Consider the following 461,373-nt stretch of genomic DNA (forward strand, 5'->3'; position numbering starts at 1 on the left):
TCTGGCACGATCGCCACGGCCTCATGGGTTGCGTCATCGACGATCGTCAGGCTTTTGATGCTGCGCCCCTCGGCCGTGCGGTCAAACACGAAGTCCATGGACCACACCTGGTTGGCTCCAGCGGGCGGCTTTGCCAGGCTGTGACTTCGCCCATGACTTCGTCAGTGACGCGGCTGATGAGGTCCGGCGATACGTCCACTGAGTAGCTGTCATGGGGCCGGTCACTAGTTGGTCCAGCAACTCGGCTGGAATCTTTGGTTGATCTACTTTGTCCGCCGCAGCGGCGCTCTTTGTCTTGCTTGGCATTCATGCTCCTTGTTGACATGTTATGCCTTACACACAAAGTTTCTGACAGGCTCCTTATTGGCTACTCCTTGACCCGGCCACAAACAACTTCTACAAGGCATGGCGTGGCGTTGAGGCGGGCGAAAAGATGTACCTACTCGGCTATCACTCAGATGACGCTCTAACGGAGTGGCGCGGCTGATGTCTTTAACATTTCGCTCGGCGCTGACACACAGCATCAGGTTGCCGCTTCGCGGCGCTTGCTGTGCGCCTGGCACCTTTGGCGTCAGAGGTCAGAGATGAGCCTTCGCTCGCCGCTTCTGCGCTTGCTCCGCGTCCTCTGTGCTTTCTTGGCCCTTGCATTCGGTTTGCTGGCATTTGCTTCAGGCGTGCTCGGTCCAGAACCCATCAAGATTGGGGGTTCGGGAGAAAGCTACTATCAGATTGTCTTGTCACCGTCCCCATACTGGGCATTAATTGCAGTCGCTAGCATTTCGCTGGCGCTGGTGCTCTTCGGGCTACCGTCCCTTCTCAGGGGAGGAAAGCGTTGAATTCGAAGAATCGGAGCACCGAGATAGTTGCCGACGGGGGCACGAGCCAAATGTAAAAATGGCCGCCAGCCCACGTGGAATAAGGCTATGTCACTCTACTTCTGATAGCAATCAGGCCGTCACTTCCCCAGACTGGCCAATGTGCGGTTGCTCATCCGTGACGGCCGCCTTGGCCATCAGGAACAGCTGGGTCAGCTTGCTTTCCTTCACGTCCCAGTAGTGGCCGTGCACCACCGTTACCTCTACCAATGCCAGGTCAGGGTCGTCAGGGCCGCCCTTGAACCACGCGTCATCCATCTTGGTCCACAGTTCGCGTGCCTTGGCGCGGTCATCCACCACGCGGGCCAGTGCGGACAACGAGATGTAGGTGTCATCACTGGGGTCCACAAAGGCCACGCCGATATTGGGGGCCGCCTGCAGTTCACGCACGGTGTCACCCGTGCGCGACATGAAAAACCACAGCTTGCCCTCATCAAAGTTCTTGTTTTGCATGGTCATGGGCCGCGCGTGCAGATGGTCGGACTTGGCGTGGGTGGTGACCATCGCATAGCGCATGTCTTCAATGAGGCTCCACAGATGCCGGGCGCTGCCTGCTTGGTGCTGGTTTTCCATAGCGTTCTCCTGGTAAATCAAAACTCCAGAGGGTACGGATGAGCCGCGCGGCGGTCTGTGGGACACAACACGTAGCGGGTGCCTAACTCTGCAGCTTGGTCCGCAGTTCCGTCTTGCGCTCAATGATCCGCGACACCAGCCCGTACTCCACCGCCTCCTCGGCCGACAGCCACCGGTCCCGCTCGATATCGACCAATACTTGTTCCAGCGACTTGCCAGTCTCGCGCGCGATGGTGCGGGCAATGCGTTCGCGGGCCTTGACGATTTCGCGGGCATGGATGGCGATGTCGCTGGCGGGGCCGCCTGCGCCGCCGCTGGGCTGGTGGATCAGGAAGCGTGTGTTGGGCGTGCAGTAGCGCCGCTCGCGCGGCACGGACAGATACAAATGCGTGGCCGCGCTGCCCACCCAGCCGGTGCCGACCATGTTCACCGGCGCAGCGATGAAGCGCACGATGTCGTGAATGGCGTCGCCAGACTCGAGGTGGCCGCCCGGCGAGCTGACCAGCATGTCGATAGGCTCGGCGCTGTCGGCGTCCAGCGCGATCAGGCGGCGCGTGATGTCGGCCGCCATCACGTCGGTGACGGTGCCAAAGACCAACAGCGTGCGCGATTTGAAAGCCTTCTCTTCCAGGTAGGAGGTGTGTGGCTCGGTGGCGGTGGATGCGGGTGGGGTGGGGTCAGAGGTTTGCATGTTCAAGTCCTGGTTGTGGGTGTTGAACTGCCATGACGAACGGCACGCCACTTTCGTGACACCCGGCAGCCATAAAGCTTTGTGGCATGCTGCGCGGATGTACGACGAACGCACCCTGAACCTGCTCGACTCTGACCGCCGCCAACTGGTGCGCGCGGCCTCCCGCCTGCTGGGCGCTACCGACGCGGAGGATGCTGTGCAAGACGCCTACGTCCGCGCGCTGGAGATGGACGATGCCCCCGCGTTCAACGCCGCGCAGGCCTGGCTGCTGACGGTGGTGCGCAACCTGGCCATCGACCGTCTGCGCCGGCGCCAGTGGATGCAGCAGTGGCTGGCAGAGACGAACAACGACACCGCTGACACTGAGCAGGAATCGCCCTCTGCAGAGATGGAGGCCGCACTGGCGCAGGAAGCCGCCCGCGCACTGCATCTGCTCGCAGCCCGCCTCACACCCGCCGACGGTGCGGCCGTGCTGTTGTACGAAGTGTTTGAAGCAAGCCATGCCGAGATCGCACAGGCCAGTGGCAGGACGGAAGCTGGCAGCCGACAACAGTTGCGCCGCGCGCTGTTGCGGCTACGGCAGGCGCGTGGCACGCCCGTGCACGCCCTGCAGACTGACCTGGAGCCGCCCGAGGAGGCAGTCTTTCGCCTGTACCTGCAGTCGCTGCAACTGCGCGACCCGCAAACGCTGTGGGCCATGCTGCGCCACCCACCGATCACTGCCGTAAGCGCGTGTGTGGATGCGTCCGCCACTGCCGCCGAAGCCGCGCCAGCGCCGCAGGGCGTAACCTGTGGCGTGGTGCAAGTAGGCGGTCAGTTGGGCTTGGTGCTGACGCTGGACGGCGTCAGGCTGTGCGTGGTGCCGCTGGGCGCACGGTTTGAACGCACGCTGGAAGCCGCTATCAATTAAGGAGCGCCTCACGCGCGCTGCACGGGGGCTAGCGGCCTATTTGACCACTAGCGTTTGCTCACCAGGTAGACCCCGGGCAGGATCAGCGCGGCACCGGCCAGATGGTGCCAGCCCAGCGGCTCGCCCAGCACACCCCAAGCGGCAACGGCGGCGTACAGCGGGCCCAAGTACAGGGTGACTGCCACGCGGCTGGCGCCCAGGATCTTCTGCGCCCAGCCGTAGATCCAGTACGCTGCCAAGCCTGGGGCCAGCGCCGCCGTTACCACCAAGCCGGTCGCCGTCCACGTCCACGGCGGGCTGCCGGGTTGCAGCCATTCCCACACCGCGCAGGGCAACAGCACAGCCACGCCGCCCGCACAAATGGCCGCCAGCCTTGCGGTAGCGCCCAGCGGGCTGGGCCACAGCTTTTGCAGCAGCGCGTACGCCGCCCAGGAGATCATGGCCGCCAAGATCCACGCGTCGCCAGCCACCCACTGCACACTACCCAGCGCCGTCCACTGCCCTTTGACGACGACGTGCACCACGCCGGTCAGCGCCACCGCGACGCCCAGCACCTGCAACCAGCGAAACCGCTCGCCCAGAAAGAGCACAGCACCCAGCGCGATCAGCACGGGACTGGCTGAGTAGATCAGCGCAATATTCATCGCCGCCGTGGTTTTGGCGCCTATGTAGACCCAGGCCCCGCAAACCAGCATGCCGCAAAAGCCCAGCACCACATACTGGTACCAGACGGCGGCAATGGCGAGACGTTGCGTCCACACCTCCTGGCGCGAGACGAAGGCCAGCAGCAAGCCCGCCATGGCCCAACGCCCAAGGGCCAGCGCATAGGGTTCGATGACGCCGGACGCGCGCCGGGCCACGATGTAGTTCACGGCCCATAGCGCCGGCACCAGCCACAGCGCCAGGCGCGCCAGGCGCTCCAGCCGTGCGAGCCGCGCCAGTTCCACCACCGCGGCGGCGTCAGGCGTCTGCAGTTGCGGCTGCAAAGGCGTTTCCGTGGGCCAGGGCCATCACCTCATGCGGCGGCGTGGTCTTCAGATGGTGGTCACTCCACACCTGGCGCCAATGCCGCGAGCCCGGCATACCATGGCGCAGGCCCAGCATGTGGCGGGCGATGTGGCTCCACGGTGTGCCGTGTGCGGCCGCCTCGCGGGCCATGTAGTCCACCATGCGCTGCTCCACCGATTCACGGGTGATATCGATTGGTGCTTCGCCATAAAACGTGGCGTCCCACTCGCTCAGAATCCAGGGGTTGTGGTAGGCCTCGCGGCCGATCATGACGCCATCCACCTGCTGCAATTGCTCGGCCGCCAACGCGTTGGTGTTGATGCCGCCGTTGATGGCGATGGTCAGGTGCGGGAACTCACGTTTGAGCTGATGCACCAACGCATACCGCAGCGGCGGCACCTCCCGATTGGCCTTGGGGCTCAAGCCCTTGAGCCAGGCATTGCGCGCGTGCACGATGAAGACCTTGCAACCCGCCTCGCTGACGGTGCCGACGAAATCGCGGACAAATTCATAACTCTCGGTCTTGTCGATGCCGATGCGGTGCTTGACCGTGACCGGCACATCCACCACATCGACCATGGCCTTCACACAGTCTGCCACCAGTTGCGGCTCGGCCATCAGGCAAGCGCCGAACGCGCCGCGCTGCACGCGTTCGCTGGGGCAGCCGCAGTTCAGGTTGATCTCGTCATAGCCCCACTCCTCGCCCAGCTTGGCGCAGCGCGCCAGGTCGGCCGGCTCACTGCCACCCAGTTGCAGGGCGACGGGGTTTTCTTCCGCGTTGAAGCGCAGATGCCGCGCAACATCGCCGTGGATCAGCGCGCAGGTGGTCACCATCTCGGTGTACAGCAGGGCATTCTTGCTCAGCAGGCGGTGAAAGTAGCGGCAATGGCGGTCAGTCCAGTCGAGCATGGGGGCGACGGACATGCGCCACGGGTTGGGTTCGGACATTTTTCTGCGGAATCGGGGAGATACGGTGATTTTCGCAGATTGAGTGCAATGCTGAGGTCGATGGGATGACCGCAGTGCCGAGTTCAATCCGTGCTTGCCTGCATTTGAAACGCGTCCAGTCGTTGACTTAGTGTTAAGAGCACACATATACTTAGCGTGTGATATACACATACCAATACGCCAGAGCGGCACTTACGGTCGACTGCGTCATCTTCGGTTTTGACGGCGAACGCCTCCAGCTGCTGTTCATCAAGCGCGCACTACCCCCTTTTCTCGGCGCCTGGGCCTTGCCCGGCGGTTTTGTTCATGTGGACGAGTCCGTGGAGGACGCGGCTCAGCGGGAACTGAAGGAAGAGACCGGGCTTAGCGACGTCTTTCTGGAGCAGCTCTACACCTTCGGGCAACTGGGCAGGGATCCACGCGAGCGGGTGGTAAGCGTGGCCTACTTTGCACTGGTCAACCGCTTTGCGCACACCCCACAGGCAGCAACAGACGCCGCAGATGCCCGGTGGTTTGCCATGCCGGATTTGCCCGCTCTGGCGTTTGACCATGCGCAAATCGTGGATGTGGCTTTAGACCGCCTGCGCGGCAAGCTGCGTTATGAGCCCATCGGGTTTGAGTTGCTACCCAGGAAATTCCGCCTATCACAGCTTCAGTCGTTATACGAAGCTGTGCTGGGGAAGACGTTGGATAAGCGGAATTTTCGCAAGAAGGTCTTGAGCCAAGACTTGCTGATACCACTAGAGGAAACGCAGCGTGACGGCGCCCACAGGCCAGCGCAACTTTTCCGCTTCGACACTAAACGCTACCAACAATTTAAAAAGAAAGGCTTTAGCTTCGAACTATGAACACACCAATTCACCACTGCGTCCGCACTTCTTAGGGCGAATTACCGATGAAAGCTATTCTTCAAAGCGCCTACGGCGAGCCAGCTACAGTCTTGTCACTCGGTGAGATTGCGAAGCCCATACCAAAAAAAGGCGAGGTTCTGGTGCGGGTGCGTGCAGCGTCGGTGCATGCCGATGTGTGGCATGTAGTCAGGGGATGGCCCTATCTGCTTCGCATCATGGGGAACGGCTTCGCCAGACCCTCGAACCCTGTGCCCGGAACCGACACGGCAGGAGTTGTTGAATCGGTTGGGGACGGTGTAACGCGTTTCAAGGTTGGTGACCCGGTGTTTGGCGAGTGCGTCAAAGGGTTTCAATGGGCCAACGGGGGCGCCTTTGCAGAGTATGTCGCCGCTCCTGAGGACGCTTTGGCCCTTAAACCCGATAACGTCACGTTCGAACAGGCAGCCAGTGTGGCTACTCCAGGTCTGATTGCATGGCACAACCTGATGGGACACCGACTCTGGCGCACCGGTCAGCATGTACTCATCAACGGCGCGGGGGGTGGGGTGGGATCCATTGCGCTGCAATTGGCCAAAGCCCATGGCGCCACGGTAACTGCCGTAGAGCACACCAGCAAACTGGCCATGGTCCGTGCGCTCGGTGCCGACCATGTGCTGGACTACACACGAGACGACCCCACGCAGGGTGGCGCCCGTTACGATTTCATTCTGGACGTGGCGTCCACCTTAAAGGTCAATGACTGCGCCCGTGTTTTCAACCCCGGCGGGATCTACATTTTGATAGGCCATGACCATTACGGTGCACATGGTTCCAAAATCTTGGGCCGCGGTGTCAAGGCCATGTTGAACCTGGCTCTGCGCACCCCATTCAATCCGCACCTGGTCAAGCTCAACATGACGGCGCCAGACAAGCACATCGGCATGGCGCTTTTGGCCGATCTCATGGCCAACGGCCAACTCACGCCGTTGGTCGATCGAGTTTTTTCGCTGGCCCAAGCGCCAGAGGCCATGGCATATCTCCAGTCGGGTCGGGCCCTGGGGCGTATCGTTTTGGTCCCATGACTGGCCCAATTAAATGCAATGTTTGACGGCACCAACGGTGCATCCGACAAATGTTCTGGAAAGACGATGCAGTTAGTGCACTGATGTCTTGCAGCTTTGTCCTTGCCTGCTACACGCGCCCGGGGCAAGCGCTTCCTCGATTCAGAGCGTTTGTCTGATCTAGATCAATACACGCTCAAGTAGGTCTAACTACTATAGATTCATAAGAAATGAATCTTTAATAGTTTAGTAACCGCTACTGGAGCAAACATGACAAACACCGTTCCCAGCGCTACGCTGGATCTTCGCGGCATTTCACTGAGCAGTCGTTACGGCGAAACGCGCCGCGCTTTGAAACACTTGCCGGATGGTGGCGCGCTGGAGCTGGTTTCGGACCGGGACCCACACCCTATTCAGTCAAGTTACCAACTTGAATTTCCGAATCGCCCCCCATGGGTATACCTAGACTCAGGACCGTCTCTATGGCGCGCGACGCTCAGCAAGCCAGTGCCGTATGGGCTGGACAAGGGTTCAACCTGCTGCGGTTCCTGCAGCTGCGATTAGCCGAGCGTTTACTTCACCATTTTTTCAGGAGTTCACATGAAATCGAACAACAGGCTCTGGCGATGGCTGGGGCTTATCTTTGTACTTTCGTTTGGTGCGTTAGGGTTCTTGGGCTACCAGATTTATTTGACTGCGCCTCCTATCCCCAAGGCAGTTGTCACCACAGGTGGTGAGGTCCTCTTCACTGGTGAGCAGATCCAGGCGGGGCAACAGGCCTGGTTGAGTGCGGGTGGACAGCAATTGGGCACAGTCTGGGGCCATGGCGCCTATGTCGCTCCGGACTGGTCGGCGGACTGGCTGCATCGCGAGGCAACATTGCTGCAAACACTGCGGACCGAACAGTACTTTCCCGATCCTTCCAAGCTTTCGGTGACAGACAAGGCCGCCGTACAGGCCGGCCTGCAAGAGGAAATGCGGCACAACGGCTACGACGAGGCCACCCAGGTGCTCACGGTGTCCAAGCTGCGTGCGACCGCCATCCGGGAAACCGCCGACCACTACGACGCCCTGTTTGGAAGTGATCCAAAGCTGGCGAGTCTGCGCGAGCAATATGCCATGAGCGACGGCGTGCTGCCGGTCAAGGCAGACCGCCAGGCGCTCACGGCCTTCTTTTTCTGGACGTCATGGGCGGCCACTACCGACCGCCCCGGCGAAACCGGCCTGTCCTACACCAGCAACTGGCCGCACGAGCCACTGGTGGGCAACACCATGAGCACGTCAGCCGCCATGTGGTCCATGGTGAGCATCGTGTTGCTGATCGCCGGTATCGGTGCGATCGTCTGGTTCCACGGTGCCCAGTCGCATGAGGGCGAACTCACACCGCCCAAGGTGGACCCCTTCATTGCCGTCACGGCGACTCCTTCGATGAAGGCAACACGCAAATACTTCTTTGCCGTGATCGGGTTGATGCTTTTGCAAATCGGTATGGGCGCCATCACGGCGCACTATGCGGTGGAGGGCCAGTCCTTCTTTGGCATCCCGCTGGGCCAGGTTTTGCCGTATGTGGTCAGCCGCACCGTGCATACCCAGGTTGGCATTTTCTGGATTGCCACCGCATGGCTGGCTACTGGACTCTATATCGCACCGCTGCTGTCGGGGCACGAGCCCAAGCTTCAGAAGCTCGGCGTCGATGTTCTGTTCTGGGCGCTGATAGCCATCGTTGTCGGCTCCACGGTGACAGGCTGGGTTGGAGGCCTGCAGCATGCGGGCGTGGACTTCAGCTTCTGGATCGGCAACCAGGGCCTTGAATACACGAGCATGGGTCGGGTGTGGCAGATCTTGCTATTTGTGGGGCTGCTGTTCTGGTTGTTGTTGCTCGGCCGGGCCTTATGGCCAGCATTGAAAAAACCATCGGAGAGCCGCGGCCTGATTGCCATGGTGTTCCTGTCGGCAAGCTGTATCGGTGGCTTCTACGCCAGCTCTTTGATGTGGGGTCAACACACCCACTATTCCATGGTCGAATACTGGCGCTGGTGGCTGGTGCACCTGTGGGTGGAGGGCTTCTTTGAAGTATTTGCCACCGCAGTCGTCGCGCTCATCTTCACCCGGCTGGGCCTGGTACGCACCAGCAGTGCCAACCGTGCCATCGTCGCGGAGACTATCGTCTTCCTGTTCGGCGGCATCCTTGGCACCCTGCACCATCTGTACTTCACGGGCACACCGACATCGGTGATCGCCGTGGGCTCCGTGTTCTCCGCGCTGGAGGTAGTGCCCTTGGCCATGATTGGACTGGAGGCCTTGCAAACCTGGCGCCGTGCGCAAGGCGCGCCGTGGATGCAGGCTTACAAATGGGTCATCATGTGCTTTGTATCTGTGGGCTTTTGGAACACGGTGGGCGCCGGTGTATTGGGCTTCGCCATCAATCCTCCCGCATCGCTGTATTACGTGCAGGGTCTGAACATGACGGCGGCACACGGGCATGCGGCGCTGTTTGGTGTCTACGGTATGTTGGGCATCGGGCTCATGCTGTTCTGCTTGCGCGGTCTGTATGCCCGGCATTTGCATGTAGACCGATTCCTGAAGCCCGCATTCTGGTGCTTGAATCTCGGCCTTGGCATGATGGTGTTCATGTCCTTGTTGCCCGCAGGTATCTACCAGGCGTGGGCCAGCATGGACAAGGGCATGTGGTATGCGAGATCACCCGAAATCATTCACTCCAAGGTCATGGAGACTTTGGTATGGCTGAGGGTGCCGGGCGATGTGGTGTTCGCAATAGGCGGCTTGCTGCTGGCCTGCTATGCCGTCCAGCTGCTGCGTACACCCAAGCCACAATACGAAGCAGGCAGAAATCAAACTGCTGCAGTACGTAACTGAACCTATGCCGCTTGCCAGAGTTTGCCGATGAAATTGACCAACTTTACCGACTACAGCCTGCGCGTTCTCATCTTTTTGGCGACAGTCCCCGACAGGCGCGCCACCATCGCGGAGATCGCACAGTCTTTTGGAATTTCGGAAAGCCACCTCATGAAAGTCGTGCACTTCCTAGGCCAGCACGGCTGGTTAGCCAATGTCCGTGGCAAGGGGGGTGGCCTGCAGTTGGGCCTACCCAAAGAGCAAATTGTGATCGGAACCGTGGTTCGCGCGACTGAAGGGACTGACCTTCCGGCCGAATGCTTTGGGTCGGAGCCCGACAGCTGCGTAATCGCCAAGATTTGCCGCCTGCGCGGCGTGCTGCGCGATGCCGTGGCTGCTTTTTACGAAGTATTGGACGCATATACCCTGGCGGACTTGGTGCAAGACCGCACCGCACTGACAAAGATGTTGCGCATCCAGCTTGTTGTATGAGTACGGTGCTACGACAGGGCCCCGCTACTCTACCTGACTGATTGCTTGATTGATACCCACATAGGGACTACTCCACCCTCAAATCCATACACGTTGTGACTTCTAGTTGATCTGGATCAAGGTGCTACAGAGTGACCCTCTTTACTATAAAGATTCATTAAGAATATTTTTTTAGCTGCGCCAATCTGTGGCGCAAACCAAGGAGTAAAGCGTGAGCCAGTCCATGAAAAACATGCTTGCCAGCGCGCTCATTGCGCTAGGCTTTACCGGTGCCCTACTGGCATCCGCCGTGCAAGCAGCTGAAAAGCCTGTTGCGACCAGATCCCCTGGCGACTTTGGTCCACCACAAGGTGCACCCATACACGCGGTGCTGACCAGCCCGCCCCATGTGCCACCACCCACCAACCGCAAATACCCGGCCAAAGTGATTGTGGAGCTGGAAGTGGTCGAGAAAGAAATGCCGATTTCTGAGGGCGTGTCGTACACCTTCTGGACATTTGGCGGCACCGTGCCCGGTAGCTTCATCCGCGTGCGCCAAGGCGATACCGTGGAATTCCATTTGAAGAATCACCCCGACAGCAAGATGCCCCACAACATCGACCTGCACGGCGTCACCGGCCCCGGTGGCGGTGCGGCGTCCAGCTTCACGGCGCCTGGCCACGAATCGCAGTTCACTTTCAAGGCCTTGAATGAAGGCATTTACGTGTACCACTGCGCCACCGCACCGGTGGGCATGCACGTGGCCAACGGCATGTATGGACTGATCCTTGTAGAACCACCACAAGGCCTGCCCAAGGTGGACCACGAGTATTACGTGATGCAGGGTGACTTCTACACCACCGGTAAGTACCGCGAGAAAGGCAAACAGCCCTTCGACATGGAAAAGGCCATCGACGAAAGGCCCACCTATGTGTTGTTCAACGGTTCCGAAGGTGCGCTCACCGGCGACAAGGCCATCACGGCTAAGACGGGCGAGACCGTGCGTCTGTTCGTAGGCAATGGCGGACCTAACCTGGTGTCGAGCTTCCACGTGATTGGTGCGATCTTTGACGAAGTGCGCTACGAAGGCGGCAGCAATGTGCAGAAGAACGTGCAGACCACCTTGATCCCGGCCGGAGGTGCGGCCGTCGTCAAGTTCAAGACCGTGGTGCCTGGCAGCTATGTGTTGGTCGACCATTCGATCTTCCGTGCGTTCAACAAGGGGGCGCTGGCAATCCTGAAGGTCAACGGACCCGAGAACAAGGCCATCTACTCCGGTAAGGAGCTGGACTCGGTCTATCTGGGTGGCCGCTCGCAGGCCAATATGACAGCCGTGACCACCGCAACCGCCAACGCCGCCAGCGGCAAGCTGACCGTGCAAGACCAGGCACAGGCCGGCAAGGCGCTGTTTTCTGGCACCTGCTCGGTGTGTCACCAGGCCAATGGCGCGGGCTTACCGGGCGTTTTCCCACCACTGGCCAAATCTGACTTTCTGGCGGATATAGGACGCGCCATCAAAGTGGTGCTGCATGGCCTAAGCGGCAAGGTCACTGTAAATGGCGCTCCCTACGAATCGGTGATGCCGCCCATGAATCAGCTCAATGATGACGAGGTGGCCAACATCCTGACCTATGTACTCAACGAATGGGGTAACCCCGGCGGCCACGTGTCGGCCGATGATGTGAAAAAGGTGCGTGCTGCCAAACCCGGTGTGGCAACCCAGGCCGAGCATTGATCCGCCGAGCCGCCCACCAGGAACGCAGCGATGGCGCACCATCACAGCCGCAGTGACCGTTACCCCCGCGGGTGGCGCCACTTGCTGCTTGCGGTGGCACTGGGCTCGAGTCTTGCGGCGCAGGCCGCGGGCTACGCAACCCTGCCCAGTGGCACGCTCACCAGCGTTCTGGCCAACGATGCGGACAAAGAGCCTTCGCCGGTCGCATCGTTTTCCATGCGCACAACACCCGTTACGCAGGCAGAGTTTCTGAAGTTTGTACAAACCCGTCCAGAGTGGCAGCGTGGTACCGTCGCACGCACCTTTGCCGACACCGGTTATCTGAAAGACTGGTCTGCGCCGCAGGGTTTGGGCAGTCAGGCCACAGGCCTGCAACCGGTGGTCAATGTCAGCTGGTTTGCCGCCCAGGCGTTTTGCGAAGCCGAGGGCTACCGCCTACCCACGTGGCAAGAGTGGGAATATGCCGCGGCGGCCGACGCCACGCGCCGCGATGCCCGCGCAGACCCGGCCTGGCGGGCTCGTATCCTCAACTGGTATGCCAAGGCCGCCACCCAAGCCCTGCCGGACGTGGGCACGCAAGCCAATGTTTTTGGCGTGCGTGATCTGCATGGTTTGATCTGGGAATGGGTGGACGACTTCAATGCGCTGCTGGTCAGCCCCGACAGCCGGTCGCAAGACGACCCCGACAAATTGAAGTTTTGCGGCGCAGGCGCCATCAGTCTGCAGGACCGCGAAAACTACGCCGTGCTGATGCGCATTGCACTGCTGTCTTCGCTCAACGCATCCGACAGCACCAGCAGCCTGGGCTTCCGCTGTGCGCGCCCTCTACCTCAGGACTCACCATGAACATTCTTTCCATATCAACGGTGCGCCATCTGCGGGCCTGTCTCTTCGTCGCGTTGGCATTGGGCATAAGCCCGTTGGCGGGAGCCACCGATGCCCCAACAAGCTTGCCCACCGATTCCATTTACCAGTTGAAAGCGCAAATGACGGACCAGGCGGGCAAGTCCTTCACCACTGCGGAGCGCCGTGGCCACCCCGTGCTGGTGGGTATGTTCTACACCTCTTGCAAATTCGTCTGCCCGATGCTTGTGGATGCCTTGCGCGAAACCGAGGCTAAGCTGACACCGCAAGAGCGTGCCAAGATGGGGGTCTTGTTGGTCACCATTGATCCGGCACGCGACACCGTGGCCGTGCTCCAACGCACGGCCACGGAGCGTGGTCTGGACCCGGCACACTGGACCGTGGCCCGCACCGATGCCAAGACCACGCGCAAGCTGGCGGCCGTGCTGGGCGTGCAATACCGGGCGCTGCCCAATGGTGACTTCAACCACAGCACGGATCTCATCCTGCTCGACAGCGAGGGTCGCATCGCCGGGCGCACTGCACAACTGAGCGGCGCCGACCCCGCGTTTGTGAAGCTGGTGAAGACTGCGGTCCAATAGGCAGCAGGCAGCAACGCCCAACATACTAGCCATGGCGCACATTCCGCTCATACAAATCAACGCGCCCAAGTCCTTGAAACCTGTGACTGTGCACACCTGCTGGAGCTGGCGCAACTTGGTGCTCGCGCCGCACCGCCTTGGTTTCTTTCTAGGGTTGTTGGTGCTCGTCTGCGCAAGCGGCTGGTGGACACTGGTGCAGTGGGCCCGATGGATGCCCGCCATTGACCTCAGTTACGCCGTCTCACCCACTCTGGTGCATGCAAGCGTGATGGTGTTCGGCTTTTTACCACTTTTTTTCAGTGGCTTTCTGTTCACTGCCGGTCCCAAATGGCTCAATGTGGATCCACCTCCGATCCTGCATTTGTTAACCCCATTGTTTTTACAGGTGGCTGGCTGGCTCTGGTGGTTGGTGGGTGCCCATGTGCATGCGCGTCTGGCAGAAAGTGGCCTTATCCTGGCGGCACTGGGTTTTTGCTGGATGGCGGCCATGTTCGGGCGTCTGGTGGTCCGTAGCCAGGTACCCGACCGCATCCATGCGGGTTTGATCGCACTGGCATGCGCCGTAGGTTGTGTGAGCCTGATCGGTTTATGGGTCAGTCTGATGCTTGGCGCGCAAGATGCTGCGCGTGCCTGGGTGTACACCGCTTTGTGGGGTTTCGTGGTGTTGGTTTTTGTCACTGTAGCGCACCGCATGATCCCGTTCTTCACCTCCAGTGCCATGCCCATGGTTGCGCTGTGGCGGCCATTCTGGCTGTTATGGCTCATGGTCGGCATGGTGAGCGTAGAGGCGTCTTCTGCCTGGTTTGAATTGGCGTGGTCCAACAGTAGCTTGGGCGCTGTCTGGTTGACGCTGCTGGGGGGCCTTGAGCTGCTGGTGGGTGGGCTGTTGGTCTGGCTGGCGGGTGTGTGGGGCTTGGTACAAAGCCTCAAGAATCGTTTGCTGGCCATGCTGCACGTGGGCTTTGTCTGGCTCGGGCTGTCCTTGGTTTTGTCTGGCGCCACGCGCTTGTTGGCGCAGTTCCAGCATACACCTGTATTGCCGCTGGGTGCCTTGCACGCGACCACCATGGGCTGTCTGGCCTCGCTCACGCTGGCGATGGTGACACGCGTTTCCTGCGGTCACAGTGGTCGCGCGCTTGTGGCCGATGGTTGGGTATGGTCGCTGTTTTGGGCGCTGCAATTGGCCACACTCATGCGCATTGCCGCGAGCGTTCAATCACCAATGGCCCTATGGCTATTGCCTGCCTCCGCTCTGCTTTGGCTGGTGGTGGTTACTCTGTGGGGTTCGCGTCTGGGTTCGTGGTTCGGGCGTGCCCGTGCCGATGGAAAACCGGGGTGACATGGTGTTGCCTGGTTTTCACTCACCCGCAGCCGGCTTTGAGCAGCCGTTTGAATTGCTCAGCGCCTGCCATGAACGTGTACACCGCACGCTGGCACTGTTAGAGCGTTTGCAGAAGCACCTTCTACAGCATGGCTGCGATGAACAGGCCCGCCAAGCAGCATTGGATGTCTTGCGCTACTTTGATGTCGCCGCACCACTCCACCATGAGGACGAGGAGTTGCACGTATTCCCGCCGCTTTTGAGGTCTGCAACGCCCGAGATCAAACAGCTCGTGCGGAAGCTGCAGCAGGATCATCAGCTGATGCAATTGCTATGGGCGCCTGCCCGCTCCGTGCTGCGTCAAGTGGCTGAGTGCGAAACCAGTAGTTGGTATGCTTTTACTCCCATACAAACGGTCGCACTGCAACAGTTTTCTGGTCTGTACGCCCACCATATCGAAGCCGAAGAGCAGCTTGTTTACCCCTGTGCAAAAGATCACCTGACATCTGAGGAGATACAAGCCATGCAGACCGACATGATGCAGCGCCGTGGTGTGGATACAAAAGGCCACAACAACACCCAACGACGCTGACGTAGATCAATCGCCGCCCGGCATTTCTCCGTCAATATGCATTGGCTATAGAGCCATTCACCCGTTCAATTTTTTTGGAGATCCATTTCTATGTCAAATCGCCGCAATTTCTTCATGCAAATCAGCGCCATCGGCATCGCGCTTGGCTCAGCACACGTGTCGGCACAGGGGGCCATGGTTTCAGAGACAGATGCACAGGCTGCCGCACTGGGATACAAAGCGGACGCGAGCAGAGTCGACAAAGTCAAATTCCCCAAATACGCAGCAGATCAGTATTGTGGCAATTGCGCCTTGTACCAAGGCATACCCGTTGACGCCTCAGCGGGTTGTCCACTATTTCCGGGCAAGCAGGTTGCGGGCAAGGGCTGGTGTAGCGCTTGGGCCAAGAAAGCGTGAGTGGAGGTTCTGCGTAAACCAGGAGATCGGGACTCCTCACTAATATTGTTCTGCGAAATTGACCGAACCCGGCGCATCGCCTACAGTGCGCACAGGCATCCGGGACTAGACCGGTCCTTGCCTGATAAATCAGCACTTCGGCCCTAGCAAAGAACATAAAACATGAGCAAACTGTCCCTACTCGATCTTGGTTTCTTCATCGCAGAGACCGAGGCCAGCCCCAAACATGTAGCCGGTTTGCTGATCTTCAAAAGGCCGCCCAAGTCCACCCCTGCGTTTGCGAAAAATCTGTTCAAGGAATATCTGGCCGCCAACGACGTCAAGCCGCCATTCAACCGGGTCATCCAGTTCACGATGGGTTCATGGCCCTATTGGCAGCCGGTAGAGAAGCTGGACATGTCGCAACACGTGTTCTTCCACACCATGCCCAAGGGCGGCAATGACCGGGCGGCGCTGTACGCCTTCGTGTCCCGGTTGCACACCCCCATGCTGGACCGCAGCCGCCCGCTGTGGGAGGTGCATGTGATCGACGGCCTGCCCGACGGCAAGTTTGCGCTGTACCAGAAGATGCACCACGCCTATGCCGATGGGGTGACCATGGCGCGCTGGACGGCTGAGTGCTACTCCACCTCACCGACCGACATGGACCAGACGCCGGTATGGACTCAAAAGCATGGCGGCCATGGCGGCAGCCGGGGTGCCCGGGCCAAACAGGAACTGCTGCAGGTGACCTGGAAAGAGGTCACCGGCAACACCCGGCGCTTCCTGGGCATTGGCCGCCTGGCGGCCATGTTGCTGCTGGAAAGCGTCAAGCTGACCAAGAATGCCATCGCCCTGCCCTTTGTCTCCAGCGCAAAGACGCCGCTGACCGGCCAGGTCACATCGGGCCGCCAATTTGCGACGGCCGGCGTGTCCATGGAGCGCGTCAATGCCATCCGCACACGCACCCGCTCCACGCTGAACCACATCGCGCTGACCTGCCTGGACGGCGCACTGCGCCGCTACCTGCAAGACCAGGGCGTGGAGTTGCGCCGCCCCATCACCATCCAGATGCCGGTGAACCTGCGCAAAGAGGGCGAGAAGACCGCGGGTAACAAGATCGGCATCATCCAGGTGGAGCTGTCCCCCCCCACGGACGACCCCTATGTGCGCCTGCGCAACATCGGCTACAGCCTGCGCAATGTGCGCACCATGGTCGACAGCGTGGCGCCCGAGGCGATCGAGTCCTACACCATCATCACCGGCCTCGTTGCTCAGATTGCCGAGACGCTCAAGCTCAGCAACAAGATGCCCCCCATGGGCAACACGCTGGTATCCAACGTGCCAGGCCCCAAGGAGCACCTGTACATCAAGGGTGCGCGTATGGAAGAGATGCACCCCATCAGCACGCTGCCGCCCAGCAATTTGCTCAACATCACACTATTCAGCTACGCGGGTGACTTGTTCTTTGGGTTGATTGCGACGGACGAGCTGCCCAATCTGGAACGTCTGGGGGTGTATGTGGAAGAAGCATTCGCAGAGTTGGAAGCCTCAGTGCGCGACGCGCACATTTAGAAAAATTAGGTAACACACCACGGCGCCGTGTTGTGTGCCAAGGCCATCCACAAAGCCCAGCCCGAACTCGCGGCTAGCGCAGCGCCCGCCAGGCGTACTCCCCATTGACTGCTGCCTGGGGTAGCGCGCGAACCGCGCAGGCGCAGCCATAGCAGTGGCCCCAAAAACATCGTGACGCTGGTACCCAGTGCAAACAGCGCCATTACCAGTGCGCCGCCACCCACACTGCCGGCCAGAGCGGCTACCATCAGCGCCGAATACAACAGGCCACAGGGCAGCAGTGCCCACAGGCTGCCAAGCAATAAAGGGGCACCTGCTCCCCCAGCACCTGCGAAAGATCGGGCGCGAGCCCACACTTTGCGGGCACCACGCTCCAGCCACACCGGTTGGCGGGCCTGCACCAGTAGCACCATCCCCAGCACGAAGTCAGCCACATGGAACATGGACCACACGGGCCGCAGCGCAGCCGACTGCACGGTCAACCAGCCCAAACCCTGCAATGAGGCAGCCGCCAAGCCACCCAGCACGGAATAACCCAGCACCCGGCCCAGCTGGAACAGCAGCAGCGCTGACTGTTTGCGCGGGCCTGCGGCCTGGCCTATACCGGCACAAACCGCGCCGCACATGGCCACGCAGTGCGGCCCACCCACCAAGCCCATCAACATTGCGGTGACCACCAGAGAACTCTGCATGCAGCGATGGTCTTCCTAGATGATCTTGGAGAAGCGGGCCCGCGTGCGGTCCAACTGAAGGTAGCGGTCGAACACCATGGCAATAGCACGCACAAAAAACCAGCCTTGCGGCGTGACCTCGATCCCTGCCGTATCCACACGCACCAAACCTTGATCCGCCAGCGGTTGTAGCGATTCGAGCTCCTTGGCAAAGTAGCTGCGAAATTCCAGCAGATGCGCCGCTTCGACGGCTTCAAACTCTAGCTGCCCCTGGCACATCAGCGCCATGATGACGGCGCGGCGCACCAGGTCATCACGGGTCAGCGCCAGGCCGCGCACCACCGGGAAGCGCCCCTGGTCCAGGTAATCGCAATACTCTTCCATGGACTTGGCGTTCTGGCTGTATGTCGCGCCAATGTGGCCAATGGCCGACACGCCCAGACCAATCAGGTCGCAATCGGGCTGCGTGCTGTAACCCTGGAAGTTGCGGTGCAGCCGCCCTTGTCGCTTGGCAATGGCCAATGCGTCCTCTGGCAGCGCAAAGTGGTCCATGCCAACATACACATACCCGGCTTTGCGAAAGGCCTCCAGCGAGCGCGACAACATGGACAGTTTGGCACCGCCACTGGGCAACTCCACGATCGCAATGCGCCGCTGCGGCTTGAAGCGTTCGGGCAAATGGGCATAGGCATACAGCGCAATACGGTCCGGGCGCAGGTCATTGATTTGGGCCAGGGTGCGGTCAAAGGATTCAGGGCTTTGGCGCGGCAAGCCATAGATCAGGTCCACATTGATGGACTCAAATCCCCGCGCACGAGCCGCCGCTACGAGGGCAAATACCTGTTCAGCCGGTTGCACCCGGTGTACGGCTTGTTGCACGGCGGGGTCAAAGTCCTGCACGCCAAAGCTCAGGCGGTTAAAGCCCAGCTCGGCCAGAGTGTCCAGCCGCGCCGCATCGACGGTGCGGGGGTCAACCTCCACGGAATACTCGCCACCGGGCGCCAGGGCGAAACTGCGCCGCAGCATGGCCATCAGTTCGCCCAGCTCGGCATCGGTCAAAAATGTGGGGCTGCCCCCGCCCAGGTGCAACTGGCTGATGGTCTGGCCCAGACCCAGGCGCTGGGTGTGCAGATCCACCTCGCGGCTTAAGTAGCGCAGGTACGGTGCGGCGCGGTCATGGTGTTTGGTGATGATCTTGTTGCAAGCGCAGTAGTAGCACAGCGATTCGCAAAACGGAATGTGCACATAGACCGACAGCGGCAAGGGCCGCGCAGCAATACCGTCGCGCCGGTGGTCCAGGGCGCGGGCGTAGTCAGCGGACGTGAATGCCTCCACAAAGCGGTCTGCGGTCGGAAACGAGGTGTAACGCGGGCCGGGCACGTCAAACTTCTTCAACAGCGCATCGGACACGGTTTCAGCGGCAAAGGTCATAAAAGCTCCCAACATGGGAGTGAACTGTGGCCCACATCCGCGCATCACATCTTGATATGCATCAAAGCCTGTTCAATGCCTATCAAAGGCTATACAGCCGAGGAGTAAACTGCAACGCACCCCCCCGCAAAAACACCCCATGCTTGACCACCCCTTTAGTCCATCGGCACCCAGCCACCCTGAACACCAGGGACTGAAGCCGGTCGGCATTGACGGTCACGTTATCAAAATTGCGTGCTCCAACTGCAACCTGCGCGAACTGTGCATGCCCCTGGGGCTGAGCCCCACCGAACTGGACCGTATCGATGAGGTGGTGGCCAGCCGGCGCAAGGTCAAACGCGGCGACACGCTGTTTCGCAACGGCGAAAAATTCACCAGCCTGTTTGCCATCCGCACTGGTTTTTTCAAAACCTGCACCACCACCGAAGACGGTAGGGACCAGGTCACCGGCTTCCAGATGGCGGGCGAAGTGATTGGCTTGGACGGCATCGTCAACGACGTCCACACCTGCAACGCCATTGCCCTGGAAGACTCCGAGGTCTGCGTCATGCCCTTTGACCGCATTGAAGAACTCTCGCGCGAGGTGAACGCCCTGCAACACCATGTGCACAAGATCATGAGCCGCGAAATCGTGCGTGAGAACGGCGTCATGCTGCTGCTGGGCAGCATGCGGGCCGAGGAGCGTTTGGCGGCATTCCTGCTGAACCTGATGCAGCGCCTGCATGCCCGGGGCTTCTCGCAGACTGAGCTGGTGCTGCGCATGACGCGTGAAGAAATCGGCAGCTATATGGGGCTGAAGCTGGAGACCGTCAGCCGCACCTTCTCCAAGTTTGTCGAAGACGGAATCATCGAAGTCAAGCAACGCCACATCCGCGTGCTCAACGGCGACGCACTGCGCAACATCGTCAGTACCAAGGCAGATTGCTAACAAGCATCCCTCAACGCTAGTCGTTCACTTCAACCCGTGGCATGGCCAGCAAGATGGTCAACCCGCCTGATACTGCGCTCACTGCCCAGAATATAAAAAATGCGGCCGAGTAAATAGCTTGGCGCGACCACTCGATCGACGTTCCAAACCAGTGCAAATCCTGCGGGTCCACCATCGCAAACACCAGCATCTGCAGCACACCCGCCATCAAAAAGGCGGGCCACATAATCCACATCAGGCGGTGGCGTAGCATGACGGCTACCTTGGCGCTTTCACGCCTGTAGCGGCATGGTTACGCGCTTGGGTGGCGGGCGCCAGGCTGGCCGGGTCGTCGCGCAGGGTCTTGTTGATCTCGATGCCCTTGCGGTAGTAGTCTTCCTCGATAACCGGATCCTGACCCACGGCGGCCAAATAGAAGGTGATGAAAGAAGCCACGACGACCACGGCCGGGCCTGAAATGACCAGCCATACGTGGCCGTACTGCCACCAGGGGGGTGGCAAAGGGGTGGCTGGCGTCTGGTTGGGGTGTTGCATAGAGCCTCCTGAATATGGAATCATTGGCGGGGAACAATAAACACAGACTTCTCAGCCACCCGCCCCACGGCGCTTTGGCCAGTAACCACAAAGTGGATGGTGTGTGAACCGGGTGTAGCCGCATCGGGCGGCGCCTGCACCCGCACGGCCACCCAGCGGGACTGCGTGGATGCGATGCTGACATCGGTGTCTGATACCACCGCCAAGCCCGGCAAACCTTCAACCGCAATGCCGAAGTTTTGTGTGGCCTCGGTCGCATTCATGATTTGCAGGCGGTAGACGTTTTCAATGCGTCCTGCTTCCACCATGCGCGCCAGCATGCCCCGGTCGCGCACCACGTCGACCTTGAACGGTGTGCGAAGCGCAAGGCTCACCACCATGGCCACTACTACTGCAGTCAGAATAGCCGAATAAATCAGCACCCGGGGGCGCAACACGTGGCGCAAGGTTTGGTTCTTGGTCCAGTGGTGCTTGATAGCGTTTTGTGTGGAATATTTGATCAAGCCCCTCGCATAGCCCATCTTGTCCATCACACCGTCACACACATCGGCGCAGGCCCCACACCCAATGCACTCGTATTGCAGGCCATCGCGGATATCGATGCCGGTAGGGCAAACCTGCACACACAGGCTGCAGTTCACGCAGGCGCCCAGATCTAGCGTCAGCAGGTCCGCCTTATGCGAGCGCCCGCCGCGCGGCTCTCCACGTTCTTCGTCATAGGTAACGGTCAGCGTGTCCGCGTCATACATGGCGCTCTGGAAGCGCGCGTACGGGCACATGTGCAGGCAAACCTGCTCGCGCATAAAGCCGGCATTGCCGTAGGTGGCCAGGCCGTAGAACACAGACCAGAAGACTTCCCACGAGCCCATCTGCAATTGCACAAACTCAGTTGCCAATTCATGGATGGGTGTGAAGTAGCCTACAAAAGTAAAGCCGGTCCACCCAGCCAACGCCAGCCACAGAAAGTGCTTGGCCAATTTGCGCAAGAACCGGTCAGCGTTCCACGGGCCTCCATCGCGCCGCATGCGCGCCGAACGGTCACCTTCGGTCTTCTTCTCCAGCCACAGGAAGATTTCGGTATACACGGTTTGCGGGCAGGCATAGCCACACCACAATCGCCCTGCCACCGCAGTAAACAGAAATAGCGACAGCGCGGAAATGACCAAAATACCCGTCAGGTAGATAAAGTCCTGCGGGTACAGCACCAGGCCAAAGATATAAAAACGCCGCGCGCCCAAGTCAAACAGCACGGCCTGGCGCTGGCCCCACTCCAGCCATGGCAAACCGTAAAACACCAACTGTGTCAGAAGCACCATGACCCAGCGCCAGTTGGTAAACAAGCCCGATACGCTACGCGGGTAAATCTTCTTGTGCGCTTCGTACAGCCACACCGTCTCCGCATCGGCATCCGCGGGCGGAGCTATCGGGCTCTTGTCCGGTGAGGCCGCAATCGGTATGAACCGGTGCTGCGGTGGTGAGGCGGTATCATCCAAAGGTGTGTCTTTCCGTGCCTGCGCCTACAGCGGCTTGGCGGCGGCTGTTTCGGTGTTGTTGTTGGACAAGCTCCATACATAGGACGCCAGCACCCGTATCTGGTCTGCTGTCAGCCGGTCCGCCTGGGCGGGCATCTGGTTGACCTTGCCGCCATTGACCATGGCTACTATCGCGTTTTCGCCAAACCCATGGAGCCAGATGGCATCGGTCAGGTTGGGCGAACCCAGCGCCTGGTTGCCCTTGCCATCCACGCCGTGGCAGGCTGCGCACACGCCGAACTTCTCTTTGCCCAACGCAGCGCGTACCGAGTCATGCGGACTCTTGGACAGGCTCAACACATAGTTGGCCAGGTTCTTCACATCGTCAGCACTGCCCACTGCAGCGCCCAGCGGCGGCATATTGCCGGTGCGACCCAATGTGATGGTCTCCTCGATCTTGTCAGGCGTGCCGCCGTGCAGCCAGTCGGCATCGGTCAGATTGGGGATGCCTTTGGCGCCCCGCGCATCAGAGCCGTGGCACTGCGAGCAGTTGTTCATGAACAGGCGCTCACCTATGGCATGGGCCTGGGGGTCGCGTGCGATGTCTTCTGGCTTCATGGTCGCAAACCGGGCGTACAGGGGCGCCACCTCCAGCTCGCCCGCAGCCACCTCTGCCTTGAACTCACCGATCTGCGTCCAACCCAGTGTGCCGGCGTAGCTTCCCAAACCGGGGTACAAAACCAAATAGCCCAGCGAAAACACAATCGTGATCACAAACAGCCAAGCCCACCAGCGTGGCAAAGGGTTGTTCATCTCGCGCAGGTCGCCATCCCACACGTGGCCAGTGGTGTTGTCGTCAGCCGTCATGGCACGGGCCTTGCCGCTGAACCACAGCAGCAGCAAGCAGGCCAGTATGCTGACCACGGTGACACCGGCTATGTAGATCGACCAGAAGTCGCTTGTAAAGTCGCTCATTTTTTCATTCCTTCGGGCTGCGCTCAGTCCTGCTCAAACGGCAGATTGGCGGCTTCTGAAAAATCGTCAGCACGGCGCTTGGACCAGGCCCACCACACGATGCCAATAAAGGTCACAAAACTGACCACGGTGGCGGCTGAGCGCAGGGTGTTGACGTCCAGGATGTCCATATGCATGTCGTCGCGTGCTATTTGAGGGCCAGACCCAGCACCTGCAGGTAGGCGATGGTGGCGTCCAGCTCGGTCTTGCCCTTGACGTCTTGCGTTGCCGTTGCGATTTGCGCGTCGGTGTAGGGCACGCCTACCCGGCGCAAGGCTGTCATGTGGGCAGACATCACGTCAGCATCCACCGGCGTCTTTTCCAGCCAGGGATAGGCCGGCATATTCGATTCGGGCACCAAGTCACGCGGGTCGGTCAAATGGGTGCGGTGCCAGTCGTCGCTGTACTTGCCACCCACCCGCGCCAGATCAGGCCCGGTGCGCTTGCTACCCCACTGGAAGGGGTGGTCATACACCGACTCACCGGCAACCGAGTAGTGGCCATAGCGCATGGTCTCGGCCCTGAAGGGACGGATCATTTGCGAATGGCAGTTGTAGCAGCCCTCGCGCACATAAATGTCGCGCCCCGCCAGTTGCAGCGCCGTGTAAGGCAATATGCCCCTGATGGGCTCGGTGGTGGACTTTTGGAAGAACAGCGGAACAATCTCCACCATGCCACCGACCAGCAGCACCAACAGAATCAGCACGATCATCAGAAAGTTATTGGTTTCGATTTTCTCGTGCGAGAAGCGTGAGTTTTCGTTGTTGTTGGCCATAGTGTCTTTCTCAGGCGTAAGCCAGGCCGGTGGGAACCTTGACGTCGACCGCACTCCCGGCGGTGGCCGTCTTCAGCGTGTTCCACAACATGATCACCATGCCCGACAGGTACAGCAGTCCGCCCAACAGACGCAGTGCGTAGAAGGGATAGGTGGCCTTGACCGATTCAACAAAGGTGTAGGTCAGCGTGCCGTCTGCATTGATGGCGCGCCACATCAGGCCCTGCATCACACCGGCAATCCACATGGCAGCGATATAGATCACGATGCCCACCGTGGCTGTCCAGAAATGCACCTCGATTGCCTTGACGCTGTACATCTGCTTTTGCCCAAACAGGCGCGGGATCAGGTAGTACATGGAGCCCATGGTCACCAAGCCCACCCAACCTAAAGCACCGGAATGCACGTGGCCCACGGTCCAATCGGTGTAGTGGCTTAGGGCGTTGACCGTCTTGATGGACATCATCGGCCCCTCGAACGTGCTCATGCCGTAAAAGGACAGTGACACGATCAGGAAGCGCAGGATGGGGTCGTCGCGCAGCTTGTGCCAGGCACCGCTGAGCGTCATGATGCCGTTGATCATGCCGCCCCAACTGGGCGCCAACAGGATCAGCGAGAACACCATGCCCACCGACTGCGTCCACTCCGGCAGCGCCGTGTAGTGCAGGTGGTGGGGACCGGCCCACATATAGGTGAAGATCAGCGCCCAGAAGTGGACGATGGACAAACGGTAGCTGTAGACAGGCCGCTCGGCCTGCTTGGGGATGAAGTAGTACATCATGCCCAGGAAGCCTGCGGTCAGGAAGAAGCCAACGGCATTGTGGCCGTACCACCACTGCACCATGGCGTCTTGCACACCGGCATAGGCGGAGTAAGACTTCATCCAGCCCGCGGGGATGGCCGCACTGTTGACCAGATGCAAAATCGCGACCGCCAGAAAAAAGGCGCCGAAGAACCAATTGGCCACATAAATGTGCTTGACCTTGCGAGTGCCTATGGTGCCAAAGAAGACAATACACATCGACACCCAGACGACGGCAATCAATATGTCAATGGGCCACTCCAGCTCGGCGTATTCCTTGCCTTGGGTGTAACCCATCGGCAACGAAATGGCGGCCGCCACGATGACCAGTTGCCAGCCCCAGAAGGTAAACGCTGCGAGTTTGTCGGAGAACAGGCGCACCTGGCAGGTGCGCTGCGCCACGTAATAGGCGGATGCAAACAAACCGCATCCGCCAAACGCAAAGATCACTGCATTGGTGTGCAACGGCCGCAACCTGCCGTAGCTGAACCAGGGTATGCCGAAGTTGAGCTCGGGCCAGGTCAGCTGCGCGGCGATGATGACCCCGACCAGCATGCCCACCACGCCCCAGACCACGGTCATGATGGCGAACTGCCGCACAACGGTGTCGTTGTAAACCGTCGCCTGTTGATTTGCAAAAGCCATTTGTGTTCTTCTCTAAATTGTTGAAGCTTGGTCAGGATTCTTGTTGGTCAGCGGCTTTTGCACCTTGACCCATGTCAAGGTCTGGTCAATGCACTGGCCATTCGTCAAGAATCTTTGAGGATGCGCTCGCCTTCGGCCTCGATGTCTTCAAACTGGCCGCGGTGGATGGCCCACCACAGCCCACCCAGGATGAAGAACACCAGCGCCACTGACAGAGGGATCAACAAGTACAGGACGTCCATCAGGTGGATTTCTCAGTAGGAGAAGGTAGTGATCGTGCCAGGCGCAAGGCGTTGAGGACTACCAAGAGCGAGCTGGCGGCCATGCCCAGCCCGGCCAACCACGCGGGCAGCAGCCCCATGACTGCGAGCGGCACACACGCTGCGTTGTAGAGCAGCGCCCACCACAGGTTTTGCCGCACAACTGCCATGGTGCTGCGTGCCATCCGCAGCGTGTGCACCACGGCCATTAATTGATCACCCAAGATCATAAAGTCAGCCTGGGCCTGTGCCAGCGGCGCGGCCTGGCCGAATGCGAACGAGGCATTGGCACCTGCCAGCACTGGCCCGTCGTTGAGGCCATCGCCCACCATCGCTACGGTGTGCCCATCTGCTTGCAGTTGACGTAAAAAGCTTAGCTTGTCATGCGGTGTAAAGGCGCCGTGTGCTTGGTCGATGCCGGCCTGTGCGGCCACGCGCCCGACCGATGCAACGCTGTCACCGGACAGCATATGGACGGACAGCCCCAAATCTGAGAGCACACGCACCACCTCCGCAGCCTGCGGGCGCAAGTCCTCTTGCAGGATGAAGCTCGCCAGCCAGCCTTGGTCATCTGACATGTGGACTTGCAAACCCGATACGCAGCGCGCGGGCACTGAACAGAAGCTGGCAGAGCCCAAGCGCAGGGCGACTTTGTGTGCATAGTCGCTGCCCGGACCTGTCGGTTGGGCCAGGCCGGCAACGCCCTCCCCTGCGCTCTCGGTCACGGCGTCGCAGGTCCATGGCGGTTGTAGTGTGGATGCGGTTTGCGAAGCCACCAACGCACGCGACACGGGGTGCAGCGAATGCCGCGCAAGGGCAACCGCCATGGCCATAGCCCGGTCCGCCGACACACCGGCGCGCGTCTCCACCGCAGCCAGCACCATGGCGTCGCGGGTCAAGGTGCCGGTCTTGTCAAACACTACGGTGTCCACCTGGGCCAATGCTTCCAGCCCCTGCAAGCGTCGCACCAGCACTCCGCCGCGTGCCAGGTTTCCCGCAGCGGCCAGCATCGCCGCGGGTGTCGCCAATGACAAGGCACAGGGGCAGGTCACCACCAGCACCGCTACCGCCACCATCAGCGCATGGCCGGGGTCACGCCCCCACCACCAGGCACAAGCACCCGCGGCAGCCACCAGCACGGCAATCAGAAACGGCTTGGCAAGCCGGTCCGCCAGCACCGCGCCCTGAGGTTTGGTGGCCGATGCGCTTTCCATCAGCGCCACGATCTGCGCAAAGCGGGTCGAAGCGCCCACGCGCTCTACCCGCAACTGCACCGTGCCGGTCACGTTGTGGCTGCCGGACCAGACCGCATCGCCCACGCGGCGTGCCAGTGGCCGGGATTCTCCGGTCAGCAGGGCTTCGTCGACCCGGGTTGCACCCAGAGTCAACACGCCATCGACGGTAAAGGTTTCGCCGGGGTGCACACGCAGTACATCACCCACCTCCGCGCGACGGGCCGCCACGCGCGCAAACTGGCCGTCGGCCTGCAGGCGCTCCACGCTGTCGGGCAAGCGGTTCATCAGCGCTTCCAGCGCACCGGCCGTGCGGTCGCGCAGGCGCAGCTCCAGCCAGCGCCCGGTCAGCAGGAAAAACACAAACATGGTCAGCGAGTCGAAATACACCTCACGACCAAAAACACCTTGTGGTTCAAAGGTGCCTGCTGTGCTGACGGCAAAGGTAATCGCAATGCCCAGTGCAATGGGCAGATCCATGCCGATGCGGGCGTGGGCCAGATCGCGCAGCGCGTTGCGAAAGAACGGACCGCAAGAGAACAACATCACCGGCAGCGCCAACACCCACGATGCCCAACGCAGCAGTTGCTCCATCTCACCGCTCAGGTCACCGGGCAGCGCAATGTAGGCCGGATATGCGTACATCATGACCTGCATCATGCACAGCCCTGCCACCAGCCAGCGCCACAGAGCCTGGCGCGTCTCCAGCTTGCGGCGCTCGCTGGCGAACGCGTCGTTCGCGGGCACCACAAGGTAGCCACCACGCTGCGCCGCCTGCATCCATACCGATGGCAGCACCGCATTGGCATACCAGACGACGGTGGCCCGGTGGCTGGCTGCGCCCACCTGCGCGCTGATGACACCGGGCACCTGACTCAGCGCGTCTTCAACCTTCAGCGAACAGGCCGCGCAGTGCATACCTTCAACGACAACGCTGGATTCCCAAAATCCCTCCCCCAACGCAGATGGGCGGCTGAACGCGCTCCACTCCTGCGGATCGTTCAGCAAGGCCAGTGCGTCCGCTGCGTAAGCAGGCGCAACCGCCTGTAGACAGGTGGGCGCCTTATCTGGCGGGCAATGTACTGGCGAGGCTGTAGACAGCGTGGCGATAGGACGCATGGAGCAAGTGTCGGGTTCTGGATCAAAGCAGCACTTGACCTAGATCAAACATCTGGTGATGTACGCCGCTCGCTCGGCAAAGCTTGGTCTGGATACGACGTTGCAGCGGCACAAGACGCTCAAGTAATAGGTATTCACATGGGTCACTTGTGCTTCAACTTTGTTGGCCAAAAACACAATACCGCTTCCCTACTTAACCAACAGGCTAGCACCCATGAAACCGTTACAGTTTGTATCACTTTTTTCCACATCATTTCTTACCGCAACCCTGGTGGCATGTGGCGGCGGCAGTGGCGCTGAAGGCGCTGTGGATACCGCCGGCCAATCCATGGTCAAACCAGAGGGCACTTTGTCCGCAAGCATGCAAACTGAAGGGATGGTTACGCCGCGCGCCGGCATCGGCATAACCGGCCTGAGCTACTACGACCGCAGCTTCGCCATGGCCGATCTTGGCTTGCAATCCGAGTTGCGCGGCATGGACTGGTCGTACAACGTGGCTGCTGATAGCAACGGAAATCCTGGCCGGGATTTTCAGCTCATCTACTCGGCAACCAACATTGCTGCAGGCACCTACAAGCTTGCGTTCAATGGCCGCGCCACTGTGAAGTCAGGTGGAGCCGGCACAGTGCAAAACGCACTGTACGATGCCAAAACCAACCTGACCACAGCCGACGTGGTGCTGCCCAGCAACGCCAGCGGAAATGTGTGGCTGGTGTTCAAAAATACCTTTAGAACCAGTAGCGCGATCGTCAGCGATGGCGTCACCGGCATCCACTTGATGCGGCCCGGCTATACCCTCGGTGACACCGCCGCTTTTACCAGGGAATTCATCGCCGCCATGCAAGGCTTCAAAACCATTCGCGGCATGGACTTCACCAGCACCAATACCAACGCGCAGCAACGTTGGGACGAACGCACCAAACCCAACCGCTTTGGCTTCACCGACACCAATGGCCAAAGTTGGGAACTGCTGATCGCCCTGGCCAACGCCACGGGACGCGACATCTGGCTGAACGTGCCAGCGCGCGCCAACGATGATTACATCCGCAAGTTGGCGCAACTGGTTAAGTTCGGCAGCGATGGGGCTCTCCCCTACACCAGCGTGCAAGCCAACCCCGCCTATGCACCGTTGAAAAGTGGAATCAAGGTGTACGTGGAATACGGCAACGAGATATGGAACTCGGGCCCCGGATTCAAGGGCTTTGGATGGGCCATGCAATTGGCCAAACAGTACATGGGCGACGTCACCCACCCTATTGCCTTTGACGGAGCCCAAACAGACGCCTACAACGCGCTGCGACGCTGGGTTGCCTACCGTTCGTCTTTCATCAGCCTGGCCTTCAGAGACGTGTTTGGAGACGGCGCGATGATGACAACGGTACGGCCCATTCTGGCAAGCCAGTCGGGCAACGGCAACGGCTACCTCTCAACCGGCCTGACGTGGGCGCAGGCTTTCTATGGCCAGGTGCGCTCCACTGCGCCACAGAACGCCACAGCGCGCATCCCCAGCGATATCTGGTACGGGGGTGGCGGGGCAGCCTACTACGACTCCGGCATCAACCCTACGGACGCCTCGGCCGCCAGTTTGAACAGCTACTTTGCAAGTCTGCCGTCACCAACGTTCACCGCCAGTTCTGTGACCGACTCCATGTGGACGCATGCCTATGGCCTGAAATACGTCGCCTATGAAGGTGGGCCTGGCCCTGGCGGAAGCGCAACGGGGTCGGCAGCCGGGTCTGTCATTTCCGCCATTTACAACAACGATCCCCGCATGAAAAACAGCATGCTGCTGGCGCAGGACATGTGGGATCAGGCCGGTGGTGACGAACTGGTGTACTACCTCTACAGTGGCCCCGCACCCTGGAGCTTTAGCAATGATCTGGTGCCGCGCGTGGTGGCAGACACCACCTCCATCAAGATGCAGGCCATAGCTGCTATCAACGCCAAACCTAGGCCAGCCGCGACCCTGGGCAATGCCGTTCCTGGAACTGTGCACCTGAAAGACCCAAGCTCCAAGACCATAGGCGCAGACGGGGCTGCCTGGGCGCTGAACAACACGACCTACTTGTTGCGGCCCACAGCGGCTACTGCCTTTGTCCTGGTACCGGTTCGCACGGCTGCTGCAGGCACGTACCAGATTTCACTGCGCTTGGGTAACAAGGTCAGCGGCGGGACCGTGACCCTGCATGCCAACGGCTCCAAAGTGGGTGACATCGCGCTGTTCCAGGACCCGGCTAACCCAAGCGCCTCGGGCTCGAAACTGCCCGTTGCCTTGCCCGCGGGTTTATCAGTGCTGCGACTGGACCTGCCAAAAGGCAGCCAGGATATTTTTGTGGAGGACGTCGTTGTGCAGTAATTGCTGGTGCGCCAACCCAGCAGCGCATGGTGCGCGTTGGGCCCGTGGGTAATAGACAGTTTGCGCAGCACTTGACCTGGATCAAACTGTGGTTAAGCAGTGAAGCGTAACCTGCGTCGACAGACCCCAAGCAAGGAGCAACAACCATGTACCACCGCATTCTGGTCGCCACCGACGGCTCGGACCTGTCCCAAAAAGCCGTCACCAGCGCCATCGAACTTGCAGCCCTGTGCAAGGCCGAGCTCGTGGCCATCTCGGTTGTACCGCGCTATGCGCAAAGCTATTTTGAGGGTGGTATGTCGCTGCAGCCTGAAGAGGTGCAGCGCATCGAAAAGCAATGGGCGGACAAGGGCCACGCAGTCGTCGACGCGGTGAGACAAGCCGCGGCAGACAAAGGCGTGCCCGCCCGAGGCATTACGCTGGTCTCGGACGTGGTGTCCGACGCGCTGCTCAGCGCCGCCACCAAACACCAGTGCGACCTGATTGTCATGGCCTCCCACGGCCGCCGCGGCATCCAGCGCCTGCTACTGGGCAGCGAGACCCAGCATGTGCTGACCCATGGCAGCATTCCGGTGCTGGTTTTGAAGTGAAACCGGGCTGCAGGCCTCGTGTGGAGAGCGTAAGCAGCTACCAAATTAGTAGCGCTTCGAATCAAACCTGGTACTGCGCCCGCAACACATTCTTCTGCACCTTCCCCATCGCATTGCGCGGCAGCTCAGCCACCACGTAACAACGCTTGGGGATCTTGAAGTTGGCCAGTTGGCTCTTGAGCGTGGCCAGTATCTGGGCCGGGTCCAGCTTGGCACCCGGCTTGGCAATGACGAGCGCCACGCCCACCTCGCCGAAGTCTGCATCGGGCACACCCACCACCGCGGTCTCGGCCACGCCGTCCAGGCTGTTGATAGTCCCCTCAATCTCGGCCGGGTAGACGTTGTAACCGCCGCTGATGATCAGGTCCTTGCTGCGGCCGACGATGGTTACATAGCCATCGGTACCGACCTTGCCGACATCCCCGGTCTTGAAGAAGCCATCTGCGGTGAACTCTTCCTTGGTCTTTTCAGGCATCTGCCAGTAGCCGGCAAACACGTTGGGGCCCTTGACCTGGATGCCGCCGATCTCGCCAGTGGGCACCCCATTGCCCGCGTCGTCTTGCACCCGCAGTTGCACACCTGGCAGCGGGAAGCCCACCGTGCCACCGCGGCGCTGGTCTTGGCCGCCGTAGCGCGCATCGGGGGCGTAGGGGTTGGACGTCAGCATCGCTGTCTCGCTCATGCCGTAGCGCTCCAGAATGGTGTGGCCGGTGCGGGCCTGCCACTCAGTGAAAGTTTCGATCAACAGCGGGGCCGATCCTGCGACAAACAGGCGCATGTTGCGCACCACCTGTTTGTCCAGCCCCGGTTCGGCCAGCAGGCGCACATACAGCGTGGGCACACCCATAAAGACCGTTGCCTCGGGCAGCTTTTGCAGCACGCGCTTAGGGTCGAACTTGGCCATCCAAATCAATTTGCTGCCATTAAGCAGCGCGCCATGCACGGCGACGAACAGGCCATGCACGTGGAAGATAGGCAGTACGTGCATCAGCACATCGCCCGCCTTCCAGCCCCAGTAGTCCTTCAGCACCTGGGCATTGGAGAGCAGGTTGCCGTGGGTCAGCATCGCGCCCTTGCTGCGGCCGGTGGTCCCGCTGGTGTACAGGATGGCCGCCAGGTCGTCAGCGTCGCGCTGCACCACGGTGTGCTGGTCACTGCAGTGTGCGGCACGCTCCAGCAACGAACCCGTGCGGTCATCGCCCAGCGTGAACACGCTGTGTGTCCCGGCCTTGAAGGCGATCTTGCTGACCCAGCCGAAGTTCTTAGGCGCGCAGACCACTACCGCTGGCGCGGCATTGCCAATGAAATATTCGATTTCGCCGCTCTGGTAGGCGGTGTTCAGCGGCAGGAATACATAGCCCGCCCGCAGCGTCGCAAGGTACAGCGCCAGGGCCTCCACCGATTTCTCCACCTGCACGGCGATGCGCGAACCGGCCGGCAGCTTCAGCGATTGCAGCAGGTTGGCCAGCATCGCGGTGCTGCGGTCTAGGTCGCGCCAGGAGTAGTGCAGGCCGTTGTCGGTCTCTACCGCAACGGTGTCAAGGTCCGTGGGGAATGCCGCGCGCAAGGCGGCGAAGAGGTTGTGGTTCTTCATGGTGTAAAGATTCAGTGATCAGGGAGTAAACAGCGGCGAGCGCTTCTCGGTGAAGGCCATTACCCCCTCTCGGTGTTCGGCGGAATGGGCGTAGCAGTAGGCAGACGCTATTAAATCAGGAGCTGCTTGCGCACAACTGGCGAGGGCTAGAGCCCTGAATGTCTGCTTGTTCAGGCGCCCAGCCTGTGGTGCCAGGCCCCGCATGCGCTGCACGGTGGCGTCCACGGCTGCGTCCAACGCATCGGTGGCCACTACCTGGTTCAAGAAGCCGCGTTGCTGCATTTGGGCGGCATCCAGCACGGCTGCAGACAGCAGCAGCTCGCGTGCAGTCAGCTCGCCCACCGCGCGCACCACCAACGCGGCCTCGCGCGGCGCCATGGGAAAACCCAGCTTGGCGATCGGCGCGCCAAAGCGGGCTTTGTCGCTGGCAATACGGATATCACAGCAACTGGCAATCTCAACACCGGCACCCATGCAGTTGCCGTCTATCTGGGCAACGATGGGCACATCGCAGTCCAGCACCGCTTGCAAGCCGCCCCAGACGTCGTTTTCGTGGAAATCGCGCAGGCTGGCCTCCTCAAAGCGGAAGCTGGCGTATTCCGAAATATCGCCACCCGCACAGAAGTGCTCTGGCCCGTAGACAACCACAGCGCGCAAACTGGTGTCCTGCTGGATCCGCTCAAACACCACCCGCAGTTCACGCCACATCGCACGCGACATGGCATTGAGCTTGCCCGGGTGGAGGATGGCCACGCGGGCAACACCGTCCGCCCAGTCCAGGCTGATGGCTCCGCTCATGGTTTGACAGCCGCAACACCCATTACTGCATCGGGCAATCCGGTTGCGATCCCAGGGAACACGCAGATCAGTACCACAGCCAGCAACATCAAAATTACAAAGGGCAGCACACCCCAGATGATGTCTTTGAGCGCAATATCGGGCGCGATGTTTTTGATGACGAAGATGTTGAGCCCCACCGGCGGGTGGATCAGCCCGGTCTCCATGACGATGGTCATCAGCACGCCAAACCAGATCAAATCAAACCCTGCAACCTTGAGCGGCGGAAGGATGATGGGCGCTGTCATCAAAATGATGCTGACCGGTGGCAAGAAGAAGCCCAGCAAAATCACCATGACCAGAATGGCCGCCAGCAACACCCACTTGGACAGCTGCATGGCCACGATCCACTCGGCGGTGGACTGGCTGATGTGCAAAAAGCTCATCACATAGGAGAACAGCAACGACATGCCGATGATCATCATCAGCATCGTCGATTCCTTCAACGTGGCCGTGAGTATGGGCGCCACATCGCGCGGCCGCCACACGCCGTAGATGACGGCGATCAAGGCCAGCGCCAGCAGCGCACCCAAGCCCGCCGTCTCGCTGGGTGTGGCAAAGCCGCCATACAGCGCGACCATGACGCCAATCAGCAACAGCACGAAGGGCACAACACGGGGCAGCATCTCGAACTTTTGCCGCGTAGTGAAGGTCTCACGCTCCAGCAGTGCTGACGCGGCGCCTGTGCGTTTGAACTCTGCCTCGGCCAGCGCATATTCCTTGCGGTAGCGCAACACGGCGTAGACCGAGAAAAGCGCAACCAGTAGCACCCCAGGGAAGATGCCAGCCAAGAACAGCCGCCCCAGCGACTGCTCCGCCGCTACTGCATACAAAATCATCGTGACAGACGGCGGCAGCAAGATGCCCAGCGTGCCACCGGCGGCGATGATGCCGGCCGCAAAGCCCGGTGAGTAGCCGCGCTTGCGCATCTCGGGTATGCCTGCGCTGCCAATGGCCGAGCAGGTGGCTGGGCTGGAGCCCGCCATCGCCGCGAACAGCGCGCAAGCAAACACATTGGCAATGCCCAGGCCACCGGGTATGCGGCCCATCCACACGTGCATGGCGGCGTACAGGTCCTGTCCCGCTCGGGATCGCCCAATCGCCGCCCCTTTCAGAATGAACAGCGGTATCGACAGCAGCGTGATGCTGGCCATCTCTTCGTACACATTTTGCGTCACCGTGTTGAGCGCTGAGGCCGGCATGAACAAATACATGAACAGCACCGCCACGCTGCCCAGCGCGAACGATATCGGCGCGCCGGAGAACATGAACAGCAGCGTGACCGCGCCGAACAACAAACCCATCGTAAGCATGCTCATTGGGAAACTCCCGCTGTGTGTTTGCTCAGGCCATTGACCCGGGCACCAAATTGCACCAGCAGTTGCAAGCTGAGCAGGCTCATGCCCAATGCCATCAGGCCATAGGGAATGGACAGCGGCGGCGCCCAGGATGACGATGTGGTTTGCTGCTCGACCCAGGCCTCATGGAACAGCGTCCACGATTTCCATGAAAAGAATGTACAGAACGCCAGGCACAACAGATCGACTGCCACCAGGCGCCATCGGTTCACCGCTTCCGGCAGCAGCGTGGCCACCGCCTCTATGCCTACATGCCCGCGCAGACCCTGCACAAAGGCCGCGCACAAAAAGGTAGCGCCTACCAGGCAGAACACTGCGGCTTCGTCCTGCCAGTCGGTGGATGCCTGCATCACATAGCGCGACACCACGCTGTAGGTCAGCACCAGGGACGCGACCAACAGGGCAAGCATGCCCAGGATGACCATGGCCTTGTTGATCCACAGCAGCAGTTGTGCCAAAGGCCGCAGGAAGCCAGGCGTATCTGGGTCTATGCGGATAGTGACGGGCCCCGTATTCAGGGCAGCGTCGGTCATTTGAAAACCTCCGTGCGGCGCACTGCGGTGCGAGCACCTTGGGGCGGCCCGGCGGTGCTCACAGCAATTTCTGCGCGGCCTTGAGCAGCGCAGCGCAGGATTCGTTCTTGTCGTTGAAGTCTTTCCACGCGGTTTCGCGGGCAATGACCTGCCATTTTTTCAACGTGGCCTCGTCCATGTCGTAGACCTTGGCACCGGCTTTGGCGTAGATGTCGGCGGCGGCCTTGTCGTCCGCCTTGGCAGCGTCGCGGGCGAACACTTCGAGCTCGCCACCCACCGCCATCACCACGTCCTGCTGGGCCTTGGGCAGCTTGGCAAAGACTTCCTTGGAGATCATCAGCGGCTCGAACATAAACCAATAGGTCTTGTCACGCCCGGAGGTCAAGTGTTTGGCGATTTCTTCCAGCTTGAACGAGATGAAGCTGGTGCTGGACGTCATGGCCGCATCCATGGCGCCGGTCTGCATGGCAGCATAGATTTCGTTGGACGGCAGCGTGATGACGGATGCGCCGGCTTGCTTCAGCATCATGTCCATCTCGCGGCTGCCACCGCGCACCTTCAACCCCTTGGCGTCGTCCGGTGTCAGCAGTGGGCGGGTGCGGCTGGCCACGCCACCGGCCTGCCATATCCAGCTGACGATGAGAATGCCCTTGTCGTCCAGCACCTTGGACAACAGTTTGCCGATTTCGGCATTTTTCCAGGCGGCGCCCTGCTCATAGCTGGGCACCAAGGCCGGCATCAAACCGATATTGGTTTCGGCCACCTCACCCCCGGCGTAGGACAGCGGCACCAGGCTCATGTCCAGCGCGCCCTTGCGCATAGACGAGAACTGGGCGTTGGTCTTCATCAAGGATGAGCCGGGGTAGACCGAGGCCTTCAGCGCGCCGGCCGTGCGCTTCTCGACCTCTACCGCAAACTTGCGGCACAGCCGGTCACGGAAATCACCTTCGGTCAGCGTGCCGCCGGGGAACTGGTGGGAGATTTTTAGCCCCCCGCCCGCCTGCGCCCACACCCCATTGGCCATGCTGGCCAAAGCGCCCGCACCCATCGCTTGCGTAAAACTGCGTCGTGTCAAAGTCATGTTTGTCTCCTCGTATTTATACAAATTCATCTGCCCAAACTCTCGCGACCCAAACGCTCTGTCCGTTGCTAACCACCTAAAAATAGCTGTTGCACCGAGTTAGAAACTGGCGTCTTGCCCTGCGCCAATTGCGCCCGGTGCTTGTCCAATCGTTTTAAGTCATACAGGTAATTCACCATCAGACCGTAAGACTGCTTAATACCCTTGCTTGAAGGGTCTCCTGCCCAGTTAAGCCGCTCCACGCGCGCGCCGTTACCCAAGTGGAAGCGGGCTACTGGATCGATCGGTTTACCGTCCACCATGGTTTGGCCCAGGTAATGCGCGGCGCAACGCATCAGCATCTGGCGCACAGGCGACTTGTCGGTCAACTGGATACTGGCGTCCGCAGCCGTCAAAAAATGCGAAGCGCCGGGTGGCTCAAAGCCCACGGCACGGCCCAGCGCGCTGCGCTCCTTGTCGTCCAGCGCCGCCAGCATCGCTGTGGCATTCTTGCCGAGCCACGATCTAAAGCCGGGAATAGGCGATAGCGTCGCAAATATCTTGAGCTTGGGAAATTCGGCATTCAGGGATTCGACGACCCGTTTAATCAGCGAATCACCAAAACTCACGCCTCGCAAGCCGGTCTGCGTGTTACTGATGGAATAAAAAATGGCAGTCGTTGCTTTGGCCAGATCCGCATCGGCAGCCAATTCGTCCAACAGCGGCGCGATGTTGCTGGCGATGCCATCCACCAGCGCCACCTCGACAAAGATTAGCGGCACGTCTGGCAAGCGCGGGTGGAAAAAGCCGTAGCAGCGGCGGTCGCTGTCCAGGCGGTTTTTGACATCGGCCCAACTCTTGATATCGTGCACCGCCTCGTACTTGATCAGCTTTTCGATCAGTGATGCCGGGGAATCCCAGCTGATGCGGCGCAGGTCCAGAAAACCCACATCAAACCACGTGGAAAACATGTATTCCATTTCCACGTCCAGCGCCATCAGGCGCTTGTCCTGCTTCAGCGCGGACTGCATCTCGGCCCGCATATCCACCAGGAACTGGATGCCGCCGGGGTAGACGCTGAAGCGCTGCAGCAGGCGCCTGCGGGGCGACACGGTGGCGCGGCGGTAGTTGACCTCGGCCACGGCTTCATCGGGTGTGCCCACGGCAGCGGCAAACTGCACTTGCGCCGCTTTGACCTTGACCGGGTCGGCAACGAACTGCTCGCTCATCAGCAGCCACAGGTCACGCCGCCGTGCTGGGGAGGCACCTGCATACCAGGCCGCGATGGCGCTGGCGCGGCGGCCGCCTTCGACCTCGCTGACGCGCGGGTCAATCATGGCCTGCAGCTCTTGCAGGCTGCGGCGCAGCATGCGGGGAGACAAGGCTTCGTCTTTCTGGGGCAGCGTGGCCTTCAGGCGCTCATGGGTGGAACGTGACCGCACACCGGTATCGGCCACGGGCTTGTCCAGAACTGCTATTGATTTCGTAGCTGCTTGCGCACGCTGCACGGGGGCTATGGGCTGATTGGCATCAGAGCCCGCCGCGGGACGCAACCGTGAAACGCTACGGCTCAGCCAGTCGGGTGTATTCATGCGAGCAACCTGCTTTTCTGTTCACGCGCCAGTATCCGCAGCGCCTCGCGTTGGCGCGTCAGGTGGGTGCGCATCGCGGCGTCCGCACCGTCGCTGTCGCGCGAGCGCAAAGCGGCATATATCGCAAGATGCTCGCTCAGGCTTTGCTCCAGGCGGCCCGGTGCATGCAACTGCTGGAGGCGGGCCAGTTTCAAAATTTTGCGCAGGTCGGCAATGGCCTGCGCTAGCCAACGGTTGTTGGCCAGCGTGATGATGGCCTCGTGGATCGTAAAGTTGGTGGCGTAGTAGTCGTTAATGCGCTTGGCCTGGGCGTGCTCGACCAAGCGCGCGTGCAAGACATCCAGCGCGGCGATATCGGCATCGCTTGCATTGCGCGCGGCTTCAAATGCACAACGCCCTTCCAGCAAGGCAATCACCGGAAAGATGTCGTCCAGGTCCTGTTCGGTGACCTGGTTGACGAAGCTGCCGCGGCGTGGCTCGTGGCGCACAAGGCCCTCGGCGGCCAGCACCTTCAGAGCCTCGCGCAGCGGCGTGCGCGAGATTTTCAGGCTCTCGCACAGCACACCCTCGTCGATAAAGCTGCCCTGTGGCAGCGTGCCGGCAAATATCTGGTCCCGCAGCATGACGGCTACTTCTTGGTGCAGGGAGTTGTGGACCAGGCGCATGGTGTTGCTATCTCAGTTCAATGGTAGTTTTCGGTGATTTTCCATAATTATGGGTAATTATTAAACTAACCCAAGCCACTGGCAAGGCCTTAGGCATCCGGATTAACCCGTATGCCCTATGTGTTTAACGAGAGGGTTGGTTGCGCCCGCGCGCCCAAAACCACAGGCCGATACCGCCCACAATCATGGGTACGCACAACCACTGGCCCATACTCATGCCAGTCTGCTGCTGCAGCCACAGCAAGTGGGCGTCGGGTTCACGGAAAAACTCAGCAATGAACCGAAATACGCCATAGCCGAACAGGAAGGCCGCGGCCACCTGCCCCTGCTTGCGCTCCTTGCGCGCATACAGCCACAGCAACACAAACAGCAGCAGGCCCTCCATCAGGAACTGGTAAACCTGCGAAGGATGGCGTGGCGCATCTCCCGCGCCGCGGAACACCATGCCCCAAGGCAGCGACGGGTCGGCCAGGCGGCCCCACAGTTCGCCATTGATGAAGTTGCCGACCCGCCCGGCCGCCAGACCCGTGGGCACACAGGGAGCCACAAAGTCGGCAACCTGCCAGAACGGCTTGTTGCGCGACCGGGCAAACCACACCATCGCAGCGATTACGCCCAACATGCCACCGTGAAAGCTCATGCCACCCTGCCAGACGTACAAGACTTCGAGCGGGTGGGCCAGGTAGTAGGCCGGCTTGTAGAACAGGCAGTAGCCCAGGCGTCCGCCCAGTACCACGCCCATGACGCCCATGAACAAAATATCTTCCACGTCGCGGTAGGTCCAGGCACCCGCACCCTGTATTGACGCGAAGGGTTGGTGGCGCAAGCGAAGCCGCCCCAGGAACATGAACAGGACGAAGGCCGCCAGATAGGTCAGACCGTACCAATGGACGGCAACGGGGCCAAGTTGCAGCGCAACGGGGTCGATTTGGGGATGGATGAGCATGCCCGTATTTTGCACGCTAGCCCGGGCATGCCGCTATCCAAACAGACAAAAAAGGCGCTTGGCAGTTGCCAAGTGCACAACCTAGATCACAGGCGGCGCAAACGCCAGAAAACGCTCCAGCACCGGATTGGAACGCGCCCACACCAGACTGGTTTCGCACTGCGGTGCCTGCCCCTGCACGTGGCGGTAGACCACGCCGGGCCGCTGGAATTGCTGCACGCTGGCCGGCACCCACGCCAGGCCCAGGCCAGCCGACACCAAGTTGACGATGGTCTGCATCTGAATGGCCTCTTGCGCCACCTGAGGCAAGCGCCCTGCCCCGTGGTAGAGCGCAAACACGGCATCGTAGAGTGATGGTGCAATATGGCGTGGGAAAATCACCAAAGGCTCGGCCAGTACGGCATCCAGTGCCAACGGTGATGGGCTGGCCAACACATGCTGCTGTGGCAATGCCACAACCAGCGGCTCGCGCGTGACCAGTCGGCATTGCAGTGCGGCCGGCGCAAAACCCGGCGCGTGCAGCATGAAGCCTGCATCCATGGCACCGCGCTCCAGCGCCTGCAGCTGAACATCGCCCGTGGCCTCTACCAACTCCAGTTGGACACCGGGGTGGCGTTCGCGTAGCGCCCGCACCCACTCGGGCAGCAGTGCAAATCCAACCGTGGACACAAAACCCAGACGCAACCGCCCCAGTTCGCCCGTTGCAGCTGCGCGGGCATGCGCCGGCAGCGCCTGGGCACGCTGCAGCAGCTCGCGCACCTCGGGCATCAGCGCGGCGCCTGCGGGCGTAAGCGCAACATAACGCTTGGTGCGCTCGAACAGCCGCACCTGCAGGCGATCCTCCAAGAGCGCAATGGCCTGCGTCAGCGGCGGTTGAGACATATGCAGCCGCACAGCTGCGCGGCCAAAGTGCAGCTCCTCGGCCACAGCAATGAATTGGCGCCAGACCCTCAGCTCGATCAAATGTTCGTTCATACGTAGAGCATATTAATACACGCTATTAAATATATTTGATCAAGTTTTTGCCGCGATGCATACTTCGCGACTGTCCCGACCCACCTCCAACATTAGACGAGCCCTCGCATGACCACCAAACCCATCGTCCTGAATCCCCGTAGCAAAAACATTACCGAAGGCAAGAGCCGCGCACCGAACCGATCCATGTACTACGGCATGGGTTACGAAGAAGGCGATTTCAAAAAGCCGATGGTCGGCGTGGCCAACGGGCACAGCACCATCACCCCCTGCAACAGCGGCCTGCAAAAGCTGGCCGACGCGGCAATTGCCGGCATTGAAGAAGCCGGTGGCAACGCGCAAGTGTTTGGCACGCCCACCATCTCGGACGGTATGGCGATGGGCACCGAGGGCATGAAGTACTCGCTGGTGTCACGTGAAGTGATTTCTGACTGCATCGAGACCTGCGTGCAGGGCCAGTGGATGGACGGCGTTGTCGTGGTCGGCGGCTGCGACAAAAACATGCCCGGTGGTCTGATGGGCATGCTGCGCGCCAATGTGCCGGCCATCTATGTGTACGGCGGCACCATCCTGCCTGGCCGCTACAAGGGCCAGGACCTGAACATCGTCAGCGTGTTCGAAGCGGTGGGCCAGAATGCTGCCGGCAATATGAGCGACGAAGACCTGTTGGAAATCGAAAAACGCGCCATCCCCGGCACCGGCTCCTGCGGGGGCATGTACACGGCCAATACGATGTCGTCGGCCTTTGAAGCGTTAGGTATCTCCCTGCCCTTCTCGTCCACGATGGCCAACCCGCACGACGAGAAAATGAACTCGGCGAAGGAGTCGGCCAAGGTGCTGATCGAGGCAATCAAGAAGGATTTGAAGCCGCGCGACATCGTCACCAAGAAGTCCATCGAGAACGCCGTGGCCGTCATCATGGCAACCGGGGGCTCCACAAACGCTGTACTGCACTTTTTGGCCATTGCCCACGCGGCTGATGTCGACTGGTCCATCGACGATTTCGAACGCGTGCGTGTCAAGACACCCGTGCTGTGCGACTTAAAGCCTTCGGGCAAATACCTGGCCGTGGACCTGCACCGCGCGGGCGGCATACCCCAGGTCATGAAGACGCTGCTGGCCGCCGGCCTGCTGCATGGCGATTGCATCACCATCAGTGGTCAAACAGTTGCCGAAGTGCTGAAAGACATTCCCCACGTGCCGCGTGCGGACCAGGACGTGATCCGCCCTATCGACAAACCCATGTACGCCCAAGGCCACCTGGCCATCTTGAAGGGCAACCTGAGCCCAGAGGGTGCGGTCGCCAAGATCACGGGTCTCAAAAATCCCGTGATGACTGGGCCGGCCCGCTGCTTTGACGACGAGCAATCCGCGCTGACCGCCATTCTGGCCGGCAAGATCAAGGCCGGCGATGTGATGGTGCTGCGCTATCTGGGCCCCAAGGGCGGCCCTGGCATGCCAGAAATGCTGGCCCCTACCGGCGCGTTGATTGGTGCGGGTCTGGGCGAAAGCGTAGGCCTGATCACCGATGGCCGCTTCTCCGGCGGAACCTGGGGGATGGTGGTAGGCCACGTGGCGCCCGAGGCGGCAGCTGGCGGCGTCATCGCGCTGGTGCAGGAAGGTGACTCCATCACCATCGATTCACGCCAATTGATTCTGGAGCTGAATGTGCCCGAAGCCGAGCTCGCCAAGCGCCGCGCTGCGTGGACGGCACCTGCACCACGCTACACGCGCGGCGTGCAAGCCAAGTTTGCGTTCAACGCGTCGAGTGCCAGCAAGGGTGCGGTGCTGGATAACTACTGAAACCCATTGCACGCAGAGCAGGATGGCACACAGAGCTAGAGAGCGCTCTCGGCCATCCTGTTTTGCAGGGCCTGCAGGCGATCCACCTCCGCAGGTCGGCCCCCATCTCTTTTGCCCAGCGTGACATAGAACTCACAACCCCGGGTATCGAACTCGGACCGGACCTCCAGATTGACCAAGCCCAGAGTGGCCAAATCGCAGACGAGTATCCGTAACGACGCCGGCGTGAAACGCCAAACATGGACGTCAACGTATTCGGAATGGTGCTCCAACGCGTGTGCCCAATGGTCCCGCGCCTCGTCCACGGTGTGTGCCAGCCCGTCTGCCCCACCCGCATCGCCAACAGCCCACGCGATTTCGCCGTTGCGTTTAGCAGCATTGGCGATATGGTCGAAGATTTGGCCCGGGCTCGGTCGTGACCGCCTTTGTGCGTGGGCATCCAATACCTGGCCCGTGGAACTGACCGGTGAAAAGAAATCAAAACAATAACGCTTGTCTGGTACCACCAGTGACAGCAGCCCATCAGGTTTCAACAACTCTTCGCACTGCTGCAAGTACGAGACGAAATCCGGTGCGTGCTCGATAACGTGGCTGGCAATGATCCAGTCATAACATTGCGTCTGCCCAATCAAATCTGGCAGGCGCTCACCACTCCAGACAAAGTCCACTTCCTCGATGTTGTCCAGATTGACACCGTGCGCTGCGTACTTCTTCCGCAAATCACTTGCGCTAACGTGGTCGAGGACGTGAACGTTGAACCCTTTTTTCTTGGGTGCAATGGGATTGTGGCTAGGACCGATTTCCAGGCCCAGACCGGGCTTGTTCAGCAGGTGGAAGATCTTTTCTTCCCGCGTCAGTTCGGCAGCTAGCGCAGTCGGCTTACGCCCTTCTGCGCGGCCAAACTTTTCATAGTGCTCAAGCCCGCTTTGAAACACCGCGTCGCGCACAGCAGCGGCTACGTCTGGGTAAGCACTCAGGTACTGTGCTTCATCAAAAACCGAAACATTCATAGAAAAAAATCGAAGTGGTCGCCAACCGGCGCCCGTGCTCAGCGCTTGTTGCGTTTTTTGGCGCTGAGAAAGCCCATGGCTTCGCGGTTGCGCTCGATGCGCTCTTTCTTTTTGGCGTCTTCCGCCTCCATGGCCTTGCGCTTGGTGTAGCCGGTGGAATCAGCCCACGCCCACCAGGCCACCGCCAGGCCGAACGGCGACAGAACGATCCACCAGTCCCACACCGCGACGGGACCCATTTCCAGCCATTTCATCACCAAAAAAATGGCTCCCAACCCGACTAAATACATAGCAGACTCCTGTTCGTTCCCGTGCTTTCTACTGTAACCCAAGCCCGTTCGCCTATCTCCTCTCCATTAGACGCCACCCACAAAAAAGCCCGCAATTGCGGGCTTTCGCATGGCCGGGTTAGCCTTCGCTTCAATACGCTTGGCCCAACTGGTCCAGGATGGCTGGATTTTCCAGCGTAGAGGTGTCCTGCGTGATGGACTCGCCCTTGGCCAGCGAGCGCAGCAGGCGGCGCATGATCTTGCCGGAGCGGGTCTTGGGCAGGTTTTCGCCAAAGCGGATGTCCTTGGGCTTGGCAATGGGGCCGATCTCCTTGGCCACCCAGTCGCGCAGTTCCTTGGCAATGGCCTTGGCCTCGTCGCCTGTTGGCATGGGGCGCTTGAGCACGACAAAAGCGCAAATCGCCTCGCCGGTCAAGTCGTCAGGACGCCCGACAACAGCCGCTTCCGCAACCAGGTCTGACTTGGCGACCAATGCCGATTCAATCTCCATCGTTCCCATGCGGTGGCCCGACACGTTCAACACGTCATCGATACGCCCGGTGATTCGGAAGTAGCCCCGGTCCGCACTGCGCACTGCGCCATCGCCAGCCAGATACATTTTGCCGCCCATCTCTTCCGGGAAATAGGCCTTCTTGAAACGGTCCGGGTCATTCCAGATGGTGCGGATCATCGAGGGCCAGGGACGCTTGACGACCAGTATGCCACCCGTGCCGTTGGGAATGTCTTTACCCACCTCATCCACAATCGCGGCCATGATGCCGGGCAAAGGGAGCGTGCAGCTACCGGGCACCAGTGGCGTGGCGCCGGGCAGCGGGGTCATCATGTGGCCGCCGGTTTCGGTCTGCCAGAAAGTGTCCACAATGGGGCATTTCTCATGGCCCACGTTCTTGTAGTACCACATCCAGGCTTCGGGGTTGATGGGCTCACCCACCGACCCCAGGATGCGCAGGCTGGACAGGTCCGAGCGATCCGGGTGCACGGCGGCATCGCTTTCCGCTGCCTTGATCAGTGAGCGGATGGCGGTCGGCGCCGTGTAGAAAATCGAGCACTTGTGGCGCTCGATCATCTGCCAGAAGCGGCCTGCATTGGGGAAGGTGGGGATGCCTTCAAAGATGATCTGCGTCGCACCGGCAGCCAGGGGGCCGTAGGCCACATAGGTGTGCCCAGTGATCCAGCCAATGTCGGCCGTGCACCAGAAAACATCTTCAGGCTTCAAATCGAACGTCCAGTCCATCGTCAGCTTGGCCCACAGCAGGTAGCCGCCGGTGGAGTGCTGCACACCCTTGGGCTTGCCAGTCGAGCCGGAGGTGTAGAGGATGAACAGCGGGTGCTCGGCACCCACGGGCACCGGAGCACATTCGGTGCTTTTGCCGGCCAGGGCCTCGGTGAATGTCTTGTCGCGGCCAGCCACCATGTTGCAGGCGGTTTGCGTGCGCTGGTACACGTACACCGACTTGATCGTGTCGCAGCCACCCATCGCAAGTCCTTCGTCGACGATGGCCTTGAGTGGCAGCTCCTTGCCACCGCGCATCTGGTAGTTGCTGGTTATTACCGCCACGGCGCCAGCATCAATGATGCGCTCTTGCAAAGCCTTGGCCGAGAAGCCGCCAAACACCACACTGTGCGTGGCGCCTATGCGGGCGCAGGCCTGCATCGCAATCACGCCCTCCAGCGTCATCGGCATGTAGACCAGCACGCGGTCACCCTTCTGGATGCCATCGGCCTTCAGTGCATTGGCAAACTGGCTGACGCGGGCCAGCAGCTCTTTGTAGGTGGTCTTGGTGACCGTGCCGTCATCGGCTTCGAAGATGACAGCCGTCTTGTTTTCAGTGGGGGTGCCGATGTGCTTGTCCAGGCAGTTGGCGCTGGCATTGAGTTCACCATCATCAAACCATTTGTAAAACGGCGCGTCGGACTCGTCCAGCGTGCGCGTAAAAGGCTTATTCCACACCACGTTCTCGCGGGCCAACTTGGCCCAGAAGCCCTCAAAGTCGCTCTCGGCCTGCGCGCACAATGCGTTGTAGCCATCCATACCCGAGATACGGGCGTTCTGGACCATGCTGTCACTGGGCATGAACACCCGGTTTTCTATCAACATGGATTCGATGGCGGACGATGGCGTGCTCATGGAGGTCTCCTCAGTTTTTATACGTGTGCAATACGAACTGGCGCGTATGGTTATGGATTGCACTTACAAGTCACTGACTTTACACAACAACGCCTTGGGTTGCAGCGTCGGATATGGCGGGTATCCAGGGCGGCGCAGGCGGGCTTTTACAATGGTGCCTCCAACACCCACAACCCAACCCGACACACCGCACGCATGCGCAACACTCCGCCACCATCCGAATCTGCTCCCAAAAACATGAGCTTGCTGTCCAGAGCCATTTTCTCCAGCCGCTGGCTGCAGCTGCCGCTGTACCTGGGCCTGATTGCGGCGCAGATGGTGTATGTCTTCCACTTCTGGGTGGAGTTGGTCCATCTGATGGAAGCGGCCTTTGGCAACCAAGACGCGCTGGCGCAGCTGATCAAAAGCATAGGTTACAAGGACGCCGTGGATGTGACGGCCCGGGTGACTGCGCTCAACGAAACCATCATCATGCTGGTAGTACTGGCACTGATCGACGTGGTGATGATTTCAAATCTGCTGATCATGGTCATCGTTGGCGGCTATGAGACCTTTGTGTCGCGCATGAACCTGGATGACCACCCCGACCAGCCTGAATGGCTGAGCCATGTGAACGCCTCGGTGCTCAAGGTCAAGCTGGCCACGGCCATCATCGGCATCAGCTCCATCCACCTGCTCAAGACCTTCATCAACGCCGACAACTACAACGAAAAAGTGCTGATTGCGCAAACTGCGATCCACATCACCTTCCTCCTGTCCGCCATGGCCATTGCCTACACGGACAAGCTGATGGCCCATTCGCAAAGCGGCCAGCACTAGCCTCCTCCCCTCTTCCATCCCCACCGCAGAGAACCCCATGAGCACAACCTCCACCGTCATCCGCCAAGCCGACCTGATCGAGTCCGTTGCCGCTGCGCTGCAGTTCATCAGCTACTACCATCCGACCGACTACATCGCCCACTTGGCCCGTGCGTATGAGCGCGAACAAAGCCCGGCGGCCAAGGATGCAATTGCGCAGATCCTGACCAACAGCAAGATGAGCGCCACCGGCCACCGCCCGATCTGCCAGGACACCGGCATCGTCAACGTGTTCCTGAAGGTGGGCATGGACGTGCGCTGGGAAGGCTTCACTGGCAGCCTGGACGACGCCATCAACGAAGGCGTGCGCCAGGGCTACAACCACCCCGACAACACGCTGCGTGCCAGCGTGGTTGCCGACCCCGAATTCCTGCGCAAGAACACCAAGGACAACACGCCCGCCGTCATCTTCACCGAGATCGTGCCTGGCAACACCATCGACGTGACCGTCGCAGCCAAGGGCGGCGGTAGCGAGAACAAGAGCAAGATGTACATGCTGAACCCCGGTGACAGCGTGGTGGACTGGGTGCTGAGAACCGTGCCCACGATGGGTGCCGGATGGTGCCCGCCCGGCATGCTGGGCATAGGCATTGGCGGTACGGCCGAAAAAGCCGTGCTGATGGCCAAGGAAAGCCTGATGGACGACCTGGACATGTACGAACTGCAGGCCAAGGCCGCCAGTGGCGCCGAACTCTCCAACGTCGAGAAACTGCGCCTGGAGCTGTTTGACAAAGTCAATGCACTCGGCATAGGCGCGCAAGGCCTGGGCGGCCTGACCACGGTGCTGGACGTCAAGATCAAGATGTACCCCACGCATGCCGCCAGCAAACCCATTGCCATGATCCCCAATTGCGCCGCCACCCGCCACGCGCACTTTGTGCTGGATGGCAGCGGCCCCGTCTACCTGGACCCGCCATCGCTGGACCTGTGGCCCAACGTGAACTGGACCCCCGACTACGTAAAGAGCAAGAAGGTCGACCTGAACACATTGACACCCGCCGAAGTGGCGAGCTGGACTCCCGGCCAGACACTGCTGCTGAACGGCAAGATGCTGACCGGCCGCGACGCCGCGCACAAGCGCATCAAGGACATGCTGGCCAAGGGCGAAAAACTGCCGGTGGACTTCACAAACCGCGTCATCTACTACGTGGGCCCGGTCGATCCGGTCCAGGGCGAGGCCGTTGGCCCCGCGGGCCCCACCACTGCAACCCGCATGGACGGTTTCACCGAGATGATGCTGGCGCAGACCGGCTTGATCAGCATGGTCGGCAAGGCCGAGCGTGGCCCGGTCGCGATTGATGCGATCAAGAAGCACAAGAGCGCCTACCTGATGGCCGTGGGCGGAGCCGCCTACCTGGTATCCAAGGCCATCAAGGCGGCCAAGGTCGTTGGCTTTGCCGACCTAGGCATGGAGGCCATCTACGAATTTGACGTGGTTGACATGCCGGTCACCGTGGCGGTGGATGCTGGCGGCACCAGCGCCCACATCACCGGCCCTGCCGAATGGCAAAAAAGAATAGCCACCGGCGAGTTCAAGACCATTCCAGTGACATCGGCTTGAGCCAGCGTTGACAGCACCAGCCACGGAAGATGCGCCGCAGCTTGGCGACGTGCCTGCGGACCGGCGCGGCGATGCCATTGGCGTGTTCGACAGCGGCGTCGGGGGCCTAAGCGTCTTGCGCGCGCTGCGCGCTGAGTTGCCGCTGGAGCGTTTCGTCTATGTGGCCGACAGCGCCCACGCACCCTACGGCGAGCGGGATGGCGCCCACATTGCCGCCCGAGCCCAAGCCATCAGCCACTATCTGGTTGCACAGCACCGCATCAAAGCGCTGGTGGTGGCTTGCAACACCGCCACGGCGGCAGCGATCCGGCAGTTGCGCCAGGACTTTGGTGACAGGCTGCCCATCGTCGGCATAGAGCCGGCCCTGAAACCGGCCGCAAAGCTGAGCCAGACTAAGCGCATCGGCGTGCTGGCCACCCGCGGCACGCTGAACAGTGAGAAATTTCGGGCGCTACTGCAATCACTCGAAGGCCAGGCCGACTTTGTGCTGCAGCCCTGCGATGGGCTGGCCGATGCGATCGAACGCGATGACGCTATCAAAATAGGAGCTGTCTGCGCTCTCTACACGGGGGCTCTGGGCCGATTTGGCATAAACACCGGAGACATCGATACGCTGGTGCTGGGCTGCACCCACTACCCCTTCGCCGGCGATACGCTTAAGGCGATGGTGGGGGACCACGTGGTGTTGCTGGAGGGCGGCGTACCGGTTGCACGGCAAACGCACAAGCTGTTGTCGGAGCACGGCTGGCTGGCTACCGAGGGCACGCTTTCGGCTGGGCCGCATTCCAAGCAGTTTCAGTGTGTGGCTACTGGAGACGTAGTTGCCTTGCAGTCTGCATTGCAGCGCTGGTTGCAGTGGCAAGCGCCGGTAGGATTTGCGCCGATCGGCTGATGGGGTGGCGTGCCCGGAGGGGATCGAACCCCCGACCCTCAGCTTAGAAGGCTGATGCTCTATCCGACTGAGCTACGGGCACAAAGAACAAAGGCCCCGAAGTCTCGACACTCTGGGGCCTTTGTATTGGAATGGTGGTCGGCGTACAAGGATTCGAACCTTGGACCCCCTGCTCCCAAAGCAGGTGCGCTACCAGGCTGCGCTACACGCCGACAGCTAGTATTCTAACCGCATCAGAGGCGCGTCTTTTCGGCTCCGTAATATTTTTCCTGGTGCTTTCAATATCTACAACATTCTGCATGCCTCAGTCATCTCCAATTTTGCCCTGGCTCGAGCCCGGCGACCCGTTTTCGCCGGTGGAGTCCGCATGGGGCACAGTATCCGACGCCCCGGGTCTGCTGGCCGCCGGCGGCGACCTGTCGGTCGCCACGCTGGAAAAAGCCTATGCCCACGGGATCTTCCCGTGGTACAGCGAGGGGCAGCCCCCACTGTGGTGGAGCCCCGACCCGCGCATGGTCTTGCAGGTGGCGAATTTCCGGCTGCACCGCTCGCTGCGCAAAACACTGACTCGGTTCACACGCACAGCGCAAGACGAAGTCCGGTTCAACACCGCGTTCGCAGATGTCATAGCCAACTGCGCCGAAATCTCACGCCGTGGCCAGCCCGGAACCTGGATATTGCCGCCCATGGTCGAGGCCTACACGCGCCTGCATGCTGCTGGGCATGCGCACAGCGTGGAGACCTGGGTGGACGGGCAATTGGTGGGTGGCCTGTACTGTGTGGCGCTGGGCAAGGCGGTTTTTGGCGAGTCCATGTTTGCCAAGGCGCCGGACGCATCCAAGATCGCACTGGCAGCGCTGGTGGGGTTTTGCCGCGCCAACGGAGTTGCGCTCATTGATTGCCAACAAAACACGGCGCACCTGGCATCGCTGGGTGCCGCCGAGGTGCCGCGGAGTGTCTTTTTGGCGCACATCCGCCAGGTGCAGTTCGCACCGGCCATGGATTGGCGCTTCACCCCCCTATACTGGAATCACATTTTGTCTGCCTGATGCACCCACCACTGTGACAGACCTCAGAGACTTCCCGCTCCAAACCCTGCAGTTCTATGCGACTGCGCCGTACGAGTGCAGCTACCTGCCGGACCGCCAGGCCCGCTCGCAGGTCGCCACACCCAGCCACCTGATCAATAACTCCACCTATTCTGAGCTGGTCAGCAAGGGGTTTCGCCGCAGCGGCATGTTCACCTACCGGCCGTATTGCGATGGTTGCCAGGCCTGCACACCGCTGCGCGTCATGGCAGATCGCTTCAAACCCAACCGCAGCCAGCGCCGCGCCTGGAACCGGCACCACGGCCTGAACGTGCGGGTGCTCAAGCTGGGCTTTGTCGCCGAGCACTATGCGCTGTACCTGCGATACCAGAACACCCGGCACGCCGGTGGGGGCATGGACGAAGACAGCGTCGACCAGTACACGCAATTTCTGCTGCAAAGCCGCGTCAACTCACGGCTGGTGGAGTTCCGCGAAACCCGGCCAGATGGCACGCCCGGCGCACTGAAGATGGTATCCATTCTGGACGTACTGGACGACGGCGTGTCAGCCGTCTACACCTTTTTTGAGCCGGAAGAACCTGCCAGCTTTGGCACCTTCAATGTGCTGTGGCAGATTCAACAGGCCCGCAAGTTAGGCTTGGCCTTCGTATACCTGGGCTACTGGATACAGGACAGCCCCAAAATGAGCTACAAGGCGCATTTTGCGCCGATGCAGATCTTGCGTGACAGCGAGTGGTGCGAGTTCGAAGCGATGCCCCGCGATAAGATAGAAGACTAGATACGCACCATGACAAAACCCATATCCGAAATCCCCAGCAAGCCCACGGTTCAGGTTATTGAACGCATGTTCACGCTGATCGACGTCTTGGCCTCCCGCGAAGACTCCATGAGTCTCAAAGACATCAGCGAAAAGGCGGGCTTGCACCCATCCACAGCACACCGTATCTTGAACGACTTGGCCACTGGCCGCTTCGTCGACCGCACACAACCGGGAAGCTACCGGCTGGGCATGCGCCTGCTGGAGTTGGGCAACCTCGTCAAAGGGCGCTTAAACGTGCGCGACGCGGCCGTGGTGCCCATGCGTGAACTGCACAAGCTGACGCAGCAGCCGGTCAACCTCAGTGTGCGCCAGGGAGACGAGATCGTCTATGTGGAGCGGGCCTTCAGCGAACGCTCCGGCATGCAGGTAGTCCGCGCCATCGGCGGGCGCGCCCCCCTGCACCTGACATCGGTAGGCAAACTATTCCTGGCAGCGGATGACCCCCAACGCATCCGAGCCTATGCAGCCCGCACGGGCTTGCAGGGCCACACCAAAAACAGCCTTACACAACTGGAGACGCTGGAGCGCGAATTGTCCAAGGTGCGCCAATACGGCCAAGCCAATGACAACGAAGAGCTGGAGTTGGGTGTGCGCTGCATGGCAGCAGGCATTTATGACGACCAGGACAGGCTGGTGGCCGGGTTGTCCATCTCGGCGCCGTCGGAGCGCATGGAAGACAACTGGCTACCGAAGCTGAAGGAAACCGCCCGGCAGATTTCGGAAACGCTGGGCCATAAATCGAGCCCGGCGTAAGGAAGGAGGTTTGCCTTAGTTAACGACGACCTTAGGTTCGGCCACCAGGCTGGCCACGGGTGTGGGCTTGACCGCTGGCACAGCTGGGATGGACTCCACCCAGCGCCTGACACGCTCGGCATCGCCAATACGGCTGAGTTTGCCTGCCGAATCCAGAAAGACCATGATGAGCTTGCGTCCGGCCACCTTGGCCTGCATCACCAGACACTGGCCGGCTTCACTGATGTAGCCGGTCTTCTGCAGGCCGATCTCCCAGGCGGGATTCTTGACCAGGCGGTTGGTGTTGTTGTATTGCAGTGTGCGGTGACCCACTGCAACCTGGTATCCGGTGGATGTAGACAGCTCGCGCAGCGTGGGATCACCATAGGCAAAGTTCACAAGCGTGGCCAGGTCGTGCGCACTGGACTGGTTTTTGCTGGACAGGCCGGTGGGCTCCACATATCGGGTGTCCATCATTCCCAGGGCTTTGGCACGTGCATTCATCTTGCCGACGAACACAGCCAGACCACCGGGGTAACTGCGCCCTAGGGCATTGGCAGCCCGGTTTTCGCTGGACATCAGTGCCAAGTGCAACAATTCACCACGGCTCAACTCGGTGCCTACGCGCAAGCGCGACGAACTGCCCTTTTCCATGTCCACGTCGTCTTGGGTGATGGTGATCATCTCGTCCATTGGCAGCTTGGCTTCGCTGATCAGCAGGCCCGTCATCAGCTTGGTGATCGAGGCAATGGGGAGTACGGCTTGGTCGTTTTTGCGGAAGAGCACTTCCTGCGTATCCTGGTCTACTACCAAGGCCACACTGGATTTCAAATCGAGGGCATCGTGCGCGCCGTGCAGGCCGGCGATCTGGCCAAACGACGGAACCTTGGGGACTACGGCCGCCACGCGCAAGGCCGCGTGCTTGCGCGCCGCCTTGGCCTTGACCACCACCTTTTTTCCTGCCTTGGCGGAAGGGTGCCTAACAATCTCCGCGTGGGCCGACACAACCACCAGTGAAGACAGTATGGCAAGTAAGCCACAGCGGAAAAATAGAGTATTCATGTTAGTCCCAACGGCAGTACTTGGTGAGCGAATAAATCAGTCAATACGATAGCCTGCCGTTAGAGTGTAAACAAAAAAGTCGCGCAAGATCAACTACTTGCGCGACAAACTTCAAGAAATACCTGGCTTATTCGGGCTTACCCTCGCATTAACCCTGTGCAGCGATGCTTTCAGACTTGCTGTGCAGCTTGTTCAACGCGCTCAAATAGGCCTTGGCCGAGGCGACGACGATATCCGGATCAGACCCGACGCCGTTGACAACGCGACCGCTGTTTTGCAGCCGGACGGTGACTTCGCCCTGGCTTTCGGTGGAGCCGCTGATGGCATTGACCGAATACAGCACCATCTCGGCACCGCTTTTGACATGTTGCTCAATGGCTTTCAGCGATGCGTCGACCGGGCCATTGCCATCCGACGCGCCGGACACCTCTACGCCGTCCACGGTAAACACGATGCTGGCCTGCGGGCGCTCGCCCGTCTCGCTGTGCTGCGACAGCGACACAAAGGCGTATTGCTCCTTTAATTGGCTGACGCTCTCATCGCTGACCAGGGCCAAGATGTCTTCGTCGAAAATTTCGCTCTTGCGGTCGGCCAACTCTTTGAAGCGGGCAAATGCAGCGTTGACCTCGCCTTCGCTCTCCAGTTGCACGCCGAGTTCTTGCAGGCGTTGCTTGAAGGCGTTGCGACCGCTGAGCTTGCCCAGAACGATTTTGTTGGCAGTCCAGCCCACGTCCTCTGCCCGCATGATTTCGTACGTGTCGCGCGCCTTTAACACGCCGTCCTGGTGGATGCCGGAGGCGTGGGCGAATGCGTTGGCGCCCACAACGGCCTTGTTCGGCTGAACGACAAATCCCGTGGTCTGGCTGACCATGCGGCTGGCGGCCAGGATGTGTTGGGTATCTATGCCCAAATCCAACGCAAAGTAATCCTTGCGCGTCTTCACCGCCATGACGATCTCTTCCAGACTGCAATTGCCTGCCCGCTCGCCCAAGCCATTGATCGTGCACTCCACCTGGCGAGCCCCACCGATTTTGACACCGGCCAGAGAGTTGGCGACGGCCATGCCCAAATCATTATGGCAGTGCACGGACCAGATGGCCTTGTCTGAATTAGGAATGCGCTCGCGCAGCGTCTTGATGAAGTTGCCGTACAGCTCCGGTATGGCATAACCCACAGTGTCGGGCACATTGATCGTGGTTGCGCCTTCGTTGATGACGGCTTCGATCACACGGCACAAAAAGTCCGGATCACTGCGGTACCCGTCCTCCGGGCTGAATTCGATGTCGTCCACCAAATTGCGGGCAAAGCGCACCGACTGCTTAGCCTGTTCGAACACCTGATCCGGCGTCATGCGCAGCTTCTTCTCCATGTGCAGCGCAGACGTGGCAATGAAGGTGTGGATACGGGCGCGGTTGGCACCCTTGAGCGCCTCGGCTGCGCGTGAAATGTCGCGGTCATTGGCGCGTGACAGCGAGCAGATTGTCGAATCCTTGATGCTGTTGGCAATCAGCTGCACCGCCTCAAAGTCACCATTGGAACTGGCTGCGAATCCAGCCTCGATCACGTCAACCTTCAGACGCTCCAACTGGCGGGCAATGCGCAGCTTTTCGTCACGGGTCATGGACGCACCGGGAGACTGCTCACCATCGCGCAAGGTGGTGTCGAAAATGATCAATTTGTCAGCCATGTCGTATCTCCTGTGTATCTCTTTGTCTGTGTCTTCAATAGCGCCAGCGATTGCTACTTGTGCAATCCGCGCTCGTCGGGCTCATCGGTGGATGTGCTGATCACGCTGGTCTGCTGGCCACGCGACTTGCGCCGGGCATAGACCACGTAACCGCTGATACCGTAGAGCACAAAAATACCAAACATCACCGTGGGTGGGTCGATAGTCACCACCGCAAAACCCAGCACGATCAGAATCGTCACCGCAAACGGGACGCTGCGCTTCATCTGGATGTCTTTGAAGCTGTAGAACGGAACATTGGTCACCATCGTGAGGCCGGCGTACAGCGCCAGCGCAAACATCATCCACGGCACCGGCACGACGATAGGACCCAACTCCAGCGCACTGGTTCCCTTCAGGCCATACTCGGTCAGCAACCAAATAAAGCCGGCAATCAATGCCGCAGCGGCAGGCGACGGCAGGCCCTGGAAGTAACGCTTGTCGACCACCGTCGTGTTGACGTTGAACCGTGCCAGCCGCAGCGCCGCGCAGGCACAGTAGACAAAAGAGGCAATCCAGCCCCAGCGGCCCAGGCTTTGCAATGCCCACACGTAGGAGATCAAGGCCGGTGCAGCGCCAAAGGACACCATGTCCGACAGCGAGTCCATCTGCTCACCAAAGGCGCTTTGCGTATTCGTCATGCGGGCCACACGGCCGTCCAGACTGTCCAACACCATGGCACAAAAAATACCGATTGCAGCCTGGTCGAAACGGCCGTTGATGGCCATGACAATCGCGTAAAAACCGCCAAACAGCGCGGCCAGTGTGAACAGGTTGGGCAAAATGTAAATGCCCTTGCGGCGCTTGCGCACCAAGACATTCACGTCATCCGCCGATGCGGAATCCGCGCCATCATGCATAAATTCTCCTAGCAAGACTCATGCTTACAAGTGTAAGCGAGCGCTCAAGCGTTTGGCCTTGCGCCGCTGCGGCCAAAAAATACAAAAAGGCCACCGAAGTGGCCTTTGCAGGCAAACCGCAAACGCATCAGTTGCGGGACTGGTCCACCAGCTTGTTTTTGGCGATCCAAGGCATCATCGCACGCAATTGGCTGCCGACCTTCTCGATGGAGTGGTCAGCGGTGTTGCGACGGCGCGCTGTCATGCTGGGGTAGTTCAAACGGCCTTCCTGGATGAACATCTTGGCGTATTCACCGTTCTGGATGCGCTTCAGGGCATTGCGCATGGCTGCACGGGATTGGTCGTTGATGACTTCGGGGCCAGTCACGTACTCGCCGTACTCCGCATTGTTGGAGATGGAGTAGTTCATGTTGGCGATGCCGCCTTCGTAGATCAGGTCAACGATGAGCTTGAGCTCGTGCAAGCATTCAAAGTAAGCCATTTCAGGCGCATAACCGGCTTCGGTCAGGGTCTCGTAACCCATCTTGATCAGCTCAACCGCACCACCGCACAGCACGGCCTGCTCACCGAACAAGTCGGTCTCGGTTTCTTCCTTGAAGTTGGTTTCGATGATGCCGGCCTTGCCACCGCCATTGGCCATGGCGTAGCTCAGGGCCAGATCACGGGCCTTGCCAGACTTGTCCTGGTGGATAGCGATCAGGTGGGGCACGCCGCCGCCCTGGGTGTAGGTGTTGCGCACGGTGTGGCCAGGGGCCTTGGGCGCAACCATCCACACGTCCAGATCGGCGCGGGGCACGACCTGGTTGTAGTGCACGTTGAAACCGTGGGCAAACACCAGCGAGGCGCCTTGCTTCAGGCTCGACTCGATCTCTTGGTATACGCCAGCGATGTTTTCGTCAGGCAACAAAATCATGACGACGTCGGCGGAGGCGACTGCCTCGTTGACTTCAGCGACCTTGAGGCCAGCTTTGGCGACCTTGTCCCACGATGCGCCGCCCTTGCGCAGACCGACGACGACCTTGACGCCGCTGTCGTTCAGGTTTTGCGCGTGTGCGTGGCCCTGGCTGCCGTAGCCAATGATGGCAACGGTCTTACCCTTGATCAAGCTCAGGTCGCAATCCTTGTCGTAAAAAACCTTCATTTTCAATCTCCTAAAAAGTGCTTTGGCGAAATGCCCATCGACAGGCTCAGGGCGAACGGTGACCGTTGATCGCCACTAGCCAAGGTCCGTTCGCGTTGAGCCTGTCGAAACGCGCGCTCGAACCTACGGAAAATCAGACTCGCAATATACGCTCACCGCGACCAATGCCGCTGGAGCCGGTTCGCACCGTTTCCAGAATGGCGGCGCGCTCCAGGGCTTCCAAAAAAGCGTCGTTCTTGGACTGGTCGCCAGTGAGCTCAATCGTGTAGCTCTTGTCGGTGACGTCGATGATGCGGCCGCGGAAGATGTCGGCCATGCGTTTCATCTCCTCTCGCTCCTTGCCGACGGCACGCACCTTGACCATCATCAGCTCGCGCTCGATGTAGGAGCCTTCGGTCAGGTCCACAACCTTGACGACCTCGATCAAACGGTTCAGGTGCTTGGTAATTTGTTCGATGACGTCGTCCGAGCCGGTGGTCTGGATCGTCATGCGGGACAGACTGGGATCCTCCGTGGGCGCAACGGTCAAGGACTCGATGTTGTAGCCACGAGCCGAAAACAGGCCGACGACCCGTGACAGGGCGCCCGGCTCGTTTTCCAAAAGAACTGCAATGATGTGTTTCATGAAATGGATTCCTCTTTTCGCCGCCCTCCCCCGCAACCGGTAAGTTGCGGGCTTGGCGGACAATAGATTCGTCTAAAAAATCGCTATCGTTTTGATAGCTGGTTACGCTCGCTGCGCGGGGGCTAGAGCCTTGTTTGGCTTAAAGGTCTTCGCTTCCCAGCAGCATTTCCGTGATGCCCTTGCCGGCCTGAACCATGGGGAACACGTTCTCGGTCGGGTCGGTACGGAAATCCATGAAAACCGTACGGTCCTTGAGCTTGCGGGCTTCGCGCAGCGCCGGCTCCACATCACCCGGTTTTTCGATCAGCATGCCGACGTGGCCATAGGCCTCGGCCAGCTTCACGAAGTTGGGCAGCGCATCCATATAGCTATGGCTATAGCGGCCTTCGTATTCGACCTCTTGCCACTGGCGCACCATGCCCAGGTAACGGTTGTTCAGCGACACGATCTTGATCGGCGTGTTGTACTGCAGGCAGGTCGACAGCTCCTGGATGCACATCTGCACCGACCCTTCGCCGGTGATACAGAACACTTCGCTGTCGGGCTTGGCGAGCTTGATGCCCATTGCGTAGGGAATGCCCACGCCCATGGTGCCCAGACCACCCGAATTGATCCAACGGCGTGGCTCGTTGAACTTGTAGTACTGAGCCGCCCACATCTGGTGCTGCCCCACGTCGGACGTGATGTAGGTATCAGCATCCTTGGTCATGTTCCACAGGGTTTCGACCACGTACTGCGGCTTGATGACGTCACCCTTGCCCATGCTGTACTTCATGCAGTCGCGCTTGCGCCATTCCTCAATGGTCTCCCACCAGGCGCCCAGGGCATTGGCGTCGGGCTTGACCGTTCCTTCTTTGATCATGGCGATCATTTCCTGCAGCACATCTTTGACATCACCGACGATAGGAATGTCAACCTTGACGCGTTTGGAAATGCTGGAAGGGTCAATATCGATGTGGATGATCTTGCGCTCGTTTTGCGCAAAGTGCTTGGGGTTACCAATCACGCGGTCATCAAAACGCGCGCCGACTGCCAGCAAAACATCGCAGTTTTGCATGGCGTTGTTGGCTTCCACCGTGCCGTGCATGCCCAGCATGCCCAGGAATTTTCGGTCAGTCGCCGGGTAAGCGCCCAAGCCCATCAAGGTATTAGTCACTGGGTAACCCAGCATATCCACCAAGGTGCGCAGTTCGTTGGACGCATTGCTCAGCAACACACCGCCGCCGGTGTAGATATAGGGGCGTTTGGCGGTCAATAGCAGCTGCAAGGCCTTGCGGATCTGCCCGCCGTGCCCTTTGCGAACCGGGTTGTACGAACGCATCTCCACCGATGTGGGGTAGCCGGTGTAAGGCACCTTCTTGAACGACACATCCTTGGGGATATCAACCACAACGGGGCCGGGACGGCCGCTACGCGCAATGTGAAAGGCTTTTTTTAGCGTTTCTGCCAGGTCACGGGCGTCCTTGACCAGAAAATTGTGTTTAACAATAGGCCGGGTGATACCCACCGTATCGCATTCCTGGAATGCATCTAAACCGATAGCATGCGTAGGTACCTGGCCGGTGATGATCACCATGGGGATGCTATCCATATAGGCGGTGGCGATACCGGTAACCGCATTGGTCACACCGGGGCCGGATGTCACCAGCGCCACGCCCACATTGCCGCTAGCACGGGCATAACCGTCGGCTGCGTGCACCGCACCTTGCTCGTGGCGCACCAAAACGTGCTGGATGGTGTCTTGTTTGTAGAACGCGTCGTAAATGTGCAGTACCGCACCACCGGGGTAACCCCAGATGTATTTGACGCCTTCGGCCTGCAGGGCTTTGACCAGAATTTCCGCGCCGCGGAGTTCGAGCGTGCCGGAGGATGTCCCGGGGGACTTGGCGGGGTGGGATGCAGCCGACGCCGAAGCGATTTCAGCTTTTGAAATTTCCATGATGAACCTTTGTGAATTTCTCTAACGAAAAACCTTGGGTGCCCCTTCGCAAAACTCTTGTGAAGTCGCGTCGGAACTTAAGATTTTGGCCATGGACGCATTGAATGCTGCGCCGAACCAAAACCCGTTTGCCTTTTGAATGCAAACCACATTATCGCACCGACTACGCACCCTTTGGTACCCGCCGCACAAATGTTGGGCATACAAATGCCATAATTCGTGCCTGTCTACCGCGAATGCAGCCGTTTTGGCCTTGCGGTGTTTGTTGATTCCACCTTCCTCGCCTCATTTCTCTTGGCCTCAGACCGCGAACTATCCGATTTTTTGAAAAGCGTGGAAAAACGCGCTTTCAAGCGGTCCGTTTACCACGTTCGCAATGACGAGTCGGCGCTGGACATCGTCCAGGACAGCATGATGAAGCTGGCTGAGCACTACGGTCACAAACCCGTGGAAGAGCTGCCGATGCTGTTCCAACGCATCCTGTCCAACTGCACGCTCGATTGGTTTCGGCGCCAGAAGACCCAGAAAGCGCTGTTTTCCACAATGAGCGACTTCGAATCGCCGGGTGATGACGAGGGGTTTGACCTGTTGGAAACCCTGCATGCAGCGCATAACGGGGAACAAAATGAGAGCGCCGAGACTCAGACCGAACGGGCACAAACATTGCGTGAGATAGAAATTGAGGTTCAGCAACTGCCTGCGCGTCAACGAGAGGCCTTTTTGATGCGTTACTGGGAGGAGATGGATGTTGCCGAGACCGCTGCGGCCATGGGTTGCTCGCAAGGCAGTGTCAAAACACATTGCTCGAGAGCCGTCCAGGCCTTGGGTAAAGCTTTGAGCGCCAAAGGAATACGAATATGAAAACAACACTAGATCCCCAGCTGTTCGAGAGCTACCAGGACCGCATGGGCCGCAATATTGCTGCGCGTTTGTCTGATACGACCCAAAGTATTCCCAATGATATTTCCGAGCGCTTGAAGGTTGCCCGCACGCAGGCCTTGGCTAAACGCAAAGTTGTCAAACTCCAGACCGCGACCAGCGTAAACGTTCAGGGTGGCGCTGCAACGCTGAATGCTGGTGATCTGGATGGCGGCCTTTGGAGTCGCTTGGGCGCCGTGATCCCATTGTTGGCCTTGGTTGCAGGTCTGTTGACCATTACCGTTGTGCAAGAGCAGCAACGTGCCAACGAAATTGCCGATGTGGATGTCGAGCTCCTTGCAGACGACCTGCCACCTGCCGCCTATACCGATCCCGGCTTCATGCACTTCCTGAGCATCAACCGCCGAGACTAGCGTTTTCTGACTTCCATGCCCGTTACTGATCTATTGGCCCATATTCGAGCACTATCCACATTTCGCCGGGTAGTTCTTGGGTGCGCGCTGATCGGGGCGGTCGGCATAGCGGTGGGGCAGGCTCTCGCCCCCAGCAGCTCCAAACCTTCGGCGCCAGTGGCTCCCCCCGTGCTGATTGCCCAGGCATCCGGGCCGCAATGGCTGGAATTGACTGCCACGCAACGCCAGGTTCTCAAGCCCCTGATGGGCACGTGGAACACGCTCACCAGCGCCCACAAGAATAAATGGATCGCCCTGTCCCAAAGCTATGCGGCCCGCTCCGCTGCTGAACAGGAAAAAATGCAAAGCCGCATGGCCGAGTGGGCCGCACTGACTCCCAACCAGCGCGAACGTGCCCGTCTCAACTTCGTTGATACCAAAAAGCTGCCCCCTTCGACGCGTACAGCCGAGTGGGAGGCCTACCAGAGCCTCAGCAGCGAAAAAAAGAACGACCTGGCAGCCAAAGGCAGACGTAAAGTGATCGGCGCCGCCGTCGCTGTGACGCCCGTGCCTCCCAGCAAGCTGACTGCCGTTCCGATTACCCGCCACACGCCACCCGATGACGCTGCGGCAGTGGCAGCCAAACCCCGAATCGACCCCAATACGCTGCTTCCGTTGCCACCACCTCCGGCGCTCGTCGTGGCACCCGCTGCCGCAACAGCCACCCCATCGGTTCCCGCGGTCAACGCAGATTCGATTTCCCCGAACTGATAGCCGGCCAGCCGAACCTACCCAGATCGGCGCCGTGTGCCGTCGTTAGCGCGTACCCGGCCTATACAATCGCGCCGATCCGTGACTCCTTCCTCCCCATGCAGACTATTGAAATGAACACCCCCGGCCTGTGGCGTCGCATGGCCTGCTGGCTATACGAAGGCATGCTGCTGTTTGGTGTCGTGTTTTTGGCCGGTTACCTGTTCAGCACGCTCAGCCAGACCCGCAATGCTATGGATAACCGGCACGCACTGCAGGCCTTCATCTTCATCATCTTTGGCATCTACTTCGTGTGGTTCTGGGCCAAGGGCCAGACCCTGGCCATGAAGACCTGGAACATTCGCATCGTTGGACTGGATGGCAAAGCTATTTCGCAACTACGGGCATTGGCACGCTACGCGCTGAGCTGGCTGTGGTTCCTGCCGCCACTGATCGCGCTGTGGTTTTTTCAGATCAGTGGGGGTGAAACGGCCGTCATCATCATCGGTTGGGTCATTGTCTGGGCCCTGCTCAGCCGCTTCCATCCTCAAGGGCAGTTCTGGCACGATGCGATAGCAGGCACCCGCCTGATCACCTCACTGCCCTTGAGCCGCTAAGGCCCGCTGACATGCCATCCAATACCAAGAGCGCTAAGAACGCCGCTTCTGCCGTGGTCAATCCCCAAAAGGAACGCAAGGGCCTGAACCGGGTCCTGCATGCCGCCGGCTATTCGCTGGCAGGCTTGCGTGCCGGCTGGGGTGAAACAGCTTTTAGACAGGAAGCGATCGCCTCGGTGGTGTTGTTGCCCGTCGCGTTCTGGCTGGGCAAGAACTGGGTGGAGATTGCTCTGTTGGCCGCCAGCGTGGTACTGGTCATGGTGGTGGAGTTACTCAACACGGCGGTCGAAACCGCCATCGATCGTATCGGTCCCGAGTGGCACGACCTGTCCAAGCGCGCGAAGGACATGGGCAGCGCCGCGGTCTTACTCAGCCTGCTGATTTGCGCGGGCATCTGGGCGGCAGCGCTGTACCACCGGCTCGCTTAGGAACGCCGCGAAGGGCTGCCCCGAGCAAGTTCAGCCCCCTCGGGGGGGGGCAGCGAAACACACGAAGTGGGAGCGTGGGGGCTCTGTTTAAACCGCTGATTCGTCCTGCTCACCGGTACGGATGCGAACGACGCGCTCCACGCTGGTAACAAAAATCTTGCCGTCTCCAATCTTGCCGGTGTGCGCGGCCTTGACGATGGCATCCACGCAGCGGTCCACATCTTCGGTCTTTACGACGACCTCGATTTTCACCTTGGGCAAGAAGTCGACAACGTATTCAGCGCCGCGGTAGAGCTCGGTATGACCCTTCTGGCGGCCGAAGCCCTTGACCTCGGTGACCGTCAGGCCGGTAACGCCGCAGTCGGCCAGCGCCTCACGCACCTCTTCCAGCTTGAACGGTTTGACGATGGCGGTGATTTGTTTCATACGAATCCTTTTTAATCAGTTGAGGACAGAGCTACGCTTCGCTGCGGTCTGTCCCGCAAAGTCTCACGCTCGAAATCGATTGGTTATAGGATACCGCCAATCCTTGCCAAAACTGCGATGGGTTACCCGAATCCCTACCGGTGACTGGCGGCGTTTGTATTCGTTGAGCTTGATCAGGCGCGTGACCTTTTCCACATCAGCCCGATCAAACCCGGCAGCGATGATGGCCTCAATGCTCTGGTCGTTCTCCATATAGCGGTCGACGATCGCGTCCAGCACCTCGTAGGGCGGCAAGCTGTCCTGGTCCTTCTGGTCGGGGCGCAGCTCGGCACTGGGCGGGCGGGTAATGATGCGCTCGGGTATCGGGCTCACTCCCGTACCATAGGGGTCGTTGGCATTGCGCCAGTGCGCCATCTTGAACACCAGCGTCTTGGCCAGGTCCTTGATGACCGCAAAACCGCCCGCCATGTCGCCGTACAGCGTGCAATAGCCGGTCGCCATTTCCGATTTGTTGCCGGTGGTCAGCACGATGCTGCCGAACTTGTTGCTGAGCGCCATCAGCAGTGTGCCGCGGATACGGGCCTGGATGTTTTCCTCGGTCGTGTCCTCGGCGCGCCCGGCAAACTCAGTCGCCAGCGAGGCCTTGAACGCCTCGAACTGCGGCACGATAGAAATCTCGTCGTAGCGCACACCCATGCGCTGGGCCATCTCACGGGCATCCAGCCAGCTGATGTCGGCCGTGTACGGCGACGGCATCATCACGGCACGCACCTTGTCAGCGCCCAGAGCGTCGACAGCAACAGCCAGCACCAGTGCTGAATCGATGCCACCCGACAGCCCCAGTAGCGCGCCGGGGAAGCCGTTCTTGCCCACGTAATCGCGCACGCCCAGCACCAACGCGTCCCACAGGTCCTGCTCGGGTGTGCGGATCGGCTCAACAATTGCTACGATATTGATAGCTGCTTGTGGCCGTTCCACGAGGGCTGCAAAGAGATTCTCCTTAAAGCTTGGGGCCCGACCGGCCAGGGAGCCGTCCGCGTTCAGCGCAAACGAGTGGCCCTCAAACACCACCTCATCCTGCCCGCCCACCAGGTGCGCATAGACCAGCGGCAGGCCTGTCTCTTGCACACGCTGGCGCATCGTGTCCTCGCGCTCGTAACCCTTGCCCACATGGAAGGGCGACGCGTTGATGACCGCCAGCAACTCAGCCCCCGCCTCCTTGGCCAGCCGTGCCGGCTGTGCGAACCAGGCGTCCTCGCAGATCAGCAGGCCCACACGGAGGCGGTGCCCCTCAACACCGGCATCGAACACGCAAACACCATCGCCCGGCGAGAAGTAGCGCCGCTCGTCAAACACCTGGTAATTGGGCAGCTCGCGCTTGGCGTAGGTGGCAACGACCTGCCCCTCGCGCAGCACACTGGCCGCATTGAAACGCTGCTGCACGGCAGTGGAGCGCGTGCGGCTGTCGCCACCGGTGGGGTGGCCCACGACGACCGCCATGTCTTTTAACCCGGCCAAAGCATCGGCCACCGTTTTCACGGCATCATCGCAAGCTTGGATAAACGCCGGGCGCAGATACAGATCTTCGGCGGCGTAACCGCAAATCGACAGTTCGGGGGTCAGCAGCAGGCGGGCGCCGTCCGCGTAGGCGCTCTGGGCCGCGGTGATGATCTTCTGGGCATTGCCCTGCAGATCACCCACGACGAAGTTGAGTTGCGCAACACACAGTTTGAGAGTCATGAAGCAGGAATATTTCGTTAGTAGCCGATCCACCGCAGCAGACCCAGCACACAAGGTGCACCTTGGCTGAGGATTATGTCATTCGGGTGCTGGCCTCGCCGCTGGACGTGGACGCCACGGCCTGGGACGCCCTGCTGCAAACCCAGCCCAACCCCAGCCCCTTCATGCGCCACGCCTACCTGGCAGCGTTGCACACCAGCGGCAGCGCAGTACCCAAGACGGGGTGGACGCCACACTTCATCACGCTGAGCTTGGATGGAGCGCTGGTTGCTGCCTGCGCGCTGTACGAGAAGATCCACTCGTACGGCGAATACGTGTTCGACTGGGCATGGGCCAACGCCTACGCCCAGCACGGGCTGCCCTACTACCCCAAAGCGACAGTAGCAGTGCCCTTTACCCCAGTGCCCGGTGCGCGGCTGATGGCGCGCGATGCGGCGGCACGTGTGGCGCTGGTGCAAGCGTTGGTTGCCTGGTGTGATCAAAACGGCATGTCGTCCCTGCACCTGCTGTTTGCCAATGACGACGACGCGGCAGCGTGCGAGACGGCCGGGCTGATGCTGCGCCATACGGTGCAGTTCCATTGGAAGAATACAGAAACGGGCTACTCGGACTTCGAAGCCTTTCTGGCATCCCTGTCGCAGGACAAACGCAAAAAGATTCGACAGGAGCGCCGCAAAGTCTACGATGCCGGTGTCAGTTTTCGGTGGTCACAGGGGGCCAACATCACGCCGGCCGAGTGGGACTTCTTCTACCGCTGCTACGAGCGCACCTACCTGGAACACGGCAACGCGCCCTACCTGAGCCGCAATTTCTTCGCCAGCATGGCCAGCACCATGCCCGAACACTGGTTGTTGTTCATCGCCGAGCGAGAGGGGAAACCGATTGCTAGCAGTTTGATAGCATTAGATGCTTATCCTACAAGGGCTAGCGATCCAAACGCCCCAGGAGGCTGGGTGGCGGCGGGTTTTGCGCAGGTAAAGGAGGAGCCCGCGCAGCGGGCGGGGGACACGGAGCAAAACCCGCTGCCATCCAGTCTCCGCCGCGAGAGCACAACAAAAGTAGCCTACGGCCGCTACTGGGGAGCACTGGAGCGCGTGGACTGCCTGCACTTTGAAGCCTGCTACTACCAGCCGCTGCAGTGGTGCATTGAACACGGATACCACCGCTTCGAAGGTGGCGCCCAAGGAGAGCACAAGATGGCACGCGCCCTGCTGCCGGTCAAGACCACCAGCGCCCACTGGCTCGCGCACCCCGCGTTTGCGGATGCGGTTGCCAGGTTTCTCGAACGCGAGGACGAAGGGATCAATAGCTACCTGCAAGACTTGAAACAGCGCAGTCCGTTCAAGCGCGAGCCTGCCGGCTAAGCATCGAATACACCTTCTATGCCTGGCGTCGGGTCCACGCTGGCTGCACCATACGCCCACGGCGCCAGGCCAGATAAACCATGGCGGCACTGGCCAGAACTACGAATGCCAGATTGACAGCCGAACCCTCTACGCCGTAAGCCCCGCCCGTCAGCCAGTCGGGACCACTGAGTTCAGTTACCAGCAGACCCGTCTTCACATCGTGGCCAGACACCGCCAGCGAGAAGATGCCATCTTGGAAAAAGTTCCAACCGGCGTGCAGCGCTGCACACAACCACAAGCGTCCCGTCAACAAAAAGGCCGCCGCAAAAAAGACGCCGGCCACCGCAGTGTCGGCAATGCCCAGCGCCGAGACATTGTCATTAGACAGATGCATGGCACCAAACAGCAGACCCGACGCCAGCAGCGCGAGCCAGCTGCCCACAAATTCCTGCACTACACGGAAGAAAATTCCGCGCACCAGCATTTCTTCGATCAGGCTGACAGTCAGGTGCACCAGCAGGGGTAGCAGGATGAGGTTGCTACTCGGTGCCAGCGTCAGTGTATGCACACCGCCCAAGGCGGCGATGCCAGCCACAGAGGCGCACACCATCAACCCACCCAGTACAAAGCCCGCGCTGTACTCGCGCAACGCGCCCGGCAAGGCCAATTCGGTTACGGCCCGCTTTTCTATCCGCGTGACATAAAACGCATAAGAAAGACAGCCCATGCAGGCTCCGAACAGTTGGCCCATGCGCAAGAACAGTTTCTCTTCAAAAAAATGGGAGGCACCGGCCTGCATCAGCAGAAACGGCACCATGAAGAACACCACGGCCAGCACGACGCGGGTCAGTGGGAAACGCAATATGCGCTGCCCCAGCGGCGCAGCAGCGCAAGGGTTGTCCAGGGAGAGTGAAGTGGTCATGGGTTCTTTCTGTGAAACGTGGTGGGGTACGGACCAATGGCCGTTGCGAATGGGCGCGACTTTAGTTGGCTCAATTGAACGGAACCACATCCATACGACAGGGTGCAGCAGCAGGGGTATGGATCGCAGTTAGGTTGGACTGGGGCTCAGCCCAAGCAGCTACGCCGGGCTATCGCGTTTGCAAGTCCCCACCCTGCACGGGCTGCGGCAGACGCGCTGCGATGTCGACACCCACTTTCTTCAACAGCGATGTGAAGCTAGGATGAAACACCGCCTCTTCCGATATGTAGTGGCCCTTGCCCACCAGCGCGACACTGTGGGCAACTCCACCAGACGCGTTGATCCCGTCGACAAAACTGCCAGTGCGCGGCCAAGGATCGAGTTCGCCCTGGATCGCAAGAAACTCCAATCCCGCTTGGGCCATGTCTACCCCGTGCGGCGCTTGCCCGGCGATGGCAACCGCAACATGCACCAACGGGCCAAGTCGCCCAACAAACTGGCAAACGCCAGAGCCCCCCAGGCTGTAGCCAACCAGCGCAAGACGTTGTGACGGCTTGCCGGTCGCCTTGATGAGCAATGCGAGCCGGTCCGCGTCCCACTCAGCCTCTGCTTCAAGCTGCGGACAAATCACCGGGCAATTGATGGACACTTGCGCGCCGGCCAAAAGCGCAGGCAGCCCGTACCGCTTGACCAAAGAGAGATCGGAACCCCGTTCGCCGCTGCCGTGTAAGTAGATCACGACCGCATCTGCTCCATAACCATGGTGCGGCAGAAACTCAAGAAAACGGAACCCCGATACGGGGTCCAGGCCATGGTGCTCAAGCATGTTGGCAAGCTTAGCCATTTTTTCCGATCGCCTGCTGGCAAAATCCAACCCATGCACGCCCCCCAGGACAGCCCAGCCCCCATCACCCACTACGAGAACTTTCCGGTCGCGTCCTTCCTGTGCCCCGCCCACCTGCGCGCCCCTATCGCCGCCATCTACCACTTCGCCCGCACTGCGGACGATATTGCCGACGAGGGCGACGCCACCGCGCAGCAAAGGCTCGACGAACTGCAGGCCTATCGCGCGGACCTGAACGCCACCTGCGCGGGAGCGGCAACCAGCGCACGCTGGCCCCAAGTGTTTGGTCCGTTGCAGGTTGCATTGCAAACCCACCACCTACCGCCCCAACTGCTGCACGACCTGCTCGATGCTTTTGTGCAGGACACCCGCAAGTCCGCCGCCGCCGAGGGCTACGCTACGCACGCGGAGCTGCTGGACTACTGCCGCCGCTCTGCCAACCCGGTGGGCCGTCTGCTGCTGCACCTGTATGGTGTGACGGGTACGCTGGCGCTACAACGCAGCGACGCCATTTGCAGCGCCCTGCAGCTGATCAACTTCTGGCAAGACCTGAGCGTGGACATTCCCCGTGGCCGCTACTACCTGCCAGCCGAGGATTGCGCGCGCTTTGGCGTGCCGCAGGCCGACATATTGGCGCAGCACCAGACGCCAGCCGCTACAGAATTGATAGCTTCTCACGCTCATCTGGCGAGGGCTAGCATGGAATTTGGCTCTGCACTGGTGCACCAGATACCGGGGCGCGCCGGCTGGGAACTGCGGCTGGTGGTGCAAGGTGGTCTGCGTATTCTGGACAAGATCGACGCCCTGCACTACTCCACGCTCACCCAGCGTCCCACGTTGCGCTGGTGGGATTTCCCGATCATGCTCTGGCGCGCCGTATGGATGTAATTTTGGAGGGGCAATAGCGGCCCGGTGTGTGCGCCACACTATACTTCTACGAACACTTTCACGCTGCTATTGCCACACCCCGCAAAGCGTGAACGGGCCAGGCCCACCGTGACCGTTTTTTAGATCCAGCCCACGCCCATGACCCCAGCGCAATACGTACAAGACAAGGCCGCCGCGTCCGGCAGCAGCTTCTACTACGCCTTCTTGTTTCTGCCGGCTCCCAAGCGTGCTGCCATCACCGCCTTCTACGCATTTTGCCGCGAGGTGGACGACGTCGTCGACGACATGGTGGACGCCAGCATCGCCCAGACCAAGCTGGCCTGGTGGCAGACCGAAGTGGCCAAGGCCTTTGCCGGCCAGCCAAGCCACCCGGTCACACAAGCCCTGATGCCCCTGGCTGCCGAATTCAAGATCGAGCAGCGCCACCTGCAAGCCGTCATCGAAGGTTGCCAGATGGACCTGACGCAGACCCGCTACCTGGACTACCCGGGCCTGCAGCGCTACTGCCATTTGGTGGCCGGTATCGTGGGCGAAGTGGCAGCCGGCATCTTCGGCCAGACCCAGCCCCAGACCACAGCCTACGCACACAAGCTGGGCCAGGCGCTGCAAATGACGAACATCATCCGCGACGTGGGCGAAGACGCCTTGCGGGGACGTATCTACTTGCCAGTCAATGAGCTGAAGCAGTTTGATGTAAAGGCGCACGAGATTCTGAAGCGTACGTATTCCGACAACTTCACGGCGCTGATGCGCTTCCAGGCCCAGCGTGCGCACGGCCTGTACGACGAGGCCTTGGCCCTGCTGCCTGCCGAAGACCTGCGCACACAGAAGCCCGGGCTGATGATGGCCAGCATTTACCGCGCGCTGTTGCGCGAAATCGAGGCCGACAATTTCCAGGTGCTGCACCAGCGCATACGCTTAACACCCTTGCGCAAGATGTGGCTGGCGTGGAAGGTGCAAGCCCTGGGCAGACTGTGACCACACCCTTGCGCGTTGGCATCGTCGGTGGTGGCTGGGCCGGCATGGCCGCAGCGGTTGCGGCTTGTGAGCAAGGCCACACCGTCACCGTATTCGAAGCCTCCCGCACCCTGGGCGGCAGGGCACGCGCTCTGCAAGGCATCCTGCCCGATGGCACCCCCGTCACGCTGGACAACGGCCAGCACATCCTGATCGGCGCCTATACCGAGACGTTGCGCCTGATGCGCCTGGTCGGCCTGGACCCAGACGCGCTGCTACTGCGCCAACCCCTCTCCCTGCCCTTCCCCGATGGCACAGGCCTGCAGACGCCGGCCTACGCCACGAACTGGCCTGCACCCTTCGACGCTATCGCAGCCATCGCCACCGCACGTGGCTGGACTTGGGGCGAACGCTGGTCGCTGGTCCGCGCGTCGCTAGGCTGGCAATTGAAGCGTTTTACCTGCGCACCCACGCTGTCAGTGGCGCAGCTGTGCAGCCGCATGGCGCCGCGCGTGCTGCACGAGTTGATCGAGCCACTGTGCGTGTCGGCGCTGAACACGCCTGCTGACCAGGCCAGTGCCCAGGTGTTTTTGCGCGTCATGCAGGATGCGCTGTTTGGCGTCCGCGGCGGCTCACACCTGTTGCTACCCCGCACGGATTTGGGCGCGCTGTTCCCTGTGGCCGCTTCAGAGTGGGTCAGGCGGCGCGGCGGCCAAGTGCATCTGGGCCAGCGCGCCGGCATGCTGCGGTGGCAGGCACCACACTGGCTGCTGGACGGGCAGGCGTTTGACCGCGTCATCTGGGCCACCTCTGCATCAAACGCGGCTGTAGCCCTCGCGGAATGTGCGCAAGCAGCTCCTGAATCAATAGCAGATTTATTGCACGCCTGGGCGGCTGATACCGTAGCGCTGCGCTTTGAAGCGATCGCTACGGTCTACGCCTGGGCGCCCAAGGCCCGCCTGCCCCACGCCATGCTGGCCCTGCGCAACACGCCGACAGCACCGGCGCAGTTTGTGTTCGACCGTGGCCAACTGGGGGGTCTGCACGGCCTGCTGGCTTTTGTCGTCAGCGCCAGCGACGGCAGCCGCGAAGAGCTGCAGGCCGCTGTGCTACAACAGGCCAAGGACCAGCTGTCCGCCATAGGCCTACCCGCATTGCAAGCCATTCAAACCGTCGTCGAGAAACACGCCACCTTTGCCTGTACACCCGGCCTCCAGCGACCGCCGCAGCAGATCGCACCCGGCCTAATAGCCGCCGGCGACTACGTGCAAGGCCCCTACCCCGCCACCCTTGAAGGGGCGGTGCGCAGCGGGTGGGCGGTGGGCGATTCGCGCTAGACGGTGGGCCGAAACGTGCAGATCAAGTACCGCCAAGCTCTTTCATGACAGGTATACGCAGCCTGCGGCACAGTTGTCCAAATGTGAGATTTCTTTCATGACCCGCAACAAACTGATTCTGCCCATGCTGGCTTGCCTGATCGCGCTGCCAGCGGGCGCGCAAGAGTCGAAGCCCAGTGCCTGTGGCAACGGCATTGCGATCCCGATGCGATTGGAGCGCACAGGCCACACGTCAGTACAAATCGCACTCAACGGGGTTCAAACACGCTTACTTGTTGATACGGGTGCCAACGTCAGCACGCTCGACCTCACCGAAGGTCAGCGTGTCAAGCCAAAGGTTGTCGCCACTCCCGAGGGACCACCAGGCTTTGGCCGCGCCCAGTTGGAAGTATCTGTCGGTTCCCATGCGCTTGGCCTGAAGCCATTCTCGGTAATGGACCTGCACTTCATCAACATTCCATCCAAGCGTTACGGCACCGAACCATTTGCTGGTCAACTTGGGGCGCAGTTTTTTATCGAGCACCAGGCGCGCATTGACTTCGCGAACATGGTGGTTTGTCTGATGCAGCCCAGCCCATGAACGGCTGCTATTAGCAAGGTGGGCGGGAAGGGTGCCGCTGAGATTACGCACACTGCGCCTGCCATCACCCCCGCCTTTCAAGGCGTTAAAGATACTTTTTGGCAAGGTGCATCTCCCATCCATTGCGTATGATCGACGATCCCTTGAAACTCGTAGTCCAATGCATATTGCAGTAAAAATCGTTGTAGCCACCATTACCGTTGCCGTCCTGGCCGCGGGCGGTGCGGCAGCATGGCATATCCGCACCAAACAACCCCAGCGCAGTGGCAATGTGGCTCTCAAACAATTGAAAGCCCCTGTCACCGTGTTGTACGACGAGCGTGGCGTGCCCCACATCCAGGCCGAAAGCGAGATGGACATGTACCGGGCCCTGGGCTACGTGCATGCGCAAGACCGGTTGTTTCAAATGGAAATGGTTCGCCGCCTGGCCCGTGGTGAACTGGCGGAAGTCCTGGGCCCCAAGCTGCTGGAGACCGACAAGCTGTTTCGCACACTGGGCATTCGCGCCCGCGCCGACGAAATGGCCGCCAAGGTCAACCCGATCAGACCCGCCGACATGGCGCTGATCTCGTACCTGGATGGCATCAACCAGTTCCAGAACACGCACCCCGTGCCGCTGGAATTCGACATCCTGAAGATCCCTAAGCGCCCGTTCACGCCGGCGGACACCTTTGCCGTGAGCGGCTACCTGGCCTACAGCTTTGCGCAGGCCTTCAAGGTGGAGCCCGCGCTGACCCACATCCGCGACAAGCTCAGCCCCGAGCACCTGAAGATTTTTGACCTGGACTGGCATGCCGAAGGCGTCATCAACAACAACCCGCGCAACCAGAGCGTAAAAGCCGCTTCCAGCACTGCAAGCCCCAGGCTGGCGCTAGACGCCAAAGATTGGGCTGGTCTGGGCCAGTTAGCCCAACTCAGCCAGGATGCATTGGACGCCGCCGGTGTGCCAGCGTTTGAGGGCAGCAATGCCTGGGCCGTGTCCGGCAAACGCACGGCCAGCGGCAAACCGCTGCTGGCGGGCGATCCGCACATTGCCTACTCGGCGCCGTCCGTCTGGTACGAGGCCCATATGAGCGCACCGGGCTTTGAGTTGTATGGCCACTACCAAGCGCTGAACCCCTTTGCCTTGCTGGGCCACAACGACAAGTTCGGCTGGAGCCTGACGATGTTCGAGAACGACGATGTGGACCTGATCGCGGAAAAGACCAACCCGTCCAACCCGAATCAGGTTTATGTCAAGGGCCAATGGGTGGATCTGCAAACCCGTACCGAGACTATCAAAGTCAAGGGACAGGACGATGTGCGCTTGAGCCTGCGCCGCTCGCCGCACGGCCCCATCATCAGTGACGCGTTCAAGGAAAGCTTTGGCAGCACCCCCATTGCGATGTGGTGGGCCTTCCTGGAGACCGAAAACCCGGTCATGGATGCCTTTTACGAGCTGAACCGTGCCAACACCCGCGAAAAAGCACGCAGTGCGGCCGAAAAGATCCACGCGCCCGGCCTGAACGTGGTCTGGGCCAACACAGCCGGTGATATCGGCTGGTGGGCTGCCGCAAAGCTGCCGATACGCCCCTCCGGCGTGAACCCTGCCTTCATACTGGACGGCAGCACCGACCAGGCGGACAAAACAGGCTTCTATAACTTCAGTTTCAACCCGCAGGAGGAAAACCCGGCGCGGGGCTACATCGTGTCGGCCAACCACCAGCCCAAGCCGGCCAGTGGCGTACCGGTGGCTGGCTACTACTGCCTGCCCGACCGCGCACAACGACTGGATGACGTGCTGCGTGACACCGAGAAGAAGTGGGATACGGCCGGCGCACAGGCACTGCAGCTGGACGGTACCAACGGCTACGGCCCGCGCGTGCTGAAAGACCTGCTGCCCATTTTGAAAAACGTCGTCACCGATCCGTATGAAAAGGCGTTTCTGGAGCCACTGCAGATATGGGACGGCGACTACAGCCGCGACAGCATGGCTGCGCTACTGTTCACGCAGCTGATGTATGAGTTGGCCCACGCCGCGATGGCCGATGAGATGGACGAGGTGCAGTTCAAAAACCTGCTGCGTACCTTCGCGCTGGACAGTGCCCTGCCCCGCCTTATCGCCGACGCCAACTCTCCCTGGTGGGACAACGTCAATACCAAGCAGGTCGAGAATCGGTTCGAAACCGTGCGCATAGCGTGGGTCAACACCATCAAACACCTGGAATCGGTCTATGGCAAGGACTTGCTGAAATGGAATTGGGGCAATGCCCACACGCTGACCCACGCGCACCCACTGGGCCAGCAGAAACCGCTAGACAGCATCTTCAACGTGGGCCCGTTCAAGGTGGCTGGCGGCCGCGAGGTGCCCAACAATATGAACTACCAGGTAGGCCCCGCCCCGTGGGCCGTGCGCTCGGGTCCGTCCACCCGCCGCGTTGTGGATTTTGCACACCCCGACAAAGCCATGGGCATTAACCCGGTGGGACAAAGCGGTGTGCTGTTTGACAAACACTATTCCGACCAGGCAGCCTTCTTCGCTGAGGGCATCTACCAGCCGCAGTATCTGAGTGCAGAGGACGTTAAAGCCCACCGCGTCAGCACCCTTGCGTTAACTCCTGCCCGTTGATCGCTTGCGTGCAGAGCAAGGTCCAGTGATAGCGGTTCAGGCGGAACTGGCCACGTACAACCCCAGGTTGGTTTGATTTGCGAGAATGGTGCATGCCCTTTTCTCCCGAACCTCCCTTCGCGCATGGCCAGCAACCCCGCACGGCCGTGCTGTACTGCAACCTCGGCACCCCGGACGAGCCCACAGCCCCGGCGGTGCGCCGTTACCTGCGCGAATTTCTTAGCGACCAACGAGTCGTCGAAATTCCGCGCCTGCTGTGGCTGCTGATACTGCACGGCATCATCTTGCGCTTTCGGCCGGCAAAGTCTGCCGCCAAATACGCCAGCATCTGGACGCCCGAGGGCTCGCCGCTGAAGTTGTGGACCGAAAAGCAATCCAAGCTGCTGCAAGGCTGGCTAGGCCAGCGCAACCACGCGGTCAAAGTGCGCTACGCGATGCGCTATGGCAGCACCTCTATCGCCTCGCAGCTAGACGCGCTGAAGGCTGAGGGAGCAACCCGCATCCTGGTTGTGCCCGCCTACCCACAGTACAGTGGTACGACCACGGCCAGCGTGTTCGATGCGGTGTACGCCTGGGCAGCGCGTACCCGCTCCCTTCCAGAGCTGCGTTTCGTCAACCACTACCACGACGATGCGGACTACATTGCCGCATTGGCTAACAGCGTGCAGCGGCACTGGAAACAACATGGCCGCCCCGACCAGTTGGTCATGAGTTTCCACGGCGTGCCCGCGCGAACGCTCACGCTGGGGGACCCGTACCACTGCGAATGCATGAAGACGGCGCGCCTGCTGGCCAACAAGCTGGGCCTCAACAAGGAACAGTACAAGGTCACGTTCCAATCCCGCCTGGGCCGCGCCAAGTGGCTGGAGCCGTACACCGAGCCCACGCTGATCGCCATGGGCCGCGCCGGCGTCAAGCGCGTGGACGTAATCTGCCCCGGCTTCACCAGCGACTGCCTGGAAACGCTGGAAGAAATTAGCATGGAAGCCCGCGCCGCCTTTTTGCTGGCCGGTGGCAAGACCTTCCACTACATCCCCTGCCTCAACGACGACCCGGAGTGGATTACCGCGCTGTGCAACCTCAGCGAACGCCACATGGGCGGCTGGGATACACAAGACGAGCCCGATGCCGCAGCGCTGGCCACCTCGCGCATTGCAGCACTGGCGATGGGGGCTAAGCAATAGAACTTGGCCTCGTATCGTTGCTATATTTTCAGTAGCGCCTTACGCTTGCTGGACGAGGGCTATCGGCCGATTTTATGAAATCGCTGACCTACGCAGAACGGTGCGATTGGCTCTCCAGCAGGTCCGCCTGAACACGTGCAAATACCTGCGCCCAATCGCCGTCTACGCGCTGCCGGTAGAGCTTGACCGGCGGGTACCAGGGACTGTCACTACGGTCTAGTAACCAGCGCCAGTCGGGCACCTGCGGCAACAGGATAGCGGTTGGGATGCCCAACGCGGCACTTAGATGGGCAATGCTGGTGTCCACGCTGATAACGCGGTCCAGCACGGAAACCAACCCAGCGGTGTCGCTGAAATCATGCAAAAGGTCGCCAAAGTGCCGAATCCTGGCGTGCGCCTGCAACGCGGACTGGTCCGCGTCTCGCACCTCCTTTTGCAGGCTCACATACTCGAATGTATCTGGCAGATAGGGCGCCAATGTGGACAAGGCGACGCTGCGACTGCTATCGTTCGCGTGCTCTGCACTGCCGCTCCACACAAGGCCCACCCGAGGCTTTTCCTTTGGGCCCAAGCGCTCCATCCACTGCTGCACTTTGTCTGCACCACTACGCAAATAGGCTTGTGCTGCGGGGATGTTGCGCAGGTCCGTCTTGCAGGCCAAGGGGAGCGATAGCAGCGGGCAGTGCACGTCAAACGGTGGCAGCCGCGTCCCGGTGGCGACCAGCGTGTCAACGCCGTCCAGCCCCTGAAGCAAGCCCATCAATTGGGCCGGAACCTCCAGAATGACCCGCGCACCCCGCGCGGCCAACAGTTTGGCGTAACGCACAAACTGGATCGTGTCGCCAAAACCCTGTTCGCTGTGCAAAACAATGGTTTTCCCATCCAGCGGCTCGGTCCCCAGCCACAGCGGTTGCGAGAAATTGCGCTTGCGCGGCTTGCTTTTTTCGGTCTCCCAGCGCCATTCGTACAGCGGCAAACCAGCTTCAAAGTCTCCGCACAGCAGCAAGGTCATGGACTTGTTGAACCGAGACTGGGCATCACTGGCGTCTAGGGCGATGGCAGCGTCAAAGCTGGCCAATGCTTCGTTCCATTGGCCAAGGGCATGCAGCGTCAGGCCCTTGCTGGCGTGGGCTTGCGCATAGTCTGGCTGGATGGCCAGCGCCCGGTTGTAACTGGCGATGGAGGCATCCCACTGCTTGAGCGCATGCAGGGCCACGCCGCGATTGGTGTGGACCCTGACATAGTCCGGTTTGATGGTCAGAGCTGCGTCATAGCTGGCGATGGCGGCCGCGAATTGTTTCAGGCCATACAGGGCCACACCGCGGTTGGCGTGGGCTTCGGCATAGTCGGGTTTGAGGAACAAGGCGTTGTCGCTGCTGGCTACCGCTTCTTCGAACCGCTGGAGTTCCTGCAGCACCGCGCCCCGGTTGCAATAGGCTTCGGCGTAGCCGGGGTGTGCCGCGATGGCCTGGTCGTAGCTGGCCAGCGCGGCATCCCACCGCCTGAGTTCCTGCAGCGCAAATGCCCGGTTGAAGCAGGCTTGGGCATGGTCGGGTTTGAGGGCAATGGCACGGTCGTAGCTGGTGATGGCGGCGTCGGTACGCCGCAAGGCCTGCAGCACATTGCCACGGAAAAAGTGAAATTCGGGGTAGGCCGGGCTGAGCGCGACGGCCTGGTCATAGCTGGCCAACGCAGCCTCCAGCTGGTTGAGCCGGTGCTGCGCCATCCCGCGGTTGGAGTAGGCCCCGGCATGCTTGGGGTTGATAGCGATGGCCTTGTTATAGCTTGCTACCGCCGCTTCCAGATGCAGAAGTTCCTGCAGGGCAGCACCTCGATTGGCGTAGGCATCGGCGTAGTCCGGCTTGAGCGCAATCGCGCGGTCATAGCTGCTGATGGCTGCGTCCAGCTGCCTCAGTGCCCTCAGCGCGTTACCCCGGTTGACGTGGAAGTCTGCGTTGTGCGGAAAGATGTCAATGGCCTTGCCAATCAGATCAACAGCCACCGCGTAGTTGCCGGTCTGCGCAGCAATAAGACCCAGCAGATGCAAGGCTTGGAAATGCTGGGGGTCAGTCGCGAGAATTGCTTCGTATCCGGCCTTGGCCTGTTGCAACTGCCCTTGCTGGTGCATTGCAATCGCTTTGGCCAGCCTAGCAGCGGCGGGCTGGAGGGTGCTGGCGAGTTTGACAGTGGGCTGCATGGTCGCGATTTTAGGTCTGCCCGCATCCGTAGAATGCGCTGGCCGGGCTATGTTCATCCGGTTTCACTCCAGCCACCGCCATGAGGAATACTCCTACCGCGTTAGCGGTCGCCATCGTTGTTAGCTTGTCGTCCCAAGCCCTTCATGCGCAACTCCCGATTTCGGTCGATAAAGCTATCGTCACTGTCGTCGGCGACGCGGAATTTTTCAACATAGGTCAGGATGGGTACTGCGGTCAGCGAACCACCATTGCTAGCCCCGGCAAAGCACCGTTTCTCGTTCCCGCCGGGCAGAAGACCTGGTTTTACCTGTCGTCAAAGTTTCACGACGCGGTCGCCACCCACACATGCTCGGGAGATTTCTCGTTCATGCCAGTTGCTGGCAGGCTGCACATTCTTCGGTACTCTTTCCTGGGGCAGACTTGTCTGCTGGAGCATTTCATGGGAGACCCCGGCAAGACCCCCGAGCCTGCTGCGGTTCAAGCCGAAAAAATCAGATCGTGTATGGCGCAGTAACGCCGATGACCACAGGTAAATCCCAGCCAACCTGCTGAAGTCTCGGATACCTCGGTTGCCGTCAGCCCACTACGCCATCAATAAACGCCGCCACGCAATCGAGCTGTGCCGGCACATTCAGCGCCGGTGCATGCCCGCAGTCTGGTACCTCCACTGTTTGCAGGCGTCCTGCCAGCCCGGGGCCACGGTGGCGCATGGCCTCGATAGTTTCCGCCAGCACCAGGTCCGAATCGGCCCCGCGCAGACTCAGTACAGGAATCTGCAACGCGTCGTAATGCTCCCAGATGGCGTAGTCGTCCGGGTGGCTGATGAACTGCTGCACCATGGCCGGGTCATAGTGCGGGGTCACACGGCCGTCGGGCAGGCGGCGGGTTGATGTTTCGGTCAAGCGTCGCCACTGTGCATCGCTGAGCCAACCGAAAGGCTGGTAGACCTGGCGGAAGAAAGCCTCCAGCTCCCGTACGCTGGCAAAAGCCGGCGGGTTGCCGGCGTAGGCGCGGATGCGGGCAATGGCCGGCGCAGCGAGCTCGGGGGCGTTGTCGTTCAGCGTCAGGCTCAGGATGCGCGATCGCATGGACGGCTCCAGCAACCCTGCAGCACAAACGGTACCGATGGCGCCCCCCATCGATGTGCCCACCCAATGCGCCTGCGCAATGCCCAACTGGTCAAACAGATCGGTGGCGATGCGCGCGTAGAACGCCAGGCAATACTCTTGCTCAGGCTGCGGGCTCCACTGGCTGAGGCCACGCCCTATCGTGTCCGGGCAAATCACGCGGTAGTGCGGACTGAGGTGGGCGGCCAGTTCGTCCATATCGCGACTCGTTCGCGCCAGGCCATGCCAGGCCACTACCACCGGGGCCTGCGCTGCCCCCCACTGTGTGTAGTGAATCTCCCGGCCAGCGCAGGTGATGAAGTGGGAACTGAAGCTCATGCGAGGAGGCCTTTCTGAACGCGGTCTGTGGCGTCTTGTTCATCGCAACAACTTGCCCGATGCACCGATTACGGTCACTTCCACGAAACGTGAGCCGATGCGGTTGGTTGCGGAATAGCCGACACGTGTGCCGCCCAGGTCTAGGTTGTCTATGCTCTCCAACGCCTTGACGAGCTTGGCCCGGGTAGGCGCGGGGCCTGCTCGGCGGAGCCCCTCGACCAGCACTTTGGCACCCAAGAATTCTTCAAAGCTGGTGTAGCTCACGGCCTGGCCGCCACCATACTTTTTCATCAGCGCCTGGTATTCGCGAACTGCGGGCTTGTTGGCACCAAAAGGAAACGGAACGACCTGTGAAATGCCAAGGCCGTGCACCGCCTTCGTGCCGGCCAGCCTGACCAGTTCGGCAGGGTCCACGACCGAGATGTTGTACAACTGCCCACCGCCGCCAATCGCCCGATAGTTCTTGGCGAACGCTGCCGTGGAACGGTTGACCGAGATCATGATCGTGGCCTGAGGTTCGGCGGCCTTGATCTTCTGCACCGCGTCCTGCACGTCGTCTGTATTGCGTTCGTAAGACGCAGCTACCAGCACCTTCATGTTGCGCTTGGCCAATGCAGCTTCCACGCCGGCCAGACCAGCTTTGCCAAAGGCGTCGTTCTGGTACATGACCGCGATGCGCGTCATGCCCAGTGTGGTGGCCTGGTGCACCATGTGCTCGGTCTCGTCCACGTAGCCAGCGCGCACGTGAAAGATGTAGGGGTTGAAGGGGCTGCGCAGGGCCTCGGCCCCAGTGTACGGGGCCACCAGCGGCGCCCCTCCGACATCCAGAATGCCATCTGACAGCAATTTCCCGACGTTGGCGGAGCCGGCAAAACCAAACAGTGCGATCACCTCGGGGTTTGTCAACGCCTCCTGCGTCAATCGCACTGTCTCGTCCACCTTGTAGCCATCGTCAACCACCGTATGCTTGATCTTGGCCCCATGCACACCGCCCTGTGCATTGACCCAATCAAAATAAATCTTTCCGCCCAATACCATCTGCTGGCCCGTGCTGGCGAGCACCCCGGTGAGGGGCGCGATTTGTACCACGGTGATGTCGGGAGCAGGCGTAGGGGCCGCACACGCCAGACTGCTGGCGCCAAGCGCCAGCACAGTCAGCGCGTGCCGCATCTGTCGGGAGAATGTGTTGAGGGTGCGCATGGGATGTCTTCTGCGACAGGCTTAGTTGGGCACGTTCAGAGATGTTCCGGAAAACACGATCTGGTCGGCCGCAACCGGGGCAGCGCTGATAGCGGGCAGGTTTGCGGCCGATATGGCCGGAGCAGCACCGGGTGTCCCTCCGCGCACGGTAGTGCGCACCACTTGGCTGGCAGGCAGCGCGGTACCGTTTTTCAGATGGGCATACATCGCATTCAAGGCCTGTACGAAGTAGGCATGCAAAGGCACGAAGCGGGTGTCAAAGCCCGAGAACGCATTGAAAGCGTCAAAGTGCTGTGCATTCGTCACCTCGATATAGCCCAGCTTGCTGCCCGCACCTTCTACCGAGCGGTTGTAGGCAGCGTATGCACGCGCGTTGTTGTTGACCGTCAGCAGTGCATCACTGCGACCGGCCACTACCAATGTGGGCTTGCTACGCAGATTGCCGTTGAGCAACACCTCGGCTACACCAGCACGCACGGCATCGCTCTGTGCTTTGGTCGGTGTTGAAGTGCTTGTCAACGCGGTGCCGGTCACGGGGTTGGAACCGGTAAACAGCGCGCGCTGGCACAGTGCAGCATCCAGTGAGAAGTCCATGACGCCGGTGGATGGAGAAATCCCCAGGTTCCAGGCCTTGGCACCACCGACCGAGTCGTTGTAGATCACCGTGGCGGGCGTGCCGTTGACGGTGCCATTGCCCGTGGCAAAGCTAGCCGCCTTGGCGTTGGCAGACATCGCAACCGGAACACCTGCTACAACTGCCGCTGCGCTCATGCCGCACAGGTTGTCAACGACCGAGATCCGTCCGTAGGCATTGGAGTACATCATGGAAATAATGACCGCATTGCCCAACGCGTAATGGGCGTTGTGCATGGTGTCGGTGTCGCTGGTCCAGCCAGCTGCGCGCAGCTTGGTCAAGGCATCAGCCGCCTGGTCGGCGGTGGTAGCGCCGGTGACCAGACCCTTTGCCGCCAACTGGGTGCAACGGTTGGTGGCTGTCGCGGTTTGGGCGGTCAGGCCAATGTAGTTGTAGACAGACACCTCGGTCAACGCGGCAGAAGTTGCCAGTGCGGCGCAGGGTTGGTAGAGGTTGGCGATCGTGAAATAGTCCATCAGCGATTTGCCATAGCCTGCAACAGGCACGCCGCCGACTTGCACCCCATAACCCGCGCTGGTGCTGGGCTGCGCGCTGGGTTCAGCCGCCACCACGCCATCGATGAGGCCCGTGGTGTCTTGCTCTGCCGCACGTAAAACGGCAGCACCACCGTTGGACACCGAGGCCGCAATAACGATGGTGTTCGCAGCCGTAAACCGCCGGGTCTTGGCGGTCCCGCCGGGTACCACTGGAGCGTATTGCTGGTTCAGCGCGTACAAGGCATAAGAGGCCGCGGCAAGGGTGTCATTGCCCCAGTCCTTCTCGGGATTCATCTGCGAATGGGCATGCTTGAGCGCTACGCGATTGGGGTTCAGCGCGTTGTAGGCCGTACGAACTGCGTCGGTGATGTTCGCGGCGAAATGGGACAGCGTGCCGGCAGCGGTGCGGGTCGCTCGTGTGCCGTCAATGCGGTTCACCGTGTCATCGCCCAGGTCATATAGACCCATGCCCTTGCCGGCATCGGTCAATGCCACGGCACAGCCGCGCTTGAGTCCCCAATCACCCGCGGTACCGATGGCGCCATATACACCACGCGAACCGCTTGAGGGGGCGACGATGATGCAAGGGGCGCTTGCATCAAAGCTGTCGGGGATTTGCACTGCCATGGTCACGCGCTTGTTTCCACTGCCATCGTCCAGCACGCCCACATACTCCAGGCCTGGCACCAGGCCTTCGCCCAGGGTGTTTTGGCCTGCCAGGTTGATGTTGGGGCCGTACAGCACGCCAAATCCACCGTTGGCGGTGCTGTCCACCAGCCCGCGGTAGTTGGACTGGATGGCATTGCGGCGCATTTCATCGGTTGTAGGATTGGCCGGGTCGGCAAATGCGGTCAGCGTGGCGGCCGCGGTGTTGATCAATCCACTCTTGCCCAGCCCGCCGGTCAACAAGTCCTGGCCTGCCGCTGTACTGGCTGCACCCGTCGCAGTTGCGCGGTAGGTCTTGAAGCCGAGATCGGTTACGCCACTGGGCAAGGTGTTGGTGTCCGGCTGGACAACGGACGAGCCACCGCAACCGGTGAGCAGTGTCGCGCTGGCCAGGGCAACCGCGGCAGCGGCTCGGGTCATGGTATGGGGATTTGAGTTGCGGTTCACGTTTTGTCTCCAGTTGGATGTGTTGTTTGCGAAGGGGTGGCGTGGTCAAAGTCGCGCGCTGCGGGTGCGCAATTTCCCAACCACGCCGGATGGGAAGTAATAAACGGAGAGGACAAATAGCATGCCCAGCCAAAGCAGCCAGCGGTCGGGGGACAGGAGTGCAGATAGCCATGGCAATGCGGCAGTGGCCTCATGCCCCAAGCGCAGCAGATCCTGCAAATAGCTTTGCGCCACCAGGAACAGCGCGGCACCAACGATGGCGCCATACATGGTGCCCATGCCGCCGATGACGACGATAAGCAACACGTCCATCATGATTTCGAAAGACAGCGAGGTATCGGGCCCGTTGTAACGCAGCCAGAGTGCCAACATGGCACCGGCCAAGCAGGCAAACAGCGCCGACAAAATGGCGGATGTGGTGCGGTACACCACCACGCGGTAGCCAATCGCCTCGGCGCGGAATTCGTTCTCACGTATGGCCTGCAACACGCGGCCAAAAGGTGAATTGACGATGCGCAGCAGGGCCAGAAACAGCACAACTGCTGTCACAAACAGCAGGTAGTAACACAGCAGGCGACCATCCAGGGACACACCCAGAAACGGCTGGTCACTGAATTCGTAGCTGGGTGACAGCACCTGCGGCACCTTGAACGACAGTCCGTCTTCACCGCCAGTGATTTCGTGCAGTTGCGAGGCCAGTGTCAAAAAGGCCGAGGCCACTGCCAGCGTGATCATCGCAAAGAAGATGGCGCGCACGCGCAGCGAGAACAGCCCCACCAACAGTGCCAGCACAAAGGACAGCAGCAAGCTGCCAGCCACACCCACAGCCAATGCCTCCCATGTTGGCCCCAGGCGCGTAGTGGCCACTGCAATGCCATAGGCGCCAATACCAAAGAACATGGTGTGGGCAAAGCTGACGATGCCGGTGTAGCCCAGCAGCAAGTCAAAGCTGGCCACCAGCACGATAAAGACCAGTACCTTGGCCGCTACATTGAGTGCCTTGACGCCGGGGAAGATAAAAGGCGTGAGCGCCAGTGCCAGTACCAGCAGGACCAGCAGGCCCGCCAGCCAGCGGCTGCGCGGCAAATCGTTGGAGAGAAGTCTATGCAACATAAAAATGGCCTCCTGCAGGGCCGCCCCAGGGGAGGCACGCCCCCTCGGGGGGCAGCGAATGCACGAAGTGATGAGCGTGGGGGTTCATATTTTTTAGCGGCTGGTGACCGGGTAGACACCCTGGGGGCGCCACAGCAAGATGGCGACCATCAGCGCGATGTTGGAAAACAGCGCCACCTTGGGTGCCAGGAAGCCGGTGTAGTTGGCCATCAGGCCCACTAGTAATGAACCGATTAAAGCGCCGCCGGTCGAGCCCAGGCCACCGATGATGATGACGATGAAGATCAGCACATTGACCTGTGCACCCATTTGCGGCGTCACGGTCTGCTGGTACAGGCCCCACATCACGCCGCCCAATCCGGCCAGGCCACTGCCCACAACAAACACGCCGATAAACAGGCGCTTGATGCGGTAGCCCAAAGACTCCACCATCTCGCGGTCTTGCACGCCGGCGCGTATCAGCAAACCTATTTTTGTACGGCCCAGCACCCAGGCCAGCGTGACAAACACGGCCAGCCCCACGACCACCGCCATCAACCGATATTTTTCAATGGCGGCATCGCCCAGGTAGAGTGAGCCACGCATGGCGTCTGGCAGCGGCAGCGCAATCTGCGCCGGGCCCCAGATGACCTTGATGAGTTCTTCACCAATGATCATGCCGCCCATGGTGATCAGGATCTGCTTCAGATGCTGGCCATAGACCGGCCGCACGATAAAACGCTCAAACGCCAAGCCCACGGTGCCCGCCACCGCCATGGCCACCAGCATGGCCGGGAACACCGCCACCAGGTTGCGCCACAGCTGGTCCGAGCCGGTCCAGTCGCCCATGGCGCCCATGACCGTAGTGGCCACAAAGGCACCGAGTGCGATAAAGACCCCGTGGCCAAAATTCAGCACGTCCATCAGGCCGAACACCAGCGTCAAGCCCGAGGCGATGATGAAGATGATCATGCCCATGGCCAGGCCCGCAACCGTTAGCGTGACCCAGGTTGAAGGCGAGCCGATAAAGGGCAATACCAGTAGTGCCAGCAGCGGCACCAGCGCCAGTGGCTTCCAGTCGAAATTCAACTTGTTCATATCGCTAGTCCCAGCAAAGCGTGTTGCAGGTCTTCGTTGTCGGCCAGCTCTTGCATGGAGCCCGCGTGCACAACCTTGCCGTTGTCCATCACCGCCACGTGGTCGCCCAGGCGTTTGGCGAAGCTGATGTTTTGTTCGACCAAGAGGATGGTGGTGCCGGTTTGTTTGAGCTGCGCGAACGCGTCGATCATGTTATTGATGATGGCGGGTGCCAGGCCTTTGCTGGGTTCGTCGACGATCAACAGTTTGCGCGGCTCCACGATGGCGCGGGCCACGGCCAGCATCTGCTTTTGGCCACCGGAGAGCTTGCCCGCCGGATGGTTCCAGAACTTCTCAACCGCAGGGAACAGCTTGAAGATCCACTCCAGGCGCTTGCTGTCCATTTGCTGCACGCGCTTGGCGCTGCGTGCAGCCAGCAGCATGTTTTCCTTAACAGTCAGGTCCGAAAAAATACCCATGTTTTCGGGCACGTAGGCAATGTCCAGCCCGGCAATGTGCGGTGTCTCGGCCGCGGTGATGTCTTGGCCATCGAACACGAGCTTGCCTTGCGACGCATGCCACAGGCCCATGATGGTGCGCAGCGTCGTGGTCTTGCCAGCGCCGTTGCGTCCCAGCAGCATGGTGAGCTGTCCGCGCGGCACGGCCAGGTCCACACCGTGCAGGATGTGGTACGCGCCGATGTGGGTGTGCACGGCGGTTAGTTCGAGAAGGTGTTGGCTCATGGTGCAGTCCTCCTTCCACCTTGAGGGGGAAGGCTGGGATGGGGGGGAGCGTCATCTTGCGCCGAAGCGTCCTTGGGGGCCACCCCGAGGTACGCTTCTTGAACCACGGGTGAGGCAATCACCTCGGCTGGGTCACCATCGGCGACCAGTGTGCCGTTGTGCAGCACGATGATGCGGTCGGCCAGTTCGCGCACCACGTCCATCTTGTGCTCCACCAGCAAAATGGTTTTACGTTTGTCGTCCTTGAGTTTGCGGATCAGGTCCAGGATGACCGGCGCCTCGTCAGCCGACATGCCCGCCGTGGGCTCGTCGAACATAAACACATCGGGCTCCAACGCCATCAACAACGCCACTTCCAGCTTGCGCTGGTCACCGTGCGGCAGGCTGGCCACGGGCGTGTTTTGCTTGTCGTTCATGGCCACCGCTGCCAGCACTTCTTCAGCCAGTTGTGTCAGCGCCTTGTGGTCACTCCACACGCTCCACAGATTCAGCCCGCGCAAATGGGCACCGGACCGTGCGGCCTGCACGGCCAGGCGCACGTTTTCCAGCACCGAGAGACTCGGAAATAAATTCGTCAGTTGAAAGGCCCGCCCCAGGCCCGCACGGGTGCGGGCCGAAGGGCTCATGTGGTCCAGGTTGTTGCCATTGAGCATGACCTGGCCACCCGCGGCCTTGATCTGGCCGGAGATGAGATTGAAGAACGTGGTCTTGCCGGCGCCGTTGGGGCCAACGATAGCCGTCAACGTGCCGGGTTTAAAGGTGCAACTTACGGCGTTGACCGCCACGTGCCCGCCAAATCGCACCGTCAAGTCTTTGGTAACTAACACTCTTTTTCTTCTCCGGTTCAGGTCAAAACCTCGGTATACGCAGGCTCAGGGGCAGCTGCCGATGACGTAGTAGTTTGACCCTGTCATCTTCAGGGTCGTGGTGGTATAGATGTTCCACAGTCCCATGTTCTGGTTGGAGCCATTCGCATACGTGTAGCCATACAGCGCATAGGCGCGCCCTGCCATCGTGTGGGTATAGTTCGATGCCGTGTAGCAAGTTGCAGCCGGTGGTGGCGTGCCCGTGGTGGTGCCGTTTGCCGCTGCGGATACTGTCCCTTCAGCACCATTGCTGTCGGCCGCTTTTACCGTCCAGCTATAAGTTGTTGCGGCGGCCAGGCCGGCGTCGGTAAAGCTCAAGGCCGTCACGGGCACTGCATTCGTCTTGTTGCCGTTGCGGTAGACGTTGTAGCTGGCTGCACCGGTAACGGCATTCCAGCTGATGGTCATCGCGCTGGCCGTGGCGTTCGAGGTTGCAACATTGGCTGGTGCTGGCAGTGCCGACGGAGGTGGCGTGGTGCCGCCAGCGGACACCTGGTCCACCATGGCCTTGATGGCTGCCATTTGCGGACCCGATTTCTTGGCGTAGTTGGCACTGTCATAACCCCACCAGTCCCAGCAGCTGTTGGTAGCGGCGGTGCTGGTCTGTGGGTACAGCATCACCATGTTGTTGGTGTCGGCCCAGCGGTTGTAGCCGGTGTTGCGCACGTACTGCTGCTGCACCAGGGTTACGTTTTGCTGGCAACCATGCAGCACCACGTGCAAACGGCACTGCGTGCCTGTAGTGCAAGCCTGCGGAATGTAAGCCCAGCCAGTGGGCGCCATGCCATGGTTGGTGATGAATTGGTTCTGGTTGAACTCGACAAAATTTCCGGCTGGCAGAGTGCCGTTGTTGCGCGCGTTCAGTGCGCCATAGATGTGCGAGAGGATCGCACCGGCCAGGTCAAAGTTGCAGTTGTTGATATAGGGTGAGCCTTTGGTGGAACAGGCGCTGCCGTAATCGTCGGTGATCATCGCGTGCTCAGCCGCGATGTCTTTCTTGTAGACCACGTTGGCAGCCGGTACAAAGCTGTTGTAGTAGGTCTTGAGCGCGTCCATGACGCCGGTCTTGACGGTGCTGTCTATGCTGCCCGAGAACAGATAAACCTTGGAATTTTGCAGATTCGCCACCGGGTCAATGCTGCCAGCGCTGGCCCAGCTATTGGTGGTGCTGACCAGGGTGCTGGTGGGAATGCCGGCCGGGCTGGCCATGCAGCGGCCTGTAGCGTTGGTGATGGAACCCTCGGCGCAGTAGAACGGTCCGCCAGCCACGATGCCCGCGCCCTTCGCAAACGTGGCCGAATGGCCCACGTGCAGTTGCACGGCCATGAAGCCGCCAGACGACAGCCCCGACACCGAGGTCTGGGTCTTGTCGATATTGAGTTGCGGCAGATTGACTGCAGCGATGGCTCCGGCGCTGGCCAGCGCTAGCGCGCAGGCCGCCACACGAACGGAAAAACGGTTCATTTGATTTGTCTCCTGGTTTTTTTGGGCGAAAGGAATCCCTGCCCCCCGTGTATCCGGGGGTTAAAACTAAACTCAGTGAGGCGCGGCCCTTGCCCCGCTAGAACCGCGTGCTGTGTCGCAAGACCATTGCTCGTCTTGCTGCGGCCCTATAGCGACTTAGCGCTTGTTCCGGATCGGGATGTTCATCTCTTCCGGTTTGATCTCGCGCACCAGCTCAGGCACACCCCAGGCAAACGCGGGGTCGGCCTTGATCTTGAAGTGGTACATGCTTTGCATGGCCTGGTGGTCTTCCTTGCGGAAGGTCATCTTGCCCTTGGGTGTGTCAAAACTCATGCCTTCCATGGTCTTGATCAGGGTGTTGGCCGATGTGTCGCCCTTGCTGGCGTTCAGCGCAGTGACGACGGCCATGGCTGCAGAAAAACCGCCGGCGGTAAAGAAGTCTGGCGGTGCCTTGAACTCCTTGTAATGGCGCGCGACCATGGCTTCGTTGACAGGGTTCTTCGGAATGCCAAAGTAGTAGTACAGCGCGCCTTCCATGCCGGGGAACTGTTTGTACGCCACCATGGCTGGCAAGATATTGCCGCCGGTAGCCAGTTCAATGCCGTAGCGTTTTTTCAGATCCAGATCGGCAATCTTGCTGAATGGTGCCGGTGCACCCGACCAGCCCACCGAGATGAATTTGTTGCCCGGCTGGTCCTTGAGCTTGTCCACAATGCGCTGCAGGCCGGCGGTGAAATCCGTCGTGCCGACGGGCAGGTATTCTTCGTGGACGATCTTGGCGTTTTTCAGCGCATCGCGGGTGGCTTTGACGCCATCACGGCCAAAGGCGTTGTCGTTGGCCAGCGTGGCAACCACGTTGCCCGGCTTGTCCAGCGCGACGGCATTGGCAGCGGCATCCTGGCTGGAATTGCGGCCAGTGCGGAAGATGTATTTGTTCCACTTGTCACCGGTGATGGAGTCGGCCACAGCGGGCTCAACCAAGAGGATCTTCTTGTATTCCTCAGCCACCGGCAACATGGCCAGCGCAACGGGGGATGCGGTAGGACCTACGGCCAGATCCACCTTGTCGTCACCGTAGGCGGCGGCCAGCAGGCTCTTGCCAATGTCGGGCTTGCCCTGGTCGTCTTTTTCAATGACGACGATTTTCTTGCCAGCCACCATCATCGTGCCGCCGGTAGCATAGTCCAGACCCATCATGAAACCAATGGCGGTCTGCTTGCCATAGGCTTCCAGCGCGCCGGTCTTGCTGTAAATGTGGGCAATCTTGATTTCTTTGGATTGCGCCATGGCGGTAGTGCACAGCATGGCAGCGGCGCACAGGCCGGTTGCAACGATTGTTGCCTTGAGAATCCAGCGACCTTGGTTCATCTGTCTTGTCTCCTGTTGTATTCGTTTAATCCAGATTGGTGCGCACAAAGCATGCCAACCGCTGTAGAGTCGATTTGATTAGGGTTTCTACGCACTAAATCGGGGAATTCACGTAAAATTGCCTAAATCCAATACAACCCCTGTGGCTAAGATTTGTACAACTGTATGAGTTTTAGTCATCTCCTAACCGAGCATACAGCGTGGCCCGGGCAACGCCAAGCATTTTTGCAGCCGCTACCTTGTTGCCCCGATTGGCTTGCATCGCCGCCCGGATCGCCCTTTGCTCCAACTCTGCTATCTGCACCGACAGGGGCCGCAACAACGCAGACGCCGTGTGCGCTTCCGTGTCTGTAGTCGGTGTCGTATCGGCAAGCAGACCCGATGGGGCGCGCACTGGCGTTACTTCCACCTGCTGCAGACCCGATTCGCGCAACACGGCCTCCAACTGCGGTACCTCGATACGCTGGGAGTCGCTGCGCATGGCCGCCTGCTCCAGCACATTGCGCAGTTCGCGGATATTGCCACGCCAAGGCTGGGCCTCCATCAGGGCCAGCGCTTGGGCCGACAGTTCTGGCGGAAGCATGCCACTGCGCAAGGCCACGTCCTCACCCAAGGCCTCCAACAACGCGGGGATATCCTCGCGGCGCTCGCGCAGGGGGGGTACGCGGATGGGCAGTACGTTGAGGCGGTAGAACAAGTCTTCGCGGAAGCCCCCTTCTCGCACCAGGCGCGACAAATCGCGCGACGTGGCCGCAATCACCCGCACATCAAACGGAATGAGCTTGTTGGAACCCAGCGGTTCGATCTCGCCCTCCTGCAAAGCGCGCAGCAGTTTGGATTGCAATGCCACCGGCATGTCGCCAATTTCATCCAGGAATAGCGTACCGCCGTGGGCCAGGCGGAACTTGCCGTCGCGCCCCTTGCGGTCGGCACCGGTAAAGGCGCCGGGGGCAAAGCCAAAGAACTCGGCTTCCAGCAAGGTATCGGGCACGGCCGCAATATTGACGCTGATAAATGGCCCGGCTGCTCGTGCCGATGCGGCGTGGATGGCATGGGCCAGCAGTTCCTTGCCAGTGCCTGTTTCACCCAGCAGAAGCACTGGGCTGGACGATTGCGCGGCCCGGCGCGCTTGGCGTTTGACCTCGACCGCAGCGGCACTGAGGCCTATGAAACTGGCGAAGGTGTATTTGGATTGGCGCTGCCCGGTTTGCCGCAGGCGCTGTGTCGCCAACTCGCGCCGGGCGTCGTCCAGGTCGCGCTGCAGCAGCGAGAACTTTTCGATCAGCGGTTGCAGTGTGGTCTCAGCATGGTCAAACAGCACAATGCCTAAAGCGCCGATCACGTTGCCCGCCGCATCGCGTAGCGGGATACGGCTGACGACAAAGGTGCCCGCCCGGTTGGACAGCAAGTCGATCAGAATGGGCTTGCCGGTCTCCAGCACCTGATGCATCTGCGTGTTGTGCACGACGGTGGAAACGGGGTGACCGACGAAATCTTCCTCGCGCTCGTAACCCAGAGCCGGCAGAAAGCGCTTGTACTGGTCGTTGATCCAGACCACGCGGGCCGAGCGGTCCACCAGCATCATGCCCTCGCTGGCGTTGGCGAACAGATCAAACATGGACCGCGCAGCCAACTCCAGAATGCTCTGGGCGTCGCGAGGCAGGGAGTCCAAATTTTCCATCAGCGCATATTACCCCTGGGATGTCCAAACCACGGCGGACAATTGCGCCCTGCCAGATTGCTATCAATTAAATAGCTGCTTACGCACGTCTGGCGAGGGCTAGAGGCTGACGAATACCTGAGAACTTCACCCAACAACGGTATCCGAACGTTTGGAGAACTGCTTCACCAAGCGAGGGACCAGCAGGACCAGCAGCACGATGACCAGCAGCGTCAGCGACATGGGCCGCTGCAAGAAAACCAGCGGGCTACCCTCTCCGATGGCAATAGCGTTGCGCAGCTGGGCCTCGGCCAACGGGCCCAAGATCATGCCGACGACAACGGGTGCCGTCGGGAAGCTGAAGCGCCGCATCACCAGCCCCAAGACTCCTACGCCGTACAGGAGGAACAGGTCGAAGGCACTTTGGCGCATACCGTAGGCACCCACCGTGGCAAAGATCAGGATGCCGGCATACAGCTGGGGCTTGGGGACCTTGAGCAGTTTGACCCAAAGGCCAACCAGCGGAAGGTTCAGCACCAGCAGCATTACATTGCCGATGTACAGCGATGCAATCAGAGCCCAAACAAGGGCAGACGAACTGCTGAACAACTGAGGGCCGGGCTGAATGCCATAGTTCTGAAAAGCTCCCAGCAAAACGGCCGTGGTGTTGGACACCGGAATGCCCAGCGTCAGCAGCGGAATCAGCGCGGCGGTTACCGTTGCGTTGTTGGCGGCTTCAGGGCCCGCCACGCCTTCGATCGCGCCCTTGCCACCAAATTCGGCCAGGTTCTCACCCTTGGCGAGCTTTTTCTCGGTGGCATAGCTCAGAAACGTCGGTATCTCCGTACCGCCGGCCGGTATACAGCCAAACGGCGTGCCAATGATCGTGCCACGTATCCAGGCTGGGATGGAACGCCGCCAATCCGAGCGCGTCATGCTGACGCGGCTCATCTTGTTTTCGGACTCCACGACCTTGCCCTCAAACAGCACGGCGTGCAGCGCTTCCGAGACCGCAAACAGGCCGACAGCCACCAGCACAATCTCCACGCCGTCGAGCAGCTCGGGCACATTGCCGGCATAGCGCGCCTGGCCAGTGATCTGGTCCATGCCTATCAAACCTGCGGCCAAGCCGATAAACAATGCCGTGAGACCGCGCAGCGTGCTTTGCCCGAGCACGGCACTGACGGTTGTAAAGGCCAGCAGCATCAGGCAAAAGTACTCGGGTGGCCCCAGCTTGACGGCAAACTCCGCTACGAGCGGCGCAAACAAGGTCACAACAATGGTGGCCACCGTGCCGGCGAAAAAGGATCCTATGGCCGCGGAGGCCAGCGCCGCGCCAGCCCGCCCGCTCTTGGCCATCTTGTTGCCTTCCATCGCGGTCACCATGCTGGCGGTTTCGCCGGGCGTGTTGAGCAGGATGGACGTGGTCGAGCCGCCGTACATGGCGCCGTAGTAAATGCCGGAAAAAAAGATCATCGACGCCGTGGCATCCACCTTGGCCGTAATCGGCAGCAGCATCGCAACGGCGGTGGCCGGGCCAATGCCCGGCAGCACACCGACCGCGGTGCCCAGCGCGCACCCGACGAAGGCCCACATCAGGTTGACCGGCGTTCCTGCTGTAGCAAAACCTTGTAGAAGTTGGTTCCAGATTTCCATCAGAGCCACCCGCTTTGTGTGAGGCCTGGCAGGCTGATGGCCAGGAATTTGGTGAACATCCAGTACACCGGCGCGGCAATCAGCAGGCCTACGACCGTGTCCGTGATCCAGGTTTGCACCACGTTGTCAGACGGGCCCTTGGCGTTGCGCAGCCCGCGTGACGCCAGCACAAAACACAGGGCGCAACTCAGGATAAAGCCCAACGTGGTGATCAGCGCCGCATTCAGAAGCAGGCCAGCGGACATCCATACAAAGCCAGGCCAATACGGTTTTTCACCACCGCCCTCTTCCATATCGCGAAAGCCTCCAGTGCGCGCTTCATAGACCAGGAAAGCACCGCACGCCATCAGCGCGGTAGCCACCAGCCACGGCAGGAAGTTGGGACCGACGCCGGAGTAGCCGGCGTCAGACGGGATATTCGTAGCCCCCACCGCCATTCCGATCCCCACGATACATACGCCACCGCCCACGATGGTTTGGTAACGCCGACTCAACGCTGCGCTGGTCATACCATACCCGCCAGATGCATGACGCCGCGCAAATTGGAAAACTCGGCATCGACAAAGTCGTCAAACGCTTTGCCCGTCAGCAGAGCCGGTGTCCACCCGTTTTTCTCCATAGACTCCGCCCAGGGTTTGGACTTGTAGGTCTTGACGACCATATCGGTCATGGCCGCACGCTGCTCGGGCGTCAGGCCGGGGCCTCCGTATAGACCGCGCCAGTTGCCCAACACCACGTCGTAGCCCATTTCTTTAAGCGTCGGTACGTTGATACCCGGCAAGCGCTTCTCTGACGTGACGCCAATGGGACGCATCTTGCCGGCGGTGATGTACTCGGCCATTTCGCTGTAGCCGCCGCCCCCAACCGTTACGTTGCCGCCCAAAATGGCGGCAGTGGCCTCACCGCCGCCGCGAAAGGCCACGTAGTTGACCTTCTTGGGGTCCACACCCACCTTGGTCGCCAGCATGGAAGCACAGATGTGCTCAGTGGTACCGCGTGAGCCACCGCCCCATTTCACGCTGCCAGGATCTTTCACCAACTGGTCCACCACTTCTTTCATTGTTTTGATCGGCGAATTGGCGGGTACGACGAATACGTTGTACTCACTGGTCAGACGTGCAATCGGCGTGGCCTTGTCCAGCGACACCTGGGGTTTGCCGGTGATGATGCCGCCCAGCATCACAGCGCCCATGACGATCAATGCGTTCGGATCGCCCTTGCTCGAGTTGACAAATTGGGCCAGACCGATGACACCGGCCGCACCGCCCTTGTTGTCGTACTGCACGGTGTCGGCCACCTTTGCATCGATCATGGCCTTGCCGAATGCCCTGCCGGTTCCGTCCCATCCGCCGCCGGGGTTGGCCGGGATCATCATCTTGATGCTGGCAGCGGCCTGCGCCGACAGCGGGAGGCCCGCAGACGCTGTCAGGGCAAGCAGTGATTTGAGGAAGGTATCGCGGCGCATGGGGATCTCCTTGTAGTGTTGAATTCCCCCCTATGATGCGCGGGCAGCCTGTCAAACCGCTGTCCAGAACCCCTAGGGGAAACCCCGATACCCGATGCCTTTTTCGCGCCATGCACCTGCTGTTGATTGAAGACGATGTGGCCCTGCGCACAGCGCTGCAGCGCAGCCTGGTCCGTGCGGCCATGCGGGTGGATGTGTGTGGCGACGGTAGGCTGGCGTTGGATGCCTGGACCACGCTGCAGCCCGACGTGGTGGTGCTAGACCTGAGCCTGCCCGGCAAAGATGGGCTGGACGTGTTGGAGCAGGCGCGCAAAGCCGGGCTGCACACGCCTGTGCTGATACTGACCGCGCGGGGCACCGTCGGTGATCGCATCCTGGGGCTCAATGCCGGTGCCGACGACTACCTGCCCAAACCCTTTGACCTGGACGAACTGGAAGCCCGCGTGCGCGCACTGCACCGGCGCCGGGTCAGGCCTGCAGCGCGCGACGAAGCCCCGGAACAAGGGGTGGTGGGAACCTTGCGTTTTGACCGGGACAGCGGCGCGGTTTACCACCAGCACCAGGTGCTGGACCTGACACCGCGTGAACTGGCGCTGATGGGCGCGTTGATGGCGCGCCCTGGCCATGCCGTGGCCAAGGAGCGTCTATTCGAAGTGGTGTTCCCGGGCGAGACGCAGGTTCAGTACGAAGCCATTGAAGTGGTCGTCTACCGGTTGCGCAAGAAGCTGGCAGGCACCGGTGTGACGCTGATGACGCTGCGGGGTCTGGGCTATCTGCTCAAGGCCAGTGCCTGAGATGAACCGCGTCCATGGCAACGCACGGCCGATGTCGCTGCGCCGCCACCTGCTGGCGGGCATCCTGCTGCCAATTGCGCTGTTTGTGGTGGTGGACACCTTCAGCCTCTACCGGCAGGCGCTGGGCGCCGTCAACATCGCTTACGACCGCACCCTGCTTGCGTCGGCCAAGGCCATTGGCGAGCTGCTAGAAGTGGACGGCGTGGGCGACCAGGCCACGATACGTGCCCAGATCCCATATTCAGCGCTGGAGGCTTTTGAGGCAGACAACCGCAGCCGCATGAACTACCGCGTGTCCGACGCCAAGGGGGAATGGATAGATGGCGCACGGGACCTGCCGCGGTGGACCGGCACGCTGCCCAGTCAGGGTCCGTATGCCGCATTGGTCGACTTCTACGACGACAGCTTCCGGGGCGATGCCGTGCGCGTGGCGGTATTGCTGCAGCCCGTGGCCAGCACCCGCGGCCAGGCGATGGCCACGGTGCAGGTTGCAGAAACACTGGAACTGCGGCATACGCTGGCCCGCAAGATTCTGCTGGACACACTGCTGCGCCAGTTGCTGCTGATCAGCGTCATCACCACCGTGGTACTGGTGGTGGTGCACAGGGTCACACGCCCCGTTCGCAGCCTCAGCGAAAACCTGCGCCAGAGGGCCGAGGACGACTTGACGCCCATAGAGGCATCCGACATCCCGCGCGAGATACAGCCCCTGACCGACGCCACCAACCAGGTGATGCAGCGACTGCAACATGTGCTGGACCACCAGAAGCGCTTTGTGCGTGACGCCGCTCACCAGTTGCGAACCCCCTTGGCCGTGCTCAAGGTGCAGGTCCAATCCGCGTTGCGCGGCGATATGACAGCCCCGCTGGCACTGCAGGAGATTCAAGTCACCGTAGATCGCGCCACTGCCTTGGCCAACCAGATGCTGTCGCTGGCCAAGGTCGAGCAAGTACGCCAGATGCAGGACTTTGCGCCCATCGACTGGGCAGAGGTCGTGCGTGCGGTAGCACTGGACGTGTCACCACTGATTGCCGAGAAAGATATCGACTTTGAACTGGTCACACAGCCCTGCCCCATCCACGCCCACGACTGGATGCTGCGCGAGCTGACCCGCAACCTGCTGCACAACGCCGTGCACCACACCCCTGCGGGCGGTCAATTGTCGGTGCGCATCCAGCCCGCAGGGGATAGCGCACAGCTGGTCGTGGCCGACACGGGCAGCGGCATCAGCGAGGACATGCGCCAACGCCTGTTCCAACCCTTCGCCACGGGCGATACAAAATCCGGCACCGGCCTGGGGTTAACCATTGCGCGCGAGATCGTGCAGGCGTTGGACGGTAGTATCCAGTTGAACAATCGCTTGCACGGCGGGGAGATTGTGGGCCTGGATGCCTGCATCACACTGCCGCTCAACAACAACCCGCATCAATAATCCATGGACAAAACCCGTATCGACAAATGGTTGTGGGCCGCGCGTTTTTACAAGACACGGTCCTTGGCAACCGAGGCCGTCAACCGCGGCCATGTGCAGATAGACAAGCAAGACATCAAGCCTGCGCGCGACGTGCGCGTGGGCGACGTGCTGACCATCTGGCAGGCCAAAGTACCGCGCACCGTGGTTGTTGTGGGTATCAGCGAGCAGCGCGGCTCGGCACCGGTGGCCCAGCTGCTGTATGCCGAGACACCCGATAGCGTGGAGCAAAGAGCGAAGGCTGCCGAGCAGCGGCGCCTGAGCCCGGAGCCAGCACTCGCCATGGTCCATGGTCGTCCGACCAAGCGTGATCGCAGAGATCTTGAAAAAACTTGGGGTGACCGCTGGAGCGCCTCGCTAGACCACTGAGAACGCCCGTGTATTGGCCGTCGCCCAGATACGGTCAGAAGAAAGATCCCGGTCTATGTATTGCCACGCACAGTAGGCGTGCGCCTGCTCGACTATCTTCGAAAGACCTCACTACCATTCTTTCAAAAGGGAACAACCATGCCAACACCAAGCCGTGCGCCCGCAGTAAAAAACAAAGCTTCCATCACGCGAAGCGCAAGCTCCCAATCAACGGCACCTGTCAAGGGTAAGGCGGCCGCCAAGAAAGCGCCGAAATTTAAAGATGCGATCGCTATCCTGCGCGCGGACCACGCTACCGTAAACGGCCTCTTCGCCGACTACGAAAAAACCCGCTCGGTGACCAAGAAAAAGACGCTGGTCACGCAAATCTGCAAAGAGCTGAGCGTGCACGCCCAGGTCGAAGAAGAGATCTTCTACCCCGCTTTAAAAGCTGCGCTGCGCGACAAGGAGCTGATACCCGAAGCGACCGTGGAGCATGCATCTATGAAAGACCTGATCGCACAAGTCGACGGCCAAGAACCCGATGGTGAAATGTTTGACGCCAAAATAAAAGTTCTGTCGGAATACGTAAAGCACCACGTCAAGGAAGAGCAGAACGAAATGTTCGTCAAGGCGCGCGGCACCAAGCTCGATCTGACAGAACTCGGCGCACAGATCCTCTCTCGCAAGGAAGAGCTGCAAATCCAGTTGGAAGGCGTAGCAAACGCCATCCCAGCCCCGATAAGCGGTAAAAAAGCGATAGGGATGCTTGAGCCGGCCCTCGCCTAAAAACTGTTCGCTTACCCGCGCTTGGCCACATGCTGGCCAGGCGCTTCCACCTTAACACCACTCAGCCACCACGGCTGCGGGCTCACTGCGCTCTCTTAAACGAAGGAGGCTGTGCCCAACCAATTTCGGAGCAGATATGAAGAAGACCGCATCATCAGCAAAAGGATCTTTCCCCGATCACAGTGCAGCTAATGCAGCAGCTCGCAACACAGACAGTGCCCCCGCCAAATTCGCCCAGGTGTCCGACGACGCTGCGTTGGTGAAGGCAGTACAAACTGGCGATTTGGTGGCAGCGATGCCATCCAATTCCATCAAATCGTCAGAATATGGAATGGAGGTGGGCATGCAGCCACCACAGGGCCCGTCGGTTAGTGCCAATTCACGACTCCCAGGCTCCAGTACGCTTACTGAAGACAGCGGTACGGAAAAAACCGGCAGTTTTGCAACCGAAGGACTCAATGCGACGATAGAGCCATTGGATCGGGTGCGCGTGGACTCGACGAACCGGCATCTCACCACCAACCAGGGCGTGGCGGTTGCGGACAACCAGAACTCATTGAAGGCCGGGGTGCGGGGCCCCGCACTGCTAGAGGACTTCATCCTCCGCGAAAAAATCACGCATTTCGACCATGAACGCATTCCCGAGCGTATCGTCCATGCCCGGGGCTCGGCAGCGCACGGATACTTCGAGTGTTATGAACCCCTGACTCAGTACACCAAAGCCGCCCCCTTCCAAGAGGCTGGCAAACGGACGCCTGTGTTTGTGCGATTTTCAACCGTGGCCGGCGAACGCGGCTCCAAAGATACGGCGCGTGATGTGCGTGGCTTCGCCGTGAAGTTCTATACAGACGCAGGCAATTGGGATCTGGTAGGCAATAACATGCCGGTGTTCTTTATCCAGGATGCGATGAAATTCCCGGACCTGGTACATGCTGTCAAACCTGAACCGCACCACGGCATGCCGCAGGCGGCAAGCGCCCACGATACTTTTTGGGATTTTGTGTCGTTGATGCCGGAGTCCACCCATATGTTGATGTGGCTGATGAGCGATCGCGCGATCCCCAGAAGCTACGCCACGATGGAAGGCTTTGGCGTGCATACCTTCAGGCTGGTTAACGCCGACAACGTATCGGTGTTCGTCAAGTTCCACTGGAAGCCCAAGTATGGAACCCATTCGCTGGTGTGGGATGAGGCTGTCAAGATTGCAGGCGCTGATCCAGATTTTCACCGGCGGGACCTGTGGGAGCGCATCGAATGCGGCGCCTACCCAGAATGGGAGCTGGGCATGCAGATATTTACCGAAGAGCAGGCCGAAGCATTCAGCTTCGACATATTGGACGCGACCAAGCTGGTGCCTGAGGAGTTGGTTCCAGTGCAGCGCGTCGGACGCATGGTGCTCAACCGCAACCCCGACAATTTTTTTGCAGAGACGGAGCAGGTTGCCTTTTGCGCGGCGCACGTCATTCCAGGCATCGATTTTTCCAATGACCCCCTGCTGGCCGGACGCATCCACTCTTACATCGATACGCAAATTACGCGCTTGGGCGGACCCAACTTCCACGAGATCCCTATCAATGCACCGATAGTGCAGGTTCACAACAACCAGCGCGACGGCATGCATCGGCAAGCCATCCATCGCGGCCGTGTGGCCTACGAGCCCAATTCGCTCGCCGGGGGCTGCCCTTTCCAGGCTGGCGCCGCCCAGGGCTTTGTGACCGTTCCTGAACGAATGGCTGCCCAGGAGGCACAGTCGAAGGTGCGTGCGAAACCTGAAAAATTTGCAGACCACTACACCCAAGCGAGGCTGTTCTTTGAGAGCCAAACCGCCCACGAGCAGGCCCACATCGCTGCGGCATTCCGGTTTGAACTCAGCAAGCTGACAGTGCCTGCCATCCGGCAGCGCATGGTCGCCTCCCTGCGGAACGCGTCCGAGAAACTGGCACAACAAGTCGCCGAGGGCCTCGGCATGAAAACCGCTCCAGATGCCATGCCCAAAGTCGTGCAAGATGTAGCGGAACCCGAGGTCAAAGTCTCGCCATCGTTGTCGTTGATGGGCCGCAGTCCCGACAGCGCCATCACAGCACGCAGAGTGGCAATTCTGGTAGCGAACGGCGTCGCGGGTAGTGAGGCCACTGCGGTGCACGCAGCGCTTTTCTCTGAAGGGGCTGTACCGCGCTTTGTAGCTCCCCGCATTGGCCCTGTGGTGACCACCGACGGTAGTGCGGTCGATGCCGATGCATCGCTGGAAAATGAACCGGGCGTGCTGTTTGATGCTTTGGTCCTACCCAGCGGGGTCGAGGCGACCGACGCACTGGCGAAAGATGCCCATACCTTTGAATTCATCAAAGATCAGTACAGGCACGGAAAAACCTTGCTGGTGTTAGGTGCGTCCCGTGCGCTTCTGAAGATGGCCACCATTGAGCCGCTACTGGCCGACGGTAGTGCCGACCCCGGCATCATCATCGCCGGGGAAGCAGGCGCCGATGTGGTCAACGCCTTCATCGCAGCAATCGCAAAACACCGCCATCCCGAGCGAGAGACCGACCCGCCCCGGGTCTAGATTGCAACCAGCCTCCGTCTAAAATCGAAAGAGATAACACCATGTCTACCCCTCAATCCAACGTTCGCCGCCCCCTAACGGAGCTCGCTTCCTCTTCGTTGAACACCCTTTCCGCCAAGAACCAAAGCTCTGCGACAAACCCGGAAGTGGCCATCAGCAGCATTTCCTCAGCACCTATTCTTGTCCATTGCCATCTGCGTTGGGACTTTGTGTGGCAACGCCCGCAACAAATTTTTTCGAGACTGGCACGCAACCACGCAGTGCTTTTTCTGGAAGATCCCATCGAAGGCGAGGGATTGCCCCGGTTGGACATCAGCTCGCCGCAGCCCAATATCGTTCGCGTAGTGCCCATCTTGCCCGGCTTTGCCGGCAACCTGTCTGTAGATGCCCAAAGCGATGCCACGCTGAAGGTGCTGTCAACCGCGCTGGCAGAACACCCTCTGCTGGCGGGAAAATTTTTGCGCCCCATACAGTGGTTCTACTCACCCATGTCCGCAAAGGTGTTCATGGACAAGTTCGACGCAGTCGCAGTCGTATATGACTGCATGGACGAACTGGCCAACTTCAAGTTTGCACCGCCCGACCTCGCTGAACGCGAGGAGGAATTGATGGCACGGGCCGACATCGTTTTCACTGGCGGGCACCAGTTGTTCAAGGCGAAGTCGCAAGGACATGGCAATACGCACTTCTTCGGCTGCGGCGTTGACGTTGCTCACTTTGGCAGAGCCCGTCTGGCTGCAACAGCCGTGCCGGATGACATCGCCGCACTTCCGGGCCCGGTCATCGGCTACTTCGGCGTAGTGGACGAACGTCTGGACTACGCTCTAATCCAAACCATAGCGGAAAAATTCCCCGCTGGTTCGATAGTGATGGTTGGTCCCTTGGCCAAGGTAAATCCTGACGACCTGCCGAGGCGGCCAAACATCCATTGGATGGGTCAGCGTGCATACACCGATTTGCCGAGCATCGTCAAAGGATTTGACGTATGCCTGATGCCGTTCGCGCTCAATGCAGCTACCCAGTACATCAACCCTACCAAGACTCTGGAATACATGGCGGCAGGGAAGCCCATCGTATCCACGGCGGTTCAGGATGTGGTGCGCAACTTCACCCCCATTGTCCAAGTTGCCTACACGCATGAAGCATTTGCCGAGGCAGTGCAGTTGGCTCTAACCGAGCCACAATTGGATTTACTGGCACAAGGCGTCCAGCGGGCCGCTGGAGCCACGTGGGATGTGACGGTGACCAACATGCGGTCCCTGATGGTGCGGGCTACAGAGCTCGTCTCCAAAGGCATCGCGTCCGAGCGGGTGACAGCGTCGGTCAAGGAGCTGCCGGTTCACGCCAAAAGGCTGCGGTCCACCACCGGTGCGGGCGAGCTGGAAACAGCCGGAGATCAGATGTGAGCACCACCCATGACATTTTGGTTGTTGGCGCTGGCTTTACCGGTGCGGTAGTCGCGGAGCGCCTGGCATCAAGCGGGCTGTCTGTTCTGGTGATCGACAAGCGGACGCACATAGCGGGTAACGCTTTCGACACCAAGGACTCCAACGGGGTGCTGATACACCCTTATGGTCCACACATTTTTCATACAAACAGCGTGGCAATTGTTGACTATCTCTCGGCATTCACTGGGTGGCGCCGGTATGAGCACCGTGTATTGGCCAAGGCTGGCAGCCTGCATGTGCCCATTCCCATCAACATAGACACGGTTAATGCTCTCTATGGACTGTCCCTAGACGAGTCGACAATTCAGGCCTACTTCGATAGCGTGCGTGAGCCTTGTGTTCATCCTCTGACCAGCGAAGACGTGGTGCTCAATGCAGTGGGTAGAGACTTGTATGAGAAGTTCTTTCGCGGCTACACACGCAAGCAATGGGGCCTGGACCCTTCGGAACTCGCGGCCTCGGTAGCAGCGCGCATTCCGACTCGCACCAACCACGACGATCGATATTTCACCGACACTTTCCAGTGCATGCCAAGCGAAGGCTACACCCGGATGTTTGAACGCATGCTGGACCATCCGCGCATTGATGTGCAGGTAGGGGTGGATTACTTTGCGTCAGACCATAAAGCTGGCGCGCGCCACACAGTTTTCACCGGCCCCATCGACGCTTACTTTGACCATTGTTACGGTGCCCTGCCCTATCGGTCCATACGCTTTGAGCACGAGCATCTGCCAAATACGGCAAACTTTCAGCCCGTAGGGACCATCAACTACCCCACTGACTACGAGTACACGCGAATCACAGAATTCAAGCATTTGACAGGGCAAGCCCACAGTGGGACGTCGATCGTACGAGAATATCCAACAGACAAGGGCGATCCGTACTACCCAGTTCCGCGGCCCGCCAACGAAGCGCTGTTCAAATGCTACGAAGCGTTGGCTGAGCGGGAGGCGAACGTCACTTTCGTGGGCCGCTTGGCACAGTACCGCTACTACAACATGGACCAGTGTGTTGGCGCGGCGCTGAAGTCAGCTTCCGACATTGCCAAAAAAATGGGCCTGCAAGGAGCAGCTGTGCAGCAGCAACCTCTGCAAGGCTCAAACATGAGGCGCCAGACATCGGAAGTCCAAGCGGTGACCACCGGTGCATGACACCGCGGATACATCCCCTTCCCCGGCACCAAAGCGCAGCATAGAACTGTGGGGTGGCATTGAAAGCACGGTCAACCGTGTAGGAGATAAGTACTTCACGCAGCTGGAGCGCAGCGGCCATGACACGCGGGAAGACGATTTGGAACGCTGCGCAGCGCTGGGTATTCGCACCATGCGCTACCCTGTGTTGTGGGAACGTGCGGCTCCCGACACTCCCGATGCGCTCAATTGGCAATGGACGGACGCGCGGCTGCAACGACTCAGGGATTTAAATATTGGTGTGATTGCAGGCCTGCTGCACCACGGCAGCGGTCCGCGTTACACAAGTTTGGTGGATCCGACCTTCGCCATGCAGTTCGCGCAGTATGCCGGGCGCGTAGCCGAGCGTTACCTATGGATAGCGAGTTATACCCCCGTCAACGAACCCTTGACCACAGCACGCTTCAGCTGTCTGTACGGCGTCTGGTACCCCCATGCGCGCAATGAGCAGTTGTTTAAGGATGCTTTGCTGAACCAGTGTAAAGCCATCGTGTTGGCAATGCGGGAAATTCGCCGCGTCAACCCTGACTCACGTCTGGTGCAGACAGAAGATTTGGGCAAGACCTATAGCACGCGTACCATGGCCTACCAGGCCGCGTTCAATAACGAACTACGCTGGTTGGCGTGGGATCTGCTCTCTGGCCGGGTTGACCGCATGCACAAGCTATGGGAGTGGCTGACCACCCGCTGCAAGGCTTCCGTTTCGGAATTGATGTGGTTTGCCGATAACCCGTGCCCCCCAGACATCATTGGCGTCAACCACTACATCACCAGTGAGCGCTTCCTTGACGAAAGGCTGCAGCGGTATCCGAACCGGTTCCATGGCGGTAACGGCCGGCATGCTTACGCAGATATCGAAGCGGCGCGGTGCCTCGCGGTGCCTGCCCCGGGCTTACCGAAACTGCTGGAAGAGGTCTGGTCCCGTTACAGTACACCGCTAGCAGTTACCGAAGTGCATATCGACGCATCCCGAGAGGACCATTTGCGATGGTTCCACGACATCTGGACGGCGTGTTCTGCGGCAAGAGGGAAAGGTATTGATGTTCGGGCCGTCACGGCCTGGGCGCTGTTCGGCTCGTTTGACTGGAACTGCCTGCTGTCCCAGGTAAACGGCTATTACGAACCTGGGCTGTTTGATATTCGGGCTCCCCGCCCTCGAGAGACGGCAGTTGCGCGACTGGCCACACAACTGGCTGCGGGGGATACGCCCAACCACCCAGTATTGAACCAGCCTGGTTGGTGGCAACGCGATGACCGTTTTTTCTGTGCTCCAGCTGAAGCCGTGCAACTTGCGGACACGGGGTTTCAGCCAAAACCGGTCCTCCCGGCAAGACCAGTACTCATATGCGGAGCGTCTGGCACGCTCGGTCGGGCGTTTGCTCGAATTTGCAAGCGCCGGGGCTTAAGCGCGGTCCTGTTGTCGCGCAAGGATATGGATATTGCGGAAAGCACCAGCGTGAGTGCCGCACTGGACCACTACCGGCCATGGGCCGTGGTCAACGCCGCGGGCTACGTTCGTGTCGATGATGCAGAGGCCGACGTTGATGGCTGCTTCAGGGAAAACACCTTGGGACCCGAGGTGCTGGCGGCGGCCTGCGCAGCACGCGACATTACACTTGCAACGTTTTCCAGCGATCTGGTGTTCGACGGGGCATCTTTGGAGCCCTATGTTGAGACCGATGCGCTGGCGCCACTGAACACCTATGGTCACAGCAAAGCCCAGGGCGAATCGAAGGTAATGGCAGCCCATGCGAGAGCGCTGATTGTGCGAACCAGCGCCTTTTTCGGCCCGTGGGACAGACACAACTTCGTTAGTACGACGTTGCAAGCGTTGGCCCGCGGTCAACCGCTGCGTGTGGCAAATGATCTAGTCATGACACCGACCTACGTGCCGGACCTGGTAACGGCAACGTTGGACCTGTTGATCGACCGTGCTACTGGAGTGTGGCACCTGACCAACGGTGGCGCCCTCAGTTGGGCAGAATTGGCGCAGAGAACTGCTGAAATGTCGCGCGGTGACGCATCGCTCATCGTGCAATGCGACAACGCCTCATTGCGGCTTGCAGCGGCGCGGCCCGCTTACAGCGCGCTTGCAAGTGGACGGGGCTCCATCATGCCCACACTGGACAGCGCCTTGGACAGATTTTTCGCGGAGAGAGAAGCAGCCTGACCCGAACGCCAGTGTGAGGTATCGCACGGATGTGCCTTCGATGTTTCTTTACCGTACGAACATGCTAAACGACACCTTTCCTCCAGCGGAGAATCCACTGGGATCCATGCCCGATACGAATACCGCTTCGTATGCTGGGCATTCTCAGTTGCTATCGGCATTTGATCATTTCGCATCCAGGGTGACGCGTTGGGCAGGCTCTCCATTGGGGTTCTGCCTCGCAGTGCTGACGGTCGCCGTCTGGGCACTTGTGGGTCCGCTATTCGGCTTCTCCGAAAGCTGGCAATTGGTCATCAACACGGGGACCACCATCGTCACATTTTTGATGGTCTTCCTCATTCAACAGAGTCAGAACAAGGACAGCGTGGCCATGCATCTGAAGCTGAACGAATTGCTGGCTTCCAGCCGCAATGCAAGCAACCGCATGATTGGGATCGAAGAGCTGGACGAACAGGATTTGAGAGAGGTGGCGCAGTTCTATGCTCGGCTGGCGGAACGCGCCAAATCGGCTGGCAAAATCAAAGAGACGCATTCAATTGACGAAGAAGGTATGCCCACAGTTGAGCATCGCGTCGACACTCCGAAATAATTCAACTGCCTTTCATCATTTTCATTGCCTTGGTTAGAGCTTTGGCCGAGCGTGCATAGTTCTTCCAAGGGGTATTCCCAACGTCCAGCCGGGTTTGGACGTTGCGAATGTTCCATTGATTCGCTCCCTGCAGTGTCATTAGTTCGCTCCACTCCACCGGTACTGAGATACCAACACCGGGCCTGGCGCGGGCAGACCATGCGGCTACTGTCGTAGCACCCACGCCATTGCGCAAGTAGTCTATGAATATGCGGCCAACGCGGTTCTTCGGGCCGCTCTTGGCAACGAAAAGGGTAGGCAGTGTGCGTGACAAATGTTGGACGATCGCCTGCGCGAAGTCCTTGGTTTCTACCCAACCATGGACGGGCTTGATGGGTACCACAACGTGAAGGCCCTTGCCCCCGCTGGTCTTGAGGAACGAGGTCAACCCCAGTTGCGTCAAGAAAATGTGAACCGCCTCCGTGCCGCGTTGGATGGTGGGCCAGTCAACGCCCTCTCCGGGGTCCAAATCAAAGATGATGCGGTTTGGGTGACCAAAGGATGCGCCGAAAGCATTCATGGAGTGAACCTCCACCATGTTCCACTGTGCGGCCGAGAGCAGCCCTTCCTCTCGCACGACCTGTAGCAGAGGTGGATGATCCATATAAATGGCTGGATCCATCTGTTCAATTCCAGGCAATTTTTCTGTTTCAGCATGCTTCTGAAAAAACAGCTGCCCCCCCACACCGCTCGGGGCCCGCACCAATGACACGGGGCGGTTTTCCAGATGCGGCATCATGAGCTTGCCCACTAAGGCGTAATACCGCACCAGATCAAGCTTTTGGACGCCTGTGCTGTCATCAATGACACGGTCAGGGTGCGTGATACGCAAGGTACTGACCAGGCTATCGGGCTGCGGCTTCGCTGATCTACCGGGCTTGGTGGCAAGCTTCGCCGATCGCGGCGCACTGGCTGCCTTCTCCCGGGTGATGGCGCTTGGCGGCTTGTCCGTGCGCAAACCATGGAAGGACGAATGGCGGATATGGTTAGCCCCGGTCCATTCTGCAAACGTTACTTCGGCCACCAACTCCGGGGTTACCCAGTGGGGCTTGCCCACTATGCCCTTACTGTCGTCGAACGGGTTGGTCGTGGTTGCCAGTGCGCCAAGCTTTTGCTGCAAATCCTTCAACACCCTGTCGCTAAAACCGGTGCCGACATTGCCTGCGTACACCAGCTTGCCAGCGTCGTCGTGCACACCCAACAGTAGCGAACCCAGCCGCTTGCGAGAACCTTTGGGATCGGTCCAGCCACCAATCACAAACTCCTGCCGCAAACTGCACTTGAGCTTGATCCAGTCCAGTGACCGCGCCGATTGGTAGACCGAGCCACGTCGTTTGCCGATCACCCCTTCCAACCCCATTTGGCAGGCGGAAGCAACGATACTGTGGGCCGAGGCATCAAAGGCCTCGCTGAAACGCACAGTACCGCGCGGATTTGCGTCCCCCAGCACGGTCCGCAGCTGATTGCGCCGGTCCTCAAGCGGCACATTGCGCAAGTCGTACCCGCCACAATACGGCAGGTCAAAGACAAAGAATTTGATGTCCTGGGTCTTTGCACTATCAAACGAGTTTTGCAATGCGCCAAAGTCCGGTACCGCCTGGTCATTGAAGACCACGATCTCACCGTCGTACCAACCATCTGGTAAACCCAAATCCGATAACGCGGTGTGCAGGGCGCCCAGTTTCGGCGTCCAGTCGTTGCCATTACGCGTGAACAGCTTGACGTCTTTACCGTGCACGCGCGCAAGCAGGCGGTAGCCGTCAAACTTGACCTCGTAGACCCAGGCGTTTTCATCGCTAGGGGGGCCACTAACCAGCGTCGCCAGTTGGGGCGCGAGCATCGCGGGCAGCGCAGCCTTGACGGCCCCTTCTAAGGCCGCGACGGAGCCCCCATCACCCCTTTGCGCAACGTTTTTCCTCTTGCGATTCGACGCCGTGCCCGGTTCTGCGGGTGCGACCACACGCCGATTCACCTTGGGTGGGGTCAAATCCTTGACGCTATCCGGCTGTTCATCCACAACGCTGAACTCGCTGGCGGGTTTGGCCCACTCATCCTTTTCCTTGATCAACAGCCAGACTTCCTTTTTCTCGCCGCTGCTTTTTATGCGAATCAATGCCCATTTACCCGACAGTTTGTGGCCGTGGAGCACAAATTTAAGGTTGCCGTCCCTTAAGCCCTGCTCGGGGTCCCCGATCGGCTCCCAGGTACCTTTGTCCCACACAATCACCTTGCCTGCACCGTATTGCTTGGGCGGGATGGTGCCCTCGAATGCGGAGTAAGAAATGGGGTGGTCTTCCACCTGCACGGCCATGCGTTTGTCGTGCGGATCGTAGCTTGGGCCTTTCGGAATGGCCCAGCTCTTCATGGTCCCGTCGAGTTCTAGCCTGAAGTCGTAGTGCAGACGGGTGGCCCAGTGCTTCTGCACCACAAAACTGAGGGCGTCCGTGCTCTCCTTGCCCCCCTCGGCAGGCTCGCTGGTGATGGAGAAGTTGCGTTTGGCTTTGTAAGCGCCGAGCTTGTCCGTAACGGCCATGGAACGCTGTGTTAGTGCAAGCCTGGCAACAACACAACCTTACGGCAATCCTGCTCTTTTTCGTCAAAAATCTTGTAGCCCTGTGCGGCCTCCTCCAAGGACATGCGGTGCGTGATCAGAATGTCTGGATTCAGTTCGCCAGCCATGATGTGCTCCAACAACTGGGGCATGTGGTGTTGAACATGCGTTTGTCCGCAACTGAAATTCAGGCCTTTGTCAAAGGCATCGCCGATCAGAAAGGCATGGATAAAGCCGGCATATAGACCTGGCAAGCTGACCGTGCCCCCGCGCCGGGTAGCAGCAATGGCTTGGCGAATCACCTCTCCGCTGCTGCCCTCCATCTTCACCATGGTCAGCGCAGTTTCCACGACACTGCCCTTGGCTTCGAAACCGACACAGTCAATGCTGCCGTCCACGCCGCGCCTGTCCGTGTGATCCACAATGTACTGGGCTGGATCGTCAATCTCATCAAAGTTGATGGGCTCCACACCATAGGCCTGAACCGCATGTTGTAGCCTGTAAGCATGATGGTCCACCATGAAGATCTTTTCTGCGCCGAGCAAGCGGGCACTGGCCGCCGCCATCTGACCGACCGGCCCCGCTCCAAATATCGCCACGGAGCTGCCGGGGCCGATGCCAGCATTCAGCACAGCTTGGTAGCCGGTGGGCAGAATGTCGGACAGAAACAATACCTTTTCATCTGCAATGCCAGGTGGTAGCAACAGCGGGCCGACGTTCGCTTTCGGAACGCGCACGAACTCGGCCTGGCCCCCTGCGTAGCCGCCGTAGAGGTGCGTGAAACCGAACAGGCCTGCGCCGTGGCGTATGCCCTTGCCATTCATCAGCGTGCCGGGATCGGGGTTAGTGGTCTCGCAGGCAGAAAAGAGCTTGCGTTTGCAGAAGTAACAATCGCCACAGGCAATCGTGAACGGGACAACGACCCGATCACCTCGCCTGAGATTCGTCACCGCTGAACCCGTCTCCTCGACGATGCCCATGAACTCATGGCCCATGATGTCTCCACTCTTCATGCCCGGCACCTTGCCACGGTACATGTGCAGGTCAGAACCACAAATCGCGGTGGCTGTCACCCGCAAGATAATGTCATCAGCTTGTTGCAGCACCGGATCCGGTACGGTATCAACCCTTACGTCTTTCGATCCATGGTAGGTCAATGCTTTCATTCTGCGGCTCCTCCTCAGGGTGAACAAGGATTGCCGAAAACGTATTCCGATGGCGGCAATAGTATGTAGTGCGCCCAGCGTACGGGCAAGCATTTGACCGATCTGTGCGATCCGTTACATTGCTCATAGCCGGGGGCCGCACAGGTTGCACCCAACAGCTTGGTCCGCGGAAAAACAAAAACCCTTGTAAATCGTGAGACTTACAAGGGTTTTATCTTGGCGGAAACGGAGGGATTCGAACCCTCGATGAGGCTCTACACCCCATACTCCCTTAGCAGGGGAGCACCTTCGGCCACTCGGTCACGTTTCCTGAACAGCGCGCATTATCTCACGACTTTGCGCAGTTTTTTAACTCGCGGGCTGGTCCAGATCAAAAGCTTTGTGCAAAGCGCGTACCGCCAGCTCCATGTACTTCTCGTCGATGACGACGGAAGTCTTGATTTCGGATGTGGAAATCATCTGGATGTTGATGCCCTCCTCGCTCAGCACGCGGAACATGCGGCTGGCCACACCCACGTGGCTGCGCATGCCGATGCCGACGATGGAGACCTTGCAGATCTTGGTGTCGCCGACCACTTCTTCCGCGCCCAGCGTGGGCAGCACCACATTGCGCAGCAGGTCCACGGCCTTGGCATATTCGCCACGGTTCACGGTGAAGCTGAAGTCAGTCTTGCCGTCTTTGCTTAGGTTCTGGATGATCACATCGACTTCGATGTTGGCATCAGCCACGGCACCCAGGATCTGGTAGGCGATACCGGGTTTGTCGGGCACGCCCAGCACGGAGATTTTGGCCTCATCGCGGTTGAACGCAATGCCCGAAACAATGGCTTGTTCCATTTTCTCGTCTTCCTCAAAAGTAATCAGGGTGCCGGACTTGGCTTCCTCGTTGATGTCGATGTCCCAGTCGGTGAAGCTGCTCAGTACGCGCAGCGGCACCTTATATTTGCCGGCAAATTCCACCGAACGGATCTGCAGCACCTTGGAGCCCATGGATGCCATCTCCAGCATCTCTTCAAAGCTGACGGTGTGCAGGCGACGCGCCTCGGGCACCACGCGGGGGTCAGTGGTGTAGACGCCATCGACATCGGTGTAGATCAGGCACTCAGCAGCCTTCATCGCCGCGGCCACTGCCACGGCCGAAGTATCGGAACCACCGCGTCCCAGCGTCGTGATGTGACCATGCTCGTCCATACCCTGAAAGCCGGTGACGATGACCACCTTGCCCTTGGCCAGATCGGCACGCACGCGGGCATCGTCGATCGATTCGATACGGGCTTTGGTGTAGGCGCTGTTGGTGCGGATCGGCACTTGCCAGCCGGCGTAACTGACTGATTCCATGCCTTCAGCTTGCAGCGCAATCGCCAGCAGCGCGCTGGAGGCCTGCTCGCCGGTAGCTGCCAACATGTCCAGCTCACGCCCGTACGAGTCGCCCTGCTTGGTGGGCGCCAACTCCTTGGCCAAGCCCAGCAAGCGATTGGTCTCGCCGCTCATGGCCGAGGGTACGACCACCATCTGATGACCCGCGCGCGCCCACTTGGCGACGCGTTTGGCGACATTGCGGATGCGTTCCGTTGAACCCATCGACGTGCCGCCGTATTTGTGAACAATCAGTGCCATGAAATGAGTAATTTTTGAAGCAAAACCTAGGGATTGTACCAAGTCAGAACATCGCTGCTGCGCTGCACAAAGCCACTGCCCACTTTGATGTGGATGCGATGACCGCGCGTTGTGCAATCAGCTACCTGGTCCAGCAATTCCGATAGCTGCGCGGCGCTGGGCACGCAATGGAAATTTTGCTTGAGCCAATAGCGCAATGCATTGGCCTGGCGCGGCCGGCTCAGGGCCTGCAGCGCCTTGATGCGCGGCAGCCCATCCGCACTGCGGGCCACCAACTCCAAGTCCTGTGCCGCCACCTCCTCCAGCAGTTGCTGCCCCTGGGCCGCATGGCTGGCGCTACGGGCAAAAGTGTCCAGGAACTGCGGAAAGGCGGTGCGCAGAGCTGGCATCAGCCGCGCGCGAATGCGGTTGCGGGTGAACTGCTCGTCCTGGTTGGTCGGGTCCTCGACAAAAGGCACGCCGCGCAGTGCCAGCCAGGCGCGGATATCGGCTCCTGCAACGCCCAGCAATGGCCGATAGTAGTCAATGCCGTCGCGCTGCCAGTGCGCGGGCATGGCGCTCAAACCAGCCAGCCCTGCGCCACGGCTCAGGGCCAGCAGCAAGGTCTCCACCTGGTCATCAGCATGTTGCGCGACCGCTATTGATTTGATAGCTGGTTGCGCACATCCCACGGGGGCTAGCGCCGCAAAAGCCATATAGCGTGCCTGACGGGCGGCATCTTCGGGACTTTGTCCTGCCTGCTTGCTGGCGTCCACCTTCTGGACTTGCAAGGGCACGTTCAGCCGCCGGCATAGCGCGCGGCAGTGGTCTTCGAACAGAACTGCCGCAGCCTGCAGGCCGTGGTTGATGTGGATGGCGCTGACCTGGCCCGGCCACTTCTCGGCACAGGCCACCAACAGCGCCACAGAGTCGGCACCACCACTGAGCGCAACGGCCAGCGGCAAGGTGGGGTTGAACCCCGCAATGGCTTGATCTACAGATTGGGTCACTGGAAACACTCACGCGCACAACGCGCGTACCGACGAGCCTGGGGGGCAGAGCGTTCTGCGCAGGTAAAGGAGGAGCCCGCACAGCGGGCGGAGGACACGGAGCAGAACGCTCTGCCGCCCAGGCTCCCACACGAGACCAGACGCGGGCCCAGGGACTCAGCGTCCAGCAGTCTTGGTATCGGTATAGCGCCCATAGCTTTGCAGGCGCTCGTAGCGGCGGTCCAGCAGCTCCTTGACCTTCAGGTCGCTGATCTGGCGGTAGGCATCGGCCAGCGCGCGCTTCAGGAACGCGGCTGCCTGTTTCATGTCGCGGTGTGCGCCGCCCACGGGTTCGTTGACGATCTTGTCGATGACGCCCAAAGCCTTCAGGCGGTGGGCTGTAATGCCCATGGCCTCCGCCGCATCAGACGCCTTATCAGACGTCTTCCACAGGATGGAGGCACAGCCTTCGGGGCTGATGACCGAGTAGATCGAGTACTGCAGCATGATGACCTGGTCGGCCACCGAAATCGCCAGTGCGCCACCGGAGCCGCCTTCACCAATGATGGTTGTGATGATGGGCACTTCGAGCTGGGCCATCTCAAAAATATTGCGGCCAATAGCCTCAGACTGGCCGCGCTCTTCGGCGTCAATGCCGGGGTAGGCGCCAGGGGTGTCGACAAAGGTGAATACCGGCAGCTTGAATTTCTCGGCCAGTTTCATCAAGCGCAGCGCCTTGCGGTAGCCCTCGGGCTTGCTCATGCCAAAGTTGCGCAGACCACGCTCCTTGGTGTCGCGGCCTTTTTGTTGGCCCAAGACCATGCAAGGCGTGCCATTGAAGCGGGCAAGGCCGCCCACGATGCTCAAGTCATCGGCAAAGTGGCGGTCGCCGTGCAGTTCGACAAAATGCGTGAATAACTCGTTGATGTAGTCCAGCGTGTAAGGGCGCTCAGCGTGGCGGGCAATCTTGGTGATTTGCCACGGCGTCAGATCGCTGTAGATGTCTTTGGTGAGCTGCTGGCTTTTCTTGCTGAGCTGCTCGATCTCGGCAGAGATATCAACTGCAGACTCGGTCTGCACGTAGCGCAACTCTTCGATCTTGGATTCAAGCTCGGAGATCGGTTGTTCGAAATCCAGAAATGTCTTTTTGGCCATGGTCACATCCTATTCTGTTGGGGACAGATGTGAAATCCATCCCGCTTATCAGTCGGGGACTAGGCCCGGGGCCTGTCCCAAAAAGTTTTAGTAGTCCACCTGTACCGGGTCCAACGAGCGCCAAATATACCAAGTTGCGACGGTGCAGTACGGCGCCCAAGCGGCGGCCACCTCGCGGGCATCGCTGCGGCTGACGGCATCGCCGGAGAAATAATTATGGCTGATCCCGGTGATCAGGCCCACATCGTCCAGAGGCAGCACATTCGGCCGCATCAGGTGGAAAATCAAGAACATTTCGGCCGTCCAACGGCCAATGCCCCGTATAGCAATCAGTTCGGCGACGATCTCATCATCGCTCATCGACTCCCAGGATTTGACGTGCAGTGCGCCATTGTCGAAGTGCAGCGCCAGGTCCACCAGGTATTCCACCTTTCGCGCACTGAGGCCTGCGGCACGCATATCGTCCACTTTCAGCTTCAGCACATTGGCTGGCGTCAGCTTGCGCGGCAACAGCTCAAAGCGTTCCCAAACGGTTTGCGCCGCCTTGACCGAGATTTGCTGGCCCACGATGCTGCGCGCCAGCGTCACAAAGGCATCGCCCCGGGTTTCCAGGCATACATCGCCAAACTTGGGGATCAGGCGCTTCATGACCCGGTCTTTCTTGACCAAGTGCTTGCAGGCTTCTTCCCAAAAATACGGCGTCTGTCGCTCCGCCAACGGCTTCTTCACAGTCGCCATCACTGCACCGCTTCCCAGCTCGTTCCGGTGGGGGAGTCCTTGAGCACAATGCCTTGCGCAAGCAGATCTTTGCGAATGCTGTCAGCCAGCGCGAAGTCTTTTGCTGCCTTGGCGGCCGCGCGTTCCTGAATTTTGGTCTGGATAGCCGCCTCATCCAGCCCGGCGCCGGCCTGCAAAAAGGCTTTGGGGCTATCTTGCAACAGGCCCAGAACGCCACCCAGCGCCCTCAACAGACCAGACAGTTCTGCAGACTGCGTGCGGTTGACTTCGCCCGCCAGGTCAAACAGCACAGCCACCGCCTCGGGCGTGCCAAAGTCTTCGTCCATGGCGGCCTTGAAGCGGGCGGCATGGTCCTGGGTCCAATCGATGCCCGCGGTCAACTCCGCCGGGGCCACCAGATCCAGGGCCGTGTACAGCCGCTTGAGCGCGTTGCGGGCGTCGTTCAGGTGGGCGTCGCTATAGCCCAGATCAGACCGGTAGTGGCCCCGCACCAGGAAGAAGCGTACGGTCTCTGCATCGTACTTCGTCAGCACATCGCGGATCGTGAAGAAGTTGCCCAGGCTCTTGGACATCTTCTCGTTGTCCAGCTGCACCATGCCGTTGTGCATCCAAATTTGGGCCATGGGTTTGCCGGTCACGCCTACTGTCTGTGCCAACTCGTTTTCATGGTGGGGGAATTGCAAATCCGCGCCACCACCATGGATGTCAAACGTCTCTCCCAACGTCTGGCAGCTCATGGCCGAGCATTCGATATGCCAGCCCGGTCGGCCCACGCCATAGGCATGGCCGCTGGCAGCGCTGTCCCACTTGGCGTCAGCAGGCTCTTCGGTTTTGGCGGCCTTCCACAGCACAAAATCAAGCGGGTCGTTCTTGCCATCATCGACTGCCACCCGCTCACCGGCACGCAGACTTTCCAGCGACTTGCCGGATAGCTTGCCGTAGCCATCAAACTTGCGCACCGCATAGTTCACATCGCCAGAACTGGCCTTGTAGGCCAGGCCCTTGCCCTCCAGCTGGCGGATCATGTCCAGCATCTGGGGCACGTATTCGGTGGCACGGGGTTCGATCGTCGGCGGCTCAATGCCCAGGCGGCCAATGTCTTCATGCATGACACCAATCATCTCGTCGGTCAGCGCACGAATGGGTATGTTGCGCTCCAGCGCGCGGCGGATGATCTTGTCGTCGATGTCGGTGATGTTGCGGACATAGGTGACGCGGTAGCCACTGCTTTTGAGCCAACGCTGCACCACGTCAAAGGCCATCGCCATGCGGGCATGGCCAATGTGGCACAAGTCGTAAATGGTCATGCCGCAAACGTACATGCGCACATGGCCGGCTTCAAGGGGGGTAAATGGCTCAAGCCCACGCGACAGCGTGTTGTAAATGCGCAAACTCATGGGTATTTCTATGCTGCCTCCCAGGGACAGTCGGCCTGGGCAACAGCTCTAACTCGTTCAGGTCTGGTAAGGGTAAATCTCGGTCTCTCGCCTGAGGGCGCGTCCAACCCCCTCAGCTACAATTCAACGCAGTATAAAGCCCCTTCGACGCCCGTTCTGCGAGGGCTCCTCCAACGTCTGAGAATCAGAAAGCCGTATGACGCACTCCCGTTTAACTGTACTTGGACCCCTGCGCCTGCTGACCCTTGCCGCAGCCCTGATGCTATCGACGGCCCATGCAGACGAATATGCGGACGTGGCCCAACTGGTGCGCGGTGGCAAGCTGCCCGAAGCGTTGATCAAGGCTGACCAGTACCTGGCCGCCAAGCCGCGCGACCCGCAAATGCGCTTCTTGAAGGGCGTTATCCAGCGCGATTCCGGCAAGACGACCGACGCGATCGCCACTTTTACCCGGCTGACCGAAGACTTCCCCGAACTGCCAGAACCCTACAACAATTTGGCCGTGCTGTATGCCGGCCAAAGTCAGTTTGACAAAGCCCGCACCGCTTTGGAAATGGCGATCCGCACCAATCCCAGCTATGCCACAGCGCATGAAAATCTGGGCGATGTATACGCCAAGCTGGCCAGCCAGGCCTACAACAAGGCCCTGCAACTGGACGGCACCAACGCAGGCGTGCCGCCCAAGCTGGCGCTGATCCGCGAATTATTCAGCCCCACTGGAGCCAAAAATCAGCGTCCGGTTGCTCCCGCTGCCGCTGCCCCGGCAATGCCAGCACCCGTTGCAGCCAAACCTGTGCCTACCCTGCCCGGCCCTGTGGCTGGCAAGCCGGCACCCGCCGCGACAACAGCGGTCGCCACAGCTGCGCCAACTCCAACACCCAGCCCTGCACCGGCTGGAGCACCCACAGCGCCATCCTCGGCGGTTGCCACACCAACACCCGCCGCAGCAGCAAGCCCTGCACCAGCACCAGTTCCGACGCCTGTGCCCGCCTCCACAAGTTCCGGCGCCGGCTCGCGTGACGCCGAGAACGCCGTCATAGCCTGGGCCAAGGCTTGGGCCGCGCGCGACGTCAAAGCGTATCTGGCTGCCTACGGCAAGGATTTCACGCCGCCCGGGTCCCTGAGCCGCAGCGCCTGGGAAGAAGAGCGCCGCCAGCGCATCAGCAGCAAATCCAAGATCACCGTGAAGCTGGAGAACCTGACCGTGTCGGCATCTTCGCCCAGCACCGCCGTGGCGAAATTCCGCCAGGACTACAAGGCCAATGGCTTGGCCGTGTCCAGCCGCAAAACACTGGACTTGGTCAAGAACGGCGACCGCTGGCAAATCGTCAAAGAATCCACTGGAACATGAAGCAAGGACGGTGGTGGGCCGCGGGCATGGATAGACCCATTCTCTGCACATCGCTGCTGGCCTTGTTGTTAGCCTACGGCTTCGCTGCGCAAGCAGCCAGCGCCAGGCCGAAGTCACTGCGCGCTGAGCATGCTGCGGTGAAATCCCAGGATGGGGTGGCTGAAGCCAAACTGATCGAGGTCTACAAATTGATAGGCCGCGCCCAGAACCGTGAAGCACTGGCCAAGGCGGACCGCCTGGTTGAGGAGTACCCGCACTTTCAACTGGCCCAACTGGTACATGGCGATCTGCTGGCCGCGCAGACGCGACCACTCAAGACCTTTGGAGACGTACCGGAGTCGCTGATCGCAAGCGCCAGGCCAACCCTGGCCGAGCTGCGCGAAGAATCCCAACGTCGTGTCCGGGCCTTGCGTGATCGCCCAGTGCCCGGCACCATCCCATCCCAATTTTTGGCGCTGTCGCAAAAGTCCAAGCACGCCATTGCCGTGGATGCATCGCGCTCGCGGCTCTACCTGTTCGAGAACAGTGCCAGCGGCCTCAATCTGGTCGCGGACTATTACATTTCGGTCGGCAAGGCAGGCACGGCCAAAACGGCGGAAGGTGACCAGCGCACACCGCTGGGCGTGTACTACATCACCAGCAACCTGGACCCCAAGTCGCTGAAGGACTTCTACGGGTCTGGCGCCTTGCCCATCAGCTACCCCAACATGCTGGACAGCAAGCGCGGCAAGACCGGTGGAGGCATCTGGCTGCACGGCACTCCGCCCAACCAATTCTCGCGTGCGCCCCAGGCCACCGACGGCTGCGTGGTACTGGCCAACCCTGACCTGCAGCACATCATCCGCACGGTGGAGGTGCGCACGACACCCGTCGTGATCGCGTCGCAACTGCAATGGGTGGCACCCCAGAGCGTGCGTGCAGACAGCAAGCCGTTTGAAGACGCGCTGCTGGGCTGGCGCAACGCCAAGACATCGGGCAACCTGCAGCAGGTGCTGACCTACTACACACCCGACTTCAACAGCAATGGCAAAACACTGAGCCAGTGGATGCCAATTCTGAAAACCGAAATCGACCAGACGCAAGGGCGTACCATCCAGCTCAAGGATGTGTCCTACCTGCGCTGGACCGATGCCGCCGACACCATGGTCGTCACCTTCGGCGAAGTGGCCGACGGTTCCCGCGTCGGCTGGACTAAACGGCAGTACTGGATTCGCCAGGAAAACCAATGGAAAATTTTTTTTGAGGGAGTAATTTGATATGGCTATGCAATGGAACACTTTGGGTCGCCGCGCTGCTCTGTCGGCACTGGCACTGGTTGCACTGGCTGGCCCCGCGCTGGCAAACGATGCAGCACCGCAGGTCAAGTTTGACACCACGCTGGGCAGCTTCGTCGTCGAGGTCTACCCTGACAAGGCGCCCAAGACAGTTGAGAACTTCTTGCTGTATGTCAAAAGCAAGCAATACGACGGCACGATCTTCCACCGCGTGATCCCCAACTTCATGGTGCAAGGTGGCGGCTACAACGCCAAGTTTGAGGAAAAGATCGCACGTCCGCCGATACCGCTGGAAGCGCAGAACGGCCTCAAGCACGAGACCGGCACCATCGCGATGGCGCGCACCAATGAGCCCAACTCGGCACGCGCCCAGTTCTTTGTCAACGTCAAGGACAACCCGTCGCTGAATGCCACGGGCCCCTCCAACGGCTATACCGTGTTTGGCAAAGTTGTGTCGGGCATGGACACCATCAACAAGATCCGTGACGTACCCACGGGCTCTGGCGGCCCCTTTGCCACCGACGCGCCCAAGACATCCGTCGTTATCAACTCTGCCACTTTGGTGAAATAAATCATGAGCAACCCAAAAGTCGAACTGCATGTCCTGGATTACGGCGTCATCACGCTGGAACTGGACCAGGACAAGGCCCCCAAGTCTGTCGAGAACTTCCTGGCCTATGTCAACAAGGGCCACTACAACGGCACCATCTTCCACCGCGTGATTCCGGGCTTCATGGTCCAGGGCGGCGGCATGGAACCCGGCATGACGCAAAAGCCTTGCGATGCGCCGATCCAGAACGAAGCCAACAACGGTCTGAAGAATGCGAACTACACGGTGGCCATGGCGCGCACCGGTGACCCGCACTCCGCCACCGCGCAATTCTTCATCAACGTCGCCGACAACGGCTTCCTGAACCACACCGCACCCAGCGCTCAAGGCTGGGGTTATGCCGTTTTTGGCAAGGTCGTGTCCGGCACTGACGTGGTCGACAAGATCAAGGCCGTCAAGACCGGTCGCAAGGGCTTCCATGACGACGTTCCGAAAGAAGATGTCGTCATCGAAAAAGCCGTCGCACTGTAAATCTGGCATCTTGCGGGATGGAACTCGTTGCGCCATCCCGCTGGGCCTGCGTTGATTTCATTTCGGACCTGCACCTGCAGGCCTCCGACGCGCTGACCTTTCAGGCGTGGCGCCATTACCTCCTCCATACCGCCGCCGACGCCGTCTTCATCCTGGGTGACCTGTTTGAAGTCTGGGTGGGCGACGATGTTCTGTTGTCGGCTGACGGTGGGTTCGAGCAGCAATGCGCCGATGTGCTGCGCAGCGCCGCGGCTACCCGAGACGTCTATGTCCTGCACGGCAACCGTGACTTCCTGATGGGCTCGGCGCTGATGTCCGCTTGCGGCTCCACGCTGCTGCAAGAGCCCACCATGCTCAGCTTCGCCGGCCAGCGCTGGTTGCTGGTCCATGGCGATGCCCAATGCCTGGACGATACCGACTACATGCAGTTCAGAGCCCAGGTGCGCAGCCCCGAATGGCAGCGCGACTTTCTGGCCAAACCGCTGACCGAGCGCATCGCGATTGCCCGCGGCATACGCAGCCAAAGCGAGGCCCGCAAGCGCAGCGACACCGTCTACGCGGATGTGGATTTTGGGGCTGCCAACGACCTGCTGGCCACCGCGCAAGCGCAGCATCTGGTGCACGGCCACACACACCGCCCGGCCAAACACGACCTGGGTGGTGGCCGCGAACGCCTGGTGCTCAGCGATTGGGATCTCAGCGACGAGCCGCCGCGGGCCGAGGTGTTGCGCTTGCGTAGAGCCGGTGCCCGAGGTTTTACCGTGGAACGCATACCGCCATCGATGGCGGTCGATAGAGACTAAGCTGGTTTCGCCGACGGGCGGCCCCAAGGTGGGGCTTTAGCTTGCCCAGGCCCTTGGGTCCACCGTATCAATCTGCCACGGGTCCAAAAACTGGTGGGCGTAACGCAAGTACACCCCTTCGTTAACAAAAATATCGAACAGGTCGGGATCAATATGCCCGCCCGTTTTGAACTTGTGCATGATGCCCATGGCCTGCGACAAGCGCATGCCCTGCTTGTAGGGCCTGTCTTTCGCGGTCAAGGCTTCAAAAATATCGGCAATGCCCATGATGCGGGCCTGCACGGACATCTGGTCGCGCGTCAGCCCCTTGGGGTAGCCCTTGCCGTCCATGCGTTCGTGGTGGCCGCCAGCGTATTCGGGCACGTTCTTCAAATGCTTGGGCCACGGCAGCTGCTCCAGCATTTTGACCGTGGCCACAATATGGTTGTTGATGGTGTTGCGCTCCCCCGCTGTCAGCGTGCCGCCGCGTATTGTCAGGTTCTCAATCTCGTCGGGCGTCAGCAACTCGGCCTCCAGCCCATTGACATCGCGCCAGGTGTGCCGGTGGCCAATGTCGCGCACGCGCTGCAGATCGGCGTCCTTCATGCCCTCGGCGCCCAGATTCACGACCCGCAGGAAGGCGCGGTCCGATTCCAGCGCAGTGATACTGTCGCGGCACTGCGTCCATAGCTGCGCCTCGGCGGCGGCATCGGATTGGGAACGTAGCTCCAATTGGGCACGCAGCGCGGCAATTTCCTGGTCGCGCTTCAGCACCTCAAAGCGCGTGTCCACGAGGTCAATGCGGTCAAACAGCGTCTGCAATTTGGTGGCCTTGTCTACCACATGCACTGGCGTCGTAACCTTGCCGCAGTCGTGCAGGAGTCCGGCGATCTTCAACTCATACCGGTCGCGGTCGTCCATCGTGAAGGCGGCCAAAGGTCCCTCATGATTGGCATTGACGGCCTCGGCCAGCATCATCGTCAATGCGGGGACGCGCTGGCAGTGGCCTCCGGTGTAGTGCGACTTTTCGTCAATGGCCAGATTGATCAGGCTGATAAACGATTCAAACAGCGCCTCCAGTTGCGACATCAAATTGCGGTTGGTGATGGCAATCGCAGCCTGCGAGGCCAGTGACTCTGCCAGGCTCTGGTCGGCGGTGGAAAACGACACCACCTCACCGGTGCGTTTGCGCTTGGCATTGATCAGTTGCAGGACGCCGATCACGTCGCCTTCGTGGTCCTTCATCGGCACGGCCAGGAAGGACTGCGAGCGGTAGCCGGTGCGCGCATCGAACTGCCGCGTGCCCGAAAAATCGAAGTTGGGCTCGGTATAGGCGTCCGAGATGTTGACGGTCTGCTTGTGGATGGCTGCGTAGGCCGCGACCAGTGAATCGTTGGGTTGGCCCTGGGCGTCCTGCAGCGGCAGATTGGGAAAGTCTATGGGCTTGCCTGACGTGCCGCCCATCGCAATCTTCAACGAATCGGTCTTGATGATTTCGAAGCGCAGAGCTTGGCCATCTTCCGTGACGCGGTATAGCGTGCCGCCATCCGCGTTGGTGATGGTCTTGGCCGCAACGAGGATACTCTCCAGCAAGCGGGTGATGTCGCGCTCCTTGGACAGCGCGGTACCGATGGCATTGAGCTGTTCCAGCCGCCGCAGCAGGTCTTCAATGGAGTCCACAGTTTCCCCTTGTACAAGAAGCTAGGCCCACCCCGCAGCGGACTTCCCATTCTTCCACAAACACCTGCCCGCGCACAGATTTAACCGCTCGGCTACCCCAAGGTGCGAACCTGGGGCTTTGCCAAACGCGGCACCCTACGCACGGAGAGCCACGCACAGTGGGCGACCCTGAGGGCCAGTATCTGGCTACTTCTTTAAAAGCACCTTGAGTACGTTTTGTACCCGGCGCGCCGCCTGCGGGTCGAACGGACCGGCGAATACGGCGGCAGTGTCCTGCCCCCAAGTTTGGGCGGGTGCAGGATCGTTGCGGCGGGTCAGCAGCTGCAACTGCAGGCTCCGGCGTGCGTCCAGGTCTTCGGCGGGCGTTGGAACTTCTGCTGCCATTTCTAGGCGAAGGAGCGCCACGTGCGGGTCCACGGCCTTGGCCGGGGCAGCGGAGGATGTGCCGCCCAGCGCCTGCAGCCATGCAGTACGGGTCGCGGGTGGGGCGCGGTTGCCCAGATCTTGGGCAGAGGGCACCAGGCTTGGGTCCCGCTTTTCCCAAGCGGTCAACAACTGGGTCAGTGCTTCCCCGTGGGCTTGCATCGCCAGCTTCTTCAGTGCGTGCTGGGCTTGCTCCAGCGCGTCGCGTTGGGCACGGAAAGCGGCGTCGCCCAGGCGCGGAGCCTCGGGACGGGCCTCGTAGCCGCCGCGGTTGTCTCGGCCACCGAAACGTCCATCACCACGGGGCGCTGCGCCACGGTCATCCGAACGGGGACCGGCTTTGGCATCGCGTGGACCGCGGCTGTTGCTGTCCTTGCGGTCACCGAACTTGCCGGCACCCCGTCCGCCCGCGGGGGCTGGCGCCTCTTTGCGCATGCCAGGTCGGTCATCGCCGCGCATCGCAATCACAGGCTTGGGCGCAGGCTTGGGTGCGACCATCGGTGCGACTTCCGCCGCAGATTCGTCCGCAGGCTTGTCCGTGGAGGTCTCGGAATCTGCTATGGTTTCAGGAGCTGCTTGTGCGCTCTGCTCGGGGGCTACAGCCTGATTGGCCTCAGAGTCGTTGCTCTGCACGGCTGCTTTGGCCTGGCTTTCTTGGGCACCGGCTGTGTTCACCTCGGCCTGTGCCTGGGCTTGGCCCTGCAGCGCAGCCTCCAGTGCGGCCATGGCCGTGCGGATGGCTTGCGCATCACCGCTGGCGTTGGCAGCGTCCAGCGCCTTGGCGGCTTGCAGCACCATCTTGTCGCGCGCACCCAAAGAAGCTTCGGCCTTTTCGCGGTCCGCCGTCTTGCGGTTGAAAGCGTCGTCGATCGGTTTGCGGAAGGCGTCCCACAGCTTCTGCTCTTGGCGGCGGTCCATGGGCACGCGGTGTGCCTGGGCTTGCCAGCGTTGCTGCAGGGCCTTGACGGCATCGATGCGCAGCTCAGGCGCAGCACCCAGAATCTTGGCTTCTTCAATCATGGCGTGGCGTAGGGCCAGGCTTTCGGCTTGCAGGGCTTCCAGTGGTGCGGCGGCGTTGGAAATGGCAGCCTTCCACAGCGGCTGCAGCTCGGCAAAAGCTTTTTCGCCCAAATGGCCGGCTTCGCGCCAGCGGTCGCCGAACTGGTGCAGGATACGGTTGAAGCCCTTCCAGTCGTCGTCCAGCGCGGTGCGGTTGGCCGCGGCCCAGGCATTCACTTCCTCGATCAGCGCCAGGCGCTGGGCCTTGTTCTCGGCGGATTCGGCTCGCACCTTGTCCAGCCAGGCTTCGACGACCTTGTGGGCCTCGTTGCAGGCTTCGTCAAAACGCTTCCACATCGCGTGGTTGGGAGCGCCGCCCTGGTCGGTCTGCTTCCACTGGTCACGCAGGGAGCGCAGCGTCTCTTGCATCTTGCGCCCACCAATGGCCTGGCCTTCGGGGCGCTTGAGCAAACCTTCTGCCTGGGCAACCAGCGCTTCGCGCAGTTGATCGGCACGCCAGCGCTGCCAGCCTTCCAGTTCACCGGCGGCGGCCAGTGCGGCATGGGCCTGGTTTTCCAGCTTGTCATCGATAAGGCGGCCAAATTCCTTGAGGGCGTGGCGCAGGGCATTGGCGGCACCGGCACTGGCCTTGCCATGGCCTTCGGCAATTTCTGATTCGAGTGTGGTCAGCACTTCGCGCACACTGGCTGTTGCCTTGGCGCGTATTTCCGGGTCGATCTTGGGTTTGGGCTGCTTGACCGGGGCCTCGATGGGCACGCCGCGTGCCGTGCGCAACTCGTTGGCCCACATGGGGACGGGTGGCAGGGGGGCCGCAGCATCCAGCGCGGCGGCCACGGCCAGGGCCAGGGCGCCCTGGAAGGCTTCCCACACCACCAGCAGTTGGCCGCGCGATGCGTCCAACAACGGCGGGAACTTGGCATCGACACTGGGCCAGCTGGCATCGGCAGCCAGTTGTGCGGCCTGGGTCTGCCACTGGTCTACGTCAACGCGCAGCGCGTCCAGGGCAGCCTGGGCGTCTTGCCAGGACTTGGTGGACAGCACCTCGATACGCTGGGCCAGCAACACAGCGGCTTCGCGCTGGACCTGGACGCGGCGTTGCAGGTCCTCGATGACACGCACGCGCTCGGCCAATTGGGTCTTGAGAGCGGCCAGTGGCTCGCGGCTCAGCGGCGCACCGGCCTTGGCGGCGTCGCGTTGCCAAGCTAAAGCATCGGCAATATTGAGTTTGACCATGCCCAACAGGGCCTCGGCCTTGCTGGCCCAGTCAGCGGCCAAGGATTCCTGGCCCTTCTGACGCTTGGCTTCGTCAATCTTTTCACGGACCAGCTTGGCAGCACCTTTGTCTTTGACGCTGAGTTCTTTGAAGACATCAGCGAGCTGCTCGGCGCTGGGCGTGGTTAGCAACCAGTCCCGAACGCGGGCAGACCGCTCGCCGGACGTAGGGGCTGTGAAAGCGCCACCGGTCAGACTGTCTAGATGGGCTATATCGTTGTTTTTGGCGGTAGAAGTCGACGTCACGGTAGGCTCAGGAAATAGGTTGAATAGAAATCTGCAACCCTGTATTTTCGCCGCGAAATGGATTGGGCCTTCTTGTTTTTGTCCAAGACTCTGCAAAGGCCATCGGCAAAGACTTTGGTCGACACATGTCTGAGAGGTCTATCGGCCCGGAGCCCTCGCAGGGACGGCGTAAGCAGCTATTAAAAAAGTAGCAACTCTAGACAAACCAGCGGTAAAACCGGACCACCAACAAAACCCTTCTTCTGGGCGTTCTGTGCGGCATCGCACATATATATAGTGTGTAGTGCTCCCTTCTGGGGAATGCGCCCTCCAAACAAGAAAGCCCGGCAGCCCAACCGTTTGGTTAGTCTGCCGGGCTCGACGGCTGACCAGAGGTCCATGCCGTCAGGGCTGGCACTGCAGGAGATCGAAGTCCCACGGTGCACTAGAAGCAATAGATTGCCTCCTTAACAGTTACCGGGGCCGCTTCATCACAATACCCTAGAGTACGGACTGGCTACTGCCGGAACATAACCTGAATCAACAGGCAACTGCAGTCTAGTAGGCGCCCGCAGCGTTTGCAAATCGCTTTTTCAATGGATTTTTGGACTGTGATTGCGAGATTTTTGCGTGGTCCAGTACCGGCCGATAGCCCGCACCAAATCTAGACATGGCACTACAAACGACAATATTTAGTATAACAAACCTATTTAATATTGTTGACTCGGTATATCCAACCCCCATAGAATCCGGCCCATTCCAGGTTTTCCTAGGGATAACCCGCAACCGCTGCCGAACCCGGCATATTCAAATCGCTGCACATGTCGAAACGACGCCGCAGGATATTGATAGCGTACCAACCCAAACGTGGTACCTCACACGTGCGCGCTGCACACAGCGCGACCGATGCGAGGCGCCCGCCTAAGAAGGAAGAGCTATGACAGCGACCGAAAAATTCACCAAGGGTGTGGCAACATTTGCCAGCGATATCGCCCAAGGTTTTTTTGAAATCACGCACAACGGATTTGCCCTCTTGGGTCTGGCCGTGATGTTTGCCGTGATCACCCTGACCGCAAGGCCAGAAATTCGCCAGGCAGGTGAAGTCCAGTTGATGAGCTGGCTGCAATCCCGCCAGGCCAGTGTCACCGGAGCTTCCGCTGACACGAAAACCGCTGAACGTGCAACCGTCATCAGTCCACTGAGCCTGCCCAAACAGCAAGCCGCGGTGGCCTTCTGGCTGAGTAAAAAATACAACGTGGCACCGGAGCCGCTGAGCGCTTTGGTTGCAGAAGCCTTTGAGGCCGGAACACGTGCCAAGATCGACCCCACGCTGATACTGGCCGTCATGGCCATCGAATCTGGTTTCAACCCTTTTGCCCATAGCTCTGCCGGTGCACAGGGCTTGATGCAGGTCATGACCAAGATTCACAGTGACAAGTACGTTGGCTTTGGCGGCAAGCTGGCCGCCTTTGACCCTGTGTCCAATCTGCGCGTAGGCGTCAAGGTGCTGCAGGATTGTGTGGCTCGGGCTGGCTCGGTTGAGGGAGGCCTCAAACTTTACGTCGGCGCGGGCAACCTCGAAGACGACGGTGGTTACGCAGCCAAAGTACTGGCCGAGCACAACCGCCTGCAACAGGTAGCCAACGGCCGTAATCTGCCCCCATCTGTGGCAGCGCCCCAGATGATCCCTGTGAAGCAACCGGCAGTACCTGCTCCAGTGGCAGCTCCAGAAGTGGTTGCCAGCTATTTCAATTCGTAAATTCGCGGCGGAGGCGGTCCGTAGGGGTTGGCTCAGGTAAACTCCATACCGTACGCGACTGGCGATAGGCGCTCAAACCCTGCGGTTTGGGGCGCTGACGTGGGATTACCATTGGGAAGCGTGCCGCTGCATCTGCACAGGTGCATGCGTTCAGCCGTTCGCCTGGGCAGCCCTTGTTTCATGTCGTTTTAACACGCGTTGACCCAAGGTTCATTGTCTTAAAGGACTGCCATGTACAACCGCAACATCCTCGTCGAACAAGCTGATCCCGAAATCTGGGCCGCCATCATGGCCGAGAACGCCCGCCAAGAACACCACATCGAGCTGATCGCCAGCGAAAACTATGCCTCGCCCGCCGTCATGGCCGCGCAAGGCAGCCAGATGACCAACAAGTACGCCGAAGGTTACCCCGGTAAGCGCTACTACGGTGGCTGTGAGCATGTGGACGTAGCCGAAACGCTGGCGCTGGACCGCATCAAGCGCATTTTTGGCGCCGAAGCCGCCAACGTGCAGCCCCATTGCGGCGCATCGGCTAATGAGGCCGTGTTCCTGGCCTTCTTGAAGCCTGGCGACACCATCATGGGCATGAGCCTGGCCGAAGGCGGCCACTTGACCCACGGCATGCCACTGAACATCAGTGGCAAATGGTTCAACGTGGTGTCCTACGGCCTGAATGCCGAGGAAGCCATCGACTACGAGGCCATGGAGCGCAAAGCCCATGAGACAAAACCCAAACTGATCATCGCCGGCGCCAGCGCCTATTCGTTGGCCATCGACTTCGAACGCTTCGCCAAGGTCGCCAAAGATGTAGGCGCGATTTTCATGGTCGACATGGCCCACTACGCCGGCCTCATCGCCGCCGGTCTCTACCCCAACCCCGTGCCCCACGCCGACGTGGTGACATCCACCACCCACAAGAGCCTGCGCGGCCCCCGCGGCGGCATCATCTTGATGAAGGCCCAACACGAGAAGGCCATCAACAGTGCCATCTTCCCTGGCCTGCAAGGCGGCCCACTGATGCACGTGATCGCCGCCAAAGCGGTCGCGTTCAAGGAAGCGTTGGAGCCTGGCTTCAAGGTCTACCAGCAACAGGTGTTGACCAATGCCCGCATCGTGGCTGAAACATTGACCGAGCGCGGCCTGCGCATCGTCAGCGGCCGCACCGAAAGCCATGTCATGCTGGTCGATCTGCGCGCCAAGGGAATCACCGGCAAGGAAGCCGAGGCCGTGCTAGGCGATGCCCACATGACCATCAACAAGAACGCCATCCCCAACGACCCCGAGAAGCCCATGGTCACCAGCGGCGTGCGCATCGGCACCCCCGCCATGACCACCCGCGGCTTCAAGGATGCAGAGGCCCGCGCCACCGCCCACTTGATCGCCGACGTGCTGGACAATCCGCGCGATGCGGCCAACATCGCAGCCGTGCGGGCCAAGGTGCATGCGCTGACGGCACGTTTCCCGGTTTACGGTTAAGGCCATTGGCTAAAACCATGGCAAGTGCAATCGCTACACTTTTCATAGCGGTATGCGCTTGTTCGACGAGGGCTAGCGGCCGATTTTCCTTAAAGACTTTGGTCCAAAGGACCCTACCATGAAGTGCCCGTTTTGCAGCCACTCAGAAACCCAGGTCGTGGAAACCCGGATTTCTGAGGATGGGGACTTCATACGCCGTAGGCGCCAGTGCGGGTCGTGCGAGAAGCGCTTCACCACCTATGAGCGCCCGGATGTCAATTACCCGTCCATCGTCAAAAAGGACGGTCGCCGCATCGAATACGAACGCGCCAAGCTGCTGGCATCCTTCAACCTGGCCTTGCGCAAGCGCCCAGTCAGCACGGAGCAGATCGATAGCGCCATTGAGCGGATTGAGGAAAAGTTGCTGAATCTAGGACTGCGCGAGGTCCAGTCTGGCCGCATTGGCGAGCTGGTCATGCGTGAGTTGAAGAAGCTGGACAAAGTCGCGTATGTGCGCTTTGCCAGTGTGTACCGTAGTTTTGAGGATATTGACGACTTCAAGACGCTGGTGGATGAGGTTAGACGCTAAAGCGATCCACCTTCCGACCAAACTGCCTACGGTTCAACGCCAGCATTCCGCTATGTCGGCCGCGGTGGGACTTGCGGGCACACTGACACCCTTTACGCCCGTATTGGTAAGTGTCAACCTGCCGCATTTGATAACAGCATTGATTGGTCTTGCAGTCAGTACAAAGCTGTTTGGAGTAGGGACGGGGGGTCCCGCCAAATCGATATTGTATTTCGGTGATTCAACAGGAACCGCAGCAAACCGTGCTGGCAAAGCGACTGGGACACCAGCCGGGTCTTGGTCGAAGCGATTGTTCGTCGCGTAATACCGTTCCATGAACTGTTGCGCCTCCAGCAGAGCAGCCCGCGCCGCAGCACGTTCCCCGCGCTGGATATAGCTTGTATAACTGGGCAATGCAATGGCCGCCAAGATACCGATGATGGCTATCACAACCATCAGCTCAATCAAGGTAAAGCCCGAAATAGCAATCCCCTTAGACCTACGTGCATTTGGATTGAAAAGCGTCGTCATGATCAATTTCTTTCAGCGAGCAGTTAACGAATCGGCGGGTTGATGATACGGCGCCAAACGCGTGTTCCACTCGAAGGTTTGTTCACGCATGACGGCGTACTCCCATTGGCAGTGATGATGACCACCAGACATTGATTACTGCTACACAAGGGGCTTTGCACGCATGTGCACTTTACACCGGTGCAATCACCCACTGGAGCACCACCACCAAGGTCACCATTATTCCCCGGGGCAGGGGGTCTCGCGATCACGTCCCCACCGTCCGCTTTTGTCGTGACGACGCTCGCACTTTGGTCGCTTGCGTTGATAGCGCCATCACCATTCGTGTCAAAAGTTCGACCGTTAGAGCTAGGGGCATCGGTACCGGTATCGATGGGTGACAATATGCCTAAGCCTGCCCCGGCGGCCGAAGCACAGGCTGCAGGGTTACCCTGCACCGGCGCTACCGCACTGAAATAGACCGTCTCAGGACCCGCCACTTGTGTCGGATAAACAACCCGACCCCCCGTGAGCGTAGCGTTCAAGTCTATATACCATCCCCGCTGCGCGGAGGCATAGTCCACCGCAGCGCCCGTTATTGAATAGAAAGTAAGGCCCGTAGAAGCGCCCGTACCAGCAAACGCGGTTAACGTCCGTGGAAGCAAGTTTGAGCGGTTCATGGGATGCGCCACGAGTTCTGTGCCTGGAGACGGACCAGCCGCCTTGTCCCACACGCTGTACACCGTCTGGATTGACGTATCAAATGCATCCGCCGTGCTAAACAATTTGCCAGTACCAAATGTCACAACATAACCAGCACCGCCCATACCACCCGCGGCTGTTGGCTTCCTGGTACCTCGAAATACTGCAGGGCTTGACGTAATAGGCTGCTGCGTGCCGCCTGCGTCTGTTGCTGTGAAGAACGGTGCGCCACCGTCTGGCGTAAATAGGGGAGCATTTGGCACTGGTACGCCACTCTGGGTGGCGTAATTGAGCTTCCATAGCTGGCCTTTCAGATCACCTGCATAAATGCTCTTGATCCGCTGGGTCGCGATGTCGGGTATCAAGGTCACTCCACCCAAGCCATTGCTACCCGTGGTGTCCAGCACTGTTTTATGGATGGCGCCCGCACGCACGGCCGCGCTGCTGCTGGCGGCATCTTCTAGATCCACCACAAACAGAACCGCCCTGCTGGCACCGAGGGTGCCACCTGTGCTGGCATAGCCGTTACCAAAGACAGCCACCCAGCGGTCATTGGGCAGCACCCCAATCCGCACGTTGGACAACCCATAGCCAATGTCAGGATCGTCTGCGCTGGAAAGCTCCCAACGCACCGAGCCAGCGTTCAAATTCGCGGTATCAGTGACATCGAGTGCAAAGACGGCACGGCCACCGGCCCCCAGAGTACCCATCAAATAGTTGCGCCAAGAAGGCGTGGTTGCACCAGGCGCTTTGACATACGCGTCTGCTTCAGCCAACGGCCCATCGACAAAATACTGGTGCGGCAGAGCACCAGTCGTACCGTAGTTCTTATCGGCAAGTTTGTCTAAATTGCTATACACAGCGCGAGGCACGTAGGCAAAAATCTCTTGCCCATCGGTTCCTGGCGTAGCACCCAAACTGTCTTTGAAGGCATGCAACATACCGTCGTTACTACCGGCAAACAGCACCGGCGTGCGAGCCGCCTTGATAGCCTTGAAGGCGGTGTAAGACGTGGGAGCGGCAGGGACACCACCAAACAGCGGGTCGACGTAGTTACCATCAAAATTGCTCTCAATCAACGCGGGGTTGGAGTTAATAAAGTCCCCCAAAATGAAGGGTTGCCCTGCGGGGTTCACACGCGCACGGTAAAGACCAAGGCCCGTTGTTCCTTCGTTGGAGTGATCCCCTTTGAGAAAATTGATGAACTCAGTGGGATGGGCCGCCGCTACTGGACCCAATGCGGCCTGACCACTGGCGGGAATGGACGCCCAAGCAAACACAGAACCAGCCCAAGTACCCGGCGAGTTATCAAACGTCACAATATTGCGAGAACCCCACGCTGGCATCTGGGCAGCGGCCGTCCACTTCGCGGGCAGAACGACCGCACCAAGCGAATCCAGTTGATAGGAGGTGATGTCACCATTCCAACTGCCCGGATCAAAATCCAATTTGTATTTTCGGTTATTACCCGTCAATGAGGTTGAGGCGGCGGCAACACCCGCCGTAGACCCGGTGCCACCCGTTGCACGGGCCAGAGCCGTACGAATGGCGGTTGCCAGCTCTTGTGGATCCTTCACGCTGAAGAATTGGCCGCGACTGTTGACGGCCGCATGCCACAAATCGTCCACGTTGGCAAACGTCCCCCCTGGAAATGCCTGGGGCCAGGTCTTGGTGCCAGCGGTTAGTGCTGGCAAGTCGGTATTGGGGTTCAGCGAACCTCGCACACCCAACCCGATGGTAAACGTCGTCATGTTCTGCCAGAACGAATTATTAGCCCCGACCGGGGGGACAGCATTTGCGGTGAGAGGCTGCAAATCAGTCTTCCAGTATTTCATGGCTGTATCAGCCAGAGTGTTGGACCAAGCATCTGAATAAGGAGCCACCGGTGTGTAGGTATATGCCGGATAAGTGGGGGGGGAGCCTGCGCTCGTTATTGTTGCTCCGGCCGTGTTGTCAGCATTGCCAGCCGTACCAGCGGTGGTCCAATAACCGTCCGTCGAAAGGAATGTGTAAGAGCGGCGGCATGTCTTGTTATTGGCCACCACATTGGTGTTGACAGCGGGGTTGTCTGTCCATGGTCCCTGGGTGTCCGTGCGTGAGTAGTAAGTCCCAACGGTCTCCAACGCCCCAACCAGAGGCGTGCCACCATTGGCTGGCAGGTCTTCCAGCCACTTAAACAGATTATCTTTACGCGCCCTGTTGAAGTCGCGCACGCCACCACCGCCGTAGGTGGCACTGCTCTCAACCACACCTGTAGTAAAGCCATCCACGCTTGCCGCGCTCTTGTTGATGCGCCCAAACCCCAAGCGCATAGCGATTGCACGCGCGGTACCCGTACCGGTGCCTACCCCGGTCGCCGTGAAAACGGTGTCTACAGTGTTGGCCGCAGCGCCGATGGCAGTGAAAGATGTGGTACCTACACTCGTAATAGCGTAACTTGAGCCGATGACAAAATTGCCAGCGTTGACTGGCGCTGCCTCAACGCCAAATGCTTCCATCAGGCCACCACGGGCCAGCAGATTGCGGTTGCGGTAGTACGAAAACCAGTTGGCGAAATTTCGGCGCTCTTCAGCCTGTGTGCAGGTTGCTCCGGCGCAATCGAGACGGTCTGGATATTTTGTGAAGGCGTTTTGACTGGCCACGCCTGTGCCCGAGCCGACCCCCGTGGCAGTGAAAACCGTGCCCACGGCATTGCTACCTGCACCGATACTGGTAAATGACGTAGTACCCGTTGAAGTGATCTTGTACTGGGCACCAATCACAAAGGATCCGGCCGGGACGCTATTGATGGAATAGCCCATGTAATTGCCTAGCGTAGTGATCGCCGCATAGCCATTGGCTATGCCGGTACCGGAACCCACGCCGGTAGCCGTGAATGTCAAACCTACCGTATTCGATGCGGCACCAACCGCCACGAAGTCAGTACTTCCGACGGACACAATCGTGTAGCTTTTGCCAATGACAAAGTTCCCCCCTGTCACGTTTTGTTTTTGCAGCCTAAAATAGGTGCCCGGGTCGTGCACAAATGCAGTCCCGGCGGTAGCGCACCCTGTATCGGCAGCATTGGCAAAACACCATCCGGCCAGCGAGCCCCCGGCAGTCCCAGAGCCCGATCCAGCACCTGTGGCAACAAATGTAGTACCCACGTTATTGTTGGGCGCCCCAATAAGTGTGAAGTTTGTAGTGCCCGAGGTCAGAATGGTGTAGGTGTAACCAACAATAAATGAGCCTGCCGCAACGGATCCCATTGGACTCACGGCCGTCAAATCTATAAAAGGATACGCTCCGGTACGTTGCAGCGGATCCTTATATGCCTTGGCTACTGGTGAATCGGGTAGCCGCGTCACACCATCTGACGTAAGCCATGGCTGGTACCGAATTTCAGGGTTATAGTAAATTGTGTTTGTGTCAGCCGAGCGCAGCGCCCGTAACCTGTAGTTGCCCGATGCAATGTCGCCAGGAACCGGGCCCATGGGGTTCACCGTGTTCATGTAATTGTCACTTTTATCCCAAACTACCCCCCGGCTACCCACCGGATTGGGAGTTGCAAACGTGCCACCTGCAAAAACATCCTCAGGCATATGCCGCCATGTCATGGAGCCAGAATCATCTAGAGTCAGCATCACATTGGGAGCCACGGCTGCGCCGGCTTTGGTCAGCAAGGGCAACTGGGCCGGCGTTTGTCCATGCACGATAGTGGTGCTGGCCATCAGCAAAGACAGTAAAACGCGGGCCAGAGTCTGGAACCGGATGGTGGGTTTGGTAGCTGTCATGGCAAAAGCTCCTGGTAGGTTCACAGTTTGTTTTTCTATCAATTGATGGCCGATTGCACCCACACCACAGCGCCGGTTTGGGTCACGCCGCTGCCATCGGCAGTGTAATCAGGGCTAAATCCGCGCGCAGTGACGGTCAAAACCCCCGAAATTCTTTCAGCAACGCACTGCGGCGGAAAGTTCGGCAAAACACTGTCAGATGCGTTGATTTGAAGCTTGCCTGGTGGAACTGTGGTTCGCGAGGTCGCCCCTGCGCCAGTCCAAGACGCTGGCTGTTCCCAAGTAGTGACCGTCGTGTTGTTTGGAATATTCACATCTTCCAAAGTGGGCGTCCGTGACCCGGGCGCCTTTACCAGCTCGCTCTCACAATACCGCAGCGCCGCCTCCGCATATTGCAGGGCGGCAGCCTCCACGCGCTGGTTGTTGGTGGCGCGCTGCTCTGAGGTGGCACTGCGCATAGCGGTGGCAGCAGTAATGCCAATGATGATCATCATGATCAAGACAATGATCAAAGAAACCCCTCGGTTGGAGCGGCGCTCAGGAGCTGAAACTTTACGGATCGTCATAAGGGTGTCGTCCATTATTGGTACAGCGCCATTTTGGCGCGTACCATGGCCGTGGTGAAATAAGCGCGGCGCAGAAAGTTGTCGGCAGAGGTTACTTGGACAGAATTACAGTCCAAATAGGTATGTGGGTCTTCCGCGGCAAGAACGGGTTCGGCGCTACGCATCAGCAGGCAAATGCGCACACTGTTCACATTGCCCCACTCCGCCGCACCCTGGGCGTTCACCGTATTGGGAGTGGATGCGTCTTTTCCGGCTTGTGCGTAACGGATTACCGTGTCGGGCGTGGCAGCTGCGGCAACGCCGTACCACAACTGCATGTCTTCCACGTTTTCTAGCAGGGGCTGTGTATTACCTGTCGCCGCCGGGCTGGAGCACTGCAACTCATTGCGCTGGCTAGTGGCGTTTTGCTTAATATGGTACCGGTTACGTGTGACGTAGAAATTTGGCAAAGTTGCAGTTATTCCATTACCCAGGCAATCGGACGGAACACTACCAGTGGCCGGCACCGTGGTCTTTAGATCTGCCTCGTATACCACCTCCAGCGCAGAAACCGAATCGGCCGTCCAAGGCATGCAAGTCATAGCACCGGCTGCCTCAGGATATGCAAACGGCGACACAGTACCACTCCTCGTGCTATCACAGCCAAATATCGCAGGCCCAGGCAAGGTCTGCCCCGGAGAAACATAGCCAGCCATTTGAACCTCGCGCGACAGCAGATTCAAGCCGACTTGTGCATCTTGGTTCATTTGGCTTAAAGCCGCCTGGAAACGCCCCGCCCGACCCGAACCCACAAAACTAATCATCACGGCCCCGACCACCACGAGGCCAATCGCCAGAGAGATCATGAGCTCAATCAGTGTCACGCCCCTTTGCTTGCCAGGAGAACGCATGGCTTTCATATATTGATCCTGAAATAGCTGCAACGTATGCTTTTGTCAGCACCTAGCGCCAAGCCGGGGGGACACTCTGTAGCTATATTGCGAGAATCCGTGTTGTTCTCCGCATCATTGGCCACAGCAGGATCACGCCAGGCTATCCAGACATCGGCACCACGCGGAACAACACCCGCAACGGTTGTAGTGATGAACACAGAGCCCTGGGGCAGTTGGTCTCTCACCACATGCCGCCAATTGGCAATATCGGCAACTGCAATAGAAGCACAGGTTAAGGCATAGCCTTCGCAACTGTGATCCAAGGCTGGTTGCGATGCCTGCGCCGCAAAATTAGATGCCACTGCATAGCTGACGATATTGGAGGAGTTTGCACGCATGCGCTCGGCCAAATCTGCTGCCAACATCGCAGCAGTGCCCCGATACTGCGACATCTTCGAGTACCGAATGGAAGCCACATTGGCTCCAGACAAGGCCAACAGACCTATTGCAGCCAGCAACACTGAAACCAGGACCTCAATAAGTGAAATCCCCCGCAGCCTCGATCTGGACCTTGATTTTCCAGAGCCCATGAAATTGCTTTTTAGCATGCTGTTGACCCCTCAACCCGGATAGCAGGCCTGCCGGTACTTGATATGCAGATCACGCGATTATTGGTGGCGGAGCCTGCAGTGATAGGCGTTACAACTAAGTTAGTTTGCGCGCCTTTTGCAATCCCATTGGCTTCAAAAGTAAAAACTCTCAGCGTATTTGCAGGAGTAGTGTTTACGATTGAAAGAATATTCGAAGGTGGTTGTTGCACGCGAACAATTTCCTCTGTAGCAGCCTGGTAGGTACCAACGTTGAGCGGACCCGGGTCAGTATCAGTAAAGACTATCCAGCCATTCACCCATTCACCGGGACCAGGGTTGACCGAACAGGTGTTCGTACTACCCGCAGCAAGACTGCAAATAGAAACCTTTACAGAGCGCCGCAAAGCCTCTGAGCGCGCGTAGCGAATGTCCGTAACCAGCGCATCCGCAGCGCCTTGCACCGAGCGCCGCATCAGCATGGTGTTGAAACTAGGTACAGCCATCGCAACCAAAATACCAATGATCGCCAATACGACGAGTATTTCGATGAGCGTAAAGCCTTCAGGGCGATTTTTCATGAGCCGAAGATAAACCAAAGCGTCAAGCGGCGGCAATCTCATAACGACGTCCGGTATCAATGCACCGCTAAACGGTAAACTCTAAGTAACCTAAGCGAAATTCATGTGCAACATTCCACCGTAGAACAGGCATTGCGGCTTGCCACGATTGCGAGAAACCTCTGCCCACCTAATCCGTCGGTAGGCTGCATAATCATTGGCGCCGATGGAGAGGAATCGGGAGTGGGCAACACCCAACCGGCGGGCGGCCCGCACGCCGAGGTCATGGCGTTGCGTGACGCTGAGGCGCGAGGGCGCCCGGTAAAGGGTGCGACGGCCTATGTGACTATGGAACCCTGCTCCCACCAAGGCCGGACAGGGCCGTGTTGCGACGCCTTAATATCGGCTGGTATCACAACGGTAGTTGCAGCTATTGCTGACCCCAACCCGCTGGTAGGCGGCCAAGGGTTTGCCCGGCTGCGTATGGCTGGCGTGGACGTTCAGATTCTGAACCCAGCGAGCTCTGTTGCCATAGAGTCCCGCGAACTCAATATCGGTTTTTTTAGCCGAATGGTCCGTAAAGTTCCATGGGTACGCTTGAAAATTGCTGCGTCACTGGACGGCAAAACGGCGCTGGACAACGGAACAAGCCAGTGGATCACGTCCCATCCAGCACGCTCAGACGGACATGCGTGGCGCGCCCGCGCTGGCGCCATCCTGACCGGCATAGGCACCATTGTCCAAGATAACCCCCGACTTGATGTACGCCTGGTCCCGACCAGTCGCCAGCCCCCCATCGTCATTGTGGACAGCGCGCTGCAGATCCCCGTGGATGCCGCCGTTTTTATAGAAGGTCGTCCAGTGCTCATCTACACGGCGACACAGAACGATGATGTCAAAAGACAAGCACTAGAGGCGCGGGGGGCCATTGTTGTTTACCTGCCTGGAACGCATTACGGTAGTACATCCTTCGGGAAAGTTGATCTAGCCGCTATGCTGCTGGACTTGGGCTGCCGGGAAATCAACGAATTGCATGTAGAGGCGGGGCGCCGACTGAACGGAGCATTAGTCCGCGAGGGCTTGGTAGACGAACTTCTGCTGTATTTGGCCCCCAAAGTTGTGGGCCAGGGTAGAGACATGGCTAGCTTTGGTCCATTGGACGACTTGGCGCAGGCGTTACAACTGGACTTTTTATCCAGCACACTGGTTGGGCCCGATCTGCGATTACTAGCCCGTGTTCGCGGTCGGGACGTTTTTTAGCCCCACTTATTTGACGCAGACCCAATCCCTGCGAAAATCTCCCCATGTTTACAGGAATCATTACCGGCGTCGGGAGCATCGTCGCCGTTACCGCTCTGGGCGACGCGCCCTCCCACGGCAAGCGCTTAACCATCGTCTGCCCCGCAAACTATCTGGATGACGTGGGACTGGGGGATAGCATCGCGATCAACGGGGCATGCATGACCGTCACCACGTGGGATGCCACTGCACAGCAATTCAGTATCGACATATCCGCTGAATCCCTGAGCAAGACCGCTGGTCTTGACGCTCTTGGCCCAGTTAATTTGGAAAAAGCCCTGCGCGCAAATGACCGCTTAGGTGGGCACCTGGTTTCCGGCCACGTGGATGGCGTGGGCACTATCACCTTGTTCACCCAGATCGGAGAGAGCTGGGAACTGCGCGTGCTGGCGCCCAAGGCGTTGGGGAAATATTTGGCGTACAAGGGCTCAATCACTATCAACGGTGTGAGCCTGACTGTCAACAAGATTGTTGACCTGACAGACGGATGCGAGGCCAGCATCAACCTGATACCGCATACCGTGGAAAATACGGCGTTGGGTAGTCTGCACACAGGCTCTCGGGTAAACCTGGAAATTGACCTGATCGCACGCTACGTGGAACGGATGCTGAGCAGCAGCCCCGGTACGTCAAGCTGACACACCGCTACGCTATACCGACATATAAAAGATTCCCAAGGAAGACAATGAAACGAGTAGATGATTTCCGCTTGAGGTTTGGCAAGAAGGAATATGTGCCGCTGATGATAGGGGGCATGGGCGTGGACATATCCACCGCGGAATTAGCGCTGGAAGCTGTACGTTTGGGCGGAATTGGTCACATTTCCGACGCAATGGTGCCTGATGTATCCGATCGACGCTTTGATACCGACTTCGTCAAAGAGAAGACCAAGTTTTATAAGTACAACATCGCGAACTCGGATAAAAGTGAAATCAAGTTTGATCTGGGTCGCTTGGCGGAGGCCACCAGACTTCACGTGGGGAGGACCATGGAAGCCAAGCGCGGTGAAGGCATGGTGTTCGTCAATTGCATGGAAAAGTTGACGATGAACGCCCCACGAGAGACCCTACAGGTCCGCCTGAATTCTGCGCTGGACGCCGGTGTTGACGGCATCACGCTGAGCGCCGGACTGCACTTGGGCTCTTTTGCACTGATGGCGGACCATCCCCGATTCAGGGATGCCAAGCTGGGCATTATCGTGTCGTCGGTTCGTGCCTTGCAGCTGTTCCTGCGTAAAACCTCGCGCCTGGGCAGGCTGCCGGACTTCATCATCATTGAAGGGCCTTTGGCCGGCGGTCACTTAGGCTTCGGCATGGACTGGGCCCAGTACGACCTGGCGACCATCGTGGCAGAGATCGCCCAGTTTATGAAGATCGAGCAATTGGATATCCCACTGATTGCTGCAGGTGGCATCTTTACCGGCAGCGATGCAGTGTCTTTCCTGGAAAACGGTGCTGCGGGTCTGCAGGTTGCCACGCGCTTCACTGTGTCCAATGAATGCGGCCTACCGGCCAAGATAAAACAAGAGTATTTCAGGGCCAGCGAAGAAGACATCATCGTCAACACCGTCTCCCCTACCGGCTACCCGATGCGCATGTTGCGCAGCACCCCCGCCATTGGTGCAGGCATACGTCCCAACTGTGAGGCCTATGGCTATCTGCTCGACGGCAACGGCAGTTGCGCCTACATCACGGCCTATAACGAGCAGATCGTGATCCACCCGGATGGCAAAAACATTTCGGTCATGGACAAGACCTGCCTGTGCACCCACATGCGCAATTTCAATTGCTGGACATGTGGCAGCACAACCTATCGCCTCAAAGACACCACACGCAAGCTGCCCGACGGGACGTACCAGACGCTCAGCGCCGAGCATATCTTCAAAGACTACCAGTTCAGCGTTGACAACCAGATTGCGCTGCCAGATTGATCGCCCTCGGGCTGCGCCATCGCAGCCCTGAACAGCTGAAAACCGTGGTTGCTGCGGACCCATCCCCCATCTGGGACAATACCGGGTATCCCCTGCCATACCATTGACACCATGACGCCCCAGAATCTTGTCCCCATTTCCCCTGTAGAAGACATCGTGGCCGACATGCGCGCTGGGCGCATGGTCATTTTGGTGGACGAGGAAGACCGTGAGAATGAAGGGGACCTGGTTCTCGCGGCGGACCATGTAACCGCTGACGCCATCAATTTCATGGCCCGCTTCGGCAGGGGCCTGATTTGCCTGACACTGTCCCGCGAGCGCTGCGAAGCGCTTCAACTTCCCCCCATGGCAGCACGCAACGGTGACAAAAAAGGCACGGCTTTTACCGTGTCCATCGAAGCTGCGGAGGGCGTGACCACCGGCATTTCAGCTGCAGACCGCGCACGCACTGTGCAGGCGGCCGTGGCCAAGAATGCCGTACCCGACGATCTGGTCCAGCCCGGCCACATTTTCCCGTTGCAGGCCGTGGACGGCGGCGTGCTGATGCGCGCAGGCCACACGGAAGCAGGCTGCGATCTGGCCGCCATGGCGGGCTGTTCGCCCGCCTCGGTCATTTGCGAAATCATGAAAGACGACGGCACGATGGCCCGCCTGCCCGACCTGCAGGTCTTTGCGGGCGAGCACGGCCTGAAGATTGGCACGATTGCTGATCTGATTGCTTACCGCAGCCGCGTGGAATCCCTGATCGAAAGCATGGGCAGCCACAGCATCAATACCGCGTTTGGGGAATTCACGGCACACGCCTTTCGCGACACCACGGGCAAGGGCGTGCACCTGGCTTTGGTTCGTGGTAAGTGGGATGCAACCGAGACCATTCCGGTGCGCGTGCATGAGCCTTTGTCGATTTTGGACGCCCTGCAAGTGGGACGCACCATGCACAGCTGGAGTCTGGATGCCACGCTGGCCCACATAGCCACAGAAGGCAAAGGCGTTGTGGTACTGCTCAACTGCGGAGAAAGTGGCGAGCAATTGCTGGCGCAGTTTGAAGGTACGGCGCGCCCAGCGCACGCTCCCGAACGCGGTCGCATGGATCTGCGCACTTACGGGATTGGCGCTCAGATATTGCGCCAATGCGGCGTGCACAAGATGAGCCTGATGGGTAGTCCCCGCCGCATGCCCAGCATGACGGGGTATGACCTCGAAATCACCGGCTACATCAACAACAAATAGAAAGAGGAAAACCATGTTTGGCGCAGACAAAGGCAGTTTTGCCTCCACCGATGAGCGTATGAACGGCAAGGGGCTCAAGGTGGGCATCGTGCAAGCCCGCTTCAATGCCGGCGTTACCGATACGCTGGCACAGGCGTGCAAAGCCGAACTGGTAGCGCTTGGCGTTGCCGACAAGGACATCGAGCACGTGACCGTGCCGGGAGCGCTGGAGGTTCCGGTCGCCCTGCAGGCCATGGCTGAGAAAGCCAGTTACGACGCACTGGTTGCGATCGGCTGCATCATCCGTGGCGAGACCTACCACTTCGAGCTGGTTGCCAACGAAGCGGGTGCCGGCGTCACCCGGATTTCGCTGGACTACCAGTTGCCGATTGCCAACGCCATCCTGACAACCGAAGATATGCCACAGGCCATTGCCCGCCAAGTTGAAAAGGGGCGTGATGCCGCCCGCGTCGCCGTGGAAATGGCTAACCTGTTGGAAGCACTGTGATGAGCGATATGAATACACCCGCCGCTGCCAAGCGCCCTCCCCGCCAGCCCCGCACTGGCCTGACCAGCACCGGTGCACGCAAGGCCGGCAGCAAGTCGGACCGAAGTCGTTCACGGGAGTTCGCGCTGCAAGGCCTGTACCAGCATCTGGTTGGCGGCAACGCGGTCGACGACATCGACACCTTCACCCGCGACCTGGCCGGCTTCAACAAGGCCGATGCAGTGCACTTCGATGCGCTCCTGCAGGGCTGCGTGGCCGAGGCTGCACAACTGGACGCCTTGATCGTGCACCTGCTGGACCGCCCAATGGCCGAAATCTCACCGATTGAACATGCCATCATGTGGATTGGTGTCTATGAACTGAGCCACTGCCTGGATGTGCCCTGGCGCGTCGTGCTGAATGAGTGCATCGAACTGGCCAAGGAATTTGGTGGCACCGATGGCCACAAATATGTCAACGCTGTTCTGAATGGCATTGCACCGACCCTGCGCGCCGCCGAAGTGGAGTCGGACCGCGGCCAGAGCAAAAAGCCCCGCGCCTGAGCGAGCCGTACCACCACCCATGCAAATCTCGTCCCGCGCGCAAAAAATAGAACCGTTTTATGTCATGGAGGTAGCCAAGGCCGCCGCCAGTCTGGGGCAAGAAGTAGCGCACACCGATGCGCCAATGATTTTTCTGAATATCGGCGAGCCCGACTTCACGGCCCCGCCCCTGGTGCAAAAAGCGGCTGAGCAAGCCATCCAACACGGGCGCACCCAATACACACCCGCTACCGGATTGCCACTGCTGCGCGAGCGCATCAGCCGTTGGTACAACCAACGCTTTGGCGTCAACGTGCCGGCCAGCCGTATTGTTGTGACCGCAGGTGCATCGGCTGCCTTGCATCTGGCATGCATGGCACTGATAGAGCCCGGTGATCAGATCCTGATGCCGGACCCGAGCTACCCCTGCAACCGGCACTTCGTCAGCGCAGCGGAAGGGTGTGCCGTGCTCGTGCCCACCACCGCAGAAGACCGATTCCAGCTGAGTGCCGATGCCGTGCGGTCCGAATGGGGCCCACGTACTCGGGGCGTGTTGCTTGCCTCGCCTTCCAACCCCACCGGCACATCCATTCACCCGGACGCTCTGCGCGACATCCACCGCGTGGTGCAGATGCACGGTGGCATTACGCTGGTTGATGAGATCTACCTTGGCCTGAGTTTCGAAACCCAGTACGGGCACACTGCGCTGGCGATCGACGAAGACATCATCAGCATCAACAGTTTCAGCAAATACTTCAACATGACGGGCTGGCGCCTGGGTTGGATGGTGGTGCCTGAGCAGTTGGTACCGGTGATCGAGCGTCTGGCGCAAAACCTGTTCATCTGCCCCAGCGCCATTGCACAGCATGCTGCGCTCGCCTGTTTTGAACCTGAAAGCCTTGCGCTGTACGAACAACGCCGCAGCGAGTTCAAAGCCAGGCGCGACTACTTCATTCCGCAGCTCAATGCCATGGGCCTCTCGGTACCGGTGATGCCCGACGGGGCTTTTTACGCATGGGCAGATTGCTCAAATGTGTGTGCCAGACTGGGCGTCAAGGACAGCTGGGAATTTGCGTTCGAGGTCATGAACAAAGCCCACGTCGCCATTACGCCAGGTCGCGATTTCGGATCGGCCCAGACGCACAATTTTGTGCGCTTCTCCACCGCCAGCTCCATGGAGCATTTGCAAGAGGCCGTGGCGCGTCTGCGTGCCCTGTTGCTGTAAAGCGCTCGGGTAGCAACAACCTTCACCCATACGACTCCAAGCAATGAACCAAGACTTATCCATACTCCATCTGGTCCTCAACGCCAGTATCGTCGTCCAGGGCGTGATGCTGCTGCTGATGGTGGTATCCGTCACCAGCTGGGCCGCCATCTTCCGCAAGTACTTCGCGCTGAACCGTGTGAAGGCGCTGAATGAAGCATTCGAGCGGGAATTCTGGTCCGGTGCCAGCCTGAACGACCTGTTTGCAGATGCTGCCAAGAGCGCTGGCAAGGGCGGCCCGATGGAGCGCATTTTTGCCAGCGGCATGCGCGAGTTTCAGAAACTGCGCGAGCGCCGCATCTCCGACGTAGGCACATTGATGGACGGCGCCCGACGCGCCATGCGTGCAAGTTTTCAGCGCGAGATGGATGTGATAGAAACCAATCTTTCGTTCCTGGCATCGGTCGGTTCTGTGTCGCCCTATGTTGGCTTGTTTGGCACCGTGTGGGGCATCATGCACGCCTTTGTGGGCCTGGCGGCGCTGACCCAGGTCACACTGGCCACGGTGGCACCAGGCATTGCCGAAGCCTTGGTTGCGACCGCCATCGGTCTGTTTGCTGCCATTCCGGCGGTTGTTGCGTATAACCGGTTCGCCCGCGACATCGACCGCATCGCTACGCACCAAGAAACATTTATAGAAGAGTTCTCCAACATCCTGCAACGCAACGTGGGTGCGCAGCCCGCTGCAGCCACGCGCTGATCATGCCAGGCGTCTCCCACCGCGGCCGGGGCCGCCGCACCATCAACGAGATCAACATGGTGCCCTTCATCGATGTGATGCTGGTGCTGCTGATCATCTTCATGGTAACGGCCCCTCTGATCACGCCCAGCATGATTGACCTGCCCAGCGTAGGCAAAGCATCGCGCCAGCCGGACCAGATCATCCAGATTGTGCTGGGCAAGAACGACGGCTTGGAAATGAGGGTCAAGGACAAGACAACGTCGCTGACGCTGAAAGAATTAGCCATTGCCGTGAAAGGGGCGCAGCTACCACGTGACAGCACCGCGGGCGCTAATTCTGCAGTTGTCATCAGCGCTGACAAGAATGTGAAGTACGAGAGCGTGGTAAAGGTCATGGATACTTTACAGCGCGCCGGCATCCAGCGGGTAGGCTTGTCAGTGCAACTGGCCAATTGAGGCGCCTGCCAACCACGTGCTAACACCGCCCAGCATGAATGCCAACTCAGCGCGCCTGGAATTCGCGCCGCCACCCACTCCGGGTTTGGTGCGCGCGCTGGCCTTGGCCGTCGTAGCGCATGCGTTGTTGCTGGCCGTGTTGACCCTTGGTGTGCAATGGAAGCGTGATCCAACACCGGTCACCGTGGAAGCCGAGCTATGGTCGGCTCTGCCCGTTCAAGCAGCACCCAAGCCTCCCGAGCCGGTGCGGCCACCGCCGCCAGAAGAGCCAGTGCAGCCGCCTCCGGCCAAGGAGGGCGTGACCCCGCCTAAGCCAACGCCCACTCTGCCAGATCCGAGCATTGCAATTGCAAAAGAAAAAGCCCGATTGCAAAAAGAGAAGCAACTGGAAGAGGCCCGATCAGAGCAGGACAAGCGCCAGAAAGAAGCGGCCAAGGCTAAAAAGCAGAAAGACGAGAAGGAGGCGCGCGAGGCTGAGCTACGCGAAAAACTGGCCCGCGAAAAGAAGCTGCAGCAAGACCAGCAAAAGACCCAGTCGGCGAAAACCGATGCGGATGCAAAAAAGATTGCGGAACTGCGCAAGCAACAGATTGAGCGCATGAACCGCATGGCAAACCAAGCAACAGGCTCGGGGGACGCCAATGCGACCGGTTCGGCCAAGCAATCATCTGGGCCGTCGGCTAGCTATGCCGGCCGGATTGTGGCACGCATCAAACCCAATATCACCTATACGGAATCCCTGAACGGCAACCCGATGGCTGATGTGGAAGTACGCACCTCTCCAGACGGTACCATCATCAGCCGCAGGCTCGTCAAATCCAGTGGCGTGAAATCTTGGGATGACGCGGTCATCAACGCAATCGACAAAACGGAAAAATTGCCGCCCGATGTGGATGGACGCGTAATCCCATCACTGACATTGGGTTTCCGCCCTAAGGACTAACTTTCCATCAGGCCTGTACCAGAGTCGTCACCCGCCTTCTGGAGCGCTCTCTCAAAGAGCATTCGCGCAGCGTGTCAGCCAGCGCCTCCAACTCGGGGACGCCAAAAATCACAACCGTTGAAAAGTTGGTGTCGCTGGAACGCAATTGCAGCAGGCAGTGGCCCACCAAGCGCATACCCAAGGGTTTGAGAACATCAAAGTGGTCAATACGGAATAGCTCCACGCTTTCCTTGGATTTGGACAGTAGGCCGCGCTCAACCCGAACCCGCTGGCTCGTGATTTCATAGCGGGTCGACAAACCCTGCACCCAATAGTAGATGTAGGCAAGCCCCAAGGTGCAAACAACCACCAGCCATTGCCACATCGAGAAGACAACCGCGGGGTGACCCTCAAACAACACCCGTTCAGCCTCCGCCTCTTTGGCTGCGGCAAAAACCAGCAGGTCGGTATTGCAAAACCGACACTTGATGGCGGCAGCCTTGATGGTTTCGGCACAAACCGGACAGGCTTTGGTGGCGTCATCGCTCATAGGTCTCTCCTTACGCGGACGTGGAAGCTGCACAAAGAAAAAAGCCTGCTATTGAATCAATAGCAGGCTTTTCTTGTATCACTTGGGGTGGCTGATGGGGCTCGAACCCACGACAACAGGAATCACAATCTCCGTATCAACGCCAGCAACCACGCGGGCTAGCAGGCCATTAACCGGAATAAGTTTGCAAAATAACCGGGGCTTTTTGCTCGCTTTCAAGACCATCGTTCCTGATTTTTCAGTCACTTTTTGGTGCCTTTTTTGCCCGTGGCCGGGTTCACATTTCCCTTGTGTGAATAATTGTCGGTCTTGGATTTGTTGGGATTGGTGGCCCGTGCGGGCTTCACGTAGGTGCCTTTTTTTGTGGTGTGGCCGCGCACCGAATGGCTGGATGCGGCGACGGCCGGCATCGCTGCAATACACAGCGCAGCAGCCACGATCAGAGCTTTGAACATCGTTATCTCCCGTTAATAGAGATTGATTTTGAATGCAAATTTCGCATCCACAATAACCTTAAACGGATATTTAATGATATTCTTCCACGAACGAGATCATTTATGATAAATTCAGAGCGTTGGGAAAATTCTCAACACGGGTTTGGAAGCCCGGAAACCTGGCGCAAATTGAAGCCGCGCCAACTTTGGAAGCGGCTTTTTTATTGCGTTACGCACAGCTAGTTACGGCGGGCTGTGCGGGGGCACCGAAAGGTGCGCCGGTCCCAGGTCCGGTCTTCCAACCCCGCACAGTCTGCCACCATCGTTTGGAAGCGGTGATGGCAGGTTTATCAAAAAACCTGGAGGCCATCATGGCTAGTATTCTTGCCCCCGTTTCTGCTAATCCTTACTTTCACAGCGGCCCTGTCTTGGTCTTTGAGGCCAACGATCAGGCCTTGATCGATAGCGGCCTGCTGCAAGCCAGCGAACTACCACAACAAAATACCGGCTGCAAGACAAGCACCAGTCGCTGCAATCCAGACTACAAACGCACCTACCGCATGGCCGATGGTCGTGTGCGCCTGACCATTGCTGCGAACTTGGTACGGCGGCAAGACGCAGGATTTTTCGACTTCCTGGCTCGCACTGTCGGCCAGGCGGTCGTGAGCATGGCTGCAGGCTCAAAAACCCTCACGGAGAATTAAAAATCATGGACCAGATTCGACTCAAGATCGTTGGCACATCACCGCTGATGATGCACAGCGATAAGTTAGCAAACCCTTTGGCACCTGAGACACGCGCGCACAAGGAATTGACCGGCAAGCGTAAAAAAACCGACGAGGATCACCTTGCGATTGCTCAATCAGAGTTCATCGCTGGATGCTACTGGTCTGCCGATGATGGGTTCTTCATACCAGGACAGAATTTCGATGCTACCTTTTGGGCTGGCGCCAAGCTCCAGAAGATGGGCGTGCACTGGAAGCGTGGAGCCCTAGTTTTGGAAAACCGGGTCAAGCTGCTGCAGGACGGACCAAGCACACCAGTTGCATTGTGGAGCAGCCCATCAAATGTAGATTGCCGTGGTGTCAAAGTTGGAACAGCCAAAATCATGCGCTACCGGCCCATATTCTTAAATTGGGCGGCAGAGTTGACCGTCCACATCAATACCGAGGTCATCAATCTCGAAGAGGCCAAAAAAGCAATTGATGATGCTGGGGCATTGATTGGCGTGTGCGAATACCGGCCCCGCTTCGGCCGTTTCGAGGTGTCATATGTCTGACCAACACATTGCGCTTTTCCCAGCCTGGCGTCAGGCAGTAAAGGACTTCCTTGCAGAGTTCAAATATGGTGATCTGGTACCGCACGACTGGCTTGAGTCACACTTCGGCATGTTGACCATTGAAGATGGTGAACGGTTGACCGCTTCTGCATTCCGGGCTCGCCAGTTCGCATGGCTGGCCAACATTGAGGCGTTCAAGACCGAGCTACTGACCCAGCACCAGGTGTGCCTTGAATCGGTGCGTGGAGAAGGGTTCCGATGGGTTTCACCATCTGAGCAGACCGCACACGCAACAAAGGAGTTTGAGCGCGATGCCAGAAAGACTTTCCGAACCGTTGGGCAACGCTTAAAGCACCTTCGCTCGGAGGAACTGACAGACGCGCAGCGGCTGGAGCACATTGACGCCATGACAAAAATATCAATGTTGAGGGGGATGACAAAAAAGGCACTCCGATAGCGCGGCTGCAAAGCAAGCGTTAGTAATGGTTTGTGAATTTGGGCTGGGGCTTGACTCGGTTAGCCGTGGTTTGGTCCGGCATGATCCGGTATGGGCTGTAAACAGCCTCAAGTGTCGCGTGCGGCCCTTGGGGATGCAGTAGCATCAAATGGAACTGTGGCGCGGCTATCTGAGGCTGGTTATGGCAGGGTGAGCTGCGGCGAGGTCCGGAAAGGCAGGGGCTGTAAACAGCGTTCAGCGTCTTCATTGAGGGCGCTGTTCGATGGGATCAGCAAAACCGCCAATAGAAAAGCCAACTTTCGTTGGCCTTTCTATTCCGGCTCGGGAGTGATTTAACATCGCGACATCCATTCTTAGGAATTGCTCGCCATGAACCTCACTACACTTGTGCTTGCCATCATCAGCATAACGATGGCAAACACAGTAAACGCACAAACCAAGAACACCAAGCAGCAGCCCGAGCCAGAATCTTCTATCTACATAAAATGTCCATCGCCAAATGAACCCGATGGGCTCACTGACATATATATAAATCCAAAAGAAAAGACGCTAACCGATTCATTTGGTACGGTAAAACCCTACCGAGAAGCCGGCCCGATGCTGATCGCAGATGGCTACGTTGATGCTGATGGGCAGAGAATCCTAGCCACAACGCTACGGGTCAACCGATACACCATGCAATTCACATGGATGTCGTACATACTAAAATTATCAAGGTCAGGCCAATGCACCAAAGTTGAAAAGTTATTCTGATGATGTATACGAAGCCACTACTGATATGAAGCGCATCCCCGCAGCGCTGGTGATTCTTCTTCTCACGGCATGCCAGCAGGAAAAGGCACCTCGAAAGACGCCGACGCCCCCGGAAACCCGACTACAGACAACATTGCAGCTCCCCAACGAGGATGGACGGGTGTACGTCATCGAATCACCAGCAGATGGCTATGGATTTGAAGTCAACACCTGTATGTTGCACGTCAAAGGAGCTACAAGCTCAATGGCCTGCACTCAACCTAAGATGAAAGTCATTGATACCGAGGCACGGTGATCAATTGAGTTTTTCTGCTAGCTCTTGCAGGACCCTGGCCTTCTTTTCCTGCTCGGTCCTGACCTTGGATTCAAACTCTTCCGCGCTGATCCCATTCACCTGACGCTGGCGCTTGAGCCCGCTAATGTTCTTGTCGATTTCCATCACCTTGGCCTTGGCCTGCCCATGCAGGTTTTTCGCCAGTACGTCGGCCGGATAGCTACCCAGCTTCACGCCAAAGGAGGAAGCTACAGCTTGTGCAACTGACTGCTCTCTTCCGAACCCATCTGTTTTCCCTTTGTGCGCATTCTCAACATTTGTCCACGCATAGGTGTTCGGCAGGCCCAGCACGTTGGGCATTGCGGCCTTGTACAGGTAGTCCAGCACCTTGGTGGTCTTCTGCAGCGGGGTGTCAGTTTCGAGCGTAATGGGCTTGCCGGTGAACTGCTGTTTGTTCAGCACCAGCTCACCAAAGATCGCCAGCGGTCCACCAGGCTGCAGGGCTGGCAACAGAGGGACGGCCGAGTGGCCCTGCCCCACATCGAATACGTCGCCAACCGGTATAAATCGCCGGATGTCCAGAAACACGGGCGAGCCGTTGGGGTCGTTCCAAGGCATGCGCAGCATCTTGGGCACCATGCCCCAGATCCGTCCGGCCTTTTCTTCGGGCAGCAGTTTGCGCTCCTTGTCGTCATCACCACCGCCTGCCATGAGTGCGCCGAAGGCATTCAGCGCGCCAGCAATGGCCATCAGTTTTAGCAACTTGTGGGGCTTCTTGGCGGCAGTTTCCAGCATCATGGGCACCGCGCGGTAGGTGTAGCTCACAAACGGCAGCACCGAGTTGCGCATGGCCTGCACCCACGGCGCGTTGATGTTGTAGTCCATGAATGCACGCCGGGCGATTTTGCCGGCCTCCATGTCGGTCTTTCCCTCTTCCTTGGCCTTGAGCCAAGCGGCCAGCCGGAACACCTCATCCTCGGACTGGTAGAGCTCCAGCACGGTGCTGGCCTCGGTGCCGATGACCTTACCAGGCTTGGATTGCTTCCACGCTTCCAGGGCGCTGGGGAAGCGCAGCATCAGCGCGTGCTGTAGCGCCTGATAGACACCGGCCTGGGCCTGGGTGGAGTGGCCCTTGGTCGCAGCCAACTCCTTTTCCATGGCCTCCAGCATGGGGTCGATCTGGCTTTTGGCAATCTCGTTAGTAGCCCACGAGCCGATGTCGCCGCCCGAGTCCTGGTAGCGGGTCACAATCTCGCGCGCCGCCTCCCGGTCTTCGGAGCCAATAGCACCGGCAATCTTGTTACCGATCTTGCCCAGCGCACCTTTGCCATCCATGCCGTGCGAACCCATCAGGATGCGCAGCGCCTTGGCGGTGTGGCCAGCGGTCACATCGTGCCAGTCGGCCATCACGAAATTGGACATGATGTTGTTGGTGTGGACCGCGGGCGAAAGCGCCGTTTTGGAAGTCTTCCACCAGCTCAGCAGCTTGGAGTAGGTGTCTCCGAATGGCTTGAACTGGCCGTTCACGGTCTGGCGTAGGTCGTTCCACACCGGCCCCGGCAGGTAACGTCCGGCCAGCGTGCCGTATTTCTGCACCGAGGTGCCGGGGATCTTAGTGTCTGGCACGCGCACCCAGGTGCCGGGCGCGAAAGTGTCTTTGTAGCGCTCCGACGCATCCACCACAGTGCCGGGTATGGTCTCGCCCTCTTTCTTGGCTTGGGTGTGGGCCAGCCACTCCAGGTAGCGGCCCACCTCCACGTCGTGGATCATGCCATGCAGGGTCTTGGCAATAGCAAACCGGGCCTCGTCAATTTCGCCCATTTTTTCGCGCTCGTCCTTGGTGAAGTCGCGCCACAGAATGGCCTTGTCGCCCTTCACGTCGCGCACCTCGAAGGTGGCGCCCTTGTCCCAATCGGCGTACTTTTCCGGCAGCTTTTCGTCGGCCGGGTAGTAGTTCACCTCGCGCAGCTTGCCGGGTTGCTGGCTTGGCTCCACACCAGGCAGAGTGCCCACGCGATCGCCTGCCGGCCCGCGGCGCTCCAGCCGCACCAGCTTTTGGCCTTTGAGCGCCGTGTCGGCCTTGCCCGCCACCGTCTTGCGCTCCCACCACTCTGGGGCACTGGACTGAATCTGCTGCATGGTGGCGGCTTCGGTCAGCCCCCGGCCCTTGTACTGCTCGCCCAGCAGGGAGATAGCCCGGCCGCGCGAGGCCTTTTCTGCTGGGGTTTGCGCAAGGGTGTATTTCTCGTATGACCGACGCAGATAGGCAAACTTGCTGCGCTCGTAGGCCTCGGGTGTCAGCTGCCCCATGCGCACCGCCTCGCGCGACAGCTTGTCGATCATGGTCTGTACTTCCATAAGCACCTTCACCGATTCCTCGGGCAGGTTCTGCATCATGGAGTAGATTTGCTTGGGGTCCGTCTCGTTCAGCCATTGATACGCAACGCGAGACTCTGCCCGCGTCAGCGTGGAGAGTTTTTCCACCAGGGCCCCGGCCTTGCGCAGTTGGACGCGCTGGCGCCCCTGCATCAGCGCACGCTGATCGATTACAGCCTCGGGCACTCCGTAGTCGGCCACCAAGCCAGCGCGAACCGTCTCACCAAAAGCTGAATTCCCTACTGCATCAATCTTTGGCATCAGTTTCAGCGGCGCGGGCAGCATGCTGTCCATCAGGCGAATCGCATCCCCGTTGTAAATCGAACTGGTCAGCTTCTCTAAGCCAGTTACCTTGGTCAGCGCATGGGCCACAATGTCCAGTGGCGTCGCTGTAGCAGCCTTCTTCTGGATGATTTTCTCCGCACGCTCAGCAGCGGATTCCTGCGGTGCGGCACGCGACAGCATCACACCGTTCACGGCTGGGTGCTTAGCGCGCCAGAGCGCAGCCAGTCTCTCAAACAGCGGGTAATCCTTTTCCGCAAGCTGGTCGATGTTCTTGTACCCCCTGGCCTTTGCCTCGGCAAGAAGCCACTTTTCCTGCTTGACAACATCTTCGGCCAGAGTGCCGGACAGCATGGTGCCTGTGGTCACATTAAACCGCCCCTCGCGCTTACCGGCAATGTAGTCTCGGGCCGACCGCACCAGGTCAGCCACGAACAGATCCGCACGCTGCTGGTCGTCCAGATTGCCGTTGAGCCAGTCGCCTAGCTTCGCGGCCATCTTTTCATGACCATGGCTGTCGAGCCAATCGCGCACTTTCACCACCAGCTTGCGCCAGCCCTGCAGCTTGACCAGGCGTGCCGAGGGAATATCAACAATAGCCTCTTCGGTAGCTTCGGCGTTGGACAACTTGCCGCGGCTTTGCAACTCGGTCGCCAACTGGCGAATATAGGTATTGTTGTTGTAGACCATCAACATGGTGGTCTTGAGCGAATCGCCAAGGATGGCGCGCAGGCCAAAGTGGGCGGCTTCATGCTCGGCCAGCACGTGCTCCGCGCGCAGGGCGTCCGACATCCCCGACGCGAACAGGTACAGCTCGCCCTTGTGCAGCGCGCCGTCAACGTCGTTTTCAGCTCCCTGCTTGTGGATGTAGTCGCGCAGGGCCTGGGGGGCTTCTTTGGGGGTCGCCAGCACGTGCACGGCTGGCATGTTTGGCATGTTGCGCTTGATCTTGTCGGCAACCGCCTGGAGCGCCTGCAATTCCATGCCGTTGCCGGTGCCGCGGCTCAGTCTTGAGCGCTCGTCTTCCGGGATGTTTTCGTTAGCGGCCTGTTCCGGTGTGCGTCGGACAGTCTCAGCGCTTGGAGCTACATGCTCAGGATTGCCCTTGTTTGCTGCTCTTTCAGAGCTTCCGCCTTCTTTTTCTTGAAGGCTGCCATTGCTGCGTCCATTCGGGCTTTGCCCCGGGCCACGCTTTGTTTCTCGTACTCGGTTTGCTCCGCCAGTACCGCCTTCCAGTCCGTGCTGGCTATCGCCTTCTGTACGGAATCCGTCCACTCTGACAGAGGGACTGGCTTGTGCAATTGTGTCGGCTTTGTCATTGATCGACCCTGCCCTTTCCTTAATGTCACTGTAACCTTTTTCGGATAAAATGTCAAGGCCACCGGATGTCTTCGATTGTGCAACAAGTACCGGAGACTCGCCACTGTTCTCATACAGCGACACGCGGTCAGCAATGCGCTGGTACTGGTCAAACCCGGCCATGAAACCCTTGTGTGCGGCAAGCAGGTCAGCCGTTGGCACGTAGCGGCCGCTGTGCCGAGCGCGTTTGTCCGCGCGCAGCACTGCCACCGGAGGGTCAATGGTGACTCCAATCAGTCGAACATCGTACCCTGCGTCTTTCAAACCCTGCAGCATTTTGACCCCCTTCTCAGGGTTGCCCAGCGTCACGTCATAAACGAGGTCGTATTTGCCATCGACCGCCCGCTTCAAAACCTGCTTTGCAATGGCGCTAGACTCCTCGTGGACCACGCTCGCAGCGCGCGAGTCGCCCGCATCGACAATAGCCCGATATTCGGGAATGCTGTTTTTGATTTCGTCCGGGTCCAGCGTGACAGCACCAACAGGGGCAATCTCCCCGCTATTGATCAAACCCTTTTTGACAAAACCCTTGCCCGATGCCCCACCACCGCCCATAACGTAGGCTATGGGTTTGCGCCCCTTTACCGGCACAGCGTTTTCGAAATACTGGTCCTCGATGGCTCGCGCCATATCAGCCCGGGGCATTTCCTCACCGTCAATAGTCACCGTATTCTTGGTGTTGGTATGTGTCATCAGCGGGTCGGAGGACCCCAGCTTTTTAGGCCATTGCTCCAGCCCAAACGATGGGGCGTCAATATCGATCTTCTGGCCGTCAATCGTTGCCATCCGCTTCGCTGTGGCCGCGGGATTGTCCGAAGTGGCGCCATCCGAAGACGTCACACTCGGGAACTCGGCTACCTCTGCCAACAGCTTGCGTATGGGGACATCAAAGCGTATGACCGTTACCTTTTCACCGTTGGCGAGCTTAGCCATCCACTGGTGGTGACCATCCAGCACATAGCCATCGCTGGACACCAGCACCGCCCTATTTCGCCCTTCCGCCCAATCAGCAAAGCGCTGCACCTTGGCGGGCGCATATTCCGCCTGGGTTGCCTTCAAGGAGTCGGCATCGACTTCATCGCGGGCGTTGGTGATGCCGCGGGCTTCCAGAAAGTTGACCAATGCACCACGGTGCGCCTGGCTGATTTGTGGCATCTGACTACGTGGGATACCCAGCGTGCCGGAATCCTTTGGGAATGCAGCCCAGCCACCGGGTGCCGCTACGGCGCGGCCGGGATTTTGTTCTGTGCGCTGTCCGGTACTGCTTTCTCCGGCAGGCCCATCGCTGCCAGGGCTGACTTGATCGCCTGACGCATCTGCTTGTTGCCCTTGAGCTTCAGCACCATGTTTCGGGTCTTCTGCAGCGACTGGCCGCTCGGGGTCTTCGGCAGTCGCGGCGAGTCCGTTACCTTGTCGATCACCATTTGGGGTGCTCCTTTCAGCAGCTTTGAGTAAATCCTGTTTGGCCGGGGCTTCGACCTCACCCAGCAGCGAGCCCTGGTTAGGGTCACCAGCAGCATCCAGGGCATCCATGTAGTTGGTGATGAACTCGGCAATCCGGCGCGGCCGGCGCAGGTTGTCGGCGAGGAACTTGAGCAGCACGCGAGCCTCGGCGGGCGTGTCGTCGCCGAACATGCCGGCCTGGGCCAGCGCGTCCTCGACCGACGTGCCGGATTCCTTGAGGCGCGACAGTTCCTCAACGGCGCTCATCAGGTCGGGCGTGATGTCGGCGTCAAACCGCGTGCCAGCGCCCACGGCCTCACGCATCTGGGCTACCTTGGGCGCGGCCAGCACCAGGGCCTTGCTGACGTTGCGCAGGTTGTCGTCCATGCTTTCCGTCATGCGGGCCAGCACGGGCGAGTCGCCGTAGGCCTTGGCCAGCACCGCATTGCGCACGCGCGCATAGCCAGCCGTGGACAGGTTGCCCGTGGCGTCGATCATGCCGGCCTGCTCGGTGGCCGGCAGGCGGGCCATGAAACGCCGCACGAAGGGCTTGGAGGCGACATTGGCAAAGTCGCCGTTATCGTCCGGCGTCAGGTCTTCCATGGACTCGATGCGGCTGGCGTCGGACTTGGCCTGCTCGCTGGGCGACATCTGGGCTACGGTTGAGGCATTGGCCTGGCGCGCAAACTCGGCGCGGTTTACTGGTGTCGTGCGGATGCGCACCAGCACCGGCTTTTGCATGTTGTCCACAGATTCGGGGGTGATGCCGAACTGGTCGGCGTTGTCCCGCAGAAACTGCTTGTAATCAACCGCGCGCTGGCCGTTGGCCTGGTACACACGCTTCAAGGCGATGGTACGGGCATTGCCCGACTCGACCAAGCCATCAGCGCCCACGATGGGGGCACCATTGGACGCGTCGGCCGACAGGCCCAGCCTGGCCGGGTCCATCTTCTGCACGATGCCCGATACCTGCATTTCGGATGCCGCACGGTCGCGGGCCCGTGGCTGCAGTTCGGGCGGATATGCCGGGTTCTTGCGCAGGCCTTCATCGTGGGATGTCACCAGGTCGGCGGCGTCCATCAGCGCATACTTAGCATCGACCCGGGCGCCCGCCTCGGTGGAGAAGCTGGATTCCTTGCCCTCGATGGCCTTGGGCCAGTCCTTGGTCAGCGCCTGCTTTTCCTGCTCCAGTTCAGCGCGTTGGGCGGCTACCTCTTGGCGCTCCTGGTCGAACATCGGGCCATAACCGTTTTTGTCGCTCAGCTCTGTTTCTCGGTCGCGCAACTCGGCAGTACGCTTGTCCAACGCATTTACGCGGTCCAAGGTGGTCAGCTCCACCTGGGTATGCAGGGCCTTTTCGGCGGCTGTAGTGTCTGTTGTTGCTACAGAATTTGTAGCTACTTGCGCGCTTTCCACGGGGGCTAGCGGTGCTTTTTGCGAACTTTCGGCGGGTACGATCGGACTTACTGGAGTCGGAGCAGCGGCACTCGGTTGTGCAGGTTGCTGGCCGTGTCGAGTCAGCGCAGCATGCCCACCACCCATGCCAGCACCGGTGACGGCCCCAGTAACGGCGGACTTTCCAAGGCCCTGGTCCCACGGCCGACCCATGGCCACGTTTTCAGCAGATGACTCCGCTATCGACTGCGGCAATTCCTCAAGGAGACCTTCCTTTGCACCTTCTTTCAGAATGCGCTCGGCCGCTCCACCGGCGCCGGACTTCGCCGCGGTTGACCCCGTGCCACGCAAGGCAATGTCTGTTTCAATATCTCCGATTCCGGCTTTGGCACCCACCTTGTTGGCGCCCATGCCGATGACCGCTGTACCCACCCCAGCAGCAAGCGCGGCAGGGCCGTATTGATCAATGGTGCGCCCAGCCTCTTGAGCTGTCCCGGCTACATCCAATCCAGACTGCACGCCCTCAGACACCGGAGCGGCGACCTGTGCAATCTTCGTAGCAGCAGCAATGATGTAGTCATCAGCGGCTTGTCCTACCAGCCCCGCGGCCTTGGCACGTGCCGCCAGCATGGGCATCGCCTGCTCTACGGCGGCGCCTGCAGTTTTTCCGATTACTCCGATGCCAACCAGTGACTCGGAAACCTTGTCCATGATCATGGTCGGGTTCGCGCCCATTTCCCCCAGCGTGTCGATAACGCCCTTGGTCGCGTCGAATTTCCGGTCGCGCGTCTGCCCTGAATCGCTCTTGAGGGAATCAAGCCACTTGCCAAACTGGTCAACCGCACCAAGTGCATCCTTGGATCGGTAGCCTAGCCCCTCCATAGTCTGGCGGGAACCCGTCAGGTCTTCAACCACCCCGCTCACAGCCAATGGCAGCTTGACGAAGGTATTGGCTCCACCCTTGACCACTCCTAGCCCCAGGTCACGAGACAGGTCCACACCGCCGCCAATGGCGTCAGCCACGCGACCACCAGCAGATGAACTGTACTTTTCCTGGGAGGCGGCTGCTGCGGCCTGCTGCGCGCGCTCGGCGTCGTTGAATCCGTGGGACTGGGAGGCTATCTGAGCAGCACCAAAGGCGTTAGCGCGGTCGTATTCTTCCTGGCGCTTGCGCTTGCCTCGCGCTTCAATGCCCGCAACTTCGTTATCAACGAATCGCGTACCGAATTCCTTGATGCGCTGAATGAACCCTACATCCTGCTTGGGTTGCTCATCGTCAAAAACAAGGTGCCCCCCCGTGGGACTGGAGTCGTCATCAAAGACCAATGGCATGGGAAACCCCGCAGAATTTAACTGCGAGCAGGTTGCCATGCTTGCCACGCATTACTTCCAGGTGGCGGGCTTTCCTCCGACGATGACGCGATCACCGGGTTTGATCTTCCCAGCCTTGGCAGCAGCTTCCACGTCAGCCGCAGATCCAAACTCGCCCACCGGCTTACTCGCTGCGGCACTCGAACTGGCGGACCAGCGGCCATTGGATTTTGTGTAGCCCATGGCCTTCATTGCCTCGTCAGCCTTTGCCACCGAGTCGGCAGCAGAACTCATGTTCTTAATGCCAGCGCTCACAAACCCGTTGTGAATCTCGTCACCAGACATGCCCTTTTTGGAGATTGCCATTTCCAAGCCGGTGCGCATGTCAGGCGCCATGCCGGCCTGCACCATGGCTTGAGCCAGCTTGACCTCGGCGGGCGCGTGCTGGTTGGCGGCACCAGGTGACGTGCCGCCGGCCTTGATCAGGGCCAGGGTCGCAGCCTTCATGCCTTCGTTGTCACCGCTCTGGCGGGCTTGCTCGTAGGCCACCCCAGCGTTGCGCAGCGCCTCGGTGTCCTTCTTGGCCGTGCTGGCAGCATCTGCCGCGATGCCCAGGCGCGCACCCTCGCGGCTGTCCTGCCGCAGCGCCAGATTGTTGCGAAACTCGTTCTGACTCCATTGGTACAGCGCCATGGGGTCTTTGAACGACGCCAGGGCAGCAACCATCTGACCGGTGTCCTTCAACACGGTGGGCGGCATCTTCTGACCGTCCAGGGTCTGGCGCTCTATGCTGATTTGCCCATTAGCCCCGCGCGTCACGTTGGTGACGTGTGCCCCGTCGGGAACATACTTGTTGTAGAAATCTTTGACCGCGCCCAAGTCTCCAGCATTGAGCGCCGCGGCAGTCTTGCCCAGATCCTGGTCGCGCTGGGCGCCCTCTAACTGAATCTTGATCATGGACTGGGAGTTGTGGTCCGCCATCACCTTGCCGGCCTCGGCGACTTTGCCAGCCTGGGTCAGCGCGCCAGCACGGAACTGACTTGCTGCCAAGTGGTCGTCAATGGTGGCAGCACGCTGGGTGCCGTCAGGGTTGGCCAGCTTGCTCTTGAACCAGTCGGCCGTCTGAGTGTCCACGTCCCGAATGGTCTGCTGGTCCTTCTCTGCTTGGTCGCCCTGTCGAATGTCGCGCTCGTTGCGCGACTTGTCCCAGGCAAACCGTTGATCGTTCTGGTTATCGGCCTTTTCGTCTTTCTGCAGGCGCAGGGCTGCGTCCCGGAATCGCATACCGCCCTCAATGTCGCCGTGCTTATCCATGATGCCAGCCATAGCCAACTGTTTGGCAGAACTGCGCTGCGTGTCCGTCAGGGGCTTGTCGTAGGTCTTGCCCAGGTAGGAGGTGCCACCGGCGGCGATCTTGGCGGGCGCAGCGGCGCCCCCGTCCGGGCCCGCAAAATTTGGGGTGACAGAGTAACTACCGTCCGGCGCGGCATCGACCTTGTAATAGGCATTGCCGTCCGCATCCTTCGCGTTGGCGATGGCTTCTAGCTCCTGCCCTTGGCCTTCGGTGTACGTCGGAGTTTCCGCTTCCTTGGCAAGGTCGGAAATCTCGCTCTTTTTTGTCGCATCGCGGTAGTCGTGCACCATCTGACGGCCGAGGCTGTAGCCCTGAACCAGTGAATCCCATTTACCCATTTCAGTCCCCTAGAATTTTGAACAATGGCGCGGTTTCCTGCGTCAGCTTGGAGGCCAGCGAGGACAGCACTGTCTCAATGACCGCATACTTTTCGGGCTGGTGCGCTTTGAGGTATCCGATGCGCGCGGCGTTATGGTCCAGGAATGCTGTGCAATTCCAGCAGTCGGCCGAACTCTCCGCACCCTGCTCGTAGAACGGTGGCAAACGCTCGCCCTGCGATTGGATGTAGTCCAGAACCTGGGTGGTCGACCAGTCGTTGATGGGCTGGTAGTACTGCACGCCTTCCACGGTCTGTAGTAGGTCGTCGCGCAGACGGTTGCGCAACTTCTCGTCGCGACGCTGGCCCATGATGACCAACGTAGACCCTTGGGCCCGCACGTGGTCAAACATCGGCCTATTCATGTTTGCCCAGCAGCAGTCGGTATACGACTGAAATTTAATGTCCGCTGGCCCTGCCCCCACTTGACCAGCAACCGAGGCCCGGATGGGCACCACATCAACCGGCCAGCCATGGGCTCGTACCCATGCCGGCTGGTTGCCATTGACTTCTACAAAGTTGGGCACCCAACCGGCGATGTATCGCATGTACTCCTGCGTTTCAAAGTGTGGCGCGCCAGGGTTTGCCCACACGACTTGTAGGCGGTGCCAATACGGTCGCAACAGCAGCAATGTCGCCAGCGAGTCTTTGCCCCCTGAAACAAACAGGATGGGATTCTTCGCTTGTTGGAGCAGCGATTCGATCATGGCTAGAACACCGTAAGCGCGGCGCCACCAATGGTGCCGATCATGCCCATCATTCCGTTGCTGGAGTTGTTCGCGTTTTGATTTGCGCTGTTGTGGACGTTGCCCATCTGGCCGTACATGCCGGCAGCATTGGTCCCCATCTGGCCAGCAATACCTGCCGCCGACATCGACCCCGAATTAAGGCCTGTCAGACCAGTGTTGGCAATCGTCAGGCCGTTGGCGCCAAAGCCCGCACCATTGCCGGTAGCCTGCATGCCCATGGCTGGATAACCGGCCAGCGCATTAGCCGCACGGTCGGTCATAGCCAAGCCTTCCGCTCTCCCCTGCGCCCGGGTCTTCATACGTGCGCCTACGCTCGCATCCGCTTTAGCAATATCAGTCTGATTGGCCATGGCCAGCGCACGGCCGCTGTCTGGTGACACTCCCATGCGGGCGAGATTGCGAGTCTGACCCGCCTGGGCGCCGTTGTATGCCTGCTCAACGTCGGCCCCGGCTTGGCCAGCAAGTTCGTTTTGGCGCTCTTCGGTGCTGAACGCCTTAGCATCCGCTACCTGCTTGTCCTGCATTTGGGTCAAGACACCTCGCCGTGCCAGCATCCAGCTTCGGTCTTCCTGCGATTGTTCGTAGGCTTTTTTTGAGCTATCCAGTCCGAACTGCATCGTCTCCTTTTGCAAGGGCGCCAGCAGGTCCGAGTTTTCCATGATTTTCCGGATTGACTCGTCCTGAATCCCCATGGACCTGATCTGTGCTTGGATCAGCGCTGGGTCCGGGGGTGGCGTGGCCGCACCGCCCCCGCCACCTTTGCCGCCCGGGTACAGGCGCTTTCCGCAGCGGTAGCCGCTGTGCTTACTGGGAATCAACATATTGGCAGTCCTTTCGCCACATCACATACAAAATCACGTCGCCACCGTCCGGGGCTGCGCCTTTCAGGCGCGTTTCTTCCTTAAAGCCGATGTGCTCATCAAAGCGGCGAGCCTCTAGGTTGCTGGCGTTCACATAGCCACTCAGTCGGGCGCACCCAAGTTGCACAAAAACGTAGGCGAAAGCCGCGTAGAGATACCGTCTATTCAGCCAGTTTCTGCCCGGTACCGCGGCAAGGTGCACCCAAATGTTGCGACCGTTGAATCCTTCGTAGACTGACCCGGCCACCAATTCGCCATCGCGACGCAGGCCAATAGCGGTCATATCAGCCGATTCGACAAACCCTGGGATGTGGGTGTGCATGAACGGCAACACCGCTTTCAGGTTGAATTCAAGGTCGTATCGCATGGCCTGGGCATGCTGCCATGCTTGCCACGGTTACTCACCGCCTGCGAAGTTGTTGCCGTTTGCGGTCGCATTGCGTTCTGCAATGGCCTTCATCAGATCGTCAACGCTCACTAGAACAAACTCGCCAGCCTTGGTCTGTGCGATGATCCCACGCAACTCATTTACCCGGCAATCGGCAGGTTTGGTGCGCGTGACACCAAGGTCGTCCAGGTCCCGATAGGTAGCCACCCGCTCGAACGGGTTGCCGCGACTGCCTTCCCGCACCTCGGCGCGCTCCTTGTGCGCCGCAAGCGCGTCGTTCAGCACCTTGTCCGTGCCGCGGTATACCGGTATCGCCGGCAACTTGGCAGGGGAAGTCGCCACAGCGCTCTGCAGCACCTGATTGACGTTTCGGGGGTTGCTCATACCTGCTGCAACTCCGATGTACTGCTGGCGATTGTCAATGCCGTCCAGCGCGCGGTGGACTCCACCTCAATCTCGTGTTCCAAATACTCACCGGGCGGCAGGCGCACCGGTCGGCGGCTGGTCACTGCGACCGTGTGGACCAGCGCGCCATCGCCATACCAGCGCACGGTGATGGGCGCCTCATAGTCGCTTTCGATAGCCAGCCATGCGAACGCGGTTTGCTTGGGCAGGACGGCAATCTTGCTGCGGTACGTCCCCAGCCGATGGGATGCGCCAGAAAACAGCGCCTGGATGGTGTTGCCCTGTACGGCGTAGAGTCGGTCGGTCTGGATGTCGGTGTACAGCGCAGAACAGGTTACATCGATCTTGACCAGCTTACCGCTATCGATGTGCAGCGCGTAGCACCCCGGCGTGCCGTTGTCGTAAGTGAAAAAGTAGGTTGCCTCATGGATGGCGCCCACGATGGAACTGGGATTCAGCTTCTGCCAGTCCTCGTGCACCCAATGGGCCTCGGTCAGGAGTTGCACGCCGCCACGTGTCGCAATGCAGATCCCATTGTTGGAGGCGTAGCACACACCTTCCTTCGAGTTGGCGATGGAGCGCCGCGAGGCGAGCGCAAAAAGGCTGACATCTTTGTCGTGCGCCATGCTGGCCGCATCGGTGCCGCCTATGTAATCCACGCCCCCCGTGTGAAACACGACCGCAGTCTGTCCAAAGGCGCCGAGCGCCAGAATGGGAAATGCCGTAGTGATCTGGTACTCAAATGGCCAGGCATAGGGGATGTAGCTTTCGCAGAAACACACCGTGTTATCGAAGAATCCGGCCATCACGCCGTTGGCCATGCCAACCAAGCCGCGCAGGTAAGGATTTGCGCCCTTGGGTGCCCGGTTGGCGTCCATACGATACGGTGGTGCAAGCCAGGTCAGCGTGGGGCAGACTTCGCCCAACTCCACCGATTTCTTGTCGTCCAGCACCGAAGTTTGACCGGTGCCGGCCAGACTCGCTGCTGAAAATGCGACCTCTCCAACAAATTGGAACGCAGCACCGGCATTGCCAGTATTGGTTCGGTAGTAGCGATATTTGTCGATACCGTAACCAGGGGGCGGATTTGGCGCGCTTCCTGTTACGGTGTCGTTCTGATCCAACTCAGCCATCTGGCTAACGGGGCTGGGCGCGCTCTCTTCACCCCATGTAGTTACGTACGTCACGACATAAAAACGATCTTCAACGATCCTGGGGACGCCGGGAGGCACGACGCCATCAATCCCATTTGTCAGGTAAAACTTGTCAAATCTATCGGGCAATTCTTTGTATATTTTTTCAAACTCGTTTCCTATTGCCTCGGAAAGCTCGCGCAATTCGGCCTGCTTGTCGACTACATAGTTGATGCTGGACAAACTGCCACTGTCTAGCGATGTATGAAACTGGTTGGCGCACCCGTCAAGCGCTGATCTGAGAGTCAGAATTCTCGGGCTGGTTGGACCGCACTCGGCTTTCAATGCCGTTAAAAATGCAATTGATTGCGCATCTGTAAACAACTGCCGCGTGCCGTTTGTCCCCGGCATTTTGATCGCTGCCAACGCATTCTTTACAACGGTAATGTCAAAGTCATAGGTTCGTCCGTACACGCAAAAGGGGACTGCAATAACGTACTGGTTTGGCGCTGCCCAAGGGGTGCTGCCATATGGGCCACTCATCTGCGCGTACACCGCGCCCAAGCGTGGATCAAAGACTCCAAGGTATGGGTCAATTCCTGCAACAACCGGCTGCGGATTCGCCTGTGCCGTCAAAACATTGGACGCATAGGAGTTTGTGACTGTTGTCGAATTTGGCCCAGAAACCGCAAACACGCGATAAACGTTGGCATGGTTAGGATTGGTCGGGTGGTCTGGATCGTATATATCCATGTATCCCGGTGTAGTGTTTCCCGGGTGATCAAGTGTTCCAAATTTAGCGCCCAGCCACGTGAGTGCTGAATTTGCGCGCACTATTTCAACAGCCTTTTCCAGTGCGGCTGCAAGCTCAGCGGCTCTAGCCTCCGGAGAGTAACTGTAGACAGCTTGAACCTGCCCCGTTGGGGCTGTGGTCGGGGCAGGAACCCCGAGGGGCTTATCTGCGCCTGTCGCGTCCATTACCCGCGGCGGTGCAGACCCGTCCGCAAAGGTGTAATAGGTTCGTTCTTTGGCGTCATCGTTGATCTGGCCCTTGACGTAGTTCACCTCCGCCAGGCTAGTCATCCAGTTGATGGTCATATCGCTGGTGAATGCGCCATTAGCATCCCGCGCTCTACGGTACAGTGTCTTCGGGTTGGTCACTGACGAGACAGCTACTGCCACATCGGTTTGCAACGGCCGAAACTCTGTGGTTCGTGCCAGAAGGTTGTTTGCCTTCTGAGCGGCGTTGTCGGGCAGCGCGCGCGCCGCGACCGAGGGAAACACCCCCCCCATACTTATCAACTTGATGACGGCCACGGTTTATCCCTTTGGTGGAACTGCCGCCGCAAGCAGAGCGTTTTTATTGGCGCTTCCAAACGTGGTGCCGGTGTAGAAAGCAACACAGCCTGCCCAAACGGCCGACAGCTGGCCGACCATCACCATGACAATCTCGTTGCCCTTCAGCTCAGGGTGGAAGAACAGCTGCGACAGAATGAAGAAAAACCCGATCGTGACCATGATGGTGAGCACCGCCGGCATCCGGCTCTGGGTGGCAATCTGCATCTGCCGGGCGCTGTCCTGGTTCTTGAACTCCAGCTCGGCGTAGCGGAAACCGCGCTCCTTCTCGTCGTTCTGGAACTGCAGCTCCAGTTTGCGGATTTCGGCCAGGTGCTCTTGCGTCAGCTGCCCGTCCTTGAACAGGTTGGCAATGCTCTCTCGCGTGGGCTCGGGTACGCCCAAGGCCGCGCCGATTGCAGATACCGCCGCGCCGGCCAGGGGGCCGCCCAATGCTGTGGCAACGGTGGGGGCAAGTGCCTTGAGGGTGTTCAGCCAGTCGTTCATGTATAGCTCCTTGTGCCGTGTGTGTCGATGACCAGCGCCTGGCGGCGGTTTTTGTCAGAAAAGCTGATGTGAACCCACTGCTCAAACTCCAGGATCAGCTGGTCGTAAGCGATGCCGCTGTTGAAGAGGGTTCGCATCACCCGCTCTGGCGGCCCAAATCCAGGTGACTTGATGTCAGCGGCTTGGCCCTTTGGGTGGTCCTTGGCGGCGAAATACAGTGCCCACGATTTGTCATCAGCGGGTAGCGCGCGATTGGCGCACCACGTTTTGAAGGCACCCGCGCAGATCACCCGCTCCAGTGCTTCGCTGCGGTAGCCGCTGGACACGACGATCGCGTTTGCGTTGAGCACCACACGGACCTGCTCCAAACCTGCAGCCAGTTGCTTGAGGTTGGCGACCACTTCAAGCGGCGGGTCGTTGCTGATTCCGTTGCGCGCAGCGGTCTGGCTGTCAGTCAACTCGGCCAGTGTGAAATGGGGTGACAGGTTCACTTTTTATCCTCCAAAATCATGACGCGGCCGTTCAGAGAGTCCAGCTTGCTTTCCACTTTGGTATTCACAAGCAGCTGCGCTCGCAGGTCGCTATGGATGTCACGCAGGTCATTGATCAAAAATGTGCCGCACGCGATCAGCACCACTTGTGCCACTCCTGATGCCCAGGCCACGACGCGCCAGGCACCGATACCCTTGTTGATCAGCGCCGCCTCTTCTATGGTGTGTTTTTCGTAGTGATTAAGGTGCTCGTCCAGTTTGTCGGCGGTCTCTGCCGTTACTGCGGTGTTGGCGATCAGGTTGTTGTTGATACTGTTGAGCACTATCAAAAACGCACGCTGGCGCGGATCGTTTTCTTCAGCGATCATGGTCTCGATGTTAAGAATTTTGTGGTCCGCGCTGCGACGGCTTTGCTGCGACATCATGGCTCTCCGTTTTTGATGGTCATCAGGGTGCTGCCCCAAGTGGCCAAGGCACCAGTGGCGCAGGCTCCGGGCGTTGCCTCATCTGTGGGAGCCATGCCATCCTGCATCCAAACTGCCAGTGCAAATTCGGCGCATTGGCCCTTGGCGTCGGCGCCGATGGTGAGGCGTTTCAGCTTGCCAAGAATGGCCTGCCAGCGGGAATAGACCCATTCACCAAAACATGCAAACGCGTAAGCAATTGCCTTGTCCGACAGAGGTTTAGGTGCAGGTGCCCAGTCAAAATCGCCACACTTGGACAGCAGCCGTGGCGCACACCCTTTGGTTGTGATGTCCATAACCCAGACGCGGCCAAACCAGGTCAAGGCCACGCCCACGTGGGTGTGGGGGTCGGCTGTGCTGTGTCGAACAACCCAGCGTTCAACAACGCCCCGCAGGGGACCGCCGGCATGGTCACGCCACAACAACATGTCGCCGGTTTTGATGCGGTCGCGGATGTGTGCGTAGTCCATCAAGAGATCCCCAGTTGACTGCGGATGTAGGTAGCAAAGCCCGCCCAAGCTGCCAGCGCTGCGGATAGCCCAGCTGCGTCTGTTGCCGCGCGCGCCTGCTCTTTGCGTGCCAGGCGGTTGGCGCGAATTGCGTCGCGTGCGCCTACCCACTGGGCAGTGGTTGCAAGAATGTCGTCAGCGGCTTGCGTTGGGGTCCAGTTTTTTGCGGTAGCCCAGCTCTGCACACTGGCTGGGACGGTGCCGCCGTAGCCTGCCGCCTTGAATGCCTTGGCATCGTCTGCCGCCAGGTTGTATTCGCTGGCGCGATTGCCCAGCACAGCACCGTAGATTGCGTCCACTTCGGCGTCCAGCCGTAGCAAGGCTTGGGCTTTGGCGGTAATGAGTTGCGCGGCCAGTTCAGGTGCCGTGGGCGCGGGAGGTGTGTAGCGAGACAGGCCGGGGATGTTGTCCTTATTCCAGCCGGGGTACGCCGTGCCGTTCGCTGCCGTGTAGGTTTCGTTCTCGCCGATGATGCGGCTTTGAGGGTCGATCCATTGCATGGTGCATCCTTATTGGTAAAGACCTGCGTTAAAGCCGGAAGGTACGGCGTAGGCAAAAGAACTCGCTCCAAAATTTGTAGTGGTTACGTCCGGGTTGATGTAGTCGCCTATGCCTGCATAAAACGTACCCGACAGGCCAGAAAAGGCAACCCCTTGACTAACTCCGTTCTTGTAAAAAGCCAACGTTCCTGTATCCAGATCCATTGCTACGCCGATAACGTCGCCGGTTGTAAAAGTGCCGCCATAGGCTGCTGACGACCCGCCCGTGTATTTCTGGCCGTTTGCCCCGTAGTAACCCAAGGAATTTATGTCGGAGCCGCAATAAATAGCGCTCGTCGGGTCCCACCCGCTATTGGCTATTCCGATAACTTGCGCAACCCCGCCGGCCGCGCCAATGGTCACTTCCCAAAACCACTTCCCAGAGGACTTTGAAATTGTCGAACGTGCGTTGTTAACCGACGAACCCGCATTCGACACAGTGAGGTTCCCATTGCTTAAAACGGTTGACGGTCCGACCGGTGACGATGCCCAAGTTGCGTACATCAAAGCAACACCGGCCTTCAAAAATGGAGTGACCCGACCAATTACGCTCATGGCGTGGCCTTACTCAGCGCCAAGGTGCCGCTGCCGCAAATGATGGTGTGCACGCCGCTCTGCGTGCCGCTGGTGGCGATGTACGTGCCTGCCGCCACATTGGCCAGGGTTGTGCAGAGGTTGAACGTGTTGGCGTCGACCACCCGCACAAAATACGTGGTCGCTGCAGCAAGCCCGGTGGGCAGTGCGCCGGTAGTGCTGAGCTGACACTTCTGGCCACTGATGTAGCCGTGTGCGTTCCTTGTAAACACCCCTGGTGTGGCGATGGTTACGGTGAACGTCCCGGTGTCGTAATAGTCCACGCTGTACGCCAGCATGTCCTTGGTGCCGCCGGCCGTGGACAACGTGCCCGCGGTACCGCCAGCCCAACCCCAAAACCAGCTATAGGCCAGGGTGCGGGTGCCGGTTACGTCTTGCCAGATATTGATCAGCCCCTGCTGCCCTGCAACTGCGTTGGTGGGAACACCGAGAGTGCGGTTGCCGCCCAGTACCAGATTGAACTGGTTGGACAGGCTCAGGTCGACGGCCACTGTCACGGCGTCTGTCAGCGTGGCAAATGCACCGCGCTGCGCCTTGGTGAATGTCTGGGCAGTGCCAAGTGCTGCCAGCGTATCTGTGCCATTCGGAAAGCTGTAGTTATAGGCCCCCGGCATCGTGAACGTGGTGGCAAACGCACCGCTGGTGGTCAAGTTGCCACCCAGGGTGATGGTCTTGCCAGTGTTGTTCACGCCCGTGCCGCCGTATTGACCGGCGACCACGGTCGCAGCCCAGGACCCGGCGGTCACGGTGCCCACGGTCACGATACTGGCGGAGCCGGCTATGGCGCCGTACAGCGTGTCAAAGTAGGTTTTCAGAAACGCTTTGAAGTTGGTCAGCGTGACTTTCTTGACAACCCAGCTCGCGGCACTGTCCATGATTCCCAGCTCATCGGCATCCACCGGGGTCTTGGCAGTTGCGTCGTGAACATCGCTAGTCATGGCGATCGTGCCGTCCTTGTCTGGCCAGGCCCAAGCGCGTGCTGCCGTGGTGGTGTTGCTCAGCAGGTTGGTAAAAGTGTTGGCTGCGTTTTTAAGCTGCAGGGCAAAGCCAGACAGACCCGCATAGCCGGCCGTTGCATTCTTGTTGGCCGATGCCTCTGCGCCCAGGTTGGTGCGGGCGGTGGCCACGTTGTTCAGCCCTGCCAGATTTCCGTCCTTGGTCAGGTTGTTGCCAAACAGGTACGCGGTAGCCCGCATTTCCACGTAGACCACGCCCGATGGATTAATACCAACTGCCGATGGGTAGGCCCATCCTCCCGAAGTGCCGCCTGCGGCTACCACCAAGCCCTCATAGTCGCGGCTGATCGTCAGCGAGTCCGCGGTGCGCGCGGTACAGGAGACAACCTCATAAGTAATTTCGGCGCCGCCGCTGTTTTTTTCGTAAAGGGTAAGTAGGAAGTAGTCGCCTCCCGAAGGGGACGGAAATCGACTGCCCTGTCCCGCGGCCAAATTGAGTGTGACGGCGCCGACGGAAATCGACCCGTTCAGCGTGCCGGTTGCATTGTTTTTGTAAAGTTGGATGCCCATGGTCTACGCCTCAGATGTCTTTGATGATCATTTGGAAATCGAACTCTTTGACGAGGCCGTCATGGGTTGTCATCGTGGTGGTGATCTTGTATTTGGAGCCATTGGTGCCGCCGGACAAAATCACCTTGACGCGCATGCCCGCCATGAACACTGTCGTGCTCACAATAGTCAACCCGGTGGGCGCGACAACACTGGTCGCAGCCGTGACGTAATCGCCCTCGGCAAGCCACTCATCACCCTTGATGTCGTAGTCCAGGGTTTCGGCAGATTGTTTGTATTTCTTGTCCATCAGCGCAGCACCATGGTTCGGTCTTCAAAGGGGATTGCCATCGTCCGGGAGTCGGGTGCCATAAACCCTGAAATCGTCAAGCCAATCGTTGACGTGGCCCTGCCGGTGGTGGCCAGTGTCAGTTTGCGCACACCGCCCAGCAAAAATGCAGTCGTGGCACGCCCCGTTGTGGCCATCTGCATAGGAGTCTTGGCGATCAGTGCAATCGAAGACGTGGCCCGTCCAGTGGTCCCGAATGCATTGAGGGCGTTGGGCGTCTGGGCCTGCAGCGATATGCTGGTGGTCGCCCGTGCGGTGGTTGTCAGGGTCAAGTAGACCTTGCCAGCCAATATCAAGGTGGTCGTAGCCCGGCCCGTCGTTGCCAGACCCAACGCGCGCACAGCCACCAACAGGAGGGACGAGATCGCCCGTACTGTGGTGGCCAGTGTCAGAAACGAGCGACTATCCGTCGACCCATTCCCGATGACCGCGCCGTTGATCTGGGACGTGTTCATCAGTCCACCGTGACGGTGTGGCCTGCTGCATTGACGGTCGGTACGTCGCCGACACCGAATGTCTTGGCAGTGCCAATCGAGTCGGAATAAATCAGATTGCCCGAGGTCAGTGCGTCGTAGATACCCCAGTGCGACACGGTCACGCTAGAGCCCGTGACCGCGTTGAAAACAATCTGATTGTTGTTGCTGCTGGAGTTGCCCGTGCCAGTTGGCACAGACCAGGTGCCCGTGGCCTTGCGGGCGTACCATGCGCCGGCAACTTCATTGGTCGTGATGTTGTTGTCAGTGGGGTCCGACGTGAACAGCGCCAGGTATGTGGCCCCCACCGAAAACGGCGTGTTGGCCAGTGTGGCGGCAAGGATTTTTTGGCTTAGGTAGGTGGAAAAACCAGACATTTAAGTCTCCTTCAAGATTTGGGGGAAACGGTTGTTGCAGCTTGTAGCTGCGTGCTGATGCCCGAAGCAAACGCCTGCATGTATGCGGTCGCAGCTTCTGCGTTGTTGCCATACTCGGCGTCTTTTGACTTGGCTTTTCCCAGCACAAAATTCAGCAGCGGGCTGAACCACTGGGCGTTAAGAGGAATGGTGTCGCTGGCAGCGGCTAAGTCAGCAGGGAAATAGCTGTAGAGAAGGTCAATTGACCCCTGCCCACTCCCTGGTGGGTAGACGTAAAAAACGAAAGGGTCGCGCTCGTCGTAGGTGAAGTGACGTACGACGGCGGACGATCTACCGCTTTGCCAGTCCCGGTTGACTGCAGACAGCAAAGCCATGTCAACCCTGGTTACAGCACGTTGGGAACCGCCGGTGTTACCGAGGATGTCGATCAACACCACGCATTCCGCCGGTAGCGCTTGGCGCGCACCAGCCACTGGAGTGAAGGCGGCTTTCTTGTTCAGGGCGTCCGGCCGGGCCACGATCAGCGCTCGCACGCCCTCGGTCAGGTAGCCCAATAACTCAGGAACAGTCCACCGCACATTGGTGGGGTCCTGCAGCGTGTTGACTGCCGATGAAATGATGTTCGAGGCGGCGATTGGCATTTTGATCGCCTAGCAGAGCCGCAAGCGGGCCCGCGGAGTCTTGCCGGTGCTGCCGCGCCATGCATCAACCGTCTTCACGTTCACGGCGTTCTCAAATTGGTCGCTCGCCAATGGCACCATGGTTGGCCGGTAAAACTCTGTTCCCTCGGTCGTCCACAGGCGAGTTTTGGCGCCATGCACGATGTCCTCCATGTACTGCTCAAACAGCGCATCAGGAATGCCTGCTGCAGCTATAGTGGGCATCAGCGACACCTGGATGCGAATGATCTGGCCTGTAGATCCGGGCTTCGTCAAACTAATGGCTTGGCGGTCTTCACTGGTCGCGCCGGCCTGCATCACAGAATCTACGGTGATGTCCTTGGGCAGGTCGCGCCAGGACAGGACCTCAAACTTGTTGCCGTCCAGCGTTGATTTCTCGATGCGCACCACCACTGAGTCCTGTGGCAGGTCCAGGTCGTACGTTAGCGTGCTGGTGGAAACGGTTATGGGGTCAAGCCACGTCACCCAGGCGCGCGTGCGCCGGAAGAACTCCCGGCTAGCGCGACACAACGCCTGGTCGGCCAGGATGTCCGGGCAACCGGGGACGTGCATCAGCAGATCCGGGTAGAAACTCGACCAGGGCTTCATGGCGCATCAGCCCCTACTTGCTACGGGGCGACTTTGCCGGAGGCTTGGTCTTGTTGACCTTGGGGATAGACGCAGGGGGTGTGTTTGCCTCGATAGGGAGCGCGCCCGGGTTCGACTGACCCTCGTCGCCATCGGCTTCGTCGTCTTCGTCGTCTTCGTCATCCTCGGAATCAGCGGAACCTTTTTTGCCAGTCTGCTCAATCAGCGCCGCGGCTTGGTCGTGATCGGCTTCGTCAGCTGGGTAGAACCCGTCCAATTTCAGCAAATGGGCTACTGTTTCTTTGTGGTCCACCTCGCAGCTGACCATACCGTCGGCGTCAGGCTTAAACACGTAGTCCTGATTATTCAAACCGGTGACGATGACCGTGTTGTCGAGACGTAGCTTGTGGGAAGTTTCAAGTTTCATGTTTCTCTCCAAAAAAACAGGGGAAGCGAAAGCCCCCCCTGAACTCTTCTGACCAAGGAAGGATTACGAAGTCCGATCAAGCCGCGCGGTAATACAGCGTCATGCTCAGGTCGCCAGCCACGGGCGTGAGTGCAGCACCGGTTACCAACAGACCAATTTGCCGATCGCCGGTTGCGCTTTGAACAACAGTTTTCATTGGACGGCTGGGAACGGGACCAGAGGCAGAGCCACCAGCGGTACGGCCGGTCGTCTGACCAGTCACCCAAGCCGCGCCACCGTCGGCAGCAAGGACCGACAGAGCGGTACCAGCTGCATTCAGGATGCCCACGGAGAAGGCCCACGTCGGGGCTCCGTTGGAATCCAGTTGCGAGGCATCAAATTCGACGGCCACTGGTACGTGACCGCCGGGCAAAATGCCAATCGCACCAATCACAGCAGCCGCCAAGTCGGCGACCGCCAGGTTGATGGTGAAGCGCTGGGCAATCAACTCGATGCCAGCGGCATTGGGGACACCCTTGCGGCCAGTCAGGAAGTCACTGGACGCCTGTGCAGATGCAGAAAAAGCCATGATTTACTCCTTTACGTCTGTGACGGGTTAGCGGCTGGCGGCAGCGGTGTCCAGCGAGAACACGCCGAAGTCGTTGGCGCCGGTTTCCGTGGTGAACGTGACTTTCTTCACCCCGAAGATCGAGGATGTGGAAATCACAACCTTGTCGCCGTTGTCGCGGGTTTCCTCGTTCCAGTCGAAACGCAGGTTGGTGCCGGGCGAACCGAACGCCATAACGGCGGCTTGCGAGCCCATGAACAGAGCACGAGCCGCCTCGATGTTGGCGCCACCACCCGCAGTGTTGAAGCGAACCACGTTACGGTGGCTGTGCAAGATGACGCCGCGGTACATGCCCAACGAGCCCTTGAACAGTGGATTGCTGCGGCCCTCGGCAGCAGATGCTGCTTTCTGAATGTCCAGCCACTGGCCGGTATTCGTGTTCGAGCGCAGGTCGTCTTCCTGGAACGTGTGCATCACACACACAAAGGTTTCCTGGCCGTCAATCTTGCAAGGCTGCAACACGGGGATGTTGGTAGCGCCACCGCCTTGTGCATCGGCCTTAGTCTTGGCACGATCAATCAAACGCAGGTCGAACTTGTCAGTAGCTGCCAAGTTGTTGAACGCGGTAGCGGCCAGGCCGTACATCGTGTGGTTGCTGTCAGGTGCGACCAACGCGTTGTTGGCGCGGCCGGTGTAACCCAGAGGCAGCAGGTAGTTGGCATTCACGCCGCGTGCGCCGGAGAGATAGATGAATATCAGTTCATCCTGCAGGCGAGCCCACCAGCTGGACTGTTGACGCTTGGCCTTCTCACGCAGGTCGTTCAACGTGCGCTTGCGGGTCATGCGGCCACCGGTGTTCACACCGCAGCGCGCTTGATCGATGTAGATGGAATCGGAGTAAAAGCGCTGGGCTTCTTCCTTGCCTTCCAGAATGTCCTCGCCCTCGACCGGCGCCATGCGCAGCTCGGCCAACAGGTCATAGGTGATCGCTTCGCCTGCATCCGACTCCAGGTCGGTCAGGATCTGAATTGGTACTTCGGCCTCGGCCCCGCGCGCCATGAAGCGCTGATTGAAATACGATTTTTGACTGGCGTCATATGCCAGCAAGCCAGCCCAGCGCTTTACGGCTTTCGCGTCATTTACGCCAATAATGGTCCGTGCCATGAATTACTCCTAAAAGTTGAATTACTTTTTGGAGCACTCCTGCGCACCATCACTGTGGCCTTTCAGCCAGGCTCTACTAAACCATGCTTGTCACGACTTTGCTGCGTATTTGCAGGAGCCTTTGACGCGACAACATCGAGCGCAGCCGTGATGCGCAATCGCACCAACTGGCCGCTCTTTTTGAACAGCTCAATCGTGGCCGGGCCAGAAACATTCAACTGTTCCCCGGCCCGCACATCAACAAAGAAGCTCGATGTCTGCACGATCACTGGCCCCGGGAAAATTTCTCGCGCTGAGCCGGCGACATCTTGGCGATAGCCGCTTCCAAATCGTTGCCATCGAGGGCATCCAAGTGGGCAAATTCACTGCCAATATCACCTGGTCCGTCGGCACCCGGCACAGTGGCAAGGTTCTTGGGTGGAGCTGGGGGCTTTCGGTTCTGCTCAGTTGGCTTTGCTGGTGCAACAGCAGCAGGCGCCGACTTTGCCGGCGCAACCGTGCCATGCAACGCATTCACACGCTTGTGCGCTTCCGTCAAGAACCAGTCCATTGCTTTGTCCTGGTTTTCTGGCTTGTTTGCCAGCGCCTTCACGAACGTATCGAGGTCGGCATTTCGCGCTTCGTCCTTGCGGTAGTCGACACCATCCTTGAGCGCAGAGTCATACAGCGTATCGATCGCGGTCTTCCAGGCATTGGCCGCGGTCTGTTGGGTCATTTCCTGCGACACCTCGGCCTTGGTCTTAGCGCGCATCAATTCCTCGCGCTTGCCGTCGAGCTCGGCCTTTTGGTCCTCGTAGGCTTCGAACTCGATTTCGCCTGCCTTGAACTTGGTGCGCAGCTCGGTCGCCTGAGTTTGAATGTCCTTGACCTGGGCGTCAAAGTCAGCAGGCATTTCCGCCTGGTAGGCGGTGGCGACGACCTTGGCCGCTGGTGTTTCGCTCTTGATGACAGCATCGGTCACGTCGGCGGCGGCGGAACCAGAGGCACCAGCATCCGCGGCGGAGGCCGAGTCATCGACTGGCTTCTCACCTTTTTCGGTTTCACGTGAAACCGTTACAGGTTTTCCGTCGGCATCCAAAACTTCATCGGGGTCGCCATCATCATCCCCGTCGTCGGCATCGGCGCCGCCGGCCAGGCGCTGCAACGCGGCTTTTTCCTGGTCGCTGTATTCGGTTTCGTTGAACGCTTCGCGCTCTTCTGGGGTCAGGTTGTCGAGTGCGGCTTGGTCGAGGCCGGCTGTAGCTGTAGAACTCATGCTCTGTCCTTGGGTTAGTTAAAAGTCAGTCGTTTTTGCTTTCGCTGGCGACAGCCGCCATGTCCAGCATCTTTTTCTTTGCGAGAGCCTGCGCGGCCTTGAGACGCTTCGGGTCGCTTTCAATGGCCTCGGCCTCAATCAACGTGCTCAGGTCGGATTCGACCCGCCAGTCGTCGGATGCTGCTGCCATGCCCATGCTGCCGCTGCGTTTCTTGCCCATGTCGTACTCCTTCAAAGTGGGGTGAATGTGGCATGCTTGCCACGGGTTAGGCCTTCTCGGCTGGCGCCTTGCGAGACTCTTCCTGTATCTGGGCTAACTGGTCCAGGCGCTCGATGATGGGCTGGAGTTTCTTGTCGCTGGCCGCGGCAATTTCCGCGACCTGGATTTTTGCGTCCCGGTCGATGTTTGCCAGCTCAATCTTCGTGTCGGCATCCTTGTTGATTTGAAAGGTGCGATTGATCAACTCGGACTGTGCATCGACCAACTGCTTGGATAAAATTTCGACCTGCTCGGCCGCTTGGCTCTGCGCCTGGTTAACCGCACCCTGCATGTCCTTTGACAAACCGCCCTGGCCAGCGGCTTGGGCTTCGGCCTCCAGCTTCGCAGCACGGGCGTTGATTTCTCGCACCTTTGAGCGGGCTTCCTCCAAGGCAGTCATCGCTACCTCGCGCTGCATCTGCAGGGCCTCGGCCTGCTGCTGCGCCTGCTGTTGGGCCTGTTGCTGCTCTTCCGGCGTCGGCTCCTTGTTGGGGTCGCGCTCGCCGGTCATCTTGCGCAACTGGTCGGCAATTTCGTCCTTGTTGGGCAGGTCCGAGAACTCCATGGCAATCGTCATGATGCGCAGCGACACCTCGGGCGGCAGGCGGGTCGCCATCTGGTTGAGGCTTTCAAACATGACTTGGCGCAGCGTTCCCGAATAGTCTTGCTCGGACACAGAGAAGTCGGCCATGCTGTTGGTAATGTCGTTTAGGTAGCGCGTGCTGCCGTCCGGCTGTACTTCTGGCTGATTGACACGCACCCATTCAATAGCGCCCTTGGCACCTGTCAGGCGTATCACCTTTTCTTCGGTGTAGAACTGCTCTGCCAAACTCAGGTTATTTTCACCCTGAATCTGAACGGCGAGGCGCAAGTTATCGAACGGCTCGGTGGTGACGACAGAGCCCTGCAACTGGCGCGCCTTGATTGCCTCGCCAGACACCGCATTGGTGGCGCGGCCCATGTTCTCCTGGGCCACGCCGGCAGACTTTTGGATCGCCTGGGCGTCCATTGTCATCATTTGAAGCTGTCCGGTCGCGGCGTCGGTGTCTCGCCGAATCACAAATTCTTTGCCAGGCTTCTTTATGACCACGCCGTCTGGGCGGTCCACCTCATCGCGCGCAACTTCCCAATCATCCACCGCGCCCTCGTCGGCAACGATCTGGTTGGTGTTCAACATGAACAACGCCTTGCTGGCACGCTTGTTCAAATCCTGCTGCACGTCCCGCACCCGACGAATGACGCCGTATGGCAAGCGGTCGCGGCTGCGACGGTAGCACCACAACGGTGTGAGGCTAAATCGGTTGTGACGGTAGACAGCAACGTCCTTAGCGATCAGGTCGCCCTCGGTCATGATGGCAACATGTACCCGCATGATCACCTTGTCGACTATGGATCCGCCAACCTGCTGCAGAGCGTTGTGCAGTGGCGTGTCGCCGTCGTGCACAACCGTGCCTTTGAGCGGGCCGCTTGTCACCACCTTGGAAACCGTCGGCATGCGGTACTGGGCTTCGATTAGCTTGACCTGGCGGCGCTTGGTGTTGATGGATACGCCGGTGCCAGATGCGTAAAGCTGCCCGGATTGACGCGACTGCAACGTATTTTGGTTCTGCCAATTTTCCTCTTCCCACGAAATATCACGGTTGTGGTTGGTCTTTTCGACGGCCATGCGTATCTGGTTGGCACGACCTGGATACATCGCAACCGCAATGTCCTCATCTACCCAGCGCCAACGGAACAGGAAGCGCGCATCTGAAAGGTCCATTTCATCCGCTGCGGAGTCATACAGCACCCGGCGCCAGTCCTCGTACTTATCGTAAAGCGCGTCCTTCGTTGGATCGTCACGGGCGCCGCTGTCGATCCAGCCTAGACCAGCCTTAACTGCATCGGAGAATGCCCGCGACCGGTTAAATGCGGAGCGGTTCACATCGGCCATGTACTTCAAGACTTTGGTCTTGATGTCGGCCGACTTCACATCGTCCTCAGTTCGGGGCAATACCTTCCAGTCCACACGTGCCCGCCGCTCAGTCCCAATGATCCAGTCGACCATGGGCGCAACCTCGTTGTACACAAGGGGCATCTGTCCACGGTCGCGCAGGTCTTGGGCGTCCTGCGGATCCCACTGCAGGTTGTCGTAGAAATCGGCGTCCATTGCCATTTCCATACGGTTCACGGATTGCTTCTCGCGCTCCATGAAGTACCAACTCAGCAGCTTTGTGTGAAGTTTGCGCGACTCTTCACCATCCAGGTCATCGGGGCCAGACTCGGCTTTATCCTGCCCCATTTGGGCGATGGTTTCCTCCTGTCGCCGGAAGTAGTCATCACCTGGCGCGCGACCACGCTGTGGCGTCACGTCATCAAACATATTCCTGGCCCTCGTCTTCTAGTCGGATGTTCTCCGATGCGAGCACCTTGCCAGCCTCTCGCATGGTCATCGTGCCAAAGTTCTGGTTCAAATATTTGGGGGGTGGGGATGCCGGCATGCGCACCAAGTCAGGGATGAAGTCGTTGACCAGAGCAATGATCTTGGTCTGGTTCATCGGTGAAGGCTCCAGGCCCAGCACCTCGCACGCCTTCTTGGATTTACTTGCGGCCTGCACGATGTTGGCTGGGTCATCGTCGCGCCAGAAGTGGGCCGCTGGCTCTTCGATCACGTACCAGGCCGCACCTTTGCGATACCGCGGAATTAGGAACAGGGCCCGCAGGTCGTTGATCCAGGACAGCACCACAGCTAGGTCGCCGCGGTAGTGGAAGGAATGCGCTTTGCGCAGGTCAAGTGAAACACCCATAGCCACCTCGAAAAGTTCGGGGCAACTTTCGCATGCTTGCCACGGGGGCGGATGGGTGGGGGATGGTGGCCGGTGCTGTCAACAATCCGGCATGGGTTGCCCCTGTACTATGCTAAGAGGAAGAACCGCGCATCAGCCTGCGCATTCACCATCACCCTCGTAAACTGTAGCACGCGGACGTAAAAAAGCCCGCGCAGGGCGGGCCCTCAGACCGGCGCGTCGGCTGCGGGCTGGTCCGCCTGAGTGAAGTCCACGTAATACGCCTCGCCTACTTTGAACGAGCCAATCAGCGCAGGGTTGGTGATCGTAATGTTGAAAGTGGCGCTGGGCGACCACTTGGCAAACGTGTTGTTTTCATCGCTGCCATCGGCAGGGTATTGGCTGGCGGCAACGGCAGAAAACGCGAGGTTTTCGCAGGTATCGCTATTGCGGACGATGGTTTGCAGTTTCAGTTTGGCGCGCATTTTTGGCATGGGGAACTCCGGTGCTTGAGGAAAGGAAGGCGCCCAGACTGCCATGCTTGTTACGGAATCCATGCTCCGGGCACGCCATAAATACTGTATATTTGCACAGTGAAATTCGACATGATGCGCGCCAGGATTGACGGTTGGGTGGTACCGAAGCACGGCACCGGCCTGCAGCGGGCCGTGCGCGGCCACATGATGCTCAAGGAGGAACGGGTTACAGATCTGAACCGGAATTGCCGGATTGCCGTGTTTGTGTGCGACGACGGCGAGCGCCTGCAACTGTTCGATGCCGTGTTGATGCACGCCAGCGCGGAGCGCCTGGTGCTGAGCGGCTTCGAGCGCAATGCCAAGGACATCAAGACCATTGACTATGCGCAAACCTGGGTGCTCAAGGAGTGTGAGCCCGAAGGGCCACGCGGGGACATGGGGCCGGCGTTCCCCATGTAGCGGTCACACCGCCATCGGCGATCCCCGACGCTTGAACCCCTTATCCCGGTTAAGGCCCGTGCCCGACCGCATATGGTCCTCGGCAACGACAGCCATCAGCCCGCCAGCATCGGCACCATGGCTGGCCCAGTCGTGCTCAGGGCCCAAGCCAATGTCACGCTCTTCGTCCCACTTCTCGTGATACCAGCCTAACGCCTCGACACCGGGCTCTGTCGGCGCTTCGTTGATCCACATCGAGGGGAAGATGCGCCGCAGCGCGTTGATGCGCGCCATTGCCGCGCCTTTGCCTTGGTTGGGCACTACCGTGACGGAATACCCCGCGGCCTCAAACGCCGACTGGTAACTGACGTTGTAAACCTTGTCATGCGTGGCCCCGTCATGCGGCAGGAAAATCTCGGTGTTGTGGGGCTCGTAGCCGTTCTCGCGCATCCAGGTGAGGTGATACCCCACTTCCTGGCCCACGGCCTCGTGATAGTTGAGCACGCGCACCTCGCGGCCAATGAACTGCGCTCCCCACATGGTGAAGGCGTCGGCATTCTGGCCGGTGCCGCCGATGTCGGCGAACAGCCGCAGCTTCATGTTCGGGTCGCGCGCCACGCGCCCAATGCGGCCCTCCTTCTTCGCCGCAGCCAGTTGCTTGGTGAAGTAGGCGCCCTTGACCGCAGTGGCATAGCCACCTTCCCACACGTGGTCGTAGCTGTCCGGGTCGTTTTCCAGCCACCGCACGCGCTGGCGCTCCAGGATGGCAGGAAACCACGGGTTGTCCCGCCAATTGCACTCAGTGACTTTGATGCGCGGGTCTTTGGTCTGGCGGAATCGCTTGTCCGTTGCGCTGCTCTTGCGCGCGGGGTTCCACGTCACCCACAACTCGCTGTCCTCCTGGCGCAGCGTGGGTATTACGATGTCCCAGGCTTTGTCAGTGATGGGCTCGGCCTCGTCAGCCCAGAGCAGCAGGATTTTGGCCTTAGACTTTATAGACTTGATCGTCTTCTTGTCCATGCCGCTGAACTTGTAGGCAATCCGCTTGCTCTTCGTGCGGATGTACTTCTCTCCAATCTCGAAGTGCGGCGCCAGCAGCTCCGGCTCGGACTCAATGGCCGCTTTAACCTCGGCCAGGCTGGAGTCGTCAATGGAGTTCAGGAACTCACGGCCGCAAACTATGACGCCCTCACGCCCGGCCTGGTCCCACATCAGGGCCCGAATCGCCGTCATCTTGGCGAAGGTCATCGTCTTGGCGGAGCCGCGACCACCCCATGCGCCGCGCACGTCGGCCTCGCCGGTGAATATGTCCACCAGCTTTTCGGGGATTCTGACTTGCGCTGTGGTCACTCTCTGGCCTTGGGCTTCACGCCAACCAGTTCAATCTTGGTGAAGACGGTAGGCACCTTCTGGCCGTTGTCCTTCTCGTACAGGCCCAGGTGCTTGAACAGCTTATCCATGGCCGCGTTCTTGTCCCAAAACTTGTACTCGATGCGCCCGTATTCATCAATCTTGAACGACGCAATGGAGCGGGCCGTGGCCTCGTCCAGCTCGTGGGGAAGCTTCACTCGGCCGTCCGCGTGAATGATGCCCCGGGGGTCCGAGAACGTGAGGCGCGCGGCCTCCTGGAGCAATGCGGCCTTGTCTATGACCAATGCCTTGACGACCAGCGCCCGCAATTCCGTGACCCTAGCCGCAATCTGGGCATTTCGCATCGCTGCGCTGGCCTTGTTGTGCACCGAGTCATCTTTCCACGCCTTCGCAGCCGGATAGGCTTGCCGGTAGGCGTCAGCTTGGCTCAGGCCAGACACGATGCCCTGTGCAAATTTCTCCTGCTGCGGGGTCAATTCTTTACCCAAAGCACGCCCCTTGCGCTATTGAATTTATAGCTACAGACGCTTTTTTGACGAGGGCTAGCACGGTCTATGCTCCAGCAAAGTCAAGGGATGGCTGGCGCAAGCGCTCCGCCTGCAGTGTCTTGTTGCGTACGTCGATGTCGATGCCGATCCACTGGCGGCCCAGCTGCTCGGCGACTTGCGCAGTCGTACCGCTGCCCATGAAGATGTCAAGTACTACGCCACCAGCCGGGGCGCCCGCCAGGATGCATGGCTCGATCAGAGCGCGCGGGAAGGTGGCGAAGTGGGCGCCCCTATAGCTTTCGGTGGGAATGGTCCAGACGCTGCGGCGATTGCGCTCTGTCGGCATGATGGCCATGGCCTCATCAAAGCTGGCGTTGTTCTTGACGCGGCCCCTGTTTCGTTGCTCAGCGTCGGTTCCATGGCCCCAGCCAACTCCGCGCAAACTTGGCCCAATCACTCCACTATCTGGTACGTTGCCCGGGTCCACTTGACGGCGGCCAACTGCTTTCATGTTCCCATTCGTCTTAGCTCCACCGTTGGCGCGCGAGCTACCGATTTGGTTTTGTACATCCTGCGCCAGTCGTGCATGGGTATTGGCGCTTACGGGCTCAAGGATTGCCCCCTGATCAAAGTAGTACTTTTCGGATCTCGAGAGCAGGAATATGTACTCATGCGCCTTAGTGCAGCGGTCGCGCACCGACTCGGGCATGGGGTTCGGCTTTTGCCAAACAATGTCCTGTCGCAGCCACCAGCCAGCGTCCTGCAGCGCGATCGCCAACCGCCAAGGCTGGCCAATAAGGTCTTTGTACTTGAACTCCGGGGTGTTGCCACCGGAGTAGCTGTCACCCATGTTGACCCACATGGTGCCGTCATCGGTCAGCACCTGCCGGCACAGGTCAAACACGCCGACCATGGTTTCCAGAAACTCGCGCAGAGTCGGCTCGCTGCCAATCTCGCAGGCCTTGTCCTGATGACCTGCCGGCAGGTAACTGCGCAGGCCCCAATACGGCGGGCTGGTTACGATCGTCTGCACCTTCACGCCATCGGCGATCATCTGGCGCAACACATCGCGCACGTCACCAAAGTGGCATTTGTTGACCCAGCTTTTCATGCCCGTATCTCCTTAATTTCAATGCCATGCACCGAGGCCATCAGGTGCCGCTTGATGCGGTACTCCGGGGTAACGGCGCCCTTCACGTCGGCCACCACCACGGGGCCGGTCTTGCTGCCCTCGTTCCATCGCATGTCCGCGACGTAGCGCAGGGGTGGCCGATTGCGGCCGGCGATCTTCACGGCTGGGGCCAGCACGTACACCACCTGGCGCTCCAGGTTGAAAATCTCCTTGGCCTTCACGCGGATCAACAGGTGGCACCAGAACCGGTGCTCTGCCTTGCTGTCGAACGTCTCGCCGTCGGCGCCCACAACCTTCTCATTGCGGTACTTCTGCGCCTTGCGTGCCTTGGGGTTGTTGCGGTAGTCCGCCAGCGACTGGGGTAAGCGGATGGGGATCATTCCTTCATCGCTTTCTCAATGACTGGCCCACCGGTGCCGTTGTCGAATTGCATGGCGACCAGTACCGCCTTGTGTGCTGATTCGCCCAGGTGCATCGCGGCCAGGGCGTAGTCACGGCCTGAACCCACCGCCCAAAACTTGTAGTAGGACCGCAGGAACGCACCGCCGGCATGGCGGTAGATGTCACCGGACTGGCGGTCCACCACCAAGAGGTGCGGGTCGTTGGTGTCCTTGACGAAGTTGACGTAGCCGCTGGAGATCAGGTCCTGGATGGTCGTTTCCTGCGTCAGCGTCATCAACCAGCGGGTGATCTGGCCGGACTCCCCTGCCCCGCCGATCATCAATTGCGGGTTGGTCCAAATCTTGTTGGGTGCGTATTCCTTGCAACCCCATGGGTCGGTGGCCAGCGTGTCCGCGACCATGGACTTGCCATCAAACGCAACTGTGGTCATGGCAACACCCCATTGCGCAGCCCATGCTCAATTTCAGACCAGCTCAGCGGCGTTTCGTCCCCGAACGGGGGCCGGACTCCGTATCGGATGCCGGTCCAAGTGGCAGGGGCCCTTTCGCTAGGTCGCGTAAGGCTGTCTCGCTGTGGCCCATCGCCACCCAGTCCGCCAGCACGGCGCGGCGCCTCTTCTGGCATTCCGACACCGCTATGGGCAGCGTGCCCAGGATCTTGATCAACCTCGCACCACAGTGCAGGCATGCCGGGTCGTACATCCGGTACCCGTTGAATTCCCTCGCTATGGCACAGCATGTGCAGCTCCTTTGTCGGCTAGTTTTGCCATCCACTTGTTGCGGTTGGGTGGTGTCGGGGTCGGCGCTGCGCGGACGCGCGCCTTGTACACGGCCCAGGTTTCGATCAGTTGATCCCATGGCGGTATGCCTTTGGTGGCGGCGAGCGCTTCGACGTTCGCCTTCGTGTCGGGGTCATTGGCCGGCGTCGGCGCAGGGCCGGCGTGCTCGGTTTCTACCCACTTCTTCCATCGGGCGAACGTGCGTTTTTCGGGCTTGGGCTTGAAGTGGCTCCAGAAGTTTTCCCAAACCGTTTCGGGGTCCAGGTCCGGGCGTGCATTCAGGACTTCCCTGAATTCATCTGAAATCGGGGGGGGTGGGTCTGAGTTATCCACAGCCTCGCCGGAGTCCGTGCCCTCCCCCCCTGGTTTATGGTTGATTGGTTGATTGGTTGATTGGTTAGTTGGAGCGCCGTGGTAGGCGCGTTGAACGGTCGTTTCAACGCTCGTTGAACGTCCGTTGATCGCATGTTGCTTTGCCGCTGCTCTTTTTGCTGCGGAGGCCTTCCCAGCCTGCGCTCTCTGCGAATTGTTGGCACGATATTTGTCTAGTTCCTCTTCGCAGCGCTCGTGCCACCAGCCCCCAGGCGTCTCGATGAAAAACTCGTTCAACGCTTGGTCAACGGCCGTTGCCTCGTCGTTGGAATGGGCGAGGACCTTGCGACGTATCCACGCTACGTCAAGCGGCAACGGCTTTTCAGTGTCGTAATACAGTTCGATCATGTCGCGGTACACGCTGCGCTCAATGCGCGTCAGGTGTCGCGTCGCACGGTCGAAGTCGCCGATGTGGTGTGGATAGTGCTTCACTGGAATAGTTCTTTCTGGCCCACTACAGGCACGCGCAGCAGCTTCGCCGTGCGCCCGCTGGCCGTCTTGCCACCGTCCAACTCTTCCAGCTGAGCCTTGGCGACCAATGAGTTGCAGCGGCCACACACGGCGCTTTCCTTCCAGCCTAGGCGCTGGGCTATCTGCTCGCGGGTTAGAGCACCTACGCCGGGCCTATGCATAAGCGCCATGACCTCCAATTCCTTTGGCTGCAGGTACTGACCGGGGCTGAAAGCGTGGAAGGTTTGCAGGGATGTATCGGCGACCTGTGTTTTCATGGCTTGGCCTTTTTGAATGCGTAGCGCAGGTACCGCGCGTTGCGGCCTTCGTCGCTGGAACAGTCGATAAGGCCTTGGGCCTTGAGGAAGCGCAGGCCCCAGTCCGCGGCGCGTTTGGTGCAGCCAATGCGCACCATGACCTCGCCAAAGGTGAAGTACCGGCCGGGGAAGGTCTGGAGCATCAAGTAGATGGCCTTTGCCGTGCCATCCTCACGCATGACGCCAGGCGGGCGGGGGTTGTAGCGGGGTATTTCGAGGTTGAGCCCTTGGGGCTTTGTGGCGAGCTGGTGGGCCATCCATGAAATGCTCATATCGTCCTCAGATCGTGCAGAAGTCATGGGCCTTGCGCTTTGCTTCCAAATACGATTGGTGCGCCTCCTCCGGGGTTTTAAAACCTCCTGTCCGCAGAATGCGACCATTGACCTTTACCTGTGACATGAAACGGCCGGTTGCTTTGACCTGGTAGACGCCCAGTAAACCCAATTTGTTGTTGCTCCTCGGAGCTCTGATGTTCTGGTTGTTTTGGCTCTTGTTGGCCAACCGCAAATTGCACAGCCGGTTGTCACTTCGGTTGCCGTTCACATGGTCCACTTCGCTCGCTGGCCATACTCCGCTTGCACAAAGCCAAGCCAGTCGATGAGCAAAATACTGTTTGCCATCAATGCTGATCTTCAAGTACCCATTTCCATTGGCGCTACCAGCGACGTGTCCGGTTTTCATCTTGCAGCGATTGACTCGCCAAGTGAACACGCCACACAGCGCGTCGTAATCCAACAGATCAATGACCCGTTCCCGCGATGGCTTTGTGTCATTCATTCCGACCTCCATCCGGTCGCATCGGATTGACGCCGGCCACGCGGCAAATGACACTTGCCTCATGCAATCGTCGCTTAGACCACTCAGAAAGAATTTCTCGTATGACTTCGGTACGTCCCCGCCCTGTAGCGGAGCAAACGCCATCCAGGACGGACACCTCGCTGGAAGGCACCTCTGCCCTCAGTTCGGTTAAGCCAGTCTTCCCGGATCGGCTTAACATCGTGCCGGTTTCGCCGTTGTTGTCGCTGTCACTCATAGGGGGTATTTCAGTGGTCGATTGGGCTTGGGGTCAATTCGCGCTGGTCGCCTGGGGCGCCGCGTGCTTGTTCTCTGCTGGTGCCCGTGCCAAGGCAATCCCCCTGAACGGTCGGACCGTTTGGGAAATCGCGCAGGCGGCGGTCATCGTTGTTTGCCTGTTTGGTCTACTTACCGAGTGCCGCGGTTGCAGCAACGGCACGACGACCGACGCGGCTTGCTTTGACGGGGGTGCGGGATGCTGACCCCTTGGCGCAGGCTCGGTCCTGCTTGTCAAACCACGCCAGGATGGGCTCGGCAATATCCAGCCGTGGCGACACCTTGCGCAGGTAGATCCGGGATATGGTGGCCTGCGCAACGCCGGTTTCCTTGGCAATGCGCGAGTGGGTACCAGCACTGGCATCCAGTCGGCGCAACAGGTATTGGGTGACAGTTTCTTTTTGCATAGCCGCAAGAATAACCGATTTCGGTTTGTTTAGAAAGCTATTTCGGTTTGTGTATCGTTCAACGGACTAAAAACCCGTATTCGGTTATTCAAATACCCGTGTTTTATTAACCGTTTATGGAATACTCAGCCGCCATGATGGAACTGAAAGACATACTCGCGATCAGGCTGCGCGCCCTCATGGACGCGCGCCCAGAGCTCGACACACAGACCAAGCTGCATAAGCGCACTGGCCTGTCTCAGTCCACCATTCAGCGCGTACTCACACGACAAGTGCACACCGGTCTGGATGTGCTGGAAGCGTTGGCCAAGGCCTTCAAGGTGGACCCGCTATCGCTGATTGCCCCCATCAAGGAAGGTGCCGATGCCGGCGCTGTGGCGCCCAGCACGGACGAAATGATTCTGTTGAAGGAATGGCGCAAGCTGACCGACGACGAGAAACATACCGTAGTTGGGTATATTGGTCTGGTGGTGGCACGCAAAGCCCCTACCCCCGCGGAAAATAATTCCCCAATTGGTCTGAATTCAGTTACAAATATTCCCGCCGCGATGGTCGCGGCAGTGCAGCGGGCGTCGTCACGCGCCCCAGCATCTGACCATGTGAAAACGCTAGGGAAGAAGAATGCAGAAAAGAAGGATCGGGGGACCGCCACTAGGGGCCGTAAGCAGTCTTAGTGTGGGCGTCGTTGGGCCAAATCCGCAACGTGTGGCTGCACTGAAACAGTGGCACATCGACCAGGCGATCAGCGAGGCAAAGCCTGTCGCCATCATCAATATCACGCTCACCGCGGACGGCGAGATATATAGCAAGGCCATCGGCCTTGAGCCAGAGCACGCAAAGGTGATGCTTCCTGCACTTGAGGAAGCCGCGCAGCAACTGCGCGAACAGGTGGGTGATCAAGAGCCCCAGGCATTCCCCCTTCGCAAACACACGCATGGCGGTCACGAACCTATGCGGCGTAAGCGTGAATTCATTCTCAAGCACGGCTGCGTTTGCCAAAATTGTGATGATCCTTTTGCGCCGGAGGAACTGTTCCTATTTGACTTCCGTTCCCCAGTGCCCGGAGCGCAGAAGCGCACTCTACTCTGTGGTCCTTGCCACCTGTCGGCGTCTGCCACACAGGCAATCATGCCCGCGGGCACAAGACTGCAACTCGTCTGACCTATCTGTGTCGTGGGTTGCTTTTTTGCGACCCTTAAAAAATTTCACACAAATATCCGTTTTCGGTTAATAATGAATCCATATTAGGAATTAACGAAAGGGGCTAGAGGATGGATGCTCAAATGTCAAACGAAGATGTAGCACGCTGGTTTCAAAGGGATGCGGAGTTCTGCTACTCCATGGTTAACAGGTACACACAAAACCGCGCCACAGAATTTATTGCAATAAGAACTCAGGAAGCTGCGGCTCGCAGTGCAGCGATGGCACGGCAAATTCAGGGCATCGAGGGGCTGGCATGCTGACCCCCCAATCCCTGCTGCCCATCCACCAAGAACTGGTCATCGACCTGTTTGCCGGCGGTGGTGGCGCCAGCACTGGCATCGAGCAGGCCATTGGTCGCTCGGTGGACATCGCCATAAAGGTAACACGGTGACGATCAAACACGTCGTTTCAGTGAGTGGTGGCAAGGACAGCCTTGCCACCCTGCTGATTGCCATCGCCCGTTTTGGCTTGGCCAACATCATCGCCATATTCTGTGACACCGGTAACGAGCACGAACTGACATACGAGTATCTGAGTTACTTGGAGCGGCGCCTGGGCCTAAGGATCGTCCGGTTAAAGGCTGACTTCACTGAACAGATCGCGCGTAAACGCGTGTTTGTGGCCTGCGACCAGCGCACTCGCCGTGAATATGAGACTGTTCCTGTGTTCGAGGCTGATGGAGTTACCCCGGTACCGAAGCGAGACGGCCGCGGCCAAATCGTGGTCAATAAAAAGGGCAAGCCCATACAGAAGACTGTCAAAGTTGGAGGTGGCCGCAAGGTTCGCTGGTCAAACAAGGCCAAGCGCCGCGCGCTATCGGTGCTGTACCCAAGCGGCAATATCTTTTTGGACCTTTGCTTGTGGAAGGGCAGATTCCCCAGCCGCAAGGCCCAGTTTTGTACCGAGGAACTGAAACGCAACATGGCCGTCGAGTTCCAAATGGAGCTGATGGACCAAGGCCATACCGTTGTGAGCTGGCAGGGTGTTCGCCGCGACGAGTCGCACAACCGGCGTGATGCTCTGAAATTCGAGCGAGTTGCGCCGAAGCTGTACATCTACCGGCCCATCGTTGAATGGACCGCCATGGAGGCGATTGCTTTTGCGACCCTGAACGAGATTCTTGCCAACCCGCTTTATTCCATGGGCATGGGCCGGGTTGGGTGTTTCCCCTGCATCAATGCCGGTAAAGACGAACTGCGCGAAATGGCAGCACGCTTCCCACCCCATATGCATCGCATCGGAGACTGGGAACTACTGGTGGGTATGGCTAGCAAGCGAGGGTTTAGCACCTTCTTTGCCGAAAGTAACAAAGCCAAGGACCGCCGAGAGATATTCGCCGAGCTGAACATCTGGAGCCGGATCGAATGGGCCAAAACCACTCGTGGCGGCAAGCAGTACAGCCTATTGAATGACTTGGAAGATGTTGATGCCTGCTCATCTTCATATGCCCTTTGTGAGTGAGAAATCAATGACATATCGATACAAAACCATCAAACTAAACGGCAAAACCAAGCTCCTGCATCGGCACATTGCTGAGCAAAAGCTTGGGCGCCCTCTCACTGCGAGTGAGCATGTCCACCACGATAATGAGCAGCGACTCGACAACCGGCCGGGCAACCTTGAAGTGCTGTCAGCAGATGCGCACCGTCAGCACCACGCAGACGAGCGCCTGGTCTACCCGCGCAGCAAGGAATGCGAGGTGTGCAAAACCACCTTCACGCCCCACGCAACCAAGCGCAAGCGGCAAAAGACTTGCTCAAAAGACTGTGCTGACAAGCTCCGCGGCATCACTGAGCAGGCCACGAAGTCGCAACGCCCACCCATGGCCCGCGCCTATGTCGCGGCCAATTACCACGAATCCCAACGCCAACAGGAAGCAGCATGACAAATCCCAACACCACCACCATGAACACCCGTGACCTGGAGCGCGCCGCCGTCGCCATGGTCCGCGGTGGCCACCAGTTCAAGGTTACCAACGGTATCGTGATCGCCGATGAACCGGTGACACCCGGCGATCAGAGCGCATTTCAACCCAAAGAACTGCGCACCCTGCACGCAGTCCGTCGGTATCTGGAGGTGCGGGCGTGACCTACCCAGTCGCCCATCTACCCGGGCCCTGGCTTCACATCGGCCAGGGTGACATCATCTGCGGCCAGGCGCCCGACACCCACGACGTGGCGACCGTGTACCTGCGCGAAGACGGGACCATGGAAGGGAACGCGGCGCTTATCACCGCAGCGCCCGACCTGCTGGAAGCTTTGAAGGACTTGCTGATGGACTACGGGTCGATCAGCCCTGACTTCAGATTGATGGACAAGGCCCGCGCCGCCATCACCAAAGCCACGACCATCAATAACCGTTAACGGATATTTAGGAGGATTTATGCCCAAAGACACAAGCCCGACCCAGCCCACGGCACCGGTCCAGGACTGGCAACTTCAAGAGGACCTGCGGCCATACGACTGGCAGGACAAGCTGGTAATCGGCGGCTGTTTGCTCAGTTGCGTGGTGTGCGCCTTCCTGCTGTGGTTGCCGGTATGAAAGCCGGTGAAGTCGAGCAGTGGCTGCGGACCGCGGCCGTGCGCGTGGTGCTGCTGGTAGTCGCTGCGTTCTGCCTGGGCTACCTGTCATGAGTTTGCGCGGCGCCTGGCTGGTTGTGGTCGCTGTGCTTCTGCTTTGGCCCTTCTGGGCCTGGTACGAACTGCGCAAAGCGCGCCGGGCGCTGCGTCGTCACTTCTGCAAGGTGGTGGTGTGGGCAAGGGCATGAAGCTGCGCGAAGTGCCGGTGGGCCAGCGCTTCATGCTGATGCGAACCAGACAGGTATTCGTGCGGGTTGAGGGCTACCACCAGCCGTGCCTAGCGACAAAGTATTTCGGCCACCCGCTGGTGATGCGGGAGTCGGACAACAAGTTAACGAGCCTTCACCACTCTTGTTTGGTGAAACCAATTTTTAGGTACAGGGAACCGACACCATGAGCGCAAATTCAGCTATCGAGTGGACCGACCACACATTTAACCCCTGGTGGGGATGCCAGAAGGTCGGCCCTGGCTGCGACCACTGCTATGCCGAAAACCTGGACAAGCGCACCGGTGGTCAGCACTGGGGGCCAGGCGCCGAGCGCCGCCGCACCAGCGTCAAAAACTGGGGCGACCCGGAGCGCTGGAACAAGCAGGAATTCTGGGTATGCGAAGAGTGTGGGCAGCGCGGAACCGACAAGGATCTGGCAAAAACCAAAGGCCAGCCCTGCCACCACGAAATGACGGCACCAGTCCGCCAGCGCGTGTTTTGCGCCAGCATGGCCGATGTGTTCGACAACGCGGTTGATCCGCAGTGGCGCATGGATCTTTTCAGTCTGATCGCGGAAACCCCAAACCTCGATTGGCTGATCCTGACCAAGCGCATTGGCAATGCCAAAGGAATGATCCAACAAGCCCTTGGCGACATTACGCGCATACCACTGCCGGTGAACCCCTGGCCATGGCCCAACGTGTGGATCGGGGCCACCATCGTCAACCAAGAGGAAGCCGACCGCGACATCCCTAAGCTGCTGGCCGTGCCTGCCGCCAAACGCTTCCTGAGCATGGAGCCGCTGCTGGGTCCGGTGGACCTGCGCTACATCGACATAAACGGCGACTGCGAGATATACCCCCTAAAGGGGACTACCGATTGTGTAGACGGCGATTTTGAACCCGCACCCGACCTCCCGGCACTCGACTGGGTGATTGCCGGCGGCGAGAGCGGCTCAGGCGCCCGGCCTATGAGCCCGCGATGGGCTAGAGACCTGCGCGACCAATGTCAGGATGCAGGAGTTCCCTTCCTGTTCAAACAGTGGGGTGACTGGATACCAATGCTCGGTCAAGTGGAGGGCGTCCCAGTACGAGAGAAAGTGACGACGCCAGACGGCTGGGTAATGGGTCACGCCGGCAAGAAAGCCGCCGGCCGCATGCTGGACGGCCGCACTTGGGACGGGTACCCATCATGAGCGACCGTTCAACCGCACCCGAGGTGCGCAATCCTGTCCTTGCGGTACCTGGCGCGGAAGCGCTGCGCAACCTGGCGCCGGAGTCCAAGGCCGCATTGCGCGCGGTGCTGCTGGGCATGCGTGCCGACGCCCAGGCCAAAGCAGAGAAGTGCTGGCGCACACACAAGGCGCCCATGGCCCTGTACTGGAAGGTGTTGGCCGTGTACACCGGCCACATTGCCCGCCTGTTGCGCCCGGAGGCATCATGAACTGCAATTGCATGACGAGGTGCCGCATGTCCCTGGTGGTCGAGATCGGCGGACGCGAGTACCCATCGGCTACCCACTTTCCAGACTGCAGCCTTTACAAGCCGGAGGAGTTCACCGTTCTTGAGCATGACGGTACGCGCTGCATCATGGAGCCGCACGAAGCCGCCGCAATCGTTGCCGAGTCACCGGGTGAATACACCATCAGCCCCGTGATGCTGACCCGCGACCAGTTCGACGCAATGCCAGAGTTTAAGGGGTTCTGATCATGAGCAACCCCTGCATCATTCTCGAAATCAGCGGCATCGACGGGTGGTCTGGCACCTTCCCGGGAGGCAAGCGCATACCGGAGGACAACCGGTCCACTACGGTGCAGCCCAGCCGAGAAATCGCGGAAGAAGAAGCCAAGCGTCTGGCGAGCCAGTGGCCTGGCAAGCACTTCGCCGTTTTTGAGGCGGCAGTGCTGGCCAAGTCAGTGGAGGTCCCGTCCCATGTAACGGTGTCCGGGAAGGTCTGGGCCACTCGCCGCCAGGCCGTGCTGATGGCTATTGACGACGACGAATGCCCATTTTGATCAACACAACACAGGAGTTCCAACCATGAAATACACCTACGCAATCCTCGCCGCCCTGGCGGTATTCATCGCCATAGCCTATTTCCGCAATCGGAAGGCCAAGGGCCACGACATCGAGGTGCCGCCGCCCCACGAACTGCGCAAGGACCTGCTGTATGGCTACTACGCCTGTGAGACAGGCCAGGTGGCCGAGGTTATCGGCCACACCAACCTGCATTGGGAGGCTCAGTTTCACGGTGTTGCTCAGGCGGCTGACGACATCCTGGCAATGGCCCGGCCCACGGTGCTGGACGTGATGCCGCAACTGTTCGAGAAGATCGCCGACCACGGGCGCAACTTTGCACTGAGGGGCGACCGTGAGGCCTTGCTGGTCAGCCTGTTTGACTACCTGCGGCTGCGGGGCGCCCTGCCCTTCGTGGAGGTGCTGGTGCCACTGGACGAACCCAACACCAATGCATTCTCCATCGAGCACCTGGACGAGGCTTGCAGGACGCTGCGCCAAGTGACAGCGCGTTACCAGGAAATTGCCGGCGTGAAACTGGGTTGCATCTACGCGGCCAAGCCGGAGCCCTTCATCTGCATTGGGCAATTCGACTGGGTGGGTGTCGATGACTACGACGTGAAGAGCAGCATCCTGCACGGGTCGTATCAGGCACTGCTGCACGCGAAGCGGCCGGATGCGCGGACCATCCTGCTGCCAGGTGGTGCGTTCGGGCAGGACCCCACTCCGTTCATGAACTTCGCCCACTCCAATCATGAGGTGGCCGCCGTGGTGCCGTTCTGCTGGTTCGGGCCACGGGAGCCCGCCGACAAGTGGGTGGGAATTGGCGCCGGGCCGCTGCGGGGTGCGTATGAAGCGGCCGGGCGTTCGGTGATTGGGGGTGCGTGATGTCACAGGAACTTAAACAGGCTTTGCAGGACAACACACTGACCACGGAACAGCGCGCCACCCTGTACACCATTGTGGAGGCCCACCAAAATCTGGAGACGGCCCCCAAGGGGGCGTGCGCCTGCCGCTTCGATGGGGATGTGAACACGGAGCAGTGCAAGCTGCACGGCGCGTGGGCCGATACGCTACACGAACAGGCTGAATACCGCCGCGAGCGCGATGCGGCGCAAACGCGTGTGGCTGAGTTGGAAAAACAGGCGATCTGCCCGGGTGTCATGCGCTGCGCCAAGTGTAAATTTCAGCTTATCCGTACAAACCTCTACGTTGCCTCCGGAACCGTGGGCGCGGGCAACAACGAGACAGAACCATGCCCCAATGGGTGCGGACCACTGTGGCCTGTCACTTGGAAGGAATACGGCGAGCAACACTGCGAGGCCGCGGAGCGCTTCTTTGATGAATTACAGGCGGCGAAGGCCGAGCGCGATGCCGCCTGGAAGCCGGGCCCCATGGAAGTGCAGCCTGTGTCTGAGGGCGTGATGTTTGCCCAGGCCATCCACTACCCCGAGTGCTGGGACACCGCGGCATACCCCACACTGGCATCGGCGCTCACCGAGGTCTATGCATGGGGCAATTGCAGCGTGCATGCTGAGCCATTCCAGAGCCGCGTTGCCCCCTGGATGCTTGAGTGTTTTGGCGAAATGATCGCAGGCAACAAGGAAGAACGGAATCACCGATTCCTTGAAGAAGCCTTGGAGCTGGTGCAGGCGTGCGGCTGCTCTCAAAGCGAGGCGCACCAACTGGTTGACTACGTGTTTGGCCGCCCTATTGGGGAGCCTTCGCAAGAGGTCGGCGGTGTGATGGTTACGTTGGCAGCACTGTGCCTTGCCAACGAGCTGAATATGCACACTGCGGCCGAAACCGAGCTGGCGCGCATCTGGACGAAAGTGGAGGCCATTCGTGCCAAACAGGCCGCGAAGCCCAAGCATTCACCACTACCGATGAAGCAGCCAAGCCAAGCGCTGGAGCTGAGCGAAGAACAGGCTCTAGCGGCTTTCCCGCACCTTTATTCGATGGCGTTCGGCATTCTTCCAGACTGGCAAAAACGGGATTTGCTTGACGGGATCAAGGCTGCATTTATCGCAGCCATCAATGCAAAGGTCGCCAAATGAGCCGCCGTTACGGACGCAACCAGCGCCGCAGGGCGCGCGAGGCACTGGAGGTAAGCACCACCCACAACGTGATGTTGCGAGAGGTGGTTAAGGGCCAGCAGGACACTTTGTCGTCGCAGCGCACTGAGATTGCGGAGCTGCGCGACGTGCTGACGCGAGCGAAGGAGCTGGCCGGCCATATGTCGATCCTGTTTCCAGCCACGGAAACCATAGAAATGCACTGTAAGAGCACCGACAACCAACCGGTGACGACCTGGGCGGATCCAAACCCAACGCCGTACATGGTCGTGTCGGCGCTTGATACCGCGCAGCCTCCGCGCCTCTACCTCGTGCAACTCGAAACCTTGATGACACGGATTGACCGCGACCCCTTTTCGCGTGCCATGCATGCCCATGTGAAATTCGCCGACGGTGTGTGGAAGTACGGCATCAGCAAAGACGGTTGGGACGTGATGAATCAGCGGCAGCGCGAGCTGTATTTGCGGCGAGAACTGCCCAAGCTATTCGTCCAGCACATCGCCCGGCACGACCTGGGCGGATCGCTTCGTTAATTTATTTGCGCACAACTACCCGAATACGGTTTACATGCTATCCGTTTTCGGGTATTCTTTGCACAGGTCAGAAATTAATTAGGAGGTCAGCGTGGCAAATCCAGTTATTCAAATCGAAGTGCGCAGCGTGTACGGCGTGATCCAGTCCTACCCCGCCAACGAACCAGCCCGTGTGCTGGCTCAGATCGCCGGCACCAAAACCCTCAAGCGTGAAACCCTCGACCTGGCAAAGCGCCTGGGTCTGACGGTTGAACAGTTGCCACAGGATGTGTTTTGCGCGGTGGCAGCATGATCGCCCGGCTGTCTGTGTTCGTCCCTTTGAAGTGCGGCGTCACCGCGATGCACACCTTCACAGTGGAGGCAAACCAGCCCCTGGAGTGGTTCAAGGCCAACGCTGACGAACTGGCCAGCAAGTGCGTGAAGGGTGCCCCGTACATCGCGCTGAACGTGGAGGCTGTATGAAGGTCTTCACCATCAACGGCCTGGCTATCCCGCAGATTCGCCGGGAAGCGTGCTACCGGCTGGTTCAGTTTGGCAAGGGCCAGCCCATCACTTGCCAGTGCAGCGCTTGCGCTGCGCGCAACCAAACCCCAGAGCAGGCCCAGCAGTCTGTCGCAATGGCAATAGACACCGCTATGCACCAGTGCAAGCGCGTTGATAGCTATCAAAAGCGTAGCGATGCGCGGGCCCTGCGCCTGCAAATTGAGGCCAACCCCCGGCAGGCTGGCTATTTCTAACATGAGCGCCCGCATCCAAATTGAAGGGCTTCGCTTTGGCAATCTGCTTGCCATTTCGAAGGCCGAAAGCAGAGGAAAAGCAACTGTCTATTCCTGCAAGTGTGATTGCGGGAACGCAGTCGATGTTCGATCTGTATCACTACGCAACGGAGATACGCAGTCTTGCGGTTGCAGGCGCCAAGAAAACATGCGCCAGGCCAAGACAACGCACGGCATGTATGGCTCTCCTACTTATCGCAGTTGGAGGGCAATGATTATTCGCTGCACAGACAGCGGTCACCGCCAGTTCAAGGACTACGGCGGTCGAGGAATAACGATTTGCCCACAGTGGATTGAATCGTTTGAAAGTTTCTTTTCCGACCTTGGCGCGCGGCCACCAGGCAAGACGCTGGACAGAAAAGAAACGAATGGCAACTACGAACCAGGCAACTGTAAGTGGTCAACCCCAACCGAGCAGAACGCCAACAAGCGCAAGAAATTACAACCAACTTGAAAGTTACCCATGACAGAACCAACCAACCAACATGCACTCTCCGCTCAGAGCGCAAATAACTCACCGGTAATTGCAGGCTTCTTTGACCTCGAAGGTTTCGAGCTACTGCAGCGCGTAGCCAAGGCGTTTGCCAGTAGCGAACTGGTGCCAAAGCAGTACCAAGGAAATCTTGCAAATTGCATGATCGCAATGGACATGGCGCAGCGCATGCGCGCAAACCCCCTGCTCGTAATGCAGAACCTCTACATGGTTCACGGACAGCCGGGCTGGTCTGCCAAGTTTCTGATTGCCACTATCAATTCATGCGGTCGGTTTTCGAGCCTGCGCTATGAGTGGACCGGAAAGCCTGGCGCAGACGACTACGGTTGCCGCGCATGGGCAATTGAGCGTGAAACCGGCCAGCGTCTTGATGGAATCTTTGTCACCTGGAAGATGGTTAAGGCGGAAGGCTGGAGCAGCAAAAACGGCAGCAAGTGGCTGACGATGGCTGACCAGATGTTTATCTACCGGTCAGCATCGTTCTGGCAGCGTGGCTATGCGCCTGAGCTTGGAATGGGCTTGCCAACGGCGGAAGAGTTGCACGACATCACCGACTTGGAAGCCCGACCAGATGGGGTCTATGCTGTTCCAGTTGCCACAGCAGCACCAGCTGCCCCCATGTCCAAGTCGGAAGCCAAGGCAGCGGCCGCAGCATCAACCACCGATGCGGGCGCGAATGTCGAGGACGCCGCAGTCAAGACAGAAACCGCCGCCACACCCGCGACAGACCCGGCGCCCAAGGCCACCGCCGCCAGCAAGGCCGACCCAGCGACCGGCGAGATTGCCAGCATCAGCCCCAACCAGGTGAAGTACCTGGAAACCAAGATCAAGGCAATCGAATTGCCCGAGGCAGCGGTTGAGTCGATGCTGATGCGTATTGGCGCGGCAGCGCTCAAAGACCTGACCGCCGAGCAGTTCGACACCATGAAGGCCGAGCTGTTGGCCGCGGGCGCCTAAGCATGAAGACCTGCAGCGTCCCTGATTGCGATAAGCCATCGAGTGGCCGGGGCATGTGCCAAATGCACTACCGCCGCGTGATGGTCCACGGAAGTCATGAAATCAACCTGAATGCACCGACCGACATAGCAATAAGGTTTTGGTCAAAAGTCAACAAGACCACTGGTTGTTGGCTGTGGTTCGGTGGTGCTGATGAGCACGGATATGGACGCATCGGCACAGGCTCAAAAACGGATAAATCAAGGAAAACCATTCTTGCCCACCGGTATTCGTGGGAATTGGCGAAGGGAGAAATACCGAATGGGCTATTTGTCTTGCACAAGTGCGATACCCCCGCTTGCGTCAACCCTGATCACTTGTTCCTTGGAACACAACGTGCCAACGTCGATGACATGGTGCAAAAGGATCGTCACCAGAAGGGCGAAACAAACGGTCGCGCCGTCTTGACCGAGGTGGAAGTGACGGCAATCAAGCGGGAAATATCCACTGGCGAAACCAAGCTGTCCATAGCTAGGCGCCACAACGTCTCTCGCTCATTGGTGTCCCTGATTTCTTCAGGAAAGAGGTGGTCGCATGTTGGACTTTGAGCCGATTTCACACACCTATCGACTGAATGGCATTGTCATTCCTTCGGTTACGACTGTCCTCAAGCAGCTGTATTCCTTCGAGGGGATACCTGTTGCGGTCTTGAATGCCAAGGCCGCACTGGGCACGGCGGTGCACCGGGCGTGCGAACTGCTGGACAACGACGACCTGGACGAGGAATCCGAAGCCGGCCGCGCGGGGCTTGTGCCTATCGCGGGTTACCTGGCCGGATACAAGCGCTTTAAGGCTGACAAGAAAGTCAAGATTCTTGCCAACGAGCAGCGCCTGTTCCACCCGGTCCACCGGTACGCCGGCACCATCGATCGCAGCTATGCCATCGCTGGCAATGTCTGGGACATCGACCTGAAAAGCACGGTGTCCATGAGCCCAATCGTGGGCCTGCAAACCGCTGCCTACACCGAAATGTTCCGCGCCAACGGGCGCACCCAGCCCGCACGCCGCGGGGCCCTGCAGCTCTTCCCGGACGGTGACTACAAGCTGCACGAGTTTTCCGACCCCGCCGATTTTTCCGTTTTTCTATCCCTGCTGACTGTTCAGCGTTTCAAGGAGCGTCATTCACTATGAACACCGATACCGCAACACCGGATGCACCCAGCGTGCTGACCGAAGTCAAGGCCCTGGCGCTGCCAGACATGGCCGTCACCGTGCGCACCGCCGACGCCTCGCTGCGCATGGCCAAGGCGTTTGTCATCACCAACGATGACGATTACAAACTGGCCGGCGAAGAGTTGGCGTCGGTTAAGGGCCGCATCAACCGGTTGGAAGCGCTGCGCACCAGCATTACCGGCCCCATGAACAAGGCCTTGAAGGCAGTCAATGCCATGTTTTCCGGCCCGATGACCGTGCTGGAGTCGGCCGAGGAAGTTATCAAGGGCTCGATGCTGACCTACTACCAGGAGCAGGAGCGCAAAGCCGCCGAAGCTCGCCGCGTGGCCGAGCAGGCAGCGGAAGCAGAGCGCCAGCGCCTGGCGGAGGAAGCCCGCAAGGTCGAGCAGGCCGCAGCCGCGGAGCGCAAGCGCATTGCCGACGCAGCCGCCGCACAGGCCGCAGCCGCCAAGGCCGAGCAGGACCGTCTTGCCCAGGAGGCTGCTGCTGCAGTCGCCGCCGGCAACCAGGCCGCGGCAGAGGAAGCCGAACGTGCCGCCGCTGCATCCCGCCTGCAGGCCGATCTGGACGCCCAGCAGGCCCAACAACGCGACCAGGAGGCCATGACACGGGCCAACGAGTCCGCCGCAGCCCTGCACACGCAATTGGCCGTCACCAGCGCACCAGTTGTCCACGTAGAAGCGCCCAAGGCCTCGGGCAATTCGGTGAAGGTCACGGTCGATTTTGAGGTGTCCAGCCTGTTGTCGCTGGTCCAGCACGTCGCCGCAAACCCCGCGCTGATCAACCTGCTGGGCGTCGATACCGTGAAGCTGCGCGCCTATGTGCGCGGCCTGGGCCTGAACACCAACCTGCCCGGCGTGCGCGTGTTCAACAAGCACGGCATGTCATCCAAAGCCGCGTAACCCGTTTCGGGGGAAAACCGATGCTGGGTTTGTGCAGGCGGTAAAGCCATTCAAGCCACCAGCTCAGCAAGTACCCCACCACTTCACCACCACCAACCAGGAGCACACCATGACCAAGACCTTTCCAGCCCCTCAAGCGCACTCGACCGAGAAGCGCCCCCACATCGCCCTGAACGACGTGAAGTCGTCGCAGGTCAAGAGCGTGGGCCACGACGCCGCTACCAACACCCTGGCCGTGCAGTTTGCGCGCGGCGCCGGTGCCGTTTACCACTATCCCAACGTGACGCAGAAGCAATACGAGGAATTCATTGGCGCCAAGTCCATCGGCACGCACTTCGGCAAGCACATCAAGCCCCTGGCTTTCACGAAGTACCCCGCTCCGGTCGCGCCCAAGGCGCCGACAGGCAAGGCCGCGTAAGAGATCACCACTCACCAAGGATTCGCATGTTCAAGAACGCTGCAATCTATCGCATCCTCTCCATGCCCCAAGACCTGGGTGCAGTGGAGCGCGCGCTGGAAGTCGCCCAGTTTGTGCCCTGCGGTGCAAGTCAGGAAAAGTCGGTGGGCTGGGTGCCGCTACGTGGGAACGAGCACGACGCGCTGGTGGAATCCGTCGCCGGCCAGTGGTTACTCAAACTCAAGGTTGAAACCAAGGCAGTGCCGCCTGATGTCGTCAAACGCAAGGTTGCCGAACAGGTCGAGCAGATGGAAGCCCAGACCGGTCGCAAGCCTGGCAAAAAGGAAATGCGCGAAATCACTCAAGACGCGCGCCTGGCCCTGCTGCCCATGGCCTTTACCAAGATCGCCACCACCCTGGTGTGGATCGACAAGAAGGCCCGCCTTCTGGTGATCGACAGCGGGAGCCAAAGCCGCATTGATGAAGTCGTCACTTGGCTGGTGAAGGCGCTGGAAGGGCTGAACTTGCAGTTGGTCCAAACAAATACCTCGCCAGCATCTGCGATGGCGGGCTGGTTAGCCACCAAGGACGCGCCTCCAGACTTCACGGTGGACCGCGAGTGTGAGCTGAAAGCCTCCGACGAATCCAAGGCGGTTGTGAAGTACGGCCGGCATGCCTTGGACATTGACGAGGTGGCCCAGCACATCGCCCAAGGCAAGATACCCACCAGGTTGGCCCTGACGTACAGCGACCGGGTGTCTTTCGTGCTGACCGACGGCGGCTTACTCAAGAAGATCGCATTTTTGGATGCGGTTGTCTCTGACCATGCCGAGGAAGAACACGCCGACAACTTCGACGGCGATGCGGCGATCACCACTGGAGAGCTAGGCAAGCTGTTCCCGGCCTTGTTCGCGGTCCTTGGTGGCGAAATGATTACCCAGCCACAGGCCGGCAGCGGTGATGCAGCATCATCCGGCGAAGCGCCAGACCCTATGTACGCTGATGCTGTGGCTATCGTCCGCACCCAGAAGAAGGCCAGCATTTCCTTGGTGCAGCGGTATTTGAAGATCGGCTACAACCGCGCGGCTCGGATGCTGGAAGCCATGGAAAAGTCGGGCGTTGTTTCCCCAATGGGAAGCGACGGACAGCGCAAAATCCTCGCGGAGGCTTGACCATGGCAAGCCTCACCACCATGGTCAAGCAGTTAAACGGCCTTGTCGGCACCAAGGACGTTACTGCTTGGGAAAACACCTTCCTGACCAGCATCATGCTGACCACCAAGGAAGGTGACAACACCACCGTCTTGACAGAAAAACAAATCGAAGTTGTCGAGCGTATCCACCAAAAACACTTTGCGAATTAGAACAATCATGGCAACTGCAATCCGACCCTACATCGTGACCGATACGGCCACGAAAACCCCGCGCCTGGTGCGCGCCACCAGCCAGGCCCAGGCCCGCAACTTTGTCGCGCACGACCGCTACACCGTCCAGGCAGCGAGCGCCAACGAAGTCATCAACATGATGGAGCTGGGCGTCAAAGCCGAGGACGCCACCGAAGACAAGGCGGTCTAACCATGATGGCTGAACTGTGCCGCATCGGGCGTGACGCTGAACTGCGATACGCTGGAAACGGCGAACCTGTTATCAATCTGAGCCTTGCCTACAACTACGGCCGCAAGGGTGGCCCAGACGAACGCCAACCCACCCAGTGGGTTGAGGCAGGTCTGTGGGGCAAGCGCGCCGAGGCCCTGGCCCAGTACCTCAAAAAGGGCAAGGAGGTGTTCGTCACCCTGGAGGATGTGCACATCGAGACCTTCAACAAGGGCGATGGGTCAGCGGGTCACAAGCTGACGGGGCGAATCCAGGACATCCGGTTTACCCACGGCGATGGCCAGCGTGACCAGCCCCAGCAGGCCGCGCCAGCATCGCGCGCAGCGTCAGCGGCACGCCAGCCGGTCGCGTCTAAGCCAGCTCCACCCCCGAGCAGTGGGTTTGATGATATGTCAGATGACATACCGTTCTAGATAATGACGCTATCAAATGTATAGCTGCCTACGCACATTCCACGAGGGCTAGCGCCCATTTTTAAGAAACCCACTTTTCAATATCTGATCACCATGGAAAATGACAATAAACAGGAATACACCGGCACGCCCGAGGAAGTCGGCGGGCAATTGCTGGCCGATGCGCTGGGCCCGACGATTCAGGCAATCGCAAACGGTGATGCCACGCAAGAGCAGCTGGCCAGGATGTTCTCCGGCATGGTTGCCGTCCTGGGCGGCATGATTGCTGAAAACTTCGGTGAAGACACCGCTATCGACATGCTGCGCGGAACGGCTGACAAGCTGTTTATGCCACCTCTCACACCCATCCAATGAGATATTGCCCACTCTGCAATTGCAAGCGCCCGACCGGGGCTGGTTGGTTCCTTCGCCGGGTGTTTGGGCTGCGCACGTGGGTTTGCCAGTTGCACAAGGAATAGACATGGCCGACCTGTCCGACGACAAAATAGACAACATCTGCGAGGGCCTGACCCAGAACGCGGCCAAGGTGCGGTTTCTGCGTCGTATGGGGCTGGAGGTCAGGCGCAAGCCCAACGGCAAGCCCCTTGTGAACAGCGCCCACTATGACGCTGTGACCAGCGCCCAAAAGGGCCAGATCACCGCTGGACCGGCTGCAAACTCCAGCATGGCCGGTCCACGGTGGAAAGTCGCCGCATGAGCCGGACACGTGACCGCCAGAGCAACATGGGCCTGTTGCCGCGCATGGAAGCCGTGGCGCGCAAGAACGGGTTCACATACCGCTACCACCCTGCCGGCGGCAAGCCCATCAACCTCGGGCGCGACAAGGATTTGGCCATCCGCGCCGTGCTGGACCTGAACGGCGACGGCAGCGACCGCGGCACCATTGATGAACTGTGGCGGTTGTACAGCGGCGAGCAGTCCCGGGCGTGGCAAGACCTGGCCCAGGCCTCTCGTGACGACTACACCCAGTCCAGCAAGCAGCTCCTGCCCATTTTCGGGAAGATGGCGCCCAGCCAGGTGAAGCCCACCCATATTGCCCGCTATTTGCGCGTGGAGCGCGCGACAGCCCCAGTGCGCGCCAACAGAGAATTTGCCCTGCTGTCCAACCTGATGAACCTCGCTTGCGAACGCGGCGAGCTCGACGCCAACCCCTGCAAGCAAGTACGCCGCAACAAGGAGCGGCCACGCAAGAATGCACCCGCTATCGAAACACTAGCAACATTTCTAGAATGGGCGTGGGCTAGCAAGGGGCAGGCCCCTATTCTGGCGGGCATGGCAGAGTTTGCCAGCATCGCTGGGAATCGGGGCGTTGAATTCCGTGAATTGACATGGCCCCAGGTCAGCGGCACTGAGCTGCGCCTGATGCGCGCCAAGCAGCGTGCCGGCAACGAGGTTATCGAGGTGATACCGATGTCTGCACCGCTAAAAGATTTGTTTCAGCGCATGCGAGCGTTGGCAAAAGACGACAGGCACGGGTGGGTTTTCCCAAATGCCGACGGCAATGCGTACACGGCGCAGGCCCACAAACTAGGTTGGGCCAGGCTCAAGACCAAGGCACGTGCAGCGGGGAAGCTGGCCGACAACTTTACTTTCCACGACCTGCGCAGCTATTACGTGACGCAGTACAAATCGAAGTTTGGGAATTTTCCGGAGATTCACGCAGACCCGGGGACCACGGCCCGGATCTACGACAGCTCGAAAGAGATAACCAGGAAGACCCTGTGAAGCGCGATTTGCCAAAACACCTCTACCTTGACAAGACCAGTTACAGGACCAAGCTGCCGGACGGTCGTAGGATCAATCTCGGCACCAACAGGGAAGAGGCAATTCGTAAGTTGTACACACTCATGAGCCATCCAACCACGGACTTTCAGGCATCTGAATCCGAGATACTGGAAATGTGGAAGCGGCACAAAAAAGGTGCGCGCCAGAGAGGGCTTGAATTTGCAATCGAGGTCGAAGAATTACGGTCGATCTTGTTGGATCAAAACCACGTCTGCGCCATCACTCAATTGCCGTTCCGATACGACAAACCCACCGGGCTTCGCATCAAACCATGGGCGCCCAGCATTGATCGAATTGTTGGGGCCAAAGGCTACGTGTCGGGCAACGTTCGCATAGTCTGCGCGTTCGTCAATGTTGCCATGAACGGGTTCGGGGAAGAGTTTTTTGGAAAGGTTCTTGAGCCGCTGATTGAGGCCAAAATCAAGGCCCGCATGTGGGCCGTTGGCGCGAATCATATTCCTTTAAAGGAATTTACGGCTATACAAAAACACAGTGCGCTATCAACTTTGTAGCTGATAGAGCACTGTTTATGCGGATATTTTGGGGTGGCTGATGGGGCTCGAACCCACGACAACAGGAATCACAATCCTGGACTCTACCAACTGAGCTACAGCCACCGCGAGCCTGAGATTATAGCCGCTATTTTGGCTTATTCTGCGCCCAGTGTTTGCGCCATACCAGTGGATGCTGGGCGCGGCGCCTTGATGGCCACCTTGAAACGCTGGCTTAGCATCTTGTAATAAGCCTTGTTCTCGGCACTGGCCAACCACTGCGCGTACTGTTTACGCTCCTGCTCGGCGGTTGTTGGTGCTGGGGTGTTGCGCGGCAACACCTTGTTCACCCGCGCGACCACGTAGCCTTGGGCACCCAGGTCAACGCCGACCCATGCGGGCAACTTGGCGGTGTCGGCCTGCAACACGGCGTCCAGCACAGGGCCTGGAACCACTTGCTTGCCGTCTCGGGAGATGGTGAGCGCCGCTGGCAAGCTGTCGGGTGCGGATGTCTTCCAGGCCGCAAGCTTCTCAATCCCGTCCTTGACCGCCAACTCAGCAGCCTGCTTGGCAACCAAGCGCTCCTTGACCAGGGCACGCACATCCGCCAAGGGCCGGGTGCTGGCTGCTGTGTACTGGGTGATGCGGGCGGCAGCCAACTGGTTGGGGCCGACTTCAACCGCTTCGGTATTGCGCTTCTTCTCCAACGAGTCGGCGCTGAAAACTGCCGCCAAAAACTTGGGGTTGGCCAGCACGCCCGCAACGCCCGGACCGGGCTTGCGCTGCAGGTTGCTGATGGTCTTCACTTCCAGCTTCAGACGCTCGGCAACACCCTTCAGGCTGTCCGACTCCTCATAGACACCGTTGGTGAACAACTCAGCAATTTCGGCGAATTTGCGCTGTGCCTGCTGCTGCTTGAGGTCAACCTCGATGACAGGGCGCAACTCTTCAAAACTACGCTGCTTGGGTGCTTTGATGTCGGTGACCTTGATGATGTGAAAGCCAAAGTCTGACTCCACCACATCGCTGATGTCGCCCTTTTGCATTGCAAAAGCTGCTTCTTCAAAGGGCTTGACCATAGCACCGCGAGCGAAGAAATCCAGATCTCCACCATTGGGCGCCGAGCCGGGATCCTGCGAATTCTTGCGCGCCACGTCGGCAAAAGTGTCGGGGGCCTTGCGCACCTGCGCCAACAGGGCTTCTGCGCGCTCACGCGCCTTCTTGCGCTCGTCGGCGGGCAGGTCCTTGGCGGCCGTGATCAAGATATGGCTGGCACGGCGTTCTTCCTTGCCGCTCAGGCGGGCCACGTTTTGCTCGTAGTAGGTCTTCACATCTGCTTCATTCAGCGCGATGGATTTGCGCACCGTATCCAGGTCCAGCACCACGTACTCAATGCTGGCGGTCTCAGGCGCCTGGAACAGGGCTTGGTTGGCTTGGTAGAAGGTTTCGATTTCTGCGTCAGTCGGGTTGACCTTGCTCGCATAGTCTGCGGGATTGAATCGCGCTACCTGTGCTTCACGCTGTTCGAAAAAAGCATTCAACGACACGTCGGACAGCACGGCCGGCGAAAACGCCGTAGCCACCAACCCGGCCTCCACTTGGCGCTCCGACAGTTGGCTGCGCACGCGCGCCTCAAAACCGTCTGTCGTCAAGCCCTGGGTAGCGGCCAGCTGGCGATAACGCTCGACATCCAGCGAACCGTCGGGCTTGCGCAAGGCAGCGATTGTCGGGCTCTGCTGCAGTTCACGCGCCAGGCGCGCATCAGTGGTACCCAATCCTGAATCCCGGACCGCCTCTGCCAGCACGCGCTCGCGTACCAGACGTTCAAGCGTGGCGTAGCGCGCCTCAGGAGAATCCAGCAACTTGGCATCCAGATTAGGCATCTGCGCGCGCAAACGATCGGCTTCAATCTTGTGCGCCGCGTCCCACTCGCCCTGTGTGATGCTATGGTTGCCAACGGTCGCAACAGAATCGCCTCCGGCCCTGATGCTCTTGAAGCCCTCAACACCCGTCACAACAAACGCGGGAATGATCAGCAAGAACATCAACGTCATCATGAGTTTCGTGTGCTTGCGAACAAATTCAAACATGCGCTATCTCTCCAACAAAAAAACAAAAAGGCGAACACGATGTTCGCCTTTGCTGTGGGGGTGGTGAGTGATGACGGGCTCGAACCGCCGACCTACGCCGTGTAAAGGCGCCGCTCTACCAACTGAGCTAATCACCCCACATAAACAACTACAAAATCAATTCAGGGCATCTTTCAATGCTTTGCCTGGACGGAACTTGGGAACCTTGGCAGCCTTGATTTTAATCGCATCGCCGGTGCGTGGATTACGACCGGTGCGCGCAGCACGCTTGCCAACTGCAAATGTACCAAAACCCACGAGAGACACCGAACCACCTTTTTTCAATGTGGTTTTGACCGCTCCAATAGTAGATTCCAGCGCGCGCGTCGCAGCGGCCTTGGAAATATCAGCATGCTTTGCAATATGCTCAATCAGTTCGGTTTTATTCACAAAGACCCCTTGTAGGAAGCAGAGTTAATCGAATTGTCTCTTCAAATATTGTTTTCACCGGACTCAGATCTTGGGTTCTCTGCACATTGCGCAAACAGGCCTAAAGCTGGTCGGGATCACGTCTGTAGCTCCCGCGGCTACTGCATCCCATTAAAGCCATGGGCCATTTCCATGTCAATACGCCATGCAGCTTTACAACGGTGCGGTGGCAGATTCTAGTCGCATTTGTTCCAAAAATTTGACCCGAAAATCAAGAATAAATGTGGTATCAAAAGACATAAAAAAGCCCGCAACTTTGGCAGCGCGGGCAAGAACAGTAACCCGATCTATTGCGCCCGCGCACGAATTTCGGGCAAAGCCTTTTGCAAGTAATAGACCATGGACCAGATGGTTAGAACCGCTGCTGCCCTGATCAGCCACACGCCCAATTGGTGGGTGTTGATCAGGCCAAACAGCATGCCATCAAAAAGTAGAAACGGAATTGCAACCATTTGTGCCACGGTCTTCAATTTTCCGATCATATGCACGGCCACGCTCTTGGATGCACCAATTTGTGCCATCCACTCGCGCAGCGCAGAGATCGCGATTTCGCGCCCGATGATGATCAGCGCCACAAAAACGTCAGCACGTTGCAGGTGCACCAACACCAGCACGCAGGCACACACCAGAAACTTGTCCGCCACCGGGTCCAGGAACGCACCAAAAGATGACGTCTGGTTCAGCTTGCGCGCCAGGTAACCATCGAGCCAATCAGTCGCTGCGAACACAACGAACATGATGGTAGCAATGAGATTTTTCTCGGCCAGAGTTCCCGTGGATTCCGGCAGATAGAAGACCCCCACAATCAGCGGAATCGCAAAGATGCGCGTCCACGTCATGATGGTCGGTATGGTCATAAACATGACAGGATTGTGGCACGGCTTGCGGGCCACCGGGCCAACCCAGCCCCAAAAGAGGGCAAGCCCGTCAGTGCAGCGCCCGGTAGATCTCTTCGGCCAGTTCCCGCGAGATACCGTCAACGGTCGCGATGTCGGCAGCACTGGCCAACGCGACACCGCGCACACCGCCAAAGCGCTGCAGCAGTCGGGCCCGGCGCTTGGGACCTACGCCTGGGATTTCTTCCAGCTTGCCCCCACCCACCCGCACCTTGGCACGCTGGGCGCGCATGCCGGTGATCGCGAAGCGGTGGGCCTCGTCGCGTATCTGCGCGACCAGCATCAGCGCCGCCGAATCGGAGCCCAGGTAGACCTTGTCTCGGCCATCGGCAAATACCAGCTCTTCCAGTCCCACCTTGCGGCCCTCCCCTTTTTCCACGCCAACGATCAGGGAGAGGTCCAGCCCCAATTGCTCAAACACCTCACGTGCCATCGACACCTGACCCTTGCCACCGTCCACCAGCACCAGGTCTGGCAAACGACCCGTCCCCGCCGGCACTTGTCCCGCATGCTTGGCTTCCTTCAGTGCCTCAGCCACCTTGCTGTACCGGCGGGTCAACACCTGGCGCATCGCGGCGTAATCGTCGCCCGGCGTGATGCCTTCGATATTGAAGCGGCGGTACTCGGCGTTCTGCATCTTGTGGTGGTGGAAGACCACGCACGAAGCCTGCGTGGCCTCACCGGCCGTGTGCGAGATATCGAAGCACTCCACACGCAACGTGTCCAGATTCTCCAGCGTCAAATCCAGCGCCTCGGCAAGCGCGCGGGTGCGTGCCTGTTGCGAACCTTCTTCGGCCAGCAAACGTGCCAGCTGCAAACCGGCGTTAGTTTGCGCCATGTCCAGCCAGGCGCGGCGCTGTTCCCGCGGCTGGTAGATGGCGCCGACCTTGAAGCCCACCTGTTCCGATAGCGCCCTGAGCAGACCTTTGCTGACAGGTTCACTGACAATCAGCGTCGGCGGCATCGGCACATCGATATAGTGCTGCGCCAGGAACGCTTCAAGAACCTGTACCTCAACCGAGTCCGCAGGTGCACGAATCCCAGCCGCTGCATCGGCACCGCCCTCTGTATCGGAGGTGGTCTCGGCTTCCAAAGGGGTCTCGTCCGACAAGCCCACCGCATCTTCCACATGCACCGGGAAATAAGGCCTGTCGCCCAAATGCCGGCCGCCCCGCACCATGGCCAGATTGACGCAAGCCTTGCCACCCTGAACTTTCACCGCCAGGATGTCTACATCGCGGTCTTCGACGTTGTCCATGGCCTGCTGGTGCAACACGTTGGACAGCGCAGCAACCTGGTTGCGCAACTCGGCGGCCTGTTCGAACTCCAGCTTGGCAGAGTGCTCCATCATCCGTAACTCCAGCTGGCGCAGCACCTCTTTGGCATCGCCCCGCAAGAATTTGTCGGCATTGGCAACGTCCTGCGCGTAATCGTGCGCCGAGATGTGGCCCACACAGGGCGCTGAACAGCGTTTGATCTGGTAGAGCAAACAGGGGCGGCTGCGGTTGCTGAACACCGGGTCTTCACAGGTGCGCAGCCGAAACACCTTCTGTATCAGCAAGATCGCCTCCTTCACCGCCCAGGCGCTGGGATAGGGGCCGAAGTAGCGGTGCTTTTTCTCGACCCCGCCGCGGTAGTAAGACATGCGGGCGAAGCTGGCCGGCAGTGGTGCCGAGGCCTTTTCCGTGGAGCCTGCTACCAGTGTGTCGGCCGCGGCGCTACGCTTGGGCGCTGCGGGCACGCCGGTCATCTTCAAATACGGGTAACTTTTGTCGTCCCTGAACAAAATGTTGTATTTGGGATTCTTGGTCTTGATGAGGTTGTTTTCCAGCAGCAGCGCCTCGGCCTCAGAGCGCACCACGGTCGTCTCCATGCGCACGATCTTGCTGACCATGTGGCCGGTGCGCGTGCCGCCGTGGTTCTTCTGGAAATAGCTGGACACCCGCTTCTTCAGGCTGATGGCCTTGCCCACGTAGAGCAACTGGTCCTGCGCGTCAAAGTAGCGGTACACGCCCGGCAAGGACGGCAGCGCGGCCACTTCGCGCAGCAGCTCTTCGGAGTGACCGGAGGGCGCGGGCGGAGCAGAGGCAGTGGGGGTATCGGCTGTCATGGGCCGCTATTGTCAATCTTTTCATGGCTGCCTTACCCGGCGTGGACAATCAGGGCATGCCTTCCCCAGCGAGCCTTCCGCAGACCCCGCACGCCACGACCCAACCCCTTTTGCTGTGGGACGTGTTCTGCCGCGTCATCGACAACTTTGGCGACCTGGGCGTGTGCTGGCGCTTAAGCGCCGACCTGGCAGCGCGCGGGCACCGCGTGCGCTTGTGGGTGGACGACGCTTCGGCGCTCTCGTGGATGGCGCCGGGTGCGCTGGCAGGAAACTGGCCTGGTGTGCAGGTGCTGGCCTGGGAACAGTCGCACGACATCACTTTCCTGTCCGCCCTGCGCCCGGCGGATGTCTGGGTGGAGGGATTCGGCTGCGAAATCGCTCCTGAATTCATAGCGGCTTACGCTTTCTGCACGAGGGCTACAGGCCAATTGGCCATAAATCCGCCGGTGTGGATCAATCTGGAGTACCTGTCGGCCGAACCGTTTGTGGAACGCTCCCACGGACTGCCCTCCCCTGTCATGAACGGCCCGGCCAAGGGCTGGACCAAGCATTTCTTCTACCCCGGCTTCACCAAACGCACGGGCGGGCTGTTGCGCGAACCCGAACTGTTGCAGCGCCAGCAAGCCTTTGCCGCCGAGCGCGCGGCCTGGCTGGCACAACAGGGCGTTGATGCGGCGGCGGATGAAACCCTGGTGTCCCTGTTCTGCTACGAGCCAACGGCGCTGCCAGCGCTGCTGGCCCAGCTCGACGCGCGTCCTACGCCCACCCGCCTGCTGGTCACAGCTGGGCGGGCCAGCGCGGCGGTGCGCAAAGCCACAGGCAACGGGGTGGCCCTGCAGCGCTTGCAGATCAGCTACCTGCCAACGCTTACGCAAACCGGTTTCGATGATCTGCTGTGGGCCTGCGACCTGAATTGCGTGCGCGGCGAGGACTCCGTAGTGCGCGCCATCTGGGCTGGCAAGCCGCTGGTTTGGCAGATCTATCCCCAGGAGGATGCCGCCCATGTGCCCAAGCTGGAAGCCTTTCTCGACATGCTGGGCGCCGATGACGGTCTGCGCGCTTTCCACCGAGGATGGAATGCCGGGCAAACGCCTGCAAACCGCGCGGCGCTCACCGCCATTGACCTTGGCGCGTGGTCGCAAACCGTGCAGGCCGCGCGCCAACGCCTGCTGCAAATGGACGATCTGGCCACCCAATTGCTCCATTTCACGCTGAAAAAACGGTAAAATTCGAGGCTTTGCTGGATTTGCCGCCGCCTTTGGCAGGCAAACCATGCTCCGCCGCCAGTTACTAGACGGCGTCTTCGCCGCCTTGTGCGGCATATCACGCTGACAGCACAGGCTGGCAGTGACAACCGCGTAAAGCATATGAAAATCGCACAAGAAATCCGCGCCGGCAACGTGATCATGCACGGCAAAGACCCCATGGTCGTTCTGAAGACCGAATACAGCCGCGGCGGCCGCAATTCCGCCACCGTGCGCATGAAGCTCAAGAGCCTGATCGCCAACTTCGGCACCGAAGTCGTGTTCAAGGCCGACGACAAGATGGACCAGGTCATCCTGGACAAGAAGGAATGCACCTACTCCTATTTCGCTGACCCGATGTATGTCTGCATGGACGAAGAGTTCAACCAGTACGAAGTCGAAGCCGAAAACATGGGCGACTCGCTGAACTACCTGGAAGACGGCATGACCGTTGAAGTGGTGTTCTATGACGGCAAGGCCATCTCCGTCGAACTGCCCACCAGCGTCGTGCGCGAAATCACCTGGACCGAACCTGCCGTCAAGGGCGACACATCGGGCAAGGTTCTGAAGCCTGCCAAGATCGCGACCGGTTTCGAAATCGGCGTGCCAATCTTCGTGGCCCAGGGCGACAAGGTTGAAATCGACACCCGTACCGGCGAGTACCGTAAACGCGTCTGACCAGTTGCGTTGCCGCAAGCGCGTCTCATTGCGCTGAGCGACTCACCCAAAAAAGGCTTCTTCGGAAGCCTTTTTTGTTTCACTGGGCAAGCCGGCGCTCCTGCACAATGCCCAAAAATAGAGGCATTCGGGTGTACCCTCGAGGCGTTTGACGTTGTACAAGAAAACTTAGGACACAGCCCCTTGGATACCCTGAAAGCCCCCGCACCCCGCACCCTGGCCGACGCCTGGAGCGACCTCAAAGCCCATGCCGATACCGGCACCCCGCTGGAAGCCGACGCCTACCGCCTGGCCTTCGCCGACCCCGAGTTTTTGCTGCGCCGCGAAACCCGCGGGATACGCATGCAACTGGAAATGTTGAAGCCCGACCTGGCACAACACGAGCAAGGAATCGAGAACACCGTCGTAGTTTTTGGCAGCGCGCGTTTTCCCTCCCTGGACGACGCCCAGCGTTTCATGGAACAGGCCCGCGCCCAGGGCGACGCAGCCGGCATCAGCCTGGCCCAGCGCCACCTGCGCAATGCGCACTACTACGAGCAGGCCCGCGCGTTTGGCCACATTGTGGCCACACATGGCGCCAACATACCGCCGCGCGAACGCCTCTACGTGTGCACCGGCGGCGGTCCCGGCATCATGGAAGCCGCCAACCGCGGTGCATCGGAAGCCGGTGCATCCACCGTGGGCCTGAACATCGCGCTGCCGCACGAGCAGTCCGGCAACCCGTATCTCACGCCGTCGCTGAGCTTCAAGTTCCACTACTTTGCGCTGCGCAAGATGCACTTCATGATGCGCGCCAAAGCCATGGTGGCCTTCCCCGGTGGCTTTGGCACGCTGGACGAATTGTTTGAAGTCATCACACTGGTGCAGACCCGCAAATCTCACCCGATCCCCATCATCTTGTTCGGCTCTGAATACTGGAAGCGGCTGTTGAATTTTGATGTGCTGGTGGAAGAAGGTGCGATCTCGCCCGAAGACCTAAACCTGTTCCAGTACTGCGACGACCCACAGCAGGCCTGGGATGTGATCCAGGCGTTTTACAACCGCTAGGGCCTCAAGCGCCAGGCCAGCGGCGCCCCGGCGCCGACCATGCAGCCAACGGTCCAGAAGACGACCGATATTCCTACGACCAGCCCGGCCGTTCCAAACAACATGGGCATCAGCACGCTGGACAGGTTCAGCGTCATCAGCCGCAGCCCGATGGCTTGACCATGCATTGCATGCGGCGTGATCTGGTGCAAGGTGCTCAAAATCATTGGCTGCACCGAACCCAGCGACAGCCCCAGCAGCACTGAGCACAGCCCCATGGTCCACGGCGAGACCATCAGCGGGTAAATCGCAAACAGCAGCGCCGTGGCCACCATGGCGCCGGTAACAACCACCCATTCGCGCAAGTGCGCTGCCACCATCGGCATCACGACCCGCACCACGGCACCCGACACGGCCATTGAGCCCAGGATCGTGCCGATAACCGATGCGCTAAATCCCCGTTCATGGCCCAGCATGGGCACAACAAAGGTGTGCACGTCCCAGCACGATGACAGCAGCCAATTGACCAGCAGCAGCCTGCGCATCTGCGGGTCGCGCAACAGGTGCCAGACCCGGGCCTGCGTAAAGCCTGCGGCATGCACCACCGGCGGCAATTCCTGCGTGCGGCGCACCCAAAACCAGGTCAGTAGCGGCATCAGCGCCAGCACCAGGAAGGCGGCCCGAAAACCATTGCTGTCGCCAACCGTGCCGCCCACCCACACACCGGCGTGGTCGATCAGCAAACCAGCGACGACCGGGCCTACAAAATTGGAGATGGCAGGGCCAATAGCCAGCCAGCTGAACACCTGCTTGAGCTCGGTCGTGTCCTGCGCGGCGCGCCCGACATGCCGCTGCAGCGCAACGATCGCTACGCCGGTGGCACCGCCCATCAGCAAGGCGCTGACACACAGCATCGGAAAGTGCGGCACGGCGGCCGCCAGCCCGGCACCGAGCATCGCGGCGGCCACGCCCAGTCCCATGGGCTTGAGCAAACCATGGCGGTCTGCGTACCGCCCTGCCGGTATCGCCAGGAACACCTGCATCAGCGAAAACAGGGCGAGCAATATGCCGACTGCCAGCGCGCTATAGCCCTCGCGCAGCGCCAACAGCGGCGCGGCCATGCGCATGCCGGCCATGGCGCCGTGCAGAAAGATTTGGCCGAGTACCAGCCGAGCCAGAGCCCACGCGCGGGAGGGTTCAACCGGGGTCGCAAGACTCATGCGCTGGTGTCGGTATCGGGCTCACCAGCGCTGCCGTCAAAGTCTTTGTCGAACGGGATCAGGGCTTGTGCCTGTGTATCTGGCAAGGCATCGACCTTTTTCAGCACGCGGCTCATGGCGCGGCTGCGGGTCTCGGCGTTGTCCAGCGTGTTGAGGACAGTCTGCGTTTGCAGCTTGACCTTGGCCAGCACGCCGCCGAACTTTTCGAACTCGGTCTTGACCGCGCCCAGCACCTGCCAGACCTCGCTGGATCGCTTCTCCAGCGCCAGCGTGCGAAAGCCCATCTGCAGCGAACTGAGCATGGCCAACAGCGTAGTGGGCCCGGCCAGCGTAACGCGGTGGTCACGCTGCAGGCTTTCCATCAGGCCCGGGCGGCGCAGCACCTCGGCATACAGGCCCTCAGTGGGGAGGAACAGAATCGCAAAGTCGGTGGTGTGCGGCGGTTCCACATACTTCTCGACCATGGATTTGGCCTCTAGCCGTATGCGCAACTCCAACGCCTTGGCCGCCGCCTCGGCACCCAGCACATCCGCCCGGCCCTGCGCATCCAGCAGACGTTCGTAATCTTCGTTGGGGAACTTGGCGTCAATGGGCAACCACAGTGGCGCGCCGGTGTCGGATTTGCCGGGCAGCTTGATCGCAAAGTCGACAACGTTTTTGCTGCCGGGCCGGGTGGCAATCTGCATCGCGTACTGGTCGGGCACAAAGACCTGCTCCAGCAGGCTTGCCAATTGGGCCTCGCCAAAGATGCCGCGGGTCTTGACGTTGGTCAGCAGGTGCTTGAGGTCGCCCACGCCCTGGGCCAGCGTCTGCATCTCGCCCAGGCCCTTGTGCACCTGCTCCAGCCGGTCAGCAACCTGCTTGAAGCTCTCGCCCAGGCGGGCCTGCAGCGTGGTCTGCAGTTTCTCGTCCACCGTGGCGCGCATTTCGTCCAGCTTGGCGGAGTTGGTGGTTTGCAGCTGGGCCAGTTGCTGGTTCAGCGCATCGCGCACCGCGGTCATGCTGCGGGTGTTGGTGTCGCTCATCTCCGCCAGCCGGCGGGCGGTGGATTCGCCGACGCTGGAGAGCTGGGTGTGCAAGGTGTCTGCCAGCGTTTTCTGCATCAGCGCCAGCTGTTGGCCAAAGGCGTCGATCTGCGTGTTCTGCGTGCGCGTGGCCTCGGCACCCTGCTGCGTCAGCGTCTGCTGGAAGGTGGCGAGGTTTTGCGTCAACTCGCGGCGCGCGCCTTGGGACGATTCCGCGATCTCGCGGCGCAGCTCGCGCTCCATGCGCTCGTTGCCGGTTTGCAGCAGACTGCGCAGGTCTTGCAGCTCCTTGCGCTGCAGCTGTGCGTCCAGCACCGCCTGGGTGTCGCCCGCACGCAGGCGGCTCAGCGCCAGCGCCGTCCAGCCGGCGACGACCAAGCTCACCAGCGTCAGCGCCAGCAGCGCCCAAACCAATCCATCATTCACCTTGCAACCACCTTTTCAACCCGCGTCATATGAGAAATGGGGCTGTAGCCCCCGTGCAATGTGCGTAAGCCGCTACCAAAACCATAGCATCTTTCAGAACTCACGCAGTGCCACGCACCGCAACCCGGTCGGCGTTCAACGGCGTGACCGCCTTGCCGTGCACCAGATAACCGATCAGATTGTCCACTGCCAGCATTGCCATCGCGCGGCGCGTGCCCATCGTGGCGCTGGCGATGTGGGGCGTCAACACCACGTTGGGTACGGTCAGCAGGTCAGGGTGGACTTTGGGCTCCCCCTCGTACACGTCCAGTCCCGCAGCGGCAATGCGCTTATCGCGCAGCGCGGCGGCTAGTGCGGCGTCGTCCACAATGCCGCCACGGGCAATGTTGGTAAGCGTGGCGGTCGGCTTCATCAGCGCCAGCTCGGCTGCGCCTATGGTGTGGTGCGACTCTGCCGAGTACGGCACGACCAGCACCACGTGGTCCGCCGTCTGCAGCAGCTCCTGCTTGCTGACGTAGCGGGCCTTGCATTCAGCTTCAAGCGCAGCGTCCAGGCGGCTGCGGTTGTGGTAAATCACCTGCATGCCAAAGCCCAGGGCGCCGCGGCGTGCAATGCCTTGGCCTATGCGGCCCATGCCGATGATGCCCAGCGTGGAGCCATGCACCTCGGCACCAGCAAACATGTCATAGCGCCAGTGCGTCCATTTGCCGGCCCGCAGAAAGTGTTCGCTCTCGGTCACGCGGCGGGCGGCGGCCATCATCAGCGCAAAACCGAAATCGGCCGTGGTCTCGGTCAGCACATCGGGCGCATTACTGGCCAGCACGCCGGCGGCGCTCATGGCATCGAGGTCAAAGTTGTTGTAACCCACGGCCATGTTGGCGCAGATTTTCAGACCAGGGCATTGGGCCAACAGCGCAGCATTGATGGCAACCGAGCCTGTCGTGAAGGCTCCGGTCTTGCCTTGCAAACGCTGCGCCAGTTCGGCGGGCGTCCAGGTAGCGTCAGCCTGATTGGATTCGACATCGAAGTGTTCGGATAGGCGTTCAATCACCTCGGGGAAGACCGCGCAGGTTACGAGTACGCGCAGGCGGGATGTGGGAGTTGTCATGGCGTTGCGTTCTATTCCAACCAGGTCGTGAAATCTTGCGCCGGCACGCGGGGGGTATGGAAGCCGTTGACGGGCGCAGATTCATCGGCATAGCCCATTGCCATGCCGCAGACCAGCATCTCATCCGGACCTGCACCAATGTGCGGCAGGATGATCTTCCCAAAGCCATTCCACGCCGCTTGCGGGCAGGTGTGCAAGCCTTGGCCGCGCGCCGCGACCATGATGTTTTGCAGGAAGGCGCCATAGTCCACCAACGAGCCGCGGCCCAATACACGGTCCACGGTGAACATCAGGCCCACCGGCGCATCAAAAAATTTGAAATTGCGCTGGTGCTGGGCGTGCATCTTGTCCTTGTCGGCCTTGCCAATGCCCAGCAAGCCATACAAGCCCCAGCCATTCTCGCGGCGGCGGTCGATGTAGGGGCTGACCCATTTCTGCGGGTAGTAGTCGTACTCCTCCACGTATTGCGCAGCCAGGGCCGGGTTGGCGCGTATCGCATCATGGGCCGCACACACTTGCTCGACGAGTTGGGCCTGCTTGGCGCCCTGCAGCACGTAGACGCGCCAGGGCTGGCAATTGGTGCCGGACGGTGCGCGGCTGGCTACTTGCAGGATGTGTTCTATCGTGGCCCGGTCTACCGGCTGGTCGGTGAAGGCCCGCACCGACATGCGCGACGTGATAGCCGCGTCTACAGCCGTGGATGATGATGTTGTCATTGCAAGGCCTCCAGAACTGTTTTGAGTTGGGCGGGAAGGGGCACCGGTCTGCGGGATTCTTTGTCGACATAGACGTGCACAAAATGCCCTTTGGCGGCGGTGGTTTCGGCATCGCCAAAGATGCCGACCTCGTAGCGCACACTGGACGTGCCCAGATGCGCCACCCGTATGCCCACCTGCACCGTCTGCGGAAACGCCAGTGACGCGAAGTAGTTGCAATGGGTTTCGATGACCAGCCCGATGGTCTCGCCCGCGTGAATGTCCAGGGCACCGTGTTCGATCAGGTAGGCGTTGACGGCGGTATCAAACCAGCTGTAGTAGACGACGTTGTTGACGTGGCCATAAGCGTCGTTGTCCATCCAGCGCGTGCTGATGGGCCGGAACGCCTTGTAGGCACTACGGGGTTCGGGGGTGGGTTTTACGGGGGCAGAGGGATTCGGCATCGTCTGATTTTGCCAGCCCCGCCGGGGCCGCTGCTGTCGGTACTGCGACAGCCCCAAAAACCCCTGCAAACACCGTTACGGGGCTATGACAAAGGCCGAAGTTTAGAAAATTCGTTCTAAATTGTTGCAACGCAGCAAAAAGGACTTGCATTGCAAGTCAGCGTCTCTATAATTCATGGCATGCTGCACTGCAACATAGACAAGCCATCAGGGCAGTTTCGGAGCAGATAATAATTTTTTACCTTACCTCTTGGAGATATTGACATGATGACTGTTGAACAACTGATGACTTCCCACAAAGCCAACATGGAAACCCTGTTTGGCCTGACCAGCAAGGCTTTTGAAGGCGTCGAGAAGATCGTCGAACTGAACCTGACTGCATCCAAGGCCGCCCTGGCCGAAGCCAACGACCACACCCAATCTCTGCTGAGCGTGAAAGACGCACAAGAACTGTTGGCTCTGCAATCCGGCCTGTTCCAGCCTTTGGCTGAAAAGACCGCTGCTTACAGCCGTCACCTGTACGACATCGCGACCAGCACCACGGCCGAATTCGGCAAGAACTTTGAAGGCCAAGCTGCTGATGCCCAGAAGAAATTCATGGGTCTGGTCGACAGCGCCGCCAAGAACGCACCTGCTGGTTCCGAATCCGCTGTGGCCATCATGAAGAGCTCGGTTTCTGCTGCCAACAACGCACTGGAATCCGTGCAAAAGGCTGTGAAGCAAGCCACTGAAATGGCCGAAGCCAACTTCAACGCCGTAGCCGCTACCGCGACCAGCGCTACAAAGCAAGCCACCGCCAAGAAGCGTTAATGGCCAGCGAAGGCGCCTACTGCTTGCATTGGAGCGCCTTCTCTAGCTGTCAAGGGAAAACCCTGACATAATCGATTTCACGGAAACACAAGTGTTTCCATCGGTTGTCTCCTCGGGTCCTTTCGAAACCTTCAGGTTCAGGGATCCCTTCAAGGCCTCGTTGCAAAACGGGGCCTTTTTTTTGGCGCTACGTTCTGCTTCTTTTAATGCGTCTTGGCGGTGATCGCGGCGCGCAGCTGGGGCAGCAACTGCAGCATGGCCTGGCGCCCGGCTTCTATGGATTTCTTGCGCGACGTGAAGTCGGAACTTGAAATGCCGGGCAAGGCAGGGCGGACCACTACATCGGCTTCCTTGAGCTCGAAGTAGTTGATGCTCTTGCTCATGATGGAAAAGGTCTGTAGCAAGATGTCCAGCGATCCTCCGGCGAGGTTGCCCTCCGGCGGGTTGGAGATATCCACCGCGATCACCAACTCCGCCCCCATTTGCCGTGCGGCCCGCACTGGGACCGGTGATACCAACCCGCCATCGACATATTCATGTCCGGAAATCCGCACGGGTTGGAAAACGGCCGGGACTGCGCTGGAAGCCCTTACCGCAGTGCCGGTATCCCCGCGCTGGAACAGCATGCTCTTGCCACTGTTCAGGTCGGTCGCAACAATACCCAGCGGCAAGGCCATGTCTTCTATCAGACGAGAACCGACTTGGCTGTTGACATAGCGCGCCAACGCATCACCGCGCAGCATGCCGCGGTTAAACAAAGGGAGCGTCCAGTCTGCAATGGTGGCCTCCTCCATGGTTTCGGCCACGCTCTGCAGTTGCTTACCGGTCTTTCCGCTGGCATAGAAGGCAGCGACCAGACTGCCCGCGGACGTACCAGCCACCATGGACGGTCGGATGCCCGCCTCTTCCAGCACTTGAATAACGCCTACATGCGCAAATCCGCGGGCGGCGCCACCGCCCAGCGCCAGGCCGATGCGCGGCGGTATCTTCGGTGCCGCCGCGACGGGCGGCGGCACGACCGGGATTTCTGGCGCCGGGGCGATCTCTTTGGGTGCCGACGCACAGCCCAGCAGCGCCACGACGGCAAATAGAGACAAGAAATTTTTCATGCAATTAAAGACCACAGAGCCCAGGTGTTTTTGCGAATGATTCGCGTTTGGAATATGATAGATTTTCTTATTTTTCTTTGGACGTCGTTCTTCACATGAAAATCCAAATCGCACTCGCCTGCCTGATCAGCATCGCCTCCACAACCGTTATGGCGCAGGAGCAGGTTCTGAACATCTATTCAGCACGCCACTACCCGACGGACGAAGCGCTGTACGCCAACTTTACCAAAGCTACCGGCATCAAACTCAACCGCGTGGATTCGGACGACGCCGGCATCCTGGCTCGCTTGAAGGCCGAAGGTGCCGCCTCACCTGCCGACATCATTTTGTTAGTGGATGCAAGCCGACTGTGGCGCGGCGAAACAGATGGTTTGTTCCAACCCATCAAATCCAAGGTGCTAGACGACGCTATCCCGGCGCAGTACCGCGCAAAAGCCAATGCCGACGGCGAGACACCATGGTTTGGATTTTCTACCCGCGCGCGCGTCATCGTTTACGACAAACTCAAGGTAAAGAAAGACGACGTGGATACCTACGAAGAATTGGGAGATCCTAAAAACGCAGGAAAGTTATGCATCCGCTCAGGTTCCCACCCCTACAACCTGTCGCTATTCGGATCAGTGACCGAACACCTGGGCGAAGCAGGTGCCGAACAATGGCTCAAGGGCGTGGTGGCCAACTTGGCGCGTCCCCCCAAGGGCGGCGACACAGACCAAATTAAGGCTGTGGCGTCCGGCGAATGTGCCATTGCCGTCAGCAATTCATACTATTTGGCACGCTTGATGCGCTCCACCAAGCCAGAGGATCAGGCAGTCATGGAACGTGTTGGGGTGGTATTCCCCAACCAGGCGTCTTGGGGAACGCATGTCAACATCGCAGGGGGGGCAGTGGCTAAAAACGCCAAGCACCCTGGCAATGCGGTCAAATTTTTGGAGTATTTAGCCAGTGAGTCGGCACAGGATCATTTTGCTAATGGCAACAACGAGTGGCCTGCGGCAAAAGGCGTGAAGATCAACAACCCCGCGCTGCAGGCTATGACAGGCGGGAGCTTTAAAAGCGAGACCATCCCCGTCAGCGTTGTGGGCATGAACCAAGTCAAGGTGCAGCAAATGCTGGACCGCGTCGGTTTCAAATAAGCATTCGATAACGCCAATCAGTAGCAGTCGCCCATAGTCAGGATCATAGGTTTTAACTAACCTTGCTCCTGCATATGAGATCTTTATCAACCCCATCCTCCCTGAAATGGCTTGTCAACCGGCGCACACGATTGGCCGGAGATGTCGAGAAATCTATTGAGGCTGAAGCAAAGCGGCTCAGTCAAGCTATGGTTGCGATCGACAAAGCGCATTTGACCTATCTAGCGTTGGTCCAAGAGAACGAAGCAGCAGTATTAGGCCATCAAAAGTACTTGGAGGTGATGTCACATGCTGTTAGCGCAACGGACCTCTTGCTACGTGAACACGAAGTCCCAATCGATCCGGAAGATCTGCCGGTCGTACGAGGGCATAGCACCCCTGCGATTGCCGACTACAGCAGTATTACCAAGTTAATTTTTGAGTGTCTAGGTCGGGAAAACAGACACCCGAAATCCACGACTGAGATTGCCATTTTTGTCGCAACAAAACTGCTGAAGTCGCACTTAGATCCAGACTTTCCTGACTTCAAGTATCGAATACGAAAACGCTTGGGACACTTAGTCTGGGAAGGACGACTGGAGAGGCTCCATCTACCCAGAACATCTGTTGAAGGTAGATGGAAGTTGCCAAGTTCGTGACCTTAAAACTTAGCCTTGCATGAGGCCATACTCACCTTCGCGATGATGCCCTTGCCAATACCCACGCCACCAAGTGGACTTGCCAACTTTGAATACCCGTGTAAGAAGATCCTGAATCTTTTCCAGCTCAGTATGTCGGCGCGTGTCCTCTCGCCAAGCAAACTCTTGAGCGTAATCCAGCAAGTACTTCGGTCGGAAGCCATGGAAGGTCCCGTACTCGGCTCGCCGCAAGCGCGAAAAAAAACATTCCGCTTGGTTTTCATTCACACCGTCCGGCGTGCTGAATTCAAACGCATGCTCTACGACTTGATGGTCGTAAAAAGCCGCAAGCGGAGTGTAGGCCGCATTTTCGTCAGTCATGATGATCGAGCCGGGCTGGACAAACAACTTCGTGAGTTCGCTGGCAACTTTTTGGCTTTCGGCCGTTGCCACTACAACCCGAGTACGCGCTGCTCCCATTCCCTTTTCCGCATGAATTTCTCTCACCACCATCACAATCCGGCGCAGTTCCCGCCGCCGAATCCAATTTCGCACTTCCGCTTTGCCACGCGGCTTGCGTTCCGGAGCCGGTTCACGCCGTAGCCTTGCCACGACGGCCGCCGCCACCTCTTCCGGTTTTGCCTTTGCCTTACGCCGACCTTTCCTCGGTTTGCCGCAAAAATGACCACCATCAATTTCTATCACGCCAGAAAGAACCTCGGTGTCGAGTTGGCGAAGGAGGCTTTCACGCAGTTTCCCAGTCAAGGCGGTGGCTGTCTTATCTTGCATGTCTAACAGTCGTGACAAGTGAAGTGCCGGTAACCCTTTGGGACTCGCAACGAACAGCGAAAATGACATCAGCAACTTCTTGAAATCCATTTTGCGATCTGCAAAAGGTGAGTTAACCAATGGAGAGAAGTGATGGTCACAGTCCCTGCATCGCAGTTGTTTTCTTTCAAGGCGTGCGAATGCACGCTGGACACATGCGCATGCAGGACAGATAACATCATCCCGACTTCCCCATCGTAACTCGACGATTTTCCAAAAACAATCTTCCTCGGATAGCGTCGATATATCCCATAATGTGAAATCACGAACTTTCGAGTGCTGTAAAAAGTGCTTCGTTTTGAAGCGGTCTGACATAGTGGACATAAGTTTCCCGGTTTCGATTGAAACTGCCACGCGTAGCGCGGCGACGAAGTAGCCCCTGTCGGGCGGTCGTGGGAAGGCAAAGCGAATCCAGCAACCCTGGAATGGGCAGTTGACAAACGGTTTGCGCGAGCAGGATAATGAAGACATCAAGTTAGCCGCAAAAGCTCTTGTGCACAAAATCCAAGCCCTTGACAGCTGTTGAAGCGGCTGTCTTGGGCTTTGTGCTTTCCCGCGGTGAAAATTTTTCTAGCTCATAGGTTCCTCTCTTGTGTTTAGAGCCGTTCTGGCCCAAGGGTGGTGGTTCAGATCAGTAAAGCGGCTTCGGTTCTGCCTTGCCGGGACGCGGATTAATTCCCGCCTGTACTAAAAGATTGGCGACATCTCTGGTGGGAACCACTTTTCTACTGCCAAGGCGAGTGATTTCCAGTTCAATTTGACCGGTGGCTATAGCGCGCTTCAAAGCCAAGCTGCTCTTGTACTTGAGCAATTGCACAAGTTCACCGAACTCAATCAGTTCGCCATACCTCTCGACTAGGCGTTGCTCCAACGTAAAACTGGAAGAATGATCATTTCCTGACATTTTTCGACTTTCATGAATTTGGTCGAATTTCTCAGAAATGCATTGCGACGAAAATGGTAATTTTTGGGATCAATAGTTACTTTGGCAAATCGTCGGACCTCAAGACTAGATAGGCTGAGAGCGATGACGTGGTCGCGCTCACTCGCCGTGAGAGTTGGCAAGCGAGATAGCAAGAGTTTTGAGTTGCATGTCGCCGAATTACTGGGTTCCCAAAAGTCAGAATCCAGCGGACTGTGGGCTGCCTATTTAAAGGGACGCCGGAAGTGCTTTGTGAGATGGGAGCCGCTTCCGCTTTCATTGTGGGCGATCACAACTGAAAAAATATGGCCAGGATCGAACACCTGGTTTTTGACACCGGTTTGGTATTTGATGGAAGATCAAGAGTACCTACCAAGTCAAATAATCAAATGTGCTGAATTGCTTTCGGCATCCTTTAGAGACGTGTTGATATCGCCGCAGTATGAAGGCTTGTCGAGTCCAATGCGCCTGAAAGAACTCTGGCCCGACCTCTTGTTTGAGCTAACTGACCCCGTTTCGCCGATGGCACTCGGTGCAATGGCATGCGCATACCGGCGGGCGGAACTCGCGGGACAGCCTTCTGTACATTTCCGAGCGGGACTGGGAATGCTTTGGCTATTGGATCAACTAATCGCCAGTGAAGATTCTTGGGTTGTTGAGCCACTAAGTGAACTGCGGGAAATCATTCTGAACCGGCTGAACTCAACTACCTACGATCTTGGCGGCATTGCATCTATGCAAATGTCGCAAGCTAGCTCAAATTTCTTTGCGGCTGAGCGCAAGAAATATTTAGCTGATCGTGATGCACCATTCGACTTTAATATGAGGAACGCGATGCATCCCTGATATGGGTAGCAGAATCACCCTCAAGCCCGAGGCCATGCGAGTTCCTTCGCTTTGACAAACCCGGCGCCCGAAAGCGACCCCACCGCGTTCGACGTGAGAAACAGACCCCAGGCTGGTCCGCGGACGACTGCTGGGTCGTGTAAGCTCCGCCAAATACTGATGCAGGGAGAGCCATAGATATGGCAAAGCAAGGTTCTGTAGGTCCCTCCAGGAGCGGTGACCAGTTCCACTATCAATGGGCCGCCCGGCAATGCCTCGGCCGGCTCACCGGACCTGTGAACGGCGGAGTAAAAGGGAGCCAGTTGGCGGCTTAATCGGGAGCCAGTCCCAGGCCTATCCTGTGGTCCTTGAAAGGATCCGGAGGGCCAGAGAGGATGTACACAGAAGTGGACCTATACGCCAAAGTCAGGCGCGCGGTCATGGTCGAAGCCAGGAGCGAGCGCGCCGCAGCCAAGAAGTTCGGCATCAGCCGCAAGACGGTATCCAAGATGGTCAATCACGCGGTGCCACCCGGCTACCAGCGTAAAGACCGCCCGGTAGCGCCCTAACTTGGTGCCTTCGTTGGCATCATTCATCAAATCCTGCAGGACGACCGGGACGTTCTGAAGAAGCAACGACACACAGCCCAACGTATTTTTGAGCGCCTGCGCGACGAACACCAGTACGCCGGCGGCTACACAGTTGTGCGGGAGTTCGTGGCCAAGGAGCGCCTGCGACAACAGGAAGTCTTCATCCCCTTAGCTCATCCGCCAGGACACGCCCAAGTGGATTTCGGTGAAGCCGATATCTACCTGGGTGGCGTCAAGACCCGGATCCACTACTTCTGCATGGACCTGCCGCAATCTGACACCATATTCGTCAAGGCGTATCCGGCGGAAACCACGGATGCCTTCCTGGATGGTCATATCGCCGCGTTTGCCTGGCTCGGTGGGGTACCCAAATCCATTCTGTATGACAACACCAAGATCGCGGTAGCCAAGATATTGGGTGACGGCAAACGCAAGCGCACCAAAGCGTTCAGTGAACTGCAAAGCCACTATCTCTTTGAAGACCGCTTTGGCCGACCGGCCAAGGGTAATGACAAAGGCAAGGTTGAAGGCCTGGTGGGCTATGCCCGGCGTAACTTCATGGTGCCGCTGCCAAGGGTGCACAGCATTGACGATTTCAACGTACAGTTGAGCGCGGCGTGCCAGAAGCGCAAGGTGGCGGTGTTGCGCGGTCACAAAGACAGCATAGGCGATCGCCTAAAGGCTGACCTGCGCGCGTTCATGGCGCTGCCCGACATTGCCTTTGACCCTTGTGAGAAGGTTTGCACTCGAGCAAATTCCCTGTCGTTGGTGCGCTACCGGTCAAATGACTACTCGGTGCCCACCTCCCATGGTCACCATGAAGTGCAGGTGCGGGGGTACTTCGATCGCGTGGTGATTGGTAGTGCTGGAGAAGTCATCGCCTGCCATGTGCGCAGCTATGCCAAGGAAGACTTCATCTACAACCCCTTGCACTACCTGGCACTGCTGGAGCGCAAGCCCCGCGCGCTGGACCAGGCGGCGCCGTTGTTGAACTGGGAGTTGCCAGGTGAGTTTGAGGAGTTACGCCGATTGCTGGAGGCGCGAATGGCCAAGCGCGGACGCAAGGAATACATCCAGGTGCTTCGCTTGCTGGAAACGTTTGAGCAGCAGGAGGTCACATTGGCCATCGAGGATGCTATGCGCCTGAATGCCATCAGCTACGACGCCGTCAAGCATCTGGTGCTGGCCAGGGTCGAACGCCGTGCGCCACGGCTCGATCTCTCGGCCTATCCGTATTTCCCGCAGCCCAATGTGGGAATGACCGATGCGCGCGACTACCTCAGCCTGTTGGCAGTCAACCAGCACTGCGGCATGGGGGTGTCGCAATGAGTACCGCCATCGACGACGTCACAGCACCGCCACAGGTTCTACTGGCACACTACCTCAAATCCCTTAAGCTGCCGACCTTCGCCCGAGAATACGAGAAGGTTGCCAGCGAATGCGCCCGAGACCAGGCGGACTACCCGCGCTATCTACTGCGCTTGTGCGAACTGGAGCGCATTGAGCGGGATCGCCGCAATATGGAGCGGCGTATCCGCGCGGCCAAGTTCCCTCAAACCAAGAGCCTGGACACCTTTGACTTCAAAGCCATCCCCGGCTTGAACAAGGCCTTGGTATTGGAATTGGCACGCTGTGAATGGATTGAGCGGCGGGAGAATTGCATCGCGCTTGGCCCTGCTGGCACCGGCAAGACCCACACGGCGTTGGCGTTGGGCCTGGCGGCATGTCAGAAGAATTACAGCGTGCTGTTTGTGACCGCAGCCGCTCTGGTCCACGAACTGATGGAGGCCCGTGATGAGCGACGCTTGCGCATGCTGCAAAGAAGCCTCGCCAAGGTTGATTTGCTTATTGTCGATGAGCTCGGGTATGTGCCTTTTACTGCGGTGGGTTCGGAATTGCTGTTTGAAATTCTGAGCAGGCGCTATGAACGTGGATCCACTATGCTGACCAGCAATCTGCCGTTTGACGAGTGGACCAGCGTCTTTGGATCGGAGCGCCTGACTGGGGCACTGCTTGATCGATTGACTCACCATGTCCACATTCTGGAGATGAATGGCGACAGCTACCGGCTGGCTACTTCGCAAAAGCGGGCCAAGAAACGCGCAACATTGGCACAGTCAGAACCTAATATCCACGGGGATAAAACACAAGAAGGAGGGGCCAACACCGAGGCATAAATGGCGGGTACTTGCCTGTGCCAGCGTGCTGCGCTACGCTACGCACGCTGGCACAGGCAAATGAAGTAAATGTAGCAAAGCAAGTCGGGCTCAAAAAGCCCTTTTTAAGCAACCGACTGGCGCCCTTTTACTCCGCCACACTGGTATCCAATTCGCCGCCATTCACATCTCAGTAGATCAAATTCCTTCCCAATTTGGGGAATTTTGTATCCGATATGGAAATTATCGAGTTGGGCGATTCTGTACCCTTCTAGTTCGCGCATTGCCGCCGCCAGAACTGACAGATCCACGAGTTCTGCATTCTTGATCCCGATACCATAGTGGCCAAGGAAGGCTTCGAAGGCCGGACCAGTCAAAGATGCGTTGGCCTGCAACAAGGATTGGATATTGATTCGCTTGGGCATTGGTTCATCTCATAAATTTGAATCAGCAATTTTCCGTTCTTGGGCCAATTCGTCCGGAGAAGCAAGAAATACTCTGACGAATCGACGTGATCCCGACATTTTTTCGGCCTTTGATTTGCATGTCGTACATCATTAAAACTCATCTCATGAGTAAGTCTCATCGCACCAGCCGGTGCGAATCCTAGAGGAACTCGCCAGCACCAGGGGCTTGCCTAAAGCGATCAGGACTGATAACGGCAAGGAATTCTGCAGTCGCGCGATGCTAACCTGGGTCCATTCCAGGGGCGTTCAGTTATTTCTGATCGAACCGGGCAAGCCAAACCAGAACGCCTATATCGAATCATTCAACGGACGTTTCCGCGACGAATGCCTGAATGAACATTGGTTCACCAGCTTGCAGCATGTCCGTGTTGTCGTGAAAGCCTGGCGCCGTGAATACAACGAGGAACGACCCCAAACGATCCCTTGGAGGACTGACCCCGACTGACTACGCCAAGACACGCATTCAAAAGCAGTTAAATTAACCCCCCGGACTCCAAAGCCTGATGCTGCTGAAAACGTGGGGACGTCGGGACTACCGTTAACCAAGTAGCAGCAACAGATACAGAAAACGAGCCCACCGCGGGGCTTGGACCTTTGAGATCTACGCATAGCCGAGATAGATTTTGTTTAGCGGTTGAACAAGTCGGAAACTGTCAATTGAGGGGGAACACCCTTAGCAGATCAAATTCTCAGGGCAACCTGAACATTGCCAGGAATCTCAAGTTGATCGCTTTGGGTATTTTGAATCAATCTGACAATTACAGCAGCAGACCATCGGCGATACACTGATCCGATAATGCTCACATTAGCCATACTCGTCAAATATCAATGGCCTCCAAACGACTTAAAATAGAAACCGCTGCTGACATCAGAGAGAGACGCCTAACATCGCGCCACACGCAGAAATTCTGATAGTCCAGCTTGATAAATATTGAGTTTCGCAAAGCAAATTGCCAACCCATTACATCTGAAGATTTCCATGTCAAAACTTACAATAGAAGCAGTAAAGTTCAATAGAGACTATCTTCAGCATCTGGTCACCTTCAACGCGGCCGCGATCACGGCGGTTGTAGCCCTTGCTGAGAGGATCGCGCCGCAACCAATGTATATCTTCGGCTACACGACAGTCAAAGCCTCCCTATTTGCTTTTCTTATGAGCTTCCTATCGGCTGCTATTGCGTACGCCGTGCTCACAGTCTTTGTAATATATGATCAGCGATCCCCAGCATTTACCACTCCTCCGACGTTGGATAGAGATGGGAAGCTGCCAATCGCAGAATACAAAAATACTCCGGATACTTGGTTCTTGGTAGTGCTCACGGTATTTGCAGCAATATCCTCTTTGTCCGGGGTCGGGTCTTTCGCATGGGGAGCAATCGTTGGACCTTTGTAGATGTGACAATTCATATCCCTGAAAGCATAACCCTTCGTTGTAGAACACATTGCTCTTTCGAGGGCGGAGGTAAGGCTCCTGAGTTCAAAACATCAAGATTGGTGGCCGTGTCACGGGCCAACTTTGTGGGCGTCAGATCTGAGTTCACGGCGCTCGCGCGCATACAACCGATTTATGCGGCGGTACTCTCTACGGATGCCATTAAACGCACCGATCAACGGTGCGAAATACATGCGAGCGCCATACCGCACGGCGAGGCAGATTTCATCCAAAAGATTCATTGGCAATTTCCTGTGCTTTCAGATGCGTGCAAATTCACGCGGCTGGGAAGTCAGCTCGTGCAATCTCTGAGACGTCACTTTGCTGCCCACTTCCTGAGCAGCCTGATTTTTAGCGCCTGCCGCTCAATGGTCGTCTGTCCCTTTCTGGTGAATCTGGTTGCAACCGCATCCTGCCGCTCCCAACCGAAGTAGTGTTTTCCATCCTTGGCCATCTCCCAAACGCTGCCAACTTCATTTTCAATAGGGGCTACATACCCATCCAACTGCGCTGGGGGTGTCGCCGTCAGGACCGTCCTCACCCGAGCACGCATGCGCGAGTGCCAAGCCTGCTTGTCCCTCTTTTCGGACTTCGCGCCTGTCATGCCATAGATTGGCGTTTTTCTTCTGCTTCGGCTCATGGCTTCATTTCCTCAACGGTCAGGGGGCGATCCGCCGTTGGATCTACCATGCAGCTGACCATAGGTAAGACCCGGTCTTGTTCCTTCTTGCATTTGCTCGCTTTTGTGTACGTATGCGCGCGCGTTGCACCACGGTGGAGAAGTAGCGGCCACGGAGCAGCGTTCCACGCGGGCTATCCGTAACAACAGCCGAACCTGGGTGGTTCGAATTGAATAGCCAGTAGACCCGTTGTCCGACCTTCCCTGACACAGCGGCAGGTGGCACTGCAACGCGCAAACGTCTATCAATGCTGGTAGGCCAACTCTGAGGTGACTTCCTACTAAGTGGTTTGAGTCTCATGATCGGCCTCTCTGCTCAATGAACCAGCTTGACGGGAGTCCTTGCGCTCTCGGGCGGCGAGGACGTCTCCGGGGCTTCTCGCGCCTGCGACTCTCGCTTGATGTCACATTCGATCTGCAGCTGTTCGATCCACTGATCAGGCGACAAGGTCCCGCCCAGCAAGATGCACTGCCCTTTGACCGTAGCAAAGTCCCCCGCGGCAAGCTGGTGCATTTGGTACAGATCCGCCTTCCAGCTGTCCTTCTGAGTTCTCGCTAACTCCGATAGGTTCTTCTTGATCCCAGCCTCGCTGATGAACATGCTCCAGCGTTGTTCAGGGCTCAAAGCCCTGAGTTCGAGTTTGAAGGTGAACCGGCGTAATGCGGCCGTGTCCAGCCCACGGAACAGATTGGTCGCAACGATGAACACGCCAGGGAAACGCTCCATGCCCTGCAGCAACTCGTTGACAGTGGTCACTTCCCACGAGTGGTGGGCCAGACTGCGGTCACGCAGAAAGCTGTCCCCCTCGTCCAGGAACAGGATGGCATCCTCCTCCTCGGCTTCCTGGAACATCGCAGCCAGGTTCCGTTCGTTGTCACCCAACCATTTGGACAGCAAATCTGAGGCTCGTTTGCTGATCAGGCGTTTGCCCATTTGCTGCGCCAGGTACTCCACAAACTGCGTCTTGCCCGTGCCGGGCGGGCCGTATAGGCACAGGGAGCCTTTGGGACGGAGCGTGAGTGCCTGCAGAATCTGGGCAGGTCCGAACCTGCCGGCGTGGTTGATGTATTCCAAGGAGTATTCGGTCACACATTCTTTGGACTTGGGCAGCGTGTCCCGTTGCATGGCTGCCAGGGAGCGTCGCACGGCCCGCACCATGGCGTTTTCTCGGTCACGCTTGCTGGTGGCGCCACTGAGTTTGGATGCTCGTACCGCAGCTTCTATTTGCCTGGCAGAGACGTCCTCAAGGGCGAGGATGTCTGCCTTGGTAGCTTTGTAGAGTTTGAGGCCGGTCACCAGGTTCTCCATCTGGGCGCGCCGCTCCTCACGGCCTGCCTTCATCAGCGCTGCATGGAAGACAAAGCGCGCCACGCATTCGTCCACCAGGCTGTCCGATCCGGGACCGGTCCATATGGTCGGGGCCGGGTTGGTATCCAGCAGGAGCTGATCCAACGGTTCAATATGACTGCTGTCGAGTTCGATGCCAAGGATGTTGCGCAGAAACTCGGACGGACGGCGTTGCAGAACGCTTGCGGGTTTCTCAATCACCAGGACGGCGGCGGGTCCAAAGCGGCCGTACAGGACGCGCTGTGCGACAAACGCTATGCAGGGCAACTCTCCATAGGGTTCGTCGAAGTCCTGAAACACGTAGCCGACCAGTAGGGCTTTGTCCAGTAGTTCACCTACGAGCGAGCGCTTCTCGATGGAATTGGCGCCGTACAGCAAGAGATTGACGCCGTAGGCGTCCTTCCCCGCAGCGTTGCGCAAGATGTCTACTGCCAGTTGGAAGTCTTCGGCGGCCATACGGGCCGGTATTCCGGCTCCAGGAGCGACAGCCATGGGTTTCAACAGGCTGTCGAAGACGCTTTCCAGGGGATCTGTCAGGAGGTCTACCCAGAAATCAGAGACCTTCGGGAGTTGGTTGTCTTTGCCCTGGCCCCGGAGAATTCGGCTGGTGCGCAGGATGCCGGCGTTCGAAAGTGCCTTGCGCAATTCTTCTTCGGAGCAGTCCAGCATGGCACACCAGGCATGAGCCAGGTTGGCGCGGCGCTCTTTCATCAAGCGGTTCAGGAAGTCACTGAACTCAGTGCAAATGGCGCAGGTGAAGGCCAGGAACAGCACCTTCTCTTCGACTGCAGAGAGGTTGAGAATCTTGCAGAGTTCGGTAACACGCAGGGTAGCGGGGTCCCGGACGTTCATCAGCATATTTTCGAAGGAAGCGTCGAGCTGGGCGGCACGCTGCTCTGTCAGATTCCTGAACTCTGCCCAGTTGGCTGTCACCCAGTCGTGCAAGGCATAGCCTTCCACCAGCAGTCTCACCTCCTTGAGACTTGCATCTGCGCCCAGGCTTCCCTGGCTCATCTGACCCAGTAGTCGAAGGGCGCGTTCCAAGGTGATTTTTCTGGCACGCTGGTCCAGCTGTATGGATCGGGCAGCATCCGGCCAGTCCAGCGACTCGCACCCCATGGCGTACCAGCTAGCGAAGAGCATGGGGTCATTCACCATGCGTCTTTGCACCTGGTCGCTTGCAATCAGGCGCACCAGCCAGACGGACAGCCTTGGGATTGAGACTTTGCGCTCATTCATGGGGTGGTACCAAGCAAGGTTGTTGGCGAAGTCTGTCGATTGGTGAAGTCGACAGCCACCACTGGCTGAACTCCCATAGGTTGGCGTGCTTTGACGAGACTGATTGCAAGGCTGCGCCGGTGTTTGGCGAGCCGTTGGGATTACGCGTGATCAACGCGCGATGGATGTCGGGGTTCACTCCCGCCATGTAGGGCAAGTAGTCATCCACGAAGGCCACAGGTCGCAGGAGGTCCAGCACAACGGCCTTCGGACTCTTGCCGAAAGCTTCATTGCCAGTCGCAAGAACCGTCTCGATCGGGAACCCCAGTCGTAGCAGGTTACGTTGTCGAGCTACGGTGAACTGCATGGGTAGCGCCGTCACGCAGACCAATGAATATCCTGCGGACTTTAAGTCTCTGCAAGCCTTTATAGCGCCAGGTAAGGCATACAGGGATTCCCAGAACCGTTCGTCAAAGCTGGCCCGGAAACGTTCAAGCCGGGCGCCGTCCAAATGTTCGACATCCCAGCGGTCCTGGGCCCAGTAGGCGTCCGGGTCTTTTTCTTTGGGATAGACCCCGAAGGCTTGCTTCCACGCTTGGGCATAGCCGAGGTTGTAGTCCAGCAGGACGCCATCAGCGTCCAGGGCGATCTTTTGTTGTTCCATGGGTGCTCCCCTGGTCGATGAGTAGATGTTTTCTTTTGACATTTCGTCGCTAGCGCGGTGGAGGCTGTCTGAACTCATGCGGCTGCTGCGGACTGAAAGCGGGCGCGGAGATGCTTCTCCATCCATTCCAGCTCGGTTTTACCCAGACCCCAACCTTGATGGGGCATCCGGCTGGCGACATTGTCCAAAATCGCGGCCCGCGTGAACTCGGGCTTCTCGGTAGTCTTTCTGTTCACGTAGGCAGTCAGCTGATCGACTAAATCAAGGCAACCGGCGTAGCGCTCTGCGCGTTCCTCTGGCGTGAGGCCGACGACGTATTTGCCGTCGATCAAGCGGGCCGAGAATTTAGGTTGGGTGCCGGACAGAGACGCAGGAAATGGATCGCGCGGGAAGTCGTCTGGAACACTTATCTCTGTAGCGGATGGGCCTTCCCCAACGCTGGTGGACTTGGATTGCTCGCTCATAGGTCTCTCCAAATGCGTGATGGTCAAATCCATCAATTCACAGCACGCAGGATTGCGTCTTGTGTGGAGCAATAGTCCCGCGAAAGTGGTGTTTCCCACAAATGGTCACCTGGAGAAACCGAGCTTGTAGGAGGGATACCATAAACGGTCACCTATTGCCTCGAAAGCTCAAGGCCGAGGGGCCATATGCCAAGCAGTGAATCGGCACATTGCTAAGGTAGTTTTGAGGTTGGTGTGGGTTGCGAATCAGGCATTCGCGCGCGTGCCAGACGTGTAACGATGCAGTCCTTGTCGATCGAAAGCAGAAGACGGGTTCTCTCGGCGAGGGACTACTCCAGCACCATCGTGCAGGCGAAAGATGGGCTTGCTCAGTTGACAAGGAAGGCATGGTCGCACCGGTTGCACAGGAAGGTGTTCTGCCAATTCTTCAACAGCACCGGCCAGGTCTTTGTGTTGAACTGGTAGGCGTCGGTAGACGTAAATGACGGAACCCACGACCCAGAACAGTTGTGCTAAGAAGCCCAAAGGCTGCCAGATGATGCCAGCTATCAGCACACCGACCAGAGCCATCACGAAGATGCCGACCAGTGGTTTGAGGTAGGTCATTTTGGCAGGCGGCGCGGCGCGCTGGGAAGCGACCGTCTGCGAGATGCCGGATGTCTTGGCGCTACCAACCCCGACGCCAAGGCCATCAGGCCCGATACCGACGCCGACGCCTTTGGATGTTGTGTTGATATGGGACAGGCCTCCTTCAAAGGCCTGGGATAAACGTTGCGTGTTGTCGCTCTTGCATTTAGGGCAGGTCAGGTCCATTGGGTCTCCAGTAGTGAAGTGTTCGCAACTCAATTGGGCGCATGGCTGGCAGTCCTAGGGAGTACTTCGGCGTCCCCAAGACGCCGGTCCAGCCCTTCAACGGGTCTCCATCCATCCCTGGTCGCCTTTGATCAAGGTCAGCTGCACGCTGGGTGATATCGACGGTTGATCGTTATAGACCTCTTTGCCGGCCACCTCGGTTTTGGAGAAGTTGAGATCCCGGGCGGAGTTTGTGAATGTGCACCGCCACTTTGGCCCGTCGTTGGCACAGTTCAGGTCGGAGACCTTCAAGTCCTGGGTCCGAATACCGAGCTTCTGGAAGCGCTTGGCGACCACCCCGGCGACGTCTTCTGGCGTTGGCTTGGATTGCAGGCTGCACGCTGAAACACACAGCGTCGCGGCGGCAACTGCCGTCAGCATCAATATCTTTTTCATACCGACCCTTCCAGTTCTGCTAAATATCTTCCAGCGGCGTTACGGTCACTCCATCGCGCTTGGCCCCAAGGAAAATCTCAAAAACAGCCATTTAGCTGTCTATAGACACGTGTCTGAAGTATACATAGCGTAAATAGTAGGGGCCAATGCGGCCCAGTAAGAATCAGCCTCTAATCAGCGCTTTAGCGACGGAGATCAAACTTCGGCGCCAGGAGTTGGGCTTTACGCAGGAAGATTTGGCAGGGGTCTGCCAGCTAGATCGCCCCTACATCTCTTTGATTGAGGTGGGCAGCAAACAGCCAACAATTAGCGTCTTGTTGCGTTTGGCCGAGGGGTTGCAATACCCGCTCGGCGACTTTATGGGGCGAGTTGAACAGCGGTATCTCTTGGAGCACGCGGTAGCGGAGGCAGTTGAAAAACCACTGCCGAGGCGACCGCGGAAGGGTTCCTGACGCATACTTTGGGCTTCTTTCTGTGTCGAGTTGGACGGCATGCGGGCAGCGCTCCTTCTTCTTACGCTGATTCATTAGTTGGACACCACATAAGAGAGCCGTTGAAATCCCCATGAGTTCGCTAATCACATCCCTCAAATCCGAAATCACGCGCGTTGCCCGCAAAGAGCTCAAGGGTGAACTGCAGTCACTGCGCAAAATCTCCACCGTACACCGGTCAGAGATTGCAGCCTTGAAGCGCCAATTGAAGGCCCTGGCATCGGAGCTCAAGTCCGTCAAACGTGCATCCGGCAAGGCTGCCAAGGCCCCGTCTGCAGCCGAGGATTCCACCACAACACCCAGCCGAATCCGATTCAGTGCCCAGCGCCTGGCCGCACACCGTGCCAAATTGGGGCTGACCCAAACAGAAATGGCCAAGCTGCTTGCTACGTCTTCGCTGTCTGTGCACAAATGGGAATCAGGCACCGTGCAGCCACGCGCAGCACAGCTGCAGAAGATCGCGGTCGCCATGAAGCTGGGCAAACGCGAAGCTGCCGCCCTGCTGCAGGCTTAATCGAACCCGTAGTCCATTTCCAGTGGCTGGTCAAAGCGCAGGGTTTGTCTTAGCCCCTGCGTGATGATGGCGTTCATGCCAACCTTACGGCTCCGTTCACCCGAGCATCCTGCCGGTAGGTGCTTGGGCAAATGGGGTCGGGCAGCCGATCACAACGGGTGACTCAAATTATCTGGAGGGGTGCAATAGCAGTCTTCCTCGAATCGACGGAGCTCGGCGAGTAATGACCGAATGCGAGGCAAGTTCCCGTTTAATGTGCGGGCGACTGGACCAGCGCCATAGGACTCACTCGGCTGCCAGAGCCAATCTAAAGTTTGCTAGCACTTGATTTCCCGATAACGCTTTCGCATGACGTAAAGCTGTTGCTGTACATCCACCTTCGCAGCTCCTTGCATACGTGGTTCCTGGCCTTCTAGGTTACTGATGCTAGCGTCGAGTCGAAGACATTCAGACTTTGTTTCTGGCGCTAGGTAAACACGTCTCTTCTCCACTTCGAAGCGTTCGGGGCTCATGCCAGTGATGGGGCGTATAGCCTGCGAAAATTGCTCCGATTGCGTTTCGCGCCTTACGTCCTTTCCAATAGCCTCTCGCCCAGTGAACTTGTTGAGGCCCTTAGTCGGCTCAACATCCACTCGCTTAGCGCCAACGCATGGGTCGTCTGAATACACAACCTTCCCTTGGAGCTCGCACTTGTAAACCGTACGCGACGGGCTTGGGAGCACTGCAAGTTGTGCCCGCGCAGCTAGACACAACATGACCGTGATAAGTCCACAAACCAGAACTATGCTGAATCGCATCTGATTGATCTTCCGAAGGAAAAGTCGAATGGATGACATCATGCTACCCCCTTCCAGGGAATCGGAACCGCTCGATCTTTCGGCAGCCTCCGGGGTATCCCATGTCTATGGGAGGTATCGATCAGGGAAGGATGCGGTCCTGATAGAACGCAGCCCGTAGGGCACAACTTACCGTCTGCTAAACCCAACAACCAATGTTCTAGAGTGCAACCCCAACGCAGGTTACTCAGATAAACCTACGACGCAACTTAGGCAGTGAGTGGATTGCGCAATCCCTTGTGGGCGCTCACGGAAACGATGAGTTAGACGAAATGAAACATTATTTCAACGAACTATAAGCCATGGAAACATAGCTGCTAATCCTGCATACCTTCATGTCTGGACTTGTAAGCCTATAGACAGCTTCTGTTACAAAAAAATACAATCGCAGGCTTCGCTGACTTTGGTTGGCACCAACACAAATAGTCAGGGAGTCCCTAGTGCGGAACACACGTTCAACCGTGGCGAGAGCGAACGCGCGCGCGCTTCTATCGGTGTGCATAGCAGCGGCATTTGCCTCCACAACCTACGCTCAGCAAGTCCTGGACCCCGCTGCAGAACTACGTCGTCAACAAGAGCGCAGCGAAGCCCAACAGAGGCAGCTTCAAGGCATACCCAGAGAGGTCAAGCCAGAAGCCGCACCAGTAACAGCGCCCAATCTCCGCCTGCCGTCGAATGAGTCCCCTTGCTTTGCCATCACCCACGTCGAGGTGCATGATGCATTCCCTGTAAGCACATCGAATGCATATGCGTGGATCGGCAATGCTATCGGTGGCCCGTCACATGACGACTCCCCCATAGGCAAGTGCTTGGGTGCACAAGGTATCGGTTTGGTTCTTAAACGTGCACAAGATGCCTTGGTAGCCAAAGGTTTGGTCACCAGTCGCGCCACGGCCCAGCCACAAGACCTGTCCAAAGGTCGCCTGACCATTGATATTGTGTCGGGGCGTGTAGGCGCCATCCGCTTTTCAGAAGGCTCTGAGCGCAGAGCTTGGTTGAACAATTCCCTTAACAGCGTCCCCATTAGCCCTGGCGACATCCTGAACCTACGGGACATCGAACAGACTTTAGAGAATTTCAAGCGCGTGCCCACCGTAGAGGCCGACATTAAGATTGCGCCGTCTGAAACAAATTCAGACCAAAGCGACCTGGTCATCCTGCACCAGCAAAGCACCCTCTACCGCTTCTCGGTGACGGCCGATGATGCAGGCAGCAAGGCAACAGGCAAGTATCAAGGTAGCGCCACGCTCTCGCTGGACAACCCCTTGGGCTTGAGCGATCTGTTCTACATCACGCTGAACCATGACTTGGCAGACAGTACTGCGCAGGGCTACGGCACCCGAGGCGGTGCATTGCACTATTCATTGCCATACGGTTACTGGACCCTGGCCGTCAATTCCGGCACTAGCCGGTACTTCCAGAACATCGCTGGCCTGACGCAGGCCTACACGTACAGCGGTACCAGCGAAAACAATGACGTAAAACTCTCGCGTCTGGTCTACCGTGACGCAGTACGTAAAACCACGCTCAGCCTCAAGGCCTGGCAGCGAAAGAGCAACAACTACATAGACGATACCGAAGTCGAGGTCCAGCGCCGCGTCATGGGCGGCTGGGAAGTCGGTGTAGGACACAAGGAATTCATCGGCCAGGCTACGTTTGAGGCCAACCTCAATTACAAAATTGGCACTTCGGACTTCGGAGCAATGCCTGCGCCTGAAGAAGCTTTTGGCGAAGGCACAGCCCAGTTCGGCATCGCTACGGTAGATGCCAATGTCGGTCTACCTTTCCACCTGATGGGGACGCAATTGCGTTATAGCGGTGCAGTGCGTGTGCAAGACAACCGCACACGACTACTGGCCCAAGACCGTTTCTCAATCGGTGGGCGCTACAGCGTGCGTGGGTTTGATGGTGAGTCCAGCCTGGCGGCCGAGCGCGGCTGGACCCTGCGTAACGACCTCAGCACTGGCATCGAACATGGTTGGGGAATTGGGGTCCAACAAATTTACCTGGGTGTGGACTGCGGCGAAGTCAGTGGCCGAGGTGCAGAAACCCTGCTGGGTAACACATTGTCTGGCGCCGTGGTGGGCTTGCGCGGTGCCATCAAGAAGCTGCAGTACGAGGTTTTCGTAGGCGGGCCGATCCGCAAGCCCGCAGGCTTCGCAACAGCCACCACCACAGCCGGCTTCAGCCTCAGCGCCAGTTTCTAAAAATTCCTCCCTTCCTTCCCTAACGTGCACCCGATGCACGGAGCGTCTCCATGAACAAGAATCTTCACCGCATCGTCTTCAACGCCCGCCGCGGCCAACGCATGGTCGTCGCTGAGACGGCTACCTCACAGGGTAAGAGCGCAAGCGGCGAGACTCGTTCCGCAGGCGCTGCGGGAGTAGGTGGCTTCGCGGCAGCTGCGGCGGTCAGCGCAGCCTTGCTTTTGACCGGCAACGTAGAGGCGCAAATCAAAGCTGACCCTCGGGCGCCCGGCACCCAACAGGCCACCGTGCTGACCACATCCAACGGCGTACCACAGGTCAACATCCAGACTCCCAGTGCCGCCGGGGTCAGCCGCAATGTCTACAGCCAGTTTGACGTTCAGAGCAACGGCGCCGTCCTCAACAACAGCCGTACGGGCACCGCTACTGCGGTCGGAGGTTACGTGCAGGCCAACCCCTGGATGGCGCAGGGAACGGCACGCATCATCCTGAACGAGGTCAATTCCACTTCAGCCAGCCAACTTCAGGGGCCGATTGAGGTTGCCGGACAACGGGCCGAAGTCGTGATCGCCAACCCCGCGGGCATCTCCGTCAACGGCGGCAGCTTCATCAATGCCAGCGTCGTGACGCTGTCCACCGGCACCGCCGTGGTCAACAGTGGCGCCTTAGATTCCTTCCGCGTACAGAGCGGTATGGTTACCGTTACCGGCAAAGGCCTGGATACCGGCGGCGCTGACTACACAAACATTCTGAGCCGCGCGGTACAGGTTAACGCCGGTATCTGGTCCAAAGAATTGCGGTTGGTGACGGGCAACAACGTGCTGTCGGCATCCAACCCCCAAAGCTCTGTCTCAAGCACCAGCGCGACTGCCGGCGACCAAAAGTCCTCAGCCCAAGCCGGAGGCGTCAGTGGCGCCCCCGCCTTTGCGTTGGACGTCTCGGCGCTTGGCGGCATGTATGCCGGCAAGATCTATTTGATCGGCACCGAAGCTGGCCTAGGCGTTCGCAACGGGGGCACGGTCGGCGCAACCGCCGGTGATGTGGTTTTGTCCAACAACGGCTGGCTTACCAACAGCGGCAGCTTCTACGCGTCTGGAAACACCCGGCTGAACACGCAAGGCAGCCAAACCCATAGCGGCACTGCTGCCGCACAGGGAGACCTAACCTTGACCGCGTCCGGACCTACCGGCAGCGTCACGAGCACCGACAAGTCGCTCATTGCCGGTGGTCTAAAGACCGACGGAACGTTAACCGGCACCGCTCAAACAACCGTGACCGGCTCGCAGGGCGTGACCATGGCGGGCAAACTGATCACGACCGGTGAACTCAAAGTGAACGGTCCAGCCGTCAACCTAACCGGCGCCCAGGTGCAAGCTGACAACGCCTCGATCGCCTCCGGCACGAACAGTGCAGACCTGCGCTTGAACAACAGCAAAATCTTTGTCACCCAGACGCTGAAGCTCTCCACTGGACAGGCCCTGCATGCTGAAGGTTCAACGATCGTTGCCAAGGCTGTGAAAATCAACGCTGTCGACCTTTTTAACGCGGGCGGCAACATCGGTCAAAGCGGAACCGACGATTTGCAGATCAACTTGGCTGGCAAGCTTGACAACGGCAATGGCCATATCGCCGGTGGCGGAAATGTGCAGCTCACGGTTGGGACGCTGAGCAATGCCAACAAGGGTAGTGTCTACGCAGCTGGCAAGCTGGGCATCAGCTCCGGGCAGCTCAGCAACAGTGGCAGCCTGTACGCAGGCGCAGAACTGAACCTCAAGGTCAACGGTGCCTTAGTCAATACTGGGATTGGTGGCCTTATCGCTTCCGGCGGCAGCACAACTATCACAGCGAACGGTCTAAGTAATGGACCTGGCGCCAGCATCATTGCTGGTATGCAAAGCGACGGCAAGCTGTTCTCAGGTCCCGCCGCGGGGGCACCGAGCTTGTCCATCACCAGCGCCACCGGACTAAGCAACCAAGGCAATCTGTCCGCGGCTGGCGGCATTACTCTCAACGGCAACGACCTCAGCTTAGGCGGCAACACGAACGCAGGTGGCAACATCGGACTGAAGGGCGACAGCATCGCGATCACTGGAACGCTGGTTACCGCAAAAGATCTGGAAGTGCAAGCCAAGTCAATATTGACGATAGCGGGTACGGGCCAAGTCGGCGGCAGCGCCAACGTCACGGGTGGCGCCTTCAATCTGGGCGGTCAGTTCACCGTCAACAAAGACCTGAACCTCACAGCGGGCGGTATCTCCTCCACCCCGAGCAGCTTCCTGATGGTGGGCCACAACGCCACCTTGAGTGGAGGATCCAGCATCAGCTTGGGTGGCGCCACCACGGTGGGCAACCGCTTGGCAATGACGGGAGGCGTTATTGACCTGATTGGACCGATCGACGCATCAGCTACAGCAGTAAGCGGCGGCTCCATCACGCTGGGCCAAGCGGGCGGGCTAAGCCAGTGGAGGGGTAGCCTGTCGTTGAGTATGAGCGGTGACGTCAACGCCCAAGGTGGCTTGAGCGTCGCCGATGGCGCTAGCATCACCAGCGGCGGCAAGGTTCATATCGGAGGAAATGCGCGTAGCGGCGGAAGCTTGAGCATCAGCGCCAGCGGCGACGTCCGGGTCGACGGCACAGTGACTGCCAACGGCGGCTCTTCGCTAGCGGCCGGCGGCGCGCTCGATACCGGTAGCGTGCAGGCCACCAGCGTATCGCTGGACGGGCAGCAGGTCAGGGTCAATGGCTCTGTCGTCGGCACGACGGGCGCCACGCACCTGCGCGGCACCAACGGCATTTCGGTAGCAGGCGATGTGACCAGTGGCGGGGGTGGCGGAGTAGTTGCCACGACCGGGGGAGCGTTGGACATTGGCGGCGTTGCCACTTCGGGTGCTGGCATGACCTTGAAGGCGGGTACTACGATTCACTTGGCCCAGCAGACGCAATCCACTGAATCCATGCACATTGAGGCCGGCGGCAACATCACGGCAGACAAGGGCCTTGCAGCCGGTGCCTTGGACATCAAGGGACACAACGTCTCCGTCGCGCAGAGTATTCAGTCGGGCGGCGTGCTGCAAGCCCAGACAAACGCCTTCAACGTCACCGGCAATGTGCTCAGCGGTGGTGACACTCTGATAGTGGCCGCGCCCCAGACGGGCGCAGCGGGCGCGTCGACCGTGCACATCGGCGGCGCACTGGCCACCACCGGCGCACTAAATGTGCAAAGCACCGGTACCCTGCAGGTCGCAAGCAGCACGCAAGCGAATGGCACCCTGCAACTCAAGGGCCAAGGCATCACGCTGGGCGGCAAAGCGACCAGCGGCGGCAACAGCAGCATTGACGCACAGGGAGCCGCCCTGACCGTGTCCGGTGTGGTCGGCAGCGGTGGCAACCAAAGCCTGGCCGGCAGCACGATTACAGTGCAGGGTGCCCAGGCCATGGGCAGCATGAGCCTGCAAGCCAGCGTCGGTCAAATCAATTCCAACAGCAGCTTGCTGGCCGTCAATGGCCTGATTGCGAATGCCGGCGGTGCGATTACCGTTCAGGGCCATATCGCCAGCGATGGCGCGACCACCCTCCAAAGCACCGGCCAGGTCAACGCCACAGGAACCATTGCCAGCGGCGCTGCGGGCCTGAAAGTGGATGCCGGCGGTGACATTGCCGCAGCTACTGTGCAAAGCCTGGGCGACTCCAGGCTCACCAGCACGGCCAATGTCACATTGGGCAATGCGCTGAACATCGGAAGCTATACCGTAATTGCTGGCGGCAACATCAGCCAAGCCCAAGTGCAGTCCGGCGCAGGCTTGAGCGAAAGCGCTGGCGGCGGCATTACACACAGCGGCACAACCCTGGTACAAGGCAATGCATCGCTCGTCAGTGGCGGCGGTCAAACCCTGGGCAGTACGCCCACTGGAGGCCTCACCGCCACGGGCAGCGTCACTGCCACGGCCGCTACCGGTGCCATCAGCGTCGGCTCCGACCTATTGGCCAACGGCAACATCAACACCACTGCGACGCAAGGGGCGATCTTGGTCGGCGGTAATGTATCAACCCAGGGCACGGTAGGAGCCACCGCGCGAAACGGCATTACCGTTGGAGGCGCCCTCACCGGACAATCCGCAACACTGGGCAGCTCAGCCGGCGGTGTGCAGATTGCCAGCAATGTGCAGGTCCAAACGGATTTGAATGTCACCGCCAAGACCAACGTGTTGGCTGGCGGCTCCACCGTCGCGGGCGGCACACTCAACGCCAGCAGCACGACTGGGAGCGTTGCCTTCGGTCAAGACCTGAGCGTCGGCACCACCACAAACATTGCAGCAGCTAATGGCATCACGTTGGGCGGCAATAGCAAGCTGGTAGGCGCGGCCCAATTGCAAAGCACGGCTGGCACCATCAGCAACAACGGAGTACTGGCCACAAACCAAACCCTGACCGTTGCTGGGAATGCTGATCTGGTCAACCACGGCAGCATGCAGTCTGTAGGCGATATGAGCTTGGGCGCCCACAACATCACCAGCAATGCAGGCGCTCCGAGCGCGATCACGACAGGTGGAGCACTGACTGCCAATGCCAGTGGCACCCTCAACCTTGACAGTACCGTCAACGTAACGGCCAAGACCACTATCACCATGGGCGTGGTAGCCGGCGGCACCAACGCCGGCAAAATTCAGGCCGGCAATGGTATCTCCCTGAGCGGCGGTAACTTGGCCAACAGCGGCCAGATCGCATCGCAAACCGTCAACAGCAGCGGCTCTATCAGCAACACGGGAACAGTCTTTGGCAGCACCAGCGTGGCTGTGTCCGGCTCTACCAGCAACACGGGGCAGATCGTCGGTACGAATAGCGTCAACCTGGGTACCACCAGCAACAGCGGCGTCATTCAGAGCCAAACTGTCAACCTGGGCGCAACCAGCAACGGCGGCTCCATTGCTGGTAGAAGTGTCACCGCCAGCAGCCTGACCAACCAAGGCTCGGTGGGTGCCACGAATGACATCACTGTCAGCGGCGATGTCAACAACAGCGCCGCCATTGCAGCCAGCAATATCAACTTCACCGGTGGAACCCTAGTCAACAGCGGCCAGGTCCATGCGAGTGGAAACATAAACATCACGGCCAGCTCGATCACCAATACGGCCGATGTCGTAGCCCCGATACCCGGTGTCCCGGAAAACACCAACATCCCCTACGCAAGCGCAGGCGCTATCAAGGCAGATGGCTCTCTGACCATTGCCGGTGGCAGCCTGAACAATACCGGCACGCTCAGCTCCAATGGCACCTTGAACATCGGCATGGGTGGCAGCGTTAGCAATAACAAACGGGGTTTTATCCTGGGCGGTTCTACCGTCACTGTGACTGCCGGTTCGGTCACTAACGACGGAATCGTCTACGGCATAAACAGCGCACCATCGACCATTACAGTGGCTTCCACCGGCGGCTTTGCCAATGGCAGCACGGGCGTAGTCATTGCCGGCAGCCAACTCAACATTAGTGCTTCCAGCTTCACTAATGCGGGTGACAACGTTACCTCGGGCGTCGGCAGCCTGGGCAACGCTAATCTGAGCACAACAGGCGTATGGGACGCAGGCTCCAGTGGGCTGCGGGCCAATGGCCTGCTGACCGCCAATACCAACAACATCACCGTCAATGTTGGCAAAACCTGGGAACAAGCCAACGTCAAGTGGGGCGGCACGCTGTTCAACTACGGCACCACGAATCTGGGCATTGGGCAGGGCGCCGTAGTAAACGAGTCTACCGGGGTCACTACATTCACAACTGCCCCCGATCCCATAGCTTTGGCAGGTAGTTATCAGTACACCGCCACCGCGCCCGCGGGATATACAGGGGCCACACTGGTTGGCTACACCGATGTCACCAACCGCGCAAAGTTCACGGCGGGCTCCTTTACTGGCAGTTTCGCCAATGTGGCCGGTGACATAAGCGGCAACATCAATGCCACGGGTGGCGGAGCCACCATCAGCCAAAACGTCATTTGGTCAGGTGTGCCAGTGGCTACCCCGGCGGCGCCCCCTCAAGAAGTCCAAGTCCAGTCGTTCAGCCTGCCGCGTGCATACCTTACCGCTAACAGTGTTATCAACCTGGTCGGTCCCAGCGCCGGCACCGTGGTTGGCGGCAACGTCACTATTAACGCCGGAGATCTGACAGTCGACAGGAGCAACACCGGCGCGGCACAGGGCGGCATCAGCTCTGCCCAAGGTATTACCGTGGGCGGCATCAACGCCAGCCCAGCGGTCCTGGCTTTGCTACAGAACCCTGCCCTGTTAAACGCTGCTGCCTTGCAGAACATTGCTCTGGTAGCGAGCCAACAAACCCCCACCATCCCCAGCAACACCGTCACCACTACGGTGGGAGCACCGTCAAACTTAGGGGTGGCCAGTAACTTCGCGCCCAACAGCAGCGCGAGCGGCGGCACCTCCTCTGGCGAAGGTGGTCCCACGCTGGACCTGCCGGCGCCGGACCTGCGCACGGTGCAGGGCGCATGGACAGCTCTGATGACCAATCAGGTCAGGCCCATCATCACTAATTGGCAAGCACTCAACGCACAGGCCAACGCCATTAATGTGACCAACCTGACCCTGAACCTGACTGGCACTCTGACCAATGCGGGCACTATCAATGCGACCAGTGGCCTGATGGTCACAGCTGCCGGCGGTATCGATAACAGCGGCGGCAAACTGGCCGCAGGCGAGTGGGTGCAGTTGGACTCCCAAGGGATAGGTCTGATCAACAATGGCGGCACCATTCGGTCCGGCGGCACCCTGGTAGCGGACATCAAGGGCGGAAATATCGTCAACAACCGCGGAACCATCGCCGCGGTGGATTCCGCACAGCTGACAACTGTCGGCAATATCAGCGCCATCGGGGGCAAATTCATCAGCGAGAACGGGAACTTTACGCTGGGCGCGGATGGCAACTTGACGATGACTAATAGCACGCTCAGCGCCGTCAACGGCCAAGCTGCGATCGTGGTCAAGGGTAATGCCAAATTCGACGCCGTGACCGAGGGCACCTCCTCCACAACCAGTCAGACCACCGGTGGCTACACCGGCCCTGTCCTGATGGGCTGGGATAGCGATACCAGCTCCGTCTTGGCCAGCATGCCTCCCACGACGACCACCACTACAAGCTCCAGCTCGACCGAAACCAAGGGCAGCACGGTAGAGGGCAGTTCCGTTTTCATCAAAGCGGATGGGAACATCGACGGAACCGCCGTCAAGATCACAGCCAAGGCATCGGATAAGGTCAAGAAGAACCCCAACGCCGCGCCGGACGCTCCCGATAATAATGGCTCGGTAGCCATCTATGCGGGCGGAAACGTGAGTCTGCGCAGCGCGATCGACACCCGCACGGCAAGTACTAGCGTAACCACCGGCGACATTAAGACGGGCAATAGCAATAGCAGCTCAACCCAGACGCTGGCGGCAGGCAGTGTCAGCGCTACCAAAATAGTCGATATACAGGCCGGTCAACACGTCAGCCTGGAAGGGGTGGCCGTGAGCGGCACCAAGGGTGTCTCGGTGAGCGGCAAAACTGGTGTTACACAAGGCGCCTTGGTTTTGAAGAGCCAAAGCAGCAGCACCTCGCTCAGCACGGAAATTAACTTCGCGAACCAGATAGATGGCGCGTCTGCGGATAGTGCAACGACCACCACATCCACCGCCAGCAACACCAAGAGCACCACCTATGTGGGCAGCACCATCAGCGCTACTGAAGGCGCAGTCAGTCTGCGCGGTGAAGGCGGTAAGCTGACCATAACCAGCAGCGATATTAGGGCCGCTGGCACCATCAACCTGCAGGGCCAGGATGTGACCGTCGTCGCCCTGCAAAACCAGACCCAGACGAACGGCAGCTCCACGGTAACGGGCGGCAAGTTCAACACCAACGGCGACCAGGATCAGAAGAGCGGTTCTTCCTCTACCCTGTCGACCGGTGCCAATATCCAAGGTGCCGGCGGTGTCAGCATTGTGGCCGCAACCGCCGCGCCTGCTCCCACCAAAAAGGAAGGCGACGAAGCTATAGGCAGCAATAGCTCTGCAACAACAGCAACTGCATCCACAGCCCCCATCGGCGGCACGCTGACCCTGCAAGGCGCCAATATCCAAAGCGGAGCTGGCATCACTCTGGCAGGCGCCAACGTCAACGTAGCCGCAAATGTGGATTCCGCCAGCAGCATGTCCTCCTTGGGCAGCACCGACTTCCGCAAGATTGAACGACAGGGAACGTCCGGCGGAACCCTGCAATCCGCAGGTAGCGTGAACGTCATTGCCACGGCCAACAAAAAAACCACCGTGATCAGCGCTGGCGACAGCAGCCAGCCCTTCAGCGTTGCCATATCGGCGACCGGCGACGTGGAAGGCCAAGGCAACATCAACTTCAAAGGCGCGACCATCAAGGCCGGCGTGACTACTTTGGATGTGAAGCCCCAAGACGTGGCTCTGGTAAAGGCCGCCAACGGTAAGGATACGCTTAAGAACGCCAGCGTGAACCTGATTGCGAGTGGCACGATTGATATCGGTGCGGCGCAGGTCAAGAACAGTAGCGACGTCGGGTCGACCAGCAGCAGCGGTGGACTCTTCTCCAGCAAGACCACGGTGGAACACCACACCAGCACGGATACGCTGCAGATCGGAAGCACCATCACCGGCAACAGCATCACCGCACAGGCCGGAGGCAACATCACCGGCACCGGGGCTCAACTTGGCACGATCGACAGCGGCGGGAACAAAGCAGGCGATGTGCTACTGCACTCCACCAATGGCAATGTAACCCTTAAGGCCGGCACTGACTTGCACACCACGACCGACTTCAAGCAAGAGACCCAAAGCGGCTTCTTCAGCACGGGTGGTGGCGGCTTCACGCTTGGCAGCCAGACCAAGACCGAAGAAGGTGCGACCAGGAGCAGCACGTCCACCGTATCGAGCTACGGCGGCAGCAACGTCACTATTGCCAGCGGCAAGAGTGTCACCATCACCGGCACCGAGGTGATCTCGGACAAAGGCACCCACATCGAGGCCAAAGAGAATGTGACGCTGGACGCGGCCTTCAACCAGAACACCACCAGTAACTCGACGACGACGACCTCCAGCGGTATCTTCTTTGACCGCATCGGCACCTCGATTGGCGACAAAAACCAATCCCAGAGCAGTACGACAACTACGGTGACCGCCGCCGGAACGGTGATCGGCGCGGTCAACGGCAACGTAACCATCAAGGCGGGAAACACCTTCACCCAGGTCGGCAGCAATCTCGCCGCCCCAGGGGGAGACGTGATCGTTGAAGCCAAAAAGATCGACGTTCAGACCGCACAGGAGCATTTCGACAACGTTACCCAGCAAAGCGCCAGCCAGAGCGGTATTACCGTTTCGATCAGCAACCCGGTTGTCAGTACCATTCAAAGTGCGCAGCAAACGGCCAGTATGGCGCAAGCTACCACCCAAGTGAATGGCGCCCGCATGAAGGCATTGGGCACTGCCACCACTGCGCTAAGCGCCTACAACACGGCCCAGCAGGTGGCAAGCCTGGTATCTGATCCCAGCTCCGCGGCGAGCGTCAGTATCGACGTCAGCCTGGGTAATAGCAAGTCCCAATCTGTGCAAACGAGCAGTGTGACCACCAACGCAGGCAGTTCGATTGTTGCGGGTGGTAATGTTTCTCTCACCGCCACAGGCGGCGGGACGGACAGCAACATCAACATCGTTGGCAGCAACATCAAGGCCGGGAACAACGTCAGACTGTCTGCGGACAACCAGGTCAACATCGTTGCTGCCACTAATACCGGCACTAACAGCTTCACGTCTAGTGGGTCAAGCGCCAGCATCGGCGTGGGCTTTAGCATGGGTTCTCGCAGCGGCTTTACGTTGAACGCCAGTGTCAGTCAAAGCCAGGGCAAAGGCGATGGCAAGGACATCAGCTTCAGCAACAGCACCATTACTGCCGGCAACAAGGCCATCGTCAAGAGCGGAGGTGATACAACACTGGTGGGTGGCACGATCAATGCGAAGACCGTCTCTACAGACATCGGTGGTGACCTGTTCATCGCCAGCCCGCAGGCCATTAGTACCTATACTGAAAACAGCAGTAGCAGCGGCTTCGGCATGAAGCTGTGCATACCCCCGTTCTGCGTGGGTGCCAGCAGCTTTAATGTGAGCATGGGTCAAAACAACGTCGATAGCACGTTCAAGAGCACGGGCGAAGCTTCAGGTATCCATGCGGGTGACGGTGGCTTCCAGGTCAACGTCGGTGGCAAGACCACACTGACAGGTGGTCAGATCACCAGTACGCAAACCGCGGTGGACAAGAATCTGAACACCTACTCTGCCGCCGGTGGCACGACAACTACCAACATAGCCAACACCGCAAACTATAGTGCCAGCGGCATCAACTTAACGGCCGGCATCAGCACCACTATTGGTGATCAGAGCAGCCCTGCTGCACAGCAAGCTATGAAGGCTAATGGCATCGACCAAGCGGCCATTAACAAGGCGGTGAATGACAACAAAGGCGGCAGCAAGATTACCGGTAGTACGGGCGTCGGCTCCGCCGGCGGTAGCTCAGCCAGCACGACGGTGGCGGGCATTACAGGTTTTGCGGGCAATACCGACGTGCGTACTGGAGACACCAGCACGGCATTGACGCCGATTTTTGACAAGGACAAAGTCAAGAATGACGTCAATGCTCAGGTTTCTTTGACCCAGACCTTTGGTCAGATGGCCCCCAAGGCGGTGGGTGACTACGCGGACAAGATGTACAAGGCGGCGACCACCGATGAAGAACGCGCGAAATGGGCTGAAGGTGGTCCTGCCCGCGTTGCCCTGCACACCATTGTGGGGGGCTTATCTGGTGGAACCCCAGGGGCGGTAGGGGCGGCAACCAGCCAGACCCTAGTGCCGCTGATTGCGGAGCAGATTAAGGCGACGGACCTACCCGAGCCGTTGAGGCAAACGCTGACTGCCATTGCGGGGACGGCAGTGGGTATAGCGGTGGCGGGGCCCGCCGGCGGCGCTACGGCAATGAATGCAACGGTAAATAATTTCTTGAAGCATGGCCAAGCAGAAGCAATGCAAAAGGAGTTCGACAAATGCAAATCAAAGCCGGGCGGGTGTTCTGACGACGCAGCGAAGGCTATTGTCGACAAATACCTGGCGCTTTCAAATGGCAACATACAAGAGGTTCAGAACTGCATCTTGCATGGCGATTCGCAATGTGTTGCTAATGCGACAAAAGACGCAGCTTCGATTGCTGAGGTATCAGTCCCTGGCGTCGGCGGAGCAGCACAGGAATTTGAAAATCGCGCCGTGCTAGCACGCAACGGTACAGTTGTTACAGGTGCAAACGCCGTATTCTCAGATATCAAGTTAGCCGAGAAGATGGCAGACGTTCGCACACGGGTTTGTGGCGGCATGAGTTATACCGCCTGTGATTCACATATCATTTCTCTTAAAGGCGAGGAGCAGAAAAAAGCACTGGTGCTTTTTGGCACAGCTTTGGTTGGAACGCCTCTGGTCAAAACTTTGATTGAGGCCGCTCCGGCCTTGGCGACCGCGGCCAAGCTAACGGCCGAGGCATGTGCTGCCAGCCCCATCTATTGCGCAAATCAAGCTGGTATTGCTATTGCCGACATACTTTCTGGCGATGCACTGGGCGGTGCGACACTAGCAGTCTTGGGTACGGCAAAAGTTATATCCAAGTTAGAGCAACGGATCACAGAAATCAAGAGTGTAGAGAAGAATCTGGCGAGCACAGCGATCAAGGCTGATGTAGCCGTCTGCTCGACAGGAACCGCATGTTTCGTAGCAGGGACGCTTGTACAAACCGCGAACGGTCCCAAAGCAATCGAGACTTTATGCGATGGCGATCTGATTCTTTCTCGTGATGAACATACCCAAGAAGTAGGGTGCCGCCCAGTTGTCGCCACCAAGGCAACGCAAGATCAAGCCATCTACGAAATATCAGTTAAAAATGGCAATGGCGATACAGACATTCTTCACACCACAAGCGAACACCCTTTCTGGGTAACGGACCATGGGTGGCGGAAGGCATCTTTGCTTGAAGCAGGGATGACATTGGTTGATCTCAATAACCACCCGATTGTTGTGCTATCGCAAGCAGCACTTGAGACAACTGCAACGGTGTACAACATCCAGGTTGAGGACCACCATACTTATCACGTTGGTTCTCTCGGTGTGTGGGTACACAATGCGAATTGCTGCGACTTTACAAGCGCTTATGGGCCATTGAGCTCGCAATGGTTCGGAGCGGATGGTAAAGCGGTCTGGATAAATCCGTTAACTGGGAAGTCCGAAGTAATCCCCGATGGCGTGAGGGTTTCTGTTGACCACGTACTGCCGAAGAAGTTCATGAATGACATGCCTGGATTTAATAAGCTCTCACCGGAGGTTCAGGAGTCGATAATGAATAACATGCTCAACTTGCAACCGATGATTTTTTCTGCAAACTGTTCCAAAGGTTGCAAGGTAGAGTGGGTAGGATCAGGATGGCAAACCTGGAATGGACAACCGATAGCGGCGGAATACAAAGCCTATCTTGCTTACCAGCAGACAGAGATCCAAAAAATGATTAATAGCGCAATCAACAAGGTAGTTGGAAAATGAGCTACCTTGCATTGAGTGACGGTTCGAATTGGCATGCGTCAGGCATTCAGCTGTCCGACATGAGCCGCTACTTTGATGAGATCGTTGAATCTGCTGAACTATTACCACAGAAGGCGGCCGACGTGATACTTGAGGATGGCAGTCGAGATTTGACACTCTTGACGGATGGCGGCCGCGACTTTTTGATAAGCCCACTTAGAAAACATCAGCCGAAAAGTTTTTCAGTTTTAGAAAGGTACTCGTCCGACTTGCGGGTTGGCCTCAAATGGTTCGCGGCGGTTCCAGTCCCCTGGGCTACAAAGGACAACTTGGACATTCGCGGATTTTTAACAGTAAATGGCAGATTGATATTTGTTAATCCGTTGCGAAGGCCTGTGGTCAACGCTGACTTTGATGATCGAGTTTCCAACTTTATGCCACACTCGATCGTTGACTCTTGGTTCAAAGCTTCAGGAGGTTGGGGAATTTACACGCTCCCCTGCCCGTGGTCAGCGAGTCGTCAACTGCTCTTACATCCGCATGCATTTTGGCCATCTATTGAGAATGTGCTCTTTAGTTTCGATCCTCACTGGGCCAAAAAAGAGGATATGAATTACATAATTAGTAAGGTACCGGGCGTTTACGTTACAAACCAAAATCCACACGACGGATCCTCTTATGAGTGGTGCAGCATGCGATGCTTTTTGGATACTCGCCCCTCCGGATTGGACGGGCGGTGTGGCGATCAGTTTTTTGTATTGGATTCGCGCACGGACAAAGTTGTCTATCACATCAAGGACGGAGATACTCGAAACATTCGTGTGCTAGAGGCCGATGGCGTCGGAGACGCTCTAGACGAGTATTGCGCCCATACCCTTATGCGCACCGAGGGGCGATTTGACTTTGCACCCTGGAGCCGGTTGATTGCCTAGCCTTCACAGCAGCGTTCCAGATCGCTCCTTGTTGAGCCCTAGGATCATGCGAGTTGCCACACAGCCCATCCATGCTAGGTTCGAGGTTATTGGAATCACAAAAGCGTTTTCAGTCATCGCTGCCGTACTGGCTCCCCAGATCAGAATGGACGAGAACACTTTGTGTAGGTTTTCCTCTCCAGACAGCCATCATTATGGCAACCAAGACGATTTCACGCGCAATAGTGGGCTTCATGGACCAGCCCACAATCTGTAAGCGGCTGGGCATCCCATCTTGAGTTGACTTATCGCTAACCAGATGATGTCCATTTACAAACTAAATGGATATTAGCATGGGTACCACAAAGGGTGGGGCGAGGCGTAAACACAGTGATGATTTCCAGGCAGAAGTGCTGGCGCAACGCCGTCAGTCTGGCAAGTCGATAGCAAGCGTGGCTTTGAAGCGTGGCTGTTGCCGCCGACCGAAAACTGACCACCGGGGGTGCGGCGTAAAACTTGGACTGGTTTATGCCGTAAATCCTAGGCTCGCCCGGTATTCGAGGGGACTGAGTGAGTCAAGGGATATCTTGATGCGCTTTTCGCTATACCAGCAGATGTAGGAGTCAACGATGTGGATGAATTCCTCAATAGTGACGTCCTGTCAGCTCAGAGGATAGAACAGTTCCGTTTTCAGACGTCCGAAGAAACCCTCACAGGCAGCGTTATCTGGTGAGCACCCTTTGCGCAACATCGATCGAATCATCTTTGCGTCGTCCATCCTTGAGAGCCATCCAGGCCAGCGATAGTGGGCGCCACGATCAGAGTGAATGACAGGTCGCTTTTCGCATTCAGCCACCACCTCAATAGCCGTATCCAACATCGTATTCACCAGCTCGGCATCTGGGCGTGTACCGATCGTCCAGCTGATCACCAATCCATCGAAGCAGTCGATCATGGGCGAGAGATATACCTTCCCAGCCGGGATGTGGAATTCTGTAATATCGGTCAGCCACTTCTCATTCGGGGTCTCAGCATGGAAGTCCCGATTGATAAGATTCTCCGGTGCGGGGCTGATTTCTCCGAGGTAGGACCCATACCGTCGCCTTCTATTAGCAGCCACAACCAAGCATTCCTGCTTCATCAAGCGTTGCACGACTTTTTCAGAGAAATGTAGATGGCGCAGACCAAGTGCTGCACGTATCCGCCTGTAACCGTAGCAACGATGATTGCTCTGGAAGACGTCGGTGATGGCAATACGAACGTCCGCGTATTTGTCAGCTCTTCTCAGCTGGGCGCAGTGATAGAAGTAGGAGCTACGGGCCAGGTCAAGTTCGGCAAAAAGCTCCGCAAGCGCATAGGTTTGCTTCAGGGCGTCAACCAACAGTGTCTTCTCCCGGTTGCTCAGGAGCTGCGGGGCGACGCCCAGTCCTTTTTTTAAGAGTTCATTGGCCTTTTTAAGTAGGTCATGTTCAAGCTGCAGGCGTCGGATGTTGCGTTGAAGTAAATCGACTTGCTGCTGCAGGTCGGTCAGCTGCGTCTTATCTGGAACTGAATCTGAGCCCTTCGGTGGTTTCATGGATGCGGGAGCCTCACGACCCAGTAGTTGATTCTTCCAGTTGTACAACGTCGGCCTACACACTGCCAACTTATCAGCAATTTCTTGTGCATTCGTTGTCCTGGTGCACAGTTCAATCACCGCCGCACTCTTGAGCTCCAGAGGGTGCGGGACGCTCGGCGCTCTGCCCACCATGCGTTGCCATACTTCAGGGTGCAGTTCATCAATCCAGACCGTGAGTGTTTCCCGGCAAGGGTATCCCAGTGCCGTCATGGTTGAAGCAATGCAGCGATCGTGGTCAAGGTAGTGCTGAACCGCAACCTGCCGCTGTTGGTCGGAGTATTTGGACATTGAGCGTGTGTAGCCTAATTGCAAGTCGCGGCCTTGCTCGTACTCCCGATGCCAGCTCTTGAGTGAATTCTTTGTTGGATAGCCCAACTGAAGAATGGTCGGGCCAGTGCGTTTGCCCAGCTTGATATAGAGCTTGACGGCTCGAATGCGAGCTTCGTATGAAAACATGAACTACCTCCAAGTAGTCCAAGTTATTGTCCGCACCCCCAGTGGGTAAGTTTTCGGTCGGCGGCAACAGCTGGCATTCGCAGGTCGTAATGCAGCCCGGAACGCGCAACTCTCAACAGCGCACATGCCCGCCGCTGGCTCAGTCCACGCTGTACAGCGTAGTGAACCTGCTTCAGCCGAGCCTGTGCGCTCACCATTTTTTTGCGTTGATTTCCTTCATGACATCGATTTCCAGGTCACGGTCAACCAGCATCTTCTTCAAGCGGGCGTTTTTCGCCTCCAGTACTTTGAGCCGCTTTACCTCATCGGTATCGAGCTGGCTGAACTTCTTGCGCCAGATGTATATCGTCGCCTCACTCACGCCATGGCGCTTGGCCACCACTGCAACACTGTCTTGGTCCGTTTCGCGCAGTACTCGAACAATCTGCTCGTTACTGAATCTTCCCTGCTTCATTCCCGCCTCTCCTCGCAGAAGAGACCATTTTCTCAAGCTTCAATTGGTCTGAAATTTCCCGGGTAGGTCAAAGGCTATCACGCCTTTGCTGGCTGCTGTCTCTCCAAGCTGTGAGACAAGTCATTGCATCCAAATTCCACAGAACGGAAAAGCCTGTCGAGCGCCGCCTCGTAACTCCAAACTAGCAGACTGGCAGCGCCTGCAATGGCGAGGAACACTAGTATCGTGCCTGCGTTAGCGACCATTTGCTCCTTCGTGCTTAGCGGCTGATCGAGGGTTTTCGAAAAGACATACCCTGCGCCACCCCACAGCAAACCGACGAGCCACTTGAAATTCGTAACTCTGGCGCGCACACGTTCTTCGAGAGGCTTGACCGACTTCTTAAGGAGTTCAAGTTCCTTTGTCGTCGCAAACCCTCGGCCTTTTAGGTGGTCCGCTACAAATTGAACCGTGGCCGGTGTTAGTCCGCCCGCGCCAAATTTGCTTGGAACCGCGAAAGCAGCCAAGAGCATGGGTATGAGTAGCGGTTGACGAAGCATTCGCAGTTGTTGGCGATGAGGTCGTACTTCACCTGACCTTGTTTGAGTTCAGCCAGAGCCCTCCTGGCCACCTCGACGTTGCTGTGGGGCCCGGCGGTGGGTTCCACACGGACGTCACCGTTCGCGGCGTACCTTCGCTGAAAATCTTCTAGCGTCGCTACCTGGTAGCCGTCGACCATCAACTCAGCAAGGTAGACCACGCCGTCGAACATTCCTCGCCCAAGTACCAACGCATGGTGCTTTGGTCCATCAAAACCAAATTCTTTGGTGATGGCGCCCACGAGACGCGCACCAGTGACGTCGATCTGCTGCAGCTGCATGCGGTCCCCGTTATCGAGCTTTTTCTCTGCTCAGAAAACGCGCGGTGCGGTCGTTCGGCTATCAGTAGTTTTCCGATGAATCACCTAGTGTGCTTGTCAGCGGCCAGAATGCCGGTCGGCGGTGTCCGGCTGGTCGCTGCCGCAACTTTCAACTCAGGAATCAGACACTATGAACGAAACAAACGCAGCTCCAACAGCAACCAAACCGACTGAGCCCCTGCCCGGTCAGCCTGCGCAGGAAACGCAATCCATTTCCTGGTCGGCGATGGCCAAGGCGGGTGCCGCCGCTCTGGGTGCAACGGCCACGGCTTTGAATTTTATTGGTCAAGAAGCCTATGCACGCTATCTTGGCCACTGGGGATTTGACGATGGCATGCTGCCGTTGGACACCAGCAACCGTGTTCATTATGGCTACATTGCCATCCTCGAAAGCATCCACACGTTGCTTACCGGGACGTTGGGAAAACTACTCCTGTTGGTCGTCTTCATCTTCGCTGGCATTCTGATTTGGACTAACTCATTCGCAAAGAAGAACCAACCTGGCGACACCAAGATCGGCAAATGGTTGAAATGCATTGCCGATCGCATGCCCCCATCGCTCAAGAGCTTTTTAGCGTCCTTCGGCATTTCAGGGCTGATTGTTGTCCTTATGTTCCAGGTGACCTTTGCCGCCTTCGTCGGGCTCGCCTTGGCTCCCATCATCGGCGAGCACGCTGCCGGCAAGTGGGCTAAGAATAAGGGAGACGATATCAAGAAGGGTTGCCAACGCAAGGACAAGCACAGCGTATGCGCGGAGCTCACGCGCGACGGAAAGGTGGTAGGGACCGGGCTAATCATCGCGAGCTCGACGGCGCGTATTGCCTACTTCGACATCACGGCAAAGCATGGCCGGCTTATCAAGTTCGAAGATGGAGAGCTGACCGGGTGGACTCCATGATGGTCGTGCACGCCCTGGAATCCGCACGAAGTTTGCGCAAGTCCTATTGCTGAAGGCGCGCGCGTGCATGGCGCGGAGGCTGTACGGTGCGGCTGCAAGACACACCTTTTGCCGAATTGATGCTGCAAGCGCTGTCCGGGCCGGGAGGGGCGTTGCCCCCTTCCCGCCCGACTTCCCCCGCCGCAGGCTCACAAAGCAGTCTCTGATGAACGGCCGCCGCTAGCCTGAAAGCGACGTCGCAGTAGCGAGCACCCCGCAGTGCAGCGATAGCGGTCATCGGAAGGAGCGATGCCTCCGTCCAATTACGCTTGGCCCGCCCTTCATAGGTGGCCAAACAGTATCAACTTCGAAACGCTCGCTGGAACTTCTTCCAACGCATGGGATGGTGACTTGTGTCAGATAATTGCTGCGCGCAGCAAGCCGGGGCGCTCACATTCAGCCAGGCGGCCGCCTAGTACACCGCGGCCCACGACGCCGGTTGGCGTAGCGCGAGGAGGGACCAACGAAGCTTCCTTCTGGGCGCTGGAAGGGGCTTCGCCGCAACCTTAAACGTGCCTTTTGACGGGCGGGCAGCAAGAGGTGTCTCTGTCGATCCTCCTCCCGTGTCGGTCGAGGATGCATCCGACTGTGCGCTTCGGGTATGAGATCCATATAAACTTGCGCGCGCGACGCGCGCGTGTTTAAACGACCACTGCGTCTGGTCGGGCAGGAGTTTTGTCGCTCGAACGAATCCTGCCTCCTTGTACAACCTTTACCAGACGAGCAACTGACCCGCGCATCCATGCACCACGAAGACGACAGCCCCGGCCATCACCTGCAACGATCAGACTTCATTCGACGGCTTGTTCAAGCACCACCACCATCAGTTGCCCCGGGCAATCAGGGACCATCTATTCCCCGGCGAATCGTGCAGTACTGGCATGACCTTCAGGCGCTGCCTGTTGACGTGCAGGAGTGCATGGACTCGTGGTCGAGGTGGGGATCAAGTGGATTCGAGTACCGTGTCTTCGACGCGCGCAGCGCAGCTCGCTTCATTGGACAATCGTTTGGAAAGGACCATCTGCGGGCGTTCATGCGCTGCTACCACCCCGCGATGCAGGCCGACTACTTCCGGCTGTGCTATCTCGTCATCAATGGCGGAATGTATGTCGATGCCGATGACGTGTGCATCGCCGAGGACATCACGGAGCTGTTCTTCGGGAATTTCGTTAAGGTTCAGCCGCTATGCTACGACATCGCTTCTGACTCGATGGTTCAGTGCGAAGTCTTCCTGCAAGCGGGAACCAACCGGGAAGGGTTGATTTTCTACGTCAACAACAACCCGTTGATCGCTTGCGAGGGAGACCCTATCGTTAGCCGAGCGCTTGAGCGTGCGACCCTGCGCTTAAACATCGCAGCGGAGGGTGAGCTGCCGGAGATTCAATCGACTACCGGCCCGGGCAACCTATCGCGCATCATCTTCGAGCTGGGCGCGCGATGCCCTGATGAGCACCGGGTGACCATACTTCGAACCTGGGACTCGATTGGCATTTCCAAGTGGCCGCTGGGCTATCGTGCCGACGGCAGAAACTGGCGAAAATCCAATGGAAAGCGCTTTGCCTTTGATGGGGAAGCAGCGCCATGAACTTGTTCGAGCCACTGGGGGGCATCCGCTACCTGTTGCACACCATGTTCTTGCGCTTGCGCGTGCTGCTGCCGAAACAGAAGGCCTGCGCATTCGGCCCCGTGGGCGCTGGCTACCCGGGCAGGATTAGCGACATCTATGTGATCAATCTTGACAGGCAGCCGCAGCGGTTGGTGGCTGTTGCCCGGGAGCTGGATCGCATCGTGGATTGCACGGGGCAACCACTGACAAAGCGACTCATCCGGCATGCAGCCTGCGACGCGCAGGCCCTCCCCGCTGCGACGCTTGCCGGTGTCGATGTCGAGCCCTACTACACGCTTGCAGATCAACTGTCCGTCGACCCATATCCGCAGGTGCTACCGGACACGTTCGATTTGACTCGCCCGATCCGAATGAGCAATGCAGAGATTGCGGTGGCTCAATCGCACATTGATATCTGGAAGAGGATTGGCAGTTCTAAGGCGCCTTACGCGCTGGTGCTAGAGGATGACGTTTGGTTCGAACAAGGCTTTAGCAGCCTTGTCGATACAGCGTGGGAGGAGATGCGAGATCGCGACGGGGCCGATCCTGACTTTGACGTGCTTTATCTGTCCTTCAAAGAGGTGAAGCATGGTGCTCCCAAGATTGCGCTCTCGCGCAGTGTCTTTCGACCGGAGCGCGGGCTTTGGTATCTCTCGGGGTATGTGCTGTCCAAACGTGGCGCCCAGCGGCTTCTTGCACGCTTGCCGTGCCGCGGGCCGGTTGACCTTTGGATCAATCAGCAGTTCCCAGTGATAGACGTGCGCGCGCTGCGCCGCTCCGTCATCCCTCAGCGCGTCGATCTGCTATCTACGAACTCCTACTCTATTCTTCCCGTCCTGAGTCAGATCGGGATTCTTTCCGATGCAACGCCCGGTACATTCCATCAGCGTCCCACGGAATCACCGGTGTTTGCCTTCGGCTCTCAGAACGCGGGCCTATCCTCCCTGGCCGCGGCCTTGTCGATGCTGGGCTATCGCTGCTGCAGCGACTTGAACGACCTCCCGCCTGTGGAGCGAGGCCGCTTGCTTCGAGGTCAGCGTGGACGCGTTTTTGATGCCTACGTCAATGTCGCCGCACTTGAGCCCCACATCGCGCAGCTCAAGGGGCGGTATCCTGGGGCGAAGTTCGTCATCGTCGGCGAAATCCCCGAGAACTTGCCCCTGCCCCCTGAGAGCATCTTGCACCTGCGTGCTGTTCCAGAGGGCTGGACGGAGCTATGTGAGTACCTGCGTATGCCGCCACCCAGCGCTAGCTATCCGTGCGCTGCGGAGCGAGGTGTTCGTCGTCTTCGCCCTCCTGCGGCAGCAAGTGAAGGACTGGCAAGAGGCAAGCGGCTGGAGCACGATGCTTCGCCGTGGGTTGTCCCGGCATCGCACCACTGGCACGGCATCGACGTTGAGCTACGCCAGCCGGGGCCGAGATCGGGGGCATCTCGAGCCCGGTTTGACGACCACTTGAGCGGACTCGACACGTCTCGTTGGCTGTCGCGCGACGATACGTTCCCCGGAAACCTCGCACTCTTCAGGCCTGGCAGCGTGAGAGTTCTGCCTTCTGGCGGTTTAGAGCTGGTGGTCGCAAGTGCGTCGCTTGGTGTCCGTGAACTGAGCGCGGGAGCTGTTTCCAGCCGGGGGCAGTTTCTGTACGGTCGCTTTGAGGCAAATCTGCGAGCGACCAACGTTCCTGGCTTGGTTTCGGGCTTCTTCCTCCACCGAGATCTTCCGCGCCAGGAGATCGATGTGGAGATCACAGGTAACCGTCCAGACCAGATGCTGGCTAATGTCTTCTTCAACCCCGGCTGCGACGGCGCGAAGTTTGACTACGGTTACCGGGGGACGCCGTTTGCCATCGAACTCGGGTTCGACGCCTCTGAAGAGTTCCACACCTACGCAATTGAGTGGTCGCCTGACGAGATCCGATGGCTCGTCGACGATCGCCTTGTGCATCGGAGAGTACTCTGGGACCCTACGCCGATTCCCAATCTGCCTATGACGCTGCATGTGAACACCTGGCCGACACGGTCGCATGAGCTTGCAGGAAGACTTGTGCGCGAGTCTTTGCCGGCTGTTGCTGCGGTTCGGCGCATCGCGGTGGATGCGAACAGCACCGATACGCAGGGCTATGACCGCCAGCGACACAACGCCCGCGGACCGACACAGACTCTGGTTTAGTGCGCCGTCTTTCGCGTCTGCTACTCTATAAACTTTGAGGCGTCGACGACAGGGAGGACAACGTGACCCTACTACAAGAAATTCAGAACGAATCCAACGGTGCGCTGTTTCGGCGTGCAGACCTGCACATTCACTCATTTGGCGAGGATGGCTCATACGACGTGACGGACGCGACGATGACGCCTGAGAGCATCGTCGATACGGCGATCACGGAGCGGCTCGACCTCATCGCGATCACCGATCACAACAACATCACGAACATCCGCCGAGCGCTGAAGTATGCGGACGGCAAAGGCCTGTTTGTTGTCCCCGGTGTGGAGCTTTCAACGCCGCAGGGGCATCTGCTGGTGTACTTCGAGACGGCTGAACAGCTGCAGCGCTTTTTCGGTAAGCTGACTATTTCGGACGACAGGAAGGCCTGCCACAACACCATCCCTCAGTGTCTCCGCTTCGCCGAAGAGTTCAACGGCTTCGGCATCTGCGCACATATCGAGCTGGACAGTGGCCTGGAGAAGGCGCACCCGAAATTTGACGCATTCAAACAGGAGGTCTTCAACTGCTCCAACCTGTTAGGCCTTGAGATCACCAATGCCGCGAATGGTGCTTGGTTTTCTCACGACGACACTGATGTCAATCGCCGCAACTGCGTTGTGGCCCGATGTGCGACGCTCGGTCTTGAAGCCGGCGTCGATCTTGCGAAGGTGATGTCCTCGGACGCGCACACCCTCAACGCCTTGGGCCGCAACGCCAGCGGCAACAGAAAGCTGACCCGACTCAAGATGGAGGCCCTGACTTTCGCGTCGTTGCGGATTGCACTGAAGGATGCCGCGGCGCGAGTGCGCCTTGAGGACCTTGTCCCAGCGTCGGTGCCGAGGTTCGTAGGGATCAAGCTGGAAGGCGGATTCCTCAAAAACCAAGTCGTCCACTTCAGTCCTAACCTGACCTGCATCATCGGCGGTCGCGGTGCCGGAAAGTCAACGCTGTTGGAGTCGCTTCGCGCGGCTTCGGGCAATGCCGCCGAAGGCGCGATCATCGACTCGGAGGTGTGGCCAGACGCCATTTCGCTCGTCTACGAAGACGAAGTGGGGGAGCGCCACACGCTGACTCGCAGCAAGCTCTGCGATGTGATGAACGCTGATCCGGAAGGGCCGACGGCTGTTGCAATCGAAAGCTATGGACAAGGCGAAACGGCTGACACGATCCAGCACTGCGACACCGACCCGTCGATCCTGCTGCGGTTCCTGGACGGTTTCATCGACTTTGGCGAACTGCGAAAGCAGGACGAGGCCTTACGCGATGAGATTCTCGCAAATCAGACAGCTATCGAAACGCTGCAACAGAGCATCAACCAGATCGGACCAACAGAGAAGGCCAAGGGAATCGCCGACACACAGGTCGCAGTACTGAAGAAGCAGAACGCAAGCCAGGTCGTCGAGCTGGAGGAAAAGCTGGCCAAGGAGCGGCGTTTCCGTGATGGTCTGAAGCGCAACCTTAGTGAGCTTCTCACGTCCATCACCAACAGCCTGACTGGGGACGAGCTGCGCAAGTTAACAGCCGACGTTGATGGCAACGGCCTTGCGGTCGGCAAGGCGGAGTTTGAGGTCGTCAAGGGGCTCGTAGATAGTCTTGCGACAGAGATCGAGACGCTATCCGGTCAGCTCAAACAGAAAGTCATCGCCGCGAACGACAAGATCGCGGCGCAGCTTCAGGTCTGGATCGCGCGCGAGAAGGAGACGCAGGACAAAATCGAGGAAATTCGGCGCGAACTAGACAGGCAGAACATCAAGCTCGACATGGCGTTTATCCGCAAGGTCACGAAGGATGCTGCCGATTTGCAGGCGCGGCTGACCGAGCTGAAGAAGAGCCTGCCAAAGCAGCAGGAGGCATTCAAGGAGCGCAAGCGTCTGATTCAGGAACGGACTGGCCTGCGCGTGAAGATTTTCAACGCCCGCCTCGCGTTTGCGACAACGATGAACGGCAATCTTGCCGCTGCCGTTGTGGACTATCGGGTCAAGTTTCAGTTTTACGAAGGATTGCTGGCACCCGAGATGGAAGAGCTAATTAAGAGCACTATGGGTTGGCGGACCTCTCAGGTTCCACGCGCGGCGCTCATTGCCGCCACACTTTCACCGGCTCAGCTCCTTGCTGCCGTCAATGCGAAAGATGCTTCGGCACTCGAACAGCTGAACGATTCCGATGGCAACCGTGTGTTCTCGAAGGGCGACGCCGCCGACATCATCACCAAGCTGTCGGAATGGCAGGCCAAGTGTGCGCTTGAGCGCGTCGCGTTCGAAGATAGGCCCGAGATCAAGGTGACGCAGGTTGTCGAGAATTCGGATGGCACCCAAGGCTATCGCGTCCGAGATTTCGCCAAACTCTCGCTCGGCCAACAGCAGGCCATCCTATTGACGGTGCTGCTGTTCTCTAAGAGCCGCGTGCCGCTAATCATCGATCAACCAGAAGACAATCTCGACGGTGAGTTCATCTACAAGACCGTTGTGCGTTCGCTGCGCAGCATCAAGGAGCACCGACAGGTCATCATCGTCACGCACAACCCCAACATCGCCGTTCTCGGAGACGCCGAGCTGATCATCCCGCTGCGTGGTGCCAGCGAAGTGTCCGTGATCAGGGACCGTGGGTCGATTGGAGTTGACCCCATTTCACGGACACCTTATTGTTCTAACAGAAGGAGTCCGAAGTGTCCAAACCGCACACACCAAAGCAGCCGTATCCGGCGCAGTTTCGCCAACAGATGATTGAACTGGTTCGCGCTGGGCGGAAGCCCGGTGAATTGGCCAAGGAGTTTGGTTGCCATGCCACCAGCATCACGAACTGGTTACGGCAAGCCGATGAGGCCAGCGGCATAGCACCAAGCCAGGCCGGCGCGCTTAGCGCTAGCGAACGCCAGGAGTTGATCGAGTTGCGTCGCAAGTTACGCCAGGTACAGATGGAGCGCGACATATTGGCAAAGGCTACGGCCTGGTTTGCCAACAACGGCGACAAGACGTCTACCCCGTCTACACGCTGATTGCGGCGAATCAGGCCGAACTACCGGTACGCACCATGTGCAAAACCCTCAAGGTCTCCGCCAGTGGCTTTTACGATTGGTGCCAGCGCCCGCTGAGCCAACGCCAACAGGCCAATGCCACTCTGACGACGCAAATCCGTGCAGCCTTTGTCGCCAGCGACGAAACCTACGGCATGCCACGCATCCGTGCTGAGTTGCAGGACGCAGGCATTGTTGCCAGTCGCAAACGCATTGCCCGCCTGATGCGCCTGGCGCAGATACGCGGGGTGAGCAGGCGGCGCAGCTTCTGCGTGACCACTGAACGTGATGTGCGCCATCGGCCGGCCCCCGACTTGGTAAACCGTGAGTTCGTAGCGACCGACATCAACCAGCTGTGGGTAGCCGACATGACCTACATACCGACGTGGGCGGGGTTCTTGTACTTGTCTGTGGTCATGGATGTGTACAGCCGCAAGGTCGTGGGCTGGGCCTTCGGGGAGCGCATGACCTCTGACCTGGTGATACAGGCGCTGAACATGGCCTTGATGACTCGAAAGCCAGATTCGGTGATTCATCATTCCGACCAGGGCAGCCAGTACACCAGCATTGCCTTTGGTAACCGATGCAAGGAAATGGGCGTACGCCCATCCATGGGAACCGTGGGCGACGCGTATGACAACGCCATGGCCGAGAGCTTCTTTGCCAGCTTGGAGTGCGAGCTGATCGCTCGGCGCAGCTGGAAGACCAAGACCGAAGCAAGGCTGGCAGTCTTTACATGGATAGAGAGTTGGTACAACCCGCGCAGGCGGCATTCAGGAGTGAATTACCAGTCGCCCAATACATTTGAGAGGAAGCAACAGGAAAAAACCATCAACACCGAAAACCAGATAATCCAAGAGCTTCAATGAAGAAGCTCAGACTGTCCGTGGAAACGGGTCAAGTCCAAGCCTCCATTAACAAGGCATTGACTTAGCTGGATCTGGGTGCTCCCCACCTACTGCGCGCAACATGTTCGCGCACTTGCCACGCGCCCGTCCGGCAGATTGCTTGAGTGCTGCAGACTGCCTTCGAGTGACGGCATACGGCCGAAGCAGTCGTTAAAAGACTTCGCCACTCACTTGTAGATGACGCTGCTTCAGTCACTTCGGAGTGCTCACTCAGGGTCGCTCCTGCCACTCCAACGAACCTGCTGGCAGCCCAAAGTCCCGTTCCATCCATTCAGTGAAGTAGCGCTTTGCGCGGGCCTCGTCCCTGTCACGGACGGTCGGGTAGTTGTAGTTGTAGCTCTGCTGTACTGCCTTGATGTTGATGAGGCCACCTGCGTTCTCGCGCCAAACTTTAGCGAAAGCCACGCCGGCATTCAGGCCTTCACCAATCCATTCGCTGTCAGCCGGCGCATTGGTGCTGTCTAATGAGCGGGTGGGAAGCCCGTTGTCCCGTTTGAAGTCGTTGGTAGATACCAAGTACATGAAATCCACGTCCATCGGCCTTGCATGGTCGGCAAAGTGAATCAAGTCTTGCGAGGTATGGCCTTCCGGATAAAGCAACTCAACGTACATACCATCACGCACGACAGCCTCCAAAAGCGGGGCGAAGTCTTGGTCACCGGACACAAAAGTCAGCCGGTGCATGTTTTTACGGTGGGTGTGGGTCAGCATGTCGACGGCAATAAGGATGTCGACTTCCTTTTGCTCCTGCCGAGATTTCTTGCGATGCCGTGCGATGCCCTCGCTGACATGCCACCCCGGCAGCGACCGCAGTTGATTGAAGAAGCTTAGCTTGGCGTTTACTTTGGCCGCGTGTTCTGCATCGTCCGCGCTAGATGCCTTAGCGGGAAGGCAGTCGTAATAGAACGCCTTCTGGCAGTGGCCCTGCAACGCCCGATAGTCAATTTTGATAGGCTTGCCAAACCATTCCATTCCCACCTGCTCGGCAGTACAGCGCAGTTGTTCACCATCGATGAATAAATAGTGCAATTCCTTGGGCCCGGTATACCCCCCTGCTGAGAACGCCATCTCTACTCCTTGACAAGGGGACCCGTACGGAAGTACTAGTTTGTCACCTCTTGCGGTCATCTTATCCCGACAGCTGCGTCCTTTTGAGGACACCAAAGGTGAAGCAGTGCGTACGGCCAGAGCTGAACTTTGCTCGCGCAACTCCGTATGTTTCTCAATTCGCCTTCAAAGGTGGACGTTTTTGGTATCCCTGCAAAAAGCTCGGTTTTCAAAGGTGGACGTTTGTGGGACGCCCCATTTGCAGGGGACTATTGCTGCCACACGAGGCGAATTTCATCGCCCTGTGAACCGATGGGTTTGACCATCACATCTCAGGAGCAAGCACATTAGCAACCAATCCGATTCCGCTGACGCCGGTAGTGATCTATCGACTGCGAACACAGTGGTCCCTGATGACTTCCCCCACGACCCGTTCCCTGCTGCGTTGTCTGGTGCCCAGCCCAAGGTCTCCGCACGTTTGATCGACGGCAGATACGTCGTTGGTTTGACGGCTGAAGAGCGGGCCGAGCGTTACATCGGATGTCTCGACCTTGTTGACCAATTGACTGCGTACGTAAAACGAAAGCTCGTCGAGAAGCCCGACCAGACCCAGGCCGCAATCCTCGACAGCTTGGCTGATCGCATGCCGCACCAAGGCTGGGATGTGGGAAGAACTGAACTGGAGTGGATGGAAAAGCACCTGCGAGCCCGCTTCGCAGAGCCAACTGCTGCATGACGGATGAGTGGAAGTCTCGACAAAGCCTGTATCCGAGATAGCGCTTTCAACCATTGACCTGGAAGTACTGCCATGCACAAGCCACGAATAGCCATAGACGCGGACGGTGTCTTGCTTGACTACAACCTTGCGTATGCCGATGCATGGAAACTTGCGTTCGGGGTCCATTCGCAAGAGAAGGAACCCACCGCGTACTGGCCGTGGGACCGCTGGGATGTCGAGTTTCTGGCAGGCGACAGTTTGAAGCACTTCCGCACGGTTTTTGACAAACAGTTCTGGGAGTCCCTGCCGGCTCTACCAGGTGCCGTGCAGGCTTGCGAGGATCTTTATGCCGCGGGTTATGAGCTGGTTTGTGTGACCGCGCTGGAGACCGAATTTTGTAGAGCGCGACAGGTCAATCTGCAGCAACTCGGATTCCCGATTGAAATGGTCCTCACGACCCCGAGCCATGATGCCGGCGAAAGCCCAAAGGCCCTTGTCCCGGAACTCCTGCGTCCCGTGGCCTTTGTCGATGACTACCTTCCCTATATGGATGGTGTGCATCCCTCGATTCACCAGGCTCTGATCACACGAAACCCTATTGGCTCCCCCAACACAGGGGAGGCCTTGTCCTCTGTCTCCTCCATACATGGAGACCTGCTGGAGTTCAGCCGATGGTGGCTCGCAAACCCGTCCCACAAACACGGTGGAGCCTCGGAAAAAACCGGTTCGACTGATGCCAAACGTCGTATCACTCGTCGTTGAGCGCAGGATTGAGGCCATGAGCCGCAGCAAACTCAAGACCCCCATCTTCGGCATGACCCACGCGAAGACCGAAAAACGGGACAAACAGGAGTGGCATCCCGTATGCGCGCCAAGGTACGGTCCGCCTTGGCCGTGGCTGCTCCGAAGCAGTTGGCCGGCTATATGGCACCAGAACGATGTTAGCAATACGTGGATCATGGCCAAGTCCCATTCAACCGTGCGATTTCTGACAGAAGGATGGCTCACTGCGCGACATCTACGTGCTCAACACCGCCTTAACCGACTGGGCGTTGTTGCTCTCTCTCGCAGAAAAGCATGGCCATCGGCATTCGTACGATGGTCAAGATCGCAAGTTACCCGGGATAGAAAAAATCTCCACCACTCGTGACGGAGACCATCTCTTGAGCGTTAAATTCGGAGGGGTCACAGCAAACTGTCATTTCTTCGTTCCAGACGAAATCGAACTCGATCTGCTGGAAATACAGAGCCGTGCCGACCACTGTGAAGTCCTTCAGTTTCTTGGAGCACTAGCAGGAGGTACGAACAAAAAGGTTTCAGTATCGGCCACCAAACGAATTCGAATCACAACTCGCTCAGCTGGCGGCTAAGTTCTGACAGTCCTGCTGGTCCAGACCGAGAGGTTCGCTCCATCATTCATGATAATAAACAATAGTTGAAATATGAGTTGACTGTGTTGCGTGAAGTGCGCGGTTTCTGACTTTAGGCGCTGCGCGTACAGCATCATTAGCAGTGCGGCCGGGGCATCGAGCTCGGCCTTTGACAGCAGTCCTAAGCGGTCTGGCGGAGCGGCTGCAAGACCATTAAAGCGGAGAACCAACGCAGGATTCATTCCGATGCCGCGACTTTGGGCGACTGCTACTGATTAGCGTTCGATAACAAAAAAGGCCCCTCACCGAGGGGCCTTTTTACTTGTAGGTCATCCCTAACGGTTTAACCCGCGGTGGCCTCTTCCGGCTTGGACTTGCCCCTTTTTTCTGGTTGAGGCTGAATATCAAGCAAAACCTCTGTTTTGCTTTCGTCGGTATCGTCCAGATCGACCGTCAGGCGGCCGCCCTCAGTCAGCCGGCCAAACAGTAACTCATCGGCCAGGGCCCGGCGAATGGTGTCTTGGATCAAACGCTGCATCGGACGCGCACCCATCAGAGGATCAAAGCCCTTCTTCGCCAAGTGCTTGCGCAGCTTGTCGGTAAAGGTGACGTCAACTTTTTTCTCAGCCAACTGGGTTTCCAATTGCAGTAGGAACTTGTCGACGACACGCAGGATGATGTTCTCGTCCAGTGCTTTAAAGCTGACGATGGCGTCCAGACGGTTGCGGAATTCGGGCGTGAACAGACGTTTGATATCCGCCGCTTCATCCCCTGCCTCACGCGGATTCGTGAACCCGATACTGGCCTTGTTCATCGTTTCGGCACCCGCATTGGTGGTCATCACAATGATCACGTTGCGGAAGTCAGCCTTGCGCCCGTTGTTATCGGTCAGCGTGCCGTGGTCCATAACCTGCAACAGCACATTGAAGATTGCTGGGTGCGCCTTTTCAATCTCATCGAGCAACAGAACGCAATGTGGTTTCTTGGTGATGGCCTCGGTCAACAAACCACCCTGGTCAAAACCCACATAGCCCGGCGGCGCACCGATCAAACGGCTCACCGCGTGCTGCTCCATGTATTCGCTCATGTCAAAGCGAATCAGGTCAATGCCCATAATGTAGGCCAACTGTTTGGCGGCTTCGGTTTTGCCAACACCGGTAGGGCCGCTGAACAAGAACGAACCAATCGGCTTGTCACCCTTGCCAATACCCGAGCGCGCCATCTTGACTGCAGACGCCAGCACGTCCAGCGCCTTGTCCTGGCCAAACACCACATTGCGCAAATCACGTTCGAGCGTCTTGAGCTTGCTGCGGTCATCGTTGGACACATTGGCGGCCGGAATACGCGCGATCTTGGCCACGATCTCCTCAACCTCGGTCTTGGTGATGGTCTTCTTACGCTTGCTCGCAGGCAAGATGCGCTGGGCTGCCCCCGCCTCATCAATGACGTCGATCGCCTTGTCAGGCAAGTGGCGGTCATTGATGTATTTGGCGCTCAGTTCTGCGGCTGCTTGCAAAGCCGCCACGGCGTACTTGACGTTATGGTGCTCTTCAAACCGGGATTTGAGGCCCTTGAGAATCTCGACCGTTTGCTCGACAGTTGGCTCTACGACATCCACCTTCTGGAAGCGGCGTGACAAGGCGGCATCTTTTTCAAAGATGCCGCGATACTCAGAGAACGTGGTAGCCCCAATGCACTTCAAAGCACCGGAACTCAAACCGGGTTTCAGCAGATTGGACGCATCAAGCGTCCCGCCCGAGGCAGCGCCCGCACCGATCAAAGTATGGATCTCATCAATGAAGAGCACGGCGCTTGGCTTGTCCTTCAGTGCCTTCAACACGCCCTTGAGGCGCTGCTCAAAATCTCCACGGTATTTTGTACCTGCCAGCAACGCACCCATGTCGAGCGAGTACACCGTGGCTTCCGCCAGGATTTCGGGCACATCGCCCTGCGTGATGCGCCAGGCCAAGCCTTCGGCAATGGCAGTCTTGCCCACACCAGCCTCCCCAACCAGCAGCGGGTTGTTCTTGCGACGCCGGCACAGGATCTGTATCACGCGCTCGACCTCATACTCGCGGCCAACCAGCGGATCAATCTTGCCGTCCTTGGCGAGCTGGTTAAGGTTCACGGTGAACTGCTCCAGCGGCGATGCCTTTTCGCTCTTTTCGCCAGATCCATCCTCGCTTTCAGCAGGGTTCTCGCTCGCCTTGGTAGGTGACTCAGGGGGATCGTTCTTCTTGATTCCGTGGGCGATGAAATTGACCACGTCCAACCGCGTCACACCCTGCTGGTGGAGGTAGTAGACGGCATGTGAATCCTTTTCACCAAAGATGGCGACCAGCACATTGGCACCGGTGACTTCTTTCTTGCCACTACCGGTAGACTGCACATGCATGATGGCGCGCTGGATGACGCGCTGAAAGCCCAGCGTGGGCTGGGTGTCCACGTCATCCGTGCCCGCGACCTGCGGCGTGTTGTCTTTGATGAAATTCGACAGCGACTTGCGCAAATCGTCGATATTGGCAGAGCAGGCGCGCAATACTTCTGCGGCACTGGGATTGTCCAGTAGCGCAAGCAACAGGTGCTCCACGGTAATGAACTCGTGGCGCTGCTGGCGTGCCTCAACAAACGCCATGTGCAGGCTGACTTCCAATTCTTGGGCAATCATGAGATTTCCTTTAGCCTTGCGTTGATGAATAACTGTAAACCGTTTCCCGGTTCGGCGTTCAGTAGTTTCGATTTCACACTACAAATCCACGGGTTCGCAGACACATTGCAACGGATGACCTGCCTTGTGCGCAGCGTCCAGCACCTGGTCCACCTTCGTCACCGCGACATCTTTGGAATACACCCCACACACTGCCCTACCATCGAGATGGATCTTCAGCATGATGCGGGTCGCAGACTCCAAATCCTTACCAAAAAACTCCTGTATCACGACCACTACGAACTCCATAGGCGTGTAGTCGTCGTTGAGCATGACCACTTGATACATCTGCGGCGGTTGAACGCGCTGGGTCCTTCGCTCCAGCACAACTGAGCCACCCTCGTCGGGGTTTGGCGGCTGAACGGGTGGTTCGGGTGGTTTGGACGGGATATTTGTTGCCATGAAATCGATTCTATCGGTCACCCCGGAGGATTGCACCGCTCAATTGAGTTGGAGCCTCCGTGGCCCAATTCAAGCCACCGGCATAAAAAAACCGCCTAGAGCCAACAGGCCCCGGCGGTTTGGTTTTGAAAGGCCCGGAGCCCGAAAGCCAACAGAACCCTGTTTACATATTGTCGATCATGACTTGACCGAAGCCGGAGCAGCTCACCTGCACCGCGCCGTCCATCAGGCGCGCAAAGTCGTACGTGACCTTCTTGCTTTTGATCGATTTTTCCATCGAGCTAATGATAAGGTCCGCCGCCTCGGTCCAGCCCATGTGGCGCAACATCATTTCGGCCGACAGAATTTCCGAGCCCGGATTCACGTAATCCTTGCCAGCATATTTCGGCGCCGTACCGTGGGTTGCCTCGAAACAAGCGACCGAATCTGACAAATTGGCGCCAGGTGCAATGCCGATACCACCCACCTGCGCGGCCAGTGCGTCAGACACATAGTCACCGTTGAGATTCAGCGTTGCAATCACACTGTATTCAGCGGGGCGCAACAAAATTTGTTGCAAGAAGGCATCAGCAATGCTGTCCTTGACGATGATTTCCTTGCCCGTCTTGGGATTCTTGAATTTGCACCATGGACCACCGTCGATCAACTGCGCACCGAATTCCTCTTGCGCCAAGTTGTAGGCCCAGTCACGGAATCCGCCCTCGGTGTACTTCATGATGTTGCCCTTGTGGACAATGGTCACGCTGGGCTTGTCATTGTCAATGGCGTACTGGATGGCCTTGCGCACCAGTCGTTCGGTGCCTTCGCGCGACACAGGCTTGATGCCGATTCCGGATGTATTGGGGAACCGAATCTTCTTGACGCCCATCTCGTCTTGCAGAAACTTGATGATCTTCTTGGCCTTGTCGCTCTCGGCTTCGAACTCGATACCGGCGTAAATGTCCTCCGAATTCTCGCGGAAGATGACCATATTGGTCTTGTGGGGTTCTTTGACGGGGCTGGGCACGCCATCAAAGTACTGAATGGGGCGCAGGCAAACGTACAGATCCAGTTCCTGGCGCAAAGCCACGTTCAGCGAGCGGATGCCACCGCCCACCGGCGTAGTCAACGGCCCCTTGATGGAAACCACATATTCGCGAAGCGCCTGCAGGGTTTCCTCTGGTAGCCACACATCAGGACCGTACACGTTGGTGGACTTTTCACCAGCATAGACTTCCATCCAATGGATCTTTTTGTTGCCGCCGTAAGCTTTTGCAACGGCTGCATCCACTACCTTCAGCATCACGGGCGTGATATCGACACCGGTGCCATCGCCCTCAATGAAGGGAATGATGGGCTGGTCGGGCACGTTCAGGGACATGTCCGCGTTAACCGTAATTTTTTTCCCGTCGGCGGGAATCTTAATGTGTTGGTACATGAAAAAAGGTCTCCGTTGAATATGGCCTGGTAATGCATTCGAGGTCGAACTGCACACAGTGCCTGCTATGCACAAATTCTATTCCCAATTATTTGCTGCTTCGTGCTTGAGACGCCTGGGGACAGTCCGGTAGTGATGTTGGACTTTGCAATGCGAGATAATGCGCACGGTTAAAACGTAACTTAGGGAAACTCAATGAACAAACTCCTCGCCACGCTGATTGCTGGCTTCATGTCCGTCGCAGCATTTGCGCAAGCCGCTGCACCAGCTGCGCCTATGGCTCCCGCTGTCCAGGCTTCACCTGGTGCGGCCCCAGAAGCCAAGGCAAAGAAGCACAAGGCATCCGCCCACAAGGCCAAAAAGACCACCCACAAGGCTAAAAAGAAGAGAGCCGCAAAGCTTTAATTCGCTGGGCTCGTCAGCCGTCCAATGCCCGCGCAAGCGGGCATTTTTCGTTGTTGGGCACAATAGCACCATGAAGATATTTTTTTCCACCCTGTTGGCAGGACTGCTGATCACCACGGCCACCGTTCGTGCAGAAGACCTGCCGCAAACCGAGTTGCCGCGCGAAAAGCTGTCGGTCGGTATCCACCAAGTCGACGCGCAATTGGCGGTGACACCCGAGCAGCGTGAGATTGGCCTGATGTTTCGCAAGGATATGCCAACGCACGAAGGCATGCTGTTCATTTTTGAGAAGCCCAGCCGCCTGTGTTTCTGGATGAAGAACACGCTGTTGCCATTGACAGCGGCGTTTGTTGCAGACGACGGCACCATCGTCAACCTAGAAGACATGAAGCCATTAACGACCGAGTCCCACTGCTCGACCAAGCCAGTGCGCTACGTGCTGGAGATGAACAAGGGATGGTTTGCCAAAAAGGGCATCAAGCCCGGCACCAAAATCGCAGGGCGTCCGTTCAGCCCATAAAAAAAGCCGACCCGAGGTCGGCTTTTCTTTTTTGTACCGGGCAATCAGGCGAAATTGGCTTCCGCAAAACCCCAGTTGACCAGCTTGTCCAGGAAGGTCTCGACAAACTTCGGGCGCATGTTGCGGTAGTCGATGTAATAGGCGTGTTCCCATACGTCAACGGTCAACAAGGCCTTGTCGGCGGTTGTCAAAGGCGTGCCGGCTGCGCCAGTGTTGACGATGTCTACCGAACCATCGGGCTTCTTGACCAGCCAGGTCCAGCCGGAACCGAAATTGCCGACTGCGGACTTGACGAATGCTTCCTTGAACGCGGCATAGCTGCCCCACTTGGCATGGATGGCCGTTGCCAGCGCTCCGGATGGCTCACCGCCGCCCGCTGGCTTCATGCAGCTCCAGAAGAATGTGTGGTTCCAGATCTGCGCAGAATTGTTGTAGATGCCACCGCTTGACTTCTTGATGATCTCTTCCAGAGTCATGCTTTCGAATTCGGTGCCCTTTTGCAGGTTGTTCAGGTTCACCACATAGGCGTTGTGGTGCTTGCCATGGTGAAACTCCAGCGTTTCTTTCGAATAGGCGGGTGCCAGGGCGTCGATCGCGTAAGGCAATGCGGGCAGGGTATGTTCCATGGAATCCTCTCTTGTGGTTGGCGAAAAGTCTGATTGTAGGAATTAATTTTGGCCCTGCTTGCCAACGGTCATGTCCACCACACCATCGGCCAGCGTCGCACGCACGCGCTGCCCCGGCACGGCTTGCGCCACATGGCCCAAGGTTTGGCCACTGTCCAGTGTCAGCCATGCGTAGCCGCGCTGCAGCACCAGCGACGGGTCCAACAGCCCCAGCCGCAATTCGGCATGCCGCGCACGATCCTGCATACCGCGCACCACCCGTTGCATGCGCGGCAGCCAGTCTTGCTGCCGACGCACCACGTCGGCCCCGCGAATCTGCAAGCCCATGCGCGCTGCATGCCGCATGCGCTGCTCCAGCCCGGACAGCACCAGCCGCTGGCGGTGCGCCAACGAAGAGGGTCGCCCCAGCCGCGATGCCGCCAGGTCTATGCGCTGGGCCTGCCGGTCCACAAAACGCCCAAGCGCATCGCCCATGCGCGACTCCAGATCGTCCACCAAGCCCAACCAGGCCGAGGTCGGCTCAGATACCAACTCCGCGGCCGCCGTCGGCGTGGGTGCTCGCACATCGGCGACAAAGTCGGCGATCGTGAAATCGGTCTCGTGGCCTACGCCGCACACTACCGGCACCGGGCTGCGCGCCAGTGTGCGGGCCAATTGCTCGTCGTTGAAGGCCCACAAGTCTTCCATGGCCCCGCCACCGCGCACCAGCACGATCACATCGATAGCCACGGCGCCGTCTCGCACAGGGGCTTCGGCCATGGCGTACAGCTGAGACAGCGCCTGCGCCAGCTCGCGCGGCGCACCTTCGCCCTGCACGGCAGCGGGTGCCAACGCCACCGGAATATGCGGCACGCGCCGTTGCAGGGCAGTCACCACATCATGCAGCGCTGCGGCGCCCAACGACGTCACTAGCCCTATGCCGCGTGGCATGGCGGGCAACGGGCGCTTGCGCGCGCTGTCGAACAGGCCCTCTTGCTCCAGCTTGGCCTTGAGTTTGAAAAACTGCTCGAACAACGTACCCTGCCCTGCGGGCCGCATGGCCTCCACGACCAATTGCAGCTCGCCGCGCGGCTCGTACACGCCCAGGCGACCGCGCACCTCGACCCTGTCGCCATCACGCGGGCTGAAGTTCAGCAAGCTGGCCGCGCGCCGGAACATGGCGCAGCGGATTTGCCCTGTCTCATCCTTCAACGAGAAATAGCAGTGCCCGCTGGCGGCACGCGTGAAGCTACTGATTTCGCCGCCCACGGCGACGGGGTTGAAACGCGCATCCATCGCGTCGGCAATGGCGCGGCACAGCGCGCCGACCTGCCAAACGCGGCCATTGGACGCAGCCGCAGCAGGGGGTTCAAACATGTGAGTACCTATCGGACACGACACGGTAGTGGCCGCTAACGCTCCACAGATGGGGGGTGAACCCATCCCATTGCGTACCACCCCATGCGATGCACGGCGTGGCGTAATAAGCTGTTGATTTCATTGGCTTTTTTATTGCTGAATTTGTCATCAATTTGTCAAAACCGAGCTTTGGTGCGGCTTTGCGCCGTGATGGGACAGAGTTTTGCACAAACTTATCCACATGTTCTGTGGGTCACTGGCGTGCGCCATAATCGCGGGGCATTGCATCTGTACGGAGTGACCATTTGTTTTCCATCATACAAGCCGCTGGCTGGCCAATCTGGCCCCTTATTGCCTGCTCCGTATTGGCCTTGGCCATCGTTATCGACCGCTTCATCAGCCTCAAAGGCAGCAAAGTCGCGCCTCCCCGTTTGCTGGACGAGGTGCTGAGCGTCACGCGCAACGCGATACCGACGCCCGACGTTGTGACCCAGTTGGAAAAGAACTCGGCACTGGGTGAGGTCTTGGCCAGCGGACTGCGGGCCATCAACGCCGACCCCCGCTGCACCGAAGACGACCTGCGCGCCACAATGGAAAGCACCGGCCGCATCGTCGCCCACCGCCTGGAACTGCGCCTGAGTGCGCTGGCCACCATCGCATCGGCCGCGCCACTGATGGGCCTGTTTGGCACCGTCGTTGGCATGATCGAGATCTTCGGCTCCCAGGCCCCGGGCGGCGCCACTGGCGGCAACCCCGCCCAGTTGGCCCACGGTATCTCGATTGCGCTGTACAACACCGCCTTCGGCCTGATTGTGGCCATTCCCTCACTGATCTTCTGGCGCTACTTCCGCGGCCGGGTGGACGCCTACCTGCTGACGCTGGAACTGGCGGCCGAACACCTGGCGCGCCATCTCAAGGTCTTTCGCAAGCCCTAAGCCCCCATGAACTTCCGTGCCCGAACCACCGAAGAGCCCGAGATCAACCTGATCCCGTTTATTGATGTGCTGCTGGTGGTCCTGATCTTTTTGATGCTGTCCACCACCTACAGCAAGTTCACCGAAATGCAGCTCAAGCTGCCGGTGGCCGACACCGATGCCCAGCGCGATTACGCCAAGGAACTGATCGTCGGCGTCAGCGCCGACGGCGCCTTCAGCGTGAACCGCGTGCCGGTTGTCGGGCGTGCACTCGAAAACGTCACGCTAGCCCTGACCGAGGGTGCCAAGGCCGGCAAGGACACCGTGGTCATCATCAGCGCCGACGCCAGCGCCAAACACCAGTCGGTGGTGACCGTGATGGAGGCCGCGCGCCGTGCGGGGCTGAACCAGATCACCTTTGCCACCCAGTCCTCAGCGCAGGCGGGTGGCCGCTAGCCCCATGGCGGGTACTTTGCGGCCTGCGCTGCAAAGGATTCTGCTGCGTGCCTGGACCCAACGGGGCTGGCTGGCCTGCCTGCTGTGGCCCGCATCCCTTGTATTTCAATGCCTGACGGCTGTGCGTCGCCAGCTCTACGCATGGGACGTTCTTAAGACTCGGCGCGTGGACGCCACCGTCATCGTTGTCGGCAATGTTGTGGCTGGGGGCGCCGGCAAGACGCCCACCGTGATGGCCCTGGTGCAGCACCTGCAGGCACAGGGGCGCAGTGTGGGTGTGGTCTCGCGCGGCTACGGGCGAGGCGACGGTACAGCCTGCACCGAGGTGCTGGACGATTCCACCCCAAGGGACGCGGGGGATGAACCCCTGCTGATACGGCGCAACTGTCGCGTGCCCGTGTTTGTAGGACCCACACGCTACGCGGCTGCCACCGCCCTGCTGGCCCGCTACCCCGGCACCCGCGTCATCGTCTGCGACGATGGCCTGCAGCACTACGCGCTGTACCGCGATTTGGAAATCTGTGTATTCGACGACCGCGGCTACGGCAATGGCTGGCGCCTGCCCGCCGGTCCGCTGCGTGAGGGCTGGCCACGCCAAACCGTCACCCGGGCGGGCCAGCGTGTGGATCGCCTGCTGACGTTGCACACCGGTAACCGCCCCGCATTTGCCGGCTACAGCGCAGAGCGGCGTCTCGCACCGTTTGCCGTGGGAAGGGATGGCGTGCAGGTTGCTCTGGAGAGTCTGCGCGCCCCGGGTGCCAAACCATTGGTGGCGCTGGCTGGCATCGCCCAGCCTGAGGCATTCTTTGCGATGCTGCGCGCCCTCAACTTGCCGCTGGCCGAAACTGTGGCACTCGCAGATCACTATGATTTTGATAGTTGGTTACGCCCGTCCCACGAGGGCTACAGGCTGATTTGTACCGAGAAAGATGCAGCAAAGCTGTGGCCACTGGTGCCGGACGCGCTGGCCGTGCCGCTGCTGTTCACTCCTGAAGCGGCCTTTTTCGCTGCCCTAGACGCAGCGCTGGCCCCACAACTTTCCACAAAGCTATCATCTGCCCATGGACACCCGACTACTTGAACTCATCGTCTGCCCCGTGACCAAGGGCCCTCTGGAATACGACCGCGAGAAGCAGGAGCTGTGGTCGCGCAGCGCGCGCCTGGCCTACCCCGTGCGCGATGGCATTCCGGTCTTGCTGGAGAACGAAGCACGCACGCTCAGCGACGACGAACTCGGCCTGTAGTCGTCGTCCACATGGCTTACACCGTACTCATACCGGCACGGCTGGCCTCTACCCGTTTGCCGAACAAGCCGCTGGCCGACATCGCCGGCACCCCCATGGTGGTGCGTGTGGCGCAACGGGTGCGCTCCGGCGTACCGGCCAACGCCCGCATCGTGGTCGCCGGCGACGATCCTTCCATCCTCCAAGCCTGCCAGCACCACGGCATTGAAGCCATCCTGACACGACAAGACCATGCCTCCGGTAGCGACCGCCTGGCAGAGGCCTGCGAGCTGCTCGCGCTGCGCGAGGACGAGATCGTTGTCAATGTGCAGGGCGATGAGCCGCTGATAGACCCTGCCCTGGTGCAAGCAGTCGCCGAAGTGCTGCAAGCCCAACCATTGGCCAGCATGGGCACCGCCGCACACGCCATCGACAGCGTGGCCGATTTCACCAACCCTAATGTTGTCAAGGTAGTACTGGATGCGGCCGGCATGGCCCTGTACTTCAGCCGCGCACCTATTGCCTGGTGGCGCGATGGCTTCGCGCAGGGTGTGCGGACATTGCCCCAGCCGGCACCGCTGCGCCACATCGGCATCTATGCCTACCGGGTCGGCTTTTTGCGGCTGTTTCCGCAACTGCCACAAGCCCCCGTCGAAGTGACCGAAGCGCTGGAGCAGTTGCGCGCCATGTGGCATGGCCACCGCATCGCTGTTCATGTGAGCGCGCATGCGCCGGGGCCAGGGGTAGACACTCCGGAAGACTTGGCGCGGATACGGGCTGTTTTTGTTGCCAACAGCGGGTAAACCGTAAGTTAAGCGCGCAGTGGTCCATGCTATTCTCGGGTGGCAGCCGCGTGCCGTGGCGCCCCATTCGGGTGCAGCCTGCCGCGCCAAAGGTTTTTGTTCTATCCGAGGGTATCCATGAGACTTATTTTGTTGGGCGCGCCAGGCGCGGGCAAAGGCACGCAAGCCACCTTCATTTGCCAAAAATACGGCATTCCCCAAATCTCCACTGGCGACATGCTGCGTGCCGCCGTCAAAGCGGGCAGCCCGTTGGGTCTGGAAGCCAAAGCCGTCATGGCTGCAGGTGGGTTGGTCAGCGACGATCTCATCATCAACCTCGTCAAGGAGCGTTTGACGCAGGCCGATTGCGCCAACGGTTTCCTGTTTGACGGCTTCCCCCGCACCATCCCGCAAGCGGACGCCATGAGGGCCGCCGGTGTCGCGCTGGACTATGTGGTAGAAATCGACGTGCCCTTTGACGCCATCGTAGAGCGCATGAGCGGACGCCGGTCGCATCCTGCATCGGGTCGCACCTACCACGTCAAGTTCAATCCACCCAAAGTTGAAGGTGTGGACGATGTCACGGGCGAGCCGCTGATCCAGCGCGACGACGACAAGGAAGAGACCGTCAAGAAGCGCCTGGACGTCTACAGCGCCCAGACCCGCCCCCTGGTCGAGTACTACTCCAGCTGGGCCGTCAAAGACCCCGCCGGTGCGCCGAAGTACCGCGCCATCAGCGGCATCGGAGATGTCGACGTCATCAAGAGCCGCATTTTCGAGGCCTTAGGCAGCTGAGCGGGCGATCTCCATCTAGAAGGCCGCTGCTGCGGCCTTTTTTACGCCATCAGTTCCAGCATCAGTGCAATGCGCGCCTTCAGCGGTGACAGGCCTTGTGAATCCGGCAGATCCCCCTGTTCGGAGCCCACCACCACGGCGCCATATGCACAGCGCGTAGACCGCACAACCCGAACACCGCGCAGCTGTGCCTCCCGCAAGGCAGCGTCCAGATCCGCATGGATGGTGCCGTTGCCGGTGCCCGCAACAACAATGCCCCGCACGGGCTGCGCAGAATCGGACGGCGCAGCACAGAGTGCGCGTACCGTAGCCCCGGTCGCGCCGGCGTAGCTGGGGACGATTTCGACGCGCGGCCAAGCTGCGTTGGACAGGGCCGCCAACGGGAAGTCCTGCGCCAACACCGTGCCCACCGGACAGGCATGCACCCACCGCACCCGTCCCTCCTCCACAAAGGCCAGCGGGCCCGCATCGCCTGAATCGAAAGCGTTGAGGCGGTAAGGGTGCACTTTCTGAACATCGCGCGCCGCGTGGACGGTACCCGCGCACGCCACCAGCACTCCATGGGCAAGCGTCGACCGTGCGACCGCAACGGCATCGAGCACATTCTGCGGGCCATCAGGCGCCAGCGACGAGGCCGGCCGCATGGCGCAGGTCAGCACCACGGGTTTGTCCGCCAGTGCGGCACGCGGCAAGACGCTTGACAAAAAGAATGCCGTTTCCTCCAGGGTATCCGTGCCGTGCGTAATGACTACAGCGTGAACCTCCGGCTGCGCCAGGTGGTGCGCAACGCGTTCGGCCACCGCGCGCCACTGGGGCCAACCCATGTCCTTGCTATCCACCTGGACCACTTGCTCGGACAAGAAATCATAGTCACCCAGGCCCTGCCGCAGGCCGGGTATGGCCTGCAACAAATGGTCAACCCCGACCTGCGCTGCGGTGTAGCCCACGTTGTCGCTGGCCTGCGCCGCGGTCCCAGCGATCGTGCCCCCAGTACCCAAAAACACCATCTTTTTCAACATATTTGCGCTTTCCACTTGCAAACAAAATAAAACTGGTTAAAAATACAGCTACTGGATACCGAAACAGTGTGTATAGACCAACAGCTACCCGGCCCAGAACCAAGGAGTCAGCATGCTTGAAAGTCCTAAACTTACCGCACGGCAGCAACAGATCTTCGATCTGATCCAAAGCGCCATCGCACGCACTGGTGCCCCGCCCACACGTGCCGAAATCGCCACTGAACTCGGCTTCAAATCTGCCAATGCGGCGGAAGAGCATCTGCAAGCGCTGGCCCGCAAGGGTGTGATCGAACTGGTCAGCGGCACATCCCGCGGCATCCGGCTCAAAAGCGACACCCTGCGCTCCATTAACGAATCCCGTCTCAAGCAGTTTTCCCTGCCACTGCCCGGCCTGGCCCAATTGGCCTTGCCACTAGTGGGCCGGGTTGCAGCTGGTTCGCCCATTCTCGCCCAGGAACATGTGGACCAAACCTACTACGTGGAAAACAGCCTGTTCCAGCGCCAACCCGATTACCTGCTGAAAGTGCGCGGCATGTCCATGCGTGACGCCGGCATCATGGACGGCGACCTGCTAGCCGTACAGGCCACCAAGGATGCCAAGAATGGCCAAATCGTTGTGGCACGCCTGGGTGACGAGGTCACGGTGAAGCGCTTTAGGCGCAACAAACACCTGATCGAACTGCATCCTGAAAACCCGGACTACCAAACCATTGTGGTGGAGCCCGGTGAGCCTTTTGAAATCGAAGGTCTTGCGGTCGGTTTGATCCGCAACACCATGCTCATGTAATTCCGCACGAAAGCAACCATCCATGAACACCGCTTTATTTGCCAATTCCGATTTCTTTGGACCACTGCAGAGCCTGATGCGCTGGTGGTCCGCCAGCCGGATTCCGGTTGTGGGTGTACCACTTCCCAAGCGGGAAGTTCGGAGCTACGCTCCTAAATCCATAGCTGCAAATGACCCGTTGGCGAGGGCTACAGCTCAAAATAACGTAGTGCGTATGCCACTGCGTGTGGTTCGTGTCGTCGAAAGTGGACAATCCCGTGCCAGCGTAGGCCGCATGGTGATATCCGGCCGCATGGCTGACGTGTGTGCCGAACTGGACCGCCTGGCTGCGCGCGAGGCTGCCTTGTCATAAGTTGATACCTTGGTACGCGCTGCGGGCGCTTTGACAGGGCACAATTGCATCCATGAATATTGTGATTCTGGATGACTACCAAGATGCCGTTCGCAAGCTGGAATGTGCGGCAAAGCTAGAGGCTTACCAAGCCAAGGTGTACACCAATACGGTCAAGGGCATCGGACAACTGTCGGTCCGGCTCAAAGACGCCGATGTAATCGTTCTGATCCGCGAACGCACCCATATCAACCGCCAGCTCATCGAGAAGCTGCCCAAGCTCAAGATGATCTCCCAGACCGGTCGCGTCAGCGGTCACTTGGATGTGCAGGCTTGTACCGAGCGTGGCATCGCAGTGGCGGAGGGCCTGGGTTCTGGCGTTGCACCGGCAGAGCTGACTTGGGCACTCATCATGGCAGCCATGCGCAGGCTTCCCCACTACATCGGCAACCTCAAACATGGCGCTTGGCAACAGTCCGGCCTGAAGGCAGGCTCCATGCCGACAAATTTTGGCATCGGTAGTGAGCTTCAGGGCAAAGTTTTGGGCATCTGGGGCTACGGAAAGATTGGTCAACTGGTCGCCGGCTACGGTCGGGCATTTGGCATGAAGGTCGTGGTCTGGGGCAGCGAAGCATCACGCGAAAAGGCTCTTCAGGACGGCTATGGCGCCTCGCCCAGCCGCGAGGCATTTTTTGAACATTGCGACGTTTTGAGCTTGCACCTGCGACTGAGCGACAGTACGCGCAATCTGGTCGACCATGCCGATCTGGCACGCATGAAGCCGACAGCACTGCTGGTCAACACGGCACGTGCTGAACTTCTGGACACCCACACGCTGATCAGTGCGCTGAACCGGGGGCGCCCCGGCATGGCGGCAGTCGACGTTTTCGACAGCGAGCCGGTATTGCAAGGCCATGCGCTATTGCGTTTGGAAAACTGCATTTGCACGCCACACATTGGCTATGTAGAGCAAAACAACTACGAGAAGCTGTTTGGTGCTGCTTTTGACAACGTGACCAATTTCATCAAGGGCACGCCGACCAATATCGTCAACCCCGGCGCTTTGCAGGTGAGGCGCTAGACGAGGGGGGCAGCAGATCTGCGCTGTCAAATTCGATCAGATTGCCAGGTGGCTCAGTTATGTCAAGGTCGACAGCAGTGTCGGCTTGGTTGTCACCAGTCGAAGAAACCGGTTGTGTGGCGTCAGACAAGGATGCCTCAACATGGGTTGCTTTTGCAATGCTGAAAGGCATGAACCCCGAGTCAAACGACGCGGACGCAATTCTTTTGGCCACGCCATGCAGCATCAACAGGTCGCGCAACGCGCCCAGATCAAAAAGCTGGGAATTGCTGGTGCCATTGTCCGAGCGCACCAGACAGCTTTCGATGTAAGCCACGGCCTCTTCGGTGGGCCAAAGTGCAACGATGCGCTTGCAGACGTGGGGGTAAGCCTCCAAACCGCTTCCGGGTTGGTTGAAATCCGTGTAGATCGGCACATATCCGTTGAACAGGGTGTTGAAGCTGTTGCGGTAGCGGTCGTACTCCATCTTGCGCCCCAGCGTATGGAGTATTTTCAATAAATCGAGATAGACCAGGGGATCGGCAGCATCCACATCACTTGCCATGCTCTCGCTGAGCAGTGCGATGGCTTCGTCGTGTTGGCCGAGTGTCAGGAAGAATTCTGCCTGTTGGCGAACGTCCAGCATCTCCTTGGTGTTCACGGAGCGCAACGTTGCGGACATGCTGTTGGCAAAGTCAGCTTGTCTGACTACCTTGGCGGGGGACTTACTGGAAGCCGCATTTCCACTGCTGGCGCGTGCATCGGATGACACCCTGCCTGGCTTCGGCTCCGTCGGAGCATCTAACTGCAAGTCGACATCCACCTCTGTGACGCGGGGAGCCAGCTTTCCGACGGGTGGCTCTTGCGCGATGGGACGCGAGACCTTCGCTTGGGTTTGCAGCTGCGGGTCGTTATCGTCCCGGCTTCGCCCTCGCGTTACGCCTTGGTCCATGTCTGCACGGTCCACGCTGTCTGCCTCGTCGGACGCGCCTGCCTCATCGCGCCACCACGGTCCGCTGTCCAGCCCACGCTTGCGCACGCGCAGCCAAGCATAAACGAGCCCTACACCGCACAGCAACAACACCATCAGCAGCGCATAGACTACAGGATTGGTATAGCGCTCGGCCTCCGCCCTGCCTAGCCGCTGGGTGATATCTTCCAGTATTTGGCGATTTTTGACCGTTGTGTCGCGCAAGCCTTCGAGGCCTGTTTCCAGCTCACGTGTGCTGTTATCGGCGTTTTGCACATCCTGCGGCGTGGTGTTCAGTGAGCGCCAGAGTGCGGCAGTGCGCGCCCTCTTTTGCAAATCTTCCCCCGCCTCAATTGCCAGTTCACTGCTCAGCTTTAGTGCGGGTTCGCGTTCCTGGCTCTGGCCCCATGGGTCCAGCTCCAGGCGTGAACGGCGACTAGGCCTTTTGGCGGCAAGGAATGCGGATTTGGTCGCCGCGACTGCCTGATCGGGCTTGGCAGTTGGACTGGCAGCAACGGGCTTGGACTTTCTTGGCGGCCGCTCCACCGCGGTTGAGTCCTTATCGGCGGGGGCGAGGGGCCGGGCGGTAGCTGCAGCAGCTACCGGCTGAGATGCCAACTGCACGCGCGAGAGGTTCGCTTGCGGTGCAGCTTCTGGCGCCAATTCAGCCAGCAGAACATAGCGCCGGCTGGTTTTGCCGTCACATCCGGCCCGCACATAGACGGTGACGACCGGTTCGTCGACCACACTGGCGGCCGAGACCGTCACATTGATCGTCTGTGTCTGGGGCAGAGATTCGCTGCCCACACCGACCCGGCTGGCATCCTGCCGGTTGTCCCCATAGAACACGTCCGTCTCAAAACACAGCGCGGACGCGCCCTCCCCCGACTCGACATGAACCGGTACAGTCAGTTTGAGAACTTGCCCCAGAAAGACGGCCCCCTTGGCACGCCCCAAGGTCAAAGCCGAGCCATCGATCGCAACGCAAAGAGTTGCAACTCCCAATAGAGCAAATTTAAATTTTCTATGGAGTTTCATCTATAGAGCGAATTTTCGCATAAGGGAAATAAAACCCGCGACCTCGTTCGCTTGTGCCCCGTCACGCCGTCATAAAGAGCAGCCCAGACACGCACGTGACAAACCCTGAGACAGGATGCTGCCCCTCAGGTGACAATGGGTCGTCATTTTCGACACATGCAGTCACCCAAAAGACAAGCTATGGACGAACCCATCCTTACTATCGACGAACGCTCAGCGATCAATGGCGGTCGCTGGTTTTCCACGCTGTCCCCATCACTCAAACACGACATTCTTCGATGCGCTTACGTCAAACGTTTCAAGGACGGCGACCTGATTGCAGCCCGCGGCGAGCCGCCGGAGGAGTGGATTGCGTGCGCGCGTGGGGCTGTTCGGGTGAGTTCAACGTCCATCTCGGGCAAACAGATCACGCTGGCCTATGTGGAGCCGGGCATCTGGTTTGGGGATGTCGCCATCTTCGACGGCGACCGACGCACACACGATGCCTACGCGCACGCAGACACCACGATTTTGTGTGTGGCCAAGGCCGATTTCAAGAAAATACTGGCTCTCCATGTGGAGTTGTACGAAGCCCTGTTGCGGCTGCATGCGCGCCGCATTCGGCAACTCTACGGTCTGGTGGAAGACCTCAACACATTGCCTTTGCGCGCACGGCTGGCCAAACAGCTGTTGCACCTGGTTCGCAGCTACGGCATCCCGTCACTCAGCGATGCCAGCGAGGTGCGCATCGGCCTACAGTTGGCACAGGAAGAACTGGCGCAGTTGCTGGGCGCATCGCGCCAGCGGGTCAACCAGGAACTGAAGTCCATGGAACGCGACGGTGCCATCCGCATAGAGCAGGGTGGGCTGGTAGTACGCGACCGCGCAGCGCTGATGCACATCATCGATGCCGACAACTGAATTCTGTACAACCCTACTGACGAACACCCATGAGTGAATTTGACCATTTTCTGGGCACCCGGCCTGTCAGCGAACAGCATGCTTTTGACATCCCTACGCTGAGCACTTGGCTGGAAAAAAATCTCGCGGGTTATAGCGGACCTCTGAGCGTGGAGATGTTCAAGGGTGGGCAGTCCAACCCGACCTACAAACTCATCACCCCAGGCAAAAGCTATGTGATGCGGGCAAAGCCCGGCCCCGTTGCCAGGTTGCTGCCATCCGCGCACGCTGTTGAACGCGAATTTGCCGTCATGCACGGATTGCAGGACACAGAGGTGCCGGTACCACACATGCATTGCCTGTGCGAAGATGAATCGGTCATTGGTCGCGCCTTTTATGTCATGGAGTTCATGCAAGGGCGCGTGCTGTGGGACCAATCGTTGCCAGACATGGACCGCGGCCAGCGCTCTGCGATTTATGACGAGATGAACCGGGTGATTTCAGCCTTGCACAAAGTCGATTTTGCCTCGCGAGGACTCGCGGGCTACGGCAAGCCGGGCAACTACTTCGAGCGTCAAATCGGTCGCTGGAGCAAACAGTACACCGCATCCATCACCCAGCCCATCCCCGAAATGGACCAGTTGATGGAGTGGTTACCCAAGAACATTCCAGCCATGGCCCGCGACGGCAATATGGTCAGCATCGTCCACGGCGACTACCGCTTGGACAACCTGATGTTCGATGCGGAGCATCCGCGAGTGGTGGCGGTACTGGATTGGGAGTTGTCGACACTGGGCCATCCGTTAGCCGACTTCAGCTACCACTGCATGGCTTGGCACATTCCGCCCGGCTCATTCCGTGGTATCGCCGGACTGGATTTTGAAGCCTTGGGCATACCCAGCGAAGCAGAATACATACGCCGCTACTGCGAGCGCACAGGCTTGGCCAAGCCAGAGCAACTAAAGGCAGATTGGAACTTCTACATGGCCTACAACATGTTCCGTATCGCTGCCATTTTGCAAGGCATTGCCAAGCGCGTTGAGGCGGGTACTGCGTCCAGCGCCCAAGCAGTGAGCTCGGCGGCTGGCGCGAGACCGCTGGCGCAAATGGCTTGGAAATTTGCCCGCGCAGCCTAAGCCGCCTACCAATTCTTTTCGAAACACCAACGGAGACACCATGGACTTTGACTATTCCCCCAAAACAAAAGATCTGCAGGAACGCGTGCTGCGGTTCATGGACGAGCACATCTATCCTTCCGAAGCGGCTTACCACGCCGAGATCACCGCCAACACGGCGGCTGGCAAACGTTGGACGCCGCTGCAAACCATCGAAAAACTCAAACCCAAGGCCCGGGCCGCTGGCCTGTGGAACCTGTTTTTGCCGGTGGATAGCGCACAAGCATCCGGCTACCACGGCGCCGGTCTGACCAACCAGGAATACGCGCCACTGGCCGAGATCATGGGTCGTGTCATGTGGTCCAGCGAGGTCTTCAATTGCTCCGCACCCGATACCGGCAATATGGAAACTATTGCTCGCTACGGGTCCGAAGAAAACAAGGCACGTTGGCTCAAGCCCTTGCTGGAAGGCCAAATCCGCTCTGCCTTTGCGATGACGGAACCCGACGTCGCGTCCAGCGACGCAACCAATATTGAAACCCGCATCGAACGCCAGGGCGATGAATACGTGATCAACGGCCGCAAGTGGTGGACATCCGGTGCAGGCGACCCCCGATGCTCGGTCTACATCACAATGGGCAAGACTGATCCCGAGGCGCCCCGCCATTCGCAGCAAAGCATGGTCTTGGTGCCTGCCGACACCAAGGGAATTACCGTAGTGCGCCCGCTGAACGTGTTCGGTTACGACGATGCGCCCCATGGCCACATGGAAGTGCTGTTTGAGAACGTTCGCATACCGGTCAGCAACATCTTGCTGGGCGAAGGCCGCGGCTTCGAAATCGCCCAGGGTCGCCTTGGCCCCGGGCGTATCCACCACTGTATGCGCCTGATCGGCCTTGCCGAGCGCGCGCTGGAACTGATGTGCAAACGGGCTTCATCTCGCGTAGCCTTTGGCAAGCCCATCGCAGCCCAAACCGTGACACAAGAGCGCATTGCCGAAGCACGTTGCAAGATCGACATGGCACGCCTGTTGACGCTGAAGGCTGCCTGGATGATGGATATCGCCGGCAACAAGTTTGCCAAGAACGAGATCGCGATGATTAAAGTTGTCGCGCCCACCATGGCATGCGACGTGATCGACTGGGCAATGCAGGTGCACGGTGGCGCCGGCATGTGCGACGACTTCCCTCTGGCATACAGCTACACCAATGCGCGCACGCTGCGCTTTGCGGACGGCCCTGATGAGGTACACCGCAACGCCATCGCCAAAGCGGAGTTGGGCAAATACGCTGTGAAGGCGTAAGCAACCCGCGCTCAAGTGAACCGCGCCTCAGCCGCGCACAGGCTGGGCTGGGGTGCTTCGAGGCCCTCGGTCCTCGATGACGAACCCGGTACGCCAGAAGTGGCCCGAGGCCATTCGGCGTGTCAGTGGAGGTGCCGGGGCTTGCGGCCACCACCATGGCCACCACCATGGTTGCCACCAGAACCAGTGGGAGGCTTGCCCAAAGCCAGAGAACTGACTAAGGCATCAAAACGCTGTGTGAAGAGCTTGTCAACCTCTCCGACAACCCCGCTCAGTTCTGCACCATCAAAATGGCGCTCCATCAGACTGATGACATCCTGGACCAGTAAATCACGTTGTACCTGCATGATGGCAGCCGGATTGGGGCCGACGAAAAGCATCAAAAAGTCATCGCGCGATTCAGCGCCGGGCTGGCTGTCTTCTTCATCGAAGTCAGCGTCGTAAAAAGTCACCTCGATAGCCGCTCCGGCATCTGCCACTTCATTCAAATTCATGCACAACTCGTCCAGCGTTTGGCGGAAATCGTGATCCCCGGCTACGGTCCAGCACATCTGCAGCACATGGTCCTGCGCATCGAACTTGATACCAGGCTCATCTTCGTAGGAACTGTTAGCCCCGTCGGAAAGTGACCGTGCTCCTGCGTATTTCCAGAGCGGCTTGAGCGCATCTTGCAATTGCTCAAACTCGACATCGGTGCGCAGGGCAACCTGTCCATGGACATGGATTTCAAAGGGAGCGTTATAGCGTGGCATAGGCTGAAGTGTATGGTGCCCGAGACCGGAATCGAACCGGTACGCCCGTTATTCACGAAGCGGCGGATTTTAAGTCCGATGTGTCTACCTATTTCACCACTCGGGCATATTCGGTCTATTGTGGAACAAAAATGCCCCGGCAGCGAATGTTGACGGGGCAAGTGTTGCCAAAATACTTGGAGGCGCGGTCCGGAGTCGAACCGGACTAACCGGATTTGCAATCCGGGGCATAACCGCTTTGCTACCGCGCCCTTTCATCCTGTCAGCAGAACTGTATAGCTCCATCAACTAATGAAAAAGGGAAGCATTTTGCTTCCCTTTTCTTGGAATGTGGAGCGGGAAAAGAGGTTCGAACTCTCGACCTATACCTTGGCAAGGTATCGCTCTACCAACTGAGCTATTCCCGCGTTTCAAGCCTCGTATTATAGCGTGACTTTTCTAACTTTCCGAAAACCGGCGAAAAAACCAATAGTTTTTAAAACCATGCCACCCATCAGTGCTTGACCGATCCCTGCAAACCCGACACGGGTACGCTTGCCACGACGGCCGCCGCTGGTGCAACCTCTTCATCCGGCAACGCAACAGGCTTGGACTCCAGCGCCAGATCAAGCACCTTGTCAATCCAACGTACGGGAATGATCTCCAACCCATTTTTTACATTGGCCGGAATGTCCTGCAAATCCTTGGCGTTGGCCTCAGGAATCAGCACGGTCTTGATACCGCCGCGTAGTGCAGCCAACAACTTCTCCTTGAGTCCCCCGATTTCGGTGACTTCACCGCGAAGAGTGATCTCGCCTGTCATCGCCACATCACCACGCACCGGAATACCTGTCAACGCGGAGACGAAAGCGGTTGTCATCGCAGCGCCCGCGCTAGGACCATCCTTCGGTGTCGCACCATCGGGCACGTGGATGTGAATGTCTTTCTTCTCAAAGATTTCATCCTTGATACCTAAACGACGTGCGCGGCTGCGTACGACGGTACGCGCAGCCTCAACCGACTCTTTCATGACATCGCCCAAAGAACCTGTGCGGGTGATGACGCCTTTCCCAGGAGTCAGGGCCGCTTCGATGGTCAGCAAATCGCCACCGACTTCGGTCCATGCAAGACCGACCACTTGGCCGATCTGGTTCTGTTGCTCGGCACGGCCATAGGTGTACTTGCGCACGCCCAGGTAGTCGTTGAGGTTGTCGACTGTAACGACGACCTGCGGCTTGATCTTCTTCAGCAGCAGCCCCTTTACCACCTTGCGACAGACTTTGGACAACTCGCGTTCCAGCGAACGCACCCCGGCCTCGCGGGTGTAATAACGAACAATATCTCGCACTGCATCTTCGGTAATGGACAACTCGGTGTCCTTGACACCGTTGTTCTTCATCTGTTTGGGTAGCAGATAGGTGATCGCTATGTTCGTCTTTTCGTCTTCCGTGTAACCCGACAACCGAATGACTTCCATGCGGTCCAACAGGGCCGGCGGAATGTTCATGGAATTGGAAGTGGCGACAAACATCACATCGCTCAGGTCGTAATCAACCTCTACATAGTGGTCACCAAATTTGTGGTTCTGCTCAGGATCCAACACCTCCAGCAACGCACTGCTGGGGTCGCCGCGGAAGTCCGTGCCCAGCTTATCAATCTCGTCCAACAGGAACAAGGGATTGCGCGTGCCGACCTTGGACAGGCTCTGCAGGACCTTGCCAGGCATAGCCCCGATATAGGTGCGGCGGTGGCCGCGGATCTCTGCCTCGTCACGCATGCCGCCGAGGGCCATGCGGACGTACTTGCGGCCGGTCGCCTTGGCGATTGATTGGCCTAACGATGTCTTGCCGACGCCGGGGGGGCCTACCAGGCACAATATGGGTGCCTTCAGCTTGTCCACACGTTGCTGCACCGCGAGGTATTCCAGGATGCGGTCCTTAACCTTGTCCAGACCATAGTGGTCTTCGTTCAGCACAGCCTCTGCATTGGCCAGGTTGTGCTTGATCTTGGTCTTCGCAGTCCAGGGCAATCCGACGAGCACATCGATGTAGTTGCGCACCACAGTGGCTTCGGCTGACATCGGTGACATCAGTTTGAGTTTCTTCAACTCGCCTTCGACTTTTTTCAGCGCATCCTTAGGCATCTTGGCGGCCTTGATCTTTTTCTCGATCTCTTCGATGTCGGCGCCCTCTTCCCCTTCACCCAACTCCTTCTGGATCGCCTTAACCTGCTCGTTCAAATAGAAATCGCGCTGGTTTTTCTCCATTTGGCGTTTGACACGCCCGCGAATTTTCTTGTCAACGTTCAGGATGTCAACTTCGCGCTCAATCTGTTCGAACAGATTTTCCAAACGTTCCTTGACACTGGCCAGACCCAGCACGGCCTGCTTGCTATCAAGCTTGAGTGGTAGGTGCGCCGCGATGGTGTCCGCCAAGCGACCGGCATCGTCGATGCTGGAGATGGAAGTCAAAATCTCGGGTGGAATCTTCTTGTTGAGTTTGACGTATTGGTCAAACTGCTGCATCACGGCGCGGCGCAATGCCTCCACTTCGCTGGCTTTGCCACGACCCTTTTCTGGGAATTCAGGCAAGACGGCAATGGGCGTGATGTTGGCAGAGAAAAATGTCTCGCCTTCTTCGATTTTATTGACCGACGCACGCTGGTGACCCTCGACCAACACCTTGACCGTGCCGTCGGGCAACTTCAGCATTTGCAGAATCGTCGATACGCAGCCGACATCAAACATGTCGGACACTAACGGATCATCCTTTGCAGCAGTGCGTTGAGCGACCAGCATGATGCGACGGTCCGTTTCCATCGCGGCTTCAAGCGCTTTGATACTCTTGGGGCGCCCGACAAACAGCGGGATCACCATGTGGGGAAAAACAACCACATCGCGCAATGGCAACAGGGGCAAATCAATGGGGGTAGCAGGCAGTGGAGTGTGGCCAGACATGTGGGACCTTTTTGTTACCTGTTGAATATGGACTACGAAACCTGAATTTCAAGCGATCTGCCATTATCAAAGCAGTCTGCGTACAAATACGCTATTACTCCAGCACAAAAGCCCGTCATCTCAGGCCATTGCGCTGGATCAGAATCAGGCTTTCTTTGCAATCTCGCGATACACCAGCAGCGGCGGCTTGTTCTCGTCGATCGTCGACTCATCGACGACCACTTTTTCAACATTGCTAGCGTTAGGTAACTCGTACATGGTGTCAATCAAGGACTGTTCCAAAATGGACCGCAGTCCCCGGGCACCCGTCTTACGCGCCAGCGCCTTGCGCGCGATAGCTTTCAAGGCCGAAGGTCGTATCTCCAATTCAGCGCCTTCCATAGCCAACAACTTGGTGTACTGTTTGACCAACGCGTTCTTGGGCTCGGTCAGGATTTGCACCAGCGCGTCTTCGGTCAGTTCGGCCAAGGCCGCAACCACCGGCATACGCCCGACCAATTCAGGGATCAGACCAAACTTAATCAGGTCCTCCGGTTCTACCTCCTTGAACATGTCAGTCAGGCTGCGTTGCTGCTTGCTCTTGACGGTCGCACCAAACCCCATGCCCGAAGACTGCGTACGGTTTTCAATAACCTTCTCCAGGCCCGCAAAGGCGCCGCCGCAAATGAACAAAATATTGGTTGTGTCGATCTGTACGAAGTCTTGGTTGGGATGCTTGCGGCCACCCTGTGGGGGAACGCTGGCCATAGTGCCTTCGATCAGCTTCAGCAGAGCCTGCTGTACACCCTCACCCGAAACGTCTCGTGTGATGGACGGGTTGTCTGACTTACGGGAGATTTTGTCGATCTCGTCGATATAAACAATGCCGCGTTGCGCGCGCTCGACTTCGTAATTGCAGCTCTGCAACAGCTTCAGCACGATGTTTTCGACGTCTTCACCGACGTAACCGGCTTCGGTCAGCGTGGTCGCGTCCGCCATAACAAATGGCACATCCAGCATACGCGCAAGAGTTTGGGCCAGCAAGGTTTTTCCGGAACCTGTCGGACCAATCAACAGAATGTTGCTCTTGGCCAGTTCCACTTCGTCTTTCTTGGCTTTTTCCTTGTGGCGCAGGCGTTTGTAGTGGTTGTAAACGGCGACCGCCAGCGTTCGCTTGGCAGGCTCCTGTCCAATCACGTAATTGTCCAGATTCGCCTTGATTTCAGACGGTGTAGGCAACTCGCTCTTGGAGTCCTTACCTTCGGTGGTGGTAGGCAACTCATCACGGATGATTTCGTTGCACAGCTCTATGCATTCGTCGCACACAAAGACGGACGGGCCAGCGATGAGTTTCTTGACTTCGTGCTGGCTTTTACCGCAAAAAGAGCAATACAGGGTTTTTTCGCTGGAAGAGCCTTTTTTCTCGGCCATGTGACGCTCGCCTTTTCGGTTAATGCCCGAATGATACTCAAATAAAAAACGGTGCCCGCTTCACTGCGGAGCACCGCCGGGAAGAGGGTTGCTCGTTCAGGCGCGTTTGGCAATCACCTGGTCAATCAGACCGTATTCCTTGGATTCTTCCGCCGTCATATAGTAGTCACGCTCTGTATCACGCGCGATGCGCTCCAGCGGTTGACCGGTGCGTTCGGCTAACACCTTGTTCAGCTGTTCGCGCGTCTTCAAAATTTCACGGGCTGCAATTTCAATCTCGGTCGCCTGGCCCTGGCTGCCGCCCGAAGGCTGATGGATCATAACCTTGGAATTGGGCAGGGAAAAGCGCTTGCCCTTGGCGCCTGCGGCCAACAGGAAGGCACCCATGCTCGCAGCCATACCGACGCACAGCGTCGAGACTTCGGGCTTGATGAAATTCATCGTATCGAAGATTGCCATGCCAGCACTGACCGAACCACCAGGGGAGTTGATGTAGAAAGAAATATCCTTGTCAGGGTTTTCACTTTCCAGGAACAACAACTGGGCAACCACGAGATTCGCGGTCTGGTCATTGACGGGGCCCACCAGGAAGATAACGCGCTCCTTGAGCAAACGCGAATAAATATCGTACGAGCGCTCTCCACGGCCCGACTGCTCAATAACCATGGGAACCATGCCCAGGCCTTGTGTTTCCATACTGCTCGCCTGTCCGTAATTAACGTTCATAGTGTCTCCAAAGAACTGTATTGACTGTACCGAATATCGTAACCCTATAACGCAAATGGGGCTTGTCTGCAGGACTGCAAGCCCTGCCCAAGCCCCATCGCGTGACCGATTCGTTCGCTGATTCTCAGCGAATCGGCACTTAGTTCTGGCCCATCAACTCGTCAAACGTGATGGCTTTTTCGCTGACTTTCGCCTTGGCGAGAATGTACTCCGTCACATTATTTTCGATGACGATGCCTTCGACTTCGGCCATGCGGCGGTTGTCGCCGTAGTACCAGCGCACTACGTCGGCCGGTTTTTCGTAGCTGGCAGCCAGCTCGTCGATATGCGCTTTGATCTGCTCAGGCTTGGCATGCAAACTATTGGCACGCACCAACTCGGCAACGACCAGGCCCAGACGTACACGGCGCTCTGCCTGGGGACGGAAGATGTCATCAGGAATTGGCGTCTTGTCCGCATCCTTGATACCACGTTGCTTCAGGTCGGCACGGGCGCTTTCGATCATGCGGTCCAGCTCAGCTTGCACGCTGGACTTGGGCAAATCAAGCTCGGCCTTGGTCAGCAGCGCGTCCATGGCCACCTGCTTGTTGCGGGACAGCAGGCGGTACTTGACTTCACGCTCCAGGTTCTTGCGGATATCTCCGCGCAGGCCTTCAACGGTAGCGTCGGCAATGCCAAGCGACTTCGCCAGTGCACCGTCGACGTCGGGCAGGTTGGCGGCTTCAATCTTCTTCACGGTGACCAGAAAGTCAGCCGTCTTGCCCGCCACGTCCTGGCCGTGGTAGTCGGTGGGGAAGGCTAAGGGGAAAGTCTTGCTTTCGCCCAGCTTCATACCGCGCACGGCTTCTTCAAATTCCTTCAGCATCTGGCCGTCGCCAACGATGAACTGGTAGTCTTCTGCCTTACCGCCAGCGAAGGGTTCGCCGTCAATCTTGCCCTCAAAGTCCACGACAACACGGTCAGTGTCTTGTGCGGGAGCGTCCTTGGCGCGCAGCGCAAAAGTCCGGCGCTGCTTGCGCAGAATTTCGACGGTCTTGTCGATGGCCGCGTCGGTCACATCTGCGCTGATTTTTTCCACTTCGGCTGTCGCCAGGTCACCGATCTTGACTTCGGGGAACACCTCGAAGACCGCGTCAAATGCCATCAGGCCGTCCGGGGAACTCTGGCTCTCGGTGATGCGGGGCTGACCGGCAACACGCAATTCGGCTTCATTGGCAGCGGTAGCAAAAGCCTGGCCCACCTTGTCGTTCATCACTTCGTAGTGAACCGAGTAGCCATAGCGCTGGGCCACCACGTTCATGGGAACCTTACCGGGACGAAACCCGTCCATCTTCACGGTACGCGCCAGCTTGCGCAAACGCGAATCGACTTCGGTCTGGATCGCACCGACTGGCAGTGTCAGGGTGATTTTTCGCTCCAGCTTGTCCAGAGTTTCTACAGTAACGGCCATTGTCAGTCTCCTAAACGAAAGATTTGCAGACAGAACGCGTCGCGATGCGACTGCGGACTGCCCTACCCATAAGTGGTGCGCGGGGGGGGACTCGAACCCCCACACTGTTGCCAGCGTCAGGACCTAAACCTGGTGCGTCTACCAATTTCGCCACCCGCGCAAAAAACAAAATGGGCCGTCAAGGCACCCGGCAAACACCGTTTGCTGGACCGTGACCACCCATTTGAAATCGGTGAACCCAGTATTTTAACCTGCAACCGGCCCCTCCCTATTTACCCTGAGGCGGGCACTCCGGCTTACGGCTAGTCCCAGCCTCGTCTACTCAGGCGACAACCGGTGTTTCGCGTTTCACGCGGAACCAGGCTGCATACATTGCCGGCAGCGCCAACAATGTCAGCACAGTAGCGACGATCAGGCCGCCCATGATGGCGACCGCCATGGGGCCCCAGAAAACGGAGCGCGACAGTGGAATCATAGCCAGCACCGCGGCTGCGGCTGTCAGCACGATGGGGCGCAAACGACGCACCGCTGACTCCACAATGGCATCCCAAGCCGGAACGCCTGCAGCCCTGTCCTGCTCAATTTGATCGATCAGAATCACCGAGTTGCGCTGGATCATGCCCATCAACGCAATCACTCCCAGCAAGGCAACGAAACCGAATGGTTTACCAGACAGCAGCAACGCACCCGCGATACCCGCGATACCCAAGGGGCCTGTCAGAAACACCAACATGGCGCGGCTGAAGCTGTGCAACTGCAACATCAGCAAGGTAAAAGTGATGAAGAGCATGATCGGAATGCCTGCCGCAATCGACGACGATCCCTTGCTGCTTTCCTCAACCGCCCCCGCCACTTCAATACGGTACGCACCCAGCCCCTTGGTTTTCCAGGTCGCCTCCAGCGCGCGCAGTTTGGGCAGCAGTTCGTTAGTCACCGTGGCGCCTTGCAGGCCTTCCACGATATCGCTCTGCACCGTGATCGAGTACTCACGGTTTTGGCGCCACATCACCCCCGGCTCCCACACAAAGGTTGGCTTGGCAATTTGCGTCAGCGGAATGGATTTGCCACTGGCTGTAGGTAAATAGGCATTGGCAATATCTGTAATCGCATTGCGCTCATCCAGCGGTTGCCGCAACACGATGTCTATAAGCTTATCCCCCTCACGGTATTGCCCCACGGTAGACCCTGCCAGCAACGTCTTGGAAGCCTGTGCGATGGACTGGCTGGAGACGCCCAGGGCCCGAGCCTTGGTCTGGTCTACTTCCAAACGCAGTACCTTGATAAATTCGTTCCAGTTGTCATTGACGCCGCGCGTGTTGCTGCTGGCGCGCATGACCACCGTCACCTCGTCGGCACGCTCACGGAGCACGGCAGGTTCACCCCCGACGACACGGAACTGCACCGGATAGGCCACGGGTGGGCCATTTGGCAGCAGCTTGATCCGCGCCCGCACCTCGGGAAACTCCTGCGCCATCACGGTCGGAAGCTTGATACGGATCGATTCGCGCAGCTTCAGATCTTTCGGGATGACGATGAATTGCGACACATTGCTTTGCGGGAACGCGTTGTCCATTGGCAAATAGAAACGCGGCACACCTGACCCGACCCAGGTACTGACACTTTCCACGCCCGGTTCCTCCATCAGCCGCGCCTCGACCCGCTTGGTCGTCAGTTCGTTGGCTGCCATGGACGTGCCTTCGGGGTACCAAATGTCCACCAAAATTTCAGGGCGGCTGGAATCCGGAAAGAATTGCTGCTGCACAACACCCATGCCGACAATACCTAGCGCAAATGTCATCAACATCAGGCCAATCGTGGCCCACCGGTACTGCACACACCAGTTCACGGTCTTACGAAAGGTGTTGTAGAACGGGGTATCAAACAACTCGTGGGGCTGGCCATCCGCGGCGTGGGGCTTGACCTTGAGTATCAGCGTGCCCAGGTAAGGCACAAAGTACACAGACACAATCCAGCTCAGCACCAGAGCCAAAACAGTAACACCAAAAATCGCAAAGGTGTATTCCCCGGTCGACGATTTCGCAATGCCGATGGGCAGAAAGCCTACTGCGGTAATCAAGGTGCCCGTCAGCATGGGCATGGCCGTGATTTCATAGGCGAAGGTGGCCGCACGCACCTTGTCGTAACCCTCTTCCATCTTGCGCACCATCATCTCCACCGCAATGATGGCGTCATCCACCAACAGCCCCAGTGAAATGATCAGTGATCCCAATGAAATCTTGTGCAGCCCAATGCCCCAGTACAGCATGCCGATGAAGGTCACCGCCAGCACCAGCGGAATGGTGATACCCACGACCAGGCCCGGACGCATGTCCACGTAGTAGCGTTTGAACCAGGCGTTGGTCCCGCTGCGCTTGTGCAGGCCAAGACTGATAAAGCTGACCGCCAGCACAATCACAATCGCTTCGATCAACACCCCCACAAACTCGTTGACCGATCGGGCCACGGCCTTGGGTTGGTTCTGCACATTAACCATGCGAATACCAGCAGGCAGGGTCTGGTCAATACCGTCAGTCGCTATCTTGAGCGCTTTGCCCAAAGCAATGATGTCGCCACCCTTGGACATGGATACGCCCAGTGCAATGACTTGCTTGCCCTGGTGGCGGACTTTGACGGTGGGAGGATCGACATAACCGCGTTTGATGTCCGCAATGTCGCCCAAACGCAATTGGTTCCCTGAACTGCCCCGGATCGGCATGTTGCGAAGCTGTTCAACCGCCTCAAATTGCCCACCCACGCGCACCTGCACGACATCCAGTGGAGTTTGCACCGTGCCGGCGGCCTCGACCGCATTTTGCTGACCCAGTTGGGCCAGCACCTGGTTGAAGTCCAGCCCGAGCTGGGAGAGCCGTTTTTGTGAAATCTCGATGTACAGTTTTTCGTCCTGCACACCAAACAGTTCCACTTTATTGACATCGGTCACCCGCAGCAGCTTCTGCCGAACTTCATCGGCAAAAGTCTTGACCTCCGCGTCAGAAAAGCCGTCGGCCTCCAGCGCGTAGATCACGCCGTACACGTCACCAAATTCGTCGTTGAAAAACGGGCCTTGCACGCCCAATGGCAAGGACTGGCGAATGTCGCCGATTTTCTTGCGCACTGTGTACCAGATATTGGCTACATCGGTTGCGTGGGTCGAGTCCTTGACCTGGAACAAAATAGTGGACTCTCCGGGTTTGGAGAAGCTGCGAATCTTGTCCGCATTGGGTACTTCCTGCAGCGTGCGCTCGATCTTGTCCGTGACCTGCTCTGCCATCTGCTGGGCTGTAGCGCCCTGCCAGAAGGTGCGCACCACCATGATGCGAAAGGTGAACGGCGGATCCTCATCCTGCCCCAACTGGAAAAAAGCCGCCACGCCCAACACCATGAGCACGACGATCAGATAACGGGTCAGCGCGGAATGGTCCAGCGCCCATTTGGACAGGTTGAAACCTGGCTTGGGTTGTTCTTGGTTCATGGCTGGCTCACTTCGCAGACGAAGCGGTAGCCTGCGCGGCTACGGCAGATGCCACGGGTGCTGCCGGTGCTGCACTGGCAACGGGTGCTATAGAACCCATAGTGCCCGACGCAACAACCAAGGGGGCCGCAGCCACTTTTTCCTTATACAAGGTCACCTTCTCACCAGGGGACAACACGTGTACCCCGGCCGACACCACCTGCATGCCAGGCTGCAGACCGGCGGCGATAACCACCTCATTGCCATCCGCTGTCGCAATCTGGATGGGCTGCAACTTGACGGTCATTGTGTTTGTGTCCAGTACCCACACGGCAGACGTCTTACCTTCCTGGCGCAGGGCACTGGTTGGAAGCTTGATGACCTGCACATCGCTGCGGTCAAAGGCCTGGGGAATGATGGACACCGTAGTCCCCAACGCAAGCGCGTCCTTGGGAGCCAGGGCTTCCAGTCCAACCTTGACAGTGAAAGTACGGGTGATGGGGTCGGCACTGGCTGCCACTTCGCGCACCAAACCCTTGAAAGCCGTCTTGCCAGCCCAGGCTCGGACTTCTACACCCGAGCCGACCTTGATCATGGCCACTTTGTCTTCTGGAACCGCAAACACCACATCGCGTGGTCCGTCCTGCGCTATACGCAACACCGGCGTGCCGGCTGCCACTACTTGGCCTGGCTCCGCCTCGACCGCCGTGATCACGCCGGATGTATCGGCCACCAGGGTCGTATAAGCGGCTTGGTTGCCCTGCCCCTTGGACTGGGCCTTGGCCTGGTCCAGTTGCGCTTGGGCGGCCTTCAGCGTGGCATCGCGGCGCTCAAGCTCGGCACCGCTGATGAAATTCTGGTCCCGCAATTCCTTGAAGCGCTTGTAGTCGGCGGCTGCAAGGTCGCGGTTCGTCACTGCAGCAACCACTTGGGCCTGCCCGGCTTGGGCGGCCAACTGGTAGTCCTGAGGGTCCAACTGCGCAAGCACGTCACCCGCCTTGACCCGTTGGCCCAACTCTGCCTGGCGGCGCACCATCTTTCCAGCGACACGGAAGCCCAGCCTGGATTCGACGCGCGCCCGCACCTCACCCGCGAACTCTGCGCCAGAGTGCATGTTGTCGATGCCGACCGTCACCACTTTGACCGAGCGAATCGGCGCTACAGGGGGCGCCGGTTTGGAGCAAGCGCTCAAGAAAAGTGTGGCAGCAACAAGCGTCACCGCGGTGGGTAGGAGTTTGAAAGGCATGGCGGGACCGTTTAGAAGGTTAAAGACAGCAAAATCTCGTTTAATGACCGGATGGTTAGTAATTTAATCTAACTGAGAATTCCTGTCAACCACTTTGCCCGCCCCAACACGGCCCAATGCCGTTCCCCACCCAAAATGGGCGTCAGTCGTAGGCAATCACAGCTTTGCCCTGGTTGGCCTGGGCCCGCCAGCCAGCCAAAGCTGCGTCACTGGGGTAAAACCGCGCGTTCTCACCCAGTTGCAGCTCAGCCGTGGCGCCATTGCACATCGCATCGCCCGCCGCATCTGCTGCGCCCTGCTCGGCGCCGTCAATGACGCGCTGCACAGCCAGGCGCACCGCCAAACCGCGCACCAGTTCGCCTTGCTCGGTCTGCTCGCGCTTGGCCGGAAACTCGCGCACCAGGCGGGCCACATCCAGCCCCGATGCATGGCCCGCCGCATTCACCGCCACCCGCAAATATTTGCCAAACCGGCACCGCGCCTGCTCCAGGTCCCACACCTGTGTGATGGTGAGCTGCTTGCCGCCGGAAAAGCGGTCATCCCGCACCTTGCCCATGACGATGATGAGCTCGTCGTCCTTGAACAGGTGCTTGTTGGCGTTGATCAGGTCTTCCTCGGCGCGCGCGTCGATCATCGCGGACTTGTCATCCAGCTTGAACAGCGCCAGCTTGCCGCGCTGGCCGTTGATGACGCGGAAATCGGTGACGATGCCGGCCAGCAATTGCGGCTCGCGGGTGTCGATCAACTCTTCGATCGGGCGCTTGGCAAAGCGGCGCACCTCCAGCGTCACCTCGTCAAACAGATGGCCGGACAAGTAGAAGCCCACCGCCGTCTTCTCGTACGTCAGCCGCTCCTTGATGCCCCAGGGCATCATGTCCACCAGCTCGGGCTCTTGGGTGCTGGAGCCGTGGTCGTCTTCACCGCCCATGTCGAACAGGCCGTGCTGGTTGGCATTGGCCGCACTGGCCGCGGCAAAGTCAAAGGCCCGGTCGATGGATGCGGACAAAGAGGCGCGGTTCAGCTGCAGGGTATCAAAGGCACCGGCCTTGATCAGCGCATCCACGCAGCGCTTGTTCAGCCGGGTGCGGTCGACACGGCGGGCAAAGTCAAACAGGCTGGTGAAGGGGCCGGCCTCTGCGGTTGGGCCCTTGCCTTCACGCGCCGCGACGATGGCTTCAATCGCCTGCTGGCCGGTGCCCTTGATGGCGCCCAGGCCGTACCGGATTTCCTTGTTCGATATCGGCTCGAAGCGGTGGCGGCCCCGGTTGATGTTCGGTGGCTCAAAGGACAAGCCCATCTTCTCGGCGTCTTCAAACAACACCTTCAGTTTGTCGGTGTCGTCCATTTCCACCGTCATATTGGCGCAGAAGAACTCGGCCGTGTAGTGCACCTTGATCCAGCCCGTGTGGTAGGCCAGCAGTGAGTAAGCGGCAGCGTGCGACTTGTTGAAGCCGTAGCCCGCAAACTTTTCCATCAAGTCGAAAATCTCGTCGGCTTTTTCCTGCGGAATGCCGTGCGTGGCCAGTGCACCGGCGCGGAATTTCTCGCGGTGCTCGGCCATTTCCTCGGCCTTCTTCTTGCCCATGGCCCGGCGCAGCAAATCGGCGCCGCCCAGCGAATAACCGCCCAGAATCTGCGCGGTCTGCATCACCTGCTCTTGGTAGACCATGATGCCGTAGGTCTCACTCAGCATCTCGGCCACCGCAGGGTGCGGGTACTCCACCTCTTCACGCCCGTGCTTGCGCGCCACGAAGCTGGGAATCAGGTCCATCGGGCCGGGGCGGTACAGCGCATTCAGCGCGATCAGGTCTTCCAGACGCGACGGCTTGGCGTCCTTCAGCATGCGCTGCATGCCGGTACTTTCAAACTGGAACACGGCCTCGGTCTTGCCGTCGGAGAACAGCTTGTAGACCTTGGCGTCATCCAGCGGCAGGTTCTCGTAGGCAAACTTCTCCTGGCCTGCATGGCGCTGCATGATGAACTCGCGCGCAATCTCCAGGATCGTCAGTGTGGCCAGGCCCAAGAAGTCGAACTTGACGAGGCCAATAGCTTCCACGTCGTCCTTGTCGTACTGGCTGACCGCCGATTCACTTCCGGGCTGCTGGTACAGCGGGCAGAAGTCGGTCAACTTGCCGGGTGCAATCAACACGCCACCGGCGTGCATGCCGATATTGCGCGTCATGCCTTCCAGCTTGCGGGCCATCTCCAGCAGCGTGCGGACGTCTTCTTCTTTGGCTTCGCGCTCGGCCAATATCGGCTCGGCTTCTGACGCATAAACGTACTTGTCGTTCTTCTTGCCATCGGTGGGCGGCAGTTGCAACGTGACGTTGGTGCCCGGCTTGTTGGGGATGAGCTTGCTGATGCCATCGCAAAAGGTGTAGCTCATGTCCAGCACGCGGCCCACATCGCGGATCACGCCGCGCGCGGCCATCGTGCCAAAGGTGGCGATCTGGCTCACGGCGTCCTTGCCGTATTTGGCCTTGACGTAGTCGATGACCAGGTTGCGGTTGGTCTGGCAGAAGTCGATGTCGAAGTCGGGCATGGACACCCGCTCCGGGTTCAAGAAACGTTCGAACAGCAGCTTGTACCGAATAGGGTCCAGATCGGTGATCTTCAACGCATAGGCCACCAACGAACCAGCACCGGAGCCGCGGCCCGGCCCCACCGGGCAGCCGTTGTTCTTGGCCCAGTTGATGAAGTCGCCCACGATCAAAAAGTATCCGGGGAAACCCATCTTCAGAATCGTGTTCAGCTCAAACTCCAGCCGCTCCACATACAGCGGCATCTGCTGCTCGCGCTCAGCGGCATCCGGGTACAGGTGCGCCATGCGGTCCTTCAAGCCCTCGTACGATGCGTAGCGGAAATATTCTTCCGGCGTCATGCGTTGGCCGTTGACCAGCGGCGTTGGGAACTCGGGTAAATAGTTCTTACCTAGGACCAGCGTCAAACTGCAGCGCTTGGCGATCTCCAGTGTGTTGGCCACGGCGGACGGTATGTCGGCAAACAGCGCCTGCATCTGCGCGGCAGACTTGAAGTACTGCTCACGCGTGTACTTGCGCACGCGCTTGGCATTGCCCAGGATTTCGCCATCGGCAATGCAGACGCGGGCCTCGTGGGCCTCAAAGTCGTCCGCCGTGGTGAACTGCACCGGGTGCGTAGCCACCACCGGCAGGCTGATGCGTGCGGCCAACTGCACGGTGGCGATGACATGGGCCTCGTCGTCGGTGCGGCCCGCGCGTTGCAACTCCAGGTAGAAACGATGCGGAAACACACCGCCCAGCTGCAGCGCCACTTCGCGCGCACGGGCCTCGTCGCCCTGTACCAAGGCCTGGCCCACGGGCCCGGCCTGCGCACCCGACAGCGCGATCAGGCCCTCGTTCAACTCCTGCAACCACGCCAGCTTGATGACGGCCTGGTTCTTGACAATGTTTTTCGTGTAGCCACGCGCCAGCAACTCGGACAGGTTCAAATACCCCTGCTTGTTTTGCACCAGCAGCACCATGCGCGACAGCGCTGTGGCGTCGCCTCCCAGGCCTTCCAGAAATATCTCGACACCAATGATGGGTTTGGTGCCCTTGGCGCGCGCCTGCTTATAAAACTTGATGGCACCAAAGAGATTGCTGAGGTCGGTGATGGCCAAGGCAGGCTGGCCATCCGCCACCGCCGCGGCTACCACGTCATCGATGCGGTTGGTTCCATCGACGACGGAAAATTCGGTGTGCAGGCGCAGGTGTACAAACATCCAATGATTGTAGGTTTTCCCCGGCTCGACGGCCGTGTTGGCGGTACCGGTTTGTTTGCGCTTGCTTTAGGATTGCTTTATGGCGGTGCTTCCTCACTCCACCCCCTTTCCCCCCCCCCCTTTCCACCCTCGCCAGGGCGGAAAGGGGAGCCTAACAGCCATATTTGGCCGCGTTTCTAAACGAGGGGGAGTGCGCGTGCACAGGCCTGCTGGAACAGACACACTTGATGAATATGGCGTAGCCCCCGCGGAATAAGGGCAGCCCGCTATCGAAAACAGAGTGCCGCTCACTCACCCTCCAGGGTGCACCGGGTAGCACCACCGGGTAGCACAGGTAGCGCCAAGCAGGGCCAAGCTACGCCAACGTCAAGCGGCACGTGTACGTCCCACCTTCAAAAACAAGGCCAAATATGGCTGTTAGGCTCCCCTTTCCGCCCTGGCGAGGGTGGAAAGGGGCGGGGGGGATAGGGGGTTGAATGAGGAAGCCCCCCTGCAAAGCAAAGCTACCGAACGCTACAAAACGCCCATGGCTCCCCCAACACTAAACGAGATTAAGCAGCGCCCTTCCCCGCCAACGCAGCAATCCGTGCACCAAACAAACGCCCCGTCTCCAAATCCCCCGCATTCATCTCCGCCCCACTCGCATCCCCCGGCGTCTGCGCCATAGGCCCCGCACTGGAAGCCAGGTAGTTCACATCGCTACGCTGCGACGCCTTGGTGTTGTTGTAGTTCAAACCCGTGCCCGCCCAAATGCCACCGTGCTGCATGGCCAAAGTCATGAAGTAGTGCAGCGTGGAATGCTTGTCACCATTGACATTAGCACTGGCAGTAAAGCCGCCAAAGATCTTGTCCTTCCAACTCTGGGTGTACCAAGGCTTGCTGCTGGCGTCAGCAAATTTTTTGAACTGCCAGCTGACGCTGCCCATGTAGGTGGGCGACCCAAAAATGATGGCGTCGGCTGCGTCCAGGGCCTCCCAAGCGCCGGCTGGCAGGTTGCCGTCGGCATCAATGGCGATCAGCTCGGCATTGGCACCCTGGGCCACCGATTGCGCCAGGCGCTGGGTGTGCCCGTAACCCGAATGAAAAATCACAACTACTTTGGCCATTTCAAAAACTCCTGTTGATAAAACTTAAGTGCGGACCGTCAGGCCAGCAAATCAAAGAACAAAACTTCGGCATCCTTGGCCTGGTCCAGGCTGACCTGGGCCTCGTTTTCCAGCAAGGCAGCGTCACCGCCGCTGAGCGCTACGCCATTGACCGACACCGCGCCGCGCACCACGTGCAGGTAGGCCTTGCGCTTGGGGTCCATGGCCAGCGAGGCCGTCTGCGCACCATCCAACAGGCCGCTGTACAAACGGGCATCCGCGTGGATCAGCACTGAGTCGTTTGCACCATCGGGCGATGCCACCAAGCGCAGCACGCCTTGCTTTTCGGCATCGCTGAACGCCTTTTGCTCATAGCTGGGTGGGATGCCCGTCACATTGGGCTCGATCCAAATTTGCAAAAAATGTGTCGTGTCATTGGGTGCATGGTTGAACTCGCTGTGCTGCACACCACGGCCCGCGCTCATGCGTTGCACGTCACCGGGCGGAATGCCCTTGACATTGCCCATGCTGTCCTTGTGCGCCAGGTTGCCGGCTAACACATAGCTGATGATTTCCATGTCGCGGTGGCCATGGGTGCCAAAGCCAGTGCCCGGCGCGATGCGGTCTTCATTGATTACGCGCAGATTGCCCCAGCCCATATGCTCCGGGTCGTGGTAGCCAGCGAACGAAAAGCTGTGAAAAGACTTGAGCCAGCCATGGTCGGCATAGCCGCGGTCAGAAGATTTGCGTACGGTCAACATAGTGTGTATCCCTTTCTGTGGATTGAATTTTGCGGCTGGCGCGCGCTATTCCCATGCTGGGTGATTGATGGCATCATTCAAATAATTTCAATTTATCTGGGTTCTCCATGCAAACTGCCCGCGATGTGCTGACACCGGATGCGCTGGCCATGCTGCAGGCCATTGCAGACGCCGGCAGCTTTGCAGCGGCGGCCCGCGCCATGGGCATGGTGCCCAGCGCGCTGACCTACCGGGTGCGCCAGATCGAAGACGCTTTGGACGTGCTGCTCTACGACCGCAGCTCGCGCCAGGCCAAGCTGACGCGCGCCGGTGCCGAACTGCTGCAAGAGGGCGCGCGCCTGCTGCAAGAGATTGATGCCGTAGCCAACCGCGTCAAACGCGTCGCCACGGGCTGGGAATCGCAGCTGACCATTGCCGTAGACACCGTGATCTCCCGCGGTACGGTGATGGAGCTGTGTGAGAGCTTTTTTAGCCTGAACCCGCCAACCCGCATCAAGCTGCGTGACGAGGCCTTGACCGGCACGTTGGAGGCACTAACCTCCGGCCAGGCCGATCTGGCGCTGGGCGTGGCGCTGGACGCGGCCAACATGGCGGGCATACAGAGCAAGCCGCTGGGCAGCATGGAATTTGTCTATGTCGTCGCGCCCCACCATCCGTTAGCCAATGCGGCCGAGCCACTGAGCGATGCGCTGATCCAGCAGCACCGCGCAGTCGCCGTAGCCGACTCTTTGCAACGCGGCGCCGGTGCCACCTTTGGACTGCTCAGCGGCCAGGATGTGTTCACCGTTGGCACCATGCACGCCAAGCTCGACGCACAGTTGCGCGGGCTGGGTGGTGGCTACCTTCCGATGTGCATGGCTGGCTCCTATATCGAGACCGGCCGCCTGGTCGTCAAGACAACCGAGCGCCCGCAGCGCCAGGTACCACTGAGCTTTGCATGGCGCGGTGCCACCACATCGACACAGGGCCGCGCGCTGCAATGGTGGCTGCAACAGATGGAAAGTCCGATGACACGCGCCGCGCTGCTGGAACAGCACCGCGGAAATTCCTGAGCGCGCACGACTCACGTATAAACTGGCACAAACAACCCAACAACTCTTGGAGACAACACCCATGACCGCTTCCCGACACATTGCCATCGTTGGCGCCGGTATGGCCGCAGTCACCTGCGCACGCACACTGGTGCAGGCGGGCCACAGGGTCACCGTGTTCGAGAAGAGCCACACCGTGGGCGGTCGCATGGCCACGCGCAACAGCCCATTTGGCACCTTTGACACCGGTGCGCAATATTTCACCGTGCGCGACCCCCGCTTCATGCAAGCGCTGCAGACAACACCATCCGTAGCCAAGCGCTGGAGCGCCAATACCGTGCAGGTGCTTGACGCCCATGGCCGCGTGGCCGCCGCCGGCCTGCCCGCGCGCGAACCGCACTGGGTGCCCAGCCCGGGCATGAGCACGCTGGTACGCCGCTGGGTGCAACCGCTGGTGGCAACCGAGAGCCTGGAGCTCAGCACCCAGGTAACGCACATCGAGCGCGACACGCTGAACAAGGCACAGTGGCAGTTGCGCACCACCGGTGCCGGCGATAGCACCCATGTCTACGGCGGCTTTGATGCCGTGGTGCTGGCCGTGCCCTCCCCCCAGGCCAAGGCGCTGCTGGAGACCGCACCCAAAGCTGCCAGCCTGGCAAAAAAGATAAGCCGTGTCACCGTGTTGCCGTGCTGGACGCTGATGCTGGCCTTTCCCCAGGCCATGCAACCCGGCTTGATAGCGCTGGGCCCCCAGTGGAACGCGGCACGCAGCACCCACCACCGCATTGCGTGGATGACCCGCGAATCCAGCAAGCCCGGCCGTGGCGCTGTGGAGCGCTGGACCGTGCAGGCCAGCTCCGCATGGTCCCAAGAGCACCTGCAAGACGACGCCAAGCGCGTGCAGGCCAAGTTGACCAAGGCCTTTGCCGAAGTCACCGGCATACGCGCCCAGGCTGCCCACGCAGACACCAAACGCTGGCTCTACGCCAAGACCGAGCTACCGCTGGGCCAATCCCATCTGTGGGATGCCAGTGCCGGCATAGGCGTCTGTGGTGACTGGTGCATTGGGCACCGCGTAGAAGATGCCTTCGTTTCCGGTTTGGAGTTGGCCCTGACCATCATTTAAGCCCCCACGCTTCACCGCTGCGCGGGTCGCTGCCCCCCGAGGGGACCCTCGCGCCTTGGGGCGGCCCGGCGGCACTCACGCCATGACTTCCACATTCAGCTACAGGGGCCGATTCGCCCCCTCACCCACCGGTCCGCTGCACGCGGGTTCGCTGGTGGCGGCGCTGGCCAGTTGGCTGGACGCGCGCGCCCATGGCGGGCAGTGGCTGGTACGCATCGAGGATGTGGACCTGCCACGCACGGTCGCCGGCGCCACCGAACGCATACTGCAGCAACTTGGCGACTGCGGCCTGGTGCCCGACGAAGCCGTGGTGCTGCAATCCACACGCTCGGCTCTGTACCAGCAGGCGCTGGACCAGCTGATAAACGCCCAACTAGCCTACCCCTGCTGCTGCTCGCGCAAAGACATCGAAGCCGCCATACAAGCCCAAGGCAAAACGCGGCAACGCCACGGCGAACTGGTCTACCCGGGTACCTGCCGCCACGGCATGCGGGGGGCAAAACCCGCTGCATGGCGGCTTCTGACCGAAACTCTTAAGCCAAATCAGGCTGTAGCCCTCGTGCAGCGCGCGCAAGCAGCTATTGAAACCATAGCAACTCAACCCACGCTATGGCACGACCTGCAGATGGGCGAACAGCAGCAAAACGTGGAGACCGAGGTGGGCGACTTCGTACTGAAGCGTGCCGACGGCTGCTACACCTACCAACTGGCGGTGGTGGTGGACGATGGCGCCCAGGGCATCACGCATGTGGTGCGCGGGCTGGATTTGGCGGACAACACGGCCCGCCAAGTGCTGCTGCAACAGGCGCTGGGCCTGCCCTCGCCGCAGTACCGGCACACACCGCTGGTGCGGGGTGACAACGGCGAAAAGCTGTCCAAGCAAAACGGCGCCCAGGCGCTGGATACGTCCAGCCCCGCAGCCACGTTGAAGGCACTGCAACAGGCTGCCCAAGCACTGGGCCTAACCGCAGCCAACCCCGGTAGCACCATCCCCGAGGCCCTGGCGCTATGGACCCATGCCTGGAGCGACCTCTACCGGGCTACGGCGACGCGCATCGACCGCGCCACGTAGAGCAGGCACAGCACGGTCAATACCGCGCCGACCACCACGCCGGGCAGCACGCGGGCCAACGTTAGCGACTCGCCCTTGAGCACCAGCATCATCAGCGTGTTCTGCGCCAGGCCTGGCACCCACAAGTACCAGGGCGCGTCGCCCCCCGGGTTGAGCATGCTCACCATGGGCGCAAGGCCCACCAGCGTGACGATCAGCGCGCTGCCAGCCTGCGCTTCCTTAAAAGTTTTGGAGCGTATGGCCATGGCCATCAGCACCGCGCCCAGGCCTGCGGCCAGCGGCAACTGCAGCAACAAAAAGGCCACGACCTCGTACCAACCGAACTGGAACATGGCTTGCAGGCTGTCGCTGCGCAGCAGCCATTGCGCCGGCAGAAAGCTGAGGTTGGCCAGCAAGGCCACCGCCATGCCCAACAGCGCCACCGCGCCCCACTTGCCCAGCACCAGCGCAATGTGCTGCACTGGGTTCATCAATAGTGGCTCCAGCGAACCCCGCTCGCGCTCGCCGGCCGTGCTGTCTAACGCCGCGGTCAGGGCACCATAGAGCACAGCCATGATGATGAACATGGGAATGATGCCGGTGAGGCGGGCCGCGCGCGCCTGGGCGCTGGCCAGATCACGCTCTTGCACGTCCACGGCCTGGAGCAAGCTGGTGGACACGCCGCGCAACGCCATGCTCAGCGTGGCCCGCTCGCGGTTGAAGCCCTGCAACAGCCGCAACAGCGTGGATACACCGGACCCCGCGCGCTGGTTGGCGCTGTCGCTGACCACCTCCACGGTGGGCGGCTCGCCGGTACGCAGCGCCTCTTCAAAATCCTTGCCAATCACCATGACTGGCTCCAGCAAAGTGGTGGCGCGCAGCCGGGCCTCGTAGTCCGCAGGTGCGGCCTTGATCGTGTAGGTCTGGCGCTCCAGAAAATTACGCAGGCTGGGCGCATGTTCGATGCCCACCACCAGCACCTCGCGCTTCTCGGCCCGGTCTTCCAACGACGAGATCAGCGCCGACAACGCCAGCAGCAGGAACGGCCCCATCAGCACAGCTGGCACCAGCAGGCGCAGCAGCGTGCGCCGGTCGCGTAGTGCGTCCGCCACCTCTTTGGTGAAGACAATCCAGAAGCTTTTCAACAACATCCTGCTCATATGACACCTTGTGTTGGAAGATCGGCAAAGGCCAGCCGGACAAAGGCGTCTTCGAACTTGGATTCGCCAGCCTGCTCCAGCAGCTCAGGCACCGATCCCTGGGCCACGCTGCGGCCCTGCGCCACGACGACGACGTGCTCACATAGCTGCTCGACCTCTTGCATGATGTGTGTCGAAAAGACGATGCACTTGTTGCCACCCGCCGGCGAGCGCAGATGGCGCAACGCCTCACGCAGCGCGCGCGTGGCCAGCACATCCAGCCCGTTGGTGGGCTCGTCCAATACGATATTGGCAGGGTCGTGCACCAGCGCGCGGGCCAACGCCGTCTTCATGCGTTCGCCCTGGCTGAAGCCCTCGGCGCGCCGGTCCAGAATCTTGCCCATGTCCAGCAGGCGTGACAACTCGTCGGCGCGGGCACTGGCCGCATCGGCCTCCATGCCGTGCAAGCGGCCGAAGTAGATGACGTTTTCGCGCGCCGTCAGCCGCGGGTACAAGCCATGCGCATCGCCCAGTATGCCCATGCGTGCCAGCGCCAGGCGCGGCGCCTGCTCTACCGCAATGCCGTCCACCGTGATACTGCCGCCGTCGGGTTGAAGCAACCCGGCCAGCATGCGCAGCGTGGTGGTTTTACCCGCACCGTTAGGCCCCAGCAAACCAGTGATACGACCGCTGGCCGCGTGCACCGTAACGCCCTGCACCGCATGCACCGTATGTTTCGGCGCGGGTTTGAACAGCGAGCCACCGGTGCGCGACACAAAGTGCTTACTGACGTTGTCGATGTGGATCATGGCGTGTTACCTTCAGCAGTGGACGGCAGTGGTGCTGCGCTGCCGGTCGTGCCGGACTGGGCCGGTACAAACGCGCCGGGCCGTGGAATTCGGGTGGCGCAAGCCGCATCCTGCGGCAAGGCGGCTGTATCGACCTTGGCATCGATGAAACGGAACAGCACCTCGTTCATGCAGCCCACCGCCGCCACGCCGTGGCCGGCCTGCGGCACCACGATGTGTTGCACCAGAGATTTGTCCTGCGCGCCCAGCGCCTGGGCCACACGCTCGCCATGGCGCGGTGGCGTGGCCGGGTCTGCACCGCCACTGAGCACCAGCACCGCAGAGCGCGTCGGGTTGATCTTGAAGAATTCGGGCGGCACAGCCCCTCTGGGCCAGTTTTGGCAGGTCTGGGTGTAGAAGCTGGCATCGAAGCCGCCAAAGTCCGAACCGGGTTTGTCGAGCGCGCTGGCCAAGCGGGGTACATCTTCGGCACACACAACCGAGAAATGCATGCCCATGGCCACCCGCATGGTCTTGCGGGTGCCCACTGCGCTCCCCAAGCCCAGCAGCCCCTCAAAACGGCCTTGGCTGGCCGCGTGCAGGGCGGCCGGCAGTGCAGACGCCAGCGCTGGCACGTATAGCGGTGCGCGCACGCTGCGCAAGAGCAGCTCGCGCGTCAGCACCAAGCGCTCGGGCAGGCCGGTCACCGGATGGTTAACGCTTACAGCGCGCGGCAAGCTTTGCAGCAGTGCCGACCACTGCTGGCGCAGCTGCGGGTACTGCGCGACACAGGCCGGCTCTTGCTCGCACGCCAGCAGGCTGGCGTCCAGTGCGGCCTGGCCGTCGACGGAGAAACTGGCGGGCAACGCCATGTCGGGCGGTGCCACGCCATCCAGCACTGAGCGGCGCACCTTGTCAGGGAATTGCCGCTGGTATTCCAGCGCGGCACGCGTGCCGTAAGACGCCCCCACCAGGTTCCACTGCGGCGCGCCGAGTTGCTGGCGCACGGCCTCGAAGTCCTGCATGGCGATGGTCGTCGTGTAGAAACGCAGATCACCGTAGGGCAATTGCATCAGTGCGGTGCGGCACTGCTCCAGGCGGCGGGTCTGGGCTGCAGGGTCCAGCGCCTCGACGACCGGCAATTTGCTGTCGTCATCGCATTGCAGCGGCGCGGACTTGCCGGTGCCGCGCTGGTCGATGAACACCAGGTCGCGGCGGTAGTTCAGGCGCGTAAACCGGGGCAGCACAACCGCAGCGACGCCGATGGCGCTTTGGCCTGGCCCGCCGGCCAGCAGCAGCACCGGGTCGGGCTGCTTGTTGCGCGCCAGAGCCGGCACCACCAGGTAGTGCACGGTGATCTGCACGCCTGCAGGCTGCGCAGGGTCCAGTGGCCGCTGGAGGGAACCACACTGCAATTCGTTGGGCAGACCATCGATGCGGCAGGCATGCGTGGAAGGCACTGTCTGTGCGTACCCCTGCAACGCAGCCAGAGCCACCAGCACGGTCATGGTCAAAACGCGGGGACGTAACGTACGAAAAATCATCAATACACCTCAAAAGCTAGCGTGCGCCATGTCCGCTTGTACGGGTTTGCAAACGGCCCGCCATTATGCGGGCCGCCGCAAAGAGTAAATTGCTGAGACGCCTGCCGAGCACAGACGTCTGTGCGCTGGCCCACGGAAGGCCGTTCGGATATTGCGTGGCACAGCGCACATAACAAAGGTATTCAAAAAAATACTCTTTCCCTGGGTAATGGTTTTCATTGCCCACGTCTCGTCTTTAAAAAGGGGTTAGCTATGAAACTTAGAACAAAACTGGGGGTAGTCGCGTTCGCTTTTACAGGTGCGATAGGTGCCGCGCAAGCAACAGCTCTGATCATCAACACACCAACAACTTCAGTTGATATCAGTAACACGTTCTTCGGCGGAAGCCTGGTTGCGTCTGCAACCACCAATATCAGCAACATCAGCTACCAGGGTATCGCGCGCACAGCGGTGTACGACACAGGAACCGGCCTGGATTTCTACTACCAATTTGCCAACGCTTCCACCTCAGTGAACGGCATCGAACGCTTTTCTGGTTGGGATTTCAGCGCACTGGGCGCAAGCGCGGTCAACGTATTCCAGATCAATGCGTCCAATGGCTTCTTCACCAAAGGCACAGAGTCTTCTGACTATGCCGACCGAGGTCCGTTTGGCGTAATCGGCTTCAACTTTGTTGCGAACGCCAATTCAAAGATCAATCCTGGCACAACCAGCTTTGTACAGGTGATCCGCACCAACGCTCGCAATTTCAAATCCGGCAACTTCGGTCTGCTCGACGGCATTGGTGACAACGCAACCGGCTTCGGCGTGTCTGCTGTACCGGAGCCTGAAACCTACGCCATGATGTTGGCTGGGTTGGGGCTGATGGGTGCCATCGCCCGTCGCCGCAAATCCAAAGCTGCTTGAATAAATAGCCCAACCAAGCGGGGAGGTCAGCCCCGCTTGCTAGCGTCAACAACTGACATTCCGGTCATATCTGACTCCAAGGCAAGCAGCGCGCGGTTGACCGGGTTGCGGTGCAGAAAGCTGTCTCGAAATTCCACCGGCACGTGCGCAGTGCAGCGCCCCTTCACCCAAACCTGACCCTCATGGGCAGCGCGACGGGCTTCCTCAATCAGTCCGAGTGCACCCATGGCCTGGGCTGCCACCAGCCAGACCTCCGGTAGGTAGAAGCTGTCGGGTAGATAGCCGCGCACCAGTTGCAGCGCGGCCTGGGCATGCGTCAACGCCCGCTCTGGGGCGCCTTGGCTCAAAGCGCAGGCGCTCGCACGTACGTGGCCCGCCAGCGCCACGCCGTAGCGTTCACGCCCATCAGCCCAAACGGCCAGGCTCGCGGCCATGGCTTCACCCTCTTCAGCAGTTACGAGACGGGTCGCAAAGAGGCTGGTGATGCGGTAATAAATGTCGTCGGGATTGGGGATGATCTGCAACGCCTGGCGCATCAGCGTAAGACCATCGTTCCCCATGTGCTGGGCCAGCTCGGCACAGTGGGCAAGCCGGATCATGGCCACGCCCTTGGGCACGCCAGGCCGAGGTGTGGCTAGCAAGGAGGCCGCACGCGCGGGCTGCCCCAATTGCTGGTAGAGCACCACCAGGCGCTGCTCGACAAGGGCCTTGTCGGTGTGTGAACCTCCGAAGGTTTCGTAACCGGCCAGGGCTTCTTCCAACATGGGCAGTGCTTGGTCATACGAGCCCGCATCACGCAAGCGGTGCGCCACCGTCACCTGCATCTGCAGCACCCGCATCGTGACACCTTCGCTTCCATCCAGCGCAAGCTGGCGGGCGGTTGCACCTATGTGCGCGGCCTGTACAACCAAGCCCATCTTAGCCAGCGTCGAAGCGGTGTTCGACATGGTCTTCCACACCATGTCACGCCGCCCTAAGCCTTGCGCCAGTTCCCGTGCCCGCTCCCACGCAGGCAACGCGTCACGCAGGCGGTTGGCGTAATCAAGCGCCAGCGCAGTGGCTTCCCAGTACTCCCATTGTTGTTCAAGGTTGGCATGCCTGCACACATCTGGCGCAAACAGCCCCAGCAAGACCACCGCCTCCGCAGCTTGGCGCAAGTCGCAAAGCACACCCGACAGAATGATGGCGAAGCGCAGCTCCAGGTCGCGACGCCCCAACGCACGTGCGCTGTCCATCGCGCGGCGCGCTAGCTCCAGCGTTTCCTCGCTCTCGTAGCGCGTCATGGAGAGTTCCAGGCGCGCATCAAGCGCCTGCAGGCGCTGCGCATCGGTAGACGCGATTTCATCGACTTGCGCTATCGCCTCCTGGGCTGGCAGTCCCAGGTCATTGGCGCTGAGCACGCGCGCACGCTGCAGCAAGGCATCAAAACGCTCTTGTGGCAGATTCGCACGCGCGAAACACTGGGCCGCCTCGGCCAGCAGGCTTGCCTGTTCCAACAGGCGAGACGCATCGCGCGAGCGCGCAGCTGCTGCGCAGTAGGCCGCGCCCGCCTGCGCCCATTGCAGGGCCGCCGCCCAGTGTTGTGCGAGTCGAGCCGGCTCGCTTACACGGGCCTGCAAAAAGGCAGCAATCTCAGCGTGCAGACGCTGTGCCACAGGTTCCGGAATTGAAGCTAGCGCAGACTCGTAAATCAAATCGTGTACAAAAGCTCCTGCGCGGAAAACCTGCGCTGCCTCAAGCTCATTGCTGGGGTCGGCAAGGTCTATGGTGCGCACACCCAGCACATGTGATGCCAGTTCGATGGAAAAGTCGCCTCCGGCCACGGCAGCACAGCGCGCCAACTGAACGGCTTGCGGCGATAGCTGTGTTATGCGGCGCTCGATCAACGCGGCCACGTTTCCCGCACTAGGCCAATGCTCCAACCGCACTGACAGTGGCGCTTGGGAGAGAGCGCCAGGCTCCATCAGGGGTGACCCTTTCGTCCACCAGGCCTTAAGCGTCTCCAACAGGTACAGCGGGTTGCCACCGGCGTAGCGCAGTAACACGGGTGCAGCCTCTGCCGGGTCAAGGCCAACCAAATCCAAGGAGCTCAATAACGCGTGCACCTGCTCCGGTGTCAGAGCCGCCAACGAGATGGACACCGCTTGTTCCTGAGCAGAGAAGGCGGCAATCAGTGCACGCCCGGTGTCGCCCACTTCAACGCCGCGCGCCGCCACCAACCAACACTTGCGTGAACCTGCCCACAGGTATTGCAACAACTCCACGCTGGCGTCATCGGCAAAGTGCAGATCATCAAACACGAAGCCATCCACCGCAAAGACCGCACTTTCCAGTACGGCCAAAATGGCATTAAAAAATCGGGTTCGCTCTTCGGGCGAAGTAATAGGCGAAGCGTCGCCCAGTTCGGGCAATAGCCGGGCCAGTTCCCGGCGCAGTGGCGCTTCCAACTGGTCCAGTCCCTGGCGTGGCAGCTGACGCAGCAAGCGCGATACCGACGCATACACCACGCGCGCATCGCCCGGCCTCGCACCCACCACTACAGTGCGCCCGCGTGCCTGTGCGAAATCGGTGATCAGCCGCGTCTTCCCCATGCCCGCTTCACCGACAACGATGGCCGCACTACCCTGATCCCAGGCCTGGTGCAATGCCGCCCACGCATGCTCTCGACCGATCAAATGGGGTGGACGCAGCACAGAGGCAGGAACCCGCTGGGAGGTAGGGGTCGGACTACTATGGGCTCGCTCAATGGTGGCCAGCAGAGCCCGCGTCTCTGGCGAAGGTGTGGTGCCAACGTCGTCCTTGAGCATCTGTTCACATTGGTCGAATGCCAGCAAGGCAGCCACCCAATCACCGCCGAGGTAGTGCACACGCATCAGGCGACGGTAGGCGTCTTCCGACAGAGGGGTAAGAGAGAGCGACGCGTTGGCATGCGACAGGGCCTCGGCGTAGTCGTGCGCCTGCAGGGATTGTTCGCATCGCTGGGCCAGCGCTTCACACACCCGCGTGCGCCGCGCAGCAGCTTGCTGAGCCAGCCAAGCACTGAACTCCTGACCGAACCCCTGATCCGCCATACCGAGCACGCTATCCGATTCGGCCAACTCGTAGGTCACCCCCGCATCCAGCGCTAGCGTGGCACTGCCACAGATGAGGCTATCACCGAACTGCTTCTTCAACTGAAACAAGCGCTGGCGCAAGGCGTTACGTGCAGCCTCGGGCGAGCTCTGAGGCCATAACAACTGTGCCAGCCGGATGCGCGGTGTGGGACCTTCCAGCGCCAGCCAGGCCACTAGCGCTGCGTCGCGCGGGGCCAAAGGAGCATGGGTGCCATCGGCCAGCCGGACCTGGGGCGAGCCGCAGATACGGATATGCAACGGTGGCGGCGATGATTTCATAGACTCCATAACGCTTTCATAACGCTTAGGCTCGTACAACCCACCTTGAGAGGAGGCATGTCGCCGCCTGATCAGGGAGTAGATATGAAACGTAATGTATTGCACCGAGCCCGTCCGGGCTTAATGAACGCACTGGCGTTGACATTTGGAGTGAGCGTGTTGGTATCCGCTTGTGGTGGGGGTGGGGGGGCCGGAGAAATCGATGGGAAGGCCAGCCGCAACGAGCTGTCGGAGGCACCGCCGCCCGTCCGCATCACCCGCTTGTGTGATGTGTCAGGCTGTTACATGGCCTGGAGTGTGGTGGATTCGGATGGCGATGGCGTCTGCGACGCGGACGAGATCATGGCCGGCACAGATCCTTACGACCGGCTGAGCAAGCCTTCCTTGCTGGTAGTGGCCGAGCTCAGTGGCAAATCGCAACTGCCTTCGTTCGAGGCCGGTCGTGGCGCCTTCGCCGTCTTTCCCGCAGAAATGCAGGCGCGGTTGCAGGAGTACTACAAGGGGAAAAGCGCTATCGAAATAGCCCAGGCTTTCCCCCTAGGGCCGAAGCGGGGGGACAGCCTCAGCCGAGCGGGCATCGACGCGGACATGCTGAAGGAATACAGCATCACCATGGGTGGGCTCACCAACAACCCGTTGCATGACGGGTTTTCATTTGGCCTGAAGAAGAACGACGACTCCGGCCTACCCGGGCGACGCGTGGGCGGCATTGAGATGCGCCTGATCAGTGATGATCTGGTGCCCCTCACCAAGGTTCCAGACCACGGGGGGGAGAAAAAAGTGGAGTTTTACAAGGATGGCGGAGCAGTGCATACCTATAACGATGGCTTTACCAGGACTGATCAGTCCGATAAAACTGTCGTCTGGCGCAACGCGGACGGAGGGATCACCAAGGTCACTCCAGGTTCCTACTTCAATCCAGACGCCGATACAGGCTACGTTGAACCAACCCCCGAGCAGAAGAAAGCCCAGGAGCGACTGCGCGGCGCGGCGGTAAATACCGTCGATGGCTGGTCTGCGCCGGGCTCGGAGGATCCGCAAACGCTGGACCGCAGAACCCTGATCATGCTGATCGACCCCGAATACCCGGACAGCACGCTGATGGTGCTGGACCAGCCCCGGCTGACCGACGCGCAACCGGAGGTAAACCCCAACCTACCGCGTCCGGACTTGCCCGCCGTTCCAAAAGGGGGCAAGGACACTTGCACAGTCGGATGCGTCAAGTAGATTGCGGGTGCGGCATGTTGGCAGCGATGAGGCGCGGCGGCGCCCCGCAATTTCAGCCTAACTGCCCCAAGGCAGCCCGCACAATGCTCGCCGCATCCACCCCAAAATAGCCCCGCAGAGCAGCCCGCGTGTCGCTGCGGCCAAAGCCGTCGGTACCCAGCGTAAGGTAGCGGCGGTCCGCCGGCAGGAACGCGCGCACGCTCTCAGCCACGGCACACACGTAGTCGGTGGCGGCGATGATGGGGCCGGCACTGCCTTGCAATTGTTGTTCGATGAAGGGCATGGGCGCCGTGGCATCGCCGGCCATCTGGCGCTGCAGGCTGTCGCGGCCGTCGCGGGCCAGCTCGCTCCAACTGGTGACGCTGTAGACATCCACGTTCACGCCCTGCGCCGCTAGCAGGTGGGCGGCCTTGACGACCTCGGTCAGGATCGCGCCAGAGCCCAGCAGCGTCACATTCTTAAGCGAATTCTGGCTGTAGCCCTCGTCAGACGTGCGTAAGCAGCTAGCAAATTTATAGCATCCCTTGACCACATCGACTTCTGCACCTGCAGGTAAATCGGGCTGGGCGTAGTTCTCGTTCATCAGCGTGACGTAGTAGAAAACGTCTTTTTGCTCCACCAGCATTTCCCGCATGCCGTGGTCGATGATGACCGCCATCTCACCGGCAAAGGCTGGGTCGTAGGCCTTGCAGTTGGGTATCGTGGCTGCCACCAGGTGGCTGCTGCCGTCCTGGTGCTGCAGGCCTTCGCCGCCCAGCGTGGTGCGGCCGGATGTAGCGCCCAGCAGGAAGCCGCGTGAGCGTTGGTCCGCTGCAGCCCAGATCGCATCGCCCACGCGCTGGAAGCCGAACATGGAGTAATAGATGTAGAACGGCAGCATGGCCAGGCCGTGCACGCTATAGCTCGTCGCGGCGGCCGTCCAGCTGGCGATGGCACCAGCCTCGGATATGCCCTCTTCCAGAATCTGGCCGTCCATGGCTTCGCGGTAGCTCAGCACCGAACCTATGTCTTCGGGTTCGTAACGCTGGCCCACGCTGGAGTAGATGCCGACCTGCTTGAACAGATTGGCCATGCCAAAGGTGCGTGCCTCGTCGGCGACGATGGGCACGATGCGCGGCCCAAGGTCCTTGTCCTTCAGCAGATTGCCCAGCATGCGCACAAAGGCCATCGTGGTGGACATCTCCTTATCCGCAGCAGCCGTGGCAAAGGCGGCGTAGCTGCTCAGCGCGGGTACGGGCACTACATCGGCCGCCGTCTCCCGGCGTGGCAGGTAGCCGCCCAGCTGTGCGCGCTTGCTGTGCAGGTAGCGCATCTCTGCGCTGTCATCCGCGGGCTTGAAGAATTCGAGGTTGGCAGCTTGCGCGTCGGTCAGTGGCAGGTTGAAGCGGTTGCGGAATTCGATCAGCGCGGCCTCGTCCAGCTTCTTCTGGCTGTGTGTGGTCATCTTGCCCTGCCCGGCCTGGCCCATGCCATAGCCCTTCTTGGTGTGCGCCAGGATGACGGTGGGTTGGCCGCTGTGCTGTGCTGCCGCGGCGTAGGCGGCGTGGATCTTGACGATGTCGTGGCCACCGCGTTTGAGGCGGTCAATCTGCTCGTCGGTCATCCCCTGGGCCAGTTGCTTCAGCGCCTCGTTTTGGCCAAAGAAATTGTCGCGGTTGAAGCGGCCATCCTTGGCGGCAAAGGTCTGCATCTGGCCGTCGACCGTATTGGCAAAGGCCTGCACCAGTGCACCGGTGGTGTCGCGTGCAAACAGGCCGTCCCAGTCGCTGCCCCAGACCAATTTAATGACGTTCCATCCTGCGCCGCGGAACAGCTTTTCCAACTCGTCGATGATGCGGCCATTGCCACGCACCGGGCCGTCCAGGCGCTGCAGGTTGCAGTTGACGACCCAGACCAGGTTGTCCAGCTTCTCGCGGCTGGCCAGCGTCAGCGCGCTCATGCTTTCGGGCTCGTCCATCTCGCCGTCGCCAAACACGCCCCACACGCGGCGCGAAGCGGCGCGTCCTCCTGTTGCATTGCGGCCGTCGCAGTCCAGCAAGCCTCGGTGCGACAAATAGCGCATGAAGCGCGCGTGGTAGATGGAGCTGATGGGGCCAATGCCCATGGAGCCGGTGGGGAACTGCCAGAAGTCGGGCATCAGCCAGGGGTGCGGGTAGCTGGAGAGGCCGCGTGCGCCTTGGTCTGGCGCGGTGATTTCTTGCCGGTAATGGGCCAGGTCGGCTTCGTTCAAGCGCCCTTCCAGGAAAGCCCGGGCGTAGACGCCGGGCGCGCTGTGGGGCTGGAAAAAAACCAGATCACCACCGCGTGAGCCCTTGAAGAAATGGTTGAACCCCACCTCAAACAAATCCGCCGCGCTGGCATAGCTGGCGATATGTCCGCCCAGTTCTCCGTATGCGCCGTTGGCGCGGGCCACCATCGCAAGCGCATTCCAGCGCATCAGCGACGCCAGCTTTTCTTCAATCGCCAAATCGCCGGGGAAGCTGCCCTGCTGGTCGACCGGAATGGTGTTGACATACGGCGTGGCCAGCTCGGGCGACCAGCCGACTTGGGCCGTGTGCGCCAGGCGCACCAGTTGGTCCAGCACAAAGCGCGCACGCTCCGCGCCGTGGGTTGCAACAACGGACTGGAAGGCTTGTGTCCACTCTGCTGTTTCTTGTGGATCAGCGTCGACAGCGGGCGTGGGGATGTGCGAAGTGGTGTTCATGGGCTCTGACTATACAAACGCAGGCACCGAATGTGCTGCCAATCTGCATCCAAAAAGCCAGGCCCGGCAGCACAAAATGCCAAAAACAGGAATTGCAACGGCAGCATGCACTCGCAAGCCTGCGGCCGCGCAGTTTCGTCGGCCCTGCAGGCCGCTGGTCTCAGGCCGCTTGGGCGACCTGCGCCACGCAAGCCAGCGCCTGCGTGATGTCCGCCACGATGTCTTCGATGTCTTCCAGCCCGATCGACAAGCGCACCAGGCCTTCGCTGATGCCGCAGGCAGCCCGCTCTTCGGGTGTGTAGGTGCTGTGGGTCATGCTGGCAGGGTGCTGGGCCAACGATTCGGCATCGCCCAAGCTCACTGCGCGGGTCACCAGCTGCAGTGCGTCCATGAAACGGATGCCGGCTTCCATGCCGCCCTTCAGTTCAAACGCGATCATGCCGCCGAACTGGCGCATCTGGCGCTTGGCCAGGTCATGCTGGGGGAAGCTGGGCAGGCCGGGGAAGTGCACAACGGCCGTGGCGGGATGCGCCTCCAGCAACTCAGCCACGATTTGCGCGCTCTGGCAGTGGCGGTCCATGCGCAGGGTCAGGGTTTTGAGGCCGCGCATCACCAGCTGTGCATCCTGTGCCGACATCACCGCACCGGTCATGTCCTTCAGGCCGACCAGACGGACCTGCTTGGCGAGGTCGGCATCGGCAAACACCGCAGCGCCTGCAGTCAGATCACCGTGGCCGCCCAGGTACTTGGTCATGGAATGCACGACCACATCGGCGCCCAACAACAAGGGCTGCTGCAGATAGGGTGTGCAGTAGGTGTTGTCGACGATGAGTTTTGCGCCACCGTTGTGCGCAATCTCGGCCACGGCGGCAATGTCCACCAGGCGCATGTTGGGGTTGGCCGGCGTCTCGCAGTAGACGACCTTGGTCTTGGGACCCATGGCCTGGGCTACCTGCTGGGGGTCGGTCATGTCCACATGGCGGATGGTGACGCCAAAACGGGTCAAGCCATGGTTCATGAAGGCAAACGTGCAGCCGTACAGCGTGATGTCGGCCAGCACTTCGTCGCCCTGCTCCAGCATGGACCACATGGTGGCCGTGATGGCGCCCATGCCCGAACCAAAGACCACGGCGCCTGCGCCCTGCTCCAGGCTGGCCAAGCGGCCTTCCAAGAGTGCCAGCGTGGGGTTGGCGATGCGGGTGTAGAAGTAACCCTGCTCGGTGCCGGCAAAGCAGCGCGCGCCGTAGGCAACATCGGGGAAGGCAAAGGTGGATGAGGTGTACAGCGGGGGCACCAGGGCGCCGTTGTGGTCGGCGGGGTTGTAGCCCCAATGGATGGCACGGGTGCTGAAACCGCCTGCCTTGGGCTTGGCGGCTGGGGGAATCGCGTCGAACGGCAGGTCATTGGCTTTCATGGGGCGGTCTCCTATTGGTGTTGTATAGAAGAATTTTTATGCACAGCCGCAGGATGTATTTCGCGATATTTCGAATATATGAACCAGTTAAGGGTTAAATATCGTTATAAATTAACCATCTAGGGCAAAATTCACCCATGAAGCCTTTTGACCCCACCGACCAGGCCATTTTGCTGGCCTTGCAGCGCGATGCGCGCCAGACCATGGCCGAATTGGCCGAGCACGTGTCGCTGTCCCAATCGCCATGCTGGCGCCGCGTGCGGCAGTTGGAAGAATCCGGCGTCATCGAGGGCTACCACGCCACGCTGAGCCGCAAACACCTGGGCTATGGCGTCACCGGTTTCATCCACCTGCAAATGCAGAACCACACCGCCGAGATTGCCGCCGCCTTCGAGCGCGAGGTGGTCGCCCTGCCCCAGGTGGTGTCTTGCCACAACCTGTCTGGCCACTACGACTATCTGATCGAGGCGCTGGAGGTGGACCTGGAGAGCTTTTCCGCGCTGGTGCGCAACAAAATCCGATGCCTGCCGGGCGTGAAGGAAATCGCAACCAGCTTTTCGCTGAAAGAAGTGAAGGCGGCCGGTAGCCTGCCAGTGGGCGCCTGAAGCCACCTCCTTACAATGCAGGCCCGTCCGCCAACCGCGCGCCGGCCCCCGAAAGACGACGAATGAGCACCCAATTCCCCCCCAACGCGCCCTCCAGCGAGTCCCCCACCACGCCCGACACAGAGACACCCGCGGATGCCAGCAAGCCCTTCATGCGCACGATCAAGAGCTTTGTGAAGCGGGCGGGTCGCACGACCACGGGCCAAGCCAAGGCGTTTGAAGAACTGGGGCCCAAGTTCTTGCTGCCCTACCAGAAAAACGCTATTGATTTGATAGCGGCTTACGCACATTCCGCGGGGGCTGCAGAGCGAAACGGCATATGGAATTCCCCCATTGTGCTCGAAATCGGCTTTGGCATGGGCGAGGCCACGGCACATATCGCTGGCGTGCTGCCGGACACCCGGTTCCTGTGCTGCGAGGTGCACGAGCCTGGTGTGGGCGCGCTGCTCAAGCGCATCGGCGAGCAGAACATCAGCAACATCCGCATCTGCGCGCACGATGCGGTCGAAGTCATTGACCACATGCTGCCCGAGCAAAGCCTGGACGGCGTGCACATCTTCTTCCCCGACCCGTGGCACAAGACCAAGCACAACAAGCGCCGGCTGATCCAGTCGCCGCTGGTCGCCAAGCTGGCGCGCCGGCTCAAGCCCGGCGGCTACATCCATTGCGCGACTGATTGGCAGCCGTATGCTGAGCAGATACTGGAAGTGCTGACAGCAGAGCCCCTGCTGAAGAACCGCGCATTGGCCACCAACCCCGAACTGCATGGCTACGCGCCCAAGCCGCACTACCGCCCGCTGACCAAGTTCGAAAACCGGGGCATCAAGCTGGGCCACGGCGTGTGGGATCTGGTGTTTGAGCGCGTGTGACGCTGCACCGGCCCAACCCGCCACCCGACCGCAACGGGGTCGGCCCCAGTTGCGTCGTCACGCTGCCGGGTGCCTGGGTCAACATGCTGAATTTTTTGACCAGCCGATTTCCCGGCGTTCCTGTAGCGGTATGGGCGCAGCGCCTGTATCACGGCGATGTGGTGGACGACCAGGGCCGGACCATCGCTGCAGATACGGCCTTTGAAGCAGGCCGCCGCCTCTACTACTACCGTGCAGTGGAGGCCGAACCTCAGATTCCCTTTGAAGCAGTGGTGCTGTGGCAAGACGATCACCTGCTGGTGGTCGATAAACCCCATTTCCTGCCGGTGCTGCCCTCAGGCAAATACCTGCAGGAGACGGTGCTCATCCGTTTGAAAAACGCATTGGGGCTGGAAGCGCTGTCCCCTATCCACCGCATAGACCGCGATACCGCGGGCCTGGTGCTGTTTTCGAAGCGGGTAGCCAGCCGCGGCGCTTACCAGGAGCTGTTTCGCGCACGGCGGGTAGACAAGACCTACGAATGCATCGCCCCGTGGAACCCTGACCTGCCGTGGCCGCTGACGCGCGAAAGCCGCATCGCAGTCTCGGCCCACTTCATGCAGCAGACCGAGGTAGACGGTGCGCCCAATGCGCTGACCCACATTGCGCCCATCGAAGTGCTGGGCGCTTGGGCGCGCTACGCGCTCAAGCCGGTGACAGGCCAACGCCACCAATTGCGCGTGCACATGGCGGCGCTGGGCCTGCCCATCGTGGGCGATGGCATCTACCCCACGCTGACGCCCGAAGGCAGCGCCGACTACAGCCAGCCACTGCAACTGCTGGCCCGCAGCATCGCCTTTACCGACCCCATCACCGGCAAAACGCGCCATTTTGAAAGCCAGAAACGACTACGGGGGCTGACAGCAGTCCTCAATAAAACCGCTGTCTAGCCCCCGTATCCATTGAATAGTGCGCTACTGATTTAGTAGCACGCTACAACGGCCATCACGACCACTGCACCTTGCCTTTGCCACCATACCAACTGTCGACCTTGGGGGCGACCTCACCCTCGATGCGGGCACGGCGAATCTTCATCGTAGGGGTCAGGAATCCATTCTCAATAGTCCACGGCTGCTGCGCCACGACGATCAGTTGCAGCTTTTCATGGCCCACCAGGTCAGCGTTGACATCGTTGAGCAATTGGGTCAATTGGGCTTCTGCCTCTTTGCGGAAGGCCGGGTCCTTCTGCTTGGGGCGTACGTCTTCACCCAACACCACCAGCGCATAGGCCGCAGGCTGGCCCGGGCCTGAGACCATGCTCATCTCGACCAGTGGGTGGGCATTGAGCTTGTTCTCGATAGGCGCGGGGGCCACGTACTCGCCCTTGGAGGTTTTGAACAATTCCTTGACGCGGCCGGTGATCTTCAGCAGTCCGTCAGCGCGGCGCTCACCACGGTCACCGGTGCGAAAGTACCCGTCTGGCGTAAAGACTTCGGCATCCAGGTCGGGACGCTTGTAGTAGCCGACCAATTGGCCGGGAGACTTGATCAAGATCTCGCCTTCTTCGCTGATCTTCACCTCTACGCCCGGCAGCGGCAGGCCCACGCAGCCGGGGGCGTTGACTTCGGGCGTGGAGTTGTGCGAATACGCAAAGTCTTCGGACATTGCATAGCCTTCGATCAGGTTCAGGCCCAGGCGGCGGTACCAGCTGATCAGCTCGGCAGGAATGGGTGCCGAGCCGCTGCCGGCCAGCAGGGCCTGGTCCAGGCCCAGATTCTTCAAGACCTTGCGTTTGACGATGCCGCTCAAAATCGGAATGCTGAGCAGGCGGTTGAGCTTCTTGGGCGGCATCTTGGCGAACACACCCTGCTGGAACTTGAGCCACAGGCGCGGCACCGAGATAAAGGTCGTGGGCCGCGCACGGTTCAGGTCCTTGACAAAGGTGTCCAGCGACTCGGCGAAGTAGACATGCGTCTTGCCGTCCACCATGGACGCGCTTTCTACCCAGGCCCGCTCGAACACGTGGGCCAGCGGCAGGTAAGACAGGATGCGGTTCTCTTCGATATCGCCAATGCGGGACTTGATATCTTTGGAAATGTTTTCCGCAACCTTGGTGATGCGCTCGAAGCTGTGCATCACGCCCTTGGGCGTGCCGGTGGAGCCCGAGGTGTATAGCAGGATGGCGATGTCGGTGCCCGCACGTGCCACGCGGCCGGTCATTGGCTTGGAGCGGGCTACGATGGCGTCCCAGCCTTCATAGCTGTTCTTGGGTGCCAGGGGGAATGCAATGCAGGGCAGGCTGGCGGGCACGCCGGGTTTTTGCTGGTCCCAGGTGTCGAGCTTGCCGACAAACAGCATGCTGGCGCCGCTGTGCTCCAGCACGTAGCCAATGGTCTCGGCGGTCTCGGTCGGGAAAATGGCCACCGTGGTGCAACCGGCCATCCAGATAGCCAGCTCGGCCATGAAGAAGTGCGCACAATTTTTGGAGAGAATGGCAACGCGTGCGCCGGCTTCCAGGCCCTGTTCTTTCAGGTGGCTGGCCATGCGGCGGGACTGGTCCAGGGTCTGTTTCCAGGTGTAATCGGTGACCTGGCCACCACCAACAGGCTGGGTCAGGTAGATTGTGTCCGCAAGCTTCGCTTCGTGGTCAAAGACATAGTCCAGAATCAGTTTGGGTTTGGCCACCGCGTGTCTCCTTATTGGGTTAGGGCCACAGAATACCCCATTAGATGGCACCAACCGCTGTTAAAAGACTCTAAACTGTTTAAGCGTAAATCCCTATGGCAGAGGGCCAGCAATGGCACCCGCCACCCTCTCTTTTTGCGCCATGCCGCGCACCCTTCTGAATGGAATCGTTTGAGCTCTGACCGATTGGCCGACCTGTCACTGGCGGCTTTTGAAAAAGTAGTGGGCGCTACACCCGGCTTCCGGCCTCGCCTGGGCCAGCACGAGATGGCCGCCTGTGTGGCCGCCACACTGGCACAGGCCGACATTGGGGAGCACCCGACACCTACCAAAGCCATTGCCGTCATCCAGGCGGGCACCGGCGTGGGCAAGTCGGCGGCCTACGCGTCCACTGCAGTGGCACTGGCTCTGGAGCGCAAGACCCGCGTGCTGATTTCCACCGCCACCGTGGCGCTGCAAGAGCAACTGATGACCAAGGACCTGCCCGCGCTGGCCCAGACCATGGACAAGCCCTTTGTGTTCGCGCTGGCCAAGGGCCGCGGGCGTTATGTCTGCAAGCTCAAGCTGGAGCGGCTGGTGGGCAATGGCGGCTCGGTGGATGATCTGTTTGACGCCGACAACGACGCGCCCACGCCACAGAAGTTTGGGTCGGTGTTGTCGCAGGAAGAGGCCGAAGAGCGCCGCATCCACCTCTACGAATCCATGGCCACGCTCTTGGCCACCAACAGCTGGGATGGTGACCGCGACACGCTGGCCGACGCACCCGATCCGCGCGATTGGTCTGGCGTGGCTGCCGAGCGCCACACCTGCACCGTGCGCCACTGCCCCCGGTTCAGAGACTGCAGCTACTACGAGGCCCGCACGCGCCTGGCCGAGGCCCATGTCATCGTTGCCAACCATGATCTGGTGCTGGCGTCGCTGGGCATGAAGACGCTGCCCGATCTGGACAACTGCCTGGTGGTGTTCGACGAGGGCCACCACCTGCCCGCAGTTGCGCTGGACCAGTTTTCGAGCAGTATGGACATGAGCAACCTGCGCTGGCTGGACAAGCTGCCCAAGATCGTCGGCGAGGTTAGCAGCGCACTGCACCTGCATGCCGGCGAAGACGTGGCCACGGTCACCAGCCAGCTCAAAGGTGCGCTGACCCAACTGGCCCGCATGGCGATGGACCTGGTGTGGGCCAGCACCGGCCACAACCCGGACGGTGGGGGCAAGGATGGCACGCTGCGCTTTGCCCACGGCGTGCTGCCCGAAGAACTGACCGAACCCGTGGCACAAATTCATGCGCAGGCGGCCGGCTTGTCCAAGGCGCTGGAGGCCTTGGGCGTAGACGTGAAAGCTGTTGCCAAGGAAGACCCCAGCCAGGCCACGCTGTGCGCCCAACTATTTGCCAAGATGGGGGCGCTGGCGCCGCGGTTGAACGGGGTGGTGTCCACAGCCGCCCTGCTGCTGGAGCATGGCCCCCAACCGCTGGCCAAGTGGCTGCAGGCCGAGAGCGAGCATGGCTACCTGACAATGACGGCGCACGCGTGCCCCATCGTGCCCGGTGATCTGCTGCGCCAGTTCCTGTGGAGCCAGGTGCGCGGTGCCGTGCTGACATCGGCATCGCTGACCAGCTGCGGCAGCTTCGACTATTTTCTGCACGAGGCCGGGCTGATCAACAACCCCAACGTGCAGGCGTTGGAAGTGGCCAGCCCCTTCGACTACAAACGCCAGGGGTTGCTGACCGTCGTACAAACCTCGGCCGACCCCAAGCAGGCCGATGCCTACACCCGCGAAATGGTGGCCGAGCTGATGCAGGACCTGGCCAACGTGGAGACCGGCGCGCTGGTGCTGTTCACGTCACGCGCGCAGATGCGTGTGGCCACCGAGGCCCTACCCGCCGCGCTGATGGAGGTGGTGCTGGTGCAAGGCACGCAATCGCGCGCGCGCCTGTTGGGCAGCCACATGGCGCGGGTGGAGTCGGGTCTGCCATCGGTCATCTTTGGCATGCAGTCCTTTGGCGAGGGGCTGGACCTGCCAGGCAAGCTGTGCGACACGGTGTTCATCACCAAGCTGCCGTTTGCGCCGCCGTCCGAGCCTGTGGACGAAGCCCGCGCAGAATGGTTGCGCAGCGTGGGTCGTGACCCGTTCAACGAACTGGTGATACCGGCCACCGGCATCAAGCTGCTGCAGTGGACCGGCCGCGCCATCCGCACCGAAGACGACCACGCCGCCGTCATCTGCTACGACAAGCGACTGACCCAGACCGCCTACGGCCGGCGCATGCTGAACGGCCTGCCGCCCTACCGGCTGGATCAGCGCAAGAGTCGCGCTATTATTTGAATCGACACCCCTGCTGCCAAAGGCTCTCCATGAAAAAGCACGTCGCCCTGCTCTTGCTGTTGATCGCGTCCCTATTGCTGGCGGGCTGCGAGTCGATGTCGCCGACGGAATGCAAGGTGGCAGACTGGGGCCGCGTAGGCCATACGGATGGCACGCGCGGTGAAAGCGAGCGCCGCATTGCCGCTTACACCGAAGACTGCGGCAAGGTCGGCGTGGTGCCCAATGCGCAGCTCTACCGGTATGGCTGGGACCAAGGCATCGTCAACTTCTGCACCCCCGCCAACGGCTGGCGCGAGGGCACGCAAGGCAACTCTGGCAAGGCCGCGGTTTGCCAAGGCCAGGTGGGATACGCCGGTTTTGCGCGCTACCTGGAGGCAGGTTTGCAGGTGCACAACACGCAGTCACAAATGCAGCGCAATGCGCGCGAATCCGAACGCCTGCAAAGGCGGCTGGAAGAATCCAAGAGCGATGATGAGAAAAAAGACATTCGCAACAACCTGCGCCAACTGGACCGCGAGCAGTTCCACCTGCGCAGGTTGTTAACAGAGCAGCAATTGCTCGGCCCCTGATCCCACGCACCCACCGACCACCATCACTGCAGGACGGATTGGGCAACCCGGGCATACAAAGGTATGCCCACCAAAATATTCAGCGGAAACGTGATGCCCAGAGACAGCCCAAAATACAGCGGAGGACGTGCCTCGGGTATCGCAAATCGGATCACCGCGGGTACGGCAATGTAGGAAGCGCTGGCCGCCAGCACCATCAGCAGTGTCACATCGCCCACCGGCAAACCTAGCATCGCACCCAAGCCCAAAGCGAGCCCGGCATGCACCAGGGGCGCCAACAGGGCATAGACCAGTAGCGCCGGTGAAATGCCCTTGAGCTGGGGCAGGTTGCGCGCCGTCATCAACCCCATGTCCAGCAGAAAGAACGCCAGCATGCCCTTGAAGAGGTCGCCCGAGAAAGGCTGCATGGCGGTCTTGCCCGCATCACCGGTCAGCAGGCCGACCGCCATAGACCCCAACAGCAGAAGCTGCGCACCGTCGGTGAAAGATTCGTGCAGGATCTTGCCCACCGGCATTCGTTTTGGGTGGCCCATCGTGGCGGTCCCATCAGGGCTCAGGTGTATACCGCCGCTGACCTGACTCTGGCGCAAGGTGTTGGCCAACACGACCGCCAGGATGATGGCGGGCGACTCCATCAAAGCCAGCGCGGCGGCCATGTGCCCGCCATATGATATTTGCTGGGTTTCCAGGTACTGCACAGCGGTCACAAAGGTAACGGCGCTGACTGATCCGTATGTGGCGGCAACCGCGGCCGCATCAAACCCTGGCAGGAAACGCTTGAGCACCTGATAGCCCGCTATCGGGATGGTAATGGCCAGCGCCACCGTTGCCATCAGGCTGATGGCAACGGTGGCCGTCATGCCCGAGTGGGCCAGCGCAAAACCGCCCTTCAAACCCAGTGCCATCAGCAGGTATAGCGACAGAAAGCGTGCAATGGGTTGGGGAACTTCCAGATTGGATTTGACCGTGCCGGCAAGCACGCCAAAGACGAAAAAAAGTATGGCCGGGTCGAGTAAATTTTGCATGGGTATTTCCTTTGCCCGGATGGTAGGCAAACACTACAAATAAGTAAAATCGATTGTTTAATGCTTAAGCATAGATAAAACTCTATGAATGTCACCTTCCGACAACTGCGGCTTTTTGTGGCTTTGGCCGACACGGGCAGTGTGGGCGCTGCAGCACGCGCCATGCACGTCACGCAACCCACCGCGTCCATGCAACTCAAGGAAATCACACAAGCAGTGGGCCTGCCGCTGTATGACGTGATTTCGCGCAAAGTGCATCTCACCGAGGCCGGGCTCGCACTGGCGAAGACGGCACGCGCGGTGGCTGCCGAGTGGGATAGTTATGCCCAGCAGATTGATGCCATGCGGGGCCTGACCCGGGGCAAATTGCGCATCGCCGTGGTCAGCACGGCCAAGTACTTCGTGCCCCGCCTCTTGGGGGGCTTTTGCAGCCGGCATCCCGATGTGGAAATTGCGTTGGAGGTATTGAACCGCGACGGCGTTGTGGCGCGTTTGCGTGACAACATGGACGACCTGTACATCATGTCCAGGCCCCCCACCGACCTGGACCTCGAAGACCAGGTCTTCCTGCCCAACCCACTGGTTGTGGTCGCAGCTTCGCGCGATGCGCTAACCAAACGGCGGGGTATTCCGCTTGACGATCTACAGCAGCACCGGTTCCTGCTGCGTGAGCGGGGCTCCGGCACACGCATGGCGGTCGATGCGCACTTCAAGGACTTGGGTTTCGTGCCACAGGTGCGGCTTGAACTGGGGAGCAATGAAGCACTCAAGGAAGCGGTTGCTGCGGGCCTTGGGCTATCCGTGTTGTCCAGTCATGCGCTCCATGGCCAAACGCGCGAACACGGTGTGGCGGTGCTGGACGTGGAAGGCCTGCCCATCCATTCGAGTTGGCATGTGGTTCACCTGCGGGGCAAACACCTGTCGCCCATCGCGCAGGCGTTTAAGGCGCACTTGGAGAAAACGGCCTCGCATTGGCGCCGAGGCCGCGCGTGATCCCCCCGGGCAATCAGCCTACGTTCTGTAGAAATCGCGCCTTGATTTCGGCCATCGCTTCCAAAGTCAAGCGGTTGCCATATTGCGTGACGACCCGGCCTGCGGCCTCATTGGCTAACCACGCGGCCTTGGCATGGCTGTGGCCGTGGGTCACGGCATACAAGAATGCACCGGCAAACATGTCCCCTGCCCCATTCGTGTCCTTGGCGACCACATTCGCCGCTGGCACTGGCGTGGTCTGTCCACCTTCGAGCACCAGACAACCCTTGGCACCGCGTGTCAGGCACACCGTGCGGGCGCGCTTGGCCAATTGCGCGCAATTGGCATCCAGGTCTTTGGAGTTGCACCAGACCTGGGCTTCTTCTTCATTGCAGAACAGGTAGTCCAGTCCGTCGCCCAGCATGGCCTCCAGGCCAGAGCGGCAGAAGTTGATCATGCTCATGTCGCTCAGCGTGGCAGCCAGCGCCACACCGGCGGCTTTGGCGATGGCACGACCCTTCAGCGCGGCATCCAGCCCGGTCGGTGATGCAGCCAGATAGCCTTCCATGTAGAAAACCTTGGAGCGCGCGATGTCTTCGGGCCGCAGCGACGTGTGGTCAATATCTGCCGTGGCACCAAGGAAGGTGCTCATGCTGCGCTCGGCATCGGGCGTGACCATGACCATGCAGCTGCCGGTCTGTCCGGCGGGCGACTGGCTGTTCGTCAGGTTACTGGCCACGCCATTGGCAACCAAATCATCCCGGTAGAACGCACCCAACTCATCATCAGCCACGCGGCAGGAGTAAAAAGCCTTGCCACCCAACTGCGCCAGCGCCACAACCGTATTGCCGGCCGAGCCGCCGCCGGTGCGGCGTGAATGCATGCCCTGCACCCGGGACTGCAGGTAGGCCTTGCGATCGGCATCGATCAGCGTCATGTGCCGCTTCTCGACCCCCATGGTCTCCAACTGCGCGTCGCTCACTTCGTATTCAGAATCCACCAAAGCGTTGCCAATGGCGTAGAGGTCGTAATGTTGTGTCATGAAGTTGTGCTCGCCCATCACTGTTCGACGAATGCGCGCTCAACGACGTAGTCGCCAGGCGAGGTGGTACTGCCCTCAACAAAGCCCCGTGCGTCCAGTAGCTCACGCATGTCTTTATTGAGCGCCGGGCTGCCGCAGATCATGATGCGGTCGCGCGCCGGGTCCAGCGTGGGCAGGCCCAAATCTGCCTCCAGCTTGCCGCTGGCGATCAGGTCGGTGGCGCGGCCACGGTTCTTGAACGGCTCGCGCGTCACGCTGGGGTAGTACAGCAGCTGCGCCTTGGCGAATTCGCCCAGGAACTCGTCGTTGGGCAGGTCGATATTGATGAAATCCGCATAGGCCAGTTCCTCCACTTGGCGCACGCCGTGGAACAGGATGACCTTTTCGTACTTCTCATACGTGGCCGGGTCGCGGATCAGGCACAGGAACGGCGCCAGGCCGGTGCCGGTGCCGATCAGGTACAGGTTTTTGCCCGGCAGCAAGTAGTCAATGAGCAGCGTGCCGGTGGGTTTGCGGCCGACCACAATCTTGTCGCCCACCTGGATGTGCTGCAAGCGGGAGGTCAGAGGGCCGTCTTGCACCTTGATGCTGAAAAACTCCAGATGGTCTTCGTAGTTGGCGCTGACGATGCTGTAGGCGCGCAGCAAGGGCTTGCCGGTCTCCAGGCGCAGGCCAATCATCGTGAAGTGCCCATTGGAGAAGCGCAGAGACTGGTCGCGGGTGGTTTTGAAACTGAACAGGCGGTCCGTCCAATGGTGGACGCTCAATACGGTTTCTTCCTGGAATGCACTCATGGGTACCCTTGCAATGTTTCAAAAACGAATTCGGGAAAACCCTTTAGTGTAAATCGTTCGCACTGGGTGGCTGTCGCGGGGTTGACGGGGAGGGGGCAACAGGGCCATGGTCTACTCCAGGGTCCCGCTGTCGCCAGCAAATGCAAGCTGAGTCATGCTCGGCTCTGAAAGTCGGTAGCTCAGCCTGTCGGCAACTCTCCGAGCACCAAGGCTCTCATAGAAAGAGATTCCTCGGGCGTTGGATGCTTTCACCGGCCAATCTATGCGGTGACACCCGTTCTCAAGGGCATAGCGGGCCACCCACGCCATCAACGCATGGCCAACTCCGTGGCTTCTATGCGACGCTCGCACATACAACTCTTTAGTTGACACTGCCTGCGATTTTCTGCAGCAAAGTCGACCAGTGAGTAAACCAGTGTGATGCCCGCCATACCGATCACCGTTCCGCTGTCGTTGATCGCTACGACCAGACGTTGCGGCGACCCCACTGCCAGGAGATTCTGCAAAAGGTGCTGGCTGACGGCCTGCCGCGATACCGCAGAACGCTCGTTATAAAAGGCGTGCAATTCGCACAACAGGTCTACCAGCGACTCGTGCTGCGGCTCAGAGGCTAGTTCAACGCGCATAAGTGACACGATCCCCAACCTAAGCAAACGCCGCCGCATTAGCCACCGCCAACGCCGTCATATTCACCACCCGCCGTACCGTTGCAGACGGTGTCAGGATATGCGCCGATGCCGCCGCGCCCAGCAAGATCGGCCCCACCGTCACGCCATTGCCCGCCGTCATCTTCAACACATTAAACAAAATATTGGCAGAGTCCAGGTTCGGGCAGATCAGCAGATTCGCCTCCCCCTGCAACGTCGTATCCGCCAACGCCGAGTGTCTTACCGTCTCTGACAAAGCCGAGTCTCCCTGCATCTCCCCATCGCACTCGATATCGGGCGCTATTTTGGTGAACAGTTCGCGCGCCAGGCGCATCTTGCGGGCCGAGGGACGGTCGGAGGAACCGAAGTTGGAATGCGACAAAAACGCCACCTTGGGCGGCAGGCCGAAGCGGCTGACCTCTTGCGCGGCCATCAGTGCGATGCTGGCCAACTGCTCGGCAGTGGGGTCTTCGTTCACATACGTGTCGGCAATGAAGAGCGCGTATTTCTCCAGCATCAGCGCGTTCATCGCGGCCAGACCCGGCGCATCGGCGCGCAGGCCGATGATGTCGCGCACATGCCCCAGATGCACGTCATAGCGCCCCACCATGCCGCACAGCATTGCGTCAGCATGGCCCAGCTTGACGGACAGCGCGGCAATCGTCGTGTTGGAGCGGCGCACTGCCGCCTTGGCCGCTTCCTGCGTGATGCCGTGGCGGCCCATGAGCTTGTGGTACAGCTCCCAATACTGGCGGAAGCGTGGGTCGTCTTCGGGGTTGACGCAGTCCGCGTCGCGGCCCAATTGGATGCGCAATCCGGCCTTCCTCAAGCGCGCCTGAATCACTGCGGGGCGACCAATCAGGATCGGATAAGCCAAACCTTCATCCACCGCCACCTGGGCGGCGCGCAGCACGCGCTCGTCTTCACCCTCGGCGTAGGCCACGCGCTTGGCGGCGGGCAACACGGCCTTGGCGGCGCTGAACACCGGGCGCATGAACATGCCGGTTTGGTAGACAAAGCGCGACAGTTGCTGGCGGTAGGCCTCCATGTCTGCAATAGGCCGGGCCGCCACGCCCGAGTCCGCAGCGGCCTGCGCCACGGCGGGTGCGATGCGCAGAATCAGACGCGAATCAAACGGCGTGGGGATTAAATAGTCAGGGCCAAACACCAGCTCCTTGCCGGCATAGGCATTGGCCACTTCTTCGCTGATGTCGGCCTTGGCCAGGTCTGCAATCTGTCGCACGCAGGCCAGCTTCATGGCCTCGGTGATCTTGGTGGCACCGCAGTCCAGCGCGCCGCGGAAGATGTAGGGGAAGCACAGCACGTTGTTGACCTGGTTGGGGTAGTCCGAGCGGCCGGTGGCGATGATGCAGTCGGGCCGCGCGGCCTTGGCCAGCTCGGGGCGGATCTCGGGCTCGGGGTTGGCCAGCGCCAGGATGATGGGCTTGTCGGCCATGGTCTTGACCATCTCCACCGTTAGCACACCGGCGGTGGAGCAACCCAGGAACACATCGGCATCCTTGACCACATCGGCCAGCGTGCGGGCGCCTGTGTTCTGTGCAAATCGTGACTTGGACTCGTCGTAGCCGCCGGGGCGCCCTTCGTAAATGACGCCCTTGGAGTCACAGGCAAACACGTTTTCCACCCGCACACCCAGGCCCACCATGACACCCAGGCAGGCCAGCGCGGCAGCACCCGCGCCGGACACGGCGATCTTGACGTCTTCGATGCGTTTGCCGACCAGTTCCAAGCCGTTGATCAGCGCGGCCGACGAGATGATGGCCGTGCCGTGCTGGTCGTCGTGGAACACCGGAATGCCCATGCGTTCGCTGAGCTTCTTCTCGATGTAGAAGCACTCGGGCGCCTTGATGTCTTCCAGGTTGATGCCGCCCAGCGTGGGCTCCATGGCGGCGATGATGTCCACCAGCTTGTCGGGATCGTTTTCGGCCAGTTCGATGTCAAACACGTCGATACCGGCAAATTTCTTGAACAGGCAGCCTTTGCCCTCCATCACCGGTTTGCCGGCCAGCGGGCCGATATTGCCCAGGCCCAGCACGGCCGTGCCGTTGGTTATGACACCCACCAGATTGCCGCGCGAGGTGTACTCCACCGCCAGCGACGGGTCGGCCTGGATGTCCAGGCAGGGGTAGGCGACGCCGGGCGAATAAGCCAGCGACAGGTCGCGCTGGTTGGACAGCGGCTTGGTGGGGGTGACCGAAATCTTGCCCCGGGTCGGGGTACGGTGGTATTCCCGGGCGGCTTCGCGCAGGGCCTGTTCGGCGGGGGACAGTTCGTGGGTCATTGTTGTTCTCCGGTTGACCCATTAATTATGGTCACGCTTGGAGCAAATCAGCATGCAAGTTATCGATAACGCCATGCCCCCGTGTTTCTATGGGTATCGTTCTGCGATCATTGCGCCATGCCGACTTCTTCCAACCCAACCCCGACAACTCCCTCGCTGCTGGTGGCCTGCCTGTGCGCAGACTGGTGCGGCGCCTGCCGTGAATACAAGCCCCGGTTCGAGCAGCTCCAGGCGCAATTCCCTGGCGTGCAGTTTGTGTGGGTCGATGTGGAGGATGAGTCCGAACTGGTGGACCCGGTTGAGGTGGAGAACTTCCCGACGCTGCTGATAGCCACGCCAGACCGCGTGCAGTTTTTTGGCACGGTGATGCCGCACCTGGAAACCCTGCAGCGGCTGGTGGAAACACAACTGGCGCCGGGCGCGCCGGCCCAGCCGCAGGAGCTCATGGTGGATGCGTTGGCAAAACGCCTGTGGGGGCGGATCGCCTAGTGGCTATATACCGAATCGGCCGCTAGCCCTCGTGCAGCGCGCGTGAGCCGCTACCAATTCGATAGCGACTCTTGGTAGTTAGAGCTTGCCAGCCACCCACGCCTGCACGCTGGCCAGCGCTGCGGGCAGCTTGGCGGGCTCGGTGCCGCCTGCCATGGCCATGTCGGCCTTGCCGCCGCCCTTGCCGCCCACTTGCGCGGCGATGAAGTTGACTAACTCGCCGGCCTTGACCTTGGCGGTGGTGTCCGGTGTCACGCCGACGGCAATCTGCACCTTCTCACCATCGACCACGCCCAGCACCACAACCGCGGTCTTGAGCTTGTCTTTGAGCTTGTCCATGGTGTCGCGCAGGGTTTTGACGTCCGCGCCGTCCAGCTTGGCGACCAGCAGCTTGACGCCGCCGCCAATGTCCACGGCCTGGCTCAGCATCTCGTCGCCCTGGGCAGAGGCCAGCTTGCCCTTGAGCGCGGCCACTTCCTTCTCCAGCGCCTTGACGTGATCCATCACGTGGCTCAGCTTGTCGGTCAGCTCGGACACGGGGGCTTTCAACGTGGCAGCGGCTGTGCCCACGGTGTCTTCAAGGTCTTGCAAGTAATGCAGCGCATTGCTGCCAGTGACAGCCTCAATCCGGCGCACACCAGCGGCCACGCCGCCTTCGGCCACGACCTTGAACAGGCCAATGTCGCCGGTGCGCTGCACGTGGGTGCCACCGCACAGTTCGCGGCTGGAACCAATGTCCAGCACACGCACAGTCTCGCCGTACTTCTCGCCGAACAGCATCATCGCGCCGGTCTTCTGCGCCGATTCGATGTCCATGACGCGGGCTTGCGCCGCGGCGTTGGCCAGGATTTCGGCATTGACGCGGTTTTCGATCTCGCGGATTTGTGCATCGGTGACCGGTGCGTTGTGTGCAAAGTCGAAGCGCGTGCGCTCGGCATTCACCAGCGAGCCCTTTTGCTGCACGTGTTCACCCAGCACTTCGCGCAGGGCTTTGTGCATCAGGTGGGTGGCAGAGTGGTTGCGCACGGTGGCAGCGCGTTTGATGGGGTCAACATGCGCATTCACCGCATCGCCGACCTTCAGGCTGCCGGTCTTCAGTGTGCCATGGTGGCCAAACACATCGGCCTTGATCTTTTGTGTGTCGCCCACATCGAAAACGCCGCTGTCAGACGACACGGTGCCTTCGTCACCCGCCTGGCCACCGCTCTCGGAATAGAACGGGGTGGTGTCTAGCACCACAACGCCATCTTGGCCTGCAGTCAACTCAGACACTGGTGCGCCTTCGGCATACAAGGCCACAATCTTGGCGGCCTGCGTCAGATCGTCGTAACCAACAAAAGTGTTGCCAGCGCCAGCGTACTCCAGCGCCTTGTCCATCTTGAACTTGCCAGCGGCGCGGCCAGCGGCCTTTTGTTTTTCCATAGCGGACGCGAAGCCGGCTTCGTCCACGGATACGCCATTCTCGCGGCACACATCGTTGGTGAGGTCTAACGGGAAACCGAAAGTGTCGTGCAGCTTGAAGGCGAGTTCGCCTGGAAGGGTTAATCCAGCCCAGTTTCTTTTGACGACTTTGACTTCCTTGCGTTGTCCAAATTGCTCCTTCATTTCCAATTTGAATTGCTCAACGTCTTCTTCTGGAACAACATATATCAGCTCATCAGACCCAACTACTCCATAGCCTTCGAACGCAGATTTCGTGCCCGAGCCAACGCTCAGTCCGGACAATGGATAACCATCCCGGTTCAATTGGCTGGACTCCAACTCTGAATCAAGAATAGACATCCCTTTGCCCAGTGTTTCGAAGAAGCGCTCTTCTTCGACGCGCAACACTTCGGTGATGCGCTTCTCTTGCGATGCCAGATTGGGGTATGCCGCGCCCATCACCTTGACCAGATCGGCCACCAGCTTGTGGAAGAACGGTGTTTTCTTGCCCAGCTTGTAGCCGTGGCGGATGGCGCGGCGCACGATGCGGCGCTGCACGTAGCCGCGGCCTTCGTTGCTGGGCAGCACGCCGTCGCTCACCAGGAAAGCAGTGGCGCGGATATGGTCGGCGATCACGCGCAGGGATTTGTTGTCCAGATCGGTACAACCCGTCTCGCGGGCGGCCGCTTTGATCAGCGCATCAAACAGGTCGATCTCGTAGTTGCTGTGCACATGCTGCAGGATGGCGGCCAGGCGCTCCAGACCCATGCCGGTGTCCACGCAGGGGGCGGGCAGCTTGTTCAGGCTGCCGTCGGGTTGCATGTCGAACTGCATGAACACGTGGTTCCAGATTTCGATGAAACGGTCGCCGTCTTCACCCGGGCTGCCGGGAGGGCCGCCGGGGATGTGGTCGCCGTGGTCGTAGAAGATCTCGCTGCAGGGGCCGCAGGGGCCAGTGTCGGCCATCATCCAGAAGTTGTCGGACGCGTATTTCTTGCCCTTGTTGTCGCCAATGCGGATCACGCGCTCGGGCGGCAGGCCGATTTCTTTGGTCCAGATGTCATAGGCTTCCTGGTCGTCGATGTAGACGGTAGCGGTCAGCTTCTCGGGCGGCAGTTTGTAGACGGTGGTCAGTAGCTCCCAGCCCCACTTCAGCGAGTCGCGCTTGAAATAGTCGCCAAAGCTCCAGTTGCCCAGCATCTCGAAGAAGGTGTGGTGGCGGGCGGTGTACCCCACGTTTTCCAGATCGTTGTGCTTGCCGCCGGCTCGCAGGCAGGCCTGGACGGAGGCTGCGCGCACGTAAGAGCGTTTGTCGGTGCCCAAAAACACGTCCTTGAACTGCACCATGCCGGAGTTGGTGAACATCAGCGTGGGATCGTTGCCAGGGACCAGCGGGCTGCTGGCAACCACGGTGTGGCCTTTGGAGGCGAAGAAGTCGAGGAAAGACTTGCGGATTTCAGCGACGTTCATTACAGCTTGGGTCATGGCGTGGGCTCGTTCAACAACAGACAAAAAGGGGGGATCGAAAGCTTTCTATTATCGCCGCGAGTTGCGGTGATACGGCAGGTAGAGGACATGCCCTACTCTAGGGGACAACCAATGGCAAGTTGGGGAAGTAGCTGCGGTAGCGCGCGGCGTCTCTTGTGAGCAGCTGCATGCCGCCAATCAGGGCGTGCGCTCCGATGTAAAAGTCGGGCATCGGGGACGTTTTCGCGCCTAGTGACTGGCGGTACACCTTGAAGGCTTGGCCCGCCAGGAATGCAGCATCCCATGGCAGCGCTTCGCGGACCAAGGGCAGATCGGCCAGCGCAGCCTCCAGATCGGCAGCGCGCTCGAACCGCGGGCTAACTTCGGCCAGGATGATGGGGTTGATGACCAGCGCTGCCTGGCTGCCCAGGCGAGCCAACTGGTCCAGCGACCAGTCAGCCCACTGGGCATCATTGGCCAGCACATCGATGAGGATGCAACTGTCCACCAGCGTTGGTACAAGCTTGGCCGTGGCGAGGTAGCGGACGTCTGGCTCCCGCGCTTCGACGGAGATCGTCGATGCCTTGATCATCCGCGCAAGAAGGCCATGAACTCGTCAGTTCCCATATCCTTGAACTGGCTTGCATTGGCCGTTCCCCGAACCCGCGCAAACCGCTGCCAGATGATGGCCTGGGGGGTGGCGACAGGACGGATAACCACGTCGCCATTGGCGCGCACTTCGAATTCAACCTCGCAGTGGGGCAGCAAGCCTGCCTGCTCGCGCACATACTGGGGAATGGTGACTTGCCCTTTGCTGGTGATTTTCATGCTGTTCAATTCTTACTTTGAGCAGTAATAATCTTACCAACAACTACCGAAGCCCGCAACACAGTTCCGATCTTGCGGACTTGACTAACATTGCACCCGGAGTTCGCTACAGTCAGCCCCAGCACAATAAATCTAGAGAGACCCCATCCATGCCAACCACCCTGCCCGGCCCCCTGGCCCAGCTCAAAGACCCCAGCATTTTTAAGACTGACGCCCTGGTCAACGGCCAGTGGGTGCCTGGGGCTACCGAAGGGGCTTCCAAGCCCAGCCGGTTTGACGTGTTGGACCCCGCCACCGGTGAAAAGCTGGCCTCGGTCGCCAACCTGGGCTCAGCGGATGCCGAGGCGGCCATTGCCGCCGCCAACGCCGCCTGGCCCGCCTGGCGCAGCAAGACGGCCAAGGAACGCAGCACCATCCTGCGCAAATGGTTTGACCTGCTGATGGCCAACCAGGAAGACCTTGGCCGCATCATGACCGCCGAGCAGGGCAAGCCATTTGCCGAGGCCAAGGGCGAAGTGGCGTACGCCGCAAGCTTTGTGGAATGGTTTGCTGAAGAAGCCAAGCGCATCAACGGCGAGACCCTGCCCCAGTTCGACAACAACCGCCGCCTGATGGTCATCAAGCAGCCGATTGGGGTTTGCGCCGCTATTACACCGTGGAATTTTCCGCTGGCCATGATCACGCGCAAAGTGGCACCCGCGTTGGCCGCAGGCTGCACCGTCATCATCAAGCCCGCTGAGCTGACTCCACTGACCGCACTGGCCGCGGCAGAGCTGGCGATACGTGCTGGCATTCCGGCCGGCGTGCTGAACATGCTCAGCGCCGACAGTGACAACTCCATCGCCATTGGCAAGGTGCTGTGTGCCAGCGACGTGGTGCGCCATATCAGCTTTACGGGCTCGACCGAAGTGGGCCGTATTTTGATGGCCCAAAGCGCGCCCACCGTCAAGAAATTGTCGCTGGAGCTGGGCGGCAACGCGCCGTTCATCGTGTTTGACGATGCTGACATCGACAGCGCTGTAGAGGGCGCTTTTGCCAGCAAATACCGCAATGCCGGCCAGACCTGCGTTTGCACGAACCGCTTTTATGTACAAGAAGGTGTCTACGACCAGTTCGTTGAGAAATTCGCCGCCAAGGTGCGCACGGCCAAGGTTGGCAACGGCTTTGAAGACGGTGTCAACCAGGGTCCGCTGATTGAAGAAGCCGCGTTGGTCAAGGTGCAGCGCCATGTGGACGACGCGGTGGCGAAAGGCGGCCGTGTGTTAGTGGGGGGCAAGCGTCTCAAGTCCTTGGGCTCAGGCCAGTTTTTCGAACCCACGCTGGTGGCCGATGCCACACCCGACATGCTGTGCGCCCGCGAAGAAACCTTTGGCCCGTTTGCGCCAGTGTTCAAATTCAAGACAGAGCAAGAGGCAATCGACGCGGCCAACGACACCGAGTTCGGCCTGGCCAGCTACTTCTATAGCCGCGACATCGGCCGCATCTACCGTGTGGGTGAGGCATTGGAGTACGGCATGGTAGGCATCAACGTTGGCATTTTGGCGACCGAGCACGTGCCCTTTGGTGGCGTCAAACAGTCGGGCCTAGGCCGGGAGGGATCGCACTTCGGAATCGATGACTACGTTGAGATCAAGTACCTGTGCATTGGCGATATCCAAAAATAGCGGCATAGCGATCGGGTGACTGCATGCCAAAGACATTTCTCCCAAAAGCGACCACGCTGGGCAATGAATCATCTGACCGTCGGCGGCTACAAATGGCTGACATTGCCCAGCTGGCTGGAGTGTCTGTCGCGACGGTATCGCGCGCACTCAGCGGCAGTACGCTGGTTAATGCCGAAACCAGCGAACGTATCAAGAAGTTAGCCCAGTCGCTGAACTACTCCATTAACTTGGGCGCGCAGAATCTACGCCTGCAAAAAAACCTGACCGTCGGTGTGGTGGTGCCCTACGACGCGCAATCTCGCCAGCACATTTCGGACCCGTTTTTTCTGTCCATCATCGGCAGCATTGCAGATGCGCTAACCGACCATGGTTATGACATGCTGTTGTCGCGCGTGGATTCGGAGCGCTTGGACGCGGCATCGCAATTGTTCGATTCGGGCAAGGTCATAGGTGTCATCATCATTGGCCAATGGCGCCACCACGACCAGCTCAACCAATTGGCGGCCCGCAATGTACCGCTGGTGGTGTGGGGTGGCGAGCTGCCCCAGCAACTGTATTGCAGCGTGGGCGGGGACAACCGTGATGGTGGCGAACAGGCCACCGCGCATTTGCTAAGGGCCGGGCGCAAACGTATTGCCTTTTTGGGCGATGCAGAGCTTCCTGAAGTCTGGTTGCGCCGCGAAGGCTATCGGCGCGCGTACGCGGCAGCGGGGCAAACACCCGACCCCCAGCTGGATCTTGCCGTACCTTTCGAGCCAGAGGCAGCACGCAAGGTGATAAATGATTTGTGCAGCAGCAAAGCAGCCTTTGACGGCGTGTTGGCCTGCAGTGATTTGCTGGCTATACACACCGTGCAGGCGCTGCGGGCCCATGGACGGTCTGTACCTGTTGACGTAAGCGTGGTGGGCTACGACGACATGCCGTTGGCGGCATTTTGTGAGCCCACCTTGACCACGGTGCACCAACCGGTGGTAGAGGCTGGAGCGGAATTGGTTGCCGCATTACTGCTCCTGCTCAAGGGCGGGCGGGCACCCGCTCGCACGCTACCGGTGCATCTCGTCGTACGCGCCAGCGCGCCTTGAAAGCGTGCGCCAACAGCTTCACTGCAAACCAGTTTTAATCGTTTGCATAAAGTCATCCGCCTTCCAAGCCATTGACCTCGATTAAAACAATTGACACAGCATAAATTTCTCTGATTTGTTCGGGTTAATACCTAATTGCAATCGATTGCAAAGAATCTAATATCCGCTTCAAGCACTTTTGAAGGCGTTGGGCCTAGGGGTGGCTTGCGGTACTTAGGCTCAATTTCAAAAACAAACTGATCGTCGGCTCCAGTCCGCCGGTCAACAGGAGAATTTATGCACGCTCACCCATTCAAGACGCGCCCCATTGCTGCTGCGGTCTCCCTTTCGTTGTTGACACTCGGTTCAGCTTGGGCCCAGGCCACCGACAACGCACCGACGGCTACGAACAAAGACGCAATGAAGTTTGACCAGATCGTGGTCACTGGCACCTCCACGGCCAAATCCAAGATGAAGCAAAGTGTGTCGGTCAGTACCCTGGATGCTGAGCAACTCGAAAAGACCGGCGCCACCAGCGCGGCCGAACTTCTGCGCTCTGTCCCCGGCGTGCGGTCAGAATCCTCAGGCGGCGAGGGCAATGCCAACATCACCGTGCGCGGGGTGCCACTGTCTGCCGGCGGATCGCGCTATGTGCAAATCCAGGAGGACGGTCTGCCCTTGGTGCTGTTCGGCGACGTGTCATTCGGTACGGCCGACCAGTTCTTGCGGGCAGATTTCAATGTGGACCGCCTAGAGGTTATTCGCGGCGGGTCTGCCTCTACCCTAGCCACCAATTCACCGGGTGGAATTGTCAATTTCATCAGCAAGACCGGTGCAGAGGCAGGCGGTTCGGCCGCCCTCACCGCCGGTCTGCAACAGCGCCAGACGCGGCTGGACGTAGATTACGGAGGCAGTCTTGGACCACGCACGACGTTCCACATTGGCGGCTTCCAGCGCACCGGTGAGGGTGTGCGCCCGGCTGGCTTCAACACCGAGAACGGTGGCCAGATTCGCGCCAACATCACCCATAAGCTCGACAACGGCTACGTACGCTTCAGCGTCAAGTCGTTGGAAGATCGCACCCCCACGCTGCTGCCGGTGCCAGTTACGGTGTCCAATGGTCAGATCAACGCCATCAATGGAATTGATCCTCGTACTGCCTTCTTCATCACCCCGTCCCTACAAACCGACCGGTCCCTGAACCACGATGGCGGATTCACCAACAGCAACACTCGGGATGGCTTGCGCATCCAAAGCAACGCATTTGGCTTTGAAGGCCAATTGAATCTGGGCGAAGGCTGGACACTGGATGAAAAATTCCGAAAGTCCAGCAACTCGGGTCGCTTCATCGGACTGTTCCCGGCAGACAACGGAAGCAATGGAAAGAATCCGTTCTTCACCGCCACATTGTTCAACACCTCGCTGGACGACTTTGGCAACACCTTTAACGACATCAAGGTCTCCAAGGCCTTTGATTCGGGGCTGGGCAAGATTACCGCGGTCGCGGGCGTGTTTACCGGAACGCAAACTATTGCACAAACCTGGTTCTGGAACCAATACAACATCAGCATGACGGGTACCAACGCGCAGGTGGTCAATGCGGCGGGCGCACCCACTTCGGCACCGGTGACCTCTGGATTCGACACCTGGGGCTCGTGCTGCGCCCGAACCTGGGACGTGCAATACACCCATACCGCGCCATACCTCGCGCTTACAGTGGATGCCGGAGCGCTAAGCGTGGATGCCAGCGTACGCAGCGACCAACAAAAGGCCAGCGGCTACACCCTGGCGGCCAGCGCTGCTGCGCAAACATGGGACCCAGCCTCTCAGAAGAAGGTGCAATACGACGTGCAGCACAACTCGTATTCCGTGGGCGCCAACTACAGCATCAACCGCGATCTATCGGTCTTTGCCCGTAGCAGCGACGGCGTGTCCTTTAGCGCAGACCGCCTGCTGTACGGCAACCCGCTGGACGGCTCGGTGCCGATTGCCCTCAACCAAATCCAGCAACAGGAAGCCGGTGTGAAATGGCGCAGTGGTGGCTTCAGCATCTTCTCCACACTATTCAGCGCTCGCACTACCGAGAGCAATTACGAGGCGACCACACAAAAATTCACCGCCAACAAATACACGTCGAATGGTCTGGAACTGGAAGCCATCTGGAACGTCGGCGACTTCCGCCTGGCTGGTGGAGCCACTTGGACCAACGCGAAGATAACCGACTCCAACGACGCCAGCACGGTCGGCAAGAAGCCCCGTCGCCAGGCTGATTTCGTATACCAGCTGGCACCCTCCATAAGTTTTGACGCGCTGGAACTGGGTGCTGCGCTCGTGGGAACCGGCGACTCTTTTGGTGACGATGCCAACACCATCACCATGGCAGGCTTTACAACTGTGAATGCGTTTGCAACCTACCGCATCAATGCCAAGACGCAGATTTCGTTTCGGGTCAACAATCTTTTCAATACGCTGGGTTACACCGAAATTGAAGGCGACGGCCACGCTGCCCGGGCCGTCAACGGTCGCTCAGCAAGCGTGCAGCTGAAGCACTCGTTTTGAGCATGACCCCAATAGTCGCCGCGCACCCGACACCGGCCGCGCAACCTGGCCACAAGGCGGGTAGCGTACTGGTGTTGGGTGAGGCGCTGGTCGACCTTTTTGACAGCGGGGCAGAGGCTGGTGGTGCGCCATTCAACGTCGCGCGGTCATTGGCCGCGCTGCAAGTGCCCGTCACCTGTATCACCCGAATCGGAAATGGTGACCGGTGGGCTGATGTGCTGCTACACAGTGCGCAGGATTTCGGACTGTCCACGCTGGGCTTTCAGTGCGATGCTTTGCACCCCACCGGCACAGTGCAGGTGGTGCAAAAAGGTGTGGCACATACGTTTCGCATAGCAGAAGACGTAGCGTGGGATCACATAGATGGAGTACAGGCGCAAGCGATCGCAAGTACAACTCTCCCCCACGCCTTCGTCTATTTCGGCACATTGGCGCAGCGGCACATCGTGTCAAAGAATGCTATTCGAGGCATTCTCCACGCGACCAAGGCTGTGCGCTACCTGGATCTGAACTTGCGCGATGGTCCCGACAACCGCAGACTATCGGAAGAGTCGATGAACCTGGCGGACTGGGTCAAGGTAAATGACGACGAACTGATGCAATTGCTGGCTTGGCAAGGCGGTTTTGCGATGCGCGCTGAACCCTGGGGGTCACCTGCCTTTAGCAGCGGCGTGGCACGGTTGGTAGACCAATTTTCAATACAGCGTTTGGTGGTAACCCGCGGCGAGCTAGGCTACGCCAGCTTTGACGCGAATGGCCGGCTAGATGCCCAGGGCATTGGCGAAAAGTTGACCCATGTGGTGGACACGGTTGGCGCGGGTGACGGCTTCAGCGCCATGCTGATAGCGGGCCAGATGGCCAGGCGCACGCTAACCTGGTCACTGGCCCTGGCCAACGAATATGCGGCAGCGATTTGCGGACACCGTGGGCCAATGAACCACGACCTGCAGAGCTACACAGCCTGGCGCAAGCGACTGGCGGCCAGCACGGTCTGCACCGCCATCGAACGCCAAGAACAAGAGGATCTTTTTTGATGCCCCACACGAAACCGCATTTGTCAATCTGGCAAATCATCAACATGAATGTCGGCTTCTTCGGCATTCAGTTCAGCTTTGGCCTGCAGCAAAGCAATATGAGCCCGATCTACAAATACCTGGGCGCCAACGAGTCCACGCTGCCCTTGCTGTGGCTGGCCGGCCCTATGACGGGCCTGCTGGTGCAGCCCATCATCGGTGCGATGAGCGACCGCACCGTGTCGCGCTGGGGCCGGCGCACGCCGTACTTCATGGTCGGCGCCATCTTGTGCAGCCTGGGCCTGCTTGCCATGCCCATGAGCCCCACGCTGTGGTTTGCGGCTGGCCTGCTGTGGATACTGGACGCCGCCAACAACGTGACCATGGAGCCGTACCGCGCTTATGTCAGCGACCGCCTGAACACGGAGCAGCATTCGCTGGGCTTTCTGACGCAGAGCGCCTTCACCGGCCTGGCCCAGACCCTGGCCTACCTGATGCCGTCCATCCTGATCGGCCTGGGCATGAACCGCGACGCAGTGGGCGACAACCACATCCCGCAGGCCACGATGGCCGCATTCGTGATGGGCGCTGTGTTCTCACTGGTGACGGTGTGGTGGTCGGTGCGAAAGGTGCCCGAGCTACCGCAGTCGGCAGAGGCCTTGCAAGAGATGCGGGAGCGCCCCACCGGTGGCTTGGCCACACTGCGCGAGATCTGGCTGGCCGTCAAAGAGATGCCCAGCACCATGCGCAGGCTGTGGTGGATGAAACTATTCCAGTGGTACGCCATGATGTGCTACTGGATCTACATCGTGCCTAGCCTGGCCAAGACGATGTTCCACACGTCTGACGCCACGACCGCAGGCTTTCGCGAGGCGGGTTTGCTCAACGGGCAGATCGGCGGCTTCTACAACTTCATCGCTTTTCTGTCAGCCTTTGCCATGGTGCCGTTCACGCGCCGCTTTGGCCCCAAGGTGGTCCATGCGGTGTGCCTGACATTGGCTGCTGCTGGCATGTGGGTGTTACCGGATATCACCAACCCCTGGCTGCTGTTCGTACCCATGGTCGGCATTGGCCTTGCCTGGGCCAGCATCATGGGCAACCCCTACATCTTGCTGGCGGGCTGCATTCCGCCCGAGCGGGCCGGCGTCTACATGGGCATCTTCAATATGTTCATCGTGATACCGATGCTGATCCAGATGCTGACCCTGCCCCTGTACTACGACAGGCTGTTGGGCGGCAACCCCGACAACGTCATCCGCCTCGCCGGCGTGCTGCTGCTGTGTGCAGCGGCCGCGGTCTTGATGGTGGATACCAAAGATACGAACAACGCTACGCCGACAAACTAACAATGAAAAACCAGGTTCAACTCATCACGTATGTAGACAGGCTGGGCGGGGGCAACCTCCAACAATTGACGCAATTACTGCACGGTCCTTTGAAAGGTGTTTTTGGGGGTGTGCACCTGCTGCCCTTCTTTGACGCCATTGACGGTGCCGATGCCGGTTTTGACCCCACCGACCACACCCAGGTGGACCCACGCCTGGGCAACTGGGACGACATACGCGCCCTGTCCGAGGTGGTGGACGTGATGGCCGACGCCATCGTCAACCACATGTCTTCAGCATCGCCCCAGTTCCAGGACTTTTGCGCCCGTGGTGATGCGTCACCCTACGCCGGCATGTTCCTGACCATGGACAGCGTGTTCCCCAACGGTGCGCGCGAACAGGACTTGCTGACCGTCTATCGCCCCCGCCCCGGCCTGCCCTTTGTGCCCATGGCGCTGGGCAACGGGCAGAAGAAGATGCTGTGGACCACGTTCACGCCACAACAGATTGATATCGATGTGCAGCACCCGCAAGGCCAGGCTTACCTGCTCAGCATCTTGCAGCGTTTCGCCGACAACGGCATCCGCATGATCCGCCTGGACGCCGCCGGTTACGCCATCAAGAAGGCCGGCACCAGTTGCTTCATGCTGCCCGAGACCTTTGACTTCATTGCCCGGTTTGCCCAGCAGGCACAAGGCATGGGTATGGAGGTGCTGGTCGAGATCCACTCCTACTACCAGCGCCAGATAGAAATCGCCAAACGCGTGGACTGGGTCTATGACTTTGCACTTCCGCCACTGGTGCTGCACACACTGTTCTTTGGCAATAGCAAGGCCTTGAAGGACTGGATTCGCATACGCCCCGAAAATGCGCTGACCGTGTTGGACACACACGACGGCATTGGCATCATCGACATCGGTGCCGACCCAACTGACCGCGCACACCACCCGGGCCTGCTGCCCCCCGAGCAGCTCGACCTATTGGTCGAACGCATCCACGCCAACAGCAAGGGCCAGAGCCAGCAGGCCACCGGCGCGGCTGCATCCAACCTGGACCTTTACCAGGTCAACTGCACGTTCTATGACGCACTAGGCCGCAATGATCGCGCCTACTTGCTGGCGCGCGCCGTCCAGTTGTTTATGCCGGGTGTGCCACAAATTTATTACGTCGGTCTGCTGGCCGGCGAGAACGATATGGATCTGTTGGCACGCAGCGGGATCGGCCGCGACATTAACCGGCATCGATATGGATTGTCAGAGATCAAGGCCGCATTGGAAAAGCCGGTGGTACGCGATCTGATACAACTGATTCACTGGCGCAATAGCTGCAGCGCATTCAATGGCACATTCACGCTATTGGAGTCGTCAGACACCCGGCTGCATGCACGTTGGACGTGCGGCACAGCGAAAGCAGAATTGTCTTTAGATTTCATCGATCTAAGCTACCAGATCAGTAGCCAAGACGCCCATGGCAGCCACTTAGCGCTCGTTTTCCAGTCAACTGATGAAGCAGAAGTAACCTGAACACGGACACAACAAAACACACATAGGGGTAGTGCGGGTCGTCTCACGACCCCGCGCTGTTGTGGCACTTCGGTGCCACTTTTTTTGGCTATAGTTCAGACCTATGAATGACAACGAACCACCGGTCTGGCTGACCGTGCTCAAGCTGCTGGCTGGCGCAGTGCTGTTGATCGGCGGCGTCGGCTTTGCGCTGTGGTTCGCAGCACAGGGGTCCGGCTACTCCCCCGCACTAGAGCAAGCCAAAGAAGACGTTCGCGCCAAGTCAACCAAACCCTCGGGTGATAGCTCCTGGGGCATCAGCAAGGACGCTCCGGTACGTAAATAGACGATGCAGCGCAACCACGGAGGCATGCGCCATCAGCTCAGCTTTCCGAACCGGGATGGCGTGCCGCCCAAGTGGTGTTTTTTAAATAGCGCAGTGATTTCGGCCATGCACTCCTGGGCCACCTGCTCGCCTTGGGCTGCGGCCACCACATGCATCAGCTCGGGGCGCAGAAACCACAGCTCGGCGATCTCGCGGGCGAAGTTAATTTTCATGTCGAGGCGTATGTGGTCGTCGCCACCGTACTCTTCGACGACCAGCAGCATCGCCTTGCGCACGCGCTCCAACGCCACGTCGGCCGAGTCAGACGGTTCACTGCGGCCCAACACGGCCCAAAAACTGTTTCGGATGCCCATTCCAACAACTCTGGTTCTTGGCAAGCGCGGATGCATTTGCGCGAACCCCAATTGTGCCTGCACCGCATGACCCACCCATGACAAGGGCCGCGCCTAGGGCAATGGTGGCTGCCGGCCCTCTGTTCGCTACAGGTCTACTGCCTTACTGGTGGCCGCGGCCAGTGCCCCGCCGCTGAAGTTCCATTCAAACGGCGTCAGCGCCAAGGTGCTGGTCTTGCCACCCACCCGCAACTGCACGCTGCTGGCACCGTCATACCCCACGACGCGCAGGCGAAGCGGCTTCCACCCGGTTTGCAGTGCGCTGGCGTCCAACGTCAGCACATCGCCGGTTCGGGTTGCCGTCAATCGGTAGACGCTGCGCGCACCGCGCTGGTAGCCGTAGCTCAGGCCGTCGTCGGCCACATAGTCCAGCGTCGCAGTGTCGGTGCTACCTGCACCCAGGATCACATGCAATTCGATATCGGCCAGGTCATTGGCGGCGGTGGTGCGCACGCCCACCTGCATGGGCACCAGGCTGCCTTCTTTCAGGTAGATCGGCGTGCTCTCTGTGTTGCTGGTGACGTGGATATTGCGGCCACCCACCAGGAAGGCGCCGGTGTTCACATCCATCCAGCGCCCCGTGCCAGGCAACGCAACGGTCCGCTGTTGCTGCCCTTGCTGGACGATGGGCGCTTGCAGAATGGCCGAGCCAATCAAGAACTGGTCGTCGATACGGTCCAGCTCCATCGCATCAGTATTGGCATAGTCATGAAACAGCGGGCGCATCACGGCTGTACCGTTTTGCTCTTGGTCGTTCCATAGTTGGTACATGTACGGCAACAACTTGTAGCGCAGGCGCACATGGTGGCGAATGACCTGCAAGGCCTCCGGGCCAAAGACCCAAGGCTCCTGCCGCGCGGTACCGGCGTTGGCGTGGTTGCGCATGAACGGAAACAGGCAACCGGCCTTGTACCAGGCGATGGCCAATTCCTTGTCGGCATGGCTGCCAAACCCGGGCACGTCCGGCCCATTGAATGGAATGCCCGACAGCGCCAGATTCATGCTGCAGTGGATGCTGGTGCGCAGGTGGTGCCAGTTGCTGTGGTTGTCACCAGTCCACAGCGCAGTGAAGCGGCTGGAGCCGGTATAGGCACTGCGCGCCAGCAAGAAGGGCCGCTCATCCGGCCGTGCCGCCAGAAAGCCATCACGCGTGGACTGGGCCATGCCAACGGCGTATTGGTTGTGGTAGGTCCAGTGTGGCCAATTGCCGCGGTTGAACAGCATGTCGTCCACCTCGGCGGCACCGGTACTGGGGTCGTTCATGTCCAGCCAGGCGCCATCAAAACCCGATTCGCGGAAGGCCTTGGAATACTTGGCCCACCAGTCACGCCCTTCAGGGAGCGAATAGTCCGGGAACCACGTGCGGCCCGGCCACACAAAGCCCACATAAGGCTGGCCTTCGGGGTTCTGGCAGAAGATGCCGGCGGCGGTGCCGCTGGCAGCGACCTCATAGCCCTCTTCCACTTTTACACCCGGATCCAGGATGGGCACGATGCGCCGGCCATTGGCCTGCAGTTGTTTCAACTCTGCACCCAGGTCACCAAAGTGCTCGGGACTCGTGGTGAAGACCTTGTAGCGATCCATGTAGTCGATGTCCAGCCACAGACCGTCGGCGGGGAAATCGTGTTCGGCAAACCCTGCATCCAGCGCGTTTAGATCCTTGGTGCCGGCATAACCCCAGCGGCACTGGTGGTGGCCCAGCGACCACAGCGGCGGCAGTGGCGTGGTGCCTACCAGACGCTGCAGGCGCTGCGTGACGGATGCGGCGCTGTCGCCGGCAATCACGTAAAACGCAGGCACGCCTTCGTCCGCGCCAAACCAGAAGGCGGGCGGCGCGTTCTGGTCGTCCTTGCCAGAGAAAAACCAGTTGGAACCGGTATCCATAAACACCGCACCAGGGTGGTCCACCAGTATGCCGACCCAGCGCGCACCATGGCGCACCAGCAGGTAGGGCACGGCCGCGTACTGCGGGTCAGCTTGGCCGTTTTCGATGGTGTGCATGGCGTGGTCGGCCCACACGTCGGCGTTCCAGAATTTAGTGCGTTTGCCGGTCTTCTCCAGCCCGGTGGTTTTCTCGCCTTGGCCGAAGAAGCGCATGTCGGTATTGCGGGCGAACTGCACCAGCCAGGCGCTACCGCAGACGCCCACGCTGGCTTGGGCCACACCGCTGAGCAACTCTGCACCGTCGGAGGCGGTCAATGCCAGGTGGCCAGTGGCGGAAATACCGAGCTGGTACTGCGATGGATTGGCCTTGAAAGCACCGTCATGCAGCGGCAGCACGCGCGCATCCAGTGGCCAGCGTTTGGCATCGTTCAATTCGAAGTGGAAAACATCCTCCCCCAGGTCGCGCACCTTGGCTTGCACGGTTTTGGCACCTACGCTCAACATCTGGTTGGCATGTGCGTTGGCGAAGGTGAAGTTGGAGGGGTGGCGGATTTTGTTGAAGTACATGGCAAAGCGTGAGAAGTTGAGACTAAGGATATGCAGGTGTTTACGGTTGCAAACGGTAGACGCGCACTGACTGTGCAGGAACGTTCAAATACAGATTGCCGCGCGCATTGACTGCAACAGGCTGGGCAGTGACCGGGTATGCCGACATGAACACGGCCTGCGGCTGCAATTCTTTGACTGTGAGCTTGCCCGCCTGGCGGCCGTAGTTGATGGCAACCAGCGTGGTCTCTGCCCCCAGCGTGCGCCGATAGGCCATCACCCCGCCCTGCACCACCGGAGCGTCATAGCTGCCACTGGCCAGAGACGGCAGGCTGTTGCGCAGCGCCAGCATGCTTTTATAAAACGACAGCAGGGACCGCGGATCGGCCAGTTGCGACGCCACGTTGTAGCGCGCCACATTGGGAGCTACGGGGCGGAACGGCTTGTCGCCGGTGGTGAAGCCGGCGCCTTGCTTGTCCGCCGTCCAGCTCATGGGCGCGCGCAAGGGTTCGTCGCCATCCAGCCCCTTGACGCCAGCCATGCCAATCTCTTCACCGTAGTAGATGAACGGCGTACCCGGTTGCAGCAAATAGGACGCCGCGGCCAGCTTGTATTGCGCAGTGTTGCCGCGCAACTGGTCCCACAGGCGCTCGCCGGCAAAGATGTCGTGGTTGGCGACAAACGTAGCCATCGTTTGCGGCGCAGTTGTGAAGTAGTCGGCCACGTATTGGATGGCCTTGCGGTCTCCCTTTGCAGCGTTGACGATGTTGCGCTCCAGCCCGAACGCAAAGGCGCTACCGCAGATATCGGCCGCGGCATAGGCTTGCGGATTGGCCGTAGCCTCGCAGACCACATGGCGTTGTGGGTAGGCCGTGATCAGCTTGCGCAGATCACCCGTGATGCGGCGGCTCTCGGGCTGGTCGTTCCAGTCCTTGGCACTGTTCTCTACCAGGTGGGGCACGGCGTCCAGACGGAATCCGTCCAACCCGCGGTTCAGCCAAAAGCGCAGGCTGCTTTGGTGGTAAGAAAGCACCGCCGGGTTCTTGAAATTGAAATCCGGCATGTGCTTGCCAAAGGTGCCAAAGTAGTAGCCCTTGTGTGTGCGACTCCACGGGTATGCGCCCCAGATGTCCCAGCCCTGGGGAGCATCTTTCTCCCACACATACCAGTCGTAAAACGGGCTGGCCGGGCCTTCGGCCAATGCGCTGACAAACATCGGGTGCGCGCGGGCGCTGTGGTTGATGACGTAGTCCATGACCACGCCGATGCCGCGCGCATGGGCCTGGCGCAACAACTCGTCAAAATCTTCCAGCGTGCCGTAGGCCGGGTCTATGCCGCGGAAGTCGGTGGTGGCGTAACCGTGGTCGCCATCGGCGCTGGTGGTGATGGGCATCAGCCAGATGCCTTTGATGCCCAGGTCTTTCAAATAGTCCAGCTGCTGGGTCAGGCCCTTGAGGTCACCTACGCCATCGCCGTTGCTGTCCTTGTAGGCGCGCACAAACACTTCCATGAAGGCACCGCGCTGCCACCCAGCAGGCAGCGTGCTGGGCTGGATGGCCTGGGCGACAGGGCTGGTATCGATGGCTGCGGCCCCACTGGCAGCGCCACAGCACAACGCCACCAGCAGCATGCCTGCGCGGGCAACGGCGTGCAGACTCCCGGGTTGGGCGCGCTGAGGGGTGGGTTTGGGCAATGGCATCGACTGAAATCCAGTTGTAGTCAAACTACTTATAAATTCTCTCTGTGCATGCAGGCAGTACAAAGGACTACTAAGCAATTTTTGCACAGTTCAAGGTATTTATGTAATCATACTACCAAGAAACTTCAGAAACTTTTATCAAAACTACACTCTCGCCGTCGCTACAGTGGAATCAGCGGTGCTTCTGACGCGCTATGCCTTTGATAGCGGCTTACGCTCGTCCCACGAGGGCTACAGCCCGATTGACCTTATGACACCTCGCTTCAAACTGTTTTCTCCCTCACCCGCCCGACGGCGCCCCCTAGGCCGCCTATTGCTGGCTGCACTGGTCGTTGTCTCTCTCTGGGTGTCGGGCGCGGCAGTCGCCGCAAACACCGCGGCGTTCCCGCCGGCAACCTACGCCACCCCCACTGCCCTGCTGGCCGCTTGCAACGCAGACAGCTTTCAAACCGTATTGCAGGCCTCTCCCGCCCCCATATCAGCGCCACACCACCCACAGGCCGTATGGCTGAACCGCCGCCTGCTGCAATGGCCGGGGGACTCGGCGACAGACGGACGCTTCCGGCTGTACCACTCCCGCACCGGCCAGTTGCAGGCTGTCGTTGGCCAAACCGTGTCGGGTGCCGACGGTAGCCTGGCACTGAAACCATACCTGGCGCCCGTGCCCGCGCCCGGCGCGCAACGCTTTGCTTACGTGAAACCCGGCGCCGTACTAGCTGTTGCGAGCGGAGATCTGCCTCGGCTGCAATCCCTGCACCGCGGCCAACTGCTACTGGTCCACGAGGACGCCGCGGGCCGTATGCTTCGGGCCACCGCAGTCCAAGCAGCTGGTGCGCTGGATGACCTGTACGCACCCGCTGCAAACATCCCTGACCTCGGCGCCACTGTGGGGCCGCGCCACACCCGCCTGGCGTTATGGGCACCAACGGCCCAGCGCGTGTATACCTGCCTATTCGCCACCACCCAGGGCACCGCCGTGGCCGCACCCGCGCTGCAACGCGACGCGGGCACCGGCACGTGGCGCTACCGCCATGGCGGCAACCTAAGCGGACGCTACTACAGCTACCTGGTCGATATGTTTGTGCCCGGCGTGGGGCTGGTGCGCAACCGGGTGACCGATCCGTATTCCGTCAGCCTGAACGCCGATTCGCAGCGCAGCTACATCGCCAACCTGGGGGATGCCAAGCTCAAGCCCGCCGGTTGGGAAGAACACGCTACTCCCCAACGCGTGCAGGCCTCGGTAGACATGTCGATCTACGAGCTGCATGTGCGCGACTTCTCTATTGGCGATGCCACCGTACCCCAGGCCCAGCGCGGCAAATACCTGGCGTTCACGTCGGGCCGGTCCAACGGCATGCGCCACCTCAAGGCACTATCCCAGGCCGGCATGACCGATGTGCACCTGCTGCCGATATTTGACATCGCCTCGGTCCCAGAGAAAGGCTGCACCACGCCAACCATCGCTTCCCCCGAGCGTGGCGACAGCGAGGCGCCCCAAGCCGCCGTCACTGCTTCCGCCGCCAAGGACTGCTTCAACTGGGGCTACGACCCGCTGCACTTCAATGCACCGGAAGGCAGCTATGCCAGCGATGCCAACGACGGCGCCACACGTATCAAAGAACTGCGCCAAATGGTCATGACCCTGCACGCCACCGGCCTGCGCGTCGGCATGGACGTGGTCTACAACCACACCAGCGCATCGGGCCAACATGCGCAATCGGTGCTGGACCGCATCGTCCCCGGCTACTACCACCGGCTGGATGCGAACGGTGTGGTCGAGCGATCGACCTGCTGCGACAACACGGCCACCGAGAACATGATGATGGGCAAGCTGATGGTGGATTCGGTGGTGCTGTGGGCCACACAGTACCGCATCGATTCCTTCCGCTTCGACCTGATGGCGCACCAGCCGCGCGCCGTCATGGAAGCGCTGCAGTCACGAGTCAACAAAGCCACCGGCCGGCATGTGAACCTGATTGGCGAAGGCTGGAATTTTGGTGAGGTGGCGAATGGTGCTCGGTTCGTACAGGCCTCGCAGCTATCGTTGAATGGCAGCGGCATCGGGTCGTTCAGCGACCGGGCGCGTGATGCGGTGCGCGGTGGCGGCGCGGGCGACAACGGCGATGCGCAGATCCGCAACCAGGGCTACACCAACGGCATGGTCTATGACCGCAATGCACTGTCCACCGCCACGCCCGAAGACCTGCTGCGCACAGCCGACATGGTGCGCGTGGGCCTGGCCGGATCGATACGCAATTTCGAGATGTTGAGCTACACAGGCCAGCGCAAGAAGCTTGCCGACATCGACTATGCGGGCCAGCCTGCAGGCTACGCCAGCGAACCATCAGAAGTGGTGAACTATGTAGAGAACCACGACAACCAGACGCTTTATGACAACAACATTTTCAAGCTGCCGGTGACGACCAGCACTGCGGACCGCGCCCGCGTGCAGCTGCTGGCGCTGGCCATCAATGCCTTCAGCCAGGGCGTGGCGTACTTTCATGCGGGCGGCGACATCCTGCGTTCCAAGTCCATGGACCGCAACAGCTTTGATTCGGGCGACTGGTTCAACCGGCTGGACTGGACCTACCAAGCCAACCACTTTGGCACCGGCCTGCCGCCCAAGACAGATAACGGTGGGAGCTGGCCGATCATGCGGCCACTGCTGGCAAATGCCAGCCTAGGCCCCACACCCGCCGACATTGCCTTTGCCCGTGACGTGTTCAAGGACCTGCTGGCCATACGCAACAGTTCGACACTGTTCCGGCTGCGCACGGCGGCAGACATTCGGCAGCGGCTGAGCTTTCCAAACACCGGTCCCACACAAAGCCCGGTGGTACTGGTGGGCCACCTCGACGGCCGCGGCTACCCGGGTGCAAACTTCTCGGAGCTGCTGTACTTCATCAATGTGGACAAGCAAGCACAGGACATCATGCTGCCCGACCAGGCGGGCAAGGCCTACCAATTGCACCCGGTGCAAGCGGCAGCAACGGCAGCTGACGCACGGGTGCGCCATGAAGCCCACGCAGAGAGCGGAACAGGCCAATTTACGGTGCCCGCGCGCAGTGCGGTGGTCTACGTCGTGCGCTAACGATTGGCCGCCGATGCAGCGGGAAGTTGCGGCACACTTTGGGCATGCAACATCTGGTCTTCGTCTACGGCACGCTCAAGCAAGGTTTCCGAAACTTCGCACGGAACGCGGGTACTCGCTTGCCCGGCCTGTTCGTTACCGTGGAGCGCTATCCCCTTTACCTCGTTGGTGAACGCTTTTCACCGTGGCTGATCAACCGCCCCGGAGAAGGAGAGCCTGTAACAGGACAGGTATTTGAAGTCGATGCACCTTCATTGGCAGCCATGGATACGCTAGAGCGAATCACTGAAGCGGACGGCTATCGCCGCATGTTGCTGGCGCTGGAGGCGGTACCGGCGCACAAAGGGAAACGGTTGCAGGCATTCGCCTACCTCAAGCAAGCCGAACATTTCGCGCCGTCGCCAGCCAACATTGGCCCTTTGCGTGAATACACATTGGAACACGCGGCCCTCTACCGACGGAGGGCGTGAGCTCCCCTTTTACGCCCACACCTCGCCCGAGAATTTTGTAATTTCCGGCACACTTGGGCCATGCAAACCAACTCCACAGCCATAGAGACCGGCGCACAACTGCGGTCCCTGTACGAAACCCAAGGCGGCACTGGGCAAATCTTCTCCTCCAAGGTCTCAGACTATGTGGCGTCGCGGCCTGACTACCCGGCTGCACTATTCTCGGCGCTACGCGCTCATTGCCATTTACAGGCTGGTTCTGTTGTAGCCGACATTGGTGCGGGCACCGGTTTGCTGACCCGCGGCCTGCTGGCGCAGGGTTATGCGGTGACTGCAGTGGAGCCCAGTGACAGCATGCGCGCGGCAGCCGATCAGGCTTTGGCACACTTCCCTGCCTATAGCAGCGCAAGCGGCACCGCTGAGCACATCCCGCTACCAGACTATTCCGTCGATCTGATCACCGCTGCACAGGCCTTTCACTGGTTTGATATCGAGGCGGCCCGTGTTGAATTTTTGCGCGTACTCAAGCCCACTGGCCAGGTTGCGCTGATCTGGAACGACCGCGTGCCCAATGATCCGCTGCATATCGCACTCAACGGCACCTTTGCCCAGCACGGCGGTGCCAAGCGCGACGCGATGCTGGCGCACGACGAGCGCAGTGAAGTACCCGCATTCTTCGGTGCCAACACCCCGCTGGAGCTGACCTGGCCGCACGAACACCGGTTAAGCGAAGCCGCATTGCTGAGCCTGGTCTTTTCGCGCTCGTACATGCCCGCCAGAGACACCGAACTTGGACATCAAGCTAGCCAGCAGGTCAGCGCACTCTTTCAAAGCCTGGCAACTGGCGGACACATTGCCGTGCGCTACAACACCGTGGCCATCATCGGCAGGCCTTACACACTTTCACATTTGCAAACGCAGTCTCAAAACGCAAAAAGACTATGATCTTTTGACACCACTTTGAGCACCCCACCCGCCATGTACACCCTGTCCAAAACCCTGGTCTGCTTTTCGCTCCTGCTGCTCTTGGGCCATGCGGGAGCCGAAGAGTCATCCGATTCATCCACCATCAAGTCCTCCCCCGGCCCGGTGGACAAAGTGGCCAACGCGATCAAGCGCGGAGCGAGTGCCGCCGCCACCGGCATTGAGCATGGTTTAAAAGCTGCGGCCCACGGTATCGAGCGCGGCGCAAACGCCACCGCGCGCGGCATAGAAAAAGGCGCCAACGCCACCGGCAATGCGGCCCACCGTGTGGCCAACAAGATCGGCGTTTCGTCAGACGCGCCCGCGTCGCCCTCGTCGGTACCAGTGACCGACCGATGACGGACGGCTGGGGCAAAGCACGGCAGCTCAGTGGCGCTGCCTTGTCGGCAGCACTACGCGACAGCCGCAGCCGCACCTTGGCATGGGTCGGCGATTTGACCGCCGCGCAGTGGAGCCCGTCCCAGCAAATAGGCGTCAACCCGATCGCGTGGGAGCTGGCACACATCGCCTGGTTTGCCGAGTTCTGGATACTGCGCGGCCCGCACCACCGGGATGCCCAAGGCTACGCGCACGCACAGCGCCCACCCCAGTTTGCCAGCCCCGATGCGCTCTTTGATTCGGCACGCTTGGCGCACGCCCAGCGCTGGGTTGAGACCATGCCCACCCGTGCAGAGCTTGACGTGATGTTGCAAGCGCAACTAGAGGCTTGCATCCAGGCCATCCCCAACACGGCGGGCATCTCCAAAGCCGACGACGACCCGCTGTACTTCCACCGTCTGGCCTTGTTCCACGAAGACATGCACGGTGAGGCGTTTTGCTGGATGCGCGCCGCCCTGGGCTACCCAGCCCCTGCGGGCGTGGCAGTGCCTACCGTGGGTGATCGCACACTGCTGGCCGTTGCTGCCGCCGACGTGCGCATCGGACACGACACCACAGAGCCGGGTTTTGCCTTTGACAATGAATGCCCGCCGCGCGCGGTTCACCTGCAAGGTTTTACCATCGACAGCGAGCCGGTATCGGCGGGCGACTTGGCGCAATTTGTCGAAGCGGGCGGCTACGACGCGCCACAGTATTGGCCGTCAGAGGCAGGCAGGTGGCGCGCGCAGTCAAGGTGCGCGCACCCACAACGCTGGCGCCGTGGGCCGCGCGGCACGTGGGAGATGCAGTGGTTTGACCAATGGCTGCCACTGCCGCCAGACTCCCCCGCCATGCACTTGAACGCGTTTGAAGCCCAGGCCTATTGTTTGTGGGCCGGACGACGCCTGCCCCGTGCGGCAGAGTGGGAACACGCCGCACAAACGCAAGCCGGTTTTACATGGGGCCACAGCGTGTGGGAATGGACGGCGGATGCCTTTGCCCCCTACCCTGGATTTGCGCCCGGCCCCTACAGCGAATACTCACAGCCCTGGTTTCGTGACCACCAGGAGCTGCGTGGCGGCGCATTTGCCACCCACGCACGCATGCACAACCCGCGCTACCGCAATTTCTTCCAACCGCACCGCAGCGATGTGTTTGCCGGTTTTCGCACGGTGGCTGTGTAGGCCATTGCAGTTAATTTTTTGCGAGGCAGTAATGTGGGACCAATGAGAGGATTATTCCTGCTCTGGCCCACGTTTACTCTTGGCATTGGCGTCATAAACACGCCTTCAATTTGAACGGCCCTCATCAGTGGTCAAGATCGGAAATATGCAACTGCTTTAGGCAACACCGGACATTGCCGCCGCTCCGAAGCGGTCATTCAACGTTAGGCATCGCGCGTGGCGGAATGTAAGGTTGACCTATCCACTGGAAACTCGTGTGGGATGTTCAGGCGTTGCCCAACTGCTTTCATAACCCGACGAAGCAGCGGTTGCGCATCAAAGTTGTGTCTTGACGACCTTGGCCATAAGACCATGGCGATCGTCGTTAAGCGTTGACCGTTTGGAAGATGCTCAAGATACCATGGAGCTGGGTCGTTGTAGAAGACGACCCCTACTGCTGGGAACCCGTTCGACCAGGGCAAGGACTGCGCTGCTTCCCAATGGGCGCTTAGCTTCGCGTGTATGGTATTTGCCGTTGACTGGTCTAGAAGCTCGGGAGAGTTGAGTTCAATAAACACCAAAAGCGGATCCACCGTATTCTTGCCAAGGGCGCTACGTAAAAGGCCGTCTATGTCGAACGTGTCCACTGAGTCGCTGCGCTGACCAGGGAAACCTAGAACACCCGGTCGATGGCGACTCTTGGCTTCGACCGCAAGACGAGGCGAACTCTCCTTGCTAACGGCGACAAATTCGGGATGCTTGCCAGGTAGCTTGTCATTGGCGAAGTTTAGTTCGTAGCCAGCGGCCAACATCATTGCGGCTACGGCGGCTTCGAACCTGGCTCCTTGAAACTGGGCGGGTTCCCGCAGCCTCTGAAGGAGTCTCTTCTGAAGATGAGCGTTGTGTTCGAGCAAGTAGAGGTCGTAGGCCAGCCTAAACCACGCCATCGCCGCGCCGTTGTCTGCTGTGTACAGGCCTTCTTCGCTGCGGCTTTGCTCCTGTTGAGCGGTGGTCCATATCGTGCGCCACTGAACTATCGGGTGTTGCTCTTCAAATGGCAGTGCCACTTGGCGGTTTCCCCAGTCCTTCTTAAGCAGTCCGTGCAGGTACTGATTCAAGAAGTCTGGGAAAACCTTCCAGTCTTTTGCCCAGAGGAGTTTCTTGCCAACAGCCGCTAGTCGAAATCCCTTGAACTCCATAGAAATTGGTTCACGAACACTCCCGAACCCTTCCTTGTGGCGATGTTCTGCCTGTTGGTTGCGGCGCAGTGCATTCAGGACTTCCTGAGGGATCTCCTGGGCGCCGCTGGGGTGGGACTGCTTGCCATCTAGTCGCCCATGGCACTGCTTGTAACGTAGACCGCTTCCGCAAGGGCATGGAGAGTTTCTGGAAGGCTCCATGTTGGCGTAGGTTTGTCTTTGGGTTGCGGCGAGCGTGGCGGCGGCGGATTGCGATGCCTAACGAATGAGTAATGCTTCCATCGCCGCCAACTATAACTATAGTCCACTGGAACACGAGCCAGAATGGCGGCTCCCGCCCCACAGGAGCCGCTCGGCAGGCGATAACGGTCGGCGAGGGCAGACCCGACCCTTCGACCTGGCGGCGTGTGTGGCATTGAGTGCTCCCAAATACATAGCTGCTCAAGCCTATTCCACGAGGGCTACCGCCAAATTCTTCTAACCCTCTACCGCGACAACGCGTTGCGCACCGCGTAGCTCAGCGCATCCACCAAGGCCACCAGCACCAGCATCGCCAACAAGACCGTGCTGGTCTCGGCCATCTGGAACAGGCCCATGTGGAACGCCAACATCTGCCCCAACCCGCCCGCACCCACCACACCTAGCACGGCGGCGGCGCGGATGTTGTTTTCCCAGCGGTAGAGGCTGTAGCTCAGCAACTGTGGCAGCACCTGCGGCAAGGTGGAGTACAAAAACACACGCAACCCACCGACGCCGCGCACGCGCAGCGCAAACGCGGGGCCTGGGGACGCGTTCTCAATGGTTTCTGCAAACAAACGCCCCAACACACCCGTGGTGTGCAGCGCCAAGGCCAGGGTGCCTGCGAACGGCCCCAGGCCGGCGGCAATCAGCAGCAACGCTGCCCACACCAGTTCGGGCGTGCTGCGCAAGGCATTGAGCAGCAACCGGGCAGGGCTACGGACGCGCGCCGGGTCCTGTGCGTGGGTGCGCGCGGCGGGTAGCGCCAGCGCCAAGCCGAACACCACTGCCAGCAACGTACCCACAGCGGACATGGCCAATGTTTCCAACGCCGCCCAAGCGACCTTGACCACAAATGCCACCCCCCACTGCGGGTGCATCAGCTCCCCCACAAAACGACCCATGCGTTGCAGTGCATCCCACGACGCAAACTTTGCCCATTGCAAATCCAATGTCACAAAGCTGGCAATGACCAAGACCACGACGCACAGCACCAACCAGCACGCCCAGCAGCGGGCGTCGAACAGCTTGGGCGGCAGCTTGTAGGTGTCGTTGGCGGCGCCTACCGCGTTGGGGGGTTGGCTCTGCATGGGCGGCCTATGCCAATGCCTTGCGCAGCGCCGCGCTCATGCGGTCGGCCAGCCACACCAGCGCCATGAAGACCAGCAAAATGCTGGCCACCTCGGCTCCGTTGAACATCTTCATCGATGAATCCATCAATTGGCCCAAGCCACCGGCGCCGACAAAGCCCAGCACCGCGCTGGAGCGAATAGCACACTCCCAGCGGTAGACGGTGTAGCTGGTCAGCTCGGCAGCCGTTTGCGGCAACAGCGCATACAAAAAGGCTTGCAGGCGGCCTGCACCGTTACGCATCAGGCTGGCGCTGGCGTGGGTGTCGCTGCTCTCCAGAATATCGGCGTAGACCTTGCCCAGCATGCCTCCATAGGTGAGTGCAATGGCCAGCACGCCCGATGTGGGGCCCAGGCCCACGACCCGCACAAACACCAACGCCCACACCAGCTCGGGCACGCTGCGCAGCAGGGTAAGCACCCAGCGCACCGCTTGCCGCAGTGCCAGGGGCATAGGGGCCATCGGGCCAGCCATTGCGGACAAGGACAGCACCCGCACCGATAGCAGCGCGAGCGGCACGGCCATTAGCAGCGCCAGCGTGAGCCCGGCGGTAGCCATCGCCACGGTACGCCACGTTTCGCGGGCCAGCAGCGCCAAAAATTCCGCGTCGGCACGCGGCGGAAAGAAGTCCGTCACAAAGTGTGCGGCCGGCTTCAAGGCGCCGGGCTCCAACAGCACCCAGGGTTTGAATTCACTCAAGACCAGCGCGGGCCACAACAGGGCCAGGGCTGCCAACGACCAGAATACGCGGCCGGTCCAAGCAGGATCGCGCGTAGTGCCGCTAGTTACGGGCGATCCAGGGACAGACATGGCGGCGGTCATGGCAAACAGGCGGTCAGCGGCAGTGCATGACCACTGGCGCCGGCGCTGGTGCAAACGTACCTTCGGGCTCCGCAGCAGGGCCAGTCAGCTCGTGCAGGTGCTGCGCGTACAGCGCATGCAAATGCGCAGGTGTGACGGCAGAAGCCGGCAAATCAAAGACCAAGGCACCGTCGCGCATGCCTACAACGCGCGGAAAGTGAGCCAGCGCCATCTCCACATGGTGCAGCGTGGCCACCAGCGTGGCACTTCGCGCATGCGCGGCCTGGGTCAGCGTCTGCATAACCTGTTGCGCACGCGTAGGGTCCAGCGCCGACAAAGGCTCATCGACCAGCAGCAGGTTGGCCTGCGACACCAGCGCCCGGGCCAGGCCCACACGCTGGCGCTCGCCGCCCGAGAGCCGATCCACACGCTCAAACAACTTGTCGGCCACGTCAAAGCCCGCCAACGCGTGCTCAGCGCGGGGAATGTCCACCGGGTAGAACAGGCTGCGCAAGCTAGTCCACAGCCCTTCATGCGGCAGACGCCCAGCCAGCACCGCGGTGACCACGCGTTGGCGGGGCGGCAGTGGTGGTACCTGGGGTGCCAGCAACAACCCGCCACGCACCGATTGCAGAGCGCTGCGCGACAGTTGCCAAGGGTTGCGGTCGTCCAGCAGCACCTGGCCACTGGTCGGCTTGAGGGCACAGGCCAGCACATGCAGTAGCGTGGTCTTGCCCGCGCCAGAGGGGCCGATGATGGCCACTTGCTCGCCGCTGGCCACCTGCAGGCTCAACGCCCGCACCGCAGGCGTAGCACCCGCACGGGCTGCCGGATGGTGGGCAGAAACCTGGTCCAGCGCAATTCTCATATGGAAAACAAGGCGCTAGCCCTCGTGGGACGTGCGTAACCAGCTATCAAACTCATAGCAAAAAAAATGAGGGCCTACTTCAACAACCCGGCGCTGCGCGCCGCTTGCTCAATACCTTTGTAGTTTTCGGCCTTGGTGGGGATGAAGCGGGTGGCGCGTTGCAAATCCAGAATCTCCTTGCCTTCGGCGGTCGAGCGGTGCAGGCCCAAAAAGGCCTTGGTCAGCTTGTCCTGCTGGGCCGCGGGCATGTCGGCGTGCACGGTCCAGTTGTAGTCAAAGTAGCCAGGGGTGGTGTAGAAGACCCGAACCTTGGTGGTGTCCACCTTGCCCTCGGCCACAAACTTTTCCCACACCGAGATGTTCAAGGCACCGGCCTCGACCTTGCCTGCCGCCACCGCAGCAATCGTGGCGTCATGTGCGCCCGAGTAAGCCACGCGCTTGAAGTCTTTGTCGGGGTCGATATTGGCTTGCAGCAGGTAGCTGCGCGGCATCAGATGGCCCGAGGTGCTGGACTGGGCACCAAAGCTGACGTTCTTGCCCTTCAGGTCAGCCAGGGTTTTGATGGTGGGGTCGCTGGTGATAAAGACCGAGCGGAACTTTTCATCCTCTTCGCGCTGGACCAGGGGCACGGCCTTGCCACCAGAGCGCACGTTGGCTTGCACAAAGGTAAAGCCGCCGTACCAGGCCAGATCGACCTGCTTGTTGACCAGCGCCTCTACCGACGCGGCGTAATCGGTCACCGGCGTGAATTCGACTTTGACGCCCAGGGTTTTCTCCAGAAACTTCACCAGCGGTGCGGCTTTGCGCGCCAGTTCGGTAGGCGATTCGTCCGGGATGGCGGTGACCTTGAACACGGCTTGCGCATGCGCCAGGGATACGGACAGGGTCAAGGCAAGGGCCAATACGGCGTGCAGGGGGCGAAAACGGGTGGTACGCAACATAAGTGAGAACTCCAAAAGGGAAACAACCGGTCGATTAGACTCGAAACGCACCCACCCTGCACACCAACCCGCCCGCCATGACCCAGCCCCGCGTTCTCATCATCAGCCCGGCCGCGGCATCCGCCAACAATGGCAACTGGCAGACTGCCTGGCGCTGGTCCCGCATGCTGCACCCCGACTTCCACACCACCATTGCGCAAGACTGGAATGGCGAGCCCTTTGACGTGCTGCTGGCCCTGCATGCCAAGCGCTCGGCCAAGGCCATTGCTCGCTGGGCACGGGCGCGGGGCGTGGATGCCGATTGCCCGGGTCTGGCCGTGGTGCTGACTGGTACCGACCTGTACCGTGACATCCTGACCGATGCATCCGCCCAGGCCTCGTTGGTTTATGCGCAGAGGCTGGTGTTGCTGCAAGACCGCGCACCCGATGCCTTGCCGCAAGCACTGCGCGACAAAGCCCGGGTGATTTTCCAATCGGTCACGCAACGAAAGCCCTTGGTGAAAAACGATAGGCATATCCGTGCGGTGATGGTGGGGCACTTGCGCGATGAAAAATCTCCGCAGACCCTGTTTGCTGCGGCGCGCCTGCTCAAACACCACCCCGATATTTTCATAGACCACATCGGCGAAGCGCTGGATGCTGAGTTGGGCCAACAAGCCCAAGCCTGCGCAGCAGAATGCCCGCAGTACCGCTGGCTGGGTGGCCTTGCGCATACCGCTACGCGCCGGCGCATCCAAAGTGCCCATGTGCTGGTGCATGCCAGCCGCATGGAAGGCGGTGCGCATGTGCTGATGGAGGCCGCATGCAGCGGCACGCCGGTACTGGCCTCCCACATCGCGGGCAACATCGGCATGCTGGGCGCTGACTACGCAGGCTACTTTGCACACGGAGACTCTCAGGGCCTGGCCGACGCATTGCTGCGTTGCCGTGCGGCCCAACACGCCACCGATCCTTTCTACAGCCAGTTGCAGACACAGTGCATGCAACGCGCACCCTTGTTCGCGCCCGCCCATGAGCGCGCGTCGTTGCTGCAATTGGTGCGCAAGCTGCTTCCATCGACGATTTCCACCGAGACACCCCACCCGCATGCAAACGCCTGACCAACCGATTCTCAGAGACATTGTTTTAGTGGGCGGCGGCCACAGCCATGTGGGCGTGCTCAAAAGCTTTGGCATGCGGCCTATGCCTGGGGTGCGGCTCACGCTGATTTGCACCGACGTGCACGCGCCCTACTCCGGCATGCTGCCCGGCTATGTGGCGGGCCACTACGACTATGACGACGTGCACATCGACCTGAGCCGCCTGGCGGTGTTCTCCGGGGCACGGCTGTACCGTGACGAGGTCATCGGTCTGGACCGCGCCAACCGCAAAGTGCTGTGCCGTAACCGCCCGCCGGTGCCGTATGACGTGTTGTCCATCAACATGGGTGCAACACCCCAGGCATGGGGTGTGCCCGGTGCAATAGAGCACGCGGTTGCGGTGAAGCCGATTGCCCGCTTCAACGACCGCTGGCTGGCGCTGTTGGAGCGTGTGCAGCGCCACCCCGGCACCACCACCGTGGCCGTAGTTGGTGCCGGTGCGGGTGGTGTGGAGCTGCTGCTGGCCATGCAATACCGTTTGCGCAAGACGCTGCAATCGCTGGGGCGCAACCCGGATGAACTGGTCTTTCATCTGTTCACCGACCGCGACGTGATTCTGCCCACACACAACCCTGGCGTGCGCCAGCGCTTTGAGGCGGTGCTGGCGGCCCGCGGTGTGGTGGTACACCGCAACGCGGCCGTGACCCAGGTCACACCCGGGCATTTGCGCACTGCGTCGGGTGAGGAAGTGGACGCAGACGAGATCGTCTGGGTCACCCGTGCCGGCGGCGCTGCGTGGCTGAAGGACACGGGCCTGGCGCTGGATGCAGATGGCTTCATCAAGGTCCAGGACACATTGCAGACCGTCACCGACCCGGCCATATTTGCCGCCGGTGACGTGGCCAGCATGGTCAACTATCCGCTGGAAAAAGCTGGCGTCTTCGCCGTGCGCCAGGGGCCGCCGCTGACCGAGAACTTGCGCCTGAGCGTACAAGGCGCGGCACTCAAGCCCTACCACCCGCAGCGCACCTGGTTGGCGCTGATCAGCACCGGCGACCAGTTCGGCATTGCATCGCGCGGCAAGCTGGGCTTTGCAGGCGCATGGGTCTGGCGCTGGAAGGATTGGATAGACCTGCGCTTCATGCGCAAGTTTCAAGACCTGACACCCATGGACAACAACGCGCCGCGCTCTCAGACCGACACCCCCAACACGGTCGCGCTCAGTTCCGAAGAATCGTTGCAAGCCATCTCTGCCATTGCCATGCGCTGTGGCGGCTGCGGTGCCAAGGTGGGCGCGACGGTACTGTCACGTGCACTGGGCCAACTGCACCCTGTGGACCGTGACGATGTGGTGGTCGGCTTGAAAGACCCTGACGATGCGGCCGTAGTGCGCGTGCCCCCGGGCATGGCCATGGTGCATTCGGTAGATTTTTTTCGCGCCTTCATCGACGACCCCTACCTCTTTGGCAAGGTAGCCGCAAACCACGCGCTGGGCGACATCTGGGCCATGGGTGCACAGGCGCAATCGGCTACAGCCATAGCCACCGTTCCGCCGGGCCTGGAGAACAAGGTCGAAGACCTGCTGTTCCAGATGATGACCGGCGCGCTGGAAGTGTTGAATGAAGCCAATTGCGCGCTGGTAGGTGGCCACACCGGCGAGGGGAAAGAACTGGCGCTGGGCTTTGCCATCAACGGCCTGATAGCTGACGACCCGTCGCAGATTTTGCGCAAGAACGGCATGCAGGCGGGCGACGTGCTGATTCTCACCAAACCAATTGGAACCGGCACCCTGTTTGCGGCCCATGCGCGGCTGGCCGCCAAGGGCCGCTGGATCGACGCGGCGCTGCAGTCCATGGTCGTGTCCAACCAAAAGGGGGCGCAATGCCTGCGCCAATTTGGCGCAACGGCCTGCACCGACCTGACGGGCTTTGGCCTGCTGGGCCACCTGGTTGAAATGACACGGCCGTCTGAGGTGGATGCCGAGCTGGACCTCAGCGCGCTGCCCGTGCTGGATGGCGCACAAGAGTGTGTGGCCGCCGGCATCGTCAGCTCGCTGCAGAGCGCCAACGTACGCCTGCGCCGTGCGCTGCGCAACCAGGAGGAGATGGTCGCGCACCCGCGCTACCCGCTGATTTTTGACCCGCAGACTGCCGGTGGGCTGCTGGCCAGTGTGCCGGCCGACCGTGCAGATGCCTGCATTGCGGCGCTGCGTGCGCTGGGCTACCCGCACACCGTGGCGATCGGTCGGATACTGGCGCAAACGGATACGCTGGAGCCGATCATGCTGCGTGGGTGAACTATTTTGGAACCCCTGAATCCCAATGGCTGCGTTCAAACCCTATCACTCAAGGAACAGCAATGAAACAAACAATTGTGGCGGTGGCTACATTGGCAGCCGGCTTGGCATTTATGGCAAACACCCATGCGCAAACCCAGGTCGGTCAGCCCGCGCCGCAGTTCTCAGCAATTGATACAGCCGGCAAAACGGTGTCGCTGGCAGACTTCAAGGGCAAATACGTGGTGCTGGAGTGGACCAACCCCGAGTGCCCCTTTGTGCAAAAGCACTACAGCAGCGGCAATATGCAGGCGACACAAAAACATGCCGGTGCCAAGGACGTCGTATGGCTGTCAGTCAACACCACCGGCGGCACGCCGGACCCCAAGCTGCCGGCTGAACTGGCGTCCTGGGCCAAAGCACAAAAATCCACCGCCAAGGCCTTGCTAGTGGATAGCGGCAAGCTGGGCCACGCCTTTGATGCGCGTACCACGCCCCACATGTACCTGATAGACCCCACCGGCAAGCTGGTCTACGCCGGCGCCATCGACAGCAAGGCCAGCACCAACCCGGGCGACATCGCCAGTGCCACCAACTATGTGACCCAGGCCATCAATGAGACCGCCGCGGGCAAACCGGTCAGCAAGCCGCTGACCGCGGCTTACGGCTGCTCGGTCAAGTACGCGAGCGCGAGCTAGTTAGACAGACGCTGCGGCAGCAATGTCGGCCAGAATGCAGCAGTCGCGCGCAGGCCCGGCGCTGCAGGTGGCATCGCAGCTGCCGACCATCAGCTCCAGGCTTGCTTCCAGGCGGCGCATGTCTGCGAGCTTGGTGCGCAACTCGTCAAGGCGCAGCTGGGCCTGATCCCGCACTTCGCGGCACGCGCGGTCACCGTCCTCAAACAGCTGGGCCAACACGCGTACCTGCTCGATGGGGAAACCAAAATCACGGCACCGCTTGATGAAACCCAGGCGCGTCAGGTCTCGGCGGCTGTAGTAACGGTGCCCGTTGGCCGCGCGGCCCGGGCTGGGCAACAGGCCGATCTGCTCGTAATAACGGATGGTGGGCACGCTGCAGCCGGTGTGCGCGGCCAGAGCTCCAATGGTGAGGGGGGTGTTGGGCATATCTGAATATTTTTGCAAAAAAGGCTTGCACCTCAAGTGGCTTGAGCTTGTACCTTCCGGTCTGCACTATTGCACACAACACAAGGACCGTTCCATGCACTCCATCCACAAAGCCCCGCTATCCCCAGGGAAAGCCACCGCCGCTGCAGTAGGGGCCGCTGTCTTGGCCTGTGGGGCGTGCTGCATTCCCCTGGTCGCGCCCCTTGCATTGAGTCTGCTCGCTAGCCTTGGCGTGTATTCTGCAAACGATATGCTGACCAATGGTTGGTGGCTGGCAGCGGCGGGCCTGCTGGTCCTTAGCCCCCTGGTGGTTTGGCAATGGCGCAAGCACTCGCCAGGTTCGGCGCCCCCGGCTTGTGCCACCGCGTGCAGTTGCAAGACCGCTGGTAGCGCCACATCATCTGAAGATGACCACTAGTGAAAACATCTTTTGCACTGGTTTTCGGTCAACCGTACTAAACTCGGGCTTATGTCCATGCGCCGTCGCACCCGTCTGATCACAGTGTTTGTCGCACTGTGCAGCCTGCTGTTTATGCAGTTGGCGCTGGCGCGCTATGTTTGCCCCTCAACGGCGACCAGCGGCGCCCAAGGCGGCATGGTGATGGCCAACGGCATGCCGTGCGCCGAATCCATGGCGATGGCAATGGACGAGGCGCAACCGGCCTTGTGCCATGCCCATTGCCTGGCGGACCAGCAATCCTTCGACAAATACGAGTTACCAGCCCCCATTGCCCTCAGTGCCATGCCAGCAAGCTTCCGACTGGTGGTGGTCGTTCCCCAGCTTGCGGGGGTCGCGTTGCAGCCGCCCCACCTCATGCACGCCACGGCCCCGCCTGTGGCCATTCGCAACTGCTGTTTCCGCATTTAACTTCTCCGACCATTTAGCCCTGCCGTAAGCCTTGGGGCTTGTTTGGCAGACCGTTTAAATAGTGTTTGGAGAGGCATCGTGCCAAGTTCATTTCCCTTTTATCGTGTAGCTGCTGCTGCCCTGTCTCTGGCCGTTGGGCTACCGTCTTGGGCTGGTCCTCCACTTAGTTTGGCGGAAGCGTTGGAGACGGCTGTTAGCCGCTCGCAGCAAATCGCCGCCCAGGATGCCGTGATCACCTCGGCACGGGAACAGGCGGCTTCTGCCGCGCAACTGCCAGACCCGGTCCTCAAGTTGGGCGTGGACAACCTGCCCGTGAATGGGGAGGACCGCTTCAGCCTGACGAACGACTTCATGACCATGCGCCGCATCGGCGTCATGCAAGAAATTCCCCGTGCCGAGAAGCGCCAACTGCGCGCCGAGCGGTTTGAGCGTGATGCCCAGCGCGCCCAAGCTGAGCGTCAGATGGCGCTGGCCACGGTGCAGCGCAACACGGCAACCGCGTGGCTGGACCGCTACTACACCCGGGCCATGCAGGAGTTGTTGCAACGCCAACTGGAGGAAATCCGGCTGCAGGTCCAAGCGGCCGAGACAGCATTCGGATCCGGCCGCGGCAGCCAGGCCGACGTATTTGCCGCCCGTGCCGCGTTGATCATGCTGGAGGATAGGCTCAACCAAACGGATCGCCAGGCCCGTGGTGCAAGCCTGATGCTGGCGCGCTGGGTGGGGATTGCTGCCGAGCGCACGCCATCCGGGCCACCACCGTGGCAGAGCACACCACTGGAATCTGCGCTCTCCGTGGAGCATCTCAAGCACCATCCTGACATGCGGGTGCTTGCGGCCCAAATCGAAACCGCAAAGACCGAAGCGCGGCTGGCGCAGGCCAACAAGCAGGCGGATTGGACGGTTGAAGCCAGCTACAGCCAGCGCGGCGCGGCCTACTCCAACATGGTGTCATTCGGTGTATCTATCCCTTTGCAAATGGACCCGAAGAATCGCCAGGACCGCGAAGTCTCGGCCAAGCTGGCATTGGTGAATGAGGCGCAAGCCCGGTTCGACGACATGCTGCGTAGCCACGACGCCGACGTGCGCATCCTGCTGAACGACTGGCGCAACGGCAAAGAGCGGGTGGGGCGTTACAACGCGCAACTGATTCCAACAGCGCAGCAGCGCACACAAGCCGCTGTGACAAGCTACCGCTCCGGGAAGGGCGATCTGGCCGCCGCGTTATCCGCGCGGCGTGACGAAATCGAGGTCCATATGCAGGCCTTGGCGCTGGAGCAAGACACGGCGCGCCTGTGGGCGCAGCTCAACTACCTGACACCAGACAGCAACGTTACCGCCCATCAGTTGGAGCAACCATGAATAACAGAACTCTCACCCAGGCCGTGATCGTCACGGTGCTGGTCGGTGTGACCGGCTATGGCGTGTATAGGCTGGGTATGGCGCGCGGCACGGCTACCCATTCCGCAGCCATTACAGCGGCGACTCCGATGGCCGCAGCAGCCCCGCCGGTGGCGGCCCAAGCCCTGCCGCAAAGCATCGCCGAAGGTGAAGCGGCCACGCGCCGCCACATCACCACCGGCGTCAAGGCCGGTGACATAGACCCTGCCAACGGCGGCAAAATTCTGTACTACCAAGACCCCATGGTGCCGGGCAACAAATTCGACAAACCGGCCAAGTCACCTTTCATGGACATGATGCTGGTGCCGGTCTATGCCGATGGTGGCAGCGACCAGGGCAATGTCACGGTCAGTTCCCGGATTCAGCAGAACCTCGGTGTCCGTACGGCGGAAGTAACCGAGGGCGTACTGTCGCCGCAGGTTGCGGCCATTGGTAGCATCGCCTTCAACGAGCGCGACCAGGCCTTGGTACAGGCGCGCGCGACCGGTTATGTGGAGCGCCTGCATGTGCGCGCCACACTGGACACGGTACGCAAGGGCCAGCCACTGGCCGAGCTGTTTGTACCCGACTGGGTGGCGGCGCAGGAGGAGTTTTTGTCGCTAAAACGCATGCAGGGCAACGACCTGGGCGGTCTGGTCGATGGCGCGCGCCAACGTATGCGCTTGGTTGGCATGGGCGAGGACCAGATCAAGCTCGTAGAAAACAGTGGTAAGCCACAGCTGCGCATCACGATGGCTGCGCCCATTGGGGGTGTGGTCACCGAACTGATGGTGCGCGAAGGCGCGACCGTGATGGCAGGCGCCACGCTGTTTCGTATCAATGGCCTGTCCACCGTCTGGGCCAACGCCGAAGTGCCAGAGAGTCAGGCGGCATTGGTGCGGCCCGGCACCAAGGTGCAGGCACGCAGCCCGGCCGTGCCAGGTACCACATTTGATGGCAAGGTGCAGGCCATATTGCCCGAGGTCAATCCGGCCACACACACGCTCAAGGCCCGGCTGGAGTTGGCCAACCCGGGTGCCCGTTTGGTGCCCGGCATGTTTGTGTCCATGCAGTTCATGGACACGCGTGAGCAGAAGGCATTGCTGATCCCTACCGAGGCCATCATCATGACCGGCAAGCGCAGCGTGGTGATGCTGGCCGAGGACGACGGCAAGTTCCGGCCTGTGGAGGTCGAGCCCGGCATTGAATCCGGCAGCCAGACTGAAATCAAGCGCGGTTTGCTGCGCGGCCAGCGGGTGGTCGTCTCTTCGCAGTTTCTGATCGATTCGGAAGCCAGTTTGAAGGGCGTGGAAGCTCGGCTGAACGGAAGCAAGCCATGATCGCCCGGCTGATCCGCTGGTCCATCAACAATCGATTTTTGGTGCTGTTGGCCACGTTGATGCTGTGCGCCTGGGGTGTTTATTCGGTCATAAAGACGCCGCTGGACGCCTTGCCCGACCTATCCGACGTGCAGGTCATCATCCGCACCAGCTACCCCGGCCAGGCGCCGCGTCTGGTGGAGAACCAGGTGACCTACCCACTGACCACCACCATGTTGTCGGTACCGGGCGCCAAGACCGTGCGCGGTTATTCGTTCTTTGGTGATTCGTTTGTGTATGTGCTGTTTGAGGATGGCACCGACCTGTACTGGGCGCGATCGCGGGTACTGGAATATTTGAACCAGGTGCAATCTCGCCTGCCCGCCGCTGCCAAGACGTCGATAGGGCCGGACGCCACCGGTGTCGGCTGGATCTACCAGTATGCGCTGGTGGATAAAGGAGGCACACAGGATGCATCGCAACTGCGCGCACTCCAAGACTGGTTTTTAAAGTACGAGCTGAAGACCGTGCCAAATGTGGCCGAGGTGGCGTCCGTGGGCGGCATGGTGCGCCAGTACCAGGTGGTGCTAGACCCGGACAAGCTGGCCGCCTATGCCATTCCCCACACCAAAGTGGTCGAAGCCATTCAGAAGGGCAACCAGGAGGCCGGCGGCTCGGTGCTGGAGCTGGGCGAGGCTGAATATATGGTGCGGGCAACGGGCTATCTGCAAAGCCTGGACGACTTTCGCGCGATACCCTTGACGACAAACCCGGCCGGTATCTCGGTCCGCCTGGGCGATGTGGCGCGCATCCAGCTCGGGCCGGAAATGCGACGCGGCATTGGCGAACTGGATGGGGACGGCGAGGCGGCAGGCGGAGTCATCGTCATGCGCTCCGGCAAGAACGCGTTGGAAACCATTGCCGCCGTCAAAGCCAAGCTCAGGACGCTGCAGGCCAGCCTGCCCAAGGGCGTGGAGATTGTGCCGGTCTACGACCGTTCGGGTTTGATCGAACGCGCGGTGGAGAACCTTTCACACAAGTTGCTGGAAGAGTTTGCGGTAGTGGCGGTGGTGTGTTTTACCTTTCTGTTCCACCTGCGCTCGGCGCTGGTGGCCATCATCTCGCTGCCGTTGGGCATTCTGGCTGCGTTTATCGTCATGCACTACCAGGGGGTGAATGCAAACATCATGTCGCTGGGCGGCATTGCGATTGCGATTGGCGCCATGGTCGATGCGGCGGTGGTGATGATCGAGAACGCCCACAAACACTTGGAGCAGTGGGGGCATGAGCACCCCGGTGAGACGCTGCAGGGTGAGGCGCGCTGGCAGGTCATTGGCGACGCCGCCGCAGAGGTTGGCCCGGCGCTGTTTTTCTCGTTGCTGATCATCACACTGTCCTTCATCCCCGTGTTTACGTTAGAGGCGCAAGAGGGGCGCTTGTTCTCACCTCTGGCCTTCACCAAGACCTATGCGATGGCGGCGGCCGCTGGTTTGTCGGCTACTTTGATTCCCGTGTTGATGGGATATTTGATACGCGGTCGTATCCCAGATGAAAAAGCCAATCCGCTGAATCGCCTATTGATTGCCGTCTACCGGCCGCTGCTGAGCGTGGTGCTAAAAGCCCCCAAATTGACGCTGGTCGTTGCAGCCATTGCATTGGTGCTGAGCCTGTGGCCGCTACAACACATAGGCGGTGAATTTATGCCGCGCCTGGACGAGGGCGACCTGCTGTACATGCCTTCCGCACTGCCCGGTCTGTCCGCGGGCAAGGCTGCTGAGTTGCTGCAACAGACGGACCGGTTGATCAAGACCGTGCCCGAGGTAGCCACGGTGTATGGCAAGGCGGGCCGCGCCGAGACTGCGACTGACCCGGCGCCATTGGAAATGTTTGAGACCACGATCCAGTTCAAACCGCGTGACCAGTGGCGAGCCGGTATGACACAGGACAAGCTGGTTGAGGAGCTGGATGCCATCGTCAAGGTGCCGGGCCTGTCCAATATCTGGGTGCCGCCGATCCGCAACCGCATCGACATGCTGGCCACCGGCATCAAGAGCCCGGTCGGGGTCAAGGTGGCGGGTACCGATCTGGCGACCATTGATCGATTGACCGGTGAGATCGAACGCGCGTTGAAGGATGTGCCTGGTGTCAGCAGCGCCTTGGCCGAACGTCTGACCGGTGGCCGCTATGTGGACGTGAACATACGGCGCGATGCCGCGGCACGCTTTGGCCTGAATATCGCCGATGTGCAGTCGGTCATCAGCTCAGCGGTGGGCGGCGACAACATCGGCGAAGTGGTGGACGGCTTGCAACGCTTCCCCATCAATGTGCGCTATCCGCGTGAAACACGCGACTCGCTGGAGAAGCTGCGAAGCCTCGCCATCGTTACCGAGCGCGGTCAACGCCTGGTGTTGTCCGACGTAGCCGACGTACGCATCACCGACGGCCCACCGATGCTGCGCAGCGAAAACGCCCGCTTGTCCGGCTGGGTCTATGTGGACATTCGCGGGCGTGATCTACGCTCCGCCGTGCAAGACATGCAAGCGGCCGTTGCCAAACACGTGGCGTTGCCACCGGGCTACTCCATCTCCTGGTCCGGGCAGTTTGAGTTTCTGGAGCGCGCCACCGCCAAGCTCAAGTTGGTGGTGCCATTCACGCTGCTGATCATCTTTGTGCTGCTGTACCTGACCTTTAACAGCCTGGGCGAAGCGTTGCTGATCATGCTGACGCTGCCCTTTGCGTTGGTGGGCGGCATCTGGCTGCTGTACCTGCTGGGCTACAACCTGTCGGTGGCCGGGGCGGTGGGATTCATCGCGCTTGCAGGCGTGTCGGCGGAGTTTGGCGTCATCATGCTGCTGTACCTCAAGCATGCGTGGGATTCGCGTATCGTCCAGGGCAAGACCACGGCGGACGATTTGCTGGACGCCATCGTTGAAGGGGCCGTGCTGCGGGTGCGACCCAAGGCCATGACCGTCGCGGTGATACTGGCCGGCCTGTTCCCCATCATGTGGGGCACAGGAACAGGCTCAGAGGTAATGCAGCGTATCGCTGCCCCCATGGTGGGTGGCATGATCACTGCGCCGCTGCTGTCCATGTTTGTGGTGCCCGCGGCGTATTTGCTGATGCGGCGCCGGCGGCAGAATGGCTAGCTACGTTTTTCATAGCAATAGGTTAAGTATTCACGGGGGCTAGAAGAGATATTGCCACAAGCGCTTCATCAGTGACTTTGTAGCGCTGCAATCATTGGACACGACACCTTTCCCCGTGCGGTACAACAATTTGCGACCAACGCATCCAGCGTAGATTCAATGCGCCGCAAGTCTTCCAACTTGGAGCGTACGTCGATCAACTTGCGTTCTGCCAGGCCGCGTGCTTCATCGCAATGGGTACCGTCATCGAGCTTCAATAGTTCCGCAACTTCGTCCAAACTAAAGCCCAGACGCTGGGCAGACTTCACAAATTTGATGCGGTTGACTTCGGCGTCGCCATAGCGCCGTATGCCGCCTTGCGGGCGATCGGGTTCGGTCAGCAAGCCCTTGCGCTGGTAAAAGCGGATGGTCTCAACGTTGACGCCCGCAGTGGTGGCGAGCACTCCGATCGTCAGGGAATTTAAATTTTCATCCATGGGCTTGACTCCGTACTTGACTACGGTTGTAACCTTAACGCATGGAATCACTTTCTCGCAAGAATGTTCCGGTGCTACCCCAAGGGCAAGCCGGTCAAGCCTCTTTGCTGATGGGCGGCCTTGCCGCTTTGTTGGCCTCAGCCTGTTGCCTTGGGCCGCTGGTGCTGATCGTGTTGGGTTTCAGTGGCGCTTGGATCAGCAATCTGACTGCGCTCGAACCCTTTCGCCCTTTTTTCATTGGGGCGGCATTTGTGGCCTTGTACTTTGCCTGGCGGCGCATATACCGGGCAGAGCAGAAGTGCAACCCGGGCGACGTGTGTGCGCTACCGCCAGTTCGCACCACATACAAAATTATTTTCTGGGTGGTTGTCGCTTTGGTAGCTATCGCTCTCGGCTTCCCCTTTGTTTTACCGTTTTTGTACTAACCAGGAGTTCTCCATGCAACAAGCTTTTCCATTGCTCGTGCTGATCGCAGTCACGGCCAGCCCGGTCTGGGCCGCACCCAAAACCACATTACTGTCCGTACCCGGCATGACCTGCGCCGCCTGCCCGATCACCGTCAAACTCGCATTGACCAAGACACCCGGTGTTAACAAGGCAGAGGTCAACTTTGATAAGCGTCAGGTGCTGGTGTCGTTCGACGACGCCAAAACCAACGCGGCGGCACTGATGCAAGCGACCAATAACGCGGGGTATCCATCCGATGTGATCGCCACCACTCCATGACAACAATCACTCTGGACTCAAGCATCACCTGTCCCGGCTGCTCCCATACCAAGTTGGAGCGGATGCCGGTAGATGCCTGTCAGTGGTTTTATGCGTGTGAACAGTGCCAGGTGTTGCTGAAACCCTTGCCAGGTGACTGTTGCGTTTTTTGCTCGTATGGGAGTGCGCCCTGCCCGCCCATGCAGTCGCAGGGCAACGGATCAAGTTGTTGCCTCTGAACGCAGCAAACGCAGGCCATTGCCCACGACCAGCAAACTAGCCCCCACATCGGCAAACACCGCCATCCACATCGTGCCCATGCCCGCCAGCGTCAGCACCAAAAATACGGCCTTAATACCCAGAGCCAGAGCTATGTTCTGCATCAGCACGGCATGCGTGTGGCGCGACAGGCGCACAAAGCGGGGCAGCTTGCGCAAGTCGTCATCCATCAGCGCTACGTCGGCTGTTTCTATCGCGGTGCCGCTGCCAGCCGCGCCCATCGCAAAGCCGATGTCCGCACGGGCCAGGGCCGGCGCGTCGTTAATGCCGTCCCCCACCATGCCGATCACACCACCATCCTGGCCGCCCTCGCGCATGCGATCTTCAATGGCCTTGAGCTTGTCTTCGGGCATCAGGTCGCCAATGGCTTGATCCAGCCCGACCTGCGCGGCAATGGCGGCTGCGGTGTGCGCGTTGTCGCCGGTCAGCATCACGGTGCGGATGCCCAGTGCGTGCAGTTCGGCAATGGCTGCACGGCTGGTGTCCTTCACCGTATCGGCTACGGCGAACAGGGTCAGCACCTGCCGCTCGTCAACCAGCAGCACGACCGACTTGCCCTGCTGTTCCAGCGCCGATAGCTGCGCCTCCAGCGCGTCTGAGCACAGACCCAGTGCGTGGACCAGGCGGTGGTTGCCCAGGTGGTACAGCGTGCCATCGATGCGGCCCTGCGTGCCCTGCCCCGGTAGCGCCGCAAAGTCTTGTACATCGCTTAGCACCACGCCGTCTTGCTGCGCGGCACGGGCCACGGCGCCAGATACCGGATGGTCCGAACGGCTGGCCAGACTGGCGGCAACGCTGCGCGCATGCGCCGCACCGCCACCGTTGAGCACCACACAATCCGTCTGCACAGGCTTGCCGTGCGTGATGGTGCCGGTCTTGTCCAGCGCCAGCCAAGTCAGCTTGCGCCCTTCTTCCAGGTAGACACCGCCCTTGATCAGAATGCCCTGGCGTGCCGCGGCGGCCAAGGCGCTGACGATGGTGACAGGCGTCGAGATCACCAGTGCGCAGGGGCAGGCAATGACCAGCAGCACCAAGGCCTTGTAAATCCATGCGAACCAGGCTGCACCCAGCAGCAACGGCGGCACCACGGCCACCACCAGCGCGACGGCAAACACCACCGGCGTGTAGACCTTGGCAAACTGGTCCACGAAACGCTGCGTCGGCGCCCGCGCGCCCTGGGCCGCTTCCACCGCGTGGATGATGCGGGCCAGCGTGCTGTCGCCCGCAGCGGCGGTGACTGTGTACTCAAACGAGCCGGCCTCGTTGACGGTGCCGGCGAACACGGTATCGCCCACGACCTTGTCCACGGGCAGGCTCTCGCCGGTGATGGGGGCTTGGTTGACGGTGGAGGTGCCGCCGACGATGCGGCCATCCAGCGCGATGCGTTCGCCGGGCTTGACGCGCACGTGGGCATCCACGGCCACGGCCTTGGCCTCTACGTCGACCCAGGTCCCATCGGGCTGCAACACGGTCGCACGCTCGGGCGTCAGCTGCAGCAGACCCTGGATGGCATTGCGCGCGCGGTCTAGCGACTGGGCCTCTATGCGTTCGGCCAGCGTGAACAACACCATGACCATCGCCGCCTCGGGCCACTGGCCCAGCAGCAATGCGCCGGTAACGGCAATGCTCATAAGCGCATTGATGTTGAGGTTGGCGTTGCGGATCGCAATCCAGCCTTTTTTGTAGGTGGTCAGCCCGCAGACCAGCACGGCCGCCAGCGCCAGCACCGCGGCAACTGCAGGCGGCAACCGGCCCCACTCGGCCGCCTCAGACCCTAGCGCTGCAATACCGGCCAGTGCCAGTGGCCACCAGGGTTTGGTGGACTCGGGCGTGGCTTGCGTGGCCTTGCTTGCGCCGTCGGCTACTTCGGGCGTGTAGCCCAGCGAGCGTATGGCGTCCAGAATCGGGGCGATGGCGCCGGGCGCATGGCCCACCGTCAGCACGCGCTGCATCAGGTTGAATTGCAGTCCGGTCACACCGGGCATGCGGCCCAGCTTGTTGCGCAGCAGGGCCTCTTCGGTCGGGCAGTCCATTTGCAGGATGCGGATGGCGGTGTGCGTGGCGTCGCCGTTGGGGAGCGGCTGGTCTGCCGCTGCACCGGGCGCAGCATGGTCGTGGGTATGCCCATGGCCACTGCAATGGTGATGACCATGGGTATGGCCCAGGCTGTTTTGGTGCGTTTGCGAAGCGTGGTCGGACATGAATGGGGCTTTAAAGAATACGTTCATCCCATTACACAAGCTGAAGCTACTATAGAGTCAACAGTTTTTGGAGTGCCCGCATGAAAATCGGTGAATTGGCCCGCAGCGCGCAGTGCACGGTGGAGACGGTGCGCTATTACGAGAAGGCCGGCCTGCTGGCCGAGCCAGCCCGCACCGAGGGCAACTTCCGCGTTTATGGATCGGCCCACCTGGAGCGGCTGCGCCTGGTCCGCAACTGCCGGGCGCTGGACATGAGCCACGAAGAAATCCACGCGCTGCTGAAGCTGGCCGGGCAGCCGGGCGAAGATTGCGGAGCCGTCGACGCGGTGTTTGACCAACACATCGCCCACGTCGACACGCGCATAGCCGAGCTGACGCAACTCAAGCAGCAACTCAGCACCTTGCGCCAACGCTGCAGTAGCGACAGCGGCGTAGACGCCTGCGGCATCCTGAAGGGGCTGGCGGCGATGGAGATTGCACAGCAACCAGGTCGCCACACGCATTTGGGCTGACGGGACGCCACTATCAAATCAGTAGCGGCTTACGCTCATCCGGCGAGGGCTACAGACCGGTTTGGCATTAAGTTCCACCGCCTGAAGCAGTAACGGGGCAGGACTTACCCGCATGGAGCGCGCGCGGCACACCGCTACACTGACAGCTTCACCTCAGGAGTTCAATTGCCCCCGGTTTCCACCGCCACCAACGGCTATGTCTACACCCGCCTGCGCCGCCTCGGCCTGTCGGACACTCTGGCCGCGCAAACCGCGCCCGGCGTCAAAGTGCAGGCCTTTGAGGCGGGCAAGAAAATCTGGACCAAGGGTGGCGAGGTGCAGCACTGGCAGTACATCATGAACGGCCTGGTGTCGGCTGCGATACCGACGACCAATTCTGAATCCACACCGATTTCAATCTACGGTAAGGGCTCGTGGTTTGGTGAGCAGTCCATCATCAACCGCAAACCCAGCTTTGCGGACTATGTGTGTCTGACCGCGACCGAAGTGCTGCGCATGCCGGCAGCCACCTTTGACGCGCTGTTCGACCAGGAGCCCGAATTCGCCCGCTATGTGGCCAAACTGATGGCCTGGCGAGTGCAAAAGACATCGGAGACGCTGACGCTGATGAAGCTGGGCAACCCCTGCCTGCGCGTTGTCATGGGGCTGGCCCAGTTTGCCGAGGCCCTGGCCTACCGCTCGGAGCGGCCGCCGACGGTGGCCATGGGGGATGGGGTGGAGATTCCAATCGCGCAGACCACGCTGGCATCGCTGTGCGGCGTATCGCGCACGCTGTTTTCGGAATACGTGCAGCAGTTGGCCCAGCACGAGTGGCTGAAGCTGCACTACGGCAAACTGGAAATTTTGAATATCACGACCTGGCACCGCTTTGCGCGCCGCCAGCGTGAAGACAGCGTCAGCAACCTGAACCCAACGATTGCTGAGCTGCTGGACGTGCTGCGCGTCCTCAACGAGATGAAGCCGGTTTAGAACGTCACGGCCGTCAACACACCCCGTGCGCGCAGGTTCAGGCTGGTGATGGGGTCTGGCGACGGGCTTCCAAGAAAGTAGCCTTGTGCCAGGTCCACACCCAGCTTGCGCAGGGCTCGCAGCTCAGCCTCAGTCTCCACCGATTTGGCAAGCAAAAGGCAATCGTGGTTTTGTGTCAGGCGCACCAGGCTGGCGAACATAGCGCTGTTTTCGGATTCGGTGTCCACCTTGTGTGTCCAGCGGGGCGATACCTTCACGATATGGGGCAGCAACTTGGTCCAGGCGCGCATACCGGAATCCGACACCTTGAAATCATCCAGCGCGATGGTCATGCCAGTGGCGCGCAGGGTTTGCAGGGCCTCATGCAACGCGGTCAGGCTGGGTACGCGGGTGTAGCCGGTAATGTCCAGCCCCATGCGCTTGGGCTGCAGGCGGTGCTTGCGCAGTACCTGCAGCAGCTTGTCGATACCGCCTTCGGACTGGTGCAAGTCCACCAGCGTCTGCGCGCTGACATTGACGAACAACTGCCCCTTGGGATGGTCGGCCAGCCAATGTTCGATGGCAACGTCGATGCAGCCCAATTCAAACTCTTTGCGGCAGTGCTGCTCTTTGGCGGCTTCCAGCAGGTTTTCGTAGGTCAACTCGCCGACGCTGCGCGGCGCGCGTATCAGCGACTCATGGCCGATGACTGCGCCGGTGCGCAGCTCCACCATGGGCTGGAACACGGTAGCCAGCGAACGCTGCTCCAGCAGGTCGGCGACGCGCAACGGGCCATCATCATCCTGGCCGCGACGCGCACGCCACCAGTGTTGGATGTTTTCGGTCCAGAAGCGAACGGGGGAAGTTTTCATGGGGAGAGGGGGCGTGTGTGACGGCTAAATGTGTTTGCATTACAAACATAAACCCCTTCCGTCACAAACCCAACCGTCCAGCGCTGAACAATTTTGACAAAAATGCCAGTTTTAGCGGCTTTTTTGTCAGATCAGGTCCATTTTTGGTCAGCCTGAGGCGTCAAACGCGTTGACCGTCGGCCTTGACGACCACTTCGCCGTCCTCTTTGGTAAATGCTCCTCGCTGGGGGTTGGGCAAGATGTCCAGCACCAGTTCACTGGGCCGGCACAGCTTGGCACCCAGGGGCGTGACCACCACGGGGCGGTTAATGAGTATGGGATATTGCACCATGCAGTCCAGCAATTGTTCATCGGTCCACTTGGGGTCGGCAAGACGTAGCTCGTCATAGGGTGTGCCCTTTTGCCGCAGCAGCGCGCGCGCGCCGATACCCAAAGCCTGTAGCAGTTGCTGCAACTTTTCTTTGCTGGGTGGCGTGTTGAGGTACTCAACAACTTCTGGTTCGACTCCGCTGTTGCGGATCAGGGCCAACGTGTTGCGTGAGGTACCGCAGGCCGGGTTGTGGTAAATCGTAATGTCAGACATGGTCGTGTTGCCCAGATTTGTTGGTTTCGAGCCAGGTGAAAAATGCTACGGCCAGTCCTGCGCCCACAAGTTGCGCCAGGATGAAACCGGGAACGTCGGCGGGTCGGATTCCGGAGAATGTGTCGGTCAACGAACGCGCAATCGTGACCGCCGGGTTGGCAAAGGATGTGGACGCGGTGAACCAGTAGGCGGCGGTGATGTACGAGCCTACCGCTACCGGCACAAAGTCGGGCCGTGTCTTGGCCACATTCAGAATGATGGTCAGTAGCCCGAAAGACGCGACGGTTTCACTCCACCACTGGTGGGGCCCGGTGCGGGTATGCGACGACTCCATCAACAACGGCAATTCGAACATGTAGTGGGCGGCTACGACACCCGCAATGGCACCCAGGATCTGCGCCACCAGATACGCAGCGGCAGTGGCCCAACCCAGCCGCTTGAGCGCGACTTCGGTGAAAGTGACCAGGGGGTTGAAATGTGCGCCCGAGCGCGGCCCAAAAGTCGCAATCAACGCAACCAATGCCGCACCGGTGGCCAACGTGTTCGCCAGCAGCGCAACGGCCACATTGCCACCTGCCAGGCGCTCACCCATGGTGCCGGAGCCCACCACGGTGGCCAGCAACAGGGCGGTGCCCACGAACTCGCAGGCAATGGCTTGTTTGTTTAAACGCATACGTATCTTTCCCTCCAACTGCGCTATTGCGCTGCCGCAGCGCAACACGCATCGGCGACGCCAGTAGCCTCGCAAGCCAAACCACCGCAACAGTTGTCGGTGAGGTAGGTAACGAGCGCGTGCATGGCCGCAAAATTGGCGCTGTAGTAAATCTTGCGGCCATCTGGGCGGGCTGCAATCAGACCTGCATGGGTCAGTTCTTTGAGGTGAAATGACAACGGCGAGGCGCCAATCGCAAGCGCCTCGGCAAGGCCACCCGGCGTCAGGCCGTCTGGCCCCGCCTGTACGAGCATGCGAAAGACGGCCAGTCGCGTCTCATGGGCCAGCGCGGCGAGGGCTTTAACTGTTTGGGAAGGCGTCACCGGAAATACCATTCATTTCAATATTCCTTGAATTATAGTAATGAATGGGGGGCCTCCCATCGACTTGGGTCTGGGTCTTAACCCAACCGCCGCAAGATGGCTGCCCAGTGCTGCGGCTCCACCGGCGTGATCGACAGGCGGCTGCCTTTCTTGAGCACCAGCAAATCCTGCAATTCGACATCGATCCGCAATTCGGACAACGTCAGGTTGCGCGTCTTGCGCAGCACCTGCACATCGACCAGCAGCCAGCGCGGGGCCTCGGGTTTGGAGGCCGGGTCGTAATAGTGCGATGCGGGATCAAACTGCGTGGGGTCGGCGTAGGCGCCCGATGCCACGCGCGCGATGCCGACAATGCCAGGCTCGGCACAGCTGGAGTGGTAGAACAACACGCCGTCGTCGATCTTCATACCGTCGCGCATGAAATTGCGCGCCTGGTAGTTGCGCACGCCGGTCCATGGCACGGTAGCGTTTGGCGAAGCCAGAGCATCGTCTACCGACACTTCGCTAGGCTCGGATTTCATCAGCCAGAATTTTTTCATTTCTATGGCACCTTTGCTAAGTATTTTCCCGTAGAGCTGGTTTGCAGATAACCCGCCGAGGCGCATGAACAGTGGTCATGCCTGGCCGGAATAAGACCGATGAATACAAATCAATAGCCCCTGCCAACAGGGCTACCTAAGATCCCGGCCACGTTCAACCAAGGATCTTAGATATGCAAACATCCGCCCGACATACTCCTCAGCTTGAGGATCAGACGTACCGCAAAGTAGCATGGCGATTGATACCCTTTTTGTTCCTATGCTATGTGGTCGCATACCTAGACCGCGTCAACGTAGGTTTCGCAAAACTGCAGATGCTCAGCGATCTCAAGTTCAGCGAGACCGTATATGGTCTTGGCGCCGGCATCTTTTTTATTGGGTACTTTTTGTTTGAGGTGCCCAGCAACATCATTCTGCATCGCACCGGCGCCAGAGTATGGATCGCACGCATCATGGTCACGTGGGGCATTCTCTCTGCGCTGACGATGCTGGTCAGCAGCCCGGTGCAGTTTTACATCATCCGGTTTTGCCTGGGTATTGCAGAGGCAGGGTTCTTCCCCGGCATCATTTTGTATCTCACTTACTGGTTCCCCGCGGCGCGGCGTGCGCGGGTTGTGTCGCTGTTCATGACCGCTATCGCTGTGGCGGGTGTGGTGGGCGGTCCACTGTCGGGATGGATCATGCAGTCGTTTGCAGGCATGAATGGCTGGACCGGCTGGCAGTGGCTGTTCCTGTTGGAAGGCCTACCCTCTGTTTTGGTTGGGATATGGGTGCTGTTTTACCTGGATGATTCCATACAAAAAGCAACCTGGCTTACGCAGCAAGAGAAGAACTTGCTGGCCGACAACATTGCTGCGGATGCCGTTGGCAAGGCAGAGGGGTCACTCTCACAGATACTCGGCAATGGCCCCGTATGGCTGATGAGTGCCATCTATTTCTGCTTCATCATGGGTCTCTACGGGGTGAGCTTTTGGCTCCCCCAGTTGATCAAGAGTGCCGGCGTGAAAGATGTGCTGAACGTAGGCTTGCTATCGGCAATTCCCTATGGCGCAGCCGTGGTCGCCATGGTCCTGGCGGGGCGCAGCTCCGATCGCACTGGCGAACGCCGTTGGCACATAGCGATTGCAGCCTTGCTGGGCGCTACCGGCTTGTTGATCAGCGGCATGTACGGCGGCGACGTGGTGCTATCGATGGCCGCGCTGTCCCTTGCAACGATGGGCATTCTGACCAGCTTGCCATTATTTTGGACGCTTCCGACGGCTTTCTTGGGTGGTAGTGCCGCCGCTGCGGGCATTGCAGTGATCAACTCCGTCGGCAATCTGGCAGGCTTCGCAAGCCCGTATATGGTCGGGGCCATCAAAGACGCGACCGGCTCTGCCACCTGGGGTCTGTTTGTGTTGGCTGGCAGCTTGGCGCTGGGCGCATTGCTGGTCATCTTTGGTGTGCAACCCCACCGCCGCACATGAGCGCAGCAACCTTTCCTGGAGCGCAAGCGCTGTCGCCACGCGTTGTGCTGCGTTCGGTGTTCGATGCTGCGATATCTGCCGTGGACCCCCTTCGGTGCGTGGGCATGCACCTGCCCGAACCGCCCAAGGGCCGCACCCTGGTCCTTGGTGCAGGTAAGGCGTCGGCGCGCATGGCCCTCGCCGTGGAACAAGCATGGAGCGGGCCGCTGTCAGGTTTGGTCGTTACACGCTACGGTCATGGCGAGGATTGTCGACACGTTGAAGTTGTTGAAGCTGGCCACCCTGTTCCAGACGAAACGGGGGCCTTGGCCGCGCAACGCATGCTCGACTTGGCGGGGTCTATGGGGCCCGACGATCTGGTGTTGGCGCTGATCTCAGGCGGGGGTTCTTCGCTGATAACGTTGCCCGCGCAAGGCCTGTCAATGGCAGATTTGAAAGCTATCAATATTGCACTGCTGCGCAGTGGAGCACACATCCGCGACATGAACCTCGTGCGTCGGCACCTGTCCGCCATCAAGGGAGGTCGGTTGGCAGACGCGTGCGGCATGGCCGCAGTACATACATTGGTGATATCCGATGTACCAGGAGACGAACCCGCTGTTGTTGCCTCCGGACCGACCGTGCCCGACTCCAGTAGTCCCGCCGACGCGCTGGAAGTGCTGCGCCGCTACCGTATAGACGTTCCGGCACACGTGATAGAGGTCCTGCATCGCCCAGTGACAGCTCCGTCACACCGAATGGGTATTCGGGATGTCAAGGTCATCGCAACCGCGAACGATGCATTGCGCGCCGGCATCTCCCATGCGCAAGCGCTTGGTCTGGACGTCATTTCACTGGGCGCCGCAGTGGAAGGCGAATCGCGGGAAGTCGCCAAGACGCACGCGGCCATGGCCCGGGGCCTGCGGGCCAGCCCGTCGCTTGACGGCCACCCCCGCATGATTCTGTCAGGGGGCGAGACAACCGTCACGGTGCGTGGCCAGGGCCGTGGCGGCAGAAATTCGGAATTCTTGTTGTCAATGGCGCTGGCGCTGCAAGGAGAACAGGGAATTTATGCGCTGGCCTGCGATACCGACGGCATTGATGGCATGGAAGACAACGCCGGCGGCTTCATCGATCCGGAGTCGCTGCGCCGCGCAGCGCAACTGGGTCTCAAGTCCGATGCGCTGTTGGACAACAACAATGCCTATGCCTTTCTCAGTGCGCTTGACGACCTGATCACCACCGGGCCCACGCGAACCAACGTCAACGACTTTCGCGCTGTACTTGTCTACTAACAGATTAAATTATGTCTTCCACTATCACCCCCGGCGCATCGCCTCCTGCCCACAACACACATTCGTTCCTACACCAGACGCCGCCGAGGTCATGGCGTGGCACCAAGATTGTGGCCACGCTAGGACCAGCCAGCCGCGGGTTTTCCGATGTATGCGATTTGGCCATCGCCGGCGTAGATGTGTTCCGATTGAACTTCAGCCACGGCACACATGCAGACCACCAACAACGCCTGCAGTGGGTGCGCGCTGCGGAGCATCAGGTGGGACGACCGCTAGGGGCCCTGTTGGACTTGCAAGGCCCCAAATTGCGGGTAGGACGCTTGGTAGCACCGATGGTAGTGGCCGAAGGAGATGAGTTGGTATTGGTATTTGGCGAGCAGCAGGGTCGGTCGGGGGACCCGGTTCCCGTGCCGCACGAAGAAATCTTTCAGGCCATGGAGGTCGGACATCAATTACTGGTTGACGACGGGAAATTGCGCTTCACGGTATTGAGCAATGATGGCGCGAGCGCCCGTGTTCGCAGTGAAGTGGCTGGACGGTTGCAAGAACGCAAAGGCCTAAACCTGCCAGACAGCGTACTGCCCATGCCGGCCTTGACCGCAAAAGATTTGGAAGACCTTGCATTCGGTCTTGCGCTGGGAGTTGACTGGATTGCGCTGAGTTTCGTTCAAAGCGAAACCGACGTGATACGACTGCGCGAATTGGTCGCCGGTCGCGCAGGCTTGGTCGTAAAGATTGAAAAACCTTCAGCGGTGGATCGGTTGGAAGCCATATTGGAAGCATCAGACGCGGTCATGATCGCCCGGGGTGATCTCGGGGTTGAACTGCCCGCCGAAGACGTACCGGGCGTGCAACGCCGTATCACGCAACTGGCCCGTGAAATGGGGAAACCCGTCATTGTGGCAACGCAGATGCTGGAGTCCATGATCGAAAATTCCACGCCCACGCGCGCAGAGGCTTCAGATGTGGCAACAGCAGTCTACGACGGCGTCGACGCTGTCATGCTGTCTGCGGAGTCCGCATCCGGTCGCTATCCGTTGGAAGCGGTTCGCATGATGGTGCGCATCATCGAGCGGGTCGAATCCGACCCCCGACAGCAGCGCTTAATGGACACCGTCGCGCCACGGGTACAAGCGAATGCGACGGACGCGATTGGAGCTGCTGTTCGCGCCGTGGCACAAACGGTGCCCCTGGCCGCCGCTGTCACGTACACCGCCTCGGGCGCAAGCGCGTTGCGCGTGGCGCACGAGCGACCCCGTACTCCACTGATTGGCCTTACACCCAATACCAACACAGCGCGCCGACTGGCCCTGGTCTGGGGCGTGCGGCCCGTAGTATCGCGCGACGCGGTGGACGTGGCAGATATGGTGCAGCTTGCTCGCACCGCTGTTGACAATCTATGCCCACCCGCTACAGGGCGCGCCTTTGCTATCGTGGCGGGCATGCCTTTTGGAACGCCAGGCGCCACCAATATGTTGCGGCTGGTGGACCCATGACACCGCCGACCGTTTTTTCGACCGCTCGTCGGCGGCTGCTAGGCGCGGCGGCTGCGCTGGTCGCAGCACCGGGGGCGTACGCTGCGTCCAGAACGTTGACGGTAGGTCAAGTAGCGTCATTGTCTGGCAGCAACGGGGCAGACCTGGGTCTGGGACTTCAGCTCGGAGTCCATGCCTGCTTTCAATCCGTGAACGCGGCAGGTGGCGTGCGTGGGCAAATGTTGCAATTGGTCAGCAAGGATGACCGCTACATCCCGGAAGAAACGTTGCGATTGACCCGTGAATTGTTAGAACAGGATCGCCCAATAGCCTTGATCGGCTACCGTGGCACGGCCAACACCTTGTCCCTGGTGCGGTCCAATTTGTTGGTACAGCAGGGCATCACGCTTGTGGGTACGCTTACGGGCGCAAAGGAGGTGCAGGAGGCGCCAGGAATTTTGCACTTGCGCACGTCCTACGAACATGAACTCACAGAACTTGTGCGCCAAATCCAACGCATGTCGCTAGACAGCGTGGCGGTACTGTATGTCGACGATGCCTTTGGTCAAACAGGGCTGGCAGCGGTAGAGCGGGCCGTAGCGGCGACAGGCAGCCGATTGAAAGCAAAAATCGGATTTGACAAAACGCTGCCAAACCTTGATTCTCGGTTGCGCGAAGCGGCGGTAGCTTTATCTGCAACTTCAGCCAAGGCTCTGGTAATCGTCGCTGTGGGTGATCCGGTATACGCCTTTCTAAAAATATTTCGGTCTTTGGGCTCTATCACAAAAGTGTTTTGTATGTCGGTCGTAGACTCAGCCGCGGTGGTGAAGAGCTGCGGGGTCGGTTTGGCTGCGGGAATCGGGTTTTCGCAGGTTTATCCCTCTCCCTATTCCCTGAAGACTGCCGTTGTGCAAGACTACCGGCGCGCGCTGTCGCAGTTGCCTGGGTCCCCTACGCCCAACTACTTCAGCCTTGAAGGGTATGTCTATGCGCGGGTACTGGTTGAAGCGTTGAAACGCGCACCCGATGGCCCCAACGAGAAGCAGGTAACCTCGGCGTTGGATGGTCTGCCAGCCTTCGATTTGGGTGGGCTGCGCATTCAACCGGAGGCTAATTCGCGCAATCGCCTACGCTATACCGATTTGACCGTTCTGAACCGCCACGGGCGGCTGCTGGGGTAAGCGCTGACCCCACCTACTAAACAGGCATCCCTTATGGAGTTTTATCAGATCCGTACTTTTCTGACCGTGGCACGATTGGGACACCTCACGCGGGCGGCCGACCAGCTGCATTTGACGCAGCCTGCGGTCTCCAAACAGATAAAGGCGCTGGAGCACACTTTGGGCGTGCTGTTGTTTGACAGGCTGCCCACCGGCATGGTGCTGACCCGAGAAGGGCAAGCATTGTTCCCCGTTGCCGAGCGTACCTTGGCAAGCGCTATGGAGCTCTTGAGCCAAGCGCGCTTGCTCCGCGGTGAAGTGTCAGGTGAAGTAATCATCGGCACCGTCATCGACCCAGACACGCTGCGCTTGGGCGCCTTCTTGGGAGCGTTGCTTGAGTATTTTCCTAAAGTGCAAGCGCGGTTGCGCCACGGAATTTCTGGTTGGGTTATGGAAAGGGTGAATGCAGGTGAAATGGATGCCGGTTTCTATTTAGGACCGGTGGTGCACCCAGATATCTCAAGCCTGTGCATGCGAACCTTGCAATACTTGGTAGTAGGCCCACCGCAATGGAGTGCGCGCATGCAAATCGCAGGATGGGAGGATCTAGCCAATATGCCGTGGATTGGCACGGCGGTCCATAGTTCGCAGCACCGCTTGGTGCGAGACATGTTTGCGCAGCGGGGCCTGACAGTCCGTACTGTGTTTGAGGCTGATCAGGAAGCCTCGATGGTCAGTTTGGTGCGTTCGGGTGTGGGATTGGCAACCATGCGAAATGACTTGGCGCTTAAGGCACAAGCCCAAGGGGAGGTGTGCATCTGGCCCGGCACCATCCAGGACTGTCCGCTGTCTTTGATTTACAGAACCGAGCGCGCGGACGATCCATTGGTCGCCGCATGCCGTAAAGCGATGGCGGTGGTGTGGCCAGCGGATTGAACCCAGTCCGATAAGTAAGCACTTTAGTCCGGCAGCGCTACCGGAACACTTGTGCTCTGCAATACATATGGTTTTGACACCAGTTTGACATATTGCGCCGATAAGTTCGCTCCCATTGATCCGGAGGAACCATGAACGCAGCCATCCACATCCGTGCCCTGAACAAAACCTTTCTCGGCGGCCGCAAGGCATTGCAAGACATCCATCTAGACATTCAACCGGGTGAAATGGTGGCGCTGATAGGTGCTTCCGGCTCCGGCAAATCGACGCTGCTGCGCCACATGGCCGGTTTGATGGCAGGTGATGCTGCAGGTGCCGGCATGGTCCAGATCCACGGCAAAACGGTACAGGCCCAGGGCAAGATTGCGTCTGACATACGCAAAACCCGCAGTGGTGTGGGCTTTGTGTTCCAGCAATTCAATCTGGTGGACCGCTTGCCGGTGATCGTCAACGTGCTGGCTGGCGCGCTGCACCGTGTTCCCATGTGGCGCAGCCTGACGCGCTGGTTCAGCGCCGCCGAGGTGGCCCGTGGCATGGATGCGTTGCGCCGTGTTGGCATTGCCGAATGCAGCGGGCAGCGAGCCTCTACGCTTTCAGGTGGCCAGCAACAACGCGCTGCCATCGCACGCGCGCTGGTACAAGGCGCCAAGCTGATACTGGCCGACGAACCGATTGCGTCGCTGGATCCGGAATCTTCTCGCAAGGTCATGGACATCCTGGCCCGCGTCAACCGCGAAGACCGATGCACGGTGGTGGTGTCCCTGCACCAGGTGAACGTGGCCATGAAGTACTGCCCCCGCACCGTGGCGCTGCACCACGGCCGCGTGGTGTACGACGGCCCGTCCATCGCATTGACGCCGGCACTGCTGCGCGAACTGTATGGCGCCGAGGCCGACGAGATTTTGTCCCTGGGCGACCACATCACCAGCCTGCAGGACAAAAAGCCGGCCGCTCCCCACCTGGTGTGGCCGACACCGGTCGAAGCCCTTGCACCCGCGGCCTGTGCCGCCTGATCCGTATTCGCTCTCCGACCCCCCGGGGGGTCTTTATCTCTCGAAACATCTCAAGGAAAACACCATGATCAAAAGCCTCGTTCTCAGTGTCGTCGGCACGGCACTGCTCGCGCTCCAACCCGCATCGGCCCAGGAGCTGAAGGAACTCAACTTCGGCATCATTTCCACAGAGTCTTCACAAAACCTGCGGTCAGACTGGCAGCCAATACTGGACGACATGGCCAAGAAGACGGGCATGAAGGTCAACGCCTTTTTTGCATCCGACTATGCCGGCATCATTGAAGGCATGCGCTTCAACAAGGTGCATGTAGCCTGGTTCGGCGCCAAGTCTGCGATCGAAGCCGTGGACCGCGCCAACGGCGAGGTGTTTGCCCAGTATGTGAATGCCGACGGCACGCAAGGCTATTACTCCCACCTGATCGTGCACAAGGACAGCCCTATCAAGACCGTGGATGACATGATCAAGCAGGGCAAGAACCTGGCCTTTGGCAACGGTGACCCCAACTCGACGTCTGGCTTCCTGGTGCCCAGTTACTACGTGTTTTCGCAAAATAAAGTCGACCCCAAGACCCTGTTCAGGGTATCGCGTTCGGCCAACCATGAAACAAACGCGCTGGCCGTTGCAGCCAAGCAGGTAGACGTCGCCACCAACAACAGTGAAGTGCTGGAGAAGGTCAAAGAGAAGCAGCCCGAAAAGTTCAACGACCTCCGCATCATCTGGACCTCGCCCTTGATTCCACTGGACCCGCTGGTGATGCGCAAAGACCTGCTGGAGGCGACCAAGGCCAAGGTGCGTGACTTCTTCTACACCTATGGCAAAGGCGGCCAGCAGGAAAAAGACAACCTGTTCAAGCTGTCCAAATTGTCGGGCTTCAAGGCCTCCACCAACAGCCAACTGATCCCCATCCGCCAACTGGAGCTGTTCAAGAACCGCAACAAGGCAGAGGCCGACGAAACCCTGGCTGCTGCCGACAAGCAGGTCAAGCTGGCTGAAATCGACAAGCAGTTGGCAGCGTTGAGCCTCGCAAAATAATGCAAGCTGTGACTTCGCCGGGCACCGTCGTACCCCTGGCGGTTGCGCCCACCCAGTTGCCCCGTACATCGTTGTTGGGGTGGCTGGCCTGGGGTGCACTGCTGGCCATGCTGGCCGCTTCGTGGAAGGGGGCCGATATGCGGCCCTTTGACCTCGTGCGTGATGCTGGCAACATGGCCACCTATGCGGCCGATTTTTTCCCACCTAAGTTCAACGACTGGCGCATGTACCTGACCGAAATGCTGGTCACGCTGGAAATTGCTTTGTGGGGCACCGCGCTGGCCGTGGTGTTTGCCGTGCCTCTGGGCCTGCTGTCGTCGTCCAACATCAGCCCCTCTTGGGTGCACCAGCCGATCCGCCGTTTGATGGATGCCGCGCGCGCCATCAACGAAATGGTGTTTGCGATGCTGTTCATCGTGGCGGTCGGGCTGGGCCCGTTCGCCGGCGTGTTGGCCTTGTTTGTGCACACCACTGGCGTGCTGGCCAAACTGTTCTCCGAAGCCGTGGAATCCATAGACGCGCAGCCGGTGGAGGGCATACGCGCGACAGGCGCCAATGCGCTGGAAGAAATTGTCTACGGCATCATTCCCCAGGTTTTGCCGCTGTGGATTTCCTACGCGCTGTACCGGTTTGAATCCAACGTGCGCTCGGCGTCGGTTGTCGGCATGGTGGGCGCCGGCGGTATTGGGGTGATTCTGTGGGACATCATTCGCAGCTTTCAGTATGCGCAGACCTGCGCCGTGATGATCATCATCGTCGTGACCGTGTCGGTCATAGACCTGATATCCGCCCGCATACGCAAGGCGGTTACCTGAGTCACTGAAGCGGTTGGGCGGCCTCGGCCCTCAGCCCGTGCAGGTAGGCCACCAATTGTTGGCCCGCTTCTGCGACGCTGTGCTGGTTGACGATGGTGCAGTCGCCACGTAGTTCTGAGAACAGCCTATTGCGCGCGATACGGCGGGCGACTTCATGGGGTGCATCGCGCCCCCTGCGCTGCAGCCGCAGAAAAAGCTCTTGCGCATCCACGGCGATCTGCACGAGGCGGACATCGGTGCGGTCTGCCACGGCAATGGCATGTTCGCGCGAGCCATTGACGACAACCACATCACCACGCTGCACATGCGGGGCATAGCGCGCGGCAATACCGTAGGAAAAACCATGGGCGTGCCATTGCCAGACCAAGGCCCCTGCAGCCTGCAACTGTGCAAACTGCTCAGGCGTGACGGCATCGTGTTCGGACCCTGCATGGACCGCACGGGTCACCATGCGCCGGGCAAAAACAATACCCGGGCTGCTTTGCAGATGTTCGGCAGCCCAGGCCATGACGCTGTCTTTGCCTGCCCCGGAAGCGCCACACACAAAAACCCACAAACCGCTCACGCTTGCAACTCCACATCGGCCATGCGCGTGAAAGCCTGACTGTGGCCTGGCTCCACAAACAGGCACAGGCGGTCCAGACGCAGCGGTTCAGTGGCGTTTAAATAGGCCACACGGTCCCGCACTTCATCCAGTACCGTTTGCGCACTTTCTGCCGTTACTGGCCCGGTTAACGAGAAGTGAAACTGGAACCGCTCCAGTACATGGGGGTAGCCGTACTGGTGCAGCAGCTCCAACGCGCGCGGGTCCATGCTTTCGGGTTTGCGGCGCGCCAGATCATCGGCATCCAAGGGTCGGCGCAGAGCATCCAGATCACGAACACAGGCAGCGGCAAGCTGCATTAATCCATCGGGTGTGTGGGTGGGCACCAGGGCCACAAAATCACCCAAGGTGGCGGCCTGCATGGGGCCTAGCGCCACAGGCCGCAGCGTGCGGGCGAGCGCGTGCAGGCGATCTTGCAGCTGCACCACGGTGCACCCGGCCGCCAAGCCAAACGGTGCCTTGAGCGTCGCGTGGAAGCCATAACGGCGCGGGCTACTCGTCAGGCGGTGCAGAACATCGGGCTTCAGAAGCGTCAATTCGGGTTGCCGCAATGTGCGGTCTTTGGCCTCATCCCGTCCTAGCCAATGGGCACCAAATTGCCACCACGGGGAGCCCGGTTCAGGTGCAAAGTAGATGGCATAACGCGCGCTCATGTCTGTTCACCGCCATCGACCAGCAGTTGGACACGGTCTCCCGAAAAAACGACCTCTCCGTATTTGATGGGTGTGCCCTGCATGTCCACATCCAGGCTCTCCACACACAGCACCGGGCGCGTGGCCATTTGTTTCAGCAAGCGGGCCGTCTCATCGCTGGGCATTTGTGTGGTCACGCGGCTCTGCGAACGCAGATAGTCCTGCACACCGAAGTGCTTCAGGATGTCGGTGGTGCGGTCCCCCAGAGCCAGCATCTCCAAGAGCCCGTTGAAGCGCTGCGCCGGGTAGTAGGCAGTAGCCAGGCCTATCGGGGCGTCATTGGCCTCGTCCAGCGTTTCAACCATCAGCACCGCCGCGCCCTTCTCCAGCTTGAGTTCCTTGGCCGCCCGGTCCGTCGCAGGCATCTGGCGCGCAGTCAACAGCTGTTTGCTCGGTAGCAAGCCTTGGCGCAGCAGGTTCTCGCTGAAACGGGTGCGCCGCGACAGTGCGTAGTCCATCAGCTCGTGCTGGATGAACATGCCACGGCCCGGTTCGATCCGCACCAGCCCCTCGGCTTGCAGCGCGGCCAAAGCCTGGCGCATGGTGTGGCGGTTGACGTGGAATCGCGTCGCCAGCTCCACCTCACCGGGCAAACGGCCCGCATCGGCATAGGTGCGGTTGCGGATCTCGCTCGTCAGTGTGTCGGCTATCTGTTTCCAAACGGTCACCCCGCTGCGCCGCCCAGGAACACTGGCGCTGAGTTGTTCAAAAGACATGCTGATCTCCCATAGGTGCAAGGCGCCGAATGTAGAGATGGATTTAGACATCTAGATGACAAAGCAACAGTACACGCGCATTTCTTTGCGATGGCGCAACTGTCACAAATCGTACATGTTGGCGCGGTGAACTCATGGCCATACACCGTCTTCCATGCACACCGAGGAACCCGAAATCGTATGACGATCAGCACCCTACCCCACCCGCATATGGAGCGCCCGGCCTGGCTGGCAGTGCTGGCACGCGCAAGCTTGCAGCAACTAGAAGCCAAGTTGCCCCCTCTCGATACCCTGCCCTCAGTAACCCAGGTGCGCGCACCCGAAGTTGGCATGGTCATGCTGCGCGGCCGCGTCGGGGGCACAGGCAACCCTTTCAACCTGGGCGAGGCCAGCGTCGTGCGCTGCGCGGTGCGCGTGGGCGATGGCCCCCTGGGCGTGGCCTACGCGTTGGGGCGCGACAAGCGCCGAGCCGAAGTGGCTGCTTTGTGCGACGCACTGCTGCAGGATCCTTTGCACCATGACCGCCTGCAACAAACATTGCTTCCGCCATTGGCCCAAGCACAAGCGCAGTCCAAAGCCGATGCACAGGATCAAGCGACACAGTCCAAGGTTGAGTTCTTTACGTTGGTGCGGGGTGAGGCATGAGCACACACCACAGCACGGCCGCCACCATGCCCGCCGGTCTGCAGGATGCCGTGCACGAATCGCAGCAAGCCTTTCGCCAAGTGCTGGACGCCTTGGCCCGCCCCGGCCAGACACGCCACATCGGCGCAGCCCTGCCAGGCGTAGCCCTGGGCGGTGCGATGGCGCGCCTGCTGCTCAGCTTGACCGATGATGAAACAGCCGTGTATTGGCACGGCGCTGACCCGGCTGATGCCGTCCATGGTGCCGATGGCGCCTTGCAAAGTTGGCTGCAGTTCCACACCGGCGCCCGCGCTACGTTGCAGCCCGCCGATGCCAGTTTTGCGGTGGTGACTGTGCCACTGCAAGCGCCAGCCCTGGTCGAATTTGCGAGTGGCTCTGCCGCATCCCCCGAGTTCTCAGGCACGGTGCTTATCGAGCTGCCCAGCTTGGTGGACGGCCCTGCGCTGGAGTGGCGCGGCCCTGGCATTCGGGACCTGCAACGTGTCAGTCTGGCGGGCTTGCACGACACCTTCTGGGCGCAATGGCAAGCCAACCACGCAGCGTTTCCCCAGGGCGTTGACATCATTTTTACCTGTGGCGAGTACGCGCTGGGTTTGCCCCGCACAACACGCGTGCGCCGATTGGAAGGAGTTTGATATGTATGTAGCAGTCAAAGGCGGCGCCGCAGCCATAGAAAGCTCGTGGCGCCTGCTGGATGCCCAGCGCCGGGGCGATACCGAAATCGCCGAACTGTCGGTGACGCAGATCCAAGCGCAACTCACGCTGGCCGTAGACCGCGTCATGGGCGAAGGCTCGTTGTACGACCCCGAGTTGGCCGCGCTGGCCATCAAACAGGCCTCAGGCGATTTGATAGAAGCCATCTTCTTGTTGCGCGCCTACCGCACCACACTGCCCCGTCTCGGATACGCCTTGCCTCTGGACACCGCGCGTATCGCGCTGTCGCGCCGCATCTCGGCCACGTTCAAGGAAGTGCCGGGTGGCCAATTGCTGGGCGCGACCTACGACTACACCCAGCGCTTGCTGGACTTTGCGTTGCTGGCCGAGGGAACGGGCGATGCGCCGCAAAGCACAGAAGGAGCAGCGCCATCCACCCGGGACGGCAATGCCGTGCACCCCGCAACTGTGCCACGCATCAACGATTTGCTGGCCCGCGAAGGCCTGCTGGAAACCCCACAGCCCGACGACGCCGCAGCCCCGGGCGACCTGACGCGCGAACCGCTGATGTTCCCGGCCGACCGCGCGCTGCGCCTGCAGGCGCTGGCCCGTGGAGATGAAGGCTGGTTACTGGCCATGGGCTACTCCACCCAGCGCGGTTACGCCAACTCGCACCCTTTTGCCGGGGAGATTCGGCGTGGCGCGGTGCAGGTGGAAATGCAACCCGATGAATTGGGTTTTGCAATTGATATTGGTGACATCGACATCACCGAATGCCAGATGGTTAACCAGTTCAGCGGCAGCCGCGACATACCGCCGCAGTTCACACAGGGCTACGGCCTGGCCTTTGGCGGTGCCGAGCGCAAAGCCATGGCCATGGCCCTGGTGGACCGCAGCCTGCGCGCCGACGAACTGGGCGAGGCGCGTACCGCCCCTGCGCAAGACGAGGAGTTTGTGCTGTCACACGCCGACAACGTCGAGGCATCGGGCTTTGTGCAGCACCTGAAGCTGCCGCACTACGTTGACTTCCAGGCCGAACTGGAATTGGTACGCAAGCTGCGCGCCAACCATGCACTGGCCGCACACCCTACCCCGGAGGCCGCATGATGGACACCCATTACAACTTTGCCTTTCTGGACGAACGCACTAAAAAGCGCATACGCCGTGCCCTGCTCAAAGCGGTGGCGGTACCGGGCTACCAGGTGCCTTTTGGCTCGCGCGAGATGCCCTTTGCCTACGGCTGGGGTACGGGCGGTGTGCAGGTCACCGCCAGTGTGATTGGCAAGAGCGATGTGCTCAAGGTCATAGACCAGGGTGCGGACGACACGACCAATGCGGTCAACATCCGCCGCTTCTTTGCCCGCACCACTGGTGTTGCCACGACTGAGAAGACACGCGAAGCCACGCTGATCCAGACACGCCACCGCATACCCGAGACGCCGCTCACCGAGCAGCAGGTACTGGTCTACCAGGTGCCCATGCCCGAGCCCATGTCCAGGCTGGAACCCAGCCGCCGCGAAACCATCAAGATGCACGCCCTGCAGGAATACGGCCTGATGCATGTGCGCCTGTACGAAGACATAGCGCAACTGGGCGCTGTTGCCCGGGCCTATGACTACCCGGTGATGGTGAACGACCGCTACCTGATGTCGCCCTCCCCCATCCCCAAGTTTGACAACCCCAAGATGCACATGAACCCGGCCCTGCAGCTCTTCGGTGCGGGGCGAGAAAAGCGCCTGTATGCCATCCCACCGTACACCGCGGTGCGCAGTCTGGACTTCGAAGACCACCCATTCGAAGTCCAACGCTGGGAGCACAACTGTGCGCTGTGCGGTGCAAGCGAGAGTTATCTGGATGAAATGATTGTGGACGACCAGGGCAGCCGCTTGTTTGTGTGCTCCGACAGCGACTATTGCGGGGAGCGACGCGACGCCGGCCATGTCGGCGGCCAGCAGGCCGTGACGCTGCGTGACACGCTGAACGCCGTCCCAGCACCATCGGCATCGCACACTGCACCGGTTGCGTTGACACAGGAGGCTGCATGAAGGCCCCGGTTCTGCTGTCGGTCCGCGGTGCGGGCAAGGCCTTTGTGCACCAGGGCCAGCCGCGGTGGGCGTGCCGGGGCGTGAGTTTTGATTTGTACCCCGGCGAGGTGTTGGCCGTGGTTGGCGAGTCGGGATCCGGTAAGAGTACCCTCTTGCGCCTGCTGGCCGCACGCCACGCATGCGACGAAGGCTCCGTGCACTACGACGTGCGAGCCGAGTTGGCCAACCAGGCTTCCACATTGATGGATCTAGCCACGCTGTCCGAAGCGCGCCTGCGCTGGCTGGCCCGCACCGATTGGGGCTTTGTCGAGCAGCACGCCCGCGACGGCTTGCGCATGAACGTCTCCGGTGGCGCCAATGTCGGGGAACGCCTGATGGCCCAGGGCTCCCGCCACTACGGGCAATTGCGCAACCAGGCAACCGCCTGGATGCAGCGTGTAGAGCTGGACACCGGCCGCGTGGATGACCTGCCCGCCACCTATTCGGGTGGCATGCAGCAGCGCCTGCAGATCGCCCGCAATCTGGTGACACACCCGCGCCTGGTCTTCATGGACGAGCCCACGACCGGCCTGGATGTGTCGGTGCAGGCCAAGCTGCTGGACTTGCTGCGCGAGCTGGTGGACGAGTTACAGCTCGCGGCCGTCGTCGTCACGCACGACCTGGCGGTGGCGCGGCTGCTGGCCCAACGCATGCTGGTCATGAAAGACGGCGTGGTGGTGGAGCAAGGCCTGACCGACCGCGTACTGGACGACCCCCAACACCCGTACACGCAACTGTTGGTGTCGTCCGTGTTGACGCCCTGACCCACCCTGCAACAGCATAGAGCCAAGCATCCCAAAGAACACCTATGAACGCCATCCTAGAGACCCACGCGTTGTCCAAAACCTTTACGCTGCACGGACGCGGTGGCTTGCAGCTGCCGGTGTTTGCGGGCATAGACCTGCGTGTCATGCCTGGCGAATGCCTGGCGCTAACGGGACATTCCGGAAGCGGCAAAAGCTCGCTGCTGCGTTGCCTGTATGGCAACTACGGCGCCAGCAGTGGCGAGGTGCGCATCCACCACCATGGCGAGTGGCTCAGCATGACGACGGCCCTGCCCAGAGATGTGTTTGACGTGCGCTGTCGGACCATGGGTTATGTGTCGCAATTCCTGCGCGTCATTCCACGCGTGTCCACGCTGGACATCGTGGCCGACCCGTTGCGCCGCTTGGGTGTCAGCGCCGAAGACGCCCGCGCGCAAGCGGCGCAATGGCTGCAACGCCTGAACCTGCAAGAGCCCTTGTGGCATCTGCCGCCGGCCACGTTTTCAGGCGGTGAGCAGCAGCGCGTCAACATCGCCCACGGAATGATCACCAACCCACCGCTGTTGCTGCTGGACGAGCCCACGGCATCGCTGGATGCCGACAACCGCAGGGTAGTGGTCGAACTGATCCACGCGGCACGCGCCCAGGGCAGCGCCATCGTCGGCATTTTTCACGACGACGAAGTGCGTGAGGCCGTGGCCACACGAACTTTCGATGTCGAGCAGCACCGAAACCTCCATTGAATCCACAGGACTTTTATCTATGACACAACAAATCATCCGCAACGCCCGCGTTGTGACCGCTGACGAAGAATTCACCGGCTGCGTGCACATCGAAGACGGCAGCATACGCGCCGTCGACCGTGGGGACACATCGGTGCCAGGCGCCCAGGACTGGGAAGGCGACTGGCTGATACCCGGCCTGGTCGAGCTGCACACCGACAATCTGGAAAAACATCTGTCGCCCCGCCCCGGTGTGCTGTGGAACGCCCACTCCGCAATGACCGTCCACGACGCACAATGCGCCGCTGCAGGCATCACCACGGTGTTGGACTCAGTGGTAGTGGGTGACCTGGACGAGGGTGGCCCCCGCACGCAAACCCAGCACACATCCATCGCCGCCCTGCACCAATGCCGTGACGAGGGTCTTATGCGGGTGGACCACTGGCTGCATCTGCGCTGCGAAGTTTCGGCCCCAGACATTCTGGAGTCATTCAACCAGTACATCGACGACCCGCTCTTACGCCTGGTCAGTGTCATGGACCACACGCCGGGCCAGCGCCAGTGGCGCGACCTCAAAAGCTACCGCCGCTATACCGAGCGCAATGGCCGCTACAACGACTCTGAGTTCGACGCCATGATCACCCAACGCAAGGTGGACCAGCAGGCCTATGCCCTGCCACACCGGCAACTGATCGTGAAGGCCAGCAAAGAGCGTGCTGTGCCACTGGCCAGCCACGATGACACGCTGCTGAGTGACGTGGAACTGGCGGTCACCGAAGGTGTGGGCATGTCGGAGTTTCCCACCACGGTTGCCTCCGCACAGGCCGCACGCCAGGCCAGCATGGCCATCATCATGGGCGGGCCCAATATGGTCAAAGGCGGTTCCCACTCCGGCAATGTCTCTGCGGCTGAGTTGGCGCAACTCGATCTGCTGGATATTTTTTCGTCGGACTATGTGCCCAGCAGCCTGTTGATGTCCACCTTCATGCTGGGGCAGCTCGAATGCTGGTCACTGCCCAAGGCCGTGCGCACGGTGACGCGCAATCCGGCCCGTGCCATTGGCATGCTGGACCGGGGAGAAATAGCAGCGGGCTTTCGCGCCGACATACTGCGCGTGCGCATGAACCGGGCGGGCATGCCCATGGTGCTGGAGACCTGGCTGGCCGGAAAGCGTGCGTACTGAATGAAAACACCGACTGAAGCTTCGGACGCTGACCACATCCCCATAGCTGCATTCAACGTGCCCGGACCAGTGGCCCTGGGCCTGACGCCCAGCATTGACGACAGTGCCAGCATCCGCAACTGCAAGTTCGGCCGCTACACACAGGTCGGCGCGCGCTGCCGCATGGACGACGTGGTGTTGGATGACTACTCGTACCTGCAGCAGGACTGCGATCTGGGATCAGTGGACGTCGGCAAGTTCGCCAACATCGCCGCCATGGTGCGTATCAATCCAGGTTTCCACCCCATGGACTACGCCACGCTGCACCATTTCACCTACCGCCCCACAATGTACGGCATGGCAGTAGAAGACGATGCCGACCTCTTTGCCTGGCGGCGGCGCCAGCGTGTGAGCATTGGGCACGACACGTGGATAGGTCACGGGGTCGTCATCATGCCAGGGGTGCGCATTGGAAATGGTGCGGTGGTGGGCAGCAACGCCGTGGTCACCAAGGATGTGCCGCCTTATACGATTGTGGGTGGCGTCGCGGCCAAGCCCATCCGCCAACGCTTTCCCCGCGACATTGCACAGGCCTTGGAGGCTACCGGCTGGTGGGACTGGGACCACGACACGCTGACCGAGCGTCTGCCCCACTTTCGCGATTTGCGCGGATTTCTCGCAAAGTACGCGCCGTAGCAAAACCCGGGCGCTACGGGCGCTGGGCGCTAGCGCTACTCCCTTGGGGCTTGCAGCGCGCGCCGTTCCTTGGCTTCGATCAAACGCTGAATAATGGTGCACACAGCCTTGGCTTGAGCCTCGTTGATATCCACGTTTTCGATCACCGAGCGCTTGAATTTGATACCGCCCACAAAGCCACTTACCTCGACAAAACCCAGCGTCAACGTGCGGTTCAAGAAGTAATAAATCAGCGCAATGACAAAGCCTGCCGCACCGGCGCCGAGCAAGATGGATGCACCACCACTGCGGGAGCCGTCTTGCATCGCGGCAGATGCAAACGAAGAGCCGAAGAAAAGAAAGAAGAATACGATGCCGACTGCAGCCTTCCATGGCTTGTGATAACCGTAGTACGTGGAGCAGATGCTCTGTAACGGGATAAGACGCGACTGGGTACCCGCCAGCGACGAACTGGAAAACTCCACGCGGTCCATGCCCACCCGAATTGTGGTGACGGGGTCCACGCCCAGCAGCGACAAGATCCACGCGATGAGGCCACTCTCACGGCCAGTGATGCTCACGTAGTTGTTCTTTTCGTCAATCGGCTTGCTTTCGGCCTTCCAGGCCTTGATAACCAGTGCGCTCATGGGTGATGGTGTTCCGTAGTGGTAGTGTGTGCAGTGTCTGCGAGGCTAGAGGATAACCCCTCGCGCAGGCGTCTACGGTAGCCAGATGGCGTATCACCGGTAAAAGCGCGGAACGCGGTGTTGAATGCACCCAGGCTCTCGTAACCACAGGCAAAAGCGACCTGGGCAATGGCTGCGTTCGATGCCGTCAGACCTTGCATGGCGGCGATCAGGCGTGCACGGCGCAGATAGTCCCTCCACGGCATCCCCATCTCGTCGGCAAAGCGACGCGTCAGCGTGCGCTCGGACACGCAGGCTGCACCGGCCACCTGGCCCAACGCCAACGGTGCACCCAGGTGCTGCAGCGTGAACTGCGTGGCGCGCTGCAATTCCTTGGACATAGCACGCGGCAGCCAGAACTGGTCAGGCTGTTCGCTGAGCGCAAGGCACACATCTGCCAGCGCCCCAAACATTCGGGCCGCGGCAGGGTGGGCGGCCGCAGCTTCGGTGTCCCAGCACATGCAGTGGCTCAGCATGTGGCGCGCCAGCTCCGACACCGAGAAGACCCGGCAATCAAAGTCCAACACCGGCCCGTGCGATGGCACAAACAGTACCGACGCGGACGTTACCGGGCCCTGTGTCCAGATGCGCACCGGTATGCCCTGGCGTATCAGCGCCGCGCGGTGTGTCGGCAGCAGCCAGCTGCGACCGGCCAGCTCCAGGTGGAAGCATCCGCTGGACGCATACAGCAGATAGTGGTGCGGAAAAGACTTTTCCCCGGCGTCAAACGCTTGCGGAAAATGTCGGCTGAAGGCCCATGCGATGGCGGCGTAGTCTGATGGCATCAGGCAAATTCTGGCACCCGGCCTGGCACGATCTTGACGACCCGTCCACGCGGCGTGTCGGCAAGGTCACAGATGCGGATGTCGCCCGCCTGCCAGTGCAGGCGCGACGTACTGTTTTTGGGGCCATTGACCCAATCAATGCAATAGCTGCCGTCGTCCAGTAGCGTCCAGTGCCCGCTGTCGCGGACGCCAGACGGGTGCAGTACCTGCACCGTTCCTTCGGCTCCATAGAACAGCACGGCGTTCTGGTCTTTGCCCGTATCCAGATACAAGGAGTTTCCGGTGAGCATCACCTGTGCCTGCGGCTTGTCCAGCGGGTGGTGTGTGTCGGTTGGTGTCATGTTCGAGCGCTTTCGTTGAAGTGTTGGATGGCCTGGCAGTGTAAAAATCGCACCCTCATCCGGCTACCTTGCAACTGCCAAAAAAACCTGCCTATCCGCCAAACTGCAAAACCTACTGCTGCACCACACCCGCGTAGATGAACGCCCCATAAGCCCCCACCAGCACCACACCCAGCAAGCGCGGCAGGCGCCCCATCAGCAAGATGAACAAAAAGTGCAGCGCCGCCGCACCGGCGATGGTGTAGATGCCGATCTGGAAGAAGCCCGGGATCTTGATCGTGTCAAACAGCGCGAACAGGCCGATGCACATGGGTATGCAGATGTGGCCGTCGCCCACCTGGGAGCTGACCACAATATCCTGCCGACCTGCAAAGCCGTAGTACAGCGCGATGAAGGCATTGGGCAGCACCATCAGCGCGCCGCTGAGCCAGCCCAAATCTTTTGCGCCGATGTAGGGGCTCTTAACGTGCGACACCCAGTCCACCAGATAGTCCACGCTTTTGTAGACGCCGTACGCACTGATGCCGATCAGCACCAGGTCGAACAAGATGGACCACTGGAAACTGCGGCTCTTGCGCACGTTGGTCTTCAGGATCTCGAACACGTGCAACGCCTGCCAGAACAAAAACAGCGCCACCAGCACCACGCCATCATAAAAATCCAGCACACCGTCTTTCGCCAAAGCCCACAGCGTGCCGGTGAACATGAACAGCGCCACCAGCGTGAAAAGCAGGTCCAGCCGGTTCAGACGCTGCACCTGGTCGGGCACCTTGACTTTAGCCACGCCACCCTTGCCGCTACTGCCGGACGCAACGGCGCCAAAGCACAGCGTGGACAGGCCCAGAATCAGCGTCAGGTTGGTGACGTTGTTGACAATGCAGTTTTCCATCACGGTGCCGCCTTTGCCACCTTCGCGGCTCATCACAAAGGCGAACACCAGGTTCGCAAAGCCGGAGCAGTACGGCATGATCAGCGTGCCCAGCACGGTGCCCTCAAAACCCTTGCCCTCAATGGCCTGCAGGCGCCAGATCATCAGCGCCGAAGCGGCCATAAACAGGACCAGCTGGGCCAGTGGGTGCGCCAAGTAAACCGACAGATGCTGGAGTTGGCTGAACAGGGACGAGACGAAGGGAGGAAGCTGCATGGCGTGGCTGCCAAGCATAAGCCTTTTACACCCGAAAGATGCCTCGCAGCACGGCAGTTCTGTGGCGAGTTTGCGACTGAATCTGGATACACTGAACGCTTCTAGAAAGCTCCCACTCCATGACCATTTCGACCAGCCTGCCCGCTGACACCGCCGCCGAGCGCATCGTGCGCCATTTCCAGGCCCAGGGCTTCCCTGGCATCACCGAAGCGGTGCTGGTTCGCATACGGCTCAAGAAGGGGGACAGGCTGGAGGTGGACGCCGCGTTTGACCGGGCGCTGGCACGTGATGCCGTTCCGCCGGTGAACGAGTTTTTCCAGATCCAGCTGTACGGCCATTACTCCGAAATTCGGGGCCTGCTGAACATCAAGACGGCCTTTGCAGACGACTTCACCAGCGGCCTACGTGCCGAGCTACCCAGCGTTTTCTTTGATCCAGCCCCTGTCATTGCCAACGATGCGCTGGCAACCGGCACCAAGTACGACGCCATGCTAAAGCTGGGCGGCAACGCCGATGGCTACGCAGTGGCCGTGCTGCTGAATGACCCCACGTCATCGTTCTTTGAATACATGGAGTCCCACATCGGCTACGACTGGCAGACCCTCATCGGTACGCTGGGGGCCGCAGCCACTTTACTGGCTGCGGACGAAGACCTGCTTTGATCGCTTTTACTGGGTGCTGCGGGCTTTTTCGGACTGCACCCAGGTATTAACCGTATCACGCAGCACCCGCATCGGCAGTTGGCCCGATGTCAGCACCAGGCGGTGGAATTTCTTCACGTCAAAGCGCGGGCCTAAAGCGGCCTGGGCCTCCCGCCGCAGCTTGCTGATCTCCAGCTGGCCGATTTTGTAGCCCAACGCCTGGCCGGGGTTGGCTATGTAGCGCTCCACCTCCGACACGACATCACTCTCCGCCATCGACGAGTTGGCCAACATGTAGTCGATGGCCTGCTGGCGGCTCCAACCCTTGTTGTGCAACCCCGTGTCGACCACCAGCCGCATGGCGCGCAACTGCTCGTCGGACAGGCGGCCGTACCACTGGTAGGGGTCCGTGAACAAGCCCAGCTCCTTGCCAATGCTTTCGGCATACAGGGCCCAGCCCTCGACAAAGGCCACGTAGTGCGTGTTAAAGCGGCGGAACTTGGGCAGCACAGTGTCTTCCTGCGCGATAGCGATCTGGAAATGGTGTCCGGGCGATGCCTCGTGCAGCGACAGCGTCTCCATGCCGAAGATGGGTTGGGCCTTCAGGTTGAAGGTGTTGACATAAAACACGCCGGGCCGTGCGCCGTCGGGCGATGGCGACTGGTAAGAGGCGCCAGCAGCGCTCTGCGCGCGGAAGGCCTCGACCTCGCGCACCTCGTAGTCGGCCTTGGGCGCGATGTCAAACAGCTTGGGCAGCAGGCCATTGATGCGCGTCTGCAGCGTTCGGTAACCGGCCATCAGCTCTTCGGGCTTCTGGTAGTAGTAGCGCGGATCGTCCTGCAGATGCTTGAAGAATGCTTTCAGGTCACCGTCGAACTTCACCTCGCGCCGCACGGCTTCCATCTCGCCCAGGATGCGGCCCACCTCTTGCAAGCCCAGCGCGTGGATGGCGTCGGGCGACAACGTGGTGGTTGTTCTGGATTGCACATAGTGCGCATACCAGGCCTTGCCATCGGGCAACGCCGACCAGGCGGTGCTGGCGCGCGCCTTGGGCAGATAGCTGTCGCGCAGGAAGCTGTGCAGGCGCAGGTAGGCCGGTGTGACCTGGTCTGCAATCAGCTGGCGCATCTGCGCGGTGATGCGTGTGCGCTCAGTTGCTGGAACGGCATCGGGGAAGTTTTTGATCGGTCCCCAGAAAATGCTTTGCTCCGGGTCTGCCACGGCCAGCGCGGCAAGCTGGGGCAAAACCTTCTCGACGACGGGGCGCGGCTGCACGACGCCTTTGGCAATGCCCACGCGCATGTTCGCCACCATGCCATCCAGCATGGGCACAGCCAGGCTCAGGCGCTGCATCCAGTCGTCATAGTCCTTGGTCGTTCGAAACGGTTGCAACGACTGCCCCGAACCGAGCTGGGCCAGAAAGCTGGACATGCCACCGGTCTGGTTGATGGGCAGCATCCAATCTGGGAAGCGTTCGCCTTGCAATGATTCCTCCAGCTGGAGTTTCAACACGCCGTACGACAGGCGGTCTCGCGCATCCAGCGCCTGGGGTTTGAAGGACTTGAGCTGCTTGAGCTGGCGTTGAAGATAGCTCCGGTTCTCCGCGCGCCAAGCGGGTGTGGTCTCATCCACCAGTTGACCGTTGTACCGTAGGTCGCCCAGCGATGTGGCCAAGACCGGTTGGCGCTGCAGTGTCTCTTCCCAGCTGGCGTCCAGCCACTGGTTGAAACGCTCGCCCTCGGTTGGCTTGGCAGAGGCTGCCAGCGCCGCGGTGGCGATCAGCAGGGTGGCAATAATTTGACGCATGTAGATCTTCACTCTCAAAAAATGCTATTAAATCAGTAGCGGCTTACGCTCGTCCGGCGAGGGCTACCGGCCTAAAAGGCTTGTAACATTCGGCCGGGCAGCGCGCCGAAGCGGGCTGCCAGCCGAACGTGCCGGCGGCGAAACGCCAGACTATAAATGGGCTTGAGGCCATGGGCCATAAAAGCGAGGCGCGACGCGAACGTGCTGCCGTCTTGCACGTGCCTAGCGGCTGTGCGACGTCAAATGCGCCAGCGGTCCCGCCGCACTGACGCCTGGTCCTTTGCGCCGCGCACTGGGCGCGGGCAGCCCGCCAGGGGCGACCTCGTCCAGGCCCACCGTGGCGTCGCTGCCCATCGCAGGCACGCGGGTGCCGCGGTGCAGCGTGACGCCCACCACGAGGATGTCCACCATCAACAGGTGCAGGATACGGCTGATCATTGGCACCTGTGTAGCGATGTCTTCCACGTGGTCGACTATCAGAGCCAGATCGGCCTTGCGCGCCAGTGGCGATTGGCTCTCGGTGATGGCAATCACTTTTGCCCCGCGCTGCGCCGCTGTTTCGGCTACGGCCAGCAGCTCGGGGATGCGTCCGCTGCTGCTGATGATCAGCACCACGTCGTCGCTGCGCAACAGGCTGGCCGACAGCGTCTGCAGCCGCGGGTCGGTATACGCAACGGCGGACACGCCGACCCGCATGAACTTGAACTGCGCGTCGCTGGCCACAGCCCCGTAGTGGCCCACTGCATAAATTTCCAGGCGGCTGGAGCCGGCGATCATGCGCATGGCGCGGTCCATGCTGTCGCGGTTCAGGTGATCGCGCGCTTGCAGAATGGCCGATGCGGTATTGCCCAGCACCTTGGCCCCGAGTTCCAGCATCGAATCACTGCCGGTAACCTGGGTGTGCGTGATGGGAATCGTGCCGGTCAGGCCCGAGGCCAGGCGCAGCTTGAAATCCGACAACCCTTCGCAGCCCAGCGAACGGCAAAAGCGGATAACCGTGGGCTGGCTGACATCCGCCGAGCGGGCGATGGTTGCAATCGGGTCGTTCAATACCGAGCGCGGCTGGGCCAGCACATGCTGGGCCACACGCTGCTCGGCCGGCGACAGGCTGGTCAGCGCGCGGCGGATCTGGCCCAGGATGGCCGAGCCGTTGGCGCCATCCAGCTCGCGCAATTGCGAGGCCAGAATGACCGAAGCACCGACCAGCGTTGCATCAGTCGCGGTGATGACGAAGGTGGGGATGCCCTTCATGTAGTCGGTGAAGCGGCCCTTGTCTTCAAAGCGCTGGCGGAACGGCGACGCGTCGAAATACAGACCCAGGCGCGGCACGATGCCACCACCAATATAGATACCACCGAAAGCCCCCTGGCTGACGGCAAGATTCGCGGCCGCCGTGCCCAGGATCGCGCAGAACACGTCAATCGTTTCCTTGCAAATGGCATCAAGGCCTTCCAGCGCCAGGCGGGTGATCTCAGGCGCGTCCAGCGTGCGCTCGGGCATGCCGGCGCGGTGGGTCAGGGCCCGGAAGATCAGCTCGATGCCTGTGCCCGACAGCAGGCGTTCGAACGACACGTGGTCATACGTGCGCCACGCGTATTGCAGGATGGCGATCTCGCGCTCGTCGTGCGGCGAAAAGCTGGTGTGGCCACCCTCGGTGCCTAGTGCGATCCAGCCATCGTCTGCCGGGATAAGACCCGACACACCCAGGCCGGTGCCAGCACCGATCAGGCCCACCATGCTGCGCGGCACGGCGGCGCCACCGCCGAACTGGCGGCGCTGTTGCGGTGTCAGGCTGGGCACGGCCATGGCCAGCGCCGTAAAGTCGTTGACGACCACCAAGTTGTCGAGGTGCAAGCGCTCGCGCATCTGCTCGATCGAGAACTGCCAGTGGTAGTTGGTCATGCGGACCTGGTCGCCGGCTACCGGGTTGGCGATGGCCACGGCCGCATGCTTGATGTCCCCTGCCGCTACGCCCCGCAGCCGCGACAGGTAGGCAGTTACGGCGGCGTGGAAGTCGGTAAAGTCCTGGCAGCGCAGGGACTCACTCTGCTCGAACACATGGGGAGCTACCTCCAGCGCGAACCGGGCGAACGTGCCGCCAATATCGGCGATCAGGCGCGGGTGGTCAAAACGCGGTTCGGACATATGTCGGCTTCCCTTTGTCATTAATTCATCTGCCAAGGGTGAAAGCTTAACGGATGCCAGTCAGCGACACACTAGTCGCCGCCGGGCCGCCCCAAGGCGACTGAGCCCCCTCGGGGGGGCAGCGACCCGTGAAACGGTGGAGCGTGGGGGCTCCATCCCTCAGGGTAGCGTGTCGAGCGCGCAGCTGGCCCCAACCAATGCCGGTGTGGACGCCGTGATAACCCAGACCGGCAGCGTGGACAACAAGTGCCGATAACGGCCCTTGTTCTCAAAGCTGTTGCGAAACACGGCGGCATCAAACGCGGAGCCCAGGCGTGGCACGATGCCGCCGCCAATATACACACCACCCAGCGAACCCAGCGTCAGCGCCAGGTTGCCGGCAACATTGCCCAGAAAGCGTGTGAAGTAGTGCACAGCCTGCACGCACTGCGCATCGGTGCCGGCAACGGCCCCATCGGTCACGTCGGCGGGCTCCAAGTCCCGGGCAGGACGGCCTTCCATCGCACAAACCGCCTGGTAGATATTGACCAGGCCGGAGCCCGAAAGCACGCGCTCGGCGCTGACATGCTCGAACTGTTTGCGCAGCAAGCCCAGCAGTGTGGATTCGACATCGTCATTGGCCGACAGCGTGACGTGACCACCCTCGCCCGCCAACGCGCTGTAACGGCCATTGGCATCGGGCACCAGGCCCGACACACCCAGGCCGGTACCGGGGCCCAGCAGCCCAATCGTGGAGCCGGCTACCGCGGTGCCTCTGCCCAGCGCGCGCAAGTCGGTGGGCTTGAGCGCCGGCAAGCTCATCGCCAACGCTGTGAAATCATTGACTACCAGGCAGCGTTCAAGCCCCATGGCTTTCTGGAAGGCTGCAATGGAAAAACGCCAGCTGCTATTGGTCAGGCGCACATCGTCGCCCGTGATGACGGTGGCGATGCCGATACCGGCCCAGCGCGGGTTCTTGTGGCCGTGGGCCAGCAGGTAGTTGGCGGCGGATTCCTGGATGGAGCCACTGTCTTCGCAGGGTTGCACGGAAATGTCCTGCAGGTCGGCGCCGGCACTCTCCTGCCATGCCCAGCGGGCATTGGTGCCACCAATATCGCCTAACAACCTCGGGTAAGCCTGATTCATTCGCAGTACTCCTGGTGTCGCCAAGCGGACACCCTATATGTAGTCAAACAACATTCAGTTTATACCAGACTGCAAACGGCGATTCTTAGGGAAAACGTTGATTTTCAATGGGTGTACCGCGATATTTCACGCTTAAACCATCACGAAATTTATCAAAACAACAAATACAAAGACAGATTTCGCAACCGACTACACAAAAACTACGCGTTTGGACTACCAAATCCGGCGTTCTCAACCCACGGGCAGGAATTATTGTGTAATTTGGCTACATTTTTCACTATCTTAGTGTGGTATCTGATGGCTTTTGCTGAATTACTGTGCAATTTTTTGTTGTGATTTTGCAAAAATCATGCTTTTTGGCCACCAGAAGTCCTGGCAAACCGAAAAACTGGTACTAACCCCTATGTTTGCGAATATCTAGTTTTGGTACAAACTAGTCTGTGAGTTGGGAAAACGCCCTCCCATTTACGTGTTTTTTGAGCACCCGCCCAAAAAACGATCCGCCAGCCCCGAGCACCAGGAGAAAGACCAAAAATGAGTACATCCGTTCAGCAGCGCCCCTCGCGATCCCTGTCGCGCAGCGCGCTCTTCAAACTCGCCCCCGTAGCAGCCGGCTGTGCCGTGCTGATCGTGACGTCATCCACTGCCTTCGCGCAAGCCGCAGCGCCCGCATCCGATCTGAACACGGTCACCGTGGTCGGTATCCGCAAAGGTATTGAAGACGCGATCTCCGTCAAGAAGAACTCCACGTCCATCGTGGAAGCCATCTCGGCTGAAGACATTGGCAAGCTGCCCGATGTCAGCATCGCCGAGTCCATCGCGCGCATGCCCGGTCTGGCCGCACAACGCGTGGCCGGCCGTGCACAAGCCATCAGCGTGCGCGGTCTGTCCCCTGACTTTGCGACCACGCTGCTCAACGGCCGTGAAATGGTCAGCACCGGCGACAACCGCAGTGCCGAATTCGACCAGTACCCTTCTGAACTACTTAGCGGCGTCACCATCTATAAGACGCCCGACGCAGGCCTGGTCGGCCAAGGCCTGTCCGGCACGCTGGACATGCAAACCGTGCGCCCACTGAACTTCAAGGAACGTACGGTCTCTATCAACCTGCGTGGCGAAAATCGCTCCATCGGCTCCATCGCCGACACCAAGGCCTCCGGCAACCGCTTCAGCGTCAGCTACATCGACCAGTTCGCAGATCGCACCGTGGGCATTGCGCTGGGCTTTGCCCACCTGGACTCCCCCATCCTGGAAAACCAGACCGGTCTGTACGAGCCCTGGAAAAAAGACACACGCCCTGGCGTACCTGCCGGCACCTTCATCCACGACGGCATCAAGTCTTTGGCCAAGAGCGGCAACATGAAGCGCGACGGCTTCATGGGCGTGCTCGAAGTGCGCCCATCCAAGAACTGGACCAGTGTGCTGGACGTGTACGCGTCCACCTTCAAGCAGACGGACACCAACAACCAGTACGAGGTCAACCTCAGCGGATACAACGGCACCAACCCCAACATCCCATTCACCTATGCATCACCCATCATCAGCAACGGCGTGTTGGGCGGTGCCAATGCGGTCAACGTCTACCCGCTGGTGCGTGGCCAGTACAACAGCCGCGAGGACAGCATTAACGCTCTAGGCTGGAACAACAAGTTCAAGTTTGATGGCTGGTCGCTGCTGGCGGATGTAAATTACTCCAAGGCCAAACGCAACGAACTCTATCTGGAGAACAACACCCAGCTGGCCTCCACTCCCAACGGCTCGTCGTTGGACACGCTGTACGTGAACTGGGGCAATGGCGGCTTCCCAACCATCACGGGGGCCAAAGACTACAGTGACCCCACCAAACTGTTCACCGGTAACTCGATCTATGGTCAAGGCTACGGCCGCAAGCCGCAGGTCGAGGACGAACTGCAAGGCTACAAAGTTGTGGGCACCATCCCCTTGTCAGGCGGTTTTATCAGCGGCATTGATGTAGGTCTGAACCTGTCAGACCGCAACAAAAAGAAGCGCCAGCCTGAAGGCCCCCTGGAGGCCAATGGCACACCCACCATTGCAAGTGATCTGCTGTATTCGCCAGTCAACCTGGGCTTCTCGGGCAGCGGCACCATACCGTCGTGGAATGTGCCCGGCGTCATCGCACGGTACTTCCAACCTTTTAATCCCTCCGAGATCAACCCCGGTGCCATCAGCCGCGCCTGGGACGTGAAGGAGAAAGTCACCACCTCGTTTGTCAAGGCCGACATCGATACCGAGTGGGGCTCAGTGGGTGTGCGCGGCAATGTGGGTGTGCAGGTCATCAACACCGACCAGTCGTCCAGCTCGGCGTATGTGGACAACGCATCGGGTGGTGCGGTCAGGCCTGTCAGCAATGGCAAGACCTACACCGACGTGCTGCCCAGCATGAACCTGGCATTCGGCTTGGCTGATGGCCAGACCGTGCGTGTGGCTGCTGCCCAGCAGATTGCCCGTGCCCGTATCGACCAGTTGCGCTCCTCGTTTGAGTTCAACGTGGACACGACAACACGCCGCCCATCGGCAAGCGGCGGCAATGCCCAGCTGGACCCATGGCGCGCCAATGCGTTCGACATTTCTTACGAGAAGTACTTTGGCACCAAGGCCTACTTTGCGGCTGCGGCCTACTACAAGGAGCTGAAGACCTACATCTACGAAGAAAGCCGTACGATGGACTTCTCGCGCTTCATAGGCCCCGGCAGCATCGCCATCACCAACCAGGGCCAGTACACCGCACCGTACAACGGCAATGGTGGAACTATGCGCGGTGTTGAGTTGTCGGCATCGCTGCCACTGAGCATGCTGACACCGGCGTTGGACGGCTTTGGTCTGTCGGCCAGCATGTCGTACAACGACAGCGCCATCCGCGTCCCCACCAATGGCTTCAACAGCTCCACAGTGGGTACCGACACACCGCTGCCAGGCTTGTCCAAGAACGTGTCCAACCTTACCGTGTACTACGAAAAGGGCGGCTGGTCTACCCGTGTCAGCCAGCGCAACCGTTCGGAATTCATCGGTGAAATCGGCAACTTCGCAGGAGACCGCAGCCTGCGCTGGGTCAACGGTGAAAAGGTCGTCGACTTCCAGGTCGGCTACACCTTCAACGAAGGCAGCATGAAGGGCCTGGGTCTGGTGTTGCAGGTCAACAACCTGACCGATTCGCCATACAGCACCTACGCCGACGCACCAGACCATCCGCTGGAGTACATGAAGTTCGGTACGACCTACTTGTTTGGTTTGAATTACAAGTTCTAGGTTCTTTTGTAGTAGTTGGGTTCCTCAATAGGTTTAACCCCCATCGCTCACGCGGTGGGGGTTTTTTTTAGCCATCAGTGTTTGGCTTGCCAGTCGGAAACCGTTTTGAGCAGGGCGTTTGCCACCGCGGCAGAAGGTACTGCGTTGTTGACGGCGACGGCGGTGTAGGCTTGGAGGGTTGGGTCGTACAGCAGCTGTGCGTTGGCCGTTGGTATGCTTCCAGCGTGGCCCAACCAAGTGCGCTGGCGCCCCAGGTCATCGGTCCATTCCCAAAGCATCACTCCTTTGCCAAACCAGCGCCTTCCCTGGCTTGGCTCAGTGGGCGGTGCGTCCAATACATATAGCAGCGCCCATTGCGCACGCGCCGTGGCCGGTGCCAGCAAGCGGCCCGTCAACACCGCCTGCCAAAAAACCACCATGTCCTCAGCCCCTGCAACTACATTGCCCGCGCCAAGCCGCGTCCAGGCACCTGGGTCAGCTTTGGGCGTACGCCCCTCGTGGGCTGTAGCCAGCGCAACCGGCACATCTTCACCCGGGCGCAGCGCGCGCAAATGCTGCAAACCCAACGGCTGGGCAATGCGTTGCTGCACGGACTGGTAGAAGGGTTTGCGCTCCGTGGTCTCCACAACCAGCCCCAATAGCATGTAGGCTGCATTGGAGTAACTTGCATTCGTGCCAGGGCAAAACAGCAACGGCATTCTCGCCAACATATCCACCTGCTGGCTCGGCGACTCAGACCCAAGCCCGGTCAGACTGTTGGCGTTAGTCTGCAGTCCACTGCTATGGTTGAGTAGTTGGTCAAGGGTTATGCGTTCTGCCATCGGTATCTGCGGATACCACCGCGACAGCGTGTCGTCCAGACGCAGCTTGCCCTCGTCCACCAGCTGCAGGACGAGTACCGCTGTGACCGCCTTTGCGACGCTGCCCCAATAGAACTCTGTATCGCCATCAACGGCTTGCAAAGCCGTGGCGTTCGCCAAGCCCTGGGTGCTGCTCCAGCGCCCCATACCGGGGACAGTGATCGCAGCCGACAGGGCTGGCGCACCGGTCTTGCGCAGCAGTTCGGCCACCTGCTGGTCCAGCAAGCCGGCAAGCCGGGGGTCGAGGGGCATGTCGATTGCGCCAACCCCCGCAGCCGCAGGGAACAACAGTGCGGGCAAGGCGGCATGCGCGGCCGGGCCAGTGAATGGCATGTTGGCCTGACAAGACGGGCCGGCCGTACCGGTGGCAGAGTTGGCAGCAGACCCGCCAGTGCCCCCACAACCCGCAGCCGCCAAAGCCAGCAGTAGCCCACAGGCGCGCAGCACGCCCGCCGTCATGGCAGCGTCTCCTCAATCGCGTGCACCTGCCTGGACGGGGGCGAAGCATTCCTCGCCTTGATCCGCTCCTGCGCGTAGCGGTCGTAGTCCACCAGTTCGGCGCAAGGCGCTTCGGTGGGGTTGCGCTTGAGCTGGCATTGCTCGCTGCCATACCGCACGCCTTGGTAGACCGACCGCTCCCAATGGGTGTCGGCACAAGCCGGCAGCCCCGCTGCTGCAATGGCTCCCACCCACCCAAGCGCACGCGCCACTGCCGTTCCAAAACCTGGTGTTTTCATGCTGTTAATCCTATAAAATCAATGTAATAAAATAAATTATTATTGTTTTACAGTAATTTTGTAAAGCTTTTTCTTTTGGAGGCGGGCTATGAGCGCATTGCAGAACACGGCCACACGCGGCACGCAAACCCGTCTGAGTGGCATCTTGGCCTGGGCCTGTTTAGGGCTGGCGGTAGTGCTTCCATTGGCCGCGGTAGTGGGCGTTGTGCCGATGTCACCGGCGGACATGCTGGGGCAGATGGGTATTCGGCTGCCCGGTGGGGCTGATCCCAACAGCTTGCCTGTTGCAAGCTGGCAGCGCGGGCTTGCGTTGTGCACCAGCCTGCTGCCGGTCAGTGCGGTGGCTTATGCGCTGTGGCGGGCGCACCAGTGCTTCAGTGGTTTCGTACGCGGCGAGGTTTTTAGCCTGTCCACCGTGCGGTATTTGCGTGGCTTTGCGGCGGGCTTGCTGGTTGCCAGTTGTGCGGGTTTCGTTGCTCCGACCCTCACCGTCTTGCTACTGACACTGGATGCACCTGCGGGTGGGCGAGTGCTGACGGTCAGCGTTGGCTCCCAGCAATTGCTGATGCTGCTGTTCTCTGGCATCGTCTGGCAGATAGGCCATGCGATGACACGCGCGGTGGAGCTTGCCGAAGACAATGCCCAGATCATCTAGACGCCAGACCAGACTGCCCCACCCATCGTGCCCATCATTGTCAAACTCGACGTCATCTTGGCCGAGCGCAAGGCCAAGTCCAAAGACCTGGCCGAATACATCGGCATCACCGAAGCCAACCTGTCCATGCTGAAGCAGGGCAAGGTCAAAGGCGTACGCTTTGACACCCTGCAGGCGATCTGCGAATACCTGCACTGCCAGCCGGGCGACCTGCTGGTTTTCAAGTCCGACAACGACGACAACAAAGACAAGTCATAGCAAGTACCAACAAGCATCCGTGGGGGGCCGCTACCATTGGAGTTGATGCCCTGTCCATTCACCACCCGGGAGTTGTATGAAACCTTTGTTCGCCTATGCCGGTCTTGTCCTGGCCCTCAGCTTGTCCACCGCCGCTGTTGCACAAGTCACGGTTGTTCCTCAACCCAACCACGAACAGCTGCTGGCCGCCGCAGATGCGCGCCTCACGGCCAACAAGCGCATGGTCTATGACTTCTGGCGCGAAGTCTTTGAGGGTGGCCACATGGAATTGGCGGACAAGTACCTGGCAGAGGGATACATCCAGCACAACCCGAACGTGGCCACCGGCCGAGCAGGCTTTGTGGAGGCCTTCTCCAAATGGGTCAAACCCAAACCGGTTGAGCCCAAGATCAAGGCGCCCCTGGTGGCTATCACCGCCGAGGGCGATCTAGTCATACTGAGCTTCGTACGCGAAGCCACCGACCCCAAGGACGCATCCAAAAAGTACACGACCACCTGGTTCGACATGTTCCGCATCGAAGCCGGCAAGATCGCTGAGCACTGGGATGCGGCGCCCAAGTCATAAGCAGGATACGCACCATGGATAAGCAAGCATTCTTCTGGAAGATCATGGCTGGTGAGCTGCCTGCGCCCCAGGCTGCAGAAACGTTGGGCATCGTCTTCAAACACATTGATGCCGAGGCCGGTACCATTGAAGTCGAGCTGCAGGGCAAGCCCGAGTTCACCAATCCGGCCGGCAACATCCAGGGCGGGTTTCTGGCTCCCATGCTGGACGACACCATGGGGCCCGCCCTGGCTGCCACGCTGAAACAGGGCGAATTTGCGCCCACGCTGAACCTCAACATCTCGTTTCATAAGCCCGCCAAGGTCGGCATGCTCATCGGCAAAAGTCGCGTGGTGCGGCGTGGACGCGATGTCTGCTTTCTCGCTGGTGAGCTGTACCAGGACGATGCCTTAGTGGCATCCTCCACGGCGACTGCGATCGTGCGGGCCATGCCGACGTGATGACTGGCCACAAAGGATTTGCTTGGATGCGCTTACCGGCTTTCTTGCCATGTCTTTAGACTTCCTTGTCCAAGCGCATCGCGCCGTTCAGCAGGCCGCGAAGTCAGTGCTCGCAAGCATCGGCGCACAGATCTCTGCAGCCGACTCAGAGGCATCTATTGCCGCGAACGCCTACAGTGGGCTGTGCGCCCTGGGCTTACCGGATACTTGGTATTACAACTGCCCCGCATTTGTACTAGCTGGCGGGAACAGTTGTAAATCAATTTCGGGGCGGGAGTACGTTCCAAGTACCGAGCCCATAGGTTCGAACAATCTGATCACTGTAGATTTGAGTCCGATGTTGAACGGCCGCTGGGGCGACTGTGCCCGCTCGTTCTATGTTGAAGACGGACACGCAACACAGTCCCCGGCTTTGCCGGAATTTGCGGTTGGGCAGCGCTTTTTGGAAATACTGCACACGGACATGCAGCGGAACGTTCACCCCGAAATGACCTTCCATGAACTGTTTGATTGGACCAATCAGCGCATCAACACCAGCGGTTTTGAAAATCTTGATTTTCTGGGAAATGTCGGCCACAGCATCGCGACGCGGCGCGAAGATCGTCAGTACATCAAAGAAGGGAACCGCTGCTTACTGGGCGAAGTACCGTTCTTTACGTTTGAACCGCACGTGCGACAAGTCGGCGGCCACTGGGGGTTCAAACACGAAAACATTTTCTTCTTCAATCAAGACGGTGAGTTGGAGGAACTATAGCTTTCCACTCCCTTGCCAACCAACTCCAACTATCACTTCAAATCGTAAAACAATGCCCACCCAAGCCGAACTCTCCGCCTTCCTCATCAAGGAATTCCCGCAGACCAAATGCACGATTGAAGCCGTGGGTAACCAGGGGGCCACGATACGGCATCCGGTGGGCGCTGCAGAATTGCGCCCGGGCGGCACGGTGTCCGGCCCGGTGATGATGGCCGTGGCGGATGTGGCGCTGTACATCGCCATCCTCGGTGAGATCGGCATCGTACCGCTGGCAGTGACAACCAACCTCAGCATCAACTTCCTGCGCAAGCCGGCCGGTGACCGCGCCGTCATCGGTGTCTGCAGGCTGATCAAGGTCGGCAAGTCTTTGGCGGTGGGCGAGGTAACGCTGTACTCTGAAGGCAGCGACGAGGCCGTGGCCCATGTCGTGGGTACTTACTCGATACCCAAGGACCGCGCGCGGTAAGGGCCGCGCTGGCCTCGACGCTGCTGACCCTCAGCCTGCTGTGGCCGGTACAGCAGGCAGCGGCGCAGATGCCAAACAACACCGCCACCATCACCCAGCCGGGCGACTAGACATTCTCCACGGTGCACGGGGGGCTCAACCGCAAGTACCGCATCCACGTGCCACGCAGCTACAGCGCGCGTACTGTATGCCGGCGGCGCCGGCCGCAGCTTTGGTGATATGGACAAGGCAACCGATTTCACGTCGGTCCCGGCGAACACATCCAAATGGGTGGCGTTGAACCACTGCGCCTCTACCCCGCAGCGCGTGCTGGCCACACCGGGGGCTTGCTGCGAGCGCTACACGCCCTGCACCGGCGGTGCGCAGGTGCAAGTCTGTGTCACCGAGACCGGCGGGCACTCCTGGCCCGGCGGCCGCAAGGCGCGCAGTCCCTTACCCAAAAGTAGATTTCGCGGGGAGACTATTGATCAAATCGGGCTGTAGCCCTCGTGGGACGTGCGTAAGCCGCTCCCAAATGCATAGCATCTTTCAGTCAGGCCGCCAGATAGTTGCCAGGCGTCGTGGCGTGGCGCTTCCTGAAATGGCGCTGGAAATGCGCTTGGTCGGCAAAACCCAGTTGCAGCGCCACATCCGCCAAACCCATGCCCTGTTTCAGCAGTTTCTTGGCCAGGTTCAGGCGCCGGTCTATCTGGAAGGCGTGGGGCGTCTGACCGAACGCCTGCTTGAACTTGCGTATCAGCTGGAACTCACTCCAGGCACAAGTGCGGGCGAGTTGTTCCAGCGACAGATTGCGCTCGACCTGCGCGCAGATCAAGCCACGCACTGCGTGTAAGGCCTGCTCGTCGGCACTGGGTGCGGCCGGCACCTCGCGGGGCAACAGTACGTAACGGGCGATGAAACCAAGCACCTGCTCATCCACCTCCAGCGGGTCGGTTACCGCGCCCGCGCCCAAGGCATCGGCGATACGGCCCAACGCCCGGTAGACGGTGGGCGCACCACTGCTGTGCCCCGACAGCTTCAGGCGCTGCGTATGGGGCAGCGCTGGCCCAAACGGAACAAAATTGCGGTGGACCCACTGTGCGTCCACGAAGAGCATGCGGTAGGACCAAGGCTGGTGGGCGTCCGGATTGCACGCGTGCGCCAGGCCGGGCTCCATCATGACCGTCATGCCAGGCTTCAGCGCAGTGCGGTGCTCACCATGGCTGTAGACGGCCTGGCCTGCATCAATGGTGCCGAACGCGTACTCGTCATGCGTGTGGGTCTGGTAGCAATCCTGCGAATGGGTCGACATGCGCAGCTCCAGATGCGGCAGCCGTGGGTCCCGGACAAAATGGTGCGCTGAGGGCTTTGGCATGGCCTGCATACTAATCCCTATCGCAAGTCTCAGAAGGCCTGATGCGTATCGGCAGGCGCCAGCAGGTCAACGAGCGCCTGGTACAACCGGATGGGATCTTCTGCAATCCGGTTAAGCACATGCAAGAAGTGCTCCTGCCCAAAGACCACATACTCGCGCGTGGGACAGCCGTGTGCCCGTAAGGTAGATATCTGTTCCGTACCAAGGCCCATCAGTGATTCGAACTCATAGCGGCCAGGCCGGATATCCTCCGCCGCAATCAGCGCGCACAACTCTTTTTGAATGGCCCGATCATGCGTGGCGATCGAGCACGGATGGTCGCTGTGCAGCAGCATTTGCGCATAGCGCCGGTAGGCCTCGCCCAGTTGCGCGCTGTTGCGGTCGTAGGCGACGTGCTCGCTTTCCAGAAACGCGCCCTTGACCAGCCGTATACGCCCTGGAAGGGCCATCAGTTTGGGCAGGTCAACAGCGCTTCGGTGCAATTTTGCGGGGACAGTGATGCCGACATTGTCCAGGCCGTCCTCCTTTTGCAGGCGGCCGTAGATGGCGTAGATGGCATCCGCACGGTCCGACCCTTCCATCGAAATCATGACCTCCCTGCCAATAGCTTTTGCGGCTTGGGCAATGCGGCGGGCATTCCGGTATCCCAACTCTGTATCAACCACCATGCCGACGTGGGACAGGTCGAACGAGATGGAACAGTTCAGCCCCTGCGCACCGATGGAAGCCACCAGCTCCATGAAAACGTCCGCTTCCGCATTGGCACGCCCCTCATCACGGCAACTCTCCCCCATGTATTCGGCAGAAGCAGCATGCCCGGCGGCGTTGATGCTGGCGACTCGCGACAGCGCCTGGGCGACCGTCTGGCCAGCAATATAACGGTCTGATACGCGGTGCATGAAAGACCGCAACACCGCGTCGCTGCAGAATCTTTCTTTGGCGTGTTCGTCCAAGGCAAGCCTGCGCATCGCGGTGGCAGCCTGGTTAACAAGGGGTTGCCATGGCAGCGGAAAAACGGAAGGGGAGATTTCTAGCACGACGACTCCTGGGCGGAACGGGGATCGTCCCCATGCCTATTGAACATGGTGGAGAGTATTCCGCCGCCGGCCGGGCTTGTATTGAACGAAATTGCGCGCAGCGGGCTTGCTGCTGGCCCAGCTCAGCCCTTGACGCCGCCCGAGGTCAGCCCGGACACAATCCAGCGTTGCGCGGCCAGAAACACCAGCGTGATCGGCAGGCCCGACAACACGGCCGCCGCGGCAAAGTCGCCCCACAGGTAGCGTTGTTCGTACAGGTAATACTTGGAGCCCACGGCTAGCGTCAGGTTGGGTTCTTCACGCAGCAGCACCGATGCAATCGGGTATTCGATGATGGTGCCGATAAAAGCCAGCACAAACACCACCATCAAAATGGGCACAGCCATCGGCAACAGCACGCGGTAGAAGGTCTGCCACGAGGTGGCACCGTCCACCTTGGCGCATTCTTCGATCTCGGTGGGTATGGTCTCGAAGTAGCCCTTGATGGTCCAGATGTGCATGGCCACGCCGCCGATGTAGGCGACGATCAGGCCACCATGCGTCTCAATGCCCAGCCAGGGAATGAAGCCACCTATGGCCTCAAAAATCGCATAGATGGCCACCAGCGCCACGGCCACCGGGAACATTTGCAGCAACAGCATGCTATTCAAAATGGTGGACTTGAAACGAAAGCGCATGCGGGCAAAGCCATAGGCCGCGGTTGTGGAAATGCCAACGATCAGCAGCGACGAGATGGTCGCGATCTTGATGGAGTTCCATAACCACAGCAGCACCGGGAATGGCGGTTGCACGACCACGCCATCGGCCTGGGTGTACGGAATACCCAGCGCCAGCTTCCAGTGCTCCAGGCTGATCTCGGTGGGGATCAGCGAGCCGGTCGAGAAGTTGCCGGGCCGCAGCGAGATGGACACCACAGCAAGCAATGGGAACAGCGTGATGGCGATCAGCACCCACAGCCCCACGTGGGCGGCGACCACGCGCCAGCGCTGGCTTTTACCGGTAACGACGGCCATGCTAGTGCCCTCCCTTGTGTGGCGTGTCTTTGGACTGTGTCAGCTTCAGATTGACCAGCGACATGATGGCCACCAGGAAGAAGATGACGGTCGATATGGCCGCTGCCAGGCCGAAGTTGGCGCCGGCATCACCAAACGCAATGCGGTAGGTGTAGGACACCATGATGTCCGTGGTGCCAGCGGGCAGCTTGGTGTTCAGGTAGTCGGGCCGGCCATCGGTCAGCAGGCTGATCAGCACAAAGTTGTTGAAGTTGAAGGCAAAGGCCGATATCAGCAGTGGAGTCAACGGCTTGGCGATCAGCGGCGCGGTGATACGCCAGAAGTTCGTCAAGGGTTTGGCGCCAGCTATCGCCGATGCCTCGTACAGATCAGCCGGAATGGATTTGATAAGCCCCGTACACAGCACCATGATGTAGGGGTAGCCCAGCCAGGTGTTGACGATCAGGATCATGATCTTGGCCAGCAGCGGGTCCGCAAACCAGGCAGGCTTGACGCCAAACACCGCGTTCAGGATCGCATTGATCTCACCAAAGTTCTGGTTGAACAAACCCTTGAACACCAGGATGGAAATGAAGCCCGGCACCGCATAGGGCAGGAACAGCAGCGTGCGGTACAGCGTGCGGAACTTCAGCGCCTCCCAGTTCAGCAGCACAGCCAGCGTCATGCCAATGGCGGTTGAGAACAACACAGTCAGGCCGGCAAAGGCTACGGTCCAGATGAAGATGGACACGAACGGCCCCCGCATGTCGGCATCACCAAACAGCCGGGTGTAGTTGGCAAGGCCCACGCCGACCTTGAAGCCGGGCTGCAGGCGGTCGCCCTTGGCATCTTCAAAGTAACCGGTGTCGCGGTTGGCGTGGTACAGCGCACCATCGGCCAGGCGCTTCAACGCCCCGCCCGGCTCGGCCTGCCACAGTGGCTCAAAGACGGCAAAATCGCGCAGGCCGGCATAGAGCAGCATGTGCTGATTGGGCAATTGCAAACGCAGGCCCATCAGCGCATCGCGGTGTTCAATGGTCTGGCGCAGCGTATAGGCTTGGCCCACGGCCGTGTCTGCCGCCATGGCTTGCATCACCACCGGCGCAGTGCTCAATTTTTGCAGTGACAGCGGCGGCGAGATGTAGCGTTCAGCCTGCGCTTGCTCTGCGCCCTCGCCTTGCGGCGCCAGCACCAGGCGCACGGTGTTGCTGCCATCGGCATGCACGCTGAAGGCATAGGCCCGTGACTCGTTGACATCGGCCTGGTCCAGCAGGTAGGCAAGTGCGCGTTCTTCGCTGAGCAGGTTGTTGGCCGAGTAATTGGTAAACCCTATTTGAATGGTGTAGACCAGCGGAAAGGCCACGAACACCAGCATGGCGATGACGCCGGGAAACAGGTAGCGCCAAGCCAAGGTCTTGGCCGACAGGTAGACGTAGATGCTTACCGCACCCAGGCTCAGCACCAGCGCGGCCCAGACCGGCTGGCCGCTGGTATAGATGGCGAACGTGAGCCACAGCAGGCCCAGCGCCACACATGCGGCAACGAGCTTGGAAACTACGGAGGGGGAAGTGATTGCAGTGTTCGTCATATCACTTCGCCAGCATGCGTGCAGCCGCACCGTCCAGTGCATCCTTCGGGGATTGGCGGCCCTGGGTGATGGCCTCCAGCGCGGCGTCTACCGCCGTCATGAAACGGCCCAGTTCGGGAATATTGGGCATGGGAACGCCGGTGCGGGCGTTCTCCATCGTGGCGCGGATGTTGGTATCGCCCGACAGCTCGGCAAAGTAGGCCTTGTTGGCGGGTGTGCCCAGCGGCACATCGGCGGAGATGGTCTTGAGGCTGTCGACGCGCAGCATGTGGTTCTCAATGAACTCGCGCGCAATGTCCTTGACCTTGCTGGGTGCGGCCACCATGCAGCCCAACACGCCGACAAAGGATTTGGATGGCTTGCCGGGGACGACTGCTGGCACCGGTGCCACGCTGAAGTTGATCTTGGCCTTGCGGGCGTTGTCCCAAGCCCAGGGGCCGGTGATCATCATCGCCACCTCTCCACGTGCAAAGCCGGCCTCCATTTCGGCATAGCGCGCACCGCGGGGCATGTAGCCCTCTTCGATCAGGCGCGACACCATCTTGGCACCCAGTACGGCTCCTTCGGAGTTCACATTGACAACCGTCGGGTCCAGCTCACCGCTGGGGGTGCGGCCAAACACTTCGCCCGCATTGCCCGCCAGCAGTGGCCACGAAAAATAGGCCTTGTTGTACTCCCACAGCAGGGCCTTCTTTCCGCGCTTGGCCAGCTCCTTGTCCAGCGCCATGACCTCGTCAAAGGTTGTGGGCACGGTCTTTACCAGGTCTCGATTGACGATAAGGCCAACAGCTTCGATGGCCAGCGGGTAGCCCCAGACATTACCCTTGTATGTGAAGGCCTTCCACGCGGATTCATCCACCGCATCGCGCACACGCTTGGGCGGATGGATGGGCACGATCAGACCCGAGCGCGCCCATTCACCGGCGCGGTCATGCGCCCAGCAAAAAATGTCGGGGCCCTTGCCGGCAGCGGCAGCGGCCTGGAACTTGTCGGGTGCAGCCTCGGGGTGCTGCACCACGACGGTGACGCCCGATTCCTTGGCAAATGCGTCGCCCACTTTCTGCAGGCCGTTGTAGCCCTTGTCGCCATTGATCCAGATCAGCAGCTGCGGGGCCGTCGCAGCGTGCAGCGGCAGCGCGGACGTTGCGACCAACGCAGCAACCACACCCATTGAAACCAAACGGTGCACCATCATGCCGCCCCGTGCTCGGCAGCCACCGTGCGCTTGAAAGCCTTGCCCTCCGCGTCAAACAAGTAGCAGCGGTCTGGCTCCACACCCAGTTCCAGCGTATCGCCGGCCTTGACGCGCACCACACCTGTCAGCTCGCAGGTCAGGTCTTCCTGCACACCCGGGAAAGCGCAGTAAGCATGGGTCACGCTGCCCAGGGATTCAACAAAGGTCACCTTCGCCACCAGGCGGTTGGCATAGGGCACGCGGGTAATGTGCTCAGGGCGTATGCCCAGTGTCACCTTGTCGCCGGGCTTGGCCGCGGGGGCGCTCACCGCGCACTGGATCAGGGCACCATCGTTCAGGCGTACAGTCACGTCCGAGGCATTGCTGGACACAAACTCGGCGGCGATGAAATTCATGCCCGGCGAGCCGATGAAGCCGGCTACAAACAGGTTGTCAGGGTGCTCGTACAGATCCAGTGGCGAGCCCACCTGCTCCAGCTTGCCCGCCGACAGCACGACGATGCGGTCGGCCAGCGTCATGGCCTCCACCTGATCGTGCGTCACATAAATCATCGTCGTCTTGAAATCGGCGTGCAGCTTGGCAAACTCATAGCGCATGCGCACGCGCAGCGCCGTGTCCAGGTTGGACAGCGGCTCATCAAACAGAAACACTTCGGGCTTGCGCACAATCGCGCGGCCAATGGCTACGCGTTGGCGCTGTCCACCGGACAAATCTTTAGGCTTGCGGTCCAGCAGGTGGTCTATGCCAAGGATCTTGGCCGCGTTGTGCACCAGACGGTCGACCTCGTCCTTAGGCACCTTCTTCAGTTGCAAGCCAAAAGCCATGTTGTCGTACAGGTTCATATGCGGGTACAGCGCATACGACTGGAACACCATCGCGATACCACGCTCGGCCGGCGGTACGTCGTTGACCACGCGCTCGCCAATCTGCAGCGTGCCGCTGGTGATGTCTTCCAGGCCTGCAATCATCCGCAGCAGCGTGGATTTGCCGCAGCCGCTGGGCCCGACAAACACCACAAATTCGCCGTCACGGATGTGGAGGTCTACACCGCGCAAGATGTCGATGGTTCCGAACGACTTGCCTACACCCGATAACTTGACATCTGCCACTTGTACCTCCATCAATAAACCCGGTCCATGCGACACAAGGCATCCCTGAGTATACTCATCAAAAAGTAGTAATACAACATAGCAAAAACACCAACTCTGTAGTCGATTTGAGAACTTATCTCAGTAAATTCAAGGGTTTTCCCTTACTATTTGTACTATTACTACTTCCAAACGAAAAACCAACCCCTGCATTCCAATGACCCCAGAAACCGTCCCCCAACCAGAGCACAAGCTGCATGTACTGGCCATCGCCTGGCCTCTGCTCGCGGAGCTGGTGTTGGGCTTTGGTGTGGCCTTTGTCGGCATGTGGTTGGTCTCCAAAGAGTCGGACACAGCGTCGGCGGCCTTTGGGTTGGCCAACCATGTACAGGGCGCTTTCTTCCTGCTGTTTCGCATCATCAGCATGGGCGCGGGCGTCGTCATCACGCAAAACCTGGGCGCAGGCAACCGGCGCGATGCAGACCGCACTGCGCTGGCTAGTCTGGGCGCCAGTACGTGGCTAGGGCTGGGCAGTGCCCTGGTGCTGTTTGCCGCCACCGGCCCATTGCTCGGCGCGATGCAGGCAACGCCAGATGTGCGCGAACTGGCCGCACCCTATCTGCATGTGCTGGCCTGCGCGCTGTTTCTCGATGCCTTCAACGCCAGCATGGCTGCGGTGATGCGCTCGCACCTGCACACGCGCGAGACCATGCTTAACATCTTGTCCATGCACGCAGTGCACCTGGCGCTGTGCTTTCCGCTGATGCGGGGCGTGGGCCCATTACCGGCCATGGGCATGGTCGGTTTTGCGCTGGCGCTCACCATCAGCCGCGGCTTCGGTCTCGGTGTGCACGTGTGGCTGTGGCGTGTTGTGCTGGGGCTGTATCCGACCTGGCGGGATGTGGTGCTGGTGCGCTGGGACACCTTGCGCAGCTCCATCGCCATTGGCCTACCCGGCGCCGCCGAGAACATTGCCTACCGCGTCGCCATGCTGGTGTCGGTCACCGTAGTGTCGACGATGGGCACGGCCGAGCTGGCCACGCAAGGCTATGCGATGCAGATCATGAATGTCATTGTTCTGTCTACCGTGGCGCTGGGCTTTGCCGGCGAGATTCTCGTGGGCCACCTGATTGGCGCTGGCGAACTGCGCGCGGCCTGGAAGCTGGTACGCAAGTGCTTGTTCTGGGGGCTGGGGATATCGCTGCTGGTTGCCATCGCCACGGCGACCACCGCGCCATGGACCTTGCGCCTGTTCACCCATGACCCGGCCATCATCGCGCAGGCCACTACGCTGCTGTGGATCACCGTGCTGCTGGAGCCGGGCCGCACCTGCAATATCGTCATCATCACGGCGCTGCGTGCGGCGGGGGATGCGCGTTTTCCGGTGGTGGCGGGCGCCGCGTCCATGGTGCTGGTCATGGGGCTGGGGTCGTGGTTTCTGGGCATTCACCTGGGCTGGGGCCTTACTGGCGTGTGGATCGCCTACGCGCTGGACGAGTGGGTGCGCGGCGGCATCATGGCGGCGCGGTGGTTTCGGTTGGGGTGGGTCAAGCAGGCGGTGGCATCGCGCAGATTGGTCAATCGCGCGCTTGCATGACCACCCGGCCGCGGCCCTGACCTAGGGTTAACCCGGCCGTTGAAGTCCACAATTGCCGGGATGCGGGGGCGTGGTTAACGTTGCGGGCAAGCTGAATCCAGATGGATTTGTCCGATTTACCCCTGCCCAAAGGCTGAACCATGTCAACGACCGCCAGTCGCAAACCTCTCTATAAATCCCTGTACGTACAGGTTCTTGTCGCCGTTGTGATCGGTGTGCTGCTGGGGCACTTCTACCCGCAGACCGGTGCCGACATGAAGCCGTTTGGCGACGCCTTCATCAAACTGATCAAGATGATCATCGCGCCCATCATCTTCTGCACGGTGGTTGTCGGCATAGCCGGCATGGAAGACATGAAGAAGGTCGGAAAGACCGGCGGCCTGGCCTTGCTGTACTTTGAAGTTGTGTCCACACTCGCCTTGATCATCGGCCTGGTCGTGGTGAACGTGCTGCAGCCAGGCGTTGGCATGCACGTGGACCCCAATTCGCTGGACACCAAGGGCATCGCCTCGTATACCGGACCTGGAAAAATGCAAGGCACGGTGGATTTTCTGCTCAACGTGATTCCCACGTCGGTGGTGGATGCGTTTGCCAAAGGCGAAATCCTGCAAGTGCTGCTGTTCTCCGTGCTGTTTGGCTTTGCGCTTCACAAGTTCGGCGGTCGCGGCACCATGGTGTTTGACTTCATCGAGAAAGCGTCCCACGTGCTGTTTGACATCGTCGGCATCATCATGAAGGTTGCACCCATAGGCGCCTTCGGTGCGATGGCTTTCACGATCGGCAAGTACGGCCTGGGCTCACTGTTCTCGCTAGGCAAACTGATGGGCGCGTTCTACCTGACCTGCCTGGTGTTCGTGTTTGTTGTGCTGGGGATCATCGCGCGCCTGCACGGCTTCAGCGTGTTCAAGTTTGTGCGCTACATCAAGGAAGAACTGCTGATCGTGCTGGGCACCTCGTCATCCGAATCGGTGTTGCCACGCATGATGGAAAAACTGGAAAATCTGGGTGCACGCAAGTCCGTCGTGGGTCTGGTCATTCCCACCGGTTACTCGTTCAACCTGGACGGAACATCCATCTACCTGACGATGGCGGCGGTCTTCATTGCGCAGGCAACCGACACACCGATGAGCCTGACGCAGCAGCTCACACTGCTGGCGGTACTGCTGCTGACATCCAAAGGCGCTGCGGGCATTACCGGAAGTGGCTTCATCGTGCTGGCGGCCACGCTGTCTGCAGTGGGTGGCGTGCCGGTGGCAGGCCTGGCACTCATCCTGGGTATCGACCGCTTCATGTCTGAAGCCCGCGCACTGACCAATCTGGTCGGCAACGGTGTGGCCACACTGGTTGTCGCCAAGTGGACGGGTGATCTGGATATGAAACGTCTGCATGCTGGACTGGATAACCCAACCGCGCAGGAAGCCGATGAGCCCGAGGTGATCCTCGACCGCAAGGTCGAGCATATGGCGGCTTAGTTCGCAGCTCGGGGCACTCAGCACGCTACTGTCACAGCGTGCTGATCTCCCGCTCCAGATTCGCCAGGGCATTGGCTTCGTAAAGATCCTTGAAGTACGGATCAGCATACAGTCCGCCCGACTGTGCATCTGCTAAAAATTTTTGCAGCACCGCCTTTCGGCCCGTGCGGTAAGCGGCCTCTTCCACCCAGGCATATTCACGGCGGATTAGCCCAGAGTAGTGGCTGTAGACCGCCTCGGACTGGCCAAGGATCGCCAGATCCGCACCGAGCATGGCGTCTTTCAGAGGATGGGCCAGCGACTGCACTTGGGCATGGTCGGTCACGCGGACCAAGGCTGCGACTTCTAACGGACGGATAGCGGGCAGGTTTGATGTGAGCCACAGCTGCGCACTGGCCTCTTCGTTGCTGATGGACTTCTTGGGTACGTCGTACACAGCATCGTGGAACCAGAATGCCGCCTTCAGGGTTTCCATGGGCAGACTGCCCGCACCGGTGTTGGCACCCCACACCGCGATCTCTGTCAGCCCATGTACGAGATGGTCGAGGCTATGGTAGTGCCGGCCCGGCGCACCATAAGCCTTTTCACCCGTCAAATACGAAAACCAGTGGTCAGCATTTGCACGAACATCTCCATCAGACGTATCGTAGTGCCAGAGCTGTTCCCATTCCCTGCGCAACCAGCCCAATATCCACGCTTGGTAGGCAGGCCAGGGCACAAACCTTTTCATGCTCCAGTGCCAGCCCACAGGACCCTGCAATCCACGCACAAACGTGGAGCTGACCGAACCCAAGTCGCGTGGCGGCATCAAAAACAGGGTTTTGGCACCCTCCACGACATCGACATTCGCTTGCTGAAGCAGATTCTCGTAGTCGAAGTCCGTCGTGTTGCGGATACCGCGGATCAAATAGTCAATTCCCTGGCGCTTGGCCGCGCGGGCCGTGTAGTCACCCCTGACGATAACAACACGGACATCGCTCCAACCGTGCTCCGCGAGGGTTTGCTCAACGATGGCCTGCCGTTGGGTGGCAGGAAACAAAGGCTTCTTGAAGGGGTTCTCCGAGATGAACACAACGACTTCGTCAGCCAGGGCGCGCGCCTCACCGATGACCCAGATGTGGCCATTGGTGATGGGGTCCAAGGTTCCAGAAAACGCAATCTTTTTCAAATCAGCTCCAGAGGCGCAGGTAATGGCGGTGCATGGCGTGCACCCGCTCCCGCAATGTTTGTAGTGAACGGTCGTTTTGAATGGTGTCAGCAGGACTCGACAGCCCGGACGGCCAGGCTGCCTGCAGGGCAAGGACATTCACAATGTCCTGCTCGGACCAATGGGGATTTCGGTGCCGGATTCGCTCCATCCGCAAAGACTGGGGTGCGTCCACGACCAAAATGCGATCCATCACAATGTCTTCCTGCATGAACAGCGCTGACTCCCAAACAACGTAAAGTGAAGAACGCTGCGCCGCCGTCCACCGGAGCACTGCCTGGAGCACGTGGGGCTTCAGCAGGTCCACCAGGATTCTGTTGGCCGCTGCATCACGCGCGAACAATGCGCGCAGGCTGCCGCGCTGCAATGTCCCCTCTTCGGTCATCCATTGCGGGAAGGCTTGAGCAATATCCCGGGTGGCGGGGTGCGTAGGGTTCTGGTGAATGTCTCTGGCGACAAGATCCACGTCGATACAGGCAACGCCCAGTGCCTCAAACGCTTTGCCCACGGCCGACTTGCCAGCGGCTATGGGCCCGGTAAGGCCAATGACCATGGATCGGCCGGTAGCTAGTGACACGTGATTCCGGTCCGCAGGGCGAACCGTGGCTATCAGCCCATCGCAGCCGGCCCACCATTGGCGGTAGTCTTCATTTGCTGGCCAGCTCCACGCCCATTGGCGGCGTTGTTCACTGACCAAGGAATGACGGTGGCCTGGTCCAGCGGTTTCGCCTTGGTGAACAAGGCCTGCCAGAAAAAGCCGCTCTGGAAGGCGATGACTTCAAACAGGATGTAGCTCTGCGAGCTACTGCTGAGCCACAGGTTGTAGGTGGGGTAGAACACGATGGGCGACACCAGCAGCGGCAGGATGATGCGCTCAACCTGCACGGCATCCAGGCCCTTGCCCATATTGAACAGGTCCCAGTAGTAGTTGGAGAACATGCCGAGGGTCATCCAGCAGGCCAGGTGCCAAACGAACACAATGCCGTGGTTACGGGCCAAGAGGCTGATCCAGGGGGCAGAGCCTTCGTCAGCGTTCACGATGAGTACCATGAACGTACCCGTGGTCACAAACACCACGAAGTAAAAGAACATCAGGATTTTGAGCGCTCTGGACATGAATCCCCCGGTGTAATAGTTCGCTCTATCTTACTCGGGGTTCAGCGCAAATTTGCGTTTTGGTGGGGCTAGACGCTAGTGGTCTACCCCACCCACCCGTGGTCCGTCAGACCAGTGTCACGCCTGTCTTGGACTGCACTTCTTCACGGGTCACGCCCGGTGCCAACTCCACCAGTTTCAGTCCTTGGGGTGTCACGTCCATCACGGCCAGGTCGGTGATGATGCGGTCCACAACGCCCACGCCGGTCAATGGGAGTGTGCAACTGGGCAAGATCTTCAGGTCGGTAGTGCCGTCTTTTTTCTTGGCCACGTGTTCCATCAGCACGATGACGCGCTTCACACCAGCCACCAGGTCCATCGCACCGCCCATGCCCTTGACCATCTTCCCGGGAATCATCCAGTTGGCCAGGTCACCTTTTTCGCTGACCTGCATGGCGCCCAGGATGGACAGGTTGATCTTGCCGCCACGGATCATCGCAAAGCTGTCGTGGCTACCGAAGATGGACGATCCCTTGAGCGTCGTCACGGTCTGCTTGCCGGCGTTGATCAGGTCGGCGTCCACTTCGTCCTCGGTAGGAAACGGACCGATGCCCAGCATGCCGTTCTCGGACTGCAGCCACACTTCCTTGTCGCCGGTATGGTTGGCCACCAGCGTGGGGATGCCTATCCCTAGGTTCACATAAAAACCGTCTTGCAATTCTTGGGCAGCACGGGCCGCCATTTGGTCTTGGGTCCAGGCCATGATTACGCTCCCGCTTTTTCAGTGATAGTCCGTTTTTCGATGCGCTTTTCCGGAGTTGCGTTCAACACGATGCGGTGCACATAAATACCCGGCAAGTGCACCTGGTCGGGCACCATGTCACCGGTCTCAACAATCTCTTCCACTTCGACGATGCACACCTTCCCAGCCATCGCAGCGGCAGGGTTGAAGTTGCGCGCCGTCAGGCGGAACTGCAGGTTGCCGGATTTGTCGGCGCGGTGCGCCTTGACCAGCGCTACCTCGGGCACCAGGGCGCGTTCCATCACATAGGTTTCGCCATCAAATTCACGCAACTCCTTGCCATCGGCAACGATGGTGCCCACGCCGGTCTTCGTGAAGAAGGCCGGAATGCCAGCGCCACCGGCACGCAGCTTCTCGGCCAGCGTGCCCTGGGGCGTGAATTCCAGCTGCAACTCACCGGCCAGGTACTGGCGCTCGAACTCCTTGTTCTCGCCGACATAGCTGGAAATCATCTTCTTGATCTGGCGCGTCTCCAACAATTTGCCCAGGCCAAAGCCGTCAACACCGGCATTGTTGGAGATCACCGTAAGGTCTTTGACGCCGCTGTCCTTCAGCGCTTCGATCAGGGCCTCGGGGATGCCGCACAAGCCAAACCCGCCCACGGCCATCAGTTGCCCGTCTTTGACGACGCCGTCAAGCGCTGCTGCAGCACTGGGATATATCTTGTTCATCGCACCCATCTCCTGTGAAGATTCAATTGCCGTACGATACTACTTAACTGGCTACGTAGTTTTTCGTAAAGTACAACCCTATGGACATTGACTACCGACTGGCATTTGATCTGGCCCCGGTGGGCCTGGCGCTCTCGCGCAACCGCACCATCATGGACTGCAACCAGCGTCTGTGCGACATGTTTGGCACCACGCATGAACAACTGGTGGGCCAGTCGTTCCTGGTACTGTACCCCAGCGTGGACGAGTTTGAACGCACCGGCGTGCGGATCACGCCCATCCTGAACCGCAATGGTACCTACGCCGATGACCGCATCATGCGCCGCGTGGATGGGCGCTTCAAGGACGAGGTGTTCTGGTGCCACGTCACCGGCCGCGCACTGAACCGCGACGCGCCGCACGAGGCCGGCATCTGGTGTTTTGAAGACCTGAGTGCGATGCGCCCGGTCAAGGCCGAGCTCACCGCGCGCGAACGCGAGGTGGCTGCCCATCTGATGCAGGGCCTGACCTCCAAGCAGATTGGCAAGACACTGGAGATCAGCCACCGCACGGTGGAGATATATCGGGCGCGGCTGATGCGCAAGTACAAATCTTCCACGACTGCTGACCTGGTGCACAAGCTGATGGCGGGGTAAATATGTAACCCACTCGTACCAAAACCCCACTCTGGGAGGGGTTAGTTAAATCAAACGATTGATTTAACTAGGTTATCATCGCGTCCAATGTCCAAAGCGCCCCCCTCTCCCCCACAAGCCAAAACCCTGCGCAGCGACGGTGTCGAGGCGCGCAACCGCCTGCTGGATGCCGCGTTGGCGCTGTTTGCCGAAAAAGGCTTTGCCAAGACCTCCACTCGTGAGATCGCACTGGCCGCGCAGATCAACATCGCGTCCATCAGCTACTACTTCGGTGACAAGGCCGGCTTGTACAAGGCCGTGTTCACCGACCCGCGCAGCAACCCCACGGTGCCGCCCGAACACATCGACAACCCCGACCATCCGCTGGAATGGGCACTGGGCAATCTGATGCGCAGTTTTGTCGAGCCGCTCAAGCGCGGCGACCTGATACAGCAGTGCATGAAGCTGCACTTCCGCGAAATGCTGGAGCCCACCGGCATCTGGCAGGAAGAGGTGAACGCCAACATCAAGCCAGCCCACAATGCGCTGGTGTCCGCCCTGTGCCGCCACATCGGCGTGGCCAAGCCGGACGACGAGATCCACCGGCTGGCCATGGCCATCAGCGGTCTGGGCGTGATCCTGCACATCTGCAGCGACGTTACCAACGCCGTGTGTCCGGCGCTGATCGCCTCGCACGCCGCGCTCGACACCTACTGCGACCGGCTCGTCGACTACGCGATGGCCCTGGCCGCCGCAGAAGCCCAGCGTCGTGGTCTCCCCCGCAAGCCCCCAGCAACGCCTAAAGCCGGAGCCAGGCCTGCTGCAAAGAGTCCCGCAGTCAAGAGTCCGACAGATACACCGTCTCTGTCACGGCGGTCCAACCGCAAGACAACAACACCCACATAAATAACGAAGATGATGATTTCGCCAGCCATTCACAAACTCATCGCCGTGGCCGCCGCATTGGTGCTATCGGCCTGCTCCACCTTCATGCCGCCGACCCAGGTCGATGCCCCCACGCCGCCCCAATGGTTTGCGCCCCTGCCCCACCAGGGCAAGGTGGGCGCACTGACCCAGTGGTGGGAGCAACAGGGCGATCCGTTGTTGGTGGAGCTGATAGCCGCGGCCCAGGCAGTCAGCCCATCCCTCTCACAGGCGACAGCACGGGTGGAGAGCGCACGCGCCCAGCAGGCCACGGCCCGCGGCGCACTGCTGCCCAACCTGAATGCGCAGTACACGGCCAGCCGCGGTGTCAGCCAACCCAACTTCCCGGTCACCAATATCCAGCAGCTGGGCCTGCAGTCCGCATGGGAGATTGACCTGGTGGGAGCCAACCGCGCGGTCAGCCGTGCCGCCGCTGCCAATGTGGAAGGCGTCCAGGCCCAATGGCACGACGCTCGCGTGTCGGTGGCGGCCGAAGTCGCCAACCTGTACTACGGCCAGGCCAGTTGCCAGCAGCAGCTGGCGCTGGCCGAGCGTGACGCCGCATCACGCCAGGAAACCGCCCGTTTGACGGAGATCAATGCCAATGTCGGCTTCCTCGCCCCGTCGGTGGGCGCGATGGCGCGCGCCAGCGCGGCCGACAGCAACAGCCGCCTGGTGCAACAGCGCGCGCTGTGCGACATCAACACCAAGGCGCTGGTTGCCCTGACCGCCATTCCCGAACCAGACCTTAAGGCAAAACTGGCTGCAGCCCCCGTGCAGAGCGCGAAAGCAGCTCCTATTTTTGTAGCAAGCGTGCCGGCCCAGACGATTGCCCAGCGCCCCGATGTGTTCAGTGCCGAGCGTGATGTCATCGTCGCCAGCGCCCAGGTCGGCAATGCCAAGGCACAGCGCCTGCCGCGCCTGACGTTGGCTGGCTCGATTGCAGGCACGCGCCTGACCACCGGTGGCGTGGACACGGACGGCACAACCTGGTCCTTTGGCCCGCTGGCCGTCAGCCTGCCACTGTTTGACGCCGGCCAGCGCGCCGCCGCCGTGACCGCATCCGAGGCCAACTACGAAGCCGTCGTCAGCGCCTACCGCGGCAAGGTGCGCCAGGCCGTCCGTGAGGTTGAGGAAGCCCTGGTCAACCTGGCCAGCACCGACGCCCGCACGCAAGACGCCATCGTCTCCACCAAGGGCTATGCGGAATCACTGGCCGCCACACAGTCCCGCTTCAACCAAGGCCTGGCCAGCCTGGTCGAACTGGAAGATGCACGGCGCAACGCACTGGCATCGGAATCGGCCCAGCTCGCCCTGGTGCTGGAACGCCAGCGTGCCTGGGTGGCGCTGTACCGCGCTTTAGGCGGCGGCTTTGAGCCCGATACGGTCAGCAAGATGGCGGCCAAGTAAATACTGCCATCCCCTCCCACATTCCCACTATCTATTGATGCGACGCGACACCACCATGAACCTCCAACAATCAACAACATCCATGATCCGCAGCCTCCCGGTCACTAGCGTCGGCTGGGCCGAGCGCCGCCGGGCCGCCCCAAGGCGGGAGAGCCCCCTCGGGGGGCAGCGACCCACACTGAGTGGGGGAGCGTGGGGGCTAGCCCTCGCTGCAAGCGTGATCACTCTGGCCTCGCTGGGCCTGTTCGTGACCCGCAGCTACGCCGCCGATGCGGCCAAGCCCGCCGCGGCCAAACCTGCACTGACTGTGTCGCTGACCCAGCCCAAGAGCAGCATGCTGAGCATCAAGCTCGCCGCCAATGGCGCGGTAACCGCGTGGCAGGAAGCGAGTGTCGGCGCCGAGGCCAATGGCCTGCGCGTTGCCGAGCTGCACGCCAATGTGGGCGACTTCGTCAAGCGCGGTCAGCTGCTGGCCAGCTTTGCCGCCGAGAGCGTGCAGGCCGATGTGGCACTGGCCCGCGCCGCAGTCGCAGAGGCGCAGGCCAATGCGGCCGAGTCTGCCGCCAACGCCGACCGTGCCCGCGCCGTGCAGGGCAGCGGTGCCATCAGCGCCCAGCAAGTCAACCAGTACCTGACCCAAGAGCAGACCGGCAAGGCCCGCGTGGCATCGGCCAAGGCGCAGCTCGACGCACAACTGCTGCGCCTGAAAAACACCCAGCTGCTGGCACCCGACAGCGGCACCATCTCGGCGCGCAATGCGTCGGTGGGCTCCGTCGTCGGCGCCGGCACCGAGATGTTCAAGCTAATCCGCCAGGGCCGCCTGGAATGGCGTGGCGAAGTCACGTCCAACGAGATTGGCCGCATCACCCCCGGCACCGCCGTGCTGGTGACCGCGCCCAGTGGTGCACAGCTCAAGGGCAAGGTCCGCACGCTGGCGCCTACCGTGGACGCCGCCACGCGCAATGGCCTGGTCTATGTGGACCTACCCAGCGCCGACAAGAGCGTGGCCGCCAGCTTCAAACCCGGCATGTATGCACGCGGCGAATTCGACATGGGCAGCTCCGGCGCGCTGACCGTGCCGCAGGCCGCCGTGGTGGTGCGAGACGGCTTCAGCTATGTGGTGCGCATAGGCGCTGACAACCGCGCGTCGCAGGTCAAGGTGCAGACCGGCCGCGTCGTGGGTGACCAGGTCGAGATCCAGAACGGCGTCAAGCCGGAGGACAAGCTGGTCGCCAGTGGCGGCGGTTTCCTGAGCGACGGTGACCTGGTCAAGGTGGTGGATGCCAGCAAGCCCGGCACACCTGCAATAAATAACGCTACAGCCCTCGCAAAACCTGCCTCTGTAGCTAGCAAATAAGGAGCAAAGCATATGAATGTTTCTGCTTGGTCGATTAAAAACCCCATTCCGGCGGTCATGCTGTTTGTGCTGCTGACGCTGGCGGGCATCATGTCATTCAACGCGATGAAGGTGCAGCAATTCCCCGATCTGGAACTGCCCACCGTCACCGTGTCGGCCGCGCTGCCCGGCGCAGCACCGGCGCAGCTGGAGACAGAAGTCGCGCGCAAGATCGAAAACGCGATTGCGCCGCTGCAGGGCCTGAAAAACATCTACACCAATGTGCAGGACGGCATGGTCACCGTGACGGCCGAATTTCGCCTGGAGAAGCCCACGCAAGAGGCCGTGGACGATGTGCGCAGTGCCGTGCAACAGGTGCGCAGCGACCTGCCCAGCGACCTGCGCGACCCCATCGTCAGCAAGATGAACTTATCGGGTGCGCCGATTCTGGCGTTCACGATCCGGTCCGCGCGCATGGACGACGAGGCGCTGAGCTGGTTTGTGGACAACACCATCTCGCGCGCGCTCTTGGGCGTGCGTGGCGTGGGCTCGGTCGGCCGTGTGGGCGGTGTGACCCGTGAAGTGCAGGTTGCGTTGGACCCGCTGAAGCTGCAAAGCCTGGGCGCCACAGCTGCCGATATTTCGCGCCAGTTGAAAGCGGTGCAGACCGAAAGCGCCGGTGGCCGTGCCGACCTGGGTGGCTCTGAACAACCCATGCGCACGCTGGCCACGGTGGCAACCGTTGAAGAGTTGTCCCGCCTGGAGCTGAGCTTGAGCAATGGCAAGCATGTGCGCCTGAGTGAGATCGCCACCGTCAAGGACACCGTGGCCGAGCAGCGCAGCTTTGCGACGCTAAACGGCAAGCCGGTCGTCGGCTTCGAGATCACCCGCAGCAAGGGCGCCAGTGAGGTGGAAGTGGGCGCCGCCGTACAAAAGGCACTGGACACGCTGAAGGCCCAGCATCCCGATCTGGAACTGACCCAGGCCTTCGACTTTGTGACCCCGGTGCAGGAAGAGTTCGACGCTTCGATGACCATGCTGTACGAAGGCGCCGTGCTGGCCGTCATCGTGGTGTGGTTCTTTTTGCGCAGCTGGCGCGCCACGCTGGTGTCTGCCGTAGCGCTGCCGCTGTCAGCCATCCCCGCCTTCATCGGCATGCACTACATGGGCTTCACGACCAATGTGGTGACGCTGCTGGCGCTGTCGCTGGTCATCGGTATTCTGGTCGACGATGCGATTGTGGAGGTGGAAAACATCGAACGCCACCTGCGCATGGGCAAGAGCCCCTACCAGGCCGCGATGGAAGCGGCAGACGAAATCGGCCTGGCCGTGATCGCCACCACGTTCGCGCTGATTGCCGTGTTCCTGCCCACCGCCTTCATGAGCGGCGTGGTCGGCAAGTTCTTCAAACAGTTTGGCTGGACTGCCGTGTTCGCCGTGTTTGCATCCCTTGTCGTGGCCCGGGTGCTGACGCCAATGATGGCGGCCTACATCATGAAGCCGTCCACCCATGTGCACGAAGAGCCGAAATGGATGCCGCTGTACCTGCGCATCACGCGCTGGACGCTGCACCACCGCTGGATCACGATGTTTGCGGCCATTGTCTTCTTCATCGGATCGCTGAAACTGGTGCCGTTGATCCCCACGGGTTTCATTCCGCCGGACGACAACTCCCAGACCCAGGTGTACCTTGAATTGCCGCCTGGCACCACGCTGGCGCAGACCAGCGTTGCGGCCGAGCGTGCGCGCGAACTGATCGGCAAAGTCAAACACGTCAAGAGCGTCTACACGACAGCGGGCGGTGGCTCTGTGGGTTCGGATCCGTTCCAGGGTGGTGCCAGCACCGAGGTGCGTAAGGCCACGCTGACCGTGCTGCTGGACGAGCGCGGTGAGCGCCCGCGCAAGCAGGTCGTGGAGAGCGAAATGCGCACCGCGCTGGCAGAGTTGCCAGGTGCCCGCTTCAAGGTCGGCTTGGGTGGCTCGGGCGAGAAGTACCAGTTGGCGCTGAAAGGTGAAGACCCGGTAGCCCTGGCGCAAGCCGCCGCCGCGGTCGAGAAAGACCTGCGCAAGATTCCTGGCCTGGGAAATATTTCATCAAGCGCCAGCCTGACGCGCGCCGAGATCGCCATACGCCCGGACTTTGCGAAAGCCGCCGAGCTGGGTGTGACCAGCGCCGCCATCTCGGAGACGCTGCGCGTTGCCACCATGGGTGACTACGAATCGGCACTGCCCAAGCTCAACCTGAGCCAGCGCCAAGTGCCCATCGTCGTCAAGCTGGCCACCGATGCGCGGCAGGATCTGGACCTGCTGGGCCGCCTGATGGTGCCCGGCGTCAAGGGCCCGGTCATGCTGAGCCAGGTTGCCACATTCGAGATGTCGGGCGGGCCGGCCGTGGTCAGCCGCCTGAACCGTGTGCGCAATGTCAACTTCGAGGTCGAGTTGTCCGGCGTGCCGTTGGGCGAGGTGACTGCCGCCGTGGCCAAGCTGCCCAGCATCGAGAATCTGCCCGCTGGCGTGCAGCAGCTGGAGATTGGCGATGCCGAGGTACAAGGTGAAATGATCTCGGGCTTCCTGATCGCCATGCTGACCGGTGGGTTGTGTATCTACATCGTGCTGGTTTTGCTGTTCAAGGATTTCTTCCATCCCATCTCAATTTTGCCATCCGTCATTCTGTCGTTCGGTGGCGCCTTCCTGGGGTTGCTGATCAGCGGCAAGATGCTGTCTATGCCGTCCTTCATCGGCTTGGTCATGCTGATCGGCGTGTCGACGAAGAACTCTATTCTGCTGGTGGAGTACGCCATCATGGCGCGCCGCGAACATGGTCTCTCCCGCTTCGACGCGCTGATGGACGCCTGCCACAAGCGCGCCCGACCTATCGTCATGACAACCATCGCGATGGTGGCCGGTATGTTGCCACTGGTCATTGGCCTGGGCCATGCAGACAACAGCTTCCGCGCACCGATGGCGGCGGCCGTGATCGGTGGTCTCATCACGTCGACCATCCTGAGCCTGCTGGTCACGCCAAGCTTCTTCTCCATCGTGGACGATATTGAGCATTACATCGGCCGGGCCAAGCGCAAGCTGCTGCGGCAGAAAGAAACGGCGGTGGTGGTGCCCCCAGCCGCGCCGGAAATGCGATAAATCTACCCTACGCTCCCTTGAAGAGACGCCCCACGGATGCCACTCCACGGGGCTGAAAAGCCCGCCCCTCTCGAAGCAATGGTTGTTTGAATTTATAGGTCGCGGCCCAAGCGCTTTGATCCCAAGGGTGACACCTACGCACATTCGGGAAAACCGCTAAGCGCTCCTGAATTCATAGCTGCTTACGCTCGTCTGTCGGGGGCTAGTGGCTGATTTAGCTTTTGCTCATGGCGCCAACCACTTCGTTAGCCGAGCGAAAAGCCTCTACCGCAGCCGGCACGCCGCAGTAAATGGTGGCATGCAACAACACTTCCCGTATCTCCGCCACCGTGGCACCGTTGTTCAACGCGCCGCGCACATGACCCTTTAGCTCATTCTGCTTGCCCAACGCGGTCAGCATGGCCACCGTGATCAAGCTGCGGGTCTTCAGGTCCAACCCCGGGCGCTGCCACACGTCCCCCCAGGCGGCGCGGGTGATGTGCTCCTGAATAGGCTGCGTAAAAGGGGTGGCATTGGCAAAGGCGGCAGCTACGAAATCTTCGCCCATGACCAGTCTGCGGGTGGCCAGGCCTTGGTCGTAGGCCGTAGGGGTGGACGACGGGGGAACAGAAGGTGTGGGCGCGGCGGTCATGGTGACTCCAAAAATTACCATGGTAGCGACACTGGCAACAAGTGGTTTAGACTGGTGGTGCAAAGAAATACGGGAGCTTGCATGCCAGCGAATGTGCCGGAATTTGGAGCGCCGCCGTACGCCACAAGCACCAGTGCGTCCGCCCAGTTATCGGAAAGGCGCCAACTGTTCTGGCTGGCGACGGTCGTGGTAGTCGTATCGGGGTGCCTGGTCGCGTGGGCACTCGCCTTCTTGCGGACTGAAGCCACCGAGTCGGGCGAACGCCTGACCGAATCCTTCGCACAGGTCATTGAAGAGCAAACCACACGCACCGTCCAGTCTGCGGATCAAGGCCTTCAGCTCATCAGTAGCAAATTGGCGCAAATGCAGTTGGCCGGCACCTTAAACGAGGAAACCGCCAACCAACTGTTGCGCAGGCAGTTGCAAACCATGCCATTCGCGCAGGCCATATTGGTCACTGATGCGCAGGGCCGTGTGGTGTACGACTCAAGTGCCGGAAATCTCGGGGTCGATCTGTCCAAGACCTCCTACTTCACATCGCTACGGGCTGCGCCCGAAACACCGTTGTTGATCAGCCATCCCGTCAAGAACGGCGTGGACGGCAAGTGGATGATCCCCATCGCGCAGCCCCTGGTGGCGGCCGACGGAAGCTTCGCAGGCGCCATTGTGGCCTCCATCGATCCACTGTACTTTGACAAGCTGTGGCAGAAGATGGAGTTGGGTGAGAACGGCTCCGTCGCGCTGTTGCGCCGCGATGGTGTTCTGCTGACCCGCAGCCCATTCCATGAGCCCAGCATCGGCAAAAACTTCAGCGACACCGGCGTCTTCAAGGAGCTATTGCCCTCCAGTGCTCTCGGAAGCCAACGAGTCGACAGCCCCATCGACGGGGTATCGCGCATATTTGCATATAGAACGCTGTCGGCGCAGCCAGAACTCATCGTCATTGTCGGGCAGTCTTACGCAACCATCCTGCAACCGTGGCGGCAATTGGCCATCTTGGCAGCATCTATTTGGTTAGCCGCGGCAATCGGCATCGTTTTGTTGTGCCGATTCCTGGGACGTGCATGGGCGCAGAAAGACTTGCTCCAAGCGCAAGCGACCGAATCTGCCGAGCGGCTCAGAATGGCCACGGATGCTGCGGAGATCGGCATTTGGGACTGGGACGCCAGTCGGACGGAACAATGGTTTGCCAGCCCCACCTATTTCACCATGCTGGGATACGACCCACAGGAGGGGTTGGCCAATCGTGCGCAGTGGATGGCGCGGCTGCACCCGGACGACCGGGAAGCCGTCGACACGCGCATCAGGGCCGTGCTTGCCGGTTCCGACCTGCCATACGAGTACGAGGCCCGCATACTCCACGCCGATGGTAGCTACCGCTGGGTCAGCGTCGTGGGGCGGGTGCTTGGGCGCGATGCAGCGGGCAAGGCTAGCCGTCTGATGGGGGTTCGCCTGGACATTACCGACCGCAAGCGCGCGGAAGAGGCCTTGCGCCAGAGCGAGGACAACCTGTCCATCACGTTGCAATCCATTGGCGACGCCGTTATCGCCACCGATGCCGGCGGCCATATCACCCGCATGAACGCTACTGCCGAGCGCATGACGGGCTGGACATGGTCGCAGGCTTTAGGCTTGCCACTGACCGATGTGTTCCACATCGTCAACACCGAAACCCAAACGGTGGCGGTCGACCCGGTGCAGCTCGTGATGGAGAAGGGCGAGGTCGTCGGCCTGGCAAACCACACGGCACTGTACGCGCGTGATGGCAAGGTGTACCAGATATCGGACAGTGCAGCCCCCATACGCAACCGAGTCGGACAGATTGTGGGTGTGGTGCTGGTCTTCAGTGACGTGACCGAGCAATACCGGATACGCGAGGAGCTGGCCACGACCATGGAGCTACTCGAACGCACGAACGAGTTGGCGCAAGTGGGTGGCTGGAAGGTGGACGTGCCAACCCGCAAGCTCACGTGGTCTTTGCAAACCTTTCGCCTGCACGATGTCGACCCGTCGACATCGCCGGACATCGAGAGTGGCATGGGTTTTGTGGCCGAGCATGCACGCCACCAGATACGTGCCGTGGTAGACGCGGCCTTTGAACATGGGACGCCGTGGGATATCGAGTTACCGCTGGTATCCGCCAAAGGGCGCCATTTCTGGGCGCGTGTGCGGGGCTTTGTCGAAGTGGACGACCAAGGCAAGCCCGCCCGGCTGCTGGGCACCTTCCAGGACATTACGGAGCGCCGTCTGGCGCAGGCATCGGTGCTACGCAGCGAAGCGCGCTACCGCACCTTGTTTGAGTACGCACCCGACGGCATATTGATTGCCGATACCGAAGGCAATTACGTGGACGCCAATGCCAGCATCTGCCGGATGCTGGGCTACGTGCGGGAGGAACTCATCACGCTACACGCGACAGACATTGTCATCCCCTCGGAGGTACCGCACATCGAGACGGCTATGGGTGCCATCAAGTCACATGTCGAATACCACCGGGAATGGCAATTGCGGCGCAAGGATGGTACTGTGTTCTCCGCCGAGGTCATCGGCACCCAAATGCCGGATGGCAATCTGATGGGCATGATCCGCGACATATCCGACCGCAAACGGTCCGAGGCCGCGCTGCGCGAATCCATGGTGCACACACAGACCATTCTGGATAACATCGTAGACGGTGTCGTGACATTTGACTCCCAGGGCATCGTGGAGTCGTTCAACCTCGCCGCCAGCGCCATCTTTGGTTACGCACCGCAAGACATCATCGGGCGCAGTGCGGCGGTGCTGATCAGCGATCCGGACGCGCACTTTGAACAAGAGTACCTGCGCCACCGCTTCAGCTCAGAACGTATGGGAAACACCAACATCTCACGCGAAATTCAGGGGCGTCGCAGGGACGGTTCCCTATTCCCAATACACCTGTCCGTATCGCGCATCTACCGCAACGCCAAGGCGCTTTTGATTGCCATCGTGCGCGACATTACGCAGCAGCGCGAAGACGAGGAGGAAATCCGCCGCTTGGCATTCTTTGATCCGCTGACGGGCCTGCCAAACCGCCGCCTGCTCGTGGACCGGCTGAAACAAGCAATGGCCACGTCGGCACGCAGTGGCCGGCACGGAGCACTGATGTTTCTGGATCTGGACCATTTCAAACTGCTCAACGACACGCAGGGCCATGACGTGGGCGATCTGCTTTTGCAGCAGACTGCCGGCCGCCTGACCGCCTGCGTTCGAGAAGGCGACAGTGTGGCGCGACTGGGTGGAGACGAATTCGTCGTGCTGCTGGAATCCTTGAGCACCGACGGCCACGATGCGGCCCAGCAGGCCGAGGCAGTCGCCATGAAATTACTGGATGCGTTCAATACCCCCTACAGCCTGAACAACTACCACCATGAGGGTACGACCAGCATCGGCATCGTGGTGTTCCTGGGTGATCTTGATTCCATGGACGACCTGCTTAAAAAGGCGGACCTGGCGATGTACCAGGGTAAATCCGCGGGCCGCAACACGGCACGCTTTTTCGATCCCGCCATGCAGGCTGCCGTAGCAGACCATGATGCCCAGGAAAAAGACCTGCGCCGCGGCATAGCGCTGCGGGAATTTGTGCTGCACTACCAGATACAGGTCAACAAAGAAGGCAAGACCACCGGCGTTGAGGCACTGGTGCGGTGGAACCATGCCCGCAAAGGTCTGGTCACGCCAGCAGACTTTATCGCCCTGGCCGAGCAGACCGGATGCATATTGACCTTGGGTCAACAGGTGCTGGAGACTGCGTGCGCGCAGCTGAAGGTCTGGGCTGACCACCCCGACCACGCTGCGTGGACGATGGCGGTCAACGTCAGCGCATCGCAGTTTGCCCAAGCCAGCTTCGTAGCCAACGTATCGCACGCGCTGTCACGCACTGGAGCCAACCCCAAGCTGTTGAAGCTGGAGCTGACCGAAAGTATCCTGGTGCACGATGTAGATGATGTGATCACCAAGATGACGGCACTGAAGGACATTGGTGTCGGTTTCTCACTGGACGATTTCGGCACAGGTTATTCGTCGCTGTCTTACCTGAAGCGGCTGCCCCTGGACCAGCTGAAGATAGACCAGTCGTTTGTGCGTGATGTACTGACCGACCCAAGCGACGCGGTCATCGCCAAAACCGTGCTGGCGCTGGGGCACAGCCTGGGCCTGACGGTGATTGCTGAGGGCGTGGAGACCGAAGGGCAACATGCTTTTCTCGCCGAAGCGGGCTGCGACGCGTTCCAGGGATACTACTTTGGGCGGCCTGCGCCGGTGGATCTATTGCTCCAATATGCTATCAAATAAGGAGCTTCTTACGCCCGTCTGGCGAGGCCTATAGCCGATTTACACCATTTTTCTTCAGGCTTCGTAGGCCAGCGCATCTACCAATGCCTGGGCTTTAAAGGCTGGCTTGGCGAACAGGTAGCCCTGCATCAAACGGATACCCGCGTCCCGCAGGAAGTCCCGCTCGCCCGGGGTCTCAATACCCTCCGCCACCACCTTGACGTCCAATTCCTCGCACAGGCGCACCAGGCTGCGAACGATGGCCTGCCGTGGACGGTTGGAGTCCACGTTGCGTATCAGGTCCATGTCGATTTTGATGATGTCAGGCTGAAAATCAGATAACAACTTCATGCCCGCATACCCGGCGCCAAAATCGTCGATAGCCGTCTTGAATCCGCAGCGCTTGTACTCACGCAATATCTGCGCGAACCAGGGGCCGTCGTCAATCCGCTCACCCTCGGTTACTTCAAAAATGATACGGTCCAGCGGGAAATTGTGCGCGTCGGCCGCCGCTAGCGTGGTGCGTATGCACACCTCCGGCTTGTAGATGGCGTTGGGCAGGAAGTTGATGGACACGTACTCCTTTATGCCCAACTGGCTGGCGCCTTTGATGGCTTTGACGCGGCAGGCCTGGTCGAAGCGGTAGCGGTTCAACTCATTGACCTGCGACAGCACAGAATACGCGCCTTCGCCATTCGGCCCGCGCACCAGAGCCTCATGCGCAAACACTGTTTTGCGCTCCACATCGACGATGGGTTGGAAGGCATAGTCGAAGTCGAATCCCACCCGCTCGGCCTTGCCACAGTCCACACAGTCTTCCGGCGTACCTATCAGTGGTACGAAATCCTTAGGAAAACTGGGATTGATTCCGAGTGGGGGGACGAGCTTCATGGGTGGACTCCTCAACGGTGCAAACTGAACTTCAACTTGCTCGGTTCGAATGATAGGCCTAGTATGCGCTCGCACCGTCCATTTGCTCGCGTTAACGTGGCAGCGGCGGCCGGCAGACGCCGGCCGCACACGTGCCCAATGGTGTCAGGCCAGGTCGAAACGGTCCAGGTTCATGACCTTGGTCCAGGCTGCCACAAAGTCCTTGACCAGCTTCTCTTTGCCGTCCGCGCTGGCATACACCTCGGCGTAGGCGCGCAACACCGAGTTGGAACCGAAGATCAAATCGTTGCGGGTACCGGTGAATTTCACCGCGCCGGTCTTGCGGTCACGGCCTTCAAACAGCTCGGCGTCCGGGTCGACCGCCTTCCACTCGGTGGCCATGTCCAGCAGGCTGACGAAGAAGGCGTTGTTCAACACACCCACCTGGTCTGTGAACACGCCGTGGTAGTTGCTATCGGCATTGGCACCGAGCACACGCAGCCCGCCGACCAATGCAGTCATCTCCGGCGCGGTCAGTGTCAGCAGTTGGGCCTTGTCGACCAGCAGCGTCTCGGTAGACACACTGATCTTGCCCTTCTTGTAGTTGCGAAAGCCGTCGTACAAAGGCTCCATCGCGGCAAACGATTCGACATCCGTTTGCGCCTGCGTGGCGTCCACGCGGCCAGGGGCAAACGGCACGTCCAGGTTCACGCCCGCAGCCTTGGCCGCCTGCTCCACGCCCACCGCACCGGCCAGCACGATGGTGTCGGCCAGCGATGCCTTACCAGATGCTTTCTGGATCTCTTGCAATTTGGCCAATGCGTTGACCACCGTCTTGTTGACCTCCCATTCCTTTTGGGGCGCCAGCGCCAGGCGGGCACCGTTGGCGCCGCCCCGCTTGTCGCCCCCACGGAAGGTGGAGGCGGAGGCCCAGGCTACCGAGACCAGGTCGGAAACCGAGAGCCCCGACGCGGCGATCCGGGTCTTCAGGTCGGCAATGTCGGCGGGCGTGGGTGCGTATGTGGCTACCGGTAGCGGGTCTTGCCAGATCAGGTCTTCTTTTGGTACTTCGGGGCCGATGTAGCGCGCCTTCGGTCCCATGTCACGGTGCGTCAGCTTGAACCAGGCGCGGGCAAAGGCTTCGGCAAAGGATTGCGGATCATCATGAAACTTCTTGGATATCCTGCCGAACTCAGGATCAAAGCGCATCGTCAGGTCAGTCGTCAGCATCGTGGGCCTGTGGAACTTACCGGGAACGTGCGCATCAGGGATGATCTCTGGCGCGTCTTTGGCCACCCATTGCTTGGCACCTGCAGGTGAGCGGGTCAGTTCCCATTCAAAATTGAACAGATTCTCGAAATAGTTGTTGCTCCACTGCGCAGGCGTGGTGGTCCAAGTCACTTCCAGGCCGCTGGAGACCGTGTCCTTGCCATGACCGCCGCCGAAGCTGCTGTGCCAACCCAGGCCTTGGGCCTCTATGGACCCGGCCTCCGGCTCGGGACCCTTGTGGTGTTCGGGCGCGGCACCGTGGGCCTTGCCAAAGGTGTGGCCACCGGCGATCAGCGCAACGATTTCTTCGTCGTCCATCGCCATGCGGTAGAAGGTGGCACGGATATCTTTAGCCGCGGCCATGTAATCGCCGCTGGCGTTCGGGCCTTCCGGGTTCACATAGATCAGGCCCATGTGGGTGGCTCCGAGACTGTTGACCAGCACGCGGTCACCCTCAAAACGGTGTTCGTCGCCCAACCATTTGGTCTCGGCACCCCAGCTCACGTCCATATCGGGTTCCCACACATCTTCGCGGCCGCCGGCAAAGCCAAAGGTCCGAAAGCCCATGGACTCCAAAGCGACGTTGCCAGCCAAGATGAACAGATCAGCCCAGGAGATTTTTTGCCCGTATTTCTGCTTGATAGGCCACAGCAGGCGACGTGACTTGTCGATGTTGACGTTGTCGGGCCAGGAGTTGAGCGGCGCAAAGCGCTGCTGGCCACGGCCGCCGCCGCCCCGGCCGTCGGTGGTGCGGTAAGTGCCCGCGCTATGCCAGGCCATGCGCACAAACTGTGGGCCGTAGTGGCCGAAGTCGGCCGGCCACCAGTCTTGAGAGTCTGTCATCAGCTTGACCAAATCGGCCTTCAGCCCGGCGTAGTCTAAGGTCTTGAAGGCCTCGGCGTAGTTGAAGCCTTCGCCCAGCGGGTTGGATTTACTGGAATGCTGGTTCAGCAAATCCACGCGCAGCTGTTGGGGCCACCAGTCTTTGTTGGTGGTGCCGCCACCGGCTGCGTGGTGGAACGGGCATTTGGCTTCGCTTGACATGGATTTCTCTCCTAAGTGGTTTGGTGTCTGCGTCTTGGTATCTGTGTCGGAACGGTCCCAGTTTAGGTTTCTATGAACTATCGATCAAGTAGGATTTATTTATTAAAACTATAGGCAAGTTCAATAGCGCTTTGGCAACTTCCATCCCTCGCTCGGCGCTTTACGATAGGGCCATCAGACAACTAGACAAGAAACACCATGCGCAACAACACCCCGCGATACCCGCTGCCCGACCTCAACACGCTGCCCGAAGACATACGCGCCAAGATTTTGGAAGTGCAAGAAAAATCCGGCTTTGTGCCCAATGTATTCCTGGCGTTCGCCCGCCGACCGGCCGAATGGCGCGCCTTCTTCGCCTACCACGATGCGCTGATGCTGCGCGCCGAGAGCAGCCTGACCAAGGGCGAGCGCGAGATGATCATCACGACGACCAGCGCCGCGAACCACTGCCTGTACTGCGTGGTAGCCCATGGCGCCATTCTGCGCATTTACGAGAAGAAGCCGCTGGTGGCAGACCAGGTCGCGGTGAACTACCGCAAGGCCGACATCACACCGCGCCAGCGCGCCATGCTGGACTTTGCGATGAAGGTCTGCCTGCACTCAGACACCGTGGAAGACGCCGACTTCACCGCGCTGCACGCCCACGGATTTGACGATGAAGACATCTGGGACATCGCCGGCATCACCGCCTTCTTCGGCCTGTCCAACCGCATGGCCAATGTGACCAGCATGATGCCCAACCCCGAGTTTTATTTGCTGGGGCGGGTGCCGAAGGTTAAATAGGTCTCTAGCCCTCGCCGCTACAGGTTTTGTAGCTCCTCAATTGATAGCAATCACTCACCATCCCGGCTTGCCCCTTGCAGCCAAAGGGGGGCTGGCCTCCCTACAATCCCGCCATGGCCATCCCGCAAACCTTCATCCAGGAACTCATCGCCCGTGCCGATGTGGTGGAGATCGTGGGCCGTTATGTGCAGCTTAAGAAGGGCGGCGCCAACTTTATGGGCCTATGCCCGTTCCATGGCGAAAAGTCGCCGTCGTTTTCGGTCAGCCCAGCCAAACAGTTCTACCATTGCTTCGGTTGCGGCAAAAATGGTAATGCCATCAGCTTTTTGATGGACCATGCCGGCATGACCTTCATCGAGGCGGTGAAGGACCTGGCCCAGCAGTACGGCATGCAGATTCCCGAGGACGAGGCCTCGCCTGAGGACCGAGCCCGCGCCCAGGAACAAAAGCAGAAGCAGAACACGCTGACCGATGTGCTGGAGAAGGCTGGCGAAGCCTACCGCAAGGCTCTCAAGGATTCAGCCCGCGCCGTCGCCTATTTCAAGGGCCGCGGCCTGTCCGGCCGGGTTGCCAAGCAGTTTGGGCTGGGCTATGCGCCGGAGGGGTGGCGCAGCCTGGCCGGCGTTTTCCCGCATTACGACGACCCACTGCTCGTGGAAAGCGGCCTGGTCATCAGCAACACCGAAGAAGGGGGCAACGAAGAAAAACGTTACGACCGTTTCCGCGACCGCGTGATGTTCCCGATCCGCAACATCAAGGGCGAATGCATAGGCTTTGGTGGCCGCGTGTTGGGTGATGACAAACCCAAATACCTGAACTCCCCCGAAACACCCGTGTTCAGCAAGGGCCGCGAGTTGTATGGACTGTTCGAGGCGCGCAACGCGCTGCGCGAGCACGGCTATGTGCTGGTGACTGAGGGCTATATGGATGTGGTGGCGCTGGCGCAGCTGGGTTTTCCCAACGCGGTGGCCACGCTGGGCACGGCCTGCACGGCCGACCATGTCCACAAACTGTTCCGGTTCACCGATGCCGTGGTGTTCAGCTTCGATGGTGATGCCGCCGGGCGGCGCGCCGCGCGCAAGGCGCTGGATGCTGCCCTGCCCTATGCCACCGATGTGCGCAGCATCAAGTTTCTGTTCTTGCCGGACGAACACGACCCCGACAGTTTTATCCGCGCCCATGGACAGGAGGAATTTGCGCGCTACGTGGCCGAAGCCACGCCGCTGAGCCGTTTCCTGGTGGAGGCGGCACGGGAGGGCTGCGACTTGAACACGGCCGAGGGGCGCGCCCACATGTCCAGCAATGCCAAACCGCTGTGGGGCCTGCTGCCCGACGGCGCCTTGAAGCTGCAACTGCTTGGCGAACTGGCTGCGCAGGTTCAACTGCCCAGCGCCGAGCTGGGCGCTCTGTGGGCGACAACCAGCAATAACGCCTCCCCCGCAAAGACCCCGTCCGCCGCGCGCCAAGGTGGTGATTGGCAACCCGATGACTTCGACGGGCAGACGCCGCTCAGCAGCTGGGGGCACCCGCTGGACGGCGAGGGGTCCACCAGTTGGAAAAGCAAGGGCAGCTGGGAAGGTAAAGGGGGCGGCTGGAAAGGCAAAGGCAAATGGAAGGGCAAGGGCAAGTGGGACCGCGACCGACCCGTGCGCCCACCGCTGCGTGGCCCGCTGGCAAGCCGGGCCGACCACGCGACGCGCATTCTGCTGGGCCACAGTGAGTTGTGGGAGACGCTGTCCAACGAAGACCATGCCCTGCTGTGCGATCTGCCCGCTCCACACGGGCCTCTGGTCGCCTGGCTGGAGACCCAGTTGCACGAACACGGCCCACTGGCCTGGGGCGCGTTGCGTGACGAACTGCAGGGCCAAGGCGCTGAAGAGTTGGCGCTGCGCCTGATGTCCGACCCGACCATGGCCAATGGGGTAGCCGGCGAGGGCGCGGGCGATACCGCAGAGGAATTGCGCGACCTGCTCAACCGCATGCTGATTGACCGCATCAAGGAACAGGAAACGCTGGCCATAGCCGCCGCCAGCAGCGACCCGGCTGCACTTTCCCGCTACCGCGAACTGCATGCGCGGCGCCTGCAGTTGGAGTTGTCGGGGCGCCCAGCAGCCAACTGAGCCGTAAATAGGCCCCATCGGGCCTTGATTTGCGGCACACCGGCAATATCTACTGGAAACACGTGGGTTTGCGGCTATACTACTTGGTTGTTTCGGCAAGAGCGACAGCAGCACCTCCGGGCCAGGCCAAGCGTTGGTAGATCACAACCGGCCACCTTACCGCAAGGACTGCATTCCAAATGTTCGCCCTCCCATCTTGCCCATAGGAATTCCTTTCCTGCCATGCCAGCTGCGCCCGCCCTCTGTAGCGGTGTAGACGGCACCCGATCTGTTCGCCCGTTTTTTTGATGTTCTGAGGTTCTCGCATGCCTGCTCAAAAATCTGTCAAAGCTGTTCAGTCTCCGACCAAGTCCGATAAGAAAGCCAAACCCGTGCCCGCAACCAAGCCACCTGTTACCAAGTCGAAGGCCCAGCTCTTGAAAGAATCCGCAGACGCCCTGCTCAACGCTGGCGCCGCAGCGAAGAAGAAACCCGGACGCCCGCCTAAAGCCGCCGCGGCCGAATCCGATGCACCCCCAAAGACCGGTGCCAAGCGCGGCCGCAAGCCCAAGGCTGCAGCAGCAGAGTCGTCCGGTGACGACATGGACATGTCGGACATCGAGGCGGATCTGGTCGGCGAACCCGAGGCGGTCGCCGCTACCGGCGAAAAGGTCAAACCTCTGCGCATGAAGATCAGCAAGGCGAAAGAACGCGCCTTGATGAAGGAATTCGGTTTGGACGAGACCGTACTGTCCGAAGAAGACATCGCCAAACGCCGCCAGCGCCTCAAAGCCCTGATTACATTGGGCAAGACCCGCGGTTACCTGACCCACGGCGAAATCTCCGACCACCTACCCGACAAGCTGGTCGACGCTGAAACGCTGGAAGTGGTGATCTCCATGTTGAACGACATGGGCGTCGCGGTCTACGAGCAGACGCCAGATGCTGAGACCCTGTTGCTGAACAACAATGTATCCACAGCAGCCACTCAAGAAGAAGCCGAGGAAGAAGCCGAAGCCGCGCTGTCCACCGTGGACAGTGAATTTGGCCGCACAACTGACCCGGTGCGCATGTACATGCGCGAAATGGGTACCGTCGAGTTGTTGACCCGTGAAGGCGAAATTGAAATCGCCAAGCGCATCGAAGGCGGCTTGATGGCCATGATGGAAGCGATCAGTGCATCGCCCGCCACCATTGCCGAAATTTTGCGCCTGGGTGAAGACATCCGCGAAGGCAAGGTCGTCATCACCACCATCGTGGACGGCTTCTCCAACCCCAACGAGGCCGACGATTACGTGGCCGAAGAAGACTTTGACGAGTTCGATGCCGATGACGACGACGATGGCAAGGGCGGCTCCAAGGCACTGACCAAGAAGCTCGAGGAGCTAAAGAAAGAAGCCCTGTCCCGCTTCGACCGCCTGCGCGAACTCTTCGAGAAAGTGCACAAGGTCTACGACAAGGAAGGCTACGGCACACCCCACTACGTGACGGCACAAAAGGGCCTGAGCGAAGAGCTGATGTCCATCCGCTTCACCGCCAAGGCGATTGAGAAGCTGTGCGACATGGTGCGTGGCCAGGTCGATGACATCCGCAAGAAAGAGCGCGAACTGCGCCGCATCATTGTGGACAAGTGCGGCTACCCGCAAGACAACTTCATCGCCGATTTCAGCGGCCGCGACAAGAACGGCAACAAAATTCCATCCCAGTTGCTGAACCTGAAGTGGATCGAAAAGCAAGCCGCTTCTGGCAAGTCATGGGCCGCCGTGATGGGCCGCAACATCCCGCCCGTGCAGGACCTGCAGCAAAAGCTGACCGACCTGCAAGCCAAGGTTGTGGTGCCGCTGGACCAGTTGAAGGACATCAACAAGCGCATGAATGCAGGTGAATATGCCTCGCGCGCTGCCAAGAAGGAAATGATCGAGGCCAATTTGCGCCTGGTCATCTCCATCGCCAAGAAGTACACCAACCGTGGTCTGCAGTTCCTGGATCTGATCCAGGAAGGCAACATCGGCTTGATGAAGGCGGTGGACAAGTTCGAATACCGCCGCGGCTACAAGTTCTCGACCTACGCCACCTGGTGGATTCGCCAGGCCATCACCCGCTCCATTGCGGACCAGGCGCGCACCATCCGTATCCCGGTGCACATGATCGAAACCATCAACAAGATGAACCGCATCAGCCGCCAGCATTTGCAGGAGTTCGGTTTCGAGCCCGATGCTTCCGTGTTGGCCGAGCGCATGGAGATTCCGGAAGACAAGATCCGCAAGATCATGAAGATCGCCAAAGAGCCGATTTCGATGGAAACACCGATCGGCGACGATGACGACAGCCACCTGGGCGACTTCATCGAAGACGCAGCCAATACCGCGCCGATGGAAGCGGCGATGCAAGCGGGCCTGCGCGATGTGGTCAAGGACATTCTGGACAGCCTTACGCCGCGCGAAGCCAAGGTGCTGCGCATGCGCTTCGGTATCGAGATGACGTCCGACCACACTTTGGAAGAAGTCGGCAAGCAATTCGACGTGACGCGCGAGCGCATCCGCCAGATCGAAGCCAAGGCGCTGCGCAAGCTCAAGCACCCCAGCCGCTCCGACAAGCTGCGCAGCTTTACCGACAACTTGTGACCCCCACGCTCCGCCGCTACGCGGGTCGCTGCCCCACTACCGAAGGGGTCGCTGCGCACCGGGGGCTAATTTTCATTGGGGCGGCCCTGCGAAAAATTGCCGTTTCTGTCCCATGGCGTTAGAAGCGCCCTACAAGCTTGCAGGGGTCATGGGCTGGCCGGTGGTGCACTCGCGCTCACCGGTCATCCACAACCACTGGATCGCTGAGCACAGCCTGCGCGGTGCCTATGTGCTGTTACCGGTACAGCCCGAGCGTATTGAAACCGCGTTGCGCGCGCTACCAGTGCTGGGCTTTGCGGGCTGCAATCTGACGATTCCGCACAAGGTCTCCGCGCTCGAAGTGGTAGACCAGGTTGATGCCCTGGCCCAGCGCATAGGCGCGGTCAATACCATCGTCGTGGAGCCAGACGGCTCACTGACGGGTTGCAATACCGACGGCTTTGGCTACATCCAAAGCCTGCGCGACATCCAGCCCGAATGGCGTGCCGATACCGGACCGGCAGTCGTGCTCGGTGCGGGCGGTGCGGCACGGGCCGTGATCGTCGGCCTGATCGACAGCGGCGCCACCGAGATTCGCCTGACCAATCGGAGCTGGGCTAAAGCCCACGACATGGCGCAGGAGTTTGGTGGGCCAGTGCGTGCCATTCCCTGGGACGACCGCCACGATGCGCTGGCGGGTGCCGCCCTGTTGGTGAACACCACCAACCAGGGCATGCATGGCGAAGCGGCGCTGGACCTACGGCTAGATCAGCTGCCCACACAGGCATTGGTTTCAGACATCATCTACGTACCGCTGGAAACACCGTTGCTGGCCGTTGCGCGCCAGCGGGGGCATGTGACGGTGAACGGTTTGGGCATGTTGCTTAACCAGGCGCGTCCGGCGTTTGGCGCGTGGTTCGGCGTGCTACCCCAGGTGACGCCCGCGCTGCTCACCAAAGTATTAGCAACGTTTTAGGCTTCGGCTTTGTTGGTGCGCTCCAGCACAAAGCCAAACGCGAACTGCAGCACCTCTTCCAGCGACAACTCAATGGCGTGGCGTTCCTGCTCGGTCAGGTAGAACATCAGATCCACGTCATGGCGCACATAGCGCGCCGGCAGGCGGTTCAGTGCCACACATGCGACATCGCCCAGCATATCGGACGTGAAGTCCTGGTGTTGCTCCGAGCGGCGGGCCACTTCTTCAAAAATGAGACGCTCGTAGTAATTGTGAACCTGCTCAAAATTAAACACCATGGAAATCTCCCGAAGGCTGACCAAAACAGGCCGTTTGTCGCAACCTTAGCACCTCCGCAAGCGGCTGACAAGCTGCTGGCGACCCACAGCCAGCTATGAAACTTGTAGCATGGTAAAAACTGCGATATAGTTTGTCCTAAGTAAACAGGCTGCGCAACTTTGCAAGGCGGCCGTCGTGGCCAAGCGGTTGGCCGGCCGAGAACACGCGTCAAGGAGAGGTAAGTTAATGAGTGCTAAAGAATCGGCCGCCATCGGCCAGCTGCTGAGCCTGCTGGAGTCCCGCTATGCCATGCGCGTGCTGTGGGCCTTGCGCGACGGACATGCACAGACTTTTCGCCTGCTCCAGGACAGCGTAGGCGGCATTACACCTAACACGCTCAACACGCGTATCAAGGAGCTGCGAGAAGCTGGCCTTATGACCCATGGCAGTGACGGTTACTCCGTAACCAATCTGGGTGCCGATCTACTGAAACGCCTGGGAGACCTGCAAGCATTTGCCGGCAAATGGGCTACGAACCAGGCTAAAAAGGCGGTCTGATCGTTCGCTTTCAGGCCCAGTGGCCTACCAAAGAAGACAGGTTCGGCCTGTCTTTTTTTCGTCTGCGGCATAATCCTCGGCTTTGCCCGATGGCTTAGAGGTAGCGTGCTTTGCCGCGCATCCTCCGCCATTCGCGATGCCATGCGCCCATTTTTAACAAAGGATTCCCCATGATCACGACCGCCACCGGATTGCAGTACGAAGACACCACCGAAGGTACCGGGGCTACCGCTACCAAGGGCCAAAGTGTGACCGTCCATTACACGGGCTGGCTGTACAACAACAGCACCCAGGGCGCCAAGTTCGACTCCAGCAAGGATCGCCAGGACCCGTTTGTTTTCCAATTGGGTGCCGGCATGGTCATCCGTGGCTGGGACGAAGGCATGGCCGGCATGAAGGTTGGTGGCGCCCGCACCCTGATCATCCCCGCAGCCCTGGGCTATGGTGCTCGGGGTGCCGGTGGCGTGATTCCGCCCAACGCCACGCTGAAATTCGACGTGGAGCTGCTGGGTACTTCGACCTGATCAGCGCTGCAAGCAAATTCAGTCCCAGCTTGGGACTGAATTTGCTCTTGAATTGCGCCACTGAGCCCCCATACCTAGGCTCATTCAACCGAACCACCCGTCAAACTTCTACCTAATTGCATGTCTGACCAGCCATCCACCCCCCAAACAGAGCCGTCTGAAGAAAGCTTTCAAAGCACGGAAGGCGCTTTCGCAAGCCACGCTACGTCCGAGCTTGATACCTTAGCCCAGGTTCAAACGGAATTAGCAACTTTGCAGGCCAAGACCGGCGACCTCGCTGACCAGTACCTACGCGCCAAAGCGGACGCCGAAAACGCCCGCCGCCGTGCCGAAGAGGAAATCTCCAAGGCTCGCAAGTTCGCCGTAGAGAGCTTTGCCGAGAGCCTGCTGCCCGTAGCCGACAGCTTGGAGGCCGGCCTGACCATCAAGGACGGTACGGTCGAACAGATCCGTGAAGGCGCCCAGGCCACTCTGCGCCAATTGGTCGCCGCACTGGAACGCAACAAGGTCATGGCCATTGCACCCACCGCAGGCACCAAGTTCGATCCGCACCAGCACCAGGCCATCAGCGTCGTGCCGTCCGAGCAGGAGGCCAATACTGTCGTGAGCCTGCTGCAAAAAGGCTACCTGATTGCGGACCGCGTCCTGCGCCCGGCGCTGGTTACGGTTTCCGCACCCAAATAGGGCGCAGCGCTAGCGGCACACTGAAAACCACCACTTGAAATCCGGATATCTGGCTTCAAGTGAGCGACATCTGAATTCAACTGATCTAGGAGAAGAAAATGGGAAGAATCATCGGCATTGACTTGGGAACGACCAACAGCTGCGTCGCCATCATGGAGGGAAACACCCCCAAGGTCATCGAAAACGCGGAAGGTGCGCGCACTACGCCCTCGATCATCGCCTACCAGGAAGATGGTGAGGTCTTGGTTGGTGCTTCTGCCAAGCGCCAATCGGTGACCAACCCCAAGAACACGCTGTACGCCGTCAAACGTCTGATCGGCCGGAAGTTCTCCGAGAAAGAAGTGCAAAAGGACATCGACCTGATGCCCTACAAGATTGCCGCAGCCGACAACGGCGACGCCTGGGTTGAAGTGCGTGGCAACCGCATGGCGCCACAGCAAGTCAGCGCTGACATTTTGCGCAAGATGAAGAAAACTGCCGAAGACTACCTCGGCGAAGAAGTGACGGACGCTGTGATCACGGTTCCCGCCTACTTCAATGACGCACAGCGCCAAGCTACCAAGGATGCAGGCCGCATCGCTGGTCTGGACGTCAAGCGCATCATCAACGAACCCACCGCTGCCGCGCTGGCTTTTGGCCTGGACAAGCAGGAAAAGGGCGACCGCAAGATCGCCGTGTATGACTTGGGTGGCGGCACGTTTGACGTGTCCATCATCGAAATCGCCGATGTGGATGGCGAGAAGCAGTTCGAAGTGTTGTCTACCAACGGCGACACCTTCCTGGGCGGCGAAGACTTTGACCAACGCATCATCGACTTCATCATTGCCGAGTTCAAGAAAGAACAAGGCGTGGACCTGGGCAAAGACGTACTGGCCCTGCAACGCCTGAAGGAAGCCGCTGAAAAGGCCAAGATCGAGCTGTCCAGCAGCGCGCAGACCGACATCAACCTGCCCTACGTGACAGCCGATGCCTCTGGCCCCAAGCACTTGAACATCAAGCTGACCCGCGCCAAGCTGGAAAGCCTGGTTGAAGAGCTGATCGAGCGCACCATTGCCCCTTGCCGCACCGCCATCAAGGACGCAGGCGTCAAGGTCTCTGACATCCATGACGTGATTTTGGTCGGCGGTATGACCCGCATGCCCAAGGTGCAAGAGAAGGTCAAGGAACTGTTCGGCAAGGAACCCCGCAAGGATGTGAACCCCGACGAAGCTGTTGCTGTGGGTGCTGCGATTCAGGGTCAGGTGCTGGTCGGTGACCGCAAAGATGTGTTGCTGCTGGACGTGACACCTCTGAGCTTGGGCATTGAGACCATGGGCGGTGTCATGACCAAGATGATCACGAAGAACACGACCATTCCGACCAAGTTTGCACAGACTTTCTCCACCGCGGAAGACAACCAGCCCGCCGTGACGATCAAGGTGTTCCAGGGTGAGCGCGATATCGCGGTTGGCAACAAGATGCTGGGCGAGTTCAACCTCGAGGGCATTCCACCCGCAGCCCGCGGTACACCGCAGATCGAAGTGTCCTTTGACATTGATGCCAACGGCATCTTGCACGTGGGGGCCAAGGACAAGGGTACCGGCAAGGAAAACAAGATCACCATCAAGGCCAACTCGGGCTTGAGCGAATCCGAAATCCAGCAAATGGTGAAAGACGCCGAGTTGAACGCCGCGGACGACAAGAAAAAGGTCGAACTGGTGCAAACCAAAAACCAGGCCGATTCCAGCATCCACAGCGTGAAGAAGAGCCTAACCGAGTACGGTGACAAGCTCGATGCCGCTGAAAAGGAAAAGATCGAGGCGGCCATCAAGGACCTGGAAGAAGCCATCAAGGGCGACGACAAGGCATCCATTGACGAGAAGAACACCGCATTGATGGCTGCCAGCCAGAAGCTGGGCGAGAAGATGTACGCCGACATGCAGGCCAAGCAAGGTGCTGAAGGCGGACAACCCGAAGGTGGTGACCAGGCGGCACAACATGCCGGCGCTAGTTCATCGTCGGCGCAATCCCACGATGACAACGTGGTGGACGCCGAAGTCAAGGAAGTCAAAAAGGGCTAAACCACACGCGCTTTGCGTGCTGATTTGGCGCGCCGCGCCCGAAAGATTCTCCAGGAATCGTCGGCGCGGCGTTTTGCATCAAGTTTGCGTATCGATTCAAAGACCAACAACATTGTCTGGCAACCATGGCTACTAAAAGAGACTTTTACGAAATCCTGGGCGTTGCTAAAAACGCCTCTGACGAAGACATCAAGAAGTCTTATCGCAAGCTTGCGATGAAACACCACCCGGACCGCAACCAAGGCGATTCCGGCAAGGTGGCCGAAGAAAAATTCAAAGAAGCCAAAGAAGCCTACGAAATGCTGTCGGACCCGCAAAAACGTGCGGCTTACGACCAGCATGGCCACGCCGGCGTGGACCCCAATATGCGCGGCCCTGGCGGTGAAGGTTACGGCGGTTTTGCCGAAGCCTTTGGCGACATCTTTGGCGACATGTTTGGCCAGCAACGCGGCGGGCGCCCCGGCGCCGGTGGCCGCCAGGTGTACCGCGGCAGCGACCTGAGCTACGCGATGGAAGTCACGTTGGAGGAAGCGGCCCGCGGCAAGGATGCACAGATTCGCATCCCCAGTTGGGATTCCTGCGAAGTCTGCAAAGGCAGCGGCGCCAAGCCTGGTACCCAGGTCAAGACCTGCGGTACCTGTACCGGTACCGGTTCGGTGCAGATGCGCCAGGGCTTCTTCAGCGTGCAGCAAACCTGCCCTACCTGCCGCGGCACCGGCAAGGTTATTCCCGAGCCCTGCATGTCCTGCAATGGGCAAGGCAAGGTCAAAAAGCAGAAAACGCTGGAAGTCAAAATCCCAGCCGGCATCGACGGGGGCATGCGTATCCGCAGCACTGGCAACGGTGAGCCCGGCACCAATGGCGGGCCGCCGGGGGACCTGTACATCGAGATCCGCCTCAAGAAACACGACATCTTCGAGCGCGATGGCGATGACCTGCATTGCTCGGTCCCTATCAGCATGGCAACCGCTGCGCTAGGCGGCGAGATCGATGTGCCCACATTGGCCGGCAAGGCAGCCATTGATATTCCCGAAGGCACACAAACCGGCAAGCAGTTCCGCCTGCGCGGCAAAGGCATCAAGGGCGTGCGCGCCAGCTACCCTGGTGACCTGTACTGCCACATTGCAGTAGAAACACCAGTCAAACTCAGCGAGCACCAACGCCGCTTACTGCGTGAACTGGATGAATCTTTGAAGAAAGGCGGAAATAAGCATTCGCCGTCGGGCGACAGCTGGACTGACCGGCTCAAGAGCTTTTTCAGCTAAAGCCCGGCACGGTCAGCGCCCCGTTGCTGGCCAACCTACCGCCACCTCTGCAATAGACGGGGCGGTATTTTTTTACCAGTTGTCCGAACGCACCTCTGGTTCCCACTGCAGCGGGCGCGCTGCCGATACGCCGATGACGCCGTAGCGCTGCTCGCCCTTTTCGTCCCAGCGCATGGAGCCGGTCACCGGTGCATAGCCGTCAATCTTGCGCAGCGCCTGCAGAACGTCCACAGGCTTGGCCGATTCGGTGCGGCGAATGGCCGCTGCCAGCACATGCATGGCATCGTAGGTGTAATGACCGGCGTAGGCCGGAGCCACCTTGTAAGCCGCCAGGTACTTCTCAAGAAAAGCCTTGCCGGTGGGGAACTCGCGCGCGTCCAGAATCGGGGACGTCGCGTAAAGACCGCTGACAATGCCAGCGCCCTTCAGCATATCGGTAGTCTTGATGGTGTCGCCACCCAGCATGAAAACTTTGGTGTAGCTAATCTTCTTCAACGCTTCCAGCAAAGCCAGGTTCTGGAAATCACTGAGCGTGGTAACGACAACCTCAACGCCCGCTTCCTTGAGCTTGCCGGCCAGGTCATCAAAGGCGCGCGTCTTGTCGTCGAATGACTGCTTCAGCACGATGTCTTTCTTCGCGCCGGTCAGTTCCTTGATGGCGCCCGCTGCCAGATCCTTGCCGTAGGGGGTGCTGTCATCCAGCACGGCGTACTTGGTCGCCTGAAACTTGGATGCAGAGAAGCTGCCAATCGCCTTGGCCTGCAGCGTGTCATTTGCTACCAGACGGAAAGTGGTGGGAAAACCCAGTTGCGTGAACTTAGGATTGGTCGAAATCGCCATTTGCGCAATGTTCTTTTCCGCGTAGATCGGCGCAGCGGCGATGCTGACACCCGAATTCAGATGGCCAATGACGGCCACCACGCCAGCGTCCACCAGTTGTTTGGCCACTTCCTTGCCGGTGTCAGCGCTGGCCCTGTCGTCCACGGCGACCACTTCGAGTGTCACCAGTTTGCCCTTGACCCGGAAACCCTCCTTGTTCAACTCGGCAACTGCCAGGTTCACTCCATTGAGCAAATCCTGGCCCAAAGCAGCCAGATTGCCGCTCAATGGCTGGGCTACGCCGATCTTGATCGTAGACGGCGGACTGTCGCAGCCCTGCAACAGGACAACACTGGAACCAGCTATGGCCAGCGTGATGGCGGATAGGGCGTGGCGGCGAGAGAGGGATATTGGCATGGAGGTGCTCGGTAAGGAAGGTAGGAGAAAGGCTTAAGAAACAGGTTAAGGTCACTGTAGGCAGCTACGCGTTTAACGCTGCGAGGGTTTTACCTTGGTCAGTGCAACATTGCAGCCATATTAGCGCGCCTTATAGGTAAAACGTGGAAAAAATCGACAGCGAAAGCATCGCATCTCTTCTGACAGAGTGCCTGCCCCAAGCGTAAAGCAAAAAGGGAGCCAGCTTTTACAATACTGCCATGCTAAACCAACGATTTCTCACCGCCGCGTTCTACAAGTTCGTTGAATTGGCCGATTTTGAAGACCGCAAAGACCCGCTGCTGGCTTTCTGCGAGCAGCACAATGTCAAGGGCACCATTCTGTTGGCACGCGAAGGCATCAACAGCACCATCGCCGGAGCACCTGAAGATGTCCATGCTGTGCTGGCCTATCTGCGCAGCGACCCGCTGCTGGCCGATCTGCAGCATAAGGAATCCTACGCCGAGACGGCACCCTTCTACCGCATGAAGGTGCGCCTCAAAAAAGAGATCGTCACGATGGGCGTGCCCGGCACGGACCCAAGGCACATCGTCGGAACCTATGTCAAACCCGAAGACTGGAATGCGCTGATCGCCGACCCCGACGTTGTGGTGGTCGACACTCGCAATGACTACGAGGTGGCGATAGGCACGTTCAAAGGTGCGATTGACCCGCACATCCGCACCTTCTCTGAGCTTCCCGCCTGGGCTGCACGAGCTGAGGCACTGCGCCCCAATGCCGACGGCAAGAAGCCAAAGGTAGCGATGTTCTGCACCGGTGGCATACGCTGTGAAAAGTCCACTGCGTACATGAAGGCCCAGGGCTACGGCGAGGTCTACCACCTGGAGGGCGGCATCCTCAAATACTTGGAGACCGTACCCCCGGAGCAAAGTCTATGGGACGGCACCTGCTTCGTGTTTGACGAGCGCGTCTCGGTAGACCACGGACTGACCCCAGGCACCCACAAGCTTTGTCGCGGCTGCCGCATGCCACTGGAAGAGGGTGCGACCGAGTCGCCGCTTTTCGAGTTGGGCGTGAGTTGCCCGCGCTGCCACGCCAGTACAAGCGAAGTGCAGAAGAACCGCGCACGTGAACGCCAACGCCAGTGGGAGTTGTCCAAGGCGCGCGGAAAGGCGCATATCGGTCAGGCCATGCCACCCAAGGCCACCGCCGAGCCTGACGCCGCGCCCTGATGGCAGCTATCGCGCCCACCGCCGCGCCCTACCCCATCCTGTATTCGTTTCGGCGCTGCCCCTACGCCATGCGTGCGCGGCTGGCGCTGGCGGCCAGTGGCACGGTCTGTGAGCTGCGCGAAGTGGTGCTAGCCCGTAAACCGCCTGCGCTGCTGCAGGCATCCCCCAAGGGTACGGTGCCGGTTTTGGTGCTGGAAGACGGTTTGGTGCTGGAGCAAAGCCTGGACATCATGCTGTGGGCGTTGCGCCACAACGATCCGCGGCAGTGGTTGCCACCGTCGGCGCAGGCCATGGCCGATGCGCTGCAACTGATCACAGAGTGCGACGGTGGCTTCAAATACAACCTGGACCGCTACAAATACCCCAACCGCTACGCCTTGCCCGATGGCTCAGAGCACAGAGCTCTAGGTGCACAGTTCTTGCAAACGTTAAACGAGCGGCTGGCAAGCGATCGCCACCTGATGGGCGCGCGCTTCGGTTTGGCGGACGCCGCCATCGCTCCCTTTGTCCGCCAATTCGCGCACACCGACGCTGCCTGGTTTGCCAGCCAGCCATGGCCGGCCCTTCAACTGTGGCTGGCTGCGTTTGAGACATCTGACCACTACGCACAGGTGATGGAAAAGTTCACTGCCTGGACGGCGGACCAGGCAGTGCAAGTTTTCCCGGCGTGAACACCGCTATCAATTTCGTAGCTGCTTACGCACGTTCCACAAGGGCTATAGCCCGATATGCCATACAAGCTTTGCTTTATCGGCGCGGATCATTTGCATCAGCAGCCGGGTGCGTTTTGCGCCCGAAGCCCCGGCCTGACTTTTTCGGTTAGTATTCGACCATGAACACATTTGCACTAGTGCTACTACTAATCCCCTTCGGGCGGAGACGGTAGCGCACGCATTAGCGCAAGTCACACGGCCCGTAGCTACCAGCAACGGGCCGTTTTTCATTGGGTTGCTGGTTCTTGTTTTTACCCAGGAGAACCCAGCATGTTGCAAGATCCCAGCCGAAAGTACCCCGCCTTTGCGCCCATTAGCCTGACCGACCGCACCTGGCCCAATGCCGTGCTGAAGCAAGCCCCCGTCTGGCTCAGCACCGATCTGCGCGACGGCAACCAGGCGCTGATCGAGCCCATGGACATGGCCCGCAAGCTGCGCATGTTTGCCCACCTGCTGGAGATCGGCTTCAAGGAGATTGAGGTCGGCTTCCCCGCCGCGTCGCAAATCGAGTTTGATTTTGTACGCCATCTGATCACGCAAAACCTGGTTCCCGATGGCGTGACCATCCAGGTCATGACGCCCGCCAAGGATGCGCTGATCCGCCGCACGATGGAAGCCGTGGTCGGCGCCAAGCGTGCGATCGTCCACGTCTACAACGCCACGTCACCGGTCATGCGCCGCGTCGTGCTGGGCATGGACGAGGACGAGATTGTCGAGCTGGCCACCACCCACGCAAAACTGATCCAGGACCTTGCACGCCAACAGCCCGGCACACACTGGACCTTCCAGTACTCGCCCGAGCACTTCTCTGGTACAGAGTTGGCGTTTTCCAAACGCGTCATCGACGCTGTCACCGACGTCTGGCAACCCACGCCCGACCATCCCTGCATCATCAACCTGCCCACGACGGTCGAACACTCCACGCCCAACGTGTTTGCCGACATGATCGAGTGGATGCACCGCAACATCGCGCGGCGTGACGGCGTTGTGCTGTCGGTCCACCCGCACAACGACCGGGGCACCGGCGTAGCGGCGGCCGAGCTGGCGATGATGGCCGGTGCACAACGCGTGGAAGGCTGTTTGTTTGGCAATGGCGAGCGCACCGGAAACGTGGACATCGTCACCATCGCACTCAACCTGTATACCCAAGGTGTGTCGCCTGAGCTGGACTTCGCGCAGATCGACGAGGTGCGCCGCATGGTGGAGCACTGCAACCAGTTGCCGGTGCACCCACGCCACCCATACGTCGGCGAGCTGGTTTACACATCGTTCTCGGGCACACACCAGGACGCCATCAAGAAAGCCTTTGCCCTGCGTGCGCAGGCCACACCGGACGACGTGTGGGCTATTCCCTACTTGCCCGTGGACCCGATGGATTTGGGACGTAGCTATGAGGCCGTTATCCGCGTCAACAGCCAGTCAGGCAAAGGCGGTATCGCCTACCTGCTGGAAACGGAGTACGGTCTGGAGTTGCCGCGCCGCCTGCAGATCGAATTCAGCCAGGTCGTGCAAACCGTCATGGACGCCGAAGGCAAGGAGCTTTCTGCACAAGACCTGTGGGAACTGTTCCAACGTGAGTACGGCACCAATAACACTACGACGCCGCAGGTACAGCAACGCGCATCAGGCGACGGTGTTGCGGTAACTGCCGAGTGGCACGGGGCGCAAATCCAGGGGCACGGCGCCGGCCCCATTGAGGCTTTTGTGAACGCGGTGAACACGCTGTCGGGCACCAAGGTCCGCGTGCTGGATTACCACGAGCACGCCCTGGGCGCTGGCGCAGATGCGCAGGCCGTTGCTTACCTGGAGCT

421 protein-coding genes, 9 tRNA genes, 8 pseudogenes and 1 riboswitch (1 of these 439 only partly in view) are annotated in these 461,373 nt (G+C 59.7%); of the genes and pseudogenes, 219 read left to right on the plus strand and 219 right to left on the minus strand.

Features of this window, described 5'->3' with window-relative positions; all coding sequences use genetic code 11:
* The 4 genes and pseudogenes from AC097P_RS17180 to AC097P_RS17195 form a co-directional block, all read right to left on the minus strand.
* Positions 1-125: pseudogene (locus AC097P_RS17180) on the minus strand (IS3 family transposase); the annotation flags it as partial.
* Positions 113-199: pseudogene (locus tag AC097P_RS17185) on the minus strand (transposase); the annotation flags it as partial. The pseudogenes AC097P_RS17185 and AC097P_RS17180, both read right to left, overlap by 13 nt.
* Before the next feature lie 748 nt (positions 200-947).
* On the minus strand, positions 948-1,448 hold the full coding sequence (locus AC097P_RS17190) for a pyridoxamine 5'-phosphate oxidase family protein (protein WP_479611660.1): 501 nt from the start codon (positions 1,446-1,448) through the stop codon (positions 948-950).
* An 82-nt stretch (positions 1,449-1,530) separates the two neighbouring features.
* A complete protein-coding gene (locus AC097P_RS17195) occupies positions 1,531-2,139 on the minus strand; it encodes an ATP-dependent Clp protease proteolytic subunit (protein WP_479611661.1) in 609 nt (202 codons plus the stop codon).
* Here AC097P_RS17195 and AC097P_RS17200 point away from each other — a divergent pair.
* Positions 2,138-3,049, plus strand: coding sequence for a sigma-70 family RNA polymerase sigma factor (locus AC097P_RS17200; RefSeq protein WP_479611662.1), 912 nt, complete (start codon positions 2,138-2,140; stop codon positions 3,047-3,049). The two genes, AC097P_RS17195 and AC097P_RS17200, sit on opposite strands and share 2 nt — an antisense overlap.
* Positions 3,050-3,096: 47 nt before the next feature.
* Here AC097P_RS17200 and AC097P_RS17205 read toward each other — a convergent pair whose 3' ends face one another.
* Both AC097P_RS17205 and dusA read right to left on the minus strand, forming a co-directional pair.
* Entirely contained in the window at positions 3,097-4,035 is a 939-nt protein-coding gene (locus tag AC097P_RS17205) for a DMT family transporter (RefSeq protein ID WP_479611663.1), read from the minus strand.
* Complete coding sequence (gene dusA / locus AC097P_RS17210; RefSeq protein ID WP_479611664.1) at positions 4,010-5,005, minus strand: tRNA dihydrouridine(20/20a) synthase DusA; 996 nt, start codon at positions 5,003-5,005, stop codon at positions 4,010-4,012. Before dusA ends, AC097P_RS17205 begins: the two co-directional genes overlap by 26 nt.
* Positions 5,006-5,163: 158 nt before the next feature.
* Between dusA and AC097P_RS17215 the strand changes: the two genes are divergently transcribed.
* The 12 genes from AC097P_RS17215 to AC097P_RS17270 all read left to right on the plus strand — a co-directional run bounded on the left by AC097P_RS17215 (position 5,164) and on the right by AC097P_RS17270 (position 17,266).
* Positions 5,164-5,853 (plus strand): NUDIX hydrolase, encoded by a 690-nt coding sequence (locus AC097P_RS17215; RefSeq protein WP_479611665.1) that lies wholly within the window; start codon positions 5,164-5,166, stop codon positions 5,851-5,853.
* Positions 5,854-5,900: 47 nt separating this feature from the next.
* Entirely contained in the window at positions 5,901-6,917 is a 1,017-nt protein-coding gene (locus tag AC097P_RS17220) for an NAD(P)-dependent alcohol dehydrogenase (RefSeq protein ID WP_479611666.1), read from the plus strand.
* 249 nt (positions 6,918-7,166) lie between these two features.
* Positions 7,167-7,460 carry a DUF2249 domain-containing protein gene (locus AC097P_RS17225; RefSeq protein ID WP_479611667.1) on the plus strand — a complete coding sequence of 98 codons (294 nt, stop codon included), beginning with the start codon at positions 7,167-7,169 and terminating at the stop codon, positions 7,458-7,460.
* Between the two features lie 36 nt (positions 7,461-7,496).
* Positions 7,497-9,773, plus strand: a complete 2,277-nt coding sequence (locus AC097P_RS17230) for a nitric-oxide reductase large subunit (protein WP_479611668.1) — start codon at positions 7,497-7,499, stop codon at positions 9,771-9,773.
* A 27-nt stretch (positions 9,774-9,800) separates the two neighbouring features.
* Positions 9,801-10,244: an Rrf2 family transcriptional regulator gene (locus tag AC097P_RS17235; protein WP_479611669.1), complete on the plus strand. Its 444-nt coding sequence runs from the start codon at positions 9,801-9,803 to the stop codon at positions 10,242-10,244.
* 232 nt (positions 10,245-10,476) lie between these two features.
* Positions 10,477-11,958 (plus strand): copper-containing nitrite reductase, encoded by a 1,482-nt coding sequence (gene nirK / locus AC097P_RS17240; protein WP_479612087.1) that lies wholly within the window; start codon positions 10,477-10,479, stop codon positions 11,956-11,958.
* Positions 11,959-11,988: 30 nt separating this feature from the next.
* Positions 11,989-12,804 carry a formylglycine-generating enzyme family protein gene (locus AC097P_RS17245; protein WP_479611670.1) on the plus strand — a complete coding sequence of 272 codons (816 nt, stop codon included), beginning with the start codon at positions 11,989-11,991 and terminating at the stop codon, positions 12,802-12,804.
* Positions 12,801-13,403 carry an SCO family protein gene (locus AC097P_RS17250; RefSeq protein WP_479611671.1) on the plus strand — a complete coding sequence of 201 codons (603 nt, stop codon included), beginning with the start codon at positions 12,801-12,803 and terminating at the stop codon, positions 13,401-13,403. Before AC097P_RS17245 ends, AC097P_RS17250 begins: the two co-directional genes overlap by 4 nt.
* 31 nt (positions 13,404-13,434) lie before the next feature.
* Positions 13,435-14,742 (plus strand): NnrS family protein, encoded by a 1,308-nt coding sequence (locus AC097P_RS17255; RefSeq protein ID WP_479611672.1) that lies wholly within the window; start codon positions 13,435-13,437, stop codon positions 14,740-14,742.
* A complete protein-coding gene (locus AC097P_RS17260) occupies positions 14,726-15,316 on the plus strand; it encodes a hemerythrin domain-containing protein (protein ID WP_479612088.1) in 591 nt (196 codons plus the stop codon). The genes AC097P_RS17255 and AC097P_RS17260 overlap by 17 nt, the downstream gene beginning before the upstream one ends.
* A gap of 90 nt (positions 15,317-15,406) precedes the next feature.
* Positions 15,407-15,712: a high-potential iron-sulfur protein gene (locus tag AC097P_RS17265; RefSeq protein ID WP_479611673.1), complete on the plus strand. Its 306-nt coding sequence runs from the start codon at positions 15,407-15,409 to the stop codon at positions 15,710-15,712.
* A 162-nt stretch (positions 15,713-15,874) separates the two neighbouring features.
* The gene (locus AC097P_RS17270; protein WP_479611674.1) at positions 15,875-17,266 is read left to right on the plus strand and encodes a wax ester/triacylglycerol synthase family O-acyltransferase; all 1,392 of its coding nucleotides are present in this window, start codon (positions 15,875-15,877) and stop codon (positions 17,264-17,266) included.
* A 5-nt stretch (positions 17,267-17,271) separates the two neighbouring features.
* On the opposite strand, the gene AC097P_RS17275 is transcribed toward AC097P_RS17270, so the two are convergent.
* The gene (locus AC097P_RS17275; protein ID WP_479611675.1) at positions 17,272-17,958 is read right to left on the minus strand and encodes a sulfite exporter TauE/SafE family protein; all 687 of its coding nucleotides are present in this window, start codon (positions 17,956-17,958) and stop codon (positions 17,272-17,274) included.
* A gap of 15 nt (positions 17,959-17,973) precedes the next feature.
* Positions 17,974-19,368 (minus strand): oxygen-independent coproporphyrinogen III oxidase, encoded by a 1,395-nt coding sequence (gene hemN / locus AC097P_RS17280; protein ID WP_479611676.1) that lies wholly within the window; start codon positions 19,366-19,368, stop codon positions 17,974-17,976.
* Between the two features lie 139 nt (positions 19,369-19,507).
* On the opposite strand from hemN, the gene fnr reads away from it, so the two are divergent.
* On the plus strand, positions 19,508-20,296 hold the full coding sequence (gene fnr, locus AC097P_RS17285) for a fumarate/nitrate reduction transcriptional regulator Fnr (RefSeq protein WP_479611677.1): 789 nt from the start codon (positions 19,508-19,510) through the stop codon (positions 20,294-20,296).
* Between the two features lie 16 nt (positions 20,297-20,312).
* On the opposite strand, the gene AC097P_RS17290 is transcribed toward fnr, so the two are convergent.
* The 9 genes from AC097P_RS17290 to AC097P_RS17330 all read right to left on the minus strand — a co-directional run bounded on the left by AC097P_RS17290 (position 20,313) and on the right by AC097P_RS17330 (position 28,149).
* Positions 20,313-20,549, minus strand: coding sequence for a hypothetical protein (locus AC097P_RS17290; RefSeq protein WP_479611678.1), 237 nt, complete (start codon positions 20,547-20,549; stop codon positions 20,313-20,315).
* A gap of 5 nt (positions 20,550-20,554) precedes the next feature.
* Complete coding sequence (locus tag AC097P_RS17295) at positions 20,555-20,830, minus strand: FixH family protein (RefSeq protein ID WP_479611679.1); 276 nt, start codon at positions 20,828-20,830, stop codon at positions 20,555-20,557.
* A gap of 20 nt (positions 20,831-20,850) precedes the next feature.
* On the minus strand, positions 20,851-22,323 hold the full coding sequence (ccoG, locus tag AC097P_RS17300; RefSeq protein WP_479611680.1) for a cytochrome c oxidase accessory protein CcoG: 1,473 nt from the start codon (positions 22,321-22,323) through the stop codon (positions 20,851-20,853).
* 24 nt (positions 22,324-22,347) lie between these two features.
* On the minus strand, positions 22,348-23,277 hold the full coding sequence (gene ccoP, locus AC097P_RS17305) for a cytochrome-c oxidase, cbb3-type subunit III (protein ID WP_479611681.1): 930 nt from the start codon (positions 23,275-23,277) through the stop codon (positions 22,348-22,350).
* Between the two features lie 23 nt (positions 23,278-23,300).
* On the minus strand, positions 23,301-23,453 hold the full coding sequence (locus AC097P_RS17310) for a cbb3-type cytochrome oxidase subunit 3 (protein ID WP_479611682.1): 153 nt from the start codon (positions 23,451-23,453) through the stop codon (positions 23,301-23,303).
* Between the two features lie 11 nt (positions 23,454-23,464).
* Entirely contained in the window at positions 23,465-24,091 is a 627-nt protein-coding gene (ccoO, locus tag AC097P_RS17315; protein ID WP_479611683.1) for a cytochrome-c oxidase, cbb3-type subunit II, read from the minus strand.
* 10 nt (positions 24,092-24,101) lie between these two features.
* Positions 24,102-25,538: a cytochrome-c oxidase, cbb3-type subunit I gene (gene ccoN / locus AC097P_RS17320; RefSeq protein WP_479611684.1), complete on the minus strand. Its 1,437-nt coding sequence runs from the start codon at positions 25,536-25,538 to the stop codon at positions 24,102-24,104.
* A 104-nt stretch (positions 25,539-25,642) separates the two neighbouring features.
* Positions 25,643-25,780 carry a cbb3-type cytochrome oxidase assembly protein CcoS gene (gene ccoS, locus AC097P_RS17325; RefSeq protein ID WP_479611685.1) on the minus strand — a complete coding sequence of 46 codons (138 nt, stop codon included), beginning with the start codon at positions 25,778-25,780 and terminating at the stop codon, positions 25,643-25,645.
* Positions 25,780-28,149 (minus strand): heavy metal translocating P-type ATPase, encoded by a 2,370-nt coding sequence (locus AC097P_RS17330; RefSeq protein ID WP_479611686.1) that lies wholly within the window; start codon positions 28,147-28,149, stop codon positions 25,780-25,782. The genes ccoS and AC097P_RS17330 overlap by 1 nt, the downstream gene beginning before the upstream one ends.
* A gap of 214 nt (positions 28,150-28,363) precedes the next feature.
* On the opposite strand from AC097P_RS17330, the gene AC097P_RS17335 reads away from it, so the two are divergent.
* Positions 28,364-30,505 carry a carbohydrate-binding protein gene (locus AC097P_RS17335; protein WP_479611687.1) on the plus strand — a complete coding sequence of 714 codons (2,142 nt, stop codon included), beginning with the start codon at positions 28,364-28,366 and terminating at the stop codon, positions 30,503-30,505.
* A gap of 146 nt (positions 30,506-30,651) precedes the next feature.
* Positions 30,652-31,095: a universal stress protein gene (locus AC097P_RS17340; RefSeq protein WP_479611688.1), complete on the plus strand. Its 444-nt coding sequence runs from the start codon at positions 30,652-30,654 to the stop codon at positions 31,093-31,095.
* Between the two features lie 61 nt (positions 31,096-31,156).
* Here the strand turns inward: AC097P_RS17340 and AC097P_RS17345 are convergent, their stop codons facing one another.
* The 9 genes from AC097P_RS17345 to AC097P_RS17385 all read right to left on the minus strand — a co-directional run bounded on the left by AC097P_RS17345 (position 31,157) and on the right by AC097P_RS17385 (position 40,655).
* Positions 31,157-32,689, minus strand: a complete 1,533-nt coding sequence (locus AC097P_RS17345; protein ID WP_479611689.1) for a malonate--CoA ligase — start codon at positions 32,687-32,689, stop codon at positions 31,157-31,159.
* Between the two features lie 18 nt (positions 32,690-32,707).
* Complete coding sequence (locus tag AC097P_RS17350; RefSeq protein WP_479611690.1) at positions 32,708-33,487, minus strand: enoyl-CoA hydratase/isomerase family protein; 780 nt, start codon at positions 33,485-33,487, stop codon at positions 32,708-32,710.
* The gene (locus tag AC097P_RS17355; RefSeq protein ID WP_479611691.1) at positions 33,484-34,845 is read right to left on the minus strand and encodes a TRAP transporter large permease; all 1,362 of its coding nucleotides are present in this window, start codon (positions 34,843-34,845) and stop codon (positions 33,484-33,486) included. Before AC097P_RS17355 ends, AC097P_RS17350 begins: the two co-directional genes overlap by 4 nt.
* A complete protein-coding gene (locus AC097P_RS17360; protein WP_479612089.1) occupies positions 34,842-35,309 on the minus strand; it encodes a TRAP transporter small permease in 468 nt (155 codons plus the stop codon). The genes AC097P_RS17355 and AC097P_RS17360 overlap by 4 nt, the downstream gene beginning before the upstream one ends.
* 166 nt (positions 35,310-35,475) lie before the next feature.
* The gene (gene dctP / locus AC097P_RS17365) at positions 35,476-36,498 is read right to left on the minus strand and encodes a TRAP transporter substrate-binding protein DctP (RefSeq protein ID WP_479611692.1); all 1,023 of its coding nucleotides are present in this window, start codon (positions 36,496-36,498) and stop codon (positions 35,476-35,478) included.
* A 68-nt stretch (positions 36,499-36,566) separates the two neighbouring features.
* A complete protein-coding gene (locus AC097P_RS17370; RefSeq protein WP_479611693.1) occupies positions 36,567-38,069 on the minus strand; it encodes a malonyl-CoA decarboxylase domain-containing protein in 1,503 nt (500 codons plus the stop codon).
* Positions 38,066-38,734, minus strand: coding sequence for a GntR family transcriptional regulator (locus tag AC097P_RS17375; protein ID WP_479611694.1), 669 nt, complete (start codon positions 38,732-38,734; stop codon positions 38,066-38,068). The genes AC097P_RS17370 and AC097P_RS17375 overlap by 4 nt, the downstream gene beginning before the upstream one ends.
* A 124-nt stretch (positions 38,735-38,858) precedes the next feature.
* Positions 38,859-39,680, minus strand: coding sequence for a prolipoprotein diacylglyceryl transferase (gene lgt / locus AC097P_RS17380; protein ID WP_479611695.1), 822 nt, complete (start codon positions 39,678-39,680; stop codon positions 38,859-38,861).
* Positions 39,681-39,761: 81 nt separating this feature from the next.
* Positions 39,762-40,655, minus strand: coding sequence for a LysR family transcriptional regulator (locus tag AC097P_RS17385; RefSeq protein WP_479611696.1), 894 nt, complete (start codon positions 40,653-40,655; stop codon positions 39,762-39,764).
* A gap of 108 nt (positions 40,656-40,763) precedes the next feature.
* On the opposite strand from AC097P_RS17385, the gene ilvD reads away from it, so the two are divergent.
* Positions 40,764-42,458 carry a dihydroxy-acid dehydratase gene (gene ilvD / locus AC097P_RS17390; RefSeq protein WP_479611697.1) on the plus strand — a complete coding sequence of 565 codons (1,695 nt, stop codon included), beginning with the start codon at positions 40,764-40,766 and terminating at the stop codon, positions 42,456-42,458.
* Positions 42,459-42,493: 35 nt separating this feature from the next.
* Here ilvD and AC097P_RS17395 read toward each other — a convergent pair whose 3' ends face one another.
* From AC097P_RS17395 to acs, 3 genes are all read right to left on the minus strand, one after another.
* Positions 42,494-43,468, minus strand: a complete 975-nt coding sequence (locus AC097P_RS17395; protein WP_479611698.1) for a class I SAM-dependent methyltransferase — start codon at positions 43,466-43,468, stop codon at positions 42,494-42,496.
* 38 nt (positions 43,469-43,506) lie between these two features.
* Complete coding sequence (locus AC097P_RS17400; RefSeq protein WP_479611699.1) at positions 43,507-43,758, minus strand: TIGR04438 family Trp-rich protein; 252 nt, start codon at positions 43,756-43,758, stop codon at positions 43,507-43,509.
* A 130-nt stretch (positions 43,759-43,888) separates the two neighbouring features.
* The gene (acs, locus tag AC097P_RS17405) at positions 43,889-45,886 is read right to left on the minus strand and encodes an acetate--CoA ligase (protein WP_479611700.1); all 1,998 of its coding nucleotides are present in this window, start codon (positions 45,884-45,886) and stop codon (positions 43,889-43,891) included.
* A gap of 237 nt (positions 45,887-46,123) precedes the next feature.
* On the opposite strand from acs, the gene AC097P_RS17410 reads away from it, so the two are divergent.
* The 3 genes from AC097P_RS17410 to murI are packed head-to-tail and all read left to right on the plus strand — an operon-like array spanning position 46,124 to position 49,197.
* A complete protein-coding gene (locus AC097P_RS17410) occupies positions 46,124-46,705 on the plus strand; it encodes a TIGR00645 family protein (protein WP_479611701.1) in 582 nt (193 codons plus the stop codon).
* A gap of 37 nt (positions 46,706-46,742) precedes the next feature.
* On the plus strand, positions 46,743-48,305 hold the full coding sequence (locus AC097P_RS17415; RefSeq protein ID WP_479611702.1) for a fumarate hydratase: 1,563 nt from the start codon (positions 46,743-46,745) through the stop codon (positions 48,303-48,305).
* Between the two features lie 49 nt (positions 48,306-48,354).
* Entirely contained in the window at positions 48,355-49,197 is an 843-nt protein-coding gene (gene murI / locus AC097P_RS17420) for a glutamate racemase (protein ID WP_479612090.1), read from the plus strand.
* Between the two features lie 5 nt (positions 49,198-49,202).
* On the opposite strand, the gene AC097P_RS17425 is transcribed toward murI, so the two are convergent.
* Together AC097P_RS17425 and AC097P_RS17430 are read right to left on the minus strand one after the other, a co-directional pair.
* Positions 49,203-49,279 (minus strand) — tRNA-Arg (locus AC097P_RS17425).
* Positions 49,280-49,332: 53 nt separating this feature from the next.
* Positions 49,333-49,409, minus strand: a tRNA-Pro gene (locus tag AC097P_RS17430).
* 87 nt (positions 49,410-49,496) lie between these two features.
* Here AC097P_RS17430 and aat point away from each other — a divergent pair.
* From aat to AC097P_RS17445, 3 genes are read left to right on the plus strand one after another with little or no spacing between them, the layout of a single operon-like run.
* Complete coding sequence (aat, locus tag AC097P_RS17435) at positions 49,497-50,246, plus strand: leucyl/phenylalanyl-tRNA--protein transferase (protein WP_479611703.1); 750 nt, start codon at positions 49,497-49,499, stop codon at positions 50,244-50,246.
* A gap of 13 nt (positions 50,247-50,259) precedes the next feature.
* Positions 50,260-51,024 (plus strand): arginyltransferase, encoded by a 765-nt coding sequence (locus tag AC097P_RS17440; RefSeq protein WP_479611704.1) that lies wholly within the window; start codon positions 50,260-50,262, stop codon positions 51,022-51,024.
* Between the two features lie 9 nt (positions 51,025-51,033).
* Positions 51,034-51,819: an IclR family transcriptional regulator gene (locus AC097P_RS17445; RefSeq protein ID WP_479611705.1), complete on the plus strand. Its 786-nt coding sequence runs from the start codon at positions 51,034-51,036 to the stop codon at positions 51,817-51,819.
* 15 nt (positions 51,820-51,834) lie between these two features.
* Here the strand turns inward: AC097P_RS17445 and AC097P_RS17450 are convergent, their stop codons facing one another.
* The 6 genes from AC097P_RS17450 to AC097P_RS17475 all read right to left on the minus strand — a co-directional run bounded on the left by AC097P_RS17450 (position 51,835) and on the right by AC097P_RS17475 (position 59,151).
* Positions 51,835-52,860 (minus strand): serine hydrolase, encoded by a 1,026-nt coding sequence (locus AC097P_RS17450; protein ID WP_479611706.1) that lies wholly within the window; start codon positions 52,858-52,860, stop codon positions 51,835-51,837.
* Positions 52,861-53,008: 148 nt separating this feature from the next.
* Positions 53,009-54,547 (minus strand): 2-isopropylmalate synthase, encoded by a 1,539-nt coding sequence (locus tag AC097P_RS17455; RefSeq protein ID WP_479611707.1) that lies wholly within the window; start codon positions 54,545-54,547, stop codon positions 53,009-53,011.
* A 53-nt stretch (positions 54,548-54,600) separates the two neighbouring features.
* Positions 54,601-55,446: a CDP-diacylglycerol--serine O-phosphatidyltransferase gene (gene pssA / locus AC097P_RS17460; RefSeq protein ID WP_479611708.1), complete on the minus strand. Its 846-nt coding sequence runs from the start codon at positions 55,444-55,446 to the stop codon at positions 54,601-54,603.
* 127 nt (positions 55,447-55,573) lie between these two features.
* Positions 55,574-56,587, minus strand: coding sequence for a ketol-acid reductoisomerase (gene ilvC, locus AC097P_RS17465; RefSeq protein WP_394782477.1), 1,014 nt, complete (start codon positions 56,585-56,587; stop codon positions 55,574-55,576).
* Positions 56,588-56,720: 133 nt separating this feature from the next.
* The gene (gene ilvN, locus AC097P_RS17470) at positions 56,721-57,212 is read right to left on the minus strand and encodes an acetolactate synthase small subunit (RefSeq protein WP_209396191.1); all 492 of its coding nucleotides are present in this window, start codon (positions 57,210-57,212) and stop codon (positions 56,721-56,723) included.
* 139 nt (positions 57,213-57,351) lie between these two features.
* A complete protein-coding gene (locus AC097P_RS17475; RefSeq protein WP_479611709.1) occupies positions 57,352-59,151 on the minus strand; it encodes an acetolactate synthase 3 catalytic subunit in 1,800 nt (599 codons plus the stop codon).
* A gap of 294 nt (positions 59,152-59,445) precedes the next feature.
* Here AC097P_RS17475 and AC097P_RS17480 point away from each other — a divergent pair, with 294 nt between their 5' ends.
* The 5 genes from AC097P_RS17480 to AC097P_RS17500 all read left to right on the plus strand — a co-directional run bounded on the left by AC097P_RS17480 (position 59,446) and on the right by AC097P_RS17500 (position 62,217).
* Positions 59,446-60,012, plus strand: coding sequence for an RNA polymerase sigma factor (locus AC097P_RS17480; RefSeq protein WP_479612091.1), 567 nt, complete (start codon positions 59,446-59,448; stop codon positions 60,010-60,012).
* Positions 60,009-60,443, plus strand: coding sequence for a DUF3619 family protein (locus AC097P_RS17485; protein ID WP_479611710.1), 435 nt, complete (start codon positions 60,009-60,011; stop codon positions 60,441-60,443). Before AC097P_RS17480 ends, AC097P_RS17485 begins: the two co-directional genes overlap by 4 nt.
* A 15-nt stretch (positions 60,444-60,458) precedes the next feature.
* The gene (locus tag AC097P_RS17490; RefSeq protein WP_479611711.1) at positions 60,459-61,193 is read left to right on the plus strand and encodes a DUF3106 domain-containing protein; all 735 of its coding nucleotides are present in this window, start codon (positions 60,459-60,461) and stop codon (positions 61,191-61,193) included.
* Between the two features lie 98 nt (positions 61,194-61,291).
* The gene (locus tag AC097P_RS17495) at positions 61,292-61,789 is read left to right on the plus strand and encodes an RDD family protein (protein ID WP_479611712.1); all 498 of its coding nucleotides are present in this window, start codon (positions 61,292-61,294) and stop codon (positions 61,787-61,789) included.
* Positions 61,790-61,800: 11 nt separating this feature from the next.
* Entirely contained in the window at positions 61,801-62,217 is a 417-nt protein-coding gene (locus AC097P_RS17500) for a diacylglycerol kinase (RefSeq protein ID WP_479611713.1), read from the plus strand.
* Positions 62,218-62,304: 87 nt separating this feature from the next.
* On the opposite strand, the gene AC097P_RS17505 is transcribed toward AC097P_RS17500, so the two are convergent.
* Positions 62,305-62,643 carry a P-II family nitrogen regulator gene (locus AC097P_RS17505; protein ID WP_479611714.1) on the minus strand — a complete coding sequence of 113 codons (339 nt, stop codon included), beginning with the start codon at positions 62,641-62,643 and terminating at the stop codon, positions 62,305-62,307.
* A gap of 63 nt (positions 62,644-62,706) precedes the next feature.
* Positions 62,707-64,383, minus strand: coding sequence for an NAD+ synthase (locus AC097P_RS17510; protein WP_479611715.1), 1,677 nt, complete (start codon positions 64,381-64,383; stop codon positions 62,707-62,709).
* A gap of 62 nt (positions 64,384-64,445) precedes the next feature.
* Between AC097P_RS17510 and AC097P_RS17515 the strand changes: the two genes are divergently transcribed.
* Positions 64,446-65,747, plus strand: a complete 1,302-nt coding sequence (locus AC097P_RS17515) for a GNAT family N-acetyltransferase (RefSeq protein WP_479611716.1) — start codon at positions 64,446-64,448, stop codon at positions 65,745-65,747.
* A gap of 16 nt (positions 65,748-65,763) precedes the next feature.
* On the opposite strand, the gene AC097P_RS17520 is transcribed toward AC097P_RS17515, so the two are convergent.
* Together AC097P_RS17520 and AC097P_RS17525 are read right to left on the minus strand one after the other, a co-directional pair.
* The gene (locus AC097P_RS17520) at positions 65,764-66,651 is read right to left on the minus strand and encodes a lysostaphin resistance A-like protein (protein ID WP_479611717.1); all 888 of its coding nucleotides are present in this window, start codon (positions 66,649-66,651) and stop codon (positions 65,764-65,766) included.
* A 169-nt stretch (positions 66,652-66,820) separates the two neighbouring features.
* Positions 66,821-67,495, minus strand: coding sequence for a hypothetical protein (locus AC097P_RS17525; RefSeq protein WP_479611718.1), 675 nt, complete (start codon positions 67,493-67,495; stop codon positions 66,821-66,823).
* 33 nt (positions 67,496-67,528) lie between these two features.
* Between AC097P_RS17525 and hpnC the strand changes: the two genes are divergently transcribed.
* The 6 genes from hpnC to hemH all read left to right on the plus strand — a co-directional run bounded on the left by hpnC (position 67,529) and on the right by hemH (position 75,049).
* Complete coding sequence (gene hpnC / locus AC097P_RS17530) at positions 67,529-68,383, plus strand: squalene synthase HpnC (RefSeq protein ID WP_479611719.1); 855 nt, start codon at positions 67,529-67,531, stop codon at positions 68,381-68,383.
* A gap of 138 nt (positions 68,384-68,521) precedes the next feature.
* Complete coding sequence (hpnD, locus tag AC097P_RS17535) at positions 68,522-69,361, plus strand: presqualene diphosphate synthase HpnD (protein ID WP_479611720.1); 840 nt, start codon at positions 68,522-68,524, stop codon at positions 69,359-69,361.
* A gap of 8 nt (positions 69,362-69,369) precedes the next feature.
* A complete protein-coding gene (gene hpnE / locus AC097P_RS17540; RefSeq protein ID WP_479612092.1) occupies positions 69,370-70,677 on the plus strand; it encodes a hydroxysqualene dehydroxylase HpnE in 1,308 nt (435 codons plus the stop codon).
* Between the two features lie 97 nt (positions 70,678-70,774).
* Complete coding sequence (locus tag AC097P_RS17545) at positions 70,775-71,257, plus strand: hypothetical protein (protein WP_479611721.1); 483 nt, start codon at positions 70,775-70,777, stop codon at positions 71,255-71,257.
* Positions 71,258-71,417: 160 nt separating this feature from the next.
* Positions 71,418-73,865 carry a penicillin acylase family protein gene (locus tag AC097P_RS17550; protein ID WP_479611722.1) on the plus strand — a complete coding sequence of 816 codons (2,448 nt, stop codon included), beginning with the start codon at positions 71,418-71,420 and terminating at the stop codon, positions 73,863-73,865.
* A gap of 92 nt (positions 73,866-73,957) precedes the next feature.
* The gene (gene hemH / locus AC097P_RS17555) at positions 73,958-75,049 is read left to right on the plus strand and encodes a ferrochelatase (RefSeq protein ID WP_479611723.1); all 1,092 of its coding nucleotides are present in this window, start codon (positions 73,958-73,960) and stop codon (positions 75,047-75,049) included.
* Between the two features lie 88 nt (positions 75,050-75,137).
* On the opposite strand, the gene AC097P_RS17560 is transcribed toward hemH, so the two are convergent.
* Positions 75,138-77,246: a tetratricopeptide repeat protein gene (locus AC097P_RS17560; RefSeq protein WP_479611724.1), complete on the minus strand. Its 2,109-nt coding sequence runs from the start codon at positions 77,244-77,246 to the stop codon at positions 75,138-75,140.
* 80 nt (positions 77,247-77,326) lie between these two features.
* Here AC097P_RS17560 and AC097P_RS17565 point away from each other — a divergent pair, with 80 nt between their 5' ends.
* Complete coding sequence (locus tag AC097P_RS17565; protein ID WP_479611725.1) at positions 77,327-77,761, plus strand: hypothetical protein; 435 nt, start codon at positions 77,327-77,329, stop codon at positions 77,759-77,761.
* A gap of 61 nt (positions 77,762-77,822) precedes the next feature.
* Here AC097P_RS17565 and AC097P_RS17570 read toward each other — a convergent pair whose 3' ends face one another.
* The 13 genes from AC097P_RS17570 to AC097P_RS17630 all read right to left on the minus strand — a co-directional run bounded on the left by AC097P_RS17570 (position 77,823) and on the right by AC097P_RS17630 (position 93,527).
* Entirely contained in the window at positions 77,823-78,692 is an 870-nt protein-coding gene (locus tag AC097P_RS17570) for an alpha/beta fold hydrolase (RefSeq protein WP_479611726.1), read from the minus strand.
* A gap of 39 nt (positions 78,693-78,731) precedes the next feature.
* A complete protein-coding gene (locus AC097P_RS17575) occupies positions 78,732-79,892 on the minus strand; it encodes an ABC transporter substrate-binding protein (RefSeq protein WP_479611727.1) in 1,161 nt (386 codons plus the stop codon).
* A 21-nt stretch (positions 79,893-79,913) separates the two neighbouring features.
* Positions 79,914-82,109, minus strand: coding sequence for a 3-hydroxybutyrate oligomer hydrolase family protein (locus AC097P_RS17580; RefSeq protein ID WP_479611728.1), 2,196 nt, complete (start codon positions 82,107-82,109; stop codon positions 79,914-79,916).
* Positions 82,110-82,181: 72 nt separating this feature from the next.
* On the minus strand, positions 82,182-83,249 hold the full coding sequence (locus tag AC097P_RS17585) for a branched-chain amino acid ABC transporter permease (RefSeq protein ID WP_479611729.1): 1,068 nt from the start codon (positions 83,247-83,249) through the stop codon (positions 82,182-82,184).
* A gap of 93 nt (positions 83,250-83,342) precedes the next feature.
* Entirely contained in the window at positions 83,343-84,326 is a 984-nt protein-coding gene (locus tag AC097P_RS17590) for a branched-chain amino acid ABC transporter permease (protein WP_479611730.1), read from the minus strand.
* Positions 84,323-85,048, minus strand: a complete 726-nt coding sequence (locus tag AC097P_RS17595; protein WP_479611731.1) for an ABC transporter ATP-binding protein — start codon at positions 85,046-85,048, stop codon at positions 84,323-84,325. Before AC097P_RS17595 ends, AC097P_RS17590 begins: the two co-directional genes overlap by 4 nt.
* Positions 85,045-85,875, minus strand: coding sequence for an ABC transporter ATP-binding protein (locus AC097P_RS17600; RefSeq protein WP_479611732.1), 831 nt, complete (start codon positions 85,873-85,875; stop codon positions 85,045-85,047). The genes AC097P_RS17595 and AC097P_RS17600 overlap by 4 nt, the downstream gene beginning before the upstream one ends.
* Before the next feature lie 45 nt (positions 85,876-85,920).
* The gene (locus tag AC097P_RS17605) at positions 85,921-87,378 is read right to left on the minus strand and encodes an extracellular catalytic domain type 2 short-chain-length polyhydroxyalkanoate depolymerase (protein WP_479611733.1); all 1,458 of its coding nucleotides are present in this window, start codon (positions 87,376-87,378) and stop codon (positions 85,921-85,923) included.
* Positions 87,379-87,534: 156 nt separating this feature from the next.
* Positions 87,535-88,683: a substrate-binding domain-containing protein gene (locus tag AC097P_RS17610; protein ID WP_479612093.1), complete on the minus strand. Its 1,149-nt coding sequence runs from the start codon at positions 88,681-88,683 to the stop codon at positions 87,535-87,537.
* Positions 88,684-88,918: 235 nt separating this feature from the next.
* Entirely contained in the window at positions 88,919-90,427 is a 1,509-nt protein-coding gene (locus AC097P_RS17615) for a sigma-54 interaction domain-containing protein (protein WP_479611734.1), read from the minus strand.
* A 126-nt stretch (positions 90,428-90,553) separates the two neighbouring features.
* Positions 90,554-92,062, minus strand: coding sequence for a tripartite tricarboxylate transporter permease (locus AC097P_RS17620; protein ID WP_479611735.1), 1,509 nt, complete (start codon positions 92,060-92,062; stop codon positions 90,554-90,556).
* Complete coding sequence (locus AC097P_RS17625; RefSeq protein ID WP_479611736.1) at positions 92,062-92,571, minus strand: tripartite tricarboxylate transporter TctB family protein; 510 nt, start codon at positions 92,569-92,571, stop codon at positions 92,062-92,064. The genes AC097P_RS17620 and AC097P_RS17625 overlap by 1 nt, the downstream gene beginning before the upstream one ends.
* Entirely contained in the window at positions 92,568-93,527 is a 960-nt protein-coding gene (locus tag AC097P_RS17630) for a Bug family tripartite tricarboxylate transporter substrate binding protein (protein WP_479611737.1), read from the minus strand. Before AC097P_RS17630 ends, AC097P_RS17625 begins: the two co-directional genes overlap by 4 nt.
* A 110-nt stretch (positions 93,528-93,637) precedes the next feature.
* On the opposite strand from AC097P_RS17630, the gene AC097P_RS17635 reads away from it, so the two are divergent.
* The 9 genes from AC097P_RS17635 (at position 93,638) to AC097P_RS17675 (ending at position 104,886) form a co-directional block, all read left to right on the plus strand.
* Positions 93,638-94,321, plus strand: a complete 684-nt coding sequence (locus AC097P_RS17635) for a response regulator (protein WP_479611738.1) — start codon at positions 93,638-93,640, stop codon at positions 94,319-94,321.
* Between the two features lies 1 nt (position 94,322).
* Positions 94,323-95,753 (plus strand): sensor histidine kinase, encoded by a 1,431-nt coding sequence (locus AC097P_RS17640; RefSeq protein WP_479611739.1) that lies wholly within the window; start codon positions 94,323-94,325, stop codon positions 95,751-95,753.
* A 3-nt stretch (positions 95,754-95,756) separates the two neighbouring features.
* Positions 95,757-96,161, plus strand: coding sequence for an RNA-binding S4 domain-containing protein (locus tag AC097P_RS17645; RefSeq protein WP_479611740.1), 405 nt, complete (start codon positions 95,757-95,759; stop codon positions 96,159-96,161).
* A 138-nt stretch (positions 96,162-96,299) separates the two neighbouring features.
* Positions 96,300-96,929, plus strand: coding sequence for a hemerythrin domain-containing protein (locus AC097P_RS17650; protein ID WP_479611741.1), 630 nt, complete (start codon positions 96,300-96,302; stop codon positions 96,927-96,929).
* Positions 96,930-97,065: 136 nt separating this feature from the next.
* Entirely contained in the window at positions 97,066-99,489 is a 2,424-nt protein-coding gene (locus AC097P_RS17655) for a catalase (RefSeq protein WP_479611742.1), read from the plus strand.
* Positions 99,490-99,530: 41 nt separating this feature from the next.
* The gene (locus AC097P_RS17660) at positions 99,531-100,895 is read left to right on the plus strand and encodes a glycosyltransferase (protein WP_479611743.1); all 1,365 of its coding nucleotides are present in this window, start codon (positions 99,531-99,533) and stop codon (positions 100,893-100,895) included.
* Positions 100,892-102,088 carry a UDP-galactopyranose mutase gene (gene glf / locus AC097P_RS17665; protein ID WP_479611744.1) on the plus strand — a complete coding sequence of 399 codons (1,197 nt, stop codon included), beginning with the start codon at positions 100,892-100,894 and terminating at the stop codon, positions 102,086-102,088. Before AC097P_RS17660 ends, glf begins: the two co-directional genes overlap by 4 nt.
* On the plus strand, positions 102,081-104,297 hold the full coding sequence (locus AC097P_RS17670; protein WP_479611745.1) for a sugar nucleotide-binding protein: 2,217 nt from the start codon (positions 102,081-102,083) through the stop codon (positions 104,295-104,297). The genes glf and AC097P_RS17670 overlap by 8 nt, the downstream gene beginning before the upstream one ends.
* A 61-nt stretch (positions 104,298-104,358) precedes the next feature.
* A complete protein-coding gene (locus tag AC097P_RS17675) occupies positions 104,359-104,886 on the plus strand; it encodes a low affinity iron permease family protein (protein ID WP_479611746.1) in 528 nt (175 codons plus the stop codon).
* Position 104,887: 1 nt separating this feature from the next.
* On the opposite strand, the gene ligD is transcribed toward AC097P_RS17675, so the two are convergent.
* The 8 genes from ligD to cysS all read right to left on the minus strand — a co-directional run bounded on the left by ligD (position 104,888) and on the right by cysS (position 114,517).
* Positions 104,888-107,458: a DNA ligase D gene (gene ligD / locus AC097P_RS17680; RefSeq protein ID WP_479611747.1), complete on the minus strand. Its 2,571-nt coding sequence runs from the start codon at positions 107,456-107,458 to the stop codon at positions 104,888-104,890.
* A gap of 11 nt (positions 107,459-107,469) precedes the next feature.
* Positions 107,470-108,642 (minus strand): zinc-dependent alcohol dehydrogenase, encoded by a 1,173-nt coding sequence (locus tag AC097P_RS17685; protein WP_479611748.1) that lies wholly within the window; start codon positions 108,640-108,642, stop codon positions 107,470-107,472.
* A 217-nt stretch (positions 108,643-108,859) separates the two neighbouring features.
* Positions 108,860-108,952, minus strand: a tRNA-Ser gene (locus tag AC097P_RS17690).
* A gap of 38 nt (positions 108,953-108,990) precedes the next feature.
* Complete coding sequence (locus AC097P_RS17695; RefSeq protein ID WP_479611749.1) at positions 108,991-110,259, minus strand: aspartate kinase; 1,269 nt, start codon at positions 110,257-110,259, stop codon at positions 108,991-108,993.
* 26 nt (positions 110,260-110,285) lie between these two features.
* Positions 110,286-111,248, minus strand: coding sequence for a tRNA lysidine(34) synthetase TilS (gene tilS / locus AC097P_RS17700; protein ID WP_479611750.1), 963 nt, complete (start codon positions 111,246-111,248; stop codon positions 110,286-110,288).
* Between the two features lie 156 nt (positions 111,249-111,404).
* The gene (locus AC097P_RS17705) at positions 111,405-112,382 is read right to left on the minus strand and encodes an acetyl-CoA carboxylase carboxyltransferase subunit alpha (protein WP_394782438.1); all 978 of its coding nucleotides are present in this window, start codon (positions 112,380-112,382) and stop codon (positions 111,405-111,407) included.
* A gap of 87 nt (positions 112,383-112,469) precedes the next feature.
* On the minus strand, positions 112,470-113,120 hold the full coding sequence (locus AC097P_RS17710) for a DNA-3-methyladenine glycosylase family protein (RefSeq protein WP_479611751.1): 651 nt from the start codon (positions 113,118-113,120) through the stop codon (positions 112,470-112,472).
* On the minus strand, positions 113,120-114,517 hold the full coding sequence (gene cysS, locus AC097P_RS17715; RefSeq protein WP_479611752.1) for a cysteine--tRNA ligase: 1,398 nt from the start codon (positions 114,515-114,517) through the stop codon (positions 113,120-113,122). Before cysS ends, AC097P_RS17710 begins: the two co-directional genes overlap by 1 nt.
* Positions 114,518-114,713: 196 nt before the next feature.
* Between cysS and AC097P_RS17720 the strand changes: the two genes are divergently transcribed.
* Genes AC097P_RS17720 through AC097P_RS17740 form a run of 5 tightly spaced genes read left to right on the plus strand, consistent with a single transcriptional unit; the run spans position 114,714 to position 119,026 of the window.
* Positions 114,714-115,868: a L,D-transpeptidase Cds6 family protein gene (locus AC097P_RS17720; protein ID WP_479611753.1), complete on the plus strand. Its 1,155-nt coding sequence runs from the start codon at positions 114,714-114,716 to the stop codon at positions 115,866-115,868.
* On the plus strand, positions 115,865-117,124 hold the full coding sequence (locus AC097P_RS17725; RefSeq protein WP_479611754.1) for a L,D-transpeptidase family protein: 1,260 nt from the start codon (positions 115,865-115,867) through the stop codon (positions 117,122-117,124). Before AC097P_RS17720 ends, AC097P_RS17725 begins: the two co-directional genes overlap by 4 nt.
* Before the next feature lies 1 nt (position 117,125).
* Positions 117,126-117,713, plus strand: coding sequence for a peptidylprolyl isomerase (locus AC097P_RS17730; RefSeq protein ID WP_479611755.1), 588 nt, complete (start codon positions 117,126-117,128; stop codon positions 117,711-117,713).
* A 3-nt stretch (positions 117,714-117,716) separates the two neighbouring features.
* Positions 117,717-118,223 (plus strand): peptidylprolyl isomerase, encoded by a 507-nt coding sequence (locus tag AC097P_RS17735; protein WP_479611756.1) that lies wholly within the window; start codon positions 117,717-117,719, stop codon positions 118,221-118,223.
* Positions 118,224-118,240: 17 nt separating this feature from the next.
* Positions 118,241-119,026, plus strand: coding sequence for a UDP-2,3-diacylglucosamine diphosphatase (locus AC097P_RS17740; protein ID WP_479611757.1), 786 nt, complete (start codon positions 118,241-118,243; stop codon positions 119,024-119,026).
* A 36-nt stretch (positions 119,027-119,062) separates the two neighbouring features.
* Here the strand turns inward: AC097P_RS17740 and AC097P_RS17745 are convergent, their stop codons facing one another.
* Entirely contained in the window at positions 119,063-120,685 is a 1,623-nt protein-coding gene (locus AC097P_RS17745) for an HD domain-containing phosphohydrolase (RefSeq protein WP_479611758.1), read from the minus strand.
* Positions 120,686-120,871: 186 nt separating this feature from the next.
* Positions 120,872-123,646 (minus strand): DUF349 domain-containing protein, encoded by a 2,775-nt coding sequence (locus AC097P_RS17750; RefSeq protein WP_479611759.1) that lies wholly within the window; start codon positions 123,644-123,646, stop codon positions 120,872-120,874.
* A gap of 916 nt (positions 123,647-124,562) precedes the next feature.
* Between AC097P_RS17750 and AC097P_RS17755 the strand changes: the two genes are divergently transcribed.
* The 3 genes from AC097P_RS17755 (at position 124,563) to nrdR (ending at position 127,428) form a co-directional block, all read left to right on the plus strand.
* Positions 124,563-125,384 carry a lytic transglycosylase domain-containing protein gene (locus tag AC097P_RS17755; protein WP_479611760.1) on the plus strand — a complete coding sequence of 274 codons (822 nt, stop codon included), beginning with the start codon at positions 124,563-124,565 and terminating at the stop codon, positions 125,382-125,384.
* Between the two features lie 44 nt (positions 125,385-125,428).
* A riboswitch (ZMP/ZTP riboswitch) is annotated at positions 125,429-125,559 on the plus strand.
* Positions 125,560-125,615: 56 nt separating this feature from the next.
* Positions 125,616-126,860 carry a serine hydroxymethyltransferase gene (gene glyA, locus AC097P_RS17760; RefSeq protein ID WP_479611761.1) on the plus strand — a complete coding sequence of 415 codons (1,245 nt, stop codon included), beginning with the start codon at positions 125,616-125,618 and terminating at the stop codon, positions 126,858-126,860.
* A 118-nt stretch (positions 126,861-126,978) separates the two neighbouring features.
* Positions 126,979-127,428 carry a transcriptional regulator NrdR gene (gene nrdR, locus AC097P_RS17765; RefSeq protein WP_394782426.1) on the plus strand — a complete coding sequence of 150 codons (450 nt, stop codon included), beginning with the start codon at positions 126,979-126,981 and terminating at the stop codon, positions 127,426-127,428.
* Between the two features lie 33 nt (positions 127,429-127,461).
* Here the strand turns inward: nrdR and AC097P_RS17770 are convergent, their stop codons facing one another.
* Genes AC097P_RS17770 through AC097P_RS17795 form a run of 6 tightly spaced genes read right to left on the minus strand, consistent with a single transcriptional unit; the run spans position 127,462 to position 135,040 of the window.
* Complete coding sequence (locus AC097P_RS17770; protein WP_479611762.1) at positions 127,462-127,938, minus strand: type IV pilin protein; 477 nt, start codon at positions 127,936-127,938, stop codon at positions 127,462-127,464.
* Positions 127,939-127,961: 23 nt separating this feature from the next.
* Entirely contained in the window at positions 127,962-132,455 is a 4,494-nt protein-coding gene (locus AC097P_RS17775) for a pilus assembly protein (protein ID WP_479611763.1), read from the minus strand.
* Positions 132,431-132,958: a PilX N-terminal domain-containing pilus assembly protein gene (locus AC097P_RS17780; protein ID WP_479611764.1), complete on the minus strand. Its 528-nt coding sequence runs from the start codon at positions 132,956-132,958 to the stop codon at positions 132,431-132,433. The genes AC097P_RS17775 and AC097P_RS17780 overlap by 25 nt, the downstream gene beginning before the upstream one ends.
* 14 nt (positions 132,959-132,972) lie before the next feature.
* Complete coding sequence (locus tag AC097P_RS17785) at positions 132,973-133,881, minus strand: PilW family protein (protein WP_479611765.1); 909 nt, start codon at positions 133,879-133,881, stop codon at positions 132,973-132,975.
* Positions 133,854-134,438, minus strand: a complete 585-nt coding sequence (gene pilV / locus AC097P_RS17790) for a type IV pilus modification protein PilV (protein WP_479611766.1) — start codon at positions 134,436-134,438, stop codon at positions 133,854-133,856. Before pilV ends, AC097P_RS17785 begins: the two co-directional genes overlap by 28 nt.
* Complete coding sequence (locus tag AC097P_RS17795; protein WP_479611767.1) at positions 134,432-135,040, minus strand: GspH/FimT family pseudopilin; 609 nt, start codon at positions 135,038-135,040, stop codon at positions 134,432-134,434. The genes pilV and AC097P_RS17795 overlap by 7 nt, the downstream gene beginning before the upstream one ends.
* 57 nt (positions 135,041-135,097) lie before the next feature.
* On the opposite strand from AC097P_RS17795, the gene ribD reads away from it, so the two are divergent.
* From ribD to tolA, 10 genes are all read left to right on the plus strand, one after another.
* Entirely contained in the window at positions 135,098-136,237 is a 1,140-nt protein-coding gene (gene ribD, locus AC097P_RS17800; RefSeq protein WP_479612094.1) for a bifunctional diaminohydroxyphosphoribosylaminopyrimidine deaminase/5-amino-6-(5-phosphoribosylamino)uracil reductase RibD, read from the plus strand.
* A gap of 44 nt (positions 136,238-136,281) precedes the next feature.
* Positions 136,282-136,914 (plus strand): riboflavin synthase, encoded by a 633-nt coding sequence (locus AC097P_RS17805; protein WP_479611768.1) that lies wholly within the window; start codon positions 136,282-136,284, stop codon positions 136,912-136,914.
* 47 nt (positions 136,915-136,961) lie between these two features.
* The gene (locus AC097P_RS17810) at positions 136,962-138,206 is read left to right on the plus strand and encodes a nitronate monooxygenase (protein ID WP_479611769.1); all 1,245 of its coding nucleotides are present in this window, start codon (positions 136,962-136,964) and stop codon (positions 138,204-138,206) included.
* Positions 138,207-138,317: 111 nt separating this feature from the next.
* Complete coding sequence (ribBA, locus tag AC097P_RS17815; RefSeq protein WP_479611770.1) at positions 138,318-139,436, plus strand: bifunctional 3,4-dihydroxy-2-butanone-4-phosphate synthase/GTP cyclohydrolase II; 1,119 nt, start codon at positions 138,318-138,320, stop codon at positions 139,434-139,436.
* A 13-nt stretch (positions 139,437-139,449) separates the two neighbouring features.
* Positions 139,450-139,923, plus strand: coding sequence for a 6,7-dimethyl-8-ribityllumazine synthase (gene ribH, locus AC097P_RS17820; RefSeq protein WP_479611771.1), 474 nt, complete (start codon positions 139,450-139,452; stop codon positions 139,921-139,923).
* Positions 139,923-140,465, plus strand: a complete 543-nt coding sequence (gene nusB, locus AC097P_RS17825) for a transcription antitermination factor NusB (RefSeq protein ID WP_479611772.1) — start codon at positions 139,923-139,925, stop codon at positions 140,463-140,465. The genes ribH and nusB overlap by 1 nt, the downstream gene beginning before the upstream one ends.
* 19 nt (positions 140,466-140,484) lie before the next feature.
* The gene (locus AC097P_RS17830) at positions 140,485-141,669 is read left to right on the plus strand and encodes a pyridoxal phosphate-dependent aminotransferase (protein WP_479611773.1); all 1,185 of its coding nucleotides are present in this window, start codon (positions 140,485-140,487) and stop codon (positions 141,667-141,669) included.
* A 43-nt stretch (positions 141,670-141,712) separates the two neighbouring features.
* Positions 141,713-142,408: a protein TolQ gene (gene tolQ, locus AC097P_RS17835; RefSeq protein ID WP_479611774.1), complete on the plus strand. Its 696-nt coding sequence runs from the start codon at positions 141,713-141,715 to the stop codon at positions 142,406-142,408.
* A gap of 2 nt (positions 142,409-142,410) precedes the next feature.
* A complete protein-coding gene (locus tag AC097P_RS17840) occupies positions 142,411-142,845 on the plus strand; it encodes a biopolymer transporter ExbD (protein WP_479611775.1) in 435 nt (144 codons plus the stop codon).
* Between the two features lie 34 nt (positions 142,846-142,879).
* Positions 142,880-143,788, plus strand: a complete 909-nt coding sequence (gene tolA / locus AC097P_RS17845) for a cell envelope integrity protein TolA (RefSeq protein ID WP_479611776.1) — start codon at positions 142,880-142,882, stop codon at positions 143,786-143,788.
* Positions 143,789-143,795: 7 nt separating this feature from the next.
* On the opposite strand, the gene AC097P_RS17850 is transcribed toward tolA, so the two are convergent.
* Positions 143,796-144,317 carry a PH domain-containing protein gene (locus AC097P_RS17850; protein ID WP_479611777.1) on the minus strand — a complete coding sequence of 174 codons (522 nt, stop codon included), beginning with the start codon at positions 144,315-144,317 and terminating at the stop codon, positions 143,796-143,798.
* 242 nt (positions 144,318-144,559) lie between these two features.
* Positions 144,560-144,772 (minus strand): hypothetical protein, encoded by a 213-nt coding sequence (locus AC097P_RS17855; RefSeq protein ID WP_479611778.1) that lies wholly within the window; start codon positions 144,770-144,772, stop codon positions 144,560-144,562.
* Between the two features lie 119 nt (positions 144,773-144,891).
* Here AC097P_RS17855 and AC097P_RS17860 point away from each other — a divergent pair, with 119 nt between their 5' ends.
* The 5 genes from AC097P_RS17860 to AC097P_RS17880 all read left to right on the plus strand — a co-directional run bounded on the left by AC097P_RS17860 (position 144,892) and on the right by AC097P_RS17880 (position 147,535).
* Complete coding sequence (locus AC097P_RS17860; protein ID WP_479611779.1) at positions 144,892-145,455, plus strand: hypothetical protein; 564 nt, start codon at positions 144,892-144,894, stop codon at positions 145,453-145,455.
* 5 nt (positions 145,456-145,460) lie between these two features.
* A complete protein-coding gene (locus AC097P_RS17865; protein WP_479611780.1) occupies positions 145,461-146,030 on the plus strand; it encodes a hypothetical protein in 570 nt (189 codons plus the stop codon).
* Positions 146,023-146,487: a hypothetical protein gene (locus AC097P_RS17870; protein ID WP_479611781.1), complete on the plus strand. Its 465-nt coding sequence runs from the start codon at positions 146,023-146,025 to the stop codon at positions 146,485-146,487. Before AC097P_RS17865 ends, AC097P_RS17870 begins: the two co-directional genes overlap by 8 nt.
* Positions 146,488-146,856: 369 nt before the next feature.
* Positions 146,857-147,240: a hypothetical protein gene (locus AC097P_RS17875; RefSeq protein WP_479611782.1), complete on the plus strand. Its 384-nt coding sequence runs from the start codon at positions 146,857-146,859 to the stop codon at positions 147,238-147,240.
* A gap of 25 nt (positions 147,241-147,265) precedes the next feature.
* Positions 147,266-147,535 carry a hypothetical protein gene (locus tag AC097P_RS17880; RefSeq protein ID WP_479611783.1) on the plus strand — a complete coding sequence of 90 codons (270 nt, stop codon included), beginning with the start codon at positions 147,266-147,268 and terminating at the stop codon, positions 147,533-147,535.
* On the opposite strand, the gene AC097P_RS17885 is transcribed toward AC097P_RS17880, so the two are convergent.
* From AC097P_RS17885 to AC097P_RS18020, 28 genes are all read right to left on the minus strand, one after another.
* A complete protein-coding gene (locus AC097P_RS17885; protein WP_479611784.1) occupies positions 147,536-155,701 on the minus strand; it encodes a zeta toxin family protein in 8,166 nt (2,721 codons plus the stop codon).
* A 51-nt stretch (positions 155,702-155,752) separates the two neighbouring features.
* Positions 155,753-157,372, minus strand: coding sequence for a hypothetical protein (locus tag AC097P_RS17890; RefSeq protein ID WP_479611785.1), 1,620 nt, complete (start codon positions 157,370-157,372; stop codon positions 155,753-155,755).
* Between the two features lies 1 nt (position 157,373).
* The gene (locus AC097P_RS17895; protein ID WP_479611786.1) at positions 157,374-158,117 is read right to left on the minus strand and encodes a phosphoadenosine phosphosulfate reductase domain-containing protein; all 744 of its coding nucleotides are present in this window, start codon (positions 158,115-158,117) and stop codon (positions 157,374-157,376) included.
* A gap of 2 nt (positions 158,118-158,119) precedes the next feature.
* On the minus strand, positions 158,120-158,980 hold the full coding sequence (locus AC097P_RS17900) for a hypothetical protein (RefSeq protein ID WP_479611787.1): 861 nt from the start codon (positions 158,978-158,980) through the stop codon (positions 158,120-158,122).
* Positions 158,964-159,386 (minus strand): GNAT family N-acetyltransferase, encoded by a 423-nt coding sequence (locus tag AC097P_RS17905; RefSeq protein WP_479611788.1) that lies wholly within the window; start codon positions 159,384-159,386, stop codon positions 158,964-158,966. The genes AC097P_RS17900 and AC097P_RS17905 overlap by 17 nt, the downstream gene beginning before the upstream one ends.
* A gap of 30 nt (positions 159,387-159,416) precedes the next feature.
* A complete protein-coding gene (locus tag AC097P_RS17910; protein ID WP_479611789.1) occupies positions 159,417-159,791 on the minus strand; it encodes a hypothetical protein in 375 nt (124 codons plus the stop codon).
* On the minus strand, positions 159,788-162,262 hold the full coding sequence (locus AC097P_RS17915) for a hypothetical protein (protein ID WP_479611790.1): 2,475 nt from the start codon (positions 162,260-162,262) through the stop codon (positions 159,788-159,790). The genes AC097P_RS17910 and AC097P_RS17915 overlap by 4 nt, the downstream gene beginning before the upstream one ends.
* Positions 162,263-162,265: 3 nt before the next feature.
* The gene (locus tag AC097P_RS17920; protein ID WP_479611791.1) at positions 162,266-162,787 is read right to left on the minus strand and encodes a hypothetical protein; all 522 of its coding nucleotides are present in this window, start codon (positions 162,785-162,787) and stop codon (positions 162,266-162,268) included.
* A complete protein-coding gene (locus tag AC097P_RS17925; protein WP_479611792.1) occupies positions 162,784-163,278 on the minus strand; it encodes a D-Ala-D-Ala carboxypeptidase family metallohydrolase in 495 nt (164 codons plus the stop codon). Before AC097P_RS17925 ends, AC097P_RS17920 begins: the two co-directional genes overlap by 4 nt.
* Positions 163,275-163,700: a hypothetical protein gene (locus tag AC097P_RS17930; RefSeq protein WP_479611793.1), complete on the minus strand. Its 426-nt coding sequence runs from the start codon at positions 163,698-163,700 to the stop codon at positions 163,275-163,277. Before AC097P_RS17930 ends, AC097P_RS17925 begins: the two co-directional genes overlap by 4 nt.
* Positions 163,700-164,212, minus strand: coding sequence for a hypothetical protein (locus tag AC097P_RS17935; protein ID WP_479611794.1), 513 nt, complete (start codon positions 164,210-164,212; stop codon positions 163,700-163,702). Before AC097P_RS17935 ends, AC097P_RS17930 begins: the two co-directional genes overlap by 1 nt.
* The gene (locus tag AC097P_RS17940; protein ID WP_479611795.1) at positions 164,212-164,751 is read right to left on the minus strand and encodes a hypothetical protein; all 540 of its coding nucleotides are present in this window, start codon (positions 164,749-164,751) and stop codon (positions 164,212-164,214) included. The genes AC097P_RS17935 and AC097P_RS17940 overlap by 1 nt, the downstream gene beginning before the upstream one ends.
* Positions 164,752-164,760: 9 nt before the next feature.
* Positions 164,761-165,345 carry an SPRY domain-containing protein gene (locus tag AC097P_RS17945; RefSeq protein ID WP_479611796.1) on the minus strand — a complete coding sequence of 195 codons (585 nt, stop codon included), beginning with the start codon at positions 165,343-165,345 and terminating at the stop codon, positions 164,761-164,763.
* On the minus strand, positions 165,342-166,910 hold the full coding sequence (locus tag AC097P_RS17950) for a hypothetical protein (RefSeq protein WP_479611797.1): 1,569 nt from the start codon (positions 166,908-166,910) through the stop codon (positions 165,342-165,344). Before AC097P_RS17950 ends, AC097P_RS17945 begins: the two co-directional genes overlap by 4 nt.
* Positions 166,911-166,920: 10 nt before the next feature.
* Entirely contained in the window at positions 166,921-167,199 is a 279-nt protein-coding gene (locus AC097P_RS17955; protein WP_479611798.1) for a phage fiber-tail adaptor protein, read from the minus strand.
* Positions 167,199-167,693, minus strand: coding sequence for a hypothetical protein (locus tag AC097P_RS17960; protein WP_479611799.1), 495 nt, complete (start codon positions 167,691-167,693; stop codon positions 167,199-167,201). Before AC097P_RS17960 ends, AC097P_RS17955 begins: the two co-directional genes overlap by 1 nt.
* A complete protein-coding gene (locus AC097P_RS17965) occupies positions 167,693-168,088 on the minus strand; it encodes a phage tail fiber protein (RefSeq protein ID WP_479611800.1) in 396 nt (131 codons plus the stop codon). The genes AC097P_RS17960 and AC097P_RS17965 overlap by 1 nt, the downstream gene beginning before the upstream one ends.
* 11 nt (positions 168,089-168,099) lie before the next feature.
* Positions 168,100-168,729 carry a phage adaptor protein gene (locus AC097P_RS17970; protein ID WP_479611801.1) on the minus strand — a complete coding sequence of 210 codons (630 nt, stop codon included), beginning with the start codon at positions 168,727-168,729 and terminating at the stop codon, positions 168,100-168,102.
* A 9-nt stretch (positions 168,730-168,738) separates the two neighbouring features.
* Complete coding sequence (locus tag AC097P_RS17975; RefSeq protein ID WP_479611802.1) at positions 168,739-169,356, minus strand: hypothetical protein; 618 nt, start codon at positions 169,354-169,356, stop codon at positions 168,739-168,741.
* Positions 169,357-169,369: 13 nt separating this feature from the next.
* Positions 169,370-169,762: a hypothetical protein gene (locus tag AC097P_RS17980; RefSeq protein WP_479611803.1), complete on the minus strand. Its 393-nt coding sequence runs from the start codon at positions 169,760-169,762 to the stop codon at positions 169,370-169,372.
* Between the two features lie 76 nt (positions 169,763-169,838).
* Positions 169,839-170,330, minus strand: a complete 492-nt coding sequence (locus tag AC097P_RS17985) for a hypothetical protein (RefSeq protein WP_479611804.1) — start codon at positions 170,328-170,330, stop codon at positions 169,839-169,841.
* A gap of 27 nt (positions 170,331-170,357) precedes the next feature.
* On the minus strand, positions 170,358-171,473 hold the full coding sequence (locus AC097P_RS17990) for a N4-gp56 family major capsid protein (protein ID WP_479611805.1): 1,116 nt from the start codon (positions 171,471-171,473) through the stop codon (positions 170,358-170,360).
* Positions 171,474-171,535: 62 nt separating this feature from the next.
* On the minus strand, positions 171,536-171,742 hold the full coding sequence (locus tag AC097P_RS17995) for a hypothetical protein (protein WP_479611806.1): 207 nt from the start codon (positions 171,740-171,742) through the stop codon (positions 171,536-171,538).
* Positions 171,739-172,728, minus strand: coding sequence for a hypothetical protein (locus AC097P_RS18000; RefSeq protein ID WP_479611807.1), 990 nt, complete (start codon positions 172,726-172,728; stop codon positions 171,739-171,741). The genes AC097P_RS17995 and AC097P_RS18000 overlap by 4 nt, the downstream gene beginning before the upstream one ends.
* Positions 172,729-172,753: 25 nt before the next feature.
* The gene (locus tag AC097P_RS18005) at positions 172,754-172,948 is read right to left on the minus strand and encodes a hypothetical protein (RefSeq protein ID WP_479611808.1); all 195 of its coding nucleotides are present in this window, start codon (positions 172,946-172,948) and stop codon (positions 172,754-172,756) included.
* 46 nt (positions 172,949-172,994) lie between these two features.
* Positions 172,995-175,349, minus strand: a complete 2,355-nt coding sequence (locus AC097P_RS18010; RefSeq protein ID WP_479611809.1) for a portal protein — start codon at positions 175,347-175,349, stop codon at positions 172,995-172,997.
* Positions 175,342-175,773 carry a hypothetical protein gene (locus AC097P_RS18015; protein ID WP_479611810.1) on the minus strand — a complete coding sequence of 144 codons (432 nt, stop codon included), beginning with the start codon at positions 175,771-175,773 and terminating at the stop codon, positions 175,342-175,344. The genes AC097P_RS18010 and AC097P_RS18015 overlap by 8 nt, the downstream gene beginning before the upstream one ends.
* A 206-nt stretch (positions 175,774-175,979) precedes the next feature.
* The gene (locus tag AC097P_RS18020; protein WP_479611811.1) at positions 175,980-176,246 is read right to left on the minus strand and encodes a hypothetical protein; all 267 of its coding nucleotides are present in this window, start codon (positions 176,244-176,246) and stop codon (positions 175,980-175,982) included.
* A gap of 99 nt (positions 176,247-176,345) precedes the next feature.
* Here AC097P_RS18020 and AC097P_RS18025 point away from each other — a divergent pair, with 99 nt between their 5' ends.
* On the plus strand, positions 176,346-176,687 hold the full coding sequence (locus AC097P_RS18025; protein ID WP_479611812.1) for a hypothetical protein: 342 nt from the start codon (positions 176,346-176,348) through the stop codon (positions 176,685-176,687).
* A 3-nt stretch (positions 176,688-176,690) separates the two neighbouring features.
* Here the strand turns inward: AC097P_RS18025 and AC097P_RS18030 are convergent, their stop codons facing one another.
* The 10 genes from AC097P_RS18030 to AC097P_RS18075 all read right to left on the minus strand — a co-directional run bounded on the left by AC097P_RS18030 (position 176,691) and on the right by AC097P_RS18075 (position 183,454).
* The gene (locus tag AC097P_RS18030; RefSeq protein ID WP_479611813.1) at positions 176,691-178,016 is read right to left on the minus strand and encodes a phage terminase large subunit; all 1,326 of its coding nucleotides are present in this window, start codon (positions 178,014-178,016) and stop codon (positions 176,691-176,693) included.
* Positions 178,013-178,525, minus strand: coding sequence for a terminase small subunit (locus AC097P_RS18035; protein ID WP_479611814.1), 513 nt, complete (start codon positions 178,523-178,525; stop codon positions 178,013-178,015). The genes AC097P_RS18030 and AC097P_RS18035 overlap by 4 nt, the downstream gene beginning before the upstream one ends.
* Positions 178,526-178,589: 64 nt before the next feature.
* Entirely contained in the window at positions 178,590-179,636 is a 1,047-nt protein-coding gene (locus AC097P_RS18040; protein WP_479611815.1) for a DNA-methyltransferase, read from the minus strand.
* A complete protein-coding gene (locus AC097P_RS18045) occupies positions 179,633-180,037 on the minus strand; it encodes a DUF1064 domain-containing protein (RefSeq protein WP_479611816.1) in 405 nt (134 codons plus the stop codon). The genes AC097P_RS18040 and AC097P_RS18045 overlap by 4 nt, the downstream gene beginning before the upstream one ends.
* Entirely contained in the window at positions 180,034-180,489 is a 456-nt protein-coding gene (locus AC097P_RS18050) for a hypothetical protein (protein ID WP_479611817.1), read from the minus strand. Before AC097P_RS18050 ends, AC097P_RS18045 begins: the two co-directional genes overlap by 4 nt.
* A 294-nt stretch (positions 180,490-180,783) precedes the next feature.
* Entirely contained in the window at positions 180,784-181,641 is an 858-nt protein-coding gene (locus AC097P_RS18055) for a YdaU family protein (RefSeq protein ID WP_479611818.1), read from the minus strand.
* The gene (locus tag AC097P_RS18060) at positions 181,638-181,937 is read right to left on the minus strand and encodes a hypothetical protein (RefSeq protein WP_479611819.1); all 300 of its coding nucleotides are present in this window, start codon (positions 181,935-181,937) and stop codon (positions 181,638-181,640) included. The genes AC097P_RS18055 and AC097P_RS18060 overlap by 4 nt, the downstream gene beginning before the upstream one ends.
* Positions 181,934-182,248, minus strand: coding sequence for a hypothetical protein (locus AC097P_RS18065; RefSeq protein WP_479611820.1), 315 nt, complete (start codon positions 182,246-182,248; stop codon positions 181,934-181,936). The genes AC097P_RS18060 and AC097P_RS18065 overlap by 4 nt, the downstream gene beginning before the upstream one ends.
* Positions 182,249-182,255: 7 nt before the next feature.
* Positions 182,256-182,753 (minus strand): HNH endonuclease, encoded by a 498-nt coding sequence (locus AC097P_RS18070; RefSeq protein ID WP_479611821.1) that lies wholly within the window; start codon positions 182,751-182,753, stop codon positions 182,256-182,258.
* A 422-nt stretch (positions 182,754-183,175) separates the two neighbouring features.
* Positions 183,176-183,454: a hypothetical protein gene (locus AC097P_RS18075; RefSeq protein ID WP_479611822.1), complete on the minus strand. Its 279-nt coding sequence runs from the start codon at positions 183,452-183,454 to the stop codon at positions 183,176-183,178.
* Positions 183,455-183,570: 116 nt separating this feature from the next.
* On the opposite strand from AC097P_RS18075, the gene AC097P_RS18080 reads away from it, so the two are divergent.
* The 32 genes from AC097P_RS18080 (at position 183,571) to AC097P_RS18235 (ending at position 201,128) form a co-directional block, all read left to right on the plus strand.
* A complete protein-coding gene (locus tag AC097P_RS18080) occupies positions 183,571-184,128 on the plus strand; it encodes a helix-turn-helix domain-containing protein (RefSeq protein ID WP_479611823.1) in 558 nt (185 codons plus the stop codon).
* Between the two features lie 31 nt (positions 184,129-184,159).
* Positions 184,160-184,615, plus strand: coding sequence for a hypothetical protein (locus AC097P_RS18085; RefSeq protein ID WP_479611824.1), 456 nt, complete (start codon positions 184,160-184,162; stop codon positions 184,613-184,615).
* 295 nt (positions 184,616-184,910) lie between these two features.
* Positions 184,911-185,048: a hypothetical protein gene (locus AC097P_RS18090; RefSeq protein WP_479612098.1), complete on the plus strand. Its 138-nt coding sequence runs from the start codon at positions 184,911-184,913 to the stop codon at positions 185,046-185,048.
* A complete protein-coding gene (locus tag AC097P_RS18095; RefSeq protein ID WP_479611825.1) occupies positions 185,045-186,118 on the plus strand; it encodes a phosphoadenosine phosphosulfate reductase domain-containing protein in 1,074 nt (357 codons plus the stop codon). The genes AC097P_RS18090 and AC097P_RS18095 overlap by 4 nt, the downstream gene beginning before the upstream one ends.
* On the plus strand, positions 186,078-186,542 hold the full coding sequence (locus AC097P_RS18100) for an HNH endonuclease (protein WP_479611826.1): 465 nt from the start codon (positions 186,078-186,080) through the stop codon (positions 186,540-186,542). Before AC097P_RS18095 ends, AC097P_RS18100 begins: the two co-directional genes overlap by 41 nt.
* A complete protein-coding gene (locus AC097P_RS18105) occupies positions 186,539-186,745 on the plus strand; it encodes a hypothetical protein (RefSeq protein WP_479611827.1) in 207 nt (68 codons plus the stop codon). Before AC097P_RS18100 ends, AC097P_RS18105 begins: the two co-directional genes overlap by 4 nt.
* Positions 186,742-187,020 carry a hypothetical protein gene (locus tag AC097P_RS18110; protein ID WP_479611828.1) on the plus strand — a complete coding sequence of 93 codons (279 nt, stop codon included), beginning with the start codon at positions 186,742-186,744 and terminating at the stop codon, positions 187,018-187,020. Before AC097P_RS18105 ends, AC097P_RS18110 begins: the two co-directional genes overlap by 4 nt.
* A gap of 19 nt (positions 187,021-187,039) precedes the next feature.
* On the plus strand, positions 187,040-187,198 hold the full coding sequence (locus AC097P_RS18115) for a hypothetical protein (protein WP_479611829.1): 159 nt from the start codon (positions 187,040-187,042) through the stop codon (positions 187,196-187,198).
* A gap of 431 nt (positions 187,199-187,629) precedes the next feature.
* A complete protein-coding gene (locus tag AC097P_RS18120; RefSeq protein ID WP_479611830.1) occupies positions 187,630-188,640 on the plus strand; it encodes a phage Gp37/Gp68 family protein in 1,011 nt (336 codons plus the stop codon).
* Positions 188,637-188,888, plus strand: coding sequence for a hypothetical protein (locus AC097P_RS18125; protein WP_479611831.1), 252 nt, complete (start codon positions 188,637-188,639; stop codon positions 188,886-188,888). Before AC097P_RS18120 ends, AC097P_RS18125 begins: the two co-directional genes overlap by 4 nt.
* On the plus strand, positions 188,885-189,151 hold the full coding sequence (locus AC097P_RS18130; RefSeq protein WP_479611832.1) for a hypothetical protein: 267 nt from the start codon (positions 188,885-188,887) through the stop codon (positions 189,149-189,151). The genes AC097P_RS18125 and AC097P_RS18130 overlap by 4 nt, the downstream gene beginning before the upstream one ends.
* Positions 189,152-189,153: 2 nt before the next feature.
* The gene (locus tag AC097P_RS18135; RefSeq protein ID WP_479611833.1) at positions 189,154-189,459 is read left to right on the plus strand and encodes a hypothetical protein; all 306 of its coding nucleotides are present in this window, start codon (positions 189,154-189,156) and stop codon (positions 189,457-189,459) included.
* Between the two features lie 25 nt (positions 189,460-189,484).
* Positions 189,485-190,348, plus strand: coding sequence for a hypothetical protein (locus AC097P_RS18140; RefSeq protein WP_479611834.1), 864 nt, complete (start codon positions 189,485-189,487; stop codon positions 190,346-190,348).
* Positions 190,348-191,517 carry a hypothetical protein gene (locus AC097P_RS18145; RefSeq protein ID WP_479611835.1) on the plus strand — a complete coding sequence of 390 codons (1,170 nt, stop codon included), beginning with the start codon at positions 190,348-190,350 and terminating at the stop codon, positions 191,515-191,517. Before AC097P_RS18140 ends, AC097P_RS18145 begins: the two co-directional genes overlap by 1 nt.
* A complete protein-coding gene (locus AC097P_RS18150; protein WP_479611836.1) occupies positions 191,514-192,068 on the plus strand; it encodes a hypothetical protein in 555 nt (184 codons plus the stop codon). The genes AC097P_RS18145 and AC097P_RS18150 overlap by 4 nt, the downstream gene beginning before the upstream one ends.
* 91 nt (positions 192,069-192,159) lie before the next feature.
* A complete protein-coding gene (locus tag AC097P_RS18155) occupies positions 192,160-192,360 on the plus strand; it encodes a hypothetical protein (RefSeq protein ID WP_479611837.1) in 201 nt (66 codons plus the stop codon).
* Positions 192,357-192,530, plus strand: a complete 174-nt coding sequence (locus tag AC097P_RS18160; RefSeq protein ID WP_479611838.1) for a hypothetical protein — start codon at positions 192,357-192,359, stop codon at positions 192,528-192,530. The genes AC097P_RS18155 and AC097P_RS18160 overlap by 4 nt, the downstream gene beginning before the upstream one ends.
* On the plus strand, positions 192,527-192,805 hold the full coding sequence (locus tag AC097P_RS18165) for a hypothetical protein (protein WP_479611839.1): 279 nt from the start codon (positions 192,527-192,529) through the stop codon (positions 192,803-192,805). The genes AC097P_RS18160 and AC097P_RS18165 overlap by 4 nt, the downstream gene beginning before the upstream one ends.
* A 1-nt stretch (position 192,806) precedes the next feature.
* Positions 192,807-193,298 carry a hypothetical protein gene (locus AC097P_RS18170; protein WP_479611840.1) on the plus strand — a complete coding sequence of 164 codons (492 nt, stop codon included), beginning with the start codon at positions 192,807-192,809 and terminating at the stop codon, positions 193,296-193,298.
* A gap of 9 nt (positions 193,299-193,307) precedes the next feature.
* Positions 193,308-194,294 carry a hypothetical protein gene (locus AC097P_RS18175; RefSeq protein ID WP_479611841.1) on the plus strand — a complete coding sequence of 329 codons (987 nt, stop codon included), beginning with the start codon at positions 193,308-193,310 and terminating at the stop codon, positions 194,292-194,294.
* 62 nt (positions 194,295-194,356) lie between these two features.
* A complete protein-coding gene (locus AC097P_RS18180; RefSeq protein WP_479611842.1) occupies positions 194,357-194,881 on the plus strand; it encodes an HNH endonuclease in 525 nt (174 codons plus the stop codon).
* The gene (locus AC097P_RS18185; RefSeq protein WP_479611843.1) at positions 194,868-195,464 is read left to right on the plus strand and encodes a hypothetical protein; all 597 of its coding nucleotides are present in this window, start codon (positions 194,868-194,870) and stop codon (positions 195,462-195,464) included. Before AC097P_RS18180 ends, AC097P_RS18185 begins: the two co-directional genes overlap by 14 nt.
* Positions 195,461-196,408: a hypothetical protein gene (locus AC097P_RS18190; RefSeq protein WP_479611844.1), complete on the plus strand. Its 948-nt coding sequence runs from the start codon at positions 195,461-195,463 to the stop codon at positions 196,406-196,408. Before AC097P_RS18185 ends, AC097P_RS18190 begins: the two co-directional genes overlap by 4 nt.
* 109 nt (positions 196,409-196,517) lie before the next feature.
* Positions 196,518-196,826 carry a KTSC domain-containing protein gene (locus tag AC097P_RS18195; protein ID WP_479611845.1) on the plus strand — a complete coding sequence of 103 codons (309 nt, stop codon included), beginning with the start codon at positions 196,518-196,520 and terminating at the stop codon, positions 196,824-196,826.
* Positions 196,827-196,852: 26 nt separating this feature from the next.
* Complete coding sequence (rdgC, locus tag AC097P_RS18200) at positions 196,853-197,977, plus strand: recombination-associated protein RdgC (protein WP_479611846.1); 1,125 nt, start codon at positions 196,853-196,855, stop codon at positions 197,975-197,977.
* Between the two features lie 2 nt (positions 197,978-197,979).
* Complete coding sequence (locus AC097P_RS18205; RefSeq protein ID WP_479611847.1) at positions 197,980-198,168, plus strand: hypothetical protein; 189 nt, start codon at positions 197,980-197,982, stop codon at positions 198,166-198,168.
* A 7-nt stretch (positions 198,169-198,175) separates the two neighbouring features.
* The gene (locus AC097P_RS18210; RefSeq protein ID WP_479611848.1) at positions 198,176-198,379 is read left to right on the plus strand and encodes a hypothetical protein; all 204 of its coding nucleotides are present in this window, start codon (positions 198,176-198,178) and stop codon (positions 198,377-198,379) included.
* A 2-nt stretch (positions 198,380-198,381) separates the two neighbouring features.
* Positions 198,382-198,831 carry a single-stranded DNA-binding protein gene (locus tag AC097P_RS18215; RefSeq protein WP_479611849.1) on the plus strand — a complete coding sequence of 150 codons (450 nt, stop codon included), beginning with the start codon at positions 198,382-198,384 and terminating at the stop codon, positions 198,829-198,831.
* A 93-nt stretch (positions 198,832-198,924) separates the two neighbouring features.
* Complete coding sequence (locus AC097P_RS18220; protein WP_479611850.1) at positions 198,925-199,185, plus strand: hypothetical protein; 261 nt, start codon at positions 198,925-198,927, stop codon at positions 199,183-199,185.
* 106 nt (positions 199,186-199,291) lie between these two features.
* Positions 199,292-199,528 carry a hypothetical protein gene (locus AC097P_RS18225; protein ID WP_479611851.1) on the plus strand — a complete coding sequence of 79 codons (237 nt, stop codon included), beginning with the start codon at positions 199,292-199,294 and terminating at the stop codon, positions 199,526-199,528.
* Positions 199,525-200,556: a tyrosine-type recombinase/integrase gene (locus AC097P_RS18230; protein WP_479611852.1), complete on the plus strand. Its 1,032-nt coding sequence runs from the start codon at positions 199,525-199,527 to the stop codon at positions 200,554-200,556. The genes AC097P_RS18225 and AC097P_RS18230 overlap by 4 nt, the downstream gene beginning before the upstream one ends.
* Positions 200,553-201,128, plus strand: coding sequence for a hypothetical protein (locus AC097P_RS18235; protein ID WP_479611853.1), 576 nt, complete (start codon positions 200,553-200,555; stop codon positions 201,126-201,128). The genes AC097P_RS18230 and AC097P_RS18235 overlap by 4 nt, the downstream gene beginning before the upstream one ends.
* A 29-nt stretch (positions 201,129-201,157) precedes the next feature.
* Here AC097P_RS18235 and AC097P_RS18240 read toward each other — a convergent pair.
* The 6 genes from AC097P_RS18240 to AC097P_RS18265 form a co-directional block, all read right to left on the minus strand.
* Positions 201,158-201,233 (minus strand) — tRNA-His (locus tag AC097P_RS18240).
* 32 nt (positions 201,234-201,265) lie between these two features.
* Positions 201,266-203,197, minus strand: coding sequence for a SurA N-terminal domain-containing protein (locus AC097P_RS18245; RefSeq protein ID WP_479611854.1), 1,932 nt, complete (start codon positions 203,195-203,197; stop codon positions 201,266-201,268).
* 61 nt (positions 203,198-203,258) lie between these two features.
* A tRNA-Val gene (locus AC097P_RS18250) sits at positions 203,259-203,334 on the minus strand.
* Between the two features lie 19 nt (positions 203,335-203,353).
* Positions 203,354-203,626 carry an HU family DNA-binding protein gene (locus AC097P_RS18255; RefSeq protein ID WP_007874140.1) on the minus strand — a complete coding sequence of 91 codons (273 nt, stop codon included), beginning with the start codon at positions 203,624-203,626 and terminating at the stop codon, positions 203,354-203,356.
* Between the two features lie 326 nt (positions 203,627-203,952).
* Entirely contained in the window at positions 203,953-204,528 is a 576-nt protein-coding gene (gene pgsA / locus AC097P_RS18260; RefSeq protein ID WP_479611855.1) for a CDP-diacylglycerol--glycerol-3-phosphate 3-phosphatidyltransferase, read from the minus strand.
* A 64-nt stretch (positions 204,529-204,592) separates the two neighbouring features.
* The gene (locus tag AC097P_RS18265; RefSeq protein WP_479611856.1) at positions 204,593-206,671 is read right to left on the minus strand and encodes an excinuclease ABC subunit UvrC; all 2,079 of its coding nucleotides are present in this window, start codon (positions 206,669-206,671) and stop codon (positions 204,593-204,595) included.
* A 56-nt stretch (positions 206,672-206,727) separates the two neighbouring features.
* Between AC097P_RS18265 and earP the strand changes: the two genes are divergently transcribed.
* The 3 genes from earP (at position 206,728) to AC097P_RS18280 (ending at position 209,640) form a co-directional block, all read left to right on the plus strand.
* Positions 206,728-207,897, plus strand: a complete 1,170-nt coding sequence (gene earP, locus AC097P_RS18270) for an elongation factor P maturation arginine rhamnosyltransferase EarP (RefSeq protein ID WP_479611857.1) — start codon at positions 206,728-206,730, stop codon at positions 207,895-207,897.
* 141 nt (positions 207,898-208,038) lie between these two features.
* Positions 208,039-208,593, plus strand: coding sequence for an elongation factor P (gene efp / locus AC097P_RS18275; protein ID WP_394782403.1), 555 nt, complete (start codon positions 208,039-208,041; stop codon positions 208,591-208,593).
* Between the two features lie 183 nt (positions 208,594-208,776).
* Positions 208,777-209,640, plus strand: coding sequence for an LOG family protein (locus tag AC097P_RS18280; RefSeq protein ID WP_479611858.1), 864 nt, complete (start codon positions 208,777-208,779; stop codon positions 209,638-209,640).
* Here AC097P_RS18280 and AC097P_RS18285 read toward each other — a convergent pair.
* The 5 genes from AC097P_RS18285 to AC097P_RS18305 all read right to left on the minus strand — a co-directional run bounded on the left by AC097P_RS18285 (position 209,637) and on the right by AC097P_RS18305 (position 214,557).
* Positions 209,637-210,839 carry an MFS transporter gene (locus AC097P_RS18285; protein ID WP_479611859.1) on the minus strand — a complete coding sequence of 401 codons (1,203 nt, stop codon included), beginning with the start codon at positions 210,837-210,839 and terminating at the stop codon, positions 209,637-209,639. The two genes, AC097P_RS18280 and AC097P_RS18285, sit on opposite strands and share 4 nt — an antisense overlap.
* Complete coding sequence (locus AC097P_RS18290; protein WP_479611860.1) at positions 210,836-212,290, minus strand: DNA recombination protein RmuC; 1,455 nt, start codon at positions 212,288-212,290, stop codon at positions 210,836-210,838. Before AC097P_RS18290 ends, AC097P_RS18285 begins: the two co-directional genes overlap by 4 nt.
* A 100-nt stretch (positions 212,291-212,390) precedes the next feature.
* Complete coding sequence (locus AC097P_RS18295) at positions 212,391-213,398, minus strand: 2-hydroxyacid dehydrogenase (protein WP_479611861.1); 1,008 nt, start codon at positions 213,396-213,398, stop codon at positions 212,391-212,393.
* A gap of 11 nt (positions 213,399-213,409) precedes the next feature.
* The gene (locus AC097P_RS18300; RefSeq protein ID WP_479611862.1) at positions 213,410-214,114 is read right to left on the minus strand and encodes a nitroreductase; all 705 of its coding nucleotides are present in this window, start codon (positions 214,112-214,114) and stop codon (positions 213,410-213,412) included.
* The gene (locus AC097P_RS18305; RefSeq protein WP_479611863.1) at positions 214,111-214,557 is read right to left on the minus strand and encodes an acyl-CoA thioesterase; all 447 of its coding nucleotides are present in this window, start codon (positions 214,555-214,557) and stop codon (positions 214,111-214,113) included. The genes AC097P_RS18300 and AC097P_RS18305 overlap by 4 nt, the downstream gene beginning before the upstream one ends.
* Before the next feature lie 264 nt (positions 214,558-214,821).
* Between AC097P_RS18305 and AC097P_RS18310 the strand changes: the two genes are divergently transcribed.
* Positions 214,822-215,367 (plus strand): phasin family protein, encoded by a 546-nt coding sequence (locus tag AC097P_RS18310; RefSeq protein WP_479611864.1) that lies wholly within the window; start codon positions 214,822-214,824, stop codon positions 215,365-215,367.
* A gap of 203 nt (positions 215,368-215,570) precedes the next feature.
* Here the strand turns inward: AC097P_RS18310 and AC097P_RS18315 are convergent, their stop codons facing one another.
* Positions 215,571-216,476: a patatin-like phospholipase family protein gene (locus AC097P_RS18315; protein ID WP_479611865.1), complete on the minus strand. Its 906-nt coding sequence runs from the start codon at positions 216,474-216,476 to the stop codon at positions 215,571-215,573.
* 95 nt (positions 216,477-216,571) lie between these two features.
* Between AC097P_RS18315 and AC097P_RS18320 the strand changes: the two genes are divergently transcribed.
* Positions 216,572-217,612, plus strand: coding sequence for an extracellular solute-binding protein (locus AC097P_RS18320; protein ID WP_479611866.1), 1,041 nt, complete (start codon positions 216,572-216,574; stop codon positions 217,610-217,612).
* Between the two features lie 74 nt (positions 217,613-217,686).
* Positions 217,687-218,250 (plus strand): hypothetical protein, encoded by a 564-nt coding sequence (locus tag AC097P_RS18325; RefSeq protein ID WP_479611867.1) that lies wholly within the window; start codon positions 217,687-217,689, stop codon positions 218,248-218,250.
* Between the two features lie 9 nt (positions 218,251-218,259).
* On the opposite strand, the gene AC097P_RS18330 is transcribed toward AC097P_RS18325, so the two are convergent.
* Entirely contained in the window at positions 218,260-219,381 is a 1,122-nt protein-coding gene (locus AC097P_RS18330; RefSeq protein ID WP_479611868.1) for an IS1595 family transposase, read from the minus strand.
* 307 nt (positions 219,382-219,688) lie between these two features.
* Complete coding sequence (locus tag AC097P_RS18335; RefSeq protein ID WP_479611869.1) at positions 219,689-219,961, minus strand: hypothetical protein; 273 nt, start codon at positions 219,959-219,961, stop codon at positions 219,689-219,691.
* A gap of 183 nt (positions 219,962-220,144) precedes the next feature.
* Between AC097P_RS18335 and AC097P_RS18340 the strand changes: the two genes are divergently transcribed.
* From AC097P_RS18340 to istB, 3 genes and pseudogenes are all read left to right on the plus strand, one after another.
* On the plus strand, positions 220,145-220,825 hold the full coding sequence (locus AC097P_RS18340) for a hypothetical protein (protein ID WP_479611870.1): 681 nt from the start codon (positions 220,145-220,147) through the stop codon (positions 220,823-220,825).
* Between the two features lie 374 nt (positions 220,826-221,199).
* Positions 221,200-222,723 (plus strand): annotated as a pseudogene (istA, locus tag AC097P_RS18345) (IS21 family transposase).
* Positions 222,720-223,571 carry an IS21-like element helper ATPase IstB gene (gene istB / locus AC097P_RS18350; RefSeq protein ID WP_479611871.1) on the plus strand — a complete coding sequence of 284 codons (852 nt, stop codon included), beginning with the start codon at positions 222,720-222,722 and terminating at the stop codon, positions 223,569-223,571. Before istA ends, istB begins: the two are co-directional and overlap by 4 nt.
* A gap of 104 nt (positions 223,572-223,675) precedes the next feature.
* On the opposite strand, the gene AC097P_RS18355 is transcribed toward istB, so the two are convergent.
* The gene (locus AC097P_RS18355; RefSeq protein WP_479611872.1) at positions 223,676-223,975 is read right to left on the minus strand and encodes a hypothetical protein; all 300 of its coding nucleotides are present in this window, start codon (positions 223,973-223,975) and stop codon (positions 223,676-223,678) included.
* 154 nt (positions 223,976-224,129) lie between these two features.
* Between AC097P_RS18355 and AC097P_RS18360 the strand changes: the two are divergent.
* Both AC097P_RS18360 and AC097P_RS18365 read left to right on the plus strand, forming a co-directional pair.
* Positions 224,130-224,499: pseudogene (locus tag AC097P_RS18360) on the plus strand (integrase core domain-containing protein); the annotation flags it as partial.
* A gap of 497 nt (positions 224,500-224,996) precedes the next feature.
* Positions 224,997-225,410, plus strand: coding sequence for a hypothetical protein (locus tag AC097P_RS18365; protein ID WP_479611873.1), 414 nt, complete (start codon positions 224,997-224,999; stop codon positions 225,408-225,410).
* Between the two features lie 355 nt (positions 225,411-225,765).
* On the opposite strand, the gene AC097P_RS18370 is transcribed toward AC097P_RS18365, so the two are convergent.
* From AC097P_RS18370 to AC097P_RS18395, 6 genes are all read right to left on the minus strand, one after another.
* The gene (locus AC097P_RS18370) at positions 225,766-226,089 is read right to left on the minus strand and encodes a hypothetical protein (RefSeq protein WP_479611874.1); all 324 of its coding nucleotides are present in this window, start codon (positions 226,087-226,089) and stop codon (positions 225,766-225,768) included.
* Positions 226,090-226,444: 355 nt separating this feature from the next.
* Entirely contained in the window at positions 226,445-228,715 is a 2,271-nt protein-coding gene (locus tag AC097P_RS18375; protein WP_479611875.1) for an AAA family ATPase, read from the minus strand.
* Positions 228,708-229,358, minus strand: coding sequence for an HAD family hydrolase (locus AC097P_RS18380; protein WP_479611876.1), 651 nt, complete (start codon positions 229,356-229,358; stop codon positions 228,708-228,710). Before AC097P_RS18380 ends, AC097P_RS18375 begins: the two co-directional genes overlap by 8 nt.
* 74 nt (positions 229,359-229,432) lie before the next feature.
* On the minus strand, positions 229,433-229,822 hold the full coding sequence (locus tag AC097P_RS18385; protein WP_479611877.1) for a hypothetical protein: 390 nt from the start codon (positions 229,820-229,822) through the stop codon (positions 229,433-229,435).
* Between the two features lie 246 nt (positions 229,823-230,068).
* Complete coding sequence (locus AC097P_RS18390) at positions 230,069-230,635, minus strand: hypothetical protein (RefSeq protein ID WP_479611878.1); 567 nt, start codon at positions 230,633-230,635, stop codon at positions 230,069-230,071.
* A 96-nt stretch (positions 230,636-230,731) separates the two neighbouring features.
* Positions 230,732-231,070, minus strand: a complete 339-nt coding sequence (locus AC097P_RS18395) for a hypothetical protein (RefSeq protein WP_479611879.1) — start codon at positions 231,068-231,070, stop codon at positions 230,732-230,734.
* A gap of 146 nt (positions 231,071-231,216) precedes the next feature.
* On the opposite strand from AC097P_RS18395, the gene AC097P_RS18400 reads away from it, so the two are divergent.
* From AC097P_RS18400 to AC097P_RS18420, 5 genes are all read left to right on the plus strand, one after another.
* On the plus strand, positions 231,217-231,522 hold the full coding sequence (locus AC097P_RS18400) for a helix-turn-helix domain-containing protein (RefSeq protein ID WP_479611880.1): 306 nt from the start codon (positions 231,217-231,219) through the stop codon (positions 231,520-231,522).
* A 112-nt stretch (positions 231,523-231,634) separates the two neighbouring features.
* Positions 231,635-232,075: a helix-turn-helix domain-containing protein gene (locus AC097P_RS18405; RefSeq protein WP_479611881.1), complete on the plus strand. Its 441-nt coding sequence runs from the start codon at positions 231,635-231,637 to the stop codon at positions 232,073-232,075.
* 1,330 nt (positions 232,076-233,405) lie between these two features.
* A complete protein-coding gene (locus tag AC097P_RS18410) occupies positions 233,406-235,118 on the plus strand; it encodes a ShlB/FhaC/HecB family hemolysin secretion/activation protein (protein ID WP_479612095.1) in 1,713 nt (570 codons plus the stop codon).
* Between the two features lie 50 nt (positions 235,119-235,168).
* A complete protein-coding gene (locus tag AC097P_RS18415; protein ID WP_479611882.1) occupies positions 235,169-247,744 on the plus strand; it encodes a two-partner secretion domain-containing protein in 12,576 nt (4,191 codons plus the stop codon).
* The gene (locus AC097P_RS18420; protein WP_479611883.1) at positions 247,741-248,655 is read left to right on the plus strand and encodes a hypothetical protein; all 915 of its coding nucleotides are present in this window, start codon (positions 247,741-247,743) and stop codon (positions 248,653-248,655) included. Before AC097P_RS18415 ends, AC097P_RS18420 begins: the two co-directional genes overlap by 4 nt.
* Positions 248,656-248,659: 4 nt before the next feature.
* Here AC097P_RS18420 and AC097P_RS18425 read toward each other — a convergent pair.
* The 5 genes and pseudogenes from AC097P_RS18425 to AC097P_RS18445 form a co-directional block, all read right to left on the minus strand.
* Positions 248,660-248,905: pseudogene (locus AC097P_RS18425) on the minus strand (hypothetical protein); the annotation flags it as partial.
* A 255-nt stretch (positions 248,906-249,160) separates the two neighbouring features.
* Positions 249,161-250,708: pseudogene (locus tag AC097P_RS18430) on the minus strand (IS3 family transposase).
* An 83-nt stretch (positions 250,709-250,791) separates the two neighbouring features.
* Positions 250,792-251,162 (minus strand): annotated as a pseudogene (locus tag AC097P_RS18435) (transposase); the annotation flags it as partial.
* 77 nt (positions 251,163-251,239) lie between these two features.
* Complete coding sequence (locus AC097P_RS18440) at positions 251,240-251,674, minus strand: hypothetical protein (protein WP_479611884.1); 435 nt, start codon at positions 251,672-251,674, stop codon at positions 251,240-251,242.
* Positions 251,623-252,021 carry a lecithin retinol acyltransferase family protein gene (locus AC097P_RS18445; protein ID WP_479611885.1) on the minus strand — a complete coding sequence of 133 codons (399 nt, stop codon included), beginning with the start codon at positions 252,019-252,021 and terminating at the stop codon, positions 251,623-251,625. Before AC097P_RS18445 ends, AC097P_RS18440 begins: the two co-directional genes overlap by 52 nt.
* 169 nt (positions 252,022-252,190) lie before the next feature.
* Here AC097P_RS18445 and AC097P_RS18450 point away from each other — a divergent pair, with 169 nt between their 5' ends.
* The 5 genes from AC097P_RS18450 (at position 252,191) to AC097P_RS18470 (ending at position 260,686) form a co-directional block, all read left to right on the plus strand.
* Positions 252,191-252,958 (plus strand): hypothetical protein, encoded by a 768-nt coding sequence (locus tag AC097P_RS18450; protein ID WP_479611886.1) that lies wholly within the window; start codon positions 252,191-252,193, stop codon positions 252,956-252,958.
* Positions 252,959-253,739: 781 nt separating this feature from the next.
* On the plus strand, positions 253,740-254,582 hold the full coding sequence (locus AC097P_RS18455; protein WP_479611887.1) for a glycosyltransferase family 32 protein: 843 nt from the start codon (positions 253,740-253,742) through the stop codon (positions 254,580-254,582).
* A complete protein-coding gene (locus AC097P_RS18460) occupies positions 254,579-256,771 on the plus strand; it encodes a family 16 glycosylhydrolase (protein ID WP_479611888.1) in 2,193 nt (730 codons plus the stop codon). Before AC097P_RS18455 ends, AC097P_RS18460 begins: the two co-directional genes overlap by 4 nt.
* A gap of 62 nt (positions 256,772-256,833) precedes the next feature.
* Positions 256,834-259,527, plus strand: coding sequence for a TrlF family AAA-like ATPase (locus AC097P_RS18465; RefSeq protein ID WP_479611889.1), 2,694 nt, complete (start codon positions 256,834-256,836; stop codon positions 259,525-259,527).
* Positions 259,524-260,686, plus strand: a protein-coding gene (locus AC097P_RS18470; RefSeq protein WP_479612096.1) for an IS3 family transposase whose coding sequence is annotated in 2 segments (ribosomal slippage) — positions 259,524-259,737 and positions 259,737-260,686 — 1,164 coding nt in all. Because the reading frame shifts where the segments join, the coding sequence is not laid out codon by codon here. Before AC097P_RS18465 ends, AC097P_RS18470 begins: the two co-directional genes overlap by 4 nt.
* A gap of 249 nt (positions 260,687-260,935) precedes the next feature.
* Here the strand turns inward: AC097P_RS18470 and AC097P_RS18475 are convergent.
* Complete coding sequence (locus AC097P_RS18475; protein WP_479611890.1) at positions 260,936-261,793, minus strand: NYN domain-containing protein; 858 nt, start codon at positions 261,791-261,793, stop codon at positions 260,936-260,938.
* 382 nt (positions 261,794-262,175) lie between these two features.
* Here AC097P_RS18475 and AC097P_RS18480 point away from each other — a divergent pair, with 382 nt between their 5' ends.
* The 3 genes from AC097P_RS18480 (at position 262,176) to AC097P_RS18490 (ending at position 263,860) form a co-directional block, all read left to right on the plus strand.
* Positions 262,176-262,508: a hypothetical protein gene (locus tag AC097P_RS18480; protein WP_479611891.1), complete on the plus strand. Its 333-nt coding sequence runs from the start codon at positions 262,176-262,178 to the stop codon at positions 262,506-262,508.
* Positions 262,509-262,580: 72 nt separating this feature from the next.
* Entirely contained in the window at positions 262,581-263,252 is a 672-nt protein-coding gene (locus AC097P_RS18485; protein WP_479611892.1) for a 5' nucleotidase, NT5C type, read from the plus strand.
* 260 nt (positions 263,253-263,512) lie between these two features.
* On the plus strand, positions 263,513-263,860 hold the full coding sequence (locus AC097P_RS18490; RefSeq protein ID WP_479611893.1) for a hypothetical protein: 348 nt from the start codon (positions 263,513-263,515) through the stop codon (positions 263,858-263,860).
* Between the two features lie 343 nt (positions 263,861-264,203).
* On the opposite strand, the gene clpA is transcribed toward AC097P_RS18490, so the two are convergent.
* The 3 genes from clpA to icd all read right to left on the minus strand — a co-directional run bounded on the left by clpA (position 264,204) and on the right by icd (position 268,386).
* Positions 264,204-266,528 carry an ATP-dependent Clp protease ATP-binding subunit ClpA gene (clpA, locus tag AC097P_RS18495; RefSeq protein ID WP_479611894.1) on the minus strand — a complete coding sequence of 775 codons (2,325 nt, stop codon included), beginning with the start codon at positions 266,526-266,528 and terminating at the stop codon, positions 264,204-264,206.
* 78 nt (positions 266,529-266,606) lie between these two features.
* Positions 266,607-266,969 carry an ATP-dependent Clp protease adapter ClpS gene (gene clpS, locus AC097P_RS18500; protein WP_479611895.1) on the minus strand — a complete coding sequence of 121 codons (363 nt, stop codon included), beginning with the start codon at positions 266,967-266,969 and terminating at the stop codon, positions 266,607-266,609.
* A 163-nt stretch (positions 266,970-267,132) separates the two neighbouring features.
* A complete protein-coding gene (icd, locus tag AC097P_RS18505) occupies positions 267,133-268,386 on the minus strand; it encodes an NADP-dependent isocitrate dehydrogenase (protein WP_479611896.1) in 1,254 nt (417 codons plus the stop codon).
* A gap of 195 nt (positions 268,387-268,581) precedes the next feature.
* Here icd and AC097P_RS18510 point away from each other — a divergent pair, with 195 nt between their 5' ends.
* On the plus strand, positions 268,582-268,791 hold the full coding sequence (locus AC097P_RS18510; protein ID WP_479611897.1) for a hypothetical protein: 210 nt from the start codon (positions 268,582-268,584) through the stop codon (positions 268,789-268,791).
* A gap of 70 nt (positions 268,792-268,861) precedes the next feature.
* Complete coding sequence (locus tag AC097P_RS18515; RefSeq protein ID WP_479611898.1) at positions 268,862-269,311, plus strand: DUF192 domain-containing protein; 450 nt, start codon at positions 268,862-268,864, stop codon at positions 269,309-269,311.
* Between the two features lie 44 nt (positions 269,312-269,355).
* Here AC097P_RS18515 and AC097P_RS18520 read toward each other — a convergent pair whose 3' ends face one another.
* The gene (locus AC097P_RS18520; protein ID WP_479611899.1) at positions 269,356-269,937 is read right to left on the minus strand and encodes a superoxide dismutase; all 582 of its coding nucleotides are present in this window, start codon (positions 269,935-269,937) and stop codon (positions 269,356-269,358) included.
* 42 nt (positions 269,938-269,979) lie between these two features.
* Positions 269,980-271,293: an exodeoxyribonuclease VII large subunit gene (gene xseA / locus AC097P_RS18525; protein WP_479611900.1), complete on the minus strand. Its 1,314-nt coding sequence runs from the start codon at positions 271,291-271,293 to the stop codon at positions 269,980-269,982.
* A gap of 287 nt (positions 271,294-271,580) precedes the next feature.
* Between xseA and AC097P_RS18530 the strand changes: the two genes are divergently transcribed.
* From AC097P_RS18530 to adk, 6 genes are all read left to right on the plus strand, one after another.
* Complete coding sequence (locus AC097P_RS18530; RefSeq protein ID WP_479611901.1) at positions 271,581-272,210, plus strand: MotA/TolQ/ExbB proton channel family protein; 630 nt, start codon at positions 271,581-271,583, stop codon at positions 272,208-272,210.
* A gap of 6 nt (positions 272,211-272,216) precedes the next feature.
* Positions 272,217-272,645, plus strand: a complete 429-nt coding sequence (locus tag AC097P_RS18535) for an ExbD/TolR family protein (protein ID WP_479611902.1) — start codon at positions 272,217-272,219, stop codon at positions 272,643-272,645.
* Between the two features lie 4 nt (positions 272,646-272,649).
* Complete coding sequence (lpxK, locus tag AC097P_RS18540) at positions 272,650-273,726, plus strand: tetraacyldisaccharide 4'-kinase (protein ID WP_479611903.1); 1,077 nt, start codon at positions 272,650-272,652, stop codon at positions 273,724-273,726.
* Entirely contained in the window at positions 273,707-273,889 is a 183-nt protein-coding gene (locus tag AC097P_RS18545) for a Trm112 family protein (RefSeq protein ID WP_209396289.1), read from the plus strand. Before lpxK ends, AC097P_RS18545 begins: the two co-directional genes overlap by 20 nt.
* A gap of 11 nt (positions 273,890-273,900) precedes the next feature.
* Positions 273,901-274,671, plus strand: a complete 771-nt coding sequence (kdsB, locus tag AC097P_RS18550; RefSeq protein WP_479611904.1) for a 3-deoxy-manno-octulosonate cytidylyltransferase — start codon at positions 273,901-273,903, stop codon at positions 274,669-274,671.
* Positions 274,672-274,788: 117 nt separating this feature from the next.
* Positions 274,789-275,445 carry an adenylate kinase gene (gene adk, locus AC097P_RS18555; protein WP_479611905.1) on the plus strand — a complete coding sequence of 219 codons (657 nt, stop codon included), beginning with the start codon at positions 274,789-274,791 and terminating at the stop codon, positions 275,443-275,445.
* Between the two features lie 41 nt (positions 275,446-275,486).
* Here adk and AC097P_RS18560 read toward each other — a convergent pair whose 3' ends face one another.
* Complete coding sequence (locus tag AC097P_RS18560; RefSeq protein WP_479611906.1) at positions 275,487-276,464, minus strand: asparaginase; 978 nt, start codon at positions 276,462-276,464, stop codon at positions 275,487-275,489.
* Positions 276,465-276,576: 112 nt separating this feature from the next.
* Here AC097P_RS18560 and lexA point away from each other — a divergent pair, with 112 nt between their 5' ends.
* From lexA to AC097P_RS18575, 3 genes are read left to right on the plus strand one after another with little or no spacing between them, the layout of a single operon-like run.
* Positions 276,577-277,251 carry a transcriptional repressor LexA gene (gene lexA / locus AC097P_RS18565; protein WP_479611907.1) on the plus strand — a complete coding sequence of 225 codons (675 nt, stop codon included), beginning with the start codon at positions 276,577-276,579 and terminating at the stop codon, positions 277,249-277,251.
* A gap of 22 nt (positions 277,252-277,273) precedes the next feature.
* Positions 277,274-277,603 (plus strand): hypothetical protein, encoded by a 330-nt coding sequence (locus tag AC097P_RS18570; RefSeq protein ID WP_479611908.1) that lies wholly within the window; start codon positions 277,274-277,276, stop codon positions 277,601-277,603.
* A gap of 52 nt (positions 277,604-277,655) precedes the next feature.
* Positions 277,656-278,663 carry a D-2-hydroxyacid dehydrogenase family protein gene (locus AC097P_RS18575; RefSeq protein WP_479611909.1) on the plus strand — a complete coding sequence of 336 codons (1,008 nt, stop codon included), beginning with the start codon at positions 277,656-277,658 and terminating at the stop codon, positions 278,661-278,663.
* Here the strand turns inward: AC097P_RS18575 and AC097P_RS18580 are convergent.
* On the minus strand, positions 278,632-280,617 hold the full coding sequence (locus AC097P_RS18580) for a hypothetical protein (protein ID WP_479611910.1): 1,986 nt from the start codon (positions 280,615-280,617) through the stop codon (positions 278,632-278,634). The two genes, AC097P_RS18575 and AC097P_RS18580, sit on opposite strands and share 32 nt — an antisense overlap.
* A gap of 213 nt (positions 280,618-280,830) precedes the next feature.
* Here AC097P_RS18580 and AC097P_RS18585 point away from each other — a divergent pair, with 213 nt between their 5' ends.
* The 3 genes from AC097P_RS18585 to AC097P_RS18595 are packed head-to-tail and all read left to right on the plus strand — an operon-like array spanning position 280,831 to position 283,947.
* Entirely contained in the window at positions 280,831-281,550 is a 720-nt protein-coding gene (locus AC097P_RS18585) for a Crp/Fnr family transcriptional regulator (protein ID WP_479611911.1), read from the plus strand.
* A 29-nt stretch (positions 281,551-281,579) separates the two neighbouring features.
* A complete protein-coding gene (locus AC097P_RS18590; RefSeq protein WP_479611912.1) occupies positions 281,580-282,665 on the plus strand; it encodes a phosphotransferase family protein in 1,086 nt (361 codons plus the stop codon).
* A 40-nt stretch (positions 282,666-282,705) separates the two neighbouring features.
* Complete coding sequence (locus AC097P_RS18595) at positions 282,706-283,947, plus strand: acyl-CoA dehydrogenase family protein (protein ID WP_479611913.1); 1,242 nt, start codon at positions 282,706-282,708, stop codon at positions 283,945-283,947.
* A gap of 122 nt (positions 283,948-284,069) precedes the next feature.
* Here AC097P_RS18595 and AC097P_RS18600 read toward each other — a convergent pair whose 3' ends face one another.
* From AC097P_RS18600 to AC097P_RS18665, 14 genes are all read right to left on the minus strand, one after another.
* Positions 284,070-284,699, minus strand: a complete 630-nt coding sequence (locus tag AC097P_RS18600; protein ID WP_479611914.1) for a DUF6806 family protein — start codon at positions 284,697-284,699, stop codon at positions 284,070-284,072.
* Positions 284,700-284,712: 13 nt separating this feature from the next.
* Positions 284,713-284,805: transfer RNA gene (locus tag AC097P_RS18605), tRNA-Leu, on the minus strand.
* Between the two features lie 71 nt (positions 284,806-284,876).
* A tRNA-Cys gene (locus AC097P_RS18610) sits at positions 284,877-284,950 on the minus strand.
* A gap of 80 nt (positions 284,951-285,030) precedes the next feature.
* A tRNA-Gly gene (locus tag AC097P_RS18615) sits at positions 285,031-285,106 on the minus strand.
* An 86-nt stretch (positions 285,107-285,192) separates the two neighbouring features.
* Positions 285,193-287,634 (minus strand): endopeptidase La, encoded by a 2,442-nt coding sequence (lon, locus tag AC097P_RS18620; protein ID WP_479611915.1) that lies wholly within the window; start codon positions 287,632-287,634, stop codon positions 285,193-285,195.
* A 144-nt stretch (positions 287,635-287,778) separates the two neighbouring features.
* Positions 287,779-289,044, minus strand: coding sequence for an ATP-dependent Clp protease ATP-binding subunit ClpX (gene clpX, locus AC097P_RS18625; protein WP_479611916.1), 1,266 nt, complete (start codon positions 289,042-289,044; stop codon positions 287,779-287,781).
* Between the two features lie 96 nt (positions 289,045-289,140).
* Positions 289,141-289,770, minus strand: a complete 630-nt coding sequence (gene clpP, locus AC097P_RS18630) for an ATP-dependent Clp endopeptidase proteolytic subunit ClpP (protein WP_479611917.1) — start codon at positions 289,768-289,770, stop codon at positions 289,141-289,143.
* A 139-nt stretch (positions 289,771-289,909) separates the two neighbouring features.
* Complete coding sequence (tig, locus tag AC097P_RS18635; protein WP_479611918.1) at positions 289,910-291,220, minus strand: trigger factor; 1,311 nt, start codon at positions 291,218-291,220, stop codon at positions 289,910-289,912.
* A gap of 73 nt (positions 291,221-291,293) precedes the next feature.
* Positions 291,294-291,380, minus strand: a tRNA-Leu gene (locus AC097P_RS18640).
* A 162-nt stretch (positions 291,381-291,542) separates the two neighbouring features.
* The gene (locus tag AC097P_RS18645; RefSeq protein WP_479611919.1) at positions 291,543-294,692 is read right to left on the minus strand and encodes an efflux RND transporter permease subunit; all 3,150 of its coding nucleotides are present in this window, start codon (positions 294,690-294,692) and stop codon (positions 291,543-291,545) included.
* Between the two features lie 7 nt (positions 294,693-294,699).
* A complete protein-coding gene (locus tag AC097P_RS18650) occupies positions 294,700-295,917 on the minus strand; it encodes an efflux RND transporter periplasmic adaptor subunit (protein WP_479611920.1) in 1,218 nt (405 codons plus the stop codon).
* Between the two features lie 142 nt (positions 295,918-296,059).
* Positions 296,060-299,659 carry a DNA polymerase III subunit alpha gene (gene dnaE / locus AC097P_RS18655; RefSeq protein ID WP_479611921.1) on the minus strand — a complete coding sequence of 1,200 codons (3,600 nt, stop codon included), beginning with the start codon at positions 299,657-299,659 and terminating at the stop codon, positions 296,060-296,062.
* A 551-nt stretch (positions 299,660-300,210) separates the two neighbouring features.
* Positions 300,211-300,765 (minus strand): flavodoxin family protein, encoded by a 555-nt coding sequence (locus AC097P_RS18660; protein ID WP_479611922.1) that lies wholly within the window; start codon positions 300,763-300,765, stop codon positions 300,211-300,213.
* 38 nt (positions 300,766-300,803) lie between these two features.
* Positions 300,804-301,505 (minus strand): pirin family protein, encoded by a 702-nt coding sequence (locus AC097P_RS18665; RefSeq protein ID WP_479611923.1) that lies wholly within the window; start codon positions 301,503-301,505, stop codon positions 300,804-300,806.
* 107 nt (positions 301,506-301,612) lie between these two features.
* Here AC097P_RS18665 and AC097P_RS18670 point away from each other — a divergent pair, with 107 nt between their 5' ends.
* The 3 genes from AC097P_RS18670 (at position 301,613) to gluQRS (ending at position 304,734) form a co-directional block, all read left to right on the plus strand.
* Entirely contained in the window at positions 301,613-302,557 is a 945-nt protein-coding gene (locus AC097P_RS18670; RefSeq protein ID WP_479611924.1) for a LysR substrate-binding domain-containing protein, read from the plus strand.
* A 61-nt stretch (positions 302,558-302,618) separates the two neighbouring features.
* The gene (locus AC097P_RS18675) at positions 302,619-303,662 is read left to right on the plus strand and encodes an NAD(P)/FAD-dependent oxidoreductase (RefSeq protein ID WP_479611925.1); all 1,044 of its coding nucleotides are present in this window, start codon (positions 302,619-302,621) and stop codon (positions 303,660-303,662) included.
* An 82-nt stretch (positions 303,663-303,744) separates the two neighbouring features.
* Entirely contained in the window at positions 303,745-304,734 is a 990-nt protein-coding gene (gluQRS, locus tag AC097P_RS18680) for a tRNA glutamyl-Q(34) synthetase GluQRS (RefSeq protein ID WP_479611926.1), read from the plus strand.
* On the opposite strand, the gene AC097P_RS18685 is transcribed toward gluQRS, so the two are convergent.
* Genes AC097P_RS18685 through AC097P_RS18695 form a run of 3 tightly spaced genes read right to left on the minus strand, consistent with a single transcriptional unit; the run spans position 304,695 to position 308,184 of the window.
* A complete protein-coding gene (locus AC097P_RS18685; protein WP_479611927.1) occupies positions 304,695-305,864 on the minus strand; it encodes an ABC transporter permease in 1,170 nt (389 codons plus the stop codon). The genes gluQRS and AC097P_RS18685 overlap by 40 nt on opposite strands.
* 5 nt (positions 305,865-305,869) lie before the next feature.
* Entirely contained in the window at positions 305,870-306,661 is a 792-nt protein-coding gene (locus tag AC097P_RS18690) for an ABC transporter ATP-binding protein (protein ID WP_479611928.1), read from the minus strand.
* On the minus strand, positions 306,658-308,184 hold the full coding sequence (locus tag AC097P_RS18695) for an alpha/beta fold hydrolase (protein WP_479611929.1): 1,527 nt from the start codon (positions 308,182-308,184) through the stop codon (positions 306,658-306,660). Before AC097P_RS18695 ends, AC097P_RS18690 begins: the two co-directional genes overlap by 4 nt.
* 120 nt (positions 308,185-308,304) lie before the next feature.
* On the opposite strand from AC097P_RS18695, the gene AC097P_RS18700 reads away from it, so the two are divergent.
* On the plus strand, positions 308,305-309,090 hold the full coding sequence (locus tag AC097P_RS18700; RefSeq protein WP_479611930.1) for a PEP-CTERM sorting domain-containing protein: 786 nt from the start codon (positions 308,305-308,307) through the stop codon (positions 309,088-309,090).
* 26 nt (positions 309,091-309,116) lie between these two features.
* On the opposite strand, the gene AC097P_RS18705 is transcribed toward AC097P_RS18700, so the two are convergent.
* Positions 309,117-312,482, minus strand: a complete 3,366-nt coding sequence (locus tag AC097P_RS18705) for an ATP-binding protein (RefSeq protein WP_479611931.1) — start codon at positions 312,480-312,482, stop codon at positions 309,117-309,119.
* An 84-nt stretch (positions 312,483-312,566) separates the two neighbouring features.
* Here AC097P_RS18705 and AC097P_RS18710 point away from each other — a divergent pair, with 84 nt between their 5' ends.
* Positions 312,567-313,709 (plus strand): thrombospondin type 3 repeat-containing protein, encoded by a 1,143-nt coding sequence (locus tag AC097P_RS18710; RefSeq protein WP_479611932.1) that lies wholly within the window; start codon positions 312,567-312,569, stop codon positions 313,707-313,709.
* Between the two features lie 52 nt (positions 313,710-313,761).
* Here the strand turns inward: AC097P_RS18710 and mdeB are convergent, their stop codons facing one another.
* Positions 313,762-316,413, minus strand: coding sequence for an alpha-ketoglutarate dehydrogenase (mdeB, locus tag AC097P_RS18715; protein ID WP_479611933.1), 2,652 nt, complete (start codon positions 316,411-316,413; stop codon positions 313,762-313,764).
* A gap of 160 nt (positions 316,414-316,573) precedes the next feature.
* Entirely contained in the window at positions 316,574-317,827 is a 1,254-nt protein-coding gene (locus tag AC097P_RS18720; RefSeq protein WP_479611934.1) for a methionine gamma-lyase, read from the minus strand.
* A gap of 137 nt (positions 317,828-317,964) precedes the next feature.
* Between AC097P_RS18720 and AC097P_RS18725 the strand changes: the two genes are divergently transcribed.
* The 3 genes from AC097P_RS18725 (at position 317,965) to AC097P_RS18735 (ending at position 320,230) form a co-directional block, all read left to right on the plus strand.
* Entirely contained in the window at positions 317,965-318,432 is a 468-nt protein-coding gene (locus AC097P_RS18725; RefSeq protein WP_479611935.1) for an Lrp/AsnC family transcriptional regulator, read from the plus strand.
* 62 nt (positions 318,433-318,494) lie between these two features.
* On the plus strand, positions 318,495-319,301 hold the full coding sequence (gene trmB / locus AC097P_RS18730) for a tRNA (guanosine(46)-N7)-methyltransferase TrmB (RefSeq protein ID WP_479611936.1): 807 nt from the start codon (positions 318,495-318,497) through the stop codon (positions 319,299-319,301).
* A gap of 2 nt (positions 319,302-319,303) precedes the next feature.
* The gene (locus AC097P_RS18735; protein ID WP_479612097.1) at positions 319,304-320,230 is read left to right on the plus strand and encodes a pseudouridine synthase; all 927 of its coding nucleotides are present in this window, start codon (positions 319,304-319,306) and stop codon (positions 320,228-320,230) included.
* A gap of 55 nt (positions 320,231-320,285) precedes the next feature.
* On the opposite strand, the gene AC097P_RS18740 is transcribed toward AC097P_RS18735, so the two are convergent.
* Entirely contained in the window at positions 320,286-321,965 is a 1,680-nt protein-coding gene (locus AC097P_RS18740) for an AMP-binding protein (protein WP_479611937.1), read from the minus strand.
* Positions 321,966-322,136: 171 nt separating this feature from the next.
* On the opposite strand from AC097P_RS18740, the gene dinG reads away from it, so the two are divergent.
* Positions 322,137-324,290, plus strand: coding sequence for an ATP-dependent DNA helicase DinG (gene dinG, locus AC097P_RS18745; RefSeq protein WP_479611938.1), 2,154 nt, complete (start codon positions 322,137-322,139; stop codon positions 324,288-324,290).
* A gap of 29 nt (positions 324,291-324,319) precedes the next feature.
* Positions 324,320-324,859 carry a DUF2799 domain-containing protein gene (locus tag AC097P_RS18750; protein WP_479611939.1) on the plus strand — a complete coding sequence of 180 codons (540 nt, stop codon included), beginning with the start codon at positions 324,320-324,322 and terminating at the stop codon, positions 324,857-324,859.
* A 23-nt stretch (positions 324,860-324,882) separates the two neighbouring features.
* Here the strand turns inward: AC097P_RS18750 and AC097P_RS18755 are convergent, their stop codons facing one another.
* A complete protein-coding gene (locus tag AC097P_RS18755) occupies positions 324,883-325,884 on the minus strand; it encodes a sodium-dependent bicarbonate transport family permease (RefSeq protein WP_479611940.1) in 1,002 nt (333 codons plus the stop codon).
* An 84-nt stretch (positions 325,885-325,968) separates the two neighbouring features.
* On the opposite strand from AC097P_RS18755, the gene AC097P_RS18760 reads away from it, so the two are divergent.
* On the plus strand, positions 325,969-326,877 hold the full coding sequence (locus tag AC097P_RS18760) for a LysR family transcriptional regulator (protein ID WP_479611941.1): 909 nt from the start codon (positions 325,969-325,971) through the stop codon (positions 326,875-326,877).
* A gap of 13 nt (positions 326,878-326,890) precedes the next feature.
* Here the strand turns inward: AC097P_RS18760 and AC097P_RS18765 are convergent, their stop codons facing one another.
* From AC097P_RS18765 to AC097P_RS18785, 5 genes are all read right to left on the minus strand, one after another.
* Positions 326,891-327,898, minus strand: coding sequence for an adenosine kinase (locus tag AC097P_RS18765; RefSeq protein ID WP_479611942.1), 1,008 nt, complete (start codon positions 327,896-327,898; stop codon positions 326,891-326,893).
* A 17-nt stretch (positions 327,899-327,915) separates the two neighbouring features.
* Positions 327,916-328,692: a ferredoxin--NADP reductase gene (locus AC097P_RS18770; RefSeq protein WP_479611943.1), complete on the minus strand. Its 777-nt coding sequence runs from the start codon at positions 328,690-328,692 to the stop codon at positions 327,916-327,918.
* Positions 328,693-328,803: 111 nt separating this feature from the next.
* The gene (locus tag AC097P_RS18775) at positions 328,804-329,064 is read right to left on the minus strand and encodes a GNAT family N-acetyltransferase (RefSeq protein ID WP_479611944.1); all 261 of its coding nucleotides are present in this window, start codon (positions 329,062-329,064) and stop codon (positions 328,804-328,806) included.
* Complete coding sequence (locus AC097P_RS18780; protein ID WP_479612099.1) at positions 329,001-329,318, minus strand: hypothetical protein; 318 nt, start codon at positions 329,316-329,318, stop codon at positions 329,001-329,003. Before AC097P_RS18780 ends, AC097P_RS18775 begins: the two co-directional genes overlap by 64 nt.
* A 19-nt stretch (positions 329,319-329,337) precedes the next feature.
* Positions 329,338-331,641, minus strand: coding sequence for an NADP-dependent malic enzyme (locus AC097P_RS18785; RefSeq protein ID WP_479611945.1), 2,304 nt, complete (start codon positions 331,639-331,641; stop codon positions 329,338-329,340).
* Positions 331,642-331,758: 117 nt separating this feature from the next.
* Here AC097P_RS18785 and AC097P_RS18790 point away from each other — a divergent pair, with 117 nt between their 5' ends.
* Complete coding sequence (locus AC097P_RS18790) at positions 331,759-332,130, plus strand: thioredoxin family protein (protein WP_479611946.1); 372 nt, start codon at positions 331,759-331,761, stop codon at positions 332,128-332,130.
* A gap of 78 nt (positions 332,131-332,208) precedes the next feature.
* Here AC097P_RS18790 and alaS read toward each other — a convergent pair whose 3' ends face one another.
* The 3 genes from alaS to AC097P_RS18805 form a co-directional block, all read right to left on the minus strand.
* Positions 332,209-335,037 carry an alanine--tRNA ligase gene (alaS, locus tag AC097P_RS18795; RefSeq protein WP_479611947.1) on the minus strand — a complete coding sequence of 943 codons (2,829 nt, stop codon included), beginning with the start codon at positions 335,035-335,037 and terminating at the stop codon, positions 332,209-332,211.
* Between the two features lie 100 nt (positions 335,038-335,137).
* Positions 335,138-335,611: a type II toxin-antitoxin system VapC family toxin gene (locus AC097P_RS18800; protein ID WP_479611948.1), complete on the minus strand. Its 474-nt coding sequence runs from the start codon at positions 335,609-335,611 to the stop codon at positions 335,138-335,140.
* Positions 335,608-335,847 carry an AbrB/MazE/SpoVT family DNA-binding domain-containing protein gene (locus AC097P_RS18805; RefSeq protein WP_479611949.1) on the minus strand — a complete coding sequence of 80 codons (240 nt, stop codon included), beginning with the start codon at positions 335,845-335,847 and terminating at the stop codon, positions 335,608-335,610. Before AC097P_RS18805 ends, AC097P_RS18800 begins: the two co-directional genes overlap by 4 nt.
* 149 nt (positions 335,848-335,996) lie before the next feature.
* On the opposite strand from AC097P_RS18805, the gene AC097P_RS18810 reads away from it, so the two are divergent.
* The 7 genes from AC097P_RS18810 (at position 335,997) to AC097P_RS18840 (ending at position 345,317) form a co-directional block, all read left to right on the plus strand.
* Positions 335,997-337,511, plus strand: coding sequence for an NAD-dependent succinate-semialdehyde dehydrogenase (locus tag AC097P_RS18810; RefSeq protein ID WP_479611950.1), 1,515 nt, complete (start codon positions 335,997-335,999; stop codon positions 337,509-337,511).
* A 92-nt stretch (positions 337,512-337,603) separates the two neighbouring features.
* Positions 337,604-338,593, plus strand: a complete 990-nt coding sequence (locus AC097P_RS18815) for a LacI family DNA-binding transcriptional regulator (RefSeq protein WP_479611951.1) — start codon at positions 337,604-337,606, stop codon at positions 338,591-338,593.
* A gap of 276 nt (positions 338,594-338,869) precedes the next feature.
* Entirely contained in the window at positions 338,870-341,131 is a 2,262-nt protein-coding gene (locus AC097P_RS18820; RefSeq protein WP_479611952.1) for a TonB-dependent receptor, read from the plus strand.
* Between the two features lie 2 nt (positions 341,132-341,133).
* Complete coding sequence (locus AC097P_RS18825) at positions 341,134-342,165, plus strand: PfkB family carbohydrate kinase (RefSeq protein ID WP_479611953.1); 1,032 nt, start codon at positions 341,134-341,136, stop codon at positions 342,163-342,165.
* On the plus strand, positions 342,165-343,490 hold the full coding sequence (locus AC097P_RS18830) for an MFS transporter (RefSeq protein WP_479611954.1): 1,326 nt from the start codon (positions 342,165-342,167) through the stop codon (positions 343,488-343,490). The genes AC097P_RS18825 and AC097P_RS18830 overlap by 1 nt, the downstream gene beginning before the upstream one ends.
* Before the next feature lie 2 nt (positions 343,491-343,492).
* Positions 343,493-344,992, plus strand: a complete 1,500-nt coding sequence (gene gtfA / locus AC097P_RS18835) for a sucrose phosphorylase (RefSeq protein WP_479611955.1) — start codon at positions 343,493-343,495, stop codon at positions 344,990-344,992.
* A 103-nt stretch (positions 344,993-345,095) separates the two neighbouring features.
* Positions 345,096-345,317 carry a hypothetical protein gene (locus AC097P_RS18840; protein WP_479611956.1) on the plus strand — a complete coding sequence of 74 codons (222 nt, stop codon included), beginning with the start codon at positions 345,096-345,098 and terminating at the stop codon, positions 345,315-345,317.
* A 32-nt stretch (positions 345,318-345,349) separates the two neighbouring features.
* On the opposite strand, the gene AC097P_RS18845 is transcribed toward AC097P_RS18840, so the two are convergent.
* From AC097P_RS18845 to AC097P_RS18855, 3 genes are all read right to left on the minus strand, one after another.
* Positions 345,350-345,670: a hypothetical protein gene (locus tag AC097P_RS18845; RefSeq protein ID WP_479611957.1), complete on the minus strand. Its 321-nt coding sequence runs from the start codon at positions 345,668-345,670 to the stop codon at positions 345,350-345,352.
* A gap of 126 nt (positions 345,671-345,796) precedes the next feature.
* Positions 345,797-348,160, minus strand: a complete 2,364-nt coding sequence (locus AC097P_RS18850) for a glycoside hydrolase family 31 protein (RefSeq protein ID WP_479611958.1) — start codon at positions 348,158-348,160, stop codon at positions 345,797-345,799.
* Positions 348,161-348,200: 40 nt separating this feature from the next.
* Entirely contained in the window at positions 348,201-349,838 is a 1,638-nt protein-coding gene (locus AC097P_RS18855) for an alpha-amylase family glycosyl hydrolase (protein WP_479611959.1), read from the minus strand.
* 178 nt (positions 349,839-350,016) lie between these two features.
* Between AC097P_RS18855 and AC097P_RS18860 the strand changes: the two genes are divergently transcribed.
* From AC097P_RS18860 to senA, 5 genes are read left to right on the plus strand one after another with little or no spacing between them, the layout of a single operon-like run.
* Positions 350,017-352,929 (plus strand): alpha-1,6-glucosidase domain-containing protein, encoded by a 2,913-nt coding sequence (locus AC097P_RS18860; RefSeq protein WP_479611960.1) that lies wholly within the window; start codon positions 350,017-350,019, stop codon positions 352,927-352,929.
* A 44-nt stretch (positions 352,930-352,973) separates the two neighbouring features.
* On the plus strand, positions 352,974-353,399 hold the full coding sequence (locus AC097P_RS18865) for a gamma-glutamylcyclotransferase family protein (RefSeq protein WP_479611961.1): 426 nt from the start codon (positions 352,974-352,976) through the stop codon (positions 353,397-353,399).
* A 60-nt stretch (positions 353,400-353,459) separates the two neighbouring features.
* Positions 353,460-354,323: a class I SAM-dependent methyltransferase gene (locus tag AC097P_RS18870; protein WP_479611962.1), complete on the plus strand. Its 864-nt coding sequence runs from the start codon at positions 353,460-353,462 to the stop codon at positions 354,321-354,323.
* A 15-nt stretch (positions 354,324-354,338) separates the two neighbouring features.
* Positions 354,339-354,701 carry a hypothetical protein gene (locus AC097P_RS18875; protein ID WP_479611963.1) on the plus strand — a complete coding sequence of 121 codons (363 nt, stop codon included), beginning with the start codon at positions 354,339-354,341 and terminating at the stop codon, positions 354,699-354,701.
* A complete protein-coding gene (gene senA / locus AC097P_RS18880) occupies positions 354,698-355,903 on the plus strand; it encodes a selenoneine synthase SenA (RefSeq protein ID WP_479611964.1) in 1,206 nt (401 codons plus the stop codon). Before AC097P_RS18875 ends, senA begins: the two co-directional genes overlap by 4 nt.
* A 1,307-nt stretch (positions 355,904-357,210) precedes the next feature.
* Here the strand turns inward: senA and AC097P_RS18885 are convergent.
* The 5 genes and pseudogenes from AC097P_RS18885 to AC097P_RS18905 all read right to left on the minus strand — a co-directional run.
* Positions 357,211-357,339 (minus strand): annotated as a pseudogene (locus AC097P_RS18885) (SEC-C metal-binding domain-containing protein); the annotation flags it as partial.
* Between the two features lie 227 nt (positions 357,340-357,566).
* On the minus strand, positions 357,567-358,409 hold the full coding sequence (gene phnE / locus AC097P_RS18890) for a phosphonate ABC transporter, permease protein PhnE (protein WP_479611965.1): 843 nt from the start codon (positions 358,407-358,409) through the stop codon (positions 357,567-357,569).
* A gap of 7 nt (positions 358,410-358,416) precedes the next feature.
* A complete protein-coding gene (locus AC097P_RS18895) occupies positions 358,417-359,259 on the minus strand; it encodes a PhnE/PtxC family ABC transporter permease (protein ID WP_479611966.1) in 843 nt (280 codons plus the stop codon).
* A 25-nt stretch (positions 359,260-359,284) separates the two neighbouring features.
* Positions 359,285-360,118, minus strand: a complete 834-nt coding sequence (locus AC097P_RS18900) for a phosphonate ABC transporter ATP-binding protein (protein ID WP_479611967.1) — start codon at positions 360,116-360,118, stop codon at positions 359,285-359,287.
* 74 nt (positions 360,119-360,192) lie between these two features.
* Positions 360,193-361,059: a putative selenate ABC transporter substrate-binding protein gene (locus AC097P_RS18905; protein WP_479611968.1), complete on the minus strand. Its 867-nt coding sequence runs from the start codon at positions 361,057-361,059 to the stop codon at positions 360,193-360,195.
* Between the two features lie 77 nt (positions 361,060-361,136).
* Between AC097P_RS18905 and senB the strand changes: the two genes are divergently transcribed.
* The 3 genes from senB to AC097P_RS18920 all read left to right on the plus strand — a co-directional run bounded on the left by senB (position 361,137) and on the right by AC097P_RS18920 (position 365,111).
* Positions 361,137-362,159, plus strand: a complete 1,023-nt coding sequence (senB, locus tag AC097P_RS18910; RefSeq protein WP_479611969.1) for a selenoneine biosynthesis selenosugar synthase SenB — start codon at positions 361,137-361,139, stop codon at positions 362,157-362,159.
* Positions 362,146-364,434, plus strand: coding sequence for a selenide, water dikinase SelD (selD, locus tag AC097P_RS18915; RefSeq protein WP_479611970.1), 2,289 nt, complete (start codon positions 362,146-362,148; stop codon positions 364,432-364,434). Before senB ends, selD begins: the two co-directional genes overlap by 14 nt.
* Before the next feature lie 62 nt (positions 364,435-364,496).
* A complete protein-coding gene (locus AC097P_RS18920) occupies positions 364,497-365,111 on the plus strand; it encodes a redoxin domain-containing protein (RefSeq protein WP_479611971.1) in 615 nt (204 codons plus the stop codon).
* On the opposite strand, the gene AC097P_RS18925 is transcribed toward AC097P_RS18920, so the two are convergent.
* On the minus strand, positions 365,112-365,537 hold the full coding sequence (locus AC097P_RS18925; RefSeq protein WP_479611972.1) for a MerR family transcriptional regulator: 426 nt from the start codon (positions 365,535-365,537) through the stop codon (positions 365,112-365,114).
* 475 nt (positions 365,538-366,012) lie between these two features.
* On the opposite strand from AC097P_RS18925, the gene AC097P_RS18930 reads away from it, so the two are divergent.
* The 4 genes from AC097P_RS18930 to AC097P_RS18945 all read left to right on the plus strand — a co-directional run bounded on the left by AC097P_RS18930 (position 366,013) and on the right by AC097P_RS18945 (position 372,250).
* On the plus strand, positions 366,013-366,405 hold the full coding sequence (locus AC097P_RS18930) for a hypothetical protein (protein ID WP_479611973.1): 393 nt from the start codon (positions 366,013-366,015) through the stop codon (positions 366,403-366,405).
* 180 nt (positions 366,406-366,585) lie between these two features.
* On the plus strand, positions 366,586-367,767 hold the full coding sequence (locus AC097P_RS18935) for a TolC family protein (RefSeq protein WP_479611974.1): 1,182 nt from the start codon (positions 366,586-366,588) through the stop codon (positions 367,765-367,767).
* On the plus strand, positions 367,764-369,125 hold the full coding sequence (locus tag AC097P_RS18940) for an efflux RND transporter periplasmic adaptor subunit (protein WP_479611975.1): 1,362 nt from the start codon (positions 367,764-367,766) through the stop codon (positions 369,123-369,125). Before AC097P_RS18935 ends, AC097P_RS18940 begins: the two co-directional genes overlap by 4 nt.
* Positions 369,122-372,250: an efflux RND transporter permease subunit gene (locus AC097P_RS18945; protein ID WP_479611976.1), complete on the plus strand. Its 3,129-nt coding sequence runs from the start codon at positions 369,122-369,124 to the stop codon at positions 372,248-372,250. Before AC097P_RS18940 ends, AC097P_RS18945 begins: the two co-directional genes overlap by 4 nt.
* Before the next feature lie 68 nt (positions 372,251-372,318).
* Here AC097P_RS18945 and merR read toward each other — a convergent pair whose 3' ends face one another.
* Positions 372,319-372,726: an Hg(II)-responsive transcriptional regulator gene (merR, locus tag AC097P_RS18950; protein ID WP_479611977.1), complete on the minus strand. Its 408-nt coding sequence runs from the start codon at positions 372,724-372,726 to the stop codon at positions 372,319-372,321.
* A gap of 41 nt (positions 372,727-372,767) precedes the next feature.
* On the opposite strand from merR, the gene merT reads away from it, so the two are divergent.
* From merT to AC097P_RS18965, 3 genes are read left to right on the plus strand one after another with little or no spacing between them, the layout of a single operon-like run.
* Positions 372,768-373,151 carry a mercuric ion transporter MerT gene (gene merT / locus AC097P_RS18955; protein WP_479611978.1) on the plus strand — a complete coding sequence of 128 codons (384 nt, stop codon included), beginning with the start codon at positions 372,768-372,770 and terminating at the stop codon, positions 373,149-373,151.
* 13 nt (positions 373,152-373,164) lie between these two features.
* On the plus strand, positions 373,165-373,452 hold the full coding sequence (gene merP, locus AC097P_RS18960; protein ID WP_479611979.1) for a mercury resistance system periplasmic binding protein MerP: 288 nt from the start codon (positions 373,165-373,167) through the stop codon (positions 373,450-373,452).
* A complete protein-coding gene (locus tag AC097P_RS18965; RefSeq protein WP_479611980.1) occupies positions 373,449-373,670 on the plus strand; it encodes a GDCCVxC domain-containing (seleno)protein in 222 nt (73 codons plus the stop codon). The genes merP and AC097P_RS18965 overlap by 4 nt, the downstream gene beginning before the upstream one ends.
* Here AC097P_RS18965 and AC097P_RS18970 read toward each other — a convergent pair.
* Positions 373,653-375,911: a heavy metal translocating P-type ATPase gene (locus AC097P_RS18970; RefSeq protein ID WP_479611981.1), complete on the minus strand. Its 2,259-nt coding sequence runs from the start codon at positions 375,909-375,911 to the stop codon at positions 373,653-373,655. The genes AC097P_RS18965 and AC097P_RS18970 overlap by 18 nt on opposite strands.
* A gap of 80 nt (positions 375,912-375,991) precedes the next feature.
* Here AC097P_RS18970 and cadR point away from each other — a divergent pair, with 80 nt between their 5' ends.
* Positions 375,992-376,423 (plus strand): Cd(II)/Pb(II)-responsive transcriptional regulator, encoded by a 432-nt coding sequence (gene cadR, locus AC097P_RS18975; protein ID WP_479611982.1) that lies wholly within the window; start codon positions 375,992-375,994, stop codon positions 376,421-376,423.
* A gap of 165 nt (positions 376,424-376,588) precedes the next feature.
* Positions 376,589-377,392 carry a Crp/Fnr family transcriptional regulator gene (locus AC097P_RS18980; RefSeq protein ID WP_479611983.1) on the plus strand — a complete coding sequence of 268 codons (804 nt, stop codon included), beginning with the start codon at positions 376,589-376,591 and terminating at the stop codon, positions 377,390-377,392.
* On the opposite strand, the gene AC097P_RS18985 is transcribed toward AC097P_RS18980, so the two are convergent.
* The 5 genes from AC097P_RS18985 to AC097P_RS19005 form a co-directional block, all read right to left on the minus strand.
* Entirely contained in the window at positions 377,389-378,243 is an 855-nt protein-coding gene (locus AC097P_RS18985) for an EAL domain-containing protein (RefSeq protein WP_479611984.1), read from the minus strand. The two genes, AC097P_RS18980 and AC097P_RS18985, sit on opposite strands and share 4 nt — an antisense overlap.
* A 160-nt stretch (positions 378,244-378,403) precedes the next feature.
* A complete protein-coding gene (gene arsC / locus AC097P_RS18990; RefSeq protein ID WP_479611985.1) occupies positions 378,404-378,826 on the minus strand; it encodes an arsenate reductase (glutaredoxin) in 423 nt (140 codons plus the stop codon).
* The gene (locus tag AC097P_RS18995; RefSeq protein WP_479611986.1) at positions 378,819-379,499 is read right to left on the minus strand and encodes an aquaporin; all 681 of its coding nucleotides are present in this window, start codon (positions 379,497-379,499) and stop codon (positions 378,819-378,821) included. The genes arsC and AC097P_RS18995 overlap by 8 nt, the downstream gene beginning before the upstream one ends.
* A gap of 23 nt (positions 379,500-379,522) precedes the next feature.
* Positions 379,523-379,861 (minus strand): ArsR/SmtB family transcription factor, encoded by a 339-nt coding sequence (locus tag AC097P_RS19000; protein ID WP_479611987.1) that lies wholly within the window; start codon positions 379,859-379,861, stop codon positions 379,523-379,525.
* Positions 379,862-379,938: 77 nt separating this feature from the next.
* The gene (locus tag AC097P_RS19005) at positions 379,939-380,400 is read right to left on the minus strand and encodes an EVE domain-containing protein (protein ID WP_479611988.1); all 462 of its coding nucleotides are present in this window, start codon (positions 380,398-380,400) and stop codon (positions 379,939-379,941) included.
* Positions 380,401-380,573: 173 nt separating this feature from the next.
* Between AC097P_RS19005 and AC097P_RS19010 the strand changes: the two genes are divergently transcribed.
* The 8 genes from AC097P_RS19010 to phnE (AC097P_RS19045) all read left to right on the plus strand — a co-directional run bounded on the left by AC097P_RS19010 (position 380,574) and on the right by phnE (AC097P_RS19045) (position 389,572).
* The gene (locus AC097P_RS19010) at positions 380,574-381,866 is read left to right on the plus strand and encodes an MFS transporter (RefSeq protein ID WP_479611989.1); all 1,293 of its coding nucleotides are present in this window, start codon (positions 380,574-380,576) and stop codon (positions 381,864-381,866) included.
* The gene (locus tag AC097P_RS19015) at positions 381,863-383,140 is read left to right on the plus strand and encodes a glycerate kinase type-2 family protein (protein ID WP_479611990.1); all 1,278 of its coding nucleotides are present in this window, start codon (positions 381,863-381,865) and stop codon (positions 383,138-383,140) included. The genes AC097P_RS19010 and AC097P_RS19015 overlap by 4 nt, the downstream gene beginning before the upstream one ends.
* An 11-nt stretch (positions 383,141-383,151) precedes the next feature.
* Complete coding sequence (gene pyk / locus AC097P_RS19020; protein ID WP_479611991.1) at positions 383,152-384,636, plus strand: pyruvate kinase; 1,485 nt, start codon at positions 383,152-383,154, stop codon at positions 384,634-384,636.
* Entirely contained in the window at positions 384,633-385,796 is a 1,164-nt protein-coding gene (locus tag AC097P_RS19025; RefSeq protein ID WP_479611992.1) for an ABC transporter substrate-binding protein, read from the plus strand. The genes pyk and AC097P_RS19025 overlap by 4 nt, the downstream gene beginning before the upstream one ends.
* A 33-nt stretch (positions 385,797-385,829) precedes the next feature.
* On the plus strand, positions 385,830-386,711 hold the full coding sequence (locus AC097P_RS19030; protein WP_479611993.1) for a LysR family transcriptional regulator: 882 nt from the start codon (positions 385,830-385,832) through the stop codon (positions 386,709-386,711).
* A 131-nt stretch (positions 386,712-386,842) separates the two neighbouring features.
* Positions 386,843-387,724, plus strand: a complete 882-nt coding sequence (phnC, locus tag AC097P_RS19035; RefSeq protein ID WP_479611994.1) for a phosphonate ABC transporter ATP-binding protein — start codon at positions 386,843-386,845, stop codon at positions 387,722-387,724.
* Between the two features lie 64 nt (positions 387,725-387,788).
* On the plus strand, positions 387,789-388,757 hold the full coding sequence (gene phnD, locus AC097P_RS19040; protein ID WP_479611995.1) for a phosphonate ABC transporter substrate-binding protein: 969 nt from the start codon (positions 387,789-387,791) through the stop codon (positions 388,755-388,757).
* On the plus strand, positions 388,757-389,572 hold the full coding sequence (phnE, locus tag AC097P_RS19045) for a phosphonate ABC transporter, permease protein PhnE (protein ID WP_479611996.1): 816 nt from the start codon (positions 388,757-388,759) through the stop codon (positions 389,570-389,572). Before phnD ends, phnE (AC097P_RS19045) begins: the two co-directional genes overlap by 1 nt.
* Before the next feature lies 1 nt (position 389,573).
* On the opposite strand, the gene AC097P_RS19050 is transcribed toward phnE (AC097P_RS19045), so the two are convergent.
* Genes AC097P_RS19050 through phnF form a run of 3 tightly spaced genes read right to left on the minus strand, consistent with a single transcriptional unit; the run spans position 389,574 to position 391,584 of the window.
* The gene (locus AC097P_RS19050) at positions 389,574-390,137 is read right to left on the minus strand and encodes a hypothetical protein (protein WP_479611997.1); all 564 of its coding nucleotides are present in this window, start codon (positions 390,135-390,137) and stop codon (positions 389,574-389,576) included.
* Positions 390,134-390,829 (minus strand): DUF1045 domain-containing protein, encoded by a 696-nt coding sequence (locus AC097P_RS19055; protein WP_479611998.1) that lies wholly within the window; start codon positions 390,827-390,829, stop codon positions 390,134-390,136. The genes AC097P_RS19050 and AC097P_RS19055 overlap by 4 nt, the downstream gene beginning before the upstream one ends.
* Complete coding sequence (gene phnF, locus AC097P_RS19060) at positions 390,826-391,584, minus strand: phosphonate metabolism transcriptional regulator PhnF (RefSeq protein WP_479611999.1); 759 nt, start codon at positions 391,582-391,584, stop codon at positions 390,826-390,828. Before phnF ends, AC097P_RS19055 begins: the two co-directional genes overlap by 4 nt.
* Before the next feature lie 180 nt (positions 391,585-391,764).
* Between phnF and phnG the strand changes: the two genes are divergently transcribed.
* From phnG to AC097P_RS19100, 8 genes are read left to right on the plus strand one after another with little or no spacing between them, the layout of a single operon-like run.
* Entirely contained in the window at positions 391,765-392,229 is a 465-nt protein-coding gene (gene phnG / locus AC097P_RS19065) for a phosphonate C-P lyase system protein PhnG (RefSeq protein ID WP_479612000.1), read from the plus strand.
* A complete protein-coding gene (gene phnH, locus AC097P_RS19070) occupies positions 392,226-392,864 on the plus strand; it encodes a phosphonate C-P lyase system protein PhnH (RefSeq protein WP_479612001.1) in 639 nt (212 codons plus the stop codon). The genes phnG and phnH overlap by 4 nt, the downstream gene beginning before the upstream one ends.
* A 1-nt stretch (position 392,865) precedes the next feature.
* Entirely contained in the window at positions 392,866-393,990 is a 1,125-nt protein-coding gene (locus AC097P_RS19075; protein WP_479612002.1) for a carbon-phosphorus lyase complex subunit, read from the plus strand.
* Positions 393,987-394,928 (plus strand): alpha-D-ribose 1-methylphosphonate 5-phosphate C-P-lyase PhnJ, encoded by a 942-nt coding sequence (locus AC097P_RS19080; protein ID WP_479612003.1) that lies wholly within the window; start codon positions 393,987-393,989, stop codon positions 394,926-394,928. The genes AC097P_RS19075 and AC097P_RS19080 overlap by 4 nt, the downstream gene beginning before the upstream one ends.
* Positions 394,925-395,731 carry a phosphonate C-P lyase system protein PhnK gene (gene phnK / locus AC097P_RS19085; protein ID WP_479612004.1) on the plus strand — a complete coding sequence of 269 codons (807 nt, stop codon included), beginning with the start codon at positions 394,925-394,927 and terminating at the stop codon, positions 395,729-395,731. The genes AC097P_RS19080 and phnK overlap by 4 nt, the downstream gene beginning before the upstream one ends.
* Positions 395,732-395,775: 44 nt before the next feature.
* Positions 395,776-396,474, plus strand: a complete 699-nt coding sequence (phnL, locus tag AC097P_RS19090) for a phosphonate C-P lyase system protein PhnL (protein ID WP_479612005.1) — start codon at positions 395,776-395,778, stop codon at positions 396,472-396,474.
* Between the two features lie 19 nt (positions 396,475-396,493).
* Positions 396,494-397,636 (plus strand): alpha-D-ribose 1-methylphosphonate 5-triphosphate diphosphatase, encoded by a 1,143-nt coding sequence (locus AC097P_RS19095; RefSeq protein WP_479612006.1) that lies wholly within the window; start codon positions 396,494-396,496, stop codon positions 397,634-397,636.
* Positions 397,637-398,311, plus strand: coding sequence for a DapH/DapD/GlmU-related protein (locus AC097P_RS19100; protein WP_479612007.1), 675 nt, complete (start codon positions 397,637-397,639; stop codon positions 398,309-398,311). It begins immediately after the preceding gene.
* Positions 398,312-398,346: 35 nt separating this feature from the next.
* Here the strand turns inward: AC097P_RS19100 and AC097P_RS19105 are convergent, their stop codons facing one another.
* From AC097P_RS19105 to AC097P_RS19120, 4 genes are all read right to left on the minus strand, one after another.
* Complete coding sequence (locus AC097P_RS19105; RefSeq protein WP_479612008.1) at positions 398,347-398,937, minus strand: hypothetical protein; 591 nt, start codon at positions 398,935-398,937, stop codon at positions 398,347-398,349.
* Entirely contained in the window at positions 398,934-399,761 is an 828-nt protein-coding gene (locus AC097P_RS19110; protein ID WP_479612009.1) for a helix-turn-helix domain-containing protein, read from the minus strand. Before AC097P_RS19110 ends, AC097P_RS19105 begins: the two co-directional genes overlap by 4 nt.
* Positions 399,761-400,102 (minus strand): hypothetical protein, encoded by a 342-nt coding sequence (locus tag AC097P_RS19115; protein WP_479612010.1) that lies wholly within the window; start codon positions 400,100-400,102, stop codon positions 399,761-399,763. The genes AC097P_RS19110 and AC097P_RS19115 overlap by 1 nt, the downstream gene beginning before the upstream one ends.
* A gap of 112 nt (positions 400,103-400,214) precedes the next feature.
* The gene (locus tag AC097P_RS19120) at positions 400,215-401,246 is read right to left on the minus strand and encodes a hypothetical protein (RefSeq protein ID WP_479612011.1); all 1,032 of its coding nucleotides are present in this window, start codon (positions 401,244-401,246) and stop codon (positions 400,215-400,217) included.
* A gap of 119 nt (positions 401,247-401,365) precedes the next feature.
* Between AC097P_RS19120 and AC097P_RS19125 the strand changes: the two genes are divergently transcribed.
* On the plus strand, positions 401,366-401,908 hold the full coding sequence (locus tag AC097P_RS19125) for a hypothetical protein (protein ID WP_479612012.1): 543 nt from the start codon (positions 401,366-401,368) through the stop codon (positions 401,906-401,908).
* Positions 401,909-401,914: 6 nt separating this feature from the next.
* On the opposite strand, the gene AC097P_RS19130 is transcribed toward AC097P_RS19125, so the two are convergent.
* The 3 genes from AC097P_RS19130 to glk all read right to left on the minus strand — a co-directional run bounded on the left by AC097P_RS19130 (position 401,915) and on the right by glk (position 406,963).
* The gene (locus AC097P_RS19130; protein WP_479612013.1) at positions 401,915-403,693 is read right to left on the minus strand and encodes a DUF885 domain-containing protein; all 1,779 of its coding nucleotides are present in this window, start codon (positions 403,691-403,693) and stop codon (positions 401,915-401,917) included.
* A gap of 222 nt (positions 403,694-403,915) precedes the next feature.
* Entirely contained in the window at positions 403,916-405,838 is a 1,923-nt protein-coding gene (locus AC097P_RS19135) for a glucokinase (protein WP_479612014.1), read from the minus strand.
* 159 nt (positions 405,839-405,997) lie between these two features.
* Entirely contained in the window at positions 405,998-406,963 is a 966-nt protein-coding gene (glk, locus tag AC097P_RS19140; RefSeq protein WP_479612015.1) for a glucokinase, read from the minus strand.
* 534 nt (positions 406,964-407,497) lie between these two features.
* Between glk and AC097P_RS19145 the strand changes: the two genes are divergently transcribed.
* Positions 407,498-410,230, plus strand: a complete 2,733-nt coding sequence (locus AC097P_RS19145) for a TonB-dependent receptor (protein ID WP_479612016.1) — start codon at positions 407,498-407,500, stop codon at positions 410,228-410,230.
* A gap of 74 nt (positions 410,231-410,304) precedes the next feature.
* Here AC097P_RS19145 and AC097P_RS19150 read toward each other — a convergent pair whose 3' ends face one another.
* Together AC097P_RS19150 and AC097P_RS19155 are read right to left on the minus strand one after the other, a co-directional pair.
* Positions 410,305-411,549 (minus strand): serine hydrolase domain-containing protein, encoded by a 1,245-nt coding sequence (locus AC097P_RS19150; RefSeq protein WP_479612017.1) that lies wholly within the window; start codon positions 411,547-411,549, stop codon positions 410,305-410,307.
* Positions 411,546-411,827, minus strand: coding sequence for a hypothetical protein (locus tag AC097P_RS19155; RefSeq protein ID WP_479612018.1), 282 nt, complete (start codon positions 411,825-411,827; stop codon positions 411,546-411,548). The genes AC097P_RS19150 and AC097P_RS19155 overlap by 4 nt, the downstream gene beginning before the upstream one ends.
* Before the next feature lie 88 nt (positions 411,828-411,915).
* Here AC097P_RS19155 and AC097P_RS19160 point away from each other — a divergent pair, with 88 nt between their 5' ends.
* The 6 genes from AC097P_RS19160 to AC097P_RS19185 all read left to right on the plus strand — a co-directional run bounded on the left by AC097P_RS19160 (position 411,916) and on the right by AC097P_RS19185 (position 414,965).
* Positions 411,916-412,482 carry a hypothetical protein gene (locus tag AC097P_RS19160; protein WP_479612019.1) on the plus strand — a complete coding sequence of 189 codons (567 nt, stop codon included), beginning with the start codon at positions 411,916-411,918 and terminating at the stop codon, positions 412,480-412,482.
* 27 nt (positions 412,483-412,509) lie between these two features.
* Positions 412,510-412,740 (plus strand): helix-turn-helix domain-containing protein, encoded by a 231-nt coding sequence (locus AC097P_RS19165; protein WP_479612020.1) that lies wholly within the window; start codon positions 412,510-412,512, stop codon positions 412,738-412,740.
* A 76-nt stretch (positions 412,741-412,816) separates the two neighbouring features.
* Positions 412,817-413,305 carry a nuclear transport factor 2 family protein gene (locus tag AC097P_RS19170; RefSeq protein WP_479612021.1) on the plus strand — a complete coding sequence of 163 codons (489 nt, stop codon included), beginning with the start codon at positions 412,817-412,819 and terminating at the stop codon, positions 413,303-413,305.
* Positions 413,306-413,319: 14 nt separating this feature from the next.
* A complete protein-coding gene (locus tag AC097P_RS19175) occupies positions 413,320-413,745 on the plus strand; it encodes a PaaI family thioesterase (protein ID WP_479612022.1) in 426 nt (141 codons plus the stop codon).
* Between the two features lie 22 nt (positions 413,746-413,767).
* Positions 413,768-414,499, plus strand: a complete 732-nt coding sequence (locus AC097P_RS19180; protein WP_479612023.1) for a M24 family metallopeptidase — start codon at positions 413,768-413,770, stop codon at positions 414,497-414,499.
* A gap of 52 nt (positions 414,500-414,551) precedes the next feature.
* The gene (locus AC097P_RS19185; protein ID WP_479612024.1) at positions 414,552-414,965 is read left to right on the plus strand and encodes a PaaI family thioesterase; all 414 of its coding nucleotides are present in this window, start codon (positions 414,552-414,554) and stop codon (positions 414,963-414,965) included.
* A 532-nt stretch (positions 414,966-415,497) separates the two neighbouring features.
* On the opposite strand, the gene AC097P_RS19190 is transcribed toward AC097P_RS19185, so the two are convergent.
* The 6 genes from AC097P_RS19190 to AC097P_RS19215 all read right to left on the minus strand — a co-directional run bounded on the left by AC097P_RS19190 (position 415,498) and on the right by AC097P_RS19215 (position 422,240).
* On the minus strand, positions 415,498-416,256 hold the full coding sequence (locus tag AC097P_RS19190) for a helix-turn-helix transcriptional regulator (RefSeq protein WP_479612025.1): 759 nt from the start codon (positions 416,254-416,256) through the stop codon (positions 415,498-415,500).
* Positions 416,257-416,348: 92 nt separating this feature from the next.
* Entirely contained in the window at positions 416,349-417,356 is a 1,008-nt protein-coding gene (locus AC097P_RS19195; RefSeq protein ID WP_479612026.1) for a proline dehydrogenase family protein, read from the minus strand.
* Positions 417,357-417,478: 122 nt separating this feature from the next.
* Positions 417,479-418,369 (minus strand): maltose ABC transporter permease MalG, encoded by an 891-nt coding sequence (malG, locus tag AC097P_RS19200; protein ID WP_479612027.1) that lies wholly within the window; start codon positions 418,367-418,369, stop codon positions 417,479-417,481.
* 1 nt (position 418,370) lies between these two features.
* Positions 418,371-419,936 carry a maltose ABC transporter permease MalF gene (gene malF / locus AC097P_RS19205; protein ID WP_479612028.1) on the minus strand — a complete coding sequence of 522 codons (1,566 nt, stop codon included), beginning with the start codon at positions 419,934-419,936 and terminating at the stop codon, positions 418,371-418,373.
* A gap of 1 nt (position 419,937) precedes the next feature.
* Positions 419,938-421,131, minus strand: a complete 1,194-nt coding sequence (malE, locus tag AC097P_RS19210) for a maltose/maltodextrin ABC transporter substrate-binding protein MalE (protein WP_479612029.1) — start codon at positions 421,129-421,131, stop codon at positions 419,938-419,940.
* A complete protein-coding gene (locus tag AC097P_RS19215) occupies positions 421,128-422,240 on the minus strand; it encodes an ABC transporter ATP-binding protein (protein ID WP_479612030.1) in 1,113 nt (370 codons plus the stop codon). The genes malE and AC097P_RS19215 overlap by 4 nt, the downstream gene beginning before the upstream one ends.
* Positions 422,241-422,436: 196 nt before the next feature.
* On the opposite strand from AC097P_RS19215, the gene AC097P_RS19220 reads away from it, so the two are divergent.
* Positions 422,437-423,816 carry an MATE family efflux transporter gene (locus tag AC097P_RS19220; RefSeq protein ID WP_479612031.1) on the plus strand — a complete coding sequence of 460 codons (1,380 nt, stop codon included), beginning with the start codon at positions 422,437-422,439 and terminating at the stop codon, positions 423,814-423,816.
* A 140-nt stretch (positions 423,817-423,956) separates the two neighbouring features.
* Positions 423,957-425,288, plus strand: a complete 1,332-nt coding sequence (locus AC097P_RS19225) for a dicarboxylate/amino acid:cation symporter (RefSeq protein ID WP_479612032.1) — start codon at positions 423,957-423,959, stop codon at positions 425,286-425,288.
* Positions 425,289-425,319: 31 nt separating this feature from the next.
* Here the strand turns inward: AC097P_RS19225 and coaD are convergent, their stop codons facing one another.
* The 5 genes from coaD to AC097P_RS19250 form a co-directional block, all read right to left on the minus strand.
* Entirely contained in the window at positions 425,320-426,456 is a 1,137-nt protein-coding gene (coaD, locus tag AC097P_RS19230) for a pantetheine-phosphate adenylyltransferase (protein WP_479612033.1), read from the minus strand.
* 1 nt (position 426,457) lies between these two features.
* Positions 426,458-427,072 (minus strand): dephospho-CoA kinase, encoded by a 615-nt coding sequence (gene coaE / locus AC097P_RS19235; RefSeq protein ID WP_479612034.1) that lies wholly within the window; start codon positions 427,070-427,072, stop codon positions 426,458-426,460.
* A 32-nt stretch (positions 427,073-427,104) separates the two neighbouring features.
* Positions 427,105-427,611, minus strand: a complete 507-nt coding sequence (locus AC097P_RS19240) for a hypothetical protein (RefSeq protein WP_479612035.1) — start codon at positions 427,609-427,611, stop codon at positions 427,105-427,107.
* A 106-nt stretch (positions 427,612-427,717) separates the two neighbouring features.
* Positions 427,718-428,353, minus strand: a complete 636-nt coding sequence (locus tag AC097P_RS19245; protein ID WP_479612036.1) for a 3-oxoacid CoA-transferase subunit B — start codon at positions 428,351-428,353, stop codon at positions 427,718-427,720.
* Between the two features lie 2 nt (positions 428,354-428,355).
* Entirely contained in the window at positions 428,356-429,063 is a 708-nt protein-coding gene (locus AC097P_RS19250) for a CoA transferase subunit A (protein ID WP_479612037.1), read from the minus strand.
* Positions 429,064-429,143: 80 nt separating this feature from the next.
* On the opposite strand from AC097P_RS19250, the gene AC097P_RS19255 reads away from it, so the two are divergent.
* From AC097P_RS19255 to AC097P_RS19275, 5 genes are all read left to right on the plus strand, one after another.
* Entirely contained in the window at positions 429,144-429,698 is a 555-nt protein-coding gene (locus tag AC097P_RS19255) for a helix-turn-helix transcriptional regulator (RefSeq protein ID WP_479612038.1), read from the plus strand.
* Between the two features lie 87 nt (positions 429,699-429,785).
* Positions 429,786-430,583, plus strand: a complete 798-nt coding sequence (locus tag AC097P_RS19260; RefSeq protein ID WP_479612039.1) for a CerR family C-terminal domain-containing protein — start codon at positions 429,786-429,788, stop codon at positions 430,581-430,583.
* A 9-nt stretch (positions 430,584-430,592) separates the two neighbouring features.
* The gene (locus tag AC097P_RS19265) at positions 430,593-432,011 is read left to right on the plus strand and encodes an efflux transporter outer membrane subunit (RefSeq protein WP_479612040.1); all 1,419 of its coding nucleotides are present in this window, start codon (positions 430,593-430,595) and stop codon (positions 432,009-432,011) included.
* Positions 432,012-432,093: 82 nt separating this feature from the next.
* Positions 432,094-433,368 (plus strand): efflux RND transporter periplasmic adaptor subunit, encoded by a 1,275-nt coding sequence (locus tag AC097P_RS19270; RefSeq protein ID WP_479612041.1) that lies wholly within the window; start codon positions 432,094-432,096, stop codon positions 433,366-433,368.
* Positions 433,369-433,380: 12 nt separating this feature from the next.
* A complete protein-coding gene (locus tag AC097P_RS19275) occupies positions 433,381-436,488 on the plus strand; it encodes an efflux RND transporter permease subunit (RefSeq protein ID WP_479612042.1) in 3,108 nt (1,035 codons plus the stop codon).
* A 214-nt stretch (positions 436,489-436,702) separates the two neighbouring features.
* Here the strand turns inward: AC097P_RS19275 and AC097P_RS19280 are convergent, their stop codons facing one another.
* Positions 436,703-437,119, minus strand: a complete 417-nt coding sequence (locus AC097P_RS19280; protein WP_479612043.1) for a carboxymuconolactone decarboxylase family protein — start codon at positions 437,117-437,119, stop codon at positions 436,703-436,705.
* A gap of 81 nt (positions 437,120-437,200) precedes the next feature.
* Here AC097P_RS19280 and AC097P_RS19285 point away from each other — a divergent pair, with 81 nt between their 5' ends.
* Positions 437,201-441,430 (plus strand): bifunctional diguanylate cyclase/phosphodiesterase, encoded by a 4,230-nt coding sequence (locus AC097P_RS19285; protein ID WP_479612044.1) that lies wholly within the window; start codon positions 437,201-437,203, stop codon positions 441,428-441,430.
* Between the two features lie 54 nt (positions 441,431-441,484).
* On the opposite strand, the gene AC097P_RS19290 is transcribed toward AC097P_RS19285, so the two are convergent.
* Entirely contained in the window at positions 441,485-442,300 is an 816-nt protein-coding gene (locus AC097P_RS19290) for an EAL domain-containing protein (protein WP_479612045.1), read from the minus strand.
* 144 nt (positions 442,301-442,444) lie between these two features.
* Complete coding sequence (gene katG / locus AC097P_RS19295; RefSeq protein WP_479612046.1) at positions 442,445-444,592, minus strand: catalase/peroxidase HPI; 2,148 nt, start codon at positions 444,590-444,592, stop codon at positions 442,445-442,447.
* A 198-nt stretch (positions 444,593-444,790) separates the two neighbouring features.
* On the opposite strand from katG, the gene AC097P_RS19300 reads away from it, so the two are divergent.
* From AC097P_RS19300 to AC097P_RS19315, 4 genes are all read left to right on the plus strand, one after another.
* Positions 444,791-445,375: a peroxidase-related enzyme gene (locus tag AC097P_RS19300; RefSeq protein ID WP_479612047.1), complete on the plus strand. Its 585-nt coding sequence runs from the start codon at positions 444,791-444,793 to the stop codon at positions 445,373-445,375.
* 113 nt (positions 445,376-445,488) lie between these two features.
* On the plus strand, positions 445,489-447,495 hold the full coding sequence (gene dnaG / locus AC097P_RS19305; RefSeq protein ID WP_479612048.1) for a DNA primase: 2,007 nt from the start codon (positions 445,489-445,491) through the stop codon (positions 447,493-447,495).
* Positions 447,496-447,800: 305 nt separating this feature from the next.
* Entirely contained in the window at positions 447,801-450,098 is a 2,298-nt protein-coding gene (gene rpoD / locus AC097P_RS19310) for an RNA polymerase sigma factor RpoD (protein WP_479612049.1), read from the plus strand.
* 112 nt (positions 450,099-450,210) lie between these two features.
* On the plus strand, positions 450,211-451,053 hold the full coding sequence (locus tag AC097P_RS19315; RefSeq protein ID WP_479612050.1) for a shikimate dehydrogenase: 843 nt from the start codon (positions 450,211-450,213) through the stop codon (positions 451,051-451,053).
* Here AC097P_RS19315 and AC097P_RS19320 read toward each other — a convergent pair.
* On the minus strand, positions 451,050-451,331 hold the full coding sequence (locus AC097P_RS19320; protein ID WP_479612051.1) for a late competence development ComFB family protein: 282 nt from the start codon (positions 451,329-451,331) through the stop codon (positions 451,050-451,052). The genes AC097P_RS19315 and AC097P_RS19320 overlap by 4 nt on opposite strands.
* Before the next feature lie 226 nt (positions 451,332-451,557).
* On the opposite strand from AC097P_RS19320, the gene AC097P_RS19325 reads away from it, so the two are divergent.
* The 5 genes from AC097P_RS19325 (at position 451,558) to dnaJ (ending at position 456,402) form a co-directional block, all read left to right on the plus strand.
* Positions 451,558-451,869, plus strand: a complete 312-nt coding sequence (locus AC097P_RS19325) for a winged helix-turn-helix transcriptional regulator (protein ID WP_479612052.1) — start codon at positions 451,558-451,560, stop codon at positions 451,867-451,869.
* Positions 451,870-452,039: 170 nt separating this feature from the next.
* A complete protein-coding gene (locus AC097P_RS19330) occupies positions 452,040-452,393 on the plus strand; it encodes an FKBP-type peptidyl-prolyl cis-trans isomerase (RefSeq protein ID WP_479612053.1) in 354 nt (117 codons plus the stop codon).
* A gap of 120 nt (positions 452,394-452,513) precedes the next feature.
* A complete protein-coding gene (grpE, locus tag AC097P_RS19335) occupies positions 452,514-453,077 on the plus strand; it encodes a nucleotide exchange factor GrpE (protein ID WP_479612054.1) in 564 nt (187 codons plus the stop codon).
* Positions 453,078-453,175: 98 nt separating this feature from the next.
* Positions 453,176-455,137: a molecular chaperone DnaK gene (dnaK, locus tag AC097P_RS19340; RefSeq protein ID WP_479612055.1), complete on the plus strand. Its 1,962-nt coding sequence runs from the start codon at positions 453,176-453,178 to the stop codon at positions 455,135-455,137.
* A 125-nt stretch (positions 455,138-455,262) separates the two neighbouring features.
* Entirely contained in the window at positions 455,263-456,402 is a 1,140-nt protein-coding gene (gene dnaJ / locus AC097P_RS19345; protein WP_479612056.1) for a molecular chaperone DnaJ, read from the plus strand.
* Positions 456,403-456,474: 72 nt separating this feature from the next.
* Here dnaJ and AC097P_RS19350 read toward each other — a convergent pair whose 3' ends face one another.
* Entirely contained in the window at positions 456,475-457,638 is a 1,164-nt protein-coding gene (locus AC097P_RS19350; RefSeq protein ID WP_479612057.1) for a branched-chain amino acid ABC transporter substrate-binding protein, read from the minus strand.
* A gap of 239 nt (positions 457,639-457,877) precedes the next feature.
* Between AC097P_RS19350 and trhO the strand changes: the two genes are divergently transcribed.
* From trhO to leuA, 3 genes are all read left to right on the plus strand, one after another.
* On the plus strand, positions 457,878-458,849 hold the full coding sequence (gene trhO / locus AC097P_RS19355) for an oxygen-dependent tRNA uridine(34) hydroxylase TrhO (protein WP_479612058.1): 972 nt from the start codon (positions 457,878-457,880) through the stop codon (positions 458,847-458,849).
* On the plus strand, positions 458,849-459,520 hold the full coding sequence (locus tag AC097P_RS19360) for a glutathione S-transferase (RefSeq protein WP_479612059.1): 672 nt from the start codon (positions 458,849-458,851) through the stop codon (positions 459,518-459,520). The genes trhO and AC097P_RS19360 overlap by 1 nt, the downstream gene beginning before the upstream one ends.
* Before the next feature lie 312 nt (positions 459,521-459,832).
* Positions 459,833-461,373, plus strand: partial view of a 2-isopropylmalate synthase gene (leuA, locus tag AC097P_RS19365; protein WP_479612060.1) — the 5' portion only. Its footprint extends 151 nt past the window's final position; the window shows 1,541 of its 1,692 coding nt (coding positions 1-1,541); it begins with the start codon at positions 459,833-459,835; its stop codon lies off the right edge, out of view.

It is taken from the genome of Rhodoferax sp. ZS1R8 (assembly GCF_056521325.1).

Bases quoted from the DNA above. Each gene is read 5' to 3' on its own strand.
- AC097P_RS18850 (WP_479611958.1), bottom strand. From the start codon at position 348,160: ATGTACTTCAACAAAATCCGCCACCCCTCCAACTTCACCTTCGCCAAC.
- AC097P_RS17970 (WP_479611801.1), bottom strand. From the start codon at position 168,729: ATGCCAATCGCCGCCTCGAACATCATTTCATCGGCAGTCAACACGCTG.
- AC097P_RS18305 (WP_479611863.1), bottom strand. From the start codon at position 214,557: ATGCCGAATCCCTCTGCCCCCGTAAAACCCACCCCCGAACCCCGTAGT.
- merR (WP_479611977.1), bottom strand. From the start codon at position 372,726: ATGGATGAAAATTTAAATTCCCTGACGATCGGAGTGCTCGCCACCACT.
- AC097P_RS17930 (WP_479611793.1), bottom strand. From the start codon at position 163,700: ATGTCGCAGCAAAGCCGTCGCAGCGCGGACCACAAAATTCTTAACATC.
- AC097P_RS19125 (WP_479612012.1), top strand. From the start codon at position 401,366: ATGACCATTTCGACCAGCCTGCCCGCTGACACCGCCGCCGAGCGCATC.
- AC097P_RS18105 (WP_479611827.1), top strand. From the start codon at position 186,539: ATGACAAATCCCAACACCACCACCATGAACACCCGTGACCTGGAGCGC.
- AC097P_RS17830 (WP_479611773.1), top strand. From the start codon at position 140,485: ATGCAAATCTCGTCCCGCGCGCAAAAAATAGAACCGTTTTATGTCATG.
- AC097P_RS18015 (WP_479611810.1), bottom strand. From the start codon at position 175,773: ATGGGTGTTTCACTTGACCTGCGCAAAGCGCATTCCTTCCACTACCGC.
- katG (WP_479612046.1), bottom strand. From the start codon at position 444,592: ATGTCAAGCGAAGCCAAATGCCCGTTCCACCACGCAGCCGGTGGCGGC.
- malE (WP_479612029.1), bottom strand. From the start codon at position 421,131: ATGATGGTGCACCGTTTGGTTTCAATGGGTGTGGTTGCTGCGTTGGTC.
- AC097P_RS17870 (WP_479611781.1), top strand. From the start codon at position 146,023: ATGTCTGACCAACACATTGCGCTTTTCCCAGCCTGGCGTCAGGCAGTA.
- AC097P_RS18100 (WP_479611826.1), top strand. From the start codon at position 186,078: ATGTTGATGCCTGCTCATCTTCATATGCCCTTTGTGAGTGAGAAATCA.
- hpnD (WP_479611720.1), top strand. From the start codon at position 68,522: ATGACCCCAGCGCAATACGTACAAGACAAGGCCGCCGCGTCCGGCAGC.
- phnG (WP_479612000.1), top strand. From the start codon at position 391,765: ATGACGATCAGCACCCTACCCCACCCGCATATGGAGCGCCCGGCCTGG.
- AC097P_RS18355 (WP_479611872.1), bottom strand. From the start codon at position 223,975: ATGCCCAAGCGAATCAATATCCAATCCTTGTTGCAGGCCAACGCATCT.
- trmB (WP_479611936.1), top strand. From the start codon at position 318,495: ATGAGCACCCAATTCCCCCCCAACGCGCCCTCCAGCGAGTCCCCCACC.
- AC097P_RS18900 (WP_479611967.1), bottom strand. From the start codon at position 360,118: ATGAGAATTGCGCTGGACCAGGTTTCTGCCCACCATCCGGCAGCCCGT.
- trhO (WP_479612058.1), top strand. From the start codon at position 457,878: ATGCTAAACCAACGATTTCTCACCGCCGCGTTCTACAAGTTCGTTGAA.
- AC097P_RS17805 (WP_479611768.1), top strand. From the start codon at position 136,282: ATGTTTACAGGAATCATTACCGGCGTCGGGAGCATCGTCGCCGTTACC.
- lpxK (WP_479611903.1), top strand. From the start codon at position 272,650: ATGGCGGGTACTTTGCGGCCTGCGCTGCAAAGGATTCTGCTGCGTGCC.
- ilvC (WP_394782477.1), bottom strand. From the start codon at position 56,587: ATGAAGGTTTTTTACGACAAGGATTGCGACCTGAGCTTGATCAAGGGT.
- AC097P_RS18075 (WP_479611822.1), bottom strand. From the start codon at position 183,454: ATGCAAAAAGAAACTGTCACCCAATACCTGTTGCGCCGACTGGATGCC.
- AC097P_RS18460 (WP_479611888.1), top strand. From the start codon at position 254,579: ATGAACTTGTTCGAGCCACTGGGGGGCATCCGCTACCTGTTGCACACC.
- AC097P_RS17565 (WP_479611725.1), top strand. From the start codon at position 77,327: ATGAGGAATACTCCTACCGCGTTAGCGGTCGCCATCGTTGTTAGCTTG.
- ccoN (WP_479611684.1), bottom strand. From the start codon at position 25,538: ATGGCTTTTGCAAATCAACAGGCGACGGTTTACAACGACACCGTTGTG.
- AC097P_RS17730 (WP_479611755.1), top strand. From the start codon at position 117,126: ATGGCTATGCAATGGAACACTTTGGGTCGCCGCGCTGCTCTGTCGGCA.
- selD (WP_479611970.1), top strand. From the start codon at position 362,146: ATGCAAACGCCTGACCAACCGATTCTCAGAGACATTGTTTTAGTGGGC.
- AC097P_RS18585 (WP_479611911.1), top strand. From the start codon at position 280,831: ATGGACGAACCCATCCTTACTATCGACGAACGCTCAGCGATCAATGGC.
- gtfA (WP_479611955.1), top strand. From the start codon at position 343,493: ATGAAAAACCAGGTTCAACTCATCACGTATGTAGACAGGCTGGGCGGG.
- AC097P_RS18045 (WP_479611816.1), bottom strand. From the start codon at position 180,037: ATGATCCCCATCCGCTTACCCCAGTCGCTGGCGGACTACCGCAACAAC.
- AC097P_RS18515 (WP_479611898.1), top strand. From the start codon at position 268,862: ATGAAGATATTTTTTTCCACCCTGTTGGCAGGACTGCTGATCACCACG.
- AC097P_RS18405 (WP_479611881.1), top strand. From the start codon at position 231,635: ATGAGTTCGCTAATCACATCCCTCAAATCCGAAATCACGCGCGTTGCC.
- AC097P_RS18370 (WP_479611874.1), bottom strand. From the start codon at position 226,089: ATGAGCCGAAGCAGAAGAAAAACGCCAATCTATGGCATGACAGGCGCG.
- AC097P_RS17360 (WP_479612089.1), bottom strand. From the start codon at position 35,309: ATGGTCATCCTGGGCATGCTTGCCCTGTTGGTCGCGTCCCTGGTGCTG.
- AC097P_RS19120 (WP_479612011.1), bottom strand. From the start codon at position 401,246: ATGCAGCTTCCTCCCTTCGTCTCGTCCCTGTTCAGCCAACTCCAGCAT.
- icd (WP_479611896.1), bottom strand. From the start codon at position 268,386: ATGTACCAACACATTAAGATTCCCGCCGACGGGAAAAAAATTACGGTT.
- AC097P_RS19030 (WP_479611993.1), top strand. From the start codon at position 385,830: ATGGAGTTTTATCAGATCCGTACTTTTCTGACCGTGGCACGATTGGGA.
- AC097P_RS17855 (WP_479611778.1), bottom strand. From the start codon at position 144,772: ATGTTCAAAGCTCTGATCGTGGCTGCTGCGCTGTGTATTGCAGCGATG.
- AC097P_RS17560 (WP_479611724.1), bottom strand. From the start codon at position 77,246: ATGCAGCCCACTGTCAAACTCGCCAGCACCCTCCAGCCCGCCGCTGCT.
- AC097P_RS18130 (WP_479611832.1), top strand. From the start codon at position 188,885: ATGAACTGCAATTGCATGACGAGGTGCCGCATGTCCCTGGTGGTCGAG.
- AC097P_RS19145 (WP_479612016.1), top strand. From the start codon at position 407,498: ATGAGTACATCCGTTCAGCAGCGCCCCTCGCGATCCCTGTCGCGCAGC.
- AC097P_RS19100 (WP_479612007.1), top strand. From the start codon at position 397,637: ATGAAAACACCGACTGAAGCTTCGGACGCTGACCACATCCCCATAGCT.
- ccoP (WP_479611681.1), bottom strand. From the start codon at position 23,277: ATGAGCGACTTTACAAGCGACTTCTGGTCGATCTACATAGCCGGTGTC.
- AC097P_RS19275 (WP_479612042.1), top strand. From the start codon at position 433,381: ATGAATGTTTCTGCTTGGTCGATTAAAAACCCCATTCCGGCGGTCATG.
- AC097P_RS17840 (WP_479611775.1), top strand. From the start codon at position 142,411: ATGCCAGGCGTCTCCCACCGCGGCCGGGGCCGCCGCACCATCAACGAG.
- AC097P_RS17410 (WP_479611701.1), top strand. From the start codon at position 46,124: ATGAGCTTGCTGTCCAGAGCCATTTTCTCCAGCCGCTGGCTGCAGCTG.
- AC097P_RS18020 (WP_479611811.1), bottom strand. From the start codon at position 176,246: ATGCCAAAAATGCGCGCCAAACTGAAACTGCAAACCATCGTCCGCAAT.
- AC097P_RS18455 (WP_479611887.1), top strand. From the start codon at position 253,740: ATGCACCACGAAGACGACAGCCCCGGCCATCACCTGCAACGATCAGAC.
- AC097P_RS18810 (WP_479611950.1), top strand. From the start codon at position 335,997: ATGCCAACCACCCTGCCCGGCCCCCTGGCCCAGCTCAAAGACCCCAGC.
- AC097P_RS18710 (WP_479611932.1), top strand. From the start codon at position 312,567: ATGAAACGTAATGTATTGCACCGAGCCCGTCCGGGCTTAATGAACGCA.
- AC097P_RS19265 (WP_479612040.1), top strand. From the start codon at position 430,593: ATGATGATTTCGCCAGCCATTCACAAACTCATCGCCGTGGCCGCCGCA.
- AC097P_RS17335 (WP_479611687.1), top strand. From the start codon at position 28,364: ATGAAACCGTTACAGTTTGTATCACTTTTTTCCACATCATTTCTTACC.
- AC097P_RS17245 (WP_479611670.1), top strand. From the start codon at position 11,989: ATGGCGCACCATCACAGCCGCAGTGACCGTTACCCCCGCGGGTGGCGC.
- AC097P_RS17265 (WP_479611673.1), top strand. From the start codon at position 15,407: ATGTCAAATCGCCGCAATTTCTTCATGCAAATCAGCGCCATCGGCATC.
- AC097P_RS18685 (WP_479611927.1), bottom strand. From the start codon at position 305,864: ATGTTGTTGAAAAGCTTCTGGATTGTCTTCACCAAAGAGGTGGCGGAC.
- AC097P_RS17350 (WP_479611690.1), bottom strand. From the start codon at position 33,487: ATGAGCGGAGCCATCAGCCTGGACTGGGCGGACGGTGTTGCCCGCGTG.
- AC097P_RS17710 (WP_479611751.1), bottom strand. From the start codon at position 113,120: ATGGCGACTGTGAAGAAGCCGTTGGCGGAGCGACAGACGCCGTATTTT.
- nirK (WP_479612087.1), top strand. From the start codon at position 10,477: ATGCTTGCCAGCGCGCTCATTGCGCTAGGCTTTACCGGTGCCCTACTG.
- dnaG (WP_479612048.1), top strand. From the start codon at position 445,489: ATGGCCATCCCGCAAACCTTCATCCAGGAACTCATCGCCCGTGCCGAT.
- AC097P_RS18805 (WP_479611949.1), bottom strand. From the start codon at position 335,847: ATGAAAATCACCAGCAAAGGGCAAGTCACCATTCCCCAGTATGTGCGC.
- AC097P_RS19080 (WP_479612003.1), top strand. From the start codon at position 393,987: ATGATGGACACCCATTACAACTTTGCCTTTCTGGACGAACGCACTAAA.
- glk (WP_479612015.1), bottom strand. From the start codon at position 406,963: ATGAATCAGGCTTACCCGAGGTTGTTAGGCGATATTGGTGGCACCAAT.
- alaS (WP_479611947.1), bottom strand. From the start codon at position 335,037: ATGACCCAAGCTGTAATGAACGTCGCTGAAATCCGCAAGTCTTTCCTC.
- phnL (WP_479612005.1), top strand. From the start codon at position 395,776: ATGAACGCCATCCTAGAGACCCACGCGTTGTCCAAAACCTTTACGCTG.
- AC097P_RS18575 (WP_479611909.1), top strand. From the start codon at position 277,656: ATGAATATTGTGATTCTGGATGACTACCAAGATGCCGTTCGCAAGCTG.
- ligD (WP_479611747.1), bottom strand. From the start codon at position 107,458: ATGGCCGTTACGGACAAGCTCGGCGCTTACAAAGCCAAACGCAACTTC.
- AC097P_RS17615 (WP_479611734.1), bottom strand. From the start codon at position 90,427: ATGGAAAATTTGGACTCCCTGCCTCGCGACGCCCAGAGCATTCTGGAG.
- arsC (WP_479611985.1), bottom strand. From the start codon at position 378,826: ATGTCTGACATTACGATTTACCACAACCCGGCCTGCGGTACCTCACGC.
- AC097P_RS18925 (WP_479611972.1), bottom strand. From the start codon at position 365,537: ATGCCCAACACCCCCCTCACCATTGGAGCTCTGGCCGCGCACACCGGC.
- AC097P_RS18895 (WP_479611966.1), bottom strand. From the start codon at position 359,259: ATGTCTGTCCCTGGATCGCCCGTAACTAGCGGCACTACGCGCGATCCT.
- pssA (WP_479611708.1), bottom strand. From the start codon at position 55,446: ATGCATGATGGCGCGGATTCCGCATCGGCGGATGACGTGAATGTCTTG.
- cysS (WP_479611752.1), bottom strand. From the start codon at position 114,517: ATGAGTTTGCGCATTTACAACACGCTGTCGCGTGGGCTTGAGCCATTT.
- AC097P_RS18725 (WP_479611935.1), top strand. From the start codon at position 317,965: ATGAAGCCTTTTGACCCCACCGACCAGGCCATTTTGCTGGCCTTGCAG.
- AC097P_RS18750 (WP_479611939.1), top strand. From the start codon at position 324,320: ATGAAAAAGCACGTCGCCCTGCTCTTGCTGTTGATCGCGTCCCTATTG.
- AC097P_RS17250 (WP_479611671.1), top strand. From the start codon at position 12,801: ATGAACATTCTTTCCATATCAACGGTGCGCCATCTGCGGGCCTGTCTC.
- dnaK (WP_479612055.1), top strand. From the start codon at position 453,176: ATGGGAAGAATCATCGGCATTGACTTGGGAACGACCAACAGCTGCGTC.
- clpA (WP_479611894.1), bottom strand. From the start codon at position 266,528: ATGATTGCCCAAGAATTGGAAGTCAGCCTGCACATGGCGTTTGTTGAG.
- fnr (WP_479611677.1), top strand. From the start codon at position 19,508: ATGCTTGACCACCCCTTTAGTCCATCGGCACCCAGCCACCCTGAACAC.
- AC097P_RS17980 (WP_479611803.1), bottom strand. From the start codon at position 169,762: ATGAAACTTGAAACTTCCCACAAGCTACGTCTCGACAACACGGTCATC.
- AC097P_RS18830 (WP_479611954.1), top strand. From the start codon at position 342,165: ATGCCCCACACGAAACCGCATTTGTCAATCTGGCAAATCATCAACATG.
- AC097P_RS17370 (WP_479611693.1), bottom strand. From the start codon at position 38,069: ATGAATACACCCGACTGGCTGAGCCGTAGCGTTTCACGGTTGCGTCCC.
- hemN (WP_479611676.1), bottom strand. From the start codon at position 19,368: ATGACCTTTGCCGCTGAAACCGTGTCCGATGCGCTGTTGAAGAAGTTT.
- AC097P_RS18650 (WP_479611920.1), bottom strand. From the start codon at position 295,917: ATGCCTTTCAAACTCCTACCCACCGCGGTGACGCTTGTTGCTGCCACA.
- AC097P_RS17705 (WP_394782438.1), bottom strand. From the start codon at position 112,382: ATGGCCAAAAAGACATTTCTGGATTTCGAACAACCGATCTCCGAGCTT.
- AC097P_RS19280 (WP_479612043.1), bottom strand. From the start codon at position 437,119: ATGACCGCCGCGCCCACACCTTCTGTTCCCCCGTCGTCCACCCCTACG.
- AC097P_RS17985 (WP_479611804.1), bottom strand. From the start codon at position 170,330: ATGGCTTTTTCTGCATCTGCACAGGCGTCCAGTGACTTCCTGACTGGC.
- dnaE (WP_479611921.1), bottom strand. From the start codon at position 299,659: ATGTTTGTACACCTGCGCCTGCACACCGAATTTTCCGTCGTCGATGGA.
- AC097P_RS17415 (WP_479611702.1), top strand. From the start codon at position 46,743: ATGAGCACAACCTCCACCGTCATCCGCCAAGCCGACCTGATCGAGTCC.
- AC097P_RS19330 (WP_479612053.1), top strand. From the start codon at position 452,040: ATGATCACGACCGCCACCGGATTGCAGTACGAAGACACCACCGAAGGT.
- AC097P_RS17340 (WP_479611688.1), top strand. From the start codon at position 30,652: ATGTACCACCGCATTCTGGTCGCCACCGACGGCTCGGACCTGTCCCAA.
- AC097P_RS19160 (WP_479612019.1), top strand. From the start codon at position 411,916: ATGAGCGCATTGCAGAACACGGCCACACGCGGCACGCAAACCCGTCTG.
- AC097P_RS18330 (WP_479611868.1), bottom strand. From the start codon at position 219,381: ATGTCCACTATGTCAGACCGCTTCAAAACGAAGCACTTTTTACAGCAC.
- AC097P_RS17900 (WP_479611787.1), bottom strand. From the start codon at position 158,980: ATGTTGATTCCCAGTAAGCACAGCGGCTACCGCTGCGGAAAGCGCCTG.
- AC097P_RS17935 (WP_479611794.1), bottom strand. From the start codon at position 164,212: ATGGACTACGCACACATCCGCGACCGCATCAAAACCGGCGACATGTTG.
- AC097P_RS18720 (WP_479611934.1), bottom strand. From the start codon at position 317,827: ATGAAAGCCAATGACCTGCCGTTCGACGCGATTCCCCCAGCCGCCAAG.
- AC097P_RS19105 (WP_479612008.1), bottom strand. From the start codon at position 398,937: ATGAGCGCACTGGTTATCAAGGCCTGGAAGGCCGAAAGCAAGCCGATT.
- AC097P_RS17330 (WP_479611686.1), bottom strand. From the start codon at position 28,149: ATGCGTCCTATCGCCACGCTGTCTACAGCCTCGCCAGTACATTGCCCG.
- AC097P_RS19250 (WP_479612037.1), bottom strand. From the start codon at position 429,063: ATGAACAAGATATATCCCAGTGCTGCAGCAGCGCTTGACGGCGTCGTC.
- AC097P_RS18705 (WP_479611931.1), bottom strand. From the start codon at position 312,482: ATGAAATCATCGCCGCCACCGTTGCATATCCGTATCTGCGGCTCGCCC.
- AC097P_RS19150 (WP_479612017.1), bottom strand. From the start codon at position 411,549: ATGACGGCGGGCGTGCTGCGCGCCTGTGGGCTACTGCTGGCTTTGGCG.
- AC097P_RS18510 (WP_479611897.1), top strand. From the start codon at position 268,582: ATGAACAAACTCCTCGCCACGCTGATTGCTGGCTTCATGTCCGTCGCA.
- AC097P_RS17685 (WP_479611748.1), bottom strand. From the start codon at position 108,642: ATGAAAGCATTGACCTACCATGGATCGAAAGACGTAAGGGTTGATACC.
- AC097P_RS18390 (WP_479611878.1), bottom strand. From the start codon at position 230,635: ATGGACCTGACCTGCCCTAAATGCAAGAGCGACAACACGCAACGTTTA.
- AC097P_RS18940 (WP_479611975.1), top strand. From the start codon at position 367,764: ATGAATAACAGAACTCTCACCCAGGCCGTGATCGTCACGGTGCTGGTC.
- AC097P_RS19175 (WP_479612022.1), top strand. From the start codon at position 413,320: ATGGATAAGCAAGCATTCTTCTGGAAGATCATGGCTGGTGAGCTGCCT.
- AC097P_RS18905 (WP_479611968.1), bottom strand. From the start codon at position 361,059: ATGTTGCGTACCACCCGTTTTCGCCCCCTGCACGCCGTATTGGCCCTT.
- AC097P_RS18320 (WP_479611866.1), top strand. From the start codon at position 216,572: ATGAAAATCCAAATCGCACTCGCCTGCCTGATCAGCATCGCCTCCACA.
- AC097P_RS17270 (WP_479611674.1), top strand. From the start codon at position 15,875: ATGAGCAAACTGTCCCTACTCGATCTTGGTTTCTTCATCGCAGAGACC.
- AC097P_RS17290 (WP_479611678.1), bottom strand. From the start codon at position 20,549: ATGCTACGCCACCGCCTGATGTGGATTATGTGGCCCGCCTTTTTGATG.
- AC097P_RS18375 (WP_479611875.1), bottom strand. From the start codon at position 228,715: ATGAATGAGCGCAAAGTCTCAATCCCAAGGCTGTCCGTCTGGCTGGTG.
- AC097P_RS17275 (WP_479611675.1), bottom strand. From the start codon at position 17,958: ATGCAGAGTTCTCTGGTGGTCACCGCAATGTTGATGGGCTTGGTGGGT.
- gluQRS (WP_479611926.1), top strand. From the start codon at position 303,745: ATGACTTCCACATTCAGCTACAGGGGCCGATTCGCCCCCTCACCCACC.
- AC097P_RS17625 (WP_479611736.1), bottom strand. From the start codon at position 92,571: ATGACCAGCGCAGCGTTGAGTCGGCGTTACCAAACCATCGTGGGCGGT.
- AC097P_RS18175 (WP_479611841.1), top strand. From the start codon at position 193,308: ATGACAGAACCAACCAACCAACATGCACTCTCCGCTCAGAGCGCAAAT.
- AC097P_RS19315 (WP_479612050.1), top strand. From the start codon at position 450,211: ATGGCGTTAGAAGCGCCCTACAAGCTTGCAGGGGTCATGGGCTGGCCG.
- AC097P_RS19270 (WP_479612041.1), top strand. From the start codon at position 432,094: ATGATCCGCAGCCTCCCGGTCACTAGCGTCGGCTGGGCCGAGCGCCGC.
- AC097P_RS18695 (WP_479611929.1), bottom strand. From the start codon at position 308,184: ATGATTTTTCGTACGTTACGTCCCCGCGTTTTGACCATGACCGTGCTG.
- AC097P_RS17945 (WP_479611796.1), bottom strand. From the start codon at position 165,345: ATGAGCGTAATTGGTCGGGTCACTCCATTTTTGAAGGCCGGTGTTGCT.
- AC097P_RS18965 (WP_479611980.1), top strand. From the start codon at position 373,449: ATGACAACAATCACTCTGGACTCAAGCATCACCTGTCCCGGCTGCTCC.
- AC097P_RS17755 (WP_479611760.1), top strand. From the start codon at position 124,563: ATGACAGCGACCGAAAAATTCACCAAGGGTGTGGCAACATTTGCCAGC.
- AC097P_RS17950 (WP_479611797.1), bottom strand. From the start codon at position 166,910: ATGGGCATCCAACTTTACAAAAACAATGCAACCGGCACGCTGAACGGG.
- AC097P_RS17510 (WP_479611715.1), bottom strand. From the start codon at position 64,383: ATGACTCTCAAACTGTGTGTTGCGCAACTCAACTTCGTCGTGGGTGAT.
- AC097P_RS19290 (WP_479612045.1), bottom strand. From the start codon at position 442,300: ATGAAGCTCGTCCCCCCACTCGGAATCAATCCCAGTTTTCCTAAGGAT.
- mdeB (WP_479611933.1), bottom strand. From the start codon at position 316,413: ATGAACACCACTTCGCACATCCCCACGCCCGCTGTCGACGCTGATCCA.
- AC097P_RS18440 (WP_479611884.1), bottom strand. From the start codon at position 251,674: ATGCTCTTGGCTGCTTTCGCGGTTCCAAGCAAATTTGGCGCGGGCGGA.
- phnF (WP_479611999.1), bottom strand. From the start codon at position 391,584: ATGTCTTTTGAACAACTCAGCGCCAGTGTTCCTGGGCGGCGCAGCGGG.
- AC097P_RS17445 (WP_479611705.1), top strand. From the start codon at position 51,034: ATGACAAAACCCATATCCGAAATCCCCAGCAAGCCCACGGTTCAGGTT.
- pilV (WP_479611766.1), bottom strand. From the start codon at position 134,438: ATGCTAAAAAGCAATTTCATGGGCTCTGGAAAATCAAGGTCCAGATCG.
- AC097P_RS18755 (WP_479611940.1), bottom strand. From the start codon at position 325,884: ATGCAAAATTTACTCGACCCGGCCATACTTTTTTTCGTCTTTGGCGTG.
- AC097P_RS17940 (WP_479611795.1), bottom strand. From the start codon at position 164,751: ATGCAATGGATCGACCCTCAAAGCCGCATCATCGGCGAGAACGAAACC.
- AC097P_RS19055 (WP_479611998.1), bottom strand. From the start codon at position 390,829: ATGAGCGCGCGTTATGCCATCTACTTTGCACCTGAACCGGGCTCCCCG.
- AC097P_RS19025 (WP_479611992.1), top strand. From the start codon at position 384,633: ATGACACCGCCGACCGTTTTTTCGACCGCTCGTCGGCGGCTGCTAGGC.
- AC097P_RS17580 (WP_479611728.1), bottom strand. From the start codon at position 82,109: ATGACCCGAGCCGCTGCCGCGGTTGCCCTGGCCAGCGCGACACTGCTC.
- AC097P_RS18145 (WP_479611835.1), top strand. From the start codon at position 190,348: ATGTCACAGGAACTTAAACAGGCTTTGCAGGACAACACACTGACCACG.
- AC097P_RS17495 (WP_479611712.1), top strand. From the start codon at position 61,292: ATGCAGACTATTGAAATGAACACCCCCGGCCTGTGGCGTCGCATGGCC.
- AC097P_RS18845 (WP_479611957.1), bottom strand. From the start codon at position 345,670: ATGGGCATCCGAAACAGTTTTTGGGCCGTGTTGGGCCGCAGTGAACCG.
- earP (WP_479611857.1), top strand. From the start codon at position 206,728: ATGCCTTCCCCAGCGAGCCTTCCGCAGACCCCGCACGCCACGACCCAA.
- AC097P_RS18645 (WP_479611919.1), bottom strand. From the start codon at position 294,692: ATGAACCAAGAACAACCCAAGCCAGGTTTCAACCTGTCCAAATGGGCG.
- AC097P_RS18790 (WP_479611946.1), top strand. From the start codon at position 331,759: ATGCCGACTTCTTCCAACCCAACCCCGACAACTCCCTCGCTGCTGGTG.
- AC097P_RS17490 (WP_479611711.1), top strand. From the start codon at position 60,459: ATGCCCGTTACTGATCTATTGGCCCATATTCGAGCACTATCCACATTT.
- AC097P_RS17260 (WP_479612088.1), top strand. From the start codon at position 14,726: ATGGAAAACCGGGGTGACATGGTGTTGCCTGGTTTTCACTCACCCGCA.
- AC097P_RS18295 (WP_479611861.1), bottom strand. From the start codon at position 213,398: ATGACAACTCCCACATCCCGCCTGCGCGTACTCGTAACCTGCGCGGTC.
- AC097P_RS18400 (WP_479611880.1), top strand. From the start codon at position 231,217: ATGCGGCCCAGTAAGAATCAGCCTCTAATCAGCGCTTTAGCGACGGAG.
- AC097P_RS17955 (WP_479611798.1), bottom strand. From the start codon at position 167,199: ATGGACAAGAAATACAAACAATCTGCCGAAACCCTGGACTACGACATC.
- AC097P_RS18670 (WP_479611924.1), top strand. From the start codon at position 301,613: ATGCAAACTGCCCGCGATGTGCTGACACCGGATGCGCTGGCCATGCTG.
- AC097P_RS18285 (WP_479611859.1), bottom strand. From the start codon at position 210,839: ATGAGTCTTGCGACCCCGGTTGAACCCTCCCGCGCGTGGGCTCTGGCT.
- adk (WP_479611905.1), top strand. From the start codon at position 274,789: ATGAGACTTATTTTGTTGGGCGCGCCAGGCGCGGGCAAAGGCACGCAA.
- tig (WP_479611918.1), bottom strand. From the start codon at position 291,220: ATGGCCGTTACTGTAGAAACTCTGGACAAGCTGGAGCGAAAAATCACC.
- istB (WP_479611871.1), top strand. From the start codon at position 222,720: ATGAGTACCGCCATCGACGACGTCACAGCACCGCCACAGGTTCTACTG.
- AC097P_RS17645 (WP_479611740.1), top strand. From the start codon at position 95,757: ATGGACAAAACCCGTATCGACAAATGGTTGTGGGCCGCGCGTTTTTAC.
- AC097P_RS19110 (WP_479612009.1), bottom strand. From the start codon at position 399,761: ATGCCATCAGACTACGCCGCCATCGCATGGGCCTTCAGCCGACATTTT.
- AC097P_RS18195 (WP_479611845.1), top strand. From the start codon at position 196,518: ATGACCAAGACCTTTCCAGCCCCTCAAGCGCACTCGACCGAGAAGCGC.
- AC097P_RS17295 (WP_479611679.1), bottom strand. From the start codon at position 20,830: ATGCAACACCCCAACCAGACGCCAGCCACCCCTTTGCCACCCCCCTGG.
- AC097P_RS18300 (WP_479611862.1), bottom strand. From the start codon at position 214,114: ATGACAACATCATCATCCACGGCTGTAGACGCGGCTATCACGTCGCGC.
- AC097P_RS17485 (WP_479611710.1), top strand. From the start codon at position 60,009: ATGAAAACAACACTAGATCCCCAGCTGTTCGAGAGCTACCAGGACCGC.
- AC097P_RS19005 (WP_479611988.1), bottom strand. From the start codon at position 380,400: ATGAAAAAATTCTGGCTGATGAAATCCGAGCCTAGCGAAGTGTCGGTA.
- AC097P_RS19010 (WP_479611989.1), top strand. From the start codon at position 380,574: ATGCAAACATCCGCCCGACATACTCCTCAGCTTGAGGATCAGACGTAC.
- AC097P_RS18040 (WP_479611815.1), bottom strand. From the start codon at position 179,636: ATGAAAAGCTGGGTCAACAAATGCCACTTTGGTGACGTGCGCGATGTG.
- AC097P_RS17880 (WP_479611783.1), top strand. From the start codon at position 147,266: ATGAAGCGCATCCCCGCAGCGCTGGTGATTCTTCTTCTCACGGCATGC.
- AC097P_RS17965 (WP_479611800.1), bottom strand. From the start codon at position 168,088: ATGTCTGGTTTTTCCACCTACCTAAGCCAAAAAATCCTTGCCGCCACA.
- AC097P_RS18365 (WP_479611873.1), top strand. From the start codon at position 224,997: ATGTCAAAACTTACAATAGAAGCAGTAAAGTTCAATAGAGACTATCTT.
- AC097P_RS17875 (WP_479611782.1), top strand. From the start codon at position 146,857: ATGAACCTCACTACACTTGTGCTTGCCATCATCAGCATAACGATGGCA.
- ilvN (WP_209396191.1), bottom strand. From the start codon at position 57,212: ATGAAACACATCATTGCAGTTCTTTTGGAAAACGAGCCGGGCGCCCTG.
- AC097P_RS17585 (WP_479611729.1), bottom strand. From the start codon at position 83,249: ATGTTGCATAGACTTCTCTCCAACGATTTGCCGCGCAGCCGCTGGCTG.
- AC097P_RS19220 (WP_479612031.1), top strand. From the start codon at position 422,437: ATGACCCCAGAAACCGTCCCCCAACCAGAGCACAAGCTGCATGTACTG.
- AC097P_RS17660 (WP_479611743.1), top strand. From the start codon at position 99,531: ATGTCTACCCCTCAATCCAACGTTCGCCGCCCCCTAACGGAGCTCGCT.
- AC097P_RS19225 (WP_479612032.1), top strand. From the start codon at position 423,957: ATGTCAACGACCGCCAGTCGCAAACCTCTCTATAAATCCCTGTACGTA.
- phnE (WP_479611996.1), top strand. From the start codon at position 388,757: ATGCAAGCTGTGACTTCGCCGGGCACCGTCGTACCCCTGGCGGTTGCG.
- AC097P_RS18395 (WP_479611879.1), bottom strand. From the start codon at position 231,070: ATGAAAAAGATATTGATGCTGACGGCAGTTGCCGCCGCGACGCTGTGT.
- AC097P_RS17695 (WP_479611749.1), bottom strand. From the start codon at position 110,259: ATGGCACTGATTGTTCACAAATACGGCGGCACGTCGATGGGTTCAACG.
- cadR (WP_479611982.1), top strand. From the start codon at position 375,992: ATGAAAATCGGTGAATTGGCCCGCAGCGCGCAGTGCACGGTGGAGACG.
- hemH (WP_479611723.1), top strand. From the start codon at position 73,958: ATGCCCTTTTCTCCCGAACCTCCCTTCGCGCATGGCCAGCAACCCCGC.
- AC097P_RS17960 (WP_479611799.1), bottom strand. From the start codon at position 167,693: ATGAACACGTCCCAGATCAACGGCGCGGTCATCGGGAATGGGTCGACG.
- AC097P_RS17385 (WP_479611696.1), bottom strand. From the start codon at position 40,655: ATGAACGAACATTTGATCGAGCTGAGGGTCTGGCGCCAATTCATTGCT.
- AC097P_RS17650 (WP_479611741.1), top strand. From the start codon at position 96,300: ATGCCAACACCAAGCCGTGCGCCCGCAGTAAAAAACAAAGCTTCCATC.
- AC097P_RS17655 (WP_479611742.1), top strand. From the start codon at position 97,066: ATGAAGAAGACCGCATCATCAGCAAAAGGATCTTTCCCCGATCACAGT.
- AC097P_RS17310 (WP_479611682.1), bottom strand. From the start codon at position 23,453: ATGCATATGGACATCCTGGACGTCAACACCCTGCGCTCAGCCGCCACC.
- AC097P_RS18820 (WP_479611952.1), top strand. From the start codon at position 338,870: ATGCACGCTCACCCATTCAAGACGCGCCCCATTGCTGCTGCGGTCTCC.
- AC097P_RS19095 (WP_479612006.1), top strand. From the start codon at position 396,494: ATGACACAACAAATCATCCGCAACGCCCGCGTTGTGACCGCTGACGAA.
- AC097P_RS17505 (WP_479611714.1), bottom strand. From the start codon at position 62,643: ATGAAACAAATCACCGCCATCGTCAAACCGTTCAAGCTGGAAGAGGTG.
- AC097P_RS18560 (WP_479611906.1), bottom strand. From the start codon at position 276,464: ATGTTGAAAAAGATGGTGTTTTTGGGTACTGGGGGCACGATCGCTGGG.
- AC097P_RS17905 (WP_479611788.1), bottom strand. From the start codon at position 159,386: ATGCGATACGACCTTGAATTCAACCTGAAAGCGGTGTTGCCGTTCATG.
- AC097P_RS17190 (WP_479611660.1), bottom strand. From the start codon at position 1,448: ATGGAAAACCAGCACCAAGCAGGCAGCGCCCGGCATCTGTGGAGCCTC.
- AC097P_RS17605 (WP_479611733.1), bottom strand. From the start codon at position 87,378: ATGAACCGTTTTTCCGTTCGTGTGGCGGCCTGCGCGCTAGCGCTGGCC.
- AC097P_RS18665 (WP_479611923.1), bottom strand. From the start codon at position 301,505: ATGTTGACCGTACGCAAATCTTCTGACCGCGGCTATGCCGACCATGGC.
- AC097P_RS18230 (WP_479611852.1), top strand. From the start codon at position 199,525: ATGAGCCGGACACGTGACCGCCAGAGCAACATGGGCCTGTTGCCGCGC.
- AC097P_RS18475 (WP_479611890.1), bottom strand. From the start codon at position 261,793: ATGGCGTTCTCAGCAGGGGGGTATACCGGGCCCAAGGAATTGCACTAT.
- AC097P_RS18310 (WP_479611864.1), top strand. From the start codon at position 214,822: ATGATGACTGTTGAACAACTGATGACTTCCCACAAAGCCAACATGGAA.
- AC097P_RS18590 (WP_479611912.1), top strand. From the start codon at position 281,580: ATGAGTGAATTTGACCATTTTCTGGGCACCCGGCCTGTCAGCGAACAG.
- AC097P_RS19325 (WP_479612052.1), top strand. From the start codon at position 451,558: ATGAGTGCTAAAGAATCGGCCGCCATCGGCCAGCTGCTGAGCCTGCTG.
- senB (WP_479611969.1), top strand. From the start codon at position 361,137: ATGACCCAGCCCCGCGTTCTCATCATCAGCCCGGCCGCGGCATCCGCC.
- AC097P_RS17890 (WP_479611785.1), bottom strand. From the start codon at position 157,372: ATGGGTAAATGGGATTCACTGGTTCAGGGCTACAGCCTCGGCCGTCAG.
- AC097P_RS18825 (WP_479611953.1), top strand. From the start codon at position 341,134: ATGACCCCAATAGTCGCCGCGCACCCGACACCGGCCGCGCAACCTGGC.
- AC097P_RS18840 (WP_479611956.1), top strand. From the start codon at position 345,096: ATGAATGACAACGAACCACCGGTCTGGCTGACCGTGCTCAAGCTGCTG.
- AC097P_RS18865 (WP_479611961.1), top strand. From the start codon at position 352,974: ATGCAACATCTGGTCTTCGTCTACGGCACGCTCAAGCAAGGTTTCCGA.
- AC097P_RS18165 (WP_479611839.1), top strand. From the start codon at position 192,527: ATGAAGGTCTTCACCATCAACGGCCTGGCTATCCCGCAGATTCGCCGG.
- dnaJ (WP_479612056.1), top strand. From the start codon at position 455,263: ATGGCTACTAAAAGAGACTTTTACGAAATCCTGGGCGTTGCTAAAAAC.
- AC097P_RS19300 (WP_479612047.1), top strand. From the start codon at position 444,791: ATGCGCAACAACACCCCGCGATACCCGCTGCCCGACCTCAACACGCTG.
- malF (WP_479612028.1), bottom strand. From the start codon at position 419,936: ATGACGAACACTGCAATCACTTCCCCCTCCGTAGTTTCCAAGCTCGTT.
- AC097P_RS17885 (WP_479611784.1), bottom strand. From the start codon at position 155,701: ATGCCATTGGTCTTTGATGACGACTCCAGTCCCACGGGGGGGCACCTT.
- AC097P_RS18150 (WP_479611836.1), top strand. From the start codon at position 191,514: ATGAGCCGCCGTTACGGACGCAACCAGCGCCGCAGGGCGCGCGAGGCA.
- xseA (WP_479611900.1), bottom strand. From the start codon at position 271,293: ATGTTTGAACCCCCTGCTGCGGCTGCGTCCAATGGCCGCGTTTGGCAG.
- AC097P_RS19155 (WP_479612018.1), bottom strand. From the start codon at position 411,827: ATGAAAACACCAGGTTTTGGAACGGCAGTGGCGCGTGCGCTTGGGTGG.
- AC097P_RS18185 (WP_479611843.1), top strand. From the start codon at position 194,868: ATGTTGGACTTTGAGCCGATTTCACACACCTATCGACTGAATGGCATT.
- AC097P_RS18595 (WP_479611913.1), top strand. From the start codon at position 282,706: ATGGACTTTGACTATTCCCCCAAAACAAAAGATCTGCAGGAACGCGTG.
- AC097P_RS19075 (WP_479612002.1), top strand. From the start codon at position 392,866: ATGTATGTAGCAGTCAAAGGCGGCGCCGCAGCCATAGAAAGCTCGTGG.
- AC097P_RS19115 (WP_479612010.1), bottom strand. From the start codon at position 400,102: ATGACACCAACCGACACACACCACCCGCTGGACAAGCCGCAGGCACAG.
- senA (WP_479611964.1), top strand. From the start codon at position 354,698: ATGACGGACGGCTGGGGCAAAGCACGGCAGCTCAGTGGCGCTGCCTTG.
- phnE (WP_479611965.1), bottom strand. From the start codon at position 358,409: ATGCAGAGCCAACCCCCCAACGCGGTAGGCGCCGCCAACGACACCTAC.
- AC097P_RS18760 (WP_479611941.1), top strand. From the start codon at position 325,969: ATGAATGTCACCTTCCGACAACTGCGGCTTTTTGTGGCTTTGGCCGAC.
- ccoO (WP_479611683.1), bottom strand. From the start codon at position 24,091: ATGGCCAACAACAACGAAAACTCACGCTTCTCGCACGAGAAAATCGAA.
- AC097P_RS17675 (WP_479611746.1), top strand. From the start codon at position 104,359: ATGCTAAACGACACCTTTCCTCCAGCGGAGAATCCACTGGGATCCATG.
- AC097P_RS18115 (WP_479611829.1), top strand. From the start codon at position 187,040: ATGCCCAAAGACACAAGCCCGACCCAGCCCACGGCACCGGTCCAGGAC.
- phnC (WP_479611994.1), top strand. From the start codon at position 386,843: ATGAACGCAGCCATCCACATCCGTGCCCTGAACAAAACCTTTCTCGGC.
- AC097P_RS19360 (WP_479612059.1), top strand. From the start codon at position 458,849: ATGGCAGCTATCGCGCCCACCGCCGCGCCCTACCCCATCCTGTATTCG.
- AC097P_RS18080 (WP_479611823.1), top strand. From the start codon at position 183,571: ATGGAATACTCAGCCGCCATGATGGAACTGAAAGACATACTCGCGATC.
- AC097P_RS17795 (WP_479611767.1), bottom strand. From the start codon at position 135,040: ATGAGATTGCCGCCGCTTGACGCTTTGGTTTATCTTCGGCTCATGAAA.
- hpnC (WP_479611719.1), top strand. From the start codon at position 67,529: ATGCACGCCCCCCAGGACAGCCCAGCCCCCATCACCCACTACGAGAAC.
- AC097P_RS17850 (WP_479611777.1), bottom strand. From the start codon at position 144,317: ATGAGCGATGACGCCACCAAAGCCTGTCCGGTTTGTGCCGAAACCATC.
- AC097P_RS18005 (WP_479611808.1), bottom strand. From the start codon at position 172,948: ATGGGCAAGAAACGCAGCGGCAGCATGGGCATGGCAGCAGCATCCGAC.
- AC097P_RS18180 (WP_479611842.1), top strand. From the start codon at position 194,357: ATGCACTACCGCCGCGTGATGGTCCACGGAAGTCATGAAATCAACCTG.
- AC097P_RS18920 (WP_479611971.1), top strand. From the start codon at position 364,497: ATGAAACAAACAATTGTGGCGGTGGCTACATTGGCAGCCGGCTTGGCA.
- AC097P_RS18335 (WP_479611869.1), bottom strand. From the start codon at position 219,961: ATGTCAGGAAATGATCATTCTTCCAGTTTTACGTTGGAGCAACGCCTA.
- AC097P_RS18265 (WP_479611856.1), bottom strand. From the start codon at position 206,671: ATGACAGCCGATACCCCCACTGCCTCTGCTCCGCCCGCGCCCTCCGGT.
- AC097P_RS18800 (WP_479611948.1), bottom strand. From the start codon at position 335,611: ATGATCAAGGCATCGACGATCTCCGTCGAAGCGCGGGAGCCAGACGTC.
- AC097P_RS17910 (WP_479611789.1), bottom strand. From the start codon at position 159,791: ATGAGCAACCCCCGAAACGTCAATCAGGTGCTGCAGAGCGCTGTGGCG.
- AC097P_RS17620 (WP_479611735.1), bottom strand. From the start codon at position 92,062: ATGGAAATCTGGAACCAACTTCTACAAGGTTTTGCTACAGCAGGAACG.
- AC097P_RS18215 (WP_479611849.1), top strand. From the start codon at position 198,382: ATGATGGCTGAACTGTGCCGCATCGGGCGTGACGCTGAACTGCGATAC.
- AC097P_RS18765 (WP_479611942.1), bottom strand. From the start codon at position 327,898: ATGACACAACATTACGACCTCTACGCCATTGGCAACGCTTTGGTGGAT.
- AC097P_RS17475 (WP_479611709.1), bottom strand. From the start codon at position 59,151: ATGGAAATTTCAAAAGCTGAAATCGCTTCGGCGTCGGCTGCATCCCAC.
- ccoS (WP_479611685.1), bottom strand. From the start codon at position 25,780: ATGGACGTCCTGTACTTGTTGATCCCTCTGTCAGTGGCGCTGGTGTTC.
- AC097P_RS18520 (WP_479611899.1), bottom strand. From the start codon at position 269,937: ATGGAACATACCCTGCCCGCATTGCCTTACGCGATCGACGCCCTGGCA.
- malG (WP_479612027.1), bottom strand. From the start codon at position 418,369: ATGGCCGTCGTTACCGGTAAAAGCCAGCGCTGGCGCGTGGTCGCCGCC.
- AC097P_RS18870 (WP_479611962.1), top strand. From the start codon at position 353,460: ATGCAAACCAACTCCACAGCCATAGAGACCGGCGCACAACTGCGGTCC.
- AC097P_RS18210 (WP_479611848.1), top strand. From the start codon at position 198,176: ATGGCAACTGCAATCCGACCCTACATCGTGACCGATACGGCCACGAAA.
- AC097P_RS18675 (WP_479611925.1), top strand. From the start codon at position 302,619: ATGACCGCTTCCCGACACATTGCCATCGTTGGCGCCGGTATGGCCGCA.
- AC097P_RS18170 (WP_479611840.1), top strand. From the start codon at position 192,807: ATGAGCGCCCGCATCCAAATTGAAGGGCTTCGCTTTGGCAATCTGCTT.
- rdgC (WP_479611846.1), top strand. From the start codon at position 196,853: ATGTTCAAGAACGCTGCAATCTATCGCATCCTCTCCATGCCCCAAGAC.
- AC097P_RS18380 (WP_479611876.1), bottom strand. From the start codon at position 229,358: ATGGAACAACAAAAGATCGCCCTGGACGCTGATGGCGTCCTGCTGGAC.
- tolA (WP_479611776.1), top strand. From the start codon at position 142,880: ATGAATGCCAACTCAGCGCGCCTGGAATTCGCGCCGCCACCCACTCCG.
- AC097P_RS18245 (WP_479611854.1), bottom strand. From the start codon at position 203,197: ATGTTTGAATTTGTTCGCAAGCACACGAAACTCATGATGACGTTGATG.
- AC097P_RS18120 (WP_479611830.1), top strand. From the start codon at position 187,630: ATGAGCGCAAATTCAGCTATCGAGTGGACCGACCACACATTTAACCCC.
- AC097P_RS18690 (WP_479611928.1), bottom strand. From the start codon at position 306,661: ATGATCCACATCGACAACGTCAGTAAGCACTTTGTGTCGCGCACCGGT.
- AC097P_RS17400 (WP_479611699.1), bottom strand. From the start codon at position 43,758: ATGTATTTAGTCGGGTTGGGAGCCATTTTTTTGGTGATGAAATGGCTG.
- AC097P_RS17920 (WP_479611791.1), bottom strand. From the start codon at position 162,787: ATGAACGACTGGCTGAACACCCTCAAGGCACTTGCCCCCACCGTTGCC.
- clpS (WP_479611895.1), bottom strand. From the start codon at position 266,969: ATGGCAACAAATATCCCGTCCAAACCACCCGAACCACCCGTTCAGCCG.
- efp (WP_394782403.1), top strand. From the start codon at position 208,039: ATGAAAATCGCACAAGAAATCCGCGCCGGCAACGTGATCATGCACGGC.
- AC097P_RS19245 (WP_479612036.1), bottom strand. From the start codon at position 428,353: ATGGCCTGGACCCAAGACCAAATGGCGGCCCGTGCTGCCCAAGAATTG.
- AC097P_RS18135 (WP_479611833.1), top strand. From the start codon at position 189,154: ATGAGCAACCCCTGCATCATTCTCGAAATCAGCGGCATCGACGGGTGG.
- AC097P_RS17990 (WP_479611805.1), bottom strand. From the start codon at position 171,473: ATGGCACGGACCATTATTGGCGTAAATGACGCGAAAGCCGTAAAGCGC.
- AC097P_RS19240 (WP_479612035.1), bottom strand. From the start codon at position 427,611: ATGTCCAGAGCGCTCAAAATCCTGATGTTCTTTTACTTCGTGGTGTTT.
- AC097P_RS17740 (WP_479611757.1), top strand. From the start codon at position 118,241: ATGGAACTCGTTGCGCCATCCCGCTGGGCCTGCGTTGATTTCATTTCG.
- AC097P_RS18000 (WP_479611807.1), bottom strand. From the start codon at position 172,728: ATGAGTTCTACAGCTACAGCCGGCCTCGACCAAGCCGCACTCGACAAC.
- AC097P_RS17225 (WP_479611667.1), top strand. From the start codon at position 7,167: ATGACAAACACCGTTCCCAGCGCTACGCTGGATCTTCGCGGCATTTCA.
- AC097P_RS18535 (WP_479611902.1), top strand. From the start codon at position 272,217: ATGAACTTCCGTGCCCGAACCACCGAAGAGCCCGAGATCAACCTGATC.
- AC097P_RS18995 (WP_479611986.1), bottom strand. From the start codon at position 379,499: ATGCGTTTAAACAAACAAGCCATTGCCTGCGAGTTCGTGGGCACCGCC.
- AC097P_RS19255 (WP_479612038.1), top strand. From the start codon at position 429,144: ATGGACATTGACTACCGACTGGCATTTGATCTGGCCCCGGTGGGCCTG.
- AC097P_RS17395 (WP_479611698.1), bottom strand. From the start codon at position 43,468: ATGAATGTTTCGGTTTTTGATGAAGCACAGTACCTGAGTGCTTACCCA.
- AC097P_RS18315 (WP_479611865.1), bottom strand. From the start codon at position 216,476: ATGAAAAATTTCTTGTCTCTATTTGCCGTCGTGGCGCTGCTGGGCTGT.
- AC097P_RS18385 (WP_479611877.1), bottom strand. From the start codon at position 229,822: ATGAGCGAGCAATCCAAGTCCACCAGCGTTGGGGAAGGCCCATCCGCT.
- AC097P_RS17630 (WP_479611737.1), bottom strand. From the start codon at position 93,527: ATGCGCCGCGATACCTTCCTCAAATCACTGCTTGCCCTGACAGCGTCT.
- AC097P_RS17220 (WP_479611666.1), top strand. From the start codon at position 5,901: ATGAAAGCTATTCTTCAAAGCGCCTACGGCGAGCCAGCTACAGTCTTG.
- AC097P_RS17525 (WP_479611718.1), bottom strand. From the start codon at position 67,495: ATGGCTAAGCTTGCCAACATGCTTGAGCACCATGGCCTGGACCCCGTA.
- AC097P_RS18225 (WP_479611851.1), top strand. From the start codon at position 199,292: ATGGCCGACCTGTCCGACGACAAAATAGACAACATCTGCGAGGGCCTG.
- AC097P_RS19135 (WP_479612014.1), bottom strand. From the start codon at position 405,838: ATGTCCGAACCGCGTTTTGACCACCCGCGCCTGATCGCCGATATTGGC.
- AC097P_RS18770 (WP_479611943.1), bottom strand. From the start codon at position 328,692: ATGAGTGCATTCCAGGAAGAAACCGTATTGAGCGTCCACCATTGGACG.
- AC097P_RS18445 (WP_479611885.1), bottom strand. From the start codon at position 252,021: ATGCAGCTGCAGCAGATCGACGTCACTGGTGCGCGTCTCGTGGGCGCC.
- lexA (WP_479611907.1), top strand. From the start codon at position 276,577: ATGCTTGAAAGTCCTAAACTTACCGCACGGCAGCAACAGATCTTCGAT.
- AC097P_RS18815 (WP_479611951.1), top strand. From the start codon at position 337,604: ATGGCTGACATTGCCCAGCTGGCTGGAGTGTCTGTCGCGACGGTATCG.
- ribBA (WP_479611770.1), top strand. From the start codon at position 138,318: ATGACGCCCCAGAATCTTGTCCCCATTTCCCCTGTAGAAGACATCGTG.
- AC097P_RS17720 (WP_479611753.1), top strand. From the start codon at position 114,714: ATGACGCACTCCCGTTTAACTGTACTTGGACCCCTGCGCCTGCTGACC.
- AC097P_RS18945 (WP_479611976.1), top strand. From the start codon at position 369,122: ATGATCGCCCGGCTGATCCGCTGGTCCATCAACAATCGATTTTTGGTG.
- pgsA (WP_479611855.1), bottom strand. From the start codon at position 204,528: ATGTTTATGACCATACCGACCATCATGACGTGGACGCGCATCTTTGCG.
- AC097P_RS17255 (WP_479611672.1), top strand. From the start codon at position 13,435: ATGGCGCACATTCCGCTCATACAAATCAACGCGCCCAAGTCCTTGAAA.
- AC097P_RS17200 (WP_479611662.1), top strand. From the start codon at position 2,138: ATGTTCAAGTCCTGGTTGTGGGTGTTGAACTGCCATGACGAACGGCAC.
- pyk (WP_479611991.1), top strand. From the start codon at position 383,152: ATGTCTTCCACTATCACCCCCGGCGCATCGCCTCCTGCCCACAACACA.
- AC097P_RS18205 (WP_479611847.1), top strand. From the start codon at position 197,980: ATGGCAAGCCTCACCACCATGGTCAAGCAGTTAAACGGCCTTGTCGGC.
- clpP (WP_479611917.1), bottom strand. From the start codon at position 289,770: ATGAACGTTAATTACGGACAGGCGAGCAGTATGGAAACACAAGGCCTG.
- lon (WP_479611915.1), bottom strand. From the start codon at position 287,634: ATGTCTGGCCACACTCCACTGCCTGCTACCCCCATTGATTTGCCCCTG.
- AC097P_RS19260 (WP_479612039.1), top strand. From the start codon at position 429,786: ATGTCCAAAGCGCCCCCCTCTCCCCCACAAGCCAAAACCCTGCGCAGC.
- rpoD (WP_479612049.1), top strand. From the start codon at position 447,801: ATGCCTGCTCAAAAATCTGTCAAAGCTGTTCAGTCTCCGACCAAGTCC.
- AC097P_RS17635 (WP_479611738.1), top strand. From the start codon at position 93,638: ATGCACCTGCTGTTGATTGAAGACGATGTGGCCCTGCGCACAGCGCTG.
- AC097P_RS17345 (WP_479611689.1), bottom strand. From the start codon at position 32,689: ATGAAGAACCACAACCTCTTCGCCGCCTTGCGCGCGGCATTCCCCACG.
- AC097P_RS17735 (WP_479611756.1), top strand. From the start codon at position 117,717: ATGAGCAACCCAAAAGTCGAACTGCATGTCCTGGATTACGGCGTCATC.
- AC097P_RS17230 (WP_479611668.1), top strand. From the start codon at position 7,497: ATGAAATCGAACAACAGGCTCTGGCGATGGCTGGGGCTTATCTTTGTA.
- AC097P_RS19170 (WP_479612021.1), top strand. From the start codon at position 412,817: ATGAAACCTTTGTTCGCCTATGCCGGTCTTGTCCTGGCCCTCAGCTTG.
- AC097P_RS18190 (WP_479611844.1), top strand. From the start codon at position 195,461: ATGAACACCGATACCGCAACACCGGATGCACCCAGCGTGCTGACCGAA.
- nrdR (WP_394782426.1), top strand. From the start codon at position 126,979: ATGAAGTGCCCGTTTTGCAGCCACTCAGAAACCCAGGTCGTGGAAACC.
- AC097P_RS18780 (WP_479612099.1), bottom strand. From the start codon at position 329,318: ATGCGCGTTGAACTAGCCTCTGAGCCGCAGCACGAGTCGCTGGTAGAC.
- AC097P_RS18485 (WP_479611892.1), top strand. From the start codon at position 262,581: ATGCACAAGCCACGAATAGCCATAGACGCGGACGGTGTCTTGCTTGAC.
- aat (WP_479611703.1), top strand. From the start codon at position 49,497: ATGCCTCAGTCATCTCCAATTTTGCCCTGGCTCGAGCCCGGCGACCCG.
- AC097P_RS17450 (WP_479611706.1), bottom strand. From the start codon at position 52,860: ATGAATACTCTATTTTTCCGCTGTGGCTTACTTGCCATACTGTCTTCA.
- AC097P_RS18220 (WP_479611850.1), top strand. From the start codon at position 198,925: ATGGAAAATGACAATAAACAGGAATACACCGGCACGCCCGAGGAAGTC.
- acs (WP_479611700.1), bottom strand. From the start codon at position 45,886: ATGAGCACGCCATCGTCCGCCATCGAATCCATGTTGATAGAAAACCGG.
- AC097P_RS18600 (WP_479611914.1), bottom strand. From the start codon at position 284,699: ATGCCACGCTATAACGCTCCCTTTGAAATCCATGTCCATGGACAGGTT.
- clpX (WP_479611916.1), bottom strand. From the start codon at position 289,044: ATGGCCGAGAAAAAAGGCTCTTCCAGCGAAAAAACCCTGTATTGCTCT.
- AC097P_RS17195 (WP_479611661.1), bottom strand. From the start codon at position 2,139: ATGCAAACCTCTGACCCCACCCCACCCGCATCCACCGCCACCGAGCCA.
- kdsB (WP_479611904.1), top strand. From the start codon at position 273,901: ATGGCTTACACCGTACTCATACCGGCACGGCTGGCCTCTACCCGTTTG.
- AC097P_RS17590 (WP_479611730.1), bottom strand. From the start codon at position 84,326: ATGAACAAGTTGAATTTCGACTGGAAGCCACTGGCGCTGGTGCCGCTG.
- AC097P_RS17355 (WP_479611691.1), bottom strand. From the start codon at position 34,845: ATGAGCATGCTTACGATGGGTTTGTTGTTCGGCGCGGTCACGCTGCTG.
- ribH (WP_479611771.1), top strand. From the start codon at position 139,450: ATGTTTGGCGCAGACAAAGGCAGTTTTGCCTCCACCGATGAGCGTATG.
- AC097P_RS18570 (WP_479611908.1), top strand. From the start codon at position 277,274: ATGAACACCGCTTTATTTGCCAATTCCGATTTCTTTGGACCACTGCAG.
- dctP (WP_479611692.1), bottom strand. From the start codon at position 36,498: ATGACTTTGACACGACGCAGTTTTACGCAAGCGATGGGTGCGGGCGCT.
- AC097P_RS19015 (WP_479611990.1), top strand. From the start codon at position 381,863: ATGAGCGCAGCAACCTTTCCTGGAGCGCAAGCGCTGTCGCCACGCGTT.
- AC097P_RS18010 (WP_479611809.1), bottom strand. From the start codon at position 175,349: ATGTTTGATGACGTGACGCCACAGCGTGGTCGCGCGCCAGGTGATGAC.
- ilvD (WP_479611697.1), top strand. From the start codon at position 40,764: ATGACCACCAAACCCATCGTCCTGAATCCCCGTAGCAAAAACATTACC.
- AC097P_RS19320 (WP_479612051.1), bottom strand. From the start codon at position 451,331: ATGGTGTTTAATTTTGAGCAGGTTCACAATTACTACGAGCGTCTCATT.
- AC097P_RS18060 (WP_479611819.1), bottom strand. From the start codon at position 181,937: ATGAAAACACAGGTCGCCGATACATCCCTGCAAACCTTCCACGCTTTC.
- AC097P_RS18065 (WP_479611820.1), bottom strand. From the start codon at position 182,248: ATGAGCATTTCATGGATGGCCCACCAGCTCGCCACAAAGCCCCAAGGG.
- AC097P_RS17375 (WP_479611694.1), bottom strand. From the start codon at position 38,734: ATGCGCCTGGTCCACAACTCCCTGCACCAAGAAGTAGCCGTCATGCTG.
- AC097P_RS19350 (WP_479612057.1), bottom strand. From the start codon at position 457,638: ATGCCAATATCCCTCTCTCGCCGCCACGCCCTATCCGCCATCACGCTG.
- AC097P_RS17810 (WP_479611769.1), top strand. From the start codon at position 136,962: ATGAAACGAGTAGATGATTTCCGCTTGAGGTTTGGCAAGAAGGAATAT.
- tolQ (WP_479611774.1), top strand. From the start codon at position 141,713: ATGAACCAAGACTTATCCATACTCCATCTGGTCCTCAACGCCAGTATC.
- AC097P_RS18125 (WP_479611831.1), top strand. From the start codon at position 188,637: ATGAGCGACCGTTCAACCGCACCCGAGGTGCGCAATCCTGTCCTTGCG.
- merT (WP_479611978.1), top strand. From the start codon at position 372,768: ATGGAATCACTTTCTCGCAAGAATGTTCCGGTGCTACCCCAAGGGCAA.
- AC097P_RS17640 (WP_479611739.1), top strand. From the start codon at position 94,323: ATGAACCGCGTCCATGGCAACGCACGGCCGATGTCGCTGCGCCGCCAC.
- AC097P_RS18930 (WP_479611973.1), top strand. From the start codon at position 366,013: ATGCGCCGTCGCACCCGTCTGATCACAGTGTTTGTCGCACTGTGCAGC.
- AC097P_RS18420 (WP_479611883.1), top strand. From the start codon at position 247,741: ATGAGCTACCTTGCATTGAGTGACGGTTCGAATTGGCATGCGTCAGGC.
- dusA (WP_479611664.1), bottom strand. From the start codon at position 5,005: ATGTCCGAACCCAACCCGTGGCGCATGTCCGTCGCCCCCATGCTCGAC.
- AC097P_RS18970 (WP_479611981.1), bottom strand. From the start codon at position 375,911: ATGTCCGACCACGCTTCGCAAACGCACCAAAACAGCCTGGGCCATACC.
- AC097P_RS17725 (WP_479611754.1), top strand. From the start codon at position 115,865: ATGAAGCAAGGACGGTGGTGGGCCGCGGGCATGGATAGACCCATTCTC.
- phnK (WP_479612004.1), top strand. From the start codon at position 394,925: ATGAAGGCCCCGGTTCTGCTGTCGGTCCGCGGTGCGGGCAAGGCCTTT.
- AC097P_RS17455 (WP_479611707.1), bottom strand. From the start codon at position 54,547: ATGGCTGACAAATTGATCATTTTCGACACCACCTTGCGCGATGGTGAG.
- AC097P_RS18160 (WP_479611838.1), top strand. From the start codon at position 192,357: ATGATCGCCCGGCTGTCTGTGTTCGTCCCTTTGAAGTGCGGCGTCACC.
- AC097P_RS19285 (WP_479612044.1), top strand. From the start codon at position 437,201: ATGCCAGCGAATGTGCCGGAATTTGGAGCGCCGCCGTACGCCACAAGC.
- AC097P_RS17550 (WP_479611722.1), top strand. From the start codon at position 71,418: ATGCATATTGCAGTAAAAATCGTTGTAGCCACCATTACCGTTGCCGTC.
- AC097P_RS18325 (WP_479611867.1), top strand. From the start codon at position 217,687: ATGAGATCTTTATCAACCCCATCCTCCCTGAAATGGCTTGTCAACCGG.
- AC097P_RS18660 (WP_479611922.1), bottom strand. From the start codon at position 300,765: ATGGCCAAAGTAGTTGTGATTTTTCATTCGGGTTACGGGCACACCCAG.
- AC097P_RS18415 (WP_479611882.1), top strand. From the start codon at position 235,169: ATGAACAAGAATCTTCACCGCATCGTCTTCAACGCCCGCCGCGGCCAA.
- grpE (WP_479612054.1), top strand. From the start codon at position 452,514: ATGTCTGACCAGCCATCCACCCCCCAAACAGAGCCGTCTGAAGAAAGC.
- AC097P_RS17780 (WP_479611764.1), bottom strand. From the start codon at position 132,958: ATGACGATCCGTAAAGTTTCAGCTCCTGAGCGCCGCTCCAACCGAGGG.
- AC097P_RS17235 (WP_479611669.1), top strand. From the start codon at position 9,801: ATGAAATTGACCAACTTTACCGACTACAGCCTGCGCGTTCTCATCTTT.
- AC097P_RS19190 (WP_479612025.1), bottom strand. From the start codon at position 416,256: ATGTCGACCCATTCGCAGGATTGCTACCAGACCCACACGCATGACGAG.
- AC097P_RS18785 (WP_479611945.1), bottom strand. From the start codon at position 331,641: ATGACCCACGAACTGTCCCCCGCCGAACAGGCCCTGCGCGAAGCCGCC.
- lgt (WP_479611695.1), bottom strand. From the start codon at position 39,680: ATGCTCATCCATCCCCAAATCGACCCCGTTGCGCTGCAACTTGGCCCC.
- AC097P_RS17975 (WP_479611802.1), bottom strand. From the start codon at position 169,356: ATGAAGCCCTGGTCGAGTTTCTACCCGGATCTGCTGATGCACGTCCCC.
- AC097P_RS18070 (WP_479611821.1), bottom strand. From the start codon at position 182,753: ATGAATGACACAAAGCCATCGCGGGAACGGGTCATTGATCTGTTGGAT.
- AC097P_RS18545 (WP_209396289.1), top strand. From the start codon at position 273,707: ATGGACACCCGACTACTTGAACTCATCGTCTGCCCCGTGACCAAGGGC.
- AC097P_RS18140 (WP_479611834.1), top strand. From the start codon at position 189,485: ATGAAATACACCTACGCAATCCTCGCCGCCCTGGCGGTATTCATCGCC.
- AC097P_RS19185 (WP_479612024.1), top strand. From the start codon at position 414,552: ATGCCCACCCAAGCCGAACTCTCCGCCTTCCTCATCAAGGAATTCCCG.
- AC097P_RS17770 (WP_479611762.1), bottom strand. From the start codon at position 127,938: ATGACGACGCTTTTCAATCCAAATGCACGTAGGTCTAAGGGGATTGCT.
- AC097P_RS18855 (WP_479611959.1), bottom strand. From the start codon at position 349,838: ATGCCATTGCCCAAACCCACCCCTCAGCGCGCCCAACCCGGGAGTCTG.
- AC097P_RS18450 (WP_479611886.1), top strand. From the start codon at position 252,191: ATGAACGAAACAAACGCAGCTCCAACAGCAACCAAACCGACTGAGCCC.
- merP (WP_479611979.1), top strand. From the start codon at position 373,165: ATGCAACAAGCTTTTCCATTGCTCGTGCTGATCGCAGTCACGGCCAGC.
- AC097P_RS17500 (WP_479611713.1), top strand. From the start codon at position 61,801: ATGCCATCCAATACCAAGAGCGCTAAGAACGCCGCTTCTGCCGTGGTC.
- AC097P_RS17570 (WP_479611726.1), bottom strand. From the start codon at position 78,692: ATGAGCTTCAGTTCCCACTTCATCACCTGCGCTGGCCGGGAGATTCAC.
- phnH (WP_479612001.1), top strand. From the start codon at position 392,226: ATGAGCACACACCACAGCACGGCCGCCACCATGCCCGCCGGTCTGCAG.
- AC097P_RS19130 (WP_479612013.1), bottom strand. From the start codon at position 403,693: ATGCGTCAAATTATTGCCACCCTGCTGATCGCCACCGCGGCGCTGGCA.
- nusB (WP_479611772.1), top strand. From the start codon at position 139,923: ATGAGCGATATGAATACACCCGCCGCTGCCAAGCGCCCTCCCCGCCAG.
- phnD (WP_479611995.1), top strand. From the start codon at position 387,789: ATGATCAAAAGCCTCGTTCTCAGTGTCGTCGGCACGGCACTGCTCGCG.
- AC097P_RS17545 (WP_479611721.1), top strand. From the start codon at position 70,775: ATGACCCGCAACAAACTGATTCTGCCCATGCTGGCTTGCCTGATCGCG.
- AC097P_RS17895 (WP_479611786.1), bottom strand. From the start codon at position 158,117: ATGATCGAATCGCTGCTCCAACAAGCGAAGAATCCCATCCTGTTTGTT.
- AC097P_RS18090 (WP_479612098.1), top strand. From the start codon at position 184,911: ATGCTGACCCCCCAATCCCTGCTGCCCATCCACCAAGAACTGGTCATC.
- AC097P_RS18050 (WP_479611817.1), bottom strand. From the start codon at position 180,489: ATGACCACAGTTGCGTTTGATGGCAAGTCCATGGTCGCGGACACGCTG.
- AC097P_RS17610 (WP_479612093.1), bottom strand. From the start codon at position 88,683: ATGCTGTGCACTACCGCCATGGCGCAATCCAAAGAAATCAAGATTGCC.
- AC097P_RS18985 (WP_479611984.1), bottom strand. From the start codon at position 378,243: ATGAAAACTTCCCCCGTTCGCTTCTGGACCGAAAACATCCAACACTGG.
- AC097P_RS17520 (WP_479611717.1), bottom strand. From the start codon at position 66,651: ATGACCACTTCACTCTCCCTGGACAACCCTTGCGCTGCTGCGCCGCTG.
- AC097P_RS17575 (WP_479611727.1), bottom strand. From the start codon at position 79,892: ATGCGCACCCTCAACACATTCTCCCGACAGATGCGGCACGCGCTGACT.
- AC097P_RS17595 (WP_479611731.1), bottom strand. From the start codon at position 85,048: ATGAGCCAACACCTTCTCGAACTAACCGCCGTGCACACCCACATCGGC.
- glyA (WP_479611761.1), top strand. From the start codon at position 125,616: ATGTACAACCGCAACATCCTCGTCGAACAAGCTGATCCCGAAATCTGG.
- AC097P_RS17865 (WP_479611780.1), top strand. From the start codon at position 145,461: ATGGACCAGATTCGACTCAAGATCGTTGGCACATCACCGCTGATGATG.